The 459,042-nt window shown below is 62.3% G+C and carries 412 protein-coding genes, 11 tRNA genes and 2 pseudogenes; 162 read left to right on the top strand and 263 right to left on the bottom strand.

All coding sequences use genetic code 11. The annotated features are described in order from the left end of the window. Positions 1-162 precede the first annotated feature (162 nt). Complete coding sequence (locus tag AC1DTQ_RS03350; RefSeq protein WP_477847945.1) at positions 163-1,167, top strand: aldose epimerase family protein; 1,005 nt, start codon at positions 163-165, stop codon at positions 1,165-1,167. Positions 1,168-1,230: 63 nt separating this feature from the next. On the opposite strand, the gene AC1DTQ_RS03345 is transcribed toward AC1DTQ_RS03350, so the two are convergent. After that, positions 1,231-2,853, bottom strand: coding sequence for a family 43 glycosylhydrolase (locus AC1DTQ_RS03345; RefSeq protein ID WP_477847943.1), 1,623 nt, complete (start codon positions 2,851-2,853; stop codon positions 1,231-1,233). Positions 2,854-2,855: 2 nt separating this feature from the next. Next, complete coding sequence (locus AC1DTQ_RS03340; RefSeq protein ID WP_477847941.1) at positions 2,856-4,580, bottom strand: IlvD/Edd family dehydratase; 1,725 nt, start codon at positions 4,578-4,580, stop codon at positions 2,856-2,858. Between the two features lie 186 nt (positions 4,581-4,766). Here AC1DTQ_RS03340 and AC1DTQ_RS03335 point away from each other — a divergent pair, with 186 nt between their 5' ends. Next, a complete protein-coding gene (locus tag AC1DTQ_RS03335) occupies positions 4,767-5,579 on the top strand; it encodes an SDR family NAD(P)-dependent oxidoreductase (protein WP_477847940.1) in 813 nt (270 codons plus the stop codon). Between the two features lie 42 nt (positions 5,580-5,621). Here the strand turns inward: AC1DTQ_RS03335 and AC1DTQ_RS03330 are convergent, their stop codons facing one another. Continuing rightward, a complete protein-coding gene (locus AC1DTQ_RS03330; protein WP_477847939.1) occupies positions 5,622-6,593 on the bottom strand; it encodes a LysR substrate-binding domain-containing protein in 972 nt (323 codons plus the stop codon). A gap of 153 nt (positions 6,594-6,746) precedes the next feature. Between AC1DTQ_RS03330 and araD1 the strand changes: the two genes are divergently transcribed. The 9 genes from araD1 to AC1DTQ_RS03285 all read left to right on the top strand — a co-directional run bounded on the left by araD1 (position 6,747) and on the right by AC1DTQ_RS03285 (position 15,341). Then, a complete protein-coding gene (gene araD1 / locus AC1DTQ_RS03325) occupies positions 6,747-7,754 on the top strand; it encodes an AraD1 family protein (RefSeq protein WP_477847938.1) in 1,008 nt (335 codons plus the stop codon). A 16-nt stretch (positions 7,755-7,770) separates the two neighbouring features. After that, positions 7,771-9,207, top strand: a complete 1,437-nt coding sequence (locus AC1DTQ_RS03320) for an aldehyde dehydrogenase family protein (RefSeq protein ID WP_477847936.1) — start codon at positions 7,771-7,773, stop codon at positions 9,205-9,207. Positions 9,208-9,317: 110 nt separating this feature from the next. After that, positions 9,318-10,289: an ABC transporter substrate-binding protein gene (locus AC1DTQ_RS03315; RefSeq protein WP_477847934.1), complete on the top strand. Its 972-nt coding sequence runs from the start codon at positions 9,318-9,320 to the stop codon at positions 10,287-10,289. 5 nt (positions 10,290-10,294) lie between these two features. Further along, a complete protein-coding gene (locus AC1DTQ_RS03310; protein WP_477847933.1) occupies positions 10,295-11,815 on the top strand; it encodes a sugar ABC transporter ATP-binding protein in 1,521 nt (506 codons plus the stop codon). A gap of 10 nt (positions 11,816-11,825) precedes the next feature. After that, positions 11,826-12,884: an ABC transporter permease gene (locus AC1DTQ_RS03305; protein WP_477847931.1), complete on the top strand. Its 1,059-nt coding sequence runs from the start codon at positions 11,826-11,828 to the stop codon at positions 12,882-12,884. After that, positions 12,881-13,900 (top strand): galactofuranose ABC transporter, permease protein YjfF, encoded by a 1,020-nt coding sequence (yjfF, locus tag AC1DTQ_RS03300; RefSeq protein ID WP_477847930.1) that lies wholly within the window; start codon positions 12,881-12,883, stop codon positions 13,898-13,900. Before AC1DTQ_RS03305 ends, yjfF begins: the two co-directional genes overlap by 4 nt. A gap of 179 nt (positions 13,901-14,079) precedes the next feature. Further along, positions 14,080-14,409 carry an ArsR/SmtB family transcription factor gene (locus tag AC1DTQ_RS03295; protein WP_477847928.1) on the top strand — a complete coding sequence of 110 codons (330 nt, stop codon included), beginning with the start codon at positions 14,080-14,082 and terminating at the stop codon, positions 14,407-14,409. After that, a complete protein-coding gene (locus AC1DTQ_RS03290) occupies positions 14,406-14,903 on the top strand; it encodes an SRPBCC family protein (RefSeq protein WP_477847926.1) in 498 nt (165 codons plus the stop codon). Before AC1DTQ_RS03295 ends, AC1DTQ_RS03290 begins: the two co-directional genes overlap by 4 nt. Positions 14,904-14,924: 21 nt before the next feature. After that, positions 14,925-15,341: a GFA family protein gene (locus tag AC1DTQ_RS03285; RefSeq protein ID WP_477847925.1), complete on the top strand. Its 417-nt coding sequence runs from the start codon at positions 14,925-14,927 to the stop codon at positions 15,339-15,341. A 97-nt stretch (positions 15,342-15,438) separates the two neighbouring features. Here the strand turns inward: AC1DTQ_RS03285 and AC1DTQ_RS03280 are convergent, their stop codons facing one another. After that, entirely contained in the window at positions 15,439-20,697 is a 5,259-nt protein-coding gene (locus AC1DTQ_RS03280) for a putative Ig domain-containing protein (RefSeq protein ID WP_477847924.1), read from the bottom strand. Positions 20,698-21,010: 313 nt separating this feature from the next. Here AC1DTQ_RS03280 and AC1DTQ_RS03275 point away from each other — a divergent pair, with 313 nt between their 5' ends. The 4 genes from AC1DTQ_RS03275 (at position 21,011) to AC1DTQ_RS03260 (ending at position 23,263) form a co-directional block, all read left to right on the top strand. After that, positions 21,011-21,541 carry a phage tail protein gene (locus tag AC1DTQ_RS03275; RefSeq protein ID WP_477847922.1) on the top strand — a complete coding sequence of 177 codons (531 nt, stop codon included), beginning with the start codon at positions 21,011-21,013 and terminating at the stop codon, positions 21,539-21,541. Between the two features lie 32 nt (positions 21,542-21,573). Further along, positions 21,574-22,104 carry a phage tail protein gene (locus AC1DTQ_RS03270; RefSeq protein WP_477847920.1) on the top strand — a complete coding sequence of 177 codons (531 nt, stop codon included), beginning with the start codon at positions 21,574-21,576 and terminating at the stop codon, positions 22,102-22,104. Between the two features lie 62 nt (positions 22,105-22,166). Next, positions 22,167-22,700 (top strand): phage tail protein, encoded by a 534-nt coding sequence (locus tag AC1DTQ_RS03265; RefSeq protein ID WP_477847919.1) that lies wholly within the window; start codon positions 22,167-22,169, stop codon positions 22,698-22,700. 8 nt (positions 22,701-22,708) lie between these two features. Further along, entirely contained in the window at positions 22,709-23,263 is a 555-nt protein-coding gene (locus AC1DTQ_RS03260; RefSeq protein WP_477847918.1) for an N-acetyltransferase family protein, read from the top strand. A 69-nt stretch (positions 23,264-23,332) separates the two neighbouring features. On the opposite strand, the gene AC1DTQ_RS03255 is transcribed toward AC1DTQ_RS03260, so the two are convergent. Together AC1DTQ_RS03255 and AC1DTQ_RS03250 are read right to left on the bottom strand one after the other, a co-directional pair. Beyond that, positions 23,333-23,626, bottom strand: coding sequence for a DUF6916 family protein (locus tag AC1DTQ_RS03255; protein ID WP_477847917.1), 294 nt, complete (start codon positions 23,624-23,626; stop codon positions 23,333-23,335). Positions 23,627-23,788: 162 nt separating this feature from the next. Next, positions 23,789-24,037 (bottom strand): response regulator, encoded by a 249-nt coding sequence (locus AC1DTQ_RS03250; RefSeq protein WP_477847915.1) that lies wholly within the window; start codon positions 24,035-24,037, stop codon positions 23,789-23,791. 35 nt (positions 24,038-24,072) lie between these two features. On the opposite strand from AC1DTQ_RS03250, the gene AC1DTQ_RS03245 reads away from it, so the two are divergent. Both AC1DTQ_RS03245 and AC1DTQ_RS03240 read left to right on the top strand, forming a co-directional pair. Further along, complete coding sequence (locus AC1DTQ_RS03245; RefSeq protein WP_477847913.1) at positions 24,073-26,028, top strand: CocE/NonD family hydrolase; 1,956 nt, start codon at positions 24,073-24,075, stop codon at positions 26,026-26,028. Positions 26,029-26,428: 400 nt separating this feature from the next. Further along, on the top strand, positions 26,429-26,596 hold the full coding sequence (locus AC1DTQ_RS03240) for a hypothetical protein (protein ID WP_477847912.1): 168 nt from the start codon (positions 26,429-26,431) through the stop codon (positions 26,594-26,596). Between the two features lie 802 nt (positions 26,597-27,398). Here the strand turns inward: AC1DTQ_RS03240 and AC1DTQ_RS03235 are convergent. The 19 genes from AC1DTQ_RS03235 to AC1DTQ_RS03145 form a co-directional block, all read right to left on the bottom strand. Beyond that, positions 27,399-29,216 carry a 2Fe-2S iron-sulfur cluster-binding protein gene (locus AC1DTQ_RS03235; protein ID WP_477848353.1) on the bottom strand — a complete coding sequence of 606 codons (1,818 nt, stop codon included), beginning with the start codon at positions 29,214-29,216 and terminating at the stop codon, positions 27,399-27,401. Positions 29,217-29,224: 8 nt separating this feature from the next. After that, positions 29,225-29,917, bottom strand: a complete 693-nt coding sequence (locus AC1DTQ_RS03230; protein WP_477847911.1) for a PepSY domain-containing protein — start codon at positions 29,915-29,917, stop codon at positions 29,225-29,227. Between the two features lie 74 nt (positions 29,918-29,991). Next, complete coding sequence (locus AC1DTQ_RS03225) at positions 29,992-32,706, bottom strand: TonB-dependent receptor (RefSeq protein ID WP_477847910.1); 2,715 nt, start codon at positions 32,704-32,706, stop codon at positions 29,992-29,994. A gap of 119 nt (positions 32,707-32,825) precedes the next feature. Beyond that, positions 32,826-33,248, bottom strand: a complete 423-nt coding sequence (locus tag AC1DTQ_RS03220) for a CopL family metal-binding regulatory protein (protein WP_477847909.1) — start codon at positions 33,246-33,248, stop codon at positions 32,826-32,828. A gap of 285 nt (positions 33,249-33,533) precedes the next feature. Then, positions 33,534-34,010 carry a DUF305 domain-containing protein gene (locus AC1DTQ_RS03215; RefSeq protein WP_477847907.1) on the bottom strand — a complete coding sequence of 159 codons (477 nt, stop codon included), beginning with the start codon at positions 34,008-34,010 and terminating at the stop codon, positions 33,534-33,536. A gap of 92 nt (positions 34,011-34,102) precedes the next feature. Next, a complete protein-coding gene (locus tag AC1DTQ_RS03210) occupies positions 34,103-34,432 on the bottom strand; it encodes a hypothetical protein (RefSeq protein WP_477847905.1) in 330 nt (109 codons plus the stop codon). A gap of 18 nt (positions 34,433-34,450) precedes the next feature. After that, entirely contained in the window at positions 34,451-36,877 is a 2,427-nt protein-coding gene (locus AC1DTQ_RS03205; RefSeq protein WP_477847903.1) for a heavy metal translocating P-type ATPase, read from the bottom strand. After that, positions 36,874-37,272 carry a heavy metal-responsive transcriptional regulator gene (locus AC1DTQ_RS03200; protein ID WP_477847901.1) on the bottom strand — a complete coding sequence of 133 codons (399 nt, stop codon included), beginning with the start codon at positions 37,270-37,272 and terminating at the stop codon, positions 36,874-36,876. Before AC1DTQ_RS03200 ends, AC1DTQ_RS03205 begins: the two co-directional genes overlap by 4 nt. A gap of 72 nt (positions 37,273-37,344) precedes the next feature. Continuing rightward, positions 37,345-37,854 carry a DUF411 domain-containing protein gene (locus AC1DTQ_RS03195; RefSeq protein WP_477847900.1) on the bottom strand — a complete coding sequence of 170 codons (510 nt, stop codon included), beginning with the start codon at positions 37,852-37,854 and terminating at the stop codon, positions 37,345-37,347. A 14-nt stretch (positions 37,855-37,868) separates the two neighbouring features. After that, positions 37,869-38,417, bottom strand: a complete 549-nt coding sequence (locus AC1DTQ_RS03190; protein WP_477847898.1) for a YybH family protein — start codon at positions 38,415-38,417, stop codon at positions 37,869-37,871. Next, the gene (locus AC1DTQ_RS03185) at positions 38,398-39,270 is read right to left on the bottom strand and encodes a c-type cytochrome (RefSeq protein WP_477847896.1); all 873 of its coding nucleotides are present in this window, start codon (positions 39,268-39,270) and stop codon (positions 38,398-38,400) included. Before AC1DTQ_RS03185 ends, AC1DTQ_RS03190 begins: the two co-directional genes overlap by 20 nt. Before the next feature lie 14 nt (positions 39,271-39,284). Next, a complete protein-coding gene (locus AC1DTQ_RS03180) occupies positions 39,285-40,418 on the bottom strand; it encodes a copper resistance protein B (protein WP_477847894.1) in 1,134 nt (377 codons plus the stop codon). 5 nt (positions 40,419-40,423) lie between these two features. Continuing rightward, entirely contained in the window at positions 40,424-42,301 is a 1,878-nt protein-coding gene (locus AC1DTQ_RS03175; protein ID WP_477847892.1) for a copper resistance system multicopper oxidase, read from the bottom strand. A 110-nt stretch (positions 42,302-42,411) separates the two neighbouring features. Next, positions 42,412-42,840: a CopL family metal-binding regulatory protein gene (locus AC1DTQ_RS03170; protein WP_477847890.1), complete on the bottom strand. Its 429-nt coding sequence runs from the start codon at positions 42,838-42,840 to the stop codon at positions 42,412-42,414. A gap of 185 nt (positions 42,841-43,025) precedes the next feature. After that, positions 43,026-46,292 carry an EAL domain-containing protein gene (locus tag AC1DTQ_RS03165; protein WP_477847888.1) on the bottom strand — a complete coding sequence of 1,089 codons (3,267 nt, stop codon included), beginning with the start codon at positions 46,290-46,292 and terminating at the stop codon, positions 43,026-43,028. Positions 46,293-46,294: 2 nt separating this feature from the next. Continuing rightward, positions 46,295-47,104: a response regulator gene (locus AC1DTQ_RS03160; RefSeq protein ID WP_477847886.1), complete on the bottom strand. Its 810-nt coding sequence runs from the start codon at positions 47,102-47,104 to the stop codon at positions 46,295-46,297. A gap of 5 nt (positions 47,105-47,109) precedes the next feature. Beyond that, positions 47,110-48,987, bottom strand: coding sequence for a PAS domain S-box protein (locus AC1DTQ_RS03155; protein ID WP_477847884.1), 1,878 nt, complete (start codon positions 48,985-48,987; stop codon positions 47,110-47,112). Between the two features lie 325 nt (positions 48,988-49,312). Further along, positions 49,313-49,849, bottom strand: a complete 537-nt coding sequence (locus AC1DTQ_RS03150; protein ID WP_477847883.1) for a DsbA family protein — start codon at positions 49,847-49,849, stop codon at positions 49,313-49,315. Next, positions 49,846-50,340, bottom strand: a complete 495-nt coding sequence (locus AC1DTQ_RS03145) for a redoxin domain-containing protein (RefSeq protein WP_477847881.1) — start codon at positions 50,338-50,340, stop codon at positions 49,846-49,848. Before AC1DTQ_RS03145 ends, AC1DTQ_RS03150 begins: the two co-directional genes overlap by 4 nt. Positions 50,341-50,599: 259 nt before the next feature. Here AC1DTQ_RS03145 and AC1DTQ_RS03140 point away from each other — a divergent pair, with 259 nt between their 5' ends. From AC1DTQ_RS03140 to AC1DTQ_RS03130, 3 genes are read left to right on the top strand one after another with little or no spacing between them, the layout of a single operon-like run. After that, positions 50,600-51,025, top strand: a complete 426-nt coding sequence (locus AC1DTQ_RS03140) for a YciI family protein (protein WP_477847879.1) — start codon at positions 50,600-50,602, stop codon at positions 51,023-51,025. A 57-nt stretch (positions 51,026-51,082) separates the two neighbouring features. Then, complete coding sequence (locus tag AC1DTQ_RS03135) at positions 51,083-51,622, top strand: SRPBCC family protein (RefSeq protein ID WP_477847877.1); 540 nt, start codon at positions 51,083-51,085, stop codon at positions 51,620-51,622. Positions 51,623-51,671: 49 nt separating this feature from the next. Next, positions 51,672-52,964 carry an RNA polymerase sigma factor gene (locus AC1DTQ_RS03130; protein ID WP_477847875.1) on the top strand — a complete coding sequence of 431 codons (1,293 nt, stop codon included), beginning with the start codon at positions 51,672-51,674 and terminating at the stop codon, positions 52,962-52,964. Positions 52,965-53,005: 41 nt separating this feature from the next. Here the strand turns inward: AC1DTQ_RS03130 and AC1DTQ_RS03125 are convergent, their stop codons facing one another. The 8 genes from AC1DTQ_RS03125 to AC1DTQ_RS03090 form a co-directional block, all read right to left on the bottom strand. Further along, positions 53,006-53,578, bottom strand: coding sequence for a dihydrofolate reductase family protein (locus AC1DTQ_RS03125; RefSeq protein WP_477847873.1), 573 nt, complete (start codon positions 53,576-53,578; stop codon positions 53,006-53,008). A 13-nt stretch (positions 53,579-53,591) separates the two neighbouring features. Next, entirely contained in the window at positions 53,592-54,182 is a 591-nt protein-coding gene (locus tag AC1DTQ_RS03120) for a YceI family protein (RefSeq protein WP_477847871.1), read from the bottom strand. Positions 54,183-54,214: 32 nt separating this feature from the next. Continuing rightward, positions 54,215-54,862: a glutathione S-transferase family protein gene (locus AC1DTQ_RS03115; RefSeq protein WP_477847870.1), complete on the bottom strand. Its 648-nt coding sequence runs from the start codon at positions 54,860-54,862 to the stop codon at positions 54,215-54,217. A gap of 33 nt (positions 54,863-54,895) precedes the next feature. Continuing rightward, positions 54,896-55,255 carry a DUF1428 domain-containing protein gene (locus tag AC1DTQ_RS03110; RefSeq protein ID WP_477847869.1) on the bottom strand — a complete coding sequence of 120 codons (360 nt, stop codon included), beginning with the start codon at positions 55,253-55,255 and terminating at the stop codon, positions 54,896-54,898. Positions 55,256-55,408: 153 nt separating this feature from the next. Then, positions 55,409-56,311: an SDR family oxidoreductase gene (locus AC1DTQ_RS03105; RefSeq protein ID WP_477847868.1), complete on the bottom strand. Its 903-nt coding sequence runs from the start codon at positions 56,309-56,311 to the stop codon at positions 55,409-55,411. A gap of 25 nt (positions 56,312-56,336) precedes the next feature. After that, positions 56,337-57,116, bottom strand: a complete 780-nt coding sequence (locus AC1DTQ_RS03100) for an SDR family oxidoreductase (protein WP_477847866.1) — start codon at positions 57,114-57,116, stop codon at positions 56,337-56,339. 30 nt (positions 57,117-57,146) lie between these two features. Beyond that, the gene (locus tag AC1DTQ_RS03095) at positions 57,147-58,973 is read right to left on the bottom strand and encodes an acyl-CoA dehydrogenase (protein ID WP_477847864.1); all 1,827 of its coding nucleotides are present in this window, start codon (positions 58,971-58,973) and stop codon (positions 57,147-57,149) included. Positions 58,974-59,008: 35 nt separating this feature from the next. Further along, entirely contained in the window at positions 59,009-60,076 is a 1,068-nt protein-coding gene (locus AC1DTQ_RS03090) for a phosphotransferase (protein WP_477847863.1), read from the bottom strand. Positions 60,077-60,363: 287 nt separating this feature from the next. Here AC1DTQ_RS03090 and AC1DTQ_RS03085 point away from each other — a divergent pair, with 287 nt between their 5' ends. Continuing rightward, a complete protein-coding gene (locus AC1DTQ_RS03085; protein WP_477847862.1) occupies positions 60,364-61,182 on the top strand; it encodes an IclR family transcriptional regulator in 819 nt (272 codons plus the stop codon). A 471-nt stretch (positions 61,183-61,653) separates the two neighbouring features. Here AC1DTQ_RS03085 and AC1DTQ_RS03080 read toward each other — a convergent pair whose 3' ends face one another. The 6 genes from AC1DTQ_RS03080 to ppsR all read right to left on the bottom strand — a co-directional run bounded on the left by AC1DTQ_RS03080 (position 61,654) and on the right by ppsR (position 64,599). After that, the gene (locus tag AC1DTQ_RS03080; RefSeq protein WP_477847861.1) at positions 61,654-62,067 is read right to left on the bottom strand and encodes a DUF6869 domain-containing protein; all 414 of its coding nucleotides are present in this window, start codon (positions 62,065-62,067) and stop codon (positions 61,654-61,656) included. A 90-nt stretch (positions 62,068-62,157) separates the two neighbouring features. After that, positions 62,158-62,745 carry a hypothetical protein gene (locus tag AC1DTQ_RS03075; RefSeq protein ID WP_477847859.1) on the bottom strand — a complete coding sequence of 196 codons (588 nt, stop codon included), beginning with the start codon at positions 62,743-62,745 and terminating at the stop codon, positions 62,158-62,160. Positions 62,746-62,823: 78 nt separating this feature from the next. Continuing rightward, positions 62,824-62,899, bottom strand: a tRNA-Glu gene (locus AC1DTQ_RS03070). A 48-nt stretch (positions 62,900-62,947) separates the two neighbouring features. Beyond that, positions 62,948-63,023, bottom strand: a tRNA-Ala gene (locus AC1DTQ_RS03065). A 118-nt stretch (positions 63,024-63,141) separates the two neighbouring features. Next, a complete protein-coding gene (locus tag AC1DTQ_RS03060; protein WP_477847857.1) occupies positions 63,142-63,636 on the bottom strand; it encodes a DUF1249 domain-containing protein in 495 nt (164 codons plus the stop codon). Between the two features lie 141 nt (positions 63,637-63,777). After that, positions 63,778-64,599 (bottom strand): posphoenolpyruvate synthetase regulatory kinase/phosphorylase PpsR, encoded by an 822-nt coding sequence (gene ppsR / locus AC1DTQ_RS03055; RefSeq protein ID WP_477847855.1) that lies wholly within the window; start codon positions 64,597-64,599, stop codon positions 63,778-63,780. Positions 64,600-64,746: 147 nt separating this feature from the next. Between ppsR and ppsA the strand changes: the two genes are divergently transcribed. Continuing rightward, positions 64,747-67,119: a phosphoenolpyruvate synthase gene (gene ppsA / locus AC1DTQ_RS03050; protein WP_477847853.1), complete on the top strand. Its 2,373-nt coding sequence runs from the start codon at positions 64,747-64,749 to the stop codon at positions 67,117-67,119. Then, positions 67,116-68,051, top strand: a complete 936-nt coding sequence (locus AC1DTQ_RS03045) for a mechanosensitive ion channel family protein (RefSeq protein ID WP_477847851.1) — start codon at positions 67,116-67,118, stop codon at positions 68,049-68,051. Before ppsA ends, AC1DTQ_RS03045 begins: the two co-directional genes overlap by 4 nt. A gap of 101 nt (positions 68,052-68,152) precedes the next feature. On the opposite strand, the gene orn is transcribed toward AC1DTQ_RS03045, so the two are convergent. Next, the gene (gene orn, locus AC1DTQ_RS03040) at positions 68,153-68,713 is read right to left on the bottom strand and encodes an oligoribonuclease (RefSeq protein ID WP_477847849.1); all 561 of its coding nucleotides are present in this window, start codon (positions 68,711-68,713) and stop codon (positions 68,153-68,155) included. Positions 68,714-68,818: 105 nt separating this feature from the next. Between orn and AC1DTQ_RS03035 the strand changes: the two genes are divergently transcribed. Beyond that, complete coding sequence (locus AC1DTQ_RS03035; RefSeq protein ID WP_477847847.1) at positions 68,819-69,307, top strand: DUF2721 domain-containing protein; 489 nt, start codon at positions 68,819-68,821, stop codon at positions 69,305-69,307. On the opposite strand, the gene tadA is transcribed toward AC1DTQ_RS03035, so the two are convergent. The 6 genes from tadA to folD form a co-directional block, all read right to left on the bottom strand. Continuing rightward, positions 69,296-69,772 (bottom strand): tRNA adenosine(34) deaminase TadA, encoded by a 477-nt coding sequence (gene tadA, locus AC1DTQ_RS03030; protein WP_477847845.1) that lies wholly within the window; start codon positions 69,770-69,772, stop codon positions 69,296-69,298. The two genes, AC1DTQ_RS03035 and tadA, sit on opposite strands and share 12 nt — an antisense overlap. An 81-nt stretch (positions 69,773-69,853) precedes the next feature. Then, positions 69,854-70,840 (bottom strand): aldo/keto reductase, encoded by a 987-nt coding sequence (locus AC1DTQ_RS03025; protein ID WP_477847843.1) that lies wholly within the window; start codon positions 70,838-70,840, stop codon positions 69,854-69,856. A 57-nt stretch (positions 70,841-70,897) separates the two neighbouring features. Further along, complete coding sequence (gene guaA / locus AC1DTQ_RS03020) at positions 70,898-72,466, bottom strand: glutamine-hydrolyzing GMP synthase (RefSeq protein ID WP_477847841.1); 1,569 nt, start codon at positions 72,464-72,466, stop codon at positions 70,898-70,900. Then, entirely contained in the window at positions 72,463-72,786 is a 324-nt protein-coding gene (locus AC1DTQ_RS03015; RefSeq protein WP_477847839.1) for a hypothetical protein, read from the bottom strand. The genes guaA and AC1DTQ_RS03015 overlap by 4 nt, the downstream gene beginning before the upstream one ends. 2 nt (positions 72,787-72,788) lie before the next feature. Further along, entirely contained in the window at positions 72,789-74,246 is a 1,458-nt protein-coding gene (gene guaB / locus AC1DTQ_RS03010) for an IMP dehydrogenase (protein WP_477847837.1), read from the bottom strand. Positions 74,247-74,540: 294 nt separating this feature from the next. Then, positions 74,541-75,422 (bottom strand): bifunctional methylenetetrahydrofolate dehydrogenase/methenyltetrahydrofolate cyclohydrolase FolD, encoded by an 882-nt coding sequence (gene folD / locus AC1DTQ_RS03005; RefSeq protein ID WP_477847835.1) that lies wholly within the window; start codon positions 75,420-75,422, stop codon positions 74,541-74,543. Positions 75,423-75,476: 54 nt separating this feature from the next. On the opposite strand from folD, the gene AC1DTQ_RS03000 reads away from it, so the two are divergent. Together AC1DTQ_RS03000 and AC1DTQ_RS02995 are read left to right on the top strand one after the other, a co-directional pair. Then, positions 75,477-75,773, top strand: coding sequence for a DUF1244 domain-containing protein (locus AC1DTQ_RS03000; protein ID WP_310090599.1), 297 nt, complete (start codon positions 75,477-75,479; stop codon positions 75,771-75,773). Positions 75,774-75,778: 5 nt separating this feature from the next. Next, positions 75,779-76,549 (top strand): alpha/beta hydrolase, encoded by a 771-nt coding sequence (locus AC1DTQ_RS02995; protein ID WP_477847833.1) that lies wholly within the window; start codon positions 75,779-75,781, stop codon positions 76,547-76,549. On the opposite strand, the gene AC1DTQ_RS02990 is transcribed toward AC1DTQ_RS02995, so the two are convergent. The 12 genes and pseudogenes from AC1DTQ_RS02990 to ndk form a co-directional block, all read right to left on the bottom strand. Next, positions 76,546-78,393, bottom strand: a complete 1,848-nt coding sequence (locus tag AC1DTQ_RS02990; protein ID WP_477847831.1) for a monovalent cation:proton antiporter-2 (CPA2) family protein — start codon at positions 78,391-78,393, stop codon at positions 76,546-76,548. The two genes, AC1DTQ_RS02995 and AC1DTQ_RS02990, sit on opposite strands and share 4 nt — an antisense overlap. Before the next feature lie 73 nt (positions 78,394-78,466). Further along, complete coding sequence (locus AC1DTQ_RS02985; protein ID WP_477847829.1) at positions 78,467-79,657, bottom strand: low temperature requirement protein A; 1,191 nt, start codon at positions 79,655-79,657, stop codon at positions 78,467-78,469. A gap of 34 nt (positions 79,658-79,691) precedes the next feature. Continuing rightward, complete coding sequence (locus AC1DTQ_RS02980) at positions 79,692-79,943, bottom strand: hypothetical protein (RefSeq protein ID WP_477847827.1); 252 nt, start codon at positions 79,941-79,943, stop codon at positions 79,692-79,694. A 136-nt stretch (positions 79,944-80,079) separates the two neighbouring features. Then, positions 80,080-81,228 (bottom strand): annotated as a pseudogene (moeB, locus tag AC1DTQ_RS02975) (molybdopterin-synthase adenylyltransferase MoeB); the annotation flags it as partial. Between the two features lie 150 nt (positions 81,229-81,378). Further along, positions 81,379-82,596: a molybdopterin molybdotransferase MoeA gene (locus AC1DTQ_RS02970; protein ID WP_477847825.1), complete on the bottom strand. Its 1,218-nt coding sequence runs from the start codon at positions 82,594-82,596 to the stop codon at positions 81,379-81,381. Between the two features lie 23 nt (positions 82,597-82,619). After that, positions 82,620-84,020, bottom strand: a complete 1,401-nt coding sequence (gene der / locus AC1DTQ_RS02965) for a ribosome biogenesis GTPase Der (RefSeq protein WP_477847823.1) — start codon at positions 84,018-84,020, stop codon at positions 82,620-82,622. Between the two features lie 157 nt (positions 84,021-84,177). Beyond that, positions 84,178-85,362: an outer membrane protein assembly factor BamB gene (bamB, locus tag AC1DTQ_RS02960; RefSeq protein WP_477848352.1), complete on the bottom strand. Its 1,185-nt coding sequence runs from the start codon at positions 85,360-85,362 to the stop codon at positions 84,178-84,180. A gap of 26 nt (positions 85,363-85,388) precedes the next feature. Then, positions 85,389-86,024, bottom strand: coding sequence for a YfgM family protein (locus AC1DTQ_RS02955; RefSeq protein WP_477847821.1), 636 nt, complete (start codon positions 86,022-86,024; stop codon positions 85,389-85,391). 80 nt (positions 86,025-86,104) lie between these two features. After that, a complete protein-coding gene (locus tag AC1DTQ_RS02950; protein ID WP_477847819.1) occupies positions 86,105-86,941 on the bottom strand; it encodes a helix-turn-helix domain-containing protein in 837 nt (278 codons plus the stop codon). Then, the gene (gene pilW / locus AC1DTQ_RS02945) at positions 86,938-87,753 is read right to left on the bottom strand and encodes a type IV pilus biogenesis/stability protein PilW (protein ID WP_477848351.1); all 816 of its coding nucleotides are present in this window, start codon (positions 87,751-87,753) and stop codon (positions 86,938-86,940) included. The genes AC1DTQ_RS02950 and pilW overlap by 4 nt, the downstream gene beginning before the upstream one ends. Beyond that, positions 87,740-88,894, bottom strand: coding sequence for a dual-specificity RNA methyltransferase RlmN (gene rlmN / locus AC1DTQ_RS02940; protein ID WP_477847817.1), 1,155 nt, complete (start codon positions 88,892-88,894; stop codon positions 87,740-87,742). Before rlmN ends, pilW begins: the two co-directional genes overlap by 14 nt. A 10-nt stretch (positions 88,895-88,904) precedes the next feature. Further along, positions 88,905-89,330, bottom strand: a complete 426-nt coding sequence (ndk, locus tag AC1DTQ_RS02935) for a nucleoside-diphosphate kinase (RefSeq protein ID WP_310090570.1) — start codon at positions 89,328-89,330, stop codon at positions 88,905-88,907. Positions 89,331-89,539: 209 nt separating this feature from the next. On the opposite strand from ndk, the gene AC1DTQ_RS02930 reads away from it, so the two are divergent. The 3 genes from AC1DTQ_RS02930 to AC1DTQ_RS02920 are packed head-to-tail and all read left to right on the top strand — an operon-like array spanning position 89,540 to position 93,803. Next, a complete protein-coding gene (locus tag AC1DTQ_RS02930; RefSeq protein ID WP_477847815.1) occupies positions 89,540-90,166 on the top strand; it encodes a TetR/AcrR family transcriptional regulator in 627 nt (208 codons plus the stop codon). 34 nt (positions 90,167-90,200) lie between these two features. Continuing rightward, entirely contained in the window at positions 90,201-92,573 is a 2,373-nt protein-coding gene (locus tag AC1DTQ_RS02925; RefSeq protein ID WP_477847813.1) for a 3-hydroxyacyl-CoA dehydrogenase/enoyl-CoA hydratase family protein, read from the top strand. Between the two features lie 24 nt (positions 92,574-92,597). Further along, a complete protein-coding gene (locus AC1DTQ_RS02920) occupies positions 92,598-93,803 on the top strand; it encodes an acetyl-CoA C-acyltransferase (RefSeq protein ID WP_477847811.1) in 1,206 nt (401 codons plus the stop codon). Positions 93,804-93,881: 78 nt separating this feature from the next. Here the strand turns inward: AC1DTQ_RS02920 and galU are convergent, their stop codons facing one another. From galU to cmk, 8 genes are all read right to left on the bottom strand, one after another. Continuing rightward, positions 93,882-94,781 (bottom strand): UTP--glucose-1-phosphate uridylyltransferase GalU, encoded by a 900-nt coding sequence (gene galU, locus AC1DTQ_RS02915; RefSeq protein ID WP_477847809.1) that lies wholly within the window; start codon positions 94,779-94,781, stop codon positions 93,882-93,884. Continuing rightward, a complete protein-coding gene (locus tag AC1DTQ_RS02910; RefSeq protein ID WP_477847807.1) occupies positions 94,778-96,688 on the bottom strand; it encodes a polysaccharide biosynthesis protein in 1,911 nt (636 codons plus the stop codon). The genes galU and AC1DTQ_RS02910 overlap by 4 nt, the downstream gene beginning before the upstream one ends. Before the next feature lie 12 nt (positions 96,689-96,700). Further along, positions 96,701-97,678 (bottom strand): MraY family glycosyltransferase, encoded by a 978-nt coding sequence (locus AC1DTQ_RS02905; protein ID WP_477847805.1) that lies wholly within the window; start codon positions 97,676-97,678, stop codon positions 96,701-96,703. Next, on the bottom strand, positions 97,678-98,856 hold the full coding sequence (gene lapB, locus AC1DTQ_RS02900) for a lipopolysaccharide assembly protein LapB (RefSeq protein ID WP_310090557.1): 1,179 nt from the start codon (positions 98,854-98,856) through the stop codon (positions 97,678-97,680). Before lapB ends, AC1DTQ_RS02905 begins: the two co-directional genes overlap by 1 nt. Before the next feature lie 23 nt (positions 98,857-98,879). After that, entirely contained in the window at positions 98,880-99,152 is a 273-nt protein-coding gene (locus AC1DTQ_RS02895) for a lipopolysaccharide assembly protein LapA domain-containing protein (RefSeq protein WP_310090554.1), read from the bottom strand. A gap of 90 nt (positions 99,153-99,242) precedes the next feature. Beyond that, positions 99,243-99,548 (bottom strand): integration host factor subunit beta, encoded by a 306-nt coding sequence (locus AC1DTQ_RS02890; RefSeq protein ID WP_310091581.1) that lies wholly within the window; start codon positions 99,546-99,548, stop codon positions 99,243-99,245. A 73-nt stretch (positions 99,549-99,621) separates the two neighbouring features. Further along, positions 99,622-101,310, bottom strand: a complete 1,689-nt coding sequence (rpsA, locus tag AC1DTQ_RS02885; protein ID WP_310090552.1) for a 30S ribosomal protein S1 — start codon at positions 101,308-101,310, stop codon at positions 99,622-99,624. 175 nt (positions 101,311-101,485) lie between these two features. Continuing rightward, positions 101,486-102,157 (bottom strand): (d)CMP kinase, encoded by a 672-nt coding sequence (gene cmk / locus AC1DTQ_RS02880; protein WP_477847802.1) that lies wholly within the window; start codon positions 102,155-102,157, stop codon positions 101,486-101,488. A 201-nt stretch (positions 102,158-102,358) separates the two neighbouring features. On the opposite strand from cmk, the gene ykgO reads away from it, so the two are divergent. From ykgO to AC1DTQ_RS02840, 8 genes are all read left to right on the top strand, one after another. Continuing rightward, positions 102,359-102,484 carry a type B 50S ribosomal protein L36 gene (ykgO, locus tag AC1DTQ_RS02875; protein WP_005913193.1) on the top strand — a complete coding sequence of 42 codons (126 nt, stop codon included), beginning with the start codon at positions 102,359-102,361 and terminating at the stop codon, positions 102,482-102,484. 248 nt (positions 102,485-102,732) lie between these two features. Further along, positions 102,733-103,059 (top strand): hypothetical protein, encoded by a 327-nt coding sequence (locus AC1DTQ_RS02870; protein ID WP_477847769.1) that lies wholly within the window; start codon positions 102,733-102,735, stop codon positions 103,057-103,059. A 19-nt stretch (positions 103,060-103,078) separates the two neighbouring features. Then, positions 103,079-104,119: an agmatine deiminase family protein gene (locus AC1DTQ_RS02865; RefSeq protein ID WP_477847768.1), complete on the top strand. Its 1,041-nt coding sequence runs from the start codon at positions 103,079-103,081 to the stop codon at positions 104,117-104,119. A gap of 121 nt (positions 104,120-104,240) precedes the next feature. Further along, on the top strand, positions 104,241-105,191 hold the full coding sequence (locus AC1DTQ_RS02860) for an aldo/keto reductase (protein WP_477847767.1): 951 nt from the start codon (positions 104,241-104,243) through the stop codon (positions 105,189-105,191). A 7-nt stretch (positions 105,192-105,198) separates the two neighbouring features. Continuing rightward, on the top strand, positions 105,199-106,506 hold the full coding sequence (locus AC1DTQ_RS02855) for an NTP/NDP exchange transporter (protein ID WP_477847765.1): 1,308 nt from the start codon (positions 105,199-105,201) through the stop codon (positions 106,504-106,506). 45 nt (positions 106,507-106,551) lie between these two features. Further along, positions 106,552-107,469, top strand: coding sequence for a carbon-nitrogen hydrolase (locus tag AC1DTQ_RS02850; RefSeq protein WP_477847763.1), 918 nt, complete (start codon positions 106,552-106,554; stop codon positions 107,467-107,469). Then, complete coding sequence (locus AC1DTQ_RS02845; RefSeq protein WP_477847762.1) at positions 107,466-107,996, top strand: N-acetyltransferase family protein; 531 nt, start codon at positions 107,466-107,468, stop codon at positions 107,994-107,996. The genes AC1DTQ_RS02850 and AC1DTQ_RS02845 overlap by 4 nt, the downstream gene beginning before the upstream one ends. A 4-nt stretch (positions 107,997-108,000) precedes the next feature. Continuing rightward, complete coding sequence (locus AC1DTQ_RS02840) at positions 108,001-109,230, top strand: TraB/GumN family protein (protein ID WP_477847761.1); 1,230 nt, start codon at positions 108,001-108,003, stop codon at positions 109,228-109,230. Between the two features lie 129 nt (positions 109,231-109,359). Here AC1DTQ_RS02840 and AC1DTQ_RS02835 read toward each other — a convergent pair whose 3' ends face one another. The 3 genes from AC1DTQ_RS02835 to AC1DTQ_RS02825 are packed head-to-tail and all read right to left on the bottom strand — an operon-like array spanning position 109,360 to position 117,142. Beyond that, entirely contained in the window at positions 109,360-112,473 is a 3,114-nt protein-coding gene (locus AC1DTQ_RS02835) for an efflux RND transporter permease subunit (protein WP_477847760.1), read from the bottom strand. Beyond that, complete coding sequence (locus AC1DTQ_RS02830; RefSeq protein WP_477847758.1) at positions 112,470-116,003, bottom strand: efflux RND transporter permease subunit; 3,534 nt, start codon at positions 116,001-116,003, stop codon at positions 112,470-112,472. Before AC1DTQ_RS02830 ends, AC1DTQ_RS02835 begins: the two co-directional genes overlap by 4 nt. Then, positions 116,000-117,142: an efflux RND transporter periplasmic adaptor subunit gene (locus AC1DTQ_RS02825; RefSeq protein WP_477847757.1), complete on the bottom strand. Its 1,143-nt coding sequence runs from the start codon at positions 117,140-117,142 to the stop codon at positions 116,000-116,002. The genes AC1DTQ_RS02830 and AC1DTQ_RS02825 overlap by 4 nt, the downstream gene beginning before the upstream one ends. Positions 117,143-117,409: 267 nt before the next feature. On the opposite strand from AC1DTQ_RS02825, the gene AC1DTQ_RS02820 reads away from it, so the two are divergent. Together AC1DTQ_RS02820 and AC1DTQ_RS02815 are read left to right on the top strand one after the other, a co-directional pair. Beyond that, the gene (locus AC1DTQ_RS02820; protein ID WP_477848350.1) at positions 117,410-117,832 is read left to right on the top strand and encodes a c-type cytochrome; all 423 of its coding nucleotides are present in this window, start codon (positions 117,410-117,412) and stop codon (positions 117,830-117,832) included. A 7-nt stretch (positions 117,833-117,839) separates the two neighbouring features. Further along, on the top strand, positions 117,840-118,289 hold the full coding sequence (locus AC1DTQ_RS02815; protein WP_477847755.1) for a c-type cytochrome: 450 nt from the start codon (positions 117,840-117,842) through the stop codon (positions 118,287-118,289). 139 nt (positions 118,290-118,428) lie between these two features. Here the strand turns inward: AC1DTQ_RS02815 and AC1DTQ_RS02810 are convergent, their stop codons facing one another. Further along, entirely contained in the window at positions 118,429-120,009 is a 1,581-nt protein-coding gene (locus AC1DTQ_RS02810) for a hypothetical protein (protein ID WP_477847753.1), read from the bottom strand. Positions 120,010-120,021: 12 nt separating this feature from the next. Further along, positions 120,022-120,618, bottom strand: a complete 597-nt coding sequence (locus AC1DTQ_RS02805; RefSeq protein ID WP_310090522.1) for an NfuA family Fe-S biogenesis protein — start codon at positions 120,616-120,618, stop codon at positions 120,022-120,024. 95 nt (positions 120,619-120,713) lie between these two features. Here AC1DTQ_RS02805 and AC1DTQ_RS02800 point away from each other — a divergent pair, with 95 nt between their 5' ends. Together AC1DTQ_RS02800 and AC1DTQ_RS02795 are read left to right on the top strand one after the other, a co-directional pair. Further along, positions 120,714-121,055 carry a 4a-hydroxytetrahydrobiopterin dehydratase gene (locus AC1DTQ_RS02800; protein WP_477847752.1) on the top strand — a complete coding sequence of 114 codons (342 nt, stop codon included), beginning with the start codon at positions 120,714-120,716 and terminating at the stop codon, positions 121,053-121,055. 57 nt (positions 121,056-121,112) lie between these two features. Beyond that, the gene (locus AC1DTQ_RS02795) at positions 121,113-121,538 is read left to right on the top strand and encodes an energy transducer TonB (RefSeq protein WP_477847750.1); all 426 of its coding nucleotides are present in this window, start codon (positions 121,113-121,115) and stop codon (positions 121,536-121,538) included. Positions 121,539-121,661: 123 nt separating this feature from the next. On the opposite strand, the gene AC1DTQ_RS02790 is transcribed toward AC1DTQ_RS02795, so the two are convergent. Beyond that, the gene (locus AC1DTQ_RS02790; protein ID WP_477847749.1) at positions 121,662-122,642 is read right to left on the bottom strand and encodes an RluA family pseudouridine synthase; all 981 of its coding nucleotides are present in this window, start codon (positions 122,640-122,642) and stop codon (positions 121,662-121,664) included. Between the two features lie 419 nt (positions 122,643-123,061). Between AC1DTQ_RS02790 and AC1DTQ_RS02785 the strand changes: the two genes are divergently transcribed. Then, the gene (locus AC1DTQ_RS02785) at positions 123,062-126,313 is read left to right on the top strand and encodes an Rne/Rng family ribonuclease (RefSeq protein ID WP_477847747.1); all 3,252 of its coding nucleotides are present in this window, start codon (positions 123,062-123,064) and stop codon (positions 126,311-126,313) included. 36 nt (positions 126,314-126,349) lie between these two features. Here the strand turns inward: AC1DTQ_RS02785 and AC1DTQ_RS02780 are convergent, their stop codons facing one another. From AC1DTQ_RS02780 to AC1DTQ_RS02765, 4 genes are all read right to left on the bottom strand, one after another. Next, on the bottom strand, positions 126,350-126,997 hold the full coding sequence (locus tag AC1DTQ_RS02780; protein WP_477847746.1) for a response regulator: 648 nt from the start codon (positions 126,995-126,997) through the stop codon (positions 126,350-126,352). A 209-nt stretch (positions 126,998-127,206) separates the two neighbouring features. Continuing rightward, positions 127,207-127,785, bottom strand: a complete 579-nt coding sequence (locus AC1DTQ_RS02775) for an HD domain-containing protein (protein ID WP_477847744.1) — start codon at positions 127,783-127,785, stop codon at positions 127,207-127,209. Between the two features lie 31 nt (positions 127,786-127,816). Next, positions 127,817-127,906, bottom strand: a tRNA-Ser gene (locus AC1DTQ_RS02770). An 80-nt stretch (positions 127,907-127,986) separates the two neighbouring features. Beyond that, the gene (locus AC1DTQ_RS02765; RefSeq protein WP_477847743.1) at positions 127,987-128,973 is read right to left on the bottom strand and encodes a LysR family transcriptional regulator; all 987 of its coding nucleotides are present in this window, start codon (positions 128,971-128,973) and stop codon (positions 127,987-127,989) included. A gap of 116 nt (positions 128,974-129,089) precedes the next feature. Here AC1DTQ_RS02765 and AC1DTQ_RS02760 point away from each other — a divergent pair, with 116 nt between their 5' ends. Beyond that, positions 129,090-129,668 (top strand): FMN-dependent NADH-azoreductase, encoded by a 579-nt coding sequence (locus AC1DTQ_RS02760; protein ID WP_477847742.1) that lies wholly within the window; start codon positions 129,090-129,092, stop codon positions 129,666-129,668. Between the two features lie 236 nt (positions 129,669-129,904). On the opposite strand, the gene serS is transcribed toward AC1DTQ_RS02760, so the two are convergent. Beyond that, entirely contained in the window at positions 129,905-131,185 is a 1,281-nt protein-coding gene (gene serS / locus AC1DTQ_RS02755) for a serine--tRNA ligase (RefSeq protein ID WP_477847740.1), read from the bottom strand. 111 nt (positions 131,186-131,296) lie between these two features. Between serS and AC1DTQ_RS02750 the strand changes: the two genes are divergently transcribed. Next, entirely contained in the window at positions 131,297-131,959 is a 663-nt protein-coding gene (locus AC1DTQ_RS02750) for an energy transducer TonB (RefSeq protein ID WP_477847739.1), read from the top strand. Positions 131,960-132,077: 118 nt separating this feature from the next. After that, entirely contained in the window at positions 132,078-132,650 is a 573-nt protein-coding gene (locus AC1DTQ_RS02745) for an energy transducer TonB (RefSeq protein WP_477847738.1), read from the top strand. On the opposite strand, the gene aroA is transcribed toward AC1DTQ_RS02745, so the two are convergent. The 3 genes from aroA to serC form a co-directional block, all read right to left on the bottom strand. Beyond that, entirely contained in the window at positions 132,637-133,950 is a 1,314-nt protein-coding gene (aroA, locus tag AC1DTQ_RS02740; protein WP_477847736.1) for a 3-phosphoshikimate 1-carboxyvinyltransferase, read from the bottom strand. The two genes, AC1DTQ_RS02745 and aroA, sit on opposite strands and share 14 nt — an antisense overlap. 429 nt (positions 133,951-134,379) lie before the next feature. Further along, positions 134,380-135,540, bottom strand: coding sequence for a prephenate dehydratase (pheA, locus tag AC1DTQ_RS02735; RefSeq protein ID WP_477847735.1), 1,161 nt, complete (start codon positions 135,538-135,540; stop codon positions 134,380-134,382). 53 nt (positions 135,541-135,593) lie between these two features. Then, a complete protein-coding gene (gene serC, locus AC1DTQ_RS02730; RefSeq protein ID WP_477847734.1) occupies positions 135,594-136,679 on the bottom strand; it encodes a phosphoserine transaminase in 1,086 nt (361 codons plus the stop codon). A gap of 154 nt (positions 136,680-136,833) precedes the next feature. Here serC and msrP point away from each other — a divergent pair, with 154 nt between their 5' ends. Both msrP and msrQ read left to right on the top strand, forming a co-directional pair. Then, the gene (gene msrP, locus AC1DTQ_RS02725) at positions 136,834-137,802 is read left to right on the top strand and encodes a protein-methionine-sulfoxide reductase catalytic subunit MsrP (protein WP_477847733.1); all 969 of its coding nucleotides are present in this window, start codon (positions 136,834-136,836) and stop codon (positions 137,800-137,802) included. 34 nt (positions 137,803-137,836) lie between these two features. Then, positions 137,837-138,466, top strand: coding sequence for a protein-methionine-sulfoxide reductase heme-binding subunit MsrQ (gene msrQ / locus AC1DTQ_RS02720; RefSeq protein WP_477847731.1), 630 nt, complete (start codon positions 137,837-137,839; stop codon positions 138,464-138,466). Here the strand turns inward: msrQ and AC1DTQ_RS02715 are convergent. Then, positions 138,435-139,238 carry an FHA domain-containing protein gene (locus AC1DTQ_RS02715; RefSeq protein ID WP_477848349.1) on the bottom strand — a complete coding sequence of 268 codons (804 nt, stop codon included), beginning with the start codon at positions 139,236-139,238 and terminating at the stop codon, positions 138,435-138,437. The genes msrQ and AC1DTQ_RS02715 overlap by 32 nt on opposite strands. A gap of 101 nt (positions 139,239-139,339) precedes the next feature. Between AC1DTQ_RS02715 and AC1DTQ_RS02710 the strand changes: the two genes are divergently transcribed. Beyond that, entirely contained in the window at positions 139,340-139,615 is a 276-nt protein-coding gene (locus tag AC1DTQ_RS02710) for a polyhydroxyalkanoic acid system family protein (protein WP_310090499.1), read from the top strand. A 62-nt stretch (positions 139,616-139,677) separates the two neighbouring features. Here AC1DTQ_RS02710 and AC1DTQ_RS02705 read toward each other — a convergent pair whose 3' ends face one another. Continuing rightward, on the bottom strand, positions 139,678-140,391 hold the full coding sequence (locus AC1DTQ_RS02705) for a DUF8198 family protein (RefSeq protein WP_477847729.1): 714 nt from the start codon (positions 140,389-140,391) through the stop codon (positions 139,678-139,680). Between the two features lie 129 nt (positions 140,392-140,520). Here AC1DTQ_RS02705 and AC1DTQ_RS02700 point away from each other — a divergent pair, with 129 nt between their 5' ends. The 3 genes from AC1DTQ_RS02700 to AC1DTQ_RS02690 all read left to right on the top strand — a co-directional run bounded on the left by AC1DTQ_RS02700 (position 140,521) and on the right by AC1DTQ_RS02690 (position 143,654). Next, entirely contained in the window at positions 140,521-141,816 is a 1,296-nt protein-coding gene (locus AC1DTQ_RS02700) for a patatin-like phospholipase family protein (protein ID WP_477847728.1), read from the top strand. A gap of 86 nt (positions 141,817-141,902) precedes the next feature. Next, complete coding sequence (locus AC1DTQ_RS02695; RefSeq protein WP_477847727.1) at positions 141,903-142,442, top strand: phasin family protein; 540 nt, start codon at positions 141,903-141,905, stop codon at positions 142,440-142,442. Between the two features lie 216 nt (positions 142,443-142,658). After that, the gene (locus AC1DTQ_RS02690) at positions 142,659-143,654 is read left to right on the top strand and encodes a restriction endonuclease (protein WP_477847725.1); all 996 of its coding nucleotides are present in this window, start codon (positions 142,659-142,661) and stop codon (positions 143,652-143,654) included. Between the two features lie 28 nt (positions 143,655-143,682). Here AC1DTQ_RS02690 and AC1DTQ_RS02685 read toward each other — a convergent pair whose 3' ends face one another. After that, the gene (locus tag AC1DTQ_RS02685; RefSeq protein ID WP_477847723.1) at positions 143,683-145,671 is read right to left on the bottom strand and encodes an SDR family oxidoreductase; all 1,989 of its coding nucleotides are present in this window, start codon (positions 145,669-145,671) and stop codon (positions 143,683-143,685) included. Positions 145,672-145,835: 164 nt separating this feature from the next. Here AC1DTQ_RS02685 and AC1DTQ_RS02680 point away from each other — a divergent pair, with 164 nt between their 5' ends. From AC1DTQ_RS02680 to AC1DTQ_RS02645, 8 genes are all read left to right on the top strand, one after another. Beyond that, the gene (locus tag AC1DTQ_RS02680) at positions 145,836-146,093 is read left to right on the top strand and encodes an acyl-CoA-binding protein (RefSeq protein WP_310090493.1); all 258 of its coding nucleotides are present in this window, start codon (positions 145,836-145,838) and stop codon (positions 146,091-146,093) included. A gap of 25 nt (positions 146,094-146,118) precedes the next feature. After that, positions 146,119-146,745, top strand: a complete 627-nt coding sequence (locus tag AC1DTQ_RS02675; protein ID WP_310090492.1) for a TetR/AcrR family transcriptional regulator — start codon at positions 146,119-146,121, stop codon at positions 146,743-146,745. A 6-nt stretch (positions 146,746-146,751) separates the two neighbouring features. Beyond that, positions 146,752-147,675, top strand: a complete 924-nt coding sequence (locus AC1DTQ_RS02670) for a DUF6929 family protein (RefSeq protein ID WP_477847721.1) — start codon at positions 146,752-146,754, stop codon at positions 147,673-147,675. 109 nt (positions 147,676-147,784) lie between these two features. Then, positions 147,785-148,318 (top strand): hypothetical protein, encoded by a 534-nt coding sequence (locus AC1DTQ_RS02665; RefSeq protein ID WP_477847719.1) that lies wholly within the window; start codon positions 147,785-147,787, stop codon positions 148,316-148,318. A gap of 170 nt (positions 148,319-148,488) precedes the next feature. Next, complete coding sequence (locus AC1DTQ_RS02660) at positions 148,489-148,932, top strand: LuxR family transcriptional regulator (RefSeq protein ID WP_477847717.1); 444 nt, start codon at positions 148,489-148,491, stop codon at positions 148,930-148,932. A 78-nt stretch (positions 148,933-149,010) separates the two neighbouring features. After that, positions 149,011-149,415: a VOC family protein gene (locus AC1DTQ_RS02655; protein WP_477847715.1), complete on the top strand. Its 405-nt coding sequence runs from the start codon at positions 149,011-149,013 to the stop codon at positions 149,413-149,415. A 682-nt stretch (positions 149,416-150,097) separates the two neighbouring features. Continuing rightward, positions 150,098-150,523: an NAD(+)--rifampin ADP-ribosyltransferase gene (gene arr, locus AC1DTQ_RS02650; RefSeq protein WP_477847713.1), complete on the top strand. Its 426-nt coding sequence runs from the start codon at positions 150,098-150,100 to the stop codon at positions 150,521-150,523. A gap of 86 nt (positions 150,524-150,609) precedes the next feature. Beyond that, positions 150,610-150,915, top strand: coding sequence for an NIPSNAP family protein (locus tag AC1DTQ_RS02645; RefSeq protein ID WP_477847712.1), 306 nt, complete (start codon positions 150,610-150,612; stop codon positions 150,913-150,915). Between the two features lie 113 nt (positions 150,916-151,028). On the opposite strand, the gene AC1DTQ_RS02640 is transcribed toward AC1DTQ_RS02645, so the two are convergent. Further along, a complete protein-coding gene (locus AC1DTQ_RS02640) occupies positions 151,029-151,448 on the bottom strand; it encodes a hypothetical protein (RefSeq protein ID WP_477847710.1) in 420 nt (139 codons plus the stop codon). Between the two features lie 167 nt (positions 151,449-151,615). Between AC1DTQ_RS02640 and AC1DTQ_RS02635 the strand changes: the two genes are divergently transcribed. Genes AC1DTQ_RS02635 through AC1DTQ_RS02625 form a run of 3 tightly spaced genes read left to right on the top strand, consistent with a single transcriptional unit; the run spans position 151,616 to position 153,610 of the window. Beyond that, entirely contained in the window at positions 151,616-152,470 is an 855-nt protein-coding gene (locus AC1DTQ_RS02635) for a hypothetical protein (protein ID WP_477847708.1), read from the top strand. Then, on the top strand, positions 152,448-153,074 hold the full coding sequence (locus tag AC1DTQ_RS02630) for a hypothetical protein (protein ID WP_477847706.1): 627 nt from the start codon (positions 152,448-152,450) through the stop codon (positions 153,072-153,074). The genes AC1DTQ_RS02635 and AC1DTQ_RS02630 overlap by 23 nt, the downstream gene beginning before the upstream one ends. Then, positions 153,029-153,610: a hypothetical protein gene (locus AC1DTQ_RS02625; protein WP_477847705.1), complete on the top strand. Its 582-nt coding sequence runs from the start codon at positions 153,029-153,031 to the stop codon at positions 153,608-153,610. Before AC1DTQ_RS02630 ends, AC1DTQ_RS02625 begins: the two co-directional genes overlap by 46 nt. A 3-nt stretch (positions 153,611-153,613) precedes the next feature. Here the strand turns inward: AC1DTQ_RS02625 and AC1DTQ_RS02620 are convergent, their stop codons facing one another. From AC1DTQ_RS02620 to AC1DTQ_RS02590, 7 genes are all read right to left on the bottom strand, one after another. Then, on the bottom strand, positions 153,614-154,318 hold the full coding sequence (locus tag AC1DTQ_RS02620) for a pirin family protein (protein ID WP_477847703.1): 705 nt from the start codon (positions 154,316-154,318) through the stop codon (positions 153,614-153,616). A 136-nt stretch (positions 154,319-154,454) separates the two neighbouring features. After that, entirely contained in the window at positions 154,455-155,912 is a 1,458-nt protein-coding gene (locus tag AC1DTQ_RS02615; RefSeq protein ID WP_477847701.1) for an efflux transporter outer membrane subunit, read from the bottom strand. Next, a complete protein-coding gene (locus AC1DTQ_RS02610) occupies positions 155,906-156,637 on the bottom strand; it encodes an SDR family oxidoreductase (RefSeq protein ID WP_477847699.1) in 732 nt (243 codons plus the stop codon). The genes AC1DTQ_RS02615 and AC1DTQ_RS02610 overlap by 7 nt, the downstream gene beginning before the upstream one ends. Before the next feature lie 71 nt (positions 156,638-156,708). Further along, complete coding sequence (locus AC1DTQ_RS02605; RefSeq protein WP_477847697.1) at positions 156,709-157,443, bottom strand: SDR family oxidoreductase; 735 nt, start codon at positions 157,441-157,443, stop codon at positions 156,709-156,711. A 136-nt stretch (positions 157,444-157,579) separates the two neighbouring features. Continuing rightward, positions 157,580-160,756, bottom strand: a complete 3,177-nt coding sequence (locus tag AC1DTQ_RS02600) for an efflux RND transporter permease subunit (RefSeq protein WP_477847695.1) — start codon at positions 160,754-160,756, stop codon at positions 157,580-157,582. A 195-nt stretch (positions 160,757-160,951) separates the two neighbouring features. Then, a complete protein-coding gene (locus AC1DTQ_RS02595) occupies positions 160,952-162,157 on the bottom strand; it encodes an efflux RND transporter periplasmic adaptor subunit (protein ID WP_477847693.1) in 1,206 nt (401 codons plus the stop codon). Further along, entirely contained in the window at positions 162,154-162,927 is a 774-nt protein-coding gene (locus tag AC1DTQ_RS02590; protein WP_477847691.1) for an SDR family NAD(P)-dependent oxidoreductase, read from the bottom strand. The genes AC1DTQ_RS02595 and AC1DTQ_RS02590 overlap by 4 nt, the downstream gene beginning before the upstream one ends. A 353-nt stretch (positions 162,928-163,280) precedes the next feature. On the opposite strand from AC1DTQ_RS02590, the gene AC1DTQ_RS02585 reads away from it, so the two are divergent. From AC1DTQ_RS02585 to AC1DTQ_RS02575, 3 genes are all read left to right on the top strand, one after another. Then, positions 163,281-164,312, top strand: a complete 1,032-nt coding sequence (locus tag AC1DTQ_RS02585; RefSeq protein ID WP_477847689.1) for a LysR family transcriptional regulator — start codon at positions 163,281-163,283, stop codon at positions 164,310-164,312. Between the two features lie 218 nt (positions 164,313-164,530). Next, a complete protein-coding gene (locus AC1DTQ_RS02580) occupies positions 164,531-165,007 on the top strand; it encodes a hypothetical protein (protein WP_477847687.1) in 477 nt (158 codons plus the stop codon). A 201-nt stretch (positions 165,008-165,208) separates the two neighbouring features. Next, positions 165,209-165,541, top strand: coding sequence for a hypothetical protein (locus AC1DTQ_RS02575; RefSeq protein ID WP_477847685.1), 333 nt, complete (start codon positions 165,209-165,211; stop codon positions 165,539-165,541). A 100-nt stretch (positions 165,542-165,641) separates the two neighbouring features. Here the strand turns inward: AC1DTQ_RS02575 and AC1DTQ_RS02570 are convergent, their stop codons facing one another. From AC1DTQ_RS02570 to AC1DTQ_RS02560, 3 genes are read right to left on the bottom strand one after another with little or no spacing between them, the layout of a single operon-like run. Further along, positions 165,642-166,310: an aquaporin gene (locus AC1DTQ_RS02570; protein ID WP_477847683.1), complete on the bottom strand. Its 669-nt coding sequence runs from the start codon at positions 166,308-166,310 to the stop codon at positions 165,642-165,644. Beyond that, a complete protein-coding gene (locus AC1DTQ_RS02565; protein WP_477847681.1) occupies positions 166,307-166,810 on the bottom strand; it encodes an arsenate reductase ArsC in 504 nt (167 codons plus the stop codon). Before AC1DTQ_RS02565 ends, AC1DTQ_RS02570 begins: the two co-directional genes overlap by 4 nt. A 15-nt stretch (positions 166,811-166,825) precedes the next feature. Then, the gene (locus tag AC1DTQ_RS02560) at positions 166,826-167,161 is read right to left on the bottom strand and encodes an ArsR/SmtB family transcription factor (protein ID WP_477847679.1); all 336 of its coding nucleotides are present in this window, start codon (positions 167,159-167,161) and stop codon (positions 166,826-166,828) included. A gap of 187 nt (positions 167,162-167,348) precedes the next feature. Between AC1DTQ_RS02560 and AC1DTQ_RS02555 the strand changes: the two genes are divergently transcribed. Then, positions 167,349-168,011: an SRPBCC family protein gene (locus tag AC1DTQ_RS02555; RefSeq protein ID WP_477847677.1), complete on the top strand. Its 663-nt coding sequence runs from the start codon at positions 167,349-167,351 to the stop codon at positions 168,009-168,011. A 9-nt stretch (positions 168,012-168,020) separates the two neighbouring features. Here the strand turns inward: AC1DTQ_RS02555 and AC1DTQ_RS02550 are convergent, their stop codons facing one another. The 6 genes from AC1DTQ_RS02550 to AC1DTQ_RS02525 all read right to left on the bottom strand — a co-directional run bounded on the left by AC1DTQ_RS02550 (position 168,021) and on the right by AC1DTQ_RS02525 (position 172,953). Then, a complete protein-coding gene (locus AC1DTQ_RS02550) occupies positions 168,021-168,806 on the bottom strand; it encodes a CHAD domain-containing protein (protein ID WP_477847675.1) in 786 nt (261 codons plus the stop codon). Positions 168,807-168,909: 103 nt separating this feature from the next. Then, a complete protein-coding gene (locus AC1DTQ_RS02545; RefSeq protein ID WP_477847673.1) occupies positions 168,910-169,944 on the bottom strand; it encodes an alpha/beta hydrolase family protein in 1,035 nt (344 codons plus the stop codon). 85 nt (positions 169,945-170,029) lie between these two features. Further along, on the bottom strand, positions 170,030-170,401 hold the full coding sequence (locus AC1DTQ_RS02540) for a hypothetical protein (RefSeq protein ID WP_477847671.1): 372 nt from the start codon (positions 170,399-170,401) through the stop codon (positions 170,030-170,032). Positions 170,402-170,727: 326 nt separating this feature from the next. Further along, the gene (locus tag AC1DTQ_RS02535; RefSeq protein ID WP_477847669.1) at positions 170,728-171,267 is read right to left on the bottom strand and encodes a GNAT family N-acetyltransferase; all 540 of its coding nucleotides are present in this window, start codon (positions 171,265-171,267) and stop codon (positions 170,728-170,730) included. A 453-nt stretch (positions 171,268-171,720) separates the two neighbouring features. Next, entirely contained in the window at positions 171,721-172,254 is a 534-nt protein-coding gene (gene msrA, locus AC1DTQ_RS02530) for a peptide-methionine (S)-S-oxide reductase MsrA (protein ID WP_477847667.1), read from the bottom strand. A 99-nt stretch (positions 172,255-172,353) separates the two neighbouring features. Then, the gene (locus AC1DTQ_RS02525) at positions 172,354-172,953 is read right to left on the bottom strand and encodes a hypothetical protein (RefSeq protein WP_477847665.1); all 600 of its coding nucleotides are present in this window, start codon (positions 172,951-172,953) and stop codon (positions 172,354-172,356) included. Between the two features lie 204 nt (positions 172,954-173,157). Between AC1DTQ_RS02525 and AC1DTQ_RS02520 the strand changes: the two genes are divergently transcribed. Further along, positions 173,158-173,550, top strand: a complete 393-nt coding sequence (locus tag AC1DTQ_RS02520) for a GFA family protein (RefSeq protein WP_477847664.1) — start codon at positions 173,158-173,160, stop codon at positions 173,548-173,550. A 264-nt stretch (positions 173,551-173,814) separates the two neighbouring features. Here the strand turns inward: AC1DTQ_RS02520 and AC1DTQ_RS02515 are convergent, their stop codons facing one another. Next, entirely contained in the window at positions 173,815-174,432 is a 618-nt protein-coding gene (locus AC1DTQ_RS02515; RefSeq protein WP_477847662.1) for a dihydrofolate reductase family protein, read from the bottom strand. 337 nt (positions 174,433-174,769) lie between these two features. Here AC1DTQ_RS02515 and AC1DTQ_RS02510 point away from each other — a divergent pair, with 337 nt between their 5' ends. Beyond that, a complete protein-coding gene (locus AC1DTQ_RS02510) occupies positions 174,770-175,711 on the top strand; it encodes a hypothetical protein (RefSeq protein WP_477847660.1) in 942 nt (313 codons plus the stop codon). Positions 175,712-177,015: 1,304 nt separating this feature from the next. Here AC1DTQ_RS02510 and AC1DTQ_RS02505 read toward each other — a convergent pair. The 3 genes from AC1DTQ_RS02505 to AC1DTQ_RS02495 form a co-directional block, all read right to left on the bottom strand. Further along, a complete protein-coding gene (locus AC1DTQ_RS02505) occupies positions 177,016-177,231 on the bottom strand; it encodes a hypothetical protein (RefSeq protein WP_477847658.1) in 216 nt (71 codons plus the stop codon). Between the two features lie 372 nt (positions 177,232-177,603). Then, complete coding sequence (locus AC1DTQ_RS02500; protein ID WP_477847656.1) at positions 177,604-177,906, bottom strand: hypothetical protein; 303 nt, start codon at positions 177,904-177,906, stop codon at positions 177,604-177,606. Positions 177,907-178,741: 835 nt separating this feature from the next. Then, complete coding sequence (locus AC1DTQ_RS02495; RefSeq protein WP_477847654.1) at positions 178,742-179,611, bottom strand: SDR family oxidoreductase; 870 nt, start codon at positions 179,609-179,611, stop codon at positions 178,742-178,744. A 97-nt stretch (positions 179,612-179,708) separates the two neighbouring features. Here AC1DTQ_RS02495 and AC1DTQ_RS02490 point away from each other — a divergent pair, with 97 nt between their 5' ends. Then, positions 179,709-180,599 (top strand): LysR family transcriptional regulator, encoded by an 891-nt coding sequence (locus tag AC1DTQ_RS02490; RefSeq protein WP_477847652.1) that lies wholly within the window; start codon positions 179,709-179,711, stop codon positions 180,597-180,599. 51 nt (positions 180,600-180,650) lie between these two features. Here AC1DTQ_RS02490 and AC1DTQ_RS02485 read toward each other — a convergent pair whose 3' ends face one another. Both AC1DTQ_RS02485 and AC1DTQ_RS02480 read right to left on the bottom strand, forming a co-directional pair. Next, positions 180,651-181,328, bottom strand: coding sequence for a hypothetical protein (locus AC1DTQ_RS02485; protein ID WP_477848348.1), 678 nt, complete (start codon positions 181,326-181,328; stop codon positions 180,651-180,653). A gap of 159 nt (positions 181,329-181,487) precedes the next feature. Next, positions 181,488-181,754 carry a hypothetical protein gene (locus AC1DTQ_RS02480; protein WP_477847650.1) on the bottom strand — a complete coding sequence of 89 codons (267 nt, stop codon included), beginning with the start codon at positions 181,752-181,754 and terminating at the stop codon, positions 181,488-181,490. Between the two features lie 246 nt (positions 181,755-182,000). Here AC1DTQ_RS02480 and AC1DTQ_RS02475 point away from each other — a divergent pair, with 246 nt between their 5' ends. Continuing rightward, positions 182,001-184,262, top strand: coding sequence for a beta propeller repeat protein (locus AC1DTQ_RS02475; protein WP_477847648.1), 2,262 nt, complete (start codon positions 182,001-182,003; stop codon positions 184,260-184,262). 39 nt (positions 184,263-184,301) lie between these two features. On the opposite strand, the gene AC1DTQ_RS02470 is transcribed toward AC1DTQ_RS02475, so the two are convergent. The 3 genes from AC1DTQ_RS02470 to AC1DTQ_RS02460 form a co-directional block, all read right to left on the bottom strand. Further along, positions 184,302-184,934, bottom strand: coding sequence for a class I SAM-dependent methyltransferase (locus AC1DTQ_RS02470; RefSeq protein ID WP_477847646.1), 633 nt, complete (start codon positions 184,932-184,934; stop codon positions 184,302-184,304). 120 nt (positions 184,935-185,054) lie between these two features. Beyond that, the gene (locus AC1DTQ_RS02465; RefSeq protein ID WP_477847644.1) at positions 185,055-185,654 is read right to left on the bottom strand and encodes an NADPH-dependent F420 reductase; all 600 of its coding nucleotides are present in this window, start codon (positions 185,652-185,654) and stop codon (positions 185,055-185,057) included. A 73-nt stretch (positions 185,655-185,727) separates the two neighbouring features. Beyond that, on the bottom strand, positions 185,728-186,462 hold the full coding sequence (locus AC1DTQ_RS02460) for an SDR family NAD(P)-dependent oxidoreductase (RefSeq protein WP_477847642.1): 735 nt from the start codon (positions 186,460-186,462) through the stop codon (positions 185,728-185,730). 108 nt (positions 186,463-186,570) lie between these two features. On the opposite strand from AC1DTQ_RS02460, the gene AC1DTQ_RS02455 reads away from it, so the two are divergent. Both AC1DTQ_RS02455 and AC1DTQ_RS02450 read left to right on the top strand, forming a co-directional pair. Further along, the gene (locus AC1DTQ_RS02455; protein ID WP_477847640.1) at positions 186,571-186,933 is read left to right on the top strand and encodes a winged helix-turn-helix transcriptional regulator; all 363 of its coding nucleotides are present in this window, start codon (positions 186,571-186,573) and stop codon (positions 186,931-186,933) included. Positions 186,934-187,493: 560 nt separating this feature from the next. After that, on the top strand, positions 187,494-188,174 hold the full coding sequence (locus AC1DTQ_RS02450; RefSeq protein WP_477847638.1) for a WD40 repeat domain-containing protein: 681 nt from the start codon (positions 187,494-187,496) through the stop codon (positions 188,172-188,174). Positions 188,175-188,359: 185 nt separating this feature from the next. On the opposite strand, the gene AC1DTQ_RS02445 is transcribed toward AC1DTQ_RS02450, so the two are convergent. The 7 genes from AC1DTQ_RS02445 to AC1DTQ_RS02415 all read right to left on the bottom strand — a co-directional run bounded on the left by AC1DTQ_RS02445 (position 188,360) and on the right by AC1DTQ_RS02415 (position 193,569). Continuing rightward, entirely contained in the window at positions 188,360-189,247 is an 888-nt protein-coding gene (locus AC1DTQ_RS02445; protein WP_477847636.1) for a hypothetical protein, read from the bottom strand. A gap of 124 nt (positions 189,248-189,371) precedes the next feature. Then, positions 189,372-189,839, bottom strand: a complete 468-nt coding sequence (locus AC1DTQ_RS02440) for a hypothetical protein (RefSeq protein WP_477847634.1) — start codon at positions 189,837-189,839, stop codon at positions 189,372-189,374. 64 nt (positions 189,840-189,903) lie between these two features. Beyond that, complete coding sequence (locus tag AC1DTQ_RS02435) at positions 189,904-190,299, bottom strand: RidA family protein (protein ID WP_477847632.1); 396 nt, start codon at positions 190,297-190,299, stop codon at positions 189,904-189,906. A 76-nt stretch (positions 190,300-190,375) separates the two neighbouring features. Beyond that, on the bottom strand, positions 190,376-190,783 hold the full coding sequence (locus AC1DTQ_RS02430; protein ID WP_477847630.1) for a DUF4259 domain-containing protein: 408 nt from the start codon (positions 190,781-190,783) through the stop codon (positions 190,376-190,378). A 1,258-nt stretch (positions 190,784-192,041) separates the two neighbouring features. Then, on the bottom strand, positions 192,042-192,755 hold the full coding sequence (locus tag AC1DTQ_RS02425) for a hypothetical protein (RefSeq protein WP_477847628.1): 714 nt from the start codon (positions 192,753-192,755) through the stop codon (positions 192,042-192,044). Positions 192,756-192,997: 242 nt separating this feature from the next. Then, complete coding sequence (locus AC1DTQ_RS02420) at positions 192,998-193,309, bottom strand: DUF4019 domain-containing protein (protein ID WP_477847627.1); 312 nt, start codon at positions 193,307-193,309, stop codon at positions 192,998-193,000. Beyond that, on the bottom strand, positions 193,216-193,569 hold the full coding sequence (locus AC1DTQ_RS02415) for a helix-turn-helix transcriptional regulator (protein WP_477848347.1): 354 nt from the start codon (positions 193,567-193,569) through the stop codon (positions 193,216-193,218). The genes AC1DTQ_RS02420 and AC1DTQ_RS02415 overlap by 94 nt, the downstream gene beginning before the upstream one ends. A gap of 158 nt (positions 193,570-193,727) precedes the next feature. Here AC1DTQ_RS02415 and AC1DTQ_RS02410 point away from each other — a divergent pair, with 158 nt between their 5' ends. Then, entirely contained in the window at positions 193,728-194,246 is a 519-nt protein-coding gene (locus AC1DTQ_RS02410) for a helix-turn-helix transcriptional regulator (protein WP_477847626.1), read from the top strand. A gap of 666 nt (positions 194,247-194,912) precedes the next feature. Here AC1DTQ_RS02410 and AC1DTQ_RS02405 read toward each other — a convergent pair. From AC1DTQ_RS02405 to AC1DTQ_RS02385, 5 genes are all read right to left on the bottom strand, one after another. Next, positions 194,913-197,102 carry a xanthine dehydrogenase family protein molybdopterin-binding subunit gene (locus AC1DTQ_RS02405; RefSeq protein ID WP_477847624.1) on the bottom strand — a complete coding sequence of 730 codons (2,190 nt, stop codon included), beginning with the start codon at positions 197,100-197,102 and terminating at the stop codon, positions 194,913-194,915. Next, entirely contained in the window at positions 197,099-197,599 is a 501-nt protein-coding gene (locus AC1DTQ_RS02400) for a (2Fe-2S)-binding protein (RefSeq protein WP_477847623.1), read from the bottom strand. Before AC1DTQ_RS02400 ends, AC1DTQ_RS02405 begins: the two co-directional genes overlap by 4 nt. A 102-nt stretch (positions 197,600-197,701) precedes the next feature. Further along, positions 197,702-198,544 (bottom strand): oxidoreductase, encoded by an 843-nt coding sequence (locus AC1DTQ_RS02395; RefSeq protein ID WP_477847621.1) that lies wholly within the window; start codon positions 198,542-198,544, stop codon positions 197,702-197,704. A 23-nt stretch (positions 198,545-198,567) separates the two neighbouring features. After that, a complete protein-coding gene (locus AC1DTQ_RS02390) occupies positions 198,568-199,233 on the bottom strand; it encodes an SDR family oxidoreductase (protein ID WP_477847620.1) in 666 nt (221 codons plus the stop codon). Positions 199,234-199,261: 28 nt separating this feature from the next. Next, complete coding sequence (locus AC1DTQ_RS02385; RefSeq protein WP_477847619.1) at positions 199,262-199,723, bottom strand: VOC family protein; 462 nt, start codon at positions 199,721-199,723, stop codon at positions 199,262-199,264. Between the two features lie 108 nt (positions 199,724-199,831). On the opposite strand from AC1DTQ_RS02385, the gene AC1DTQ_RS02380 reads away from it, so the two are divergent. Then, complete coding sequence (locus tag AC1DTQ_RS02380) at positions 199,832-200,788, top strand: LysR family transcriptional regulator (RefSeq protein ID WP_477847618.1); 957 nt, start codon at positions 199,832-199,834, stop codon at positions 200,786-200,788. Positions 200,789-200,817: 29 nt separating this feature from the next. Here the strand turns inward: AC1DTQ_RS02380 and AC1DTQ_RS02375 are convergent, their stop codons facing one another. The 10 genes from AC1DTQ_RS02375 to AC1DTQ_RS02330 all read right to left on the bottom strand — a co-directional run bounded on the left by AC1DTQ_RS02375 (position 200,818) and on the right by AC1DTQ_RS02330 (position 209,975). Next, the gene (locus AC1DTQ_RS02375) at positions 200,818-201,105 is read right to left on the bottom strand and encodes a heme-binding protein (protein ID WP_477847617.1); all 288 of its coding nucleotides are present in this window, start codon (positions 201,103-201,105) and stop codon (positions 200,818-200,820) included. After that, complete coding sequence (locus tag AC1DTQ_RS02370; protein WP_477847616.1) at positions 201,005-201,232, bottom strand: XAC0095 family protein; 228 nt, start codon at positions 201,230-201,232, stop codon at positions 201,005-201,007. Before AC1DTQ_RS02370 ends, AC1DTQ_RS02375 begins: the two co-directional genes overlap by 101 nt. Positions 201,233-201,286: 54 nt before the next feature. Continuing rightward, on the bottom strand, positions 201,287-201,730 hold the full coding sequence (locus AC1DTQ_RS02365) for a hypothetical protein (protein ID WP_477847615.1): 444 nt from the start codon (positions 201,728-201,730) through the stop codon (positions 201,287-201,289). A 71-nt stretch (positions 201,731-201,801) separates the two neighbouring features. Then, the gene (locus AC1DTQ_RS02360; RefSeq protein WP_477847613.1) at positions 201,802-202,137 is read right to left on the bottom strand and encodes an immunity protein Imm33 domain-containing protein; all 336 of its coding nucleotides are present in this window, start codon (positions 202,135-202,137) and stop codon (positions 201,802-201,804) included. Positions 202,138-202,465: 328 nt separating this feature from the next. After that, entirely contained in the window at positions 202,466-202,693 is a 228-nt protein-coding gene (locus AC1DTQ_RS02355; RefSeq protein ID WP_477847612.1) for an XAC0095 family protein, read from the bottom strand. Positions 202,694-203,915: 1,222 nt separating this feature from the next. Then, complete coding sequence (locus AC1DTQ_RS02350) at positions 203,916-204,143, bottom strand: excalibur calcium-binding domain-containing protein (RefSeq protein WP_477848346.1); 228 nt, start codon at positions 204,141-204,143, stop codon at positions 203,916-203,918. A 264-nt stretch (positions 204,144-204,407) separates the two neighbouring features. Continuing rightward, positions 204,408-206,741, bottom strand: coding sequence for a hypothetical protein (locus AC1DTQ_RS02345; protein WP_477847610.1), 2,334 nt, complete (start codon positions 206,739-206,741; stop codon positions 204,408-204,410). 454 nt (positions 206,742-207,195) lie between these two features. Beyond that, a complete protein-coding gene (locus tag AC1DTQ_RS02340; RefSeq protein ID WP_477847609.1) occupies positions 207,196-208,041 on the bottom strand; it encodes a hypothetical protein in 846 nt (281 codons plus the stop codon). A 149-nt stretch (positions 208,042-208,190) separates the two neighbouring features. Continuing rightward, positions 208,191-208,265, bottom strand: a tRNA-Val gene (locus AC1DTQ_RS02335). Between the two features lie 87 nt (positions 208,266-208,352). Next, on the bottom strand, positions 208,353-209,975 hold the full coding sequence (locus AC1DTQ_RS02330) for an FMN-binding glutamate synthase family protein (protein ID WP_477847608.1): 1,623 nt from the start codon (positions 209,973-209,975) through the stop codon (positions 208,353-208,355). Positions 209,976-210,372: 397 nt separating this feature from the next. Here AC1DTQ_RS02330 and AC1DTQ_RS02325 point away from each other — a divergent pair, with 397 nt between their 5' ends. Next, complete coding sequence (locus tag AC1DTQ_RS02325; protein WP_477847606.1) at positions 210,373-213,363, top strand: bifunctional diguanylate cyclase/phosphodiesterase; 2,991 nt, start codon at positions 210,373-210,375, stop codon at positions 213,361-213,363. 9 nt (positions 213,364-213,372) lie between these two features. Here the strand turns inward: AC1DTQ_RS02325 and AC1DTQ_RS02320 are convergent, their stop codons facing one another. From AC1DTQ_RS02320 to AC1DTQ_RS02295, 6 genes are all read right to left on the bottom strand, one after another. Continuing rightward, entirely contained in the window at positions 213,373-214,491 is a 1,119-nt protein-coding gene (locus AC1DTQ_RS02320; RefSeq protein WP_477847605.1) for an acyl-CoA dehydrogenase family protein, read from the bottom strand. Between the two features lie 24 nt (positions 214,492-214,515). Next, the gene (locus AC1DTQ_RS02315) at positions 214,516-215,676 is read right to left on the bottom strand and encodes an acyl-CoA dehydrogenase family protein (RefSeq protein ID WP_477847603.1); all 1,161 of its coding nucleotides are present in this window, start codon (positions 215,674-215,676) and stop codon (positions 214,516-214,518) included. Between the two features lie 18 nt (positions 215,677-215,694). After that, complete coding sequence (locus tag AC1DTQ_RS02310; RefSeq protein WP_477847602.1) at positions 215,695-216,162, bottom strand: MaoC family dehydratase; 468 nt, start codon at positions 216,160-216,162, stop codon at positions 215,695-215,697. A 14-nt stretch (positions 216,163-216,176) separates the two neighbouring features. Then, entirely contained in the window at positions 216,177-217,355 is a 1,179-nt protein-coding gene (locus AC1DTQ_RS02305; RefSeq protein WP_477847601.1) for an acetyl-CoA C-acyltransferase, read from the bottom strand. Positions 217,356-217,521: 166 nt separating this feature from the next. Next, a complete protein-coding gene (locus tag AC1DTQ_RS02300; protein WP_477847600.1) occupies positions 217,522-219,603 on the bottom strand; it encodes a 3-hydroxyacyl-CoA dehydrogenase NAD-binding domain-containing protein in 2,082 nt (693 codons plus the stop codon). Between the two features lie 93 nt (positions 219,604-219,696). Then, a complete protein-coding gene (locus AC1DTQ_RS02295) occupies positions 219,697-220,413 on the bottom strand; it encodes a 2-phosphosulfolactate phosphatase (protein ID WP_477847599.1) in 717 nt (238 codons plus the stop codon). A 186-nt stretch (positions 220,414-220,599) separates the two neighbouring features. Between AC1DTQ_RS02295 and AC1DTQ_RS02290 the strand changes: the two genes are divergently transcribed. Beyond that, positions 220,600-221,844: an acyl-CoA dehydrogenase family protein gene (locus AC1DTQ_RS02290; protein ID WP_477847598.1), complete on the top strand. Its 1,245-nt coding sequence runs from the start codon at positions 220,600-220,602 to the stop codon at positions 221,842-221,844. A 13-nt stretch (positions 221,845-221,857) separates the two neighbouring features. After that, entirely contained in the window at positions 221,858-222,853 is a 996-nt protein-coding gene (locus AC1DTQ_RS02285; protein ID WP_477847596.1) for an NADPH:quinone oxidoreductase family protein, read from the top strand. 16 nt (positions 222,854-222,869) lie between these two features. Here AC1DTQ_RS02285 and AC1DTQ_RS02280 read toward each other — a convergent pair whose 3' ends face one another. The 7 genes from AC1DTQ_RS02280 to AC1DTQ_RS02250 form a co-directional block, all read right to left on the bottom strand. Continuing rightward, a complete protein-coding gene (locus AC1DTQ_RS02280; protein WP_477847595.1) occupies positions 222,870-223,655 on the bottom strand; it encodes an N-acetylmuramoyl-L-alanine amidase in 786 nt (261 codons plus the stop codon). 2 nt (positions 223,656-223,657) lie between these two features. After that, positions 223,658-224,680 carry a serine hydrolase domain-containing protein gene (locus AC1DTQ_RS02275; RefSeq protein WP_477848345.1) on the bottom strand — a complete coding sequence of 341 codons (1,023 nt, stop codon included), beginning with the start codon at positions 224,678-224,680 and terminating at the stop codon, positions 223,658-223,660. A gap of 58 nt (positions 224,681-224,738) precedes the next feature. Next, positions 224,739-225,488, bottom strand: coding sequence for a M15 family metallopeptidase (locus AC1DTQ_RS02270; RefSeq protein WP_477847593.1), 750 nt, complete (start codon positions 225,486-225,488; stop codon positions 224,739-224,741). Next, positions 225,481-227,073 (bottom strand): serine hydrolase, encoded by a 1,593-nt coding sequence (locus AC1DTQ_RS02265; RefSeq protein WP_477847592.1) that lies wholly within the window; start codon positions 227,071-227,073, stop codon positions 225,481-225,483. Before AC1DTQ_RS02265 ends, AC1DTQ_RS02270 begins: the two co-directional genes overlap by 8 nt. Then, positions 227,073-228,389 (bottom strand): diaminopimelate decarboxylase, encoded by a 1,317-nt coding sequence (lysA, locus tag AC1DTQ_RS02260; protein ID WP_477847590.1) that lies wholly within the window; start codon positions 228,387-228,389, stop codon positions 227,073-227,075. Before lysA ends, AC1DTQ_RS02265 begins: the two co-directional genes overlap by 1 nt. A 135-nt stretch (positions 228,390-228,524) precedes the next feature. Continuing rightward, positions 228,525-231,491, bottom strand: a complete 2,967-nt coding sequence (locus AC1DTQ_RS02255) for a TonB-dependent receptor (protein WP_477847589.1) — start codon at positions 231,489-231,491, stop codon at positions 228,525-228,527. Between the two features lie 45 nt (positions 231,492-231,536). Beyond that, on the bottom strand, positions 231,537-233,030 hold the full coding sequence (locus AC1DTQ_RS02250; RefSeq protein ID WP_477847587.1) for a transglutaminase-like domain-containing protein: 1,494 nt from the start codon (positions 233,028-233,030) through the stop codon (positions 231,537-231,539). 317 nt (positions 233,031-233,347) lie between these two features. Here AC1DTQ_RS02250 and AC1DTQ_RS02245 point away from each other — a divergent pair, with 317 nt between their 5' ends. Genes AC1DTQ_RS02245 through AC1DTQ_RS02225 form a run of 5 tightly spaced genes read left to right on the top strand, consistent with a single transcriptional unit; the run spans position 233,348 to position 238,827 of the window. Continuing rightward, the gene (locus AC1DTQ_RS02245; protein WP_477847586.1) at positions 233,348-234,766 is read left to right on the top strand and encodes a C40 family peptidase; all 1,419 of its coding nucleotides are present in this window, start codon (positions 233,348-233,350) and stop codon (positions 234,764-234,766) included. 39 nt (positions 234,767-234,805) lie between these two features. Further along, entirely contained in the window at positions 234,806-235,900 is a 1,095-nt protein-coding gene (locus AC1DTQ_RS02240; RefSeq protein ID WP_477847585.1) for a dipeptide epimerase, read from the top strand. 7 nt (positions 235,901-235,907) lie between these two features. Then, a complete protein-coding gene (locus AC1DTQ_RS02235) occupies positions 235,908-236,756 on the top strand; it encodes a MurR/RpiR family transcriptional regulator (protein WP_477847584.1) in 849 nt (282 codons plus the stop codon). Next, complete coding sequence (locus AC1DTQ_RS02230) at positions 236,753-237,571, top strand: L,D-transpeptidase family protein (RefSeq protein WP_477847582.1); 819 nt, start codon at positions 236,753-236,755, stop codon at positions 237,569-237,571. The genes AC1DTQ_RS02235 and AC1DTQ_RS02230 overlap by 4 nt, the downstream gene beginning before the upstream one ends. Beyond that, the gene (locus tag AC1DTQ_RS02225) at positions 237,568-238,827 is read left to right on the top strand and encodes a dicarboxylate/amino acid:cation symporter (protein ID WP_477847581.1); all 1,260 of its coding nucleotides are present in this window, start codon (positions 237,568-237,570) and stop codon (positions 238,825-238,827) included. The genes AC1DTQ_RS02230 and AC1DTQ_RS02225 overlap by 4 nt, the downstream gene beginning before the upstream one ends. A gap of 47 nt (positions 238,828-238,874) precedes the next feature. Here the strand turns inward: AC1DTQ_RS02225 and AC1DTQ_RS02220 are convergent, their stop codons facing one another. The 4 genes from AC1DTQ_RS02220 to AC1DTQ_RS02205 form a co-directional block, all read right to left on the bottom strand. Further along, the gene (locus AC1DTQ_RS02220) at positions 238,875-239,459 is read right to left on the bottom strand and encodes a DNA-3-methyladenine glycosylase (RefSeq protein ID WP_477847579.1); all 585 of its coding nucleotides are present in this window, start codon (positions 239,457-239,459) and stop codon (positions 238,875-238,877) included. Between the two features lie 179 nt (positions 239,460-239,638). Beyond that, a complete protein-coding gene (locus tag AC1DTQ_RS02215; RefSeq protein WP_477847577.1) occupies positions 239,639-239,887 on the bottom strand; it encodes a hypothetical protein in 249 nt (82 codons plus the stop codon). A gap of 9 nt (positions 239,888-239,896) precedes the next feature. Continuing rightward, on the bottom strand, positions 239,897-244,576 hold the full coding sequence (locus tag AC1DTQ_RS02210; RefSeq protein ID WP_477847576.1) for an RHS repeat domain-containing protein: 4,680 nt from the start codon (positions 244,574-244,576) through the stop codon (positions 239,897-239,899). An 824-nt stretch (positions 244,577-245,400) separates the two neighbouring features. Next, a tRNA-Leu gene (locus AC1DTQ_RS02205) sits at positions 245,401-245,487 on the bottom strand. 132 nt (positions 245,488-245,619) lie between these two features. Here AC1DTQ_RS02205 and AC1DTQ_RS02200 point away from each other — a divergent pair. Further along, positions 245,620-246,381: a 4'-phosphopantetheinyl transferase family protein gene (locus AC1DTQ_RS02200; protein ID WP_477847574.1), complete on the top strand. Its 762-nt coding sequence runs from the start codon at positions 245,620-245,622 to the stop codon at positions 246,379-246,381. Positions 246,382-246,419: 38 nt separating this feature from the next. Here the strand turns inward: AC1DTQ_RS02200 and AC1DTQ_RS02195 are convergent, their stop codons facing one another. Continuing rightward, positions 246,420-247,292 carry an alpha/beta fold hydrolase gene (locus tag AC1DTQ_RS02195; protein ID WP_477847573.1) on the bottom strand — a complete coding sequence of 291 codons (873 nt, stop codon included), beginning with the start codon at positions 247,290-247,292 and terminating at the stop codon, positions 246,420-246,422. 59 nt (positions 247,293-247,351) lie between these two features. On the opposite strand from AC1DTQ_RS02195, the gene AC1DTQ_RS02190 reads away from it, so the two are divergent. Continuing rightward, entirely contained in the window at positions 247,352-248,176 is an 825-nt protein-coding gene (locus tag AC1DTQ_RS02190; protein WP_477847571.1) for an alpha/beta fold hydrolase, read from the top strand. A 71-nt stretch (positions 248,177-248,247) separates the two neighbouring features. After that, a complete protein-coding gene (locus tag AC1DTQ_RS02185) occupies positions 248,248-260,895 on the top strand; it encodes an amino acid adenylation domain-containing protein (protein WP_477847569.1) in 12,648 nt (4,215 codons plus the stop codon). A 21-nt stretch (positions 260,896-260,916) separates the two neighbouring features. Here AC1DTQ_RS02185 and AC1DTQ_RS02180 read toward each other — a convergent pair whose 3' ends face one another. Beyond that, on the bottom strand, positions 260,917-261,750 hold the full coding sequence (locus tag AC1DTQ_RS02180; protein ID WP_477847568.1) for a methyltransferase, TIGR04325 family: 834 nt from the start codon (positions 261,748-261,750) through the stop codon (positions 260,917-260,919). Positions 261,751-261,786: 36 nt separating this feature from the next. On the opposite strand from AC1DTQ_RS02180, the gene AC1DTQ_RS02175 reads away from it, so the two are divergent. Next, on the top strand, positions 261,787-262,692 hold the full coding sequence (locus AC1DTQ_RS02175; protein WP_477847567.1) for a cupin-like domain-containing protein: 906 nt from the start codon (positions 261,787-261,789) through the stop codon (positions 262,690-262,692). 453 nt (positions 262,693-263,145) lie between these two features. Here the strand turns inward: AC1DTQ_RS02175 and AC1DTQ_RS02170 are convergent, their stop codons facing one another. The 23 genes and pseudogenes from AC1DTQ_RS02170 to AC1DTQ_RS02060 all read right to left on the bottom strand — a co-directional run bounded on the left by AC1DTQ_RS02170 (position 263,146) and on the right by AC1DTQ_RS02060 (position 283,380). Beyond that, complete coding sequence (locus AC1DTQ_RS02170) at positions 263,146-264,660, bottom strand: oligosaccharide flippase family protein (protein WP_477847566.1); 1,515 nt, start codon at positions 264,658-264,660, stop codon at positions 263,146-263,148. A gap of 188 nt (positions 264,661-264,848) precedes the next feature. Next, positions 264,849-264,922, bottom strand: a tRNA-Cys gene (locus AC1DTQ_RS02165). 91 nt (positions 264,923-265,013) lie between these two features. Continuing rightward, a tRNA-Gly gene (locus AC1DTQ_RS02160) sits at positions 265,014-265,089 on the bottom strand. Next, the gene (gene pgsA, locus AC1DTQ_RS02155; protein WP_477847565.1) at positions 265,080-265,727 is read right to left on the bottom strand and encodes a CDP-diacylglycerol--glycerol-3-phosphate 3-phosphatidyltransferase; all 648 of its coding nucleotides are present in this window, start codon (positions 265,725-265,727) and stop codon (positions 265,080-265,082) included. Before pgsA ends, AC1DTQ_RS02160 begins: the two co-directional genes overlap by 10 nt. Continuing rightward, positions 265,727-267,583, bottom strand: a complete 1,857-nt coding sequence (uvrC, locus tag AC1DTQ_RS02150; RefSeq protein ID WP_477847564.1) for an excinuclease ABC subunit UvrC — start codon at positions 267,581-267,583, stop codon at positions 265,727-265,729. Before uvrC ends, pgsA begins: the two co-directional genes overlap by 1 nt. Positions 267,584-267,594: 11 nt before the next feature. Beyond that, positions 267,595-269,016: a hypothetical protein gene (locus AC1DTQ_RS02145; protein WP_477847562.1), complete on the bottom strand. Its 1,422-nt coding sequence runs from the start codon at positions 269,014-269,016 to the stop codon at positions 267,595-267,597. After that, entirely contained in the window at positions 269,016-269,504 is a 489-nt protein-coding gene (locus tag AC1DTQ_RS02140; RefSeq protein WP_477847561.1) for a low molecular weight protein-tyrosine-phosphatase, read from the bottom strand. The genes AC1DTQ_RS02145 and AC1DTQ_RS02140 overlap by 1 nt, the downstream gene beginning before the upstream one ends. Beyond that, a complete protein-coding gene (gene kdsB / locus AC1DTQ_RS02135) occupies positions 269,501-270,280 on the bottom strand; it encodes a 3-deoxy-manno-octulosonate cytidylyltransferase (RefSeq protein WP_477847560.1) in 780 nt (259 codons plus the stop codon). Before kdsB ends, AC1DTQ_RS02140 begins: the two co-directional genes overlap by 4 nt. After that, positions 270,277-271,275 (bottom strand): tetraacyldisaccharide 4'-kinase, encoded by a 999-nt coding sequence (gene lpxK, locus AC1DTQ_RS02130; protein ID WP_477847559.1) that lies wholly within the window; start codon positions 271,273-271,275, stop codon positions 270,277-270,279. The genes kdsB and lpxK overlap by 4 nt, the downstream gene beginning before the upstream one ends. After that, positions 271,272-273,017 (bottom strand): lipid A export permease/ATP-binding protein MsbA, encoded by a 1,746-nt coding sequence (msbA, locus tag AC1DTQ_RS02125; protein ID WP_477847557.1) that lies wholly within the window; start codon positions 273,015-273,017, stop codon positions 271,272-271,274. Before msbA ends, lpxK begins: the two co-directional genes overlap by 4 nt. After that, positions 273,014-273,436, bottom strand: a complete 423-nt coding sequence (locus AC1DTQ_RS02120) for an ExbD/TolR family protein (RefSeq protein ID WP_477848344.1) — start codon at positions 273,434-273,436, stop codon at positions 273,014-273,016. The genes msbA and AC1DTQ_RS02120 overlap by 4 nt, the downstream gene beginning before the upstream one ends. A gap of 8 nt (positions 273,437-273,444) precedes the next feature. Next, complete coding sequence (locus tag AC1DTQ_RS02115) at positions 273,445-274,113, bottom strand: MotA/TolQ/ExbB proton channel family protein (protein WP_477848343.1); 669 nt, start codon at positions 274,111-274,113, stop codon at positions 273,445-273,447. After that, positions 274,007-276,500 (bottom strand): annotated as a pseudogene (locus AC1DTQ_RS02110) (DNA internalization-related competence protein ComEC/Rec2); the annotation flags it as partial. The gene AC1DTQ_RS02115 and the pseudogene AC1DTQ_RS02110, both read right to left, overlap by 107 nt. Before the next feature lie 193 nt (positions 276,501-276,693). After that, a complete protein-coding gene (gene lolD, locus AC1DTQ_RS02105) occupies positions 276,694-277,428 on the bottom strand; it encodes a lipoprotein-releasing ABC transporter ATP-binding protein LolD (protein WP_477847555.1) in 735 nt (244 codons plus the stop codon). Then, positions 277,421-278,665: a lipoprotein-releasing ABC transporter permease subunit gene (locus AC1DTQ_RS02100; protein ID WP_477847554.1), complete on the bottom strand. Its 1,245-nt coding sequence runs from the start codon at positions 278,663-278,665 to the stop codon at positions 277,421-277,423. Before AC1DTQ_RS02100 ends, lolD begins: the two co-directional genes overlap by 8 nt. 6 nt (positions 278,666-278,671) lie before the next feature. Beyond that, positions 278,672-279,028: a hypothetical protein gene (locus AC1DTQ_RS02095; RefSeq protein ID WP_477847552.1), complete on the bottom strand. Its 357-nt coding sequence runs from the start codon at positions 279,026-279,028 to the stop codon at positions 278,672-278,674. Between the two features lie 46 nt (positions 279,029-279,074). After that, entirely contained in the window at positions 279,075-279,326 is a 252-nt protein-coding gene (locus AC1DTQ_RS02090) for an FAD assembly factor SdhE (RefSeq protein WP_477847551.1), read from the bottom strand. Further along, positions 279,323-279,751 carry an MAPEG family protein gene (locus tag AC1DTQ_RS02085; protein ID WP_477847549.1) on the bottom strand — a complete coding sequence of 143 codons (429 nt, stop codon included), beginning with the start codon at positions 279,749-279,751 and terminating at the stop codon, positions 279,323-279,325. Before AC1DTQ_RS02085 ends, AC1DTQ_RS02090 begins: the two co-directional genes overlap by 4 nt. 1 nt (position 279,752) lies before the next feature. Beyond that, on the bottom strand, positions 279,753-280,535 hold the full coding sequence (locus AC1DTQ_RS02080) for a succinate dehydrogenase iron-sulfur subunit (protein WP_477847547.1): 783 nt from the start codon (positions 280,533-280,535) through the stop codon (positions 279,753-279,755). 18 nt (positions 280,536-280,553) lie between these two features. After that, a complete protein-coding gene (sdhA, locus tag AC1DTQ_RS02075; RefSeq protein ID WP_477847545.1) occupies positions 280,554-282,347 on the bottom strand; it encodes a succinate dehydrogenase flavoprotein subunit in 1,794 nt (597 codons plus the stop codon). 4 nt (positions 282,348-282,351) lie between these two features. Beyond that, positions 282,352-282,738, bottom strand: a complete 387-nt coding sequence (gene sdhD / locus AC1DTQ_RS02070; protein ID WP_477847544.1) for a succinate dehydrogenase, hydrophobic membrane anchor protein — start codon at positions 282,736-282,738, stop codon at positions 282,352-282,354. Then, complete coding sequence (sdhC, locus tag AC1DTQ_RS02065) at positions 282,735-283,130, bottom strand: succinate dehydrogenase, cytochrome b556 subunit (protein ID WP_477847542.1); 396 nt, start codon at positions 283,128-283,130, stop codon at positions 282,735-282,737. The genes sdhD and sdhC overlap by 4 nt, the downstream gene beginning before the upstream one ends. A 79-nt stretch (positions 283,131-283,209) precedes the next feature. Then, a complete protein-coding gene (locus AC1DTQ_RS02060) occupies positions 283,210-283,380 on the bottom strand; it encodes a DUF1674 domain-containing protein (RefSeq protein ID WP_477847541.1) in 171 nt (56 codons plus the stop codon). Positions 283,381-283,419: 39 nt separating this feature from the next. Here AC1DTQ_RS02060 and ygfZ point away from each other — a divergent pair, with 39 nt between their 5' ends. Continuing rightward, on the top strand, positions 283,420-284,286 hold the full coding sequence (gene ygfZ, locus AC1DTQ_RS02055; protein WP_477847539.1) for a CAF17-like 4Fe-4S cluster assembly/insertion protein YgfZ: 867 nt from the start codon (positions 283,420-283,422) through the stop codon (positions 284,284-284,286). Between the two features lie 26 nt (positions 284,287-284,312). On the opposite strand, the gene AC1DTQ_RS02050 is transcribed toward ygfZ, so the two are convergent. From AC1DTQ_RS02050 to AC1DTQ_RS02025, 6 genes are all read right to left on the bottom strand, one after another. Then, on the bottom strand, positions 284,313-284,855 hold the full coding sequence (locus AC1DTQ_RS02050; protein WP_477847538.1) for an NADPH-dependent FMN reductase: 543 nt from the start codon (positions 284,853-284,855) through the stop codon (positions 284,313-284,315). Between the two features lie 12 nt (positions 284,856-284,867). Then, complete coding sequence (locus AC1DTQ_RS02045; protein ID WP_477847536.1) at positions 284,868-287,129, bottom strand: thiamine pyrophosphate-dependent enzyme; 2,262 nt, start codon at positions 287,127-287,129, stop codon at positions 284,868-284,870. Positions 287,130-287,219: 90 nt separating this feature from the next. Next, the gene (locus tag AC1DTQ_RS02040; protein WP_477847535.1) at positions 287,220-287,861 is read right to left on the bottom strand and encodes a glutathione S-transferase family protein; all 642 of its coding nucleotides are present in this window, start codon (positions 287,859-287,861) and stop codon (positions 287,220-287,222) included. After that, positions 287,858-288,415 carry a GNAT family N-acetyltransferase gene (locus AC1DTQ_RS02035; protein WP_477847533.1) on the bottom strand — a complete coding sequence of 186 codons (558 nt, stop codon included), beginning with the start codon at positions 288,413-288,415 and terminating at the stop codon, positions 287,858-287,860. The genes AC1DTQ_RS02040 and AC1DTQ_RS02035 overlap by 4 nt, the downstream gene beginning before the upstream one ends. A 181-nt stretch (positions 288,416-288,596) precedes the next feature. Further along, positions 288,597-289,760, bottom strand: coding sequence for an acyl-CoA dehydrogenase family protein (locus tag AC1DTQ_RS02030; RefSeq protein ID WP_477847531.1), 1,164 nt, complete (start codon positions 289,758-289,760; stop codon positions 288,597-288,599). A 134-nt stretch (positions 289,761-289,894) separates the two neighbouring features. Further along, positions 289,895-290,716, bottom strand: coding sequence for a glycine zipper 2TM domain-containing protein (locus AC1DTQ_RS02025; protein WP_477847530.1), 822 nt, complete (start codon positions 290,714-290,716; stop codon positions 289,895-289,897). A gap of 169 nt (positions 290,717-290,885) precedes the next feature. Between AC1DTQ_RS02025 and AC1DTQ_RS02020 the strand changes: the two genes are divergently transcribed. Beyond that, positions 290,886-291,107 carry a DUF6116 family protein gene (locus AC1DTQ_RS02020; RefSeq protein ID WP_477847529.1) on the top strand — a complete coding sequence of 74 codons (222 nt, stop codon included), beginning with the start codon at positions 290,886-290,888 and terminating at the stop codon, positions 291,105-291,107. 9 nt (positions 291,108-291,116) lie between these two features. Further along, positions 291,117-291,887: a TatD family hydrolase gene (locus AC1DTQ_RS02015; protein WP_477847527.1), complete on the top strand. Its 771-nt coding sequence runs from the start codon at positions 291,117-291,119 to the stop codon at positions 291,885-291,887. A 52-nt stretch (positions 291,888-291,939) separates the two neighbouring features. Here AC1DTQ_RS02015 and AC1DTQ_RS02010 read toward each other — a convergent pair whose 3' ends face one another. Next, positions 291,940-292,743 (bottom strand): tRNA threonylcarbamoyladenosine dehydratase, encoded by an 804-nt coding sequence (locus AC1DTQ_RS02010; protein WP_477847526.1) that lies wholly within the window; start codon positions 292,741-292,743, stop codon positions 291,940-291,942. Between the two features lie 75 nt (positions 292,744-292,818). Between AC1DTQ_RS02010 and AC1DTQ_RS02005 the strand changes: the two genes are divergently transcribed. Beyond that, positions 292,819-293,262 (top strand): hypothetical protein, encoded by a 444-nt coding sequence (locus AC1DTQ_RS02005; protein WP_477847525.1) that lies wholly within the window; start codon positions 292,819-292,821, stop codon positions 293,260-293,262. Positions 293,263-293,422: 160 nt separating this feature from the next. Continuing rightward, positions 293,423-293,887, top strand: a complete 465-nt coding sequence (locus AC1DTQ_RS02000) for a glycine zipper 2TM domain-containing protein (RefSeq protein WP_477847523.1) — start codon at positions 293,423-293,425, stop codon at positions 293,885-293,887. 51 nt (positions 293,888-293,938) lie between these two features. On the opposite strand, the gene AC1DTQ_RS01995 is transcribed toward AC1DTQ_RS02000, so the two are convergent. Then, a complete protein-coding gene (locus AC1DTQ_RS01995; RefSeq protein ID WP_477847521.1) occupies positions 293,939-294,586 on the bottom strand; it encodes a hypothetical protein in 648 nt (215 codons plus the stop codon). A 184-nt stretch (positions 294,587-294,770) separates the two neighbouring features. On the opposite strand from AC1DTQ_RS01995, the gene AC1DTQ_RS01990 reads away from it, so the two are divergent. Then, complete coding sequence (locus AC1DTQ_RS01990; protein WP_477847520.1) at positions 294,771-295,874, top strand: M35 family metalloendopeptidase; 1,104 nt, start codon at positions 294,771-294,773, stop codon at positions 295,872-295,874. A 77-nt stretch (positions 295,875-295,951) separates the two neighbouring features. Here AC1DTQ_RS01990 and AC1DTQ_RS01985 read toward each other — a convergent pair whose 3' ends face one another. Then, complete coding sequence (locus AC1DTQ_RS01985) at positions 295,952-296,161, bottom strand: cold-shock protein (RefSeq protein ID WP_093280354.1); 210 nt, start codon at positions 296,159-296,161, stop codon at positions 295,952-295,954. A 230-nt stretch (positions 296,162-296,391) separates the two neighbouring features. On the opposite strand from AC1DTQ_RS01985, the gene AC1DTQ_RS01980 reads away from it, so the two are divergent. The 3 genes from AC1DTQ_RS01980 (at position 296,392) to AC1DTQ_RS01970 (ending at position 299,400) form a co-directional block, all read left to right on the top strand. Beyond that, positions 296,392-296,877 (top strand): DUF456 domain-containing protein, encoded by a 486-nt coding sequence (locus AC1DTQ_RS01980; protein WP_477847517.1) that lies wholly within the window; start codon positions 296,392-296,394, stop codon positions 296,875-296,877. Between the two features lie 95 nt (positions 296,878-296,972). Continuing rightward, positions 296,973-298,238: a phospholipase D-like domain-containing protein gene (locus AC1DTQ_RS01975; RefSeq protein ID WP_477847516.1), complete on the top strand. Its 1,266-nt coding sequence runs from the start codon at positions 296,973-296,975 to the stop codon at positions 298,236-298,238. A gap of 7 nt (positions 298,239-298,245) precedes the next feature. Next, positions 298,246-299,400: a phospholipase A gene (locus tag AC1DTQ_RS01970; protein WP_477847514.1), complete on the top strand. Its 1,155-nt coding sequence runs from the start codon at positions 298,246-298,248 to the stop codon at positions 299,398-299,400. 43 nt (positions 299,401-299,443) lie between these two features. Here AC1DTQ_RS01970 and AC1DTQ_RS01965 read toward each other — a convergent pair whose 3' ends face one another. Further along, positions 299,444-299,884, bottom strand: coding sequence for a CoA-binding protein (locus AC1DTQ_RS01965; RefSeq protein WP_477847513.1), 441 nt, complete (start codon positions 299,882-299,884; stop codon positions 299,444-299,446). Positions 299,885-300,014: 130 nt separating this feature from the next. Between AC1DTQ_RS01965 and AC1DTQ_RS01960 the strand changes: the two genes are divergently transcribed. Then, on the top strand, positions 300,015-301,133 hold the full coding sequence (locus AC1DTQ_RS01960; protein WP_477847512.1) for a sterol desaturase family protein: 1,119 nt from the start codon (positions 300,015-300,017) through the stop codon (positions 301,131-301,133). Positions 301,134-301,230: 97 nt separating this feature from the next. On the opposite strand, the gene AC1DTQ_RS01955 is transcribed toward AC1DTQ_RS01960, so the two are convergent. Then, a complete protein-coding gene (locus AC1DTQ_RS01955; protein WP_477847510.1) occupies positions 301,231-301,866 on the bottom strand; it encodes a glutathione S-transferase family protein in 636 nt (211 codons plus the stop codon). 148 nt (positions 301,867-302,014) lie between these two features. Beyond that, positions 302,015-303,547, bottom strand: coding sequence for a fumarate hydratase (locus AC1DTQ_RS01950; RefSeq protein WP_477847508.1), 1,533 nt, complete (start codon positions 303,545-303,547; stop codon positions 302,015-302,017). Positions 303,548-303,745: 198 nt separating this feature from the next. On the opposite strand from AC1DTQ_RS01950, the gene AC1DTQ_RS01945 reads away from it, so the two are divergent. Genes AC1DTQ_RS01945 through AC1DTQ_RS01935 form a run of 3 tightly spaced genes read left to right on the top strand, consistent with a single transcriptional unit; the run spans position 303,746 to position 306,835 of the window. Further along, entirely contained in the window at positions 303,746-304,480 is a 735-nt protein-coding gene (locus AC1DTQ_RS01945; protein ID WP_477847507.1) for a dimethylarginine dimethylaminohydrolase family protein, read from the top strand. A gap of 49 nt (positions 304,481-304,529) precedes the next feature. After that, positions 304,530-306,425, top strand: a complete 1,896-nt coding sequence (locus AC1DTQ_RS01940) for an ABC transporter ATP-binding protein (protein ID WP_477847505.1) — start codon at positions 304,530-304,532, stop codon at positions 306,423-306,425. A 26-nt stretch (positions 306,426-306,451) separates the two neighbouring features. After that, positions 306,452-306,835, top strand: a complete 384-nt coding sequence (locus AC1DTQ_RS01935) for a hypothetical protein (RefSeq protein ID WP_477847503.1) — start codon at positions 306,452-306,454, stop codon at positions 306,833-306,835. A gap of 12 nt (positions 306,836-306,847) precedes the next feature. On the opposite strand, the gene AC1DTQ_RS01930 is transcribed toward AC1DTQ_RS01935, so the two are convergent. From AC1DTQ_RS01930 to AC1DTQ_RS01920, 3 genes are all read right to left on the bottom strand, one after another. Further along, a complete protein-coding gene (locus AC1DTQ_RS01930) occupies positions 306,848-307,405 on the bottom strand; it encodes a DUF488 domain-containing protein (RefSeq protein WP_477847502.1) in 558 nt (185 codons plus the stop codon). A 24-nt stretch (positions 307,406-307,429) separates the two neighbouring features. Then, the gene (locus AC1DTQ_RS01925; RefSeq protein WP_477847501.1) at positions 307,430-308,227 is read right to left on the bottom strand and encodes an amidohydrolase; all 798 of its coding nucleotides are present in this window, start codon (positions 308,225-308,227) and stop codon (positions 307,430-307,432) included. 145 nt (positions 308,228-308,372) lie between these two features. Continuing rightward, positions 308,373-309,521: a pyridoxal phosphate-dependent aminotransferase gene (locus AC1DTQ_RS01920; protein WP_477847500.1), complete on the bottom strand. Its 1,149-nt coding sequence runs from the start codon at positions 309,519-309,521 to the stop codon at positions 308,373-308,375. A gap of 51 nt (positions 309,522-309,572) precedes the next feature. On the opposite strand from AC1DTQ_RS01920, the gene AC1DTQ_RS01915 reads away from it, so the two are divergent. The 14 genes from AC1DTQ_RS01915 (at position 309,573) to AC1DTQ_RS01850 (ending at position 320,073) form a co-directional block, all read left to right on the top strand. Next, complete coding sequence (locus tag AC1DTQ_RS01915; protein ID WP_477847499.1) at positions 309,573-310,076, top strand: DUF3293 domain-containing protein; 504 nt, start codon at positions 309,573-309,575, stop codon at positions 310,074-310,076. 42 nt (positions 310,077-310,118) lie between these two features. After that, the gene (ccmA, locus tag AC1DTQ_RS01910) at positions 310,119-310,763 is read left to right on the top strand and encodes a heme ABC exporter ATP-binding protein CcmA (protein WP_477847497.1); all 645 of its coding nucleotides are present in this window, start codon (positions 310,119-310,121) and stop codon (positions 310,761-310,763) included. Then, a complete protein-coding gene (ccmB, locus tag AC1DTQ_RS01905; RefSeq protein ID WP_477847496.1) occupies positions 310,760-311,443 on the top strand; it encodes a heme exporter protein CcmB in 684 nt (227 codons plus the stop codon). The genes ccmA and ccmB overlap by 4 nt, the downstream gene beginning before the upstream one ends. Positions 311,444-311,455: 12 nt before the next feature. After that, positions 311,456-312,199 (top strand): heme ABC transporter permease CcmC, encoded by a 744-nt coding sequence (gene ccmC, locus AC1DTQ_RS01900; protein ID WP_477847494.1) that lies wholly within the window; start codon positions 311,456-311,458, stop codon positions 312,197-312,199. After that, complete coding sequence (ccmD, locus tag AC1DTQ_RS01895; protein WP_477847492.1) at positions 312,196-312,360, top strand: heme exporter protein CcmD; 165 nt, start codon at positions 312,196-312,198, stop codon at positions 312,358-312,360. The genes ccmC and ccmD overlap by 4 nt, the downstream gene beginning before the upstream one ends. Next, entirely contained in the window at positions 312,357-312,827 is a 471-nt protein-coding gene (gene ccmE, locus AC1DTQ_RS01890) for a cytochrome c maturation protein CcmE (RefSeq protein ID WP_477847491.1), read from the top strand. Before ccmD ends, ccmE begins: the two co-directional genes overlap by 4 nt. Further along, on the top strand, positions 312,828-314,747 hold the full coding sequence (locus AC1DTQ_RS01885) for a heme lyase CcmF/NrfE family subunit (RefSeq protein ID WP_477847490.1): 1,920 nt from the start codon (positions 312,828-312,830) through the stop codon (positions 314,745-314,747). It abuts the gene before it with no gap. Then, complete coding sequence (locus AC1DTQ_RS01880) at positions 314,744-315,352, top strand: DsbE family thiol:disulfide interchange protein (RefSeq protein WP_477847488.1); 609 nt, start codon at positions 314,744-314,746, stop codon at positions 315,350-315,352. Before AC1DTQ_RS01885 ends, AC1DTQ_RS01880 begins: the two co-directional genes overlap by 4 nt. Continuing rightward, positions 315,349-315,780 (top strand): cytochrome c-type biogenesis protein, encoded by a 432-nt coding sequence (locus AC1DTQ_RS01875; RefSeq protein ID WP_477847487.1) that lies wholly within the window; start codon positions 315,349-315,351, stop codon positions 315,778-315,780. Before AC1DTQ_RS01880 ends, AC1DTQ_RS01875 begins: the two co-directional genes overlap by 4 nt. A 10-nt stretch (positions 315,781-315,790) precedes the next feature. Next, a complete protein-coding gene (locus AC1DTQ_RS01870) occupies positions 315,791-316,819 on the top strand; it encodes a tetratricopeptide repeat protein (protein ID WP_477847485.1) in 1,029 nt (342 codons plus the stop codon). 275 nt (positions 316,820-317,094) lie between these two features. Beyond that, complete coding sequence (locus AC1DTQ_RS01865; RefSeq protein ID WP_477847484.1) at positions 317,095-317,577, top strand: MarR family winged helix-turn-helix transcriptional regulator; 483 nt, start codon at positions 317,095-317,097, stop codon at positions 317,575-317,577. Positions 317,578-317,698: 121 nt separating this feature from the next. Continuing rightward, on the top strand, positions 317,699-318,124 hold the full coding sequence (locus tag AC1DTQ_RS01860; protein WP_310090341.1) for an organic hydroperoxide resistance protein: 426 nt from the start codon (positions 317,699-317,701) through the stop codon (positions 318,122-318,124). An 88-nt stretch (positions 318,125-318,212) separates the two neighbouring features. Further along, the gene (metX, locus tag AC1DTQ_RS01855; protein WP_477847483.1) at positions 318,213-319,340 is read left to right on the top strand and encodes a homoserine O-acetyltransferase MetX; all 1,128 of its coding nucleotides are present in this window, start codon (positions 318,213-318,215) and stop codon (positions 319,338-319,340) included. A gap of 145 nt (positions 319,341-319,485) precedes the next feature. Next, a complete protein-coding gene (locus AC1DTQ_RS01850) occupies positions 319,486-320,073 on the top strand; it encodes a cysteine dioxygenase family protein (protein ID WP_477847482.1) in 588 nt (195 codons plus the stop codon). 270 nt (positions 320,074-320,343) lie between these two features. Here AC1DTQ_RS01850 and AC1DTQ_RS01845 read toward each other — a convergent pair whose 3' ends face one another. Continuing rightward, positions 320,344-321,792 carry an MFS transporter gene (locus AC1DTQ_RS01845; RefSeq protein WP_477847480.1) on the bottom strand — a complete coding sequence of 483 codons (1,449 nt, stop codon included), beginning with the start codon at positions 321,790-321,792 and terminating at the stop codon, positions 320,344-320,346. 293 nt (positions 321,793-322,085) lie between these two features. On the opposite strand from AC1DTQ_RS01845, the gene AC1DTQ_RS01840 reads away from it, so the two are divergent. The 3 genes from AC1DTQ_RS01840 (at position 322,086) to AC1DTQ_RS01830 (ending at position 324,610) form a co-directional block, all read left to right on the top strand. Beyond that, positions 322,086-322,171, top strand: a tRNA-Leu gene (locus AC1DTQ_RS01840). A gap of 454 nt (positions 322,172-322,625) precedes the next feature. After that, positions 322,626-323,309 carry a TetR/AcrR family transcriptional regulator C-terminal domain-containing protein gene (locus AC1DTQ_RS01835; RefSeq protein WP_477847478.1) on the top strand — a complete coding sequence of 228 codons (684 nt, stop codon included), beginning with the start codon at positions 322,626-322,628 and terminating at the stop codon, positions 323,307-323,309. A gap of 86 nt (positions 323,310-323,395) precedes the next feature. Beyond that, a complete protein-coding gene (locus tag AC1DTQ_RS01830; RefSeq protein WP_477847476.1) occupies positions 323,396-324,610 on the top strand; it encodes an NAD(P)/FAD-dependent oxidoreductase in 1,215 nt (404 codons plus the stop codon). 211 nt (positions 324,611-324,821) lie between these two features. Here AC1DTQ_RS01830 and AC1DTQ_RS01825 read toward each other — a convergent pair whose 3' ends face one another. The 7 genes from AC1DTQ_RS01825 to AC1DTQ_RS01795 form a co-directional block, all read right to left on the bottom strand. Beyond that, positions 324,822-325,256, bottom strand: coding sequence for a hypothetical protein (locus AC1DTQ_RS01825; RefSeq protein WP_477847475.1), 435 nt, complete (start codon positions 325,254-325,256; stop codon positions 324,822-324,824). A 6-nt stretch (positions 325,257-325,262) separates the two neighbouring features. Further along, complete coding sequence (locus tag AC1DTQ_RS01820; protein ID WP_310090333.1) at positions 325,263-325,466, bottom strand: PspC domain-containing protein; 204 nt, start codon at positions 325,464-325,466, stop codon at positions 325,263-325,265. A gap of 38 nt (positions 325,467-325,504) precedes the next feature. Next, positions 325,505-325,879 carry a YfeK family protein gene (locus tag AC1DTQ_RS01815; protein ID WP_477847474.1) on the bottom strand — a complete coding sequence of 125 codons (375 nt, stop codon included), beginning with the start codon at positions 325,877-325,879 and terminating at the stop codon, positions 325,505-325,507. A 58-nt stretch (positions 325,880-325,937) separates the two neighbouring features. Next, on the bottom strand, positions 325,938-327,008 hold the full coding sequence (locus AC1DTQ_RS01810; protein WP_477847472.1) for a class III poly(R)-hydroxyalkanoic acid synthase subunit PhaC: 1,071 nt from the start codon (positions 327,006-327,008) through the stop codon (positions 325,938-325,940). After that, positions 327,005-328,378 carry a class III poly(R)-hydroxyalkanoic acid synthase subunit PhaE gene (gene phaE / locus AC1DTQ_RS01805; protein WP_477847471.1) on the bottom strand — a complete coding sequence of 458 codons (1,374 nt, stop codon included), beginning with the start codon at positions 328,376-328,378 and terminating at the stop codon, positions 327,005-327,007. Before phaE ends, AC1DTQ_RS01810 begins: the two co-directional genes overlap by 4 nt. 71 nt (positions 328,379-328,449) lie before the next feature. Beyond that, on the bottom strand, positions 328,450-329,064 hold the full coding sequence (gene pssA, locus AC1DTQ_RS01800) for a CDP-diacylglycerol--serine O-phosphatidyltransferase (protein ID WP_477847469.1): 615 nt from the start codon (positions 329,062-329,064) through the stop codon (positions 328,450-328,452). 77 nt (positions 329,065-329,141) lie between these two features. After that, the gene (locus AC1DTQ_RS01795) at positions 329,142-330,986 is read right to left on the bottom strand and encodes a 3-hydroxybutyrate oligomer hydrolase family protein (protein ID WP_477847467.1); all 1,845 of its coding nucleotides are present in this window, start codon (positions 330,984-330,986) and stop codon (positions 329,142-329,144) included. 154 nt (positions 330,987-331,140) lie between these two features. Here AC1DTQ_RS01795 and AC1DTQ_RS01790 point away from each other — a divergent pair, with 154 nt between their 5' ends. Further along, on the top strand, positions 331,141-331,806 hold the full coding sequence (locus tag AC1DTQ_RS01790; RefSeq protein WP_477847465.1) for a response regulator: 666 nt from the start codon (positions 331,141-331,143) through the stop codon (positions 331,804-331,806). Further along, complete coding sequence (locus AC1DTQ_RS01785; RefSeq protein WP_477847464.1) at positions 331,807-332,256, top strand: GNAT family N-acetyltransferase; 450 nt, start codon at positions 331,807-331,809, stop codon at positions 332,254-332,256. A 52-nt stretch (positions 332,257-332,308) separates the two neighbouring features. Here the strand turns inward: AC1DTQ_RS01785 and AC1DTQ_RS01780 are convergent, their stop codons facing one another. From AC1DTQ_RS01780 to AC1DTQ_RS01770, 3 genes are all read right to left on the bottom strand, one after another. Then, positions 332,309-332,797 (bottom strand): NUDIX hydrolase, encoded by a 489-nt coding sequence (locus AC1DTQ_RS01780; RefSeq protein ID WP_477847463.1) that lies wholly within the window; start codon positions 332,795-332,797, stop codon positions 332,309-332,311. Positions 332,798-332,935: 138 nt separating this feature from the next. Then, complete coding sequence (locus tag AC1DTQ_RS01775; protein ID WP_477847462.1) at positions 332,936-336,274, bottom strand: hybrid sensor histidine kinase/response regulator; 3,339 nt, start codon at positions 336,272-336,274, stop codon at positions 332,936-332,938. A 203-nt stretch (positions 336,275-336,477) separates the two neighbouring features. Further along, on the bottom strand, positions 336,478-338,685 hold the full coding sequence (locus tag AC1DTQ_RS01770) for a TonB-dependent receptor (RefSeq protein ID WP_477847461.1): 2,208 nt from the start codon (positions 338,683-338,685) through the stop codon (positions 336,478-336,480). Between the two features lie 203 nt (positions 338,686-338,888). Between AC1DTQ_RS01770 and AC1DTQ_RS01765 the strand changes: the two genes are divergently transcribed. The 4 genes from AC1DTQ_RS01765 (at position 338,889) to AC1DTQ_RS01750 (ending at position 345,055) form a co-directional block, all read left to right on the top strand. Continuing rightward, positions 338,889-340,286: a GntP family permease gene (locus AC1DTQ_RS01765; protein WP_477847459.1), complete on the top strand. Its 1,398-nt coding sequence runs from the start codon at positions 338,889-338,891 to the stop codon at positions 340,284-340,286. Positions 340,287-340,544: 258 nt separating this feature from the next. Beyond that, positions 340,545-342,293, top strand: a complete 1,749-nt coding sequence (locus AC1DTQ_RS01760; protein ID WP_477847458.1) for a DUF1800 domain-containing protein — start codon at positions 340,545-340,547, stop codon at positions 342,291-342,293. 11 nt (positions 342,294-342,304) lie between these two features. Then, on the top strand, positions 342,305-343,792 hold the full coding sequence (locus tag AC1DTQ_RS01755) for a DUF1501 domain-containing protein (RefSeq protein WP_477847457.1): 1,488 nt from the start codon (positions 342,305-342,307) through the stop codon (positions 343,790-343,792). 45 nt (positions 343,793-343,837) lie between these two features. After that, positions 343,838-345,055: an esterase/lipase family protein gene (locus AC1DTQ_RS01750; protein ID WP_477847455.1), complete on the top strand. Its 1,218-nt coding sequence runs from the start codon at positions 343,838-343,840 to the stop codon at positions 345,053-345,055. A 24-nt stretch (positions 345,056-345,079) separates the two neighbouring features. Here AC1DTQ_RS01750 and AC1DTQ_RS01745 read toward each other — a convergent pair whose 3' ends face one another. Beyond that, positions 345,080-345,553: a cupin domain-containing protein gene (locus AC1DTQ_RS01745; RefSeq protein WP_477847453.1), complete on the bottom strand. Its 474-nt coding sequence runs from the start codon at positions 345,551-345,553 to the stop codon at positions 345,080-345,082. A gap of 21 nt (positions 345,554-345,574) precedes the next feature. Continuing rightward, complete coding sequence (locus AC1DTQ_RS01740) at positions 345,575-346,381, bottom strand: MBL fold metallo-hydrolase (RefSeq protein ID WP_477847452.1); 807 nt, start codon at positions 346,379-346,381, stop codon at positions 345,575-345,577. Between the two features lie 121 nt (positions 346,382-346,502). Between AC1DTQ_RS01740 and pdxR the strand changes: the two genes are divergently transcribed. Continuing rightward, complete coding sequence (gene pdxR, locus AC1DTQ_RS01735; protein ID WP_477847451.1) at positions 346,503-347,954, top strand: MocR-like pyridoxine biosynthesis transcription factor PdxR; 1,452 nt, start codon at positions 346,503-346,505, stop codon at positions 347,952-347,954. A 108-nt stretch (positions 347,955-348,062) separates the two neighbouring features. Continuing rightward, positions 348,063-348,548 (top strand): anthrone oxygenase family protein, encoded by a 486-nt coding sequence (locus tag AC1DTQ_RS01730; protein WP_477847450.1) that lies wholly within the window; start codon positions 348,063-348,065, stop codon positions 348,546-348,548. Between the two features lie 62 nt (positions 348,549-348,610). On the opposite strand, the gene AC1DTQ_RS01725 is transcribed toward AC1DTQ_RS01730, so the two are convergent. Continuing rightward, positions 348,611-351,931: an autotransporter family protein gene (locus tag AC1DTQ_RS01725; protein WP_477847448.1), complete on the bottom strand. Its 3,321-nt coding sequence runs from the start codon at positions 351,929-351,931 to the stop codon at positions 348,611-348,613. Positions 351,932-352,556: 625 nt separating this feature from the next. On the opposite strand from AC1DTQ_RS01725, the gene AC1DTQ_RS01720 reads away from it, so the two are divergent. Further along, positions 352,557-355,622: a trypsin-like peptidase domain-containing protein gene (locus tag AC1DTQ_RS01720; RefSeq protein WP_477847447.1), complete on the top strand. Its 3,066-nt coding sequence runs from the start codon at positions 352,557-352,559 to the stop codon at positions 355,620-355,622. Between the two features lie 145 nt (positions 355,623-355,767). On the opposite strand, the gene AC1DTQ_RS01715 is transcribed toward AC1DTQ_RS01720, so the two are convergent. The 29 genes from AC1DTQ_RS01715 to tpiA all read right to left on the bottom strand — a co-directional run bounded on the left by AC1DTQ_RS01715 (position 355,768) and on the right by tpiA (position 390,676). Continuing rightward, entirely contained in the window at positions 355,768-356,247 is a 480-nt protein-coding gene (locus tag AC1DTQ_RS01715) for a hypothetical protein (RefSeq protein ID WP_477847445.1), read from the bottom strand. Continuing rightward, entirely contained in the window at positions 356,244-357,242 is a 999-nt protein-coding gene (locus AC1DTQ_RS01710; protein WP_477847444.1) for an RHS repeat domain-containing protein, read from the bottom strand. Before AC1DTQ_RS01710 ends, AC1DTQ_RS01715 begins: the two co-directional genes overlap by 4 nt. A gap of 12 nt (positions 357,243-357,254) precedes the next feature. Then, the gene (locus AC1DTQ_RS01705) at positions 357,255-362,828 is read right to left on the bottom strand and encodes an RHS repeat protein (RefSeq protein WP_477847443.1); all 5,574 of its coding nucleotides are present in this window, start codon (positions 362,826-362,828) and stop codon (positions 357,255-357,257) included. A gap of 360 nt (positions 362,829-363,188) precedes the next feature. Beyond that, on the bottom strand, positions 363,189-364,328 hold the full coding sequence (locus tag AC1DTQ_RS01700) for an NAD-dependent epimerase/dehydratase family protein (protein ID WP_477847442.1): 1,140 nt from the start codon (positions 364,326-364,328) through the stop codon (positions 363,189-363,191). A 362-nt stretch (positions 364,329-364,690) separates the two neighbouring features. Next, on the bottom strand, positions 364,691-366,799 hold the full coding sequence (gene pnp / locus AC1DTQ_RS01695) for a polyribonucleotide nucleotidyltransferase (protein ID WP_477847441.1): 2,109 nt from the start codon (positions 366,797-366,799) through the stop codon (positions 364,691-364,693). 184 nt (positions 366,800-366,983) lie between these two features. After that, positions 366,984-367,244 carry a 30S ribosomal protein S15 gene (gene rpsO / locus AC1DTQ_RS01690; protein WP_093280407.1) on the bottom strand — a complete coding sequence of 87 codons (261 nt, stop codon included), beginning with the start codon at positions 367,242-367,244 and terminating at the stop codon, positions 366,984-366,986. Between the two features lie 179 nt (positions 367,245-367,423). Next, positions 367,424-368,383: a tRNA pseudouridine(55) synthase TruB gene (truB, locus tag AC1DTQ_RS01685; protein WP_477848342.1), complete on the bottom strand. Its 960-nt coding sequence runs from the start codon at positions 368,381-368,383 to the stop codon at positions 367,424-367,426. A gap of 162 nt (positions 368,384-368,545) precedes the next feature. Continuing rightward, positions 368,546-368,914, bottom strand: coding sequence for a 30S ribosome-binding factor RbfA (gene rbfA / locus AC1DTQ_RS01680; RefSeq protein WP_477847440.1), 369 nt, complete (start codon positions 368,912-368,914; stop codon positions 368,546-368,548). Between the two features lie 83 nt (positions 368,915-368,997). Beyond that, positions 368,998-371,622, bottom strand: a complete 2,625-nt coding sequence (gene infB, locus AC1DTQ_RS01675) for a translation initiation factor IF-2 (protein WP_477847438.1) — start codon at positions 371,620-371,622, stop codon at positions 368,998-369,000. Positions 371,623-371,751: 129 nt separating this feature from the next. After that, positions 371,752-373,263, bottom strand: coding sequence for a transcription termination factor NusA (gene nusA / locus AC1DTQ_RS01670; RefSeq protein ID WP_310090302.1), 1,512 nt, complete (start codon positions 373,261-373,263; stop codon positions 371,752-371,754). Positions 373,264-373,266: 3 nt separating this feature from the next. Then, positions 373,267-373,956, bottom strand: a complete 690-nt coding sequence (rimP, locus tag AC1DTQ_RS01665; protein ID WP_477847437.1) for a ribosome maturation factor RimP — start codon at positions 373,954-373,956, stop codon at positions 373,267-373,269. Between the two features lie 197 nt (positions 373,957-374,153). Further along, positions 374,154-374,230: transfer RNA gene (locus tag AC1DTQ_RS01660), tRNA-Met, on the bottom strand. Positions 374,231-374,289: 59 nt separating this feature from the next. Further along, complete coding sequence (gene nuoN, locus AC1DTQ_RS01655) at positions 374,290-375,741, bottom strand: NADH-quinone oxidoreductase subunit NuoN (protein WP_477847436.1); 1,452 nt, start codon at positions 375,739-375,741, stop codon at positions 374,290-374,292. Between the two features lie 9 nt (positions 375,742-375,750). Next, entirely contained in the window at positions 375,751-377,262 is a 1,512-nt protein-coding gene (locus AC1DTQ_RS01650; RefSeq protein WP_477847435.1) for an NADH-quinone oxidoreductase subunit M, read from the bottom strand. A gap of 34 nt (positions 377,263-377,296) precedes the next feature. After that, positions 377,297-379,408, bottom strand: coding sequence for an NADH-quinone oxidoreductase subunit L (nuoL, locus tag AC1DTQ_RS01645; RefSeq protein WP_477848341.1), 2,112 nt, complete (start codon positions 379,406-379,408; stop codon positions 377,297-377,299). Positions 379,409-379,424: 16 nt separating this feature from the next. Further along, positions 379,425-379,730: an NADH-quinone oxidoreductase subunit NuoK gene (nuoK, locus tag AC1DTQ_RS01640; RefSeq protein ID WP_310090299.1), complete on the bottom strand. Its 306-nt coding sequence runs from the start codon at positions 379,728-379,730 to the stop codon at positions 379,425-379,427. Beyond that, entirely contained in the window at positions 379,727-380,383 is a 657-nt protein-coding gene (locus AC1DTQ_RS01635) for an NADH-quinone oxidoreductase subunit J (protein WP_477847433.1), read from the bottom strand. Before AC1DTQ_RS01635 ends, nuoK begins: the two co-directional genes overlap by 4 nt. Before the next feature lie 7 nt (positions 380,384-380,390). Further along, positions 380,391-380,879, bottom strand: coding sequence for an NADH-quinone oxidoreductase subunit NuoI (gene nuoI / locus AC1DTQ_RS01630; protein ID WP_477847431.1), 489 nt, complete (start codon positions 380,877-380,879; stop codon positions 380,391-380,393). Positions 380,880-380,882: 3 nt separating this feature from the next. Next, complete coding sequence (nuoH, locus tag AC1DTQ_RS01625) at positions 380,883-381,974, bottom strand: NADH-quinone oxidoreductase subunit NuoH (RefSeq protein ID WP_477847430.1); 1,092 nt, start codon at positions 381,972-381,974, stop codon at positions 380,883-380,885. Further along, complete coding sequence (gene nuoG, locus AC1DTQ_RS01620; protein WP_477847428.1) at positions 381,971-384,223, bottom strand: NADH-quinone oxidoreductase subunit NuoG; 2,253 nt, start codon at positions 384,221-384,223, stop codon at positions 381,971-381,973. The genes nuoH and nuoG overlap by 4 nt, the downstream gene beginning before the upstream one ends. Continuing rightward, positions 384,220-385,578, bottom strand: a complete 1,359-nt coding sequence (gene nuoF / locus AC1DTQ_RS01615) for an NADH-quinone oxidoreductase subunit NuoF (protein WP_477847427.1) — start codon at positions 385,576-385,578, stop codon at positions 384,220-384,222. The genes nuoG and nuoF overlap by 4 nt, the downstream gene beginning before the upstream one ends. 4 nt (positions 385,579-385,582) lie before the next feature. Next, positions 385,583-386,110: an NADH-quinone oxidoreductase subunit NuoE gene (gene nuoE, locus AC1DTQ_RS01610; RefSeq protein WP_477847426.1), complete on the bottom strand. Its 528-nt coding sequence runs from the start codon at positions 386,108-386,110 to the stop codon at positions 385,583-385,585. Next, the gene (locus AC1DTQ_RS01605; protein ID WP_477847425.1) at positions 386,107-387,411 is read right to left on the bottom strand and encodes an NADH-quinone oxidoreductase subunit D; all 1,305 of its coding nucleotides are present in this window, start codon (positions 387,409-387,411) and stop codon (positions 386,107-386,109) included. Before AC1DTQ_RS01605 ends, nuoE begins: the two co-directional genes overlap by 4 nt. Further along, positions 387,408-388,136, bottom strand: a complete 729-nt coding sequence (locus AC1DTQ_RS01600; protein WP_477847423.1) for an NADH-quinone oxidoreductase subunit C — start codon at positions 388,134-388,136, stop codon at positions 387,408-387,410. Before AC1DTQ_RS01600 ends, AC1DTQ_RS01605 begins: the two co-directional genes overlap by 4 nt. 47 nt (positions 388,137-388,183) lie before the next feature. After that, positions 388,184-388,738: a NuoB/complex I 20 kDa subunit family protein gene (locus tag AC1DTQ_RS01595; protein ID WP_310090289.1), complete on the bottom strand. Its 555-nt coding sequence runs from the start codon at positions 388,736-388,738 to the stop codon at positions 388,184-388,186. A gap of 4 nt (positions 388,739-388,742) precedes the next feature. Continuing rightward, on the bottom strand, positions 388,743-389,099 hold the full coding sequence (locus AC1DTQ_RS01590; RefSeq protein ID WP_093280427.1) for an NADH-quinone oxidoreductase subunit A: 357 nt from the start codon (positions 389,097-389,099) through the stop codon (positions 388,743-388,745). Positions 389,100-389,224: 125 nt separating this feature from the next. After that, a tRNA-Leu gene (locus tag AC1DTQ_RS01585) sits at positions 389,225-389,309 on the bottom strand. Between the two features lie 50 nt (positions 389,310-389,359). Continuing rightward, positions 389,360-389,863, bottom strand: a complete 504-nt coding sequence (gene secG, locus AC1DTQ_RS01580) for a preprotein translocase subunit SecG (RefSeq protein ID WP_477847422.1) — start codon at positions 389,861-389,863, stop codon at positions 389,360-389,362. A gap of 60 nt (positions 389,864-389,923) precedes the next feature. After that, positions 389,924-390,676 carry a triose-phosphate isomerase gene (gene tpiA / locus AC1DTQ_RS01575; RefSeq protein WP_477847421.1) on the bottom strand — a complete coding sequence of 251 codons (753 nt, stop codon included), beginning with the start codon at positions 390,674-390,676 and terminating at the stop codon, positions 389,924-389,926. Positions 390,677-390,757: 81 nt separating this feature from the next. Here tpiA and AC1DTQ_RS01570 point away from each other — a divergent pair, with 81 nt between their 5' ends. Next, the gene (locus AC1DTQ_RS01570) at positions 390,758-391,564 is read left to right on the top strand and encodes an SDR family NAD(P)-dependent oxidoreductase (protein WP_477847419.1); all 807 of its coding nucleotides are present in this window, start codon (positions 390,758-390,760) and stop codon (positions 391,562-391,564) included. Between the two features lie 193 nt (positions 391,565-391,757). Here the strand turns inward: AC1DTQ_RS01570 and AC1DTQ_RS01565 are convergent, their stop codons facing one another. From AC1DTQ_RS01565 to trpB, 5 genes are all read right to left on the bottom strand, one after another. After that, complete coding sequence (locus tag AC1DTQ_RS01565; RefSeq protein WP_477847417.1) at positions 391,758-392,696, bottom strand: isopenicillin N synthase family dioxygenase; 939 nt, start codon at positions 392,694-392,696, stop codon at positions 391,758-391,760. 162 nt (positions 392,697-392,858) lie between these two features. Then, positions 392,859-394,214, bottom strand: coding sequence for a phosphoglucosamine mutase (gene glmM / locus AC1DTQ_RS01560; protein ID WP_477847415.1), 1,356 nt, complete (start codon positions 394,212-394,214; stop codon positions 392,859-392,861). Beyond that, a complete protein-coding gene (accD, locus tag AC1DTQ_RS01555) occupies positions 394,211-395,110 on the bottom strand; it encodes an acetyl-CoA carboxylase, carboxyltransferase subunit beta (protein ID WP_477847414.1) in 900 nt (299 codons plus the stop codon). The genes glmM and accD overlap by 4 nt, the downstream gene beginning before the upstream one ends. 85 nt (positions 395,111-395,195) lie before the next feature. After that, positions 395,196-395,996 (bottom strand): tryptophan synthase subunit alpha, encoded by an 801-nt coding sequence (gene trpA, locus AC1DTQ_RS01550; protein ID WP_477847412.1) that lies wholly within the window; start codon positions 395,994-395,996, stop codon positions 395,196-395,198. Positions 395,997-396,163: 167 nt separating this feature from the next. Then, positions 396,164-397,381 (bottom strand): tryptophan synthase subunit beta, encoded by a 1,218-nt coding sequence (trpB, locus tag AC1DTQ_RS01545; RefSeq protein ID WP_477847411.1) that lies wholly within the window; start codon positions 397,379-397,381, stop codon positions 396,164-396,166. A 103-nt stretch (positions 397,382-397,484) separates the two neighbouring features. Here trpB and AC1DTQ_RS01540 point away from each other — a divergent pair, with 103 nt between their 5' ends. After that, positions 397,485-398,381 (top strand): LysR family transcriptional regulator, encoded by an 897-nt coding sequence (locus AC1DTQ_RS01540; protein WP_477847410.1) that lies wholly within the window; start codon positions 397,485-397,487, stop codon positions 398,379-398,381. 9 nt (positions 398,382-398,390) lie between these two features. Here AC1DTQ_RS01540 and AC1DTQ_RS01535 read toward each other — a convergent pair whose 3' ends face one another. The 7 genes from AC1DTQ_RS01535 to prmB form a co-directional block, all read right to left on the bottom strand. Then, on the bottom strand, positions 398,391-399,026 hold the full coding sequence (locus AC1DTQ_RS01535; protein WP_477847409.1) for a phosphoribosylanthranilate isomerase: 636 nt from the start codon (positions 399,024-399,026) through the stop codon (positions 398,391-398,393). A gap of 122 nt (positions 399,027-399,148) precedes the next feature. Beyond that, positions 399,149-399,937 carry a tRNA pseudouridine(38-40) synthase TruA gene (truA, locus tag AC1DTQ_RS01530; RefSeq protein ID WP_477847407.1) on the bottom strand — a complete coding sequence of 263 codons (789 nt, stop codon included), beginning with the start codon at positions 399,935-399,937 and terminating at the stop codon, positions 399,149-399,151. A 21-nt stretch (positions 399,938-399,958) separates the two neighbouring features. Further along, a complete protein-coding gene (locus tag AC1DTQ_RS01525; protein WP_477847406.1) occupies positions 399,959-401,716 on the bottom strand; it encodes a type IV pilus assembly protein FimV in 1,758 nt (585 codons plus the stop codon). A 147-nt stretch (positions 401,717-401,863) separates the two neighbouring features. Beyond that, a complete protein-coding gene (locus AC1DTQ_RS01520) occupies positions 401,864-402,883 on the bottom strand; it encodes an aspartate-semialdehyde dehydrogenase (RefSeq protein WP_477847404.1) in 1,020 nt (339 codons plus the stop codon). A 168-nt stretch (positions 402,884-403,051) separates the two neighbouring features. Further along, complete coding sequence (locus tag AC1DTQ_RS01515) at positions 403,052-404,041, bottom strand: 2-hydroxyacid dehydrogenase (RefSeq protein WP_477847402.1); 990 nt, start codon at positions 404,039-404,041, stop codon at positions 403,052-403,054. Beyond that, positions 404,034-405,152 (bottom strand): chorismate synthase, encoded by a 1,119-nt coding sequence (gene aroC, locus AC1DTQ_RS01510; RefSeq protein ID WP_477848340.1) that lies wholly within the window; start codon positions 405,150-405,152, stop codon positions 404,034-404,036. Before aroC ends, AC1DTQ_RS01515 begins: the two co-directional genes overlap by 8 nt. Before the next feature lie 207 nt (positions 405,153-405,359). Then, a complete protein-coding gene (prmB, locus tag AC1DTQ_RS01505; RefSeq protein ID WP_477847401.1) occupies positions 405,360-406,289 on the bottom strand; it encodes a 50S ribosomal protein L3 N(5)-glutamine methyltransferase in 930 nt (309 codons plus the stop codon). Between the two features lie 276 nt (positions 406,290-406,565). Here prmB and AC1DTQ_RS01500 point away from each other — a divergent pair, with 276 nt between their 5' ends. Then, positions 406,566-407,219: an SCO family protein gene (locus AC1DTQ_RS01500; RefSeq protein WP_477847400.1), complete on the top strand. Its 654-nt coding sequence runs from the start codon at positions 406,566-406,568 to the stop codon at positions 407,217-407,219. Further along, the gene (gene asd / locus AC1DTQ_RS01495) at positions 407,216-408,070 is read left to right on the top strand and encodes an archaetidylserine decarboxylase (RefSeq protein ID WP_477847398.1); all 855 of its coding nucleotides are present in this window, start codon (positions 407,216-407,218) and stop codon (positions 408,068-408,070) included. The genes AC1DTQ_RS01500 and asd overlap by 4 nt, the downstream gene beginning before the upstream one ends. A gap of 169 nt (positions 408,071-408,239) precedes the next feature. Here the strand turns inward: asd and AC1DTQ_RS01490 are convergent, their stop codons facing one another. Further along, the gene (locus AC1DTQ_RS01490; RefSeq protein ID WP_477847397.1) at positions 408,240-408,938 is read right to left on the bottom strand and encodes a DUF3053 family protein; all 699 of its coding nucleotides are present in this window, start codon (positions 408,936-408,938) and stop codon (positions 408,240-408,242) included. 56 nt (positions 408,939-408,994) lie between these two features. Then, on the bottom strand, positions 408,995-410,563 hold the full coding sequence (locus AC1DTQ_RS01485; protein ID WP_477847396.1) for a transglycosylase SLT domain-containing protein: 1,569 nt from the start codon (positions 410,561-410,563) through the stop codon (positions 408,995-408,997). 136 nt (positions 410,564-410,699) lie between these two features. Here AC1DTQ_RS01485 and AC1DTQ_RS01480 point away from each other — a divergent pair, with 136 nt between their 5' ends. From AC1DTQ_RS01480 to greB, 4 genes are all read left to right on the top strand, one after another. Next, on the top strand, positions 410,700-412,193 hold the full coding sequence (locus AC1DTQ_RS01480; protein WP_477847394.1) for a helicase HerA-like domain-containing protein: 1,494 nt from the start codon (positions 410,700-410,702) through the stop codon (positions 412,191-412,193). Between the two features lie 22 nt (positions 412,194-412,215). Further along, positions 412,216-412,668 (top strand): hypothetical protein, encoded by a 453-nt coding sequence (locus AC1DTQ_RS01475; protein ID WP_477847392.1) that lies wholly within the window; start codon positions 412,216-412,218, stop codon positions 412,666-412,668. 103 nt (positions 412,669-412,771) lie between these two features. Next, a complete protein-coding gene (locus tag AC1DTQ_RS01470; protein ID WP_477847391.1) occupies positions 412,772-413,221 on the top strand; it encodes a hypothetical protein in 450 nt (149 codons plus the stop codon). Between the two features lie 15 nt (positions 413,222-413,236). After that, on the top strand, positions 413,237-413,740 hold the full coding sequence (greB, locus tag AC1DTQ_RS01465) for a transcription elongation factor GreB (RefSeq protein WP_477847390.1): 504 nt from the start codon (positions 413,237-413,239) through the stop codon (positions 413,738-413,740). 19 nt (positions 413,741-413,759) lie between these two features. On the opposite strand, the gene AC1DTQ_RS01460 is transcribed toward greB, so the two are convergent. Continuing rightward, complete coding sequence (locus AC1DTQ_RS01460) at positions 413,760-414,335, bottom strand: hypothetical protein (protein ID WP_477847389.1); 576 nt, start codon at positions 414,333-414,335, stop codon at positions 413,760-413,762. Positions 414,336-414,621: 286 nt separating this feature from the next. Here AC1DTQ_RS01460 and AC1DTQ_RS01455 point away from each other — a divergent pair, with 286 nt between their 5' ends. From AC1DTQ_RS01455 to pcp, 8 genes are all read left to right on the top strand, one after another. After that, entirely contained in the window at positions 414,622-415,278 is a 657-nt protein-coding gene (locus AC1DTQ_RS01455; protein WP_477847388.1) for a dienelactone hydrolase family protein, read from the top strand. Next, positions 415,275-415,691 (top strand): HIT family protein, encoded by a 417-nt coding sequence (locus AC1DTQ_RS01450; RefSeq protein ID WP_477847387.1) that lies wholly within the window; start codon positions 415,275-415,277, stop codon positions 415,689-415,691. The genes AC1DTQ_RS01455 and AC1DTQ_RS01450 overlap by 4 nt, the downstream gene beginning before the upstream one ends. Further along, entirely contained in the window at positions 415,688-416,383 is a 696-nt protein-coding gene (gene pxpB, locus AC1DTQ_RS01445) for a 5-oxoprolinase subunit PxpB (RefSeq protein WP_477847385.1), read from the top strand. The genes AC1DTQ_RS01450 and pxpB overlap by 4 nt, the downstream gene beginning before the upstream one ends. Then, the gene (locus tag AC1DTQ_RS01440) at positions 416,380-417,333 is read left to right on the top strand and encodes a 5-oxoprolinase subunit C family protein (protein ID WP_477847383.1); all 954 of its coding nucleotides are present in this window, start codon (positions 416,380-416,382) and stop codon (positions 417,331-417,333) included. The genes pxpB and AC1DTQ_RS01440 overlap by 4 nt, the downstream gene beginning before the upstream one ends. 146 nt (positions 417,334-417,479) lie before the next feature. Beyond that, positions 417,480-418,235, top strand: a complete 756-nt coding sequence (locus AC1DTQ_RS01435; protein ID WP_477847382.1) for a 5-oxoprolinase subunit PxpA — start codon at positions 417,480-417,482, stop codon at positions 418,233-418,235. Continuing rightward, positions 418,232-418,936: a DUF969 domain-containing protein gene (locus tag AC1DTQ_RS01430; RefSeq protein ID WP_477847380.1), complete on the top strand. Its 705-nt coding sequence runs from the start codon at positions 418,232-418,234 to the stop codon at positions 418,934-418,936. Before AC1DTQ_RS01435 ends, AC1DTQ_RS01430 begins: the two co-directional genes overlap by 4 nt. Beyond that, positions 418,923-419,891, top strand: coding sequence for a DUF979 domain-containing protein (locus AC1DTQ_RS01425; RefSeq protein WP_477847379.1), 969 nt, complete (start codon positions 418,923-418,925; stop codon positions 419,889-419,891). The genes AC1DTQ_RS01430 and AC1DTQ_RS01425 overlap by 14 nt, the downstream gene beginning before the upstream one ends. Next, positions 419,888-420,538, top strand: coding sequence for a pyroglutamyl-peptidase I (gene pcp / locus AC1DTQ_RS01420; protein WP_477847378.1), 651 nt, complete (start codon positions 419,888-419,890; stop codon positions 420,536-420,538). Before AC1DTQ_RS01425 ends, pcp begins: the two co-directional genes overlap by 4 nt. Positions 420,539-420,610: 72 nt before the next feature. On the opposite strand, the gene dcd is transcribed toward pcp, so the two are convergent. Together dcd and apbC are read right to left on the bottom strand one after the other, a co-directional pair. Further along, positions 420,611-421,177 (bottom strand): dCTP deaminase, encoded by a 567-nt coding sequence (gene dcd / locus AC1DTQ_RS01415; protein WP_477847377.1) that lies wholly within the window; start codon positions 421,175-421,177, stop codon positions 420,611-420,613. Between the two features lie 79 nt (positions 421,178-421,256). Then, positions 421,257-422,102 carry an iron-sulfur cluster carrier protein ApbC gene (gene apbC / locus AC1DTQ_RS01410; protein WP_477847376.1) on the bottom strand — a complete coding sequence of 282 codons (846 nt, stop codon included), beginning with the start codon at positions 422,100-422,102 and terminating at the stop codon, positions 421,257-421,259. A 183-nt stretch (positions 422,103-422,285) separates the two neighbouring features. Between apbC and AC1DTQ_RS01405 the strand changes: the two genes are divergently transcribed. The 4 genes from AC1DTQ_RS01405 to rnfB all read left to right on the top strand — a co-directional run bounded on the left by AC1DTQ_RS01405 (position 422,286) and on the right by rnfB (position 425,870). Beyond that, entirely contained in the window at positions 422,286-422,717 is a 432-nt protein-coding gene (locus tag AC1DTQ_RS01405; RefSeq protein WP_477847375.1) for a DUF2147 domain-containing protein, read from the top strand. Positions 422,718-422,808: 91 nt separating this feature from the next. Continuing rightward, the gene (locus AC1DTQ_RS01400; protein WP_477848339.1) at positions 422,809-423,246 is read left to right on the top strand and encodes a DUF2147 domain-containing protein; all 438 of its coding nucleotides are present in this window, start codon (positions 422,809-422,811) and stop codon (positions 423,244-423,246) included. Between the two features lie 118 nt (positions 423,247-423,364). After that, positions 423,365-425,446: a methionine--tRNA ligase gene (metG, locus tag AC1DTQ_RS01395; protein WP_477847373.1), complete on the top strand. Its 2,082-nt coding sequence runs from the start codon at positions 423,365-423,367 to the stop codon at positions 425,444-425,446. Between the two features lie 22 nt (positions 425,447-425,468). Then, positions 425,469-425,870, top strand: coding sequence for an Rnf electron transport complex subunit RnfB (rnfB, locus tag AC1DTQ_RS01390; protein ID WP_477847372.1), 402 nt, complete (start codon positions 425,469-425,471; stop codon positions 425,868-425,870). Between the two features lie 104 nt (positions 425,871-425,974). On the opposite strand, the gene AC1DTQ_RS01385 is transcribed toward rnfB, so the two are convergent. The 6 genes from AC1DTQ_RS01385 to AC1DTQ_RS01360 form a co-directional block, all read right to left on the bottom strand. Next, positions 425,975-426,943, bottom strand: a complete 969-nt coding sequence (locus AC1DTQ_RS01385; RefSeq protein ID WP_477847371.1) for a TraB/GumN family protein — start codon at positions 426,941-426,943, stop codon at positions 425,975-425,977. Positions 426,944-426,954: 11 nt separating this feature from the next. After that, positions 426,955-427,893 carry a DUF1684 domain-containing protein gene (locus AC1DTQ_RS01380; RefSeq protein ID WP_477847369.1) on the bottom strand — a complete coding sequence of 313 codons (939 nt, stop codon included), beginning with the start codon at positions 427,891-427,893 and terminating at the stop codon, positions 426,955-426,957. A 19-nt stretch (positions 427,894-427,912) separates the two neighbouring features. Beyond that, on the bottom strand, positions 427,913-429,739 hold the full coding sequence (gene mutL, locus AC1DTQ_RS01375; protein WP_477847368.1) for a DNA mismatch repair endonuclease MutL: 1,827 nt from the start codon (positions 429,737-429,739) through the stop codon (positions 427,913-427,915). A 64-nt stretch (positions 429,740-429,803) separates the two neighbouring features. Then, the gene (locus AC1DTQ_RS01370; protein WP_477847367.1) at positions 429,804-431,375 is read right to left on the bottom strand and encodes an N-acetylmuramoyl-L-alanine amidase; all 1,572 of its coding nucleotides are present in this window, start codon (positions 431,373-431,375) and stop codon (positions 429,804-429,806) included. 36 nt (positions 431,376-431,411) lie between these two features. Next, positions 431,412-431,933: a tRNA (adenosine(37)-N6)-threonylcarbamoyltransferase complex ATPase subunit type 1 TsaE gene (gene tsaE, locus AC1DTQ_RS01365; protein WP_477847366.1), complete on the bottom strand. Its 522-nt coding sequence runs from the start codon at positions 431,931-431,933 to the stop codon at positions 431,412-431,414. After that, positions 431,933-433,417 (bottom strand): NAD(P)H-hydrate dehydratase, encoded by a 1,485-nt coding sequence (locus AC1DTQ_RS01360; protein WP_477847365.1) that lies wholly within the window; start codon positions 433,415-433,417, stop codon positions 431,933-431,935. The genes tsaE and AC1DTQ_RS01360 overlap by 1 nt, the downstream gene beginning before the upstream one ends. Before the next feature lie 23 nt (positions 433,418-433,440). Between AC1DTQ_RS01360 and queG the strand changes: the two genes are divergently transcribed. Beyond that, a complete protein-coding gene (gene queG, locus AC1DTQ_RS01355) occupies positions 433,441-434,541 on the top strand; it encodes a tRNA epoxyqueuosine(34) reductase QueG (protein WP_477847363.1) in 1,101 nt (366 codons plus the stop codon). Positions 434,542-434,687: 146 nt separating this feature from the next. Here queG and pgi read toward each other — a convergent pair whose 3' ends face one another. Genes pgi through pcnB form a run of 6 tightly spaced genes read right to left on the bottom strand, consistent with a single transcriptional unit; the run spans position 434,688 to position 440,277 of the window. Further along, positions 434,688-436,205, bottom strand: a complete 1,518-nt coding sequence (gene pgi, locus AC1DTQ_RS01350) for a glucose-6-phosphate isomerase (protein WP_477847362.1) — start codon at positions 436,203-436,205, stop codon at positions 434,688-434,690. Further along, positions 436,202-436,582, bottom strand: coding sequence for an aspartate 1-decarboxylase (panD, locus tag AC1DTQ_RS01345; protein ID WP_310090229.1), 381 nt, complete (start codon positions 436,580-436,582; stop codon positions 436,202-436,204). Before panD ends, pgi begins: the two co-directional genes overlap by 4 nt. 59 nt (positions 436,583-436,641) lie before the next feature. Then, complete coding sequence (gene panC / locus AC1DTQ_RS01340) at positions 436,642-437,484, bottom strand: pantoate--beta-alanine ligase (RefSeq protein WP_477847361.1); 843 nt, start codon at positions 437,482-437,484, stop codon at positions 436,642-436,644. A 54-nt stretch (positions 437,485-437,538) separates the two neighbouring features. Beyond that, positions 437,539-438,351: a 3-methyl-2-oxobutanoate hydroxymethyltransferase gene (panB, locus tag AC1DTQ_RS01335; RefSeq protein WP_477847360.1), complete on the bottom strand. Its 813-nt coding sequence runs from the start codon at positions 438,349-438,351 to the stop codon at positions 437,539-437,541. 10 nt (positions 438,352-438,361) lie between these two features. Beyond that, complete coding sequence (gene folK, locus AC1DTQ_RS01330) at positions 438,362-438,856, bottom strand: 2-amino-4-hydroxy-6-hydroxymethyldihydropteridine diphosphokinase (protein WP_477847359.1); 495 nt, start codon at positions 438,854-438,856, stop codon at positions 438,362-438,364. Then, the gene (gene pcnB / locus AC1DTQ_RS01325; RefSeq protein WP_477847358.1) at positions 438,853-440,277 is read right to left on the bottom strand and encodes a polynucleotide adenylyltransferase PcnB; all 1,425 of its coding nucleotides are present in this window, start codon (positions 440,275-440,277) and stop codon (positions 438,853-438,855) included. The genes folK and pcnB overlap by 4 nt, the downstream gene beginning before the upstream one ends. A 57-nt stretch (positions 440,278-440,334) precedes the next feature. Between pcnB and AC1DTQ_RS01320 the strand changes: the two genes are divergently transcribed. Continuing rightward, a tRNA-Glu gene (locus AC1DTQ_RS01320) sits at positions 440,335-440,409 on the top strand. A gap of 203 nt (positions 440,410-440,612) precedes the next feature. Continuing rightward, positions 440,613-440,936: a ferredoxin FdxA gene (fdxA, locus tag AC1DTQ_RS01315; protein ID WP_093280480.1), complete on the top strand. Its 324-nt coding sequence runs from the start codon at positions 440,613-440,615 to the stop codon at positions 440,934-440,936. A 104-nt stretch (positions 440,937-441,040) separates the two neighbouring features. Here fdxA and AC1DTQ_RS01310 read toward each other — a convergent pair whose 3' ends face one another. Together AC1DTQ_RS01310 and dapA are read right to left on the bottom strand one after the other, a co-directional pair. Continuing rightward, positions 441,041-441,538, bottom strand: coding sequence for a hypothetical protein (locus AC1DTQ_RS01310; RefSeq protein ID WP_477847357.1), 498 nt, complete (start codon positions 441,536-441,538; stop codon positions 441,041-441,043). 72 nt (positions 441,539-441,610) lie between these two features. Then, a complete protein-coding gene (gene dapA / locus AC1DTQ_RS01305; RefSeq protein ID WP_477847355.1) occupies positions 441,611-442,519 on the bottom strand; it encodes a 4-hydroxy-tetrahydrodipicolinate synthase in 909 nt (302 codons plus the stop codon). A gap of 131 nt (positions 442,520-442,650) precedes the next feature. Here dapA and AC1DTQ_RS01300 point away from each other — a divergent pair, with 131 nt between their 5' ends. The 7 genes from AC1DTQ_RS01300 to AC1DTQ_RS01270 all read left to right on the top strand — a co-directional run bounded on the left by AC1DTQ_RS01300 (position 442,651) and on the right by AC1DTQ_RS01270 (position 449,043). Further along, positions 442,651-443,226, top strand: coding sequence for a glycine cleavage system transcriptional repressor (locus tag AC1DTQ_RS01300; protein WP_477847354.1), 576 nt, complete (start codon positions 442,651-442,653; stop codon positions 443,224-443,226). Positions 443,227-443,230: 4 nt separating this feature from the next. After that, entirely contained in the window at positions 443,231-443,713 is a 483-nt protein-coding gene (locus tag AC1DTQ_RS01295) for a peroxiredoxin (RefSeq protein WP_477847353.1), read from the top strand. Between the two features lie 118 nt (positions 443,714-443,831). Next, positions 443,832-445,235, top strand: a complete 1,404-nt coding sequence (locus tag AC1DTQ_RS01290) for a PhoH family protein (RefSeq protein ID WP_477847352.1) — start codon at positions 443,832-443,834, stop codon at positions 445,233-445,235. A 175-nt stretch (positions 445,236-445,410) separates the two neighbouring features. Next, entirely contained in the window at positions 445,411-445,662 is a 252-nt protein-coding gene (locus tag AC1DTQ_RS01285) for a helix-turn-helix domain-containing protein (RefSeq protein WP_477847350.1), read from the top strand. 29 nt (positions 445,663-445,691) lie between these two features. Beyond that, on the top strand, positions 445,692-447,380 hold the full coding sequence (locus tag AC1DTQ_RS01280; protein WP_477847349.1) for a SulP family inorganic anion transporter: 1,689 nt from the start codon (positions 445,692-445,694) through the stop codon (positions 447,378-447,380). After that, the gene (thiD, locus tag AC1DTQ_RS01275) at positions 447,377-448,189 is read left to right on the top strand and encodes a bifunctional hydroxymethylpyrimidine kinase/phosphomethylpyrimidine kinase (protein ID WP_477847348.1); all 813 of its coding nucleotides are present in this window, start codon (positions 447,377-447,379) and stop codon (positions 448,187-448,189) included. The genes AC1DTQ_RS01280 and thiD overlap by 4 nt, the downstream gene beginning before the upstream one ends. Next, the gene (locus tag AC1DTQ_RS01270; protein ID WP_477847346.1) at positions 448,186-449,043 is read left to right on the top strand and encodes an alpha/beta hydrolase family protein; all 858 of its coding nucleotides are present in this window, start codon (positions 448,186-448,188) and stop codon (positions 449,041-449,043) included. The genes thiD and AC1DTQ_RS01270 overlap by 4 nt, the downstream gene beginning before the upstream one ends. Here the strand turns inward: AC1DTQ_RS01270 and galE are convergent. Continuing rightward, the gene (gene galE, locus AC1DTQ_RS01265; RefSeq protein ID WP_477847345.1) at positions 448,992-450,044 is read right to left on the bottom strand and encodes a UDP-glucose 4-epimerase GalE; all 1,053 of its coding nucleotides are present in this window, start codon (positions 450,042-450,044) and stop codon (positions 448,992-448,994) included. The two genes, AC1DTQ_RS01270 and galE, sit on opposite strands and share 52 nt — an antisense overlap. 252 nt (positions 450,045-450,296) lie before the next feature. Here galE and tviB point away from each other — a divergent pair, with 252 nt between their 5' ends. The 7 genes from tviB (at position 450,297) to AC1DTQ_RS01230 (ending at position 459,005) form a co-directional block, all read left to right on the top strand. Next, positions 450,297-451,586, top strand: coding sequence for a Vi polysaccharide biosynthesis UDP-N-acetylglucosamine C-6 dehydrogenase TviB (gene tviB, locus AC1DTQ_RS01260; protein WP_477847343.1), 1,290 nt, complete (start codon positions 450,297-450,299; stop codon positions 451,584-451,586). A gap of 76 nt (positions 451,587-451,662) precedes the next feature. Beyond that, a complete protein-coding gene (locus tag AC1DTQ_RS01255; RefSeq protein ID WP_477847342.1) occupies positions 451,663-452,670 on the top strand; it encodes an NAD-dependent epimerase in 1,008 nt (335 codons plus the stop codon). Positions 452,671-452,779: 109 nt separating this feature from the next. Continuing rightward, the gene (locus AC1DTQ_RS01250; RefSeq protein ID WP_477847341.1) at positions 452,780-453,406 is read left to right on the top strand and encodes an XrtA/PEP-CTERM system exopolysaccharide export protein; all 627 of its coding nucleotides are present in this window, start codon (positions 452,780-452,782) and stop codon (positions 453,404-453,406) included. Next, positions 453,406-454,992, top strand: coding sequence for an XrtA system polysaccharide chain length determinant (locus tag AC1DTQ_RS01245; protein ID WP_477847339.1), 1,587 nt, complete (start codon positions 453,406-453,408; stop codon positions 454,990-454,992). The genes AC1DTQ_RS01250 and AC1DTQ_RS01245 overlap by 1 nt, the downstream gene beginning before the upstream one ends. Before the next feature lie 5 nt (positions 454,993-454,997). Next, a complete protein-coding gene (locus AC1DTQ_RS01240; RefSeq protein ID WP_477847338.1) occupies positions 454,998-455,777 on the top strand; it encodes a P-loop NTPase family protein in 780 nt (259 codons plus the stop codon). Positions 455,778-455,799: 22 nt separating this feature from the next. Continuing rightward, a complete protein-coding gene (locus tag AC1DTQ_RS01235; protein WP_477847337.1) occupies positions 455,800-457,113 on the top strand; it encodes an outer membrane beta-barrel protein in 1,314 nt (437 codons plus the stop codon). Between the two features lie 11 nt (positions 457,114-457,124). Then, positions 457,125-459,005, top strand: a complete 1,881-nt coding sequence (locus tag AC1DTQ_RS01230; protein ID WP_477847336.1) for a heparinase II/III family protein — start codon at positions 457,125-457,127, stop codon at positions 459,003-459,005. The last annotated feature ends 37 nt before the right edge of the window (positions 459,006-459,042 follow it).

Genomic DNA, 459,042 nt, shown 5'->3' with positions numbered 1-459,042 from the left:
GCCGAACGTTCAAGGGCGACGGCGTATCAGGGATGGCAGCCGAGGACCATTCCAACAACGCGATTGCCGATGTCAGTATTGGCATGGTCGGGAGTCGCGCCTGCCGCTACGCTCGCTGCCCATAAGGCTGATCCAGCCAGCGGACGGACACCAGGAGCAGCGATGGCACGACAAGTAGTGGGAGCAACAGCCGATGGCACGCCGATCCATGCCTTCGACATTGGAACCGGCCGCCTGCGCGCGCAGATTCTGGATTACGGCGCGATCCTGCGCCGCCTCAGCTATGTCGATGCGACTGGCGAGCGCACCGAACTGATTCTGAGTTTCGACGACGTGGACGCCTATCTGCGCGATAGCGCCTACCTCGGCGTCATTGCAGGGCGTTACGCCAACCGCATCGCCGGTTCGGCGTTCACCCTGGACGGCACACGCCATGAGCTCAGTGCCAACGAGACTCCCAACCACCTGCACGGTGGCACGCTCGGCTTCGGGCGTCGGCACTGGCGCGTCCTTTCAGAGAGCGAAGATCGACTCTGCCTGGGATATGACTCGCCGAATGGAGAAGAAGGCTATCCAGGCAACGTCGAGGTGCGCGCGGAGTTCTGCATCGACGACGAGCGCCTGACCCTGGTGCTGCAAGCCAACACCGATGCAGCCACGCCAATGAATCTCACCAATCACGCCTATTTCAATTTGGCAGGCGACGCCACCATACCCGCATCTGCACAGTGGCTGCAGGTGTTGGCCGACGGCTACCTCCCGGTCGCAGACAGTGCGCTGCTGCCGACTGGCGAAATCGCCTCTGTGCAGGGAACGCCTTTCGACTTTCGCCAGGGCCGTGTCCTGGATGATGCCGGCTACCACTCACAACTCGACCTAGCTGGCGGTTACGACCATTACCTGGCGTCGTCCGATCACCGCGCCGGCGCCGTGCTGTTCTCGCCGCACAGTCGCATCCGTCTGACCCTGAGCAGCAACCAGCCGGGGCTGCAGGTCTACGATGGCCACCAGCTTGATGCGGTGCATCCGCAATTGGGCCGGGGCATTTGCCTGGAGCCGACGGCGTATCCAGATGCGCCCAACCGTCCCGGGTTTCCCGACGCCATCCTGCGGCCGGAAACTACCTACCTCAATCGCATCGAATACAAAGTGGAGCGCGATAGCTAAAGGGTCGACAGGTCTGTTCGAACCGTACCCAGGCGCCGGCACTAAGCGCGTTCCCGGCGGGATTCAGACCAACGCGCGATACGAAAAATCGCGCAACAAGATGCTTCCCTGGTTCGCGCTGTAAATGCCCACCTTGAGGCTGAGGAAACCTCCGAAGACATTGTGGTGGATTCCGGAAACCTCCATGCGGTGGCCATGCAGGATCCAAGTCTTGCCTCCATCGTGCGAGTAGTGGAAGGTCACGATGTGTTGATCGTTCGTCAGTCGGATGCGCACGTTCCGCGTGGGCATCGGCTGCCGCATCCACGACTGTTCTTCTGCGAATTGGTAGGTCCGCATCTCGGTAGGTGTGAAGCCCACTCCGACGAATGCCTTGTGGCTGTAGAAGAGCAGCAGCCCGCCCTCGGCGCCTTGGTCGAGTTCGATCGTAGCCTCAACGACATACGCGCGGTCGCCGACGATGCAGGTAAGCGGTGGACTGTCCACCGGCGAGCGGCCCTTGGCGGCGATGCGCAAACCTTTTGATTCGTAACGGACCCGTTGCCTCTCATCAGGAGCGGGATCATGGAAGCCCCACTGCACTCCGAATCTGTCGGCGCTGAAGTCGTCCGACAGGGCGGAACCCGACACGCCGCGCTTGCCTCCCTTTGGTGCCGACAAAGGCCGGGAAAGATCGCCGCCCAGAGCCCGGAACCAGCCGTCGTCGGTCCATTCGATGGGCTCGAGTAGCGTCTGTCGTCCGAGCGTGCGGAAGCCGTTCTCGTAGCCGTGATAGATCATCCACCAATCGCCCGCCGGTCCTTCCACCAGCGATGCATGTCCACGCGACCACCACGGCTCATCGGCAGATTGCGTACGGACCAATGGATTGTGCGGGCAGTGTTCCCAGGGACCGTGGATCGATTTGGAGCGCGCCGCGATCACCATGTGTCCGGTCGGAGGGCCGGCGGTACCGCCCACTGCGGTGACCAGATAGAACCATTCCCCGTGCCGCAAGAGCTTGGGACCTTCCGGGGCGAAGTTCTCCACGATCCAATCGTCGGGATACCGCCAAGGGTTGTAGGCCGGTTCCAACGCGCCGTCGGTTGCCAGACCGTCATCGGTCAAGCGGACCTTGCGGATGCCGTTGACGAACAGATAGCGCTTGCCGTCCTCTCCCACGACATGGCCGGGATCGATGCAGCCGTGGATCTTCAGATCGATGGGATCGCTCCACGGGCCACCGATGTCATCGGCCCAGATCGCGTAGATCGACCAGCCCTTTTCCTCGGGGTCGGCTGGAATGTAGATGAAGTAGCGATCGCCGTGCTTGCACAGATCGACCGCCCAAACCACGCCGAGCGATTTGGAGAGAGCCGCCGTGAGCGGTGTCCAGTTCACCAGATCCGTGGAATGCCAAATCACCAAACCCGGATACGAATAAAAGGACGAGAACGTCATGTAGTAGTCGTCACCGTCCTTCATGACGGTAGGATCCGGATGGTCGCCAGCGACGATCGGATTCAGGTAGGTGCCATCACCCCGATCGGCCTTGCGTTGGTTCTCGACGCCGATTCCCCAATGCGGGAGCGACTTACTTTCCGCTCCGCCGCCGGCGCGGTCAGCTGCTCGGGCGAAGGGCGCGGAGACGGCGCCCGCCAACAGCATTTTGAAGGCATTGCGACGGGTGGTGTCCGTCGTCTTCATCGTCAGTGCGAATCGCGCGGCACGTCGGCGCCGCTGCCGCCGACCAGGATGTCCAAGTCCGCGCCTAGGTGCGCTTGTTGCACGTGGTCGACATAGAGTTTGGCCCAGCCGCGGGTCGGCGCGGGAGGCGGCGTCCACTGCGCACGGCGCGCGGCGAGCTCTTCGTCCGACACTTCCAAGTGAAGTCGACGCCCCGGCACATCGAGTTCGATGATGTCGCCGTCGCGGACCAAGGCCAGCGTGCCGCCGGCAGCCGCTTCGGGCGAGGTGTGCAGCACCACGGTGCCGTAGGCGGTGCCGCTCATGCGCGCATCGGAAATGCGCACCATGTCGGTGATGCCTTTGCGCAGCAGCTTGGGCGGCAGCGGCATGTTGCCGACTTCGGCCATGCCCGGATAACCGCGCGGACCGCAATTCTTCAGCACCATGACACTATTTTCGTCGACCTCCAGCGCCTCGTCGTCGATACGCGCCTTGAAGTCCTCGATGTTCTCGAACACCACCGCTGGGCCGCGGTGGCGCAGCAGTGCTGGTGACGCAGCCGACGGTTTGATCACCGCTCCGTCAGGAGACAGGTTTCCGCGCAGTACGGCGATGCCGGCCTCCAACCGAATCGGATCGGCCAAGGGCCGGATCACGTCGTTGTTCCAGCACGGCGCATCGGCGATGTTCGCGCCCAGGGTCTGACCGTTGGCGGTCAGGCAATCCAAGTGCAGATGGTCGGCGATCTCGCGCAGTAGCGCGGGCAGGCCACCGGCATAGAAGAAATCCTCCATCAGGAACTGGCCCGACGGTTTGAGGTTGAGCAGGCAGGGCAGCTTGGAACCTAGCTCGTCCCAGTCGTCCAGCGTGAGCGGCACGCCGATGCGGCCGGCGAGGGCCAGCAAGTGGATCACCGCATTGGTCGATCCGCCAATCGCAGCGTTGGTCTTGATCGCGTTCTCGAAAGCGCTGCGGGTCAATACTTTGGACATGCGCAGGTCTTCGCGCACCATCTCCACGATGCGGCGGCCAGTGAGCTGGGCCAGGCGCGAGCGGCGCGAATCCACGGCCGGAATAGCGGCGTTGTCGGGCAGCGACATGCCCAGCACCTCCACCATGCTGGCCATGGTCGAAGCCGTGCCCATGGTCATGCAACTGCCTTTGGAGCGCTGCATGCAGGCCTCTGCCTCGATGAACTCCTCCTGCGTCAGCGTGCCGGCGCGGACCATCTCCGACATGTGGATCACTCCGGTGCCGGAGCCGATCTGTTTGCCGCGCCAGTTGCCCGACAGCGAGGGACCACCGGACAAGCCGATGGTGGGCAGATCGACGCTGGCCGCACCCATCAGCAAGGAAGGCGTGGTCTTGTCGCAGCCCATCAGCAGCACTACGCCATCGATCGGGTTGCCGCGGATCGATTCCTCCACGTCCATGCTGACCAGGTTACGGAACAGCATGGCGGTGGGCAGAATCTGGGTTTCGCCCAGCGACATCACCGGAAATTCCAGCGGAAAGCCGCCGGCTTCATACACGCCGCGTTTTACGAACTCGGCCAGTTCGCGGAAATGGCCATTGCATGGAGTCAGTTCCGACCAGGTGTTGCAGATGCCGATGACCGGACGGCCATCGAACATGTCATGCGGATGGCCGGCGCTCTTCAGCCAGCTTCGGTAGTAAAAACCTTGCTTGCCTTCGCGCCCGAACCAGGACTGGCTGCGCAGCTGCGGTTTTTTGGGAGACCCCATGCAGGTGGCATTCCTTAGGCTGGACCGATGATTGGACCTGGGCCAAACCCCTTGGCCATCAGGCGACGCTTTACGGTTGCGATGCTACCGGGCATATTCATGCTAGAAAAATAACAAATCACAGTTAATCAATATCTATTTACATATAGATCATCCCACTCCAAGCATTTCACTACGAGGCAAAACATGAGTGCAGAAACAAACCCTGTCCTAGCAGTGCGGAGAAGTGGCGTAGGGGAGGGTGCGAGCTATCCGGAGTTGGCCGGCCGACCGGTTTTTATCACCGGCGGCGGATCGGGAATCGGGGCATCGCTAGTCGAGGGCTTCGTCCGCCAGGGCGCGCCGGTAGCGTTCGTCGATATCGACGAAGCCGCCAGCCGCGCCTTGGTCGAACGCTTGCAGGCACAAGGACTGGCGGCGCCCTGGTGGCGTCGCGTCGACGTGACCGATGTCGACGCGTTGCGTCAGGCTGTGCAGGACGGCGCGAGCGCACTGGGCGATTTCCATACCTTGGTCAACAACGTGGGCAGCGATGATCGCCACCGCCTCGAAGAGGTGACGCCCGATTACTGGAACCAAAGAGTAGCGATCAACCAGCGCGCGGCGTTCTTCGCCATCCAGGCCGCTGTGCCAGGCATGCGCCGACGCGGCAGCGGTGCGATCATCAATCTCGGTTCTACCGGCTGGCAGAGCAAGACCGGCGGCTATGCGGTGTATGCCACGGCCAAGTCATCGGTAAATGGATTGACCCGCGGCTTGGCCCGCGAGCTGGGTGCCGACCGCATCCGCATCAATGTGCTGACCCCGGGCTGGGTCATGACCGAGCGCCAAATCACTCTTTGGCTTGATGCGGAAGGCGAACGCGACCTGCTGCGCAATCAATGCCTGCCGGACAAGGTGCTGCCCGAAGACATCACCGCCATGGCGCTGTTTCTGTCCTCGGATCAGGCCCGCGCCATCACTGCGCAGGAATTCGTGGTCGATGCCGGCTGGACTTGAGCACGCAATCGTTGCGATGGCGTGGCTACGATTACGGTCACCTCAACCCTCGGGCTTGCCCGAGGATAGATCGACGCCGTACACCGGCACGGCCGCGGCTTTAAGCGCCTGCAACATGATCTTGGCGCCGGGCGAGAGCAGCCAATCGCTACGAGTGATGAGGCCGAAATGGTCCATCCGGCAAGAGAGTTCCGCCGGCACGATGGAGACGATATTGTGCTTGGCGTAATAGCGTGCGACATCGGTAGGCACCACCGCCATGTAGTCGCTTTCCTCCAGCATGCGCGGCAGGAACGCGAGCGCCGAACTCTCGATGATCCGCTTCGGCGCCTCCAGTCCAGCGCTCTGGAACATCAGCTCGAAGCGATGGCGCAACACGCTGCCGGCCGGCGGCACGATCCAGCCGGCGAGCGCCAATTCGGCTAACGAGGGTTGTTCGATTTCCAGGATCGGATGGTGGGGACGGACGATGGCCGAAACCTGTTCCTCGGCCAGCGCTTGGTAGTGCAAGTTGCGTTTGTCGTGGCGCGCGAACAAGCGCGCGACGATGATGTCGAGCTTGTTCTGCGACAGCATCTCCAGCAGCACATCACTGCTCTCCACCATCAGCGAGACGCGCAACAGCGGGTGGTCGCGGGCGATTTGAACCATAGCCGCCGGCAGCAGGTTCATGGCCGGGCCGGTGATCGCGCCGACGCTGACGCTGCCGTAGTAGCCGGCCTTCAGCGCCTCGATCTCGGCGCCGGCTTCGCTCAGGCTGGAGAGGGCGATGCGCGCGTGGCGGATCATGGTTTCGCCATACCAGGTCGGCTGCATGCCACGCGGCAATCGCTCGAACAGCGACACGCCCATCGTATCTTCCAGGTCCTTGAGCAACTTCGATGCCGCCGGCTGGGACATGTTCAGCACGTCCGCGGCGCGTTGGGTGCTGCCTTCGTCATCGATGGCGATCAGCAGCATCAACTGCCGGGCCTTGAGGCGGGCGCGCACAAACCAGGGGGTGCTTGAGGCCACGAAGTTTTTCTCAGCTATACCGATGTATATATATATTAATCACAAAAATAGAGTTGTTGTATATGAGTGGTGCCGGCAGAATGTGGGCTGGCACGGTACTTCCCTAACGGGAGGTGTGTGTCGCACCCGTGGCCCACGAATGCAGGCGGAGCAATGCGACTGATTCAGCTAGTTGACGATGCCGGCGAAGCTCGGGTCGGCATGATCGACCAGGACGGGGCCCGTGTGCGCCTCCTGCGCAGCTCCAGAACTACCTATGCACTGGCCACCGCAGCCATCGCGGCCAATCGCGACCTTGAACAGCAGGCTGCACAGGAGCAGGGCGACGAGTCGGTGGACTATGCGACGCTGCTGCGCGAGGACCGGGTACTGACCCCGCTAGCGCATCCCGATCCCGCCCATCTGCGCGTCACCGGCACCGGCCTGACTCACCTGGGTAGCGCCGCCACCCGCGATGCCATGCACCAGAACCTGCAGGACCATGCCAACGCCGGCAGCCTCACCGATTCGATGAAGGTGTTCCAGTGGGGTGTGGAGGGTGGCATTCCACGCCAGGGCCGGCCCGGCGCGCAGCCGGAATGGTTCTACAAGGGCGATGGCAGCGTGGTGATAGCTCCGGGCCAGGCCCTGCCGTCGCCCGATTTCGCTTTGGATGGCGGCGAGGAGCCGGAGTTGGTGGGGCTTTACTTGATCGGCTCGGACGGCACCCCGCATCGTCTAGGGTTCGCCCTCGGTAACGAATTCTCCGACCACATCACCGAGCGCCAGAACTATCTGTACCTGGCCCATTCCAAACTGCGTGCCTGCGCAGTCGGTCCTGAGTTGCGTACCGGACCGCTGCCGCGCGACCTGAGCGGCACCAGTCGCATCCGCCGCGGCGACACGGTGCTGTGGGAGAAACCTTTCCTCACCGGCGAGGACAACATGTGCCACTCGCTGGAGAATCTGGAGTACCACCATTTCAAATACGCCGCGCATCGCCGCCCAGGCGATGTGCATCTGCATTTCTTCGGAACCTCGACGCTAAGTTTTGCCGACGGCATCGCCGTGCAGCCGGGCGATTGCTTCGAGATCGACTTGCCGGCGCTGGGTGCGCCGTTGGTCAATCCGCTGCAGACCGTGGCCGCCGGTTTCGCGCTCGGCGGCGTACAGCCCCTCTGATCCCAGGACACCTCGCATGACCCAGCGTTTCCAGAGTTATATCGATGGCCAGTGGGTGGCCGGCGGCACCGCCGCACAGGATGAAAATCCCTCCGACCTGGCGGCGCCGGTGGGCGATTACGCCAGCCTGGACGCGGCGCAGGTGCGCGATGCGGTCGCCGCCGCAGCCGCTTCCCAGCGCAGTTGGTCGCTGAGCACGCCGCAGCAACGCGCCGACGCCCTGGATTTCGTCGGCAGCGAAATCCTGGTGCGCAAAGAGGAACTAGGCAGGCTGTTGGCGATGGAAGAGGGCAAGACCTTGCCGGAGTCCATCGGCGAGGCGGCCCGTGCCGGACAGATCTTCAAGTTCTTCGCTGGCGAAGCCCTGCGCATTCCTGGCGAAAAGCTGGCCTCGACCCGTCCCGGCGTGGAAGTGGAAATCACCCGCGAGCCAGTGGGCGTGGTTGGCATCATCGCGCCGTGGAACTTCCCGCTGGCCATTCCAGCGTGGAAGATCGCCCCGGCCCTGGCCTATGGCAACAGCGTGGTGTTCAAACCGGCCGAGATCGTCCCCGGTTGTGCCTGGGCCCTGGCCGAGATCCTCAGCCGGGCCGGCCTGCCGGCGGGCGTATTCAACCTGGTCATCGGCAGCGGCCGCGTGGTCGGTCAGGCCTTGGTCGAGGATCCGCGGATCAACGCACTGACTTTCACCGGCTCGGTACGCACCGGCAACGCGCTTCTGCAGCAGGCCGCTGCGCGCGGACTGAAGATCCAGTTGGAGATGGGCGGCAAGAATCCGCTGGTGGTACTGGCCGACGCCGACCTGGAAAAGGCGGTGGAGATCGCGGTCAACGGCGCTTATTTCTCCACCGGCCAGCGCTGCACGGCTTCGAGCCGATTGATCGTGGAGACTCCTGTGTATGAGGAGTTCATCGCGCGCACGCGCAAGCGCTTGGCCTCGCTCAAGGTCGGCCACGCCCTGACCAGCGGCATCGATATCGGTCCGGTGGCCAGCGCCGAACAACTGGCCACCGATCTTTCCTATCTGGACATCGCCCGTCAGGAAGGCGCGGAGCTGCTGTGCGGCGGCGAACAACTGGAGCTGGATACCCGCGGCCACTACTTGAGCCCGGCCCTGGTCGCCGCTTTGCCCGAACACCGGATCGCGCGCGAGGAAGTGTTCGGCCCGGTGGCGGCGGTACTGCGTGCGGACGACTACGAACATGCGCTGGCCCTGGCCAACGACACCGAATTCGGTCTGTGCGCGGGTATCGCCACGACGTCGCTGAAGTACGCCACGCATTTCAAACGCCACGCAGAGGTGGGCATGGTCATGGTCAACCTGCCGACTGCAGGCGTGGATCCGCATGTGCCGTTCGGCGGCCGCAAGGCCTCGAGTTACGGCCCGCGCGAGCAGGGCCGCTATGCTGTGGAGTTCTATACCACGGTCAAAACAGCCTATACCTCGGCCTAGGCCGGACAGCGACACAATGCCAGGAAGGGTCGGAAGAAAAACCTTTCTAGTCGATGCGACGGACACCTCCCGGAGGGGATGGGTCAAACAACCATAACGGGAGGAAAGGGATGAAACGAGGATTCATGCTAGCCGCCGCGCTGACATGCGCGGCAGCATTCGTGGGTGGCTGTTCGCGCGATGCGGGCAGCGGGCGTGCAGCGCAGCCGGTGCTGGGTTTCAGCCAGATCGGTGCCGAGAGCGAATGGCGCACCGCCAATACCGCCTCGATCAAGTCGTCGCTGGCCAAGGCCGGCATCCAGTTGCGTTTCTCCGATGCGCAGCAGAAGCAGGAAAACCAGATCAAGGCGTTGCGCTCGTTCATCGCTCAGCGCGTGGACCTGATCGCGTTCTCGCCGGTGGTCGAATCCGGCTGGGAAACGGTACTGCGCGAGGCCAAGGCCGCCAACATCCCGGTGATCCTCACCGACCGTGCAGTCGAGGTGTCCGACGACTCGCTATACGTGACCCTGATCGGCTCTGATTTCGTCGAAGAGGGCCGCAAGGCCGGCCGCTGGTTGCTGCAAGACACGCCCGCCGGTGGTGGAGAAGTGCGCATCGTCGAGCTGCAGGGCACGGTGGGTTCGGCGCCGGCGATCGACCGCATGAAAGGATTCCATGAAGTCATCGACAAGGATCCGCGCTTCAAGGTGGTGCGATCGCAAAGCGGCGACTTCACCCGGGCCAAGGGCAAGGAAGTGATGGAGGCGTTCCTCAAAGCCGAAAGCTCGAAGATCGACGTGTTGTTCGCCCACAACGACGATATGGCGATTGGTGCGATCCAGGCCATCGAAGAGGCTGGGCTGAAGCCTGGCAAAGACATCAAGATCGTTTCCATCGACGGCGTACGCGGCGCATTCAAGGCGATGGAAGCGGGCAAGCTCAACGCGACTATCGAATGCAATCCGCTGATCGGCGATCAACTGGTCGATGCGGTCAAAGCCGTGCTCGAGAAACGTCCGCTGCCCAAGCGCATCCTGGTGGAGGAAGGGGTATTCACCCAGGACCAGGCCGCCGCGGCGCTGCCAGGCCGTAAGTACTGAACTCAATGGCCACGGACGACGCTGCCATCGTCCTGCAGGCTCGCGGCCTGGGCAAACGCTTTGCCGGCGTAGCGGCGCTGGAAGAGGTCGACCTGACCCTGCGCGCTGGCGAAGTGCATGCGTTGATGGGTCAGAACGGCGCCGGCAAATCGACCCTGATCAAATTGCTGACGGGAGTGATGCGCCCGGACAGCGGAAAGATGTGGGTTAACGGACAGGCAGTGTCGCCGTCCACTCCGGCCGAGGCGCAACACCTGGGCATCAGCACGGTCTACCAGGAAGTGAACCTGTGCCCGAACCTGTCGGTCGCCGAGAACATTGTCGGCGGCCGCTATCCCCGTCGGCGCTGGACCGGGGCTATCGATTGGAACGCGGTCAACGCCCGAGCCCGCGATGTGCTGGCCGGCCTGAACCTGGACATCGACCCAAAACGATCGCTGTCGGACTTCCCGGTAGCAGTGCAGCAGATGGTCGCCATCGCACGTGCATTGAGCGTATCGGCCAAGTTATTGATCCTGGACGAACCAACCTCGAGCCTGGACGAGCGTGAGGTGCAAGAGTTGTTCGCGGTGATGCGCCGTCTGCGCGAGCAAGGCATGGCGATCCTGTTCGTCACTCATTTTTTGGATCAGATGTATGCGGTCTCCGATCGCGTCACCGTCTTGCGCAACGGCCGCCGAGTAGGCGAATACGCGGCGGCGGCGCTGCCTCATGGGCCGCTGGTGGCGGCCATGGTCGGTCGCGAGATCGCTGTCGCCGAACGCGGCGATGCTATGCAGTCCGTCGCGGTGGAAGAGGGTGCGACGGTGTTGGAAGCGCAGGCGCTGGAGCGCCGTGGTCAGATCGCTCCGACCGACCTGAGTCTGCGCGCCGGTGAAGTACTGGGCCTGGGTGGGTTGCTCGGGTCGGGCCGCACCGAACTGGTCCGACTGATGTTCGGCCTGGATCGCGCCGACGCCGGCAAGCTGCGCATCGGACAGCGCGAAGTCGTCCTGAAAGGTCCGGCCGACGCGGTGGCCCAGGGGCTGGCCCTGTGCCCGGAGGAGCGCAAGACAGAAGGCGTCGTGGCCGAGCTGTCGGTGCGCGAAAACATCGCCTTGGCCTTGCAGGCCAAGCTGGGCCTGCGCCGTTTTCTGGGTCGCAGCGAACAGGAAGCACTGGCCAAGCGCTATGTGGACCTGCTGGGGATCAAGACCGCCGGCATCGAAACTCCGGTTGGCCTGCTTTCGGGCGGCAACCAGCAAAAAGTGGTGCTGGCGCGTTGGCTGGCCACCGAACCGGCAGTGCTGATCCTGGATGAGCCAACCCGCGGCATCGACGTCGCCGCCAAGCAGGAAATCATGGGACAAATCTTGCGCCTGGCGCGCAAAGGCATGGCGGTGCTCTTCATCTCCGCCGAAATGGACGAGCTTGTACGCATCTCGGACCGGATCGCGGTGATGCGCGATCGCCGCAAGGTGGGCGAACTTCCCGGAGGCTGCGGCGAAGCGGCGGTGTATGACCTGATTGCAGGCACTGACGCATGAGAGAGGTGTCATGAGAGAGATCTCTTCGCCGGCCACTTCGGTATCGCGGTTACGACGTGTCGTCGCGCATCCGCTGTTCTGGCCGCTGCTGACCCTGACCCTGCTGGTGCTGGGCAACGGCTTGATTAATCCCACCTTCCTTTCCCTGCATTGGCGCGACGGCCATGTGTACGGAAACCTGATGGATATCGCCAATCGCGCCGCGCCGCTGATCCTGGTTTCGCTGGGCGTGACGCTGGTGATCGCTGTTCGCGGCTTGGATATTTCCGTGGGCGCAGTGCTGGCGATCGCGGCCACGGTGGCGGCCTGGATGATCGGCGGCGAGAGCGATGTCACGCGCTTTCCCATGGCCGTGGCGATCATCGCCGCACTGGTCGCGGCGGCCCTATGCGGGCTGTGGAACGGACTGTTGGTGGTCAAGCTGGGCATGCAACCCATCGTCGCCACCCTGATTCTGATGGTGGCCGGGCGCGGCGTCGCCCAATTGCTGGCCGATGGGCAGATCCTGACGGTGTACTACAAACCGTACGCGTATTTCGGCAACGGCTTCCTGTTCGGCCTCCCGTTTTCACTGTACGTGATTGCCTTCGTCTGCCTGTTGCTATGGCTGGCCCTTGGCCGCACTGCGCTGGGCTTGTTCATACGCGCCATCGGCGGCAATCCCGTGGCTGCGCGCGTGGCCGGCGTACCGGCACGGTGGATCACGGTGGGGTTGTACGTGTTCTCCGCGTTTTGTGCGGGCGTGGCCGGAATTCTGGTCAGTTCCAACGTCAGCAGTGCCGATGCCAACAACGCCGGACAGTTGCTGGAACTGGACGCGATCCTGGCGGTCACCCTAGGCGGCACCGCGCTCAGCGGCGGTCGTTTCAGTCTGGCGGGCAGCGTGATCGGTGCGCTGATCATCCAGACGCTGACTTCGACCATTTATTCGATAGGTGTACCGCCGCAGGTGAATCTGGTGGTCAAGGCCGCGTTGGTATTCATCGTGATGCTGCTGCAATCGGCCGAGTTCCGCAGCCATGTGCGCCAATTGCTGGGGCGGCGCGAAGCGGGGGAGGGCAGCGCATGAGCAGCACCGTTCACACCCGGAATTCCGCAAGTTCGGCGGCGTCGCGGCGGTTGGATCCACGTCATCTGCCGCTGCTGGTGACCTTGGCGTTGTTCCTGGTCATGGCCGTGATCGGCGGCATTCTCTACCCCGGTTTTCTGTCGCCGCAGGTGTTCCTCAATCTTCTGATCGACAATGCCTTCCTGTGCGTGGCTGCGGTCGGCGCCACTTTCGTCATCTTGACCGGCGGCATCGACCTGTCGGTTGGGGCGGTGATCGCTTTCACTACGGTGCTGTTGGCGATGCTGGTGCAGCAGTTCGGCTGGCATCCCTTGGCGGCCATTCCCGTGGTGTTGGCACTGGGCAGCGTTTTCGGCGCGGCGATGGGCGTGTTGATCCAGCGTTACCGGCTACAACCGTTCGTGGTCACCCTGGCTGGCATGTTCCTAGCGCGCGGCGCGGCGACGCTGTTGAGTGTGGATTCGATCAGCATCGACCATCCGTTCTACACGACGTTGTCGTATGTACGCATTCCATTGGGCTTCGGCAGTCTATCGATCGGCGCAGTGATCGCTTTGTTGGTAGTGGTTGCCGGCATCTGGACCGCTCACGCCACCCGCTTTGGCCGCACCGTCTACGCGATCGGCGGCAGTGAAACTTCCGCGCGGTTGATGGGACTGCCGGTCGATTCGACCCTGGTGGGCGTGTACACACTGAGCGGCTTCTGTTCGGCGCTGGCCGGAGTGGTCTATACCTTCTACATGCTGTCCGGCTACAGCCAGCACGCGCTGGGGCTTGAGTTGGACGCCATCGCCGCCGTGGTGATCGGCGGCACGCTACTCGCTGGTGGCACGGGTTACGTGATCGGCACACTGATCGGTGTGCTGATCCTGGGACTGATCCAGACCATGATCGTGTTCGACGGCACCCTCAGCTCATGGTGGACGCGTATCGCCATCGGTCTGCTGCTGTTCGTGTTCTGCGTGCTGCAGCGTTTGTTCGACCTGCGCCAGCGTCGGCAGGGCACGACGACGTAAACAGGCTTTCTGAGTGAATTGCGGGTCAACAGTTCATTATATAAATCAGTAGTTTAGACGTAACTTTAAATAATATATTTAAGTAATTTTCCCTGCGCCGCTTCGCAATGAGCGAAGCATTTGAATCCGGGAAATAATTAGGCTTGACTAATTAATTAGTGCACACTAATTTATTGGCCATGATCGAAGCCGCCACCATCAATGCTGTCATGCGCGCTCTTGCTGACCCCACTCGGCGGGCCGTGTTCGAACAGATCGTCAAGTCCGACGAGATCACCGTGGCCGAGCTGACGCAGGGCAGTGGGGTGACGCAGGGCGCCATCTCCCAGCACCTCAAGTCATTGAAGCAGGCCGGCTTAGTCGCCGAGCGCCCCGAGGGCCGAAAGGTCTATTACCGCGCTCAGCCTGAGGGCCTCGAGCCGCTAGTCGATTGGATGAGCCACTACGGCGTCTTCTGGCGCGAACGGTTCGCCAATCTCCGAATCCTCCTGAAGGAAATCGATCCATGAACGACGCTATGTTGAAAGACGCTGGATTGAAGCCGGACACGCAAGAAATCGTGGTCGACGAGATTTTCCCGCATGCGCCGGAGACGATCTGGAAAACGCTGACCAGCGGCGAATTGATCGGCCGCTGGATGATGGCGCCGGCCGGGTTCGAAGCCGTGGCGGGCAATCGCTTCACGTTCCAGACCACACCGGCCGGCGCGTGGGACGGCGTCATCCATTGCCAAGTGTTGGAGGCGGTACCGAACGAACGCCTGGTCTATGCGTGGGAAGGCGGACACGAGGAAAACGTCGGATACGGCTCGCCGCTGAATACCGTAGTTGCGTTGACCCTTTCCAGGGTTGCAAACGGAACGCGCCTGCGCTTGGTTCATTCCGGTTTCGTCGTGCCGAAGAACGACACCGCTTTCAAGAACATGAGCGAAGGATGGCCGAAGGTGTTCAAAAATCTCGAGACCGTCGTTGCGGAACACGACCCGTCGAAACCGCTGCACTGAGGAAGAAGCCAGGAGAAAAGCATGAGCGAGACATACACCGGCGGATGCGCCTGCGGCGCGATCCGTTATGAAATTTTCGACGAGCCGATCGCGATGGTCGACTGCCAGTGCCTTGACTGCCAGGGCACAAGCGGCACCGGGCATGGATCCTATCTGACCTTTCCAAGCCTGGAGCAGGTAAAGCTCAGCGGTCAGGCCACGCAGTGGGGCATGATCGGCGATAGCGGCAACGCGAAGACGCGCGGCTTCTGTCCCACCTGCGGATCGCCGGTATACGTGACGTTCTCGGCCATGCCGGATTTCTTCACGGTGCACGCCGCGAGCCTCGACGATCCAAGCCGATACAAACCGCAAATGGTGACTTACCGAGTGCGTGGTCACGCATGGGATCACCTCGATCCGGCGCTGCCTAAATTCGACAAGATGCCGCCGATGTAAACGGCGGCTTCGCGCTCGGATGCCTAGCGCTCGCGCTATTCATCCAACCCGATGTTGATGCGAAGCGAACGGACGCGGCAGCGCCGCGCCCGTTCGATCAGTAGCTCTTCTCGATGTTTAGCAGAACACCGTGATCGGTATCGTCGCTGCTGCCGAACAGTCCACGGTACTCGAAGCGCAGAGTCAGGTCGCGTTCGGTATGCAATATCGCGCCCAGGCCCAGCACGAAACGGTTGCGTTCCAATCCCTGTACCTCGCCGCGGTAGAACGGACCGCCGGGCAGGTCGGCGTAACTCATCGTGGCCGAACCGTCATCCTGGAAGTCGTGCTGGTACTCCAGACGCAACTGCGGCGAGAAGGTGCCCAGGCTGACCGGATAGCGGTAATCCAAGCGCAGGCCCAGGCTGGCGGTGGAAGTATCCACGTCCTGGTCTTCGTATCGCAGCGCATAGATCGCATCGCCCTGTTCGGTGTAGCCATCCAGGGTGGCGCGGGCCAGGTCGAAGCGCGCGTAGGGCGAAAAGTGCAGCCGGTCGCGTCGATAGTCGCCGCCGGCCGACAGCGAAACCAGCCACTGCTTGCCGTCGCGCTCACCACTCACTTGACCGCCGTTGGCGGTGACGTAGCGGCGGCTGTCGAAAGACAGGCGTTGATAGCCGAACAAGCCGTCGACGAAGAAGATCTCGCCGGGGTGATAGCTGCCGTACACCGCAAGGGTGAGGCTGTCCGCATCGCTGTGGCTGCCGTTCTCGCCGATGTCGCTGTCGTCGCGGCCATAACCGATGCCGCCGCCCAGTACGAAAGCGCGATTGACGCGGTAGTCGGCGCCCAGACTGACGCCCGTGGTTTCGAAGTCCAAACCGCTGCTGTCCGCGCTGCCGTCGCGGTCGCCGCTATTGATCGAGCCGCCGGTCCAGATTGAATACGAACCACCAGTGGCCGCCGGTGCCGGCGCTGCAACAGGTGCGGCCTCGTCGAGGACAGGGCAGTGGCTGTCGAGCATGCGCCGCGTATCGTCGTTGCAGGCGGGGTCGGTGGCGAAGGTCACCCGGTTCTGGAAGCGCGCGCTTTCGTTGCCGCCATGCAGGCCCTCCATGCGTTGCTGGAAGTTGCCGATCTGTGCGTTCGCGAAACGGCGTGCCGCCGAAGCCTGCGCACCGAGCACGCCCATTACCTCCGCATCGAGGGTCGGATCCGGACGCAGGGTTACCTCGATATCGACCGTCGCTGGCGTCGAAGTGGCGAACGCATTGGCCAGAGTGAAAGTAACGGTAGCCAGGCCGGCGAACGAGGTCGCCGGTGTGAACGTAAGCTCGTACGTTCCGCCGTTGCGGGCGATCGTAGCGGTGCCCGACGACGCCGGCAGGACGGAGACAAGCGTCGCCGCAGTAAACGGCCCGCCGCTGGCGCCAGCGGTAAGGTCGACCACGACCGGAGTGCCGGCGATCGCGCTGACCTGCCGCGAGACCGCCACCGGCAACGGATTGACCGTGACCGTCGCAATGATCGGAGCCGATGCGCCGAACGCATTGCTCAAGGTGTAGCCGATGGTGATCGAGCCGGATGCGCCGATCGGCGGCGTGTAAACGATATTGGTGCCGTTGACGACTGCGGTGCCTGTGCTGGGCGCGGTGACAATAGCGATGCCGGTGAACGGACCGCCGGTGGCGTTGAGGGTCGCGTCGATGGTGACCGCCTGGCCCGCCAGCGTGGTCACCGTCTGCGGCTGGCCTTGCGGCACGGACAACGGGGTCACCGTGATCGACACCGCCGCCGGGGCAGAACTGCCGCCGGGACCGATGGCGATATAGCTCAGCGAATCGGCACCGTGGTAGCCGTTCGCCGGCGTGTACACGATGCTAGTGCCGCTGACCGCCGCAGTGCCGTGTGCAGGCCCGCTTGCGATAGCGACCGAACTGATCACGCCGCTGTCGTTGTCGGTCACTGCGATAGTGATCGCTTGCTGCGCCGGTGTGGTCGCGTTGTCGGCCACCGCGACCGGCGCCGTATCGGCGATGCTGATCGTGTAGGCCTGGCTGGCACTGAAGCCCAAGCTGTCCGTCGCCTGCACAGTGAGGTTGTAATTACCGACGGTAGTCGGCGTGCCGCTGAACGTTCCCGCCGAGTTGAAGCTCACGCCCGTTGGCAGGCTGCCGCCGCCCAAGCTATAGGAATACGGCGCTGTGCCGCCGCTTGCGCTGAGGCTAGCCGCGTAGGGCGTTCCTACGCCGCCAGCGGGCAGGCTGGTCGGTGCGATAACGATCGTCGGCGCTGCGATCGTCAGCGAGTAACTCGCCGTGATGGTGGCCGCAGTGCCGCCGGTACTGTCGGTGCTGCGGATCACGAAATTGAACGTGCCCGCTACAGTCGGCGTACCGCTGAGCACTCCGGCCGAGGAGAACGAAATGCCCACCGGCAGCGCGCCGCTGTCGAGCGCGTAACTGTAGGGTGCGATGCCGCCGCTGGTGCTGAAACTCTGGCTGTAGGCGACGCCCGGACTACCTGCAGGCAGCGTGGTCGGTGTCAGGACCAGAGTCGGAGCGGCGATGGTGACGCCGTAGGCGCGCGCGCTCGATTCGCCGTTCACGTCCTGCGCGGTGACTGTGAAATTGAACGTACCCGACGCCACGGGAGTGCCAGACAGCGTGCCGGCCGAGGTGAACGAAAGACCTACCGGCAGCGCGCCAGCGGTCAGTGCGAACGTGTAGGGCGCTACGCCGCCGCTGGCGCTGAGCGTCTGCGAGTAGGCGACGCCGGCGACCGGGTTGGGAAGCGTGGCCGGGTTGATCACGATCGTGGGTGCGCCGACTTGCAGTACGTAATTGACCGCCACCGAGTACGGCGCGCCAGTACCGGTGCTGCTGTCGGTGGCCTGCATAGTGATCGAATAGCTGCCTGGCGTCGTCGCCGTGCCGCTGAGCAATCCCGCGCTACTGAAAGAGATGCCCACCGGCAGCGCACCGGCGGTAAGCGCATAGCTGTAGGGCGCGGTGCCGCCGCTGGCGCTGATCGCCTGCGAATAAGGCGATCCATAGGGCACTGTCAGCGTACCTGCGGCCGGCGTCAGCGAAAGAGTCGGCGCGCCAACGGTGAGCGTGAATGCCTGCGCTTGCGTGAACGGACCGTTGCCGGTGCTGCTGTCGACGGCCGAAGCGTTGAGCGGGAACGAACCCGTCGCGGTCGGCGTACCCGACACTGTCACGCTGTCGGTGGTGGTGCCGGTGATCGAGAGTCCCGCCGGCAGTCCGCTGACCGAGTAGCCGCTGTACGGCGACGCACCGCCGCTCCAGGTGAAAGTTTGCGTGTAGGGCGTGCCGGCCTGTGCGGTGAGCGGGGCGGATGCGCTCACGGTGATGGTCGGGTTGCTTACCGTGATCGTCACTGTCGCGGGGGCCGAAGTGCCTGCGGCATTGGTCGCGGTGTAGGTGAAGCTGTCCGGTCCGGCGTAGCCGGCGCTTGGCTGGTAGGTGATGGAGAGTCCACTAGCGATGGCAGTGCCGTGAGTCGGTGCGGTACCAACGGCGACCGAGGTCGGTGTCCCGCCGGTGATGTTCAGCGTGATCGCATTGGCGGCGCTGCTGTAACCGACGGTGGCGGAAACCGCGTTCGCTACCGGCGCGATTTCGGCGATGGTCAGCGAATAGGCCTGCGTGGCGGAGTAGGGTCCGGTGCCGGTGCTGCTGTCGGTCGCGGTGACGCTGAAGTTGAAGGTGCCATTGGCAGTCGGCGTGCCGCTCAGCGTGCCGGCGCTGCTAAGGCTGATGCCTGTCGGCAACGCACCGGCGGTAAGCGCATAGGTGTAAGGCGCGCTGCCGCCGCTGGCCGGGTTCAAAGAAGCGCTATAAGGCGTCGCCACGGTGCCATTGGCCAGCGCGGTTGCCGGCAGCACGACGGTAGCCGCGCTGATCGTCAGCGAATACGCGCGCGAACCCGTGTAAGGGCCGGTGCCGGTGCTGCTGTCGGTGGCGGTGACGGTGAAGTTGAAGGTGCCGCCGGCGGTCGGCGTTCCGCTCAACGTGCCGGTGCTGCTGAGGCTCATGCCCGCCGGCAATGCACCGGCAGTGATCGCATGCGTGTACGGTGCGGTACCGCCGCTGGCGCTGATTGTCTGGCTGTAGGCCGTCGCGACAGCGCCGGCCGGCAGCGTAGTCGGGGCCAGCGCGATGGTCGGTGCGTTCACTGTCAGCGAGTAGGCGCGGCTTCCGGTGAAACTGTTGGCATCGGTGGCCCTCACGGTGAAATTGAAAGTGCCGCCGGCGGTCGGCGTACCGCTCAATGCACCAGCGCTGCTGAGACTCAGTCCCGCTGGCAACGCGCCAGCCGTGATAGCGAAGGTATACGAAGCAGTGCCGCCGCTGGCGGTGATGGTCTGGTTGTACGCGGAACCGACGGCCGCGGCCGGAACCGTGGTCGGGCTGACTGCGATGGTCGGCGGCGGATTGACTACCAGGGTGACGCTTTCGACTTCGAAGTAAGTACCCGGGCCAGTGCTGCTGTCGGTGATCCGGATGCCGAAGGTATAGGTGCCCAGTGCCGTCGGCGTGCCGCTGAGGGTCGCGCCGCTTAGGCTCAGTCCCGGTGGCAGCGGACCGTTAACGACTTCATGCGCCAGCGTATAGGACGCAACGCCGCCGACCGGCGTGAACGTGAAGGTATAGGGCACGCCATTCACCGCGGCAGTCGGATTGGCGGGCGAAAAGCTCAGGGTCGGATTGGCGACGGTAAGGGTGTAGGCCTTGCTCGCAGTCAGCGATGCGCTATCGGTGGCTTGGACTGTGAAGGTGTGGTTGCCACGCGCAGTGGGTGTGCCCGAAAGCAAACCGCTAGCGCTGAATGTGATTCCAGCCGGCAACGTGCTGCCGCTAGCGAGCGCCCAGGTGTAAGGCGCGGTACCACCTGCGGCGGTCAACTGTTGATTGAAGGGCGTGCCGGCGGTCATGCTCAGCGTGCCCGGCGAGATCGTGATCGGCGACGCTGCTCCGATAGTGACGTTGACGGTGACTTCGTTGTTGTTTCCGTCGTCGAAGACGAAGCTGTCGCTGGTCGCAATATCGGCGCCGCCTGCATGCGCGTAAGTGACTGTCTGGGCCAGGGTGTTGACGGTGGCCGTGCCGTGTGTTGGCGGTACTTCCAGCAGGCCGATGCCGAAGTTGGCCGGTCCATCGCATGCGCTGGCATCGATGGTGATCGAACCACCATGCGCTACCGAAACATTGAACGGTCCGCAGAACGGCGAAGGCGCGGCCATCGCAACGCCAGGCCAAAACCATGCCGCGCACGACAGCGCCAGCAGTCCGAACCAAAAAACGAAACCGGCGCGCGATAGCCGTGCGCCATGCGCTGTCTGCTGATGCATATCCTTGCCCCAATTAAGCGCCACGCGTGCTTGAGCGGATGCTCTTTGTCTTCGCGATGGCGTAGATCCAATCCCCTTTGTCCGCTGTCAGTCGGGCGATGCTCGGCCACGATGCTTGCGAACTCTTGCCCATTCGAACAGGAACCTGGATCAAGAATAGTGCGGCGTCTCACATTTATCCATGCTGCGGGCGCACCGTAAAAATTTACTGTCTCGGTGTAAATATTTCACTTGTACCGCACGCATGCGGTGAGCGAGAGTAGCCATCGCATCTCACATCAACGTGCGGTGCCACCATTCTTGGGGAACAAAAATGACCGAAGTATTCTTGGGGCAGATCATGCTCACGGGCTTCGCCTTTGCGCCGAAAGGGTTCGCGCTCTGCAACGGACAGCTACTGGCGATCAGTCAGAACCAGGCTCTGTTTTCGCTGTTGGGAACGGCTTACGGCGGCGATGGCCAAACCACATTCGCACTACCCAATCTGCAGAGCCGCACGCCGGTCGCTTTCGGCTCGTCCGCCGATTCCGCCTGGCAGCCTTCGCCTTATCAGCTGGGCGAAACCGGTGGCGCCGAGAACGTGACTCTGCTGACCACGCAGCTTCCCACGCACAACCACCAATGCAACGGAACCACCAGCAACGGCAGCCAGCGCAACCCGACCGATGCGCTATACGGAACCAACACCGCAGCTCTCTATGCACCCGCCAGCGGCCCACAGGTGCCGTTGTCGCCGCAGAGCATCGCGCCGGTCGGCGGTACCCAGCCGCATCCGAATATGCAGCCCTTCGACGTGATCAACTACTGCATCGCGCTGAGCGGCATCTTCCCGTCGCGCAACTGACACGGCCATCCACTCACTACACGGAGTTCCCTATGAGCACCTCGTATGTCGGAGAGATCCGTCTGTTTGGTTTTTCCCGCGTTCCCACTGGTTGGTTTCCCTGCGACGGCTCGCTGCAGTCGATCTCGCAATACGACGTCCTGTACACCCTGATCGGCACGACTTACGGCGGCGACGGCCAAACAACCTTCGCCATGCCCGATCTGAGAGGACGCGTACCGATGCATTGGGGCACCGGCACCGGTCTGAGCACGCGCAGCATCGGCGAGCTCAGCGGCACCGAGACGGTCACCTTGACCACCAACCAGATGCCTGCGCACAGCCATGTGATGAGTGCGACCACAGCGGTGGCCAACGCTACGGCGATCGGCAACACGGTCGAACTGGGCGCGTTGTCGGGCGACACCATGTACGCCACCGACATCACCGGCGCCAACGGCTTCGCCACCTCGGCCACATCGACCAGCATGGCCGGCGGCAATCAACCGCACGACAACTGCATGCCGACGCTAACGGTGCAGTACTGCATCGCCTACGACGGTATCTTCCCGCAGCAGAGCTGACCCTTCGATTCGCGCCGCCGACCGCGCGAGCCTGCACGCCCACCTGTTTCGAGGACCTCTCCATGACCGAACCCTTCTTAGGCGAAATCCAGCTTTTCGGTTTCAATTTCCCGCCCCGCGATTGGGCCGCCTGCAATGGCGCGACGCTGCCGATCCAACAGAACTCCGCGCTGTTCGCGCTGTTGGGCACTCAATACGGCGGCAATGGATCGACCAATTTCCAGTTGCCCAACTTCACCGGTCGCGCAAGCTGCAACCAGGGCACGGGACCTGGCCTGAGCCAACGCGTCACCGGCCAGACCTTCGGCGAGAACAGCGTGACCCTGACCCAGGGCCAAATGCCGATGCATTCGCATCCATTCACCGTCTACAACCAGAACGATACGAGCAAGCGCGCAAGTTCGCCCAGTCCCGGCAATTCGTTGGCCGTGCCCAGCCTCAGCGCGCCGTTCGTCGCTGGCGGGCAGGCGAATGCGCAGTTCGCGCCGGGCATGTGCGGCCCCAGCGGCGGGGGCCAGCCGCACGAAAACCGGCAGCCTTATCTGGCGGTGAACTTCTGCATCGCGCTCAACGGCATATTCCCCAGCTTCAGCTGAGAGTCCGCATGTCCGCTCTTCGCGCGCCGTCGCGTCCGCCGTTTCCACCCGGCCGCGACGGCCGCCTGACGACCCCCGGGTTACTGCGTTCGCGCGGGATCTCGCTGCGACCTGCGCGCGATGACGATTTGCCCTGCTTGCGCGCGCTCTATGCGTCCACGCGCGCAGACGAACTCGCGCAGGTACCTTGGCCGGAGGCGGCCAAGCGCGACTTTCTGGATAGCCAGTTCGCACTGCAGCACCTGCATTACCTGAGCCACTATGGCGAAGCGGACTTCTTGATCATCGAAGGGGAGGGCAGGTCGCTCGGGCGCTATTACCTGCATCGCGGCGAACCGGACTATCTGATCATCGACGTCAGCATCGATCCGGCCGCGCGCAATCAGGGCATCGCCGGCGCCTTGATCGTGCAGACGCAGCGCGATGCCGTCGAGTGCGGACGCGGCGTGCAACTGCATGTCCAGATCGATAATTCCGGTGCGCAGCGCCTCTACGAGCGTCTCGGTTTCGCCACCGTCGAAGAGCTCGGCAGCCATCTGCGCATGCGCTGGTCGGCGGAGTAGACGGGCTGAAGAAGTTGGAGCGGAGCGGGGCAGCGGCCCGGTCCGTTCGCTTCAATAGGTCGGCTCGGCTTAATTGAATATGGCCTGGTAGAGGAAGCCTTCGCGCTCGCGGGCGATCGGCACCAGGAAAATCCCGACCTCGCCCATTCCGTCGTGACGCATGAGGTACAGCTGCTGCGGAAACAGGAACGACGAGGCGTTGCGGAACAACAGCGAGAATGGTGGACGCATCGTGCCAGGCGCTGTGCTTCCCTGTAGCGGGCGCGCCTCGACCAGCACGAACGGCACCTCGCTATCGTTCATGGTTGCGGCGAATGTCTCGTTTACGTAAGGAGCGAAATGCTGCAGCGTCAACAATTCCATGTGGAGTCCCCTTGTCCGGAACGCATGTTCGCCGGGGCGCTCGCGCGATGCAAGTGCGCGAGGCGAAAACAGTAATCACACGGCCTGCGGCCGGGTAATTCGCCTGTCGGCACTGATGTACCCTTCATACAGGGGTGCGCCATGATCCGTAAATTTTTTGCACTAGCTCCATTGCTGCAGCAGGCGATATAGAGCAGCTGGATCGATCGGCTTGCTGATCTGATCGTTCATGCCTGCGCGCAGACACTGCGCGCGCGCTTCGTTCAAGGCATGGGCGATCATCGCGATGATCGGTAGAGCGTCGAACCGCGGGTCGGCCCGGATATGGGCCGTTGCTTCGTACCTATCCATTTCCGGTAGTTGAAGGTCCATCAGTACCAGCGATATCACTCCGCCGCTGTCTTCATTCATACTGACTGAACCCGTCTCCTCCCAGGTGCATCGGAATGAACAACGCCACTCGCCTCGCCATGTCTGTCTGCTTCGCTTCATCCGCCGTGGTGGGCGCAGCGACAGCGCAGTCCCCCTCCCGCGTGACGCCGATGACGCCGGACGTCGTGCCGCATTACGAACAAATCCGCGTAACCGCCGACTACGTTCGCCGTGAGGCCATGGTGCCCATGCGCGATGGCGTGAAGCTGTTCACGGTCGTCATTATGAAGAAAGGGGTCGCGAATGCGCCCATTCTGTTGTCGCGGACGCCGTACAACGCGAGCCAACAGACTGGGCGCGTCAAGAGCCAGCGCATCGTCGACGTGCTCGAGGTAATGGATGCCGAGTTCGTGCAAGACAGCTACATCCGCGTCTATCAGGACATCCGCGGCATGCACAAATCCGAGGGCGAATGGGTCCTCAATCGCCCGCTCTCCGGTCCCTTGAACGACACCGGCATCGACGAGTCGACCGATGCCTACGACACTATGGAATGGCTGGTGAAGAATGTTCCTGAGGCTAATGGAAACATCGGAGTCATCGGCTCCAGCTATCTCGGCTTCACGGCACTGATGACGCTGATCGACCCGCATCCCGCGCTGAAGGCGGTGATCGCGCAGAGCCCGATGGTGGATGGGTGGATGGGCGACGACTGGTTCCATAATGGCGCTTTTCGCGTGACGTCGCTGGGATTTCCGTTGAGTCAGGGATTCAACAAGGGCGATGGGGGCGGTGAGTTCGCCCTAGGGGGCGGCGACGACTATTCGCGTTACCTGGAAGCAGGGTCGGTTGCACAGTTCGTGAAGTTAGTAGGCGCAGGACATGTACCGGGGATCCGCAAGTTCCTGGAGAATCCCGCTTATACGGAGTTCTGGTCGCAGCAGGCCGTGGACAAATGGCTCGCGGCACGGCCGCATACCGTGCCGACGATGCTGGTGGTTGGGCAGTGGGACCAGGAGGACAGCTATGGGGCGCCCGCGGTCTATCGCGCGCTTGAGTCCAAGGACAAGAACAACGACAAGGTCTCGCTTGTGATCGGCCCATGGCGTCACTCGGGTTTCAACCACTACGGCTACGATCTGGGCGCGGTGACGTTCACTGGCGACACGGCGCTCGAATGGCGCGCCAAGTACGCCAAGCCTTTCTTCGATCATTGGCTCAAGGGTGGTCCCGACCCCAGAACACCGCCCGTGTTGACGTATGCGACGGGAGCGAACCAGTGGAACGTCTCTCAACGTTGGCCGATGGGTGCTGCGAAGCCGATCTATCTCGCGGGTGACGGCGAAGCGGCGTTCGACAAACCGAAAACACGCGGACATGAAGACTATGTCAGCGATCCCGCCAAACCGGTCCCCTTTATCCCGCGTCCCATCGATATGGACGATCCGATGCAATGGAAGCCTTGGCTGGTGCACGACCAGCGCTTCGTGACGGGGCGGCCGGACGTTGCAGTTTGGACAAGCGCACCTGTGGAGAAAGCGGTCCACATCATGGGGGCGCCCGAAGTGGAATTGTTTGCTTCCACTACCGGCACCGACAGCGACTGGGTCGTAAAGCTCATCGATGTCTACCCCAACGATGTACCCGAAGATGCCGCACAAGGTGCGAAGCCAACGATGGCGGGCTATGAGCTCCCGATCGGGATCGAGATCTTCCGCGGTCGCTATCTGAAGAGCTTTTCCGTGCCATCGCCACTCATCGCGGGGAAGGTCGAGCGCTATACGTGGAAGCTGCCGGACGTCGATCACGTCTTCCTGCCAGGCCACCGCATCATGGTCCAGGTGCAGTCGACATTGTTCCCGCTGTATGACCGCAATCCTCAAACATACGTCGACAACATCATGTACGCCGGCGACAAGGATTATCGGAAAGCCACACAGAGCGTCTGGTTTGGGGGCGATCGGGCGAGCGCCGTGATCCTGCCGGTGGTGGAGCCACAGACGAAACAGGAGCAGCGCAGTAGTGATTGAACTCCCCCATCCAATAAGTACGTCGATGACGCCGCGCCAGGCGCGGCAGTTCGATGCGTAACTGGGCACGCAGCGTCGTCGAACGATGACGCTGGGTGCAGGCCGCACTCAGTACAGCCGCTGCAGAGTCCTCGCGTCCGTCGCAGGTAGCCAGACAGAGCGAAGGTGAGCTGTATCGGCTTACTCTGCAAACGAACGATAGGGAAGGGCGATTAGGAGTCGTTATCGAGGGTAGGGAAGGGCAGCTTCCGACCCCAGGCAGAGACGGCTGGGGCGAAAGTGCCGGCAGGAGCCGTGGCTGGTGCACACGGTCATATCGAGACCAGGCCCAAGAGGGTCAAAGGTATGGATCGATGATCCGCCAAGCAACGGTGGCTACGGAGATACGCAATCGCTCAAGGTGGCCAAGATCCCCATGGCCACGGTATTTAAGGGCAAGGTCGGCCGGCATGAAATCGACAACGGCAGGCTTCAGTTCACCTATAAGGCAGGTGCGCTCACCAAGGATCAGGTCCAGAAGATCCAGATCAATCTCGACAGTGAACAGAAGTTTTTCGATCTTCCATGACTAGGGTGGCAAGATGAAACGGATAGCCGCCATCAGCCTCTAAATTGGAAAAAACCGTCGGATCGGCTATCGGCCAAGAGCGGCATTTCAACGCTAGCGAAGCTGCATGGCTGAAGCTGCATGGCTAGAGTGGGTATATGTTCCCAGAAGCAGGCGAATCTGCCAGCAACAAATGACGTGGCAGGTCGATGGTAAATGCACAGCCGATGCCCGAGATATTGCGCACTCTGAGGATGCCTTCATTGGCCTCCACGCTGCGCCGGGCGATAGACAGGCCCAGCCCTAGACCGCTCTTGTCTTCGCTGCTTTGTTGTCTTCGCTGCTTTGAGTGAAGGGGAGGAACATCTTCTCGGCGTTGCCGGGCGGAAGCCCGCCGCAACGGTCCTCGACATCGATCAGGATCCCGGGGTGTCAAGGTAAAGCCCTGCGGTGACACTTTACCCAGCCAAGCGGCCTAGATGGCGGTGTTGCCAGTCGGCAAGGCCAGCCAGGCGCAATTCCAGCTCATCGCGCCATGCAAGACCGCGGAGCCGTTCGGGGCCAATTCGCGCGCCGGTCTGGCGCTACTAAGTCGTAGTGGGCGTCGGGGTGTTCGGCGTGGCAGTGGTAGCATGTCAGCATGACAGAGCCTCAATCCTTGGCTTTCTAGGCTTACCAAAGTGCGTGCGGACCCACAAGCCCAGCAGACGGCCCCAGCATCTAATTTCGCATAATCGATATTATGTAAAAACAACCAGATGGCGAAGCCCACGGATAGTCAGGCTCTGGGGCTCGGCGCGGCCATCCCACTCCCTCGTCTCGATCAAACCTTAAAGTCATCAAAAGCGATCCTGTCCTCGTCGACTCCCATCCGCTGCAACAGTTGTCGCGTCGCGACAAGCATTGGTGGCGGCCCGCATAGGTAGAAGTCACAGGCGTGGAGGTTCGGGTGATCACGCAACAAGGTTTCATGTGCGGCCTCATGAACAAGGCCCTTCAACAGCCCGGCACCGCATTCCGCTTCTTCCGAGAGAACCAAATGCCAACTGAAGTTGGCGTACTTCTTAGCCAATGCCGACATTTCTTCGAGATACGGCGCTTCACGGACATTGCGGGCGCCATACCAGTAATGGACACGTTCTTTGACCCCGTTCTCCAGGCACGCATGGATCATCGACCGTAACGGCGCCATACCGGCGCCACCTCCGATGAAGACCTTTTCATTTCCACCCGGCTTGATGGCGAAGTCGCCAAACGGACCGCTGAAGCGCACACGATCCCCAGGCTTGAGGCTGTATAGGTACGTGGATCCTTTCCCAGGCGGATGACGCTTGCGGTTCTGTCCGCCAGGGCTGAATCGAGCCAGCAGGGTCAATCGCCCACCTGTTTTTTCGACAGGCAGAGAAAGCGAGTACGAGCGACGCACGGCTTCCCTGTTGGATAGCGTATCCGGCAGATCGAGCTCGGCCCAGTCGCCCTTGTGATGTTCGGGGTGAACGATCCCATGCCGCGGCAAGGAATAATCCGGCACATGGATCTGAAGGTAGGCGCCTGGTTGATAGTCGGATCCCGGAGCGCCGTCCGGCTTGAGCACGATCTCGCGCAAGAAGGGAGTTACCGCCTCAGCGCGCTCGACGGTTGCTTCATGCTCCGTCCATAGGCCGGCACCTCCGATCACCTCCACTTGTAGATCCTGATCTACGGCCAGATTGCAGGCCAGCCGATAACCCATTTTCACTTTGCTTTCCGACAGGTGCTCTCGATCTGCGCTGGTCGGGGCCGGTGCTTTGCCTCTGAAACGAACTTCGCAAAGTCCACAGCTCTGCCCTCCTCCGCAATTGGATGGCAATTGCAGCCCGTTACGGGCAAGCGCGATGAATACGGTGTCGCCCGCCGGAACCTCCATCGTGCGTAGTGCAGATCCATCCGGCGAGAACACTGCTAACTCCCGGGTGCCCCTCCACCGTTTAGGAATGAACTCGTTGACGCGAAAGCTGGTAACGAGAAGCCAAATGCCTGTCAACGCTAGCCACAACCCTCCGATACCTGCGGTTATCACCAGCGGGTTATTGAAGTTTTTCCGGCCGATGTAATCCATGATGTGGAGCATCCAGAACACGTCGAACAACCGCCACGTGCGATTGCGATGTTCGAGCACCTCTCCCGTCTCCGCAGACAAGTAGACGGTCGTGTCTTCCGCATCCTTGAAGTCCACTCGCCATAAACGGCTTTCGTGGTCACGAACTTCCATCGTTCGTTCGAGCAACCGAGGCGTTTGCCCTTTCCCGGGACCGGTGTAGGAAGCTTTGGCCAAATTCCAGGCTAACCCAGCATCAATATCGATTGTCGCTCCGGTCATTGCGTCGGAGAGCCGGGTTTTTTGACCGTCGTACGCCTGGTACACGGGACGTTCGAGCAGCCATGCGGAAGAGACGCGCTGCACCGAGCTCTCACCGTCTACGAGGACGCCACTCGCTGGCAATGCATCGCTCGGCCAAGGTCGCGGCTCACCCGCATGGGCGCGGTACTGGTGGCCTTGCACTTGGTCGTGGTCAAGCAGACTCATTACCAATCCGCTGGATAGCCAAAGGACGAACTGCAGGCCAATCAAGAGCCCGACCCACTTATGAATCTTCCGCATCCAGGGCGTCATGGCTGAGCCCTCCGGTGGAAGCTGTAGAACAACAACCAGATCCCACACAATGCGAAGACCAAACCGGTTGCCGCTGCCACACGCAACAACGTGTTATTGACATCGCTGCGGGCCTCGTAGTCCATGATGTGGAACATCCAAAGGAAGTCGAACCAGCGCCAGAGGCTGTGCCGACGAGCTAGCAGTTCTCCGGTATCAGGAGAGAAATAAAGCGTAGTGTGGCCGCGATCGGCGAAATGTATGGCCCACATGGGCACCGGCCGGGTCGCTACCTCTTGCGGGGCCTGAGCAACCCACTCTGCCCTGTCCACCTTGGCATCGCCCTGATAAGTCGCTTTCGCCAGTGCTAGGGCGGTCGCTTCCTTTAACGGGGAAACTTGGTTCCCGCTCGCCGCATCTATGAGCAAAGTCTTGTCGCCCTGACGCACTTCATAGACTTCCATCCCCAGCAAGCGCTTGATTCGTAGGGACGTGATGCCCGGATATCTCGTCGTCAGTTCGGCCTGCCCCAGGCGTGAGGCACCGGGATCCAGCGGCTCGCTATGCGCGTGCGCCAGGTGATCGCCATGAATGATGTCCAGCGATATCACCGTCATGTAGACGCCGCTAATCATCCATAGCAGCGCCTGCACGCCGATGATCAGGCCGATCCATTTGTGGGCGCGACGCGCCCAGAATGCGGGTTTCATTGAATTGTTCCTAGCCAGATTCGCTCACCACCCCTTCCCCTCCCGCCGGACTTTGCCGGCGGGATGGACCGTACTTACCAGTGATAGCCGACACGGGCATACCAACGACGACCCAGCAGGTCGTACGTCATCGTGTCCGTATTGGCATCGGTGTAGCTTTGGATGAACGGGGCTTTCTTGTCGTAGAGATTGTCGATGCCCAAAGCAACATCAAACGACTTGCTGGGCGAATACTTGAGCTGCACGTTGTGGTACGTCACGCTTGGCGCATGGTCGCCGATGTCGCCTGGCGCAGCATTGATGTCATCGGCGGAGCCGATGTACTGCATGCTGTAGGATCCTGACCAGGCATCCTGCTTCATAGTCAACGACGTGTAAGCACGCCACTTCGCATAGCTCCCTCGCCCGCCCGTGATCTTGCCTGCGTACTCGATGACGTCCGCTCCGGGGAACGGCCGTACGTCATAGCGATCCAGATACGAGACATCCAGCGATACGGTCGAATCGAAGTCCGCGACGTCGAATTCGTACAGACCTCCCAGATCGATGCCGGTAACGCGTTCATCCGCGGCGTTGACTGGCTGAGACGAAAGGAAATCGACTTCGCCGGTGACGGAATTTCGGGTGAAGTTGGAGGCGTCGCAGAAAGGATGGGCCAAGCCAGGCGTGTTGTAGCAGATGGCCAACTTGGTCGAGCCGTCGATACGCTGAATGGCGTTTTCGATCTTGATATCGAAATAGTCCACCGTCAGCGTTAGGCCTGGCAAGAATCCAGGTGTCCACACCGCACCTACCGTGAAGGAATTGGCGTCCTCCGGCTCAAGCTCCGGATTGCCGCCCGCGGTGGTGAGAATGGTGTTGCCGGGCTGTACGTAACCTGCCGGCACGCCATAAGCCTGGCAATTCTGCCGCACTACCGAGTCGGCAGGCAGAGTGCTCCAGCCACTGCAAGGATCAGTCGTGGTCAGGTTGCCTTCTGCGATACCGCCGAACAATTCCGGGATGTTGGGGATTCGGAAAGCGGTGGCGTAGTTGGCGCGTACTTTCAACGATGGAACGACCTGCCAGTCGAGGCCGACTTTGTAATTGATATCCTCACCAAACAGGTCGTAGTCGGAATAGCGCACGGCCGCGTTCAGGATCAGCGACTCGGCAATGACGCTGTCCTGGAGCAACGGCACCGCGAACTCGGCAAATACTTCTTTGGCCGTGTATTCACCCGCAATGGGGTCCTGCTGGTTGGTGTTGGCGCTTCCCAGGACGGTCAACGGATCTGGATCGCGCCAGCCACGTTCTTTGCGAACCTCCACACCAGAAGCGAAACCGACCCATCCGGCGGGCAGCTCGAACAGCTGGCCACTGACGTTGGCGGTGAAGCTCTTCTGGTCGTTTCCGCCATTGTCCCGCGTGGTGTAGAGAATGTAATCCAGCACATCCTGGGTAATGTCTCCGTAGCCCAAGTAGTCGCCACAGGGAATTGCCGCTCCTGGTGTATTGCTGCAGAGAGCGGTATCAAGGGTCTGATCCACTCTGTCGAGATTGGCGACTTTGGTGGAACCGTCCACGCCGGTGTTGCGTCCCCAGTTGATGGCAGCGGACCAATCCCAGCCCACACCGAATTGGCCTTCCAACCCGATCACTGCTCGGAAGGTATCGGTCTCCTGGTAGAACTCACGAGGACCTGCCTCTTCCAGGCGGCGTCGCTGCAAGAGCAAATCCTGCCCGGTCGGGTTGGTCGGATGGTCCGCGGCGATATTGATCGGGCGGTACACGCCCAAACTGCCCGGGGTCGCCAACTGGTCAGATTGTCGATTAGTGAACATTAACTCGGTGAACAACTTGACGTCTTCGCTGAGCGCGGTGTCGCCGAACAGACTGAAGCTCAGACGTTTGATCGGATTGACCGCATTGAGGGAGGGATTGCCGTTGTAGTTATGTCTGGCGGCGGAGTACGGTTCGTAGAAATCGCCATCCCCATTAGGATCTTGATTGAAGTTCACACGACTGCCATCCGCCAGCAAGGCCCGTCCGCCAATCGTCGCTGAGCTGCCAACGCACTGCAGGCTGCCATCGACCTCGCCTAGACCGCAGGGCGCACGCGAGGCCATGTTGACGGTGCCGCCTTCTGAGTAACTGAGACCAGCCATCAATGAGCCGCGGTCACTGATCGTTCCCCAGGCCAGGTCAAAAGAACTTTCTTCGCCATCACCTTCGAAAGTCTGACCGTAACGAACAGATGCCTCGGCTCCGTCAAATCCTTTCTTGGTGATGATATTCACTACGCCGGCGACTGCGTCAGCGCCGTAGATGGCTGAAGCTCCGTCCTTCAAGACCTCTATGCGCTCGATCAGCGCCACCGGGATGACATTCAGATCGACCGAGCTGTTGGCGCCAGTGCCGCCATTGACCATACGACGGCCATTGAGCAGAACCAGCGTCCGATTGATGCCAAGGCCGCGCAAGTTCACCTGCGTGGTGCCGTAGCCGTTCTCTGCCCAATAGGCATTGGTCTGGCTGCCAGCAAAACCGGCCGAAGCAGGAAGGCGTTGCAATAACGTTTCTACCGAAGTGGCGCCAGAGCGCTCGATAGCTTCAGCGTCGACCACTGTTACCGGTCCAACACCGGAAATTTGCAGCCGTTTGATATGGCTACCTGTGACTTGGACGGTGTCCAACGTCTTGGCTTGATCGTCCGTGGGAGTGGTTTCCTGGGCCTGCGCTGAGCTGGCAAAACCGGCGCACAACAACATACCAACGGCCGCTGCTAGCGGATTGCGTTTGAAAGACATGGGTTCTCTCCCCGATTGGGTTTGACTTGTTCAGGTTGAGTCCTGACGCCGAAGGCTCGCAGAGCTGGGGACGAATACAGGACAACAAAGCGCGTCGCCCTTCGGGCGACGGAACAAGCTCAGCAGATCGGAGGTCGAAAAAGCCGGGAGATTTCGGTATGGACAGCTGGCAACAGCGGTTGCGCCAAGTAGACCGACACTAACGCATGCTGAGCGGCGAAGAGCGGTGTTGTACGCCCAGGATGAAAGGTGAGCATGCAACCGCACGCGCAAGACGTGCTACCACCGCAATCGCAATCCTCGTGTTCATCTTGATCTTGTGCAGCTTGATCTTGTGCAGGTGCAGTTGCCGGCTTGGATACGGATGCCTTGCGATGGCTTGCACTCGTATCGCAATCGGATTTGGCTTTTGCCCCGTCTATCTGATGCGCTTGTGACGCCTGATTCACCGCCATCCGCGTCGCCGCCCACGCGCCGGTAACTCCGTCAGCGCAAAGCGCGACGATGAGGAAAATTCGCAGTAGGAGGCGAATCGAGGGCATTGGCAGAAGGCGAAGCAGATGTTGTCTCCATCACAGCAATAACACGCCCCTAAAAGGCCTGTCAATATATTTTGTGCAATACAGCATCGAAGGTGATGGCGAAGGTTCTATAGGTAGACCGACGTGGAGATGCGCACGCACGCGACTGTTCGCACGGGTGTCATTTCCCTGCCCCGCATGCTCCACGCACCAGCCACATACGATTGGTCATTGGCACCACGATCAGCTATTCATTCCTCGCAAGATTATGCGTGTTTATGCCCCCACGGATCCCGTGCTGGTCTTCTAACCGTCCTGATCCAACTTCGATTTCATAAGGGAGATTTCCGCCTTCTGCGAAGAGAGAATGTTCTGGCATAGGCGTATCAGTTCGGGATCTTTCAGCTTGTTCTGCTCACACATCAAAACCGCTCCCGCATGGTGCGGGATCATGGATCTGAGGAACTGACGGTCCGAGATTGCGCTTTGTTGGCGAATGGCCAACCAACACAGCGCCATAGCCAGGACGGTGACGAACACAATCACGACATTGAGCTTGGCGTTGGGGTACATGCCGCGCATGAGGGCCATTTCGATAATGACCATGGGCGCGGCCATCAGGCCAGCCATGTAAATCTGGTTGAAGTTGGCATAGACGTTGGAGACGCGGTCCACCATGGCATACATCAAGAGGTACATCGCCACAAATGAAAGCGCCGTCATCAGGAGCAGACGTCCGTAGTGCCCTTCTTTCCCGTGTTCACCCTTATGCATCTTTTCCATAGATCACCTCGATTCATGATGCTAATGTGAGGTTGACTGACAGAATATTGAGAAGGCGTGAAAGACGTCTCACGCCTTCCCGAAAAAAAAGGTTACATATCGCCGGCTTTTGCGAACTCGGCGGTGCTGAGGGCACCATCCTTGTTTGTATCCAGCATAGCGAAGTGAGCCGCCTTGGGATCCTTAGCCATTTCGGCCTTTGAAATTTTCCCGTCCTTGTTTACGTCAAGCTTGATAAAGGCGGCGCTGCCTTTTGCAGGTGGCATCTGGCCGTGATCCATCTGTCCATGCGACATCCCCATTTTGCTGTGGTCCATAGCCTGGGCACTAGCGGGTTTGTCGGTTTTCACAGGATCAGCTGCGATTGTGGTGCCGATTGAGAACAACAACGAGATCAGAAGAATGGAACGCGCGTATTTCATGTGGTGACTCCTTTAGGGTTAATGGCAGGAAGCGCTTTTGGCCGGCTCCGGTGACGGAACGCTGGTTGAGTTTGTGGAGGACAATTTTCCTAGACGCAATGCATTGGTAACGACGGATACCGAACTCAGGCTCATCGCCAAAGCTGCGATCATGGGGCTGAGTAGCAGACCGAATACGGGATAGAGCACGCCCGCGGCGATCGGGACGCCCAAGGCGTTGTAAAGAAACGCGAACGCTAGATTTTGCTTCATGTTGGCGACAGTTTCATTGGAGATGGCACGGGCTTGCACGATGCGCGTTAGATCCCCTTTGACCAGGGTCACCTGGGCGCTCGACATGGCCACGTCGGTGCCGGTTCCCATGGCGATCCCGACATCGGCCGCGGCCAGTGCAGGCGCATCGTTTATGCCATCGCCTGCCATGGCGACGCGGCTGCCTTCGGCCTTCAATTTCCGCACGAGTTCGACTTTGTCCTGTGGTCGAACCTGGCCATAAACCTCGTCGATGCCAAGCGTCTCGCCTACCGCCTCCGCTGTAGCTTGCGCATCGCCGGAGGCCATCACAATCCGTAGACCGTCCGCGCGCAGCGCATTGAGAGCCTGCAAGGTGGTGCTCTTGATCCGATCGGCCACCGCCACCGCGCCCGCCAGGTGTCCATCGACAGCCAGGAACATGACACTCGCGCCCTGCTTGCGAAGGCGCTCCGCAGCACCCGTCACGGGAGCGATGTCCGCACCGACATCGGCCATCAGGGCCTGATTGCCCAGAGCGAGCGCATGGCCGTCGACCCTACCCTTCACGCCCTGCCCTGTAACCGAATCGAACTCGTCGGTCGCAATAAGTGGGAGTTGGCGCTGTTTGGCTTCGGCCAGTATCGCTTCGGCCAGCGGATGCTCACTTCCCTGCTCCAGACTGGCAGCCCATTGCAGGACCTGGTCGGCGGTGAAGTCATTAGCCAAAATTATTTCGCGGAAGGTCGGGCGACCCTCGGTGAGGGTACCGGTCTTGTCGACGATCAACGTATCGATCTTGCGCAACTGCTCTAGGGCCTCGGCATCGCGGAACAGCACGCCCGCATGCGCGGCACGGCCGGTGGCCACCATGATCGACATCGGCGTCGCCAGGCCCAGTGCACAAGGACAGGCGATGATCAGTACTGAGACGGCATTGAGTACCGCGTAGGTCCAGGAAGGCTCCGGGCCGAATAATCCCCAGCCGAGGAAGGTCAACACGGCCGCTGCCAGCACCGCAAGCACAAACCAGAAGGCCACCTTGTCTGCCATGCGTTGCATGGGTGCACGTGAACGCTGGGCCTGGGCGACGAGCTGCACGATCTGCGAGAGCACGGTTGCCGAACCCACTTGGTCAGCGCGTATGACCAGGCTGCCTGTTCCATTGAGGGTTGCACCAATGACCTTGGTCCCTTCCCCCTTCTCCACAGGAATGGGCTCGCCCGTCAGCATCGATTCGTCAATGCTGCTGCGGCCTTCCAGCACTGTGCCGTCCACGGGCACCTTCTCGCCTGGCCGCACGCGGAGGCGATCGCCGACATGAACATGATCCAGCGGAATATCCTCTTCCGCGCCCGCTTCGTTGATGCGCCTCGCGGTCTTTGGAGCCAGACCCAGCAACGCCTTGATCGCGGCCGAGGTCTTGGAGCGTGCCCGGAGTTCCAGCAACTGACCCAGCAACGTCAGCGATACGATGACCGCGGCCGCCTCGAAGTAGACACCGACCCGGCCATGCTCGCGGAAGGACGCAGGGAATAGGTCAGGCGCGAGCGTGGCCACCACGCTGTAGCCAAATGCTGCCGCCACACCGATCCCGATCAAGGTCCACATATTCGGACTACGGTTGCGTATCGATTGCGCGCAACGCTCGAAGAAAGGCCACCCGGCCCACAGGATCACGGGCGCGCTAAGCACCAACTCAATCCAGGTGCGCGCTTCGGTTGAGAGAAAGGTAACGCGATGCCCCAGCATAGCCAGCGCCAACACGATCAGCGTCAATGGCAGCGTCCACCAGAAGCGTCGGGTGAAATCACGCAGCTCCGGGTTGTCCTCGTCCTCTAGGCTGGGCATTTCCGGCTCCAGTGCCATGCCGCAGATCGGACAGGCGCCTGGGCCTTCCTGACGGATCTGAGGATGCATCGGGCAGGTATAGATCGTGCCTGCAGGCGCCGCTATTTCCGGAGTCTTCAACTCGGGCGAGAGATATTTTTGCGGCTCCGCAATGAAGCGCTCCTGGCAACGCGCCGAGCAGAAGTGATACTCGGTGCCTTGATGCGTTGCATGGTGTGCCGTAGTCGCCGGGTCAACAGTCATGCCACAGACCGGATCGGTGACGGCGCCATCCGCTGAAACGGGCGCCTTGGACGAGCAACAGGAACCTCCCGTGCTGCTTGGCGTAGAGGAGTGATGTGCATGATCGGAATGAGTACTCATGCCGCATCCTCCGACAGTGCATTGAGGATCGGGCACTTCTCCAGCACGCCATGTCCGGGACACGATGCCACCAGCGTCTTGAGCCCATCGCGGATGCGTGTCAGTTCGGCCAGCTTTTCCTCGACATCATCCAGTTTCAGCATGGCGGCGGCTTTCATGCTGGCCATATCTTTTCCCCGATGGCTGGATAATTCCAGCAGATCGCGAATTTCAATCAGGGTGAAGCCCAAGGCCTTGGCTCGGCGTACGAAGCGCAGGCGCGAGACGTCCTGAGGCTCGTATTGGCGATAGCCGGAACGCAAGCGCTGGGGTGCAGGCAGCAGGCCCTGACGCTCGTAGTAGCGCACCGTGTCTATGTTGACTTCGGCCTTATTGGCCAGTTCACCGATCTTCATGATTTGCACCTTCAATACCGACTGGCCACAGTCTGCACCCTGGACCATAGTCCAGAGTCAAGGGCCGCCGTGTCAGTGCTGGCTGAATGGGTTCGTCGTTCCATCTCGCTGTACCAATTCGACCGTATAGGGCTGAGAAGTACCGTCCGGGCTTTCCATGCCGGGCGAGCCCATGGGCATTCCCGGCAATACCAGGCCCTTTGCATCAGGCTTTTCGGCCAGCAACCGCTTAATGTCTTCGGCTGGAACGTGCCCTTCTATGAAATAACCCCCTACCTCGGCGGTATGGCAAGAGCCCTTGCCATACGGCACCCCCAGTCGTTGCTTCACAGGGTTCACGTCGTCGCTGTTTCGAACTTCAACTTGAAATCCTGAATCTTCCAGGTCCTCCACCCAAAGACCGCAACAACCGCAACTTGGACTCTTGTGAACCAGGGCGAGTGGTAGTCCGGTTCTCGAAACCGGCGACTCCGCCGCAGTCACTTTTGAAACGATTTGCTCCTGCGGCGCTTGCGCGCAAGCACTCAATACCGCCCCGCTCATCAGAATCAACAACGACGCAACACAATTACGAATGTTCATGTGACCTACCCTGCTCATCGTTTTGGTCGCGAAGACCAGTGAATGTGGACAATCCGCCAGCCGGAAGCGGTCTGCTTCAACACCATCGTTTCGGTGCTTAGCAAGGTCATCGGCTTGCCCTCTTTGGTCGTGTGCAGCTCGCTTTCAGTGCCTACCCAGGCCAGTGGCCCCTCGACGCGAGCGATACGACGCGTGACTACGACGTGCGCTGCTTTGAGAAAGGCTGCGTCGTGTATCGCATGACCGCCTAAATACTCCTCGCGCGAAATTTCCGCTCCACCGCTTTCGAGGATAAGGACATCGTCGGCAAGCAGCTTGCCGGCCCGTTCAAGGTCGCCGGCCTGCAAAGCAGCGGAAAACTGCTCGATGACTTCAACGACAGGCTTAGCTCGGTCATCGACGGGAGACCATGCGGCCGTCTTGGCGTGAGCCTCGGGCCCATGGGCCAGCGCCATGCCAGGAATGAACGTAAAAGCGGCCAACGACAAGAAGCCAAGCAAAGGAAATTTCATTCGAAACAATCCTTGAGTAGTGGGGATGAGGTCAGTGCTGGTGGCCATCATCGGCATGCTCCTCAGGCTCAGACTTCGGCATCACCATGCCTGCGTGTTCGTCGGCCGGTTTCGCCGCAGCAGGGGCTTTGTCGTCGTGCGGAGGCGTGCCCGGCGCATGTGAGTGAGGTTTGGACTCATTCTTCGGCATGTCTACCTTCTTCATGCTGGCGCTTCCGCCATCATCATGCGGTGGCGTACCCGGTGCGTGCGAATGCGGTTTGGATTCGTCATTCATCGGCATGCCCTCCATCTGACTGTGGTCGTCTACTGCACCTTCGTCATGGTCGGCAGGTGTACCCTCTGCATGCCCGTGCGGCTCGGTTTCGCCACCGCCGTGCGAGTGCCCGCCACTGCTGGCGACCATGGCTTGGTATTGCTCGGCATCGAGTTTTGGCAGTTCCTGCAGGAACGCGACCATGTTCCAGATGTACTCGTCGTTCATGCTCTTGCCCCAGGCCGGCATGCCCGAAGCTTTGATGCCGTGCTTAATGACCCAGAAATGGTGCGCGGGATTGCCGACATCGGCCTTGGAGAAATTCGGTGGGGAGGGATAGAGGCCGTTGCTGAGCTCGGTGGCTGCCATGCTCGGACTAAGATGGCAGCCAGTACACATCGCGTTGTAATTGCCTGCTCCCTGGCGAATGCGTGCGGGATCCTTGAGGTTGGGAGGCTGCAGTTTGCCGGCACGTGCGGTGATGGATCGCTCACGCAGCATCTGCAGCATTGAGTACACGGGCTTCGTGTGGGTATCGTCCGCACCGATGTTGTAGATCCCGGACCAGACAAAGATGCCAATGATCAACAGGGACGCGAGCGCTAGAACGGCAACGGTAATCAGCGAATGACGGGTCACGATAGGCATGTGTTATCTCCCAGTTAAAACCAGATACGGAAGCCCGCGACCACACGGGTGTCGTTGGTGTCTTCGCCCTTAGCCCGCCGGAGATCCGCGGTGCGGCCGAAAGCCTGCTCGCGGACGATGCCGACGTAAGGTGCGAACTGCCGGGTTATCTCGTAGCGCAGGCGCAGGCCGGCTTCTGCGGTACTCAATCCCGAACCGATTCCGCGACGCTCGTCGTTGCGTCCGTAGAAATCCACTTCGACCATCGGTTGCAGAATCAACCGGTTGGTCAGCAGCATTTCGTATTCGACCTCAAGCCGCGCCGCAGTCTGTCCCGACTGCCCGATGTAGCCCGTGGCTTGAACCTCGAACATGTAGGGAGCGAGCCCCATTACACCAATCGCTGCGAAATCCTGCGATCCGCCGGGATTGAAGTCATGTCGAACGCCTGCCACTACATCCCACCAACGGGCGATGCTGCGGCCATATAGGACCTCCAAGTCAGCGCCCTCGGTCCTTCCGTCGACCCGCTCGCCCTCGCTGCGTAGCCAGAGGCGGTTGAGATCGGTTCCCAGCCATCCCTGCATGGCCCAGGCGGTCCCTGCTCCTGGATCGGCGTCCCAACCTTCCAGGCGATCCAACAACACATAGTGCTGAATGCTGTTGTCGTGTGCGGGATGGCCGCCCGATGGCGGTGCCGCGGCGGTGCGATCGGCATCCGTTACAGCAGGTATGGGCGTGCGTGGTTGGGTGGGTGCAGGAGACTCCGCGCCGTGATCCATCGCCGAGTGATTCATCGGCATGGTCTCGTCCGACATGGCCTCCCTGTCATGTCGCATCTTCGAATGATCCATGGGCTCGGGAGGCGCCGCTGGCATCGGCATGTCATGGCCCATGGCAGCGTGGTCGACCTGCTGCGCAGGAGCGGCCTCTACCTTTGGCGCGGACGTTGTCATGCCGCCATGACCTGCGTGGGGATCGGTTGAGACAGCTGGAGAGGCAGGTTTCTCTTCAGGCGCCTTAACCTTTGGCGGAGGCGGTGTCGACGGTGCAGGCATTTGCATCTGGGAATGGTCCATCTCCTGTGCAAGAAGGGGACCTGGTGCCAGCGGCAACCCGATAGCCAGACATAGAAAATTAGCTCGCATCAAACGATTCGTTGTGTTCATGGCGATCACTCCTCCACCCGCACGGTCCGCATCATTCCGGCTTCCATGTGGTAGAGCAGATGGCAGTGATAAGCCCAACTCCCCAATGCGTCCGCGCGCACCCGGTAACTGCGCTTGCTGCCTGGCGGCATGTCGATCGTATGTTTGCGCACGAGGAAGTTGCCCTGCTCGTCCTCCAGGTCGCTCCACATTCCATGCAGATGGATGGGATGGGTCATCATCGTGTCGTTGACCAGCACGATGCGCAGACGCTCGCCATAGTTCAGACGCAACGGTTCAACTTCGGAAAACTTCTGGCCGTTGAATCCCCAGGCGAATTTTTCCATGTGTCCGGTCAGATGCAATTCGATATCGCGTCCGGGGTCTCGTCCATCGGGATCCTCGAATGTGCTTTTGAGCATCGAGTAGCTGAGCACTTTGCGGCCGTTGTCGCGTAGCCCGATGCCGGGATCGTCAAGCTTGGGAACAGGCGCCATGGTCTGCATATCGACCAAGGGATTGCCGGTTTCGCTTTGCGGATGGGTCTGCGCGCCGCCGGCACCATGATCCATGCCGGCCATCGCTCCGCCCTGCGTCGCCGTCCTATCGTGACCGCTGTGTTCCGTGCTGGCCGGCGGAGCCGTCATCGCGGACATGTCATGGCCCATGTTGGCGCCACAACCACCCTCCATGCCTTTCATTGAACCCATTGTCCCCATCTCGTGACCGCCGCCCATGCCGCCATGACCCATATCGGCCATAGTCAAAAGTGGTCGGGGATCGATCACTGGGATCGAGGCTCGCAAACCCTCTCGCACGGCCAGCGTGCCGCTGACGTAGCCGGTGCGCCCCATGTCCTGGGCAAAGATCGTGAACGCATCTTGTCCGGAAGGTTCGACGATCACGTCGAAGGTTTCGGCTACAGCGATGCGGAATTCATCCACGGTAACGGGATGCACGTATTGGCCATCGGCGGCGACCACGGTCATTTTTAGGCCGGGGATGCGCACATCGAAGTACGTCATGGCCGAGCCGTTGATGAAGCGCAGGCGCACTTTCTCTCCGGAACGGAAGAGCCCGGTCCAGTTCCCCAATGCAGTCGTGCCGTTCATCAGGTAGGTGTAGGTATGGGCATCGACGTCCGACAGGTCGGTCGGCGTCATGCGCATTTCTCCCCACATCTTTCGGTCGCTCACCGTGGCTGTCAGACCCTGGCGCCGCACATCGCCGATGAAGTCGCCTGCCGTGCGTTTGTTGTAATTATCGTAGCTGGACATCTTTTTCAGACGCGAAAACAACGCCGTTGGATCCAGATCGGTCCAATCGGTCAACATCACGACGTAATCGCGGTCGAAGGCAAAGGGTTCCGGCTCGATGGGATCGATTACCAAAGGACCGTAGAGACCGGCTTGTTCCTGGAAAGAAGAATGGCTGTGATACCAGTAGGTCCCGCCCTGCTGCACTGTGAAGCGGTAAGGATAGGTTTCGCCGCGGTGGATGCCGGAGAAGCTCAGCCCCGGCACGCCGTCCATGTTGGTCGGCAGAAGAATGCCGTGCCAATGAATCGAGGTCTCATGACCGTGGAGGGAACCAGCCGGCAATGCGTTGGACACGCGCAAGTTGACGGTCGTGCCTTCGCGCCAGCGCAGCAAGGGAGCCGGGATCGATCCGTTCACGGTGATCGCCGGTCGAGTGCGGCCGGTGAAGTTCATCGGTGTTTCGCCGATCACCAGGTCGAACTCGGTACCGGAAAGAACATTGTTGTTGCCAGCGCCCTTGAGCGCCCAGCTGTTCCTGGGCCACAAACCCAACGCAGCGGCCGCGCCTCCGGCAGCCAGGCCTTGAACAAACCGGCGACGGGACGGCGTGCGGGGCCCGCCAAGGCCAATAAGATCGGACGACATAAAAACTCCATCAAACAGGATCCGCGCGTGCGGAATCAGACAAGAGCTACCCGCGGGTTATCCACGCGAGGCGCAGGTCAGCACAGGCGCCAAGAGCGCCTAAGGGATACCTAACCGATGGGAGGTCGGTTCAGATGTGGAAGCGCAGGCGACGGGTGGCCCAGCAATAGTGGGCGAACGCTCTGGCTATGATCGGCAAGCAGAGTAGTTATAAATGCGGACGCCGGCGGCGCTTGGGCAGCCTGGACGCAGGCACAATTGCAACTGGAGGATTTGCAGCAGTCCGGCGTGGAGTGCTGCGGTTTTTCCGGAGTAGGATCGACCGCCGCCACCGGCGCCTCATGAACAATGTCACTTGCCGAATGATGGCAAGGCATCTCGGCCGCTGAAATGTCGGGTGACTCCTTGGCTAATGTCGCTTCTCTATGCCCCGTCTCATGGGGCATCTGCATGCGCACTGCCGCAGCAGCCCCCGAGGCGCCATTCAGCACCAAGGTGACGCTCAGAAGTACCCGCAGGAGTGTTGGCCAGACCGACATAGCCGTACTTTAACCCCAAATTCCGACATTAGGAGTAAGGGTTTGTGAACTCTGAACGGGGTCCAACGTTTGCAGAGCCGCGCCTTGTCAGACCTTGTGGTCAACCTCAGCCCGCTTGAACAGTTTCTTCAGCTCGGCCGGGCTCATCTCGACGTCCTTCTCCCTCTGCCAAGCCGTTTTGACCCCTAACCATGCCGTACTTCTCCTCTGGCATCCGATGCCTGCGTCCGACGGTACAGCGCTTCAAGCTCCGCAGTCGGCAACGGCCTAGAAATGAAATACCCCTGGATCTCATCGCAGCCGCTAGCGCGCAGGATTTCATACTGCGCCTGGGTCTCCACGCCCTCGGCCACCACCTTCAACTTCAGACTCTGGGCCATGTCGATGACAGCAACGACGATAGCGGCCGCGTCCGGCTTCACCGCGATGTCGCGGATGAAACCCATGTCGATCTTCAACGTGTCGATGGGAAAGCGCTTGAGATAAGCCAGGTTGGAATAGCCCGTGCCGAAATCGTCCATCGAAATGCCGATGCCCAGCGCTTTCAATTTGCCGAGCACTGCATCGGTTTCGTCCGTCGGCATCATCAAAGAACTTTCGGTGATCTCGATCTCTAGCAGAGACGGATCGACATCGTGCTCGCGCAGCGAGGAAGCGATCAGGTCCGGCAGGCCTTCCAGCACGAACGATTTGCCGGAGACGTTCACCGCCACGTGAAGCGGACCGATCCCGGCCCGACGCCATCGGCTTATCTGACGGCAGGCCGTGTCGATCACCCAGGCGCTGACCGGCACCGCCAACCGTGTGCCGTCGACAATGGGAATAAAGATCGACGGCAGTACCAGCCCGTGTTCGGGCCGGTTCCATCTCAGCAGCGCTTCCACACCGCTCCATCGCCCACTGTCGGTCCGTACCTTCGGTTGGTAATACAGCTCAAATTCGCCTTGGGAGAGTGCCTTGCGCAATGCACTGTCCAGTTCCAATTGCTCCAGGGCCAACGCATTCATCTCGGCGCGATAGAACCGGAACGTGTCCTGTCCCGCCTCCTTGGCCTTATACATCGCGGTGTCGGCGTACTTGAGCAGGGTGTCGGGGTCTTTGGAGTCGGTGGGAAATACCGCTATGCCTATGCTGGCGGTGATGGTGATTTCGTGCTCGCCGAGCAGGAACGGCTTGCGCAGAGCGCCACGGATGCCGTCGGCGACAGCGACGCCGGACGCCTGTTCGCCTTCGGCATCGACCAGCACTAGTGCGAATTCGTCGCCCCCCAGCCGCCAAACGGTTTCCCGGATATCCAGCCAGCCCGTCAGGCGTCGACTGATCTGAAGTAGTAATTCGTCGCCTAGCGCGTGTCCCAGGGTGTCGTTGATGGTCTTGAAGCGGTCCAGATCCACGAGCAGCACCGATACCCTCCAGCGATGTTCTGCGGCTTGACCGATCGTCCGCTTCAGCGATTCGTTGAACAGCATCCGGTTGGGCAATCCGGTCAACGCATCGTAATGGGAGAGGTAATCCAGCTCTTCCTCCTTGGCGATGTTTTCCATGCCGAACGCGATGTCGCCCATCAATTCCTGCAGCAGCTCGATCTCCTCGCGATCGAAGAAGCCGGCGTCTGCGGCGAACAGGGTCAGCACATGGACGCGCTCCCGCACGGTCAGCGGAAAAGCAGCCATGGCAAGATGGCCGTGCGCGATCAGCTCGGCCTTGGCCGAAGCGATTGCCGGATCGAGCCGCAGATCATTGCAGATGACCGGCTGCAGCGAGCGGGCCGCGCGGCTCGCGGGTCGATCCTGATAAGGAGAGTCCGGCTCTGCGCTCAGGCGGACATCATCGATATAGGCTTCCATGCCTCCGCTCCAGGCCACCACCCTGCCCTCCAAGGTTTCCGGGTCGATGGATCCGATCCAAGCCAGTTTGAACAACCCTACATCGACCGCAACGCGGCAGACCTCTTCCAGCAATTCATTGCGGTCGCGTATGCGCACAATGGCCGAATTGATTCCGCTCCTAACTTCCTTGATCCGGGTCAGGCGCTTGATCTTTTCCTGCTGGTTGCGGACTTCGGTGACATCGGCGGCGACACCAGCGATTCGATAGATGCGCTGGCCGGCGCCGGGAATCGGGAAGCTGCGCACACGGATCCAACGCACCGCTCCATCGGGACGAACGATGCGGTACTCGTGATCGAACGGACTTCTGGCATTGGCGGGGCTGAAGATGGCCATGGCTTGCCAGCGATCGTCCGGATGGACCAGATCCAGCCACGACCGTGGAGCGGCGTGGATGCTCGCGCAACTTCTCCCGTAGATCGCCTGGAAAGCGGGACTGATGTACAGGAACTGCCCGCTCCGCGGATCGACCAGGAAAAAGGCCTCATCGATGTTCTCCGCGAGTTGCCGGAACCGTAGTTCGCTCTCGCTCAATTCCTCCACCGCGCGCTCGCGTTCGCCGACTTCGACCTGAAGCTGATCGGCGTGCTGCTTTATTTCCAGGTACAGGCTTCCGTTTTCGTAAATCCGGCCGGCTTGCGCGGATAGGATCTCAAGTAGGCGTTCGTCCTCTGCGCTGAACTCGTCCGCGCCGAGTTTGCCGCTGAGACAGATCCAACCATACACATGGATCAACGAAACGATGGGAGCGACCAGCAGGTTATGCGCGGGCGGATGAGTGGCCGGCAACCCGATCGCGGTCGGATCGCCTCCAGGGTTGCGCAGGCGAACCGACTTGCGCTGGAGGCTGGCGCTTCCGACCACGCCTTGCCCGAGCAGCGGCAGGCCGAGCCTATCGGTTGTCTCCCGTTGCATGCCGCTTGCAGCGACGAACTCCGCCTGGCCATTGTCGTCGCGCTTGCCAATGGCGAGCACCGAATAAGTAGCGCCGATCAGTTCGCGGGCGGCGTGGCACACGGTCTCGAGCAGACGCTTGGGGTCGCGCTCGGAAGCCAGTTGAAGATCGATATCGATCAAAGCGGCCAGGCGGGCATTGGTCTGCCGCAACACGTCGACGGTTTCGGAGAGTTTGTCGGTGATCAAGCGCAAATGACGTTCGCCGAATTCATCCACCGAGCCCGGCAACGGTTTGGCGACGTCGGCCAGCACCTTCTCGACCGCTTGCAGGATTAATTCGGGCTCGCAGGGCTTGGGAAGAATGCTCTGCACGCCACAGGCCTGGGCCAACTCCTGCGCTTCTGCGCCGTGGAAGTGGGCGGTGTAGAACATCACCGCTGTCTGCGCGATCGCCGGCTCGGCGCGCAGACGGCGCACGAGTTCGTAGCCATCCATGACGGGCATCAGGATGTCGGCGATCACTAGATCCGGCCGTTCCGCGTGAATCAGGGCCAACGCCTCCGCTCCGTCCTGCGCGGTCAATAGCCGATGGCCCTTGTAACCCAAGAGCACGCTCAGAAAATCGCGATTTTCCTCGCGATCGTCGACGACCAGGATCGTGGCCACGCTCAACGGCCCTCGCTAAAGCACGCTTCCACTTCTTCAAGCAATCGTTGCGGCTCTATCGGCCGGAATAGGTATTTGTCGGCGCCGTGCGCAATTCCCTTGGTACGGGCTTCCTCATTGGTGAAAGTCGAGGAAATGAATACGAACGGTATCTGGCGGAGTTGCGGATCGGCCTTGACCGCATCGATCAAATCGTAGCCGTTGCCATGCGGCATGCAAACATCGGAAAGGATCAGATCCGGTTGCGAACTCCGCGCCAGTTCCATGGCCTGACCCGCGTTGCTGGCCGTTACGATCCGATAGCCTAGCCCTCCGAACAGGCCTTCGATCAGTTCGAGATTGGCCGGCAGATTGTCGACCGCGAGGATGGTGAGGCCGTTGGTATCGGTGCCGGCTGGCGCCGCTTGCGTCGCGGTCTGCAGCCTCTCCGCCGCGCTGCGCAGCTGCGGCTGGAGATAAGCCTCGATCTGAAGGACGAATGTGGTCGGGTCGATGGGCTTGGACAAGTACCCGTTGAAACCCGCAGCCAGGACCTTGGCCCGGTCGCCGACCATCGCTAGCGCGGTGACCGCGACAATGACGAGTCCGGAAAGCTCTGGATGGCCACGGATGCGCCGCACGACTTCGTAACCATCTATGTCGGGCAACTGCACATCGCACAGAATCAGGTCAGGACGCTCGCGTTCGGCCAGCGCAACACCGCTGCCGCCGTCGCATGCGGTCAGCGGCGTATAGCCGAACGCTTCCAACAGGTAACGCATCAATTCCAAATTATCCGGATTGTCGTCGATGGACAGGATTCGTGCTGCCATGATCGTTACTCCTTCAATATCAGCGTGAAGGTGCTGCCCTGCCCGCTCGCGCTGCTGAACACGATCTCGCCATCCAGCATCTCCGCGAGTTTCCGGCTCAGGTGCAGCCCGAGCCCCGTGCCTTCGTGCCGGCGCCCGGCCGAAGAGTCGATCTGCGCGAACGCCGCGAAGAGCTTCGCCTGGTCCTCTTCGCAGATTCCGATGCCGGTGTCTTCGACACTGATCTCGATCAGGTTCTGTTCGCCCGTGCGGCGCTCCTGCACGCGCAGATGTACGCTGCCTTCATCGGTGAACTTGATCGCGTTGTTGGCCAGGTTGAGGATGATCTGGGTCAACGCGCGCCGGTCGGTACGCAATACCAGATCCGGCTCAGGCAGGGTCATCAGCAGCGCCAGCGATTTCGCTTCGGCCTGCGGACGGAGCGAGGCGGCCACGTCCGCTATCACCCGCTGGCAGACAACGGGTTCGATCCGCAGCTCTACCTTGCCCGCTTCAATTTTGGCGAGATCGAGCAGGTCGTTGATCAGCGCGAGCAGGTGGCGCGCGCTGCCCTGCACGGTTTTGAGCTGTTTTTCCTGATCGGTATTCAACGGGCCCGGCAGCTTCATCAGCAGGGTTCCGGTGAAGCCGATGATCGCGTTGAGCGGCGTCCGCAACTCGTGGCTCATGCTGGCCAGGAAACGATCCTTGGCCAGGTTGGCGTTCGACAATTCCATATTTTTTTCCTGAAGCGCCTGCTCGAAGCGCTTGCGCTCGGTGATGTCGCGGACGATGGCGGTGAAGAACGCGCCGCGCGCGGTGCTCCAGGTGGCGATGGATATCTCGATCGGGAATTCGAATCCATCCTTCTTCCGTGCTCGGATTTCAACGGTCTTTCCGATGATGTGCGACTCGCCGGTGGTGAGATACCGGCCGAATCCCGCCTTGTGCGCGTCTTTGTATTGCTCGGGCATGAGCAGTTCGAGCAGCTCGCCCTCGGCCTCTTCCATCGAATAACCGAACATGCGCTCGGCCGCGGCGTTGAGATAAGTGATGCGGCCCAGTTGATTGGCCGACACGATCGCATCGCTGGCCGTCTGCGCGACCGCGCGGAACTGTTCGCGGCTTTCGCGTATTTCCGCCTCGAAATTCTTACGCTCGGTGATGTCGCGGATAGCGCTGGACACCAGGATTCCGTCTTCGGTGTGCAGCGGGCTGAGGCTGATCTCGATTGGAAATTCTCTGCCGTTCTTGCCGCGGCCATGGAGCTCCAGCCCAACGCCCATTGGCCGGGCCTTTGGATCGGTGAAGAAGCCGTTGCGGTGTCCGGGATGCTGATCGCGGTAGCGCTCGGGCAACAGGAATTCGACCTGCTGGTCGAGCAGCTCGCTGCGCGAGTACCCGAAGACCATTTCGGTTTGCGCATTGACCAGCACGATCCGGCCCTGCCGATTGACGATGACAATGGCGTCCGGTGCCGATTCCAGCAAATCGCGGAATTTTTGCTCTGCCTTCTTGCGTCCGCTGATGTCGCGGATGGCGCTCACCACCAGCGTGCCGTCTTCGGTCCGCATCGGACTCAAGCTGATCTCTACCGGAAACTCCGTGCCGTCTTTGCGCAGGCCGTAGAGTTCAAGCCCCATACCCATCGTGCGCGGACGCGGCTGCCCGAAATAGTTCGAACGGTGGCCGGCATGCATTCCCCGAAAACGGCCGGGAAGCAGCTGCTCGATCGATTGCCCGCGCAGTTCCCCTTTCTGGTATCCGAAGAGCGCTTCGGCCTGAGAATTTGAATGAACGATGCGACCCTCTTGGTCGACCATCAGAATGCCGTCCGGCATGGATTCGAGCAGATCGCCGAAGCGCGTTTCGGCCACGACGGTTCCTGCTTTTCCGTCGTTCATCACGCCTGATCCTTTAGGTCAGGGCGCTGCGGTTGATCGGAGCAATCGCGCCGATCACGGGACCATACGACCTTCCAACAAAAAGTACGGCAGTGTTCGCCCGCAAGGCACCGCTTCGGCACCGGTTGGCTCATCAAATGGCCGCAGAGCGACATCGACGATTACCCCCTCCTTGCACAAACCATCCGTTCCCGCAGGATTTCGAATATACCCCCATTTAGCCCACGGGTTTATGGGAGCACCCGGAGCGGAGGTTGCAACGTAAATAGTTCACACCACAACGTAAATAATTCACACTCCATGGCGCTATCACTTCCGGCGTCGTTCAACCTTGCCGCTGCAGTTCGCGCATCGCCTGCAGCAGTTCGATCAGGCTGTCCGCATCTCGTGGCCCGTCGTAGCGTTCGCCATTGATGAACAAGCTGGGCGTACCGTTGACGCCGCTGCGGATCCCGGTGAGGAAATCGTGGCGGACGCGGCCTTCGTATTCCTCGTCCAGCACCGCCTGGAACAAGGCATCATCGAGACCCAGCGCCTGCGCGTGACCGGCCAGGCTGCCGTCGTCCAGCGCCGACTGATGCTCGTATAACCGGTCGTGCATTTCCCAGAACTTGCCCACCGTGTCGGCAGCCTCGGTCAGCTCGGCCGCATGCTCGGCATGGGGATGCGCTTCTGCCAGCGGAAAATGCCGGAACACGAAACACAGATCGTCGCCCATGGCTTCCTGGACCGTTTTGATCTCCGGATACTGCTCGCCGCAATACGGACATTGGAAGTCGCCGTATTCCACCAGCACCAACGGCGCCTGCAGCGAACCCTGGGCATGATCGGCCGAACCTACATCGGGTTTCAGCTGGCTCATGCTTTCGCTCCCGTCGACGAAGGTAGTTTCTCCAGCGCTTCCAGGATGCCATCGGCGCCCGGATTGATGCCGCTGGGCGACACATAGCTCCAGCGCACGATGCCCTCTGCGTCGATCACGAACAACGCGCGCGCGCTGATGCCTTCCGGCAACTGGTACACCCCGTACAGCCGCGAAACCGCGCCCTTGGGCTCGAAGTCGGCCAACAAAGGAAAATGCAGCTTGCGGTCCTGCGCGAAAGCCGCGTGGCACCAGGCGCCATCGACCGAGATGCCGATCACAGTCGCGTGGAAATGCCGGAACTCGGAAAGCAGTCCGTTGTACAGCGACATTTGGTCGCCGCAGACCGGGCTCCAGTCCGCCGGATAGAACGCCAGCACCACCGGGTGCCCGCGCAGCTGGGAAAGCGAGATGGTTTGGTCGGGCGTGGAATGCAAGGTGAAATCGGGCGCTTGCGCGCCGATAGCTGGCATCGAGGCGGCTTCGGACATGGGGGCGGCTCCTGGAAGCGAAGAGGAAGCGGCAGGATTCGTTCGCCCACCGCCGCGGGATAGTAAACAGGGGCGCGTTAGCGCGGCATCAGCCTCCCCGCCCGGGACCTTCTTACCTGAATTATTTCCGGCAGTTTGTCGATTCCCCGGCTTCCGGTTCGTCATAGGTTATAGAGCGCGCCGAAACGATCGGGGTGAAACGCTCAGCCGAAACCGGTCAGGAGCCGGGCGCGCCGCCAATCGATACGGGAGAACAGACATGCGATTCATGGTGATGGTCAAAGCCGACAAGAATTCCGAAGCCGGGGTGATGCCCAGCGAGCAACTTCTCGCCGATATGGGCAAATACAACGAGGAACTGGTCAGGGCCGGCGTCCTGCTGGCCGGCGAGGGTCTGCAGCCGAGCTCGAAGGGTGCGCGCGTCCGCTTTTCGGGCAACCAGCGCACGGTCATCGAGGGTCCGTTTCCGGAGACTAAGGATCTGGTCGCCGGATTCTGGCTGCTGCAGGTGAAGTCCAAGGAAGAAGCGATCGAATGGGTGAAGCGTTGCCCCAATCCGATGCCCGGCGAATCGGAAATCGAGATCCGTCAGGTGTTCGAAGCCGAGGATTTCGGCGCCGAGTTCACCCCGGAACTGCGGAGACAAGAACAACGCCTGCGCGACGAAATCGCGACGAAACAATAAATTCCGTACGTCGAGAAATTACCTCGAGAAATGTCGACAACCACTTAGGATCCTGCTGTGAACGCAATCACCCTCGTATTGGCCGTTGTTGCGATACTGATCGTCGGCCTGCTGGTCGCTGCAGCGACGAAGCCCGACACATTCCGCCTGCAGCGCAGCATCGCCATCGACGCTCCACCAGAAAGCATCTTCCCGCTGATCAACGATTTGCACGCACACGAGGCCTGGAATCCATTCGACCAACCCGATCCCACGACCACGAAAATCCATAGCGGCTCCCCGCAAGGCGCCGGCGCCGTGTACGAGTGGAAAGGCAAGGGCCCGTCGGGTTCCGGCAAGATTTCCATCCTGCAGGCCGATCCGTCCTCCCGAATCGCGATGCAGCTGGACATGCTGGCCCCGTTAAAGGCGAGCAACGAGGTGATCTTCACCCTGGCGCCGATGGACGGAAATACCCATCTGACCTGGTTCATGCAAGGACCCATGCCCTATCCGGCCAAGCTCATGCATACGCTATTCAACATGGATCGCATGGTCGGCAAGCAGTTCGAAGCCGGACTCGCCACCCTGAAAATGATCGTGGAGAACAACCGATGAGCCGCACCGCACTTGCAAGGCCGCGGCGGCAATGGTCTGATCGCCAACGATGACGACTGCAGATGCACACCGAGCAATTGAAGCTGTCTGGCGGATCGAGTCGGCACGACTCATTGCCGGCCTGGCGCGCATGCTGCGCGATGTCGGCCTGGCCGAAGAACTCGCGCAGGACGCGCTGGTCATCGCCCTGGAGAAATGGCCCAAATCCGGGGTTCCCGACAATCCGGGCGCATGGCTGATGGCCACGGCCAAGCACCGCGCCATAGACCGTTTGCGCCGGATAAAGCTGCAACAGCGCAAGCATGAGGAACTCGGCCATGAGCTCGAACGCGACTGGGAAGACGCCACTGCGGAACTCGAAGCCAATATGGACGACGACATAGGCGACGACCTGCTGCGACTGGTGTTCACCGCCTGCCATCCCGTGCTGTCGATGGAAGCCCGGGTAGCACTGACCTTGCGCATGCTCGGCGGGCTGACCACCGATGAGATCGCACGCGCCTACCTGGTCTCCGAGTCCACGGTCGCGCAACGCATCGTGCGCGCCAAACGCACCCTGGCCGAAGCGCAGGTTCCCTTCGAAGTTCCCCGCGGCGACGAGCTCGGCGAACGATTGTCATCCGTGCTCAGCGTCGTTTATCTGATCTACAACGAAGGATATTCGGCGACCGCCGGCGACGACCTGATGCGGCCGGCGCTGTGCGAAGAGGCGTTGCGACTGGGTCGCATCGTCGCCGAGCTCGCACCCGAGGAACCGGAAGTGCATGGGCTGGTCGCTTTGATGGAGATCCAGACATCCCGATCGCGGGCGCGTACCGGTCCGGACGGCGCACCGGTGTTGTTGCTGGAGCAGGATCGCTCGCGTTGGGACCGCCTGTTGATACAACGCGGCTTCGCTGCTCTGACGCGTGCCCGCAGTCTTCGCGGCCCGTTGGGACCCTACGCCCTGCAGGCTGCGATTGCGGCCTGCCATGCGCAAGCACCGATCGCGGACCAGACCGACTGGAAAACCATCGTGGCTCTCTACGATGCCCTGTCTCAGCTCACGCCCTCCCCTGTCGTGGAACTCAATCGCGCCGTGGCGGTGTCGATGGCTTTCGGCCCTGCCGCCGGGCTGGAACTGGTCGATGCGCTGGTTCCGGAACCCGCCCTCGCCCAATACCATCTGTTGCCGAGCGTACGTGGCGACCTGTTGGTCAAGCTGGGGCGTCACCAAGAGGCGCATACCGAATTCATGCGTGCGGCCGGATTGACCCGCAATACCCGCGAGCACGCGTTCCTGCTTGAACGCGCGCGCGTCTCCGCGCTGGACATGGCGCCTGCGTCAGAAACGAAACAATAGTCGGGTACTACGGCTTCTTGTAACGCTTGGATTGGATCGGCTTAGCGCACAACCCGATAGCGCAGATGCGTGACCAGCGGCGATTCGACTACCCGTATGCATTCCAGGTCCCGACAACCTGCGTCCGGCTCGAACAACCGGCTTCCGCACCCCAGCAGTATGGGGACCAATTGCAGATTGATCGTCTCCACAAGCCCGGCCCCGAACGCCTGCTGCGCCGTGCATGCCCCCATGATCACAACGTCTTTGTCACCCGCGACGCCCTGGGCCTGCCGCACCGCGCTTTCGATGCCGTCGGTAACGAAAACGAAGGTGCCGTTCTCCTGCACGAGATCGTTCCTGGCCGTATGCGTCACCACGAAACAAGGCGCCGCATAGGGCGTGTCTTTCCATAGTCCGATGCCGACATCGAAAGTCCGTTTTCCCAGCACGACGGCACCTGCATTAGCACGCATATCCCGCGCCGACTCGATATCGGCGTCGCTCCTGGCCTCGCTGAATAGCCACTCGTGCAGGCGCTCGCCACCCTGCCCCATCGGGCATTCCATACCCACCGCCGGGCCGGCGACATAGCCATCCAGGGACATGCTGAAATGCAGGACCACCTTGCCCATGGACGCTGTTCCGTCAAGGCTTCGTAGCCTTCTCCGGCACTACCGCTTCCATCTGAATGCGCAAGTTCACGTCCATGCTGAAGCCGTATTCCTTGCCGGCGCTGAGTCCGAACTCATCGCGCTTGAACACTGCCGAAGCATCGGCGCCGCAGAGGTCGCGCTTGAACATGGGATGCGGGATGCATTTGAAGCCGTTGATCTTCAGTTCGACCGGGCGGGTGACGCCGTGCAAAGTCAGATCGCCCACCACGCGGGTAGGTGCTCCGTCGACGAAGTCCACCAGCTTGCCCTTGTACGTTGCTTGCGGGTACTTCGCGCTATCGAAGAATTCCGGCGACACCGCCTGCTCGGTCATGGCATCCAGACCGAAATCCACGCTGGCGATATCAATTTTTACGTCCACGCTGCCGGTCGCGCCTTCCTTATCCAGGATCAGCGTGCCGGAAGTCTTGTTGAACTTGCCGCGCCAGTACGAAATGCCCATGTGGTCGGCTTCGAAACTGGGATAGGTATGCATCGGATCGATCTCGTAACTGACCGGTGCCGCCATTGCTTGGCCGGAAGCGGCGACCAGCATTGCTAAGAGTAGGGTTTTCTTATTCATGATCGTGTCATTCCTATAGGTCGGTGGGTTGGTCAGCTTGGGAACATAGCGAAGTAAGGCTGGGCTTCAATCAGTACGCGCGCATAGGACGGTCGCTGCATCAAACGGTCCAAGTAGCGGGCCAAGTGCGGATGATGGTCGGCGATCGGCATCACCTTGTTGGCGTAGAACAGGGCCGGAGCGGCGGCGCAGTCGGCCAGGCCGAAGCTTTCGCCCGCTGCCCAGGTGCGATGGGCCATGTCTTTTTCCAGCATATCGAAGGCCGTGCGCATGACTTTGCGCGCGTGCTCCACTCCATGCGGATCATCGCTTCCCGCCGGCCGCAGACGGTCGGTGACGATCTTCTGCATGGGCTCGTGCACATACAGGTCGAAGAAGCGATCCAGCAGCCGGGTTTCGCGTGCGTCGTCGGCGGTTTCGGGAATCAGCTTCACCTTTCCGGGATAGTGCTGTTGCAAGTACTCGATGATGATGCTCGATTCGGGGATAGTCTTTTCGCGGGCGTCATCGCGCAACACCGGGAACTTACCGATCGGCCACACACGGAGGAACTCGGCGCGTTGCGTCGGATCCCCCAGATCCACCAGTTTGGGGACGAACGACACCTCGTTCTCATACAGCGCAATCAGCGCTTTGTGACAGAACGACGCGAGCGGGTGGTAGTGGAGCACTAACGACATACTTATCTCTCCTTGGCCAAGCCGCAGCGGCGATCAGAGCTCGACGATGCTCTTGAAGCCGCCGAAGATCATGCGCTTGCCGTCGAAGGGCAGTTTCTTGGGATCCATCATGCTGCCCAGCCGCGGGTCGGCCATTACCTTCTTGTTGATCCTGTCCCGCTGGGAACGCGACTTGTACACGATCCAGGAGAACACCACGGTCTCGTCCTTCTTCAGTTTCACCGCCAGCGGAAACGAGGTGAGCTTGCCCGGCGGCACATCGTCGCCAGCGCACTCGATATAGGAAAGCGCCCCGTACTCCATCCATATCTTCCCCGCTTTGCGGGACAGGGTGCGGTAGGCAGCCAGCTTCTTGGTCGGTACTGCCAGTACGAATCCGTCGACGTAGCTCATGAAACCCTCTTCCTCGGTTGGTGCCCTTTCCGGGCTGGATACCTATGCATCGAACGAGCGATCCCGGAATCGACAAGGATCCAGACGGAAATCGCTTTCGTTCAGCCAGTTGAGGAAGGGCAACCGCCACCGGAGCGGCGGAATAGCGGCCGGTCAGACCCTCAACGCAGCCTCGAGCTGCGCACGCAGTTCCGGCTTGTGCGCAAAGGGATCGGTCGGGTTGCGCAACGCAACTATGTCCTCGGCCTGCTGGCGGACGCCGTCCAACGCGTCCGGATGCGAAACGATGTAGAAGGAATCGTTTCTTATCGCTTCGAAGGTACGCTCGGCGATATCCGCAGCGGTGAGTTTCCCCGAGGTGACCGCCTTGCTGATCATGGCCTGGGCGATCAGTTGCGAACGGGTGGCTGGGGTCGCGTTGGCCAGATCTGCCGGTCGGTTGCGATGCGACTGATGGATGCCGGTGGGCACGAAATAAGGACAAAGCACCGAGCAATGCACTTGATCGGTCACCAGGGACAGATCGTGGAAAAGCGTCTCGCTCAGGGACACCACCGCATGCTTGGACACGTTGTAGGCACCGAGGTTGGGCTGATTCAACAATCCGGCCATCGATGCGGTGTTGACGATGTGGCCGCGATAGTTGGGATCGGCCTTGGCGGCAGCCAGCATCAACGGCGTGAAGGCACGCACACCGTGGATGACGCCCCAAAGATTCACGCCCAGCGCCCACTCCCAGTCGCGCACCGTGTTTTCCCAGACCAACCCAGCGGCGCCGATGCCGGCGTTGTTGAACAGCAGGTGCACGCCGCCGAAAGTCTCCAGGGTCGCTGCCGCAAGCGCTTCGATTTGGGCGCCATCGGATACGTCCACAACGCGTGCAAGGACCTCTGCCCCGTGCGCTTCCACTTCGGTGCGCGTTTCCTCGAGTGCGTCGGGCTGGATATCGGCCAGCACCAGTTTCATTCCTAACGATGCGCCGATGCGCGCGAACTCACGGCCGAAACCCGAACCCGCGCCCGTGATCACCGCCACCTTGCCCTTGAAATCGTTCATCGTGCCCTCCCAGGCGATAGTCGGATCAGACCGCGCTGTAGCCGCCATCGACCGCCAGTATCTGTCCGGTGATGTGCTTGCCCGCATCGGAAGCGAATAACAGCGTCGCACCCTTCAGGTCCTCGTCGTCGCCCAGTCTTTGTAGCGGAGAATTGCCGATCAGCATTTCCTCGCCCAGGGTCTTGATCAGCACTTGCGACATCTTCGACGGGAAGAACCCGGGGGCCAACGCGTTGACGGTGATTCCATACTTGCCCCACTCCCCTGCTAGCGCGCGAGTGAAGTTCACCAGCGCGCCTTTGCTGGTGTTATAGGCGATGGTCTGCATGGCGCCGGGCGGGTTGCCGCGCAGGCCCGCAATGGAAGCGATGTTGAGGATGCGGCCGTACTTGCGTGGGATCATCGATCGCTTGCCGATCTGCTGCGTGAGCAGGAACAGGCCGCGGATGTTGAGATTGAATACCTTGTCCCAGGCTTCGGCCGGATAGTCCTCGGCGGGCGCTCCCCAACTGGCGCCCGCATTGTTGACGAGGATGTCGACGTGGCCGAGCTTCTCCAGTGCAGCGTCGGCCAATGCGGCGATATCGGCGTCTTTGGAGCCATCAGCGGCGACCCAGTCGGCTTCTATTCCCAGTTTCTGCAGATGCGCTTGCGCCTGCTCCAGTTCATCGGGCTTGCGCGCGGATAGCACGATCCTGGCGCCATAGCTTCCCAGCGCTTCCGCCATCTGTAGACCCAAGCCGCGCGAACCGCCGGTTACCAGCGCGGTCTTTCCGGTGAGGTCGAAAATATTCTTGTCAGCCATGTCCTATGCCTTCTCTTGCGAATGGATAGATCAGAAAAAAGCGTCTTGCATATCCAGCGCGGTGCGATCCAGGCTGGCCAGCAGGTTGAGTTGGGCGTCGACCTTGGGCAGTTCCCAGCGGAAGAAATAGCGCATGGCGCTACGCTTCCCCTCGTAGAAATCGCCCTCCTTCGTTCCCGCCGCCAGGCCTTGTTCCAGCCATATCCAGGCGATGGCGATATGGCCGAAGGCTTCCAGATAGACACTCGCATTGGCCAGGGTCAGCTGCGCATCGCCTGCCGACCACAAGGTGCGCGTCACTTCGGTAAGTCGTCGAAACCGGAGCTCGAGAGCATCGGCGAATCCGGAGAGGCTTTCATGCGCGTGCGCCTTGCCGGCGGTTTCCGCCACGCGACCTGCGAACAACTTGAAAGCAGCGCCGTTTTCCATCACCACCTTGCGACCGAGCAGGTCCAGTCCCTGGATGCCGTGGGTCCCTTCGTGGATGGGATTGAGGCGATTGTCGCGGTAGAACTGCTCCACCTTGTACTCGCGCGTATAGCCGTAGCCGCCGTGCACTTGAATGGCTAGGTCGTTGGCGACCAAACACCACTGCGAAGGCCAGCTCTTGGCGATGGGCGTCAGGATATCGAGCAACAGCGTCAACTGCGCGCGCTCATCCGCATCGACGGTCACCCGCGCTTCGTCGACCAGCCGCGCGCAGTACAGATTGAAGGCCAGTGCGCCTTCCACGTACGACTTCTGCGCCAGCAGCATGCGTTTGACGTCGGCGTGATTGATGATGCGGATCTGCGGACTGGAAGGATCCTTACCTTCATTGCCGATGGCACGGCCCTGCGGCCGGTTGCGCGCATAGTCGAGCGCATGCAGGTAACCGGTGTAACCCAGCGCCACCGCACCCAGGCCGACACCGATGCGTGCTTCGTTCATCATGTGGAACATGTAAGCGAGCCCGTGATGAGCTTTGCCGACCAGATAGCCGACCGCCCCGCCCTTCCCGCCCGGACGATGAGCGGTGCCTTCCCCGAAATTCAACAGGCAGTTGACCGTACCGCGGTAGCCCATCTTGTGATTGATGCCAGCGAGCTGCACGTCATTACGTTCGCCCACTGTGCCGTCTTGGTTGACCAGGAATTTAGGCACCAGTAGTAGGGAAATCCCCTTCACCCCAGGAATCGGCTTGCCGTCCGGCCCCGGAATCTTCGCCAGCACCAGATGCACGATGTTCTCGGAAAGTTCGTGATCGCCGCCGGAAATCCACATCTTGTTGCCGGTCACACGATACTGAGGGCCAAAAGCGGATTCGCCTTCGTAATCGGCGCGCGTTGCGATGTCTGACAACGAGGAACCGGCTTGCGGCTCGGACAGGCACATGGTGCCGAAATAACGGCCTTCCAGTTCCGGCTTCACGAACGCTTCTATCTGCGCATCGCTGCCATGGGCCAACAATAGATTGGCGTTGCCCATGGTCAGCAGCGGATAGGCGCTGGTGCCGACATTCGCGGCATACATATAAGTCAATCCGGCCTTCTCCACCACCGCAGGCAACTGCATGCCGCCGAGTGCGTAGTCGTGTCCGGCCGCAATCAGGCCTGCGTCGGCGAATGCCTGCAGCGCAGGCCCGACCTCGTCGATCAGCGCGACCGACCGGCCATCGAAGTGCGGTTCGTGCTGGTCGGCCTTTTGATTGTGTGGGGCGAACAGTTCGGTGGCGATGCGTTCGCAGGTATCCAATGCCGCGTCGAAGGTCTCGCGGCTATGGTCGGCATAGCGCTCGGCCTGGGTCAGGGATTCGACGTCCAGCCACTCGTACAGCAGGAATTGCAGGTCGCGGCGCGAAAGCAACAGTGAGTCCATGCGCGCGCCTCAACCGTCGCTCAGCGTGGCGCGCATCAGGACCGCTTCGCCTGTTGCGCGAAACGCCAGCCCAGTTCGGCCAGCGGCGTTGCCTGACGGCCGTACTCGGCGGCCTGCGGGCTGCTGGCGGTGCCTTCCTGCACGCGCTTGGCGATGCCCTGCAGGATCGCGGCGATGCGGAACAGGTTGTAGGCCAGATAGTAGTTCCAGTCGCCAGCGGCGCTGCGGCCGATGCGGCGTTCGTAGGCGGCGATGTACTCGGACTCGCCGGGAATGCCCAGGGTTTCCAGATCGAGCCCGGCCAGCCCGCGCATCGCCCCCCCCGGCACGATATGCCAGCTCATCAGGTGGTAGGCGAAGTCGGCCAGCGGATGCCCCAGCGTGGAGAGTTCCCAGTCGATCACCGCCAGGATGCGCGGTTCGGTGGGATGGAAGATGACGTTGTCCAGCCGGTAATCGCCGTGCACCAGCGACACCTGCGGGCTTTCCTCTTGTGGAATATGCAGCGGCAGCCATTCGATCAGCCGGTCCATGGCCGCGATGCTGCCGGTTTCGCTGGCGCGGTACTGACGCGTCCAGCGATCGACCTGGCGCGAAAAATAATTGCCGGCCTTGCCGTAGTCGGCCAATCCCAGCGCGGCGAAGTCGACCCCGTGCAGCGCAGCGATAACGCGGTTGAGCTCGTCGTACAAGGCGGCCCGTTCCGCAGGTTCCATGCCCGGCAGCGACTGCTCCCAGAAGATGCGTCCTTCCACGAAATCCATGACGTAGAAAGCGCGCCCTATCACCGACTCGTCCTCGCACAGGCAATGCATGCCCGCTACGGGCACGGCGCTACCGGCCAGTGCGGCTTGCAAGCGGAACTCGCGTTCCACCGCATGCGCCGACGGCAACAGCTGCGCGACCGGCGCCGGTTTGGAACGCATCACGTACTGGCGTTGCGGAGTGCTCAGCAAGTAAGTCGGGTTGGACTGTCCGCCTTTGAAGCGAGTCACCTGGATCGGGCCAACGAACCCGGCGATTTGCTCCCGCAAATAAGCATCCAACGAGGCGATGTCGAAGGGATCCTGCGACGCGGCCCCGGACTTCGCTTCAGCGATCATGCGTTCGCCCGTTGCGATAGAACCGGGACGTTGCTGGACGCACAGGTGCTCAGTGGTTTCAAAAGGCAGGAAAGCGCGTCCGGCATGGCCATAGGAAAGCGGTCTTTAGTTTTGTATGATGGAACTAAGTTTCTGCACTACGATGCATCGTACTGAGTGCCCCAAGTTGAAACAAGCTGCCGCTTTTTTTGGCGGATGGCTCTCTAACTCCAATCCGCTCCTAGCAAGGGCGACGTCGTTCGACAAACCATAGTTCTGTTATACGGAACTAATCCCAGGTACTGGCAATGGGCAATCCCAAACGCAAACTCGATGCCTTCAGCCCCTCCATTGACGAACGCCACCCGCAATTCGTCACTTCGATCGCCCGCGCGTTCTCGATCCTGCGCTGCTTCGAATTCGGCGCCCAGCATTTGGGCAACCAGGAACTGGCCCGCCAGACAGGCCTGCCCAAGGCCACCGTTTCGCGACTGACCTTCACCTTGTCTTCGCTCGGATACCTGACCTATTCGGCTGCGCTAGAGAAGTACTCGCTGGGCACGGCAGTGCTGTCGCTTGGGCATGCTTTCAGTAAAGGCAACGATGTGGTGGCCATCGCGCGACCGCTGATGCGCGAGCTGGCGGAGTACACCCAATCCGCAGTCATGTTGGCCGCTGCCGACGGCATGCGCATGGTCTTGCTCGAGGTTTGCCAGGGCGATCCCACCTTCCAAATGAAGCTCGAACCCGGCGCGCGCGTGCCGCATGGATCGACCGCATTGGGCCGAGCCGATCTGGCCGCACGCCCGCAGGAAGTATTCGACCGCAACCTGGCCGAGTTCGAGGCCGAATGCGAACCCGGTCTGTGGCCGAAGATCCGCAGCGGCATCGTACGGGCGCGGCAGGACTACGAGAACTACGGCTTCTGTTTCTCGCTGGGCGATTGGAACCCGGACGTGTTCGCCATCGGCGTTCCCATGGTCTCGGCCGATCGCAGCCGGGTGCTGGCGTTCAATTGCAGCGGCCGTGTGTCGCTGATGACGCGGGAGAAGCTGGTGCAGGATTTCGGGCCGAAGCTGGTTGCCTTGCGCAATAAGGTCTATGAAATGACTGAGGGAAGGTTTTGACGGAAAGCATCTCTTTTCCCGGCTGTGCCGCGCACGGATCGCAGTACTAAGCCGACCCATGAGGGTTCGGAGTGCGTGGATTTTTAGGGAACATGCCCATAGCCGCCCAGAATGAACTGCCAAAGATCTTGGACGCTGCCTCGCCACCAAGGATTTTCATCGTGCGGGTTCCATAAGACCGCAACGGCCTTAGCGGTATCCCAGCCAAGCCAGTTGCCGACGCCATCTGCTCCAAACCAGATGACGGGCGCAAGCTCTGATGGGTACGGTGGCTCAGCAGGCAGCCAGACGTTCACAGCAGAGATAGAGTCGTCACTCCCGTTATCCAACGGTAGTACGAGCCAACGTCCATCGTCGCTCTCGTATCCGTGCGGGATATGTGCGCGAACTTCCTGTGGGAGCTCGGAGATATCCATAGTGACCTGACAACTGAATTAAGCCGACCCGCGAGGGTTCGGATTGTATGAATTGTTAGCCATTTGAAGAGACATTGTCCCACTCCGATATGTTGGCGACGCGAGTTACTCGGTCCCAGATGGCATCCGTCATCTTGAACTTCCAGACGCCCCCTAGGAGAAACGCAAATCTTGGGTCGGTAGCAGCTAAGGTCTCAACTCTCTCAATGAAAAGCTCACCGTGGCAGGAAAGCAGATCCTCCAACGGCCCCGCAGCCAGTTGGCCAAGCACTCGTGATGAGTCCGTCTGAGGGAAGATTTGTAAGATCGTTGCCCACGCCTGCTCTGGATCTTCCTCGACTAACCAATCGAAATCGAGGAACGCTACGAAGCTTGGGTCTTGTCCAGGATCAGAATCTGCTTGCTGATTAGAGGCGAATGTCAGCCAACGCTGCGCTAGATCTTCAAAGACTGGCGGCTTGTTTCCCAAGATAGCTGCCCCCTGCGTTAAGCCGACCCACGATGGTTCGGGGTGGATGGATTATCGCGAATTCGCGTCCGCCACTGAGCCATTCATATCTCACCTTCCCGGATAGCGGTAAACACCGCTCGCAGAGTACTCAGACATCAAGTTGCCAATGATCAGCAATTCCGATTGGTCCGGAGTAGTAGTCCCAAAAAGCCAAAGCCCCATTAGGCTCAGACCTTCAAGATCCAGCTCTGAAGGAACGATGGTGCCCACTCTATTGACATTTATCGCCACAGTTAAATCTCTGGAGTCCACGTACTTCTTCTTCAAACCGTCGATGAGAAGCTGCAAAGTGGCATCCGGATTCAGAAAATCAGGCACCAGCTCCTTCATTTGAACCGGCACATAGTGGTGATAACCGTCCCGCTCGAAATGTCCCACGAAATCATAGTCGGCGTTTTCGGTGTGAGCGAAGATCACTTGTGTGTTTTCGACCTGTCCCATGAGGAAAAAGAACAGCGCGCCCAAGCGCCGCTCTTGGAAAGGTCGCAGCTCTCGCGTTCGGAGAGACGACACTCCGTATGGCATTTCCTGCAACTGCGGATTAGCCTCGATGACCGCTAGGCCACGCAGGACAGGATCCGGATCGTAAAAAGGTAGCTGACGCCATTCTGCAAGTCTGGTCTTGTCTGCGCACATACGGTCTCCGCAAGCTACCTAACTGCTACCTAAAACACTTAGGGCCGCCTTGCGGCAGCCCTAAGTGCTTGGATCAATTGGCGTCCCCACGGGGATTCGAACCCCGGTGTCCACCGTGAAAGGGTGGTGTCCTAGGCCTCTAGACGATGGGGACGCAGTGAAACTTGTTCCCTACCCCGAACAGGCCTAATTGCCGGGATATTGGTGGAGCCAGGCGGGATCGAACCGCCGACCTCCTGCATGCCATGCAGGCGCTCTCCCAGCTGAGCTATGGCCCCACGGGCTGGAAGGAGCGGAATTCTAGCTATCGCCCACCCATCGCGCAAGCTCTGTGACGAAGAAAGATGACTATTGTTTTCAGATTCGGTGCCGCGCACAGCCGCTTCGCAGCGTCTTTCAGTCGGCCGTGGCGACTTCCACCATGGATTCATCGCAACGATGCAGCGTGGCCACGCCGTGGCCGCGCTCGGCCAGATAGTCCAGCCACTTGCCCAGGAAGATATTCATACGCATGCGGTGACTGATCAGCTCGGCCGGCGGCGGGTACATGCCGATCGCATCCTGCCAGCGACGGCCCAGGTAGCAGTGCGTGGCCTCGGCCTGGCGCGCATCGCGGTACACGCGCACGAAGGCGGAGGGGTCGGGCTCGCCGGTCTGCGGATCGCGCAGGCCGTAGGTGAGGCGAAGTTCGACCGTGTAGCGGTGGGTCTGGATCACATCGAGGTACAGGTCCAGCCCATCGCCGATGCTGGACAGGTAGCGCCCTTCCACCAGATCCCCCGGCGCGAACAACCGGCTCAGCTTGGCGTGGTTCTCGGCGTACAGCGCCATCAGCCAACCGAAACGGTTGAGTTTGGGGATGCTTGCGGTGCGGGCGACGGCCTGGGGCATGGCTCGATCCTACACGTTGATTCGCGATTGCGGCAGCATTGACGTATCGCTCAGAACGGCCTAATTTGGGGTTCCTCCGCACGCCTTCCGGCCTGCGCGATCCGCACCGGCCCCGTCCGCGGCCTCTCGTGTTTCCCCAAGCTAGAACATCTCCCGCTGCAGTCCCAGCGTGGACATCACCTTGCTCGCGATTTCCTCGATGGAAGTGTGCGTGGTGCTGAGCGTGGGAATGCGCTCCATCTGGAACATGCGCTCGGCCGCCAGAACCTCGCTTTTGCAGGTTTCCAGCTTGGCGTAGCCGGAATTCGGGCGGCGTTCCTGGCGGATCTGCTGCAAACGTTCCGGATCGATGGTCAACCCGAAAAGCTTGCGCCGGTAGGCGCGCAGGCGTGCCGGCAGGCGATCGGTCTCCAGATCCTGGTCGGTCAGCGGGTAGTTGGCCGCGCGGATGCCGTAATGCAACGCCAAATAGACGCAGGTGGGCGTTTTTCCCGCGCGCGAGACCGCCACCAGAATCAGATCCGCCTCGTCGTAATTGATGGCGATGCCGTCGTCATGGGTTAACGCATAGTTCATCGCGTTGATGCGGCGATGGTAGGTTTCGAAATTCACCAATCCATGCGCCTGCCCTATCCGCGATTGGCGCAACGCGCCCAGTTCCTTCTCCATCGGATCGATGAAGGGCGCGAAAACATCCAGCATCAGCGCCCCGCTTTCGGCCAGTACCTCGCTGATCGCGGGGTCGACATTGGAGTGGATCACGATGGGGCGGGCCTCGTGGCGCTGTCCGGCGGCGCGGATGCGTTCAGCGGCGTCGTGCGCTTTGAGCGGATCGTCGACGAAGGAAATGCGGTCGGTGACGAAACTGAACCCGGTGAACTGGGTCAGCAAACTGTGGCCAATGGTTTCGACGGTGATCCCCGTACCGTCTGAGACATAGAACACAGGGCGCACGTTCGACATCGATACCACTCCCTCATCAACATGAAAACACTGGAAAATCAAGCTTGTCTGCGCTTGTCTTGCACTGCATCATAGCGATTCTTCCCATGGACGCGGCCCTCGCCGTAGGTCATAGGCGAGGCGCACGGCCGCTTTGGAGCACTGCGCTTGAATCAGAATATCTTGTGGTTGCACGACCTGCGTCTGGCCGATCTGGCCCGGGTGGGCGGCAAGAACTCCTCTTTGGGCGAAATGATCGGCCAGCTCGCCAATCTGGGGGTCTCGGTCCCCGGTGGCTATGCGACCACCTCGGAAGCCTTCAAGGACTTCATCGCCCATAACGACCTGTCCAAGCGCATCTTCGACAAGCTGGCCACGTTGGATGTCGAGGACGTGGACGCGCTGACTGCTGCCGGCAAGGAAATCCGCGACTGGGTGATCGAAGCGCCGCTGCAGCCGCAGCTGGATGCCGATATCCGCACCGCCTACGCCCAACTCGCCGCCGACAACGGCGGCGGCGACATCGCCGTTGCCGTGCGTTCCTCCGCCACTGCCGAAGACCTGCCCGATGCCAGCTTCGCCGGCCAGCAGGAAACCTTCCTCAACGTGACCGGCGCCGATGACGTGGTGCGCAAGGTCAAGGAAGTCTTCGCCAGCCTCTACAACGACCGCGCCATCGCCTACCGTGTGCACCACGGCTTCAAGCACGAGGATGTGTTCCTGTCCGCCGGCGTGCAGCTGATGGTGCGCTCCGATGTGGGCGCTTCTGGCGTGCTGTTCACTCTGGACACCGAATCCGGCTTCCGCGATGTGGTCTTCGTTACTTCCAGCCTGGGCCTGGGCGAGATGGTCGTCCAGGGCGCGGTCAACCCGGACGAGTTCTACGTCTACAAGCCCACCCTGCAAGCCGGCAAGCCGGCCATCCTGCGCCGCTCGCTGGGCAGCAAGCTGTTGCGCATGGTGTATTCGGAACAACCCGGCGAACGCGTCAGGATCGAGGACACGCCGGCCGAGCTGCGCAACAAGTTCTCTATTTCCGACGAAGACGTGCAGGCGCTGTCGAGGCAGGCGCTGACCATCGAAAAGCACTACGGCCGCCCGATGGACATCGAGTGGGCCAAGGATGGCGTCAGCGGCAAGTTGTACATCGTGCAGGCGCGCCCGGAAACGGTGAAGTCGCGGGTCAAGGCGACGCAGATCGAGCGCTATCACTTGCAGGAACGCGGCGAAGTGATTGCCGAAGGCCGCGCCATCGGCCAGAAGATCGGCAGCGGCGTGGCTCGCGTGGTGCGCAGCCTGGCTGACATGAATCGGGTGCAGCCCGGCGACGTGCTGGTGGCCGACATGACCGATCCCGACTGGGAGCCGGTGATGAAGCGGGCCTCGGCCATCGTCACCAACCGCGGCGGCCGCACCTGCCACGCCGCGATCATCGCGCGCGAGCTGGGCGTGCCGGCCGTGGTCGGCACCGGCAATGCGCTGGATCATATCGAGGACGGCAGGGAAATCACCATCAGCTGCGCCGAGGGCGATACCGGTTTCATCTACGGCAGCGCCCTGCCCTTCGAGCGCATCACCACCGACCTCACCGACATGCCCCCCGCCCCGCTCAAGATCATGATGAACGTGGCCAACCCGGAGCGCGCGTTCGATTTCGGACAGTTGCCCAATGCCGGTATCGGTCTGGCGCGATTGGAAATGATCATCGCCAGCCACATTGGCATTCATCCCAATGCGCTGTTGGAATACGACCGCCAGGATGCCGAGACCAAGCGCAAGATCGATGCGAAGACCGCCGGCTATGCCGATCCGGTGAGCTTTTACGTGGATCGGTTGGCCGAAGGCATCGCCACCATCACCGCTTCGGTCGCTCCTAATCCAGTGATCGTGCGCCTGTCGGATTTCAAGTCCAACGAATACGCCAATCTGATCGGCGGCAGCAACTATGAGCCGCACGAAGAGAATCCGATGATCGGCTTCCGCGGCGCAAGCCGTTATGTCGATCCGTCGTTCGAACCTGCGTTCGCGCTGGAGTGCAAGGCGGTGCGCAAGGTCCGCAACGAGATGGGCTTGGACAATCTGTGGGTGATGATCCCGTTCGTGCGTACGCTGGACGAGGGCCGCAAGGTCATCGACGTGCTAGCCAAGCACGGCCTCAAGCGCGGTGAAGACGGCTTGAAGATCATCATGATGTGCGAGGTGCCGTCGAATGCGCTGCTGGCCGACGAGTTCCTGGATATTTTCGATGGCTTCTCCATCGGCTCCAACGATCTGACCCAGCTCACCCTGGGGTTGGATCGCGATTCCAGCATCGTCGCCCACCTGTTCGACGAGCGCGACCCGGCGGTAAAGAAGCTGCTGTCGATGGCCATCAAGAGCGCCAAGGCCAAAGGCAAGTACGTCGGCATCTGCGGACAGGGTCCGTCGGACCATCCCGATCTGGCCGAATGGCTGATGCAGGAAGGCATCGAGTCGGTATCGCTGAATCCCGATACCGTGGTCGATACCTGGCTGCGGCTAGCCAAACTCAAGGCGCAATGATCCAGACGAAAGCACCGGCTGCAGCGCCGCAAGATCTCGTGAAAGACATTCGCGGGATCGACTGGCTGCAACTGTTGGAGACCTGGGGACTCGCGCTGCTAGGCGCTTTGCTGATATTCCTGATCGGCATGTGGCTGGCCAAGCGGCTCAGCGCAGGGCTGGAGCGTGTGCTTGGCCGTGCCCATGTCGACACTACGCTGTCCGGTTTCCTGCGCAACGTTAGTTATGCGGTGATGATGGTGCTGGTGCTGGTGACCGCACTCAGCTCCATCGGCGTGCCGCCTACCTCCATGCTCGCCGTGCTTGGCGCCGCCGGCCTAGGGGTAGGCCTTGCGGTCAAGGATTCGCTGTCCAACATCGCCGCCGGGGTGATGCTGATCATGCTGCGCCCGTTCCGTGACGGCGACAGCGTGCAGATCGCGGGCCTGGAAGGCACCGTGGAAGAGGTCCGCATCTTTCAGACCCGCATGCGTACGGCCGACAACCGTTTGATCATCCTGCCCAACAGCATGATCACCACCGCCCCGATCATCAACTTCACCGCCAAACCCCAGCGCCGTCTCGACGTGCCGTTGACGGTGCGATACCAGGATGATCCGGCACGGGCGAGGGAGATATTGCTGGCCATCGCCACCTCCGATCCTCTGGTCCTGAAGAATCCCGCGCCAGCGGTGGATATCGCGCGATTGGGCGATGGCGGCGTGGACATGACCCTGTTCGCCTGGGCCAAGACCAAGGATGTGGGCGAAGCGAAGAACAGGATCACCGAAGCGGTGCGCAGCCAACTGCTGAGCCAAGGCATGTCTTTGCCTTTACCCCAGCGCGATCTGCATGTGTATCACCACAATGCCGACGGTACGCCGCTGAGCGATATCGTCACCCGCTCGGTTGCCGATGACGGAGGCGCGGTTTCCGCAAAGCCTTCGGCGTAGTAGCGCCGTAGAGCGCGTAGGAACGACGTGAGTCGCAAAAGAAGTTGATCAACGGTTTGCCCTTGGAGCTTTCGCGACTCACGTCGCTCCTACAAGGGTTTCTACCCGGCTAGTTCTGCCAGATGCTTGCGGTAGTGGCGCAACTCGTCGATCGAATCGCGCACGTCGCTGAGCGCGGTATGCGCGGATTGCTTGCGCACCCCTTCCAGTACGTTCGGCGCCCAGCGGCGCGCCAGTTCCTTGAGCGTGCTGACGTCCAGGTTGCGATAGTGGAAATACTTCTCCAGGCGCGGCATCAGCCGATGCAGGAAGCGGCGGTCCTGGCAGATCGAGTTGCCGCACATCGGCGAGGCATTGGCCGGCAGCCATTCGGCCAGGAACGCCACCGTCTGCGCCTCGGCTTGGCCCAGCGTGACCGTGCTTTCGATCACTCGCTTCCACAAACCCGAACGGGTGTGCTGGGCACGGTTCCAGTCGTCCATGGCTTCCAGCACCGCCACGGGATGGGCGATGGCGAATTCGGGGCCTTCGGCCAGCACGTTCAAGTTCGAATCGGTGACCACCGTGGCGATCTCGATGATGGAGTCCTGGCCGGTATCCAGCCCGGTCATTTCCAGGTCGATCCAGATCAGACGGTCGCTATTGGCGTTATTGGCTGGCATGCGGGAGTCTTGGTCCTTGAGGCTGCGCATCGCCGTCGGCGAGCGTGTTTTGCGGAAAGATCGCATTGTGTCGCATCATAACGCAGCTCCCCACGGGCACAGGCCATGCTTCAGAACAGCGACCAGTACGCGCACTACGCCACGCTCACCGCGATGCTGGCGCCGGCCTTCTTCCTGACGGCGACCGCATCGTTGCTGCTGTCGGCCAACAACCGGCTGGCCAGAATCATCGACCGCGCGCGCACCTTGCTGAAGGAGCTGCACACCCTGGACGATCCGCTGCAGCGTGCGCTGTACGAGCAGCGCATCGCATTGCAGCGCCGGCGCAGCCTGATCATCCTGCGCGCAGGCCAACTGCTGTACGGCGCCATCAGCCTGTTCGTCGGTACCAGCCTGGCGGTGGCCGCGGATAACCTGCTGGCGCACCGGCTGGGCATGCTCCCCACGGTGCTCGCGGCATTGGGCGTGCTGGCGATGTTCGCGGCGAGCCTGTTGCTGGCGCGCGAATCTACGCTGGCGGTCAAGGCGGTCAACGAGGAAATGGATCACCGTCATATCGCCAAGCGGGAAGAGGGAACGTCTTCAGTCCAGTAGCGGCTTTCCGCGCTTGGCCCGGAAATAATTGGTCAGGCGCTTGCCGGCTTCTTCGGCAAGCAGGCCCGACCTGACGTCGATGCGGTGGTTATGACGCGAGTCGGCTACCAGATCGAACACGCTGCCGCACGCACCTGTCTTGGGGTCGCTGGCCGCATACACCAATCGCGCTACCCGTGCATGCACCATCGCCATGGCGCACATGGCGCAGGGCTCCAGGGTCACGTAGAGCGTGCATCCGACGAGGCGATGATTACCCAGCTTCTGCCCGGCGCGGCGCATGGCGACGATCTCCGCATGCGCGGTGGGATCGTGTTCGGCGAGATTGCGGTTCCAGCCTTCGCCGAGGATTTTTCCATCGGCGTCCACGAGCACAGCGCCGACGGGAATCTCGTCGTCTTCGCGCTCAGCCCTGTCGGCAAGGGCGAGCGCGTGACGCATCAGGATTTCGTCGTCGAGGAGCATGCGGAGTCCGGTGAAATCATGCAGGTGGCGAGCACCATAGCGTAATCAGCGCCATGACCCGTATCGATGACGGCGGACGGCTCACCAGCGCTGATGTACGTGGGGTTTGATGTCCTCGGCGTAGATTCGCGCGACCTCATGCATCACTTCATCCGGCAAAGACGGCAATCCGGCCGCGGCGACATTTTCCACCGCCTGACGCGGGTTGCGCGCACCCGGAATCACGACGGTCACGGCTTCGAACATCAGGATCCAGCGCAGCGCCAGTTGCGCCATCGTGGCATCACCGGATACCAGTGGACGAATTCGATCCACCGCGGCCAGGCCAACGTCGTAGGGCACGCCGGAAAAAGTTTCCCCGACATCGAAAGCTTCGCCGTTGCGATTGAAGAGGCGGTGGTCGCTGCTTTCGAAGCGGGTGTCGCGGTTGAACTTGCCGCTGAGCAAACCGCTGGCCAACGGTACGCGAGCGATGATCGCGACATTCTTTTCCTGCGCCTGGCGAAAAAGAAGCTCGGCAGGACGCATCCGGAACGGGTTGAAGACGATCTGTACGCTGACCACGCCCGGGTATTCGATCGCCTTCAACGCTTCCTCGACCCGCTCGACACTGACGCCGTAGTGACGGATCTTGCCCTGCCCGACCATCCGCTCCATCCGTTCGAACACTTCCGGGCGGTAATAGAGATCGGTCGGCGGACAATGCAGTTGGACCAGATCGAGAGCTTCGGTTTGCAGGTTTTTCAGGCTACGGTCGATGAAGGCCGTCAGGTTTTCCTCGCTGTACCCTGCCACCGTCTGCTGCGGCAGACGCCGTCCGGCCTTGGTGGCCACGAACGGACGCTCGCCGCCCCTGGCCTTCAGCGCCCGCGCGATCAGTTGCTCGGAATGACCGTCTCCATACACGTCGGCGGTATCGATGAAATCGACGCCGGCATCCAGTGCCGCATGTAGCGCAGCGATAGCCTCGTCGTCGTTGACCTGACCCCACGCGTCGCCGATAGCCCAGGCGCCAAACCCGATTTCCCTGATGGAGCGACCGGTGCGGCCGAAGACTCTATCGCGCATCTGTTTGCCCTGGATATTTGCGGGTGCGGACCACTTAGAAGGCTCCGATCGTGGCGCTCATTCCCACTCGATGGTGGCGGGCGGCTTTCCACTTATGTCATAAACCACACGCGAAATACCGCGTAACTCATTGATAATTCTATTAGAAACAGCACCCAAAAACTCGTAGGGCAAGTGCGCCCAATGCGCGGTCATGAAGTCGATGGTTTCCACCGCGCGAAGCGCGATCACCCACTCGTAAGCGCGCGCGTCGCCGACTACGCCCACCGACTTCACCGGTAGGAATACGGCGAAGGCCTGGCTGGTCTTGTCGTACAGATCGGCCTTGCGCAATTCTTCGATGAAGATGGCGTCGGCCTGCGCCAGCAGTTCGGCGTACTCGCGCTTCACTTCGCCCAGGATGCGCACGCCCAGACCCGGGCCCGGGAACGGATGGCGGTAGACCATGGAGCGCGGCAGGCCGAGTTCGACGCCCAAGCGGCGCACCTCGTCCTTGAACAATTCGCGCAGGGGCTCCACCAAGCCCATCTTCATGTGTTCCGGCAGGCCGCCCACGTTGTGGTGGCTCTTGATCACATGCGCCTTGCCGGTCTTGCTGCCGGCCGATTCGATGACGTCCGGGTAGATCGTGCCTTGCGCCAGCCATTTCGCGTTGGCCAGCTTGCCGGACTCCTCGTCGAAGATCTCGACGAACAGATTGCCGATGATTTTGCGCTTGGCTTCCGGATCGGCGACTCCTTCGAGCGCCTTGAAATAGCGGTCGGCGGCATTGACGCGGATGACCTTGACGCCCATATGCTCGGCGAACATCGCCATCACTTGGTCGCCTTCGTTCCGGCGCAACAATCCGGTGTCGACGAATACGCAAGTCAGCTTGTCGCCGATGGCCTGATGCAGCAGCGCGGCGACCACGGAGGAATCCACTCCACCAGACAAACCGAGGATGACTTCATCGCTACCGACCTGCTCGCGTACGCGCGCGATCTGGTCGTCGATGATGTTGGCGGCTGTCCACAAGGTCTTGCAACCGCAGATATCGACCACGAACCGGCGTAGCAGCGCCTCGCCCTGGCGGGTGTGAGTGACTTCCGGGTGGAACTGCACGCCGTACCAGCGCTTGTCCTCATTGGACATGGCCGCGACGGGGATGCGGTCGGTCACTGCAGTGATGGTGAAGCCGGGAGGCGCCTTCGACACATGGTCGCCATGGCTCATCCACACATCCAGGCGCGGCGTCTTGCTTGGATGGTCGTTGAGGCCGGCGAACAAAGTATCCGGCGCGATGACCTCCACTTCCGCGTGCCCGAACTCGCGCGCATCCGCCGCTTCGGTCGCGCCGCCCAACTGCGCAGCCAGGGTTTGCATGCCGTAGCAGATGCCGAGGATCGGCAGTCCGGAATCGAATACCTGCTGCGGCGCGACAGGTGCGCCGTGCTCGGTCGTCGATTCGGGGCCGCCCGACAGGATGATGCCCTTGGCGCCGTAGGCCGCGATCTCGGTCGGATCGTGGTCCCACGCCCAGATTTCGCAATACACGCCGATCTCGCGGATGCGTCGCGCGATCAACTGCGTGTATTGCGCGCCGAAGTCGAGAATGAGGATTTTGTCGCTATGTAGATCGGTCATCGCGTATTCCACATAAAACGGTCGATCAAGAAAACGCCCAAGAATGCGACGGCCGTGAATATCAAGCTTTCAATCCAGCCAAACGAAAGCCGATCCTCCAAGCCAGCATGCTGACCCGCTGGAAAGGACGACCATGCGTCGAAACCAACCGTAGCAAACAGGAGGTAGACGAAGAAGCTGGGTATCGCGCTGGCCAGAACCAATCTCAACCAGCGCCGCCTGACGAAAGACCTAAACAGCAAAAGGCTGGGGATGAAAAATATTGGCGCAACAACAAGGATCAGGCACACATAAAGCAACAAGGAGCCCCATTCCTGCATGGTTATCCCATCCGATAGTTGGGCGGCTCTTTGGTGATCTGCACATCGTGCACATGGCTTTCCCGCTGGCCGGCACCGGTGATGGTCACGAAACTGGGCTTCTTCTGCATGTCGTCGATGGTGGCGCAGCCCACATAACCCATGGTGGCGCGCAGTCCACCGACCAGCTGGTGGATGATGTTGCCGACCGACCCGCGATACGGCACGCGGCCTTCGATGCCTTCGGGCACCAGCTTGTCGGCGTCGCTCGCATCCTGGAAGTAACGGTCCTTGCTGCCCTTTTCCATCGCGCCCAAGCTGCCCATGCCACGATAGCTCTTGTAGCTGCGGCCTTGGAACAATTCGACTTCGCCCGGCGCTTCCTCGGTGCCGGCGAACAAGCCGCCGATCATGACCGTGGCAGCGCCCGCCACGATCGCCTTGCCGATGTCGCCCGAATAACGGATACCGCCGTCGGCGATCAGCGGAATGCGGTCTTGCAAGGCTTCGGCCACCATCGACACGGCCGTGATCTGTGGCACGCCGACGCCTGCGACCATACGTGTGGTGCAGATGGAACCCGGACCCACGCCGACCTTGACCGCGTCTGCGCCGGCATCCATCAACGCCAGTGCCGCATCGCCGGTAACGATGTTGCCGCCGATCACCTGCAACTGCGGGAAACGCTTCTTGATCCAAGCCACGCGATCCAGCACGCCTTGCGAATGACCGTGCGCCGTATCTACGATGACCACGTCCACACCGGCGGCCACCAGCGCTTCCACGCGCTGATCGGTATCGCCACCCACACCCAATGCAGCGCCGACCAGCAAGCGCGTGGCGCTGTCCTTGGCGGCGTTGGGGTTGTCGGTCTTCTTCTGGATGTCCTTGACCGTGATCAGGCCGCGCAACTCGAAGTTGTCGTTGACCACCAGGACCTTCTCGATGCGGTGTTTGTGCAGCAGCTGCACTACTTCGCCATCGCTGGCGCCTTCGCGCACGGTGACCAGGCGATCCTTCTTGGTCATGATGTGGCGGACCGGATCGTCCAGCTTGGCTTCGAAGCGCATGTCGCGGCTGGTGACGATGCCCAGCAGCTGACCGCCCTCCACCACCGGCACGCCGGAGATGTTGCGCGCCCGGGTCAGGGCCAGCACGTCGCCGATGGTGGTCTCCGGACCCACGGTGAAGGGGTCCTTGATGACGCCGGCCTCGAATTTCTTGACCTTGGCCACTTCGGCCGCCTGCTGCTCGACGGTGAGATTCTTGTGGATGATGCCGATGCCGCCCAGCTGGGCCATGGCGATGGCCAGGCGGGCTTCGGTAACGGTATCCATGGCGGCGGAGACGATCGGCAGTTTCAACCGCAGGTCGCGCGTCAGGCGCGTGCCGAGGTCGACATCCTTGGGCAAAACAAGGGAGTGCGCGGGGACGAGGGAAACGTCGTCGTAGGTGAGAGCTTCAGCCTGGATGCGTAGCATCGGCGGACCCGTTTGGTGGGGAAGCGCGTAATTGTACTATTTCAGCGGCTGAAATGTCCCGATGTGGGTGCCGCAACGAAGCGTTGCGTGGGAATTCTCAGTGCACGGCAGGGCAGCAGCGCTTCCCTTCTCCCCTCGGGAGAAGGTGCCCGTAGAGCCTGCCCCGTACTTGATACGGGGGCGGATGAGCGTGCGGCGAAGTCATGGACGTCTGAACCATCCCCGCTCCGCCGTACCCTCACCCCAACCCCTCTCAGCCTTGCACACCCGTCGGGCGCCGCCGGGAGAGGGGCTTTAAGTAGCTGCCTCGGCCGCTTCCAACGTGTTCTGCATCAGCGTGGCTACCGTCATCGGCCCTACTCCTCCTGGAACCGGGGTGATCCAGCTGGCTCGCCTGGCGGCGGCTTCGAAACCCACGTCGCCGACCAGACTGCCGTCCTCCAGCCGATTGATGCCCACGTCGATGACCACCGATCCTGGTTTGACCCATTCCCCCGGAATCAGCCCAGGACGGCCGGCGGCCACCACCAGAATGTCCGCGTCGCGTACCCGCGCCTCCAGCACCGCGGCGGGGGTGAACTTGTGGCAGCTGGTCACCGTGCAACCCGCGATCAGCAGTTCCAGCGCCATCGGCCGGCCCACATGGTTGCTGACGCCGACGATCGTCGCGTTCTGCCCGCGCACCGGCTTGTCGGTATAGCCCAGCAGCGTGGTGATGCCGCGCGGCGTGCATGGGCGTAGACCGAATTCGCGCAGAGCCAGGTGACCGACGTTCTCGGGATGGAAGCCATCCACGTCTTTGCGCGGGTCGATGCGGTGGATCAAGCGGCTGGCGTCGGCAATGCCGGGTAGCGGCAGCTGCACCAGAATGCCGTGGACCGTGGGGTCGGCGTTGAGCCGATCGATCAGGGCCAGCAGTTCGCGCTCGGACGTCCCCGCCGGCAGGTCGTGGTCGAAGGCCTCGATGCCCACCTTCTCCGCCGCACGGCGCTTGTTGCGCACATAGACAGTGGAAGCGGGGTCGCCCCCCACCAACACCACCGCCAGGCCAGGACGCGGCAGGCCTGCGGCGACGCGGAGGTCGACCTTGGCCTTGAGTTCGTCGAGCAGGTTCTCGGCGATGCGGCGGCCGTCGAGGATGCGGGCGGTAGGGGCGCTGGAGGAAACTGGGGTCATTAGGGCCTAGGCGCGGGTGTAAAGTCGTTGGACCCTATTGTCCCCGATTCAGCCATGTCCGACACCACCGAACTCGAAGCCGCCGCCTTCCGCCGACTGCTGCAGCATCTCAACGTCGAACGCAGCGATGTGCAGAACATCGACCTGATGATCCTGGCCGGCTTCTGCCGCAACTGCCTGTCCGACTGGTACCGCGAAGCGGCCGAAGCCGCCGGCCAGCCGATGAGCAAGGACGAAGCGCGCGAACGCGTGTACGGCATGCCGTTCGCGGAATGGAAGGCGAAGTTCCAGCAGGACGCCACCCCGGAGCAACTGGCCGCATTCGCCCAGGCGCAGCGGCGTCACGGCTGATGGGAATGCTGAAGAAGTCGCTATTCGGAATCGCCGCGCTGCCCGTACTCGCCTACAGCGGCATCTGCGCCCTGCTCTTCTTCAAACAGCGCGAGCTGATCTATTACCCAGGCGAGACGCAGATAGCCGCGCAGGAGACGGACTTCAGTCTCGTACACGACGGAGTCACCTTGCGCGGCTGGCGATTGAATCCCGGAAAAACCAGGGCGGTCATCTACTTCGGCGGCAATGCCGAACGGCTGGAGATGTCGCGCGCGGAATTCTCCGAGCTGTTTCCCGACCGCACGGTCTACCTGGTCTCCTATCGCGGCTACGGCGCAAGCGAAGGCAAGCCGGACCAGGCCGCCCTGTTCGGCGATGCGCTGGCGCTTTACGACGAAGTGAGCGACCAGCACTCGGCTGCCGTCGCCGTCGTTGGCCGTAGCCTGGGCAGTGGCGTAGCCAGCTATGTCGCCTCGCGCAGGCCAGTGGAAAGAGTGGCGCTGGTGACCCCGTTCGACAACCTCGCGGCGGTGGCGCAGTCTCACTATCCGCTGTTTCCCGTGCGCTGGTTCGTGCGCGACAGCTACGATTCCGTCCGTTACCTGGCCCAATACCGCGGCCCCTTGCTGGTGCTGCGCGCCGGCCGCGATGAAGTGATTCCACCGGCCAATACGGACAAGTTGCTGGCTTCGCTGGCAGGTGGGCGGCGGGTGATCGACTTTCCGCAGGCCGGCCACAACGATATTTCGGATGATCCGCGCTACGCAGAAGCCTTGCGCGATTTCCTGCGTTAGCCGGTACGCGAGTCCAGATCCGGGCTCTTGATCACTTCCGCCGTCTCTTCGTTCAAGGCCTGTCCTTCACGTTTGGGCGTGGTGAACGGCGTGGGTTTGGGCTTGGAAGCGTTGCCCAGCATCAAGGGTGCGCCGGCCCGAACATCCCCGGCCGCCATTTCCAGCTCAAAACGCTCGGCATCCCGGCGGCGGATCTCGGTGGCGATGCGCTCGGCTTCTTCTTGCGCGACCCCCAGCTCGAGCAGCGCGGCGGCGCCGAACTCAACGGCCGATTCGAACGTCTCGCGGATCTGGAAATCCACACCGGCATTGATCAACTCCAGCGAATGCTCGCGGTCGTACGAACGCACCAGCAGGCGCGCCTGCGAAAATTCCGCCTTGGCCAGTTCGACGATACGGTTGGCGGCGACGCGGTCGTCGATGCAGACCGCGATCGCACGCGCCTTGTCGGCGCCCGACGAATGCAGCACGTCCAACCGCGTGCCGTCGCCGTAATAGATCTTGAAGCCGAACTCTTCGGCGCTGCGGATCATCTCGATATCGGTGTCGATGATGGTCACGTCCACATCGCGGGCCAGCAACGACTGGCTCATGACCTGGCCGAAACGGCCGAAACCGATGATCAGCACACTGCCGCTGAGCCCGCGTGCCTCGTCGATGCCTTCCAGCGATTCCTGGACCTTCGGCGTCAGGCGTTTGAGCGCGATCACGAACAACGGCGTCAGCACCATCGATAGAACCACGATGGCGGTGAGGTTGGCATTGACCGTGGCATCGATGACACGGACCGCGGCTGCCGCGGAGAACAGCACGAAGGCGAATTCGCCACCCTGCGCCATCAGCACGGCACGATCTAGCGCTTCCCAATGCGGGCTGCGGGTCGCACGCGCCGCCACATAGATGCACAGCGCTTTCACGGCCATCATCGCCAGCACGCCGGATACGATCAGCGGCCAGTTGCTCGCCACCACAGCCAAGTCCAGCGACATGCCCACGCTGAGGAAGAACAGGCCAAGCAGAATGCCGCGGAAGGGTTCGATATCCGCTTCGATCTGATGCCGGAACGTGGATTCGGACAGCAGCACGCCGGCCAGGAATGCGCCCATCGCCATCGACAAGCCACCGACTTGCATCAACAGCGCCGAACCCAGCACCACCAGCAGCGCTGCTGCCGTCATCACTTCGCGCGCTTTGGCGGAGGCGAGGATCCGAAACAAAGGATTGAGCAACCAGATGCCCGCCGCGATAAGCCCCGCAAGGCTGGCCACACCGATGCCGACGCTGATCCATCGGGAGCCATCCGCGTGGTCCGGCACCACCGGCGACATGAAGGCGACGACCGCGAGCAGCGGCACGATCAGCAGGTCTTCGAACAGCAGCACCGACACGATCTTCTGTCCGCGCGGCAGCGCGATGTCGCCGCGTTCGCCTAGCAATTGCATAACGATAGCCGTCGACGTGAGCACGAAACCCGCCGCGCCGACGAACGACACCGGCGCGCTGAACCCGTAAGCCAGGCCGACTCCCGTCAACGCGACCGTGCACACCGCGATCTGTAGGCTACCCAACCCGAAGATCTGCCGACGCAGACTCCACAGATGCGAAGGCTGCATCTCCAGCCCGATGACGAACAGGAACATCACCACGCCCAACTCGGCCACATGCAGAATGGATTGCGGGTCGGAGAACCAGCCGAAACCGAAAGGACCGATCAGCAAGCCCGCCGCCAGATAGCCCAGCACCGAGCCCAGGCCCAAGCGCCGGAAGATGGGTACGGCCACCACGGCTGCACCCAACAGGGCGACGACCTTGATCAGATCACTGGAGACGGCTTCGGTGGCCAAACTGGATTTCCTGCGGCGGGCATTACAGGTTAACCGCTGCCAGCCGTGATTCCGAGCGCGGGGCGCTGAAGCTTTATCGCTGCGTGCGCGGCAGCCGACGCAGGGCGATGCTTTCCCAGCCGGCGACCAGCACCATCACGCCGGTAGTGGCGGCTCCCAGAGCCAATGCGGACAACTGATGGGCAAATGCGAAGGGCATCACCATCGCCAGGAGCGAAAGCCCGGCCAGATGCGACAGCGGGGGCAGCTTACGGTCGTTCAATGTCCATTTGAACAAGGCATTTCCCAGCAGATACAGCGCCGGACCGGCAAGGATGACGGCGACGCCCATTGTCTCGGCGTGCGCCGGATGCACCAGTACGATTTCATCGGCCACGGCGCAAACGATAACGCCGGCAACGATCAACAGATGGACGTAGGTGTAGGCGAGCCGAGCGATGCGCCCGGGATCGTCGGATTGCGCGATGCGGTGGCTGGCGCGTTCGGCAGCAGTATCGAAGTACATCCACCACATCGCGACGCTTCCCAGGAAAGAAACCAGGAAAGCGGCCGCCGTGACGCCATTGCCAGGCAGTCCGGTAAAAGTCGCCCCGGTCACCAGAATCGATTCGCCCAGCGCGATGATCACGAATAGTCCGCAGCGTTCGGCCAGGTGGCCGCCGTCCACATCCCATTCGGCCGTGAGCGAATGCCTCAGTCCCGGTACCCAAAAGGCGACCGATGGCGACACGTATTCGATGGCGATTGCCAGCAGCCACAAACCGGTGCGCAACCCACCTTGCTCGAAGCCACCCCAGACCCAAAACACTCCGGAAGCCAGGAACCAGACCAGGATGCGCAGAAAATTGCGCTGTTGCGCGGCCCCCTCCCCACGCAATGCCCAGAGCATGAACAAATTGCGGCCTACCTGCATCGCTGCAAAAGTGCAGGCGAACAGCAGGCCTTTTTCGCCGAACGCTTCCGGTATGGAAGACGACATCAATAGCCCGCCCGACATCAGCGCGAACAGCATGACCCGCACCGGCACCTTTTCCGGATCCAACCAGTTGGTGACCCACGAGGTGAATATCCACAACCACCACACCGCCATTAGCAGCATCAGCGTATGCAGCGCGCCGGTCGGAGTCAGATGCGCCAACAGGCCGTGCGACAACTGGGTGACGGCGAAAACGAACACTAGGTCGAAGAACAACTCGACCATGGAAACCTTGCCGCTGTCGTGCTGGCCACGCCTGCGCAACAACGAACGGGAATGGGTGTTCATCCTGGCGATCTTCCTGCCGAACCGCCGCCGGGCCTCAACGGCCGCGGCCCTTCCACGCCAGTATCCATGCGCCAAGCACGGGAATGGCGAAGATGCCTATCTGGATGGGCAATTCTTCCTGCAGCGAATAGCCATGCGACATGCCGGTGTACAGGTTCCACAACGTCGCCAACAACCAGACGGCAGTGAATAGCCAAGCGGTGGTGGTGCGCTTGGCGGGCTTGGTCAGCCACATAGCCAGTGACATGAACACCAGACCGATCACGATGAAGATAAGGGTACGCATGGTCTACTTCCTGGATTAGGCGTAAGCGCTACAGTTCCCGCCATACCGCCGACGGTATGGCGGGAACGCGATCAACAGTATCGGATTTCTTCCCGCACCGAGTACCCCGCGCATTTCGGCCCGGTCCCTCGCCCAATCAGGCTCCGCAGAATTTCTGGTAATCGATATAACCGGGGAACGGTTTGCCCGGTGCACAAACCCCGCACTCCGGATCCGGCCGCAGCCGCATTTCACGGAAGCGCATCGCCAGCGCATCGAAATGCAGCAGGCGTCCGCTCAGCGGTTCGCCGATGCCAAGCAATAGTTTGATGGCCTCGGTGGCCTGCAGCAGCCCGATCACGCCAGGCAATACGCCCAGCACGCCGGCCTCGGCGCAATTGGGCGCGAACTCCGCTGCCGGCGGCTCAGGGAACAGGCAGCGGTAGCACGGCGCCTGCCCCCGATGGCGTCCGGCATCGAACACGCTGACCTGCCCTTCGAAACGCTGCACCGCGCCGTACACCAGCGGTTTTCCCAGTTTCACGCAGGCGTCGTTGAGCAGATAACGCGCTGGAAAATTGTCGGCACCGTCGATCACCACGTCCACGTCCGCCAGCAGGCGCTCGACATTGCTGGCGGTGACGCGCTCGGCGATCGCTTCCAGTCGCGTGCGTGGATTCAATGCGGACAGCGCCGTCTGCGCCGAAGCGACTTTCGCTTCGCCGATCCGCGCTTCGGTGTGCAGGATCTGGCGCTGAAGGTTGCTGCGGTCCACCACATCGTCATCGGCGATGCGCAAATGGCCGACTCCCGCCGCGGCCAGATAGAACGCAGCCGGAGACCCCAGCCCGCCGGCGCCGATCATAAGTACCCGCGAAGCCTCCAGCTTGCGCTGTCCGTCCACGCCGACTTCCGGCAGGCGCAGATGGCGCGAATAACGATCCATGAAATCGGCATCGTCCGCATCCAGCTGCGGCTTGACCATCGGCAACCCTTCGGAGATCCAGCGCGTGGTCCCCCCGGCGACCGAAGACAGATTCCGATATCCGGCCTCGCTGAGGAAAGCGGCCGATTGCATCGAGCGCGCGCCGCTCTGGCAGATCAGCAGGATCTCCGTAGCCCGTTCCGGCAGATGCAGACCAGGATCGGCTTCGAGTTCGCCTTTGGCGATGCCCAACGAACCTTCGGCCTGCCCGCCGGCGCGTTCATGGGCTTCGCGGACATCGATCAGTACCGCGCCATGCGCCTGACGCTGACGGGCTTGTGCGGGGGTGATTTCGGAAATAGACATGGAAGGATTATCGCGCTGTTTTTGCTTCCCTTCTCCTTCGGGAGAAGGTGCCCGGAGGGCGGATGAGGGAGCGGACCATCAGCTTGACGGGACCTTCCTCTTGTAAGTCATTCTCCCGCCCTCATCCGTCGCTTCGCGCCACCTTCTCCCGAAGGAGAAGGGAAGCTAGTAACCCAGCACTTCCACCACACTGCCAGCCGGGAATTCCTGCGCACCCTCCCCCAACACAATCAACACATCGCTCTCGGCAGCCGCACGTAAACGATGGGAGGCATCGGCGCTATTGGGCAATACGCTGAGCATGCCGTCCTGCCCGTATTGCAGACGACCGCGCAGGAATTCGAGGCGATCGTGGGGTTTCTTCCAAGCCGCGGAGAGCCGAGCAAAACGCCGCGCGCGCGGCTCCGCCCTGCCCTGCAGACCGTCCAAAAGCTTGCGACCCAGAGTGAGAAAAGTCGCGAGTACCGAAACCGGATTTCCCGGCAAACCCAGAAACAGCGCTCGATCCAGATGCCCGAAAAGCACCGGCATACCCGGTTTCATTTTCACTTTCCAGAAGTGGATCCCGCCCTGCGCGGCCAGCAAGGCAGGCAGGTGGTCCTTTTCGCCGGCGGAAACGCCGCCGCAGGTGATGACCACGTCGAAAGCCGAAGCCGCATCGCGCAGCGCGGTTTCGATACGGGTGGGATCGTCCGGCAAGGTCGGCCAAGCGACCGGTTCCAGCCCCTCGGCGCGGAGCAGACCCATCAGCAGTTCGCGGTTGCTGTTGTAGATCTGACCGGGAACCAGCGGCAGCCCCGGCTCCACCAGTTCATCGCCGGTCGTGAACACCGCGACCGTGGGACGTTGCGAGACTTCCAGGTCGGCCATGCCCAGCGCCGCCGCAAGACTGATACGCGCCGGAGAAAGAACCGAGCCCCCGCGGAGCACCACGTCGCCGACTTGTACGTCTTCGCCGGAGCGGCGAATGTCGGCGCCTGCCACCACGCCGGCCGGCACGGTCAGCACGCCCTCGTTTTCGTGCACGTCTTCCTTGATGACTACCGTATCGGCGCCGCCCGGTAGTGGCGCGCCGGTCGTGATGCGGATGCATTCGCCGGGCTGCAGCGCCTGCTCAAGCAAGGGTCCGGCGAACTGCGCACCGACGATACGCAGGCGGCTGTCGCTTTCCAGATTCAGATCGGTATGGCGCAGCGCGAAGCCGTCCATCCGACTGTTGTCGAAGGCCGGCAGATTGATGGGTGCAGTGAGATCGCGGGCCAGAATGCGTCCGTCCACGCGTTTGATCGCCAGCCGCTCGTGGGCCAGCCGGCGTTCGCTGGCGATATGATCGACGATGCGCGAGGCGTCGTCGTAGCTGATGCGTGTGGGAAAGCCGCCCATCGTCTCGCTATCGGATGCCGCGCTTATTTGCCGCGCTTGACGTGCCGGATCAGGCGGCGCTTCTTGGCCACCTGCTTGTCGGTCAGCACGTTCTTCTTGCCTTCGTAGGGATTCACCGAATCCTTGAAGATGAAGCGCACCGGCGTGCCCACCATCTTGAAGCGCTTGCGGAAGAAATTCTCCAGATAGCGCTTATACGACTCCGGCAAATTCTTCAGTCGGGTGCCATGCACCACGAAGGTCGGCGGATTGAGACCGGCCGGGTGCGCGAAACGCAATTTCGGCGCGTTGCCGCGAACGGCAGGCGGTGGATTGGTTTCATAGGCCACTTCTATGGCCTTGGTCACTTCGCTGGTGCCGTGCTCCTTGGTGGCTGAGGCATGCGCACGGTGGATGGCGCGGAACAGCTCGCGCAAGCCGGAACCGTGCTTGGCGGAAATGCGCACGTTCTCGGCCCACTCCACGAAATTGAGTTTGCGCGACAGCAGCGATTCGGTCTGCTCGCGCTGGTAGGTCTCCAGGCCGTCCCACTTGTTCACCGCGATCACTAGCGCACGACCAGCGTCCAGGATGGCGCCCAGCACGGTCGCATCCTGATCGGTAACACCCTCTGTCGCGTCCAGCATCAGCACCGCGACCTGGCATTGCTCGATCGACTGCAGCGTCTTGATGATGCTGAAGATTTCGACCGCTTCCTCGACCTTGGACTTGCGGCGCAGGCCGGCGGTATCGACCAGCCGGTACTGGCGTCCGTCCCGCTCCATGTCCACGGAAATGGAATCGCGGGTAGTGCCTGGCACTTCGGAAGCGATCATGCGCTCCTCGCCGAGCAGGCGATTGAACAGGGTCGACTTGCCGACGTTGGGACGGCCGACGAAGGCGATGCGTACCCGCGCAGGATCGTTGTCCAGGACCGCGGTGGTGCCTACCTCGGGGACGCGCTTCTGTACTTCCTCCAGCAGTTCGTCGATGCCCTGGCGATGTGCGGCCGAAACGGTGATGACGTCGTTGAAGCCGTAGCGCGAGAACTCCGAAATCGCCGTGGATTCCTCCAGACCGTCGATCTTGTTGATCACCAGCAGGGTCGGGCGTGCGGTCTTGCGCAGCCAGGTCAGGATGTCGTCATCGAGCGTCGACGCGCCTTCGCGGCCGTCGACGATGAACAGAACTAGGTCCGCTTCTTCGGCCGCAGCTCGCGCCTGACGTGCGGTCGCTCCTGCGAGGCCTTCCTCTTCGCCGGCGATGCCGCCGGTGTCCACCACCATGAACGGCTTGTCCTCGTCCAGGCGGCAGATGCCGTAGTTGCGGTCGCGGGTCACTCCCGGCTGGTCGTGGACCAACGCGTCGCGGCTGCGGGTCAGCGCATTGAATAACGTCGATTTGCCCACGTTGGGGCGGCCGACCAGTGCAACGAGGGGAAGCATATTAAGAAGCCGGAGAAGAAAAATGGAGATTGCTGGCCTGCGCGGCAGGCTTTGCGGACAGGATTATCTCCTATTCGGCAGGTCGGCATGGCCGATACGAGAAAAGCGCACCGGAGTGCGCTTTTTTCCGGCTGCCGGCCAAGGCTGGCGGGCCGAGTTATTGCAGGCGGAACGCGGTCAATTCGCCTTCGACGTTTTGCACCAGCAGGACCCCATCGGCCACCACCGGCTTGGCGCGCACCGCCTTGCCGCCGACGCGTTCGCGGGCGGCTTCTTGCCCGTTGTCCAACCGCAGCCAGTGCACGTAGCCGTCGAAATCGCCGACCACCGCAAAATCGCCATGCACCGTGGGCGCCGTCAGCGAGCGACGAGCCAGCGAGGTATTGGACCAGAGCGAAGCACCCGAAGTCTTATCCAGTGCCCAGACCAAACCGGCCGGGTCGGAAACGATCACGTTGCCCGAGGACAAGCCCAGACCACCCGGCCCGCCATTGTCTCGGCTCCAAAGAGGACGGCCGCTGGGACCGTCGATGGCGACGGTTTCCTTCTTGAAACTGGTCGCGTAGACCGTGGTGCCGTCGAGTACCGGCGCGCCGTCGACATCGGCCATCCGTTCCAGCTCGGTGCGCCCCTCGGGTACGCCGATCACCTGGTTCCAAAGCGGACGCCCATCGTTCAAAGCCATGGCGGAAAGGGTGCCATCGTCGTTGCCGACGAAGACGAAGCCGGGGCCCAAGGTTACCGGCGCATTGCCGCGGACACTCAGACTGGGAAGATCATGGTTGGAGAACCAGCGGCGCTCGCCAGTGGCCGCGTCGAAAGCCGACACGCGGCCATCGTTGGATCGCACCAGCACGAGGCCCTGCCCGATCGCAGGCGCTGCGATTACTTCATTGGGAACCTTGGCTTGCCACTTCTCTGCACCGGTGGCCGCATCCAGCGCGATCACCTTGCCATCCAGCGAACCGACGACCACCAGGCCGTCGCCAGCACCGGGACCGCCCGCCAAGCGTTCTTCGGACTTGTATTGCCATACGGTCTTGCCGGTCTGCAAGTCGAACGCCCGCACACCGCCTTCGACGGCTGCGGCATAGACGCGACCGTCCGCTACTGCGGGACCCTGGTGAACACCTAGGCGATCTTCGCCCTTGCCCGCATTGGCGCTCCACAATTTGGAAACCGTGGCGGTGGCGGTGAAGTCGACCAGTTCCGCCGGTTCGGTGGGTTTACCGTCGTCCTTACCCTTGCCGCCGAACCAACCCTTGACCGTGCTGCAGCCGGACAGCACCACTGCCAAGACCGCGATCGCCATAATGCGTTTCAACAGGGTGCGTTCGAGCATGATGCGTTTGAGCATGGAAACCGGCCTCATGAAGTTGGCTGCGCGGGCTTGGGCGGCGTGCCGCCCAAATCGCTGAGTTTCAGCTCGACCAGACGACGTTGCGGCGCAGCCACATCCATCCCGGTCAGAGCCTTCAAATAAGTGTCGCGTGCCTGATCGCGCTTGCCTGTGGCGAGCAACGCGTCGCCGCGCGCCTCCAGGCTGGCGCTGTCGGTAGCGTCACTCAGGATTTTCAGGGCTTCTTCGCCCTTGCCGGCGTCGGTCAGCAGCCTGGAGAGGCGTAGATCGACCAGCGATTGCAGCGTCTGATCCGCCTTGATGCCACGAAGCGTGACGATAGCCGCTTCCGCTTGTCCGGCGTCGACCTGGGCCTTGGCCAGCCGCAACGCGGCCAAGTTCGCATAGGCGTTGCCGTCTTTCAGCTTCCCGACTTCGGCCTGGGCTTTCTTGAGATCGGCGGTGCCTATGCTGTCCAGTGCGGACTGGTAGCTGACGTTAGCCTGTTCGGCCTGCTGGACCTGATGCTTCTGCCACCACTGCCAGCCAAAAATTACCGCGAGTCCCAAGGCTATGCCGCCGATCAATCCGGCGCCGTTGTTTTTCAGCCAATTGCGGACGCGCTCGCTTTGTTCGTGCTCGTCGAGCAGATCGTCGATCGCCATGCGTACTCTCGCCCCGTCTAAGCGGGGTCTTCGGTTCGGGGTTGGACAGGGTATCTGTTAGAAACCCGCGCGCAGGTCAGTCAGTCAGCGACCGGCGCGAGGGAACCGTCAGAGGATACCGCAAAGCGCGCAATGTTCGCTCGCTTGTACGGCGTCAGATCCACCGTACTACCTCCTTGCTGAACCTCGACCGCCGCCGCGTTGCCCAGCACGACGCGTCCGACTTCCCCGCTGCGGAAACTGCGTTCCTCGCCGGCTTTGAGCAGCCCGTACTCGAGGTTGGCGCCGCCTGGTGCGTCGATCTGCACCCAGCTATCGCCGGTCATGCGCAGGCTCAACCCATTGCTGCCGTTACGCGGCAGAGGCGTCAGCGACGCGACATACGGTGCAGCTTGCACACCGGCAACGGATGGCGACGACTTGTCCGCGCCAGCACTCTGCCCAGCCGATACGGCAGATGCGGGCACGACATCCAGCGACGCAGTGGTCTGGGAGGATTCTTTCAGATGCGATTGGGTGGCCACCCAGACCGGCACCGCGATCGCGGCGGTGATGACTACATAGACCGCGCGGCGCGCGACGCTTTCCAGTACCCGCTGGTAGCGCGGGGTGTGGCTGCGGCTGACCAGTTCCGCCGGGCGCACGCCCTGCAGATCGACACGCTCCAGGTACGGTTCGATGTCGACCTTGAGCAACTTGGCGTAACTGCGCAGCTGGCCGCGCAGGAAGACCGGCGCACCCAGCACCTGCCAGTTCTCTTCTTCCAGTGCCTGCACTACGCGGACAGGCATCTTCAGTTGACTGCCTACCTCTTGCAGAGTCAGTCCGGCACGCTCGCGCGCCTGGCGCAGGAGGGACCCGCAGCCTTCGGCGTAACGACCCGCAGACGGCAGGTCCAGTGGTGTCTGGTCAGTCATGGTCTCGATTTTTCCCCAGGGTTCGCGGTAACCACTTCGGGGAACTCCGCCCGTAACCGCTGAACATATCGGCTGGCGGCGGCCTTGTCGCCCAGCTTCTCTTCTATCCCAGCCGCCAGTTGTAGCACGGCTACAGTGGCAGGCGCAGCAGCCAATCTTCGTTCTGTGAACGCTCTCGCTTCAAAATAGCGACCTCGACGGTATTCGCTCTCGGCCAGGGAGGCCAGCGCATAGGCGTTTTGCGGGGCCATCGAGAGCGCTTTGCGCAAATCGCGGTCGGCGCGGTCGTACTGCCCGGTCTTCAGCGCGCATCCCCCGGCATTGGCCAGCGCCGACTCCGGGGTGTCGTAACCGGGCGCCGCCAGGGCGCGATCGAACCAAACCAGGGACTCGGCAGGAAAGCCATTACCGCACAGCCAAGCCCCGTAGTTGTTGAGCACCCCACCCTGCTTGGGCGCCGCCTCGGCGGCCCGTTTGTAGTACTCGCCCGCCTGGGTTTCGGCTCCCCTGCGGTCGGCGATGACGGCCAGCAAGGTCAAAGCGTCAGCGGACGAAGGGTTCGTCTTCAGCGCCGCCGTAGCCTCGACCTCGGCCGACTTCAGATCGCCTGCCCGCAACCGCTGCTCGGCCAAACTCAGTCTGCGCCCCAACGCCATTCGCTGGGTAGTCTTGGCGTCATCGGCAACGTGGTAGTCCGGAGCCACCCATTCGGCGCGTTGCTCCTTCATGGCCGGCTCCATAAAGGCCCGGCATCCGGTGAACAACGGCAGCAGTACGACCAGCGCGGCGAGTGCAGTACTACGCAGCCGCATCATCGATCCCTTGCGACTGCAAATGCAGGCGGAATTCGGCCTGCCGCCGGGTGCGATCGACCACTTGCCCTTTCAGCTGCCCGCAAGCGGCGTCGATGTCGTCGCCCCGGGTGCGTCGCACCATCGTCAGTACCTGCGCATCCAACAGGATTTTCTGGAACGCGCGGATGTCCGCCTCGGTGCTGCGCTCATAGCGCGTGCCCGGGAATGGATTGAACGGGATCAGATTGACTTTGCCCGCGTCCTTCGACTGCACCGTGTTATCGAACTGGCGCATCAGCCGCGCCAGCTCGCGGGCATGCTGTGGCTGATCGTTGACGCCGCGCATCATGGTGTATTCGAAAGTCACCGAATCGCGCTTCTTGTTGTGCTGCACATAACGCGCGCACGCAGCCATCAGTTCGGCGATCGGGTATTTCTTGTTCAACGGAACCAGTTCCGTGCGCAGCTCGTCGTTGGCCGCATGCAAGGACACTGCGAGCGATACGTCGGACTCGACCGAAAGACGGTCGATCATCGGCACCATGCCCGCGGTGGAAAGCGTCACGCGCTTATTAGCTAGGCCGTAGCCCAGGTCGTCGCGCATCACGCTCATCGCACGCACGACGTTCTCGAAATTCATCAACGGCTCGCCCATGCCCATCATCACCACGTTGGTGAGTTTGCGCTGCAGGTGCGGCACGTTGCCCAGGTGGCGAGCCGCCACCCAGACCTGGCCGATGATTTCGGCGGTGGAAAGATTACGGTTGAAGCCCTGGGTGGCGGTCGAACAGAACTGGCAGTTCAGCGCGCAACCCACCTGCGAGGAAACGCAAAGCGTGCCGCGGCCCTTGTCCGGAATGAACACGGCCTCGATTGAATTCTTGCCATCCATCCCTAGCAGCCACTTGTGGGTGCCGTCGGTGGAAGGCTTTTCGAACTGTATCTGCGGAACCACGACCTCGGCATGTTGCTGCAGCTTCGCGCGCAGCGCCTTGCCGAGGTCGGTCATGGCATCGAAGTCGGTGACATAACGGTGATGGATCCACTTCATCACCTGATGGGCGCGGTAGCGCTGTTCGCCGAGGGTATCGGCGAAGAAGCGCTCCAGCCCCTCGCGATCGAGGTTGAGCAAGTTTTGTTTCTTGGCGACCTCGTTCACGGCATCGATCTCAGCGCGCGACCACTTCGGTCGCAGCGAAGAAATAGGCCACTTCCACCGCGGCGTTCTCCACCGAATCGGAACCGTGCGCGGCGTTGGCGTCGATCGAATCGGCGAAGTCGGCGCGGATCGTACCCGGCGCGGCATCCTTCGGATTGGTGGCGCCGAGCAGTTCGCGATGCAAAGCCACTGCGTTCTCGCCTTCCAGCGCCTGGATCATCACCGGGCCGGAGATCATGAAATCAACGAGTGCATTGAAGAACGGACGTTCGCGGTGCACGGCGTAGAAACCTTCCGCTTCACGACGCGACAATTGCTTGTACTTGGCGGCCACGATCTTCAGACCGGCCTTTTCGAAACGCGAATAAATCTCGCCGATTACGTTCTTGGCGACGGCATCGGGCTTGACGATTGACAGGGTGCGCTCCAGCGCCATGGATTTTCTCCGTTGGGTGGGCCACTGCGGACCCGAGGTTAACATGAAAAACCCGCGTCGAAACGCGGGCTTAGACTAACAAGCGTAGCGGAATTCTAACGTATCGGCGGCACATTTGCAGCGTTTCGCGCGCCCTCTGTTGCGCCGCAGCATGACTTCCAAAGCCACTAAGCACAAAATCAAACAAGCGTTTGATTACCGAGAGCCTTATGGCCAACACCGCCCACTTTTCCACCAAGGACCGGATCCTAGGCGCCGCCGAGGAACTGTTCGCCCAGCACGGCTTCGCCGGCACCTCGCTGCGCCAGGTCACCAGCCGTGCCGACGTCAACATCGCCGCGGTCAACTATCACTTCGGCTCGAAGGAGAACCTGGTCAACGAGGTCTTCCGTCGGCGTATGGACGACATGACCACGCTGCGCCTGAGTCAGCTTAAAACCGCTCTGGAACAGCATCCCGGCGAGCTTCGGCCGGTGTTGGCCGCGTTCGTGGAACCCGCCCTGGCGATGTCACAGGACCGTCATGGAGGCGGCGCGTTCGTGCGCGTGGTCGCACGCGCTTACGCGGAAAAAAACGATGGCCTGCGCAAGTTCCTGTCCGATCACTACGGCCACGTGCTGCGCGAATTCGGCAAGGCGATCGCCACTTGCGTCCCCGGCCTGAGCAAAGAAGAACTGTACTGGCGGCTCGACTTTCTGGCCGGCGCGCTTACCTACGCCATGGCCGACTTCGGGCTGATTAAGCGACCCGCCGATGTCACCGAAGCAGCGCACCGTGAGCGCGCCGCACGCGAATTGATCCGTTTCGCTGAGGCCGGCATTCGTGCCGGCAACTGAATAATTCTAATTTATAAACAAGGATTTATAGGATATGTCTAACAAATTACTTGTACGTCGGGTCGCAGTGCTCGGGGCCGGGGTCATGGGTGCGCAGATCGCCGCGCATCTGACCAACGCTGGTGTGGACACCGTGCTATTCGACTTACCTGCGAAGGAAGGAAATCCGGACGGCGTGGTGCTGAAGTCCATCGCCAACCTGGGCCAGCTCAGCCCCGCCCCGCTGGCCAGCAAAACATTGGCCGAGGCGATAACGCCCGCCAACTATGAGAGCGGACTGGAACAACTGCGCGGTTGCGACTTGATCATCGAAGCCATTGCCGAGCGCATGGACTGGAAGCAGGACCTTTACAAGAAGATCGCCCCGTTCGTGGCCGACCATGCGGTGCTGGCCAGCAACACTTCGGGCTTGGGCATCAATGCCCTTTCCGATGTGCTGCCGGAACAGCTGCGCCACCGCTTCTGCGGCGTGCATTTCTTCAACCCGCCGCGCTACATGCACCTGGCCGAACTGATCCCGACCAAAGTCACCGATACCGCCGTGTTGGAGGGCCTGGAAGGTTTCCTGGTCACCACCTTGGGCAAAGGCGTGGTCTACGCCAAGGACACGCCCAATTTCATCGGCAATCGCATCGGCGTTTTCTCGATCCTGGCCAGCATCCACCACACCGCCGAATTTGGCTTGGGTTTCGATGAAGTGGATGCCGTCAGCGGCCCGCTGATCGGGCGCCCGAAGTCGGCGACCTACCGGACTTCCGATGTGGTCGGCCTGGACACCATGGCCCACGTCATCAAGACCATGGGCGACACCCTGCCCAACGATCCGTGGCACAAGTATTTCGCCGCGCCCAAATGGCTGGGGGCGCTGATCGCCAAGGGCGCTTTGGGACAGAAGACCGGCGCCGGCATCTTCCGCAAGGTCGGCAAGGACATCGTGGTGCTCGATCTGAAGGCGCAGGACTACCGCCCCTCGACCGGCGTCGCTGCGCCGGAAGTCGTCGAGATCCTGAAGTTGAAGAACCCGGCGGAGAAGTTCGCCAAACTGCGCGAAAGCCAACATCCGCAAGCGCAGTTCCTGTGGGCTACGTTCCGCGATTTGTTCCATTACAGCGCCTACCATCTGGCCGATATCGCCGAGACCGCGCGCGACGTCGACCTCGCGATTCGCTGGGGCTACGGCTGGGCGCTGGGTCCGTTCGAGACCTGGCAGGCTGCCGGCTGGAAGCAGGTGGCCCAGTGGATCGCCGATGACATCGTGGCCGGCAAGACCATGAGCTCGGCGCCGTTGCCGAACTGGGTATTCGACGGCCGCGAAGGCGTGCATGCCGCCGAGGGCAGCTATAGCCCGGTCAAGAACGCCAAACTGCCGCGCTCTTCCCTGCCCGTCTACCAACGCCAGCGTTTCCCGGATCCGCTGCTGGGCGAGAAATTCCCGGCCGGCGAAACCGTGTTCGAGAACGATGGCCTGCGCATGTGGACCGACGGCGACGGCATTGCAGTGGTCGGTTTCAAGACCAAGATGAACACCGTCAACGACCATGTGCTCAACGGCCTGCAGGAAGCGGTGGGCCGCGCCGAGCGGGACTTCAAGGGACTGGTGCTGTGGCAGAACAGCGAACCGTTCTCCGCCGGCGCCGATCTTTCCGGCGCCATGGGCCTGTTGCAGGCTGGCAACGTGGCCGGATTCGAGGCCATGGTCGCCAACTTCCAGGCCACCAGCCAACGCATCAAATATTCGCTGGTGCCAGTGGTAGTGGCGGTGCGCGGGCTGGCGCTCGGCGGCGGTTGCGAATTCCAGATGCATAGCGCCAAGACCGTGGCGGGATTGGAAAGCTATATCGGCCTGGTCGAAGCCGGTGTGGGTCTGCTGCCGGCCGGCGGCGGGCTTAAGGAAATCGCAGTACGCGCTTCGCAGGCCGCGGGTCCAGGCGGCGATGTGTTCGCTGAACTCAAGAAGACCTTCGAGACCGTGGCGATGGCCAAGGTTTCGGCTTCGGCGATGGAAGCGCAGGAACTCGGTCTGATGCGCAGAACCGACAAGATCGTGTTCAACGCCTTCGAGCTGCTGTACGTGGCCAAGCAGGAAGCACTGGCGCTGGCCGAAAGCGGCTACCGCCCGCCCCTGCCCGCGCGCCGCATCCAGGTCGCCGGCGATGTCGGCATCGCCACTTTCAAGATGATGCTGGTGAACATGCTGGAAGGCCGTTTCATCAGCGAATACGACTACGAAATAGCAGTGCGCATCGCCACCGTGCTGTGCGGCGGCGCAGTGGATCGCGGATCGCTGGTCGACGAGGAATGGTTGCTGAAGCTCGAGCGTCAGCACTTCGTGGAACTGGCACAACAGGAAAAGACCCAGGCGCGCATCGGCCACATGCTGAAGACCGGCAAGCCCCTGCGCAACTAAGCGACGAATCGAGGAATTACGAGAATGAGCAAGCAGATCCAAGACGCCTACATCGTCGCCGCCACCCGCACCCCGGTAGGCAAAGCTCCTAAGGGAGTTTTTCGCAATACCCGTCCCGATGACATGCTGGCGCATGTGCTGAAGGCCGTGGTCGCCCAGACGCCGGGCATCGACCTGAGCCGCATCGACGACGCCATCATCGGCTGCGCCATGCCCGAAGGCGAGCAAGGCATGAACGTGGCGCGCATCGGCCTGTTGTTGGCCGGCCTGCCCAACACCATCGCCGCGCAGACCATCAACCGCTTCTGTTCTTCGGGCCTGCAAGCCGTGGCGCTGGCGGCCGACCAGATCCGCCTGGGCAACGCCGACCTGATGCTGGCCGGCGGCACCGAATCGATGTCGATGGTGCCCATGATGGGCAACAAGATCGCTCTGGCGCCCAGCGTCTTCGATAACGATCACGTGGCCATCGCCTACGGCATGGGCATCACCGCCGAGAAGGTGGCCGAGGAGTGGAAGATCTCGCGCGAGGATCAGGACGCCTTCGCGTTGGCCTCGCATCAAAAAGCCATCGCGGCGACGCAGGCAGGCGAGTTCCGTAGCGAAATCACCCCTTATGAAGTGATGTCGCACACCCCCGACCTAGCCGGCAACACCATCCAGCTGCGCAAGCTGCTGGTGGAAAACGACGAAGGTCCGCGTCCGGATACCACACTGGAAGGCCTGGGCAAGCTGCGCACCGTGTTCCGTAATCCCCAGTTCGGCGGCACCGTCACTGCGGGCACCTCGTCGCAGATGAGCGATGGCGCCGCGGGTGTCCTGCTGGCTTCGGAACAGGCGATCAAGGATTACGGCCTGACCCCACTGGCGCGATTCGTCTCTTTCTCGGTCGCCGGCGTGCGTCCGGAAGTGATGGGCATCGGCCCCATTGCCGCGATTCCGAAAGCGCTGAAGCAGGCCGGCATTACTCAGGACCAACTCGACTGGATCGAGTTGAACGAAGCTTTCGCAGCGCAAGCCCTGGCGGTAATTCGCGATGTGGGCCTGGACCCGTCCAAGATCAACCCGCTTGGCGGCGCCATTGCGCTTGGCCATCCCTTGGGCGCGACCGGCGCGATCCGCACGGCCACTCTGGTCCACGGCATGCGTCGTCGCCAGCAGAAGTACGGCATGGTGACGATGTGCATCGGCACAGGCATGGGTGCAGCGGGCGTGTTCGAAAGTCTCTGAACCACATAGTCGTTGAATAGAAAAGGGCAGCCACTAGCTGCCCTTTTTTCTAGTCAGCAGCGCATGCACGCCGCCGAATTATTCCAGTTCGGTGACGCCAAGTTCCTTGAGCGCGTTCTGCATCAACTGCTGCGCGGCATCGCTCAGTTTCTCGTGGTCCAGCGCATAACGAATGGTGGCTTCGATCAGGCCGATGTGCGTACCGCAGTCGAATCGCGTACCACGGAAACGATAGGCGTGTACGGGGTGTTCGGCCAGCAATGCCGCGATCGCGTCGGTCAGCTGGATCTCGCCGCCAGCCCCGGGCGTAGTGTTCTCCAGCAGGTCGAAAATACGCGAACTCAGCACATAACGTCCCACCACTGCCAGCGTGCTCGGTGCCACTTCGGGGCTGGGCTTTTCCACGATGGCGGAGATACGCCCCTCGCGGCCGGAAAATGTTTCGGTCGCCACGATGCCGTAACTGCCGGTCTGCTCGCGCGGCACGTCCTGCACAGCGATCACACTTGCCCCGGAAGATTCGGCGGCGTCCGCCATCTGCTTGAGCGCACCCGGGCCACGGTTCCAGATCAGATCGTCGGGCAGCAATACCGCGAAAGGTTCGTCGCCCACGATGGGCTTCGCGCAAAGCACCGCATGTCCCAGCCCCAGCGCTTCGGCCTGAGTGACGAACACCGCGCGCACGTGCTTGGGCAGCACGTTGCGCACCAGTTCGAGCTGCTCCAGCTTGCCTGCCTGCTCGAGCTTCTGCTCAAGCTCGTAGGCTTTGTCGAAGTAGTCGGCCACCGCGTGCTTGTAGCGGTTGGTAACGAAGATCAGCGTATCGCAACCGGCTTCCACCGCTTCATCCACCGCGTATTGGATCAGCGGCTTGTCGATGATTGGCAGCATCTCCTTGGGGACGGTCTTGGTGGCGGGCAGGAATCGGGTTCCGAGGCCTGCGACGGGGAAAACGGCTTTCCGGATACGTGGGTTCATCGGGTATGTCTGGCCTCGCGGGCGGGGAATTGCACGATCGTGGCGCCGGCGTCACCGCTCTGCCCGGAGGGAGAGAATTCGGGTATCGCCGCACGCAGAATGCGTGAAAGTTCATCGTTGTCGTAGTTGGCTACCGCGGTCTGCAGCAGGGAAACGGCACGCGTGATGATCTCCGTCGAGGCATCGCGCGCGCGCGCTTCGAGGATCTTGGAATGGGAGGTGGGCCGATAGAGTTCGTCCGCGTGAAACAGCGTTTCATGCAGCTTCTCACCGGGGCGTAGCCCGGTATAGACGATGGCGATGTCCTTGCCGGGCTGCTTTCCGGCCAGTCGGATCATCTGCTCGGCGAGAACGCGAATCGGTACCGGGTCGCCCATGTCCAGCGTGTAGATGGAGGCATGCGCAGCACTGGCAGCGGCCTGTACGATCAACTGGCAGGCTTCCGGGATAGTCATGAAATAGCGCGTCACATCCGGATCGGTGACGGTCACTGGCCCGCCCAGGCGGATCTGCTCGCGAAAGAGAGGTACCACGCTTCCTGCCGAATCCAGCACATTGCCGAAACGTACAGTCACGAAACGCGTCGAAACGCGGTCATCCAGGGTCTGGCAAACCATTTCGGCCAGACGCTTGGTCGCGCCAAGCACATTGACCGGATCGACCGCCTTGTCGGTGGAAATGAAGACGAAGGTCCCCACATTCGCTTCGCGGCAGGCCCGGGCCACGGCTTCGGTCGCCAGCACGTTGTTGCGCACCGCTTCGCGTAACTGTTTCTCTAGAAGCGGAACCTGCTTATAGGCCGCCGCGTGGAAAACCGCATCCGGCTCGGCGGTCTTCAACGCATGTTGGATAACCGCCGGGTCGCCGCAATTACCCAAGACCGAAATGATCTCGAGATCGGGAAATGCGCGATGCAGCTCTGTCTGAGCCGTCACCAGCGCGAGCTCATCGACTTCCAACAAGGCGATCCTGCTCGCGCCATGCCTGGCGCACTGACGGCAGAGTTCTGAACCGATGGAGCCGCCGGCGCCGGTTACCAGGACGGTACGTCCACCCAGCCAACCGCGAATGAGTTTCCAATCGGGAGTGATCGGCTTGCGCCCTAGCAGGTCGTCGATGGCGACTTCTTTGAGCTCGCCAGGCAAAGAACGGCCTTCCAGCACGTCCACCAGTCTGGGCACCGTGCGGAATGGCAGGCCGGTGCTTTCGCAGATCGCCACCACCCGCTGCATGCTCGCCGCATCCAGCGACGGCATCGCGATGACGATCAGCTTGGCGGCGGTTTCCTTGGCAATAGTCGCGGCATCGGACAATCCGCCGAGCACGGGAACGCCATGCAGCTTGGTGCCCTGCAGACGGGCCGAGTCGTCCAGCAGACCGACCGGCTGATAGGCGCCGCTGCGCCGCAGGTCGCGCACCAGGGCCTCGCTGGACCTGCCCGCACCAAGTATCAGGACCCGCAGGGCGATGCCGTTCTTGTTGTCCGTGTTCTGATTGTCCTTCCAGGCCCGAAACATGAGGCGTGGCATACCCAGCAGACCCACCAGCAGGAACGGATACATCACCAGCACAGCGCGCGGCACCGAGCCCAGACGGTTATAGAGGGCCAGCCCCAAGGCAAGCGCCAGCAAGCCGATCAGACTGGCTTTAAGGATATTGCCCAGGTCGGGAACGCTGGCAAAGCGCCAAAGACCCCGATAAAGACCAACCCACCAGAACACCAGCCCCTGCGCGACCAGGACGATCGCGATTTCAGGCGACCAGAGGGGGTACGAAGGAGGGTTGGGCAACATCGCATAACGCAGATGGTGCAGCGCTTCCCAACACAACCAGACCATCAACAGATCGTGCCCGACCACCATCAAACGGGGTACCACGGCAGCCATCTTTCCGCGCCAAGAATTCACTTTTGCGCATCCTTACTCATTAGAGATATCCCTGCGCATGCGCGCCCATAAAAAGCCTGCGCCCAGAAACCATACCAGGCAAATACTTGCTGACCCATAGTCCGTCCAGCCTATCCCAATAAGAACCAGCATCGCGGCCACGAGGCTGAATCCTGCGTAAGCCAAGGTGACTCCCACGTGACTCACATTACGACCCGCCCACTTTTGGTAGGTGTGCTGGACATGCGGCGTCCACCAACGTTCCCTTCGCAGGATGCGCATACCCAATGTGAAGCCCGCGTCTACCAGGAATGCGGAAATCGGCAGCAGAAGCAACGGCCAGGGAACCCGGTCCGAGCGGAAAGCCGCTATCAGCAGTCCCGCGAGCAGGAACCCGAGCGCCCCACTGCCCACATCGCCCAGAAAAATCCGGGCCTTGGGGAAATTGAAAGGCAGGAATCCAACCAGAGCCGCGAGCAGTCCCGCCGCTATCCATCCCCAAACCCCACCGGCCAGGAGCAGCGCCATGGCGAAAGCAACGATCGCCGCCTGGCTGGCCGCCAGCCCATCGATGCCGTCCATGAAGTTCCAGACATTCACCAGCACCAGGGCAAGAACGAAGGCCACGACAGGGGCGAGTAAACCCGGACCGGAGCTGTGCACTCCCCAAGCCAGAAGAAATGCCGCCACCGCATGCACCAACAACCTTGGCCAGGCCGGAATGGGTCGATGATCGTCTACCCAGCCGATACCCGCGACCAGGACCAACCCAGTGGCGAAACAGCCCAGCAGAAAAGCATCCGGTGGATTTTTCAGCGTCAGCCAGACTATTCCCAGCAATACGGTTACCACTATCGCGATACCGCCTCCTCTTGGGGTGGCCACGACATGACTACGCCGTTCGCCGGGCTGGTCGAGCAACTGCTTCTTCAATGCATAACGTCGAGCCAACCATGTGCCTGTTGCTGCGAGCACCAGGTGCAGCAGCATCCATGCCGGTAGTGCTGTCATCAGACCACCGCGTAATTCAACAGCGGTTTCACCGTTCCCCACTCCTTGCAACTGGGACACTGCCAATGGTGGGTACGCGCGCCGAAGCCGCAGCGCGTGCAGCGATAGCTCGGATTGCGCACCAGCAATTGATCGGTGATGTGCTTGAGGTCGGTCAGGGTGGCGGTGGGATCGGCGCCTTCGGCCAGGGTCAGATCGATCAGCGCCGCTTCCCCACGCACCGAAGGACGGTCCTTCAACTGACGCGCCAGATAGGCACGGGCCGCTGCAACGCCATCCTGGCTTTCTACCAGTCGGGTAAGCGCCAGCACTGGCGCTATGCCCCGGTAGTGCTCGCACATCTCGGAAAGGAACGCCCGTGCGCCGGACAGGTCCGCACCCAGTTCGTAGTTCGCCATCAAGCTGGGCAACACCTCGGGCAAGTAGTCCGGATCGTGCCGTGCCGCACGCTCGAATGCGCGTATCGCCGCTTCATGATTGCCGACATCGGATTCGATACGTCCTTCCAGGATGCCCGCTCGCACGCAGCTGGCGTCCGCCTGGTAGGCGCGTGCGATGGCGGCGCGGGCGGATTCGACATCGTTCGCAGTGCGGTGCCGCTCGGCCAGTTCGCACTCGAACTGGGCGATCAGCTTACCCATCGGCTCGCCAGCGACCTCTTCGTAGCGGGTGGCGTTGTCGATGGCTTTTTCCCAATCCCGCTCGGTCTGGTAAATGCCGATCAGATGCTTGAGCGCCTGCGGGGCGCGTTGATCGATGCGGGTCAGGTCGCTGAAAACGGTCTCGGCACGATCCAGTAAACCCGAGCGCATGTAGTCTTCGCCCAAGGCCAGCAACGCCTGCACTTTCTGCTGATCGCTCAGGTCGTGGCGCTGCACCAGCCCCTGATGGAGGCGAATGGCGCGGTCCACCTCGCCACGACGGCGAAACAGATGGCCTAGGGCGACCTGGGTCTCGAAGGTTTCCTTGTCCAGTTCGGCGATATGCAGGAATAGCTCGATGGCTTTGTCGGGCTGTTCGTTGAGCAGATAGTTCAGGCCGCGGAAGTAAGTGCTTGAGAGCCGGCTGACCTGGGTGTCGCCATGGCGCTGCCCGCCCCTGCGCCCAATCACCCAGCCGCTAAGCGCGGCCAGCGGCAGGAATAGAAAGAACCAGAACCATTCGTTGAGGAATTGCATTTGCTGGAGGCCTATCTGATGGCTCAGGCGGCACTGCTACCGACCGGGGGCACAGGCGCCGCAGCCTGCTTGTTGGCTTTGCGCAGTTTCGTATACAGAGGCCAGACCAAGGTCGCCAGGACGATCAGACCGCCGATGATCACCCCCGCCAGCAGCGAAAGGATGATGGCGACTCCCGAAGAAGTCTGGATATCGGCAAACAGCAATTTGAGCGTGATGGGCTGCGTGTTCAAAACGCCGACCAACAACCCGATGCCGAGGAAGATCAACGCAATGATCAAGCGGAAAATGTTCATCGGGCAGCTCCATTCTCGGGAGCGGCTAGCTTAGCCGAGACTGCTGGCGACGACACGCCGAATGCAGCGCGGTAAAGCGGGAAGCAGCGCTTATTCGCCGCTTTCCTCGATGGGTGTCACGCTGCTGACACGTTCGCGCAACTCCTTGCCAGGCTTGAAATGCGGCACGTGCTTAGCCGGCAGGGCCACCGAATCGCCCGTCTTGGGATTGCGTCCCAAGCGGGGCGGACGGTAATGCAGGGAAAAACTGCCGAATCCGCGGATCTCGATGCGCTCGCCATGGGCCAGGGCACCGCCCATCATCTCCAGCAGCGACTTCACTGCAAGATCGACGTCATCGGCCTTCAGGTGCGGCTGGCGACGGCTCAAGATTTCGATGAGTTCGGATTTGGTCATCGTCACAGAGATAGGCGAAAAGCACCACTACCGGCCCGGATTGAACCGGGCCGGAGTGGATCGAGTGGCTTGCTTACTCGGACTTGTTGCCGTCCAGCTGCGCGCGCAACAGCGCGCCCAACTGGGTGGTGGCGCCCGTGGAGGAAGACTGCGACTGGTAGTCCTCCAGCACTTCGCGCATTTCCGCGTCGTCTTTCGCCTTGATCGACAGCTGCAGGGTGCGGCCCTTGCGGTCCATACCCATGAAACGCGCTTCGATCTTGTCGCCCACCTTTAGGTGCTGGCTGGCGTCGTCGACGCGTTCGGTGCTGATGTCGCGTGCGGCGACGTAGCCTTCCACGCCTTCGGCGATGTCGATGATGGCGCCCTTGGCGTCTACTTCACGCACCGTGCCTTCCAGCTTGGTGCCCTTCGGGTTGGCCGCCATGAACTGGCCGAACGGATCCTGCTCAAGCTGCTTGACGCCCAGGCTGATGCGTTCGCGTTCCGGGTCCACGGCCAGCACGACGGCTTCCAGCGTGTCGCCCTTCTTGTAGTTGCGGGCCACGTCTTCGCCGGTGGAGTTCCAGCTGATGTCGGACAGATGGATAAGACCGTCGATACCGCCGTCCAGGCCGATGAAGATGCCGAAGTCGGTGATCGACTTGATCTGGCCCGACACTTTGTCGTTCTTCTTGTGGATGGCAGCGAAGGTTTCCCACGGGTTAGCGGCGACCTGCTTCATGCCCAGCGAGATGCGGCGACGCTCCTCGTCCACATCCAGCACCATCACTTCCACGTCGTCGCCGACCTGCACCACCTTGGACGGGTTGACGTTCTTGTTGGTCCAGTCCATTTCCGAGACGTGCACCAGGCCTTCGACGCCCGGCTCGATCTCGACGAACGCGCCGTAATCGGTGACGTTGGAAACCTTGCCGAACACACGGCTGTTGGCCGGGTAGCGGCGGGCGATGTTATCCCACGGATCCTCGCCCAGCTGCTTCAGGCCAAGGCTGACGCGGTTGCGCTCGCGGTCGTACTTCAGCACGCGGACGTCCAACTCCTGGCCGACTTCCACCACTTCGGACGGATGGCGCACGCGCTTCCAGGCCATGTCGGTGATGTGCAGCAGACCATCGATGCCGCCCAGGTCGACGAACGCGCCGTAATCGGTGAGGTTCTTGACCACGCCCTTCAGCACCACGCCTTCCTGCAGCTTGTCCATCAGCTGCTCGCGCTCTTCCGAATGCTCGCTCTCGACCACCGCACGGCGGGAGACCACCACATTGTTGCGCTTGCGATCCAGCTTGATCAGTTTGAACTCAAGCTCCTTGCCTTCCAGGTAACCCGGGTCGCGCACGGGGCGCACATCGACCAGCGAGCCCGGCAGGAACGCGCGGACATCCTTGATGTCGACGGTGAAGCCGCCCTTGACCTTGCCGCTGATGCGGCCGGTGATGGTGGCGTTGGCTTCCAGTGCTTCTTCCAGCTCGTCCCACACCATGGCGCGTTTGGCTTTCTCGCGCGACAGCACGGTTTCGCCAAAACCATTTTCGAGCGAGTCGAGCGCGACCTTTACTTCATCGCCGACGGCAACGGTGAGCGTGCCGTCGTCGTTACGGAACTGTTCGATCGGCACGATGCCTTCGGACTTCAGGCCGGCGTTGATCACCACCACGTCGTTGCGGACTTCCACCACGGTGCCCATGACGATGGAGCCGGGCTTCAGTTTGGTGAGGTGGATCTGGCTCTGTTCAAACAGTTCTGCAAATGATTCGATCATTGAATAAATCTCGGTTGATGACGCAGACCGGGCACTTGTTGCATGCGCGCCGGTCCACCCGTTGTCGGCCTGGCGGGATGCCTATGGCCGTGAGTGTTGTGGTGGAAAAACCGTCGGAAAGATCCCGACGGGACTGTTTTTGTTGCGTTGTCTGCTGCGTTGGATCCGAACCGGACTAGGCTTTCACCAAGGCCAACACGCGTTCCACGACCTGATCGATGTTCAGACCAGTGGTATCGATGAGGACGGCGTCTTCGGCCGGCCTCAACGGCGCCACCGTGCGCTGGGCATCACGGGCGTCGCGGGCGAGAATCTCCCGTAGCAGACCGTCTATTGTGACCGAAACCCCTTTGTCTTTCAACTGGTTATAGCGCCTTTCCGCTCTTTCCTCGGCACTGGCGGTCAGGAAAACCTTGTAGGAAGCGTCCGCGAAGATGACTGTCCCCATGTCCCGTCCATCGGCCACCAGTCCCGGAGCCTGCCGGAAAGCCCGTTGGCGCTCTTTGAGGGCGGAACGGACCTCGGGGAAGGCGGCGATGGCCGAGGCGACCGCCCCGGTAGTTTCGAGCCTAAGCTCATCGGTGGCATCGGAGCCATTGACCCAGACCCGCAGATCGCCCTTGGCGTCTTCCTTGAAGATCACTGCGGTATCGAAGGTGCAACGCACCAGGGCCGCGGGGTCGGAAATGTCCAGATTGGCCCAGCTCGCCGCCACGCCCACCGCCCGATACAAGGCGCCCGAGTCGAGGTAATGCCAACCCAGTCGGGCCGCCGCGATTCGGCTCACGGTGCCTTTGCCAGCACCCGAAGGGCCATCGATGGTCAGAACTGGAATGCTGTCGGACATGGGAACCCCGTGGTTTTGACGGCATTATGCCCGGCCGCCCCGCTGGCAACCGGCGCATCACCAGCCGTTGGCGGGCAAAGGCTTGAACCTCAAGGAAAAAACCCGCTAGAATGCGCGGCTTGATTTTTGTCCCGGCCGAACCACTGGTCCGTTCCGGCCATATTCCCAGACAGTTACAGTCCAAATTTCCCGAGGTGCGTCATGAAAGTCCTTTCCTCCCTGAAGTCGGCAAAGACCCGTCATCGCGACTGCAAGGTGGTCCGCCGCCGTGGCAAGGTCTTCGTGATCTGCAAGTCGAATCCGCGTTTCAAGGCGCGTCAGCGCTGAACCCAGGTATGCCCAAGGCGCGTCAGCACTGAAATATCGGGTTAGCGTCGGCGCCAAGTGGCGCACCGCCGCAAGCTACCGAAAGACCGCCTCCGGGCGGTTTTTCTTTATTCGGGCCACCTAGCGGTCCGCGATCCGGAGGCATAGCGACGCGCTCACCGTCACGATTGCTGCACTACACCGTGGCACGGCGGTTTTTTGTTGGGGCCGTTTTGCTATAAAGACCCGTCCTTTGGGGAGCCACCACTATGAACCACCGCCTTCTCGCTATTCCGATGTTCGTTCTGCTCTGCTGCGCGGGCACCGCCAGTGCCGACACCCTGCTGATCGAGCGGGTTCAGGAAACCCCTGCTGCAGTGCCCGTGCGCGGCCAAACTGCCGCTGACGTGGAAGCCAGGTTCGGCGCACCCCAACAGAAGCTCGAACCACGCGGTGGCCAGAAGCGCCAGTGGCCCGTGATCAATCGCTGGGTGTATCCGGCTTTCACCGTGTATTTCGAAAAAAGCCGCGTCATCGACGTAGTCGCCAACCAGGCCAGCCCGGAAGAAATCGGGCCCAAGCCCCCAATCCGATAGCTCACCCGATAGAACTGCAATGACCGATGCTTTTCGCTTCCCTGCGGAATGGGAACCCCAATCCGCGGTCCTGATCGCGTGGCCGCACGCCGAAACCGACTGGGCCGAACGGCTTGGTGAAGTGGAGGAAACCTACGTAGCGCTGGTCGCAGCGATCACCCGTTTCGAACCGGTGGTCATTTGCGTCGCCGACGAAGACCTGCAGACCTATGCAGAAGCACGTTTGCGCTCGGCACGCGTGGACATGAACCGGGTGCGCTTCGTACCAGCGGTCGAATACGACGACACCTGGCTACGGGATACCGGCCCGATCACCTTGCGCAATGGCGATCGTTTCAAGCAATTGGATTTCCGTTTCACGGGCTGGGGGGGCAAGTACGGTGCCAGCCGCGACGACCTGCTGATCGGCGAGCTATCCGGGATGAACCTTTTTCATAACTACTTCGTGCAAAGCATTGATTTTGCGCTCGAAGGTGGCGCAATCGAGACCGACGGTGAGGGCACTCTGCTCAGCACCTGGAAATGCTTGCACGAGCGCCATCCGGAGCTCCCGCGCGAAGAAATCACCACCCGCCTGGCGGGTTGGCTGCACCAGGACCGCGTGCTGTGGCTGGATCGCGGCTATCTGGAAGGCGACGATACCGATGCGCACATAGATACGCTGGCGCGCTTCGCCGGGCCGGAAGCTATCGTGTTCCAGGCCTGCGATGACCCGGCCGATTCGCATTACGCCGAACTAGGCGCGATGGCCGAGGAAATCGCGGCGCTACGCACCCGCGATGGCAAGCCTTATCGCTTGTTCCCGCTGCCGTGGGCACAACCGATCCTGGATGGAGGTCGGCGCCTGGCGGCTTCATACGCCAACTTCCTGATCGTCAACGGTGCGGTGCTGATGCCGGCTTACGGCGATATGGCCGACGCCAAGGCCGCCGCGGTACTGGCCGAAGCATTTCCGGATCGCGAAATCGTGCAGGTACCCTGCCGTTCGCTGATCTGGCAGAACGGCAGCCTGCACTGCATCACCATGCAATTGCCGGAAGGAATGCTGGCCGCAGGATGATCTCTGCGTCACGGAAATACGGATACATGTCTTTAGTTGGGTCGCGATAAAACGATTCGTTTACACAACGGACCACCGCATCGCCGATAACCCAAGGTTCCCGCCTCGACGGAGACCGCCCATGTATTCACGACGCAGGTTTCTGACCGCCGCCGCTACCGCGGCCGCCGGCCTCACCCTTGCCGCCTGCCGGGACGACGCGCAGGCGGTGACGGCTGCCACGCTCTCTGCGACTCCAGGCGATCAGCCCTTGAACATGCGCAGCATTCCGTCGAGTGGCGAGAAACTGCCGGTGATCGGCATGGGCACCTCGGGCAGCTTCGAAGTCGGCGATTCGGCGTCCGAGCGCGATCCCTTGCGCGAAGTCTTGAAACGATTCTTCGCCGGCGGCGCCACCCTGATCGACACGGCTCCGACCTACAGTGTGGCTGAGGATGTACTGGGCGCGTTGTTGGCCGAACAACGGCTGCGCGGCAAAGCATGGATCGCCACCAAACTATCCGGCGTCAACGGACGCGAAGCCGGCCTGGCGCAGTTCAACGACACGTTGCGGCGCCTGAAGACCGACAAGGTCGAACTGCTGCAGGTCCACAACCTGGGCGATCTGAAAACCCAGCTCGCCCTTGCGCGCGAACTGAAGGCGCAAGGCAAGGTGCGCTACGTGGGTGTGACCCATTACCTGGAGCGCGCGCAGGACGAACTGGCCGACGTAGTGCAGGCGGAGAAACCGGACTTCCTGCAAATCAATTATTCGGTGGTATCGCGCGGTGCCGAAAAACGCGTTTTCCCGCTGGCGCGCGAGTTGGGCGTGGCGGTGCTGGTGAATCGGGCTTTCGAGGACGGTCGCCTTTTCTCCCAGGTGGCCGACAAGCTGCTTCCCGCCTGGGCCGCCGCCGCGGGTATCACCTCATGGGCGCAGGCCTTCCTCAAATTCGCCTTGAGCCATCCGGCGGTGATGATCGTGATCCCGGCTACCGGCAAGCCGGATCGGCAGAGCGATAACCTTAAGGCAGGCGTGGGGCCGGACCTCGATGAGGAACAGCGGCAATCGTTAATCGCAGCGGTCGGTTGATTGCGGAATGAACGAAGGCGACGGCAATCCGGTACTGCGCGCGATAGCGAAACTGTTCAACATCGAGGCGCGCGAGGCGTCGGCGGTATTGGCCGGCTTGCTGATGTTCTTTTTCCTGTTCACCGGGTACTTCATGCTGCGGCCAGTGCGCGAGACCATGGGCATTACAGGTGGCGTGGACAACCTGCAGTGGTTGTTCACCGCCACCTTCGTGGCGACGCTCGTGGCGTTGCCGCTGTACGGCTGGATCGCTTCGAAGGCGGCGCGGCGTCGGATCCTGCCTTGGACCTACGGCTTCTTCGTACTCAACCTGCTGGCGTTCGCAGCGGGATTGTTGGCGCAACCTGAAAACCTCTGGCTGGCGCGGTCCTTCTACGTCTGGCTGTCGGTCTTCAACATGCTCACTATTTCGCTGGCGTGGAGCGTGCTGGCGGATCTGATGGCCACCCGCCAGGCCAAGCGTCTTTTCGCGCTGATCGCGGCTGGCGCCAGCTTGGGCGGCCTGACCGGGCCGCTATTGGGCACGCTGCTGGTCGCGCCGCTGGGGCATGCGGGCCTGCTCGTGCTTTCCGCCGCGTTCCTCGCAGCCAGCGCGATATCGGCCATGTGGCTGCAGCGCTGGCGCGACAGGCATCCGCTGCCCACCGAGGAAACCGGCGCGCGCCAGAAGCCGTTGGGTGGCAATCCCTTTGCCGGCGCCACCGCGGTATTCAGATCGAAGTACCTGATGGGCATCGCGATCTTCGTGATCCTGCTTACCAGCGTCAGCACCTTCCTCTATTTCGAACAGGCGCGGCTGGTCGCCGAAACTTTCACCGATCGCACGCGCCAGACCCAGGTCTTCGGCACCATCGACACGGTAGTGCAATCGCTGGCCATTCTGACCCAGGTGCTGGTCACCGGCCGGGTCGCGCAACGCTTGGGCGCAGGCGTGCTGCTGGCGGCGGTGCCGTTGATAGTCGCCGCTGGGTTCGTCTGGCTCGCGCTATCGCCTGTTTTCGCAGTGTTCGTGGTGGTGATGGTGGTACGCCGCGCCGGCGAATACGCCTTTGTCCGGCCAGGCCGAGAAATGCTGTACACGGTCGTTCCTGCCGAGGACAAATACAAGGCCAAGAACTTCATCGATACCGTCGTCTACCGTGGCGGCGACGCCATCAGCGCCTGGGTCAAGCGCGGTCTAGACCTGCTGGCCGAACACCCGGCGACGGCGATGATCATCGGCGCCGTTATCGCGCTGGTCTGGGCCGGCAGCGGCGGCCTGCTGGGCCGGTGGCACCGTCAACGCGAAGAAGCGTCGCCTGCGGGCCGCGGTTAACGCCATCCGCGATACCATGCGCGCTTTCCGCAGAACCGCCCCACGATGACCCGCAAAACATTGCCCGTCGCCCTGATTCAGGAAAAGGCCATCATTGATCAAGGCCGTGGCAACGCCGAGGCCAACCTTTCCATCATCGAGGCCCGCGTCGCCGAAGCCGCCGCTCGCGGCGCCAGGCTGGTGCTGCTGCAGGAACTGCACAACGGCGCGTATTTCTGCCAGCACGAGTCGGTCGCCGAGTTCGACCTGGCCGAACCCATCCCCGGCCCCAGCACCGAGCGCCTGGGCAAGCTGGCAAAGCAGCATGGCGTGGTGCTGGTCAGCTCGCTGTTCGAACGCCGCGCTGCCGGGCTGTACCACAACACGGCCGTCGTCTTCGAGAAGGACGGCAGCACTCTGGGTAAGTACCGCAAGATGCATATCCCGGACGATCCGGGCTTCTACGAAAAGTTCTATTTCACCCCCGGCGACCTCGGCTTCAAACCGATCGACACCTCGGTGGGCAGGCTTGGTGTGCTGGTCTGCTGGGACCAGTGGTATCCGGAAGCCGCGCGGCTGATGGCGCTGGCCGGTGCGGAACTGCTGCTTTACCCCACCGCCATCGGCTGGGATCCGGACGATGCGCAAGACGAAAAGAATCGCCAGCGCGATGCCTGGATCCTGAGCCATCGGGGCCACGCGGTGGCCAACGGCTTGCCCGTGCTCTCGTGCAACCGGGTGGGCCACGAGCCCTCGCCCATCGCTTCCGACAAGCACGTGGGCGCATCGGGCATCCAGTTCTGGGGCAACAGCCACGTGTTGGGTCCGCAAGGCGAATTCATCGCCGAAGCCGGTGGAGATGCCGAGATCCTCAGCACGGAAATCGACCTCGACCGCAGCGAACATGTGCGTCGCATCTGGCCGTTCCTGCGCGACCGGCGCATCGACGCCTACGGCGATTTGCTGAAGCGGTATATCGATTGAACCTGCAGCTGCGCACGGCCACCCGCACCGACATTCCGCATATCCATGAGCTGTACGCCCAGGAAGTGCGCGACGGCGTGGCGACTTACGAGTACGAAGTCCCGGACGAGGCGGAGATGGCGCGGCGCATGGACGAGCTCCTGAGTCGCGGATATCCGTACCTGGTCGCCGAGCGGGAAGGGGTATTCGCCGGTTATGCGTACGCCAGCTCCTATCGCGGCCGTGCGGGCTATCGCTGGACCGTGGAAGACACGGTCTACGTGAAAGCCGAAGCGCAAGGAAAAGGAGTAGGCCGCGCCCTGCTCTCCCGACTGATCGCCGACTGCGAAGAACTCGGTTTCCGCCAAATGGTCGCGGTGATCGGCGAACCCGGCAACGGCGCCTCGGTGGTGCTGCACGAGAAGCTCGGCTTCAACATCATCGGCATATTTCCGGGGCTGGGCCGCAAACAGGGGCGCTGGCTGGACACGGTGCAGATGCAGCGGGCATTGGGCAGCGGCAAAAACGAAAAACCTTCAGAAGAATGAATCCATGAACGATATCTCTTTTCCTGCGACGCAGGATCCGCTTGCTGGACAGCCGCACCAGATCGTCGAGCGCGACGGCGTGCGCTACACCTTGCTGGGCACCGCGCACGTCTCCAGGACCAGCGTCGATGCGGTGGTCGCGGCGATCGCCAAGGACAACTACGACGCCATCGCGGTCGAGCTGGATACGCAGCGGTTACAGGCGCTGAAGGATCCGGACGCGCTGGCCAAGCTCGATCTGGTCAAGGTGATACGCGAAGGCAAGGTCGCCCTGTTCGCGGCCAACCTGGGGCTGGCCGCCTATCAGCGCCGCTTGGCCGAGCAGCTCGGCATCGAGCCTGGCGCCGAACTCCTGGCCGCCGCCAATGCGGCGAAAGAACGCAATCTGGCCTTGCACCTGATCGACCGAGATGTGGGCGTGACCTTCAAGCGCATTTCCGCCGGTCTGGGCTTTTTTGGTCGCATCAAGCTGGGTGCTGGGCTGGCAGTCAGCCTGTTCGCCAACGACGAGGTCGACGAGGAGGAAATCGAGAGCCTCAAGCAGGGCGACATGCTGGAATCCAGCTTCGGAGAGTTCGCCAAGCAAAGCCCCGCCCTGTACGCCACCCTGATCGACGAGCGCGACCAGTACATGGCCGCGCGGTTGCGTCAGGTCCAAGCCGTCGATCCGGTAGGCAAGCCATATGAAGTGCTCGCGGTCGTCGGCGCCGGCCATCTACAGGGACTCGCACGCTACCTGCGTGAGGACGCGCGCGACCCCGCCCCGTTGATTCAGGACTTGGATTTCATCCGGCGTAAGCGCAGGATCCCCTGGTTCTCGCTGGTCATCACCGCGCTTGTGCTAGTCGGCATCATCTGGGGCTACCTGCACGGCGGTCTGGCGGGCGGCACGGAAGTGCTGAAGCAATGGATCCTGTACACCGCGGGCCTGACCGCAGTCGGCTGCCTGCTAGCGGGCGGTCATCCCCTGAGCATCCTTACTGGCGCCGCCGCCGCGCCCTTCAAACCGTTCCGGCCGGGCATGCCCTCGGGCATGTTCAGCGCCCTGGTCGAGTTGCGCATGCGCAAGCCGGCCTATGGCGACTTCATGGCGCTGCGCGACAACGTGCAGACGCTGCGCGGTTGGTACCGCAACCGTGTGTTGCGAGTAGTCATGACCTTCATGCTGACCTGCTTCGGCACCATCGCCGGCGAAATACTGTTCGGTTTCCGCGTCGCCCGGAATCTGTTCTGATCGCTTTCAGCTGATACGAAGCTCGTCATCCCAGCGCAAGCTGGGATGACGAAGGCATTTTGTCTCTGTTCGAACCGAAACCGCTTCAGGCAAGATCATTGTTTTTTGTAGGCGACGACCTGCCCTGCTTCACTCCGCCTTCAACGCCGTTATCGCCGCCGCCGGCACGCCGTCGCCTCGGCGCATGCGCGCACGCTGGGTCAAGCGCGCGGTACCGCTACGCATGTCGTCCAGGATCGCGTAAATGGTCGGCAGGAACAGCAGGCTGACCACCGTGGAGAACGCAAGTCCTCCCGCGATGGCGCGCGCCATCGGGTAATACGGCGGACCATCGCCGCCCATCTGCGTGTTGCCCCAGGCGATGGGGATCATCGCCAGGATCGCCGTGCCCATGGTCATCAGAATTGGACGCAGACGTTCGCGGCTGCCTTCCACCAGCGCATCGGTGCGCGATTTGCCGCGCCGCCGCAGGTTGTTGATGTGCTCGATCATCACGATGCCGTTGTTCACCACCACGCCCATTAGCACCAGGATGCCGATGAAGGCCATGATGTTGAATTCGGTGCCGGTCAGCCAGAACAACCAGAACACACCGAACACCGAGAACAGCACGCCGCTCATGATCGCCGCTGGGAACAACAGAGATTCGAATACCGCCGCCATCACGATGTAGATCAGCAACAGCGCGATGATCAGGTTGGTCATCATCTGCTTGCCGGCCTCATCCTCTTCCTGGAATGCGCCGCCGTCAAAGGAATAGCTGTAGCCGGTCGGGAACGAAGCCGCCTTCAGCGTGTCCTCCATCGCCTTACGCGCCTCGGGCACGGTGACCTTGTCAGCCAGGTTGGCCTGCACAGTTAGCGTGGTCTGGCGGTTGGTGCGCGAGATCTGCGTGGCCGCGGGCGTGACGCCCACATCCACCATGCTCAGCAGCGGCACTGTGCGTCCATCCGGTGCGCGGACCATGAAGGAATCCAGGTCCTCGATGCCGTACTGCTCGGCGCCGGCGAAACGCACCCACACCGGCACTTCGCTCTCGCCGCGGCGGAACTCGCGTAGCGGTGCGCCGCGCAAGGCCACGCCGACGAAGCTGGCTACATCGTTGGCGCTGAAACCGAAGGCTGCCGCACGCTCGCGGTCCACGCGTACCGACAGCTCGCTGTTCTGATCGCCGGCATCGACGCGCACATCGCGCAGCTGCGGGCTCTTGGACAGCATCGGCACGATGTCCTTCGCTATCTCCGCCAGGGTTTCGGTGGAATCGCCGACTAATTGCACCTGCACTTTCTCGCCAGGACCGCCACCGCCGCCCGGGCCACCGCCGTCGTTGCCAATGCCGATGGTGGCACGGGCCGACTTGGGCAATGCCTTGCGGATTTCTTCGATCAAGGCCTTGGTATCGTCATTATCGAGGTCCTTCATGTCGAACTTGATGCGAGTGCCTGCGTCGCCCTGTTCGCTGTACCAGGAATAGATCTGTTCGACATGGAAACGCTTGCGATTGGCGTCCATGAAGTTCTCGACCTTCAACACCTCGTCCGACATCTGTTTCAGGCTGTAGGAACCCTTCCACTGGTAGAAGATATTGGTTTCGCCGCCATCGTCGCCGCCGAACATGTTTTTCTTGGTCAGCATCATCGGCACAATGCTGACCGCGATGATCAATAGGATGCCCATCACGCTCCAGCCGCGATGCTCCAGGGTCCAGCGCAACACGCCAGCGTAACGCTTCTGCATGCGCGGAATGATGCCGGTGTGGTTTCCCACCGCCGGAGGTGTCTTCAGGCGCGCTGACAACATCGGGATCAGGCTCACCGCCACCAGCCATGAGGCCAGCAACGACACCGAGATGGTGATGGCGATCTGCGACAAGTAGATGCTCAGGAAATTGCGCTCGCCGAACAGGTTGGGCACGAACACGATGCAATGGCAGAGGGTGCCGGCCGACAGGGCGATGGCGACATGCCGGGTGCCGACGATGGAAGCCAGCCGTGGCTGGTCGGGCATGCGTTCGCGTTCCTGATAGATGCTCTCTACCACCACCACGGCGTTGTCCACCAGCATGCCGATGGCCAGCAGCAGGCCCATCATCGACAGGATATTGAGCGTAACTCCGGCAAAGTACATGAAGCCGAGCGTCATGATGAAGCAGATGGGGATGGCCAGGGTGACCATCATGGTCGAGGGCCAGTGGCGCAGGAAGAAGAACAACACCGCGATCGACAGCACCAGGCCGATGCCACCGGCTTCCGCAAGCTCGATCAGCGAAGTGGTGACGTTGTCGCCCTGATTCTCGATGATCTTGATCTGCAGATCGCTCAGCGAAGGTTCTTTGCGGATCTCCTCCACTTCCTTCAGCGCATTGCGCGAGACCTCCACCAAGTTCGCGTTGCGTTCCTTGAAGATGTCCAGGCCCACCGCTTTCTTGCCGTCCAGGCGCCGGCCCAAGGTCGTGCGCTCCTGCTTCAAATGCACCTCGGCGATGTCGGACAGGCGCACGCCGTTGGCGATCACCAGATCCCGCAGTTGCTGCAGGTCGGTGAGTTCGCCGACGGGCTGCACGCGCAAGCGCATACCGCCATCGGTGATGGTGCCGGCCGAAACAGAGAAATTGACGGACTGCAGCCGCGTGGTGAGATCGTTGAGACCCAGGTTGTGCGCGGTCAGGCGATCCTGGTTGATCGCGATCTCCACCTCATTGGCCTGAGCGCCGGAGATATCCACGCGCGCGACACCGGGAATGCGCTCGATGCGCCGCTTGAACTCGCGGTCGATCATGTCGTAAGAACCGGCGAGATCCATGTCGCTGGCCAGACGCACGCGCAACACCGGCTGGTCCGTGGTGGAGAACCTCAACACCAGATAGCGTTGCAGGTCGTCGGGCAGATCAGCGCGGATGGCATCGATGCGCTCGCGCGCATCGGAGGCGGCGATGGCGACGTCCCGCTCCCAGTCGGAGAACTGGATGAACAGTTGCGCGCCATCCGCGTTCGCGCTGGTATCCATGCGCTTGATGCCCGGCATCGTCGACAACGTCTCTTCCACCGGCCGCAGCACCGTGCGCTCCACTTCCTCGGGCGTCGAGCCTACATAAGGCAACTGCACGAAGATGAAGGGCGGCGACACTTCCGGGAATGCCTCCAATGGCAGGCGGAACGCGGCGATCAGCCCGATCACGGTCAGGGATACGAACAGCATGATCGCGCTGACCGGCCGCTTGATGCTTAGTTCGGCGATGCTCATGCGGGTTCGAGTCCTTCGTTGCCCGCTTCCAGCGAAGCGCGATGCAGACGGCCGCGTTCGGCGTAGTACTCGTCCGAACGACGGTCCAGCAGGTCGTACACCACCGGAATCACCACCAGCGTCAGCAGCGTGGAGACTAGCAGGCCACCGATCACGGTGATCGCCATCGGCGAACGCACTTCCGCGCCCTCGCCGAAGGCCAACGCCAGTGGCAGGAACCCGAACAAGGTGCACAGCGTGGTCATGATGATGGGCCGCAAGCGCGAACGCGCGCCTTCCACCAGCGCCACATGCTTGGCCACACCTGCTTCGCGCAATTGATTGACCTTGTCGATCAGGATGATGGCGTTCTTCACCACCAGACCGACCAGTAGAATCAATCCTATGAACACCACCACCGATACCGGCGAACGCGTCAACAGCAACGCCAGCACCGCGCCCACCAGCGCCAGCGGGATGGTGAACAGAATCACGAACGGATGCAGCAGCGATTCGAACTGGGAAGCCATCACCAGGTAGACGAGAAAGATCGCCAATCCGAACGCGAACAGCAAGGCCTTCACCGATTCGGCCAGCTCTTCGCCCTGCCCGCCGATGTGCATGCCGATGCCGGCGCCGAGGTTGTTTTCGGCCACCATCTCTTGCACTTCGTCCACCGCACCGCCCAGGTCGATATCGCGGAGATTGGCCGAAACGATGGCCACCCGCACCTGATCGGCGCGGTGGATTTCGCTGGGACCCGTGGTGGAAACCACGTCCGCCACCGACTCCAGCGTCACCGGGCGCGAACTGCCTGGATTGACGATCAGCTTGCGGATGCTTTCCACCGAGGCGCGATCGGATTGCTGAGCCCGCACCAGCACGTCGATCTTGCGGTCGCGGAAGCTGTAGCGCGTGGCCACATCGCCCCGCACTTTCTTCACCACTATGTCGGCGATCTGCCGAGTGGTCAGCCCCAGCGCACCTGCGCGGTCCTGGTCGAAGCGGATCTGGATCTCGGGGAAGCCCTCTTCCACCGTCGATTTCACGTCGGCGTAGTGCGGGTTGGCGCGCAGCATGGCCGCCATCTTCTGCCCAGCAAGCTGGATGGTGTCGAGGTCTTGACCGCGCAGTTCGATTTCAAGCGGTGTGGAGAAACTGAAAAGCTCGGGGCGACGGAAATCGACCTGCGCGCCCGGATGATCCTTCATCGACGAACGCAGTTTTTCGGTTTCATCGGCTTCCAGCTGTTTGCTTCCGCCATCGGCCATCACCACGGTGATCTTGCCGATGTTCTCGCCGCTTTCGGTGGGGCTGGCATCCAGCCGCGTACCGGTGCCGCTGACGCCGTACAGCGCCTTTATGCCTTCATCCTTGGCGTGCGCTTGCTGTATATCGCGCACTAGACCGTCTGTTTCGCGCAACGGCGTGCCAGGCGGCAATTTCACCGTCATCTCGAAGCGGTCTTGCGCCAACTGCGGAATCAGATCCGCGCCCAGCATGGGGACGGTCAGCATGGTCAACGCGAAGGCGGCGACGGCAAAGCCCAGCACCAGCCACGGCCGACGCAGCGAGCCAGGCAGCAGTTTCATGTAGCCGCGTTCGGCGCGATCGTACGGCATCATTGCGATGTCGCTGGCCTTGCGCATGATGGGACCCACCACGGCGACCAGCCCACGCCAGAGTCGTATGAAAAACCAGGCGATACCGAAGAAAACTCCACGCGTGCCGATGCCTACGCCGCGTTGGGTCGCAGCCAGCGGTTTCTGCCAGCGCGAGGCGGGCTTCCAGTCCGGATGCGGTTGCTCTTCCGGAAACGCCATCGGCGGCCTGCCCTTCAATGCGCTGAGCATGGGGATCAGCGTCATCGACACGACCAATGACACTGCGATGGCGATCGCGACCGTCAGCGCCTGATCGCGGAACAATTGCCCCGCAATACCCTGCACGAACACCAGCGGCAGGAACACCGCGATGGTAGTCAGGGTGGAGGCGACCACCGCCATGCTGACTTCGCGGGTGCCGGTGATCGCGGCCTGCAGCACGCTGAGGCCGCGTTCGCGCGCCTTGGCGATGCTCTCCAGCACCACGATGGAATCGTCGACCACCAGACCCGTGGCCAGGGCAAGGCCGCCCAGCGACATCACGTTCAAGCTCAGACCCAACTGATCCATGAAGAAGAACGTGGTGACGATGGAGGCCGGCAAGGACAGGGCGACCACGAAGGTGCTCCAGCCGTCGCGCAAGAATAGGAAGATGATCAGGATCGCCAGGAAACCGCCGATCACCGCATCGATCTTGACGTCGCTGATGGCATGGCGAATGAACTGCGATTGGTCATCGATGGCGGTCAGTTCGACGTCCGGTGGAATCTGGCTCTTGAGTTGCTCCAGCTTGGCCTGGACCGCGTCAGCGGTGGAGACGGTATTGGCGTCGCCCTCCTTGTAGATAGCCAGCTCGACCGCCTCGCTGCCTGCCAGCCGGATGATGCCTTCGCGCTCTTTGTAACCCTGACGCACATCGGCGATGTCCTTCAGTCGCACCGGCATGCCGCCAGCGATGGTGCTGGAAGACGAGGAGTTGGCGCTCTGCACCGACGCTGCCGCGGCCATGGCCGCCGCGTCGCCAGTGGAAGCGGCGATCGCCGCCATTTGCGCGGCCGCGCTCGCTGCCGCATTGCTGCCGCCACTCTGCGTGGTGACCAGCATGTTGCGGATTTCTTCGACGGTGGCGAATTGGTTGACGGTTCGCACCAGGTACCGTTGCGATCCTTGCTCCAGACGACCGCCGGAAATATTGATGTTCTCCTGCTGCAGGCGCTGGATCACGGTGTCGATGGGCAGGTTCAGCTGGGCCAGCTTCTGCTGGTCGATGTCGACCTGGATCTCATCCTCGAGACCGCCGCCGACCTTGACCGCAGCCACGCCTTCCACCGGCTCCAGCTTCTTCTTCAGGTCTTCGTCGGCGTAACGACGCAGCTCGGTAAGCTGACGGATGGAATCGGCTTGGGTCTTGCCGGCCACCTTCGACGACAGCGCCAGACGCATGATCGGTTCGGTGGAGGGATTGAAACGCAGCAGCACCGGCGCCTTGGCTTCCAGCGGAAGCTGCAGCACTTCCATCTTGTCGCGCACCTCCAGGCTGGCCTGGTCCATATCGGTGCCCCAGGCGAACTCCAGCACCACGTCGCTCTGGCCAGTGCGGGAAATGGATTTCAGTTTGCGCAGGTTCTTCACCACACCGACGGCTTCTTCCACCGGCTCGGAGATCAGCGTCTCGATCTCGGACGGCGCGGCGCCGGTGTACTCGGTGCGCACGGTCAGCGTGGGATAGCTCAGGTCAGGTAGCAGGTTGACCTTCAACGCCGCCAGCGCGATGCAGCCGAACAGGAACATCGTGACCCAGAACATCGCCACGGTGACGCGACGACGGGTGGAGAATTCCACCAATCCGCCGCCAGTCAAACCGGCAGGCGGGGCCAGAGGATCGTTTGCTTCGGGACCCGGAGCTCCCCCTTCAGGAGCTCCCCCTTCAGAGCTGTGGCCGCTCATTTCTTGTTACCGGCTGCTTCAACCTCCACCTTGGCGGTGGTCTTCTTCTTGGCATCGCCGATGACTTCCACCGGGGTGCCGTCGCGCAATGCGATCTTGCCGGCGGTCACCACGCCATCGCCAGGCTTGAGGCCTTCGCGGATTTCCACCCACTCACCGTCCATGTAGCCCAGCTTGACGGAGACGCGCGCGGCCTTGCCGTTGCGCACCGCGAACACCGCCGGATCGGCATCGTCGTCCAGCAGCGCGATGCGCGGCACCACCAGCGCGTCGGCGCGCTTGTCGTAATCGATCTTGATGCGTCCGAACATGCCAGGCTGCAGCAGGCCGTCGCCGGTGAAGGCGCAAACCACGCGGAAGGTGCCGCTGCCCGAATCCACCACCGGCGCGATGCGGTCCACCATGCCGGTGAAGGTCTGGCCCGGCAGCGCGTCGGCGGTCAGCTCGACCGGCTGGCCGGCCTTGAGCGTGGCGATTTCACGTTCGGGGACGTTGAGCGTGGCTTCCAGCCGCGAGTTGTCGACGATGCGGAAGATCGGCGTATTGATCTGCACGAAGTTGCCGGTCTTGATCGAACGCGACGCGATCACGCCGGAGATCGGCGCCAACACGGTGGTGTAGGAAAGCTCCAGCGTGGCCATCGTGTACTGGGCGCGCGCATTTTCCAGATCGAACTTGATCTGGTCCACATCGTTGGCGCTGATCATCTGCTGGGTAACCAGTTGCTTAGCGCGGTTGTAGTTGTTTTCGAGCTTGTGCATCTGCGCCGAGGCCTGAGCCACCGCCAAGCGCGAGCGATCCGGATCCAACCGCACCAGCGGCTGTCCGGCGCGGACCACCTGGCCTTCCTCCACCATCACCGCCAAGGCGACACCGGAGGTCTTCGCCACCACCTGCGATTCTCCGCGCGGCTCTAGCGCCGCTGTGCCGGTATAGCTGGCCGCGACCGGCCGATGGGCAGCCTTGACCACCTCCACTGGCACGGCGTCCGGTCCTTTGGGCTTGTCGCCGGTCTTGGCCTGAGCCTCTCCGTCCCCCTTTTTGCAGGCAGCCAGAGCGAACACAAAAACACAGATAAGCGCGGACGCACGGAGCGCACGCGTCGGGAGACGGCCTGCGGTGAAGTCGGGTCGAGACATGGTGGTACCGGGTGGTTGTTAGGTGTTGTACATAGGTATATCACCCAAGTACAGCTCCGGCATGCGCCGAAGGTCATGGTGACTTGCGTCGCGTTGTGTGGTGACTATTAGAAAAACAACGCCACAAGGGGTGTGACCAGGCCGGTCGCAGCTACGCTGGTCCTGTTACGGATGGCAGGTTTCGAGAGTCGCACGCTATACTTGCCACAGCCAAGCGCTGCGGTTGGACGTAGCGCGCGCAATGAGAGAGTCCCGGATTACGACATGATGCGACCGCTACCGCTCGCCGCTTGCCTTGCCTTGGCCGCCGCCCTTTCGGTGGCTGTCGTCACAGCTCAAACCCCCGCTTCACCGGCCGCCGCGCCTGCTGAAGCCAAACCTGCCGAAGCCGCGCCCGCCCCGGCCACCGCAGCACCGGCGGCGCCCGCCGCCACACCGGTCGGCAACGCCCAGGCCGGCCGCACGCTGGCCTATACCTGCCAGGGCTGCCATGGTGTCGAAGGCTACAAGAACGCCTATCCCAGCTTCCACGTACCGCGCATCGGCGGCCAGTCGGCCGAGTACCTGGCCCAAGCGCTGACCGAATACAAGAAAGGCAACCGCAAGCATCCGACGATGCAAGCCCAGGCGCAGAGTTTCTCTGACCAGGATATTGCCGACCTTTCCGCCTATCTCTCTTCCGTGAAGTAAGCCGCCCATGTCGAACGCCGTGCACGCCCAGCGTCTAGCCATCGCCCTGCTCGCCGCCCTCGCCCTGGCCGCCTGCTCCCAGAACAACGAAGTCGCCGCGGAGGATCCCGGCCACGCCAGCGGCGAGCATGGTTCCAGCTCGTCCGCGGGTCTGCCCGAAGGACACATCGCTGCCGGCGAGAAGCGTTCGCAGGTAAAGAGCGAAGCGACCAAACAGAGCTGCATCGATTGCCACGGCGCGGAAGGCAATAAGCCGATCGATCCGACCTATCCCAAGCTCGGCGGCCAGTACGGCGACTACATCGCCCATGCGCTGCAAGCCTATCGCGCAGGCGACCGCCAGAACCCGCAGATGACGCCGCAAGCGGCGGCACTGACCGACCAGGAGATTTCCGACCTGGCCGCTTACTTCGGCTCGCGCCCCACGCAGTTGCGCGACCTGCACGGCCTCGATTGATCACTGTCGCGGGATCGCAATAGAACGGAGCCGCAAGGCTCCGTTTTTGTTTCCGACGACGACTCTTGATTGCTTCCGAAATCTGTGAAGAGCAAAAGCTCGCGGCGGGACGCCGCTCCCACTACCAGGCTTGCTCTGATCAGCTGTCGGTCGGTATCGGAGTGCGCTTCACTGGGATCTCCGGCGGTGGCCGTGCAACGGCCGGCTGCTCGTTGAGGTTGGGGTCGAACAGACTGCAGGCTCCTCCGACCTGCAGCACCGACACCACGCATTTCACCCGCTTGTTGGTGCCGGGAATCTTCATTTCCACTTCGCGGATATTGCGGCGTACCCATTCGGCCAGCAGCGATTCGTTGGTCGGGCGCCAGTACTTGTCGAACATGCTCGGTTCGTAAGGAAACTCAGGGCGCTCCAACCACTTGCTGGCGCGATCGGCATCGGCGCGCTGCTGCTGCTTGGAGCCGGGCGCGCCCGGACGCGATGCGTCTCCGGTGGCGTTGGGCGGCACGCGTACGCTGCCGTCGGCGTTGAACAGGCCGGGACCGTCGCCCGCCCGCCCGCCAGTAGGCTGGCCCGGGGTATTGCGAGTGGAGTCGCCCCAATCATCCCCGCGTTTGGGTGTAACAACACCTCCAGGACGACTTGCGGCTGCCGAAGAACCGGCGGCGGTCGAACCAGGTTGTGTGCCCTGTTGCGCGCTGGGAGCGCGCGCGGAATCGCCCGTTGTAGAAGAGCTGGCCGTATTGGCGGCGCTGCTGGAGGAGGCTGTGCCGCGATTCGGTGCCGCGATCTCGGCCTGGCGCACGCTTTGCGCCGGCGCGCGCAGTTCGGGCGCGGCAATCGCGCGTGAGGGAATCTGCACATTGCGTATCTGCGGCAGCGGCGCCGCGATCTCCCGCTGCCGCACTTCCTGGGTGGGCTGGGCGACTTGGGGAATCGCGATTTCCCGCCGTGGCAGTTCGCGCTGCGCCGGAGGCGCCTCGACCACCGTAACCTCACGTGTCGGCACGCCCAACTCGCGCGGTTTGACTTGCGGCGGCGCGATTTCCAGCGAACGCGGAGTCGCGGGCGGCAACACGAAGGTCGTGGTGGGCTCGGCCGTTTCCGTCACCTGCACGTTCTGCTGCGCCACGGGCGGTGCCGGCACGGGAATTTCCTGTTGCGGCACCGATGAAGCCTGCGCAGTTTCAGCGGGCGTGCTGGAGGACGGCGTTGTCGCGGGCTGGGCAGCAGCGGCGGCGGCCGCGGATTCGGATTGCGCCGCGGGCGGTCCGCCACCCTCTTCCTCGGGCGTGCCCTGCCCCATGAACTCGACCTGCACCCGGCTCTCGTCGTTGGCCGCCGGCGGAGGAGGCAGTTTGATCATCGCCAGCAGTATCAGCAGCAGCGCGAACAACAGATGCATGAAGAAACTGACGCCGCCGGCGAACCAGCGCAGTCTGCGGTCCTCGCGCAGCGGCGGGCCCCAGTCCTGATAGAACATCGAGCGGAAAGCCTGCCAGCGATTCAGCGCCAAAGGACGTCGTGGGGTTTCCGCCACTGGCCGTTCTGAGAACAGCTGGACGATCGCTTCGGCACTGTCGTGCCGGATCACTCCCAGTTTTTCCCTCAAGGCGCGCAGCCACAGCCCCCAGCCATAGGGCATACCGGTGTGGCGTTCCAGGATGGGCGCTGGCTTGCCCGCCTGCAGCGCTGCGATGATTTCGGCGGCTCGCGTCACCGGAGAGGGAAATCAGGCCGCGTTGTCGCGCGGAATGTACGGTGCGTCGCCGGTATCGTGATCGGTGACGTCACGCACCGCGGTAACGCCGGGCACGCGTGCCATCAGCGTCTTCTCGATACCCTGCTTCAGAGTCACGTCCGCCATGCCGCAGCCATTGCAGCCGCCACCGAAACGGAGCAACACCACGCCGTCCGCGCTCACCTGTTCCACCGCCACCCTGCCCTTGTGCTGGGCAAGCTGCGGGTTGACCTCGTTCTCCACCACCCACCGCACACGTTCCACCAGAGAGGCGGATTCGGCCGGCGCCTGGCCCTTGATCTTCGGCGCCTTGATGGTGAGCTGACTGCCGGCGCCCTGGGTGACGTAGTCGATCTCGGCGCCGTCCAGCCAGGCCACGCTGTTGGCATCGACATAGACGGTGAAACCATCGCAGTCGACCGCCCATTCGTCGCCCACCAGATCGCGCGGCTCGGCGAACTCCAGGCGTGCGTCGGCGCGCGCCGTCCCTGGATCGACCGCGCTCAGTCGCACGCCCAGGCCGGGCAGCGCCTCGCGTTCGATCAGCTTGCGGAAATGGGTCTGGGCGGTGTCGGAGATATGGATCATGCGGCTATTCTAGCCACCCTAATGTTAGACGCTCATTCGAGCACATAACGGCGTGGATGGTACGTTCAGCCAGTCCGAGTCCGAGGAAGTCCCCCATGTCCGACCTGATCCCCCTGGCCCAAGCGCATTGCCTGCCGCTCAAGGGCAGCGAGCACAAACTGACCAAGGCCCGTGTTGCCGAACTGATCCTGGAAGTGCCGGGCTGGGACCTGGTCGAAGAAGGCCGCGCGCTGTGCCGAACCTACCATTTCGACAACTACTACCAGACCATGGCTTTCGTGAACGCGTTGGCCTATATCGCGCACACCGAAGACCACCATCCCGATCTGGGAGTGCACTACAACCGCGCGGTCGTGCGCTACTCGACGCACGATGTCGGCGGCCTTAGCGAGAACGATTTTATCTGCGCGGCCAAGGCCGATGCGCTTGCCAACTGACACCCGATCCATAGCCCAGGTTTCCCCTCGGAACTGTCCAATGAAGGTAGGCGTGCCATGAAAAGCAGATTCGACTCCCGATTCCGGCTTGCGCTTGGCGCAAGCCTGGCGATGGCTGTGCTGTTGTCGGCCTGTGGCGCCGATTCGCCGCCATCCGCGCCGGTCATTCCTTCCACGCAAGTGGCCGCGGTGAACACTCCGATGCCGCACTACCCCGCCGAGCTGGGCTGTGCGGGAATAGGCGGCATGGTCATGCTGAGCATGGCCGTCGATGTCGATGGCAAGCCGGCCAACGTGCAGTTGGTGGCAAGCAGCGGGCAGGACGCGTTGGACAAATCCGCGCTGGAAGGCGTGAAGTCCTGGCAGTTCGAACCGGCCACGCGTGGCGGAAAGCCGGTCGTGCAGAGCATCCAGGTGCCGGTGAATTTCAAACCGCCGCAGGTACGTCCCAGCGACTGCTTCAGCCTGGACGAGCAGCGCTAAGTCCAGACCAAATCCTTGTAGAGCCGAGCTTGCTCGGCTGCTTTTAGCGATTTTATTGCCGGAAAAGAGCAGCCGAGCAAGCTCGGCTCTACAAAAGCGCGGCCTTGACGATGCCCGCCGGAGTCAGGCCAGGCGATCTAGTGCCGCCGCAAGGTCGTCGGCCAGCGGCGCATTCAGCACATAAGGCGCCTTGCCGCCATCGAGTGCGAACTCCAGCGACGCCGCATGCAGGAACAGACGCTTCAAACCGGCTTGTTCGCGTAGCCGCTTGTTGACCGCCTCGTCGCCGTATTTGTCGTCGCCGGCTACCGGATGACCAATATGCTGGGCGTGCACTCGGATCTGGTGGGTGCGGCCGGTTTCGATCCGGACTTCGCAATAGGAATGCCCGCCCCGGCGTTCCAGCACCTTGAAATGACTCACCGACTCCTTGCCAATAGCATTCACCTGCACGTGCCGCTCGCCACCCTGACGCAGACCGACATGCAGGGGCGCGTCCACGCTCATGGTCCCGTCCGGCATGCGTCCGACCAGCAGGGTCAGATAGCGCTTGCGGATGCCAGTGCCGCCTTCCTCGCGCATTAACGCCTGTAATTCGGTCAGGGCCGAACGCTTCTTGGCCACGATCAGCAGACCGGAAGTATCGCGGTCCAGCCTGTGCACCAGTTCCAGGTTCATATTGGGCCGCAACGCCCGCAGGGTCTCGATGGCGCCATGGCTGATCCCGCTGCCGCCATGGCTGGCCACGCCGGTAGGCTTGTTCAGCACCAGCAGGCGCGCGTCTTCGAACACGATCGCCGCTTCCAGCCGCTGCAGGAAACCGCTGGGCGGCGGCATTCTGTCTTCGGGATCACTGAGACTGACGGGCGGAATCCTGACCTCATCGCCCGCCTCCAGCTTCCGGTCCGCCTTGGCTCGCCCGCCATTGATCCGCACCTGTCCGCTGCGCACCAGCTTGTAAACCAGGCTGCGCGGAGCGCCCTTCAACTGGCCCAGCAGGAAGTTGTCCAGACGTTGACCATCCCGGTCTTCAGGCACCTTGATGGTGCGAACGGCGGTCTTGGTGGCCCCTTCGGGCTTGCTTGCTGGGGGCTGATCGGTCATCCGTCTTTTATTCTGATACACTCGGGGGGCGAGATAAGGGTTTGATTTCGCTGGAAGTTAACCAGCATCTTCACGATGCTGCGGGCCAGAAGCCCAGCTTTCCGCGATTCCGACAAAGTGCGCGGCCACCGCCCCAGGGGCGACCATGTTAGCGGCTAGTCGGCGAATCCGGACATCGCCCGATGCGTCAGACGTCGGTAGCTGAACATGCCCCGTGAGGCGCAAGAGCACAAGCTCGAGCAGCCTCCGGTCCGAAACATATTTGTTAAATGAACCAAAGCGCTCCCGCGGCCTGCCGTGGTGTTGTAGCGCTGGAAACCAACTCCGCCCCGTTCGCGCCTGCGCGAGGGGTGGCGAGCAGTATCCAGATTGCGAAACCCACGGTGTTCCGCGCGGTAGCAGCGCGCGAGGAACGCACAATGAAACGTATGCTGATCAATGCGACGCAGGAAGAAGAACTGCGCGTCGCCATCGTTGACGGACAGACCCTGTACGACATCGATATCGAACAACCGTCCAAAGAACAGAAAAAGTCCAATATCTACAAGGGCCGCATCACCCGGCTCGAGCCTTCGCTGGAAGCGGCCTTCGTCGAATACGGCGGCGAACGCCATGGCTTTCTGCCACTGAAGGAAATCTCCCGCGACTATTTCCAGGCAGGTGTCGACCACAACAAGGCCGGCCTGAAGGAACTCCTGCGCGAAGGCCAGGAAGTCGTGGTGCAAGTCGACAAGGACGAACGCGGCAACAAGGGTGCCGCCCTAACCACGTTCATCTCGCTGGCCGGCCGCTACATGGTGCTGATGCCCAACTCGCCCACCGCCGGCGGCGTCTCGCGCCGGATCGAGGGCGACGACCGTGCCGAGCTGAAGAAGGCGATGGACGCGCTGGCCATTCCCGAAGACATGGGCGTGATCATCCGCACCGCCGGCGTCGGCCGCGATGCCGAAGAGCTGCAATGGGACCTGGACTATCTGCTGCAGGTCTGGCGCTCGGTTGCCGAGGCCGCGCTCAGTAAGCCGGCTCCGTTCCTGATCTACCAGGAATCGCGCCTGATCGTGCGCGCCCTGCGCGACTACCTGCGTTCGGATGTCGGCGAGATCCTGGTCGACACCCCTGAGCTCTACGCCACGGCGAAGGAGTTCATGGAACAGGTGATGCCGCACAACCTGCGCAAGCTCAAGCACTACACCGACGACATCCCGCTGTTCAACCGCTTCCAGATCGAATCGCAGATCGAGGGCGCCTACGAACGCAACGTGCGTCTGCCCTCGGGCGGCTCCATCGTCGTCGATCAGACCGAAGCCCTGACCGCGATCGACGTCAACTCCTCGCGCGCCACCAAGGGCAGCGACATCGAAGACACCGCGTTCCAGACCAATATGGAAGCGGCCGACGAAGTGGCCCGCCAGCTGCGCTTGCGCGACTTGGGCGGCCTGGTGGTCATCGACTTCATCGACATGTCCAGCAGCAAGCACCAGCGCGACGTCGAGAACCGCCTGCAGAACGCGCTCAAGTACGACCGCGCGCGTGTGCAGATCGGCCGTATCTCGCGCTTCGGCCTGATGGAAATGAGCCGCCAGCGCTTGCGTCCCTCGCTCGGCGAATCCAGCCAGATCGTTTGCCCGCAATGCGAAGGCCATGGCCGCATGCGCAGCATCGAATCGTTGTCGCTTTCCATCATCCGCGTCGCCGAAGAGCACGCGATGAAGGAGAACACCGGACAGGTGCTGGTGCAGGCTCCGGTGGAAATCGCCAACTTCCTGCTCAACGAAAAGCGCAATGCATTGCGCGAAATCGAGAAGCGCCACGACGCGCCGATCGTCATCGTCGCCGACGAAGCGCTGCATACCCCGCACTACGAAGTCACCCGCATCCGCGAAAACGAATTGGGCGAGGAATCCTCCAAGCCGAGCTACCAGCGCAATACGCCGCGCAAGCTGCCGGTGCATGCCTTGACCAAGGCGCAGTTGAACATCCCCGCGCCCGCGGTCACCCATGTGAAGCACAGCCAGCCTGCGCCGATCCGCGAAGAGCGCGAAGAAGCCATGGCGCCCGCACCGGCATTCGCAGCTGCCGCCTCTGCGCCGCCTGCCGCTTCCGGTGGCGTGGTGGGATGGCTGAAGCGCGTATTCGGTGGCGGTTCTAGCGAAACCTCCAACGCCACCCTTGCCGAGCAAACCCGCCAGCGCGAAAACCGCCAGCGCAACGACCGTGGCAACGATCGCAACAACGGTCAGCGCCGCGACGGTCGCGGTGGCCAACAGGGTCAGGGGCGCGGTGGTAACGCGGGCGGCCAACGCCGCGACGAACAGCGTGGTCCCAAGCCACAGGGCGCGCAACCCGCCCAGAGCGGCCAGCAGCAGCAGAAGCCGCGCAACGAACAACCGCAGAAGCAGCAGCCGCCGAAACAGCAGCAGAACCAGCCGAAGCAGCAGAAGCCGCAGAACGAAGCTGGCCAGAACAGCGGCCGCCAGCAACGCCAGCCGCGCAATAACGATGCGCCCAAGCAGCCACGGCAGGAGAACGCAACGGAAACGGCCGATCTGACCGTAGTACCCGTCATCGCAACGACGGCGGCAGCGGTGACTACGGCTGCGACAACCCCAGCGGGGTCTGCCGCATTCGTCAACGACGCGCCCTCGGCCCTCGCCTCCGGGATGGAGGATGAAAAGGAAGATTCTTCCTTGCAGCCTGCAGCCGCCAACGATTCCAGCGAAGGCGAAACTGCCGATACCGGCGATGGCGCAGGTCGTCGTCGTCGTGGCCGCCGTGGCGGACGCCGCAGGCGTCGTGGCGCGGGCGAAGCAGGTGCCGGCAATGAAGCGGGCGGATCAGAGGATTTCGGCGACGACGAACAGCCGCAGGTCATCATCGCCAACGGTTCGCAGCCCGAGTTCGATTTCGACGATGAAGCGCCGGCCGCCAAGCCAGTCGCGCGTCCCGCTGCCGCTCAAGCGCCTGCAGTGCCCATGGTGGCCGTTGCCGGGCCCGTACCCACTGCTGTCGAACAACAACCTTCTGCTTCTGTGGAACAGCGTGCTGTGGAGGAGCGTGCTGTCGAACAGACCCACGCCACTCCGGTAGCGGCCACGGCCACAGCCGAGCCCATCGTCGCTGCCCCCGTAGTGGCCACGTTCGAGTCCGAGTCCATCGTTGCCGCTGCGGTGGAAACGGTGGAAGCGCCTCAGCCTTCAGCTGCGCTGACGTCGTCTGTCGTCGAGCCACGAACGGAATCGGTCGCGCAAGCCGCCGAACCCGCCGTGATCGCCACACCGGCCGAAGCCAACGCGGCGGCTCAGGAAATCCTGAAGAACGACACCGTCGAAAGCTTCACCCTGGTCGAGAATCCGACGCCTGCGGAAGCCGCTTCGATCGCCGCAGTAACTGCTACGCCTGAAGTCGAGGAACCGACGCCGGCACCGGTAGCTGCGGTCGAGCCGCCGAAGCCCGCACCCGTGCGGCCCGCGGTCGGCAACACCGGTTCGCTGTTCTTCACCGCCGACGCCGACACGCCGTCTTCGGTCACGCGTCATCTGTTCGAGCCCATGCCGGCACCGCAACCTGCGGCAGTGGTGGAAAAGCACGAAGAGCACGATCTGGCCCTGCACGCCGACAACGATGAAACGGCCGATGGAGAAAAAGATCAGGGCAGCGAACGCAGCGCCTGATCGGGCAGCGCCTGATTGGAGCGTCCCACGCGTTCGCTACAACGAGCGCGTGGGATCCAGTAGTCCGTACTGCGCGGCCAGCCGCGCCAGTGCGATGTTGTCCTGGATGCCGACTTTCTGGAACAACCGCGTCTTGTGCGTGTTCACCGTCTTGGCGCTTAGGCTGAGGCGTTTGGCGATATCTTCCTGGCGCAGTCCCTGGATGAGCAGCATCGCCACTTCCAGTTCCCGGGGCGACAATCCGTCGAATGGCGATTCGCTTCCGCCCATGTGGGAAAGCGCCATGTTCTGGGCGACGTTCGTGCCCAGGTAACGTTTTCCGCGTGCCACTTCGCGCACAGCGCGCAACAGTTCGGCCGCATCGCCGGCCTTGCCGATGTATCCGCAGGCGCCCGCTTCGAGCAGGCGTTTAGGCAAGGGACCGTCTTCCAGTACCGATACGATGATCACCTTGGTTTCGAGATCGCCGCGGGTGATGCGCTCGGTGATCTCAAGCCCGCTCAATCCCGGAAGGTGCAGATCGCACAGCACCACGTCCGGTTTCAGGCTGCGTATCTGGCGCAAGGCGTCTTCGCCGTTGTCGGCGTCGCCGACGACTTCGATATCCACTTCGCCGGCCAATATCATTTTCATGCCGGTACGCACCAGCGCATGATCGTCGATCAGGTATACCCGTATCGTCATCCTTGTTTCCCCTTTGGTGACACTCCCGTCGCGAGACTAGCCCCGACGATCGACGCGAGGCAACTCACATTTCCCTGTGGGAGCGGTGAAAACAAGGTCAGGCCACGTAATGAATGTTTCGCAGTGGCGCTTACTTACGTCATTCTACTTATTCGTGCCGAGCGCGCAGCGTCTGGCGGTCACGCTTCCAAGCAGCCCGCATTTCGACTTCAGGCTCCGAACCATCCTTTATCGCGCGCCTCTTCCAGCCGGCCCTGCAGGTAGTCCCATAGCGCAGGACAGCCTGCCTTGATCGGCGGCGCTACCCGGGCCACCACGCGCTCGTAACTGATTCCGTTCTCGCGCCAACTCTGGCCCGCGTTGGCCAGGTTGAGCAATACCGGCATGGCGCGATCGACCGCATTGGCGAAACGCGCGTCGGCGCTTTCGCCGCGTTCGAATTCCTCCCACAGCGACAGCGAGTGTGCGCTCTGCGCTTCCGGCAGCAAGCCGAAAATACGCTTCACCGCCGCCAGTTCGGCGGCCTTGCGTTCTTCCCAACCGCCTTCCACGAAGATCAGGGTGTCGCCGGTATCGATCTCGCCGATGTCGTGCACCAACAGCATGCGGATCACCCGGTCGATGTCGACCGAGGATTCCGCGTAAGGCGCGAGCGATACCGCCAACAGCGCGATTTGCCAGCTGTGTTCGGCGGAATTTTCGTAGCGATCCTGGCCCAGCGGCCGCACTTTGCGGGCAACGCCCTTGAGCTTGTCTATTTCCAGGATGAAATCGACGGCCTGTTGCATTCGACGGGGGAACACCAAAAGGCGAAACGGATGGCGGAGAGAGTGGGATTCGAACCCACGGATGGTTTGACCCATCGCCGGTTTTCAAGACCGGTGCCTTAAACCGCTCGGCCATCTCTCCGAAGCTGTTGCTGCAGCGGCCCGTTGCGGGCCGTACGGCATTTTCCCATGAAGCGGGCTGGCTTGCCCAGGCTGGCTTGCCTAGGAGGCCTTCTTGACCTTGATTTCGGCCACTTCCCCGTTCTTTCCCGTTTCATCGCACTTTCCGCCGCAATCCAAACGCGACGATTCGATTTCCTTGGGCAGATGCTCAGCCAGGAAATCGATGAACACGCGTACCGCTGGCAACATGCCGCGGCGCGAGGCGAATACGGCGTGGCAGATGCCCTGCGGCAAAGTCCAGTCGCGCAGCACGACTTCCAGCTCGCCCTTGCGCACCAGATCGGCGCACACCGTCTCCGGCAGCAGAGTGATGCCGAAACCATCGCGCGCCATCGATTGCAGCAAAGGGAAATCGAAACCGGATACGCGGGGCTGAATATCCACGCGGCGGATGTCGCCATCGGGACCATGCAGCTCCCAACGTTGGCGCGCCTCGTCTTCGCTGGTGCTCAAGGTCACATGATCGGCCAATTCCTCGGGATTCTTGGGCCGTCCCGCGCGCGCCAGGTATTTGGGACTGGCGACCATCAGCTGACGGATCTGGCCGAAACTGCGCATGACCAGACTGCCGTCGTCGTCCAACTTGGCGCGCACACGTAGAGCCACGTCGTAGCCTTCGTTGATCAGATCCACGCGGCGATTGCTGACGTGCAGTTGCAGACGCACCTTCGGGTATTTGTCGAGGAAGGCCGGCAGGATCTTCGGCAATTGCGTCTGCGCCACTTCCACCGGCACGCTGACCCGAACCACCCCACGCGGCTCGGCACTGAGGCGATCCACGACTTCGCGGGCGGCCTGGGCTTCGGCCAGCATGGTTTGCGCGTGGCGATGCACGCTCATCCCCACATCGGTGACCGCGAAACGGCGGGTGGAACGCTGCAGAAGGCGCACGCCCATGTCGGTTTCCAACTGGCTGATGCGCCGGCTCAGGCGAGACTTGGGAATACCCAACGCGCGTTCGGCCGCAGCGAAGCCACCGTGGTCCACGACCATGGCGAAGTAATAAAGGTCATTCAGATCCTGCATGGCAATAATTCCATATTCAGAACAATTAGTGATATTAAACCATCTTTATTCTATTTATACAACGATCTACCTTGGCATCCAACGCGGCACTGCCGCTTCTGAAGTGGATAGCCAACATGAAACTCCTGCACCTCGACTCCAGCGCACTGGGCACCGGTTCGGTCACCCGTGAGCTCACCGCCGCCATCGTAGCCCGTTGGCAGGACAAACTCCCGCAGCTACAGCTCGAATACCGCGACCTGGACAGCAATCCCCTGCCCCATTTGACCGGCCAGTCGCTGGCCCAGACCAATCCGGAGGAAGCGGCCGACGCGGCGCGCACCATGGAACAGTTCCTGTCCGCCGATGTCCTGGTGATCGGTGCGCCGATGTACAACTTCTCCGTTCCCTCGACATTGAAAGCCTGGATCGATCGCGTGGCGGTTGCCGGCAAGACCTTCCGCTACGGCGCGCAAGGTCCGGAAGGTTTGGTCGGCGGCAAGAAGATCATTATCGCCAGCGGCCGCGGCGGTATCCATTCCGGCGCGCCGACCGATTTCCAGGAAGCGTACTTGCGCCAGGTGTTCGGTTTCCTGGGCGTGACCGATATCGAATTCGTTCGCGCCGAAGGCGTGGCCTATTCGCCGCAGCATCGTAGCGATGCGATCGCAGGGGCGTTGGCCGCCATTCCGGAGCCGCAGCGTCTGGCTGCTTAAAGAGCAAGTTGTTCGTGCCAATCGAAGCGGGCTTGCGCGAGTAGGCCCGTTTTCTGCGCAAGGTGAAAAAAACGAATCGTCATCCCAGCGAAAGCTGGGATCCATTTTGATCTTGATCTTGATCTGGTTAGTACAAAACAGAAACAGCAAAGGCAAAATGGATTCCAGCCTTCGCTGGGATGACGTCCGTTTTTTCTATTTTCACCGATCGTACCTGGTTACCCGGCAGTGACGGGTTAGGCGATGGTTTCCAAACCGCCCATGTAAGGACGCAGCACTTCCGGCACGGTGATGGAGCCATCTGCATTCTGGTAGTTCTCCATCACCGCGATCATCGCGCGGCCCACAGCAACACCGGAACCATTGAGCGTATGCACGGGCTCCGGCTTGCCGGTGGCGGGATTGCGCCAGCGCGCCTGCATGCGGCGGGCCTGGAAGTCCTCGCAGTTGGAGCACGATGAAATTTCGCGGTAGGTGTCTTGCGAAGGCAGCCAGACTTCCAAATCGTAAGTCTTGGTGGCGGAAAAGCCCATGTCGCCGGCGCACAGCAGCATCCGCTTGTACGGCAGACCCAATTTTTCCAGCACCACTTCGGCGCAGCGGGTCATGTGCTCGTGCTCGTCGTAGCTCTCGGCCGGGCGCGCGATGGAGACCATTTCCACCTTCTCGAATTGATGCTGGCGGATCATGCCGCGGGTATCGCGGCCGTGGCTGCCGGCTTCGGCGCGGAAGCACATGGAAAGCGCGGTCATGCGCAGAGGTAATGCTGCGTCTTCCAGGATTTCGTCGCGCACGATATTGGTCAGCGGCACTTCCGAGGTTGGAATCAAGTAACGCTTGCTTTCGCCAACCGTCGTGGCGAACAGGTCTTCCTCGAACTTCGGCAACTGGCCGGTGCCGCGCATCGAATCCTCGTTGACTATCAACGGCACATTGGTTTCTTCGTAGGCGTGCTCGTTACTGTGTAGGTCGAGCATGAACTGCGCCAGCGCGCGGTGCAGACGGGCGAGCTGCCCACGCAACACAGTGAAACGAGCGCCGGACAGTTTCGCCCCCGCATCACCATCCAACCAGCCGTGACGCGCGCCGAGTTCCACATGGTCTTTCACCGCGAAATCGAACGTGCGCGGCGTGCCCCAGCGCATCACTTCCACATTGCCGCTCTCGTCCTTGCCCGGCGGCACGCTGTCGTGCGGCAGGTTGGGAATGCCCAGCGCGATGGCTTCGATCTCGCCGCGGAGGCGCTCCAGCTCGACTTCCGAAACCTTCAGTTCTTCGCCAAATCCGGCCACTTCCGCCATCAACGCAGTCGTGTCCTCGCCTTTGGACTTGGCTTGGCCGATGGCCTTGGAGCGCGTATTGCGCAGGTTCTGCAGCTCTTGGGTGCGGGTCTGCAGTTGCTTGCGCGAGGACTCCAGCGCTTCCAACGCGGACACGTCGAGGCTATAGCCGCGGGTCGCTTGCAAGCGTCGGGCGAGTTCGGCGGGATGGGAGCGAAGCAGGACAGGATCGAGCATGGAATGAATTCGTGGATATCGAAGCTTAATTATCGCCTGATCTGCCCGCGGTTGCCTCGTCGTATCGCCTCTGGCCATGTCAGAATCGCCCCGAACCGACCGGAACCCGCCATGCCCGCTTCCAATCCACCAGAACACGACTACGTTTTCCGCTTGCCGCGTAGTGCTTTGCGTATTGCGGGCATTGCCTTCGGAATCGGGCTGGTGCTGTTCTTGATCGTCTGGTGGATGGGGCGCGACCAGGCGTTCTACAAAGTGGAGCCCACCGCGCCCGGCAAGCCCTTGAGCGAACTGGAAGCCCTGCCGGAACCTTTGGCCGGCGGCGACAGCGCCAGCGACATGCCTTCAGCGGGCACCGGCGCCGAACAGGCGGACCGCCCGCAACTGGTGGAAACACCGCCGCCGCCCTTGCCCGCACCCATCGACGAAAGCGCATTGCCTGCGGCTCCGGAGGCAGGTGCTTCGACCGCGCCCGGCACCGTCGCACTCGCGCCAGGCGACCAACCGGTTCCGCTCAACGGACAGACGCCGCCTCCACGTTACCCTAGCGAAGCACTGCGCAGAGGCGAAAGCGGCACGGTGCTGGTACGGGTGGAAGTGGACGCCAACGGCGCCCCGGCAGGCGTGGCGCTGGTACAGCACAGCGGTTCGCGCGACCTCGATCGCGCGGCCATGGAAGCGGTGCGCAAGTGGCGTTTCATGCCCGCGCAACGCGATGGCCAGGCCGTCGCCGCGAGCCTAGTCATCCCCATCGATTTCAAGGCCGACCAATAGCTTCCGAACCTGAACGGCCTGGGCGCCAAGTAGGCGCTTTCACGGTGCCGTGACGCTTTCGCAACAAACCCGCGTGCAAGACTCCACCTGTTCATTCACTTGTTCAGGGAGGTCAAGTATGTCCACACCCAATCCGAACGACCCTGGTTACAACCGTGTCGACCCCGATGCCCCCGTTGTCGCGCCGCCTCGCAACAGCAGCGCATTGCTCTGGTTGCTGGTGCTGGTGGCGCTGATCGCACTGGGCCTGTGGTGGTATGGAAAACGTCAGGCCACCGAAGCCGTCGATACGTCAGCTACCACTCAGCAGCCTGCAGTGGTCGGGGAAACGACACCGGCCCCCTCGGTAGTGGCGGAAAAGAAACCGGTGGCGAAAAAGCCCGACGCAAAGCCAAAACCAGTCGCCAAGCTCACCCGCGATCCGTCGCCGCTGGCTGGCAATCAGGCGCCGAAGTACCCGCCGCAAGCGCTGCGCTCAGGAGTGGAAGGCAGCGTAAGCGTACGCGTCGAAGTCGACGCCAATGGCAATCCCACCGATGTCACGGTGGTGGAACGCAGCGGCGAACGCAGCCGCGATCTGGACCGGGCGGTGACCGACGCCGTGCGCAAATGGCGGTTCGAGCCTGCGATGAAGGACGGCAAGGCCGTAGCCGGCGCCGTGGTGGTACCGGTGGAGTTCAAGAGCCAGTAAACGATCCGAAACCGACGCTTCGCGCCAGCGCATCGTAATTCGGGAACGATGTGGCCACATTGGCCACATCGGAGATCTCGATTTTCCCGGACGCCGCCTGGGCGGCCACGCTGAAAGCCATGGCGATACGATGGTCGCCATGGCTGTCCACCGCACCGCTTCCGATTTGGCCGCCAAGGAGGGTAGCGCCATCGGGAGTTTCGTCCACCCGTATGCCTAGCACGCGCAAGCCCGCCGCCATGGAAGCGAGACGGTCGGATTCCTTGACGCGCAGTTCGGCCGCGCCGCGCACCACCGTGTTGCCGGTGGCGCAGGCCGCAGCGACGAACAGGGCGGGGAATTCGTCGATCATGTCCGGCACGATTTCCACCGGCACTTCGATGCCATGCAACGGCGCATGACGCACGACCAGATCGGCGACGGGTTCGCCGCCATGCTCGCTGCGGTTTTCTTCTGTGATGTCCGCCCCCATGGCGCGCAATGCGATCAGCAATCCGGTGCGGCGCGGATTCAGGCCGACAGCGCGCAGGCGCAGTTCCGAACCGGGAACGATGCTGGCGGCCACGATGAAAAACGCCGCCGAGGAAAAATCGGCGGGCACGGCGATATCGGTGGCACGCAGGCGCTGGCCGCCATGCAGACGCGCATGGCCCGGCGAGAATTCGATATCCACACCGAATGCGGAGAGCATGCGCTCGGTGTAGTCGCGGGTGGGGTGCGGTTCGCGCACAACGGTTTCGCCTTCGGCGTACAGACCGGCCAGCAGCACTGCGGACTTCACCTGCGCGCTGGCCACCTCTAGCGTGTAGTCCATGCCGCGGATCGGCTGCCCGCCATGGATGCGCAATGGCGGCACGCCGCCAGGCTCGGAATCGATGCGCGCGCCCATCTTCGCGAGCGGATCCACGATCCTGCGCATGGGGCGCTTAGAAAGCGATTCGTCGCCCACCAGAACGCTGTCGAATTTTTGCGCGGACAGCAAGCCTGCCAACAGGCGCATGCCGGTGCCGGCATTGCCACAGTCCAGGGACCCTGCAGGCGCGCGCAAACCGTCGACGCCCACGCCGTGCACGATGCGTTGCGAGGGCGAAGGGGTTTCGATGCGCACCCCTAGCTGCGAGAAGATCGCGGCGGTCGCACGCGTGTCCTCGCCTTCCAGGAAACCATCTATGCGGGAGACGCCATCGGCCAGGGCCGCGAACATCACCGCGCGGTGAGAGACGGACTTGTCTCCGGGAATCTCGATTTCTCCGCGCAGCGCTTGGCCGGGGGAAACGGTCCAGTTTTGCTTTCCAGTCATTTTTTGAATCCTACTCGCCTGTACCGTCATCCCAGCGAAAGCTGGAAGTGTTTATCAATGCCTAAGCTAATCATCTAGGCTTTAGCTTTAGCTCCAACTTGCCCCGTGAGACGCGGCAAGCAGGCCGGGATCAACCCCGAAGGGGCGGCGCACATGGATGTGCGCCGTTTCCGGAGGCGCAGGATGCGCCTTACGGAAATTCCCGGCCTGCTTGCGGACCCGGCAGCTTCATCGCCGGGCGCGACGTTAGGGCGGCTTTCTTTTGGTTACTTTTCTTTGCCGTTCAAAGAAAAGTGACTCGCGCAACGCGCGAAACGCTTTGAAGCAAGAACAAACGCAAGATCAAGAGCACCCCTCCTCAATCCTCCCCTGCGCTGCGCGCGAGGGAGGAGGCAGAAGCAGAGCCAAATGCAGGAGCAGGATCAAGACTTACGGCACCGCCACTGGATACGAACCCAGCACCTTGATCTGGGCCGAATGCGCTTCCAATTCGGCCAGCGCCTTCTTCATCGATTCGTCCTCGACGTGGCCGGCCAGGTCGATGAAGAATCCGTACTCCCACTTGGCGTGGTGCGAGGGCCGCGATTCGATGCGATTCATGCTGATGCCATGGCGCGCGAACGGACTCAGCACATTGAACAGCGCACCGGGCTGATCGCGGATGAACACCAGCACCGAGGTGCGGTCATGGCCCGACGACGGAAAGATCTGCCGGCCGATCACCAGGAAGCGCGTGGTGTTGTCGGCGTCGTCCTCAATCGAGGCCATGATGACTTTCTTCAAACCATAGACATGGCCTGCGCTCTCGCCGGCGATGGCGGCCGCGTCGTCCGAATTGCGAGCGCGCCGCGCGCCTTCGGCGTTGCTGGAAACCGGGATCTTCTCGACCTTGGGCAGGTTGGAGCGCAACCAGGAAGAAGTCTGCGCGAACGACTGCGGATGCGAGTAGATGCGCTCGATATCCTCGATGCGGCCCGTACGCGACAGCAGGTACTGATGCACCCGCAGCTCGACTTCGCCACAGATCTTGAGGTTGGAGGTGAGGAACATGTCCAGGGTGACCTGGATGGTGCCCTGCCCCGAATTCTCCACCGGCACCACGCCGAAATCGGCGTTGCCGTTCTCCACTTCCTGGAATACTTCCTCGATGCTGGCCAGCGGCAGGCCGTGCGCGGACCGGCCGAAGTGCTTCATCACTGCCTGCTGGCTGAAGGTGCCTTCCGGGCCGAGGAAGCCGACTTTCAACGGCTCCTGCTGCGCCAGACAGGCGGACATGATTTCGCGGAACACGTGCACCAGCACTTCATCGCTGAGCGGGCCTTCGTTGCGGTCCACCACCATGCGCAGCACCTGGGCCTCGCGCTCGGGGCGGTAATAGTCCACGGCGGCGGCGAGCTTGCCCTTGGCCTTGCCGACCTGCAGCGCGTACGCGGCGCGGTCGGCGATGAGGCCCTGGATCTGGCGGTCGATGCCATCGATATGGGCGCGCACGTCGGCGAGCACCGGCGCGGTTGCGGTAGCCTTGGCGGCTACCTTCTTCGCTGCGGGTTTTGCGGCTTTCTTCGCCGGCTTCTTGGGTTTTGCTGCCATGAGGTTCGTTCTCTCGGTCTTTCCGGATGTTGCGTGGGTGGTGATGAGCGCTATCAACCGTTGCGTTGCTGGAAATCGCGCATGAAATCGACCAACGCCTGCGCCGCTTCCACCGGCAATGCGTTGTACAGCGAAGCGCGCAGGCCGCCGACCGCCTTGTGGCCCTTCAACGCCAGCAAGCCAGCTGCTTTCGACTCGGCGACAAAGCGAGCAGTCAGCGTCTCGTCCGGCAAGAAGTACGGGATGTTCATACGCGAACGCGCCTGCGGCACCACCTCGTTGCGGTAGAACCCGCCCGAAGCGTCGATGGCGTCGTACACCAGCTTCGATTTCAATGCGTTGCGGCGAGCGAACTCGGCCACCCCGCCCTGCGCCAGCATCCACTTGAACACCAGTCCGGCCAGATACCAGTTCCAGGTCGGCGGTGTGTTGAGCATGGAGTCGCGCGCGGCATGCGAGCGGTAGTCGAAGATGTCCGCGCGCGGCTGGCCGCTGCGTTCCAGCAGATCGCGGCGGATGATCACCACCGCCACGCCTACCGGGCCCAGATTCTTCTGCGCGCCGGCGTAGATCACGCCGTATTTCGATACGTCGATGGGTTCCGAAGCGATGCTGGAGCTGAAATCGGCGAACAGCGGAACATTGCCGACTTCGGGAGTGTCGCGGAATTCGACGCCGTGGATGGTTTCGTTGGCGGTGATATGCACATAAGCCGCGTCGGGCGTCAGCTTCCAACTGTCGCGCGCGGGAATGCTGCGAAAACCTTCCGGTTCGCCATCGGCGGCGATATTCACCTTGGCGTAGGGCGCGACCTGCTTGATCGCCGTCTTGCCCCAGTGGCCGGTGACCACGTAATCGACGGTCTGGCCGGGCGCAGCGAAATTCAGGGCCAGCAAGGCCTGCTGGGTGGTGGCGCCCCCGGAGAGGAACAGCACCGCGTAGTTTTCTGGAATTCCGATCAAGGTCCGCAGATCGGCTTCGGCCTCGGCGGCCACCGCGATGAAATCGGCGCTGCGATGACTGATTTCCACGATCGAGGCGCCCACGCCATTCCAGTCGAGCATTTCCGCCTGGGCCTGCAGCAGCACTGATTCCGGCAAGGTGGCGGGGCCGGCACTGAAATTGAAAACGCGGGTCATGGTGGGCCTGCAAAGTGGACGCCTAGTATGCCGCAGCGCAGCACCCAGAGCAGTCCTGGTTTCAAACGTAACTTCTGCTGTCTGGATCGCGCGGCCGCGAAACCTTTTGCCGCCCGCCCGCCTCTATAGTTATGAAATCCTAAGGAACACCCTCATGTCACTCCGCGATGCACTGAAAATCCCGTCCAGCCAGGTCACCGACGAATCGGTCTACCGCGAGCGCCGCACGCTGCTGCAGGCCTTTGCCATGGCCCCGGCGCTGACCCTGGCCGGTTGCGCCGAAGCCGAGCCGCCCGCCGCCCCCAAGACGGTGGTCACCCCGGCGCAAGCGCGTTCGGGTTTCCGCACCACCGAAGAACTGACCAAGTTCGCCGACATCACCAGCTACAACAATTTCTACGAATTCGGCACCGGCAAGACCGATCCGTCCACTGCCGCCAAGACTCTGAAGACCAAGCCATGGTCGGTGGCGGTCAACGGCGAATGCGCCAAGCCCGGACGCATCGCCATGGAAGACCTGATCAAGGGATTGACGCCGGAAGAGCGTATCTACCGGCTGCGTTGCGTGGAAGGTTGGTCGATGGTGATCCCGTGGCTGGGCGTGCCCTTGGGCGAGGTACTGAAGAAGTTTGTGCCGACGTCCAAGGCCAAGTATGTGGCCTTCACCACCTTGGCCGATCCCCGGCAGATGCCCGGCGTACGCTACAACTCGATCAACTGGCCGTATCGCGAAGGCCTGCGCATTGATGAGGCGATGCATCCGCTGACCTTGCTGGCTACCGGCCTGTACGGCAAGCCGCTGCCGCAGCAGAACGGCGCGCCGCTGCGGCTGGTGGTGCCGTGGAAGTACGGTTTCAAAAGCATCAAGTCGATCGTGGAGATCAAGTTCGTGGAGAAGATGCCGGAAACCGCCTGGCATGACCTGCAACCCTCCGAGTACGGCTTCTTCTCCAACGTGAATCCGGCCGTCGACCACCCGCGCTGGAGCCAGAAGACCGAGCGCCGCATCGCCGGCAACGCCAGCAAATTGTTCGCCGAGCGCATCCCTACCCGGCTCTTCAACGGCTACGCTGCACAGGTGGCTTCGATGTATTCGGGTCTGGATCTCAAGAAGTGGTATTGAACGGAAGACAGGCACGGATTGACAACGGATCGTAATGGCCAAGACTTCCAACGGCATCATCGTCGCCAAAACCCTGGTACACCTCGCCGCGCTGACGCCGGCCACGATCCTGGCCTGGCAGTTCTACGATGTCTGGCAGACCAACAGCGACGCGCTGGGCGCCGATCCGGTGGCCGAGATCGAGCACCGTCTCGGCCTGTGGGCATTACGGCTGCTGATGGTCGCCTTGGCGATCACGCCGCTGCGGCAACTGAGCGGGCAGCCGGTGCTGATCCGCTTTCGCCGCATGCTCGGCCTGTACGCGTTCTTCTACGCCTGCCTGCACTTCGCCGCTTATCTTGGCCTCGACCTGCGCGGCTACTGGACGCAGATATTCGCGGAGATCGTGAAGCGTCCGTACATCACCGTGGGTTTCAGCGCCTGGCTGCTGCTTTTGCCATTGGCCATCACTTCGACGAAGGGTTGGATCAAGCGTCTGGGACGCAATTGGGGACGCCTGCACAAGCTGGTCTATGCCGCCGGCGTATTGGCCGTGCTGCATTTCTGGTGGCTGGTGAAATCCGACATCCGCGAACCGCTGTTGTACGCCTCGATCCTGGCGGTGTTGCTGGGCTGGCGCGCGTGGAAAGCCTTCAGCCGGCGCCGAACAGCAATAGCGCGCTGAGCATCGCAGCCAGGAACAGGGCCGCTAGCAACAACCATGGCCAGCGCCGCAGGGAATGCATCTTGGCCGGGGCGTAATCCGCGCCGGTTCCCTCCTGGACACTGTCGTCGGTGAATTCAGGGGCGTCGCCGGAGGCCTCCTGCCAGGGCACTTCCACCAAGAACCGATGCTGGCTGCCGAAAGCCACCTGGTCGCCGGACGCGAGCAAGGCGTCGCGCACCGCGACTCCGTTGACCATGCTTCCGCTGGACGAGCCCAGATCGCGCAACAGCACGCGGTCCCCACGACGTTCCAGTTGCGCATGGCGGTCGGCAAAACCCGGATCGTCGATGCGGATCGCCGCGTTGAGCGAAGCTCCGACCAGGCAGGGTTGCGAGAGTGCGTAGGCGCGTCCGTGGTGTTTGCCGCCCACGCCCCTGAGAACGATGCGCGGATCGCTGCTGTCGGCCGGATCGGCCGGCGGCACCGCGTCCAGACCCTGGTGCGAGGCTTGTACCAGGATTTCGGCGCCATCGAGGTAGACCGTGTCGCCGGCGCGCAAGAGCGCCATGCGTTGTACCGGTCTGCCGTTGACATGGATGCCCCGGATACCCGAGGCCACCTGCAGCCACAAGCCGCGACGGTCCATGCAGAACTGGGCCAGCAAGGCGCCCTGAGCGTTATCGCCCACACCGAGCAGGCCGCTGGCTTCGCGCACGATACGATGCACGCCGGTGACCAGCGCGCGATCGGGTTGTTGGCGGTTGCCGAAATGGAGTCTGAGGTTTTCCACGACGCGCGAGACTAACATGCCGCGTTGCGGCTTGGACTCGGCGGCAAGCTTGCGCACAATAAGCACAGCACAACAAGCCCAGCACAGCAGGAACCGCGCCCATGCCCAGCATCGACATCCACCACGAACACTCCAAAACGCCGAAACAGGCGCGCAAGGCGCTGGAAGACGTCGCCGAGAAACTGTCCGAACGCTTCGGCATGCAACACGAATGGGACGGCGACACGCTCACCTTCAACCGGTCCGGCGTCGACGGAAAAATAAAATTATCGCCGAAGAAACTGCACGTCACCGCGCAGCTCGGGTTCATGCTGTCGATGCTGAAGGACCCGATCGAATCCGAAATCAGGCGCGTGCTGAGCGAAAAATTCGATTGATGTAGGTCGGGGTTACACCCTCGACGCATGAAATGCCGAAGCGTCGGGGACGTAGCCCCGACCTACCGGAAGGGATCAGGGTCGCCATTGAACAGCCGCTCGGCCACCACGCGTTCGGATTCTTCGATATCGGCGACAAAAGCCTTGCCGTCGCCCAGAGCGGAGAAAGCGGCGAAGCCGCGCTCCAGAAAACCTTGAAGCTCGCCCAGTCCACTGGCCTTGGCCGGGCCGCGCGACAGGCGCAGAAGCATGGAAACACCGGGAGTGCGCACCGCCTTCGCCAGGCCCACGCCCACCCCCGAAATCAGATCGATCTGGTGCACGCGCAAACGCGGGTGCCCCACCTGGCGATAAGCTTTTCCATACAACTCCGCGTCCAGCCGCTTGCGTGTAGGCGCGATGCGCTGCAGTGCTTCGGCCATGCGCAAATCCAGTGCATGGGTCACCGCCCCCAGCTCGATGCCGCCGGCGACCGTGCCCAACACCGCCGCAGGCAACAAGCGCTGCATCATGGGGACTACCTTGGCTATGTTCGCGTCGCGCCGGCTGAAATCGCGATCGCCGTAGACGTCGGTCAGAAAAAAAAGCGCAGCGGCGCGCCGCTGCGGGTCGTAGAGGAAATGCTCGAAGCTTGCTTCCAGCCGCTTCGTCTGCCAGCTGCGCAGGATCGGCAGCCACCGCAGCCGGTTGCGGGGTTCGCGTGCCTGGTCGTGCAGGGCCTGGTGACAAGCCAGGCGGCGTCCGAGCCGTTCGATGAGGGGGTTGCCGCGAGCCATGCACCGAATGATCGGGGGCAAGGTACCCCGATCGCAAGCTTCCACCCTACTTATTGCTATAGGGATAACGTTTACAAGCTCTAGAACTTGTCGGCTACACTCGGGCAGTTTTTCGCAGCCGGATTGTGCATGCTCTCACTACATAGCGCCCAGAAACGTGGCACCGATGGCCGCATAGGCCTTGCCATCGCCGGCGGCGGCCCCATCGGCGGCATGTACGAACTGGGTGCATTGCGGGCCATGGACGAGGCGATGGATGGCCTGGACCTGACCCGTATGGATTGCTATGTGGGCGTCAGTTCCGGCGCTTTCCTCGCTGCCGGTCTGGCCAACCGGATGAGCACCGCCGAGATGTGCCGCATCTTCATTACCGGCACCAGCGACGATGCCGTGTTCCGCCCGGAGATATTCCTCAAGCCCAACGTAGGCGAGTACCTGCGCCGCGCCGCCACTCTGCCCGGCCTGTATGCCGACTGGGCGCGCCGGCTGATGCTCAATCCACGCAAGGCCACCCGGTTGTCGGACTTGATCCTGCGTTTCGGCGGGCTGGTGCCGACCGGCCTCTTCGACAGCGAGGGCGTGGAAAGCTTCCTGCGCGATGTGTTCACCCGCCGGGGCCGCAGCAACGATTTCCGCACCCTCGGCGCCGACTTGTTCGTGGTGGCGGTGGACCTGGACAGCGGCGAAGCCGTGCGCTTCGGCGAAAAAGGCTGGGACGGCGTGCCCATCTCGCAAGCCGTGCAGGCCAGCTCCGCATTGCCGGGCCTGTATTCCCCGGTGCAGATCAACGGCCGTCATTTCCTCGACGGTGCTCTGCGTCGGACCATGCATGCCTCCACCGTACTGGAACGCGGCATCGACCTGATGATCGGCATCAATCCGCTGGTGCCCTTCGACGCCGGCAATGCCGCGCCGCAGGCCGGCGAAGAAGAGCGGCGCGGACTGGCGAGTGGCGGTCTACCTGCCGTGCTGTCGCAGACCCTGCGCACCCTGCTGCAGTCGCGCATGCAGATCGGCATGGAGAAATACCCGCATCAGTTCCCCAACATCGACCAACTGGTGTTCGAACCGAACGCGGAGGACAGCGAACTGTTCTTCACCAATCTCTTCAGCTTCTCAGCACGCCACCGGGTCTGCCAGCTCGCCTACCGCAATACGCTGGCCGACTTGCGCAAACGCGCCGGCGTGTTGCGGCCGATGCTGGCCGCGCACGGCATCGGCCTGCGCGACGAAATCATCAACGACCGCCACCGCTCGCTGCTGGATGGCCTGGATGTCGCCCCGCGCATGACCGAAACGACTGCGCGCCTGCGACGCGCGCTCGACGATGTCGACCAGGTCGTGGCCAAGCGTCGCACGCGGCGTACTACCCCCGCGTTGAAATCAGCTGGTCGAGTTAGCGGCAACGCGAATAGACGCTCGTAGGTGATGCGCTCGCGGGTGGTGTGAAAGCTCTAGACAAGCGGGCGATTCTTCGGCTTCCTCAATCATTCGATTTGTCGACGGAACCCATGGCCAAGCTGAAGAAAACCGCGCGCAAGACCACCTCCGCGAGCAACCCCGACCTGCAGGCGCAGGCAGAACGTCTTTCCAAGAACCTCGGCGAATCGGCGCAGCAGGTGTGGCTTGCCGGCGTCGGCGCCTTCGGCCGGGCCCAGGCCGAAGGAAACAAACTTTTCGAAACGCTGGTGAAGGAAGGTCTTTCGGTCGAACAACTCACCCGCAAGGTTGCGGGCGGCAAGGTCGGCGCGGTACGCGATGCGGTCGAAAGCAAGGTCGGCCAGGCACGCGAGCGGGCCTCCGACACCTGGGACCGCCTGGAAAAGGTGTTCGAGGAACGCGTGCAGCGCGCGTTGCGTCGCCTGGAAGTGCCCAGCCGCGAAGACCTCAGTGCCCTGATCGACCGCGTGGATTCGCTGAATGGCGAATTGCGCAAGCTGGGCGGTGGCGCCGCGCCGCGCAAGAGCGCCGCGAAGAAGGCCGCCGCCAAGAAATCCGTTGCGAAAAAGGCGGCGCCGGTCAGGAAGAACGCACGCAAATCCGCCAAATAAGCAGCTGCTAAACCACGGCACACACCGTTCTCAAAAAAATGTTGCAAGGCACCATATAAAACGTAACAATCGTTACTAGCCCGCCAGTCCACTCGAAGTACGTATGCTCCCCTCCCCTTACGACTTCGGACTGGCGGGCTTTTTCGTGCCCGCAAATCGGTGTCGCCGGACCCTGGCGTAGAATGTGAGATTCCTCAGGTCCTTTGAAAGGTAATCATGCCCGCTTGGTTGTTCGGATCGGTCATTACGCTGCTCGTGGGTGCCGTTACCACTGCTTACCTCTGGCTGATCCGCCGCCGCGACGATGAAACCGCCGCGGGCCTGCTGGCACTTGCCGGGATGCGCTGGCGCGATTTCTCCCGCCTGATTCTGGAAGCCATGGAATTGCGCGGGCTGGAGCGGATTCCGACCGCCCATGAAGACAACCAGGAACACAGCGCCAGTTTCCTGCTCTCTGGCCAGGGTAAGCAGCTGTTGCTGGCCTGTAAGCATGGCTCCGCCTATCGCATCGGTTCTGCCGCGGTCGACGAATTCGCCTCGGAGATACGTCTGAGGGGCGTCCAGGGCGGGATTCTGGTGACCGAGGGCGTACTGGACAAGGGCGGTGTCGAAAAAGCCGGCCGATACAGCATCGAAGTGATCGATGGTCCTCTGCTCTGGCCCACCGTCAAGCCAATGGTGGAAGGCAACCTGCAGCGCCGCATCGCCGGCAATGCCTCGTCCCGCGCTCGCCGCCACATCGGCATTGCCTGGCTGGGAGCGTTCACCCTGGGTCTGGCATCGGCGTCGGCCTTTCCGGGCAGACTGGCTCCCGAATCGAAGCCGGCGCCCGCTCCGGTAGCGGCGGCTCCTGCTCCCTCAGTGCCCGACAAGCCCACCGCTGTAGCACCCAGCATTGTGGCGACACCAAAACCCGCGCCAGCGACCGCCGCGCGGGCTGCCGGCGTCACCGAAGCTGCCGTCGAAGCCGATACCGAAAAGCATCGCGCGGAAATCTCCAGGAAACTGTCCAAGACGCCGGGCATCATCCGCGGCGTATGGATATCGCGGTCCACGTTGTCCGTGGACCGTGCTGTCGCCGAAGACGCCGCCTGGCCCCTAGTCTGCGACCAGCTGAAGGCCTATCCAGACCTGCAGCTGATCCGGGTGCAGATGAACCCTCCGCAGGGCAGCGCCGAGCAGGTGCGCTGGCGGCAGTGCGAAGCGCTCTGAAACGAAGCTGACTGACGGGTCATCCCGCCTACCAGTGCACTCCGCGCATCAACGAAGCGAAGGCGATCTGTTCCTGGCTGGGCGCCGATTCCTTCAGCGCCTTGCGGTCGCCCTTGGCCGCCGCCGAATCGGGGAATAGTTCGAACGCCGTGCTCATGATCACCTCGTAAGCCTTCGGCGCGACCGCATTGACCAGGGCCGAGAAGATGCCCAGGCGAGTGGCGATGCGGCTCGGCTTCTCGATGATCGCCTTGACCAGCAGGTCTGCGGCTTCTTCCGGCGACAGCGTGGGTACGCTGTCGTACATCTTGGTCGGCGCGATCATCGGCGTCTTCACCAACGGCATGTTGATGGTGGTGAAGCTGATGCCCTTGCCCGACAGCTCGCCCTGCGCGCAGCGGCTGAAGGCGTCCAACGCCGCCTTCGACGCCACGTACGCCGAGAACCGCGGCGAACTGGCCAGCACACCGATGGAGCTGATGTTGATGATGTGGCCCTTGCGGCGATGGGTCATGGTGGGCATGAAGCCCATGATCAGGCGGATACTGCCGAAATAGTTCAGCTGCATGGTGCGCTCGAAATCGTGGAAGCGATCGTAACTGGCTTCGATCGAACGGCGGATCGAGCGGCCCGCGTTGTTGATCAGGATATCGACGTGACCGTGCTCCTCCAGCACCAGCTTCACCAGCCGGTCGCAGTCGGCCATGTCCGCCAGATCCGCGGTGTAGGCGAAGACCTTGCCTCCCGCCTTCTTCATCTCATCGCGTGCTTTGAAAAGTTCCTCTTCGCCACGCGCGACGATCACGGTGATCGCGCCAGCCTCGGCCACGCGCTGGGCGGTCGACAGGCCGATGCCCGACGAACCACCGGTGATCACCACGACCTTGTTGCGGACCTTGCCCTTCAGAGTGCGGTCGATGAACAGATCCGGGTCCAGGTGCCGTTCCCAGTAGTCCCACAACCGCCACGCATAGCCTTCCAGCTTGGGCACCGCAATGCCCGAACCCTTCAGCGCCCGCTCCGCTTCGCGACTGTCGAAGCGCGTGGGATAGGTGATGAACTTCAGCACTTCCTTCGGAATCTTGAAGTCGCGCAGCAGCATGCCGATGAAACGCTTCACTGGCGGCAGGTTGCCGACCGCGCCGCGGATACCGCTGGGCACGAAGGCGAACATGCGCGCATCGATGCGCATGGTCATCTCCGGCGCATGGCCGGCACGGCAGAAAGTGTTCAACACTTCGCCCACGCGCAACGGCTCGGGATCGGTCAGGTGGAAGGTGTGGCCATCCAGCTTGGGCTTGTGCGCGATGTGGTCCATGGCGTCGGCCACGTAATCCACCGGCACGATATTGATGCGCCCGCCCTCGATGCCCAGCACCGGCATCCACGCCGGCAGGATCTCGCGCAGCTTCTTGATCAGGGTGAAGAAGTAATAAGGCCCGTCGATCTTGTCGATCTCGCCGGTCTGCGAGTGCCCCACGACCATCCCGGGGCGGTAGATGCGCCACTTCAAGCGCTTCTCGTTGCGCACCAGCCCTTCGGAATCGTGCTTGGTGCGCAGATAAGGGTCGTCCAGGCCTTCGGCCTCGTCGAACATGTCTTCGCGGAAGATGCCCGGATACAGGCCGGCGGCCGCGATCGAACTGGTGTGGTGGAACACTCCGGCCTTGATCGTTGCGGCCAGGTCCAGCGCATGCTGGGTCCCGTCGATATTGGCGGCGCGTTGCGCCTCAGCGCTCGCTGCCAGGTCGTAGATGGCGGCCAGATGAAAGAAATGCTTCACCTTTCCCGACAGCGTGCGCACCTGGCTGGGCGTGAGTCCGCATTTGGGCTTGGTCATATCGCCATAGACCACGCTGACGCGCTTGAGGTCCCACCCCGCCTTCTTGGCGATGGCGTCGAATTTCTTCTGCGAATCCTTACGGACCAGCACGTACACCACTCCGCTGCGCTTGAGCAGGTTGGTGACCAGGTAGCGGCCGATGAAACCTGTGGCGCCAGTGACGAAATAACTCATGTGCGGACTATCCCTGGTATGTGGGCGCGGCCCCTCCGCTGCGTCCCTGCGGCCTAAGTTGCCAGAGATGGCGCTGTTCGACAATGCCATCACAGATCGGACGGCATTGACCCATCCTGCCCCGCGTGGTGTGATGCGCGCGATCACTGGGAGGGATCTTTACAATGGCAGATCTGAAAAGCAGCTTCGAACAGGCATCCAAGGCGATCCAGGGCCTGTCCGAGCGACCGGACAACGACACTCTCCTCCGCCTGTATGCGCTCTATAAGCAGGGTTCGGAAGGCGACGTCAGCGGCGACAAGCCGGGATTCTTCGATTTCGTCGGCACCGCCAAATACGAGGCCTGGGCCAAGCTCAAGGGCACCGCGCAGGAAGAGGCGCAGAAGAAATACGTGGACTTGGTGAAGAAGCTGACCGCCTGACCGTCCAGCACCGAACCCGACCCTGGTGGCACGCGACACGCGCCAACGCATCCTCGATGCCTCGCTTGCGATGTTCAACACGCAGGGCGAACCGCATGTCACCACCAACCACATTGCGGATGAGCTGGAAATAAGCCCCGGCAATCTGTACTACCACTTCCGCAACAAGGACGACATCATCGAGCAGCTGTTCGCGCGCTATGAAGAGCGCATGGACGCCGCGTTGGCGACTCCGTCCGGGCGCCTGCCGGGACTGGAAGATATCTGGTTACAACTGCACTTGGTGTTCGAGTGCATCTGGGACTATCGGTTCCTGTATCGCGATCTGGTGGAAATCCTTAGCCGCAATCGGCGCATCCGCATGCGTTTCGCGCGCATCCTCAAGCGCGCCGACGACAGCGCGCACACGGTGATGCGTGGCATGTCGCAGGCGGGAATCATGCGCGCCTCGGCTGCGGAACTGGCCGGCACCGCCACCAACGTGCTGGTCATCGCCACTTTCTGGCTCAACTACGCCGCCGCCCGTGGCGACAAGGACGAACAGGTCGCCATTCGCCACGGCATCGTGCAGGTGATGATGCTGCTGGCCCCGTTCCTGCGCGATGCGGAACGGGTGCATTTGAATACGTTGACGCAGGCCTACCTGGACTAGGCCACGATGGTGGCCACAAGATTCATTCGCGAGCTGACACTCGCGTCGCCACCGAATACGGACGATGCCCGACACATCAGCGCGGCGAGCGGCATGGTTGTCGTCGGCGAGTTCCTGTATGTAATTGCAGACGACGAGCTGCATCTGGGTGTGTTCGACAGGAGCGGAGCCGGGGTCGGCGCTTTGGTCCGGCTTTTCCCGGGTGAACTGCCCAACGCCTCTGCCGAGCGCAAGGCGCTCAAGCCAGACCTCGAAGCGCTCGTCCGTTTGCCAAGCTCTACCGGATATCCGCATGGCGCTCTACTGGCGCTTGCTTCCGGATCCAAGCCCAACCGGCGTACCGGCGTCGTATTGAAGCTCGACGAATCCGGCCGCATTGTCGGAGAGCCATGCCCGTATGACCTGGCTCCCTTCTACTCATCGCTGGAGAGCAGCTTCCCCGCCTTGAACATCGAAGGCGCCTTGGTGCTCGGAGATGAACTGGTACTTCTCCAGCGCGGAAGCAAAGCGCAGCCGGAAAGCGCGCTGATCTCGTTTCCTTTGCACGAAATCTTCCGCGTTACGAATCCCGAAACCGCGAACGCTTCCCCGATCTCCGCAAGTCGCGTACAGAGCTTCGACCTTGGCGCGATCGAAGGCGCCCCGCTCTCCTTCACCGATGGCGCAGCCTTGTCTGACGGCCGTATCGTATTCAGCGCGGTGGCGGAAAACACGGAAGACAGCTACCTGGACGGCCCTTGCCTGGGCGCCATCATCGGAATTATCGGAACCGATGGCCGCGTGGAAACCATGCTTCACCTCGAACCTACGGAAAAGGTTGAAGGTATCCATGCGACAGCCGAAGGTGACCGCATAAGTCTGCTTCTGGTAACCGATGCGGACGATGCAAGCGTGCCGGCTAAACTGCTAGGCGCCGAGATTCCTGCCTGACTCCATGGGAAATCCTCGCCACTTTGATTGACAGGCCTCCCGGGCACTACCCAGAATCGGCGATACACCCAACTTTGGGGTCTAATCGCAGTTCAGCACTGGAACAACCATGGTCGCAATCCTCGTTCCCTTTATGGTGCTGGCAGGCCTCGGCTTCCTTGCAAGCCTCGTGGCGCATCTATTGGCCTTGGCTGGCGTTCTGCCTCCAGGCGGCATTTCTGTCTTCGGCCTGCACATTGGCGTTTTTGTGGTGTGGCTACCGGCCGTACTTGTGTCCATTCGACTTAACCAGGGCCAGCGTACCCGCGCCTCATGGAAACTTATCCTGGCTGGATGTCCCACTTGGATGCGCTACACGGCCATGGGCCTTTTCGGTTACGCCTTCCTCAACTTCTTCATTGCATTCGGCCAAACGACGGCTGGCCAAGCATCTGGCAGCGACCTTTCTCCCGCGACGATTCGTGGGTTCTCGGGCCACTGGATGCTCTTCTACGGCTTGGCGTTTTCCATTCTTTTCTCGGCGTACCGTAAGCCGTGGCTGCTAAGCACACCGACGTGCCCGGGCGGCCATAAGGTCGCTCACACGGACAGCTTCTGTCCCACATGCGGCACTGCCCTCCCCGCATTGCGGGCCAGTGCCTAACAATTTACTCAAGCCGACCGCCAGCGGCGGGCTGGTTTCTAGTTACCGCTGCCGGCCGGCTTAGTTCAGACATTAGGCTTCCACTAACAGCATCGCGCGCCGAATCTCAAAAAAGGAGGTCACATGAAAGCAATCTTCGTCGCATTGGTGGCTGTCGTTATGCTCAAGCCATGCCCACATTCGCTGCGCCGACAGCAGAGTCGCCATTGCTAGGTCATTGGGCTCTGGATGTAAGCACCTTGTCGATGCCGCCAGAAGCGCGACCGAAGAGCGTCACTTTGGATTTTCGTGATGTGGCCGGCGGCAAGTTGGCGACTCACGCCGAGATAGTCGACCAGAACGACAATAAGATGTACGCAGAATCCACGTTGTCTCTCGATGGTACGCCTGGGCGAGCATCTGGCACTTATTGGGTCGACGTCCTCGCCGCAAAGATGCCCGCTCCAAACGTATTGGTAATGCAGTTTGTTTATGAGGGAATCCCAAGATCCACGCGGGTTTACTCGGTGAGTGCGGATGGCAAAGCCTTGACCGAGACCGAAGCCTATTTCAAAGAAGATGGGACACCGGTGATGCGCACCGCTTTCTTCACTCGCGTATCTGGCCAGTCCTAATAATTCATTCGAGCCGAAGTCGCTCCGCGACTCGGCTGTGTCAGGTGTTAGGCGGGTCAACGAACTGGAGGCTAAACGATGGCAAAAATTACCGGAATTGGCGGGGTCTTCTTGAAGTGCAAGGGCGATAGCGCCGCGCTGGCAGCGTGGTATCAGAAGCACTTGGGCATGCAACTGGAAAGCTGGGGCGGTGCCGTACTTAAATGGCCGGACGACACGGCTGAAGACCTGGGGCTCACTGTGTGGAATCTCGCGGATAAGGACAGTCAGTGGTTCAGTCCGAGCGACTCTTCCTTCATGATCAACTATCGGGTCGACAACCTCGATGAAATGCTTGCGCAACTAAACGCAGCCGGCGTGGCAGTAGTTAGTGGCCCGGAGTCGCACGAGAACGGCAAGTTCGCATGGATCATGGACCCGGATGGAAACAAGGTCGAGCTTTGGGAACCGATGCTCTGGGACGACAAGAACAAAAGCGCCTGAAGTCCTTGCCCACATCGCCTAACAATTCATTCAAACCCAAGCCGCTTAGCGGCTTGGCTCAATTCAGGCGTTAGACCACCATGAGATCAGCCTGCCTCTTGAGCATCGGATTGCTCGGCGCTACGGTGAATTTGTGTTTAGCGATGGAGCGTCTTCCGACCTGTCCTCCGGCGATTGCTCCTACGGTCACAGTTGCGCCACTGCTGCCACCCCGTCTGCATAACGAGTTCTCTGGCGTAGCTCAGGTCAAATTCGTCGTTACTGCCTCCGGGCAAGTGCAGTCCCCTACTATCGTCTCAGCCCAGTGGCGGCCTGTGGGTCGTAGCAGAGGACAGCCTGTCGGATACAACGAGGCCATCCTGGCTGCTGTTGCACAGTGGCGCTATCCACGCATGGATCACTCATGCCGACACCAGATTCCGACAGAGTTCCAAGTGGACGGACCTTCCGGTTCCACGGTTGGCAGGCCTAACAATTAATTCAAGCTGTCCCGCTTCGCGGGGCGGCTGTGTCAGGCATTAGCTGCACATCGATCAGCGCCACCTCCTGCGCGCAGGAAGGCCTGAGCGGCCAAAAACAAAAAAAGGGAAGGCGCCTCGCGCCTCCCCACAACCAATTTATACAACGCAAGGGGGCTTGCGGCAAGCCCCTGCCCGTACTGCAGCATCGCCGGCCTGTCGACATGGCAGGAAACCGGAGTGACCCGATGACCGATTCGCAGACGTACTATCACGGCACCAAGGTCGATCTGAAAGTGGGCGACCTGATTGAAGCGGGCTATGCGTCTAATTACGGCAAAAGGAAACAGGCGGCTTTCGTTTACCTGACCGCCACACTGGATGCGGCTATCTGGGGAGCCGAGCTGGCCGTTGGCGCAGGGCGTGGCAGGATCTATATCGTGGAACCAACGGGATACATTGAAGACGATCCAAACCTGACGAATAAGAGATATCCCGGAAATCCTACAATGTCGTATCGCTCTCGGAGCCCGTTTCGTGTCATCGGCGAGGTTACGAATTGGAAAGGTCACTCCTCCGAGCAGCTCAAAGAAATGCGCGATCATCTTGAGGACCTCAAACAGCGTGGTGTTGAGGCAATTGAAGAATGAACATGATTCGGTCATCTAACAATTCATTCGCGTCGGAGCCTCGCGTGCTCCGGTAGTATCCATCGCTTCAGCCAGGAGCGTTGTCAATGATCACCTGCCATCTTCGGTACGTCCTCGACCCGAGCAAGATCAAAGAGTTTGAGCACTACGGCAAGATCTGGATCCCACTCGTCAAGAAATTCGGCGGAATACACCACGGGTACTTACTCCCTTCGGAGGGTGCCAACAACATCGCGCTTGCGTCCTTCTCATTCCCGTCACTCGCGGCCTACGAGGAGTACAGAACCAAGTCCTTCAAAGACCCAGAGTGCCAGGCCGCGTTCAAGTACGCTGAAGAGACCCGCTGCATCCTCAGTTATGAGCGCACGTTCTTTCGCCCGGTATTCGAGTGACGCAACGACCTATCAGTTCACTCGAGCCAAAGCCGCTTCGCAGATTGGCCTGACCCACATAAAAACGCCCCGCATCACGGGGCGTTTTCTTTATCGCGGCAACCCGATCGTGCTTAGCTGCGCGCTTTGCGCACCACACGTTTCGCGGCCGGCTTGCGAGCCGGCGTAGCGCGTGCGCGCTTGGCGACCACTTTCTTCGCAGGCTTGCGCCCACGCGTGGCTTTCTTGGCCTGTGGCTTCAGGCCTAGCTTGACCAGTACCGGCGCCAGACGGGCTTCGACCTCCGCACTGAACTGGCTGGCCTTGGCCTCGCCCTGTTCGCGCACGCTGGCGATGCCGTCCAGCACATTGGCCTGGGCCTCGTTGGCGAACTTGTTGGCCTGCTTCTTCAACGCCTCCACCTTGGCGACGGCGTCGTTGGCGGCATTCAGGGTTTCGCGGCGAGCGACGACGACTGCGCCCAGACCGGCGAGCCACAGGTGACGCAGGGTGGTTTCCTGCAGCTTGGGTTTGGTTTTCTTCTTGGCGGCCATGGGGGCTCCGGAGTACCGGCCCCGATGGCCGGCTTACGGCAATGGATACTGCCCAGCGATGCTGGAGCAAACACACTATTGGCCGCCTGAGGGCTGGATTCCGTAGGGCTTGCCAGCCGCCGTGGCGGCCGCCATGCTCGCCATAATTCCTTGGAGGGGATTTCAATATGGCTGGAAAATCATCGAAGTGGGCCGCGTTTCCGCATGACGCCAAAGGTTTTGCCTATGCCGGCGACGCCTTGAAAAAAGCATGGCCAGCATTGCATGCGGGCGACAACGAACCCTACCCCGATGCAAAGCGCGCGCAGGCAATGCTGGATGCTGCCGGCAAATCCGCGAAAGGCCTGGACGCTGCTGCGCTCTCGGCGAAATTGCAAGACGCCTGGCGCGCCTTCCACCATGGCGACTTCCAAGCCGCGTTCGAGGCCGGCGAAGCGCTCGGCCCGCTCGGCGCCTCGGTCGCGGTGAAGGCGCTCGGTATCCACGCCACCTACCTCGTCGACGACGACGCCGAAAAACTCAAACGTTTCGAACAGGCCGCCAAGCTGGCCGAAGCGGCGGTGAAAGCGCTGCCCGATGAAGCCAACAGCCACTACCGTCACGCTTTCGCGCTGGGTCGCTACAGCCAGGGCCTGAGCATCGCCAAAGCGCTGAAGCAGGGCATCGCCGGCAAGGTGCGCGAATCGCTCAACGCCACTTTGGAACTGACGCCCAAACATGCCGAAGCACACACCGCCCTGGCGCTCTATCACGCCGAGATCATCGGCAAGATCGGCGCGATGATCGGCGGCCTGACTTACGGCGCCAAGACCGCCGAAGCCGAGTCGCACATCAAGACCGCCTTGAAGCTGACCCCGGATTCGCCGATCGCCCATGTCGAACACGGCAACGTCCTGTTGCTGCTGTACGGCGAAAAGAAAGAAGACGCCGCCGCCAGCGCCTTCGAAAAAGCCGGCAAGCTCAAGCCCAAGGATGCGATGGAAGCGCTGGACGCGGCATATGCGAAATCACAGCTCGAATAAGGCGCTGCTTGGGGCGTCGCTGTACGCCTGCGTCTGCCTGGCGACTGCGCAGACGCCTGTGGGGAAACCCGCGACCGCTGCCGCTGCACCGATCGCTGCTCCACCGATCGCCGCGCCACCCGCCATCAGCGCAGGGGCCGATGCGTTGGCCGACGCCCTCACCTGCCGAATCAGTTACGAACGCTATCCGGGCCTGATGCAGGAGATCCGCGACGAGCGCGAAGACGATTTCAGCCAGGCCTACCGCCAGCTCAGCCAGCCGATGCTGGATGTGTACCGGCTGGAAGAGCCGATATCGGCATGGGGCAACGAAAGCGACGTCATCGTGATTGCGCCGAATCGCGTGATGATGGCGGTCAAGGGTTCGCTGGATGCGGTCACCGCCCAGTTGGAACATGCGCTCGAACAATCCAGCGAATCGCCGCTGTCCGGCGCACTGGACGACCAGCACGCACTAGTGATCTTCAACGCCGACGCGCCTGGTCTTGAAGGGCTGGTGCTGCTGGGATGCGAGTACCGCATCCCGGATATTTCGTTGCTGGAAAATCCCGACGATGCATGGCGGAAACCGCATGCCGTTCCCGCAGCACCGGCCACACCCTGATCGTCTTCGCCGGATCGTTCTTGGCCGCCCTCCTGCCCTGCCCGCTTCCCGATGTTTCGCTGCTGAACCGTTATCGCCTGCAGCAAGGCGCGTACACCGATTGCTACTCGACAGAAATCGCCCGTAGCGTGAGCCAGGCCGAGTTCGTGGAGGCTTTCTACACCACTTGGGTCTTCAAGTTGGAGAGGGCGATCCTGAAATGGGCGGTAACCAAGCCCTCCACCGATGCGCAAGCGACCCTGCTTGCACAAGGCAGTTTGGATGCGTTCTCCGCATGGACTGTCGAAGACCGGAGCCAAGACCAACTGCTGCTATGCGACCTACATGGCCGCACCCGGTCATGGCTGATGGCCGCACCCGCCAAATCCGGCGGAGGCACGCGGTTGTATTTCGGTTCGGCAGTGGTTGCCGCCAAAGGATCGGAATCCGGAACCGATATCGGCTCCGGATTCCGGCTGCTGCTCGGGTTCCACAAGATCTATTCGAGAGTTCTGCTGCGTGCCGCCGTTAACCGCTTGCAGGTCACCAACGGCTGATCCTCACATCCTCGGCAGATCGAATACCAGCACTTCCGCGCCCTGTCCTTCGGCGAGGTTTACCGAAGTTTCGTCCTCGAATAGCAGTGCGTCGCCCGCCGCCAGCTTGCGGCCGTTCGCCACGATCCCACCACGCGCCACATGCACATAGCCGAGCCGGCCTGGAGCCAACGCCAGTTCGGCGTGCTCATCGCCGTCGAACAAGCCCGCATACATCCGCGCATCCTGGTGGATGTCGACCGAACCGTCCGCGCCATCGGGACTGACCACCAACCGCAACCTACCGCGCTTGTCTTCGGCAGAGAAATTCTTCTGCGCATAAGACGGCGTCACGCCCTGCTCGGCGGGGATGATCCAGATCTGCAGGAAATGGGTCGTGCCGGCTTCGCTGTAGTTGAATTCCGAGTGCTGCACTCCGGTACCGGCGCTCATGCGCTGCACGTCGCCCGGCACAATACTGGAGCTGGTGCCCATGGAATCCTTATGCCCCAGCGCGCCATCCAGCACGTAGCTGATGATTTCCATATCGCGGTGGCCGTGTTCGCCGAAGCCGCGGCCGGCAGCCACGCGATCTTCGTTGATGACGCGCAGCGGGCCCCAGTGGACGTGGCTGTCGTCCTGGTAACCGGCGAAGGAAAAGCTGTGCCAGGAATCCAGCCAGCCGTGGTTGGCGTGGCCGCGTTCGCAGGCGGGTCGCAAGGTGATCATGTTTCGCGCTCCAGAAGATGGGGTGCGCGAAGAATGAGGGCCCTACCGATGCAAAGTAAGGCCCCCGGAACCGACTAATTGTTCTACATTTAGAATAATAAGGTAGAACTTCGCCGGATTAGACTCTTCCTTGTTATCAACGGGAAGCGGTACTTTCCTTAGGAACGTATTGCGGCCAGCCGCCCGCCAACGCCTTGTACAGCGACACCACCGCGACTGTATTGCGCACCCTGCCCTGGGCGAATTCGTCCTCGGCTTGCAGGCTGGCGCGTTCGGCTTCCAGCACATCCAGCACGTCGATGGCGCCGTTGTCGTAGCGCAGCCGCGCCGTGGCCGTGGCGCGTGCGCCGGCGGCGGCGGCACGTTCCAGATGCGCGTTCTCCTCGGTGCTGCGGGACACCCGAACCAGTGCGTTTTCGGTTTCCTCCAGCGCCAGCAGCACTGTCTGTTCGTAAGCCGCCAGGTCCGCGGCCGTGGCCGCATTCGCGGCTGCGATACGCGAACGCACCCGCCCGACATTGAGGAAGGAACCATCGATGCCCAAGGAAATCAGGCGTGTTTCGCTATCGCGCTCGAACAGCGCACCGGCATCCAGCGCCTGCGTTCCGATCAATCCGCCCAAGGTGAAACGCGGGAACAGATCAGCGGTCGCCACGCCGATGCGCGCGGTGGCCGCACCTAATCTGCGCTCGGCCGCGGTTACATCGGGTCGACGGCGCAGGAGGTCGGCGGGCGTGCCCGCGGCCACGGATTCAGGCAACGAAGGCAACGGCGTGGCGGTATCCAGCCCGGCCAGCACGGTTTCCGGTGTCTTTCCCACCAGCACCGCAATGCGATGGGTCGCCACTGCGATCGCGGACTGCAAAGCGGGAACCCGCGACCGCGTGTTCTCTAGTTGGGTGCTGGCGCGATCCACTTCGAAACTGCTGCTCAGGCCCGCACTGCTGCGCAGGTTGATCAGCCGTAGGGTCTGGGCCTGGTTGTCGGCGTTCTGTTGCGCGATGCGCAACTGTTCCTGCAAGCCACGCAAGCGGAAATAGGTTTCCGCCACGTCGCCCACCAGCACTACCTGCGCTGCGGCCAGATCGGCCGCGCTGGCTTCGGTCTCGGCACGTTGCGCCTCGATGCTGCGACGGATGCGGCCGAAGAAATCCAGTTCCCACACCGCGCTGATGCCGGCGCTGTACTGGTCGTTGTCGCGTCCCGGCCTGTCCACGCCCGGCGCCTGGTCGCTGCTGCTGCGTGCGTCGCTGGCTTCGGCGTTCACGCCCAGGGTAGGCAGACGATCGAACTTCGAATTACGTAGCAATGCGTTGGCTTGCTCGTAATGCGCCAATGCGATGCGCAGGTCGTGGTTGGAGAGCAACGCTTCATCGACCAGCTGCTCCAGCACCGGATCGCCGAAGCTGCGCCAGAATTCCACGTCGACCGATGGCGTCGCCGCTTGTGCGGTCTGTGACGGCACATCGTTGGAGGGCATGCTATTGGAGAACTGGTCGACCGCCGGCAAGTTCGGCCGCACGTAGTCCGGGCCAACGGTGCATGCAGCCAGCAACGCGCTTGCGACCGCGACGGTGAGAGTACGGATCACCATGGCAGCACCTCGCCGCGGTGCTGGAACGTACCGGTCGGGCCGGCTTCGTCGAGCAGCGCCAAAGCCACGCTGGTGCTGGCGCCATCGGCCAGTTCCAGCTGCCCGTTGCTATTCATGTCGGTTTTCACCGAACCCGGATCGGCGGCGTTGACCTTGATCGCGGTATCGCGCAACTCATAAGCCAGCTGGACGGTCCATGCATTGACCGCCGTCTTGGACACGTTGTAGGCCGGCACTTTGAAATCGTAGAGCTCCGAACCCGGGTCGCTATGGAACGCCAGCGAAGCGAGGCTGCTGGAAAGATTGACAATGCGCGCAGCTGGCGCGCGCCGCAGCAGCGGCAACAGGGCCTGAGTGACGGCGACCATGCCGAACAGATTGGTGTCGAAGGTCTCGCGCCAGGTCTCCAGGTTTTGCTCGGAAGGCGACTTGGCGAAGTCGTCCTTGAAGATGCCGGCGTTGTTGACCAGGATATCCAGTCGGCCGTGGCTGTCTTCGACCTGCTTGGCAGCGGCTGCGATGCTGGCCGCGTCGCTGACATCCAGCGCAATGGCTTCCACCGGCAGTCCTTCCGACTTCAGCGCCTGGGCGGCCTCACGGGCCTTGCCGAGGTCGCGTCCGGCCAGCAGCGTATGCACGCCGCCACTGGCGAGCTGGCGAACCGTCTCCAGTCCGATACCGCGGGTTGCGCCGGTCACCAGCGCGATTTTCTGATGGTTGCTCATGATCTACTCCGTTGACGCGCGCAGGGCGCGCGGGATGTTTCGTGTTTCGTTTTTGCGCGATCCGCCGATGTTCACCAGGGAAGGACGTTGTCGAGATAGCGGTACGAACCGTTGGGACCGGCATCGTCGATCAGCGCCAGAGCGACGCTGGTCTTGGCGCCGTCCGGAACCTCGATCTCGCCTTCACCCGCGTTCATGTCCGTCTTCACGTAGCCCGGATGGATGCTGTTGACCTTGATCTTGCTGTCGCGCAGCTCGTAGGCCAGCTGTACGGTCCAGGCATTCACCGCACTCTTGGAGACGTTGTAGGCGGGAATCTTGAAGTCATAGATCGGCGACGTTGGATCGCTGTGCAGCGTCATCGAACCCAGCAGGCTGGACACGTTGACGATGCGTCCGGCCGGCGACTTGTGCAGCAGCGGCAGGAACGACTGGGTGACGGCGATCAGGCCGAACAGATTGGTGTCGAAAGTCTCGCGCCAGGCCTGCAAGGTCTGTTCGGAGATCTTCTTGCCCTGCTCATCGCGCAGGATGCCGGCGTTGTTGACCAGGATGTCGAGGTGGCCGTATTTCTTCGCCACTTCATCGGCGGCTGCGGCGATGCTGGCCGTGTCGGTCACGTCGAGGACGATCGCTTCCACCGGCAAGCCTTCGGCCTGCAGTTTCAGCGCCGCTTCGACGGCTTTGGCGCGATCTCGTCCGGCGAGCAGGGTGTGGACGCCGGTCTGGGCCAATTGACGGACGGTCTCGAAACCGATGCCGCGGGTGGCGCCGGTAACGAGCGCGGTCTTGGAGGTGTTACTCATGGGGAATGCTCCGAATTTGTGGGGGAGTTGCTGACACGGGGCGGCGGATTGGCGCCGCCCATGCGATCGATAGGACATGTGGTCGATAAGATCGGTCGCGCCGCCAACCGGCGCTATCCGATTTCTGCTTTCGCGATCAAGCCTGCACTGCGTGCGGCGGCGGCGGTAAGTGTTCACCATGCGTGACCAGCGGACGTCCCGACAGCTTGCGCAAGGCGACATAGAACACCGGGGTCAAGAACAGACCAAACAGGGTCACGCCCAACATGCCGGCGAACACGGTGATGCCGGTGACCGAGCGGACCTCCGCGCCAGCGCCATGCGACAACACCAACGGCACCGTGCCGGCGATGAAGGCCACCGAGGTCATCACGATCGGGCGAAGACGCAGACGGCACGCCTCCAGTGCGGATTCGACGATGCCCTTGCCCTGCATTTCCAGTTCGCGGGCGAACTCGACGATCAGGATCGCGTTCTTACACGCCAGACCCATCAACACCACCAGGCCCACCTGCACGAACACGTTGTTGTCGCCGCCGGTCAGCCACACGCCGGCCAATGCGGACAGCAGCGTCATCGGCACGATCAGGATCACCGCCAGCGGCAGGGTCCAGCTCTCGTACAGCGCGGCCAGCACCAGGAAGGCGAGCAGCACCGCCAGCGGGAACACCACCAGCGCGGCCTTGCCCTGGGTCGCCTGCTGGTAGCTCAGGTCGCTCCAGTCGATGCCCATGCCCGGCGGCAGCACCTGTCCGGCCAGCTCGGTCACCTTGGCCATCGCCTCGCCCGAGGACATCACCCGCGGGTCGGCGTCGCCTAGCAGGTCGGCCGCCGGATAGCCGTTGAAGCGGATTACCGGGTCCGGGCCGTAGGTCCGCTTGATGTTCACCATCGAACCGATCGGCACCATCTCGCCGTTGGCGTTGCGCGTGCGCAGGTTGGCGATGTCTTCCACGTTGTCGCGGAACTGGCCATCGGCCTGCGCGATCACCTGCCAGGTGCGGCCGAACATGTTGAAGTCGTTGACGTAGGCCGAACCCAGATAAGTCTGCAGCGTGTCGAACAACTCGGTCAACGGCACACCCTGGGCCTTGGCCTTCACCCGGTCCACTTCCGCATCCAGCTGCGGCACGTTGGCCTGGTAACTGCTGATCGGGAAGCCCAGACCCGGCGTCTGCGAGGCTGCGCCCTGGAACGATTGCACCGCGGTCTGCAGCGCGCCGTAACCCAGATTGGTGCGGTCCTCGACGAACAGCGACCAGCCCGAACCGTTGCCCAGACCCTGGATGGGCGGCGGCATCAGCGCGAACGCGAAGCCTTCCTGGATGCCGCCGATCTTCTGGTTCAACTCGGCGGTGATCGCCGCCGCGCTGTTCTTGCGCTGGTCGAACGGCTTCAAGGTGAAGAACACCACGCCGTTGTTGGGCGTGTTGGTGAACTGCAGCGGGTTCAGGCCGGGAAACGCGACCTCGCTTTCCACGCCCTCGATTCCCTTTGCGATCGACGAGATCTTTTTCAACACCGCATCGGTGCGCTCGATGGAAGCGCCTTCTGGCATCTTCACGCCCGCGATCAGGTACAGCTTGTCCTGCAGCGGGATGAAGCCCGCCGGCACCGCCTTGAACATCACGCCCGCACCGATCAGCAACACCACGTACACGGCGAACACCGCGCCGCGCTTGCTGAGCGCGCGCGACACCGCACCCTCGTAGCGCTGCGAGTTCTTCTTGAAGAAACGATTGAACGGGCGGAACAGCCAGCCGAACAAGCGGTCGATCAAACGCGAAGGCGCATCCTTGGCCGCGTCGTGAGGCTTCAGCAACTTGGCGGCCAGCGCCGGCGACAGGGTCAGCGAGTTGATCGCCGAAATCACCGTGGAAATGGCGATGGTCACCGCGAACTGCTTGTAGAACTGCCCGGTCACGCCGGTCAGGAACGCCATCGGCACGAACACCGCGCATAGCACGAGTGCAATTGCGATGATCGGCCCGGACACTTCCTTCATGGCCAGATGCGCGGCCTCCAGCGGGCTCGCACCCAGCTCGATGTGCCGTTCCACGTTCTCCACCACCACGATGGCGTCGTCGACCACGATGCCGATGGCCAGCACCAGGCCGAACAAGGTCAGCGTGTTGATCGAGAAGCCAAGCAAATACAGCGCGGCGAAGGTGCCGACGATGGATACCGGCACGGCGATCAACGGAATGATCGACGCGCGCCAGGTCTGCAGGAACAGGATCACCACCAGCACCACCAGCAACGTGGCTTCCAGCAGCGTGGTCACCACCGCCTTGATCGAATCGCGTACGAAGATGGTGGTGTCGTAGATCGACTTGTATTCCACGCCCGGCGGCAGCGTCTTGGCGATCTCGTCCATCTTGGTGATCACCGAGTCGCGGATCTCCAGCGCATTCGCGCCGGGAGCCTGGAAGATACCGATGGCCGCGGCGTTCATGCCGTCCAGGCGCGCACGCAGGGTGTAGTCGCCTGCGGCCAGTTCGATCCTGGCGACGTCGGACAAGCGCACGATTTCACCATCGGCGCCGCTCTTGAGCACGATGTCGCCGAACTCCTTGGTGGTGCTCAGGCGGCCCTTGGCGTTGATCGGCAGCAGGAAATCGCTGCCGTTGGCCATCGGTTCCGCGCCGAGCTGGCCGGCCGAAACCTGCACGTTCTGCTCGCGTACGGCACGCAGCACATCGCTGGCGGTCAGGCCGCGTGAGGCGACCTTCTCCGGATCCAGCCACAGGCGCATGGCGTAGTCGCCGCCGCCGAAGGCCTGCGCGTCGCCGACGCCCTGGATCTTGGCCAGTTCGTCCTTCACGTGCAGGCGCATGTAGTTGCGCAGGTACAGCGAGTCGTACTTGCCGTCGGTGGACACCAGGTGCACCACCATCAGGAACACCGGCGACTGCTTCTGCGTGGTCACGCCCTGCCGGCGTACATCCTCGGGCAGTCGCGCCAGCGCCTGGCTGACCCGGTTCTGCACGCGCACCGCCGCGTCATCGGCGTCGACGCCCGGCTTGAAGGTGACGGTCAGCTGCAGCACGCCGTCGGAACCGGCGATGGACTTGATGTACATCATGTCCTCGACGCCGTTGATGGCTTCTTCCAGTGGCGTGGCCACGGTTTCGGCGATCACCTTGGGGTTGGCGCCGGGATAGACGGTGCGTACCACCACGGAGGGCGGCACCACTTCCGGGTATTCGCCGATAGGCAGCATCGGGATCGAGATCAGGCCGGCGGCGAAGATCACGATCGACAACACCGCGGCGAAGATCGGCCGGTCGATGAAGAATCTTGAGAAGTCCATGGGTGGATTTCCTGTAACTGGAGAATCTAGAAAAGAGAACCCGTCTCCCTGCAAAGCAAGAAGTCGAACCCTTCCCCCGTTTCACGGGGGAAGGTGCCCGAAGGGCGGATGGGGGCAGCTTTTACTCGACGGAGAGAGGGCGCCAAGAGCACCCCTCCCTACCCTCCCCTGCTTCGCAAGGGAGGGGACCGTCGTTTACTTCATCGCTACTTTCGGCGCGGGCTGTTCTGGTGCGCCCATCGTTACGGTCTTGGCCTTCACCGGCATGCCGGGCATGAACACTTTCTGCACACCGCTGACGATCACCTTGTCTCCGGCGGCCAAACCGGATTCAACGATGCGCAGTCCATCGGCGGTGCGTCCCAGTTGCACGTCCTTGCGCTGCGCCTGGCCCTTGGCGTCGACCACATATACGTACTTGCGGTCCTGGTCGGTCAGCACCGCCTTGTCGTCGATCAGCATCGCCTTGAACTCGCCGCTGCCGAGCACGCGGACCCGTGCGAACAGGCCCGGCGTGAAGGTGCGATCGGCGTTGTCCAGCAAAGCGCGCGCGCGAATGGTACCGGTGGCCGGGTCGACCTGGTTGTCCAGGAAATTGACCACGCCGGTGTGCGGGAAACCTTCCTCGCCCACTAGCCCGACCTGCACCGGCACACCCGCACCGTTCTCGCTCGGACGCTCACCCTTGCGCGCCAGTTCGGCGTAATGCAGGAAGGTGCGTTCGTCGGTATCGAAGTGCACGTGCATCTTGTCCAGCGACACCAGCGTGGTCAGCACACTGGCGGAGTCGCCGGCGCTGACCAGGTTGCCGGCGGTGACCAACGCGCGACCAGCGCGGCCGCTGATGGGCGCGCGAACCTGGGTGAATTCCAGATTCAACCGCGCCGCATCGACTGCGGCCTGGGCGGCGGCGACATTGGCCTGCGCTTCGGCGGCGGCGGAGCGCCGCTGTTCGTAGGACTCGGTGGAAATGGCCTGCAGGTCGGAGAGTTTCTTCGCGCGTGCCGCTTCGCTACGGCCCAGTTCGGCCTGGCTGCGGGCGCGGGCCAAATCGGCTTGGGCGCGCGCGAGTTCGGCGCGATAGCTGCGCGAGTCGATGGTGAAGAGCACGTCGCCCTTGCGGACTTCCTGGCCTTCTTCGTAGTTCACGCGGTCGATATAGCCGGATACGCGCGGACGCAGGTCGACGTTTTCCACCGCTTCCACGCGGCCGCTGAAATCGTCCCACTGGCTGACCTGCTTGACCAGTACCGGCGCGGCGCTGACTTCCGGCGGCGGCGGCATGCCGGTTTCGGCGGCCTGGCCGCTGCAACCCGAAATCACCGCGACGGACAGCGCGAGCATCACGCCCAGCGCAGTAGTGCGTAGCGCACGGTTTTCAAGAAAAGAAATAGCGTTCATTGGTTGGTCTCGTGGGTGGACAAGGGGAAAGGGAAACGGTTGAAAAGCGGCTGCGGCGGCGTCAGCGCGCGGCCCGCGTCGAAACGCACCACCGGCTGCGCGCGCTCGGTGCGGGTCAAAAGCGACACTGCATGGCGGCCCACGGCAATGGCGCTGGGCCATTCGGCGCAGGCATTGCGCGCATTCTCGGGCGTGCACACCGGCTGATCTACAGACAACATCTGCACGCGCACGCCCAACGGGTGCGACTCTTCGTGCAGCACGTTGGTCAGCATGCGCAGCGCGGCGGCGGTGATGGAAGCATGGCCGTAGCCAGCCCAGCCGCGTTCGGCGTACGGCCCGCCGATCAGGATGTAATGCGAAGTGCCTTCGCTCTCGGCCAGGAGCGGCACCAAGTGGCGCGCGGCGGCAAGGTGCGGCAGCATATCCATGTCCAGTTTGCGGCGCAGGAAGTCGGTGGGCTTGTCCATCAGCCGACCGCCTTCCAGCGGACTGGCCAAGCTGGCGAACACCGCGCGCAACGGACGCTTGCGTTTGCGCAGGTTTGCCACCAGGTTCGCCGCATCCTCATCGCTGGTGATGCAGCCGGTGGTCATCAGTTCCAGCGCGGGTTCGCCGGCGAAGTGTTCGGCCAACGCTTGCATGCGCGGTCCCTCGCGACCCACCGCAAGCACAGGGCTGCCGGCTTCCAGCAACGCGCCGACGACACCGAAGCCCACCGTGCCGCCAGCACCCAGCACCAGGATCTCGGGGTTCAATATCCCACTCATGGGACTTTTACTCCCGTCGACGGGATAATCCCAATAGTAGCGATAGTCCCACGACCCTTCCGTCCAAGCCGCACCCCGCCGCCAGTCTGGCTGCGATGGGGGGAGGTGAATTCGCGAAAAGCCGTACCGGACAAGCGATTAGTCAGCGCTTTCAGCTCGGAAAGCGTCGTCTCTTCGTTGATTTCGGGGTCCGGCTCGGAGCGGAAGAAGCGGGAAAACAGCATGGCGGCAGCGGGCTCTTTGGGGCGTGCCGACAAGATAAACCTGCAATCAGGACTTGATTAGTCCGAATTAAAGGGAATAATAATCCCGTCAGCGGTCCAATACCCGTACCACCCCACCGGGAGTTCCTCATGAGCCACGATCTCAACGACACCCTGATCTTCGTCAAGGTGGTCGAACACGGCAGCTTCATCGCCGCGGCCAATTCGCTGCGCCTGCCCAAGACCACGGTCAGCCGCAAAGTGCAGGAACTGGAAACGCGCCTCGGCGCGCAACTCCTGCATCGTACTACCCGCAAGCTGGGCCTCACCGAAGCCGGCAACATCTATTACGAACACTGCCAGCGCATCGCTCGCGAATTGACCGAAGCCGAGAGCGCGGTCAGTCAGTTGCACGCCGGCCCGCGCGGCTGGCTGAAGTTCACCGCGCCCTACTCCATCGGCATCGACAAGATCGCGCCGTTGCTGGGCGAGTTCCACGCGCGCCACCCGGAAGTGCGGGTGGAGATGATCCTCAGCAACGAACCGCTGGACCTGATCGGCGGCGAGATCGACGTCGCCCTGCGCATCGGCAACCTGCCCGACTCCAACCTGGTCGCGCGCCGCCTGGGCAGCCTGCGCACGCAGGTGTACGCCAGCACCAGCTACATCGCCAAGCATGGCGAGCCACTGCATCCGGACGACCTGCAGCACCACCGCACCATGGCCATGCCCAAGCATCGCCACGGCAACAGTTATCAGTGGACCTTGAATGATGGCGTCGGCGATCGCGACTTCACCGTCAATCCGATCCTGGTCGCCAACGATCCCGCCGCGCTCAAAGGCGCGCTGCTGTGCGGCGAAGGCGTGATGATCGCCGCCGACGTGATGGTCAAGCCGTTCGTGGAGATGGGCCATGTGCAACGCGTACTGGCCGGTTGGATCGGCGGCGAGTACGAGTTGAACGCAGTGTTCCCGCGCGGCCACGTGCAGTCGCCCAAGGTGCGCGCCTTCGTCGACTTCCTGCTGGAGCGGCTCAACCTGGAAATCGACTACATGAGCGTGCACTGCCCGCTGTTGATGGCGCAGACCGAGCTCGCCAAGGTCCGGGAAGACGCTGTCGGAGCCGAAGCCGAGGAGACCGCCGCGGTCGGCCAGCGTATTTTGGAAACGGTTGCTCCTTGATGACCGCAGAGCTTCGATCTTAACTATCGTCATCCCGGCGAATGCCGGGACCCAACTTTCACCTCACGCACGGTTGGGTCCCGGCATTCGCCGGGATGACGGACATAAGCACCAGCTGTGCGCCTTAGCCCGACACCAAACTGAAACAAAACCGACGCAAACTTGTTGCCTGGGCGTAATGCCGGGCGCTGCCCGGCCGCTCCGTTGGAGAAACCGGCATGTCCGCAAAGTTCGCTCTTGGTTTGGCGCTTGTTCTGGCGTCTTTCGCCGTACTGGCCAAACAGCCTTATGTGGACATCGAACAACGCCTGACCGCCGAGCAATTGCACGCCACCGGGCTGGACCAACTGTCGCCCGAGCAACTGAAGCTGTTGAACGGCCTGCTGCGCGAGGACGTAGTCAAGGCCGTCGAAGCCAGCAAGACGGAAGCGGAAACCGAACGCACCTCATCGTCTCTGATCGGCCTCAACGATGAGCCCATCCGCAGCCGCGTGAAAGGCTCGGTCGGCGGTTGGGAGCCCGGCACCGTGTTCGAGTTGGAGAACGGCCAGAACTGGAAGGTGCTCAAGGGCAGCATGAAACTGCGCAAACCCTTCGAATCCCCCGAAATCGTCGTCATTCCCGGCATCGCCGGACGCTGGTTCCTACAAGTGGACGAGGACTTGCCGAAGGCGCGGGTTTATCGGATCGATTGATTCCGCGCCGCCGGAACCGGGATCTGGGTTCGCTCCTACCTGAACCATTCTCCGAGGAATTGCGTGGATATCCGTCGCAATGCCCGCTTCTACCGTACGCCAAGGCGATTCGACCGCTGCATTCAGTCTGGTGCTGTATAGCTGGCATGTCGCTGAAAAGGCGATGTTGATGGCTGACGCCATAGGGGCTTGCTTATGCCTATGAACAACTCCGCCGCACAAGCGGCGATGGATTGGATGCCGGATCTGGGGCGGGAGCTGCTGCACTGGCAACGCGTTTATCCCGATCGGCCATACTTCAAGTCTGGCCTGGAGTTCGAACGCTATATCGCCACTTTCAAGTTCGGCTACGACACTTTCCTGCTCAACCACCGAAAGAGTCCCGCCGAGCTGCAGTCCAAGCTGTGCCATCAATACAAAGACGGCGTGGCGGCCTGCGACCGTATCGACTGGGCCGAGGCCGAGATGATCGTCTCGGCCACTTGGGCGCGGTTGGCGGATGCGGATTCCGCGCGGGCAGCGGTCAGGCTTTAGCGGGGAAAAGCGCGAACCCCGAGTGCGATGGCTTCAAGGATGCCGGGTCTAAGTCCGCACGCTTGAGGCTTAGGGAACGAGCTTCGGCGAAGCGCCGGAATCAGACCTTCTGTCCTGGGCCAAGAAGTTTGTGGATACCGACGCCAATGGCGGCGCCGATGCTTTCAGCAACGATAAAACCCGGCACGTCGGAGGGCGCGATTCCAGCGAAACTGTCGCTGAACATGCGTCCGAACGCAGCGGCGGGATTCGCGAACGACGTAGATGCGGTGAACCAGTACGCCGCTCCGATGTAGGCCGCGACCATCGCCGCAACGCGTGACGACGGCGCCCGCAGCACCACCAGCAAAAGCCCGGCGGTGGCGACCGCCTCGGCCAGCCATTGCCCGTAGCCATGCCGCGGCTTGTCGGAGAATTGGAGGATGGACATATCAAACATCGCATGCGCGAGCCATGCTCCGCACACGGCGCCCGCCAACTGGACCACGATGTAGCCCGGCAGCAGCGTCCAAGACAGCTCGCCACGGGTGGCCATGACCGCGCTGACCGCCGGATTCATGTGCGCGCCGCTGATCGGACCGAACACCTCGATCAGAATGTAGAGCCCGCCGATGGTCGCCAGCGTATTGGCGAGCAAAGCGACCGCATCGTTACCGCCCGCCAACCGTTCGGCCATGATTCCGGAGCCGATGACCGTAGTGAGCAGCAGTCCGGTTGCGATGAACTCGGACAGGAGACGGCGTGACGGAATCGGGCGTGGCGGACTCATCCGGCTCCAACCTTCCCGATTTCACCCAGTTTCGTCTGCGCCGCCAAGCGATCCAGGCTTTCCAACGGCAACGACAGCAGAAGTTCGATGCGGCGGCGGAGCGTGGCGAACGCCGCGGTGTAAGCGTGCCTGCGCGTGGCCTCATCGCCGGTTGTCGCCACTGGGTCGGGAACGCCCCAATGGGCGAGCGCCGGATGGCCCAGCCATACCGGACAGGCTTCGCCGGCCGCGTTGTCGCAGACGGTAATGACGATATCCATCTCGGGCGCTCCTTCGGCAGCGAATTCGTCCCAGTTTTTGCTGCGTATCTCGCTGGTGTCGTAGCCGATCGCCTCGGCGAGTTCCTTCGCCATCGGCTGCACATGGCCGCTCGGACTGCTGCCGGCGCTGAACGCTTTGAAGCGGCCCTTGCCCAGCACGTTCAAGATCGCTTCCGCCATGACGCTCCGCGCCGAGTTACCGGTGCAGAGGAATAGCACGTTGTAGATTTTGTCTTCCATCGTTTGCTCTCGAAGTCACAAGGAGGGATTCAGCGCCGCGGTTTCTTTCGGGGCAGAAAAGCACGATCGACCACCACAACAGTTTTCGGTCAAGAAGCCGAGCAACGCGTTCATATGGTCGTAGTCGGCGCGGACGCGGATTACCCGCCCCTCGCGTTCGTCCGTGACCAGTCCCGCGGCGCGCAGCTGATTCAAATGGGAAGTCAACGTAGCGGCAGGCAAATCGAGCGCATCGCGTAACTGGCCCACCGCTAGTCCCTCCTGCCCTGCCTGCACCAGCGCCCGATAAGCGGCAAGGCGGTGGCTGTGTGCGAGCGCGCGGAGTGCGTTGATGGTTTGAACGGTATCCATATTTCCACAATTCCCGAATAGTCGAATTTTTACAAGGAAAGATTGCATCTTCATTACAAGAGGGCCGCTCTCGCCAAACGACGACGCATTTCCGGACCGTGCCCGATAGGACCACTGTGTCTTGACCCTGTCATGACATGCGCATCGAATCCTCCGCAACTGCCCAGCACCAGGGAGAGGGGACGACATGGCTTCATTTCGTACGCAGGCCGCGATAGCGCAACACGCCGCCATCAGGTCGCTGGCCTTGCTGCTGTTGCTGCCGGCCGCATTGGCCATTTCCGGCCGCGTGCAGGCACAGCAGTGGCGAATCGCCAGCGAAAAAGACGGCATACGAATGGAGACTCGGCAACTTCCCGGCGAGCGCTTCGACGAACTGCGCGTCAGCACCTCACTGAAGGCTTCGCCGCAAACCGTTGCGGACTATCTGTTCGGAAAGTACCTGGACGAGAAGAACAGAAACATCCACCGCACTTTCATCAAACGCGAGCGGGAACTCACCATCTGGTCGGACGTACTCAACACGCCGATGATCAGCGAGCGCTGTTACTCCATGCGCTTCGAAAGGCAGGCCCATGCCAACGGCGAAATTCGGGTGCGGTTCGTTTCGCTCGACTACGTGGGCAAGAAACCCAAGCCGGATTGCATCGCGCTGCGTTCGCGCGGCGAATGGGTTATGACTCCGACCGGCACGGGTACCCGACTGACCTATGCCTCCCTGACCGACGTCGGCGGCAAGGTTCCCGTGGCTTTGGCGCGCCACTCGCTGTCGGCCGCCGCGATCTCAAGCGTGCGCAAGGTGGTCGCGGGCGCGTCCGGTTTAGCCCTGCCTCGCGGAATCGGCGACTGAGGTCCGCATCTAGGCATCGATCGATTGTTTGGCCAGTTCCTTTCGGAGCGATTCCAGCTTTTTTTCGACGAACCGGTGGAGCTGATTACGGTCCGCCCAACGGATCGGCGAATGGCCGGACTCGCAAAATTCCAGCAGCAGAGAACAATCCTGCTGTTTTCCCAACAGCGTGGCGATGTCCTTGTCGTCGTACTTGACCGTGGATTCGATTCCCGCCTCAGCCAGAATCCGTTGCTGCTGGGATTGCCGCCGAGCCTTGCGCCGCCATCGGTGCCAGTCTTCGTCCTCGCCCGTTTTGTGGGCTTTCTTCGCGGCTTTCCTGGTCTTTTCCCTGCTTATCGAAAACGCGGCCTCGAGGTCGTGTTTCGTCACCCCGCCCCACGCCAAATCGCCCAGAGCGGCTTCCAGCTGCTTCAGAAGGCCTCTGGCTTGAAGCAATTCCGGATCCGCGGCCAGCGTCTCCTGCAGCACGTCGCGCCTGGCCTCGACCGCGTTTCGACGTGCCCTGCCCAACAGCTTCAGCCATTTCTCATCTCGGGTCTGGGCCGTAAGGTGATCTATCGCCTCCACCAGCGCCTGCGCGTCGCGCGTACGCGAGAGCCCCTGGTTGATTTCGGAAAGCAGATAACTGAGCGCCTCTGCACCAGGCCCTAGGGCCGCGCCCGCCAACGCCAGAATCGAACGCACCCGCCGAATGGACTTGCGCGCCTGATGCACGCCCTTGTGCCGATGCCCGCCCTGCCGGCCCAGATAATCGGCCGCAAGCGACAATTGCGCGCCCGCAATGCCGCGCAAAGCGGCGCCCAGATCCTTCGGCGCATCTTTCGAGGGAGCGTTCATGACAGGCGTAGCAGGCCGCGATCCAGGCAGCATACGTCAAACGCAAAGGCTTCCGCCGTCAGCGGTGCTCTACGTATTCGGAAAACAGCGCTTGGTGTTTTCGTTCCCAAAGGTCCAGCGTGTCGGCCTGTCCGAAGACCTGGTCGAGGAAGGCCAGCGACAATCCTTCCGTCGCGGTCTTGACCTCGGTCGCCACTTTCAGCGAATCGAAATAGCGCCGCTCGGTGAAGACGTTGTGGCTGCCCTGCTTGTAGACGGCCAACGCCTTGAATGGGCCACCGGTGGCGTCGAATATCTTTAGCCGATCCTCCAGTCCCGATCCGAAACCCGGAATGCGAATGACATCGTCGGCGGTGGTGACATGCAAGGTGGGGATACCGATACCGGAAAGGATCGGCGCGAAATCCTTTTCGCCGTAAAAAGGCGGTGCCGAAATCACAATGGCGGCACTGATGCGCGGGTCGCGGAACTGCAGCAGGCGTCCGTCGCGCATGACTTTGGCGCCAGCGGCCAGCAGGGTGGTGTTGGCGCCATAGGAATGGCCGGCGGCGACGATACGGTCGCGCGCGATGTGCGCGCCGCGTCTGCTTTGCAGCAGGCGATCCAGGGCAAAGCTGAAGTCGTGCACGCGGGCGATCGCTTCCTGATCGCCGGCGGCCTGCTGGAAACGCGCGACCAGCGAGAACACGTTGCCCTGCCATAAGGTGCGGTCGCTTCCCACATGCTGCAGGTGCAGGCTGGCGATGCCATGGCTGGCCCAGTACCGCCCCAGGTAGGAATACCCGTCACGCGAGCTGCCGATGCCGTGCGAGAAAACGATCAGCGGGACTTTCCCAGTATTCGCCGATTCCGGCCAGAACAGGCGCGCCGGCACGCGTCGCGCACGGCCTGCATCGGTCCATTCCAGGTCGGTGACCGTGAAATGCTCCTGGCCAGCGGTGGTCTGCTCGGCGAAAGCGGCGGCGGAACTCGCGTTCGCGTGCAACCAGGCCGACATCGTCGCCAGCGCGATCGCGAGCAGCATCAGTCCGCCGATGCGCAGACGGGCCGAACGGCGGAACAGAGAAGAGAGCGGCAGGTTCTTGAGCTTCATGATATCGGGGGTCTTACGATGGGGATGGCGCAAAGACGGCAGCCCCGCCGGGTCGGTGGGACGATGGCCTTGCGCGGGGTCGCGGTCAGGGTTTGTTTTTGGGACGTCCGGCTTTGAGCGGGCGTAGCGCGTCCAGAGTCGCGCGCAACTTCGCCTGGTCCAGGCTGGCCAGCACTTGCAGGCCGGCGCGCAGGAGTTCGCTTTTCTTGGTCGGTCGCTTGAAGTCCAGCGCCCGGTCCTTGAGTGCGGCGATCAACTCGAAATCCTCGCGCGGCAGGGTGAAGCTATCGCGGATCAGCTTGTCTTTCTTCACCAGCTGCGCTGCTGGGGCTGCCGCCATTGGGGAAGATTTCCGCTTCGCCGACGTCGCCGGCTTTTTCGCCTTGATCGGCTTTTCCGCCTTCGCCATTTCGGTGGGCGTCTTGCGGCTGCCGCCCTTCGGTTGATTTCGCTTCATTGCGGAAACCTTATTAATTATTTATACCATTTATATCATATAACCGATTCCGCGCAAATGCTCGGCGACGACCGGAGTTGGCGTCCAGTCGGCTGCTAGATCTTGAAGGGCTCGCCTTGCCTGATTGCCGGCTGTCCGGCCACGGCGACCAGCATTAACCTTTAGGGTGAATTTATCGCCTGCGAATATCATCCACAGGCGTATATATGCCTTTCCGCTGGTCATGGCGCCCACACCTTGATGTACGCACCGCGTTCATTGACGTACATGACGATAGCGGCCCGAGCTGTGTAGGCATCGCCTGCCAGCCCCCAGTCGGAGCGGCGTTAGCCTTCACCACGGTCAAGAACGAAGACGTGCTCGACGCAGGGCTGCCCCTTGAACACAGCCTCTACCGTGCTACTCACGCGCATCCCTGCCCGCTCAAGCAGTCTGATGGCTGGAGTGTTGCGAGCGTCGGTAATGGCGATCACTCGGGCAATAGGGGTATGCATGAAAAGCAGGTCGAAAACCGCCCGGACCGCCTCACTCCCGAAGCCTTTGCCTTGCGATGAAGTACCAAGGGAAAAACCGATCTCCGCTTGTTCCAGATCAAGAGAGACGCAAACGCCCACGTCCCCGATCAGTTGGCCATCGCTGCGAGTAGCGATGCCGAGTTGGCACCAGCGGCCGGGTTCCAACAGCGAGGCTGAGCTTTGCTCATGCAGAAAGGCAACAGCTTCCGATTCCGACAGGGCCGACCAGCCCTGGTACCTGGCTACCTCGGGGTCGCTGCGATAGGCATGAAAGGCGCGCAGGTCGGAAGGCCGCAGTCTGCGGATCGATACGCGCTCGCAGTGGCGGGGCAGTTGCAAGAGTGTGAGCATGGTTACTTTGAAGGCCAACGTCCGAAGCGAGTCAACCCGAGAAGCCTGTTCGACCGAGTGAATGGCTGAGCCGCATCTACGTTTCTGCCATCCCATCTATCCTGATGGATGCCAACACAGGAAGCGGTGCCGGATTGTCGGAGTGACTATAGAACTCAAGCCCCGATAGCTCAGAGTCGATCGCCCAGACTAGGATGCCCACGTATTCACCGTTCGGCGCGTTCGCGTCCGCGTTGGCGACAATGCGTGCGCTCTGACCACGTTCTGGCGTCAGAAAATCTACTGATGCACACCCACAATCGCAACGACCGATAACTTGCACGGTTCGAGCCTGTTTGCTCAGTGCAATGGACGCATCATCAGTCGCAGCAATAGTGAGCACCCGCTCAAGCACGGCAGACTCAGCGTCTGAAATTTTCCTCACCGCTACGAGGGGTCTTGGCATGCCGCATCCTAGTCCCGCATGAAATGACAGCTGTATCCACCAGGATGCTTGCGCAGATAGTCCTGATGGTACGACTCGGCGCTGTACCAGGTGGCGGCCGGCTCGATGGAGGTGGTAATGGGCTGTTTCCATTTGCCCGAGGCGTTCACACGCGCTATCACCTGCTCGGCCGTCGCTCTTTGCTCGGGGGTGTGCGGAAACAGCGCGGACCGGTACTGGGTGCCGACATCGTTGCCTTGGCGGTTGAGCGTGGTCGGGTCGTGCAGTTTGAAGAACCAATTTTCCAACAGGTCTTCGTAGCTCAAGAGGGACGGATCGAAGGTGATTCGTATGGCTTCGGCATGGCCCGACTTGCTGTCGTGGGTGTCGTCGTAGGTCGGGTTCTCCAGCCAGCCGCCGGTGTAGCCCACGTCAGTATCGATCACCCCGGGCACCTCGCGCAGGATTTCCTCCACGCCCCAGAAGCAGCCACCGGCGAGGGTCGCGATCTCGATGCCCTCCCCGCCAGGAGCTGGATTGTTCGCGGTGTCGTTCTCGTTCATTGCGTTTACCTCATCGCCTCTTGCGGATCTTGGGGGGTATCGTATTCCACTTGCCTGGCTCGGCGAAGTTATCCGCGAAGAAGCTACCTGGAAGCGTCGTCACTGCTTACCCCGCTCGCCCAACGCAATGGCCGATCCTGTGAACGGCAATACCAAGTCATATCCCGGCGGCGGCGGAACGACTGGGGTGACCGCGGCGGTGCCAAACTGGGTGACGCCCTGTCCGAGGCTGTAGGCGACGTCATGGCGGAGGCCACCGAATTCGAACGGCGTACTGGCGATCAGGCGTGCGGAGAACACGTTGTTGCCCATCAGCGGCTCCGTCGTCGCACCGGTGGTAGCGGAGACCGTCGTGCCCACGACCAAACTGGCGCGGCGGAAGGTGGCGATGCATTCGCCCCGCGCGAACGAGGCCGGGTCGTCGAAGTTGCCCGCCGGCTGCCGCTGCAGGTACAGGGAGAATTCGCCGACCGGGTCGATCCCGAGCGATAACGCACCGTTGGTGACGGCCTGCGACTTGAAAGGCGTGGCGGCGAAGGTGAAGTGTGCGGTCGTCTCCCCGGGTTCGCCGTCGAATAGCGGCACGTCGAATAGAGGTAGATGCAGGAAGTAACCGTAATCGGCCAACGCGCCATCGTTGGTGCGATAGAAGCGGCCGGTGGCGTACCAGGCGAGTTCGGCGGGCAGCAGAGCAGTCATGAGGTTCGATCCTTCGATTGGGAATGGTTCGGCGGTATGCGCGCGTGGCACACGTTACTGTAGCCATGACCGGGCCTGGGAGAATCCGGTTCCAATTATTGCTTCCAGCAGCGGCGGCGATTCCGAAAAGAGGGAGCCGCCGTAGGCACTGATCCGCTACGCTCTACCTGCGCTACGACACTTGTTTTTAAGAGGAGACGCAGCATGGAACGATTCACCGGTGGTTGCCTATGCGGCGACGTCCGCATTGTGGCGTCGGGACGTCCCTACCGGGTCGGCCTTTGTCACTGTCTCGACTGCCGCAAGCATCATGGGGCTCTGTTTCACGCTTCCGCGGTGTTCCCTCAGGAGGCGGTGACGATCGAGGGCGAAACACGCGACTACGCCGGGCGATTTTTCTGTCCCCGCTGCGGCTCGTCCGTTTTCGGACGCAGCGCGGACGAAGTCGAAGTGAACCTGGGATCCTTCGATGCGCCTGACCAGCTGAAGCCGACCTACGAACTCTGGACCCTCCGTCGCGAGTCTTGGTTGCCGCCGTTTCCGTTAGCCAGACGATACGAGCGCGATCGTGAGGCCACGAGTCGGTTTGAGGACTAGGTCGCACGAATGGCGCGAACGGGTTGAGCTGACCCAACCCACGCCCTGCCCTTCCGTAGCTAAAAAGACCCCTCTCATTCCGTCATCCCGGCGAAAGCCGGGACCCAAGCCGGCATGCGCGTGAAGTTGGGTCCCGGCTTTCGCCGGGATGACGATCCTTGAGTTGATGTGAGTCCGCAGAAGAATTTTCTGCGGTTCTCTTCGTTCCCATAGCAATCTGACGCACGGCAATAGCGGGCAATGCACACCCTGATGGCCTGATCGTTACCCAACCTCATTGAAGGTTCCCGTGCGCACCTCGCCACTGCGTGCGTAGCGGGCGATCAGCACGCCGCTGGCCGTGCGGGTCGAGTGCGTCACGGTGAAGGCCGACGGTTGTGCGTTGTCGTCGAACAAGCGCTTGCCGCGTCCCAGTACGACGGGATAAATCATGAGCCGAAACTCATCCACCAATCCGGCGGCAAGTAGTTGGCGCACCATGTCACTGCTGCCCCAGGTCAATAGGTTGGCGCCACCCTGCTGTTTAAGCGCGCGTACCGCGTCGGTAAGGTCGCCCTGCAGCGCATGACTGTTCTGCCAGTCGAGCGTATCGGCTCGATGGGTGGCCACGTGCTTAGGCACGCTGTTGAACTGATCAGCGATGGCGTTGCCGGCCCGTACGCGCGGCCAGTACGCCGCCCATATGTCATAGGTGCGCCGCCCCAACAGCAATTCGAACGGCTGCGAGAACAGTTTCTGCAAGTCCTGGCCGATGGCTTCGTCGGAAAACGGCACTGACCACCCACCGAAGCGGAATCCACCGCTGGGATCTTCTTCAGGCCCGCCGGGGGCCTGGATAACGCCATCCAGACTGAGGTGTTCGGCAACGATGAGCTTGCGCATAGTGTTCTCCGAGTCGATGGACCCGAGCGGTCCCATGGATACGACGAACGACTTGCATGCGGATCGACAACTAAGTTCGGAGAAGTCCGTAGGGTGGGCCTCGGCCCGCCATTGCCATGTGTCCAGTTGCGATGACTTCGCAAACAGCGACGGCGAAAGCACATCGTACGGGTCGCGGAGAAAGTCGATCCAGACTCAATGACAGAACTCACATTTAATCCTATGGGTTTGACACCTCTCTCATTTCGAGATATTGCTGAGCTCAACTGAAGGTCAGTGCTGAATAGCGGGCCTCACTCATAGCGGTAGCCGGGGTGAACATGGACGTGAGGCGCGCATGACTCCCAAGGGCTGGTTGATCCTCTTTCTCGCCGCAGGACTTATTGGGACGCTCGCACTTTCCCTGGTCCTGGTGAAGCAGTTCTCTACTTCTCCTGCAGGAACCGCGGAGAACGTTCGTCAGGCTATTGGTTCCAAGCCGTCGTCATCCGCGGCGATCCCCAAGTTCGATTCGGAGATCGACCGCCCCCTCCTGTTGCCTCCGAGCAACACGCCGCTGGTGCAGGTCATTAGCGAACTTGAGAAGAAGGCACTGACCGGCTCATCGAAAGCGGCTTGCAGGATCTCTCAGGACATTCGCCGTTGCGCCAATGCCAGTGCGCAGCTGGATCTTGCCGAGGCGCTTTCAAGCGTGCCGGTACTGCCTGGGCGCAAGGAAAGCATTAGCGAAGAACTGCTGCAGCAAAGCCAGAAGGACGTTGACTTCTGCGCCCAGGTGCCCGCTACGATGCTGAGCAAAGGCTATGAGTTCCAGCGCATCGCCGCCAGTTCCGGCAACAAGACCTACGAGCGATGGCTGGTCGCGGCTCCGGCCTTGGATCGACAGAACTTTTTGTCCAACTTGGGTGAATGGCAGGACTACCGCAAGCGCGCGAGCAATTACGTCAACGCAGCGTTGGCCAACCGCAGCGGCGAAGATTTCATCCTGCTGCTTGGGGTATACGCACCCAAGAATGTCACCGGCATCAGACCTCCCTATCAGATCGTAGATGATCGGACTTTCTTGGCGTTGATGAAGGTAGCCCAGAAGCAGGGCCTGCGAGTTCCGGCAGAGATCAATGCGGCCGCAGACCGGATGTTTGACACCCTCAGCCGCAAGGAAATGGATTTAGTAGACGCAAGAGCCGCAGAACTGGGGGATGGATGGCGTTTCGAGTCGCCACCTGCTCTTCCCTATGAGGAAGTAGTCGAAGCCGCGTCAGATTCGTTCTGCCGCTAACCGAAGCCTCAGCGCAGCGGCATTAGGCGGAGGTCGCTTGATACTCAAGCAAGCCTTGTAGCAGCAGCTCGTCCTCAATATTGAAGATCTCAGGCGTCGGATCTCTAGGCTTGGTCGCAATCACCATGATCTGACCCAAGCGCAAGTCTGGATTTGCCTCCCACACCGCTCGAAGCGTGTTGAGTAAGGCGTCAATTCTTGCCGGATCTCTCATAGGGGGTCCAATGCTTGAACTAAGCCGACCCGCGAAGCGGGTTAGGCTTGAATGAATTGTTAGGTGCCAGACGACAGAACCCGCTGAGCACGGAAAATCGAAAGTACGGACATGAGCGCCCAGTTAAGATAGGCCAAACCTCCTATCAATATGCCTCCGATGTCGGAAATGCGCCAATAGCCGAAGAAATACTGGAGGCCCTCGGATGTTGTGGCAATGGCCACGACCAAACACACAATAAGCCCCAAGGCCAGAGTGGCGACAGCTCCGCGGAGTGATGGCCTACGGCTAAGGACATTGATCCAAGCGAAGCAGGATATTGGTGTAAGGGCAAAGCATCCGAACCCTCCCGACACCCACCCGTGGCCAGCACCAGCGAGAGCAATGCCAGCAAACAGCATGAACACGGCTACCAATATCGCGACACCGTATCTCATGGCACTTAACTACCCCAATTGCCGGACTCGTCCGTATAGCCGCGATCATACCGGTGACCCCCTCTCCCTTGATGGGAGAGGGTGGCCGAAGGCCGGGAGAGGGTGCGCCGGAGCCTTCGGCAAGAAATGTCCATGAAGATTGCGAGCGGGAGAGCCAAAGCATGCATCGCTGCGCTCGCGCGCCCTCTCCTGCCCTTACGGGCATCCTCTCAGCCTTGCAAACCCTTCGGGCGCCACAAGGGGAGAGGCAGAGACATGCGCCGGATCTTCAAGGGCGGAGCTGACCATCCGCTACCCGGATTCCGTCCTACGCGAGCTCACCAGAAAATCACCAGCACTACGAAACCAATAACCAAGACAGCGCATGCAAAAAGAAGCGCGATGAAGTTTCTGCCGCCTGCGCAATCTGCGCAGTATCGCCCCGAAGTTCCGGCGCTGCCCACCACAAACAGTAGAGCTACGGCATACCAAGGAAGACTGCCAGTGACGGCAGGGTTCTCTTCGCATTGCTCACATAACTTGGTCATGCTGCCTAACGCCTGAAGTAACCCGACCCGCAGCAGGGCGGCGACTGGATGAGAGTATAGCCAAAGGGGTGCAACCAAGCGTCACCCGAATGTGGGTCAGCTTGAATGAATTGTTAGGCGGCTGCATCAGCCAAGCCTGTCATGCTGAATCTGCCACACCAAGCCAGTGAGGACGCCGGCAAGTCCAAGGACGATTGCTGCCACCGTGCCGAGGCTGGACTCGCCAAGCGATGTGTAGAGCCAAATGGCAGCACCAACACCGACGGAAGTTGTAATGAAGAAGCGCCAAGACCCAACTAAATCAACAAAGTCTGCAAGCTCAAATAAGTCTGAAAGCGCCACAAATTTGTCCTTCTGCCTAACGCCTGAGTTAAACCGACCCGCGAAGCGGGTTCGGCTTGAATGAACTATTAGGTGTTACAAGGAACTGTCCAAGTCCTTGGTGACCGCACGCCAACCAATAGTGACTACGAACAATACTGGAAGACCAACAAATATTAGAAGCTCTATTAGAGGCGACACCTTGCCTCCGAGGAAATAGGCGAGACCGTGACCATTCTGGTACTTCGAGTATTGCCAGAGACTCGCCAAACCAACCCCAAGCGCGATCAGCACAACATATGGCAATTTCTCGGTCCATCGCGCTGATCTGGCCATAACACCTAACGCCTAAATTAAACCGACCCGCGAAGCGGGTTCCGCTTGAATGAATTGTTAGGCCCCATTGCCGGCCACCTGCAAGAGCTCGGCCTTAACGCCCGCGTCGATGTTGGACCATTTTGTACTAGACGCAAGCCGCAGCTCGCAGCCTTGCTCACGTGCAGCATCGAGGATTTGCTGGAACCAGCGGGCGTATGACCATTCACGAGGGGCTGGCGCGTATAAGGCGCGGCGATCTGGGTCCCAATGAACTTCCATGGCCTCGCGATAAATAAAGGGAAAGCCACGGTCAGTTGGCACGACATAGAGTTTGCCGGTTGCGTCTATCTCCAACTCGGCAATTGTGTCTCGCTTCATGGGTCTAACTATCCAATTGACGGACCCGTCCGCATAGCCGCGATCATACCGGTCGGTGGGACCAGCCAGGAATGTGCAGCTAGATAGGTTGAACCCCCTCTCCCTTGAGGGGAGAGGGTGGCCGAAGGCCGGGAGAGGGTGCGCCGGAGCCTTCGGCAATGAATGGCTATGTGGATGGCGAGCGAGAGAAAGCCAGAGCACGCGTCGCTGCGCTCGCGCCCCCTCTCCTGCCCTTCGGGCATCCTCTCCCACAAGGGGAGAGGAGAGGCGAAATCACCACTGGTGGGCCAGCTTCGCCACTCGACTCCAAAGAGGTAGGCGCGGCCTGTGGTAGACCGACGTCCGAGCATTCTGCCTTGCGCGCAAGGCCCGGAACTCTGCACACGGCCTGCGGAACTCCGCCTTCGGATCTTTTTTGCTTGCGCGCAAGCTTGCGAGGCTCGGCTCGCGAAGCTCGGAGCTTTGCGCTTGGCCCTTTCGAGGCCGGCGCTGGGACTATTTTCCTTGCGGGCGACTCCTGGAGCCTTGCGGATGACGCTAGGACTCTGAATCCGCAAGGCATTTTGCTTTGCAGTCGGGGTTCGAATGGTTGCGTGCAAGGCTCGGAGCTTTGCGCGCGAGGTGCGGAGGCTGGACGTTGGCTCTTTGAAGCTTGCGGCCGGGTATGCGGAGGATTCGCGAGGGAGATTCCGGCTCGCCGTTGCTGTTGATGGAGCAAGAACGGGGTCAGAGAACAAATGCATTTGAAACGAATAGGTTCTCTGACCCCTTTATTCCGACCCCTTTGTTCCGCCGCATCCTACGAGGACTCCTTGCGAGCGAGGTCGAGTTCTAGTCAGACGGCCGCTGCAGTTTCAGCGGCGAAGTCGCGATAAGAACGCAAAGGACGGCCCAGCAGCTGGCTCAGTCGCTCGACGTCGCCCGCCTCGGGCACCATGCCATCGGTGAGGAAGCGTTCGGCCATCTGACGCATGTCGTAGGCCATCCACGCTGGCATGAACTGGCGCAGGTTTTGCTCGAAGCCGGCCGTGTCGTCGCCGCCGTAAACAATCGTGCGGCCGAGTGCCTCCGACCAGATGCCTGCCACTTCAGTACCAGTCAGCGTGTCCGGACCGACCAAGTTGATGCGGGTCAGCGCACTGCCCTCAGGTGCCTGGTCGCGCGCGAGCAGCTCGATGGCGGCGATCTCGCCGATGTCGCGCGCATCGATCATGGCAAGGCCCTTGCTGCCGATGGGCATGGGATACACGCCGTAGCCCAGCACCACGTCCTTGATGGTCAGGTCGTTGTTCATGAAATAGGCCGGACGCAGGATGGTGGCGTTGAAGCCCATCTGCTCGATCATGCGCTCCACCCCGAACTTGCCCGCGAAGTGCGGCACGTTCACATAGCGATCGCTGTGGATGACCGAGAGGTAGACGACCCGCTTGACGCCGGCCTCGCGGGCCACGTTGAGCGTGATGAGCGCCTGGGTGAACTCATCGGCCACCACTGCGTTGAGCAGAAAGAGCGTGGAGACCCCTTCGAAGCCTTGGCGCAAGGCATCGACATCGAGCAGGTCGCCCTGCACGACTTCCACCCCATCGGGCAGGTTGGCAGTAGCCGGATTGCGGACGAGGGCCCGCACCTTGGCGCCACGCTGAGTGAGTTGCTGGATGACTTGGCGGCCGACATTGCCGGTGGCGCCGGTTACGAGAATGGTCATGGGACTGCTCCGGTTTGGTTGGGAGGCCCATGATTGATGATCCACTTACGGTCCGATAGCCCGTATAATTAGACCACCTGTCTCATTGGTGGAACATATGGACCTGCTGGCTCTGGCTGATTTCAATCTGGTGGCGCGCCACGGGGGATTCGGCCGGGCGGCGAGAGCGGCCGATAGACCCAAGGCCACACTGTCGCGGCGGGTAGCGGACTTGGAGGCGGGCCTGGGAGTGCGTTTGTTCGAGCGTGGCTCTCACGCCCTGAAGCTGACCCAGGAGGGGCGAGCCCTATTCGAGCGCACCGAGACGTTGCTCATTGAACTGGGCGAAGCAGTCACCACGATCACCGCGGGAGGCGAAACGCCCCGCGGCAGGCTGCGCATCAGCGCGCCGTCGCTGTTCTCCCACACGGCCATGGGAACACTGTCCGCCGAGTTCGCGATGCGATATCCACAAGTGCGCCTGGAAATTACGCCCGAAGATCGGGCGGTCGACATGGTGGAAGAAGGATACGACCTGGTGATCCGGGTCAACCCTGACCCCAACGAACACCTGATCGGGCGCATCCTGCTTCGTGATCGCTTGGTGGCGGTGGCTAGTCCTGAGTTGCAAAGGCCGGCGGCGGATGCGCCGGCGCCAGCGGTAGCGCGTTTGTCCAGCACTCAAACGGACTGGGATCTGGCCACCCATGAGGGCGATGTGCGCATCTCCATCGACCCGATCTTGCGACTGGGTTCGTTGATCATGATTCGCGATGCCGTGCGCACCGGGGTAGGCGCGGCGCTGCTTCCTCTCTCCCTGGTCGCTGGCGACCTGCGTACAGGGTCGCTTGTGCACTGGGGCGATGGGAAGGGTCCGCCGATAGAGATCTGGGCGCTTTACCCGTCGCGCCGCCTGCTCAGCGCGCGCGTGTCCGCCTTCCTGGAATTCTTGAAGGAAGCTTTTCCGTTGGGACAACCGGAAGAGTTGGCCGCCTACATCAAGAGCTGAGGATCGGGAGGTTGCAGAACTCGTAGGGCTGCCACACCAACGCGCCTTTCACTAGCGGGCGGGCCGTGCGCGTCTTCCACCCTTGCGTGGCGTAGTCGCGCGACTTTGCGCGAACTCCGGGAAGGTCTCTGCTACCGGCGTTTCATCCGGCAAGATGTAGAACACCCCGCCCCGCTCGAACGTCGGACGGATGATCTGCTCGTAAAACTCGGGCGAGACGTTGATGCAGCCATGAGTGACCCGGTTGTCGTCCGGCGAAGGCGATGCAAGGCGTTCGGCGCGTTTCTCGGCCGGGACGCCAGTAGCGGTAGGGTGAAGGGAGACCGAGGAATCGTAGTCCACCCACAGCACACGCCCAGCGTCGATTGACGGACCGAAACCGCCCACAAAGCGACCCGCAGGCGTCGTGCGATCCCGGCCCGGAATCTCGCGAAGCGCGAGACCGGCCACGCCGGGGGCCACATGATCGCCGATCGCCGAGCCAAAGAGCCCAGGCGCCGCGCCACGAAGCCGGCCGTCGCCGCCGAACACCAAGATCTGTGCGGCGGCCTTGTCTATGACCGCGAACGGATAGCCTTGGCTGTCCTTGGCGGCGACCACCCAGCCCGCGAGCTCAATCACGGTGTCGGAGACCTCTTGGCCTCGCGGAAGCTGGTCGACGGCGGCGACCGGTTGCGCGTCGGCCTCCTTGGCGCTGGCCACGCCGAAGCCCGCGAACATCAGCGCCAGCGCGAGCGCACCATAAACGGCCCGGACCGCAGGGTGTGTGTAGGTACGGATGGGAGAGGTTCCTTAGAACGAAGACTGGGTGAAGATAAGGAGACCGGTGGCCAGCAAAGGCCACCGGGTCACGGTTCAGGCCATTAGTCGCGAATGGCGCGAGAGCGACTAACCGCGCGGCGTGCGGCGCGGCGCCGTTTCGAGCTTCTGGACGCGGCTTTCTATTTGATCCAGCCGTTGGTTGGCCTGCTGCGCGGACTGATTGGCCGATTCGGCGCTCTGGGCCGCGCCCTGCACCTTCGTATCGAGTTGATCGAGGCGTGAGTTGATCCCTGCGAACTCGTCTTTATAGGTTGCGCAGGAAGCAAGGCCTACGCTGATGATCGCCACGCCGAGCGTACGCGCCATCACCGCTTGTTGTTTGGTCAGAAACATTCCACTTCTCCTTCTTCTGGGGAGTCGGGAATATAGCGGTCTTTTCGCCGAAGTCATGACCTGCCCTTAGCTGACGTTCGGATACGTAGACGGAATGTGAAGACGTGGCAACTAGCAAGTGTTGCGGCTTGAGTCCATCAGTCTCCACCTATAGCAGGTACGCTGGGTTGTTAAAGCCAACTCAGCCTACGGCCCTGAATTTCGCTTTTTCCCTATTGGCACCGCAAAAACATCTGGAGAGACGACATGAAACCCGGAATGAAGGCCGTCCTGCTTCCCTTATTACTCATGTCGCTCTATCAGAGCGCTCGATCGGAGACGCCCGTTCCGAGCGGACGCCAAGTACCTGCAAGCCGGCCAGCCTCCAGCGATTCGCGGGAACTCCCTTACCACTGGAGTAACGTCGCCATCGTGGGCGGCGGTTATGTTCCCGCGATCTTGTTCCATCCGGCTCGCAAAGACCTTCTGTTCGCGCGTACGGATATCGGAGGCGCCTATCGACGTGATCGGGCGACAAAGACGTGGGTCCCGATAATGGACGGCCTCAGCCCGTCGCCCAACTGGTGGTATTCCAGTCCCGAGGCTATCGGCCTGGATCCGAAAGATCCGAAGCGTATCTACCTTGCGGTGGGGTATTACGCTTCCCCGATCACCGGCAGCATCGAATGGAACGGCAACGGAGCCATGCTGGTCTCGTCCGACAGCGGCAAGACCTATCTGACGGTTCCCTTACCTTTCAAGAACGGTGCAAACGACAACGGGCGCGGGGGCGGCGAGCGCATCGCCGTGGATCCTGGCCGTACGTCGAACGTCTACTTCGGCACACGAAATGCCGGCGTGTATCTGTCGATCGATTACGGCGCGAGTTGGAATCCGATGACGGGATTCCCGGCGTCTGCGAAGATGCAGAATTCCAAGCGCTCCAGCGACGCCGGCGTCGTCACCATGACTCCGTATGTGGTGGGAAAATCGACCGCCGCGCTCTACGCCGGCGTTTCCGCCACCGGCTCGGGCGCCGACGCCATGGGCCTGTATGTGATGACCGAGCCCGGCAACGTTTCCGCGCCCTGGGTTGCGGTGGAGGGGCAGCCGACTGGGATGTTCGTCCAGCATGTGGTCGCCGGGCCGAACAACAGGCTGTACCTCAATTACACCGATCAGGAAGGACCGGCGGGAATCACCGACAGCCAGCTTTGGGAATTCACGCCGGATTCCAGCTACCGATCAGGTAAGTGGCGGCAGATCGCTTTGCCGGGCGGGCCGGTGGGCGGCTTGGCGTTGTCGCAGAGCCATGCAGGATTGATGCTGGTGTCGACCGTGGGCCGCTATAAGCCGACCGATACGCGCTGGTTGTCGCCCGATTACGGCAACACTTGGCATGAGGTCGGTGGCGATGGCGCCTCGTACGACAGCAGCGCATCGCCTTACATCAAGAACGGCTCGCAGAACTGGGAATCGGGTATCGCCATCGATCCGTTCAACGCGGCGCACGCGATCTACGGAACAGGCGGAACCGTATACGAGACCTACAATCTGACCGACGGTTTGAACGGTGGCCTTGTGAAATGGTCGACCAAAGGAGCGCTCGGAATCGAAGAGTCGTCCATCGTGAGCCTGGTGGCGCCACCGTCAGGCAAGACCTTGCTTTTCGCGGGTCTGGGCGACTGGGGCGGATTTGCTTTTACGGATTTGGCGAAATCCCCCGCGCACGGGAATCTGGAGTCGTTGGCCCCGGCCTACCCTTCAAGCCTTGATTTCGTGCAGAGCAGCTCGAGCACGATCGTCGCTGCGGTTATTCCGGGTTGGAAACCTTATCCGGGCCCGAAGGCCCAACTCTCGACCGATGGCGGCATAACGTGGAGCAGCTTTGCCGGCAACGTGGCCACGACAAAAGGCGGTGGAACCATTGCAGCCTCGACGGACGGCAAGTCGTTCGTTTGGGCTCCGGGCGACACCAGTGTTCAGTACCGCACTGGCGCCGACTGGTCTGCGTCCGCGGGTATTCCCGGGCAGGCGCAGGTCGCCAGCGACCGTGTGGCGGCAGGCGTCTTCTATGGATTCAAAGACGGCGAGCTGTTTATGAGTCGTGACGGCGGACGGAGTTTTTCGATCGCGCAATCGAAGCTTCCTGCGGACGGGCGGCTGTACGTAGCGCCTGGTGTTCGTGGTGAAGTTTGGCTGGCCTCACCCAGCGAAGGAATCTACCGCGCGGAGGGCGGCAATGACATTCACCTGACCAAATTGGACAGCGCAAGCGGCGCGGATCTGCTTGGCTTTGGCGCCCCGCCAAGCGGCTCGAAGACGCCGACGGTTTTTCTTTGGGGCAAGGTCAATAACAGCTCTGTCGCTTTGTTCCGATCAACCGACAGCGGGGCGAAGTTCGTCCGCATTAACGACGATCATCATCAGTGGCCTGTAGGCGCACGCGTGGTTGTTGGCGATATGCGTAGATTCGGTGTCGTCTATATCGGCACGAACGGCCGGGGCATCATTGTGGGGAAGCCTTAAGCGCCGTCCTGCAAAAACGCCTCGGGCAGGCTCAACGGGTCAGGGCTTCACGAATCGATAGGCGAAGCGATCGGTGTCGCCCTTGATCGAAGGATCGAACACCTTGATCGAGTGCGTATCGTTTTTGTCCGCGAGCATGGTGCTTTGCCCGCCCAGTACGAAGCCGGCGGCCTCCACCTCCTCTCGAACGGAGGCAGGCTCAATCCGATGCAGCGACTGGGCGTCGCTCGTGCCTGCGTCGACGGCAGCGGCATGGTCTACGATGACGTAGGACCCACCTCGTTTCAGTCGCTCGAAGACCGCTTGATTAAAGAGGGCCGGTGTCGCACCCCTGGTCTGGATCAGGGGGGTGTGGAGGTCGTGATAGAACAGGTGCATCCACACGACGTCCGCGGGTTGCGTAGCCTCTGCTATCGCCACGAGGTCCGCCGAGACAACTTCGACGTTCTCCCGGCCCGGCTCCTTCGCAAGCGCCCGCATGCGGCCGACCGGATCGTTCTTGAAGTGAGCGACCTCGGCCGGCACAAAACTGTAGACCTGCCCTTCGGGTCCCACGATGTCGGAGAAGAGAGCGGTCCAGTCGCCGTCGCCCGGGTACACGTCGATGACGGTGGAACCCGCGTGGACTCCCGCGAACCGGATCAACTCGGACAGCTTGGATTGGTCGTACATGGTGATCTCCTTTACGGTTCGCATTCGACGAGCGCGCAGCGAGCGAAGGGACGTTCTTCTCGGTACTCATGGATTGCTCCTTCCGATCATGGGTCTTCGTCGGTGAGGACCTTGTATTCATCAGTCGAACTTGACCAGGTCCTTGAAGATCAGTTGACCCCAGCTATTTCCGCGCGCCTGTACAAGCAGTCCACCTTCCGAAAGCCCGCCAAGTTTGATCGGCGAGAAACCGAGATTTTCCGCAAGCGCACCAATCTCCGCTGCGGCAGCATCGTCGTCGCTCGCCAGGAACACGACTCTCTTGCCGCCATGTACGGCCGGATCTTGCTCAAGGACGGCAGCGATCAAATGGTTGAAGCCCTTGACCAGCCTGCCGCCAGCGAAGGCTTGCGCAACGGCTTTCGAAGAAGGTTGCCCTCCGAGTTTCTCGGGTGGCACTCCGTAGGCATTGGTCACATCGACGATGGTCTTCCCCTGCCAGGTGGAGAGCGCTTTGGCGACCTCCGGGTGCGATTCGAAACGGACCGCCAAAAAAAGGATGTCCGCCTTGACGGCGTCCGCCAGCGTTTTGGAAATGATCGTCGGGCCGATCGCGGCCACCTCGGCTGCGAAACTTGCAGGGTCGCGTGTGGTTGCCACGGATACTTCGATGCCCTTGCGGGCAAACGCCTTGGCCAAGGCTTGGCCGATATTGCCGAAGCCGATAATTGCGTAGCTCATATAGTTTCCTTTTGGTTTACCACGCCCTTAGGTGCTCCGACAGCGAATGGAGCGGCCGGTCGGACGTAGCGCGTCAGAGTTGGGCCAGGCCGCCGTCCACGGCAACCTCGCTGGCGGTCATGAAGCTGCTGTCCGACGAGGCGAGGAAGGCAGCGACTGCGCCGATCTCGGCCGGATCGGCCATGCGCTGGAGCGGAGTCATCGCGGCGTAGACCTTCTGGCCCTCTACACCAAGCGCCTCCTTCGCCAGTTCGGTCGCAGTCGCCCCAGGCGACAGCACGTTCACTCGAATGCCGGTGCCCTTGAGGTCCTCCGCCCAGGTTCGTGCCAGGTTGCGCACGGCCGCCTTGCTCGCGCTATACGCGCTCATCGTGGGAGCGCCCGTGGTGCCGGCGCTCGATCCGGTCAAAATGATCGAACCGCCCTGGCCCATCAGCGGCAGCGCTTTTTGGACCGTGAAGATCGTGCCTTTCACATTGGTATCGAAAGTTTCGTCGATGTGCTCTGCGGTGATTTCGCCGAGCCGAGCCTGGCTTCCCGCCCCCGCATTGGCGAAGACGATGTCGAGGGTTCCGCGCTCGGCCTTCACCGCCGCGTAGAGGCGGTCGAGATCGGCCTCATCGGAGACCGAGCCCGCTACTACGCGGGCATTGGGTCCGAGGTCGGCCACAGCGGCGTCGAGCGCTTCCTGTCGGCGGCCGAAGAGGAAGACGATGGCACCTTCCTCAATAAAGCGCTTTGCTGCGGCGCGGCCGATGCCGGTTGCGCCACCAGTGATCACGGCGGTCTTTCCTTTCAGTCTGTTCATGTCATGCATCCTTAAAGTGGGGTTGAAGCAAGGATTGCTTGCTTGAACACAAGAATGCGGGCCTGATAACCTAACGACAAGTATGCACATTTTGGTAAGTATCAAAAAATGACGACGTCTCTTGAAGTCTGCGATACCGGCTGCGGGCTCAACGCCACGCTGCGCATCATCTCGGGCAAGTGGAAACCGCTGGTCCTGTTTTTCCTGCGCAACGATCCGAAGCGCTACGGCGAGCTCAAGCGCTTGATTCCGGGCGTCAGCGACAAGGTGCTGATCCAGTCATTAAAGGATCTGGAGGCCGATCGTGTGCTGGCGCGGACAGACTACAAGGAGGTGCCGCCGCGCGTGGACTACGCGCTGACCCCGCTCGGCCGCAGCTTGGCTGAGGCGATCGTTCCGCTTTGCACCTGGGGAACCGAGAACGCGGCGGAAATGGCAAGCATCTTCGCCAAGCGCGACGCGTTGCCCTAGCGTACTGCTGAATTACCACGGAGCCGGGCGAGTCTCCGCATCCGTGGTAAGACAGAACTCGTAGGGCTCGGGAGGCCCGTCGTGCCTCGTCGACGCTAAGCTGCGACTTCACTCTTCCTTGATGACCAGGCGCGTAGTTTGAACCTCACGCGGCCGCTGCGGTGTTCACAAGTACGCAGATCCCCGCGGGATGGAGGTGAGCCATGACTCGGCAACGCTCCGCTTTGGCGCTGGTCCTTGGCCTTTGCCTTACGACAAGTAGCCTCCACGCACAAACCGCCCCGCAAATCGTTTGGTCCATCCCCACGCCCAGCGGGCTCGCCAATTCCATCGTCGGGGTCGGTTGGTCGCCCGCCGGCGGGCGCCTCGCCGTGGGGTCGACAGATCGGTGGGTCCGTGCGCGCGCGGCTTCGAACGGGGCACTCCAATGGTCGACGCTGCAGACCCCCATCGGCTCCGGCACCGCAGATCAGACGATCTTCTCCACCGACAGCGCGATGGTCGCCGCGCACAACTCGGGGCAGGGATGGACCTAGCGAGTGCATCGTGCGGCGGATGGCGTGTTCGTCGGCAAGCTCGTCGGAACGTTGCAGCCGAACGGCGTCGTCACCTTTGCGCCGGATGCGCAGTTGGTCGCGTTCACAGGCGATGTCGGCTTCAGTAACTGGAGCCTGGCGAATTTTTCGACACTGCGCCTGGTCGGTTCCGGTTACAACAAGATTTCGACCAATTGGGTGTTCTCGCCGAACAACGCGCTGCAGGCTTCCGCGTCGCAGAGCACGATCACGATCCAGCGCCGCAGCGACGGCGCCGTCCTGCAGCTGATCACCGGCGGCAACGTGCGCGGCGCTACGCCCATGCAGTTCTCGCCCGACAGCATGACGCTCGCAGCGTACACGCGCACGCCAAACGAAACGACTTTGTTCCGTGTCTCCGATGGCGCGAGGCTGCGGCGATTCACCAACCCGACGTCCAATGAAGGCGTGTCCTTCGTGCGCTTCTCGCCAGGCGGTACGCGGCTGGTCACGACGGGCTATCAGCCATTCGAAACACCGGAAGGCTTCGACCAACGTGGCATGATCCGGTTCTGGCGCGTGTCGGATGGTTCCTTACGTCATTCGTTCTCGAGCGGCACGGGGCTAGGCGTTACCTCGCCGGTGGCGTGGAACCCGACGTTCACGCGCTTCGCTTTCGGCACCTATGACGGAAGGGCCGTGGTCGCGACCGTTCCGTCGCCATGACGGCGAAAGGGACACAACACCGGATTCGCACCGACGTATGAGCGTACTAGATACGTTGCCCGAACGGCAAAATCCGAATGTCCGCTATGGGTCGGAAGCGGACTTCATTGAATGCTGTCGTGTTAGGCCTTCACCCTCTCATGACCACCATTGCACACTCCATTGTGTTGGTTGAAAGTTGAAAGCTAACGAGCGGTCATTCGCAAAATGCTGTTTGCGACTGAGTTCATACGAGCACGTTCTGCAGGTGTAACAACTTCCGAAGTCAGGAACTCTTCGTAAGTTCTATAGCCGCACCTACCAGTGCTCACGCAAATAGAATCCATGAGCATGGAATCATTTGCACAATTCGCACCAGCCCTACATGCGGCAATTCCCCAAGCGGCGCCAACAGTCGGGTCGCCAGCCATCTGTTGATATCGATCTGGCAATTCGCCAGCAACCGATCTAGACATGAGATTCGACATCTCCATGAGCGCTTCGGGATCACCCGTGCTGAGCGCCCCTTCAAGAAGCTCATTGGCTTCTTCTGCTGAGAGCGGCTGCGCGGACCTAGTCCTAACCTTGATCTTCGCTGCAACGTCACCGTTCTTCGCCGCCTGCTCCAGCCACAGATTTATGGCCTCTGAGGGAATAGGCTGACCGAAATCGACCTTATCGCAACGTGTCTTCAATCGTTGCTTGACTCTGTCGATGCCATTTTTTGAAGCGGGTACCAACCCGGCCAGGCCATCCAAGGTTGCAAGCTGCTTCTTCGAGTCCAAGCTATACCCTGCGCATAAAGCGTAAATCTCAGAAAGTTTCCGTTGAGCTTTTGCTGATCCCTGTTCCGCCTCGACCTTAATTTGCTCGAATGTCTTTTCTCCATCTGCATTGCTTTCTGATAAAGACATCTTTGGGTAGCTTTCGTTACTGCTTGCGCTAGTTAAACCAGAGGCATTTCCAGAACCAACACCATTCCCCAACGGCGTCGGTTTAGTCTGAGTACCCGAAGGCCAGAATAGGAATGCAGACGCGCCTCCGATCACAATCGCCACGACAAGCGCGACCAACAGCTTTCCTGCTTTAGTCATAAGTCATCTTCCAGGGAAGAAAACGGGGTCAGGTTCACTTCCCAGCCGGCCCGCCATTGCCACGAATCCGGTTGCAATGATTTCGGACAGAGCGGTGGGCTGGAGCCCACCTTATGGACCTACGTCACTCTGAACTCTTGGCTTGTCCAGCACCACGATACTTCTGATAGGTGTCTTCCACCACTTTGCGGAGACCCTCTACAGTCGCATTCTGAATATTTGCCAGACCCGTGCGACAAGTGATACCCGGGTCTTGTTGCTTAAATATGCTCAGCGCGTATGAATTAGCCTTGGCTATTTCTTGGCGCATACTCTCTTGAACTGGCGCGTTAAATTCAGGGTCGTTCTTAAGTTCTTCCCTTAGTGGCTTTCCAGCCTCAGTGAGCTTATCAATGAACCCTGCCCTCTCTTTCAGCAGATCATTCTTGATCTCAGGAACCTTCTCTGAACAGTAGTCAATTACTGGGTCCAAGCTGCGTGCCGGCATCGAGACGAGAAACTGGCCGACTGTTTCAATTTCCGCGGTGTCAGCTGACGCATAACCAATCAGAGCAAACAGCAATGCAGCAGCAGTAGCGGAAATGCGGCGCATGTGAACTCGTCTCCTAACGACTGACACAGCCGAGCCGCGAAGCGGCTTCGGCTTGAATGAATTGTTAGGCCGCGCTGCCGGGATAAATGACAGCATCAGCCTCAATCTCAACTAGCCACTCTGGATTGATGAAGCGTGACACTTGCATGGTTGTAGTGGCCGGGCGAATGTCCCGAAAGAACTCGCCATGAACTGCAGCGACAGCCTCCCAATCATCAATGTTGGTTAGCAGAATGCGGGTGCGGATCACTTGATGCAATGAACTTCCGGCATCCTCTAGGGCGGTGGCAATAATCTCCAGGCATCGCCTCGCTTGAGCAGCGGGGTCTCCAATACCAACTGTTTGACCGTCCAAAATAGGAGCAGTGCCGGCAATGGCGACGATCGTTCCGGCGCGTACTGCCCGAGACATGCCAATTTTTGGCTCAAATGGACTGCCACTTGAAATAAGTTTACGCATGAGATCCCCGAATGCTTCAAAGCGGCTAATGCCTGACACAGCCGGCCCGCGAAGCGGGTTCGGCTTGAATGAATTGTTAGACCTGCAGCCGGGACCGCAGACCAGTCACTTCAGCTTGCCAGTCGCTGAAATCCTCAGTGTCTTCCCACAATTCTCGAAGCTCGGATTCTGGGCCCAGGATCCGGTCAATTGCTTGCTGAGCGTCAAAGACAAGCTTAGCGTCAGGCGACGGCTTTACCCGAGCAATCCACTCTAGGAGTTCAGTCTCGTTTTGAGCATCCACCGTGGGACGACCGAGTGCAGCAGCTACAACCTCAATCGCAGCCAATGCGTCAGTTGCGTCCGGTGAGTCCAAATAGCCATCTGCAACTAAGACCCGGCCGATCGTCTCTCGGACAAGCGAAAGGTCGCTTCTCTCCGAGAGATCGGCCAGCCAATCCGCGGCACTGTCATTGCCAAAAGAACCAATTGCCCAACAACCCATGAATTTTCTCCTGCGGGTCTAACGCCTGAATTAAGCCGAGCCGCGAAGCGGCTTCGGCTTGAATGAATTGTTAGGCCTCATTCTGGGGAGGCGCCAGCTACGATTGCAAGAAGCTGTGGACGCGTATAGCGGTCTGCGGGATTTATATCCGCGCTATCTCCAGGATGCTGGTACTCACCGGCGTCAAAGGCGTGGTAGACGCTCCACATGTAGGGCCCCGGCTCGAGCTCAGGCGGTTGGAATGCAAAAAAGTGCAGATTGTTTATAGCGGCATCCGCTGCGTCGAAATCCAGTGAGCCCTCTAGGTAACGAAGAGCTATCCGCCTTGCGAATACATCACAAAATTGCTCATGGCTTAGGCCTGAGGCCTCGGCGCCGCGCTCAAGCTCCGCCATTGGGACTCTCAGCGTGACGCACTCTCTAATCAAGTCATCGAGAAGACTGTCCATGAGGCCTAACACCTGAATTAAGCCGAGCCGCGAAGCGGCTTCGGCTTGAATGAATTGTTAGGCCCTGCCTACAAACCAAGAAGCCAGGGCCACGACAGTAAGGACTTGCGACCCAAGGACGAGTCCTAGATCACTGCGCTTAAAGATTAGCGCGGAAAGCGCGCCGCAGGGGATAGCGAAGAATAAGACAGCAAGGGAAACCACCCCTATGTGGGCAGGATCCCTCAGTGCATAGGGCTGCATAGAAATAGAGCACGCGGTCACTAAGAAGAAGGCTGCGCTCATTCCTGTGAGAAACCTAAGCCAATACGGCCTTTTGGCAATCATATCCATGAGCTAGCGACTACTCTCCAAATGGCCTAACTAGGATTAGATCCCAAAGTGGGGTGTAGCGCGGATTGTGGGGGTGGTCTGGAAGGCTCGTCAATCAGGCTTTGTCTACGCGGCACAAGGGGTTGCGACAGTACTGTGAGCCGGCAGGACATCAAACATTGAGGGTGTTTACCGGCAGGGAGACCGTCTAATGCCTACTGCGGAAGATGTCGCGGTCATAAGCAAAAAGAACAGGCCTATCTGTATGGGATTCGCCGGCATATCCGGATCGACGGACGGCGGCACCTGTGCGAAATAGGCGGTCGAGCATTTCCTGAGCGATCGCGAACAGGCCTAGCCTGACGCGCGTTACCCGGGTCGGAAGGTGGTGGTGGCCACGATCTGGTCGGCGGCTTCGGCCAATTGGGTGAAGCAGTGGGCCAGGCCGGCGCGGGGCAGGATGAGGACGTCGGGGTTGAGAACTCGTAGGGCTCAGCTCAGCCATTGGGAATCACCCCGTACTCGATAGCCATGGTTGTGACGCACCGACGTCCGTCGGCACTCCTGTAGTAACTGGCATGCACCGCAAACGGCGGCTTGGAGAAGTCAATCAGGTTCGCCGGCAGCGGATGAGGCGGAATTTCGTACGCGCGGTAGCCCTGTCGTTTGAGTTGCCGCGCGAAGGCATCAAGGTCGATGGTGCAGGGTCTCGAACCACGCGACGTTGGGGCCGGGGCAATGTAGGTGCCGAACCGGACGCCATGCACCCCGCCCCCCTGCGGCTCTACCTGGAACCAGTACTGCCAGCCCGCGTCGGCGTAAGCGATGTGCCTGACGGCACCCGGCAGATCCGGGTCAGGGACCAACCGCATGTCCATGACCCGCTGGAAATTCCCAGCATTGATGTCCGACCGCTTGCGAAGTCCGGAGATGAATTCGAGCAAGCGCGCGCTCAGTTCTTCGCCACTCAGCTTCTTCGGGCGCTTAGCGGGTTGCGCAGCAGAAGACGCCGCAGATTTCGTCGCGTCCGGCGCAGACGCCAACACTTGCTTTGTTGCCATGCATAGCGAACAAACCATCAACATTAGCCAGGTGTAGCCATGGCATTTGCCTGCCATGACCCTGATCGAAGGGAGGTATGACCGACGGCGAGTCGGCATCGAGGGTTCGGGCTTATGGCGCGCCGGGCCCAATACGGAAATGTGTTTCATCGCTCCCTCCCCCGCTTCGCTCACCGCATGGTGGGCTATCCCCTGATCCAGCTCGATGTTAGGGCTGCTGGGTCCGGCTAACAAGCCGACGTATAACCGGATCCAGCCGCTCAGTCGGAATGCCTTTCAAATGGGGCTTTGGACACAGGAAGACCGATGTCCGCTTTGGGTCGGAAGCGGACATCAGTGTTGGCATCCACACAGCAGAAAGTGGCTGCTAACGGCCAGAAGCGGACAGTCGCCTACGGGTCAACGCAAGCTACAACCGGAGACCCGCCAGTCTGGTCGCTGTCCAGATGCAACGAAACCAACCCGCGCACCGACTGCGGCGCATTGGAGAACTTGGTGGCATAGACCACATTGACGTAGTTGCCGGCTGGCACCTCCGTGCCCTCCGGATAAACAGCGCGAGTGACCGCTACCTGTTTACGTTCGGCAACGGCACCGACCTTTTGCCGGTCTAGCGCGACCTGCTTGACGAACTCGTCCTGGGTCGTCGCGCCCTTGGCCACTGGCGAAGCGCCTGCCCAGACGTCGGCGGCCGCGTTTGGCAAAGTACGATTCGAGCCGCGAACTGGCGGAGGGTTGCTACGTCCCGCCGTGGTGAAGCACCGAACATCCGGGTGTACTCCCGGCTGAATTGCAATGGACTCTCGTATCCAACTCGAAAGGCGGCTGTCTCCAGGTTGGTTTCGCCAGAAGCGAGGAGCCGACGTGCTTCGAACAGACTTAGTTGCTTCTGATACTGCAGGAGCGTCATCGCTGTCAGCGCTTTGAACTGCCGATGGAAGGCGGATGGGCTGAGCAGGGCGATCGATGCAAGCTCCTCGACACGTACGTGTTCGGCGTAGAGCCGTGACTATGAGCTGCTGGTTCAAACCTCTTTAACCTCCGCGTAGATTATCGGCCCTCCATCACTTCACTAGATTGTGTGTAAGCACACTTAGCGGGAGCGGGAATCCCGATCCTGGAATGAATCTGTCGCCACAAGAAACGAACACGGCGAGACTCGTCGCGCAGCTTCGCGTCGTCTCGGCGAAGCTTCTTGAGATGCTTGCAAGGCCTGGCTCAGATGGCAGCTCGAAATATCGGCCCGAGCTCGTCCGTGCGCTTGAGGCTCTCCATGCGGAGACTCTGCTAACTCAGAGTGCCGGTGACACTCCCCGCGGCCTTGCGCCTTGGCAGATGCAGCGAGTGACGGCTTACATGGTCCAAAGGTTGGATCAGCGATTGTGCCTTACAGAGGTGTCTAGCCTCCTCAAGCTCAGTCGCTGGCACTTCTGCACGGCCTTCCGCTGGAGCTCCGGAGATACGCCAGGCAACTGGCTGCAAGCTCGGCGTATGGAGAAGGCATGCGACTTGCTTGCCAGCACGTCGATGAGCATCACTGACATCGCGCTCTGCGTTGGCTATCGTTCGCCGTCAGCTTTCTGCTCGAGATTCCGTCGCCATACGGGCACCACGCCTACTCGGTTCCGGCGACAACCCTGACAAGCGCCTATCCCCGAGGGCACGCAGCCCCTGTCTCTATCCAGGCTTCCACTAGCTCGGCAAAAGTTTGCTGAGTGCCAGGTGCTGGCTTGCGACCCGCACCAGGATTCCATGCCCAACCAACGAGTGAGTCCTCTTTCACGTGTTTGTGGATTTGGGCCAAAGTCCGACTCCCGTTGCGCCTGGGATCTTTCAGTTGCTCGCAAATCTGGCCGATCGAGAGCCCTTGCCACGCCATCGACTCGGGCGCCAGCGCCCAATGGCTGTTTCCTGGTATCGATGCGATAGGAAAAGAGAGGGTGTTTACGTTGTCCTTCTGATGACACGCGGAACACTCCAAGCCGGCAACACCGTGTCCCGAGGCGCCGGCGTGAATCAGTGGCACATGCGGATGCATGTCATCACCTTGTGTCGGAAACCTGGACACAGGGTGACAGTTCATGCAGCGTGGGCTTTGCAGCACACGGGCAGCCTCGGTGAACAGGCTCTCCGATCTCAGTGTTTTGTCTTGTATTCCTCTGAACTCTGCCGGCTCACGCAGTGTCTCTGCTGCTACAACCTTCGACTCCGCGGATTCGCCCGCTGACGGGGCGACGCCAGAGAAGCAAGCCACCAGCAACCCGAGAAGCAAGCTTGCCCCCAAAAAGCGATATGTCGGATACCAGCTCATGCGACCCCCTGCTTAAGCTCCTGAGCTTCGAAAGGCAGTGTTCGAACACGCACGCCCGTCGCATCGAACACGGCATTGGCCACCGCAGCAAATATGCCCGAGGTCCCCGGCTCTCCGACGCCGCCAGGCTCTTCATCGCTGGGCATGATGTGAACTTCAATCAAGGGCGCTTCATGCATCCTCAGAATTGGATAGGTGTCGAAGTTCGCCTGTTGGATGCGACCACCCTCGACCGTTATGCGCCCGTACAAGACCGCCGATATCCCGAAGTTGATTCCCCCCTCGAGCTGGGCCCGCACAATGTCTGGGTTCACGGCCAAGCCGGTGTCCACCACGCAATCCACACGCTCAACACGCACGGAGCCGGAGGGCGAAACGAGAACCTGGGCTGCCATCGCCAGATGGCTGCCAAACGCATGGAAGACGGCTAACCCCTTTCCGCGACGTCCCTGACCAGCAGGCGGCTGCTGGATATGGCTTGACCAAAGTGGTCGCTTGGATAGGGTCTGCAGCACCGCACGTGTTCGGGGTGCACCCTTCATGAGCGAGACGCGGTATGACACAGGGTCGCGTCCAGCGCGGCGTGCTAGGTCCTCAATAACGCTCTCAACAATGTATACATTTCGAGACGGACCGACGCCACGCCAGTTCCCGGTATTCAGACCTGAAGGTGCCTCGTTGCGCACGAACTCAACATGCACGCTGTCGATGTCGTAAGGTCCGCTCGCACAGTCGACTACATCCAGATCGACACCATCCTTCTGGTAGACCGGTAGAAAGCGAGCCATGATGTTGGGGCCCACCAGGCGGTGACGCCAACTTACCGGACGACCGTCTGCATCGACCCCCACTTTCACGTGGCTATGGTTGTGGTAGCGGTAATAGTCATGCTGCATGTCCTCTTCGCGACTCCAGAGAACCTGCACCGGACCATCAATCTGCTTCGCGAATCGAACAGCTTGCGCAACATAATCCACCTCCAGTCGCCGGCCAAATCCTCCGCCTAGGAACTGGTTGTGCATGGCCACCCGCTCTAGCGGCAGGCCACAGGCTTCGGCTGCCGTTTGATGAGCTCGAGCCAGGATCTGGCTGCCGAGCCATACATCACAACGATCGGCGGTGAGATGAACCGTGCAGTTCAGAGGCTCCATAGTCGCGTGAGCCAGCATCGGCAGTCGATAAACAGCTTCAATACGCTCTGCTGCGCCGGCCTCTGCTTGCTGGATGTCCCCCGTGCTCGTTGAGACGATCCCCTGCTTCGCAAGCGCCCGATCCGCAGCTTCCACAAGTTCCTTCGTGCTGACGGTCGAACCGGGCCCGTCGTTCCACGTGATCTTGAGTGCAGCCAGGCCCTTTCGAGCTGCCCAGGTGTGATCCGCGACGACCGCTACCGCATCCTCGATCTGGACGACTTGCCTGACGCCGGGAATCTGCATGGCCAGCGTCGAATCAACAGCGGAGAGTCGTCCGCCTATCACTGGCGATGCGGCAACGGCCGCATACCTGAGCCCTCTCGGACGCACGTCGATGCCGAAGATGGCCTGACCATTGATCTTTGTCGGCGTATCCAGCCGCCTTTGCGGGGTACCGACTGTCCGGTACGCATCCCGCCGCTTGAGCGTTGGCGAATGCGGAACTGGCAGAGCGGCCGCCTCCGCCGCAAGCTCGCCATAACCGAGCTTACGTCCGGAAGGCTTGTGAAGAACGCGTCCGTCAGCGGCTAGACAACTCGACGCTCTGACTTGCCAACGCTTGGCCGCGGCACTTACCAACATCATTCGGGCAGCGGCACCTGCCGACCGCATCGTCATCCAGGAGCCACGCAAGGATCCAGACCCGCCCGTGATCTGACCTCCAAAGAGAGGGCTTGCGTACATCGGCTCTTGTGGGGGCGCCGCTTCAATCACCACTCCTGAAGGGTCAACCTCCAGTTCTTCAGCGATTATCTGCGCCTGCGAGGTGTATGCACCTTGACCCATTTCCACATACGGAAGGATCAAAGTGATCTTCCCATTTGGATCAATGCGAATGTATGCGAGGGGCGTCGGCGCGGGGGGCTGTTGCGCTGGAGTACGGAGCGGAAATCCCAGCAGCATTGCACCACCGGCAGCAGCGGCGGTGGCCAGGAATGCGCGCCTGGTTAGTGGCGCAATCGGATCGGTAAAGGTTGACTCTGGCGAGCTCATGAGGCCTCCGCCGCAGTCTTCCTTCTCGCTCCTGATGCTTTAAGTTTCTTCGCCGCGAGATGTATTCCCGCGCGAATTCGCCCGTATGTTCCACATCTGCACAAGTTTCCCGACATGACCGCATCAATGTCTGAGTCACTAGGCTCAGGATTGGCTGTCAGTAGAGCGGCCGCAGACATGAGCTGGCCGGACTGGCAGTAGCCACACTGGACGACATCCAGTTCAATCCAGGCTTGCTGCAAGGCCTGCCCTGCTGGAGTTTCGTGTAGCCCCTCGATGGTTCGCACTTCACTCGTACCAATGGCTGACACTGGCGTGACGCAGGAGCGACGAGCATGTCCATCGACATGGACGGTGCAGGCACCGCACATCGCGATGCCGCACCCAAACTTTGTGCCAGTGAGTCCATTCACATCGCGCAGCACCCAAAGGAGCGGCGTATCAGACTCTACGTCTGCGTCGTAGCGGGAACCGTTTACTTCCAGTGTGTAGCGCATGGCTTGAACTCCCTTGCTAAGCGCAAAAGTAGCGCCCTATCCGGCTTGTTGCTCGCTTGAAGTTGCGAGCTATATTTCGGGATTGCGGCGCATTCTTGTTAATCAGTGGGCAATCGCGGGTACGAATCCCGTCGACAAGGCCACCTCAAGCCACTGGGCCAGCTCGGCCTCGACCTCGCGATGCTTCTGTTCGATCCGTTGCACAGTATCCGCCCCCAGAGGCAGACGGCGCGGAGGCTGACTTGCGTCGACCAGGCGCATCACTGCTTGTGCAAGCAGCTCGGGGTTGCCCGGCTGCTGACCATCCGCGGCTTGCGCAAAGAGCCTCACTGCACCGACGGTCTCAGCGTAGTCATCAATGCGCGAGGCGGTGCTGACCACGGATTTCTCACTCAGGAAGCTGGTTCGGAAGTATCCCGGCTCAACAACCGTCGCATGGATGCCAAGGGGGGCAAGCTCGACGCTGAGTGCTTCACTGATCCCCTCCACGGCAAACTTCGTCGCGCAGTAGACTCCGAACCCGGCCGCTGACGCATAACCCCCGATGGACGAGAAGTTGAGTACATGACCGGATCGCTGCGCGCGCATGTAGGGAAGCGTCGCACGCGTGGTGTTCAGGAGTCCGAAGACATTTGTTGCGAACAGTGCCTCGACCTCTGACGCGCTTGTCTCTTCGATGCCACCGATGACACCGAAGCCTGCGTTGTTGACCAGGATATCGATCCGTCCGAATCGAGAGATCGCGGCGCGGACTGCATCCCGCGCTTGGCTCTCGCTGGTGACATCGAGGGCCACGGCGAGCCCGTTCGGGTGCTCACGCACTGCTTCCGGGATCGTCGAAGGGTCCCGAGCGGTCGCAACCACAGCATCCCCGGCTGCCAAGGCTTGCGCGGCAATCAACGCGCCAAATCCGCGTGAAGCGCCTGTAATGAACCAAGTACGCATTTCTGTTTCTCCAGGTTGTGTGCTTAGCCGTAGACGATCTCGGGAACCCAGGCTTCCGGCGACTGCGTGTGCAGTTCCCAGAATGCATTGGCCACGTCCATCGCTTCGGTTGAGTCCGGACTTACCAGTCGGCTGACCGTGACAGTGCCGACATGAATGCTCTTCTGGCGAAGCGGTTCGAACAGCGCCAAGGTGGTGGCACGAATGCCCGCCTTGCCGACACTGAGGGTCAGGAAGTCGCCAGTCGGCTGAATGCCAAAGCCGCCACCCGTGAAAAGGATCGACACGCCGGTACGGCCGGCGAACAGAGGTACTGCAGCCCTGGCTGCCGCCATGGCGCTCACCAGGTTGATCTGCGTGTCGGAGATGATCGAATCGACCGACTCCGACTCCAGGGGACGAGCCTGTAGCTCGCCGAGGCTGTTGTAGTGCAGGATGCCGGCGTTGTAGTGGACGACCGACAAGTCGCTTCCAATACGCTGTACGAGGGCAGCAACGTCGGTGGGGTTCGATGCATCCACGCGTTCGGCTGCGGCCATATGGCCTTCACTTTGAAGCTGTGCAACAAACTGCTGCAGGCGTTCGATGTTTCGCGCCGCCAGCACTACGCGGTAACCTTGCTCGGCAAACAGCCGAGCCGTGGCGAGCCCTATGCCTGGGCCTGCGCCGATGAGGAGATAAGTAGACATTCTGTTTGCTCCAAAGAATTTCTAGTGCTCAGCGGATGACCTGGGCAAGCTCGATGAGGTTGCCCCACGGGTCTGCCAGAAAGGCCAAGCGACGGTTGATGACGGGCAGCTCGAACGGCTCGGTCACAATCGTCACACCGCGACGACGAAGCTCGGAAACCGCGTCGTCGATGCTGTCGACGTTCAGGCAGAAGTGGTGGTAACCGGCCAGCCGCAGGCTGTCGCCCAAGTCCGTGTAGACGGGTTTCGGCACCGGATGGGGATTGCCATCGCCAAGCAGCTCGACAAAAAAGCTGTCATCAGTTGCCGGCGCCACATAAGCGAGCTTCTGATCGGCATACGGCCACTCACGGATGACGCGGAAGTCGAGCTTTTCCACATACCAGCGCTTGGCTGCTTCAAAGTCGGGTACACGTACGGCAATGTGGTGGCCCTTCATGGATGCGAAGGGGCTGGTAGTATTCCTAGCGGGGATCTGGTCAGGGGACATGGCGTAATTCCTCGATCTCGTTGATTGGCGGCACGGTGCCGCGGTGAAGAGACTAGGACTTGGTGGCCGTGTAGGGAATCCACTGAATTGTTGACGTACTATCAACTCATGGTTCAGAAACGAAGCGCTACCGCTCCCTCCGCTCCACAGGTCGCCCCGGTACCGGTGCACCTGCCCTCGCTTATTACCTTTGAGGCGGTGGCACGCCATCTAAATTTTTCGCGTGCGGCCGCCGAACTAGAAGTAACGCCTACCGCCATCTCGAAGACGGTCAAGCTACTCGAAGCGCAGATGGGTGTTCGTCTTTTCCATCGAACAACGAGGAGCGTGGCTTTGAGCGAGCCAGGCGCGCTGCTCCTGAGTACGCTGGGCCCGGCGCTTGAGCAGATGAGGCAGTCCCTGACACACGTCGGCGGCACCTTTACGCAGCCACTTGGTTCTTTGCGAATCAACACGTCCTATGTTGCTTATGCGTCCCTCATCGAGCCGCACCTGGAGAGCTTTCTCGAGCGCTACCCTCAGATCAATCTCGAGGTTTCATTGGATAACGCTCTCAGTGACATTGTTGCCAACGGATTCGATGCTGGAATACGACTTGGCCATGCGTTGCAGAGAGACATGGTCGCTGTGCCTCTAGGACCGGTGCAGCGCCGACTAGTAGTTGCGTCTCCGGAGTACCTGGCAGCGCACTCCGTACCCCAGTCCCCCCAAGAACTGCTCAACTACGGTTGCATTCGCCAGCGACTCGCCGGCAAGGGCCGATTTTTTGAGTGGGTATTTCAGCACAAAAAGCAATCGCTGACGGTTGATGTTCGCGGCCGCCTCGTTTTTGATGAACAGCGCTCCGCGGTTCGCGCAGCAAAGCTTGGCTGTGGCTTCGCATACGTTTTCGAGCAGTTCGCCGCTGAGGAATTGAGTTCTGGTGCACTGGTGCCCGTGCTTGAGCGGTTTTCACCCGCAACAGAGACGTTTTACCTGTATTACCCATCACGAACCCTGATGCCAGGCAAGCTCCGCGCCTTCCTTGAGTTCATGCGTGCTGCGAACTGGAACTCACCAGGCTGACGCCTGACGGCTTGTTGAAAGATCTCGCGTTAGGGCCGGAGGTCTTTTGCCCCAGCATTCGCAACAGCGCCGTCGTCCGACGGTAGGCCACCACTGGCGCCAATGGCCCCGATGACTTGGTTGTCGACAAGTAACGGCACCCCGCCTTCGACCGGTGCTGGATTCCGACCGAAGCGATAGTCAACTGATGTCCGCTTTGGGTCGGAAGCGGACGTCTTACCCTGGCTTGAAGGTGGTCGCGACGACGATCTGGTCGGCGGCTTCGGCCAGTTGGGTGAAGCAGTGGGCCAGGCCGGCGCGGGGCAGGATGAGGGCATCGGGGTTGAGGTGTTCGGGTTGGCTGAGTTCGGCCAGCAGGTGCAGGTAGTGGCAGAGGGATTGCAGTTGCTGGTGGGCTTCTTCCGGCAGGAAATAGCCGGGCTCGCATGGCGTTCCTTGGCGCATGACGGTCTCCTTTCTTCTTCGCGATGGAATGCCTTCTAGATGCCTGCACTCACTCTAGCTCCGCCCCTTATCTCCGGATTGAGGGCGCAGATAAGCAAAAGCCCACGAGAGCAGGATTGTGGCAAGCGCCACGTAGATTGCAAATGTGAGCCAAAATCCGATAGGGCTCGCCGCTACCGAATAATCGGAAAAACGTCCAGCTCTACCGAAAATTCGAACCCAGCCGGTTACTGCGCCATAAGCGGCAACTGCAAAAGGTAAAGCCGCCAGAATGCCGCATGAAACAAATCCGCCCCAAGAATGGGTCTTAACAGTGAAGCGCTTAGACAGACAGTAGGCAGCGACCAGCGACAAGACGAGAACTGTGGTGGCAACCGCAACCGACAAGGCGGAACTGCCATCGCTTTGAGCAGGACTCGGCGAAACGGTAGCCTTTACGACTATCAAAGCAATAGCGAAGGCAAGACATGTCGCCATTGAACGATGGGTGATCTGCATTGCAGTCCTAACGCCTGAATTAAGCCGAACCGCGAAGCGGTTTCGGCTTGAATGAATTGTTAGGCCGCAGATTACACGGCAATGAGAGCGGGGTCATACCAGACATCTGTTTGCTCGGGCGCAAGCAAGACGCGCCAGCCTGGAGCAAGCGCAAGGTAGGGAACCAATTGCGGTGCGTGCTCCACGATGTGATGCACATGGAGCGACTGGAAAAACTCTGGAGCCTCCGAGAAGTCTCCGCCCCAGATGTACCAACCGCATGTCCCATGCTCCGGTAAGTGCCGAAGAGCATTGAGAGGTAGTTGCGAGAGCGTGGAAAGCGCAACTCCCAAACGCTCGTCCGCGGCGGGCGGCTGAAATGGCGAGCCGAACTGCTTGCACGTATCCGATTGCGACAACTGCTTCATGCGGCCTAACTAGGATTAGACCCCAAAGTGGGGTGTAGCGCGGATTGTGGGGGTGGTCTGGAAGGCTCGTCAATCAGGCTTTGTCTACGCGGCACAAGGGGTTGCGACAGTACTGTGAGCCGGTAGAACATCAAACATTGAGGGTGTTTACCGGCAGGGAGACCGTCTAATGCCTACTGCGGAAGAAAAGCGCCACAATTTGCGAAAAGAACAGGCCTATCTGTATGGGATTCGCCGGCATATCCGGATCGACGGACGGCGGCACCTGTGCGAATTAGGCGGTCGAGCATTTCCTGAGCGATCGCGAACAGACGTAGCCTGACGCGCGTTACCCGGGTCGGAAGGTGGTGGTGGCCACGATCTGGTCGGCGGCTTCGGCCAGTTGGGTGAAGCAGTGGGCCAGGCCGGCGCGGGGCAGGATGAGGGCGTCGGGGTTGATGTGTTCGGGTTGGCTGAGTTCGGCCAGCAGATGCAGGTAGTGGCAGAGGGATTGCAGTTGCTGGTGGGCTTCTTCCGGCAGGTGGTAGCCGGGCTCGCATGGCGTTCCTTGGCGCATGACGGTCTCCTTTCTTTTTCGCGATGGAATGCCTTGCGCGTGCGCGCAAGGTGTCGGGAGGTCTGAAACCGCTCATAGACGGCGGGCGTATTCCCCTTTCGGGTGTTGTATTAGCCGCTCTCCCGACGCGGAACATTGCGCCGGTTTGCGCCCAAGATGCGGGCACAAAAAACCCACCAGGTTGACGGAGGTGGGTACCGCTATGAGAGGAGTTTCAGAGCTCCTTGGAAGTGAGTTTGCGAAGGCGGTGGCGTGGTGTCAACTCACAGTTGCATCGAAATACATTAGACCTCGCGAGCTTTGGAACTCTTCCAGGCGTGGCGCGCCCAAGCCACGCCCAAGATCAAACTTACCCCGGCAACCATGGATGATAGATAGTTTCTCGGACCCGGCGATACTAAGCCCGCAATTGACGCTCCCAAGTAGGCGATTCCATACGCAGCTGCAAGTAGGCCGACTATGATCTGCGCGACTGGACTAGGCTTCCTCGGAACACCTCGAACAATTCTTACAAACATGAAAGCGGCCCAAAGCGCCAAGATGGAAAGTACGGACAAGACCGCAATCACTACAGCAGGAACATCCTCGGCGCGTTGAAGCACTAGGTAAGTGCTTATCGCAACACTTGTTCCAAGAACCAAAAAGATAAGCAGACTAGCTGCCGCGCCTATCCAGCGCTCCAATCTAGTTGGCAGACGATCAAGGCTTTCTGTTTCTGTCATGGGCCTAGTGCCTGAATTAAGCCGTGTCGCGAAGCGGCATCGGATTCAATGAATTGTTAGAACATCTTTCCGAAGAAAGACGAGATGTCAAAGTAGATACGACGGGTTTCTCCTGTTGTAAGCGTGATCTCGATAACGTCCATCGGGCCTGCTCCCATGAGCAGCGATTGGGACTCGATCTTTGCTCCAGGATAGTGCTGTTCGATCCAAACCCTCTCCGCAGGGACACTCTATATTTTTACCGCCGTCTTGGCGGTCAGACCATCTCCATTGCTACTTTGGGCGCCTGCACGACCCATTGACGTTGACTGACATCCGGCAAGCAGAATCGCAAAGATGGTCGCTAAGATTCGGAAATGCATGGTCGTTCCCCTTGTGATCTAACGCCTGAATAAAGCCGACCCGTCAGGGTCGGTTCCAAAGTGCGCAGTATTCGCCACGAACCAAAACCGCCCACCGACGGCATAGGCGATCCGTGAGGGTCTGGGGTGCGTGGACAGCTAGTTGCACCACTGCCGCTCACATGGCACGCCGTCGTTGTTCCCATCCATTTTGGTGTTTTGGCAGTGCTTGATGAAGTAAGTGGCCTCAGCGCAAGAATGCATTTGAGAGCAATGAGTTCGTCCATCGCACGCGAATTGCTCGGGGCTGGGAGGCGGGGTGGCTGTGTTGGACAGCTGATCGGCCGCAACAGCCGACACCCCATCGTAGCTAGCGGCCTCGGACATGGATTTGAATTTGCCGTAGGCAAGCCAAGCCAGCACAGCGATAACTATGAAAGACAGTAAATTTTTCACAGTGAGTCCCCATCCCCAGTGTCCGATCATACCGCCCTGTGAGACCGGCCTGGAATAGGCTGCCCCGTAGAACTCGTAGGGCGGAACCACCGCAGGTGATCCCGTCGAATGTCGGTGGCACCAAAGACCGCCTCAGCGCAGAGACATGCGGCGGAATCCGCTACGCGGGTTCCGCCCTACGCCGGCTTTCATCGCTCATTCGCGATTGTTGAAGCTACTGACACGGCTCCCTCGCCACCCAAGGTCCGGGGAAAAATCATCAAACTCGTCCGTTTGCTCAGCCACGATAATCCTTAGCTTAATCCACGGACCCAGCCGCTCTTTCAAAGTTGTCGACAGCTCATCAACTCGAGCCTTCACATCGGCCTTTTCTTTGGAATCAACGCAGTAGCGCTCAAACGAAAGAACGGCCACATCCGGGCGCAGACACTCCATGACACGGAGAAACTTATCAGCGGAACCGACCTGATTCAAAAACATCGAAGCAGTTCGCTTGACCTCGACTGCATGAAACCTTCCGTTCATCATGCACAAGATGTCAATCTCGTTTTGCGGACTTTTATCGCCGCCCTTCGCGTACAAATCTACTTCCGGCAAGTACCAGAATGACCCGTTGTACAGCGACGACTGAAGGTGACCAAGTGTCCACAGCACCGGCAATCCAGAATGTTTGTGCAGGGATCTATGAACGAACCCGCTAACTTCGTACTGCCATTCGATGTCTATTGGAGCAAAATACTCGGTGGCGCAAATTTCACATTGATTCTTAATTTTCATGTTATCGAAACTGCGCGCGTTCACATGCCCACAGTACCTACACCTCCAATGTGCAACCTGATAAAACACGTTCTGGCGCACAAGGTACTCAAGCGTGTCGTATAGGCACGCATTCAAATACTCTCTGATAATTCCAGGCTCCTTAAAACGCAGCTCCTTAGACAGCTTCTCCAAGGTTTTTCTATCCCCAGGCATAAAGCTCTTTAGCTTATTCATGTCGAAATGTAGCGGCCGGGCCTTGTCGTCTTTAGCATCGCTGAAAACCGTTCGCCAATACTTCTTGGTCAGGATCCCGTGGGCATCATCAAGATTGTCAAAGAGCGAAATCACACCCCTTAGATTCTGGCCTTTGTCTGATGTTGCCATGTCCTCATATCCGCTGACGGGCAAAGTCGCCCGCAGGTCGTCCGGCATATGTTGGTGGAAATTCAAAGCAAGATGACGAAAGAAGTTTTCGTCTGTTGGAAGTCTCAATTCATAAGATCTTGAATCTTTGACAGCGGTGCGCCTGATCTGCGGCCCTTCGCCTTTTGGGATCAGGGCCAGAGTTCCAAGCCGCGTAGGCTTAGCATTCCGGTCGGTAAACGCGCGCGTAATTTGCCAACGCCTCGGGAGTGTCCAAGCGTCAACAACATTCACGAATCTTGACAGATTGTTGTGTCTATCAATATCAAGCTCAACTATCCAGTCGCCTTCGGCGATTTGGCGTCTCTGGGGAGGCAGGTACGTAAAATGCGCTGGCTCATCGGCGACCACATCTGCGTAGTCCTCGGTCAACTTCAGGACTGATGTATCTCCAATGCCTTTATGGCTTCGATTGAGAAGATCTTGCTTATTTGGTACAGCGTCGGCACTCGGCATCGCACTTACATGGATCGAATTGAATGAGCTCGCCTGTACCTTCTCTTGAATTCCGGCGAGGACTTCGGACGTCTCACTGGAGCTGTGAATCTGCACTTGATACGGCCCGTTTCCGCCACCCAGGAAATTATGCTTATTTAAGTAGATGCCCAACTGCCTAACTGCAGAATTGTCTTCGAAAAACGAAGCACCAAAAATGAGTGCGTTTGTAGTATCGCTCCAACTACTTCCCAGCAGTCTCGCGTTCCAGAAATTTATTCTGTCCCTTGGCGTGCTACCAATGAAGATCCTAAATGCAAATGCCCAGTTCGCGGATTCAACACGCGGCATACCTCCGCTATTTATATGTGCAAGTCGAGAAATTGGAGTTATGCGTCTTTCGCTTATTCCCTGAAACGCCTCTAGCGGAACGGTGCATCTTTCTGTTCCCGCGATCATGTGGTCAGGCAGATTGGCGGGAACCAACGAGAGTGTCCGAAAAAGACCGGCAACTGGATTTGAAGAGTTATGCGTCGTGAATCCTGCACCAAAATTGTCTGCCAACAGCCGCTCTAGCGGGCCTGATCCAAATTGGATGTAAATCGTGGGCTCTGGCGGTCTTTTTTCGTAATGGAGCTGCGGGTGACTTTCGGGGCTTTGAATCGTACTTATTGAAGGCACTGGTTTTATGTAGTGCCCCCACTGCGGCAGAAAATCTCGCCACCGCAGGGTTTTTCCCTCCGACTCTCTTTCGTTGTGACGAAGAAATGAAATCGGACAACATAGCCGATCAATGTAGTCTACGAACTCAAGATCAAGATCTACATACGAATAGATGAAATCGGGATCGAAGTGACTCAACCAATCGACATATTCGTCGGACGAAAAACTCGCTTTCTCAGTCGGAATCACGAGCGTGTAGATTCCGGACCATCTCGTATACGACTCAAAAAATACAGCGTCTAGTATCAGTTGAGTGCGCTCGACATCAGCAAACGGCACGAGGTACACGATCTTTACCGCCCGGTTTGAAGCTCTCGCTTCAACCGTCTTTCCTAGACTAGCCGGACGCCTCCACATCATATTCCTCACCCCGATTATTCTCTACAAACTGAACTGCATTTATTGTTATGCGAACCCCATCTTTCCCCCGCTCCCGCGCTTGACATGAAGCGTCGCGTGCTGATGAAGGTCTATATCCGCTCCAAACTTGCGCACGTACTTCCGAAAACCTTCGTATATCTGAGAACACGTTGAGTGGAATCACGGCAGGCGATTTTGCGGAATGTCGGTGACGTCAAAGACCGCCTCAGAAACATGCAGCGGAACCCGCTACGCGGGCTTGCGTCAATCCTTTTTCGACAGCTCAATCTAACGCAAGCTTACGGGGAGGGCGATTTCTCCAGCTTTGAATCATAGCTATGGTGCCGCCGCCAAAGATTGCGAAGAAAACCATATTCACGACTAGGCGTAGCCAATTAATTCGGTCTGGATACAGCTCGAAGATTGACCCTTTATCTAATAAAAATGGATCGATGAAAGGAACAAATCGGCCAGGCATTATCCCCACAACCAAATTGGCCAAGGGGTATAGCGCAGCGAGAACGATGAAGCAATAAAAGGAATACTCTCGTATCGTGTCAAACTTAGAACGTTTTTTACGCCCAAGTGAGCGTCTCAATGATTTAGCGATGGGGTCTGTACTGCTAGACCACACTTGCTTGAGCGTTGTGCCCTTGATAGTTCCCGTCACTGCGGAATCGTTCGGCTTGCCGGTGTGAAGCACCGCAATTAATGCGCCGTCGTTTGCATCTAGGAAATCGAATTCCACAATGGCCGTTTTAGTCAAAGCTATTGCTCCAACTTGAATGGGGTCGCGCGTAGTCAGCAGCGTTTGGATCGCTAGAATGTGCGCGTCATCGCTCAATGTGAGGCTGAGTGGATCAGTACTAGCAATGTCACTCCGATTAATTGTTTCGGTGCCGGAGTTCCATACTCTAAGCACGGTTCTAGTAACCTGAGGCACCACTTTTCCGGCATATCGGACTTCTAGCCGATTGTCCTTGGTGCTGCCTGCATCTATGACAATAGTGTCAAATGTTTGGTAACTGATTCGTCGTCTGGTCTTCTGAAGCCGATACACAAGCACGGTCACAATGCAGCCCAGAACAAAGAGCACAAGTGGGTGCTGGATAAAGCTCATGAAAGTCATAGCGGGACCCCTCCCCAGAGGGCATCCAGCTTAGTTCAGACCAGAGCTGTTGAGGCGTCTTCTGAAGTAACCCAGCTGTCGTTGCACTTACAGCGCACTTAAGAAAAAACCGGCACTAGGCCGGTTTGGTCTTAACGCTTTGATTTTACTGGTGGGCGGTGCAGGGTTCGAACCTGCGACCCTTGCCGTGTGAAGGCAATGCTCTACCGCTGAGCTAACCGCCCGAAGGGGTGCGAATCGGGCCGCAGATGTTAAAGGTCGCCGCCCTTTTGGTCAAACCAACCCCACTCCCTGCCCCCACAACCCCCGCCCTACCGCGACTTCGAAGCCCGCAGCCCACTGACCCCAGCCGGCGGCGCGAACGAATCGCTGCGCGCGTCCGCCCAGAAATCCCGGAAAACCGCGTGCTCCGGCACCTTGCTCAACAACTCCCCCGGCTCCAGAAAATTGAACAACGCCGCCAGCGACCGGATCTCCACCGGCGAAATCCGCCGCAGAATGTGCTCCGGACCCAGTTCCTCCGGATGCTCCAACCCCGCCGCCCCCAACAGATCCCGCAGCGCCTTCAGCGTATTGCCGTGGTACTGCTGCACCCGCACCGCCTTGTCCGCCACATCCAGATGCCGCCAACGGTTCGGATTCTGCGTCGCCACCCCCGTCGGACACTTATCGTTATGGCAACTCTGCGACTGGATGCAGCCCAGCGCGAACATGAACCCCCGCGCCGAATTGCACCAATCCGCCCCCATCGCCAGGGTCCGCGCCAGATCGAACGCACTGGTGATGCGCCCGGCCGCCCCGATGCGGACCCGCTCGCGCAAACCCAGCCCCACCAGCGTGTTGTGCACCAGCATCAGCGCCTCGTGCATGGGCACGCCCACGTGATCGATGAACTCGGCCGGCGCCGCGCCCGTGCCGCCCTCGCCCCCGTCCACCACGATGAAATCCGGCAGGACCCCGGTTTCCTCCATCGCCTTGGCGATCCCGAACCACTCCCACGGATGGCCGATGGCCAACTTGAACCCGGTCGGCTTGCCGCCCGACAACTCGCGCAGCCGCGCCACGAATTCCAACAGACCCTTGGGCGTGGAGAACGCCGAATGCTTGGCCGGCGACACGCAGTCCACCCCCATCGGCACCCCGCGCGTGGCCGCGATCTCCGCACTGACCTTGGCCGCCGGCAACACCCCGCCGTGGCCCGGCTTGGCCCCCTGCGACAGCTTCACCTCGATCATCTTCACCTGCGGCGTGCAGGCGTTGGCGACGAAGCGCTCCTCGCTGAAAGTCCCATCCTCGGCGCGGCAGCCGAAATAACCCGAGCCGATTTCCCAAACCAGATCGCCGCCGGGTTCCCGGTGATAGGGCGAAATCGAACCCTCGCCGGTATCGTGATAGAAATGCCCGCGCCTGGCGCCCTCGTTGAGCGCGCGGATCGCATTGGCCGACAGCGCGCCGAAACTCATCGCCGAAATATTGAACACACTGGCGCTGTACGGCTGCGCCGATTCGCCGCCGATCACGATGCGGAAATCGTGCGATTCCACTTCCACCGGCGCCAGCGAATGATTGAGCCACTCGTAATCGACGCTGTAGACGCTTTGCTGGCTGCCGAACGGCACCACGTCCATCACGCCCTTGGAGCGCTGATAGACCAGCGCCCGCTGCTGGCGCGAGAACGGCACCTCGGCGGTATCGCCTTCGATGAAGTACTGGCGCATCTCCGGGCCCACCGATTCCAGCCCGTAGCGGAAGTGCGCCAGGATCGGATAATTGCGGCGCAGCGTGCTGCGCTTCTGCAGCAGGTCCCAAGTACCCAGCAGCGCCACCGCACCGAATCCGGCCACGCCCCACCACCAGGCGGACGACTGCAAGGCCATCGAAAAAGACAGAAAAGCCAGCGCGATGCTCAACCCATAGGCCAGATAACGACTCATCGCGCTCCCCGCGTATTGTTTCCAACGTTTGTTTGCGCTGCGCCGCCAGCGAAAGCGGCCCAGACAACTCTATTCCCGACAACTCTATTCCCATAGCCCCGTAGAGGCGAGCGGCGAAGGCACCCCCGTCTGCGGACGGAATTCCTGGCGCTGGTCCTGCTTTCGACCCGGCGACGCCAGAAAGCCCTCCTTCTTTCACCTCGCTGATTTCCGTCGCGATCCGCTGGGCACCGGATCGCCTGCGCCACCGCGCGTCACTCCAAACCGTGATGGGAGTCCGCGTTCAGCACTCCGAAAAGGAATGAACGAACCAGGGCGTTAACCTCGTCCCGACATCAATGCGGGGCGATTGGTGCATGCTGTTTCATGATCGGAGTCGAAGCGATCACTTTCCACCATGCATTGCAATCTTTGCTCGGCCGGGGGCGACCAATTGGAAGAAGGCAAGACGTCTGACAACGCACGACCACGACCCACCAGTTCGGCCCGCGCTTTTGCGATCTCGGGAACGATATTGGCGTTGGTGCTGGCGTTCGGACTCGTCTACGTAGTCGTCAACGACCGCGCCGTGAGGCTGGAAGGCGCGCAGAGGCAAAGTTCCGCGCTCGCCGCCGGCGCGGCGCGCCTGCTGCAGTACGAATTCCGCAACGTGGAGCGGGCGCTGCTGGGCGTGGCCGGCGATGCCGAGCTGCTGTCCACTAACCCGGACCCGAGCGTGCTGTTGGAGAACATCGCCGGCGTAGCCAGCAGGCAGCGCGAGCTCGAGAACATCGTTCTGGTCGATCGGCAAGGCCGCGCGCTGCTCGGCGGGCAAGGCGATCCCACGCTGCCGCGCTGGATCGCAGCAAGCAAGCCAGGGCCGGGCAGCGCGTTGCGGATCGGCCATTTGTACAAGTCGCCCCGCGGCCGCTGGCTGCTGCCGGTCGCGGTTCCGTTGAAACGGGACGGATATGTACTCGCGCGCTTCAGAGTCTACGAACTGCGGAGCGTCATCGCCGGCCTCGACACCGGCCGCAACGGCACCGTTGCTATTACCGATCGGGACGGCACCTTGCTGGCACACAACCCGGAAGCGGTGAGACTGGTCGGAAAAACTTTTCCCATACCGCATGCGGCGGCGGCGCCGAACGTTCCGCAAACCAGCGAAATCGATGGCGTGCCCCGCCTGGTTGCGACGGCCGACCTGCCGGAATATTCGACCCGTCTTACCGCAGGCGTCTCAGCCGGCGATGTCCTAAAGCCGTGGTACCTGTTGTTGGCGACCGCCATTGCGGTCTATCTGGCCTACCTGTTGGTTTACGTCTACCTGTTGATCGTCCTGAAGAAAACCGGCGCGGCGCAGGAAAAACTGTTGGCCGAAATACAGGAAGGCGCTTCCAACCTCAGCCTGGCTCAGGAGGTCGGTGGCGTAGGCACTTGGATCATGTGGAAAGACTCCGGACACCTGCAGTGGTCGGACAACGTGAACCCGATGCTCGGCATCTCCACTGCGCAGTCTTCGGCTTCGCTCGAGGAGTTCTATGCCTTGGCCCATCCCGACGATCGCGCGGCGCTCGCGGCCGTGATCGAAAACGCGTGGACTACGCAGGAGAAGTTCGAGACCGAATACCGGACAGCCGCCGAGAATGGTCTAGTCAAGTGGATTTCGTTGTGGGGCGCATCGGTTCGCGATCACGATTCGCGATGGAAGATCACCGGAACGATCGCCGATGTGACGCCACGGGTGGAGGCCCAGAAACGAATCGCCGATGCGGAACGGCAGTTCAGACTGATATTCAACGAGAATCCGTTGCCGTTCTGGGTGTTCGACGTCGCGACGTTGAAGTTTCTCGAAGTCAATTCCGCTGCGATGGCGCAGTACGGCTATTCCAGGGACGAGTTCCTGAGCATGTCGATACTCGACCTGCGGGCGGACGAAGACAAAGACAAACTGCTGGCCGACCTATCGGCGGGCCGCGAGGGGTTTCATCTGCCCCAGGTATGGACCCACCGCCGCAAGGACGGTTCGCTGTTCGAGGTCAATATCCATACCGCGGATCTGGAGTTCGGCGGCAAGCCGGCGCGACTGATCCTTGCCGAGGACATCAGCGCCAGCATCGAATACGAACAGCAACTCTCCTTCCGCGCGTCCCGCGATTTGACCACCGGCTTGCTCAATATCGACGAGCTGACCAAGCGCTTGGAACGGGACGTGGAAGACGGGCTTCCGTTCAGTGTGGCGAACCTCCAGATAAAAGGGTTGGATCTGATCGCCGATACGCAGGGCCGGGCGTCGAGCGAAGCACTGCTGAGGGCGATAAGCCACAGGCTTACGGAGCTCGTCGGCGAAGAGGATCTGGTGGCCCACCTGCCCTCCGATACGTTCGTCGTGGCGGTAAGGCATGGGGACTCGGCACAGGCGGCGAACGAAGCGCTGACCGATGCCATCTTGCAACCGATCGAATCCCAGGGCCGGCCCTACCATCTGGAGGCATGGATCGGTTCCGCCGAATTTCCCACGGACGGAGGCGACGCCGCAGAGATCGTCAGGAACGCTGCGCTGGCCGCCCATGTGGCCAGCGCCAAACAAGTCCGCTCAACGCCCTATGTCCCGGCGATGAGCGTCGCCGCGATCGAGCAACAGGAACTGGTTCTGCGCATCAGGCAGGCCATCAACGCCGGAGAGTTGGTGCTGCATTTCCAAGCCATCGCCGACACCGACAGTCTCCGGACCAGCGCCCTGGAAGCGCTGGTGCGCTGGCCGCAACCGGATGGCACCTTCATTTCTCCTACCGAATTCATTCCGCTGGCCGAAAGCTACGGGTTGATCACCCAATTGGGCCAGTACGTGCTGGATCAGGCGGCCGCGAGCCACAGGACCCTGGAGCTAGCCGGATTCGGCCACATTCCCATCGCGGTGAACGTTTCGGCCCAACAGTTCCTCGACACGGATTTCTATCGTTCGGTTGCTGCTGCGGTTTCCAAACACGGGCTGCGCCACGGCGCGTTGCACGTCGAGCTGACCGAAAGCATCATCATGAACGAGCCTCAACGGGCGATAGAAGCGATGCGCCATCTGCAAGCGGCGGGCGTCCTCACTTCGATCGATGATTTCGGCACGGGTTTCTCCAGCCTCTCCTACCTCAAGCACCTCCCTCTCGACTTTCTCAAGATCGATCAGTCCTTCGTGGCCGACGTCCATTCCAATCCCGGCAGCGCAGCGATATGCCGCGCGCTGCTGACCCTCGCCCACTCTCTGGGTCTATCGGTGGTGGCCGAAGGCGTCGAAACCCCAGACCAGTACCGCTGGCTCAAGGCGAACGGCTGCGAACACCTGCAGGGTTACTTCATCGCGCGGCCGCAGCCGTTGGACGCGGTGATCCGTTCTCTTGAGCAAGCAAGGGGGTAGGCAGACTCTTCAAGCGGCCCGCAACTGCCGCCTGTAGTTCTCCAGATGCTGGTCGGTAGTACCGCAGCGCAGTTCGAACGCGAGCAGACGTTTGAAGTAATGGCTGACGTCTAATTCGTCGGTCATGCCCATGCCGCCGTGCAACTGCACCGCCTGCTGGCCGATAGTGCGCGCCGCCTGACCCATCAGCGTCTTTGCCGCCGACAGCGCGGCGCGGCGCGCGGCTGGATCGGGATCGGTGCAGCGCGAAGTCGCCAGGTACGACATCGAACGCGCCTGCTCCAAGTGCATCAGCATTTCCGCCATCCGGTGTTGCAGCGCCTGGAAACTGCCGATCGGCGCGCCGAACTGCACGCGCGAGCGGCTGTAGGAAATCGTCGCAGCCAGGATGCGGTCCATGGCGCCGAAGGCTTCGGCGCACAAGGCGGCCAGTGCGTAGTCCAGAACCGCCTGCAGCGATTCGCGGGCCTCTCCGCCCAGGCGCGAATCGGCGGACAAGGCTACCTTGTCGAAAACGATATCCGCGGCCCGCTGCTCGTCCACCGTGGTGCACGACACCAGACTGACGCCGGCGGCATCGGCAGCAACCGCGAATACGCCCAGCCCGTCGCCGACCCGCGCCGACACCAACAGCAGATTCGCCGCCGGCGCGTGATAGACCGCGGATTTGCGGCCGCTGAGTTCCCAGCCCTCGCCGTTAGGCGTGGCCCGGGTTTCGACATTCATCGCATCGAAGCGGGTGGAGGCTTCGTCGTGCGCCAGCACCGCGATCGATTCGCCGCCGGCCAGCGCCGGCAGCCAGGTCGCGCGTTGATCGGGCGAAGCCATGCGCACGATGGCATGGGTCGCCACCACGGCGCTGGACCAGAACGGCTCCAGCAGCATGCCCTCGCCTATCGCATTGCCGACCAGCATCGTGCCGACCGCTCCCGCGCCGATGCCGCCTTCGTCTTCGGGAATATTGATCGCCAGCAGGCCGAGTTCGGCCAGTTGCGCCCACACCTCACGCGACCAGCCCTCGGCCGAGGCACGCACCTGATTGCGGTGTTCGAAACCGTAGCGCTCGGCGATGAAGCGGCGGGTGGTGTCCAGCAGCATCTGTTGTTCGTCGTTGAAGGAAAAGTCCATGGTGGTGCTCCTACAGTGCGTGCCTTAGAGTCCGAGGATCATGTGGGCGATGATGTTGCGCTGGATCTCGTTGGATCCGCCGAAAATGCTCAGCTTGCGCAGGTTGAGATAGGCGGCGATGGCGCGCGAGCCGTCGTCGTCGGGCCGATAGGCCAATGCGCCCGGACCCAATAGCTCCACCTGCAGCTCGGAGATGCGCTGCATGATCTCGGTGCCGCGGATCTTCAGCATCGACGCTTCCGGCCCCGGCGCATGGTTGGCGGCCTCGGCGAAAATCACCCGCATGTTGGTGACTTCCAGCGCGGTCAGTTCGATTTCGACCTGCGCGACCTTGCTGCCGAACAGCGGATCCTCGAGCAGGCTGCGACCTTCCTTCATCACCTTGGCCGCATCCTGCTTCAAGCGCTGCAGCTCGCGCTTGGAGGCGCCGATGCCGGCGATGTTGGTGCGCTCGTGCCCGAGCAGGAACTTGGCGTAGGTCCAACCCTGGTTTTCCTCGCCCACGCGATTGGACGCGGGCACGCGCACCTCATCGAACCAGATCTCGTTGACTTCGAAGGTTCCATCCAACAAACGCGTCGGCCGCACGCTGATACCGGGCGTCTTCATGTCGATCAGCAGGAAGGAAATGCCTTTCTGCGGCTTGGCGGTCGGATCGGTGCGCACCAGACAGAAGATCCAGTCGGCGAACTGGCCCAGCGTGTTCCAGACCTTGCGGCCGTTGAGCACGTAGTCGTCGCCGTCGCGTTCGGCCTTCATCTTCAACGAGGCCAGGTCCGAACCGGAACCGGTTTCCGAATAACCCTGGCACCACCAGTCTTCCGCCGCCAAGATGCGTGGCAGGAAACGCTGCTGCTGTTCGGCGCTGCCGTAACGCATGATCACCGGCGCCACCATCTTGAGGCCGAACGCGAGCTGCGCCGGTGCGTCGGCTAGGGCGCATTCGGTTTCGAACAGGTATTGCTGGGTCTTGCTCCAACCGGTGCCGCCGAACTCCACCGGCCACGCCGGTGCGCCCCATCCTTTCGCATGCAGGATCTTCTGCCAGCGCACGATGTCGTCGCGGATCTGGCTGGCATCGTCGCGGCTCATGCGGTCGCGGATATCGGCCGGCAGCTCGGCGGCGAGGAACTGCCGCACCTCGTCGCGGAACGCTTGCTCTTCCAGGTTGAAATCGAGATCCATGCGGACTCCGTTGTCGAATCAGGTGATGGTTGAAGGGTAGTAACGGACCAGCATCTGCGCGACGCAGGCGGGCTTGTCGCTGTGTTCCAGTTCGACGGTCGCGACCCAGTGCGCCTGCACGCCGCCGGCGACCGATTGCAGGCGCTCCAGTGCCAATCGCGCACGAACGCGTTGGCCTGCAGGCAGCGGCGCCGGAAACCGCACGCGATCCAGCCCGTAGTTGACCGCCATGCCGACGCCGTCGATGCGCAGGCAGTTGTCCAGCAGGTGCGGCAATAGGGAGAGCGTCAAGTAGCCGTGGGCGATAGTGGTTTTATAAGGCGACTCGAGTTGGGCGCGCTCGGGATCGGTGTGGATCCACTGCTGATCGCCGGTGGCGTCGGCGAAGCGCTGGATGCGCGCCTGGTCGACACTCAACCAGTCGCTGCAGGCGACTTCCTGCCCCATCCACGCAGGCAGGGCATCGAGATTTTCGATTATGCGCATGAGCAGGCCTTGGCTCAGGCGATCTCGAACAGGCCAGCCGCACCCTGGCCGCCGCCCACGCACATGGTGACCACGGCGTACTTCACGCCGCGACGCTTGCCTTCGATCAGCGCATGGCCGACCAGGCGCGCGCCGCTCACGCCATAGGGGTGGCCCACCGCGATCGCGCCGCCGTTGACGTTGATGCGCTCATGCGGAATTTTCAGAATATCCATGCAATACAGCACCTGCACGGCGAAGGCCTCGTTCAATTCCCACAGGCCGATGTCTCCCGCTTTCAGGCCTGCACGCTTGAGCAATTTCGGCACCGCGAACACCGGACCAATGCCCATCTCGTCCGGCTCGCAACCGGCGACCGCGAAGCCGCGGAAGATGCCGAGCGGCTGCAGGCCGCGTTGTTCGGCCAGCTTTGCGTCCATCACCACTGCGGCGGAGGCGCCATCGGAAAACTGGCTGGCGTTGCCCGCGGAGATCGCGCCGCCGGGGACTGCGCTGCGGATTTTCGCGACGCCTTCGTAAGTCGTGTCGGCACGAATGCCTTCGTCGGCGGCCAAGGTCACTACCCGCGTCATCAACTGCCGGGTGTCCGGATCGGCGAAACCCGCCAGGACGGTGATCGGCACGATCTCGTCGTCGAACTTGCCGGCCGCCGCCGCGGCCGCCGCGCGCTGCTGGCTTTCGGCGCCGTAACGGTCCTGGCGCTCGCGCGAAATGCCATAGCGCTTGGCCACGGTTTCGGCGGTTTGCAGCATCGGCCAGTACAGCTCCGGCTTGTGCCGCAGCAGCCAGCCTTCGCTGAGCATGTGCTGGTTCATATACGGCTGCACGCAGGAAATGCTTTCCACCCCGCCGGCGACATGGATATCGCCTTCGCCCGCGAGCACGCGTTGCGCGGCCATGGCGATGGTCTGCAAACCGGACGAACAGAAGCGATTCACGGTGGCGCCGGGAACGGTCACCGGCAACCCGGCGCGCAGCGCGCTCTGGCGGGCGATGTTGACGCCGGTCGCGCCTTCGGGATTGGCGCAGCCCATCAGCACGTCTTCGACTTCGGCCGGATCGACGCCGGCGCGAGCGACCGCGTGCTGCACCACATGGCCGCCCATAGTCGCGCCATGGGTCATGTTAAGGGCGCCCTTCCAGCTCTTGGCCAGGCCGGTGCGTGCGGTGGAAACGATGACGGCTTCTTTCACATTATTTTCCCGGTCGAATGCGTTATGACGTCTGATTGGGTTTACTCGTCATCCCAGCGGCTTTAAACAGCCGAGTGGCTAGTCAACCTGGGATCCATCCGGCTTCGCAACATGAAACGCGAAAATCAAAATGGGTCCCAGCTTTCGCTGGGATGACGATGTAAGTCTATGGATTGAAAGAATTCCCGGACTCGGCCAGTTTCACCAGCAGCGGTGCGGGTTCCCAGGCCTTGCCTTCATGCCCCTTGGCGTAGCGGCGCATCGCGGCCAGCACGTTGTAGAGGCCGACGCTGTCGGCATAGAACATCGGACCGCCGCGCCAGATCGGGAAGCCGTAGCCGGCCAGGTACACGATGTCGATGTCCGAGGCCTTGGCGGCGATGCCTTCTTCGAGAATGTACGCGCCCTCGTTGACCAGCGCGTACACCAGGCGTTCGACGATTTCTTCGTCGCTGATGGCGCGGCGCGCGATGCCGAGCTCCTTCGAATTCTTTTCGATCAGCTCGTCGACTATCGGCGAGGGATAGGCGGTGCGGTCGCCGGTCTTGTAGTCGTACCAGCCGGCGCCGGTCTTCTGCCCGTAACGGCCGAGTTCGGCAACCCGGTCGGCCGTCTTCGAATAGGTCATGTGCGGCTTTTCCACGTAGCGGCGCTTGCGGATCGCCCAGCCGATGTCGTTGCCGGCCAGGTCGCCCATGCGGAACGGTCCCATGGCGAAACCGAACTTCTCCATGGCGCGATCCACCTGCTGCGGCAGCGCGCCCTCATCGAGCAGGAAACCCGCCTGGCGGCTGTACTGTTCGATCATGCGGTTGCCGATGAAGCCGTCGCAGACGCCCGACACCACCGCGGTCTTGCCGATCTTCTTGGCCAGCGCCATCACCGTGGCCAGCACGTCCTTGGTCGTGGCCTTGCCGCGCACGACTTCCAGCAGCTTCATCACATTGGCCGGACTGAAGAAATGCATGCCCAGCACGTCCTGCGGACGCTGGGTGAAGGCGGCGATGCGGTCCACGTCCAGCGTGGAAGTATTGCTGGCGAGGATGGCGCCGGGCTTGGCGACCGCATCCAGCTGGGTGAACACCGCCTGCTTGACGTCGTATTCCTCGAATACCGCTTCCACGATCAGGTCGGCATCCTTCAGCGCGTCATAGGACAGCGTGGGCGTGATCAGGCCCATGCGCTGCTCGACTTGCTCGCTGGTCAGCTTGCCTTTCTTGGCGCTGTTCTCGTAGTTCTTGCGGATGGTGGCCAGCCCACGATCCAGCGCGTCCTGGTTGCTTTCCAGCAGCGTCACCGGAAGGTCGGCGTTGAGGAAATTCATGGCGATGCCACCGCCCATGGTGCCAGCACCGATCACGCCGACCTGCTTCACCTCGCGCAGCGCGACTTCCGGTCCGATATCGGCGATCTTGCCGGCGGCGCGTTCGCCGAAGAAGCCATGGCGCAGCGCCTTCGATTCCGGTGTCTGGATTAGCAGGGCGAACGCTTCGCGCTCGGCGTCGATGCCCTTGTCGAAAGGCTGCTTCACCGCCGCTTCTATCGCCTCCAGGCATTTCAGCGCCGCCGGATAGTGGGCCGATGCCGCGGCGACGGCGGTGCGAGCGAAGCCGAGAAAGCCCTCCGCGTTGGGGTGGTCGATCTTCCAGTCGCGCACTTTGGGCAACGCGCCCGAAGTCGCGGCTTCATTGGCCACGGCGATAGCCGCGTCCAGCGTGTTGCGTTCGACCACGCGGTCGAACAATTTCGTGGAAGCCAGCTTCCCTGCCGGAACGGGCGTGCCCGAAACGATCATGTTCACCGCCGTTTCCAGCCCCACCGCACGCGGGAAGCGCTGGGTGCCGCCTGCGCCCGGCAGAAGCCCCAGCTTCACTTCCGGCAGGCCGATCTGCGCGCGCTTGTCGGCGACGCGATGGTGCATGCCCAGCGCCAGTTCCAGTCCGCCGCCCAAGGCCAGGCCTTCGATGGCCGCGACCACCGGTTTGCCGCTGCGTTCGAAGGCGGCGATCACCGTGGGCAGGGTGGGCTCCATGCCGGCTTCAGGCTTATTGAACTCGCGGATGTCCGCACCGCCGGAGAAGGCGCGCGGACCTCCCGTGACCACGATGGCCTTCACCGCTGCATCGTCCAGCGCCCGCGTCAGCGCCTCAAGCAGGCCGCGCCGCGTCTCCAGGCCGAGGCCGTTGACCGGCGGATTCTGCAAGGTGAGGATCGCGACGCCCTCGCGGGTTTCATACTTGACTGACATGACTGCTTCCTGTTTTTGGCGTAGCGACGCCTCGTGAATGACCGCGACCAGACGATCGGCGATCGTCACGATAAGCACGGCGCGATGTCGGAGTCATGCCGCCGCCAGCCGTAGGCAGCCGTCGCTCAGTTCCGGGATCACGTCATGCGTATCGAACTGCGCGGCGCAATCGACCTCATGCTGCAGGCCATGCGCTTGCATGATCCGCCCCACCCGCGAGGCGTGCAGCGTGGTCGACGCATCGCAGCCGCGATAAAGCAGTACCGCCGCCAGCGCGGCGTCGGTCAGCGCATAGGCGCCGGTGCGTTCAAAGTGCGCGGCGATATGCCCGGCACCGTAGAAGTCTTCCAGATTGAAACTGTCGACCGAACCCGCGCACAGCAGCAACACCTGGGTCTGCGGATGCCTGCGCGCGACATAAGCGGCCAACGCCGCGCCGTTCAACAGCGCGCCTACATAGACATGCGCGGCGGCGGCCGCGTTGTGCAAGGCCACGGTGCCATTGGTGGTGGCGTAAACCAGGGTGGAACCGCGGATCCCAGTATTAACAAGCGCCAGGGGTGTAGGCGGGCCGAAGCCAGGCAGCCCCTGCGCCAGGTACTCGCCAGCGAGCATCGGTGCATGCAGAAGCGCGGCGATGCGTTGTGCGTCTGCGGCGTCGCGTGCGGGCCAGATGCGATCGATGCCCTGGGCGAAGGCATGCACGATGGTGGAGGTCGCGAACAGCACGTCGAGCACGATCACTACTTTGTCCTGGAGGCGCGCCGGGTCCAGTTCCTCCTTCTTGAAAAGCACGTGCAGCTTGGGCATCGATGTTTTCCCAAAGTTCCACATAATGGAACTAATAGTTCGCGTATGAACCATCGTACTTAGCCGCGGTTGCTTCGACAAGCCGAAAAACACTTGCTTGCCAGAACTCCATTCGCCCTCTTAGGATGCGCTACGATTCTTAGAACCTAGTTCCGTTGTATGGAACTATGCCCACGTGGAGTTCGCATGGATTTCTCTTACAGCCCCAAGGTCGAAAATCTGCGCGCCGAGCTGATGCGCTTTTTCGATGCCTCCATCTATCCCAATGAGGTCGTGTATCAGCAGCAGCTTCGGCGGAACCGCGCCGCCGGCAACGCCTGGGTGCCGGTGCAGGTCATTGAGGACCTGAAGCCGTTGGCGCGTGAGCGCGGCCTCTGGAATCTGTTCCTGCCGAAGTCCTCGCGCGCGCCGCAGGGCTTGTCCAACCTCGAATATGCGCCGCTGTGCGAAATCATGGGGCGGGTGATGTGGGCGCCGGAGGTGTTCAACTGCTCCGCGCCCGACACCGGCAACATGGAAACCCTGGAACGCTACGGCAGCGATGCGCAGAAGGATCGGTGGTTGGAGCCGTTGCTGGCCGGCGATATCCGCTCCGCGTTCCTGATGACCGAACCGGCGGTAGCTTCTTCCGACGCCACCAACATCCAGTGCTCCATTCGCCGCGATGGCGACGACTACGTGATCAACGGACGCAAGTGGTTCGCCTCGGGCGCCGGCGACCCGCGCTGCGCGCTCTATATCGTCATGGGCAAGACCGATCCGACCGCGCCGACCCATCAACAACAATCGATGGTGCTGGTGCCGGCGAACACGCCCGGCATCGAGGTGATTCGTCCGCTGCCGGTATTCGGCTACGACGACGCGCCGCATGGCCACATGGAAATCGAACTGCGCGAGGTACGCGTGCCTGTCGACAACCTATTGCTGGGCGAAGGGCGCGGCTTCGAAATCGCGCAGGGACGTCTGGGGCCCGGCCGCATCCACCATTGCATGCGCACCATAGGCGTCGCCGAGCGCGCGCTGGAGCTGTTGTGCGAGCGCGTGCAGTCGCGCGAAGCCTTCGGCAAACGCATCGCCGACCACTCCGTCTGGCACGAGCGCATCGCCGAAGCGCGCTGCATGATCGAACAAGCGCGTCTGCTCACGCTGAAGGCCGCCTACCTGATGGATACGGTGGGCAACAAGGTTGCCCGCGCGGAGATCGCGATGATCAAGGTAGTCGCGCCGAACATGGCCTGCCAGATCATCGACTGGGCCATCCAGGCCCACGGCGGCGCCGGCGTCACCGAAGATTTTCCGCTGGCCGGCCTGTATGCGGGCATCCGCACCCTGCGCATCGCCGATGGGCCCGATGAAGTCCATCGCGGCACCATCGCCCGGCTGGAGTTGGCAAAGCATGCGATCCGCGTTGATCCCATTAATTCGGTTTGACGACAGGAATCCTATGAAAGCCATCGTCTGCGAAGCCTGGGGACCGCCTTCGTCGCTGCGACTGCGCGACCTGCCCTCGCCTGTCCCCGGCCCTGCGCAAGTGTTGGTGCGCACGCGCGTGGCGGCAGTGAACTTTCCCGACGCCCTGATCGTGGCCGGCAAGTATCAGTTCAAACCCGAGCTGCCGTTCTCGCCGGGCGGCGAACTGTCTGGGGAAATCCTCGCCGTCGGCAGCGAGGTCAAGCGGCTTGCGGTCGGAAACAAGGTAGTCGGCATCACCCTGTTCGGGGCCTACTCCCAAGAGGTGTTGGTCGACGCGAGCAATATTCTTCCGTTACCGGATGACATCAGCGACGAAGATCTGGAACTGGCGGGCAGTTTCGTGCTGACCTATGGCACCTCGCTGCATGCTTTGAAGGACCGGGCGCAGGTACAGGCCGGCGAAACCTTGCTGGTGCTGGGCGCCGGCGGCGGCGTGGGTCTGGCCGCGGTGGAAATCGGAAAACTGCTGGGCATGCGCGTCATCGCCGCCGCATCCTCGGCCGACAAGCTGGCGGCGGCGCGGGAACACGGCGCCGACGAGACCATCGATTACCTCAGCGAAGACCTGCGGGAACGGATCAAGGCACTGACCGGCGGACGCGGCGTGGATGTCGTCTACGATCCGGTCGGCGGCGACCTGGCCGAACCGGCGCTGCGCAGTGTCGGTTGGCGCGGACGCTATCTGGTGGTCGGCTTCGCCGCTGGAGACATTCCGAAAATCCCCGCGAACCTGTTGCTGCTGAAAGGCAGTTCGCTGGTGGGCGTGTTCTGGGGCGAATTCGTGCGGCGCGAGCCCGCCTTGAATGCCGAGAACATGGGCTTGCTGTTCTCCTGGCTGCGGGAACGCAAGATCCGTCCCCTGATCTCCGAACGCTACCCGCTTTCGCGGGCATCGGAAGCGTTGGACACGCTGCTTGCGCGCAAGGCCATCGGCAAGCTGGTGGTGCTGCCGCAACAGGTCGATTGATCGTCCTTCCCGGTCGCTAGCTACCCACCGGATTGTTTTCCACCAGCGCATACAGGACGCGCAGATCGTCCACGGTCAACTCGGTGCTGGCGTCGTCGATTGCCCGGAAATGGATGCGAAACGCACGGATGGCAGCCGGGTAATCGTCCATCGAGTAGCCGAGAATCCGCAGCGCGGAGCGCGGATCGAAATTGGCAGGTGGGTCGGTCAATGGCGTTACTGGCCAACGCCCGAATCCCGCCTGGGCGAGTCGTGCCCAGGGAAACAGCGGACCCGGATCGGTCTTTCGGGTAGGCGCCATGTCGGCATGGGCGATGACCTGGTAGCGCGGGATACCCAAGCGCTTGCACAGGTCTTCCAACAGCACCAAGAGTTTGTCGATCTGTTCGGAAGAAAACGGCTCGATGCCGTTATTGTCCAGCTCGATGCCAATGGAAGCGGAATTGACGTCGCTGATCGTGCCCCAATTGCCGGGACCGGCATGCCATGCGCGGCGATCTTCGGCGACCAGCTGGTAGAGCGCGCCGTCGCGGCCGATCAGGTAATGGGAACTGACCGGACCGCCACTGTTGCGCGTCCGCAGGGTGTGCAGGCTTTGTTCGACCGAATCCTGCGTGGTGGCGTGGATCACGATCAGAATGGGTTCGCGCGCGTTGTGGTTGGGCGATGGCACCCAGCGCGCCAGCGCATTGTGCGGCGGCGTGTGCGCGCAGCCGGCCAGTAGCGCGATCAGCAGGGTCGCCCCGATTCGTAGCGACCACCGCCCTTGTTTTATTGCGCGCTCTTGATCGAACCCCACCATGCTCACTGTCCTTGCCCGATCGCCAGTTCGGCGATTGCCTTGGCGGTCGCATACGGTTCCGGATCGTCCCGGTTGCTGAGCACGATCACGGTCAGATGCCGCTGCGGGTAGCGCGCGATCACATTGCGGAAACCGATGCTTTCGCCCGAATGCCATAAAGTCTCGCCGGTAATGCGCCAGCCGAAACCATAGCGGATGTCGGGCTCGTCCGTGGTTACGTGGGGCGTGAACATGAGTTTTCGCGACCGGTCGCTCAGCAAGCGGTCGTCGTATAGCGCAGCGTCCCACTTGGCCAGATCATCGATGGAGGAATAGACGCCGCCGTCGCCCAGTACTGCACTGGTCGTACTTTGATCGGTGCGGATCCAGCCGGCTGCCGACTCGCTATAGCCGTAAGCCCGGTCGGCGACGGCGGGACCGCCTTCCACGAAGGCCAGCGTGTGCGTCATGCCCAGCGGCTGGAAGACGCGCAATCGCAGGAAGTCGGCGAACGATTGCCCGGACGCGCGTTCCACCATCAGCGCCAGCAGCGCATAGCCGCTGTTGCTGTAACGATAACCCGAGCCAGGCGCGAAATAGGTTTTTTCCTGGGTTTCCAGCAGGCGCAGTACGTCGGCATCGTGCAGCTGTCCGGTGAAATCGGACGGCATCACGTCCTCGTAGTCGATCAAGCCCGCACTATGAGTCAGCAAATGGCGAACGGTGATGGAATCGGCTAGAGCCGGCAGCGATGGCAACCAGCGCCGCACGCTGTCGTCCAGGCTTATACGTCCGTCTTCCACCAGTAACAGGATCGCCGCGGCGGTGAACTGCTTGGTGACCGACGCCAGCCGGTAGTTGGTGGCCGGCGTGGCGGCGATCCGCTGCTCCCTATCCGCTAAACCATAAGCCTTGCGCAACAAGGGGACGCCATCGCGCAGTACCAGGACCGAAGCACTGGGCGCGTCGCCGGCATAATTTTCCATCATTGCGTCCACCTTTTCGGTGGGGAAACCATTCTCAGCGATAGCGGAAACAGGCGTCATAAGCAGGAGTAAGAGAAGCGTACGCATGGAGGGAGTTCCGCGCAGACGTGCAAGACAGCTATTCGATGGGAATGTCGTAGATCGCCTTCGAATCGTGAGAGGCAAGCGTGTAGTGCCACCACTCCTGCGGATAGTTCTTGAAACCCTGCTGCGCCATGGCGCGCAGCAGGCGCTGGCGATTGTCGCGCTGTAGTTGCGTGACTCGCGGTGAATCTGTATTTGCGAGCGTGTCGAAGAAGTCGAATTCCGTTCCCATGTCCAGCGGCACGCATTGATCATCCGCTACGCGACAGTCCAGCAAAGTAAGGTCCAGGGTGGCGCCGCGGCTATGGCCGGAGACCGGCGCGATGTAGTCGCCGAGCAACTGGGTCTTGTCCAGATTGGGGTAGTAACGGGACTTGGTGCGCTGGTCCTGCAGGTCCGCGGCCCAACGCACGAAATGGCGAACCGCCCGCGCGGGACGATAGCAATCGAACACCCGCAGACGGAATCCTTCCTGGCGCAACGACTGCTCGACGCGCTGCAGGGCCTGCGCCGCTGGGTCGCGTAGGTAGCAGCGGGCTGCTGCATAGCCTTGCACCGGAACCCCAACGAAATTTTCCGAGCTGGCATAACGGATTTGCTCGGAGATGTCGGGGATCAGGGTGCGGATATCGACCAGTCCGGCTTCGGCAAACGTACGCGCGGCGGACAACTCAGGCAGGGACGCAGAAGGCGATGTCGGAACGGAGGCGCAGCTTGCGCACGCCAGGGCGATCCACGCGAACAGAGCGGCGCCGCGGATCGCACGCTGCGCCTGCTTAGTCACAGTCGCGTATCCGTTCGAAGGCCAGATCTTCGTAGTCGTAGCTAAAGTCCGCTTCCGGGTCGACCTTGGCCAGGGTCAGCCGTGCCGGCTGGGAAGGACCGCCCGTGTGGAAATCCAGCCATGCTTCCGCATCCACGCTATCGCGGTCCCAGTCCACCAGATACCGCGAACCGCTGCGCAGGATGCGGCCGGAGAGCAGCGGCGATTTTTCCGAAACGAAGCGTGCTTGCCCGCCTTCGGGGCAGATGCGCACCTCGCCGAACCAGGGATCGCGATAGACGCCCCACCATTGAGCGAATTGCTTCGAGGTAGGCGCCTCTCGCCCGAGGGCAGGCTGCGACGTCGCAGAGTGTTTCGATTCTGATTCTTTCGCGAGTTCATCGGCGTAGTAAGCCACCCCGCGACTATCTGCCGGCTTGGTGAATCGCTTCAGCAGCACTTCGTTCAACACCGCGCGCGCCGCCTCCGCTTCACCGTTGATCAACACTACGAAGCCCGATCTGCGGTCCGGCAACAGGGACATGACCGAATACATGCCCGACAAGGTGCCGGTATGCGACACGGTATACGCGCCATCGATATCGGCGATGCGCCAGCCGTATCCGTAAGCGTACAGGCGAGTGCCATCCCACGCGCGGCGGCGGGCGGAAATGGGCATGGGCGTGCGTGGAACCCACGCGGCCTGCCGCTGTTCAGGCGACAGCCAAGCCACCTGCGCGGCGTCGGGTGCCAGCCAGTTCTTCGCCCATACCAGCATATCGTCCAGACTGCAGCGGATACCGCCGGCCGCAGCCATAACCAGCGGGGTCACGGCTGCGTCGTCCGCCTTGACCACCACGTTGCGGCCATCGATGCGGTTGTGGGGCTGGGCGACATCGCCCACCTCATCGGGCCGCCATGCACCCACCCGGCAGCGCGACAATCCCAGCGGCTGGAACAGTTCCCGTTGGACCAGTTCCTCGTAGGACGCGCCGCCCGCGGCTGCGGCGACTTCGCCCGCCACTACGTACAGCAGGTTGTCGTAGGCATAACCGGAGCGAAAGCTGTAGGCGGGCTTGATATGCGCCAGACCGGCGATGATGTCGGCGCGGGTGAAACGATTCGGTTCCGGCCACAGCATTAGATCGCCGCCACCCTCGGGCAAGCCGCTGTTGTGCACCAGCAGGTCCTTGACCTGCATGTTTTGGGTGACCCACGGGTCGTACATGCGGAACGATGGCAAATACTTGATCACCGGGTCTTCCCAGCGCAGCTTGCCGGCGTCGACCAGCCGGGCGAGCACGCTGGCAGTCATGGCTTTGCTGTTGGAAGCGATCTTGAACAGGGTTTTGGAGGTGACCTGCTGACCGGAACCAGCGGCCAGCTCGCCTCGCGTTCCGACGTAGACGGTCTTGCCGTCTTCGATCACGCCCACGGCGATTCCCGGAAGCTGGTAGCGGGCAACCATTTCATCAACGATCGCGTCGAATTCGGTATTGCCAGGGCGCCCGCTCGCGATGCTCGAAGATTCTTCGCCCGCCAGTGCGGACAACGGAAGAAGCAGAATCAGCGCAAGCGCGGAAGCGATCCTAACGGGGCCGGACACTACAAAGCCCTCCACGACGTGGCCGCCTGCTCTCCCGCCACCATATCCTCGAAGGACTGCCTGCGCCGGATCACCGCGTAGCACCCGTCGTCGACCAATACTTCAGCTATCAGCGGTCTGGAGTTGTAGGTCGAAGACATCGACGCACCATAAGCTCCCGCGCCGTGGATCGCCAGCAGATCGCCTGGCGCGCACGGCGGTAGCAGGCGCGCTACGGCGAAAGTATCGCCCGTTTCGCAAACCGGGCCGACTACGTCGTACGCCACGCTCGGCTCGGCCTGGCCTTCGCCCGCCGATATTTTTTCGATGTCGTGCCAGGCTTCATACAGACTGGGGCGCAGCAGGTCGTTCATCGCCGCATCCAACACCAGGAATCGCCGTTGTCCATTGTCCTTGGTGCGCAGGACTTTGGTCAGCAGCACGCCCGCTTCCGCTACGAGATAGCGGCCTGGCTCGAGGATTATCCTGCCCTCGAAGCCGGCCAAGGCTTCTCTTATCGCCTGCACGTAGGCATGCAGATCGACTCCTCGGTCGTGGCCCTTGCGGTACACCACTCCCAGACCGCCGCCGACATCGATGCTGTCGATGTGATGTCCGTGGCCGGACAGTTCACGCCAGAATGCGGCCAAGCGCTGCAATGCCTGCCGCAACGCTTCCAGCTGCAATATCTGCGATCCGATGTGCATGTGCAGTCCGTCCAGGCGCACGTTACCGTGCCGGCCGGCATCGGCGAACCAAGTCCTGGCTTCATCGATACTTACACCGAATTTGTTCTCGGCCTTGCCGGTGGAGATCTTGCCGTGGGTAAGCGCGTCGACGTCGGGATTGATACGCACCGCGGCGCGGGCAATGACATTGCGCTGATGGGCGATACGTTGCAGCGCCGCCAGTTCGTCGGCCGATTCGACGTTGAAGCGGCCTACGCCGGCATCCAGCGCTTCCGCTATCTCCGCATCGGACTTGCCGACACCGGAAAACACGATCCGCGAGGCCGGAATACCGGCCCGCAGGCTGCGACGCAATTCTCCCGAAGAAACGATGTCCGCGCCCACGCCGGCCTTGGCCATCAGTTGCAGGATGGCCAGGGTGGGGTTTGCTTTCACCGCGAAACAAATGACCGCATCCATGCCTAGCAACTCATGCTGCAGACCAGCGATGCGCTGTCGGATGGCGTTGGCCGAGTAAGCATAGAAGGGAGTAGCCAGCGCGTTTCCCAACGCATGCAGGTCGATGCCGTCGAACTGTTTGCTCTCCAGGACGGCAGACGGGCTTGCCGGTGTCGTCGCTGCTCCCGCCGAATCGGTAGAACACTCCAAGACTGTAAACCTCCTGTGCATCGGATCGATGCGCGCTTTTTACTGCACGCCTATCCGTAGAGCCTATGCCTTCATCCGAGAAGGCGCAGCCGTCATTGCGACGACCGCGCCCTCAGCTTTGCAGAGGGTCGGAAATCAGAAATTCCAGGTCACCACCAGTTGCATATAGCGCGGCGATTGCCAGACGGTGCCCTCGCCGAAATACGGCATCCTGGTTCCGGGCGTGCTTTCGTAGCGCGAATGAACGTTGACCACGGTCTGGCTGTTCAGCAGGTTGTACACGGAGAAGCGCGCCTTCAGGTCAACGTCCTCCACCGGAAGCGTCCAGGTCACGCTGGCGCTGAGATCCTTCAGCCATGGCATGCGACCGAACGCGCCGCGCTCGCTGTACACCAGTTCGCGGTTGATGCTGGAGCAGTTCGCAACGCACAGCCAGCCCGAGCCGCCGCCGCTGAACTCGCCGGGACCAAAGCCACGATTGTCGTTGGGCCAGCGCACGCCAAAGGCGGTAATCGGGCCGCCGGATCGCGCGGAGAACGAGGCGCCGAAGCTCCACATTTCGTTGAGCTTGAAGCTGCCGCGCAGTTTGATCTGGTGGCGGGAGTCGTTGAACAGCACGCCATAGCGCTCATTGACCGCCGGGTGATCGTAGAACTGCACCAGGTTGGTGTCGGCGTAGCCCGTGTCCGAATTCACCGGGCCTTCGATATTGCCTTCGCTCTTGGACCAGAGATAGCTGGCATTGAACGCCCATTTGTCATCCCAGGCGCGGTCGAGCTGGAATTCAACCGCCTTGTAGGTGCGTTTGGGCTTCTTGTAGCCCATGATCGCCCCGCTGCCAGAGGCGATGTAGCCATCCTCGGAGGAATCGAACGTTACCCAGTCGTTGGTATCCGGGCACCACAGGGTGTTGGTTTCGCCCGGGTTGATGATGGGGAAATCGCCTGAATACCAGGAGCAGCCCGCAACGTGATTGATGCGCGTGTCTTCCACGGCACGGTTCACCTTGCGGTAGGTCGCATTGACACCATAGGACCATTCCTGGTTGATTGCCTGCTGGAACCCCAGGATGTATTCGTCCTGGAACACCTGCTCCAGGTCCCGGGCGACCACGGTCCGGAAGTCGGTGGGCGCCGGGATGTTGCCATCGTCGTTCACGGGGCCAATCTGCTGGCCCAGGATCGGCGACAGGTAGGTGCCCGCGACCGGATGGTCCATCTGTGTCCAGCCATCGAGCACGTAGTAGGTATGCTCGTCCGTAGTGCCGGCGAAATAATCAGCAAGCTTGTTGGTCAGCGGAATGTAGTAGCGTCCAGCATTGCCGAACAGCTTGGTCGTGCCGTCGCCCTTCATGTCCCAGCTGAAGCCCACGCGCGGCGAGATCATGTCGCCGAAATCGGCCTCGGTGAAGGTCACTCCCGACGCGTACTTGTTGTGGAACTTGTCGGCGCGCAGGCCCAGGTTCAGCACAAGGTTGGGAGTTACGCTCCAGATGTCTTCCACGTAGATCGCTTGCGCCACGGTGGTGACGGGAGTGCCGGTGACATAGCGCCGAGCATCGACAATCGCGGTGGTGCCGGCGGGAATGATCCCGCCGCCGGGAAGACTTCCACCAGGCGTGGCGGCCTGGACCTGGTAGCTCCTGCCGTCGCCCGGGTAGATCGTGGAGGCGTCCGAGTCCATCACCTCCCTGTCCGCTCCGAAACGCAGAAGGTGGTCGCCCAGCGTCCACTCGAAATCCAGGCGCGCGGCCTCGCGCTTGTCGTGGCGGGTGTTGATGCTGACATCGGTCGGGTGGCAACCTTCGGGAGTGGTTTCCCGGCCGAACCTGCCGGTGTAACTCCCGGAACGGGTGACGATGCTGCAATCGGGATCCTGCGTACTGCTGTTGGCCGCACTGCGCTTGTTCACGCCATACATCGCCTTGGCGACGAAGTCATCGGTGAGATGACCGGTGTAGGTGAGCGACCAGTTGTCGCCACCGGAGTTCGAAATGCTGTCGCCCTTCAACCTGTCGAGGGTGCCCGCAGCCCACGTGTAGGCGTAGACGTCTGCCGGGGATTCGGCTTTGTCGGAAAACGCCAGCAGTTCCAGCGAGTGGTCGTCGTTGATGCGCCAGTCGAACTTGGCTCCCCAGAAGTCGTCGTTGCTCTTGGTGAGGAACGCGACGTTGCCATCGAAGTCCTTCGGACTGCTGTCGCGGTTCTCGTACATCGCGAAGAAGAACAGCTTGTCCTTGACGATCGGACCGGACGCCCACAGGTTGGTCTTGTAGAAAGAGTTCGAGTCGCGACTGGTGTAACCGCGCTCGTCGACCGTGCCGTCGGAATGGTAATGATCCTCTTTCTCCGAGGCCCAGGCCGCGGGCTCCAACGTCACCTGCGCTCCGGACTGGAATTCGTTGCTGCCCGAACGCGTCACCGCATTGATGACGCCGCCGGTGGTGCGCCCGAATTCCGCCGAATAGCCACCGGTCTTGACCTGGAATTCCTGGTAGAAGGCGAATGGCACCGACGAGAAACCCTGGCGTCGGTAGGAATCCGTCACGTTCAGGCCATTGATGTAGACGGCGTTCTCGGCCACCGACGAGCCACCGAAGGTAAGGCCGCCAAAGGTGGCGCCCGACGCGACCACACCCGGCGCCAGCAGCGCGACGGAAGCCAGAGTCTGGTCCACCGGCAATCGGGCCAGTTCCTGGCGGGTGATGTTGGTCGCCGTTTCGGTGGAACGCACGTCGACGCGGTTGACAATGCGCGAACCGATCACCTGCACTACATCCAGGTCTACTGCGCCGCCGCCGGTTAGGTTCACGGTGGTGGTGCCACCCAACGACACGCTGATGGAAATCGGCGCACCGCCGCCTGCCACCAGGGTGTAGTCGCCAGGCGGCAATTGCGCCACGCGGTAAGTGCCTTCCTTGCCGACCGTCACCGTACGGCTCAGGCCGGTGTCGGGATTGGTGACCGTGATCTGGTCCCCGGCGTTGGCACGTCCGGCCACGGCGCCGGTCACGCTTTGCGCCATCGCCAACGGCGCCATAGAGGCGAGACATGATCCCAATGCGATACACAGAGCGGCCCTACGCAAAACTTTGCTGTTCATCCCCGATCTCTCCTGCTGAGTTGTTTGGTTGGTTTTCCCGCCCGACTATTCGGCGCTGCTCTTCAGCGGCAGCATTTTCCATTCGAATCCGTAGTCCCATTGATTGAAGTAGAGGTTCCCACCCCTCCACTCCGCTTCCCCGCGCTGCAGGTCCACCGTCTCGGACCGAAAATGCTTCTTGGCCGGAACCAGTTCCCGCGAATAATCGTCGTTGAACGCGATGCGATACGCATCCTGTCCACCCAGATAGAAGCCCGCGATTTGCGGGTCCGCATCATCCAGACGACCGGTGGTGACATCCATCGGCACCCACCCGTACGGCGCCAGGTAAAGCGCGCCCCAATCGTGCAGGTTGTCGTAGTCACCGTCGGAATAAACCATGCCGGACTGCCAACGCGCGGGAATGCCGTTGAGGCGCAGCAAGGTGATCAGCAACAACGTCTGCTGTCCGCAATCGGCGTGACCGGCATGCAGCGCGTAGTCGCTGATGTTAGTGATGGTCGAATACTCGCGTGCGCCCGCCCACGGGATTTTGTCCACGGCCGCATAGAGCTTCTGCGCGATGCGATAAGGATTCTTCTCGCCGCCGACCACCTTGCGTGAAAACTCGCGGATCGCGGGAGTTAACACTACGTGCGGAGACCGCTCGGCCACGAAAGGCGCCAGTTCGGCGGTGAGCGGCGCCGCAACTACCCGGTCGGGATCGATGGCGTGGTACTGGCCGCGGATGGTTAGTTCATAAGTGATGGAGAACGCAGTGGGAGAGCCCGCGTGCGCAGGCTTCTCCAGGTACACCGTGCGCTGCAATGCCGATTCCGGAGCGATGCTGTGCGTCGCGGGCGCGCTTTCGATGAAACGGATGTTTTCCTGCTGCCCCGGTATCGCACGCGGATAAGGAATCCAGGCGCGCACCGTTTCGCCCGCAGGCACTGCATCGGCCTCGACGGTCAGCGACTGGGTGACGCGGATCCGGCGCGTACCTGCATCCGCGTCGGCCTTTCCCAACGCCGCATCCCGTACTTGGCGATGATGCGCATTGGCCGATTCCATCGGCCCATCGACGAAAGGCGTCTGCTCCTTTCGCCGCGCCCTGGCCTCGGCGCTGATCCGGAACAAGTTGGACGGCGCACGGTTGAAATACAGCCTGCGTCCATCGATCACCTGATGCTCGATCAGTCCGGCGGCGTCCCAGCGGGCGAATTCCTCGTCGCGCAGATCCGGTATTTTCTCGCGCACACGGGCTTTGGCCGCATGCTCCTCGAGGGTGAAGTCCAGCAAGATCCGCCGCATGCGTTCGCGCTGGAACTCGAGCGCCGCCCTGCCCTCCGCAGAAAGACGATCAGCAGCGAGGCCTTTGCTGATGGACGCCTCGGCATCGGCGAATCGTCCCGCATCCACCAGCGTGATCGCTTCCGCCAGGCTGCCATCGGCGTCTTGCGACATCGCCGGTCCCGCCAACAGCAATGCCAACACGAACGCCGTAGCGACGCCTCTCCAGCCGGGTCGTTCGACCAATGCACTGAGGGACAACAGGGCCATTCGGGTCGCGACGCCTCTGCGGTATTTGACAGGAAGATGACTGTCTAACATGTGGAATCCCGCGCGTCAATAATTTATTCTTCAAAGATGTGCTATAAGAATCAGGTATTCCAGAGCGCCGGGCATCGACCGGTACCGGCCAAAGGGGAAGGAATGATCCGCACGGTCTGGCCCAATCCAACGACGGCCCTATTGGCTCAGAGCTGTGGTCTTCCGCTGGCGTTCTGCCGGCGCTACCGCGCTATATCCTCGGCACCGGTTCCGGTCTGCTGATGGCACCGTTCTTTTCCTATCCGGCTTCAGCGTGAAGGTGAACCATGCGAACCCATCGTCCGATCTTCGTTGCTGCTGCGCTGCTGGTGTGCGGCGCCGCCTACCTATTGCCGGCGCATGCACGTGAACTCCCTCCGCCGTCTCCGGGAACCGTCCCGCCGCATGGCGTAATCGGCATGTCGGAAGCGCAGCTTTCTCCTGATTTCTGGGTGGACAGGCTCAAGCAGCCGAATCGTGTCGTCATGAGTTCGAAGGCGATCGCTGCGCAGAATGAAAAGTTGTTCCGCCTCGACGATTCCATGAACGACTTGCAAGCCTTGCCGGAAGCGATGAAGAAGGAAGAGATCGTCGCCTCTATCAGCGAGCTGTCCGCCCTGCCCGATGAGCCTTTGTACGATGTGGAAGGCAAGCCCGTGCCCGCCGGCATGCTGCGGCAGCTGATGCAGTCGCTGGATCTGGAGGCGACTCCGGAACAAGCGCCCACGCGCTACGGACTGGCGCTGAAGCGAACGGCGTTGCGTAAATTCCCGACCGATCTGCGCGTCTTCAGCAGACAGGGAGATACCGACATCGACCGTTTCCAGGAAAGCGCGCTGTTTCCCGGAACTCCGGTGGCCATCTCGCACCACAGCCGGGACGGGAAATGGCTGTGGGTGGCGAGTCCCAACTACAAGGCGTGGGTGCGTGCGGACGACATCGTGATCGGCGCGAAAGGGGCGGTGTTCGGACACACGGAAAAAACTCCTTACCGCATCGTCCTGGGCGCCAAGGTCTCCACCGTATTCACCCGCGAACAGCCGCAGCTGTCCGAGCTGCAACTGGATATGGGCGTACGCGTGCCTTTGGCCACCGTCGCCTCCGACGCGCTGGTCAACGGCCAGCATTCCTATACTTCCTGGGTGGTCGAACTACCGGTGCGCGACGCCAACGGAACGCTCGCCTTCGCGCCCGCACTGTTGCAGAAGAACCAGGACACCGCCGCTGCGTCTCTGCCGCTTACCCGCGCCAATCTCGTCCGTCAGGCATTCAAGTTCCTTGGGGAACGTTACGGATGGGGTCATTCCTACAATGGCCGCGACTGCAGCGGATTCGTTTCCGAGGTCTACCGCAGCATGGGCGTGGAATTGCCGCGCAACACCAGCGACCAGAGCATCAGCCCTGCGCTCAACCATACGATTTTCGGCAAAGACGACGGGGCCGGCCCGCGCAGGGCGGCGGTCGATACGCTGCAGGTGGGCGACCTGATCTACATCCCCGGTCACGTGATGATGATGATAGGCCGCATCGATGGCGCGCCTTACGTGATCCACGACACCAATGGCGGCTCGTTCCTGGACGCGAACGGAAACATGCGTTCGATGCACCTCAACGCCGTCTCGGTCACGCCTTTGCTGCCGTTGCGGTTCAATGAGAAGAATACCTACGTCGACCGCATCACCAGCATCGTCCGCATCCGTCCCTGAGACAAACCCTAGAATCGGCCAAGAGCACAAGAACCGACCATGAAAATAACTGACATCAAATTCGGCATGCTGCGGGTTCCCCTGAAGACGCCGTTCAAGACCGCCTTGCGCACGGTGGACCGCGTGGAGGACATCGTGATCATGGTGCATACCGACAGCGGCCATATCGGTTACGGCGAAGCCCCGGCCACCGCGGTGATCACCGGCGACACCCACGGTTCCATCGTCGACGCCATTCGCCACTATATTTCGCCGCGTCTGATCGGCGAGGAGATCGCCAACCTCAACCGTATAACCCAACTGATCCAGAACGCGATGGAGAAGAACTCCAGCGCCAAGGCGGCGGTCGAGATCGCGATCTACGACCTGTTCGGTCAACTCTACGGCGCCCCGCTCTACAAGCTGCTGGGCGGCGGCGACCCGGTCATCACCACCGACATCACCATCAGCGTCGACTACATCGACAAGATGGTGGCCGATTCCATCGCCGCAGTGGATCGGGGCTTTGAGTCGCTGAAGATCAAGGTCGGCAAGGACATCGGGGTGGACATCGAGCGGGTCAAGGCGATCTACGCGGCGGTGGAAGACCGCGCCCTGCTGCGGTTGGACGCGAACCAGGGCTGGACCGCGAAACAGGCGGTGTACGCGCTACAGACGCTGGAGGACGCGGGGGTGAGGCTGGAGCTGGTCGAACAGCCGGTCAAGGCGCACGACCTGGAAGGCATGCGCTACGTGACCGAGCGCGTGCACACGCCGATCATGGCCGACGAAAGCGTGTTCGGTCCCATGGAAGTGGTGGAATTGATCCGCATGCGCGCGGCGGACATCATCAACATCAAGCTGATGAAGACCGGCGGCATCTCCAACGCCATCCGCATCGCCGACATCGCCGCCATGCACGGTATCGAATGCATGATCGGTTGCATGCTGGAGACCAGCATCAGCGTCGCCGCCGCTGTGCACGTGGCCGTGGCCAAGGCCGACATCATCACCAAGGTCGATCTGGACGGCCCCTCGCTTTGCCTGTTCAATCCGGTGGAGGGTGGCGTGATCTTCAACGAGTCCGAAATCACCATCACCGACGCCCCCGGCCTGGGCATCCGCGAGATCCGCGGCCTTGAACTCATCGAGTAAATCCGACATGTCGCCACTGGTGAAAATCCGCTCCGAGCGCGATCAGATGTCGGCGATCGAGCGCCGCATCGCCGACTTCATCCTGGAGAACGCGCAGTTGCTCCGCGACTATTCCTCCCAACAGCTGGCCACTGCGCTGCGCATCAGCCAGTCCAGCGTGGTCAAGTTCAGCCAGAAGCTTGGTTTCAAGGGCTATCCCGATCTCAAGTACTCGATCGGCGAAGCGATCGCGCGTGCGGAAAGCGGCGACGATGCGGTGGTCGCGGCGGCGGCGATCCAGGACGCCAACGGCGCCAGCGGCAGCCAATTGTGGCGTAGCAAATCCGAAGCAGAAGAAGAAACCCGCCTGATCAATCCGCCTGAGGCGGTGCGTGCGGTCGCCGACGCGCTTGGCAATGCGGGTAAGGTTTTCATCATCGGTTTGGGCGAGGACGATATCCACGCGCGGGCGTTCGCATGGAGGCTTTCGCTGCTGGGAATCCTCACCGTGCACAACTTCGACACCGCCCACATGATCGCGAGCGTATCGGCGGCCAACGCCGGCGACACGCTGCTGGTGTTCTGCGAAGACGGCAAGCAGACCGCGCTTTCGCAGATCTGCCAGCAGTTCCGCAAGGCCAAAGGCAAGGTCATCACGGTGACGCGCCATACCTCCAACGCCCTGCGCGCCCACGCCGACCTTGCATTATTGGTGTCGGCGCACGACGAACGTCCGCACATCGAGCCTCTGCTGTACCACTCCGCGCTGCAGCACCTGCTGGACGGCATCTACGTCATGCTCTGCGAAGGCAGCAAAAAGCGCTATGGAATACTGCAGGCCAACCTCGAGCGCATCCAACCGATGCTCAAACCATGAAGACAGCCGAAGTTTCCTCGAACGCGACGTACGGCCGCACCGGTAAGCGCTCCTGCGCATGGCTCATCGCGATCGGCGCGCTGGCGATAGCCGCGTGCGCGCATCGCACACTGCCACCGCCCGACCTGGGGTGGAAAGACGCCGAACAGGCAGTGGTCGTGGTCACTCCGGACTGGAATGCCGACCACGGCACGCTGCATACCTACGAACGTTCGAATGGCGTCTGGCGCGAAGTAGGCGTGCAGCAACCGGTCACGATCGGCCGCAAGGGCTCGGCCTGGGGCATAGGACTGCATCCCGATGGGCTTCCAGGCCCGGTCAAGCAGGAGGGCGACGGCCGCAGCCCCGCGGGTGTATTCGGCATCGGCGAGGCTTTTGGCTACGCGGAAAAAGGCCAGACCGCCCTGCCCTATGCCGCTATGCAGGCGTCGCACTACTGCATGGACGTAAGCGCTTCGCCGCTCTACAACCGGATCGTCGACGCGCGAGCGGTCGGCACCGAGGCGGTCGCCGGTTCGACCGAACCGATGCGCCTGGATCTGCGTACGCCAGGCGACCAACGTTACCGGCTGGGATTCGTGATCGAACATAACCCGCAAGCCAAACCCAATGCGGGCAGCTGCATTTTCGCCCATCTGTGGAAGCGTCCGGGCGACGCCACCGCCGGATGCACGGCGATGGCGGACTCGACCATGGATCGCTTGCAGGGGTGGCTGCGGCCTGACAGCCATCCTGTCTTCGTACTGATGCCCGCGCAGCAATACCGCGACCTGCACGCCGGATGGAATCTGCCCTCACTGGACGACCGACCATGAAGCCCACTACCCGCGTCATGCTCGGGCTCGCTTTGGGCGCCGTCATCGGATTGGCGCTGGCCTGGTCGGACACTTCGCTGGCGACGCAGGTGGCGGCAGTGGTGCAGCCGATCGGCAAGCTGTGGTTGAACGCGTTGCAGATGACGGTGGTGCCGCTGGTGCTGTCATTGGTCATCATAGGAGTGACCACGGCGAGCGATACCGCATCGTCCGGCCGCACCGCGCGGCGGGCCTTGCTGGTGTTCGTGATACTGCTGAGTTTCGGTTCCTTCTTCACTGCCCTTGCCGCGCCCGCACTGCTGTCGCTAGTGCCGCGCGACCCTGCCCTGGCGCAAGCCTTGAGTGGTCCGACCGAGGCGGCGGCCGCCGTTGCGGCGTCCACGAGCTGGAGCGATGCGCTGACGGTGATCATCCCCAGCAACGCGATCGCCGCCGCCGCGCAAAGCGCGATGTTGCCGTTGGTCGTGTTCGCGCTGTTCTTCGGCTTCGCGCTGACCCGGATCGAAAAACCGCGCCGCGATCTGGTGGTGGATTTCTTCCAGGCCATCGCCGACGCGATGATCGTGATCGTGAGGTGGGTGTTGTGGGCGGCGCCGGTAGGCGTGTTCGCGCTGGTGCTGGCGGTATGCGCGCAGTCCGGCCTGAGCATGGTCAGCGCGCTGGGGGTCTACATCCTGCTGCAATGCGTGCTCTATCTGGCGGTCACGGTGATGATGCTGCCGGTCGCGGTGTACTGGGGCGGCGAAGGGATCCGCAAGTTCGCTGCGGCGATTTTGCCGGCGCAGGTCGTAGCCGCCAGCACTCAATCTTCGCTGGCGTCACTGCCCGCCATGCTTGAAATCGCGCAGCGGCGCCTGGGTTATTCCCCGCAGGTCACTGCGCTGGTCTTGCCGATGGCGGTTTCGCTGTTCCGGATCAACAGCCCGGTGCAGTACGTAAGCGCCGCCGCCTTTATCGCGTGGGCCTATGGCATCGACTTGTCGGCGGCGCAGCTGGCGACTGGCGCAGCGCTGGCGGTGATCATCAGTTGCGGTGCGGTGGGTTTACCGGGCCAGGTCAGCTACATGGCGACCAATTTGCCGGTCACGCAAGCGATGGGGTTGCCGATCGCACCCTTAGGTCTGTTGCTCGCCGTCGACACCATTCCCGATGTATTCGCCACGGTCGGCAATGTCACCGCTGATCTGGCTGCTACCAGCGTGGTGGCCAGGAAATCCGGTAAGGATCCGCAGTCGAGCGCCGCTCCGGAAAGCTGACTGCGCCTGCATTTGATTTCACAATATCGGTCTGAATGAGACGAGTCTTAGCGCTTCGATACATTCTGATTTCCTGCGATGTACCAGCGCCACGCCTCATGAGCCGCCTTCGTAATTCCTATTCGTTTCGACTGCACGGGATCGACGAGAGGAAACTTCCCGTCATCCAGAATCCGGAAGCCTTGGTCACCCATGACCAAGTCCGCCCCGTCGTTGGCTCCACTGATACCCAGTGCCTGAGTCAATTTACCCGGACCACTGCACAACTCCGTATCTCGTTTGGCTTTAGGTCTGGATAGCCTCATTCGCTCAAGACCGCTCAATGGCTCCAAGGCGCGGATAAGAACTCCAGCACCGTTCCCGCAGGAGGCGTTCGCACACCAGTGAACGCCGTAGCTGAAGTAGACGTAGAGATGCCCGGGCGGGCCAAACATGGTCGCATTTCGCTTGGTCTGGCCGCGATAGGAATGGGCCGCAGGATCCTCGGCGCCGGCATAGGCCTCCACCTCGACTATCCGACCGCTGCGCCCATCGGCATTCATGACGATCTTCCCGAGAAGCTCGGGAGCGACCTTCCTAGGGTCGCGCGCGTAGAAAGTACGGGGTAATGCGGAGCGATGCGTCTTGGTCAATTCTAGGCCGCAAACTGATCGTTTCTGGACTTGGCTTGGAGGATAGTTTGGTGCCCGGAGCCGGAATCGAAGAAGTACGAGCACCTCTACGGTTAGGGCCCGTCTTTCAGGCAACGACAGATGCCTCCCCGCCCAGAGCGCTGGCGCTGCACCTGCTCGACTGAGCGTGAAACTCGAATTTACCAAACCTGATCTTTGAGTTCTCTTGGCTGTATATCCTTGTACGCGCCGTGCACTTGTCTATACATATTGAACACCCAAGACGCTACCGCTGCCAGCCAGCACAGGAATACAAGGCCCATAGCCACAATCATCAAGGATTCGACCTTGAAGGCCCAATCCAACACTAGGCCCACCAAACCAATCACAAGCGATGCTGAAACTGCAGCATTCATCAGCCACATGGATTTCGGTAACTTAGTAATCATCGACTACGCCTATTCACCATGGTTTTCTGCCTCTGGATTGTTCCAATATGTGTCGCTTGCCACTGTTGCGGTTTTTGTCCAGCCGCTACCAGCACCAAAGTATGAGCCCGACCTACTACCTCGAACGCCGAAAGACAATTGGCTTCCGTCCTCGGACCAATTCGCGGACAACCCGGAATTAATCGGCACTCCATTGATAACCACGCCTTCAGCTTGCGCAAATGCTGAGTACGAGTCCGATATCCCTGTCTCAAGGGGTTTTTTATTCAGTCCTACTCCAGCCTCTGGGCTTACGATTGCACCGCCTCCCAAGCCTGGCATAAAAGATCCGCTAGCTTGCGCTGCCAGCTGGCCCCGTGAAGCATTAAATGACACGCTAATGTTTCCCGCCAGATGGGCGCTTGGTTGCGCAGGATTTCTCATCCCCGGTGTTCCCCCTCCCACCATACCGGTGTATCCAACAGTAAACACCAGATCACGCTCACCAACGAAGGTTTTCACATCCGTGTATAGCTTTTGCCCAGCCTCAACTCCAGCATCTCCCATCCTCACTGTTGCGGCTGCAAACTCTCGGGCCACGAAACTCCGCGCTTGGTTCAGCAACTCTTGCACTGATGGGACCTCGATTCTCCCATCCGGATCGGTGAAACTATAAGGGTTATTTGCGGCGTACTTATAGCGATTGAAGTTCGCACCTGTATTTCCATCTGCCGTGACTGGGTCTACTGATAAGAAACGCCCAATCCCAGGATCGTAATAGCGCTGCTGCATATAAGTCAGCCCCGTGGTGCCATCCATCACGTGGCCGGTGTAGCCGATGCCATCGTACGCCGGCTCGTTGATCGCCGCGCCATAGGGCTCGTAGTTGGTGCGATCGATCACCGTCCCTGCCGCATCGGTCACCGCCACCGGGCTGCCCAACGCATCGGTGTGCTGGTACTTGGTCGCGATCACCGTGTTGCTGGGCCAGTCGTGATCGACGGTAGCCAACAGGCTACCACCCAGGTAGATGTTCTCGTGGGTCTTCTCGCTGCTGGGTCCGTTCCAGGAGAACAGCATCTGCCCGGATTGGCTGTATTGCCACAACGTCTTGCTGCCGTCGATCTTGGTGGTCTGTACCCTGCGCCCGTAGCTATCGTATAGATACGCCTCTTTGTTCGGCACCGTGCGCAGACGATTGCCGTAGTCGAAGCTGTACAGCTGACCGTTCTTGTTGGCCAGATTGCCCTGCACGTCGTAGCTCAATCCCACGATGCTGGCCCCGGCGGTGTTTTTGATATTGGTCAGCTGGTTGCTGGCGGGGTCGTAGACGTAATTGGCATAGTCCTTCAGGCCAGCCTGCTTCCACGACTTCAGGTTGTCCAGCGTGTCGTAGGTGAGGAAATGCCAGTGGTCGTTACCGCCGAACATCGCTGAGCCCGCCCCGGTCAGACGATCCAGGCCATCGTAGGTCATATACCGGTGCTGAGCGGTGGGTGCACCGATGATGTAGTCATTGATACCCGTGACATTGGCATTGGCATCGTAGGTATATTCATGATCCAGCGCGTTGCCGCCATCAGTGACCCGGAGAGGCAACTGCCGGCCATTCTGGCTCATGTTATGGGTCAAACCATTGCCGTACGTGAACTGCTTGAGGGCGCCGTTGGGGTAATAACTGATGGAGGCAGCGTAGCTTTGTACGGGCGTGGTCGGATCGTAGACCCGTGTTGCTTGGCCCAAGGCGTTCGGGGCGTAGTTGATGGTCAGGCCTGTAGGATAGGTTAGGCTGGCGAGGCTGCCATTGGCGTCATAGCCATAACCGATGCCCCAGGTGTACCAGCCAGGCTGATTAACGCTCTCGCCCGTTAGCATGCGACGCTTGTTGTAGGTGTAGGCATTGTTCACGCGCCCAAGCGCTGATCCTTCATTGTCTGTGGCCGCGGTCACCACGAGGCCATCGGGCGTATACGTCCAAGACTGATCCCCCCGATGATCTGGAAAGAACAAGTATGTTGGACGATTTCGGCTGTCGTACTGCCATACAGCTGCCCTACCTGAAGTCGCGCCTTCATTTCGGCTGCATAGTGTCGGGTCGGCGTAGCTGGAGCCAGTAAGACCCCTCGCAGACCAAACCAGATTGCCAGCCCCGTCGTAATCCATGATCGTTGCGCCCGACTCGGGATCAATCACTTTGCACAGCTGCTGATAGGCGTCGTACTTGTATCGGCGGATCGCCAGCAGTCCATTGCCGCCCCTATTCAACGCGAGCGGCTTTCCAAAAATGTCGCGGCCAATAGATGTGTCTTTCCCTTCTGGCTCCCGAATCGTCATAGGCATAGCGTATGACGGCATGTCATAAGCCATGTAGGTAGTCGTTGTCTGCCAAGCAGCATTGCCCGGCTGTCCCTTTGGAGGGGTGGTGCGAGTCGCGAAGCCGGTCAAATACTCGGTAGTGGTAGTCAATACACCGAGCTCAGAATCCTGCTCCGTCCGCGTCACGCGATCCAGTGCATCGTAAAAAGTACGGGCGCCTTGGGTGATGGAATTGAAATCACCCACATTGGTGGTCGGATACGATTGGAAGGCCAAGCGGCCGCTCGCATCGTAGCGCTTTACCGTCTGGCTCAAAGTTCCAGGGATATTGGCGTAATCCAGTTGCTCTTCGAGTACAGGACGCCACATAGCATCGTAATAGGTGTTGACATGCTTATTGCCTTGGTAGCGGCTCTGCCGCCAATGACCCGCAGGCAAGCCGTGCTCCTCAGACGCTATCTGCTGAAAGGCAATTGTTGTAGGGATCCATGGGTAGTCGCTGCATACTTCCGGAGATATCTTTAAGTTGGAGGGGTAAGTTACTTTCGATACTCTTCCCATCAAATCATATTCATAGCAAGTCTTGTAACCATTTTCATCGACGACTGAGGTCACCCAGCCGTTATCATTCACGGTCGCCGACCGTGTTGCCCCTGAGGGTGATTCGGGTGTAATCGGGTACTTTATGGTTTGAGGAATACCTCGCTTCCAATTACTCAGCGTGGTGACATTGTTGTTGCCATCCTTAACGGTCGCTACGGTGCCATCGACGTTATAGGCAATGGACTGCTGCAACTTGCCGAACGAGCTGATGCTTGTGGGCTGCGCCGAAGCACCGTAGGTGGTTTCCAAAATGACACTTCCAGAAAGACCACACCCGGCGGGCAAGGCAGTAGTCGGCGCTACGCATGTAATTTTGGCTACCTGGCCCAGCACCCATTTATCAACGTTGTCGTCGTACGCTGTCGTATCCGTACGTGTGGAGTTGACAACCATGCCGGTTGACCATTTATCAGTGGAAAGCGATCGCGCGAAGACGTCAAAGGCATTCACTCTATAGTTGAAGGTCGCTCCATCGACAGTAGTAGTTCGACTTTTTAGTGGCCATGCGAATTCCTCGCCCAGCTTATTGGAGTTGGTCCGTGGAACGATGCCTATCTTGTTAGGCATGGGAACGTATTCGAACGTATCTACTCGCAAAGCTGGACCCGTTCCAACGTAGCCGGTGACTGGACCCTTGTACTTCTCTTTCCTTACGACTTGTCCCTCAGTGGGGCTTCCCCATGCGCTGTCTACAAATATGAGGTCCAAGGTGTCATCGGGGTTCTTGACAGCAAACCTTCCAAATGCGAGTTGTCCTGCTTGTAAAACAGCACTGCTGTAGCCATAGCTCCAGGTCTTCTGTACTCCTGGACCCGAGAGAGTTTTCTCAATAAGAAATGGCGATTGGAACGTTATTGGATCCAATTCAAGTAGTTGAAGTGAGGCGTTAGCCCAAGCTGTGGAAGGCGGGGCAGCGGCGAACTGGCCCTTCCTAAATGGCACGCTGCTCGACAACTTGAACGTTCCAGTAAGTCCCGAGGGAGTCCTGATAGAGCCACTAATGCTGCTTGGATAGTGCCAATAACATCCAGATTGATTATCCACACAGCTATTTGGAAGCGCCCCTATGTCAAAAAACCAAGAACTTTGATCGGGAAGCGTTAAAGTTCTTAGGTCCCATCTTGGGTGCGTGTTGGTGCCCTGAGCAGTGCCACGGTCGCGATAAGAATACTGCCAGGTTCTCTCCAGAGGAGAGCCTGGGAGTGAAACAATCTTGTCTATGTGGTAGATCTCGGTAGAACTTCCTGGCCGACCTCGATTAGCCGTCCAGACGATCTGCAATGCGCGTCCATCACTAGCAGAAATTCCTGTTAGTTTGTTGCCGGTATAGCTGTAGGTAAGGAAATTTCCATGTCTATCTTCAATCCGAGTAACCAATAGCGACGCTTTCCATCGGGATCCTGGATACAAATATGTTACTTCCCCGTTGAAGTCATAAGCCTCGAAGTAGTAAACCATCTTGTCAAACCAGTATTTGGTTCCTTGTGGCGACACCGCAAGAAAACCTTCCCCAGCGACACCATCTTTTAGAGTGGGTAGACAGGTAACTGCCCAATGATTTTTGGTTACGATATTGAACGTTTGAGGAATTCCGCCAATTGTCACAGCAGGTACAACGGTGTTCTCCGGCGCACGCTGCATTAACTCTTGGCGGCCGATGCCTGGAATCTCCAGATGGGCGCCCCTCCACCAATAGTGAGCTGTGTAGCTACCCACGCTTGCTGCCGGCCCAAACTGTGTGCAACGTGCAGTTGGGTTAGAGCCAACCACTTTCCAGTCGTTGCTACCCATAGTCGTGTTGGTGCTTACGTTAGGAATCTCCATATCCTATTCGGCAAACTCCAAATCGTGCCGCCAGTTCCAGGCTGTTCTCGTACCAACATCGTACGTTCTTGAAATCGTGATACTCGGTCCCTGCCCTGGAATGTCGATATCGACCTGCCGAAATGAGAGGGCGCCGGTCTGATAGTTCACCTGGTCGCCGATTGCGTCAGCGCCCAATATGTTCTGCGGCTTATCGGACAACCTTTCAAGTACGTCCTTCTCAGGAGATACGTTGAGTTCTTGAGCGCTAGTTGCGATGGGTGCAAAACCCACAAGCACTAGAAATGCGCCGAGAAGGCGTAAGGTGCTAAACACCATAAAAACAATCCCCTTCGTCCTGTGGGTGACCGCGGTCGTCCACGTAAGCTTTTTGACTAACGGCCCGCGAGCCCGAGTGCTACTTTCCCCAGCAACGCACCCTCACTCCCTATGCTGTAGCAGCTAAGCTGACTGCACCAACCGACCTGAGCCCTGTTCGCACTTCTAGCGATTTACATGGTTACCAACTCTTATGCAATAGGCGAAAACCCGGCCTCAAGAGTTAGAGGCAGTCATCACAGAAAGATGAGAGATCTGCAAGGACCGTAGAGTGCGCTTCAGCCCACCGCTCTTCGTTCCGAAGCCGTCGCGACCTGATGCATTGCAATGGTGGGCCAAAACCCCACCCTACGAAGCTATTTCATCGAACACGAGAGGCCTGGCGAAATGGCGCCGAATCGCTGACGCTGAGCACCGGCAATACCTACTCGACGGGCCGAGGCAGCCTAGAGGTTTTCCGCTTAGCTGGATTGTGGTGCCCGGAGCCGGAATCGAACCGGCATGGGGTTGCCCCCGGCAGATTTTAAGTCTGATGCGTCTACCAATTTCGCCACCCGGGCGGGACAGCTGCCCCGCCGTGGGCGGGTAGAGAGAATGATACGGGCCGCCGACGAAAAACGCCCGTGATGGCGAGCGTATTCGTCGAACTTATCGGACATTGTCGGGATTTCTTGGTCCTATACACTGCGGCCATGCATGAACCCGTTCCCAGCATCCAGGTGTTCCTAGCCACGCCTGAAGCCCTTCTGGGTCCGCAGCCCGTGCACGATGCCTTGCCATTCCTGGACGAACAGGACCGTTCGCACATCGCCCGCTTTCGCTTCCCGCGCGACCAGGACATCGCGGCCGCTTCCCGTTTACTGCAGCGCCTGGCCGTGGCCCACTGCGCGCGAATAGCGCCGGAGGCCATAGCCGACATCCGCTTTTCCGGCGAACCGGGCACCCGGCCCGTCGTGCTGGCGCCGGCGCCGGCACAAGCATTCCGTTTCAGCGCGGCCAACACGCGCGGGATGGTGGCGTGCGCCGTCTCCGCGACTAACAACGTCGGTCTAGACGTAGAAGAGCTCAAGGAAAAGCTGGCGCCCGAGCTGGTCGATCATTGCTGCACAGCCGACGAGCGAGCCGAACTCTGGTCCCTGCCGGAGCAAGAGCGCCGCAAAGCCTTCTTCCAACTCTGGGCCTTGAAGGAGTCCTACCTGAAGGCGCGCGGCATCGGCCTGCAGGTTTCGCCGCACCTGATCGGTTTCACCGGATCAGAGCGAAGCGCCACTCCCACCCTTCATGCCGATCCCGCCCTGGAGCCGCATCCCGGGAATTGGCATTTCCATGTGCTGGACCCAGGCACCGGTCATGCCGCCGCGCTCTGCATCCACGACGCTCTCGAACCGCCAATCGTCGAGGTGTGGCGAGCCCAATGGACTCAGGGCGAGTTGAGGCTTGTCGCGCAGGCTTGATTCGATCAGACCTGATTGCGCCAGCAGCGAAGCAGCGACTACGGCCTAACCGCTTCCCACCTACTGAACCAGCTGAGCACGCACGCCTGCAGCGCGGCCTGCGCCGAGAGTTCGGTGAAGGTGTGGTTGGCCTCCGGGAAATAGGCGCAATCCACCTTGCCCTTCAATTCGGGGAACGCTTCGAACAACTGATCTTCTTGGTTATACCGTGCTCCCAGCACGCCGGAGTAGAGCGCAAGAATGCGGATATCGCGCTGAACCAGGTCGTTCAACTGCCGACGGTATTCCTCTATCGGCGGCAATTCCCGCCCACCTTCGGCGGCCAGCACCGACGAGCGTGTTTTGAAAAGCTTCCTGTTGAGAATCTTCACGCCGCGTCGCAAAACCGCCAGCGCGACACGCATAGGCAAATGCAACCATGCCCGCCCTCCTTCCAGACGGCCTCGGGCATGCCGAAGTTTGGAACCCGGGGTGGCGTAAGCCGGAGGATCGACCAGCACCAAGCCGCGAATACGGGAATCGACCTGGGCCGCCGCCAGCGCGTTGTCCGCACCCGAACAGATGCCGAACAGGATGAAGTCTGTGCAGTCTCCTTCGGCCGCGAGACTATCCAGCGTTGTCTTGATGTCGGCTACCGAGCTTTCGCGGAAGGTCATGCGACTCGGCAGCGTGCGGCTGTCGCCGATTCCCGAAAGGTCCAGCCGTGCGACACGATGCCCACGGGCGGCCAGGCTGCGCGCGAGGTGCACGTGCAAGCGATGCGGTCCCACCCGGTGCAGCACGCCAGCGTTCAAGATCAGCACGCCCGGCACCGGCCGGGTCGGCGACGGCTCGGAAACGATGGCGACCAGGTTCTCCTCGTCGCCGAACCACACTACCCGTTCCGTCACCACCGCTTGCTCGAGCGACATCGGCCATCAACCTACGCAGGATCTGCGTGTATCGTACTCGCAGTCACGGGGGGCTTTCGATGAAAGTGGATTACTTCGGTGCGAACGGCCGGAGCTTGCTTGGCACCTTGCATTTCTCGCCGCGGCTGCACGCCGGCAGCGCCTCGGTGGTGCTGTGCAATCCCTTCGGCGAAGAAGCCGCCCGCGTGCATCGCGCCTATCGGGTACTGGCAGGAAAACTGCGGGATGCCGGGTACGCCACCTTGCGCTTCGATTATTCCGGCACCGGCGATTCCTCCGGCGAAGCGGCCGACTGCACAGTCGAGGCGTGGTTGGACGACCTGGAGGCCGCCATAGGCGAAGTGCGGCGCCAGTCGGGTAGTCCTCGGGTGGTCCTGGTCGGTTTGCGCTTCGGCGCTACCTTGGCCGCCTTGTGCGCGCAGCGCGAGCACCTGCGGATCGCGCACTTGGTGCTATGGGACCCGGCAGTGCGGGGGGACCATTACCTGCAGGAACTGGCTGGAATGCATCGCGCCTACATGAACGAGGAACTGGGCCAGCGCTGGCAGGCTCCTCCGCCAGGCGATGGCGGCCGCTTTCCCGCCGAAGCCCTGGGAATGCCGATCAGCCATGCGCTCGCCTCGCAGATAGCGGACATCGATATCGCGGCCACCCTGCCGCGCGCGAACCATGTGACCGTGCTCAGCTGCCGCGACTCGGCGGACATCCAGCGATTACGCTCCCAGTGGGAAGCTTGTCCGGCCTTGCGCTGGATCGACGTTATAGGAGGGACTTCCTGGAATTCGGATGCGGCGCTGAACAGCGCGCTGGTACCGGCCAAGGAAATCGCAACTATCGTGTCAGGGGTCATGGAATGCAGTCCACAAAGCCGGGGGGCGGACTGATTGGAGCCGAAGGGCGACATCAGTCTGGCGAGGGGAACCACAATGAAACCAACTTTCGGCCTGAAGCGACGGTGCATGGGCTATTCCGCGAACGCGCCGCAGCGCATCCGGCGCGCCCTGCCCTGGTCTGGCAAGGCGGCCAGCTCGACTATGCGGGGCTGGACAACCGTTCCGATGCGGTCGCGCGCCATCTGATCTCACTGGGCTGCAAGCCCGACCAGCCCGTCGCCCTGTGCCTGCCGCGTTCTGCCGGGGCCGTCATTGCGGCACTGGGCGTCCTCAAAGCGGGCGGCGCCTATCTGCCGCTCGATCCTTCCTATCCCCGCGCACGCCTGCAGTCGATCCTTGCCGATGCAGGCGTCGAAATCGTGATCGCCAGCGATGCCGACCGGGGTCCGCTGGAAGGGCTCTCCGTGCATTTGGTTTCGCTGGAATCACTGGAAACCGCTGACCACGGCGAAAGTCGCTCCCTGCCCGAAACCACCTCGGCCGATGGTCTGGCTTATGTGATGTATACCTCCGGTTCGACCGGCATGCCCAAGGGCGTGCAGATCGAGCATCGCTCCATCGTGCGCCTGGTCGGCGACGTGGACTACGTAACGCTGGATGCGGACACCTGCTTCCTGCACGCCGCCCCTCTGGGATTCGATGCCTCCACGCTGGAGCTGTGGGGCCCGCTGCTCAACGGCGGCCGCTGCGCCGTGTTCGCGGCGCCAGTGCCGGACGCACGTTCGCTGGCGGCCTGCATCGAGACTTTCGGGGTCACCAGCGCGTGGCTGACCGCCGCGCTATTCAACTCCATCGTCGACGAAGATCCCTCGGCGCTGGCGGGTCTGCGCGAATTGCTGACCGGTGGCGAAGCGCTTTCGCCGCAGCATGTGCGCGCTGCGCTGCATGCCCTGCCCGGCCTGTCGTTGAGCAACGGTTACGGTCCGACCGAATGCACCACTTTCGCCACCACCTATGCGATACCGCGCGACCTGCCGGCCGATGCGACGGCCATCCCGATCGGCCGCGCCATCGCCGATACTTCGCTGCACGTATTGGACGCGCAAGGCGTTCCCGTCGCGCACGGTGAAACCGGCGAACTGCACATCGGCGGCCGCGGCCTGGCGCGCGGATACCTGGGACGTCCGGACCTGGATGCCGAACGCTTCGTCACCGATGCGTCCGGCCAGCGCCTATACCGCACCGGCGACCTGGTGAGTTGGGGCGAGGACGGCACGCTGCGATTCGTCGGCCGCGCCGATCAGCAAGTGAAGATTCGTGGTTTCCGCATCGAACCTGGTGAGATCGAAGCCGCGCTGTCCGCGCATACCAACGTGAAATCCTGCGCGGTCGTCGCCCTGCCGGGACCCGGCGCGGACAAACGCCTGGTCGCCTACGTAGTACCGCGCACGGGAAATTGCGATATCGCCGGGTTGCGCCATCACTTGCAGCAATCGCTACCCGATTACATGGTGCCTGCGCTGTTCATGCAGCTTTCCGCCTTGCCGGTCACTACCAACGGCAAGCTGGATCGTGCCGCCCTGCCTGCGCCGGGCAATGCTCGGCCGGAACTGGCGCACCCGTATCGCGCGCCACGCGGCGAATTGGAGACGGCGCTGTGCGACGCCTTCGCCGGCGTGCTGGGTCTCGAGCGCGTGGGTGCGGATGACGGCTTCTTCGAACTCGGTGGCGATTCGCTGCTGGCGATACGCGTGCTGCACCAGCTTCGCGCTTCGGGCATCGCGGACTTCGCACCGATGCGCCTGTTCGAATCGCCCACGCCTGCGGGACTGGCGAAAATGCAGCCTGTGCTCACTCCCGAAAAACAGGCAGGCGCTTCGCAGCCCGACGAACCCATCGCCATCGTCGGCATGGCCGGACGATTCCCGGGCGCCGACGATATCGAGGCGTTCTGGAAGAATCTCTGCGCCGGCACCGAATCGATTCGGATGTTCTCGCCAGAAGAGATCGACCCTTCCATTCCGCCTGCGCTGCGCGATCATCCGGATTACGTGCGCGCGCGCGGCGTGCTCAACGACACCGCCGGTTTCGACGCCGCTTTCTTCGGCATTTCGCCGCTGGAAGCGCAGCTCATGGATCCGCAGCATCGCCATTTCCTGGAAACGGCCTGGCATGCTTTGGAGCATGCGGGATACGTGCCGGAAACCGCGCCCGGACGCGTCGGCGTCTTCGGCGGCATGTACAACGCCACTTATTACCAGAAGCATGTGTTGCCGCGTCCGGAAACCATCGCACGGCTCGGCGAACTGCCCACCATGCTGGCCAACGAGAAGGATTACCTGACCAGCCGTGTGGCGTACAAGCTGGGCCTCAATGGCCCCGCGGTCGGTGTGCACACGGCCTGCTCGACTTCGTTGGTGGCGGCGGTGATGGCGATGGAGAGCCTACGCCGCGGCGATTGCGAACTCGCCCTCGCCGGCGGCGTAGCGATCACCTGCCCGCCGGACAGCGGCTATTTGTATCAGGAAGGCGCGATGGCCTCTCCCGACGGGCATACGCGCACTTTCGACGCCGAGGCGGCGGGCACCGTTTTTTCCGATGGCGTAGCTATGCTCGCGCTGCGGCGACTGTCGGATGCGATCGCTGCCGGCGACACGGTCTACGCCGTGCTGCTGGGTGGTGCCGTCAACAACGATGGCGCCGAACGCGCCAGCTTCACCGCACCCAGCCCCAGCGGCCAGGCCAGCGTCATCGCACTGGCGCATGACCGCGCTGGAATAGATGCGCGCAGCATTTCCTATCTGGAAGCGCACGGTACGGCGACCCCGTTGGGCGATCCCATCGAGATCGAGGGCCTGACCCGCGCTTTCCGCCGGCACACGCAGGACAAAGGCTTCTGCGCCATCGGCTCGCTCAAGAGCAACGTCGGCCATCTGGTGATCGCCGCCGGCGCCGCCAGCCTGATCAAGACCTCGTTGGCGCTGCATCGGCGCACGCTGCCACCGACGATCGGCTTCGACAAACCGAATCCGCACATCGATTTCGCCGCATCGCCCTTCGTTCCGCAATCCCGATTGAGCGACTGGTCGCAGGCTTCCGGCCCACGCCGCGCCGGCGTCAGCGCCTTCGGCTTCGGCGGCACCAACGCGCATGTGGTGCTGGAAGAAGCCCCCGCTACGGCACCGCATGCCGACTCCGCGCGCACGGCGCAATTGCTCGTGGTTTCGGCGCGCACGCCGGAAGCGCTGGAAGCGAGCTGCCAGCGATTGGGATCGTATTTAGCCGGTGCTGATGCCACGGGAGACCAAACTCCCACCCTTGCGGACATCGCGCATACGTTGCGGGTCGGGCGGCGTGTCTTCGCCCATCGCCACGCCATCGTTGCCGGTTCGGCATCGGAAGCGTCGCGGCTGCTTTCCGAACCCCTCGCGCAACGTGCAGTCGACGAGACCACGCCCGACCTGGCCTTCCTGTGCCCCGGCCAGGGCTCGCAGTACGCGGCGATGGGTCATGGCCTGTACCAGACGGAGCCGGCGTTCCGTGCCGCCTACGATCAATGCTGCGAAATATTGCGGACATTGACGGGAAGCGATCCGCGCCTCGGATTCTTCTCCCGCGACCCCGATGCGCTGCTGCCCACCCGTATCACCCAGCCGGCGATCTTCGTGCTGGAGTACGCGCTGGCCAGGCTGTGGATGCATTGGGGCATCGTTCCCACCGCGCTGATCGGCCACAGCGTAGGCGAATTCGTCTGCGCGGTGCTGGCCGGAGTGATGCCGCTGCAGGATGCGCTGGCACTGGTCGAACTGCGTGGCCGGCTGATGCAGGCGCTGCCCGCAGGCAGCATGCTGTCCGTTCGACTTGCCGCCAGCGAGCTGTCCGCATACCTGGAAGATGGCGTTGAGCTGGCCGCGGAAAACGGTCCGCACCTATGCGTGGTCGCTGGCCCCACGCCCGCGATCGAACGCGTGGGGGCACGCCTGGATGCAGCGGGCATCGCCGCACGCAAGCTGGTGACCTCGCACGCCTTCCATTCGGCGATGATGGAACCGGTGATCGCGCCGATGCGCGAGCGTCTGCAATCCATCGCGCTGCAGGCGCCCAAGATCCCCATCCTGTCCACCGTCACCGCCGAATGGCTTAGCGACGAGCAGGCGTGCGACCCCGACTACTGGGCGCAGCACCTGCGTAAACCGGTTCGCTTCGCGCCGGCGGTTTCGAAACTGGTGTCCGATCCTTCGCGTCTGCTGATCGAGATCGGCCCCCGCGCCACGCTGACCACGCTCGCGCATCAGGCGGCGGTCGGCAAACGCAGGCAGACGGTGGCGGTCGCCAGCCTGTCGGATTCGGCGGAAAGCGAATCGGCTGCGATTGCGACTGCGCTCGGCAAGTTGTGGACGCTGGGCGCCTGCCCCGACTGGCAGGCCTACACGGCGCACGAATCGCGCCGTCGTGTCGCGGTGCCGGGCTATCCCTTCCAGCACCAGCGCTATTGGCTGGATGCGGTGCCTGCGCTCGAATCGGGGGTGTCGGCGACGGCGCTCGATGCGGACGCCGCACGGGAAGCGGAAATCGCGCCCGCGGCGGAGAGCATGCTAGCGGACGGCATGTCGGTAGAAAGCTCGGCAGCAGATGCGGGACGCAGCGCCTTGTTCGCACGCCTGCAGTCCGTGATCGAGGAAGTCTCCGGACTGGAAGTGGAGGAAAACGAAAGCGCCACGCCATGGCTGGAACTGGGGCTGGATTCCCTGGCGCTTACCCAGCTTTCCTTGCAGGTGCAGCGCAGCTTCAAGGTGAAGGTGTCGTTCCGGCAGATGATGGAACAGTACGGCTCGATGGCCAGCCTGCTCGAATTCCTGTCGGTCGCAAGCGACGAGTCCAGACCGGTCGCGACTGGCGACAAGACAACCGCGCTGTCCGCGAAGACCGCCACGGCGGTTATCGCCGGCGATGAAGAAGACGCCGACGGCAAGCCGCTTACCTACGACGTGAAGAAGGCGTTCGGCGCCATCGCTCGCATCCACAGCCAGGCCGATCCGCTGACGCCGCTGCAGCGCGAACGGCTGGACGCGCTGGTGGCGCGCTACACCGCGCGCACCGGCAAGTCGAAAACCTACACCGCCAAGCATCGCGGCCACATGGCCGATCCGCGCGTGGTCAACGGCTTCCGTCCGATCACCAAGGAGCTGGCCTACCAGTTGGTGATCGAACGCTCACGCGGCTCGCATATGTGGGACTTGGACGGAAACGAATACGTGGACGTGCTGTCGGGATTCGGCATGAATCTGTTCGGCTGGCAGCCGGATTTCCTGCGCGAAGTCCTGCACCAGCAGATCGAAGACGGCTACGAGATCGGCCCGCAGCACGTACTGGCCGGCGAAACCGCCGAACTCTTCGCCGAACTCACCCACGCCGAGCGCGTGGCGTTTTGCAATACCGGTTCCGAAGCGGTGATGGGCGCCATGCGCATCGCCCGCACCGTGACCGGGCGCAACACCATCGCCATTTTCACCGGCGCCTACCACGGCATCTTCGATGAAGTGATCGTGCGCGGCACGCGCAAGTTGCGCAGCATTCCCGCCGCACCCGGGATCATGGCGTCGGCATCGCAGAACGTGCTGGTGCTGGACTACGGAACCGAGGAATCGATGCGGATCCTGCGCGAACGCGCGCACGAGCTGGCCGCGATCCTGGTCGAACCCGTGCAGAGCCGGCGCCCGGATTTCCAACCGGTGGAATTCCTGCGCGAGCTGCGCAGCCTGACCCAGGAAAGCGGTTCGGTGCTGATCTTCGACGAAGTGGTCACCGGTTTCCGCGCCCATCCGCGCGGCATCCAGGGTCTGTTCGGCATCGAGGCAGACCTGGCGTGCTACGGCAAGGTGGTCGGCGGCGGCTTCCCCATCGGCGTGATCGCGGGCAAGCGTCCTTTCATGGACGCCCTGGACGGCGGCCATTGGGAATACGGCGACGACTCCACGCCCACCGTGGGCGTGACCTACTTCGCCGGCACTTTCGTGCGCCATCCGCTAGCGCTGGCGGCTGCCAAGGCCAGTCTGCGACGACTGCGCGATGCGGGCCCGGAACTGCAGGAAGGATTGAACCGGCGCACCGCTGACATGGTGGCGGCGGTCAACGCCGCGATGCGCGAACTTGGCGCGCCGTTCAAGCTGGCCACGTTCGCCTCGTTATGGCGCAATGTATTCACCGAAGACCTGCCCTACGGCGATCTGCTGTACGTGATGCTGCGCGATCGCGGCATTCACATCCTGGACAACTTCCCCTGCTTCCTGACCACCGCCCACACCGATGAAGACATCGCGCGCATCGTGGCGGCGTACCGGGAGGCAGCGGCGGAAATGATCGAAAGCGGTTTCTTCCCAGTGGTGGAAACCGGTACCGGAATAGAAGCCGACACTGCGGCGGCGGCCAGTGAGATGCGCGTCGTCCCCACCACCGAGCAGCAACGCGAAGTCTGGCTCGCCGACCGGATGGGAGCCGAAGCATCGCTGGCGTACAACGAATCGATCTCGCTGCATTTGCGTGGACCGCTGGACGTGGACGCCCTGCGTGCCGCTATCCAGTCGCTGATCGGGCGTCACGACGCGTTGCGCTCCACTTTCTCCGTCGACGGCCTGTCCTTACACGTGCACGCGGCGACGCCGACGCTGGATCTCGACCTGCATGATCTATCGGCGCTCACGCCGGTAGAGTCCGAAGCAGGACTCGCCGGCCTTATCGACCAGCATGTCTCGCAGCCTTTCGATCTGGTCGAAGGGCCCTTGGTACGAACGGCGCTGGTAAGGATGGACGAAGCGCACCACGTCTTCGTACTCACCGGGCACCACATCGTGCTGGACGGCTGGTCGTTCTGGGTGCTGGTGAAGGAACTGGCCGCCGAATACGCGCGCTTCAAGCATGGAACCGGCGCCTCGCTTCCTGAAGCGCCTTCCTTCGCCGACTACGCGCTGCTGGCCTCGGACGAAGCCGGCACTGATGGCGAAGATCTTGAATGGTGGTCGCGGCAGTACGCCGATGGCGGCCCGGTGCTTGAGCTTCCCACCGATCGGCCGCGTCCGCGCCTGCGCACGCAGACGGCCGGACGCCACGACCACCTGCTCCCTGCACAACTGGTCGCATCGCTGCGCAAAGTGGGCGCCAAACGCGGCACCAGCCTGTTCGCCAGCCTGTTGGCCGGCTTCTCCACGCTGCTGCATCGCCTGACTCATCAGGACGACGTTGTGATCGGCATTCCTGTGGCCGGACAGGCGGCAGGGCATGAAGGGCTGGTCGGCCACTGCGTCAGCATGCTGCCGCTGCGATTGCGCATGCAGCGCGCGATACCGTTCGCGCAATTGTTGGAATCCAGTCGTGCGGCGATGCTCGATGCCTACGACCATCAGCGCGTCACCTTCGGACGCCTGTTGCAGGCCTTGCCGCTGGCGCGCGACACCGCACGTCTGCCGCTGATCAGCGTGATGTTCAACATCGACCAGGCGATGACCCTGGAACGCGACGCGGTGCCCGGACTGCAGTTCGAAGTCGCCGGCAACGCGCGGCGGTTCGAGACCTTCGAGTTGTTCGTCAACGCCGTAGACCTGGGCGCCGACGGCATGCGCCTGGAATGCCAGTACAACCGCGACCTGTTCGACGCCGAAACCGTGGCGCGCTGGATGTCGGCCTTCGAAAGCCTGTTGTCCGATGCGGCTGCCGACCCCGAATGCGCGCTCGGCGCATTGGCCTTGCTTGGCGACGAGGACCGGCGCCGGCTCGATGGCTGGAATGCGACGGAAGCCGAATATCCGCGCGACCAACGCGTCGAAGATCTGATCCTCGAACAGACCTGTCGCTCGCCCGATGCCATCGCCCTGCGGGCGGGTGCGCGATCGCTGAGCTATGCACAGTTGGACGCGCGTTCCCATGCCATCGCCTGCGCGCTGCAGTCGGCCGGCGTCTCGGCGGGCGACCGCGTGGGGCTGTTGCTGGAGCGGGATATCGACCTGGTGCCTGCCCTGCTGGGCGCGTGGCGCGCTGGCGCGTGCTATGTCCCCATGGATCCGGCGTTTCCGGTCGAACGCCTCGCCTACATGGCCAGCGATGCGGGATTGCGTTTCGTACTCAGCACCCAGACCTTGGCGGAAAGGCTGGAAGCCGCCGTCGGCAATGCGACTGTCATCTCTGTCGACGCCATTCCGGCCTTCAGCGAACGAACGATGCCGCCACAAGGAACCGCGAGCGACGACGCCTACGTCATCTACACCTCCGGTTCGACCGGACAGCCGAAGGGCGTGTGCGTGCCGCATCGCACGGTGGCAAACTTCCTGCAATCGATGCGCGCTGCGCCAGGACTGGATGCGCAGGCCCGCTTCGCGGCCGTGACCACGCTGTCGTTCGACATCGCCGTGCTGGAGCTACTGCTGCCGCTGCTAGTCGGTGCACAGGTGCTGCTGGTGGAACGCGAACAGGCCATCGACGGACAAGCCTTGCGTGTCCTGCTGGAAAGCAACGACATCGACGCCATGCAGGCCACGCCGATGACCTGGCGCCTGCTGCTGGAATCCGGCTGGCGCGGCGGTCCGCAGTGGAAAGCCCTCTGCGGCGGCGAACCAATGCCGCCCGAAATTGCGGCAGCGCTGCTCGAGCGCACGGGCGAGCTCTGGAATCTTTATGGGCCCACCGAAACCACGGTCTGGTCCAGCGCGCATCGCGTCGCCGATGCCACCCCGCCGCTTCCCATCGGCAAGCCGATCGCCAATACCCAGTTGCACGTCATGGATGCCGACCTGAAACGCGTCCCGATCGGCGTGGTCGGCGAACTCTGCATCGGCGGCGACGGCGTCGCCCGCGGCTACCTGGACCGCCCGCAGCTGACCGCCGAACGCTTCGTCGATACCGAACACGGCCGCCTTTACCGCACTGGCGACTTGGCCCGCTGGCGCAACGACGGCACGTTGGAATGCCTGGGCCGCGACGACTTCCAAGTGAAGCTGCGCGGCTACCGCATCGAACTGGGCGAGATCGAACAGCAACTGGCGAGCCATCCTGCGGTGGCACAGGTAGTTGCGGTCACCCACGCATTCGGCGATGGCGACGTCAGGCTGGTGGCGTATGTGGTGCCGGCGACGCCGTCCTCATTGGACGAAGAGACAATGCGGGCCCACCTCGCCTCGCGCCTGCCGGGTTACATGGTGCCCAGCCGCTTCATCCCGCTCGCCTCGTTGCCGTTGACCGGCAGCGGCAAGATAGATCGCAAGGCATTGCCGGCGCCTGGCATCGGGGAAGCGAGCCCCGTCGACCGATCCCAACAAGACATCGCCGACCCGCTGCAAGCGCAGGTGGCAGCGCACTACCGCCAGGTGCTCGGCCTGGCGCAGGTCGGCGCCCACGACAATTTCTTCTCCATCGGCGGGCATTCGCTATTGGCCGCGCAACTCACTGCGCGCCTGGGCAGCGAGCTGCACATCAACATGCCGCTGCGCGTCGCCTTCGAGCACCCCACCATCGCCGGACTCGCCGCCTGGATCGGCATGCAGGAGAAGGACGACCGAGATACGCAATCCATCGCACGCCTGCCTTCGGGCAGCAACGCGCCGCTGTCGCTGATGCAGCAGCGCCTGTGGTACCTGGAGCAGCTGCAGCCCGGGCGCACGGTTTACAACGTGCCCTCGGCGCATCACCTGCGCGGTGCACTGGATTTCGATGCGCTGGAGCGCGCCCTGGCCCGTATCGTCGAACGCCAGGACGTGCTGCGTACCGTAGTCGGCACCCATGAAGGCGAGCCTTACCAGCACGTACAAGCGCGAGTGGACGTTTCCCTGCCCCGTGAAGACCTTTCCCAGTTGCCCCATGGCCAGCGCGAAGCCGAACTCATGCACAGGCTGGAGGACCAGATCGCGCGGCCCTTCGATCTGGCCCGTGGCCCGTTGTTCCGCGCACGTCTCTATGCGCTGGAGGAAGACCACCATGTGCTGTTCTTCATGGCCCATCACCTGATCTGGGACGGTTGGTCGTTCGATCTTTTCTACGACGAGATGTCGGCGCTGTACCAGGCCTATGCCGGTGGCGGCGACGATCCGCTCGCGGCTGCCTCGGTGAGCTATGGCGATTTCTCCGCCTGGCACCGGGAGTGGCTGGCGGGCCCAGAACTTTCTCGTCAGCTGCAACACTGGCAGACGAAGCTCGCCGATGCGCCGGAAGCCTTGGACCTGCCGGTCGATCATGCGCGTCCCTCAACGCCCAGCAATGAAGGCGATACGGTCTGGCTGCGCATTCCGCAGGACACGGTGGAAGCGTTACGCGCGCAGGCGCAGGCGCAGGGCGCCACCCTATTCATGACCTTGCTGTCGGCCTGGTCGCTGCTGTTGCACCAGCTCAGCGGCCAGCGCGACCTGGTGATCGGCACTCCGGTGCGCGGACGCAGCCAGCCGGGCCTCGAATCGCTGATGGGCTTCTTCGTCAATGCGCTGCCCTTGCGGCTGCGCGTGGATCCCGATCAGACCTTCGTTTCGCTGTTGCAGGACGTACGCGACGAGGTCGTCGACGCCTTCGGCTCGCAGGACGTGCCGTTCGAGCACCTCGTGCGGGTGCTGGACAAGCGCCGCGACGCCAGTCGCTTCCCCATCTACCAGGCCTTCTTCTCCTACCAGGACGCACGCCAGCGGCCATCGCGCTGGGGCGTGCTGGCGCACCAGAACCTGCCGGTGTTCCAGCCGGCCGCTGCGCAGGATCTGGCCTTGTGGTTCCTAGAGGGAAGCGACGGACTGGTGGGCGGCCTCAACTTCAATACCGACATCCTGCTGCGCGAGACCGCCGAGCTCCTGAAGCAGCGCTATCTGTCCTTACTGGAAGGCATCGCTTCCGGACCAAGCACCCGCGTACACGAGCTGCTCGCCATCGACCCGCGCGAAACCGCGCTCCTGGCCGAATGGAACGCGACTTCGGCGCCAGTACCGGACACGCAGGAAATTTCGGCCTACCTACAACCTGCCTTCGCCGCGAACGCAGCGCGCATCGCCGTTCTGCAGGACGATGAAGCGATCAGCTACGCGCAACTGGATGCGCAAGCCACGCGCATCGCACGGGCTTTGCAGTCGCGTGGCGTGGGCGAGAATTCGCTGGTCGGCCTGCACCTGCAACGCACGCCGCAAATGCTGGCGGCACTGCTGGGCGTGTTGCGCTCGGGCGCGGCCTACTTGCCGCTGGATCCGGATTTTCCGGCGGAACGACTCGCCTTCATGCTGGAAGATTCCGGCACGGCGCTGGTGCTGCACGATGGCGCGCAAGCACCGTTCGCCGATTTCGCCGGCGAGCAGATTCCGCTGGAAACGTTGCTCGAAGATTCTGCCGAAGACGCGGCGCCGTTAGTCGCTCCTGCACTTTCGCCCGATGCGCTGGCCTATGTGATCTACACCTCCGGTTCCACCGGGCAGCCCAAGGGGGTGCGCGTACCACAACGAGCCGTGGTGAATTTCCTGGAATCGATGAAGTCGAAGCCGGGATTCGACGCCTCCACCCGCCTCGCGGCGGTGACCACGTTGTCGTTCGATATCGCGGTACTGGAACTGTTCCTGCCCTTGGCGGTAGGCGGCACCCTGGTGCTGATCGGCCGCGAAGACGCTGCCGATGGTCGGGCCCTGCGCGCGGTGTGCGAGCGCCACAAGGTCAACGCAATGCAGGCCACCCCGCTGACCTGGCGCCTGCTGTTGGAATCGGGTTGGCGCGGCGGCAAGCAGTGGAAGGCGCTGTGCGGCGGCGAAGCGATGCCGGTGCAAGTGGCCGAGGCGCTGCTGCCGCGCGTCGGCGAACTGTGGAACATGTATGGCCCCACCGAAACCACCGTATGGTCGACCTGCGCGCGCATCGCCGCCGGACAAGGCGACATAGTCGTCGGCCGGCCCATCGCCAACACCCAGGTCCGGGTCGTCGATGCCGACGGCGCAGCATGCCCCATCGGGATACCCGGCGAAATCGTGATCGACGGCGCCGGCGTGACCCTGGGCTACCACGTGCGGCCGCAGCTCACGGCCGAAAAATTCATCGCCGATTCCACCGGTGCGCGCAAGGCGTCGTACCGCAGCGGCGATCTGGGGCGCTGGCGCAGCGATGGCCAGCTGCAACATCTCGGTCGCCTGGACCAGCAGGTGAAGCTGCGTGGCTATCGCATCGAAACCGGCGAAATAGAGGTGGCGCTGTCGCGCCATGCTGCCGTCTTCCAGACCGTGGTGCATCTGGTACCGGGCCCGGGCGGCGAGAAAATGCTGGCCGCCTACGTGGTGATGCGCGACGCGCAGACGCTGCAGCCCGACGAACTGCGCGCGCACCTGCGTCGCACGCTTCCCGACTACATGGTGCCAGGTATCTTCGTCGCGCTGGAGGCATTGCCCACTACCCGCAACGGCAAGGTGGATCGCAATGCGCTGTCGATGCCTGCGCAGGCCGCACCCACCGTACATTCGCTCTCGCGTCAGCAACCCCGCACAACCACCGAGCGCACGGTCGCCGCCTTATGGTGCGAATTGCTGGAGATCGAGGAAGTCGGACTGCTGGACAACTTCCTGGATCTGGGCGGCCATTCGCTGCTGGTCATGCGGGCGGTTGCGCTTCTGCAGGCGCGCACCGGCGCGAGTCTCAGCCCGCGCGCCTTCGTGTTCCAGACCCTGGAACAGATCGCCGCCGAATGCGACGCCACCGCGCAGATATCGGAACCGGTCCAAGAATCGCGCGGACTGCTGAAGCGGGTGATCGCACGCTTCGGAAGGGCCGCGCAGAAATGAAACGCGGACGCGGACGTGGAATCAGCGAACGGAATCGTCGCGGACGAAGTAATACCCGCTGTAGGCGTCGATATCGCGGTCGCGGGTGAACGGGATGCGGCAGTACTGTTCGCGGTTGCTCCAGTGATCGACGACGCGATAGCCGAGGCCGGTCATGGACGCCACGAATTCGTCGCGGTTGCTGATGCGGTAGGGATGGAACGCGCGGCCGGTGGATTGCACGGTGACGAAGGTTTCGCCTTCGTAGAGCGGCATCTTGTTGACCAGCACGTGTTGCGGGCGGTTGCCCATTTTTTCCAGGAGTTGCGGCATGTCCAGGTCCACGTACTGCAATGAACCGGCAACGAGCAGGACGTTGCAATCGCGGCCGTCGGCGATGTCCGAAGTGAAGTCCAGACCTGTCGCGTTGCGTTCTTCGGCCAGCTTCGCGCCCTCGTCGATGATCGCCGGCACGTCGCATACCCGCCAGCGCATGCCCGGCGGGTATCCCACCGACGGATATCCCAGATATCGCTCCCACCCATAGAAGCTGACGCCCACATGCCCACCAAAATCGAACAGCACGGTGTTCGCATCCACGATGCGCTGCAGCCAGAACAGGACGGCGTAGTCGCTCTGACAGGCGCGCTCCATCCGGTTCCGGTACATGCCGGAGAGGGCGTCGTGGTCGTAACCGATCCGGCGCCCTTGGGGGATGGAACGCTCGGCCTCGGCGAAGCCGGGGAAGACGCCGCGAAACTTGTTGGGCGGCATGCGCGCGAAGCTGCGCGCGTAGTCCATGGCCAGGATCCGACCGATAACGGGAATCCGCCATGCATGGCGCGCGATGCGTTCGCCGGTGTCGATAAGCCCCATGCTGTAAGGATACCAGCAGATGTATATTCCGGAGCCATGGCCCGGTCGCTGATTTCCCTCGAATCCGATACTTTCGATCCCTGGAAACTCCAGGCCGTCAGTCACCAGCTGTGCGCCCATCCGCTGCTGCAGATCGAATCGCTGGTCGAGCTGGGCCGCCGGCTGGAGGCGCGCAAGCTAGTGCGCACCCACAGCGACACCGCCACCGCAGGCACCGCGTTCGGCGATGCGCCCGCGCTGCATCCCAATCAACGCAGCGCAGAGGAGACGCTCGCCGGAATCGCCGAGGCGCGCGCCTGGATGTCGTTGCTCAACGTGCAGGCCGACCCGCTTTATCGCACGCTGGTCGATGAGGTCCTGGATGCGGTCAGGCCATTCGTCGAACGCGTCGATCCCGGCATGAGCTATCGCGGCGGCTGGATCTTCGTCAGTTCGCCCGGCGCGGTCACGCCATTCCACATGGACCACGAGCACAACTTCATCCTGCAGATCCGCGGCAGCAAGAAGCTCTACACCTGGGATCCGATGGACCGCAGCATCATCAGCGAGCGAGCGCAGGAACTCTTCCACGACCAGCATTCGCGCGAGGAAGTCCGCTGGGACGAATCGTTCCGCGCCAAAGCCCGTGTCTTCGACCTGCAACCCGGCATGGGCGGTTACATGCCGTCCACCGCCGCACACATGGTCGAGAACGGAAACGAGCCGTCGATCACCGTCAGCTTCACCTATTACACCGCCGCCACGCGCCGTCGCGAGCTGCTGTATCGCGGCAACGCGCGCATGCGCAGGCATGGCTTCGATCCATCGCCTGTAGGCGCATCGCTCGCGCGCGACAACATGAAAGCCGCGCTGCTTTCCGCCTATACCGAAGGACGTGCGGGACTACTGCGGACGCTGGGCCGTGGCGTACGCGACAACAAGGTCGCCTATGCGCCTGCCTGAGCGATCTTGAGGGTTTTTATTCAGCCCTTTATTGAATTGTACGAGTTCCGCGCTTTTGCTTTTTTGCCTTTCGCCCCGTGAGTCGCGGCAAGCCCGTCGGGCAAACCCCGCAGGGGCGGCGCACAGGGATGTGCGCCGTTTCCGGAGGCGCAGAGCCTGCCCCGTACTTGATACGGGGAAGCGCCTTACGGAAATTGCCGACGGGCTTGCGGACCTGGCGGCTTCATCGCCGGGCGCGACGTAGGGTGTGCTTTCTTTGGTTACTTTCTTTGCACAAGCAAAGAAAGTGACTCGCGCAACGCGCGGCTTTCAACAGCCGAACGGCTGGTCAACGCTTTGAGCTTATGGAATTAGAAGCAAGATCAAAATGGATCCCAGCGTTCGCTGGGATGACGACCATGGGAACTTGCTTTGGGTTTATACGGGGTTCGTCTCCACTTGAGCCGAAACGCTCTAGTTCGTGCGTCTGCCCCCCAGGCGCCCTCCCGAAATCCTGGACAGCAGGATGCGCGCGTATTCGGCATCGGCTTCATGCAGGCAACGCAGCAGCCAAAGCGCCAGCAGGTAGGCCAGCACGAAGACGATACCGCCGACCGCCAGCGCAAGCAGCGGTGGATGCAGCCAGGCCGCCGGCCAGCTGCACAATGCGGCAAGGACCGCGGCAATCGCTATCCGCGACAGGCGTGCCCAAGGCAGCGACGACCGGGTCTCGCGTAGAGCCAGTTCGAGCGTGGAACACGTGCCCAACAGCGCGAGCACGGCCGATGAAACCACCGCACCCTTCAAGCCGAAATAGAACGTGCTCACGCCCGCGCCCGCCAAGCGCAGGAAGGTGAAAAGCAGGGTGAGCTTCATCAATGCGGTCTGCCGGTCGGCGCTCACCAGATAAGCGGAGGCTCCCTGCCCCAACGTGCTTGCCACGCGTGCGACCAGCAGGATGCTCAAGGCCTGTGCAGCTGGTGCGTAGGCCGGCCCGTAGAGCAGCGTGATCAACTGATGCGAGAACACCGCGCCTATCGCGATCAGCGGCGCGCCCAGGATGAACAACCACGCGGTCGAGCCGCTGATCAAGGATGCCGCCTCTTCTCTGCCCCGTCCGTAGGCGCTGGCCATCATCGGCAACAGTTGGGCGCTGAGCACGCCCGGCGCCAACAAGGCTGCGCCCAGGGCCAGGGCGTTGGCGACCTTGAACATGCCGGCTTGATCGGGACCCGCCAGCAGATTGAGGAACGGCAGCTCGATCTCGCTAGTGCCCACCGAGCCCAGGATGATGGTGAAGGCGACCACGCGTAAATGGTGGGTGATGCGCGCCTCCAGTTCGGCAGGCAACGGCGACTGTGATTGCTGCGCCGCACGCTGCATCGGGACGGTGCGCCAGTGCGATATTAGATAGAAGACCACGCCCGATACCGCATAGATCGCAACGAACGTAGGAAGCGAAGCGCGCCATGCCAGCGCAGCGGCGACCATCGCAAGATTTGCGGCCGCACTGATGCCAGCGATGACCGCGATGGACCGGAAATCCTGTCCGCCCTTGGCCAGCGCGATGTTGAACATGTACGGCGCACGTAAAAGCACCGAGGCGACGATGAGACCCAGGACCCACAGATCCAGAGCCGGGGCGATGCGATGACGGGTTGCGTACAACAACACCGATACGCCGACGGCGACCAACAGCAACATGAGTCTCTGCAACCGTTGCAGTTTCCGAATCAACGCGCCGACCAGATCCACTCGACCCGATCCATTCAACTCGGCCACGAACTTGATGGCGGCCGTGGTGATGCCGGCATTGGCCACGATCACGGCCGTGGACACGATCCAGATCAGCAGGCTGTAGATGCCCAGGTCCGCAGGGCCCAGCGCACGCGCGATCAGGATCGAGGCGATCAGGCCGAACAGGTATTCGATATAGAGGCCGGCCGACGAATAGGCGGCGTTGGAAAGGGTCTTGCCGCGCGCGCTCATGGCCTCAGCGACCCGGACCGATGGCAGGCAAGCGAATCTTGCGACGCCCTTGCATCTTCCTACTGCAGCCCATGGAACCCCCGGTCAGGATGCGAGCAGTCTAGCGCGGCCGCCTCCTGCAAGCGGCCGACCTCAAGCACCGATTCCGGACATGGCTTCGCGGCCCTAGGGACCGCGAACCATTGAGATGGAGGCCTGGGTCGGAATTGAACCGGCGTACGCGGCTTTGCAGGCCGCTGCATAACCACTCTGCCACCAGGCCGGTGACTGTCACGCCGAGACTGGCGCAATCGCAGGACCTTTTCAAGCGTCCTACAAAACAAAACCCCGCGAACGGGGTTTCGTCGTGAAACTGGAGCGGGAAAAGGGACTCGAACCCTCGACCCCGACCTTGGCAAGGTCGTGCTCTACCAACTGAGCTATTCCCGCGTAGTGAGGGGCGGAATTTTACCGTCCTTACGAGAACTGTCAACAGCCGCTTGTTCATCCTCTCGCAAGGTCGGCCATGCGGCACGCAGATATTGCATCCCGGACCACAGCGTGAGGATGGCGGCAATGGCCAATAACCAGTCCCCGATATGGAAAACAGGTACACCCATCCAGATGTTGACTTGCGGCTGACTGGCCGGTGTCACCGAATAAAGCAGACAGCCCAGCGCCACCATCTGCACGATGGTCTTGAACTTGCCCAGGGCGGCTACCTTGACCTTCGCGCGCTGACCGAGCTCGGCCATCCATTCGCGCAGCGCGGACACCGCGATTTCGCGTCCGACGATGACCGCCGCCCAGAACGCCATCCACGGCGTGGGGTGGCCCTGCACGATCAGAAACAGCGCCACCGCCACCATCAACTTGTCGGCGACCGGGTCCAGGAAGGCGCCGAAGGCGGAATACTGGTTATAGCGGCGCGCGATCCAGCCATCCAGCCAGTCGGTCAGCGCCGCCAGCACAAATACGAATACCGCGGCGAAGTTGGTCCAGACATAAGGCAGGTAGAACACCGCGACCAGTACCGGGATCAGCACGATCCTCAGCAGGGTCAACCAGGTGGGAACAGTCAACTTCATTACGAGCCTTGTTCGCTTCCTGCAGCCGGAGGCGCCACCGAGGGCGCCAGCCCATGCAGGTTAGCGTAGATTCGTTCGGCCAGTGCGGCGTTGATGCCGTCCACACGGGCGATCTCGTCGATGCCTGCTGCCTTCAGGCCGACGATACCGCCGAAATGCTTGAGCAGGCTGGCGCGGCGGCGCGGGCCGATGCCGGCGATATCCTCCAGCTTGCTGGTCATGCGCGCCTTCTGGCGCTTGCCGCGGTGGCCGGTGATGGCGAAGCGGTGCGCCTCATCGCGCACTTGCTGAACCAACTGCAACGCGGGCGAGGCAGCCCCAGGCCGCACTTCGCGGCCATCGGCCAGGATCAGGGTCTCGTGGCCCGCGCGGCGCTCTTCGCCCTTGGCCACGCCGACCAGCGTCACGCTGTCCACGCCCAGTTCGGCCAGCGCGGATCGCGCTTGGGTCAATTGCCCCGCACCGCCGTCGATGAGCAGCACCTCGGGCAGTACTCCCCCCTCTTCCACCGCACGGCGGAATCGGCGTTCTATCGCCTGGCGCATGGCCGCGTAGTCGTCGCCAGGCTCGATGCCCGTGATGTTGTAGCGGCGGTACTGCGAACGCACCGGCCCGTTGGCGTCGAATACCACACAGGAAGCGACCGTGGCCTCGCCCATGGTGTGGCTGATGTCGAAGCATTCGACACGCTTTGCCGGCTCCGACAGGCCCAGCAGGTCGCGCAGCGCCTCGTTGCGCACCTGCTGCGCGTTGCGGCTGGACAGTTCGCTGGCCAGGGTGATCTCGGCGTTGCGGGTCGCTAGCTGCAAGTAACCGGCGCGTTCGCCGCGCACGTTCCATTTCAGCTGCACCTTGCGTTCGGCGGCGGCCGACAATGCGGTCTCGATCAGCGCAGCGTCGGGAATTTCGCGATCCAGCACGATTTCCTGCGGTGGGGTCTGTTCGGCGTAGTACTGCGACACGAATGCCGACAGCACCTCCGCCGCGCTGTCCTCGCCGTTGGTCTTCGGGAAAAAGGATCGGGTGCCCAGGTTGCGGCCGTCGCGGAACGCCAGCAACAACACGCATGCGCCCGTACCCTGCATGGCGCAGGCCAGCACGTCCAGATCGGCCGCGCGTCCGTCGACGTATTGGCGGGATTGCATGCTGCGCAACGAGCCGATCAGATCGCGCAGGCGTGCGGCCTGTTCGAAATCCAGGCGCGCGCTGGCGGCCTCCATCGCGCTGCCCAACTCGGCGGTCAGTTCGTCACTGCGTCCGTCCAGGAACAGCGCGGCGCGGCGTACCGAATCCGCATAATCCGGCACCTGCACCAGACCCACGCACGGCGCGCTGCAACGACCGATCTGGTGCTGCAGGCAGGGTCGGGTGCGGTTGCGGAACACGCTGTCCTCGCAATTGCGGATCTTGAACAGCTTCTGCATCAGGTTGAGCGTGTCGCGCACCGCGCCGACGCCTGGGTACGGACCGAAATAACGCCCCGGTACCGCCCGCGGGCCGCGATGCATGGCGATGCGCGGCCACTGCTCAGTGGTGAGCAGAACGTAGGGATAGCTCTTGTCGTCCCGCAACGAGACATTGAAACGCGGCATCAGCGACTTGATCAGCTGGTTTTCCAGCAGCAGCGCTTCGCCCTCGGTGCGGGTGACGGTGACATCCATGCGCGCCACCTGGGCGAGCATGGCGTAGGTGCGGGGACTCTTGGGCGTGTTGCTGAAATAGCTGGCCACGCGCTTGCGCAACGCACCGGCCTTGCCGACATAGAGCAGGCTGTCGTCGGCCGCGTACATACGATAAACGCCAGGCGCGGTACTCAGTCCCGCCGCGTATTCCTTGCCGTCGAATCCGGTTGCCACGCCTGCGCCACTCACTCGTCGATCGCAACCCGGCCCAGTTCACCGGTGGAGAGGTCGTAGCGCAGGATGGCGTGCGCATCCGTTTCGGCGATCCACAGCGCGCCCGCCGCGATCGAGAGGCCAGCGACGCCGTGCAGGCGGCGCGACAACGGCACCGTGGCCACTTCGCCGCCGCCCAGCCGTAAGGTGCGCAGGCTGCCGTTGCCGCTATCGGCGATCCACAGCAACGGCGAATCGGGGCTCAAGGCGATGGCTTGCGGGTTCTGCAGGCGCGCGCGTTCGCGTGGGCCGTCGGCATCGCCGAATTCCCAGCTGCCCTGTCCCACCAAGGTTTGCACGGTGTCGTTGCGTAGTTGCAGGGAACGTACCGCCGAACCCAGCGCGTCGCAGACGTACAGCATCTGTTGCACCGCAGCCAACGCCACCGGCTGGGCGAAGGCGGCCATCGGCCCGCTACCGTCGCGCACCTCCAGCTGGCCTGAGCCGGCACGGAAAGTCAGCTCGCCGCGCCCCAGCCCATAGGTCCAGATGCGGTTGTCGCCGGCCAGGGCCAGATGTACCTCGCTATCGGTCGCGGCCACCGCCTGCGGTTGGTTCAAAGCCACGTCCCGCGCCGAGGCGACGATGCCTTCCACCGGTTCCCCCGCGCGCCCATTGCCGCAGATCGTGTCCACGCGTCCGCTGCGCAGCATGATGCGGCGCAGGGCGTGGTTGCCGGTATCGGCCACGTACAGGACGTCTCGCACCAGCGACAAGCCTTGCGGGCGCCGGAATGCGGCCTGTTCCAGATCGCCGTCGACGAAATCCGCTGTACTCATGCCGAACTGGCGCAGCACGCGACCGGTATGGTTGCATTCCAAGATGCGGTGATGGCCGCTGTCGGCCACATAGAGGCGATCGGCGGTGGCTGCGATGCCGCTGGGGAAACGCAAGGGCAAGCGCGGCTCCGCTGCGGTCTCCGTCGTCGCACGGGCGTCGTCGTCGGTCGGCATCGGCAGCCCATCGCACAACGCCGCCAGCGGCCGCTCCAGCTCGGCCGTCGAATCCAGTCCGACCACCCGCTTGCGTATCTGGCCGTTGGCGTCGATCAACAGCACCGTGGGCCAGGCTTCCACCCCGAAGCGCTGCCATGCGTGCCAGTCGCCGTCGTGCAGGATCGGGAACGATATGCCCTGCCGGCGCAGCTGCTTCAACACATACTGGGGGTCGCGTTCGCAATCGAAACGCGGTACGTGCACCGCCAGCGGCTGCAGGCGGCCGGGATAACGGGTGTGCAGTTGGGCGAGATCGCGCAGACGCTGCCAGGACCATGCGGAAGCCGCATTGACGAACGCCAGCGCCACCACACGCCCGCGCTGCTCATGCAGCGAGCTCGACGGAGCATTGAGCCATTGCAGGCTCTTGGGAAGTTCAGGGGCCGGAGCGCTAGTCATCAGTCCCTGATTATGCCGGAGTCCCACTCCGCGCACAGGCGAGTCACGACCGCCCGTGCGGCCGAATCGACCAGTCGCCAAGCGTGCTCGAACTCGGCAGACCCGCCGCTATAGGGATCCGGAACAGCACATCCCTCGTGGACTCCCGCCCACTCCGTCAGCAGGACCACCCTGTCGTGCTTGGAGGGCGGGGCCTCGCGCAGCACATCGCGCAGGTTCTGGTCATCGGCGCACAGCAACCAGTCGAAGTCGGCGTAGTCGCGTTGGCGCAACTGCCGGGCCCGCAGCATGGAGATATCCACCCCATGCCCACGCGCGCAGGCAATGGCGCGTGGATCCGGCGGCTGACCGGCATGCCAGTCGCCGGTCCCCGCGGAATCGACCTGCACCCGTCCTGCGAGCGGCGAGGCGTCGATGCGCGCGCGCAAGGCGCCTTCAGCTAGCGGCGACCGGCAGATATTGCCCAGGCAGATGACTAGCAGTTTCAATGCCCACCTTCGGCCAGATAGGCCTCCGCGCGCGCCAGATCTTCTGGGGTGTCGACGCCCGGCGGGAATGCTTCGGGCGTCAACGCGACAGCGATGCGGAAGCCTGCTTCCAGCACGCGCAGCTGTTCCAATGACTCGATCGTCTCCAACCGCCCTGGCGGCATCTTCGCGAACTTCCGCAGGAAGCCTGCGCGGTAGGCGTAGATGCCGATATGCCGCAGCCATTCTCCCCACGGCAACGTGTCGCGATCCTGGGCGAAGGCATCGCGATGCCAGGGAATCGGCGCGCGGCTGAAGTACAGCGCATCGCCCCACCCCGCCTCGGACGCGGTGCGCACCAGCTTCACCGTATTGGGATCGAACAGGGCCGCGACCTCCGTTACCGGCGTAGCCAGTGTGGCCATCTGCGCGCCGCTGGCGGCCAGGGTTTCGGCGACGGCGCAGATCCCACTTGCGGGAGCGAAAGGTTCGTCGCCCTGCAGGTTCACGATCAGGGTCTCGTCCGTCCAGCCTGCGATGTCGGCGCATTCGGCCAGCCGATCGCTGCCCGATACGTGCGCGGCGGACGTCATGGCCACGCGCACTCCGCTATCGCGCAGGGCATCGGCGATGCGCTGGTCGTCCGCCGCAACCCATACCTCACGCGCACCGGCAGCCAGCGCGCGGCGTGCGACATGCACAACCAAGGGTTCGCCGCCTAGCAGGCGCAATGGCTTCCCGGGCAAACGCGAAGCCGCGTAGCGGGCAGGAATGGCCACGACGAAATCGGTTGTCATGCGCTATTCGCTCCTCGTTTCGGCAATTTCTCCAAAAGTGCGACCCAGAACGCTTCCGGAAGCTCCGCGGTCACCGGTACGCTGTAGTGCCATTCGTTGGCGAAGCTGGCGCATTTGACCGCATCCTTCTCCGTCATCAACACCGGCAGTTCGCTACCGAAATCGAAATCGCTGGCGACGTAATGATGATGGTCGGCGAACGCATGCGGCACCACGCCGATGCCGAGGCCGCGCAGCATCTCGAAGAAGCGCTTCGGATTGCCGATTCCCGCCACCGCGTGCACGCGATGGCCGCCGAATGAGGTCAACGGCAGGCTGCGGCCGCCCCGCAGCGGCGCCGCATGATCGGCGCGCAGCAGCATGGACCATTCGCCGAAGCTGGCTTCGCCTCCGTTGACCACGCGGAAATCGCATACCGCACCGCGTTGCGCCGGTTCGCGCAAGGGACCGGCAGGAAGGAGACGGTTGTTTCCGTAGCGGCGCCCGCCGTCGATCACTTCTATCTCCACGTCACGGCGCAGGCGGTAATGCTGGAGGCCATCGTCGCAGACGATCACATCGCATCCGGCGGCGACCAGCGCAAGTGCGGCGGAGCTGCGGTTGCGGTCTACGCGCACCTTCGCCCCGGTGTGTCGCGCGATCAGCACCGGTTCGTCGCCGCCGTCGGATGGGGCGGTGCCGCCTTCCACCCATGCCGCGGTGGCTTCGTTGCGCCTTCCATAGCCGCGGCTGGCTACGCCCGGAGTCCAGCCTTCACTCTGCAACCGCTGCACCAGGGCGATGGTCAGCGGCGTTTTTCCGGTGCCGCCGACAGAAATGTTGCCGACCACTACCACCGGCACCGGGACCTGGCGACTACGCAGGACGCCCGCGCGAAATAATTTGGCGCGCAAAGCGACCACCCAACCGTACAGGCCGGCCAGCATCCGTGCGGACAACGGAGGCGCCGCGTCGCCATACCAATACGCGGGGGTCTTGTCCTGCGACTTGCTCACTCGGCCTCGCGGAATTGCATGCCGTGCAGGTGCGAATACAATCCGCCCTTGGCCAATAGCTCGGCGTGCGTGCCCTGCTCTACCAGCTTGCCGTGATCCAGTACCAGCACCTGATCGGCGTGTTCGATTGTGGACAGGCGATGGGCGATGACCAAGGTGGTGCGATCGGGCATCAGCTTCTGCAAAGCGTTCTGCACCAGGCGTTCGGATTCGTTGTCCAGGGCGGCCGTGGCTTCATCCAGGATCAGGATTGGCGCGTCGCGCAGGATCGCGCGCGCGATGGCCAGGCGCTGGCGCTGGCCGCCGGAGAGCAAGGCACCGTTCTCGCCGATGGCGGTGTCCATCTGCTGCGGCAGACGCTCGATGAATTCCCAGGCATTGGCCGCTTCCGCGGCCGCGCGTAGTTTTGCGGCGTCTGCCGGTGCGCCATAGGCGATGTTGGTACCGATGCTGTCGTCGAACAGCATCACCTTCTGCCCCACCAGCGCGATCTGCCGGCGCAGGTCCGCAAGCTTGTATTCGTCCAGAGGCACACCGTCCAGGGTGATGAGACCCGCCGACGGCTGGTAGAAGCGCGGCACCAGCCGCACCAGACTGGTTTTGCCGCTGCCGGAGCGGCCGACGATGGCGGTAACCGTGCCGGGCCGCGCGGTGAAACTGATATCGCTGAGTACCAGCCCATCGTGTCTCGAATAACTCAGGCTCACGTGATCGAACACCAGCTCGCCGCGCGCTCGTACGAGGGACACCTGTCCGCGGTCTTGTTCTTCGGGTGCATCCAACACACTGAAAAGGCGTTCGGCCGCAGCTACACCGCGTGAAATCTGGGTCTGGATGCTGGTGATCCGCCGCAGGGACGGAATGATCGCCATCATCGAGGTCATCAGGGTCACGAACTGGCCCGCGTTCAACCTGCCGCCCAGCGCTTCACGCGTCGCCACCCAAACGATTGCCGCAAGCGCGAAGGCGGCCAGGAACTGGACCGTGCCCGAAGCCAGCGCACGGGTCGTTTCGACCTTCATGTTCAGGCTGAGGATCCGATTGGCGAGTTTCGCGTAGCGTGCAGTCTCAAGCGCTTGGGCGCCGTGCACTTTCACATCCTGCTGCGCCGACAACGACTGCTCGGCGCTGTGCGCCATCTTGCCCATCCCATCCTGGATGCCGCCGCTGATCTTCCGGTAACGCTTGCCCACAAAGGACACGATCACCCCTATCAACGGAGCGATGATAACCAGGGCCAAGGTGACCTTGATGCTCATTTGCAGCATCAGGACGATCATGGCGACGATGGTCAGACTGTCGGCCACTATGGTTTTCAACGCGTCCGCACTGGCCTGGGTGACCTGTTCGGTATCGAAATTGAGCCGGCTCACCATGATCGGAGTGGCTTCGGTATCGAAATGGGAGGAAGGCAGCCGCAGGTACTTCGACAATACCTGCTCGCGCAGGTCTCGAACCACACTGCGTCCGGTACGGGCCATGCCGTAGTCCGATACGAATGTGGCGAGGCTGCGCATCACGAACAAGCCGATGATCGCAAGCGGCAGAAACGTCGCCATGTAGGGCTCGGGCTTTACGAAGCCGCGATTGACCAGCGGATCCATCAAACGCACGAAACCATATCCGGCGGATGCTTCCACGATCATGCCCAGCAGAGCCGCCCCAAGGAACCACTTGTAGCGCCCCGTATATCCAAGCAAACGTTTGTAGATCGGCCAGACCGGCGGTGGCACCTTGTTCATTTTTTCTGCTCGGGCGCGGTGGCGATCAGGATGCGTCGGAATCCGAGTTGCCCCAGCGCGTCGTACGCGGTGACTACCGCCTGATGCTGGGTGCGCGCATCGGCCCGCAGCAACACCGTGCGATTGCGATCGCTACCCCCGGCTGCGGCTAGCGCCTGCTTGAGCGCGTCGATGTCGGTGCGCAGTACCTCCTGATCGCCCACGAAGTAACGACCCTCGGCATTGATCAGCACGCTCAGCGACTTGGTCTGGTCGGCGATCGGTTCGCCTTTCGCGTTGGGCAGTTGCAGTTGCAGGGTGGAACGCGCGTCGAAGGTGGTCGTGATCACGAAAAAGATGATCAGCACCAGGATGACGTCGATCAACGGAATCAGGTTGATTTCGGGTTCGTCGTGGGCGCGGTCGTCGCGGATGCGCATCGGCGAGCTCAGCCCAATGTCGTCGCAGTGGCAGGATCGGCCGAAGCCGCCCGGGTAGTACGTGCGGCTACTACGGCCCTGGCGTCCAATGCATCCAGCAACGCGGTGGCCTGTTGCTCCATATCGATCACATAGCCAACCACGCGGCCACGGAAATAGCGATGGAACATCAGTGCCGGAATCGCCACGATCATGCCGGTGGCCGTACACACCAACGCCTTGCCGATGCCGCCGGCCAGTTGATTCACATCGCCCACGCCGTGGTCCAGGATGCCCAGGAACATCTGGATCATGCCCACCACCGTGCCCAGCAGCCCCAGCAACGGACCTGCGGCGGCGATGGTGCCTAGCGTGTTCAGGAATTTCTCCATCCGGTGCACCAGGTGCCGGCCGGTATCCTCGATGCGTTCGCGGATCTGCTCGCGCGGACGGTTGCGCATGTCCAGCGCCGCGGCCAGCAACGCGCCCAGCGGAGAGTTGCGGCGCAGGGATTCGATATGGGCCGGATCCAGCTGGCCGCGCGCGGCCCAACTGCGTACTTCCTCGCCCAGGTTGGGGGGCAGCACTTCCTTGCGCCGCAAGGTCCAGAACCGCTCGATCACTATCGCCAGCGCCAATACCGCCAGCAACAACAAGGGAATCATGGGCCATCCACCGGCCTTGACCAATTCCAGCACTTTCAGTCCTCCGGCACTCGGGGCCGTTCGTTCGCAGGCCGATAGGATAGCGTAGCCGCCTCCCGCAGCCTCACTGCGTCCCAAAGCCGGGCCTGGTCGCGACGCCGTTCACGCACCTGCAAGCCCCGCCTGCCCAGCCAGAGGCGGATTGCGCCGCTGTCCGCGGTATTCAGCACTTCCGCGCCATGGCTCTGCCAGCGGCTCACGACTTCCCGTTTGGGATGGCCGAAGCGATTGGCGAAGCCTGCCGATACCAGCGCCAGGCGCGCACCCGTCGCGGCCACGAAATCGGAGTCGGACGAGCCGCCGCTGCCGTGATGTGCCGCCAGCACCACGTCGGCGCGAATGCCGGCGGGATCGCGTCGCAGCAGTTCGCGCTCGATCACTTCGCCTATGTCCCCGGTCAGCAATACTGCGCCGTGCCCGCTTTCTATCCGCAGCACGCAGCTGGCTTCGTTGCCGAGATAAGGAAAATGCCGCGTCGGATGGAGGAAGCGGAATCCCACCCCGTCCCATCGCCAAGACTGCCCCGCCACGCACGGCGAGTCGGCTGGCACCGGCGAGCCTTCCGGAGTCAAGGATTCGCCTATCGGAAGCAGCGCGCTTACGGAAGCGAAACCGCCCGCGTGATCGTTATCCCCATGGCTGAGAACGACCCGATCCAGCCGCGCCACCCCCAGCGCGCGCAGTGCGGGCACGACCGCGCGCTCTCCGGCGTCGAAACCATCGCGCACCGCCGGCCCAGTGTCGTATAGCAACACATGGTCCGCCGTGCGGACCAGCACCGAGAGCCCCTGCCCTACGTCGATCACCAGCAATTCCACTTCGCCTTGCATCGGCGATTCCAGATCCGGCGATAGCAGCGGCAGCCACAGCAGTACGGCCAGCCGCTTGCCTGGCACACCACGCGGCAATAGCAGCCAGAACGCACCCAGCAAGGCCAACGGCAAGGCGTACCAAGCCGCTTCCGGCAGCCACCATAAGGAAAAACGGCTTTCCGCCAGCTCGGTGAACAGCGGCCAGGTGAGATCGAAACACCATGCGGCGACACGCCATGCCCAGCCACCGGCACCCGTATGCATGGCCTCCAGCGCAGTGCCTACCAGCGACAGCGGCACCACGACCAGACTCCACCAGGGAATCGCGATCAGATTGACCAACGGACCCACTGCCGAAGCCTGGCCGAACAGCACTACCGTCAGCGGCAACAATCCCAACGTGGCCACCCCTTGTGCGGATAGAAACCCTTTCGCCCAATGCTGCGACTGCGGCAAGCACCATGCCAGCCAGGCGACACCGGCGAAACTGAGCCAGAAGCCCGCAGCAAGCACCGACAGCGGATCGAAAAGCAACACCGCGATCACCGCCAGAGCCAGCGAATCGACGATCCTCGCTTGGCGCCGCGAAAGCCGGGCCAGCACCACCACCGCGATCATCAGCACGGTGCGCGCAGTGGGTAATGCGAAACCGGCGAGTGCCGCATAGCCGAATGCTCCAAGCAACCCTGCCAAGCCAGCGATCTGCGGTCGTGGGACGCGTCGCGCCCAGAGAGGAACGCATCGCCACAGTCCTGCGGCGCACAGTGCGAAGAATCCCGCCACCAAACCGACGTGGAAACCGGAAATCGCGATCAGATGGGTCACACCGGTGGCGCGCAGGATCTCCCAGTCCCGGTCCTCGAGTCCGCGCGTATCGCCCAACGCCAACGCGCGTACGTAACGCGAGGAAGCCGAAGGCACCACACCCTGGATGCGCGCGGACATGCCTTCTCGCCAAGCGTCGATACCTTGCGGTTTCGACCGCTGCCGTGCTCGGCCGGCCTCGCGCACATATCCAGTGGCGGCGATACGCTGGGAAAGCGCATGGCGCTCGCTGTCGAATCCGCCTGGATTGCTCAACCCTCGTGGCGCCCGCACTTGCACCACCATTTTCCAGCGCGCGCCCGCACGCAATTGCGTACGCGGCCCCGGCTCTTTCGCATCGAAATCGTCGTACCAAGAAAGTTGCAGCGATTTTCCGCGCAAGGGTTCCGGTTGAGCGGCATCGTTATCGATTCGGAATCGGAAGCGCGTGCGCCGCGATTCGGCTTGGGGAAGATCGTCGATGCGTCCTTCGACGATCAGGTCGCGCTTTTCCCACGAGGGCGGAAGCTGCGCGGAGAGCACCATCGTCGCCTGCGCTCCGGCCCAGCCGAACCCGATCAGGCACGCCCCCAACCAGCGCCAGCGCAATCCGCACCGCCACCACACCAGCCCGGATGCGATGCACATGGCCTGGACCGGCCATGAAAGCAGGATCGGCAACAACAGGCATGCACCTGCGCCAACCAGCAATGCCAGGGCGCTGGCGACGCCGAATACGGAAGTAGTTCCATTGCCCGTGGGCATGAAGGGACCTGTGCGGATCGGTCTGGATGACCTCGAAGATGACCGCTTCAGCCCGTCGTCGTCATCAGCGCATACCCTCGGCCCAGGTAGGAAAGAGCCGACCGCTTATCCTCGTAGAGCCGAGCTTGCTCGGCTGCTTTGGGCCCCCCGCGTAGAGCAGCCGAGCAAGCTCGGCTCCACAAGGCGGTTGGTTTCAGACGTCGGAGAGAGGCAATTCCCGCAGACGGCCTTCATGCAGTTCCAGCACGCGGTCCAGTTTGCGCGCCAGGCGCCGGTCGTGGGTCACCAGCACCAAGCTGGTCTTCTGGGCGCGGTTGAGTTCCAGCATCAGCTCGAATACGGTCGCTGCGGTCTTCTCGTCCAGGTTGCCGGTGGGTTCGTCGCCGAGCACACAGGCGGGCTGATTGACCAGCGCACGGGCGACGGCGGCACGTTGGCGCTCGCCACCGGAAAGCTCGCCCGGCTTGTGTTCTATACGGTGGCCCAATCCCACTTTTTCCAACAGCGCCTTGGCACGCTGCGCGGCAGCCTTCACCTCGGCGCCGCCCAGCATCACCGGCATCATCACATTCTCGAGCGCGGTGAATTCGGGCAGCAGATGGTGGAACTGGTAGACGAAACCGAGCGCACGGTTGCGCAGTTGCCCGCGAGCGGCGTTGGAGAGCGAGGACATCTTCTGTCCGGCCACATACACCTCGCCCGCAGTCGGCGTATCCAGCCCCCCCAGCAAGTGCAGCAACGTACTCTTGCCCGCGCCGGAAGCGCCCACGATGGCTACGGTTTCGCCCGCCTGCACCGACAGATCCAAGCCGTCGAATACCGGTGTCTTCATTTTCCCTTCGGAATAGGTCTTGGCGAGCTTCTCGGCGCGCATCACCTCGCTGTCGATACTCCCGGCCGTCTTTCCGGATTCCCAAACCTTACTCATAACGCAGCGCCTCCGCCGGATCGGTGCGCGCCGCGCGCCACGCCGGATACAGCGTAGCGAGGAAACTCATGATCAGGGCGATCATCGCGATCACGGCCACGTCGCTGCCTTGCAGGTCGTAGGGCAAACCGGTGATGTAGTAGACATCAGGCGGCAACAGAGTGATGTTGAAGGTGGATTCGATCAGGCTGAGGATCGATTCCAGGTTGATTGTCAGCAGTACGCCGCCCAGCACGCCAAGCACGGTACCGATGATGCCGATCAGCGATCCCTGCACCATGAATACCTGCATCACCCCGCGCGGGGTCAGCCCCAACGTGCGCAAAATGGCGATATCGGCCTGCTTGTCGGTGACCAGCATCACCTGCGAGGAAACCAGATTGAACGCGCCCATCGCGATGATCAGCGACAGCAGGATGCCCATCACCGTCTTTTCCATCTTCAGCGAGCTGTAGAGATTGGCGTTTTCGCTGGTCCAGTCGCTGATCCGGTACGGACCCCGCAGATTCTCAGCCAGGTCGCGCGCCACGTTCCAGGACTGGTCCATGTCGTAAAGCTTCAGGCGCACGCCGGTGACCCCGTCGCCCATTTTCAGCACACGCTGCAGGTCGGACATGTTGACTACCGCCAACCCCTTGTCGATCTCGTTATAGCCGGCCTCGAAGATACCGCTGACCTTGAAACGCTTCATCTTCGCCACCGCGCCCATCGGTGTGGACTGGGCGTCGGCCAGCATCACCACCACACTGTCGCCCTGGCTGACGCCTAGCCATAGCGCGAGCTCCTGACCCAGCACGATATTGAACGAGCCGGGAGTGAGCGAATCCACGCTGCCGCGCTTCATCTTTTCGGCCAGTACCGACACCTTCTTTTCTTCGGCGGGAATCACGCCGCGGATCATCGCCGGCTGGTTGCGGACGCCTTCGATCAGCGCCTGGATATCGACATAGGGCGCGGCACCTTCCACGCGTGGGTCGCGCTTGGCCACGGCTACGGCGTGCGGCCAATCCTGCATCGCATCACCAGCGGCGCTGACCGTGGCGTGTGCGGTCATCTGCAGCATGCGGTCGCGGATCTCGCGCTGGAATCCGCTCATCACCGATAGGGTGGTGATCAGCACGGTCACACCCAGAGCGATGCCGAGGATCGAGGCCAACGAGATGAAGGAGATAAAGCCATTACGGCGTTTGGCGCGCAGGTAGCGCAGGCCGATGGAGACAGGGATGGGTTTGAACATAGACCGCTATGGTGCCATTACGCGCCGGTGCCGCGAAGCATCCAGGCTGCCGGCGGCCAGACGCAGTTCACGTCGGCGGGCTGCCGGAAGCGTATCCGGCCACCAGGACAGGCGCATCGGCCTGCCCCGGCGATCCCGCCAGAGCAGGAAAGCCATCGGGCCGCGCCACTGCAGCTTGGCGTCGTCGATGGGCTGGCCATTCAGCATTACCGGAAGATCGTTGCCCGGGAAAAACAACTCATGACCAGGCGAACGCCACTCCTGACGCGCCTTCCACACACCATAAGCCAGCACTAAAACGCTCAACGGCCAAGCGGCCCATCGAGGCATCGCGGAGACCAGCACGGAGAAGGTGGCGAGCATACCCAGCGCGAGCAGCGCGCCGATGACCCAGCACGAGGCACGCCACTCAAGGCGGCAGCTGACGGATACGCTGGATAAGTGATGCGAGCGCGTCATCGGGACATTGCTCATAGCCCATGAACCAGCGCCAGAGTTTATCGTCCTCGCAATCGAGCAGCCGTAGGAAAACCCCGCGATCGGCGTCGGAGGCGCGCGCCCATTCGCTGTCGAGGTAACGGCCGAACAGCTGATCGAGCTCGCGCATGCCGCGGCGGCAGCGCCAGCGCAGGCGTTTCAACTCGAGCGCGTCGTCGTTCAAGCGCGTAGTAATCCGCAGGCCAGAACGGCCCACAATGCCCATAACGCGAGTGCCCCTAACAGGTAAGCGGTGAAGCGGTGCATGACTCGGTTGTAGCTGCATTGGATCAGGCTATGCAGCGCGCGGAACGCCACGAAGAGCCAGGCCAGCGACAAAACCGCGCCGTGCGCCTGCCCTGTCGATGCGGCAACCCCCAGCGCGGCGTAGAACAGCACCGGCAGCTCGAACAAATTGCGGAAATTATCCGACGCACGGGTGTCGCTGAGCCGTGCCGCCGATTGCGCCGAACTGGCGACGGCCTGGGCGGGAATGCGCTCACGGCGCATCACCCCGATACGAACGTAATACAGGCGGCACCAGACCAGGAAGGTCAACGCCGCCATCGCCACCGCGGGCCACAGGATCGCGGTGGGAACCGCGGGCATGTCAGCTGCGCCGCGCCAGCATCAGTTTCTTGATCTCGGCGATTGCCAGCGCCGGGTTCAGGCCCTTCGGGCAGGTGCGCGCGCAGTTCATGATGGTGTGGCAGCGGTAAAGGCGGAACGGATCCTCCAGGTCGTCAAGACGCGCTCCGGTGTCCTCATCGCGGGAATCGACGATCCAGCGGTAGGCCTGCAGCAGGATCGCCGGGCCCAGATAGCGTTCGCCGTTCCACCAGTAGCTAGGGCACGAGGTCGAGCAACATGCACACAGGATGCATTCGTACAGGCCATCGAGCTGCTTGCGGTCTTCCGGCGACTGCAGACGCTCGCGATCCGGCGGCGCTGCGGTCTGAGTGCGGATCCACGGCTTGATCGAGGCGTACTGCGCGTAGAAATGGGTCAGATCCGGGACCAGGTCCTTGACCACGTCCATATGCGGCAACGGATAGATCGGCACCTCGTTCTTCTTGCAGTCGCTGATTGCGCGGGTGCAAGCCAGAGTATTGGTGCCGTCGATATTCATCGCGCACGAACCGCAGATGCCTTCGCGGCAAGAGCGGCGGAAAGTCAGAGTGGGGTCGATCTCGTTCTTGATCTTGATCAACGCGTCCAGGACCATCGGCCCGCACGCGGCCAGGTCGACCTCGTAGGTATCGGTGCGCGGGTTCGCGTCGTCGTCCGGGCTCCAGCGATACACCTTGAAGACGCGCGGCTGTTTCGCGCCCTTGGCCGGGAAATGCTTGCCCTTCTGGACCTTGGAATTCTTCGGGAGCGAAAATTCTGCCATGTCTGTCTTCTATCCCGATCAGTAAACGCGCGGCTTCGGCGGCACCACATCCACGTCCTTGCTCAACGTGTACATGTGCACCGGGCGGAAATCGAAACTGCACTGTCCCTTCTCGTCCACGTTGACCAGCGTGTGCTTCTGCCAGTTGACGTCGTCGCGATCGGGGAAATCCTCGTGCGCATGCGCGCCGCGGCTTTCGTGGCGTTGTTCGGCCGAGTTGATGGTGGCCACGGCATTCAGCAACAGGTTGTGCAGCTCGTAGGTTTCCAGCAAGTCAGAGTTCCAGATCAGCGAACGGTCGGTGACCTTGACGTCTTCGAACGAGTTGAAGATATCGGCCATCTTGTCGCAGCCTTCCTTCAGCGTCTTCGAGGTGCGGAACACCGCCGCGTCGTTCTGCATGGTGGCCTGCATGTTGTCGCGGATCACCGCGGTCGGCGTGCCGCCGTTGGCGTTGCGCAGCTTGTCCAGGTGCGACAGCGCCTTGTCGCAGGCGTCGTCGGCCAGCTTGCTGTGCGGTCCGCCGGTCTTGATGGTTTCGGCGCAGCGGTTGGCGACCGCGCGACCGAACACCACCAGATCGAGCAGCGAGTTGGAACCCAGGCGGTTGGCGCCGTGCACCGACACACAGGCCGCTTCGCCGATGGCGTACAGCCCCGGCACCACCGAATCGGGGTTGTCGCCGACCTTGCGCACCACCTCGCCGTGGTAGTTGGTCGGGATGCCGCCCATGTTGTAGTGCACGGTCGGCAGCACGGGAATCGGCTGGGTAGCGACGTCGACGCCTGCGAAGATGCGCGCGCTTTCGGCGATGCCGGGCAGCTTCTCGTTGATCACTTCCGGCCCGAGATGGGTCAGGTCGAGCAGGATGTGGTCCTTCTTTTCGCCGACGCCACGGCCTTCGCGGATCTCGATGGTCATCGAACGCGACACCACGTCGCGCGAAGCCAGATCCTTATAGTGCGGCGCGTAGCGCTCCATGAAGCGCTCGCCGTTGCTATTACGCAGAATGCCGCCTTCACCGCGCACGCCTTCGGTGATGAGGCAGCCCGCGCCGTAGATGCCGGTGGGATGGAACTGCACGAATTCCATGTCCTGCATCGGCAGACCCGCGCGTAGGGCCAGTCCGCCGCCGTCGCCGGTGCAGGTGTGCGCCGAAGTCGCGCTGAAATACGCGCGCCCATAACCGCCTGTCGCCAGCACCACGCCCTGGGCGCGGAACAGGTGCAACGTGCCTTCGGCCATATCCAGCGCCAGCACGCCCTTGCAGGCGCCTTCCTCGTCGAAGATGAGGTCCAGCGCGAAGTACTCGATCATGAAGCGCGCATCATGCTTCAGCGATTGCTGGTACAGCGTGTGCAGCATGGCGTGCCCAGTGCGGTCGGCCGCGGCGCAGGTGCGCTGGGCCGGCGGGCCTTCGCCGTACTTAGTGGTCATTCCGCCGAAGGGGCGCTGGTAGATCTTGCCTTCCTCGGTGCGGCTGAACGGCACGCCGTAGTGTTCGAGTTCGACGATGGCCGGAATGGCCTCGCGGCACATGTATTCGATCGCGTCCTGGTCGCCCAGCCAGTCCGAACCCTTGATGGTGTCGTAGAAGTGGTAACGCCAGTCGTCCTCGCCCATGTTGCCGAGCGCCGCCGAGATGCCGCCCTGCGCGGCGACGGTGTGCGAACGGGTCGGGAACACCTTGGTCAGGCACACCGTCTGCAAGCCCTTGGCCGCCAGCCCGAAGGTAGCACGCAGGCCCGCGCCGCCGGCGCCGACCACGACCATGTCGTATTTGTGTTCGGTGATCTTGTAGGCCGAAGTCATGTAGTTAGCTTCCCAACGCAATGCGGACCACGGCGAAAACGCTGGCCAGCGCGCCAAGGATGCAAACGAAATACACCGCGATCTGCGCGGTCAGTGCCAGGCCATGGCTATGCACGTAGTCTTCGATGACTACCTGCATGCCGAGTTGGGCATGCCAGAACATCGCTACCAGGAAGGCGATCAGCAGCATCGCATTCCACGGCTTGGCCACCGCATCGCTGGCGGTCAAGTAGTCGGCATGCATCAACCCGACCACGAAATACAGGAACCAGCAGGCCAGCAGGATTAGGGCGATGGCAGTCAGGCGCTGGACGATGAAGTGGTGCGTGCCCTGCTTCGCCGATCCCAGTCCGCGCACGTCTTTCAGCGGGGTGCGGTAGCGCGGACTCATAGCCAGCCTCCGCGGGTGGCTACGACGCCCCAGATGGCGCCGGTCAGCAGCAAGCTGCCGATCACCGACAGCCAGCCGTTGCGGATGAAGGCCGAAATGCTGAAGCCGAAGCCCGCGTCCTGCACCAGATGGCGGATGCCGTTGAGCAAGTGAAAGGCGAACGACCAGGTCCAGCCGAACAAGACCGCTAGCCCCAGCCATGACCCGGCCAGTCCACGTACGCGTTCCCAGGCTTCGGGGCCGGCGGCCATGGCCAGCAATGCGGCGGCGATGAGCAGCGCGCCGACGGTGAGGATGATTCCGGTAGCCCGATGGACGATGGAAGTCGCCATCTGGATCTGCCAGCGGTACACCTGCAGGTGCGGTGAAAGCGGACGTTGTCGGGTCGCCATTCGCTGGGCTCGTTGTCTCGGCTGGGCGGTCTCCGTAGGACCGCGTTGGCTGGGCAGACGTTATTCGATGACTGATGAATCAGAAATCGATGCAACGTCCGTTTTTCTCCCAATCCCCGTAACGCGTTGGCTCGGGACCGTCGCGACCACCGATTTCCTTCGGTGTTACCGCTGCCTGTTCCACAGCGCCCTGTTCGGGCTGCTGTGTTCCGGGTACGGGATCGGGATTGGAAGGGGTTTCGCCTATCATGTTGTTCTCGCAACGCACAAAATTTTAATCCTCCCCCCCTTGCCTGACAACCTGCCCGTCTCCGCCTCGCCTTTATTCGCCCTGCCCGACCATGCGGTCGTCGCGCTGGACGGGCCGGATGCCACTGCCTTCGCGCAGGCCCAGTTCGCCAACGATGTGGCTGCGCTGTCGCCCGGACATTGGCAATGGAACGCCTGGCTGACGCCCAAGGGCCGCGTCATTGCAGTGTTTGCGCTGCTCAAGCTGGCCGAAGACCGGATCTTGCTGCTGGTGCCCGACACCGATGCCGGCGAGCTCGCCGCGCAGTTGCAACGCTTCGTGTTCAGACGAAAGTTGAAGATCGCCGCGGCGGACGGTTTGCAGGTCAGCGGCGCCTTCCGTAAGCCCGATTCGGCCGAAAGTGCGCGGATTGGTGTCGTCGGCGAGACGATCGAGCTCGATTACGGCAGCGACCAACAGCCTCGCACTCTGCGCCTGTCGCCGACTGTCGCTCCGATCTTGGAACCCACCCTGCCAGGGCGCTGGTTCGCGCAAGACCTACGTGCCGGGTTGCCGCGCTTGCCTGCGGCGCAACGCGAACAATGGACGCCGCAGCAACTGTCGCTGGAACGCCTGCACGCTTTCAGCGTAAAAAAGGGCTGCTATCCGGGCCAGGAAATCGTGGCCCGCACGCACTTCCTGGGCAAGGCCAAACGCGGTCTGGCATTGTTCGAGACCGACGCAACGCCGGCAACCGGCGACACCGTCGGCGACGGCAGCAAGCCTCTAGGCCAGATCGTATCCGTGCTGCTCGCCTCGCCGACGTTAGCGTTGGCGGTATTGCCGCTGGAGCGCGAGTCGGGGCCACTGAGCGTGAACGGCGCGACGTTGCGGGAAGTTGCCTTGCTGGACGGACTGGCGCGGTAGAAACCGCTCACTCGCGCGCGGCGGTCTTATCGCAACCACGCCTCGAACCGATCCAGGAACAAGAGCAGGCGTTTGCGCACGCGCTCGTCGACGATGTCTCCAGATGCATCCAGCAGGCCCTCCTTGAACTGAATGGCGATCTCGGGCTGCGGCAACACGGCCACGTCGACCGCCGCCAGCACATTGCGCAGATGCTGCTGCGAAGACACCGTGCCGTGCGCGCCCGGCGAAGTGCCGATGATCGCCGCGCGTTTGCCGGTGAAGGTCTTGCTGCCAGCAGGTCGGCTGGCCACATCGATCGCGTTCTTCAACACGCCGGGCATCGATCTGTTGTACTCGGGCGTGACGAACAACAGCGCATCGGCCTGTTCTATCTCGGCCTTGAAGCGCAGGCCCGTGGCAGGAAAATCGGCGTCGTGGTCCTGATTGTAAAGCGGCAGATCGCCGATCTGCAGGATACGGAACGCGAACCTATCCTCAGCCAGCCGTTCGACGGCACCAGCAAGTTGGCGATTGAACGACGCCGAACGCAAGCTGCCGATAATGATCGCGACGTTGGGAGCTGTCATGGATATCCCTGCTCAGGCGAGCCGATCTGCGGCTGACACGATATCCCCATCGCCCGGCAGCACTAGCAGGGCCGCACCGGCGAGCGGCGTATACGTGTCCACACCGACCACCCGCTGGAACGGACGCGCGCCGAAACCGGCTTCGGCGATGGCGGTGATCACGCCCTCGCCCACACCGGCCGAGTGACGGCCTTCGTCGACGATCAGGATGCGCTTGGCCGACTTCGCCTGTTCGGCGATGAAGCTCTCGTTGAGCGGCACCAGCCAACGCAGGTCTACCACGCGCACTTTCCAGCCATGCTTGGCTTCGATCTGCCGCGCCGCACGCAAACTCATCGGTACGCCGTTGCCGTAGGTGAGGATCACCAGGTCGTTGGCATGCTCGTCGTAGATGCGGCCTTCGCCCAACACCATCGCCTGGTCGGGCGCAGGATAAGTCGTCAGCCAAGCGCCGTCGCCGGCTTCGTACAAGTCCTTGGTCATGTACAGCGCAATGGGTTCCAGGAAGATGCTCACCCGCCCATCCACTTTCGCCAAAGCCGCCAGCGTGCGCAGCATGGTCGCGGCATCGTCGCCGCGCGAAGGACAGCCGACTACCAGGCCGGGGATATCCCGCAATGCAGTGATTGAGTTGTCGTTATGGAAATGGCCGCCGAATCCGCGTTGATAACCCAACCCGGCCATGCGCACCACCATCGGGTTGCGGTACTGGTTGTTGGAGAAGAACTGCAGCGACGCCGCCTCGCCGCGGATCTGATCGCAGGCGTTGTGGAAATACGCCAGGTACTGGATTTCCGGCACCGGCAGCATGCCCAGGTTGGCGTAACCCTGGGCCAGGCCAAGGATCATGGTTTCGTCCAGCAGCGTATTGAACACGCGGCTATTCTTGAACGCTTTGTGCAGACCCTTGGTGACTGTGTACACGCCGCCCTTTTGCGCCACGTCCTCGCCGAACAGCAGCGCTTCCGGGTATTTGCAGAACAAATCGTGCAGCGCGTTGTTGATCAGGATGGCCAGGTGCCGTGGCGGCTGCGCTTCCGGCAGCTTCTCCTCGCTTCCGAAGACCTGCAGGCGCTTTTCCGCATAGTCGGCGCGCGTGGCCTCAAGCATGACTTTCGCGGGCGTATACGGCGCCAACGGTGCGATTACGTCTTCCAGACGGGTCAGCTTGGGCGTTTTATCGGCGGCGTCGGCGGCAGCGAAACATTTACGACGGATGCCTTCGTATAGGGCCAGCAGTTCCTGCTTCGTATATAGGCCCGATTCCAGCGCGATCGCGGCCGACCGCAGCAAGGGATCGCCCGCCTCCACCGCAACCAGTTCCTCTATAGGGCGCCACTCGATCTCGAAGTCGGTGCCCGCGTGTCCCATGATCCGGGTAGTGCGCAGATGCAGGAAGGTAGGGCGACGGGTGCGGCGACAGTATTCGACTGCCGCTTGCACCTGACCATAGCCCTCTGCCAGGTCGAGGCCATCGGCGTAAAAGTAATCCAGGTCGCTGCGGTTCGAGAAATTGCGCTCGATCCACCCGCCCGGTGTCTTCACGGAGATGCCAATGCCGTTGTCCTCGCAGACGAACAGCACCGGCGCCGGCAGCTTCTGATAAGACGTCCACGCCGCGGCATTGAAAGCCGTTTGCGCGGTGGCATGATTGCTGGAGGCATCGCCGAAAGAGCAAATGGCGATGCTGTCGTCGGGAATCGGCGAGGCATGGCCGATACGCTTCGCCTGTTCGATCGCCACAGCCGTACCGAGGGCTTTAGGCAGATGCGAGGCGATGGTGGAAGTCTGCGGCAGCACCCACAGCGGCTTGGAACCCCAGACCTTGTGGCGGCCGCCGGAAGCCGGGTCTTCCGAACTCGCCGCGAAGGACAGCGCGGAATCCATGATCGGGTCCATGCCAGGCAGCTTGCGGAAGCGCTCGGCCATAAAGGCGCCGGAACGGTAGTGCAGAAAGGCCGGATCGGTGTGCCGGGTGAGTCGTGCGACCATCGCGTTGCCTTCGTGGCCGGAACTGCCGATGGTGTAGAAAACCTTGTTCTGAACGCGCAACACGCGGGCCATCAGATCCAGGTGGCGCGAAACCAGCTGCGATTCCAGCAGCTCGACGAAAGATTGCGCGTCCAGCGCGCTGCCTTCCAAGACCGCTTCTCCCGGTGCGGGTTTCGCGTCGACCACGCCATTCCACTCCTGCACGAACTCGGTGAAGTTCTGGTCGCAGATCTCGGCACGGTTCAGGCCTTTCATGCGGGCGGAAATGGGCTTGGCGGTCATTAGTCTTCCGTAGGTCGGGCCTACGCACCCGACTGCAATTGGTGGCGTTCCCGGAGAACCGGGCGTCGGGGGCGTAGCCCCGACCTACGCTCAATCGATATGGGTCAGTAATACAGCGTTTTCCGGAGCGGGCTCCGGCATCGGCACGAAGCCTGGCGTCGCCCGCACGCGGGCTAACCAGGCACTGACTTGCGGAAAGGCCGCAAGATCGAAGCCGCCCTGATGAGCGACATCGGTATAGGCGAATAGCGCGATGTCGGCGATGCCGTAGTCGGCGCCGGTGAACCACTCGGCCGATTGCAGGTGCGTTTCCATCACCGCCAGCGCCTGATTTCCACGCTCGCGCAAGCGCGGGAGATCGGCCCGGCGGGGCGAATCCAGCGGCGTCCATCCGCAAATGAAACGGGCGACGGCGATGTAGGGCTCATGGCTGTACTGTTCGAAGAACATCCAGCTCAGCGCCTGCGCGCGCAACCACGCATCGGCAGGCAGGTATCGGGTGCCTTCGGCCAGATAGCAGAGGATGGCGTTCGATTCGACCAAGATCCGGCCGTCTTCCAGCTCCAGCATCGGCACTTTGCCATTGGCGTTCTTGGCTAGGTATTCCGGTGTGCGTGTCGCGCCCTGTGAGCTGTCGACCTCCACCCAGCGGTACTCGTGCCCGAGTTGTTCCAGCAGCAAGCGTAATTTGTGGCAATTGCCGGAAACCGAATAGCCATAAACGGTGATCATGCCCTGCTCTCCTTGTTGCGATTGGCGATCCACTCTTCGCGCGACTGTCCCCAGATCTCGACCGGTTTTTCATCGTGCGGCGCGGGCAACCAGCCCATGCGCAGAAAACGCGATCCGAGTTTGGCCGCAACCGTCTTCGAATTGATGTTGTCCTCGGCGATGGTATGGATTACCTCGCTCCAGCCCAGGTTGCCGAACGCCCAATCGGTAGCGGCGCGCGCGCCTTCCGGGGCGAAGCCCTTGCCCCAATGCTCACGTGCGATGCTCCAACCGACTTCCGTGCCCGGCCAACCCTCAGGCTGCCATGGGCCCAGTCGCCCAACCCAAAGTCCGGTGGCTTTCTCGATCACGGAGAAGAACGCGAACCCCTGCAGATGCCATGCCCCGAAAACCGCCGCGAAACTGCGCCACGCGATCGACCGCGGCTGTACGCCGCCGATATACCGCGCGGCTTCCTCATCGGCGATGAAGGCCGCCCACGGTTCGAAGTCCTGCGCCTGCGGTGGGCGCAGGATGAGACGTTCGGTTTCCAGTTGCAGATCGAAGATGCTCATGGGCTCTCGCTATTCCTTCTCCCACTAGGAGAAGGTGCCCGTAGGGCGGATGAGGGAATAGATCGTCAGCTTGTGCAAATCCATCGCTGGTGAGTCATTCTCACGCCCTCATCCGTCGCTTCGCGCCACCTTCTCAGCCTTGCACACCCTGCGGGCGCCGGTGGGAGAAGGAAAATCAGATTCAGAACGCGTTGATACCAGTCAACTCTCGTCCAATCACCAACTGATGCACCGTCTCCGTGCCTTCGTAAGTGATGACCGATTCCAGGTTCAACGCATGACGGATCGCGGCGTGCTCGGTGGTTATACCGGCGCCGCCTAGCAGGTCGCGGCATTCGCGGGCGATGTCGATGGCCATGCGGCAGTTGTTCCACTTCGCCAGCGATACCTGCGCGGGCTGCATGTTGCCGGCGTCCTTCAGGCGACCCAGCTGCAGCGAAAGCAGCTGCGCCAGAGTGATGCGGCGGGCCATTTCGGCCATCTTGATCTGCGCGCTCTGGGTGGCAGCCACCGGACGCTCGAACAGGATGCGTTCCTTGGTGTAGCCCAGCACTTCGTCCAGACAGGCGATGGCCGCGCCGATCGGACCCCAGGTGATGCCGTAGCGGGCTTGGGTCAGGCAGCCCAATGGACCCTTGAGGCCTTTCACATTGGGCAAGCGGTTGGCTTCTGGTACGCGCACGTTGTCGAAGAACAGCGCCGAGGTGACCGAGGCGCGCAGACTCATCTTCTTGTGGATTTCCTGGGCCTTGAAGCCGGCGAAATCCTTTTCCACCACGAAACCCTGGATACCGTCCTCTGTCTGCGCCCAGACGATGGCGATATCGGCCAGATTGCCGTTGGTGATCCACATCTTGGACCCGTTGAGGATCCAATCAGCGCCATCGCGCTTGGCGTTGGTTTTCATGCTGGCCGGATCGGAGCCACCCTGCGGCTCGGTCAGGCCGAAACAACCGATCACCTTGCCCGCGGCCATGTCCGGCAGCCAGCGCATGCGCTGCTCTTCGCTGCCGTATGCGTAGATGGGGTACATGCACAACGAGGACTGCACGCTGACGAAGCTGCGGATGCCCGAATCGCCGCGCTCCAGCTCCTGGCAGATCAGCCCGTAGCTGACCGCATTCAGACCGCCGCCGCCGTACTGTTCCGGCAGAGACGAGCCCAGCAGGCCCAGATCGGCGATTTCGGACACCAGTTCCTTGGGAAACCGGGCCTGGTCGAAGGCGTCGCCGATGATCGGACGCACACGCTCGTCGGTGAAACGCGCCACGGTGTCCTGCACCGCGCGTTCCTCTTCGCTGAGCAGGGAGCGGATGTCAAACAGGTCGTAGGGGTTCAGGGCCATGCGTGGGAAGCCGGTTTCGGACAGTCCACCATTGTATTCGGCGCCTACGTAGCGCCGTAACCCCCTAGTCTGCCGACCACAAACGGAAAAGCCGGCGAAATCGCCGGCCTTCCTGGTTGATACGCCGAAGCGGCTCAGCCCTTGCTGTCGCCTTCCACCGAAGCGGTCTGGGTGACGACCTGTCCGTCGACGACCGGTAAACGGTCGCCCGGCTTCTCGTCCATACGAATGGTCTTTTCTTCGCCGTCGAAGCGGTAGGTCACGTCGTAGCCCACCACCTTGTCGGTATTGCCCATGGCGATGCGGGTACCGGGCTTGCTGCCCATGCGCATGGTGCCGGTGGTGCCGTCGGCATTGCGATAGGTCACGTTGTAACCGGTCACGCGCGAGGACTCGGAGCTGGTGTTCTCGGTGTGGCATTGGCGCTCGGTGCGGCTGACTACCCGGCCGCCAACGTGGTTCTTGTCGACCTTGTTGCCGATTACGCCGCCGACGACGGCGCCGGCCGCAGTCGCTGCCTTCTTGCCGTTGCCGCCGCCTACCTGGTTACCCAGCAAGCCGCCGATCACCGCGCCGGCGACCGTACCACCGGCGTTGCCGTCGCGTTCTGGCAAACGTTCCTGCACAACTACGTCGTTGCAAACTTCGCGCGGGGTATTGGTGGTGGTGGTTTCCCGCACCGGCTCGCTGCCGATCACGGTGGCGTAGATCTTGTTCTTGTTGGTGATGGGGTCGACCTTGACCACTTCCGCGTACTGCAAAGTGCTGGGCTCGATCTGATTGTCGAGAGAAGCCTGATCCAGTGCGGTATCGGTGCCGTCAGCTACCGGCTCGCCGGTGTTGGCATTGACGAACTCGGCAGGCTTATCGCGATTATTCATATAAGCCGCAGTGGCGATGCCTCCGAAAAGCAGGGCGCCAGTTGCGATGAGGATCGTGGTGGTATTGCTTTTCATGCCAATCTCCAGGCGGGCGGCCCCCGCGTTATCGATGAGTCAATTGCAGCACGACATAGCTGAACGACAACCGGTTTCGACCGGCCGAAACCGCCCGTAGCGTGAACCAGCTTGGAGACCATTGCTCGTGGTAGCGTGTCCTCCGTCACACCACTTCCGAATCAGACAAATGGCTACTCCTCTCCTGTTGCCCCTATTGAACTGGGCCAGAAAACTGCGCTATCCGACCCTGTTCAAGATTACCGCTGCGCTGTTCGCGATCACGCTGTTTATCCCCGATCCGATACCGTTGGTCGACGAGATTCTGCTGGGTCTGGGCACGCTGCTGCTGGCCAACTGGAAGAACCGGAAAAACCCCACCGTCATTGATTCGAACGATCCTCAGCGATAGGCATGAAGCATGCTGGTAGACAGCCATTGCCATCTGGACGCATCCGAATTCGATGCCGACCGCGACGCGGTAATCCGCCGTGCTCGCGCCGCCGGAGTCGTCCAGCAGGTGGTTCCGGCGGTCGATGCCGACCATTGGCCTCAGCTCCGCGATATCTGCCGAACGGATAGCGGCCTGTTTCCTGCCTATGGCCTCCATCCGATGTTCCTGGACGCGCATAAGCCGGAACATTTGCCGCAACTTGGCGAGTGGATCGCCCGCGAACGCCCCTTGGCGGTAGGCGAATGCGGGCTGGATTTGTTCGTCGAGGGCCTGGACGCAGACGCACAGCAACTCTATTTCGATGGACAGCTGGCGCTGGCGCACGATTTCGATCTACCGGTGATCGTGCATGCGCGGCGCGCGGTGGATGCGGTGATCGCGTCGTTCAAGCGCGTAGGCAAGTTGCGAGGCGTGGTGCACAGTTTTTCCGGCAGCCCGGAACAGGCGCGGCAACTGTGGCAACTGGGTTTTCTGATCGGTATCGGCGGCCCGGCGACCTACACTCGCGCCAATCGCCTGCGCGGACTGGTGGCACGCATGCCGCTGGAACACCTATTGCTGGAAACCGACGCGCCCGACCAGCCCGACGCGGAAATCCGCGGCCAGCGCAATGAGCCGGCGAGGCTCGCGTACGTATGTCAGACGATCGCAGATTTGCGCGGCGTGGAGGCTGAAGCGATAGCTACCGCGACGACCGCCAATGCCCGGCGCCTTTTCAATCTACCCAATACGACGTAGGAGCGACGTGAGTCGCGAAATGGCGTTCTCGTGAAGAAGCTCCCTTCGCGACTCACGTCGCTCCTACCAGAGGCTTCTTCAGCAACAGCTCCAGCGCTTTGGCCACCATGGCGAAGGCGAATGCACCGGTGATATGCGTGGCCGCACCGAGACCTGCGCCGCAATCCAATTTCAATGCCGCGTCCGCACCCAGCTGCGGACGCACGCCGCAGACGCTGCCATCGGCTTGCGGGTACTTGACGTTCTCCAGCGAATACACCGCCTGCACGCCGAAATAGCGATCCGGATTCTTGGGGAAATTGAACTCGCTGCGCAGCTTCTTCCGGATCAATGCCAGCAAGGCGTCATGCTCGGTACGCGAAAGATCGCGGAGCCGGATCTGGGTGGGATCGGTGCGTCCGCCGGCAGAACCGGAAACCACTATGGGCAGTTTGCGGCGACGGCACCAGGCGATCATCTCGACCTTGGTACGGAAGCTGTCGCAAGCATCCAGCACCAGATCGAACTCCCGGTCCAGCAACTCTTCCAAATTACCGGCGGTCAGGAACATCGGTACCGCATCCACCTGGATCAGCGGATTGATCGCACGGCAACGGTCCGCCATGGCTTCGGACTTGTTGCGGCCATACTGACCCTGCAGCGCGGGCAACTGGCGATTGGTGTTGGAGACGCAGATATCGTCGGCGTCGATCAAGGTGAGATGCCCCACTCCGGAGCGCGCCAGCGCCTCCACCACCCACGAGCCCACGCCCCCCATGCCGACCACAGCCACACGGCTGCCGGCGTATTTTTCCACCGCTCCCTTGCCGTACAAGCGATCGATGCCGGCGAAGCGTTCGCGCAATTCGTTCTTCATCTCACTATTGTAGACGTGGCGGAAGCGGCGACGCGCGGCGTACTATTTCAATACCTCGCCGAAGGAAGCACGCCTATGTCCAGCCAGCCCACGCCACCGTCCAATGCCACGCGTTATCTGTTCCTTTTCCTGATTGGGCTGGTCATCGGAATTATCGGTGTGGTGATGGTGTTGCGGGCGATCGAAGGGCGCAAAACCTGGCAAGACCGCTTTCCCGAGGCGGCGATGCACGTTATGCAAGCCCATGTCGAACAGTTGCGTTCGACCGCGACGGCCAATCGCTGCAGCGCGTCGGACGTGCTGCCGCATCTGCAGACACTGCGATCGATGGCCAATGACCTGGAGCCCGCCTTTCCCGGCATAGAAGAGGATGCGCGCTTCGCCCAGCATGCGGGCAAATTGCGCGCGACGCTGGACGGTGTGCTGGCATCGCCGCCGCTCGGCTGTCCCGGAGTCGAAGCCGCGGTCAAGCAGATAGACGAAGCCTGCAAGGCTTGCCATCAGGATTTCCGCGGCTGAATTTCCGCTGACGATTTTTCGCCGACAGTCCGATCTTGGTTCGGATTGACGCCCGGTTCATGCAACGACGGACAGCATGGCCCCAGGTAGCGGGGGCTGCGGTGCAGACCCGCGACCACTTTCAACCGCCGCAGCCTGTGAGGGCTCTAAGGAGAATCGCATGAAAATCCGTCTGCTCGCCGTGGGTGCCATCGCGGCCGTCGCACTGGCCGGTTGCGCCACCACTTCACCCAACTACGGTTACGGTAGCCCGTCTCCCGTCTCGTCGTCCGCGCGTTGCTACGACTGCGGCATCGTGACCCGCATCGATACCGTCAGCTCCGGCCGCACCGCGCCGTCCGCCACGGGTGCGGTGCTGGGCGGCATCGTGGGCGCGATCGCCGGCCACGAGATTTCCGACAAAACCGGCGGTAGCAAAGGCAACCAGAACATCGCGACCGTCGCTGGCGCGGTGGGCGGCGCCGCCGCGGGCAATGCTATCCAGAAGCGCACCACTGGCGACAGCTATGATGTGCATGTGCGCATGGACGACGGCCGCACGATCGTGATCAACCAGCGCGATCTGGCCGGCATCCGCGAAAACACCTATGTCCGCGTAGTCAACGGCAAGGTGGTATTGCGCTAACGGCGACTGTCGGATTGCTGATGGAAAAGGCCCGCAATGCGGGCCTTTTTCTTAGGGCAGCGGCAATTCTCCGCGATGCGCGCAACCGGCCAGTTGCAGTTCGCCCAGGCTGATCTTCGCCTGCCAGGCCGACGCCGCATCGGCCATTCCGTCGGCGCAATAGCCTGGCAATATTTCTACCGTCGCCTTGGGAGCCACTGAGGTCCAGGCGTAGCCTGCGCCGACCTTTGTCGGGGTCGTCGCCACCTGCAAGAGCGGATTATCCGGTCGCTGCAGCAGCCAACCCGTCGGCGAGAGCTGCAGGGACCAGAATGGCTCGGTTCCGCTGGCGACGAATTGCGCCGTTTCCGGCGCGGAATCGCAGCGCGGGCCTTCGGTATGCGCACGTTCGATCGCAACGACTTCCAGCTTGCCTTCTTTCTCCCTGACCCAGGCATCCAGAAAGAATTCCAGCTTGCCTCCCGACTGCAGAAATCGATCCAGGAAAATTTGGGACTGCGGAGAAAGCGTGAGGATGCGTTGTCGATCGCTCCCGCACGGCGTGAGTCCATAACCATCCTTGCCGACCAAGGCTTCTCCGCGCATACGCAGCACTTCCGCAGCGGCCGGTTCGCCGGACGGATCGGCATCCCCCGTCGCAGAACCCGCCTCGCGTGCCGCACAACCGGACAAAACCAGCGCCAGTACAATCGGGACCATCCGGGTTTTCTGAAGTTTGCGCGAAATCATCATAGGAACACCCTCCACTGCACCGAGCTTGCTCGTTAGATCATATCCGCGCGATCCATGTTGCACGGCATCACTGCAATGATCCTTTTTCGCAGTATCTTCCTTTGTCCGCAGCGCGGACGGTGTTATTCCCATTACATACAAGGACTGACAGATGAACAAGGCACTTGGTCGTACGCTCGCCACCAGCACGGTGCTCGCCACCGCAATTGCAGTCGCTGTAGCCGCAGCCGCTCCACGAAATGCTCCGTTCAATCCCTTGCAGGTCCGCATTGCGGCCGTGAACGCGCCAGCCGGCGATCTGCTTGGCGCCGTGGAAATAGTGATCACCAATACCAGCAACAAAGTGGTCCGTGTTCCCAAGTGGCAGTTGCCTTCCGATTTCCCGGAAACCAGCCTGTTCCGCATTACCCAGGACGGAAAGCCCGTCGCTTACGAAGGTATGCAGGTCAAGCGCGGCCTGCCGCAGGCCGAGGATTTCGCGATTCTGCGCCCGCAGCAAAGCCTGCGCGCCGTGGTGGACCTCTCGTCCTCCTACGATCTTTCCAAGAGCGGCAACTACGAGATCGCGCTGGCGTCGCCTTTGCAGTACGCCTCGCTTTCCGACGGCAGCATGCTGCGTAGCGAGCGCGGCACACCGATGGTGATGCGCAGCCAGCCGCTGAAGTTGTGGGTGGATGGCAACGACGTTCTCGGCGCGAAGGCCGCCAAGGGCAAACCCGGCAGCGGCGGCACCGTGGTGAACGGGGTCAGCTATGTGGGCTGTTCCACCACCCAGATCAGCACGGCAGGCAATGCGGTCATCGCCGCGCGCAACTACTCCGAGAACGCCAAGAACTATCTGAGTTCCGGCGCCACGGGCCCTCGATACGGCACCTGGTTCGGCGCGTACACCAGTAGCCGCTACAGCACGGTCCGCGGCAATTTCACCGCTATCGATACCGCGCTCGACCAGAACGCCGGACAGGTAAAGATCAACTGCGGATGCAACCAGAGCTACTACGCCTATGTGTATCCGACCCGTCCCTACGAGATCTTCGTCTGCCGCGCCTTCTGGACTGCGCCATTGACCGGCACCGATTCCAAGGCAGGCACCCTGATCCACGAAACCAGCCACTTCAATGCCGTGGCCGGTACGGACGATGTCGTCTACGGCCAGACCGGCGCCAAGAGCCTGGCCTTGAGCGATCCGGCCAGCGCTATCCAGAACGCCGACAGCCACGAGTATTTCGCGGAAAACACGCCACAGCAGAATTGATCCAACCAAGAAAAAAGCCCGGCGCAATGCCGGGCTTTTTTCGTTTCGCTTCTATGTAGAAGACGCAGGTCGTGCGATCAAAGCGCTTCCACTGCGTCGGCCTGCAGGCCTTTCTGCCCTTGGACGACGGTGAAGCTGACCTTCTGTCCTTCCTTGAGGCTCTTGAAGCCCTGGCTCTGGATGGCGCGGAAATGCACGAACACATCCTCGCCGTTCTCACGGCTGATGAAGCCGAAGCCCTTGGCGTCGTTGAACCATTTGACGGTACCGTTTTCGCGATCTGCCATTTCTGCTAACTCCCTGGAACGGTTGGTGGATACGCCGTTGCTCCGGCGGCTGGTTGCAAGGAGGAAGCGTGTAACGTTGTAGCGGAACATGGTTCGACCGCATCAGGCCACAATGCACGGTGACCTTGGCAAGCGCAGCGGCTGAACAGTAACCCGCTATTTCTGAAAATGCAATAATTCCGCCAACCTTCACGATCCATCTAAGTTATTGATTTAATGGGGAGAAATTCTTGGAATTGCAGTCGCTGTATTACGCGCTGGCGGTGATCTTGGTTCTGGTGGGCATCGCGGGGGTGATCCTGCCCGCCCTGCCTGGCCTGCCGCTGGTGTTCGCGGGCATGTTGCTCGCGGCCTGGGCCGGCGACTTCCAACAGATCGGCTGGGTCACTTTGGTGGTATTGGGTCTACTGACCCTGCTATCGGTAGGCGTGGACTTCTTCGCCACCTTGATCGGCGCCAAGCGTGTGGGCGCCAGCAAGAAAGCACTCATCGGCGCGGTACTGGGAACCTTCGCCGGATTGTTCTTCGGCCCTATCGGCCTGTTCGCCGGGCCCTTCGTCGGCGCGTTGTTGGGTGAGCTGTGGCACGGACGTGAAATCGGCCAAGCCGCCAAGGTCGGCCTGGGAACCTGGCTGGGCATCCTACTCGGCACCGTACTCAAGTTGGGGCTGGCGTTCGCGATGCTGGGGCTGTTCGCTTTCGCCTGGTTCGTCTGATCCGGGCGACGGCTTCACTCCAGGCCAATACCTGCCTCCGGATACTCCCCTAGTGGGGGTGAGCAATGATTCGGAAGAATTGGAGCCGCAGGCGTATGGCTTGGATGATCGTAGTGACGATAGCGATCACGACGCTGTGCGTGGTGCTGGCGATGAACTTCGCCACCCCGGAGAAAAAACTGGAGAAACCGGTCACGCACCGGTACGCGATCTCCGATCCGGAATTCAGGCGCGAAATGTCGGTGATGCTGGGGCCGACCATTTTGCCGGGCAACCGGGTGACGTCGCTGCAGAATGGCGATCAGATCTTTCCGGCGATGCTGGAAGCGATCGGTGCGGCCAAGACTTCAATCACCTTCGAGACCTACATTTACTGGTCGGGCGAAGTCGGGAAACAATTCACCACCGCCCTGTCCGAGCGCGCCAAGGCAGGCATCCCTGTCAATGTGGTCATCGACTGGGCCGGCAGCATCAAGATGGACGATGCGCTGCTGGACGAAATGCGCGGCGCCGGGGTACGCATCCACCGTTACCGCCCGCTGCACTGGTACACGCTGGGCCGCATCAACAACCGCACCCACCGCAAGCTGCTGGTAGTCGATGGCCGCGTGGGATTCACCGGCGGCGTCGGTATCGCCGATCTGTGGTCCGGCCATGCGCAGGACCCCGACCATTGGCGCGACTCCCATTTCCGCATCGAGGGCCCGGCCGTTGCGCAGATGCAGGCCGCCTTCAACGACAACTGGATCAAGACCACGGGCGAAGTGTTGAACGGCCCGGCCTATTTCCCGGAGCTGCAACCGGCCGGCGACGTCGACGCGCATCTGTTCATCGCCTCGCCTTCCGGCGGAAGCGAAAGCATGCACCTGATGTATCTCATGGCCATCGCCGCTTCCGAACAATCCATCGACCTGGCCGCTTCCTACTTCGTTCCCGACCCATTGATAGTCCAGGCGCTGTTGGCGGCGCGGAAGCGCGATGTGCGCATACGCATCCTGCTGCCCGGTCCGCATATCGATTCGGATGCCGTCCGCCTCGCCTCCCGGGCGGGATGGGAAGATCTGCTCTTGGCCGGAATAGAGATGAGCGAGTATCAGCCGACCATGCTGCATACCAAGATGCTGATCGTCGATCGCAAACTGGTGTCGGTGGGTTCCACCAATTTCGATATACGTTCGTTCCGGCTGAACGACGAAGCCAGCCTTAATCTTTACGATCCTGCATTCGCCGAGGAAATGGCCGCGGTGTTCGAGAATGATCTGCGGCATTCCACGCTTTACACATACCAGAGGTGGCAGCAGCGGCCTTTAAAGGAGAAACTGATGGAGAAGTTCGTTCTCCCCCTCAAATCGCAACTGTGAGTAATGCATGATTCCGAACCGCTATCAGTTCAGCGTCCTGGCTTCGGCCATGGTCGCCTCCTCCGCTGCGATAGCGCAGACCGCATCGGCCCCCGCCACGCCCGAAGCCTGCGTGGCGATAGAAACCGATGCGACCCGCTTGGCCTGTTATGACCGAGCACTGGGACGCACGGCCAGCGACACTCGAGCCGCCGATGCCGCCGCCGAACTGGCTGCCGAACTCGCCAAGCAGGAACGCAAGGCGGCCGCGCCGGACGAGTCGGCGCCCCTTCGCGAACGCGCGCGCCACCGCTTGGGTTCGGTCTTCGGCCACGACGATCAGTACGCCGAAGCGCGCGCCAATGCAGGCAAGGGCTCGCTGCTGGACAGCCGCTGGGAACTGGCCAAGGACTCCAAGCTCGGCGTGTTCCAAATGCGCGCCTATAAACCGGTCTACCTATTCCCGGCGTTCTGGACCAGCAACGTCAACGAAACCCCGTTTTCGCCCAACCCCGACAACACGGTCGAGACCCCGCAGAACCTCACCAGCGTGGAGGCGAAGTTCCAGCTTAGCTTCAAGACCAAGTTCGCCGAGAACCTCTTCGGCGACAACGGCGACCTGTGGGGCGCCTACACCCAGAGTTCGCGCTGGCAGGTCTACAACGGCGAGGAGTCGCGGCCTTTCCGCGAAACCAATTACGAACCGGAAGTGATGCTGGTCTTCCGCAACAACTACAGCCTGTTCGGCTGGAAAGGCCGCATGACCGGCATCGGCATCAACCACCAATCCAATGGCCGAAGCGATCCGCTATCGCGCAGCTGGAATCGGGTGATCCTCAACGTCGGCCTGGACCGCGAGAACTGGGCCTTCGTGGTGCGCCCCTGGTGGCGTATTTCCGACGGCAACGACGACGACAATCCGGACATCGAGAACTACATCGGCCGCGGCGATGCGATGCTGGTGTACAGCAAGAACGGCCACGAGTTTTCGCTGGTCGGCCGCCATTCGCTGCGCGGCGGCGAGGATTCGCACGGGTCGCTGCAGATGGACTGGGGCTTCCCGATCGACCGCACCCTACGCGGGCACTTGCAGTTGTTCCATGGATATGGCGAAAGCCTGATCGACTACAACCACAAGGCCACCTACGTGGGCTTGGGTATTTCGCTGCTGGAGTGGTTCTGAGCGATCCGTCCTGCGTGCCGCTGGAACAGGCGCTGGCGACGGATCAATGCGCGCTACGCCAACGCCGGTGCTCCACCATTAAACACTCGTTCTGCACCACGTTGATGCCGCCGCGCAGCAGCGACTCGGCGAACGCGTCGTCGCGGATGCCGGTCTGCAGCCATACCGTGCGCGGACGCGCTTTCAGGATGTCCGGCAGATGCGGGGGCAAGTCGCCGGATTTGCGGAACACGTTCAGCACGTCTACCCGCCCCTTGATCTCGCTGACCGCGCGCAACACCGGCTTGCCCAGGATCTCGGCGACATCCGGGTAATAGACCGGCACCGGAATCACCTCGTAACCCACGCGGTGCAGGTAGGCGGGGATCATATGCGCGGGCTGCGCCGCGTGGGTCTCGGGCTTGATGCCCAGCACCGCGATCCGACGCATGCCGGAAAGGAGCCGATCGATCTCGCCATGGTCCTGGATGAGTGCGCCGCGCATGCTGGCCCTTGAAGTGTGTGGGAGGCAGATAGATGCGGACATCCGCGGCCGAATCCAAGGGCGCTTGAATGATGCCTGTAGGCAGTGGACTATTCGTGGACTCCGCCGACAGGCTCCCCACCGCGACCCTATGTCCAGCTTACCGCACCCCAAACGCTCCTACGCCGCCTATAGCTCCGCCCTGCTGGGATTGCTGAGTCTATTCGGCGTGCTGTGCTTCCATTTCCCCGAACTGCTGACCAGCAAGGAATTCCGCGCGGTCTACAGCGAGACCTTCGCCCGGAACCTACTGCTGGTGGGTCTGGTGGCCGCATTTCTGCTGGGTACGCTTGCCATCCTGCGCGGCCGCAACAAGCGCATCGCGCTGATCGGCGTGGGCAGCGCAACGCTGGCGGTACTGGTGGGCGGGACCAACGTGCAGTTCGACTCGATCGGCAAGACCTCCTATTCGTTGGGGCTGGACTGGTTCGTGATCTCGCTGTTCTTCTCGGCGCTGGTATTCGTGCCGATGGAACGTTTCCTGGGCAAGCGCGATATCTCCCCGCTACGGCCCGGCTGGCGCACCGATCTGGCTTACTTCTTCATGAGTCATGTGCTGGTGCAGTTCATCCTGATCCTGGTCACTGCCTCGACCTCGACCATTGCCGGCCTGGCGATGTTCCCTTCGCTCAAGGCCGCGATCCAGTCGTTGCCGGTATGGGGGCAATTCCTTATCGCTGTGTTCGTGGCCGATCTGGCCCAGGCGCTTCTGCATCGCGCTTACCACAATATCCCCTGGCTCTGGCGCTTCCACGCCGTGCACCATTCCAGTCGCGAGATGGATTGGCTGGCGGGCTCGCGCATCCATTTCGTGGAAATCGTGATGACTCGTAGCGCGGTACTGTTGCCGCTATTGATCCTGGGCTTCTCGGCTTCGGCCGTGAATGCCTATGTGGTGCTGGTGGGTCTGCAGGCGGTGCTCGCACACGCCAATCTGGGCATCCGCTTCGGGCCGCTGGAATACCTGCTGGTGCTGCCGCGCTACCACCACTGGCACCACGCGCGGCAGAAGGAATACATCGACGTCAATTACGCTATCCACCTGCCGTTGGTCGACATGCTGATGGGCACCTTCAAGCTGCCGCGAAAGCAGCAGGAATGGCCGCAGGAGTATGGCGTGATGAAGCTGGAGACCGTACCGCGCGGCATCATGGAACAGCACCTGATGCCGTTCCGCAAGAAGAAGGACTACGACGATTTCGTGAATTGACCGTTCAAGCGCCTGTGGCGGTAGAGCCGAGCTTGCTCGGCTGCTCTCTGCCGAACATCAAAAGCAGCCGAGCAAGCTCGGCTCTACAAGGCGCGGGTCAGGTCCAGTCGGTCAGGCCTTCGCGCGCATAGACCTCCTTGAACGCAGGCCTGGCCTTCATGCCCTGCGCATAGGTCTTCAAGACCGGCCAGGCATCCGACGGCTTTGGCATGTTGCGCGACCATCGCATCAGCATGGTGAGCAGGAAATCGGCGGCCGATATCCTCTGGCCCAACACATACGGACCATTGGCCTCAAGATGATCGGAGACCCGCTGCCAGGCGCCTTCGATTTTCTGCCTTGCATGCTGTTTGACCGCCTCCACATTTTCCGCGCCGGCGATCTCTGGCGGATAGAACCACGCCCGGTAGGCAGGTTGCAGCGTATTGGCCATGAACAGCATCCAGCGGTAGTACTGGGCACGTTCAGGGGAACCGGCTGCAGGCGCGAGGTTGGCCGCCGGATGGCTGTCGGCCAGATGCATGACGATCGCGGGCGCTTCGGTGATCGTCTGCCCGTCCTGCACCAGCGTGGGCACTACGCCGGCAGGGTTGAGTTTCAGGTACTCGGCCGATTTCTGTTCCTGCTTATCGAAATCGAGTAAATGCAACGTGTGCGGAACTTCAAGTTCGATCAGCAGCCAATGCACCACTAGACTGGCGGTGCTGGCTGATCCGTAAAGCGTTGTCGACATGGAAGCTCCTATGCGCGTGAGCCCCTCTCCTGCGGGAGAGGGGTTGGGGTGAGGGTACGGCGGAGTCCAGGAGGTGGAGACACGCGGACTCCGCCGTACCCTCATCCGCCTTCGGCACCTTCTCCCGAGGGGAGAAGGAAAGAAAAAATCACTCCATAACTACCGGAATCTTGCCTATCCGAGCCTGCCACTCTCGCGGACCAGTCTTATGCACTGATTCTCCTGCGCTGTCGACGGCAACTGTCACCGGCATGTCTTTCACCTCGAATTCGTAGATCGCCTCCATGCCCAGATCGGCGAAACCGACCACACGTGCGGCCTTGATCGCTTTCGACACTAGGTAGGCGGCGCCGCCGACGGCCATCAGGTACACGGATTTGTGTTTCCTGATCGCCTCGATCGCCGCCGGTCCGCGCTCGGCTTTGCCGACCATGCCCATCAAACCCGTCTGCGCCAGCACCTGCTCGGTGAACTTGTCCATGCGCGTGGCCGTGGTCGGGCCTGCCGGGCCGACCACTTCATCGCGTACGGGATCGACCGGGCCAACGTAGTAGATGAAGCGGCCCTTGAAATTCACTGGCAGCGGTTCGCCTCGATTGAGCATTTCCACCATGCGTTTGTGCGCGGCGTCGCGCCCGGTCAGCAGTTTGCCGTTGAGCAGCAACACTTCGCCGGGCTTGAAACTGGCGACGTCCTCGGCGGTGATCTTATCCAGATCGACGCGGCGACCTTTCGAAGTGTCGTAGGTCAGCTTCGGCCAATCTTCCAGCGAAGGCGGCTCCAGCATCACCGGGCCGCTGCCGTCCAGAGTGAAGTGCGCATGCCGCGTGGCCGCGCAATTGGGAATCAGCGCGACCGGCAGATTGGCGGCGTGGGTGGGGAAATCCTTGACCTTGATGTCCAGCACCGTGGTCAGGCCGCCCAGGCCCTGCGCACCGATACCGAGGGCGTTGACCTTTTCGTACAGCTCCAGGCGCAATTCCTCGGCACGATTGGAAGCGCCCCGCGCCTGCAGGTCGGTGATGTCGATGGGTTCCATCAACGCTTCCTTGGCCAGCAGCATCGCCTTCTCAGCGGTGCCGCCGATACCGATGCCCAGCATGCCCGGCGGACACCAGCCCGCGCCCATGGTCGGCACGGTCTTCAACACCCAGTCGACGATGGAGTCGGAGGGATTGAGCATGGCGAACTTCGACTTGGCTTCCGAACCGCCGCCCTTGGCTGCCACGATCACGTCGACCGTATTGCCCGGCACGACCTTCATGTTGACCACGGCCGGTGTGTTGTCCTTGGTGTTGCTGCGTTTGCCGGCGGGGTCGGCCAGCACGCTGGCCCGCAGTTTGTTGTCCGGATGGTTGTAGGCACGGCGCACGCCCTCGTTGGCCATGTCTTCGACGCCCATGGTCGCGTCGGCCCAGCGCACGTCCATGCCGATCTGCAGAAACACGGTGACGATGCCGGTGTCCTGGCAGATCGGCCGGTGGCCCTCGGCGCACATGCGCGAATTGATCAGGATCTGGGCGATGGCGTCCTTGGCCGCTTCCGACTCCTCGCGCTCGTAGGCGGCGGCGAGATTGCGGATGTAATCGACCGGATGGTAATAACTGATGTACTGCAGGGCGTCGGCGACGCTCTGGATGAAGTCTTCCTGCTTGATCGCAGTGGAGGAATCTAGGCTCACGACTGGCTCTGTGGCTGGCTGGGCTGCAAAGCCGGATTTTACCCGAGTGGCGGACCCGTCATTGCGCCGGAGACGGTATTGCCGCAACTTTCCTTGCACCCATCGGAGTCGCCTATGCCCGCAAATTCCCGCCTCCTGATGTGTCCACCCACGCATTTTGCAGTGGATTACGTGATAAACCCCTGGATGGAGGGCAACTTGCACTCGACCGACCCCGCCCGTGCGCAATCGCAATGGTCGGCGCTGCACGAGGTGCTGTCCGGTCTGGCGCGAATCGACCTGATCGCGCCCGGCGAAGATTTGCCCGACATGCCCTTCACCGCCAACGCAGGATTGGTGCTGGGCGATGTGTTCGTACCCAGCCGCTTCCACCATGCGCAACGGCGGGGCGAAGAGGCCTTGTTCACCGAATGGTTCGCGCAACAAGGATTCGCCATTCGCCGGCTCCCCGCGGACATGGATTTCGAAGGCGCTGGCGACGCGCTGCTCGACCGTGACGCGCCCAGGCTGTGGCTGGGCCATGGCCATCGTAGCGATGCGGGCGTCGCACAGGAGATCGCGGCGATGTTCGACCTGGAAACCATCGCCCTGCGCCTGTCGGATCCTCGTTTCTATCACCTGGACACCTGCTTCTGTCCGCTGAGCGGCGGCTGGCTGCTGTACTACCCTCCCGCCTTCGATGCCGAAGCCGTAGGCGCCATCGCCTCCCGCATACCCGAGTCCCGCCGCATCGCCGTCTCCGAACAGGATGCCCTCGCTTTCGCTTGCAATGCCGTCAATATCGGCACGACCGTGGTGGTCAATCACGCCAGCAGCGCGTTGGAAGCGACCTTGGCTGAAGCGGGATTCAATGTCGTCGAGACGCCGCTGGACGAATTCCTGAAGGCGGGCGGCTCGGCGAAATGCCTTACCTTGCGATTGGACGAACCATAGTCGGCCCACTTGATTTCGTAATTCACGCCAGCCGCGGCACAATGCGGGCATGGCCGAACCGACCCATGCCCCGAACGCGCCGGCCACCGCCCATGCCAGGCCAGGCAAATCCGGTCCCAGCCTGCGCGAACGCTTCAAGGCGATGCGCAACCTGCCGCCTTTCCTCAAGCAGATCTGGCAGACCAGCCCCTGGCTGACGATTTCCAGCCTGGGCCTGCGCCTGATCCGCGCAGTGCTGCCCATCGTCACGCTGTATATCGGCAAGCTCATCATCGACGAGGCCGTGCGCCTGGTGGCGCTGGGCCTGCCTTTCGAATCGCTGGGCGGGGCCTGGCGCGGCGGGCAACTCGACCACCTGTTGTCGCTGCTGGTCTTGGAGTTCGCACTGGCGATCCTGTCGGACCTGCTCGGGCGCATGGTCAGCTATGCGGACTCGCTGCTGTCGGAGCTGTTCACCAACGCGACCAGCATCCGCCTGATGGAACACGCGGCCACGCTGGACCTGGAAGACTTCGAAGACCCCGACCTGCAAGACAAACTGGACCGTGCGCGCCGCCAGACCATGGGGCGCATGAACCTGATGAGCACGCTGTTCGGCCAGGTGCAGGATTCGATTACGGTCATCAGTTTCGCCGCCGGCCTGCTGGTCTACGCGCCCTGGCTGATCGCCCTGCTCGCGGTCGCGCTGATCCCGGCCTTCGTCGGCGAAGCGCATTTCAACGCAATGGGTTATTCGTTGAATTTCGCCTGGACCCCCGAGCGCCGCCAACTGGAGTACGTGAAGCAGACCGGCGCCAGCGTGGAAAGCGCCAAGGAGGTGAAGATATTCAATCTCCACCACTTCCTGATCGCGCGCTACCGCACGCTGGCGGACAAGTTCTTCAAGGCGAACCGCTCGCTGGCCAAGAGACGCGCGGTGTGGGGCGCGCTGTTCGCCGCGTTGGGAACCTTGGGCTACTACATCGCTTACGCCTATATCGCCTGGCGCACGGTGCGCGGCGATTTCACCATCGGCGACCTTACCTTCCTCGCAGGCAGCTTCAGGCGCTTGAGGCAACTGCTGGAAGGATTGCTGGTCGGTTTTTCGCAGGTGGCCAGCCAGGCGCTTTACCTGGACGACCTGTTCTCTTTCTTCGAGATCAAACCGGAAATCGCTTCGCCGGAAAACCCTGTCGCCGTACCGAAACCCATCGTGCGCGGCTTCGTGTTCGAGGACGTGGGTTTCCGCTATCCCGATGCGGAGCGTTGGGCGGTGCGCCACCTCAGCTTCGAACTGCGGGCCGGCGAGGTGCTGGCGCTGGTTGGCGAGAACGGCGCGGGCAAGACCACGCTGGTGAAACTGCTGGCGCGACTGTACGACCCCGACGAAGGCCGCATCCTGCTGGATGGCGTGGACCTGCGCCAGTACGACATCGAGGATCTGCGCGCCAACATCGGCGTGATCTTCCAGGATTTCGTGCGCTACAACCTGACCGCCGGCGAGAACATCGGGGTGGGTCAGGTCGATGCGATGGACGATGGCGCGCGCATTCGCGATGCCGCGCGCCGGGCGATGGCCGACGAGGTCATCGCCACCCTGCCCAACGGTTACGACCAACTGGTCGGACGCCGCTTCAAGACCGGCGTGGATCTCTCCGGCGGTCAATGGCAGAAGATCGCCATCGCCCGCGCCTACATGCGCGATGCGCAAGTGATGATCCTGGACGAACCCACTGCGGCGCTGGATGCGCGTTCGGAGTTCGAAGTGTTCCAGCGCTTCAAGGAACTATCGGACGACCGCACCGCCGTGCTGATCTCGCACCGCTTCTCCAGCGTGCGCATGGCCGACCGCATCCTGGTCCTGGAACAGGGTCAGTTGGAAGCCAGCGGTACCCACGAGCAACTGCTGGCACAGGGCGGGCGTTACGCTGAACTATTCGAACTGCAGGCCTCGGGCTATCGTTGATGCAAGCAACTACCAGAAGGAACGACATGAAATTCTTCGCATTGATCGCACTGATGGCGCTGAGCGGACCGGTTTTGGCTCAAACCGCCCTCGGACCCGATTACGACGTCGCTAAATCACTCGCCGACCAGGACGAAGCATCGCTCGCGCCAGCCCAATCGGCGACCTTGCGCGAATCGCAGGGAAAACTGCTGGGTGAAGCCGTCGCTGCCTGCGCTACGCCCACGCCCGATCTTTCGCCGTTCGTGGTGGTAATGGAACTCGGTCCCGACGGAAAGGTGGTCCGCACGTGGCTGGAGGGGTCCTCGCTGCTGGGAATGTGCTTCCGCAAATACGTCGCCGGCCGCACTTTACTGGCGCCCCCGCGCGTGCCTTTCTTCACGTCGATCGAGTTGTCTTTCAGCAAGTAGTCAAGCAACACTTCAGAACAGCGAAGATTGCGGATTAGCGGGAAGCGTGTAGTCCAGCCGACCTTCGACGATCCGCGCGGCAGAGGTGTAGGGATGCTCCTGCTCTCGTCCGGGCGATAACAGGTGGATCACTTGCCAACCCTCAGCCTTGAAATCGTCCGATATCAGGCTGCGATGGCACTGCCACCACATGGCTTCCGCGCACATCACCGCCGTGCGTTTCTCTTGCGCGAGCTGGGCCAGCCGCTCTCGCGCCGCCTGGTAAGGCAAGGTCGCCATATAGTCGGCGTAGCCCCGAAAGGCCGCATTGCGCCAGGCTAGGTTCGGAGAGTCCTCATGCGCGGGCCGACGGCCACCCAGGTCGGGCATGGGCAAATAGTCGATGCCCTCCTTCGCCAGCGCGGCACCCATCGTTTCACCGCTGAACTGAGGATTCCGCCGCGATCCCGCGAAGCGGCGCACGTCGACAAGCGCGTTAATGCGCGCGGCGGTCAGCATGCCGACGAATTCTTCCCACGGTCGCACGGAATGGCCGATCGTCCGCAGTGTGTCGGCATCGGTTCGACTCATGCCGGCAGCGTAGGCACCGAAGGATTAAGTCAGCGAGAACGTGTCGCCATCCAGCATCGCCGGAAAACGCTCACGGTGCGCCGCCAGCTCTGCACCGGAGATCACGCTGCTGACGACACCCTCCTCGCCGGTGGTCTCGATCAGCGGCTGGCCCAGGAAATCGATCACCGCGCTGTCGCCCGAGTATTCCAACCCGTTGCCGTCCAGGCCGACGCGATTCACCGCGGCGACATAGCAGAGGTTCTCGATCGCGCGCGCGCGCAGCAGCGTCTTCCACGCATACGCCCGCGCTGCCGGCCAATTGGCGACGAAAATCTGCAGATCGAAATCCAGCTGGCCCTCGCGCTCCACGTTATAGCGATTGCGCAAGTACACCGGGAAGCGCAGGTCATAGCAGACCAGCGGATTGATGCGCCAGCCCTTGTATTCGACCGTCAGCCGTTTTTTGCCGGCGGCGTAGCGCTTGTGCTCGCCGGCATAGCGGAACAGATGGCGCTTGTCGTAGTACTGCAGCTCGCCATCGGGCGTGGCCCACAGCAAGCGATTGAACACGCCTTCATCCGTGCGCAACTGCACGCTGCCTGTGACCGCGGCATCTAGTGCGATGGCCTGCTCGCGCATCCATTGCACCGTCGGTCCGTCCATGCCTTCGGCCTTGTCGATGGCTTCATTGCTGAACCCACTGGTGAAGGTTTCGGGCAGGATCACCAGATCGGTGGTATTCGCCAGAGGCTTGATCAGATCGCCGTAGTATTCGCGGTTGCCCGCTGGGTCGTGCCAGCGGGTGGCGCCTTGTACGAGTGAGATTCTGAGGTCTTGCAAGATTCATTCTCCTTCCGATGTCGTCCCCGCGAAAGCAGGGATCCAGTGACTTTGCTTTTCTCACTACCGACAGAGCAAAGTCGCTGGGTTGACCAGCTACGCTGTTGAAAAGCACTTCCGCCTTCGCGGGAATGACGAGCGAAAATTATAGTTTCAGCAACCGCTCCACTGCCGCATCCATCGTCGCATCGTTCTTGGCGAAGCACAGCCGCGCCAATCTCTGGCCCGGTGGCGGCGATTCGTAGAACGGCGATAGCGGAATCGCTGTGACCCCATGCTCCACCGTCAGCCATTTGACGAATTCGGCATCCGGCAGGTCACTGACCGCTGAATAGTCCACCAACTGGAAATATCCGCCCGGCACCGGCAACGGCCTCAGTTTCGTCGCCAACAACTGCTCGCGGAAACGGTCACGCTTGGCCTGATAGAACGCGCCCAGCTGCTCGTAGTGTTCCGGCTCGTCGCGAATCATCGCCGCGAACGCGTATTGCGCGGGCGAGAAGCTGGTGAAGGTGTTGTATTGATGCACCTTGCGGAATTCGGCGCTCAATGCGGGCGGCGCGATCGCATAACCGATCTTCCAGCCGGTACAGTGATAGGTCTTGCCGAAGCTGGAAACGACGAAGGCGCGCTCGGCCAGTTCCGGATAACGCAACACCGATTCATGGCGCCGACCGTCGAAGATGATGTGTTCGTAGACCTCGTCGGAGACCAGGAAGATCTCGGTGTCGCGCAGTATGTCGGCCAGCTGGCGCAGATCTTCTTCCCCCAGCATCGCGCCGGACGGATTGTGCGGGCTGTTGATCATCAACATGCGGGTACGCGGAGTGATGGCGTCCTGCACTTTCCGCCAGTCCACGGCGAAGGTCTGCGGATCCAGGGCGACATGCACGGCCTTGGCACCGGCCAGGTCGATAGCCGGTTCGTAGCAATCGTAGGCTGGGTCCAGCACGATCACTTCCTCGCCCGGCCGCACCACCGCATGGATGGCGTTGAAGATCGCCTCGGTCGCGCCACTAGTCACGGTGATCTCGGTATCGGCGTTCACTTCGGCGCCGTAGCAGCGCAGTACCTTGGCGGCGATGGCCTGGCGCAGCGCGGGTACTCCGGTCATCGGTGCGTACTGGTTATGGCCGGCGCGCATGGCGACGGCCAGCTCGTCCACCAGCCTTTGCGGCACGGCGAAATCGGGAAAACCTTGGCCCAGATTGACCGCGCCATGTTCGGCGGCCAGCTGGGACATGACGGTGAAGATGGTGGTGCCTACCTTGGGTAGTTTGGTTTCGAAGGGCATTGGCCGTTCCGTGGATCGCGAGTGGGGATCAGGGGAGAGGGAGTGTACGCAATGACGGAGACCGGTGATGATGACGCCATGGACGGCAAAGCGATTCAAGACGAAGAAAAGGCGAAGCTGGCGAAGGCCTACGCCGCAGCCCACTATTTCGTGACCATCGGCCACAGGGAATGGCTGTTCGGCGTAGGCCAACTCGCCGAAGACATCGAGCGCGAACTGGGCGCCGAAAGCTATCTTTTCATCACCGCCTGGAATCCGCCCGCCAATACGGCCACTGTGGCCGAGAACCTAGCGGCCGACGAGCATTTGCAGGCCCGCATCCGGGACGGCGGGTTCCACCATTGCTCAGCGCTGGGAAGCAACGCCCAGGGCGGCGCCGTGGAATACGGCTGGGTGGTCCTGGACGTACCGTTGGAAACGGGCGATGCCTGGGCGCGCGAATTCGGCCAAGCCGGCATCCTTTACTGGAAACACGAGGAAACGGTGCGGCTGCGCATGCTATGGCCGCGCCCGTCCGGCGTGGCCGACGAACCCCACACCGACTGGGCCGAATGAGCCAGTAAGGCAAATCGGGCGCGCCGTTTACAATAGGCGCAGATGAGCCCTTCCCCGCACTCCTCCCTGCCGCTGCTCGCCGCACGTGGACTGACGTTTACGCGTAACGACGAGCCGGTGTTCGGGCCGCTCGACTTCGTGGTCGCCGCAGGCGAGGCCTTGCTGGTGCAGGGCGATAACGGCGCCGGCAAGACCACCTTGTTGCGTGTCCTGGCCGGATTGCTACGTGCCGATTCGGGCGAGATCGACATCGATGGCCGCACCGCCCAAGCCAGTCTCCGCTCGCGCGCCATCGCCTACCTGGGTCACCTGCCAGCAATGAAGGCGGATCTGAATACGTTGGAGAACCTGAATTTCCTGTGCGGCCTGCACGGGCGCCGGGTGCGCCAGCTGCCGGGCGATGCGCTGGGCATGGTCGGGCTGGCCGGTCATGAAGACAGCCTGGCCCGTCAGCTTTCCGCCGGACAGAAAAAACGCTTGTCCCTGGCCCGTCTATGGCTGTCGCCTGCGCCGCTCTGGCTGCTGGACGAGCCCTACGCCAACCTGGACCTGGAGGGCATCAATCTGGTCAACCGGATGATTTCCGCGCATCTGCGCGATGGCGGGGCCGCTCTGGTGACCACCCATGGCGCCTATGCCGCGCCGCCGGTGCAGACGCGGATGCTGGCGTTGGAGCGGCCCGCGTGAACGGACCTTCTCTATTCCAGGCTGGCAGCGCGCTGTTGGTTCGCGATCTACGCTTGCTCTGGCGCCGGCGAGGCGATGCCTTCCAGCCTGCCCTGTTCGCCCTACTGGTGGTGGTGCTGTTCGCACTGGCGCTGGGCGGCGAAGCGCAGGCGCTGGGGAAAGTGGCCTCGGCGGTGATGTGGGTCGCAGTGTTGCTGGCCGGCCTGCTATCGCTGGATACGTTGTTCCGCGGCGATGCCGACGATGGTTCGCTGGAGCAATGGATCCTCGCTCCCGTGCCCTTGGCCTGGCTCGTGGCCGTGCGCGTGCTCAGCCACTGGCTGACGACCGCGCTGCCACTGATCCTCGCCGCACCTCTGCTGGGGGAACTGTTGCACCTTCCCCGCGATCAACTCCCGGTCTTGCTGGCCTCGCTGGCCTTGGGCACGCCTCTGCTCAGCCTGCTGGGCGCGGTGGTGGCCGCGCTGACGGTCGGCATGAGGCGCTCTGGTATTCTTGTCGCCTTGCTGGCGTTGCCGCTATATGTCCCCGTGCTGATTTTCGGTGCTGGCAGCGTCGCCCGCAGCGCGCAAGGCCTGGACGCCGTCGGCGCACTGCTGTTCCTTGGCGCAGGACTGGTGCTGGCACTGGTCCTGGCCCCTTTGGCCGCCGCGGCGGCGATCCGCATCGCATTGCACTGAAGTTCCGTACGCATGAATCCCGTCCTGCTCTGGTTCCACCAACTCGGCTCACCGCCGATCTTCGACCGCTTCGCGGCCCGCTGGGCGCCGTGGTGCTACGCCGTTGCTTTCCTCCTGATGGGCGTCGGCCTGTGGCAGGCGTTCCAGGTGCCTGCCGATTACCAGCAGGGCGACAGCTTCCGCATCTTCTACATCCACGTGCCCAGCGCGATGATGAGCATGCTGGTGTTCGGATTGATGGCGGTCTACGCGGCCATCGCGTTGATCTGGCGGATCAAACTTTGCGAAATCCTGGCCATGGCGTGCGCGCCGGTCGGCGCCGCCTTCACCGTCATCACCCTGGTCACCGGATCGATCTGGGGCAAGCCGATGTGGGGCGCGTGGTGGGACTGGGATCCGCGCCTGACCACGGAACTGATCCTGCTGTTCCTGTATCTCGGCGTGACCGGTCTGTACCACGCCATCGACGATCGCCGCGCCGCTGCGCGCGCTGCCGGCCTGCTGGCTATCGTGGGCGTAGCGCTGTTGCCGGTCATCAAATATTCGGTAGTGTGGTGGAACTCGCTGCACCAGGGCCAAACCATCAGTCTGTTCGGCGACTCCAAGATGGATCCGAGCATGCAATTGCCGTTCTGGCTGATGTTCGTGGCGGTGCAGTTCTGGTTCGCGGGTTCGCTGTTGTCGCGTGCGCGCGCCGATAATTTGCGGCGCGAATCGGGGAAAGATTGGGTGGCGAAACTGGCGGCGCAATCATGACTTATGTCAATTATGTGGTCGGCGCCTATGCGGCATTCGCCATCGTCATGCTGTGCGATTTCGTCGTTCCGCGTCTGCAGATCCGCCGCGAACTGCGGGCCGCTCGCTTGCGCAAGACACGTGCCGCCAAGCGCGCCGAACCGGTGGAGCTGAGTCGATGAACCCGGTCCGTCGACGTCGCCTATTGTGGGTGCTGCTCTTAGTGGCAGCCGCTGCTATCGCTACTACTCTCGTGGTCTTCGCCCTGCAACGCAATGTCGCCTACCTGTACACGCCTGCCGAAGTACTGCGCGGCGAAACCGGCGAGCGTGCGCGCTTCCGTCTGGGCGGCATGGTGGAGAAAGGTTCGTTCGAACGCACGCCCGGATCGTTGGAAGTGCACTTCAAAGTCACCGATGGCGACGCGCTGCTGCCGGTGGTCTACAACCGCATCCTTCCCGATCTGTTCCGAGAAGGCCAGGCGGTAGTGGCGACAGGCACAATGAAGGGCGGCGTATTCGTGGCCGAGGACGTGCTGGCCAAGCACGACGAGAACTACATGCCCAAGGAAGTCGCCGACAAGATGGGCATGGCGCACAAGAAGCACGACGTGCAGGCGCCCGCCACCGCTCCGACGGAAAACCGCTAAGTGCTGCCCGAACTCGGCCAGATAGCGCTGATCCTGGCGCTGCTGATCGCAGGCTTGCAGGCGGTATTGCCTTTGGCCGGCGCGCAGCGCGGCAAAGCTGGCTGGATGGCCATCGCCCGTCCCGCCGCCTATGCGCAATTGTTCCTGGTGCTGGGCGCGTTCGTTGTCCTGACCGTCGCTTTCGTCACCCAGGATTTTTCGGTCAAGTACGTGGCGGAGAATTCGAATTCGTTGCTGCCCATGGTGTATCGCTACACCGCGGTCTGGGGCGCGCACGAAGGCTCGCTGCTGCTGTGGACGCTGGTGCTGGCGGTGTGGAACGCGGCCGTGGCCGAATTCTCGCGCGGCCTGCCCGAACGCGTGATCGCGCGCGTACTGGGCGTAATCGGCATCATCAGCCTGGGCTTCCTGTCCTTCCTGATCTTCACTTCCAATCCCTTCATCCGCCTGCTGCCCTCGCCACTGGAAGGCCGCGATCTCAACCCCTTGCTGCAGGACGTGGGCATGATCATCCACCCGCCGATGCTGTACATCGGCTACGTGGGTTTCGTGGTGCCGTTCGCATTCTCCATCGCCGCGTTGATCGACGGCAGCGTGGACGCGCGCTGGCTGCGCTGGACACGGCCGTGGACCAACGTCGCCTGGGGCTTCCTGACCATCGGCATCGCCCTGGGCAGTTGGTGGGCGTATTACGAGCTGGGCTGGGGCGGCTGGTGGTTCTGGGATCCGGTGGAGAACGCTAGCTTCATGCCCTGGCTAGCCGGCGCCGCGCTGCTGCACTCGCAAGCGGTGACCGAGAAGCGCGGCAGTTTCCGTGGATGGACTTTGTTGCTGGCCATCGCGGCATTCTCACTGTCGTTGCTGGGCGCCTTCCTGGTGCGCTCCGGCGTGCTGACCAGTGTGCATGCCTTTGCTGCAGATCCCTCGCGCGGACTTTTCATCCTGATCTTCCTGGGTCTGGTGATCGGCGGATCGCTGGTGCTGTACGTATTGCGGGTGCCGCGACTCGAACAAGGCGCGCCCTTCACCGCCGGCTCCCGCGAAACCCTGCTGTTGGCCAACAACGTGCTGCTGACCTGCGCCTGCGCGATGGTGCTGCTGGGCACGTTGTATCCGCTGCTCGCCGATGCGCTGGGGCTGGGCAAGATTTCGGTGGGGCCTCCCTACTTCGGCCTGCTGTTCTTGCTGCTGATGGCGCCGCTGGTGTTACTGCTCCCGTTCGGGCCGCTGACCCGCTGGCAACGCGAGGAAATGTCCAGGCCTTTGCGCATGCTAGCGCCGTGGGCAGTACTGGCGCTGGTGCTTGGCGCCTTCGCTTATTTCATGGCGCCGCAAGGAAAGTGGAAAACCGCCGCGGGTATCGCCGCTGCCGCTTGGGTGGTGTTCGGGACTGTGCGCTTTCTGTGGACGCGCTTTCAGTCCAAGGGCAGCCGCTTTACCGCCGAGATGCTGGGCATGACCCTGGCGCACAGCGGTATCGCCGTGTTCCTGATCGGTGCGCTGCTGGTGGAAGGCCTTAACGTGCAACGCGAACTTGCGATGACGCCCGGCCAGACAGTGGAGATCGGACGCTACGCATTCCAGTACCAGGGTGTGGATGAACTCAGCGGCCCCAACTACCTGGCCACGCGCGGCCATGTGCAAGTCACGCGCGGCGACAAGCTCCTGATTCTGCTCAATCCTGAGAAGCGCGCCTATGCCAGCGGCGGACAGGTCATGACCGAAGCCGGTATCCATCCGGGGCTGTTCGGCGATGTCTATGTCGCCCTTGGCGAATCGCTGGGCGGGCAAGCGCGGGCCGTTCGCATCCATATCAAACCGTTTGTGCGGTGGATCTGGCTGGGCGCCGGTCTGATGGCGCTGGGCGGCTTCGTCACCGCCACCGACCGGCGTTTCCGCAAACCCGAGAAAAACCCATGAACCAGCCCGCGATGAACCAGCCCGCACCCGCACCGAAGAAGCCGCACGCCGGCGCGTTCGTCTTTGCCGGCGTGATCATCGCGCTGTTTTTCATCGGCCTGATGGGACTGTTGTATTACGGCGTGCAGCAATCCGACCGCGCCGGCCGCGACGCCCTGCCCTCGCCCTTGATCGGCAAGCCCGCGCCCACCTTCGACCTGCCCTTGCTGCACGAGCCCGGCAAGCGCTTCACGCTCGCGGAACTGCGTGGCCAGCCGTTCGTAATGAACGTATGGGGCAGCTGGTGTCCGGAATGCCGCGTTGAGCATCCGGTGATCAGCAAGTTCGCCCTGACCAAGCGGGTGCGCTTCATCGGCTACAACCTGAAGGATCCGCGCGAGGACGCTTTGCGTTGGCTGGAGCAGTACGGCAATCCGTACCTGATGGTGATCGCCGACGAGAGCGGCCGCACGGCGATCGACTGGGGCATCTACGGCGCTCCGGAAACCTTCCTGGTGGACGCCAAAGGCATCGTCCGCTGGAAGCACGTGGGTGCGATCACCGACGAGATCATCGCCGAGGAATTGATTCCCGCGCTCGAAAAGGCGGAAACGGAAAAACGATGAGGACCCTGTTCCTGCTAGCGATGCTGTTGTTGTCTCCGCTGGCGCACGCGCAAGCCAGCGATCCGACGCCTCTGCTATTCCGCGATACGGCCCAGGAAACGCGTTTCCATCAACTCACCGCCGAGCTGCGTTGCGTGATGTGCCAGAACCAGTCGCTGGCCGATTCCAACGCGCAGATCGCGCACGACCTGCGCCGCGAAGTGCTGGATCTGATGAATCAGGGCAAGTCGGACGAGGAAATCAAGCGCTTCCTGGTCGATCGTTACGGCGAATTCGTCTTGTACAAGCCAGATATCGCCGGCAACACCTGGCTGCTGTGGTTCGGCCCGGCGCTGCTGTTGCTCGCGGGCGCCGCCATCGTCTTCCGCATAGTGCGCAAGCGCGGTGCCGCCGGCACCGTGGCCAACGACGACAACCAGGAATGGTGATAGGCCAGGAATGACAATGGGTATGTTCATCGCACTTGCCGTGTTGCTGATCCTAGCCGTCTTGGCCGGCGTGCTATGGCCGCTGTGGCGCGAATCACGGGCGCTAGTGATTGGCGGAGTCATTGCCCTAGGCCTAGCCACGTTCGCTCTCTATCGGGTTACGGGCACGCCTGCGTCGATCGAGCAAGCCGCCAGCGCGATGCCGGTCTCTCTCGAAGCCGCCATCGCCGAATTGCGGGCCGAACTCAAGCGCAATCCCAACCAGCCCGAAGGTTGGCAACTGCTCGGAAAAACCCTCGCCTCCGAAGGCAAGCCCACCGAAGCCAGCGCCGCCTTCGCGCAAGCGGTGAAATTGTTGCCCGATGATCCGAACTTGCTGGTGGAAGCGGCGCAGGCGCGTCTTTACGCCTCGCCCGACCGCAGGCTGGATGCCCAGGCCATTGCCTGGGTGCGACATGCCTTGTCGCAGCAGCCCGGCCACCAGCGCGCGACCTGGCTGCTGGGAATTTCGCAACGCCAGAACGGGCAACCGGCCGAGGCGGCCAAAACCTGGGGACCTCTCCTTTCCCAAGTGGATCCCGCCACCGCCGCTACCTTGCGCCAGCAGATCGACGCCGCCCGCGGCGAAGCGGGCCTGCCACCCCTTCCGGCTGCGGCCGTCGAGCCCGTCGCCCAGACCGCCAGCGCCAACGCGCTGACGGTGAAAGTCGCGCTTGATCCGGACTTTGCATCGCGCGTACGCCTGCGCGGGGAAACTACGGTATTCGTGATCGCACGCATTCCCGGCGGTCCGCCGATGCCGGTCGCTGTGGAAAAACACACGCTGCAGGAACTACCGCTCACGTTGACTCTGGACGACGGCGACAGCCCCATGCCCACGCAGAAGCTTTCTGCGTTGAAGGAAGTGGAGTTGATCGCGCGCCTGTCGGCCAGCGGCGACCCGATGCGACAGGAAGGAGATCTGGAATCCAAGGCGATGCGCGTGACCCTGCCTGCGGACGCTCCCGTCGAACTGGTTTTGGGCGGCGCGAGCCCTTAACTCCAACCAGAGCGGCGCGAAACCGCTTTTCCTTCTCCATCGGGAGAAGGTGCCCGAAGGGCGGATGAGGGCATGGACTTTCAAGTTGATGGACAGTTTCCGTGAGCCGGATTTCTGCTTCCCTCACCGATGCATCGCGCCACCTTCTCAGCCTCGCACACCCTGCGGGCACCGGCGGGAGAGGGAACAACGTGCCTCCTCCATTGCGAGTGCCGTTCGTCGGCGCGGGATATAAGTAGCTTGCAATTACATAGCGCGCTATTTATATTGTGCAGATGGCAACCAAGACCCCCGCCCGCTCCCCCAAAGCCAGCGCCGAAGCGCTGCTGAAGCTGGACAACCAGTTGTGCTTCACCCTCTATTCGGCCTCGCTGGCGATGAACAAGGTGTACCGCAAACTGCTGGTGCCGCTGGGCCTGACCTATCCGCAGTACCTGGTGATGCTGGTGCTCTGGGAACGCGACGAGCTAACGGTGTCCGAGATCGGCGAGCGTCTGTTTCTGGACTCGGCCACGCTGACGCCGTTGCTCAAGCGGCTGGAGGCCTCCGATCTGCTGACCCGCACTCGTTCCGCCGACGACGAACGCCAGGTCGTGATCGCGCTTAGCCGTAGCGGCAAGGCGTTGAAGGCCAAAGCGGCGCAGGTGCCCGAGGGCGTGTTCTGCGCTGCAGCGCTGGGCATAAGCCAGCTCGGTCAGATCAAGTCGCAACTGGAAACGTTGCGCAGCAACCTGATTGCCAATACTTCCGCCCACTGATTTGCATGCAAAGCTCAGTACGCCCAATACTTATATATAGCGCGCTATAAAATAGCTAGCTATTCAATCCGGTGGCGGCCACCGGTCCCTTCCCAGCCGTCCTTCAATCAGGAGATACCTCATGTCCATCGAAAAAGTCCTTTACCGCGCCACCGCCACCGCCACCGGCGGCCGTGACGGCCGTGCCGTCTCCTCCGACAACGTGCTGGACGTCAAACTGACCACCCCACGCGAACTGGGCGGCGCCGGCGGCGACGGCACCAACCCCGAACAGTTGTTTGCCGCCGGTTATTCGGCCTGCTTCATCGGCGCGCTGAAATTCGTCGCTGGCCGCGAGAAAATCGCCCTGCCCGCCGATACCGCCATCGAAGGCAACGTCGGCATCGGCCAGATCCCCAATGGCTTCGGCATCGAAGTCGAACTGAAGATCTCGCTGCCCGGCCTACCGCGCGAACAGGCGGAATCCCTGGTCCAGATGGCCCACGTTGTGTGCCCGTATTCGAACGCCACCCGCGGCAATATCGACGTAACGCTGACCCTGGTGTGATCTCGCTGCACGGCGTCGTCTTCCAGACTGTCGCTGATATCGCACGCCACGCGGCTCAAGCCGCGCGGCGCGCTGCTAAACTCGCCCGATGACTGAATTCATTCCACCGGGCACCCGCTTCCACCCGCTGCCCTCGCCGTTCCCGATGAAACGCGGCGGCGAACTGCATGGCGCACGGGTCGCCTACGAAACCTGGGGCGAATTGAACGCGACGCGCGACAACGCCGTGCTGATCGTTACCGGCCTGTCGCCGGATGCCCATGCCGCCAGCAATGCAGGCAACCCTGAGGCCGGCTGGTGGGAACCGATGCTAGGTCCTGGCAAGCCCATCGATACCGATCGATGGTTTGTGGTGTGCGTGAATTCGCTGGGCAGCTGCAAGGGTTCCACCGGCCCCGCCGCTATCGATCCCGCGACCGGTGGCCTGTACCGGCTCGGTTTCCCCGAACTGTCGATCGAAGACGGTGCGGACGCCGCCCGCGAAGTGGTGGGTGGTCTCGGCATCGACCGGCTGGCCTGCCTTATCGGCAATTCCATGGGCGGCATGACCGCGCTGGCCTTCCTCCTCCGCCACCCCGGCCTGGCGCGCACCCACATCAATATTTCCGGCAGCGCGCAGGCCCTGCCGTTTTCCATCGCCATCCGTTCGCTGCAACGCGAGGCGATCCGGTTGGATCCGAAATGGAACGGCGGCGACTACGACGACGCCTCCTATCCGGAATCCGGCATGCGCATGGCCCGCAAGCTGGGCGTCATCACCTATCGTTCGGCGCTGGAATGGGACGGTCGCTTCGGCCGGGTACGACTCGATCAACACTCACAAAATCCGGACCACCCGGACGAAGAACCCTTCGGCCTGGAGTTCCAGGTGGAGAGCTACCTGGAAGGCCACGCGCGCCGTTTCGTACGCCGCTTCGACCCCAACTGCTACCTCTACCTGAGCCGCTCGATGGACTGGTTCGACCTGGCCGAAGTCGCCGGCGGCGATGTGCTGCAGGGGCTGGCGCGGATCAAGGTGGAAAAGGCGCTGGCCATCGGCGCCGCCACCGACATCCTGTTTCCTCTGCAGCAACAGCAGCAGATCGCGGACGGCCTGCGGGCGGGCGGGGCCGAGGCGGAGTTCCAGCCGCTGGAATCTCCACAAGGACATGACGCGTTCCTGGTGGATATCGAGCGCTTCGGACCGGCCGTACAGGGCTTCCTAAGCGCGTTATAGCTCCTGAAGGGTGGGAGCGGCCTCTGGCCGCGAGCTCTTTCCGGGGTTCAGGCGAAAAGCTCGCGGCCAGAGGCCGCTCCCACGATTCTGCTGCTGGCGGATGCGAGCGGCTAAAATGCCCCCACACTTCCGCCGGATCCACGCCATGACTCTCGACTTTCCCGGCCACGACAAACTGATCGCCTCGCTGGATGCCGCTGTCGCCCTGGGCGACGACCGCGCTATTACCGATGCGCTGCGCAAGACCTTGTGCGAAATGATCTGCGATCAGGACGTCGCCCTTCCCGAATGCGTACTTGAGCCCATCGCCGACCACTACGCCCGCCGCGAGCTCTACACCAGTCCCGAACACGGCTACAGCGTAGTGGCGATGACCTGGGGACCGGGCCAGGGCACCAAGATCCACGACCATTCCGGCATGTGGTGCGTGGAGGGCGTCTGGAAGGGTCGGCTGGAAATCACCCAGTACGAATTGGCCGAGCGCGACGAGGAGCGCTACCGCTTCGTCGCCGCCGGCACCATCGAAGCCGGCACCGGCTCGGCCGGCAGTCTGATTCCGCCGCACGAATATCACACCATCCGCAATCCCAGCGACAAGGCCATCGCCGTATCGCTGCACGTCTACCAGCGCACCATGGTCCGCTGCGGCGTATTCTCGCCGGAAGGTGACGATGCGGAATGGCAGAGTCGCGGCGAGCGTTTGCTGGGTACCGATCAGATCGTGCCGAACTGATCGCGGGGCCGCATTGCATGGGGCCCTGTTTAAACGGTTTGGCGAAATGGCACGTCAAAATGTAAATCGTCGTCATCCCAGCGGCTTTAAACAGCCGAATGGCTGGTCAAGCTGGGATCCATCTTGACGTTGCGTAGGATGGCCGACGGTTACTTAGGGCAAGATCAAAATCAAAATGGATCCCAGCTTGACCAGCCATTCGGCTGTTTAAAGCCGCTGGGATGACGATTCAACTATATAGGCTCACCGAATCCGGCAAGCCCGTCAGTCTCAGTGCCCTCCATCCGCACTGATCTTGTCCAGGTCGATGCCCTGCGAGCGCAGGATGCCCACCGTGCGCAGCGCATAGAAAGCCAGGTAGGCGAAGCAAACCACGCCGACGATATAGCTCATCTGCATGCCGATACGGTCCGCGGCCAGACCCTGGATCACGCTCACGATGCCGCCGCCCATGATCATCATAATCAGCAGGCTGCTGCCTTGATTGGTGTGCCTGCCCAGCCCGGTGATCGACAACGCGAAGATGCAAGGCCACATGGTGCTGCAGAACAGGCCGACGCTGATGAAGGCGACTGCGCTGGTCTTGCCGCTGGTGAACATGCCGATCAGCAACGCGGCGATACCGCAGATCGCGAAATACAGCAGCATGCGCGCCGGGCTTCCGCGGCTTGCGAGAGTGGCCAGAATCATCAAGGCGATGATGAATACATAACCCAGGAACTGCGACACCTCGTGCCTGGCTATCGCATTGACCGCCAGGAACACGCCGAAGGCCAGGAACGGCAGGATCAGAGTCAGCAGACGCTTGGCACCGGCGCCGACATTGAAGGCGCCGGCAGCGCCTGTCCAGCGGCCGATCATCAGGCTGGCCCAGTACAGCGACACGTAAGGCGCTACCGAAGAGGTAGAGATGCCCAGGCTTTCCTGCAGATAAGCCGGCAGATTGGCCACCGTGGAAACTTCCACACCCACATATACGAAGATCGCCAGCATACCCAGCACCAGCTGCGGGTAGCCGAACGCGGAAGACTTATGCAGCAGCTTGCTGTTGTCCTTCGCTTCGGATTCGGTGACTTCGTCCAGGTCGATACGGTTCGGCACCGAGGAGAACTTCAGGAACACGGCCACCACGATAAATGCCAAGCCCAGCACCAGGTAAGGCGTCTTCACGCTTTCGATGCTGGCTTCGGTGCCGCCGGCCGCAACGCTGCCGAAGATCGCCAGGCTGACCAGCAGCGGCCCGATGGTGGTGCCGAAGTTGTTGACGCCGCCGGCCATGGTCAAGCGTTGCGACCCGGTGTGCGGGTCGCCCATCACGATCGCCAGCGGATTGGCCGCGATCTGCTGAAGCGAGAAGCCCAGGCCTACGATGAACAACCCCGAGAGCATCAGGTTGAACGAGCCCAGGTTAGCGGCCGGGTAGAACAGCAGCGTGCCGATGGCCGAAATCACCAGGCCCAGGGCGATACCGTTCTTGTAGCCGATCCGGTTCAGTACGTCGCCGCCCATGAGCTTGGACACGAAGAAATAGATCAGCGAGCCGACGGTATAGGCCACATAGAAAGCGAAGGAGACCAACTGGCTTTGCGCATGACTGAGATCGAATGCTGTCTTGAACACCGGGATCAGGATGTCGTTGCTGGCCGCGACGAACCCCCAGAAGAAAAATACGGTGATGAGTACACCGAACTGCGACCAGCGGGTCTGTTGTGTCGTCATGGCGGTTGTCGTTATCCCAGAGGTTTGAATGTCGGTAAGGATGAGGCGGCGGGAACCCTTGCAACCCCGCATCCGTCAGGCACTCGGCCCGGACGTGCGGTGCAGGGCGATACTAATGGTTCGTTGCCGATCGCAGTGGCCCACCTGGCTGACAGCGCTGTCAAGATACCCAAACCTCCCCGGAATGCATCCCGCGCTGCAGCATGGCCAGGCGGTCCAGCTGCCTCGCCCGGTGCCGGCTCACCCCTAGGAAGTGGGCAATCGCCCCGCGCTCCGCTATACTTCGCGGCCGCGCCGAAGTGGCGGAACGGTAGACGCAGCGGACTCAAAATCCGCCGCCCTTAAAAGCGTGTGGGTTCGAGTCCCACCTTCGGCACCAGAAAGCCCCGCATCGCGTCGGGGCTTTTTTCTTGCCTGTCGCTTTCGCTGGAAACGCGCGAAAGATTCGCATTTGCAACGACGACTGTCTCTCGACCTCGAACCCAGTTCGCGAAGAGACCGATTCAAAGTGCCTCGACTCACATTCGTTTGATGAACATCGCCAGTCGCGGCGCGACGAACGCCATCGAAAATGAATCGCTGAGCAGCAGTGGTTGCGCGTGTTTGGCAGGAAAAGTTGCGTAGCCGCGCGATTAGGCGTATCCAGTTCTGGTCTGGCTTTTCCACTTCGACCAAACGATGGAACGTCCTTTCCAACCGCAAGGGGATGACAGCGCTGGACAAGGAGGGAAGCGGTTGTTCCGACGGCAAGTAGCGGTCCGTAAGTGCCGCTACTCCTGATCTTTTTGCTAGATTGAGCTCGAGGCGACCTGCCTCGACGGAACGCACAACCATTGAACGCATCCTCCGATAACTCCAATCAAGGCAAGGCCGATAGCGGCGGATCGTTTCGTGCGCGCTTGCCGGTGGATCTGTGCAAACGCGGCGAACTGCGCGTAGAACGCTTCCTGGATGCGGCCACCGAGGTGTTCACCGAAAAGGGTTACCAGCACGCACGTCTCAGCGAAATAGTGGCTCGCGCAGGCGGTTCGCTGGCGACGCTATATCGCGTGTTCGGCGACAAGGAAGGCTTGGCCCACGCCATCATCCAACGCAGGCTCGAAGATCTCAGCGCGCGCCTTACCGATCTCAATCTGTCGGGCCTGCCTCCGCAACAAGCCTTGCATCAGGCGGCCGAACGCATCGCCGAAGGCATGGCCACTGCGGAATCGGTGGTGATCCACCGCATCGTCATCGGCGAAGGTCAATCCTTTCCGGAAATGCGCGATTGGTTCTTCGATCACGCCGTGGCGGCGGTACGAGGCAGCTTAAGGGAATACTTCGAACAGGAAGTCGCCGCCGGCCGCCTGAAAATAGCGTCGCCCACCACGGCATCGAGCCAGTTCTTCATGATGCTGTTCGGCGACCTGGTGATTCGCGTTTCCAGCGGCAACCTTAAGGAACCGGACGCCGATGAACTGCGTGCTTATGCCCAGGCAGCGGTCGATCTGTTCCTGCACGGTGCCCTACCCCGTTAACTCGTCCGCTGCGCAATACGGCCGCTCACACGGGCCGAATATTCCGCGATGCATGCTTCTGCCCAATTCGTGGACGCGGACAATGCATGGACCTCAAGAGCGGTTATCCGTATTGGGCGATTAAGAACGGGCTGATGCAGGCGTTCCCGCCGTTGCGAGCGGATCTGCGATGCGAAGTGGCGATCATAGGTGGCGGTATCACCGGCGCGCTGATCGCCGATGAGTTGGCCGGACACAGCCATGACGTGGCCCTGATCGAACAGCGCGACGTCGGCTGGGGAAGTTCTTCGGCCAGCACCGCCCTGCTGCAGTACGAGATAGACACCCACATGATCGAGCTGGCCAAGCGCTACGGCGAAGCCGACGCGGTGTTGGCCTACAGCAAATGTGCCGAAGCCATCAGCCTGTTGCAGGACAAGGCGTGCGACATCCGCGATGTGGATTTCGGCCGGATGGACAGCCTGTACTACGCCAGCAAGCGCCGCCACGCGAACGTGTTGCGGAACGAGTTCGAGCTGCGCCTGCGCCACGGCTTCCAGGTGGAGCTGCTGGAGCATGACGGCGTGCGGGAACGCTACGGTGTCGACGCGCCCGTGGCGATACTGAGCCACCAGGCGGCGCGTATCGATCCTTATCGCATGGCGTACCGCTTGCTGGGGCGCCTGCAGAAACGCGGCGGCCCTGTTTTCGATCGCACTCAGATCGAAAGCATCCATGCTACTTCGCGTGGCGTCGCCCTGCGGACGGCCGAGGGCCAAGCGATCCGTGCCGATCATCTGGTGCTGGCGGCAGGCTACGCCAACCAGCGCTGGCTAAAGAAAAAGGTGGCGCAGAACCGCAGCAGCTACGCCTTCATCACCGATCCCATCGACGACGAAGCGCTGGGTCCGCTCAAAGGCACCATGGTGTGGGAATCGGCGCGCCCTTATCTGTACATGCGCAGCACAGGCGACGGGCGCCTGCTGGTGGGCGGAGAAGACGACAGCATCGATATCCCCTCCAAGCGCGATGCGCGGGTGGAGAAGAAGGCGCGGACTCTCGGCAACAAGGTCGCCGGCTTGTTTCCGTATTTGCCGCTCACACCCGCGTTCGCGTGGGCAGGAACCTTCGCCGAAACCGAGGACGGGCTGCCTTTCTTCGGAACGCATGCGCAACACGGCCCACGCGTCCATTTCGCCATGTCCTACGGCGGCAACGGGATCACCTACAGCATGCTGGGCGCCGGATTGTTGCGGGCGTCGATAGAGAAGCGCAAACATCCGCTGAGCGCGTTATTCGGATTCGGCAGGCTCGAGCGTTGAAGGCATGTCGAAAACGGACGGCGTTTACCCGCAGCGCCTATGGAGCGAAACATCGAAGGCCCAGTCTTTCCGGGTTTTATCCCGGATCGGCTGAGCCTTCTAGTTAGAGTCGGGCTTCGTCTTGTCGATTTCTGCCTTTCTCCAACGCCTGCGACTTTATCTCCGCCGACGTTACTTCCACGTCAAAAACAACCGCCGTTTGTCGGTAGTTTCAGGGCCACCAGCCGCGTCCGGTCATCGCGTAGCGATCGGCGGCGCGTTCGAACGGATTGCGGACGCTAACGCCGCCGCACACCAGATAAAGCGGTAGGAAAAGAGGACCCAGCACCATGTATTGGTAGACATGCGCACGTTCGTGGTCACCGATTTTTATGCGCGGATGGTCGCAACGGCCGGCGCGATGTTCGTAGGTCAGGCATTCCGAATCCAGCGTGTCGCCGGTATGCAAAATCGTGTTTCCAAAGGTGATCGCGCCGCCCGGTCCCCATGGCCAGCGATGGAAAACCAGCGCGAAATCGCGAGGGCTGAACTCAACGCTGGCGCCGAACAGCAGGCCTGCGCCCCCGCCGATCAGCCCGATCAGGGTGTTGGGCAGCGTCCACAGGATCCCGAGTACGCGCAACGCGGCCGAAGCGACCTTCCCCATCGAGTTTCAGTCTGCTTCTTGCGGCATCAGCAGCCACAAGATCAAGTACACCAGGATGCCGGGGAAGGCGGCAGAGGCGATCGATACGATCACGAACAGCGCACGCAGCAAGGTCGAGTTCCAGCCGAAGCGGTGCGCGATGCCGCCCATCACCCCGGCCAGCATGCGGTCGTTGAGCGAACGGGCGAAGGGTTTGGTCTGGTCAGCCATTGCGATCTCCCGGAGTCGGCATTGCAAAGTCTAGCGCGTCAGCGCGCGGGTGCGGTCGTGTGGCGCAGTTTCTGCAACTGTCCGCCGAACCAGGCCGAAGCATCCTGCTCCCTGCCCTGGCATTTCACCCGATACGGGCGCCCGCTCATGCTGCTTTCGCTGGCGGCGCGCTGAATGAACTGTTCGGCCGTATCGACCTTGCCTTTCTTCAGCAGGTAATCGTATTTGCGCTGCAGGTGAACGCGCGCCTCGGCCGCGTCATACCAACTGCCGTTGCGCTGGAACTGGCAACCCGAATGCGATAGCGCTTCCATCAGTTGTCCGATTTCTTTTTTTGCGGTCGATGATGGCGCGGCGAAGGCCAGCGTTGAGGCCAGCGAGAGTGCGCAGAACAACAATACTTTCGGATACATTCTCTTTATCCGTATGAACGCCAAGTCGCGACTTACGCCGCTCCTACTTCCCTAGTTTTCAGCGCGCGCGTTTGGCCAGCCATTCATGGATCGCCGTGGGCACTTCTCGCTGAGCCCGGCTGGACACATAGATGCCGATGTGGCCGCCCTTGAAGCTCAATTCCGTGTAATCGCGCGTGCCCGCCAGCTTCTGCAAGGCGCGCGACGCGTCCGGGGGGACCAGATGATCCTGTTCGGCGAAGATATTGAGGATGGGCATGTCCACATAGCCCAAGTCCACCGGCTCGCCGTCTATCTCGATACCGCCGTTGACGAAGCCATTGCCCTGATAAAACTGTTTGATGAACTGACGGAAGGCTTCGCCCGCTAGATCGGGCGAATCGAAGATCCATTTTTCCATACGCAGGAAATCTTCGATCGCATGCTTGTCGTCCAGGATGTCGATGAGTCCCACGTATTTCTGCAGATGCAGGCGGAACGGCTTCAGCATCAAGTAGCTGGAATTCATCAGATCCGCCGGCACATTGCCGAGCGTGTCGACGAACAGGTCCACGTCCATGCCTTGCGTCCAGTTGGACAGCATGTTGTCCGGGGTATGGAAATTCACCGGGGTGACCATGGTAATCAGGTTCTTGACCTTCTCCGGGTGCAGCGAGGCATAGCACAGCGAAAACGCGCCGCCCTGGCAGATGCCGAGCAGGTTGATGGCCTCCAATCCGAAACTACGGCGCAGATGGTCGACGGCGCCGCCGATGAAGCGATTGATGTAGTCGTCCAGCATCAGAAACCGGTCGGAGCGGTCCGGGTAACCCCAGTCGATGATGTAAACGTCCTCGCCGCGCGCCAACAGTCCTTTCACCAGCGAGCGGTCGGACTGCAGGTCGACCATGTACGGACGATTGACCAATGCATAGGCGATCAACAGCGGCACTCTGGCGGTCGGCGCATGCTCGCCGACGAAGCGATACAACACCACCTTGCCGTCGCGCCACACTTCCTGCTTCTGGGTAGCGCCGTATTGGACGTCGTCGACTTCGGGCAGGGTCTGCAATCCTGCAGCGAGCTTCTGCTGCAGGGTCATGGCTTCCTGGGCCAGTGCGTCAGGGGTGATATTCAACGGTCCGTTCATTTACGTGCCTTCTTGCCGGAACGCTTCTGTTTGCCTGCGGCGTCGGATCCGATAGCGTCGGGTGTATTGACGGCCGCATAGCGAGCGACCCAGTCCTTCATCGACACCACCCGACCATTTGCCGAAGGGATCGGCGCGGCCTTGGCGACTGTCTTTGCTTCGGGCCGCTTCTTGACGGATGCCGGTTTGGCGGCAGGTTTTTGGCTGACGACCGATGCCTTCTTCGAAACGGCTTTCCTGCTCGCGCGTTTGGCGGTCTCCTTCTGCTCTACGACGGCGGGCTTGGCCGCGAGCTTGCGCGCAGCGGTCTTGCGCGGCGGCGCCCGTTTGCTGGCGGGCTTCCGCACCGGCTGTGGCTTGCGAGCGACAGATTTGGCGGACGCGCGACGCGGCTTGGGTTTCGCGGGCGCAGCGGCAGGTTCAGGCGTCGAAGGCGCCGCTGCCGCCCTACGCTCGGCGACAGGACGGGAGCCTGCGGAAGCGGCGCGTCGCAAGGTGCGTTCCAGATCGGCGATCTTGCGGTGCGCCGAATCGATCTCGGTCCGGGTCGGCATGCCGAACAGGCCGGTCAGGTGCTCCACTTCAAGCTGGATGGCGGCGCGCAGGCGCATCTGTGCATTGGTGAGCGCACCATAGACCTCGCGGAATTCGGCCGACAAGGCGATGCCAGCGTAAGCCTGCTCGGCCGAATCGATCCACAGATCGAACAGCGCGCGTGCGCTGGTGATCTGGCGTCCCGGCTCCTCGTGGGCGGTGAGCTTGTCTTCGAACACCTCGAAGGCGCGCTGTGCGCACTTCATCATCAGGGCATTGAATGCCTCGGTCTGATGCTGGTAGTCCTGCTGCGCGAGCTGCAAGGCCTGCCAGCGTTCCTGGTGCTCGCGGTACTGGCCGAAAGCGGGCAATTGCTGCCAGCGCTGGCTCTGCTGCTGGAAACCCTCCAGATAGGGTTTGACCTGGTCCAGCCACTCCTCCAGCCCATTGGCTCCCTGCCCACGCATGGCTTTGAACATGTCGGGGAAAGGATTGTCTGCGTTCGCGCCCATGGCCCGACGCCAAGCCTGACTCACATCGGCGGCGCTGCTGTCCTGGCCCGCGAATTGCGCCGCCACCTGCTGCATCTGCCCGAACCACTGGCTGGCCTGCTGATTGAAGCGTGCGACTGCGTCGTTGGCCTGGCTGGGTCCGCCGGGCATCAGCTGCGACCACCAATCCACCGCCTGCTGCCATTGGCTGGCGGGCTGCGCCGGCGCCGCGGCGCCTAGGCCGCCCTGCCGCATCGCCTGACCCCAGGCGCTCCAGTACTGCCGGGCCATCGACTCGAAATCGCCCTTGTTGTCGAAGCCGCTACCGAAACCGTTGCCGAACATTCCCAACCCTCCCAGGCCACCTCCCGATCATAGCAATCGTCGGTTTCCCAACGGTTATTTCCATGCTTGGTTCAGGGCTTGGGGATACGCAAGGTCTTGCTGATCATCAGAGATCCGGACAGCGCGAACACCAGCACCAGCGGATGCAGCAGCCACGGCCCCAGGCGGGCCGAACCGAACCATACCGACTCTCCGAGGTTGCCGCTGGCCGCGGCCATGGCGAGCAATACCACCAGCAGCAGACTGGTGGGAATCGGCGTGCCCTCGAAGTATTTCACCTTGTCGTCTTCCCCCGACAACTGCTCGGCGGTGACGTTGTAGCGCGCCAGGCGACTGACGCCGCAGCACACGAAATAGCTCAGCACCACCCAATCCCAACCGCCCTGGAGCCCGCAGGCATAGGCCAGCGCCGCCGGAGCGACGCCGAAAGAAATCACGTCGGCCAGCGAATCCAGTTCGCGGCCTAGCGTGGACGAGGACTTGCGCCAGCGCGCGATGCGCCCGTCCAGCGCATCGAAGATGAAGGCCAGCGGGATCAGCGCCATGCCGATCATCAGATCGCGTACGTTTCCTTCGTGGAGGTAGCGCATCGAGGCGAACACCGCGCCGGTGCCGCAGAAGGCATTGGCCAGGGTGAACCAGTCGGCCAAATGGAAGTCGCGCAGCATGGAAAAATGGCGGGGCATGGGTGTTCCTGATCGGACAATGCCCACAGACTGCCAAAAGCGGTGTTAAGGCCGCAAGGTGCTACGGCCGAAGCAGGTCAGGGTTGCGCTGGAATCGCGAACTGCTCTCTTTCGACCGTGCCGGCGCCGCGCGGCGTGGGTTCGATCACAGCGTCAGCCGGCTTTTTACCTTTGCCGTCCAATTGCGCCGACACCTGATCGAGTGCCGCATAGACGTACGGCAACAAGGCTACATAGCGTGCGCCATATGCCGGCAGGGCGAGGAAGCCGTCGAAATGCTGGGCGTGTTTGACTTGCCAGTAACTGACATCGCGCCCCGCCGCCTTGGAGGCCGCGACGTAGGGAGCGCTGGTGAAAGCCTGAGGCACCAGGCCGTCGTCCGTTCCATGAATCACCACCACGGGCAGCCCCTTGCGCGGCAATGAGGCCGCGGTGGCCGCCAAACCTTTCTTGAACGCGGAGTCGTCAGGCTGATCCAGCAACGCACGCAGGCACTGCAGCCCCGGCAGGGTGAGATCGGGCGCTGCCAGCTTGGAATCGATAATGCCTACCCCCGCACCAGGCGGGATGCCGCTGCCATCGGACCACCAGGCTTGGCGCTCGGCCGTGACGGCGGCACGTGCCGAAAAGTCGGCATTCTGCGCCGAGAACGAATAGCCGCAGGGATGACCGCCGACGCCCGCACGGCTATACGCCGAGGCATAGGTCACGGCCACCGCGCGCCACAGATCGAAGCCGACGCTCAACGCGCCCGCAGTGAGCGCCTGATCGGTCCAACCGCGACCGCGCAATTGGTCGTAAGCGGATTTGGCTTGGGCCTTCGTCTCCGTGCCCTCCACCAATCCCGCAGTCTTCAGCGCAGCGCAGCGCGCCGCCCACAATGGTTCTGCCTGCGCGCGTAGAGGCGGTTGCGGCAAGGACTCGGCGGGCAAATGAAGCAGCGCGCAGGGCATCAGCAGCGCCGCTTCGGTGGTGACGTCGTAAAGGGTTACTCCGCCGTTGCTTGGCATATAGACATTGGGTTCGCCAGCGACCACGGCATCCAGCCAGTCCTTGTCGCCACCGCTGCCTTCCAGTTCGGCGGCGCGCAATACGGCGCCGCCGCCATTGGAAATACCCACCGCGATGACGCGGGTATTGGTGAAGGTGAAGGGACGCGCCTGCGGATAAGCGCGGCCGAGCGCCGACAGCGCGAATTCAGCCGCCTGCTTCACATGGCGGCCCCAGTCTGCCTCGGGGTTGTCGGTGGAATGCGCATGCTTGAACGCCACCCCGGATGAAATTCCGGACACCTCGGGCACGAAGGCCAATTGTTCCTCGTCCGACTGGCCGCGCGTGCCATCCAAGCGGACGCCGGTGCGCGTATCGATATCGTAATAATCGGTCCCCGCGCCTTTGTCGGTATAGGCCACGGCGCAGCCTTTCGGCAGCCCCCAGGCGCCGGCGACGGCGATCGAACCGTAGATGCCGCGCGAGCCCGACGAGGCGGTCACCACCACGCATCGCTTTTCCAGATCGAAGCTGTCCGGCACCTGCAACAGCACGCGGTGCGGCTGTGAGACTCCTTCCAACTTCGCGAACGCCGTGAATTCCCGACCCGGCACGTCGGCGACGCTGCCATAGGCCTGTCCATAGCCGCCGCTAGGCGAAAGGTCGGCGATACCGCGCCAGTTGTTCCAGATCGCGCGCCTGCGCAGCTCGGCCGGTGTCGGATGGTCGGGATCGGAGAATGCGGGAGCCACCATGCCGCGCAGGCCGTCCAACCCCAGACCAGCGGTCAGCAGATCGTCGCCGTTGCGGTGTTCGGTGATGCGTTGCGGTTCGATCAAGACGGATTCCTTTGCCGCGTTGCGTTGCGCGGCGTTGCCGGAAGCGGCCGCGGCCACGAGTGCGAAAAGCAGGTACGGCAGTCGCGACGTCATATTTCGTCCAAGGTTCCGGTCCATGCCACGAAACTAAACCATGCGGCCGGTCACGTCATCGTACTTTGGTACCACGCTGCACGTGTCACTATGCTGCTACGGTTTCTCATCCCACGCGCGCCAGTCGTGCGTCAACCCGGAATACCAAGCCCGCATGCCCAAGTTGCTGATCGCCGACGACCATCCGCTGTTCCGTGCAGCGCTGCGCGGGGCCGCAGCCGATGCCGTGGCCCAGCTCTCGGTGCTCGAGGCCGAATCGCTGGAGGGCGTACTGTCAGCGCTGGAAGCGAACCCCGATATCGACCTGGTGCTGTTGGATCTGCACATGCCGGGCAATCACGGGTTGGCGGGGCTGGCCGCGATCCGCGCGCAGTATCCGGAAGTGGCGGTTGTGGTGGTTTCGGCCAACGATGACCCGCGCGTGGTGCGGCGCGCGCTGGATCACGGCGCCGCCGGCTACCTTCCCAAGAGTGCCGGCCTGGACGAACTGCGCGAAGCGATCCGCAGCGTACTGGCCTGCGAGCAATGGCTGCCGTTTTCGCTCCGCGCTTCGGTGGCGCGTGCGCAGTCCTCCCAACACGACGCCGAACTCGCCGCCCGCCTGGCTAGCCTGTCGCCGCAGCAATTCCGCGTGCTCACCCTGGTGGCCGAAGGCCTGTTGAACAAGCAGATCGCCGATCGCCTGGACGTGCAGGAGCGCACGGTGAAGGCGCACCTGACCGCCATCTTCGAGCGCATGGGCGTGCGCAACCGTACCCAGGCCGGTGTAGTGTTGCGCGAGCTGGAGCTGAGCGATCCTGCCCGGCAGATGGAGAGTTGAATGCCCGAGCACAGCCACCGCCCGACCCCGCGCGCCGCACGCATGGACGACTCGGCGGAGGTGGCGCGTCTGTGCACGCAACTGGGTTACCCCGCGACCGCCGATGAAATGGCCGCGCGGCTGAGCGTGGTCATTTCCGCAGGCGATCGCCAGGTGTTCGTCGTCGAGGACGGCGACCGGTTGCTTGGCTGGATCGGGATCGAATTGCGTATCACGCTGGAAACCGGACGCAAAGCGGAGATCGTCGGCCTGGTGGTGGATGCGCAGGTACGGCGCTCGGGCACAGGCAAGGCGCTAGTGGAAGCCGCCGAGAACTGGGTACGGCAACATGGACTGGACACGGTTACGGTGCGCTCCAATACCGTCCGGCTGGAATCGCATCCGTTCTACGAAGGAATCGGCTTCGTGCGCCGCAAGAGCCAGCATGTCTACTTCAAGACATTGGAATAGGTTGCTGCGCGCGGAGCGAGTCGCTGCGTCGGGGACGTAGCCCCGACCTACCTCACACCCGCGAGAACGCCCACGACACCATCTTGCCATCGCGGTACGGCATCACTCCGTGGAAGCTGCGAGGATCGTCGTCGAACACCAGCGGCAGGAAATGCCGGTCGCCGTCCCAGAGCGGCAACTTCATGATGTCGGTTACCGGCACCCATTCCAGCGCGCCTTCCGGGTTGCTGGTATGCGGAGTTCCAGAATATTCGGTGATGACGAACAAGAAGCCCAGCCAGTCCTCGCCGTTTTTGCCGAAGCCCGGCCAACTGATGGTGCCGCGCAGGCTCAGCGCATCGCATTCGATGCCCGCCTCTTCGCGGATCTCGCGGCGCATGCCGGCCACTATGTCTTCGTCGCGCTCGATCTTGCCGCCCAAACCGTTGTACTTGCCCAGGTGCTGATCGTCGTGCCGCGCGTTGCGATGGATCAACAGCGCCTTGGAGCGATCGGGTGACAGCACATAGCCCAGAGTAGCGACGATGGGGGTGTAAGGCATGTGGGTCGACGTATTGCGAAGGAGCCCCATTGTAAAGCTATGCCGCCATGACGGACCGCGCGTGGGCGCGACGTAAGTCGCGAAGCTATATTCCTTCGATGTTTCCGATTCGCGACTCACGTCGCTCCTACGTCGTCCCTACGCGGCTCCTACCTTGCTGCTCGCCACCATGCGATCCAGGACGGATTTCAAAGCCAGCGGGCGCACCGGCTTGCCCAGCAGCAGCAGGCCGGCTTCGTGTACCGCTTCGCGCACTGCATGGGTCTGGTCGGCGCTGAGGATCAAGCAGGGACTTGCGCCATGGCCTTCGCTCAATCTCTGCGCCACCGCCAGCCCGGTATCGCCGTGATCCAGGTGGAAGTCGAACAGCCACAGATCGACTCGACGCTCCCGCATGATCGCTGCGGCCTGTGCGCTGTTGGCGGCTACGTGCACCGTGCAGCCCCACGCCGATAGCACTTGGCGCAGACCTTCAACTGCCGCGGCGTCGTTATCCAGTGCGAGCACGTGGCGGCCGGCCAGTCCCGACCGGCTTACCGAATCTTGCGCAGCGGCCAGCGACTCCACTTTCTGCAAGGTCACTGCGAAACTCGCCCCGCATCCCAGCCGGCTGCGCAATGTCAGCGGAGCGTCGAGCAGGTGTGCGATGCGGTCGGCGATCGAGAGGCCCAGACCGAGTCCCTGCCCGCTCACCCCCTCGCCGCGCCGGAACTCCTCGAAGATCATCTGCTGATCGGCAAGCTCGATACCCGGCCCCGTGTCGTGTACCTCGATACGAATGCCGTCCTTAACTCGGCGCACGCCGAACAGCACTCCGCCCGTCTGCGTATAACGAACCGCATTGGCGAGGAAGTTCTGCAGGATTCGCCGCAGCAGTTGCGGGTCGGTATGCACCCATGCGCGCGTAGGGACATGCGAAAACGAGAGGCCGCGTTCTCCCGCCAACGCGCGGAATTCGGACACCAGCGGCTCCAGTACTTCGGCCAAGGGGAAATCGCGCGGCTCCGGCACCAGTCCGCCCGCCTCCAGTCGCGACATGTCCAGCAGCCCGGTCAGCAGGTCGGTAGTGGAATCGAGAGCGCCGCGGATCTGCTGCACCGATTCGCGCTGGCTGCTCTCTGGCAGCTGTTGCGAGAGTGCGTCGGTGAACAGGTGCGCAGCGTGCAAAGGCTGCAACAGGTCGTGGCCGATAGCGGTAAGGAAGCGGCTTTTCGCATCGTTGGCGTGCTCGGCCTCGCGCTTGGCGGTTTCCAGCAAGGCGGTGCGGTCGATGACGCGCTGCTCCAGAGTTTCGTTGGCCTGTTTCAGGCTGCGTTCCGCTTGGCGCGAGGCGGTGACATCGGTATAGGTGGCGACGAAACCGCCACCCGGCATTGGATTTCCGCGGATCTCCACGATGCTTCCATCCGGGAATACGCGCTCGGTCAAATGTGCGGTGCCGGCACGCATGAAAGCGACGCGCCGCTGCAGCGCGGCCTCATCCGAACCGCGATGCGGCATGCGCTGCAGGGCCCAGCGTGTGAGGTCGGCGATGGGGCGACCCACCTGCAGCAGTTCTTCTGGAAAGCCGAACAGCTCTATGTAGCGACGATTCCATGCCACCAACCGTTGCTCGCGGTCGACCACGCTGATGCCCTGGCTCATGTTCTGCAACGCGGCCTCCAGCACCTGCTGGTTGAAGCGCAGGTCCTGGGAAACCTCGCCGACGATGGCGGCCACCGCATCCAACTCCCCGCTTTCACGGCGCGCGGCATTCAATAGCAACCGTGCCGACGCCGAGCCGAGCACGGCGGAGAGTTCGCGTTCCATCCTCGATTCGGTCAATGCGGGCACCGGCCCCTGCGCAGGCGCACCTTGCAAAAGCTGCTCGACGCGCTCGCGCGCTAGGAACCGCAGACCCGCGTCGCGCAGCGCCTGCCGATCCAGGCTGCGACCATACTGGTGCGGTGTTTCCCGCCGCCAGGCCGTCGCAAGCAAAGTGGCGGCGATGCCGGCGAACAAGCTCACGCCGACCGCGCGGCCTAGCGGACTCCATCCCGTTAGCCCGAACAGTCCTTGCGGCGACAGCCAGGCCTGTCCGAAAGGTCCGGATTGCATCCAGGCCGGTTCGTTGCCCGAGAACGCCGCCACCATCGGCATCAGCATCACCCATGCCCACGCCGCGAAACCGGCGACGATGCCGATAATGGCCGCGCGTGGTGGCGTTTGCGGCCGCCAGACAGCGAAGCCCAGGGCCGGCGCCAGCGTGCCCAGGGCCGAGAACGAAACCGCGCCGATATCGGCCAGCGCGTCGTTGCCGCTGTTGAAACGGCTGTAAGCCCAGGCCAGCAGCATGATGACCAGGATGCCGCCGCGACGCAGCAACAGCAGGTCGCCACGACGGTCCCCGCCCTTGCCGCGCGACCACGCACCACGCAATAAACCCGGCGCGAACCAGTGGTTGCCGATCATCAGGCTGAGCGTCAGTGTGCTGACCACGACCATGCCGGTGGCTGCGCTCAAGCCACCCAGGAATGCGAACAGCGCCACGCCTTCATGGCCCTGCGAGAACGGCAGCGCCAGCGCATACATGTCCGATGGCACGCTGTTGCCCAGCAGTACGGTGCCCGCGCGCGCCAGCGGCAAGGCCGGCAAGGCGATCAGGATCAGATACAGAGGGAACTGCCAGCGCGCGGTGCGCACATCGCGATCGTCGCGGCACTCCACCACGCCCACGTGGAACTGGTGCGGCAGGATGAACATCGCCAGCGCGCCCAGCAGCACCAGTGGAGCGAACCCACCCACCGGCTCCGATGGCGTGATCTGCAACGCGGCGGCAGGCATGGCCTTCAAGCCGAACCATACGAAGGCGCCCAGCGCCAGCATCGCCACCAACTTGAACAACGACTCGAAGGCCATCGCCAGCACCAGGCCGCGATTATGTTCTGCGGCGCTGGCGCGGCGCGTGCCGAACAGCATGGCGAACAAGGCCATCGCCAGAGCTACATAAAGCGCGCTGTCGCGCCAGATCGGCGCCACCACCGCAGCATCGCCGGCATCCACGGTCAAGGTGGCGAAGCTCATGGCGATGGCCTTGAGCTGCAGCGCTATGTAGGGAATGAGACCCAAGGCCGCGACCAGGGTCACGGTGGCCGCCAACCACGCATCCTTGCCCAGGCGCGTGGCGATCAGATCCGCGAGCGAAGTGGCGTTGGTCTCGCGCGCCAGCTTCACCAACCGGATCATGAAAGCCACCGCAAGCGCGTAGAACAGGATCGCGCCCAGGAAGGTCGGCGGCAGCGGCCAGCCGTAACGTGCGGCCTGGGTGACCGTGCCGTAGAACGTCCAGGAAGTGCAGTGCACGGCAAGCGACAGCGAATACACGTGCCGCCAGTGGCGTGCGAATAACGCGGGGTGCCGCTCGCCATACAGCGCGGTGCCGAACATCAGGCCCAGCCAAGCCAGGCTGGCCAGGGCCACCACCCAGAAACTCAGCACGCGCGGTCTCGCTCGAAACGCAACTCAAATCCCCGATTCTGGCCAGCTCTCATTCTGGCCAGCTCTCATTCTGGCCAGCTGTCATTCTGACCAGTTCTCTTCCGACATGCTTTCGCGAGCCAGCATAACGCAGCAACGGCGGGCTTTCGCCCGCCGTTGTGCTTCCCTTCCCCCAGGATGGAGTCGCGACCGGAATCCGCCGATCAGAAGTCGTAGCGAGCGGTCAGCGAATACTGGCGTGGCGGACCATAGAAACCGGTCAGCACGCCGTAGGCGGCGATGTTATAGCCGGTGGTGCGGTATTCCTCGTCGGCCAGATTGCTGCCCTGCAAAGAAAGCTGCCAGCTGTCGTTGACCTTCCAGATGACGCCCGCACCGACCAGGCCGTACCCTTCCTGCTTAATGAAGGGACTCAGGTCCGTCGTCGGCCACACTTCACTCTGATACGAGTAGCCGACCCGCGCGGACAGATTGCCGCCATTGGCCAGCGGGGTACGCCATTCCACATTCAGAGCGCCCGAAAACTCCGGTGCGTTGGTGAAACGCTGACTATCGGCGACATTCACGCCAGAAGTGATGAACTCGTCGTACTTCGCATCCAGCCAGGCCAGGTTGCCGCTGATCAGCCAGTGCTCGTTGGGCAGCCACTGATATTCGACTTCCGCACCATTGACCGTGCCCTTGCCGGCATTGGTGAAATCGCCGAAGAAGCTCTGGCTACCGTTGGGCAGCGTGTAGGAAGTGAACACCGAAAGCTGGATGTCCTTGTAGACGTTGTGGAACGCGGCCAAGTTCAGGAACAGCTTCTGGTCGAAGAAAGCCATCTTGCTGCCGATCTCGTAGCTGTCGACCTGCTCGTCGTCGAAGGGTTCGCCCGAGCGCGGCACGGCCGTGGTATTGGCGCGGATGTTGTAGCCACCCGATTTAAAGCCGCGCGACGCCAACCCGTAGATCATGATGTCGTCGGTGATCTCGTAATCCAGCGACACTTTTGGCGAGGTGTTCTTGAAGTTGACCGTCTTGTCGAAATTAGCCGCCGTGCCCCACGAGGTTTCGTAGGTGGGCGTCAAGTAGAAACGGTTCAGGGCGATTGCGTGCTTGTCTTCGTCCGTGTAACGCACGCCCACGTCGAGCTTAAGGCGATCGGTAAGATCGAAGGTCCAGTCGGCATAGGCGGCGAAGCTCTTCGTGTTCACCACACCCTGAGTGTCGCCGTACAGCGGATTGGTCAGCGCGACCGGCGCCAGCGGATTGAAGAAGTGGTTCAGCACGTGGCCGCCCGCATCGCCATTGAACGAGTAGAGACCCATCACGCCGCGCGCGCGTCCGCCGGCGTCATAGTTGGCCTGCAGCTCATTGGTGACCTGGCTGTCGCTGTAGAACGCGCGCACATCGACCAGCTTGAGCGGTGTGGTATCGAAATCGATATTGGTTTCGGTGTCGGATTCGCGCTTGGCGATCACGTACTTGAACACCCAGTTGTCGTTGGGACGCCAGTTGACGGTGGCCGAGGCGCCCTTCATGACGGTGTCGTTGACGTTGGGCATGCCGCTGCGGATATCGTAGCGGTCGTCCAGCGGCGGATAGGCGGGCGCCAACGGATTGGGCGCCAGCATCTTGGCGCTGCGCACGCCGGACTGATCGTCCAGCCAGTCGAGGGCAAACTGGAAATCCAGGTCGTCGCCTGCATAAGCGCCCAACTGGAAGCGCGCCGCATTGATCTCCTTGTCGCTGACCTCCTGGTCGTTGAGCAGATTGGTGCCGAAACCGTCGCGATTCATGCTGGCTACCGAGACGCGCGCGCGCAGGCCGCTGTCGGGACCGCCGATGGAACCGCCCAATGCCGCCTTGGCGTCGAGCTGGTTGTAGTTGCCGACGGTCAGCTGCGCGAAGCCCTCTGTTTCGGTCGGTAGCGCGCGCGAGATGTACTTGATCGCGCCGCCGATGGTGTTCTTGCCGTACAGCGTGCCCTGCGGGCCACGCAGCACTTCGATGCGGCCCACATCGAACACGTCGAGCAGCGCGCCCTGCGGACGCGCGATGTACACGTCGTCCAGGTAGATGCCCACGCCCGGATCCACGCCCCACAACGGATCCGCCTGGCCGATGCCGCGGATGTAAGCCGTCGCGGTGCTGCTGGAGCCGCGTGCGGCGTAGATAGTCAGGTTGGGCACCTGCGCGTCGAGGTCGGCCAGACTCTGAATGTTGAGCTTGTCCAGCGTTTCGGGAGTGAACGCAGTGACGGCGATGGGCACTTCTTGGATCGTCTCCTCGCGTTTGCGCGCGGTGACGGTGATTTTGTCCAACGTGGTGGCGTCGCTGGCGGCTTCGGTCGGTACGGATTCCTGTGCCCATGCCGCTGGCGCCAGCAAGATGCAGCCGATGGCCAGACTCAGATGTTTGCGCTTCATGTGATTCCCCTCTCCCGGGTACGACGTGGCGGACCGATACGGCCGATTCGCAGGCAAGGCTAGAGACTCGGGCGTCCCCGCAACACTTGTACCTTCGTACAGTGGGGGCGCGCGGCGTAGCTGCGGATACTCGCGTCCACTTGCCGACCCCGTCTGCGTCGGAATGATGCGCCGGGACGCCGGCATGCTTTCGAGGAGTGGGGATGTCGTTCCTGATCGTGCTGGCCGCGTTGTGCTTCCTGATGTTCGTGGCCTACCGCGGCTACAGCGTGATCTTGTTCGCGCCGATCGCGGCGCTGGGCGCGGTGCTGCTCACCGACCCTACCCTGGTCGCGCCGATGTTCACCGGTCTGTTCATGGACAAGATGGTCGGCTTCCTGAAGCTGTACTTCCCTGTCTTCCTGCTCGGAGCTGTTTTCGGCAAGCTCATCGAGATCTCCGGTTTCTCGAAATCGATCGTAGCCGCCACCATCAAGGTCGTCGGCGCGCAACGCGCCATGTTATCCATCGTATTGGTGTGCGCGCTTCTGACCTACGGCGGAGTTTCGCTGTTCGTGGTGGTGTTTGCGGTGTATCCGTTCGCTGCCGAACTTTTTCGCCAAAGCGATATCCCCAAGCGGCTGGTGCCGGGCACGATTGCTCTCGGCGCGTTCACCTTCACCATGGATGCGCTGCCCGGCACGCCGCAGATCCAGAACATCATTCCCACCTCCTTCTTCGGCACCACCAGTTGGGCGGCGCCGATGCTGGGCGCGCTGGGCGGCGTGTTCATCCTGATCCTGGGCATGACTTATCTGGAATGGCGGCGGCGGGTGGCGTTCCGCGCAGGCGAAGGCTACGGCAGCGATCTCCGCAACGAACCGGAAATTTTCCGCGGCGACAAACTCGCCCATCCGCTGATCGCCATCCTGCCGCTGGTACTGGTGGGAATATCCAATTTCGCATTCACCAAACTGATTCCCGGCTTCTACGGCGAAAGCCAGTCCTTCGTGCCCGCGGTGATCGGCAATCCGGCGCCGGTGGTGCAGGAAGTCGCCAAGGTCGCGGCGATCTGGGCGGTACAGGGCGCCTTGCTGGTGGGGATCTTCGCAGTCATTGCCTTCGCCTGGAAACCGGTGCTGGCGAGTTTCGCCGAAGGCACCAAATCGGCCATCGGCGGCGCTTTGCTGGCTTCGATGAACACGGCATCCGAGTATGGTTTTGGCGCCGTCATCGCCGCGCTGCCGGGCTTCCTGGTCGTGGCCAACACGCTGAAAGCCATCCCCAATCCGCTGGTGAACGAGGCGGTTTCGGTCACTGCGCTGGCCGGTATCACCGGCTCGGCCTCGGGCGGCATGAGCATCGCGCTGGCGGCCATGGCCGAGAGCTTCATCGCCAACGCCAACGCCGCGGGCATTCCGATGGACGTGCTGCATCGTGTGGCGTCCATGGCTTCCGGCGGCATGGACACCCTGCCCCACAATGGTGCGGTGATCACTCTGCTCGCCGTCACCGGATTGACACATCGGCAATCCTACAAGGACATCTTCGCCATCACCCTGATCAAGACCTTGGCGGTGTTCTTCGTGATCGGCATGTACTACGCCACCGGCCTGGTCTGAGCCTGTTTTTGAGCCGTTTTTGAGCCCGCTTTTTTGAGCATGCGCCCCTGTTGTTTGGGGCTGTGCGCTGCGTCCCAGTCGCATGCGTCGCCTGCCCTGATACTTCCGACTTGCCTATAGGCTTGGGGAATGGGGATGGCGAAACGCATTTCTGGTGTGCGCGCAAGTGCGCGGGTTCGCAATGGGTCGTTCAGGACTCTGTTCGAAGAACCCGTCGAGACCGCATCGCGATCTCATGCACCGACGCAAACCGCGGCCATGCGCCAGCTTGCGCAGGTGAAGACGCGGCATAGCCAGCTCTATGGCTACAAGGGCCAGAAAGTCCCGTTGGCCGACAAGTCGTTTTCGCCGGACGGACCGCCGGCTACTGAAGCGACCTCGACGCGGACCATGTCCAACTGGTCGGCGCCTACGCTGATGACCTTGGCCAAGGCCCCTTTCGCGGTGCGCGCGCTCAACAACATGAGCTACGGCGCCACTCCGACGACGATCGCCGAATTCAATGCGCTGGGCAGCACCGACGCGCAACGGCTGGCCAACTGGGTGGATTGGCAACTGGACTGGGGCAATATCAGCGACGCCGCGGTCGACCAGCGCCTGTCCAGCAACGGCTATACCACCCTGGGCAAGAGCCTGGAGCAGTTGTGGAACGACCATGTCAAGGCCGACCCGGTCCACGAGATACGCATGCGTCCGGCCTGGGAAGTACAGCGCGCTTCGTACGTGCGCGCGACCTACTCCCGTCGCCAGCTGCGCGAAGTGCTGATGAATTTCTGGCATGCCCACTTCAACGTAATGGGCACGGATTTCAGCGTCGGGCCGGTGTTCGTGCACTACGACCGCGACGTGATTCGCGCCAACGCCACCGGCAATTTCCGCACCATGCTGGAAGCGGTGGCCAAGAGCACCTCGATGCTCTACTTCCTGGACAACCTCAACAACTCGCGTTCGGGGCCTAACGAGAACTACGCGCGCGAGCTGTTGGAGCTGCATACGCTGGGTGCCGAGAACTACCTGGGCTTCATGGATCCGTTCCAGGTGCCACCCTGCCCGGAAGATCCCACCTACCCGATCGGCTATACCGATATCGATGTGTACGAGACCTCGGCCGCGTTCACCGGCTGGTCGGCCAAGAACGGGAACTGGCAATTCCCCACCGAGAACGACGGCACCTTCGTCTACCGCCAGTCCTGGCACGATGCGGGACCGAAATTCCTGCTCGGCATGATGGTGTATCCGGAGCAACCCGCGCTCAAGGACGGGCAGGACGTGCTGAACCGTCTGGCCAGCCATCCGCGCGTGGCCAAGTTCATCTGCAAGAAACTGATCCGCCGCTTCATCAACGACACCCCTTCGCAAAAACTGATCGACAGTGCCGCGACGATCTTCCGCGCCAACTGGCAGAACCCGAAGCAGATCGAGATCACCCTGCGCCACATCCTGACTTCGGACGACATGATCAACAGCTGGGGACAGAAGAACCGGCGTCCGTTCGAAGCCACGGTGGCCGCGATGCGCGCGCTTGGACAGGACTGGACTTTGCGGCTGGATCACGACAAGAGCGACGAGTTCATGTGGCGGGTCGGTTTCACCGGCAACGCGCCCTACAACTGGCCCGCGCCCAACGGTTATCCGGATACCGCGATCGCCTGGTCGGGTTCCAATTCCTATGCGATGACTTGGAAGCTGATCAACTGGCTCACCGAAGCCAGCGACGCCAGCGTGCCGCTGAGCCCGATCCTAGCGACGACGCGCGCCAATGTTGCCAGTTGGACCGCCAACAATCTGGTCGATTTCTGGTCCGTCCGCCTGCTGGGCTACGCACTGCCGACAGCACGGCGGCAGGTGCTGGTGAATTTCATGGCCCAGAACGGCAATCCGGCCAGCGAGGTAATCGCCGACACCGATGCCTGGGCGTCCACGGATCTGAAGAAGCACTACAACCAGCAACGCCTGCGCAGCATGGTGTCGTTGATCCTGCTCTCCCCCGAATTCCTGAGCCGCTGAGGACACTCCACATGAGCGACTACACCCTCACCCGCCGGGAATTCGTCAAAGGATGCTGCAGCGTGGCCGTGGTCGGCGGCGTGGGCAGCTCGCTGATGTACGCCGACGATGCCTTCGCCGCGGCGAACGAGTACGACACGGTAGTGCACCTGTTCCTGCGCGGCGGCATGGACGGCTTGAACCTGGTGATCCCGGTCGATGGCGTGGACCGTACGTTCTACGAGGAAGCACGGCCCAGCCTGAAGATAGACGCCACCGGCACCTATGGCGCGCTGCCGTTGACCTTGAGCACCGGCGCCGCGACCGGCTTCGGTTTGCATCCTTCCGCCACCGGTCTGCGCGATCTGTGGAACGACGGCCGAATGGCCATCGTGCACGCCTGCGGCATGGCCACCACGGTCACCCGCAGCCACTTCGACGCGCAGCTGTACATCGACCTCGGTACGCCAGGAAAATACGGTTCACCCAGCGGCTGGATGACGCGCGCGTGGCAGAGCCGCCCCACCAATACGCCAGCGGCCACCATGCCCGCGCTGGGCGTTTCCGGCACGCAACCGGCGGGGTTGATGGGGGCTACGGATTCGCTGACCATGAGCAACCCGTCGGATTTCCAGCTCAATGCCGGCGCCTGGTCCTGGCAGAAGATACGCGCCGATTCGCCGGCCGGATTCCGCGGCATGAACGAAACTCTGGCCGATCTGTGGACCGGTCAGACCGGCATGGAAATCAATGGCCGCCGCGCGGATCTGGCATTGAAGACCATCGGTCAGCAATCCTTCGCTTCCCTGCCCGCCACCTGGCCCACCGGCAACTTCGCCGACCAGCTGTGGACCATCGCCCAGAGCATCCGCTTCAATCTTGGTTTGCGCTACGCCACTCTGGATCTCGGTGGTTGGGACACGCACGAAGCCCAGGGCACGGCGGGCAGCGGCTACAACTATTACCAGAATAAGATCAACGAACTTTCCGCTGCGCTCGCCGCGTTCTACAGCGAACTCAACGCCACCGGACAGATGTCGCGGGTGACGGTGATCGTGCAATCGGAGTTCGGCCGCCGCGTGCGCGCCAACGCCAACGGCGGCACCGACCACGGTTATGGCAACCCCATGCTGGTGCTGGGCGGCGCGGTGAACGGCCGTAAGTTCTACGGAACTTGGCCAGGTCTCAATCCGGAAACGCTCTCCCCCACTTTCGGCGATGTGCCGGTGACTACCGACTACCGTCGCGTGGTTTCCGAAATCATGATCCGCCGCATGGCCAATCCCAACCTCGGCACCATCTTCCCGGGCTACACGGGCTATGCACCTTTCGGCATCGTGCAGGGCACCGACCTTACTCCCAAGGTCGATGAGGCGGCGACGCTGGCTTCCGTTCCTCCCACGGCCTCCAGCGTCGCCAGACAAGCGTCGGAATTTAGTCCGTCGACGCCGCAATCCGAGACGCCAGAATGGCAACGGCGTGGACTCGTGGACCGCATGCTGACCCGTCGCGAGCGCTGACATTTGCTGCCATAGTCGGCCCTGGAATCCACCCAGGGCCGAGGCATGAAAACATTTCGGCGCAATGCCGACGACCTGCGCGGCCTTGGCCGGCTGACGATCGATGGCGTCGCCGGAGTCACCGATCTGGTCGAAGCGATGCATGCCGCAGTCACCCATCTGCCTGCCATCATCGGCAAGCCCGCACCGGTCACCACCACCGGCCTGACCGGTTTGGTCTATCGCAGCGTGCGCGGCGTGACCCGCCTGGTCGGCACAGGTGTGGAAAACTCGCTGTCTAGTCTGGCCCCCTTGCTGGGCGGCGGCGCTGTTTCACCGCAACGCGAAGCGGTCGTAGCCGCGATGAACGGCGTGGTCGGCGATCATCTGGAAACAAGCGGCAATCCGCTGGCGATACCGATGCAGCTTCGTCGCCAGGGACGACCGCTGCCGCTGCTCGGCAAGGAGCTCGGTACGCGTCTCCCGGATGCGACCGGCAAACTTCTGGTGCTGGTGCACGGGCTATGCATGAACGATCTGCAGTGGAACTATGCGGGCCACGATCATGGCGAAATGTTGCACGCCGATCTTGGCTACACACCGGTATATCTCCACTACAACACCGGCAGGCATATCTCCAGCAACGGGCGCGAATTCGCCGACGCGCTCGAACGGCTGGTGCAGGCATGGCCTGTGCCACCGGAAGAAATCGTATTGCTCTGCCACAGCATGGGCGGGTTGGTCGCGCGCAGCGCATTGGACGAAGCTTTCGCCAATGCACTGGCATGGTCGAAGCTACCGATACGCATTATTTTCCTCGGCACTCCGCATCACGGCGCACCGCTGGAACGCGCCGGCAGCTGGGTCGATATGCTGATCGGCATCAGCCCCTACAGCGCGCCGTTCGTGCGTCTGGGCAAGATCCGTAGCGGCGGCATCCAGGATCTTCGCCATGGCAACCTGCGCGACGCCGATTGGCAGGACCGCGATGGCGACGGTCTCGCCGATGGACGTACGCCGATGCCATTGCCGAAACAGGTACGAGCCTATGCGATAGCGGTGTCCAGGCAGGAGGAAAGCAAGGACGAGAACCTCGATTCGCTGCGCGGTGACGGCTTGGTGCCCGTCGCCAGCGCATTGGGGCGACACCCGGATCGCAATTTCGATCTGCGCATTCCCAAGACCAGGCAATGGGTGGGATACGGCATCAACCATTTGGAAATGCTGGGCAGCGAGACGGTGTACCGGTGTATCAAGCTCTGGCTGCGTAAACCGATCCCTTAACGGCGTCGGCCCACGCGCAACGCATCATCGCTCCACCAGGTCGTGCATCGGCAGGCCATGCTCGCGACAGTGGCGCTCGTATTCCGCCAGTTGCGTGCTCGCCGAGGCCCGCGCCCGCACGCTGCCTCCCGGGCCGACGAATTCGACCGTGCCCATGACAATCACCAACGCGACCATGGTTTCGTCGCCGACGATCTTCCACCAGTCGGTGTTGCCCGGCGGTTCGTAGACGTAGTCGCCGGGACCGATGACTTCGCCCGTGCACAGCTTGCGGCTGCCTGCGAGGTTGTAGGCGTGGATCTCGCCGGTATGTCGATGCAGCGGCATCACCACGCCAGGTTCCATGCGCAGCAATTCGACGAACCCGCGATCGTCGGCCAGGAAACGCAACGGCTTGGAGGACTTGCCCGGAGTCGCGGAAGGTATCCAGGGCAAGTCGGCGGTGGTGCTGAACCGCGCGGGCAGATAATCGATCAGGGCATCGAAGGCGGTAGGCATGGAGGGATTCCTTCGGTTGTCTCAGTTAGAAACGGCGGCTAGATAGCGGTCGAAGGAGGCGTCCACGGCCGCATGCGCATCGCCGATGATGTTGCGTCCCCAGGTGTAGCCGAACACATCCTCGAACCCGTATTCCTTTAGACGCGAACGCATACCGCTCACGTCGCTGGGCTTCATCGGTATGTAGTTGGGATAGCTGTACATGAAAGTGACGTGGCGTCGATCGAGCACGACCTGCAATGCATCACCAGGGAATAACGCGCCACCAGCGCGGGGACCGTCCCTCCAGTGGAGAGCCGTGCTGCCTGGGAAATGCCCGCCGCAGCGGATCAACGTGACCGCATCGGACAATTTGCGTTCATCGCCGCTCCAGTATTCGATCCTAGGCGAGGACCTTTGCACCCATTCCCTGTCCGCTTCATGCAACAGGATCGGCACGCCGCCCAGCGCTTCGCTCCACTCCACCATGGACGAATAGAAGTGCGGGTGAGAGATGACGATACGGTCTACGCCGCCGCGCGCGTTCAAGGCAGCGACCGCCTCGTCGGTCACCAGGCTGACGCACTCCCAGAGCAAGTTGCCGGCGTCGGTGGGCAACAGAATCGCCCGCTGCGGGATCGCGAAGTCCGGTGCAAGGCCGATGCCCAGCAGGCCGTCGTCGTCTTTCAGACGCAGCTGGTATCTGGCGACCAAAGCTTCATGGGTGGTCCAGGTCTGTCCTTTCCAGCCGACGTACTGGCGTTCGTCCTCGCATACCGGGCAATGCGAGGGTGGCTGGGCTGTCTCGGCGTATTGGGTGCCGCAGGTTTCACAGATGAACGAAGGCATGGCAGGGATCTCTTGGTTTCCGGAATTTCCTGGGGGGCTTTAAGGCTCGGACAGCGGCCTTCCTGGAGCCTTACCTTAGGAGTAATCTGGAGCCTAAATTGGTCCAGTTTATTGAAAGCTTATGGAGCCAGTATTTCCCTTCGCTTATCTACCCCCAGCCCGCGGACAAGGCACGACGCTAGTTCATGATCTGCACCAACAGCTGCGCTCGGCGATCCTCGACGGCCGCATGGCCGCAGGCTCGCCGCTGCCGTCCACGCGACAAGTGGCCGCCGCGCTCGGGGTGGCGCGCAATACGATGGTCACCGTCTACGACCTGTTGATCGCCGAGGGCTATGCGGTCCCACGTAAGGGGGCGAAGGCGTTGGTCGCCGATCTCGCTTCGCGACGCTCCTCGAAACCGTCGCCTTCTTTGCAGCCGCTGGAAGATCCTCGCCTTAGTCCCTTGTGGCGCGTACCGTTCCTGCGTCCGTCGCCAGCGCGCGATTTGCCCGAACGCAGTTTCCGCCTGGGCATACCCGACCATCGCCACTTTCCTCACGACATCTGGCGACGCCTGTCGGCGCAATCGCTGCGCGCGTGGTCGAAAACGGGTTTCAGTTACCCGCCCTCGGAGGGCATTCCCGCTCTGCGTGAGGCCATCGCCCGACATGTCGCGTTTGCGCGCGCGGTGGCCTGCTCCAGCGACGACGTGATCGTGACTTCCGGCGCGCAACAGGCCTTCGATCTGCTCGCGCGGATGCTGGTGGATCCTGGCCGGACCCGTGTGGCGGTGGAGGAGCCGGGCTATCCGCCGGTGCGCGCAGCGTTCGCCGCGGCCGGTGCGCAATTGGTGCCGATACCGGTCGACGATGAGGGTCTTTGTGTCGATCGGCTGCCGGACGATGTGCGCGTGGTCAGCGTGACGCCCTCGCACCAATCGCCGACCGGAGCGGCGCTGTCGCTGCGGCGACGCACCGCCCTGCTGGAATTCGCTCGCAGCCGCGGCGCGGTGATCATCGAGGACGACTACGACGGCGAATTCCGCTTCGGCGGGCGGCCGCTGGACGCATTGCAGACGCTGGACCGCGACGAACTGGTGTTCTACATCGGCACATTCTCCAAGAGCCTGTTTCCCTCTTTGCGCAAAGGCTTCGTGGTGGCGCCGCCGTGGGCGCGCGATGCGCTCATCGCGGTCAAGCACTGCGCCGATTCGCATTGCGACACGATCACCCAATCCGTGCTGGCGGCCTTCATTCGCGAGGGACATCTGGCGCGTCACGTGCGGCGGATGCGGCCGATCTACGCGGCACGGCGCGAAGCATTGCTCGACGGTCTGCGACAGCAACTGGGCGCGTGGCTGGAGCCGATCCCCTCCGAAGCCGGGCTCCATCTCGCCGCCCGCATCCGCGCGCCGGAACTGGCCGCGAAGATATTCTCGCAAGCGCGCCGGCATGTTCCTGGCGCGCAATCGATCGCCGAGTATTCGCTGACGCCTCCGGACCGGCCGGCGCTGGCTTTCGGTTATGGGGTGATCGATGTGGACGATATCGAAACGGCGTTATCGCGTTTTCGCCGTGCGCTTGAGGGATGATCGCCACTGCTTCCGCCCGCTTCAATTCTGCGGTCCATGCGGACGTCCGGTTAACGCGAAGCGTGCATTGATGGAAACCGCTTATCAACGATATACAGGGAGCCCGCGATGATTCAGCAAATCATTCTTGTCTTGACCTTTATAGCCGCCATCGGCTGCGGTGTGGTTGCGGGGATCTTCTTCGCTTTTTCTTCCTTCGTCATGGCCGCACTCGGCCGTCTTCCCGCCTCTCAAGGCATCGTCGCCATGCAGTCCATCAACGTCACCGTGATCAATCCGGGATTCATGCTGGCTTTGTTCGGCACGGCACTGCTGTGCCTGGCCCTGGCCGGCATGGCGTTTTTCTCATGGGGGCAACCAGGCAGCGCACTGATCGTTGCTGCCAGTCTGCTCTATCTTCTCAGCTGTATCGGCGTGACCATGGTTCGCAATGTCCCGCTCAACGATCTACTGGCCGCCGCGCAACCCGATGCGCCTGACGCGCATGCATTGTGGTCGAGATATCTACGCGAGTGGACGCTGTGGAACCATGTGCGGACGGTGGCGCCGGCGGCATCGGCAGTCCTATTCACCTTGGCATTGCTTTCGCGCTAAGGCGCCCGCCACATCGCGGCAGGCGGCCGAGCGAACTGTGGCGCGCCCAGACGGGCGCACGATCACCAGGTGATGCGCACGCCGACGTTGCCTTCAACGGTCTTGCGGTCCCTGCCCTCATCGTCCGCGTCGGCGGTGTAATCCAGCACCACATAAACGCTGGTATGCGCGTTGAACTGCGCGGCCACGCCGGCGCCCAGCTCCACCGCATCGAACGCCTGCTGCGTGCTGATCGCATCGGTGTTGAAGCGCACGCGGTCCTCACCGTCGAAGCCATGCCAGTAGTTGAGCTTCAGGTAGGGCTGCAGCAGACCTGCCGAGGTCTGGTAATCGGCCGACAAGCGCAGGCCGACGCGTCCAGTCAGCGCATTGTCGGAATCGAAAGCGACACTGGCGAATTCGTCCTGCTGGTCGTCGAAGGACGTGCGCTGCCATACCAATTGCGCCTGCGGTTCCAGCGACCAGCGCGAATCCTCGCCCCAGCGCATCGGATAACCGATCTCCACCGAAGCCGTCACAGCCTCGCCATCGAGATCGATGCCGAGGCCGCGCGACGAGTTCGCCTCACCGTCGTAGCGGCTGGCCACGATCACCGCATCCAGATACGCGCCACCGGCCCCGATGCGCGACCAATACAGGCCCAGATGCGTGTCGTCCAGACGCATCTCGCCCACCGTCAGGTTGTTCCAGCCCAAAGCGAAACCGCGCACGTCGCCATCGGCGCGCGTGCGTCCCACGAACAGGCCGAAGTGGTCGCGCCGTCCGTCCTCGGTTTCGCGAGCGAAGAGATCCAGTCCTGCCTGTACGCCCCAGAGCGTTCCATCGAAGGTCGGCGCCACCGTGCCCGTCCAGCTCTGTTCTGTGTTCTGGCCGATGATGCGGCCCCAGGCGGAACGCACTGCGCCTTTGCCCTGCAGCAGCGTCTGTTCGCCTTGGCGCTCATGGAAGGTGCCCAGCGTTGCCAACGCCAGTTGGTGGACGATGGGTGGCACCACCGCATAGGTGGGCGTTTCCACGCGGTAAAGCGGAATGACCGTGCCAGTCGCCGGCGTGGCGCCGGGTGTCGGCGGGGTCGGCAACGTCGGCGTCGGAACTGGCGCGGGATCCTCCGGTACCGGCGGAAGCGGCGGCGGTGGCGCAGGCGGTTCGGCGGGCGGCGGCGCTGTAGGTGGAGCCGGCGGCGGCGCAGGCGGTACCTCCGGATCAGGATTGTCCGGCACATCAGAAGGAGGCGGCAATGCCGGCGGCGGCGGCGCGGGCGGTTCCGGAGGCGTGGGCGGTATTGGGGGAGGTGTCGGCTCCAGCGGATCGGGGGACGGTGCGGGCGTTGGCGGTGGTGACGCCGGCGGGGTCACCAGCGTCGAGCGCAGGTACCAGTTTTCGGAGGTGCCGTCGGAGACGCCTCCCTTGAACAGGAAATATTCGAAAGCGCCCGCCGCCACCGGCGCCATCAATGCAAAAGCGCTGTTGCTGGAACTGGCGCCGTTGATGGCCTGGATCACCATGATGCCGTCGAGCACGGTCGAGCCGCCGCTGCCGTTGAGATTGACGATCTCCATCCCGGTGGTACCGCTGGCGGCGCCGCCGGAAATTATCAATCTGTCGGAAGGCGAACTGTCGTCGCCCAATTGTGTTTGCAGAAACAACGCCGCGTTGTCGCCGACGTAATTGCCCACGACGGTGAAGGTATCGGTAGCGCTGGCCGCGCCATTGGTCAAATCGATACGGCCCGCGTTGAACACGCTGGCCAATTGCCCGGTATTGAAGGCCAGGATCGACGCATTTGCGCCGTTGCCAGCGAACAACGTACTGCTGGCATCTACATTGAGCGTGCCGGTACCGCTGGCCGCATCGCCCAATATCAGATTATTGTCGAAGGTCAGTTCGGTATCGTCGCGCGCGTTGATGGTTTCCCAGTTGCCAAAGCGCGCCACGCCGCCGGTGGTGACGTTGTCGAAGGTCAGGCTGTCCACGCCGTTACCGCCGCTGAGCGACGGGGTCGCGCCAAGATGGGACTGGTTCAAGCTGCGCAGCGTGGCGGTATCCGTGCCTTCGCCCAGGTCGATCGCGCCGTAGATGACGCCACCGCCGTCCCAAGTGAAAGTATCGTTGCCCGCGCTGATACGCACTTCGCCGCGCACCGTGCCGCCAGTGACCGTCACGCTGTCGTTGCCGCCGCTGACGCTGATGTTGCCGCCGATGTAGCCGTTGGAAAGGCGGATGGTGTCGTTGCCGAAACCGGTGACCAGGTTGCCGTCGATGGTGCCGCCGGACATGTCGAAGACGTTGTCGTCCAGCTTCATGTCCACCCGGCCGATGCGGCCGCCGGTCATCGTTGCGCGATCGCCGTCTTCGAACGCGCCGACGATGCGCCCGCCGCTCATGGTGAAGGTGTCCAGATTATCGCCCTGCAGCAGCGCTCCGAGCTGGCCGCCAGCCATCAGGAAATCGTCGATGCCGCTGCCCTGTTGTACTGAGCCGGTGACCAGGCCATTCGCGCTGATCTCGAAGCGATCCAAGCCATCGCCCTGGTTTACCGCATCCAGGCGTCCACCAGTCGCTATGACGGTATCGTTGCCCGCGCCTTGTGTGACCGTACCGTTGATCTGGCCGTCCAGCATTTCCAGACGATCGTTGCCAGCGCCGAAGACGACTCCGGTCGTTTGGCCGGTGATGGTGCCGCGATTGATCAGGGTGCCGTTCGCGCTGCCGCTGAACAGTACGCCGTTACCGATCTGACTGGCGATGAGGCCGTTGTTGACGATGGTGTTGCTGGCACCGACAGCACCATCGATGCGGATGCCGGACGAGCCAGCGCCGCTGACGTTGATCGTTCCGCTATTGGTCAGCACGTTGCCATTGCCGTTGAGCGAGTACATGCCGTTGGCGTTGGCGCCGGTGGTGACGATGCTGCCGTCGACGCCATTGGTGAGCGTGTTGTTGCTGCCGTTGGTCTGGATGCCGTCCGACGCGCCGCCTGCGGTGACGATGGCGCCGGTATTGGTGACGGTATTGCCGCTGCCTTCGGCGAAGATGGCATCGAAGGTGTCGGCGGCACTCAAACCGATGCTGCCGTCGTTGTTCACCTGGCTCTGGTCGCGCACCTGCACGCCCGGGCCTGCGGCGATCTGCAGAATCGCGCCATCGACGATATTGACCGTCACGCCGGTGCTGCCTGCTACCGCTTGCACGCCGATGGTCTGCGGATTGGGAATGCCGGTGTCGCAGGTGACCGTCTGTCCCGAGACCGGCAGCGTTGCGTCGCAATCCGCGAACGCGGGAAACGCAGCGGCGCATCCCATGCCGCCGATGACGCCGACGCGTCCGTAATGCAGCAGCAAAGCGATGCAGGAAGACAAACGATGAGGCTTCGAAGTGGCCATAGCGACGTCCCCAAGTCCGATAAGGAATCCCACCAGACTAAGGCGGGCATCCAGCTTTACGTCTTGCAGTGCAACGACGACAACTGATGGATACCCCGGAACAACTTCCCGAGTCGCATCCCACCTATATGGTTTTAGTAAACCAGAATTTATTCGAGCACAAGTGAAATGGCAGGAATAAATCAATTCGCGCATAGCGTCCGCGCAAATTTCACTCGACGTTCACTCTCTTTAATAAGTGACGTGGTGTGTGTTTTGTTGTGCCTTTCGCAAGAGTTGGCGACGACTGCCGGTGCGATATCGGGAAGAAAATCCGGAGTTCTCAATGAAAAAACCCCGCGTACAGCGGGACTCTCTCGTCATATGGACGGATTGGTACCTTCCGCTTAGCAACAGCGATGTGATCGCTACGCTCGATCCATCCGCTAAGGCCTGCTTGCTTCCTCATTGCATTTTTTTGATCACACGTTGTCCGATGCGCAGACGGCGTCGCGTTGATTGAAAGTAAGCCTGTGATGGACGCTGGTTGGGAGGGGGAGATCCGCAGTGCAGGCATGCGGGGTGCGCGGCGTGCGGGATTCGCACGGCACGTGCCCTTCCCCTCAACATGCGCGGAGATTTTCGCATGACTCATGCTCTTGGACGCGTCGTCGCGGACGGACGCACTTTCACCCACAGCAGTGGACTCGACTTAACCCCTGGCGCCGGACCTTTGGGCGCACCACGATTCGTGTTCCTACACTTCGATTCGGTAGTGCTCAATGGCGGCGCGCGTTTGGAGGTGGCGCTGGGCTACGACACCGATGTGTTCACATCCGCTTCCGGCAGCGACTTCTGGTCGCGACCGGTCAATGCGATCAATACTCCGATCACGATGCGCATCGTAGGCGGTACCGGCAGCGCGCGATTGCTGGAATTCGGCAGCGGCGAACCCACACAAACCACCAACCCGCCAGGGACTTCGACCGGCAGCATCTCCAATCCCGATCCGTTCTTGAACAGCAATCCCTATCAGGAGCCGATCTACGAGACACGATTGAAATGCCACCCTACCTTCGAGTGGCGCAATGCTCGTTGCGCGTTGCCGACCGTGCCGGATGCGATTCGCGACAAAGTACGCGCCGCTACCGGAATTATCGTGGAGGCGCACGACTTCGACGCCGCCGGCCATGGCGGACACGTCAGCAGCTGCAGCGGCACCTTGATCGCAGGCGATCTGTTCTTGACCGCGCGCCATTGTCTGGTCGATTCGGCCGGTCGCGACGTGCGCAGCGCTTCGGTCACCTTCGACTACGAGACCAATTGCGATGGCAGCCGACCCGCGGCTCACAACCCGCGCTTCTTCAAAGTGGTGGAGGAAGTCGCTGCAGGTTCGGCCGCTAATGGTTCCAACCCGCCCAGCAGCAGCGACTGGGTGGTGGTGCGCCTGGATGCAGCGCCTGGCGAATTGCCGGCACCGCTGGAAATGCGCGATGCAGGGCTGATGTCCGGCGAAACCGTGTTCACCATGCACCATCCGACCGGGGCGGTGAAGAAAACCCAGGAAGGCGTGCATGGCGGCGGCACCAACGTGGTCGGATTCGATTATTGCGGCGGCAGTTCGGGTTCTTCACTGTTCGACAGCAGCGGACGTCTGGTCGGCGGCCCGCTCAGCGTCGGTCCGGTCGGCAACGCCTGCACGGTGACGTATGCGCCACTGGCCAACGTCAAGGCCGGTTTGAACAATCCACCGGTTCCGGCGGTGCCGTTGGACGTGATGATCGTATTCGACCGCTCCGGCAGCATGGCTAGCAGCGCGCCGCCGATCGGTCGCAGTAAGCTTGAAGAAGCGCAGGACGCGGCGTCGCTGTTCGTGCAACTGGTGCGCGAAGGCGCAGGCGACCGACTGGGCATGGTGACCTTCAGTTCCGCCGCAGGTCTGGACCGGCCGATGGGATTGGCGGCCACGGTGAAACCGCAGTTGGTGGGCCCTGCGCCCTTCACCAGCGGTCAGATCGGCGGTATCTCGCCGGGCGGCAACACCAGCATCGGTGCGGGGATCGGCATGGGCCAGCTGGGTTTCGGCTCGGGCTCCACCAACACCAAGGCCATGTTGCTGTTGACCGATGGCTTACAGAACACCGCGCCGATGATCGAAGAAGTGGAAGGCTTCCTCGGCAGCACCAAGCTCAACGTGATCGGCTTCGGTTCGGATGCGGATATCGACGGTCCGTTGCTCAACCGTGTCGCGCATCAGCACGGTGGTCATTTCACTCGCGCCTTGGATGGGCTGGGGCTGCGCAAATTCTTCGGCTTGAGCTTCGGCAACATCTTCGAGAACGGCGCGCTGGCCGATCCCGAACATGTGCTCGGCAAAAACCAGGTCGAATCGCAACCTCACGTATTCCAAGTCTGCGGCGAAGAACACATCACCGTGGTGCTGGGCTGGGACGACCTGCAGTCGCCGCTACGTGCGCGCGTCTACACGCCGGCCGGCAAGCTGGTGGCGGCCGGTAAGCGTGTGCGTGAAGTGCGCGGCCGCAGCTGGGTGTTTCTGAAGATTCCGTTGCCGTACGAGGGAGAACGCGACGGCGCCTGGAAGCTGATCGTCGATCGCGTGCCGCCTATCGTGATTGGCCTAAGCAAGCGCGCCGCGGCCGCGCGGGCAGCGGCTGCGCAATTCCCGAGCGATGTGCGCTATTTCTACCTAGTCACCGCCATCGGCGGCCCCAAGTTGAGCTATCTGGGCGCACCCCGGCATGTGTACACGGGCGATGTCCTGCATCCACGCGTCGGCCTGCACTACCCCAACGGCACCGTGCCGGCCGAGGCCGACGTGCAGTTGATCGTCGACGCGCCGACCATCGCGTTGGGACGTTTGACGATGGAAACGGGCTTGCGTCCGCCGATCACTTCCGGCGATGCGGTGGACGGTTTCCACGCCACTCTGAAGAGCATCGCCAGCAGCAACGGCGGTTCTTTGCCGGTGGGCACGACGAAGGTGCAACTGCCGATGTTCGACGACGGCGCGCACGACGACGGTGCTATGGAACCCGACGGTGTCTACAACCATCCCTTGAAGGACTTTACCCGCGCCGAAGGCACCTACACGTTCCGTGCGGTGGCCGCTTATGGGCAAGGATGCAGGGCGACGCGTGAGGTGCATTGGGCCGTGCATGTGGAACCGGGCATCGATCCGGACAACACCGATGTGACGCTGGTCGACGTGATCGATGTGGATGGGGGCCAACGCGGCACGCTGGTGCTGGTGCCTCACGACCGTTACGACAATCCGCTGGGGCCAGGACGCGGCGGTTGCTTTACTGTTGCGCCGCTACCCGGCGTGCAGGTGATGGGACCGGTCAAGGATGCTGGCGACGGCAGCTATACCGTAGTCGTGACGTGGGACCCCGATACCGCCACACCCGGTGTGATCGTGCAACAACCCGATCGGCCGCCGGTGCCGGTGGTGCCGGGCGGATATCCGTCGGGCGATTGCCGTCCTGATTGCAACGATGCGGCCGGCGACTTGCTCGATTGTCTGGGATTGCACGACCCCAACGTCAAGCGTGTACACGTCAAGAGTGTGTGCATCGAGGTGGATTTGGAGGATTCGGACTGCGAGCGTCCGTGCAAGAAGCCGGACGGCAAGCGTGGAAAACATGGAAAGCCACCGCGCGGATGCAAGGACGACAAAGGTTGCGGTTGCTAGGTGCCGCCGAAGCCAGCAAGCCCATCAAAGGCGCTGGGTTGGTGAAGCCAACTCAGCCTACGGCCCTCCTGGCCCCTTTTCTCACGCAGCGGGCCTAGAAACCAGGGTGTTAATTCCCTCCGTCCCTTTTAGTTCATTTCAGTCTTCAGAAAAGATACTCTGATCCTTGCCTACCAAAATACTCTCTACATAGTGCATGCAAAGAGATTTGCAGAATTTCTACATCACTCGTTCTAAAATTTCTATCTCCGCAAGAGTTTAACAACTTTTGCGCACAGCCTATAAATTCATCAATGAACTGCATGGCGTCAATTTCACCTGCTACGACTTCCACGTTTCGATTGGGTCCTTGAAGTCCTCTAACTACAAATCTATCAGGTGAAGATCTCCTTATTTCCACTACATAAGGACCATCCATGAAATCAATAAGCTCTTGATCACTGCTTTCTTTTAGCAACTTTTGCAATGCGTTCGCCCACCACCCAATAATAACGACCACAAAATCATTCCAATTGCTCATTGGAAATTCATATTCTCCAATCTTCAGCCAAATATTTGCCGTAATTGCATCACTTGAGCTTTTTCTCAACGTTTCGATATCTATCGCAAAAGATACCCTGTTCATCGCCCGACCACCGGATACGCAGTTTCAATCACATTGGTTGCCTTGTTTAACCACATTTCAACTTGCATACCTGTCTTAGTCATTCCCGATAGCAGCACTCGATCACCTTGCTGCCTAACAACAGCAGCAGAACCGTATGCCTGCTTAATTGCCGCCATGACGCCTTGCATATTATGGCCAACAAAAACGCTTTTTCCTCCTGTAAGCGCGCCTCCCGCCATGTGCCTTTCAGCGATATGCGCCATGTCAACGCTAACCCTACTCCAACCAGGCAAATTTATCGCTTTCGTGAGCCTGATCGCCATAATGCCGGCGTACGCCGAGTTTTCGCCAGGTAAAGCTAGCAAAATATCGTGTTCAATAGCCTCCCAGCAATTCCCACCGCACTGTGACCTTGAAAGATCATCCCAAGCGCTACTCTCTGAACTTCCCGATTGCACTTGAGGTGAAGGAAGAGCAGATGGAACAGTCGGATCGGTAGTTTTGCTTCGCCCATTCTGGGCTTGATGATTACGTGAGGCCGGAGCAGTTCCAAGATCGTCCATATCAAGTACCGCTATGCATCGCTTTGCTTGGCTTCCGCTGCAAAGAGCCTGTCGCCCATCCGGATCGGTAAATTTGTAGGGGTTGTTGTTGGCATACCAGTACCGGTTGAAGTTCGCACCCGTGACCGAGTCGGCTGTCACTGGATCGATGGACAGGAACCTTCCGATCATTGGATCGTAGTACCGCTGCTCCATATAAGTAAGCCCCGTGGCCGCGTCTTGCACATGCCCCGTGAACCCCGGCCCATCCGTCAGCGGCCGATTGATCAGCTGCCCATACGGCTCGTACACACTGCGCTCAATCACCGTGCCGGCGGCGTTGGTGACCGCAACCGGCGTACCCAGCGCATCGGTGTGGATGTATTCCACCACCGTCTGCGCATGCAGCCCAACCGCCATGCCCATCCACAGCGCGACCAGCGCAATCACCTTGACGATTCTAAGTTCCATGACGGCGCCTCCTTATAGCGTCACGGGACTGGACCAGGCCGAGCACCCAGCCGTGCTGCAGGCGCGCACCCAGAACTGCCGCGTGCCGATGCCCGTCCCTGAAACGAAGGTATTGGGGCCGCTGTAGAGCGCACTGCGTGCACCCGTGCCGACCTTCATCTCTACTTCGTAGTAGCTCGCCCCCGGCGTGGGATTCCACTGGACCTGCCAATACGTCACCGGCGGCTGCACTTCCGTGTCCTGATGCTTGTCTCCAGATAGGCCTGTAGGCACGGCCGGGATATACGAGACCACGGTGCTGGCGGTGGCCGAATACGGACCGCAGCCCACGCTGTTGCATGCCACCGCGCGGTAGCCATAAGTGGCCGATGTCCGACCGCTTACGGCCAACGACGTCGCCGCGCCGTTGTACAACCCGCTCCACCCGCCACTGTTGACGGACTCCTGCAACTGATAGCTGGTCGCCCCGCTTACCGCACCCCAGCTGACCGTGTAACTGCCCGTGCCATTGCTGGCAGGCGCCGAGAGCGTGGGCGCGCTGGTGGGCGCATAGATCACCTGAGTAGTGCCGGTACCGGAGGTCGGACCGCAGCCCGCCGCATTACAGGCCGTGACCCGGTAGGCGAAGGTGCCCGCTGCGTGACCGGAATAACTTTGGCTGGTGGCGGCGCCGTTGTAGATCGAAACCCATCCCCCGCCGTTGTCGCTGCGATCCAGCACATAGGCCGTGGCGCCGCCGACGGCCGTCCAGCTGACCGTGAAAGCACCGTTCGCCCCTGTGGCCGGCACAGTCAGCGCAGGCGCACTAGCCGGCGAGTACAGGGACTGCACCGTGGCCGCGGCCGAGACCGGCCCACAACCGGCCGCGTTACAAGCATTGACCCGGAAGCTATAGCTACCCGCGGCTTGCGCAGAATAAGTCTGACTATTGCCCGCACCGCTATAGACGGCCGTCCAACCAGCACCGTTGATGTTTCTCTCCAGCGAGTAGCTCGTAGCAGTCCCCACACCGGTCCAACTGACCGTGAAGTTGCCTTGGGCGCCGATCGAAGGAGCTGTCAACGTCGGCGCCGTACCGGGCGCATGCACGGACTGCACGGTAGCGGTCGCCGAATAAGGACCGCAGCCCGCTGGATTGCAGGCCTGTGCCCGATAGGCATAAGTACCGGCAGGCTGGTTGCTATAAGGCTGGCTTAGGGCAGCACCTGTATAAGCAGCGGTCCATGCGCCAGCATTGACACTGACTTGCAGCTTGTATTCGACCGTCCCCGCGATGGAAGTCCAGCTGACGGTGTAATTGCCGCCCGATGCCGTGGTCGGCACGCTTACATTCGGCGCGGTCGCTGGCGGGAACTGCACGGACACGGGCGAGGTGGCGCTCCAGGCACTGCAGCCGGCATTGAGACACGCCCGTATGCGATACCCGTAATTGCCCGCCGGCTTGCCACTGATGGCGGCGGAAAGACCGGCGCCGCTGTAGACCGCGGTCCAGGCGCCGCCGGATACGGCCTCTTCCAATTGATACCCAGTCGCCCCAGAAGACGAAGTCCAGCTGACCGAATAATTGCCGGTCGTGTTGTAAGCCGGCACGGTCAACAACGGCACCGCCGGTGCGGTCGAATTGACCACACGCGCAACCAGACTGCCGCCGAGATAAACGTGCTGGGTGATGCGCGCCTGGCGCAGATCGTTCTCGTACAACAACTGGCCGGACTGGCTATAGAGGCTTTGCTTGTCGGCATTGGTGCTGTCCAGCACCCGGCGTCCATGGCCGTCATAGGCGTAGGTGCCCTTGCCGGTTGCGGTGCGCAGGCGGTTGCCGTAGTCAAAGATGTAGGCCTGACCATTCTTGTTGGACAGGTTGCCCTGCAAGTCATAGTCCAAGCCAACGATGGTCTGGTTGGCGCTGTCCTTGATATTGACCAGGCGGTTGTTGACATAGACATACTGCGCGTAGTCCTTAGCGCCCGTACGCGTCCACGACACGAGGTTGTCCAGCACGTCGTAAGCGTATTGATGCACCTGCCCGCCGCCAGCTGTCGCGAAAGACGGCGAACTGGCGGTCAACAAGCGATCCAACCCGTCGTAGGTCATCGCGCGATTCCGGCTGGGATCGTTCGAGTCGAGGATGGACTGGACGTTGCCGTTGGCATCGTAGGCGTATTGGTTCGCGAGTACGCCGCCGCTGTCCGCCACTGCGGCGGGGAGCTGACGATCGTTCTGTGCCATTGAGTGGACGATGCCATTGCCGTAGGTGAACTGCTTGATGGCGCCATTGGGGTAGTACTGCACGCCCGTCGCGTATGAGCCCGCCTGTGTGGCCTGACCCAGCGCATTGGGCGCGTAGTCCACCGTCAGGCCTGGGGCACCCACGGCAGCAAGATTGCCGTTGCCGTCATAACCGTAGGCCACATTCAGATCCACGCCAGTCCATTGCAGGCGTTCGCTGGAAAGCAAGCCTCTTCGCTTGTAGCCATAGGTCGTGGTGACGGTGGTTCCGCCAGCGTTGACCGCGGACAAGGCATGCAACTTGCCGTCGGCCTCGTATCCGTAGGTGGTGTTGCCCAAACCATCGGGAAACGACAACGAAGCGACGCGGTTGCGGGCGTCGTACGTACGCGTGGCCTTCCTGGCTAGTACCGCACTGTCCCCACTGTTGCTGCACTGGACCGAGGATGGCAGACCAGCTGCCGACCACGCCAAGTTGCCGGCGCCGTCGTAGCCCATCAGCGTCGCGCCGGTTTCGGGTTCGATGCTTAGGCATAGTTGTTGGTAGCCATCGTAGGCATAGCTGCGCGTCATTAAAAGACTGCCGCCCGCATTGCCACGGGTCAGCGCTGTGGGTTTGCCGAACACATCGCGGCCGATGCTGGTCACGGCGCCTTCGGGATGGGTGATTGCGACCGGCCAATCCGTCGTCGGCGTGTCGTACGCCATGTAGCGCGTGGTGGTTTGCTGAAATTTGGGATTGGTCACCTGTGTCTCAAAGCCGTTTAGGTACTGAGTCAACGTGGTCAGTAGACCCTTGGGATTGCCAGGTGAAATCAGTTCGCTTTCTTGCGAAACCGATGTCACACGACCCAAGGCGTCGTACTCAGTCCAGATGCCCTTGAGAGAGGCGTCGGCGTAGTTGGCCTGTCCGGCAGTGTTCATCGGGTAGGACTGGAATTCCAGTCGACCTTTATTGTCGTAACGCTTGATGACCTCCGTCGTCGTGCCAGGAACGTTGCCCAAGTCCAGCGCCCGCTCGACAACCTGGCGCCACAGCCCGTCGAAATAGCTGATCTTGCGGGCGTTACCCGTACTGATCGTCTGCCGCCAATGGCCTGCCGGAATGCCGTATTCGGCGGTCCCCACTTGCTCTAACGCCAACGTCGTCGGATTCCACGTGATCTGGGGCTGAGTGACTGGATCGTCACAGGCGCCTACCGTAGTTTCCGACGGCTGGAACAACTGCGACAAGCGGCCCATGACATCGTAGCCGTAGCAGCTCTTGTTGCCGCCCTCATCCGTGACCGAGGTAATCCAGCCATTGGGGTTCACTACCGCGGATTGCGTCGCGCCATCGGCAAACTGGATGTTGCGTGGAGTGCCGCGATACCAGTTGGTCAAGGTAATTACATTGTTATTGCCATCCTTGACCGTGGCCACGGTGCCGTCTGCGTTGTAGGTCAGGGTGGTGAGCAGCTTTCCTTGCGCCGAAGTGGTTCCCGGACCGTACTGGCGCAAAGGCGCTGCAGTCGAGGGATCGTAACTCGTTTCCGATACCACTACGTTGGTATTGGCATTAGTGACTTTACTGACCTGGCCCAGCACCCACTTGCCTGGGTTGTCGTAATACTCGGTAACATCGGTGCGACCGAAATTGGTCGTCATTCCTCCAGACCACTTGTCGACCGACAGCGGACGGGCAAAGACATCGAACGTATTCGCTCGATAATTGAAGTTGGCGCCATCCTGAATGACGGTCTTGAGTTTTAAAGGCCGATTGGCGCCCTTGATGCTGGGCGAAGTGCCGGTCCAGTCGTCCACCAACGGAGCGCCCATGCGGTCGGGGAAACCCATGGATGGCAATTCGGCGGTTTGTACGTACGTCAGGTCCGCATGCGAGGCGACCGTCTGCCCGCTGCGCACTTCCTGGGATAGCAATTGGTCTTCGTTGGCGGTTGCGTCGGTGCCATACACGCTAACTTCAACCGTGTTATCTGGGTTGGTGACGGTGGCGGTTCTCTTGCCCTGGATGGGATAGCCATTGGGCGCTACGTTGTAAGTGTCGGCTTGCGCGTACTCCCACTGCATCGGCGCAACCCCTGGCCCGGACAGTATCTTTTTCTTGATGGCCAGCACATCGAAGCGGATGTTGACGTAGGGCTTGTGCCGCCACCAGTTGTTGACCGCCTGAGCACCGTCGGCCTCCTGTGGGCTTCCCTCGTCCGAAAATGCGCAGAAGCCGATGCCGTCGATATTGGTCCTGTAGTGACGCTTGAAGCCGAGCGTGAATTGCCCAATCGCACCAGACGGATGGGTCATGGACAACACCCCTTCCTCGCTGGTGAGCTTGCGCATCATCTGGCATTCGAAAGGAAAGTCGGTGAAGTTGGCATCGGTGAACGGTACGTATCTATTTATGCCCCGCATCGCAGCCGAAGAGAAAGTCCACGCACTATTGTCCGGCTGAGTCACACCGCTCAGATACCCATTCGAATATCCGTAACCCACCGACTGCGTGCCGTTGGTGGCTGATTCGACGGCGCCAGCGGCGTTATAAGCAAGGGTGATCTGGCGGCCATCATTGGCAACGACGGAGGTCAGCTTGCCGCCCGTCCAGTTGTAGTCCACATAGTTTCCGAAGCGATCTTGGATACGCGAAACGTACAGACGGATCTGGCTTCGGGTCATGGTCTCCAGATGATGGGTAGGGCGTTGAAACTGATAGGTTGTGACAACCATCTGACTCAACGGCCTTTCTCGATAGTTCACCATCCAGTCGAAATAGTATTTGTTGCCATCCGGACTCAGTCCCACGAACCCTTCGCCCGCCTGCCCGCTTTTCAGCGTCGATAGGCAGTTGAAACGCCAATGGGATTCCGTCGTAAGCAGCGTTTGCGGTGTGGCACTGGGCTGCGGCAGCGGCGTACCCGCGATGCGGGTCGACAAGGATTGCTCCCCCTGGCCAGGCACATATAGGGAAATACCACCCCAGAAACTGAAATTCTCGAAATATGCGCCATTTATATTTACGACTTTCGGCGCGTACTGAGCATTGCTGGCAGGCGAAGTGCAACGAGCATTGGGGGTGGCCGTATCGACCGTCCAACCTTCTGTGTTGGAATACGTACCGGAAAGATAGGGGACGTCCAGTTCCCACTCGCCAAACGCGAAATCCTTCCACAAATCCATGTCGTTCGCGTGCGTGGGCGACTTGTTGCCATCGACTACCAGGCGCCGGGTCAAAGCCACAGGCAGCGCGCTATTGCCGGGAAGGGACAGATCTGTCTGGCTGAAACTGATTCCGCCGGTGGAAAGGTTGATGCTCTCGCCAAACATCCCGTCGTTCAGTGGGCCGAACGTTTCCTGTTGATGCATGTACGGGTTCAGCGATTTTTCGCCGTATTCAACCGCAATTTGTGCCGACACTTCAGAAGAAAAGACGGCGCACGCCAAAGCGGCCACCGACAAGCCACGAACCAAGAATCCCACGTCAAATTCCTTTGCGGCCTTGCCGGCCGAGCCCCTTTCCTATTCCCCGCAATCCCCATTTCCCTGCGGAGCACCCGCACCCTGTATAGACCTGACAAGGGCGGAATTCAAGCCATTCTGATTGAAGAGAGAGAACTCACAATTTCTCACTCCCTAGCGCGCACAAGAAACACCAATAGCATTTCCGCACAAGCTCGATTTCTTGCAAAAAAACGGGCCGAAGCCCGTCTTCCCCCTATCACCACCTCACGCCTTCCGCGCGTGCCAAAGCTTCAGCAATTCCGCTTCCTTCTCGCGAGTGATGCCTGCGTGCAGCGTCGCCTGGCGATCGGCCGGCAGGCTGCGAAACCAGGCCATCAGATCGGTGACGGTGGTCGTTAGTGGGCGATAAGTGAGGCCCGCAGCCACCGCGCGCGCGTTGCTGACCTGTCCATAGCCCGCATACGGCCCGCTCTTGGCCGATACCCAGATCGGCAACTCCTCGACCTTCTGCTCTTCCAGAAATTCCGGAGTGACGTGCGTATACGTCGGCTTGCCGCCGGTGGCGGTCTGGCAACCTTGCAGCATCGCGTCCATGGTTAGCGTTTTTTCCGGACCGACGGCGTTGAACACACCGTAGGTGCTGGCTTCGGCCAGCCGGATCATCCATTCGCCAAGATCGCGGCCATCGATGATCTGTACCGGGTCGGAGCCATCGCCCGGCACCAGCATCTCGCCGCCCTGCGCAACGCGATGCGGCCAATAGGTGAAACGATCGGTCTCGTCGCGTGGCCCGACGATGTAACCGGGACGCACGATGGTCGTGCGCTCGCCGAACTGCTTACGCACCTCGGCTTCGCTGAGCGCCTTCAGCGGGCCATACAGATTCTCGATGTCGGCGCGCAGATTTTCCTGCGTTTCGGCCATCGCATCCTTGCCCTTGTACTGTGCCAGCGGCGCGTCTTCGCCGATGCCCGGCTTGCTGCCGTCGGCATAGACCGAAATCGTGGAGATGAAAAGATAGTGGGCGACATTGCCCTTCAGCACCGCACCGGCATCGCGCACCCAGAACGGCAGGCTGGTCGGGTTGTCGATGCACACATCCCACTTGCGCCCTTCCAGCGCTTTCAGATCGCCAGTATTGCGGTCGCCATGCAACTGTTCGACCTCGCCGGACCATTCCGGCGACGGCCGCTTGCCGCGATTGAACAGCGTCACCTTGTGCCCACGCGCCAGCGCGTAGTCGACCTGGAACGGACCGGTGAAGCCGGTTCCGCCCAGGATGAGGATATTCAACGGTTTGGCGGCCCGACCCACGGCTCCGGACTGCGCCCACGCCAAAGTAGGCAAAGTCGCGGCAGCAGCGGCAAGCGCGCTGAGTTTGAGTAGATCACGGCGGCTGGTCATGGAAGAACTCCCTGGCTGACGGTGATGAAGCGAGCAGCCTTCATAACACCGTGCCGCGACCCGCGCCTATGGCAAAAGTAGGGGGAGATCGTAGGGTGGACCTCGGCCCACCATTGCCGTGTATCAGATTGCTACGATGCAGGAACGAAGAGAACCGCAGCAAGGGCTTCTGGGGACTCGCATCAACCCAAGGATCGTCATCCCGGCGAACGCCGGGACCCAAGCCGGCGCGCGCGTGAAGTTGGGTCCCGGCATTCGCCGGGATGACGGCCCAATGGTGGGTCGGTCTGCTTCAGCATCAGGCAAAGAAAAAGCGGGCCGAAGCCCGCTTTTTCTTCAACATCTCGCAATAGCGCGACGGCTTATTCGGCCGCGACGCCCTCGCCTTCTTCCACGGCCTTCATCGACAGGCGGATACGGCCCTGCTTGTCGACTTCCAGCACCTTGACCTTGACGATGTCGCCTTCCTTCAACACGTCGCTGACCTTCTCGACGCGGTCGCTGGAGATCTGCGACACGTGGACCAGACCGTCCTTGCCCGGAGCGATGGTGACGAACGCACCGAAGTCCATCAGCTTGGCGACCTTGCCCTCGTAGATGCGGCCCGGCTCGACGTCGGAGGTGATCTGTTCGATGCGCGCCTTCGCGGCCTGACCGGCGGCGCCGTTGACCGAAGCGATGGTGATGGTGCCGTCGTCCTGGATGTCGATCTGCGTGCCGGTTTCCTTGGTGATGGCCTGGATCACCGAACCGCCCTTGCCGATCACTTCGCGGATCTTGTCGGGGTGGATCTTGATGGTGATCAGGCGCGGCGCGAATTCGCTCAGCTCCTGGCGCGGCGCGGTCATCGCGCTGGCCATCTCGCCGAGGATGTGCAGACGGCCGGCCTTAGCCTGCGACAACGCCTGCTTCATGATTTCCTCGGTGATGCCTTCGATCTTGATGTCCATCTGCAGCGCGGACACGCCGTTCTGGGTACCGGCCACCTTGAAGTCCATGTCGCCCAGGTGATCTTCGTCACCCAGGATGTCGGAGAGCACGACGAAGTCGTTGCCTTCCTTGACCAGACCCATGGCGATACCGGCGACGGGCGCGGTGATCGGCACGCCGGCATCCATCAGCGCCAGCGAGCTGCCGCAGACCGAAGCCATCGAGGAGGAACCATTGGACTCGGTGATTTCCGAGACCACGCGGATGGTGTACGGGAAGGCTTCCATGGTCGGCATCACCGCCAGCACACCGCGCTTGGCGAGGCGGCCGTGGCCGATTTCGCGACGCTTCGGGCCCATCATGCGGCCGGCTTCGCCCACCGAATACGGGGGGAAGTTGTAGTGAAACAGGAAGTGGTCCTTGTACTCGCCGGAAACGGCGTCGATGACCTGACCGTCACGGGCGGTGCCCAGGGTGACGGCGACTATCGCCTGCGTTTCACCGCGGGTGAACAGCGAGGAACCATGCACACGCGGCAGCACGCTGACCTTGGAGCTGATCGGGCGCACGGTGTCCAGCGCACGGCCATCGATGCGGACCTTGGAAGCCAGCACCGAACCACGCATGGTCTGGTATTCCAGCTCGCCGAATTCCTTCGACAGATCGCCGGCGCTCCAGCCATCGGCTTCGGCGCGGCCGGCCAGACCCTGGAACACGTCCTTCTTGATCGCGGCGATGGCGTCGCGGCGCTGCAGCTTGTCGCGCACCTGGAAGGCGGATTCGAGCTGGGTGCCGACGGCTTCCTTCAGGGCGGAGATCAGCGCGTCTTTCTTGGCCGGGGCCGACCATTCCCAGTTCTTGGTGCCGGCTTCGGTGACCAGCTCGTTGATGATGTTGATGACCTTCTGCATCTCGCGATGGCCGAACATCACCGCGCCCAGCATCACGTCTTCCGACAGCTCGGCGGCTTCGGATTCGACCATCAGCACGGCGTTGGAGGTACCGGCGACGACGAGTTCCAGCTTGGAATCCTTCAGCTCGCTGACGGTCGGGTTGAGCACGTACTCACCGTTGATGTAACCGACCTTGGCCGCGCCGATCGGACCGTTGAACGGCGCGCCGGTCAGGGCCACGGCGGCGGAGGCGCCGATCAGGGCCGGAATGTCGCCGTCGATTTCCGGGTTCAGCGACATCACCGTGGCGATGACCTGCACTTCATTGCGGAATTCTTCCGGGAACAGCGGACGCAGCGGACGGTCGATCAGGCGCGAGATCAGGGTTTCCTTCTCCGTGGCGCGGCCTTCGCGCTTGAAGAAGCCGCCCGGGATGCGGCCACCGGCGTAGAAACGCTCCTGGTAGTCGACGGTCAGCGGGAAGAAGTCCTGGCCTTCGCGCGCGTTCTTGGCGGCGACTGCGGAAACCAGCAGCACGGTGTCGTCGAACTTGACGATGACGGCGCCGCCGGCCTGGCGGGCGATCTCGCCGGTTTCCAGGGTGACCTGGTGTTTGCCGTACTGGAAGGTCTTGGTAATTTTTGCCACGTTTGATTCCTTGGTGATGCGCTATCGGTTGAACCGGATGCGACCCTTGCCGCACGCGGATGGCCGGGTTGGTCCGGCCGAGTGTTGCGATGTTTGGCGATGTTGGAAACTTTTTCCGCCGGGACATTTTCCGCCCCGGAAATGCAAACCGCGGCGCATCACTGCGCCGCGGTCGGTATTGGGTTTAGCGACGCAGGCCGAGTTTCTCGATCAGGGTCTTGTAGCGCTCGCCGTCCTTCTTTTTCAGATAGTCGAGCAGGCTGCGGCGGCGGTTCACGAGCTGAAGCAGGCCACGGCGGCTGTGGTGGTCTTTCTTGTGGGTCTTGAAGTGGCCGCTGAGCTGTTCGATGCGGGCGGTGATCAGGGCGACCTGGACTTCCGGGGAACCGGTGTCGGCGGGACCGCGCTTGTTATCTTCAATGACTTTCTGGGTATCGATGGGCATGTGCTTTTTTCTCTTGAGATGCGTGGCCTGCAGGAACGCGCTGGATCCCAGGATTAGGGATGCGGTGCGCACCGCGGACTCGCCGTTTACGATGGGATGTTGCGAGTGCGATCAGTGATGATCGAGGATGCCGAAAAGGCCGCGGCATTGTAGTCGCCGAAGCCTTGCAAAACAAGGTTTTACTGCGCCGGCGCTGGATTTCCGGCCGGCTCGGGCCAGTTGAACAGGCGCTGCGGGGCCAACACCCTGCCCTCGTCCAACTGGGCCAGGCCCAGCACCCGCCCGTCGGCGGCATAGACGGCGCACGGCCCCACGGAGCCGGGAATCCCCGGCAGACGCTGGCCCTGGCTGAAGCGGCGGGCCGCCTCGTCGGTCAAGTCGATGCGGCGGAAACCGATCAGGCCGGCGTCCAGCGGCAGCAGACAGGCATCCAGACTGCGTTCGTCGCGCTGGGCCAGGGCCTGCAGCGCCTCGAGCGTCCACATGCGCGGCTCGCGGAACGGCTCCACCCACAGGCGGCGCAGCTCCACCACATGCGCGCCACAGCCCAGCAGCTCGCCCAGGTCGCGCACCAGACTGCGCACATAGGTGCCGGAACCGCATTCCACCTGCAGCCGCAGCAGCGGCTCGTCGCCGTCCAGCAGGTCGGCAGCCGACTGCAATTCGAAACGGTGGACCTCGATCGCGCGCGGTTCCACTTCCACGATCTCGCCACGCCGGGCTTTGGCGTACAGCGGTTCGCCGCCGCGCTTGAGGGCCGAATAAATGGGGGGACGTTGCTGGATGCGACCGGTGAGCTGGCGCAGCGCCGCGTCGATCTGCGGCAGCGTGTACTTCTGCACCGGACGTTCGCGCAGCGGCTGGCCTTCGGCGTCGTCGGTATCGGTGGTGATGCCCAGGCGCGCGACCGTGTCGTAGGCCTTGCGCGCGCCCAGTAGATTGCCGGCGATTTTGGTGGCCTCGCCGAAGCACAGCGGCAACAGGCCGGTGGCCAGCGGATCCAGACTGCCGGTATGCCCGCCCTTCTGCGCGCGGAACAGGAAACGCGCCCGCTGCAAAGCCTGGTTGGAGCTCAGCCCTTGCGGCTTATCCAGCAACAGGATGCCGTCGAGGCGGCGGAATTTGACCTTGGGCTGCATGGCGGCGGGAAGCATAGCTTCCCTTCTCCCTCCGGGAGAAGGTGCCCGGAGGGCGGATGAGGGAATGGACTATCAGTTGCAGTGCAGCTTACGTGACTCGGAATTCTCCCTCCCTCATCCGGCGCTGCGCGCCACCTTCTCCCGGAGGGAGAAGGAACAGCATCACTCGTCTTCGTCCACCGGCGGCGGCGGCAGATCGCGCAACAGGTTCTCGATGCGCTCGCCGCGGTCCACGGAATCGTCGTAGTGGAAATGCAGTTCGGGCACGTGGCGCAATTTCATCGCCTTGCCCAGCTGGTAGCGAATCTGCGGCGAAAGCTCCTTCAGATCCTTCACCGCTTCGGCCGAACGCTCCTGCATCAACGCGGTGACGAACACCTTGGCGTGGGCCAGGTCACGGGTGACTTCCACATCGGACACACTAACCGACGGCAAGCCGTGTTCGCGCACGAACTCGTGCACCAGCTTGCCCAGTTCGCGGCGGAGCTGGGCGGAAACGCGGTCGCTGCGGTGGAATGATTTGATTGGCATTGGAAAAGCTTCCCGGTTGTGGGTCGAAGGTCGCCGGCTGCTGGAGAGGCTCCAGGAACCGACGCCCTACAACCACGAACCCGTTACAGCGTGCGCTGCACTTCGATGCGCTCGAAGCACTCGATCTGGTCGCCCGGCTGCACATCGTTGTACTGCTTCACGCCGATGCCGCACTCGGTGCCGTTGCGCACTTCGTCCACGTTTTCCTTGAAGCGGCGCAGCGATTCCAGTTCGCCTTCGAACACCACCGTGCTGTCGCGCAGCACGCGGATCGGCTTGTTGCGCTTGACCGTGCCCTCCACGACCATGCAACCGGCGACCGCGCCGAACTTGGAACTGCGGAACACGTCGCGGACTTCGGCGATACCGATGATCTCTTCGCGGATCTCCACGCCCAGCAGACCGGAAGCCACTTGCTTCACCTGGTCGATCACGTCGTAGATGATCGAGAAGTAGCGCAGATCGATGCCGTTGGATTCGACGATGCGGCGCGCGGCCGCATCGGCACGGACATTGAAGCCGATCATGGTGGCCTTGGAGGTCAGCGCCGAATTGGCGTCGGACTCGGTGATGCCGCCCACGCCGGAGTGGATGATGTTGATCCGGATCATGTCGTTGGACAACGCCACCAGCGACTGCTTCAGCGCTTCCACCGAACCCTGTACGTCGGCCTTGATGACCAGGTTCAGGACCAGTTGGCCCTCGCCCTTGCCCAGCTGCGACATGATGTCTTCCATGCGGCTGCCGGCGGACTGCACCAGGCGCGACTCGCGGCGCTTGATGTCGCGCTGCTGGGCCACGTCCTTGGCCAGACGTTCGTCGGCGACGACGACGAAATCGTCGCCCGCATCCGGCACGCCCGACAGGCCGAGCACCTGCACCGGAATCGACGGACCGGCTTCGGCCGGTTGGCCGCCGGTTTCGTCGAACAGTGCGCGCACGCGTCCGTACTGGGTACCGCAGACCAGATAATCGCCCTTCTTCAGCTGGCCCTGTTGCACGAGCACTGTGGCGACGGGGCCACGGCCCTTGTCCAGCGAAGACTCGATGACCACGCCACTGGCGCGGCCTGTGGGCGCAGCCTTCAGCTCCAGCACTTCGGCCTGCAACAGGATCGAATCCAGCAGGTTGTCGACGCCGGCGCCAGTCTTGGCCGAGACCTCGACAAACTGTGTGTCGCCGCCGAACTCTTCCGCCACCACGTCGTGGGTCAGGAACTCGTTCTTCACGCGACCCGGATCGGCATCGCTCTTGTCCATCTTGTTGACCGCCACGATCAGCGGCACGTTGGCCGCCTTGGCCAGCTTCACCGCTTCGATGGTCTGCGGCATGACGCCGTCGTCGGCGGCCACCACCAGCACCACGATGTCGGTGAGCTTGGCGCCGCGGGCGCGCATCTGGGTGAAGGCGGCATGGCCCGGCGTATCCAGGAAGCTGATGACGCCCTTGCCGGTTTCGACGTGGTACGCGCCGATGTGCTGGGTGATGCCGCCGGCTTCGCTATTGGCGACTTTGGTGCGGCGGATGTAATCCAGCAGCGAGGTCTTGCCGTGATCGACGTGACCCATGATGGTGACCACCGGTGGACGCGGCGATTGCTCGCCCTGGTCGGTTTCGCTGTGGGCGATCAGGTGGTCCTCGACGTCGCCGCTGTCGGCGCGCACCACGTTGTGGCCGAGTTCTTCGGTCACCAGCGCGGCGGTGTCGTGGTCGATGCTCTGGGTGATGGTTGCCATGACGCCCATCTTGAACAGCGCCTTGACCACGTCGCCGCCCTTGAGCGCGAGCTTCTGCGCCAGGTCGGCCACGGTGATGGTCTCGCCGATGGCCACGTCGCGCACGACCGGTGCGGTCGGACGCTCGAAGCCATGGGTGCCGGTGCCGCCACGCGATTGTTCCTGACGGCGCGGCTTGGGCTTGCCGCGGGTGGTCGTGCGGCGGGCGCGATCGGCGGCGGAAAGATGCAGCTGCCCCGCGAAACGCTGGGTGCTGTCGTCGTCTTCCACACCGGCGACCATCGCGTGCGAGCCGCGGGTCTTGTGCTTGCTGGCGGGAGTGGCGTTGCGGTCGTCGACCCGCGGCGGATCCTTGCGCACCGGCGGCTTGGGCACATGGTGTCCGCTGGGCTTGGCCGGTCGCGCGGTGGTGGTATCGTCGTCGGTGGACGCAACGCCGGTGGCGGCGGCGACTGCTTCGGCTTCGGCCTGCAGGCGTTCGGCTTCGGCCTTGAGGCGTACCGCCTCTTCTTCCAGGCGCAGACGCTCGCGCTCATCGGCGCGTTTCTTGTCGGTCTCGGCCAAGCGCTGCTGTTCTTCCAGATTGCGCTGGTTGGATTCCTGCAGCTTGCGCAGCGCATCAGCGCGCTCGTCGCTGGGCGGCGCTTCGACCTCATCGCTCTTGATGTAGGTGCGCTTCTGGCGCACTTCCACGTTGACCGTGGTCTTGGTGCGGCCGGCGGCGACCGTCACTTCCTGCACCTTGCGGCGATTGAGCGTGATCTTCTTCGGCGCAGCGTCGTCCTCGGCGGGCTTGTCGGCCTTGCCATGGGTGCGGCGCAGGAAGCCGAGCAGTTTCATCTTCTCGGTGCTGGTCACAGGCTGATCGGGACCGCTGAAGCTCATGCCGGCCTCGGCCAGTTGCTCAAGCAGTTTCTCGACCGGCGTATTGACCAGTTCGGCAAGCTTGCGGATGGTGGTTTGCTGCGTCATTCGGATCCTGTGACCTTCGTATGCGTCCCCCGCCTATTGCGAAGGGAACGCGGATTCTAGCCCTGTATTCTGCAGGGCGGCGTTCATTGCCGGCTCATTCGCCGCATTCCAGACGTGCCAGCGTGGCATTCATTCGCCACGCTCCAGACGAGCAATCTCCTCGGCGCGGGCCGCCAGGATCAGCGCCTTGGCGCGATCCTCGTCCAGCCCTTCGATGCCGAATTCGACGATCTCGTCCGTGCTCAGGTCGGAAAGATCCTCGCTGGTGCGCACGCCATGCCCGGCCAGCGCATAGGCGGTTTCATCGTCCATGCCTTCCAGGGCCAGCAGGTCTTCCGCCGGCTGGTTCTCGTCGACTTCCTCTTCCTCGGCCAGGGCCTCGTTGAGCAACGCGTCGCGGGCACGGGCGCGCAGTTCCTCGACGATATCCTCGTCGAAGCCCTCCACCGCCAACAGCTCGCCGACCGGCACGTAGGCGATTTCCTCGACCGTGTTGAAGCCTTCAGCCACCAGGATGGCCGCGATTTCCTCGTCCACCTCGAGCTTGTCCACGAACAGCTGACGGGCGACTGCCTGCTCGGCCTCGGACTTGGCCGAGACCTGATCCTGGGTCATCACATTCAGCTGCCAACCGGTCAGGCGGCTGGCCAGGCGTACGTTCTGGCCGCCCTTGCCGATGGCCTGGGCCAGGCGATCTTCAGCCACGGCCAGATCCATGGAGTGCTTTTCTTCATCGACGATGATCGACTGCACTTCCGCCGGCGCCATCGCGTTGATGACGAAATTGGCGGCGCTGTCGTTCCACAGCACGATGTCCACGCGCTCGCCATTGAGCTCGTTGGAAACCGCCTGCACGCGCGAACCGCGCATGCCGATACAGGCGCCGATAGGGTCGGTGCGGGTGTCGTGCGCCAGCACCGCGATCTTGGCGCGGTCGCCGGGGTCGCGTGCGCAGGCCTTGATCTCGACCAGACCTTGGCCCACTTCCGGCACTTCCAGCTTGAACAGTTCGATCATGAATTCCGGGGCGGCGCGGCTGATGAACAGCTGCGGGCCGCGCGGCTCGGTGCGCACGTCGAACAGGTAGCCGCGCACGCGGTCGCCGGCGCGCAGGGTGTCGCGCGGGATGCCCTTGTCTTTGGGGATGAAGGCTTCGGCGTTGCCGCCCAGGTCCACGTAGATATTGCCGCGTTCGGCGCGCTTGACGATGCCGGTGACCAGCTCGCCGATGCGGTCCTTCCATGCGTCCACGACCTGGGCGCGCTCGGCCTCGCGCACGCGCTGCACGATGACCTGCTTGGCGGCCTGCGCGGCGATGCGTCCGAAATCGGGGTTCTCGATCTGTTCTTCCACGTAGTCGCCCACTTCGGCGCCATCGCTTTCGTCCAGGGCGTCCATCAGACGGATCTGGAAGTCGGGGGACTCCATGACCACGTCGTCGGCCACCACTTCCCAGCGGCGGAAAGTCTCGTACTCGCCGGTCTTGTGGTCGATGGTCACGCGGGTCAGCACTTCCTGGTCTGGATAGCGCTTCTTCGCCGCCGACGCCAGCGCGGCCTCGATGGCATCGAAGATCACTTCGCGCGGCACGCCCTTTTCGTTGGCGACCGCATCCACTACCAGCAACAATTCCTTACTCATCGTTTACTCCGCGCGCGGCCGCTTGGCCGCCGGTTGGTTGGGTTTTGCCTGGCCCGGTTGCTTGGGGGCCGGTTTCTTGGAAGCCGATTTCCTGGCCGGTTTTTTCTTGGTCGCTTTCTTCGCCGCCTTCTTCACTGGCGCTGTCTTCTTCGTTGCCGCGTTGGCCGCAGCCGGCTTGGCCGGGCCGGCTTTCTTAGGCTGCGGCGCGAAACCCAGCGCCACCCAGTCGGGCATGATTCTGGCCTTGTCCACGTTCTCGAACGCCACGGTCATCTCGGCGTTGTCGACTTGAAACACGATATTGCCGCCCTCGATGCGGACGATCTGGCCCTGCAGTCGGCGGCGCCCGTCCTGCGGCAATCGCAGCACCACCTTGGCCGACTCGCCCTGGTGACGGGCGAACTGCGCCAGCGTAAACAAAGGGCGCTCGATACCGGGTGAGGATACTTCCAGCGTGTAGTTGCCGGTGATCGGATCCTCGACATCGAGCTGGGCGGAAACCTCGCGGCTCACCGCTTCGCAATCCTCGATATTGACCACACGCGTGGCCAGCTCGGCCTCGGTCACGTCGATATACAGGCGCAAGGTGGCGCTGCCCGGCGCGGGCAGGTACTCGGCGCCCAGCAACTCCAGGCCCAGGGCCTGCACTGTGGGGGACAGCAGGTTCGCGATTTGTTTTGCCTTGTCGCTCACGTGATGACGGTTTGCCAAAAGGGAGAAAAAGTAACGGCCCAAAAAGTGACGGCCCGGAAACAACAAAGGGCCCTGATGGGCCCCTTGTCCGATACTGCTGGATTCCGGTGTGGAGGCGGGAACATTCGCCTTCACTAGCCCAGGCCTTGGTCGGTAAAAAAGCCTCTGCAAGAGACTTTCCATCGAACCGAAAAGCTTGGTAGCGGGGGCAGGATTTGAACCTGCGACCTTCGGGTTATGAGCCCGACGAGCTGCCAGACTGCTCCACCCCGCATCAGAAGCGGAATTATGGTGACTCGAACCTTTTATTGCAAGCCCGCATCGCCGCGAGGTTCAGCCAGCGAAGGCCTGCTGGCACCACGCCATGATCGGATTCCAGAAGATTCCCAGCACCAGCAGCGCCAGCGCATTGACGCCGAACACCACCGGAACCACGCGGTCGCCTCGCACCGGCGGAAGCTCGCCGACGGGCTCATCGAAGTACATCACCTTGATCACGCGCAGATAGTAGTAACCGCCGATCACAGCGCAGACGACGCCCAGCACGGCCAGCCACACCAACCCTCCCTCCAGTGCCGCGCCCAGCACCACCAGCTTGGCCCAGAAACCCAGGAAAGGCGGTACGCCGGCCAGCGAAGCCATCACGCACAACACCAATCCGGCCTGCCATGGATTCCGCGCATTCAGGCCCTTGAAGTCGTCGATCTTGTCGGCTTCGAAACCTTGACGCGACAACACGATGATGGCGCCGAACGCCGCGGCCGACATCACCGCGTAGCTGATGCCGTAGAACAGCGAGGCCGCATAACCGCGCGCTTCGCCGCCGGCCAGACCCAACAGCAGGAAACCCACGTGCGAGACCGTCGAATAGGCCAGCATGCGCTTGAGGTTGGTCTGCGCGATGGCGATCACGTTGCCGATCACCAGCGAAGCGGCGGCGAGCCCGGCGAGCATCAGGTGCCACTGCTCGGACATCGGGCCCACGCCGTTTTCCAGCAGCCGATAGGCCATGCCGAAGGCGGCGAGCTTGGGACCAGCGCTGATGAATAAAGTTATCGGCGTCGGCGCGCCCTGATAAACGTCGGGCAGCCACATATGAAAAGGAGCAGCGCCCAGCTTGAACGCCAGTCCGGCGACCAGGAACACGACGCCGGTCAGCAACAGGGCCTTGTCGGCGACCTGATCGGAGGCAGCGTGGATACCGGCGAGGTCCAACGTGCCGGTCGCGCCATAGACCAACGACATGCCGTACAGCAGCAACCCCGAAGCGAGCGAGCCGAGCACGATGTACTTCATGCCCGCTTCGGTGGAAAGACCGTTGTCGCGGTCCAGCGCAACCAGCGCATAGGAACACAGCGCCAGCAATTCCAGCCCCAGGTAGACCAGGACCATGTTGCCCGCCGACACCAGCATCATCATGCCGGCCGTGGCGAACAAGATGAGCACCGGCACTTCGCCCGGATAGAGTTTGCGCTCGCGCAGGTACGGCCAGGCATAGAGCAGCGACAGCGCGCTGACTCCCAGGATCACCACCTTGCTGACATCGGCCATCACATCGCGCACGAACATGCCGCCGAACACGGTGCCCTGCCCGCCCGTGCCGCAGGCGATCATCGCCAGCACGCCGGCCAGCAAAGCCAACGCCAGGGCGTGAGTGATCACGCGGCGATTGGCGTCCAGAAACAAGTCCAGCATCAGCAGCGCGAAAGCGCCCCCGATCAGCACCAGCTCGGGCAGCAGCGGCATCAGGTCGGCGGTGGCGGCGGATAACGTCGGCGTGGTCATCATTCTTCCTTACAGCTTGCTGTTGGCGAGCTGCATCGCCAGTTGTGCGATCGACGGCTCCATGAGGTCGGTCAGCGGCTTCGGCCAGACGCCGATCGCCAGCACGCCCAAGGCGAACACACCCAGCACCAGTATTTCCCGACCGTTGAGGTCCTTCATTTCCGCCACGTGTGCGTTAGCCACTTCGCCATACATCACGCGCTTCACCAACCACAACGTGTAGGCCGCGCCGATGATCAAGGTAGAGGCCGCGGTCAGCGCAAGATAGGGATGCTTCTGGAAGCTGGCCACGATGACCATGAATTCGCCGACGAAACCGCTGGTGCCCGGCAGACCGGCGTTGGCCATGCCGAAGAATACGAACAGCAGCGCGAACCACGGCATCACGTTGGCCACGCCGCCGTAGTCGCGGATCATGCGCGTATGCATCCGGTCGTACAGCACGCCCACGCAGGAGAACATGGCGCCGGAAACGAAGCCGTGCGAGATCATCTGCACCATCGCGCCCTGCAGGCCCAGACGAGCGCCGTCCAGGTTGCCGTAATCGCGGATGAGACCGAATGCGACGAAGATGCCCAGCGTCACGAAGCCCATGTGCGAGACCGACGAATAAGCGATCAGCTTCTTCATATCGTCTTGCACCAGCGCCACCAGACCCACGTAGACAACGCCGATCAGCGATAGCGCGATCACCAGCCAGGCCCATTCGTGGCCGGCGTCGGGAAGGATCGGCAGGGTGAATCGCAGGAAACCGTAGCCGCCGATCTTCAGCATGATCGCCGCCAGGATCACCGAACCGGCGGTCGGCGCCTCCACGTGCGCGTCAGGCAACCAAGTGTGCACCGGGAACATCGGCACCTTGACCGCGAAGGCGACTAGGAAGGCGAAAAACAGCCAGGTCTGCTCCTTGGCGTTGAGCGACAACTGGTACAGGTCCGCGAACTGGAAGCTGCCGCCTTTCAGATACAGATAGATCAATCCCACCAGCATCAGCACCGAGCCGAGGAAGGTGTACAGGAAGAACTTGACCGAAGCGTAGATGCGGCGCGGCCCGCCCCAGACGCCGATGATCAGGAACATCGGGATCAGCATGGCCTCGAAAAATACGTAGAACAGCATCGCGTCAGTGGCGCAGAACACGCCGATCATCATGCCTTCCAGGAACAGGAAGGCCGCCACGTACTGACTGACGCGTTTCTCGATCACCGTCCATGCGCCGATCAGCGCCAGCGCGGTGGTCAGCGTGGTCAGCACGATCAGAGCGATGGAAATGCCGTCGGCGCCCAGGTTGTAGCCGATGTCGTAAGCCGGAATCCAGGCGTGCGCTTCGACGAACTGCATGCCCGGATCGGCCGAATTTATACCGGTCAGCAGGCCGATGCTGGCCACGAAGGTCAGCAGCGCCACGCCCAACGCGGTCCAGCGCGCGGCGCTCGGGCGGGCATTGCCCAGCGCGAGGATCAGCGCGCCGCCCAGCATGGGCAGCCAGATCAATACACTCAATAAAGGCCAGTTCGACACGTGTTCTTAATCCGTCAGTTCAACGCCGCGGCGTTCATTGCCAAAACCGGATGAGTACGGCCAGGAGTGCAATCAGGCCGAGGATCATCGCGAAGGCGTAGTGGTAGAGGAAACCCGATTGGGTGCGTCGCAACAGATTGGCTGCCATGTCGACCAGCTTGGCGCTGCCGTTGACCGCCACGCCATCGATCACCTTGCTGTCGATGGCGCGCGACAGATCGCCCAAGGCCACGCCGCCGCCGGCGAAACCGCCGATCCACAAGGTGTCCATCCAGTATTTCTTGTCGAGGATATTGGCCAGGAAGGCACCGACCTTGCTGTGGCGCATGCGCGCCGGCAGTTCCGGCGACGCGAAGACGTACAACCCTGTCGCCGCCAGGAAGCCCGCCAGCGCCAGCCAGAACGGCGGGGTCTTCAGGCCGTGCACGACGAATTCCACTGGGCCGTGGAACTCTTCCTTCAGCGCCATCACCGTGTCGCGCGCCGGGTCCATGAAATCGATCGCGCCACTGAAGAAGGTGAGCGCCTGTCCAGGGACCGAAGACGCCGCGTGATGGCCCATCCAGTCGGTGCCGAACAGCATGGGACCGATGGTGAAGAAGCCGATCGCTACGGAAGGAATCGCCAGGAGAATCAACGGAACGGTCACGACCCACGGAGATTCATGGGGCTCATGGGCGCCATGACCATGATCATCGTGCGCGTGGTCGTCATGCGCATGCGCCGCGTGGCCGTGGCCATGGTCGTCGTGAGCATCACGGAAGCGCTCCTTGCCGTGGAAGGTCAGGTACAGCAGGCGGAAGCTGTAGAAGCTGGTCACGAACACGCCACCCAGCACCGCCCAGTAGCCGTAGGTGGCGATCCAGTTGTTGGCTTCGTGCGCGTGGTGCGCCGCGGCTTCGATGATGGTGTCCTTCGAATAGAAGCCTGAGAAGAATGGCGTACCCACCAGCGCCAGCGTGCCGATCCACATGGTGATGAAGGTGATCGGCATGTACTTGCGCAGACCGCCCATCTTGCGCATGTCCTGCTCATGGTGCAGGGCGATGATCACCGAGCCCGCGCCCAGGAACAGCAGCGCCTTGAAGAAGGCGTGGGTCATCAGGTGGAAGATCGCGGCCGAATACGCCGACACGCCCAGCGCCACCGTCATGTAGCCCAGCTGCGACAGCGTGGAATAAGCGACCACGCGCTTGATGTCGTTCTGCACGATGCCGATCAGGCCGGTGAAGAAGGCCGTGGTGGCGCCGATGAACAAGACGAAGTTGAGCGCCGTCTCCGACATTTCGAACAGCGGCGACATGCGCGCCACCATGAAGATGCCGGCGGTGACCATGGTCGCGGCGTGGATCAGCGCCGAAATCGGCGTCGGGCCTTCCATCGAGTCCGGTAGCCAGACATGCAGCGGCACCTGCGCGGATTTGCCCATCGCGCCGATGAACAGGCAGATGCAGATGATCGTGGCCACGCTCCACGGATGCCCGGCGATCACCTGCGCGGTGACGCCTTTCAGCATCGGCGCATTGGCGAACACCGTGGCGTAATCCAGCGTGCCGAACCAGAACAGCACCGCCGCGATGCCCAGCAGAAAGCCGAAATCGCCGACGCGGTTGACCAGGAAGGCCTTGAGATTGGCGAAGATCGCGCTAGGACGCTTGAACCAGAAACCGATCAGCAAGTACGACACTAGGCCCACCGCTTCCCAGCCGAAGAACAACTGCAGGAAGTTGTTGCTCATCACCAGCATCAGCATGGAGAAGGTGAACAACGAGATGTAGCTGAAGAACCGCTGGTAACCCGGATCGTCGGCCATGTAGCCGATGGTGTAGACATGCACCAGCAGCGAGACGAAGGTCACCACCACCATCATCATCGCGGTCAGCTTGTCGATCATGAAACCGACATGCCCGGAATAGTTGCCGATCTGGAAGAAGGTATAGACGTTCTCGTTGAACGGCGCTGCGCCCCCGACCAACTGGTAAAGCACCCAGCCCGACAATGCGCAGCTGACCGCCACACCCAGGATGGTGACCCAATGTGCGCCTGCGCGGCCCACCTGGCGCCCGAACAGGCCGGCCACGATGCTTCCCAGCAATGGCGCTAGTACGATCGCCAGCAGCACGTTCTTGGAGATGATGATTTCCAGACCCGTCATCGGTGCATCAGCCTTTCAAGGTATCGACTTCGGTCACGTTGATCGTGCGCCGGGTACGGAACAGGGTGACCAGAATGGCCAGACCGATCGCGGCTTCCGCAGCGGCCACGGTCAGGATGAAGAACACGAAGATCTGCCCGTCGGGATCGCCGAACTGGCGCGAAAAGGCGATGAAATTGATGTTCACCGCCAGCAGCATGAGCTCGATCGACATCAGCAGCACGATGATGTTCTTGCGGTTGAGGAAGATGCCGGCGACGCTGATGCAGAACAGCACCGCGCCGAGCGCGAGCAAATGGCCCAGAGCGATCATGGCTTAACCTCCGGTTCGGCCGGCGGCGGCACGATCAGGGTCTCGCGCACCGGGTTTTCCACCGCCACATCGACCATGCGCAGGCGATCGGCGGCTTTGACCCGTGATTGTTCGGCCGGATTCTGGGTCTTGCTGCCTTCGCGTTTGCGCAAGGTCAGCATCACCGCCGCGATCACCGCCACGGTCAGGATCACCGCGGCGAATTCGAACGGCAGCAGGAACTTGGTGAACAGCGTGCGCGCCAGCCATGCCGTGTTGGAGACATCCGCCGCTTCCGATGCCGCGTTGGCCGCGTACGGCGTGACCAGCTTGGCCTTGAATCCGATCAAGGCCAGGATCTCCAACAGCATGACCACCGCCACCAACAAACCGACCGGCAGGTAACGCACCCAACCCTCGCGGAGCTTGACGATATCGATATCCAGCATCATCACCACGAACAGGAACAGCACCATCACCGCGCCTACGTAGACCAGGATCAGCGCCACGCCCAGGAACTCCGCGCCCACCAGCAGCCAGATGCAGGCGATGGAGAAGAACGTCAGGATCAGGCACAGCACCGCATGCACCGGGTTGCGTACGCTGATCACGCCGCCGGCGGCGACGACCGCGACGGCTGCGAATGCGTAGAAGGAAGCGAGCAACAGATCCATCGTGACCTCAGCGAAAGGCGGCGTCGGCAGCGCGGCGCTCGGCGATCTCGGTTTCGAACCGGTCCCCGATCGCCAGCAACTGCGGCTTGGTGACGATGTTCTCGCCACGGTTTTCGAAGTGGTACTCCAGGATGTGGGTTTCCACGATGGAATCCACTGGGCAGCTTTCCTCGCAAAAACCGCAGTAGATGCACTTGAACAGGTCGATGTCGTAGCGCGTGGTGCGGCGGGTGCCGTCCTCGCGCTTTTCCGAATCGATGGTGATGGCCAGCGCCGGACACACCGCTTCGCACAGCTTGCAGGCGATGCAGCGTTCCTCGCCGTTCGGGTAGCGGCGCAACGCGTGCAGTCCGCGGAAGCGCGGCGACTGCGGGAACTTCTCCATCGGGTACATCACCGTGTACTTCGGCTTGAAGGTGTACTTCAAGGTCAGCCAAAGTCCCTGCATAAGCTCCAGCAGCATCAGGCTCTTGAAGTAGTGGGCAACTTTATTCATTACTCAGACGCCCTTCTCGAACACACCAAAGAACACCATCAACGCAGTGACCGCGATCCAGGCGATGGTCAGCGGGATGAACACCTTCCAACCCAGACGCATGATCTGGTCGTAGCGGTAGCGCGGGAAACTGGCGCGGAACCAGATGAACGCGCTGGCGAAGAAACCCACCTTCAGCAGCAGCCACGGCCAGCCGCCTTGCCAGATCCAGTTCACCCAGGGCGACACGTCGCCCGGGTTCCAGCCCTGCAGCGGGCTCAGCCAGCCGCCCATGAAGAACAGCGACACCAGGAAGCTGACCAGGATCATGTTGGCGTATTCGGCCAGGAAGAACAGCGAGAACGCCGCGCCCGAATATTCCACCATGTGTCCGGCGACGATTTCCGATTCGCCCTCGGTCACGTCGAACGGCGCGCGATTGGTTTCGGCCACGCCGGATACCCAGTAGACGATGAACAACGGGAATAGCGGCAGCCAGAACCATTCGAACGGACCGTTGTTGCCGGCCTGCGCCATCACGATGTCGCTCAGGTTCATGCTGCCCGCGGCGATCAGTACGCCGACTAGGGCGAAGCCCATCGCGATTTCGTAGCTGACCACCTGCGCGGCCGAACGCATCGCGCCCAGGAAGGCGTATTTCGAGTTCGACGCCCAGCCCGCGATGATGATGCCGTACACGCCCAGCGAGGTCATCGCCAGCAGATACAACAGGCCCGCGTTGGCGTTGGAAAGCACCAGTTTCGCGTCGAAAGGCACCACGGCCCACGCGGCGAAAGCCGGAGCCAGCGTGATCAGCGGTCCAAGGATGTACATGGTCTTCTGAGCCTTGGCGGGCATCAGGACTTCCTTGAACAGCAGCTTGAACACGTCGGCGAAGGCCTGGAAGATGCCCATGCCCACGTACATCGGCCCGTGGCGCACGTGCATCCAGCCGATCAGCTTGCGTTCCCAGACCACGTAAAAGGCGACCGCGACGATCACCGGTACCGCGATCAACAGGATCTTCAGCACGATCCACAGCACCACGCCGAAACCGCCCAGCCCGAAGAACCATTCGCGCAGGGGATCGATGGCGTTCAACAGAAGCTCGTTCATGCGCGCACCACCGTCACGCGTCCGGCGCCCAGCGGCGCGGTAGCGCCATGTCCGCTTTCGATCCAGGCCGCGCCACGCGCCACGCGCGCGTCGACGAAGACCGGCAAGGTGGCCGTGCCATCGGGTGCGCCGACCTTGGCGACGCCCCCTTCCGTCAGACTCGCAGCTTCGGCATCTTCGGGATTCAGGGTGATACGCGGCGAAACGTTGAGCGGATGCGCCTGCAACGCCTCGGCACGGCGCACGACGCCGTCGGTGCGATAGATCGCAGCGCTTGCCGCCACTTCAAGCCCTTCAGAAGCGGGTGAAGGCGCAGGAGATTTCGCGATCGCAGTAGGTGTCGAAGCAGCACCGGCAACGCGCGCGCCGGCAAGATCGGTGAACTCGAACGCAGGCAACTGCAGTTCGCCGCCGAGTGCGCGCAATACCTTCCAGCCTTCGCGCGCTTCACCCGGCAGCTTGCCGCCGGCTTGGGTGCGCTGATCGACGCCGTCCAGATTGGTCAAGGTCGCTTCGATTTCCGGCAGCGCGCCGATCGGAAGAATCACGTCGGCCACATTGCGAGTCGACTTGCAGGCGAAATGGCTGAAAGCCACGACTTTGGCCGCCTTCAATGCCTTCTGTGCAGCGGCGCCGTCGGCGAAATCCAGGCCCGGTTCGATACCGTAGATCACATAGGCCGCACGCGGCTCGGCGAACATGCCGGCGACATCACGTCTGGCAGGCAACACGCCATTGCGTACCAGACCGACGGCGTTGGCGCCCTGCGGAATACGGCACAGCGAAGCGCCGGTGGCGGCGGCGAATGCCTTGGCGGCAGCGCGGATCGACGCGGCCTGCGGATGGTTCTCGGCCAGCGCGCCGACGATCAATACCGGGCGGCTGGCGCCTTTCACCGCGTCCAGCAACGCGGAATCGTTCAACGCATCGACGAACTTCGACGGCGGCACGATGCGCTTGCCGGCGAGCGAGAAAGCGAAATCGAAGTCGACCGGATTGACCGCATACACCTTGGTCTTGCGGTTCTGGTTGCCCTTGCGGATGCGCTGATGCAGCAACGGCAGTTCATGGCGGATATTGGTGCCGAGCAGGACGACGACGTCGGCCTGCTCGATTTCCGCCAGCGGGGTGGCGAACGGTTCGGCCACCGCGCCATCGGAGAAATCGCGATTGAAGATGCGGTGATCCAGGTTGCCGCTACCCAGGCCTTCGGCCAATCGGGCCAGCAAGCTGCCTTCGTCGTTCGGGGTCGCCGGATGCGCGAGCACGCCCAGATCGTCGCCCTGGTGGGCGCGCAGGATTTCGGCGGCGGCGGCCAGGCCTTCGGCCCAGGACACTTCCTTCCAATCGCTATCGGTACCGCTGTCGCCCACTTTCAGCATCGGCCTGACCGCACGGTCCTCGGCGTACAGGCCCTGGTGCGAATAGCGGTCGCGGTCGGACAGCCAGCATTCGTTGACCGCTTCGTTGTCGCGCGGCACGGTGCGCAGCACTTCGCCGCGGCGCACGTGCAGGAACAGGTTGGAACCCATCGCATCGTGATAGCCGATCGATTCGCGCGCGATCAGTTCCCACGGACGCGCGCGGAACTGGAATACCTTGTTGGTCAGCGCGCCAACCGGACACACGTCGACGACGTTGCCGGACAATTCGGTGGTCAGCGGCTTGCCATCGTAGGTGCCGATCTGCAGGTTCTCGCCGCGGTACATGCCGCCCAGCTCGTAAGTACCGGCGATATCGGCGGTGAAACGGACGCAGCGCGTGCACTGGATGCAGCGGGTCATCTCGGTGGCGACCAGCGGGCCGATGTCCTCGTCCGGCACCACACGTTTGCGTTCCTGGAAGCGGCTGACCGAGCGGCCGTAACCCAGCGACAGGTCCTGCAGCTCGCATTCACCGCCCTGATCGCAGATCGGGCAATCCAGCGGATGGTTGATCAGCAGGAATTCCATCACGTTGCGCTGCGACTTCAACGCTTTGTCGCTGCGGGTGGCGATCTTCATGCCGTCCATCACCGGCGTGGCGCAGGCCGGTGCCGGCTTGGGCATCTTCTCCACTTCCACCAGGCACATGCGGCAGTTGGCGGCGATGGCCAACTTGTCGTGGTAGCAGAAACGCGGAATCGGAATGCCGGCCTTGTCGGCGGCCTGGATGATCATCGAACCCTTGGGCGCAGCCAGTTCGACGCCGTCGATGAAGACGGTGACGTGATCGGGCGCCAGATTCGGATTGACGGGCTGTGCGCTCATGCGGCGCGCTCCTCGACAACACGCTCAAGCTTCTCGTCGACGATGGAACGGCCGTTGAGGATGAAATATTCGAACTCGTTCCAGTAATGCCGCAACATGCCCTGCACCGGCCACGCCGCCGCCTCGCCGAACGCGCAGATGGTGTGGCCCTCGATCTGGCCCGCCGAAGCCTTCAGCGTATTCAAGTCTTCCAGCGTGGCCTTGCCTTCCACCACGCGCGTGATCATGCGGTACATCCAGCCGGTGCCTTCGCGGCACGGCGTGCACTGGCCGCATGACTCAGCGTAATAGAAACGCGCGATGCGCTGGCAGGCACGCACCATGCAAGTGGTTTCGTCCATGACGATGACTGCGCCCGAGCCCAGGCCGGAGCCCGCTTTCTGGATGCTGTCGTAGTCCATGGTCAGGCCCATCATGGTTTCGCCTGGCAATACCGGCATCGACGAACCGCCCGGAATCACCGCCTTCAGCTTGTGCCCGTTGCGGATGCCGCCGGCCATTTCCAGCAATTCGGAGAACGGCGTGCCCAGACGGATTTCGTAATTGCCAGGACGCGCGACATGGCCGGAGACCGAGAAAATCTTCGGGCCGCCATTGTTCGGCTTGCCTAGATTGAGGAACCACTCGGCGCCGTTGCGGATGATCGCCGGCACCGACGCATAAGTTTCGGTGTTGTTGATGGTGGTCGGCTTGCCGTACAGACCGAAATTGGCCGGGAACGGCGGCTTGAAGCGCGGCTGGCCTTTCTTGCCCTCCAGCGATTCCATCAGCGCGGTTTCTTCGCCGCAGATGTAAGCGCCTGCGCCCAGAGCGTTGTAGATCTCGATGTCGATGCCCGATCCGAGCACGTTCTTGCCCAACCAGCCGTGTTTGTAGGCTTCGGCGGTGGCTTCTTCCAGGTGTTCGAAAGGCTCGTGGTGGAACTCGCCGCGCAGATAGTTGTAAGCGGCGCTGGAACCGGTCGCGTAGCAGGCGATGGCCATGCCTTCGATCACCGAATGCGGGTTGTAGCGCAGGATGTCGCGATCCTTGGCGGTGCCCGGCTCGGATTCGTCGGAATTGCAGAGGATGTACTTCTGCATGTCGCCCTTGGGCATGAAGCTCCACTTCAGGCCGGTCGGGAAGCCTGCGCCGCCGCGGCCGCGCAGGCCGGACTGCTTGACCATTTCGACCACGTCGGCCGGCGCGATCTTCTCTTCGATGATCTTGCGCAGCGCGCTATAGCCGCCGGTCTTCAGATAGTTTTCGTACGACCACGGCTTGTCGAAATGCAGCGTGGTGTAGACCACCTGATGCTCTTTCGGTGCGGGGCCGACCGGGCCGTAGCCCTCGGAGGCGTGGGGATGATGTGCCATGCGCTTATTCCAACCCGTCCAGCAGTTCGTCCACCTTCGCGGGCGTGAGCTTCTCGTGGTAGTGGCCATTGATGACGACCACCGGCGCGCCGCAGCAGGCGGCCACGCACTCTTCTTCGCGCTTCAGGTAGACGCGGCCGTCGGCGGTGGATTCGCCCAGCTTGCAGCCGAGCTTCTTCTCCGCATGCGCGACCAGGTCCTCGGCGCCGTTCAACCAGCAGCTGATGTTGGTGCAGAAGGCGACGTTGTTGCGGCCGACCTTCTTGGTTTCGAACATCGAGTAGAAGCTGGCGACCTCGTACGCCCAAACCGGCGGCAGGTCCAGATACTTGGCCACGGCGACGATCAACTCGTCGCTGAGCCAGCCCTGGTTCTGTTCCTGCGCTGCGTGCAAGCCCTGCAGCACGGCCGAACGCTTGCGGTCCGGCGGAAACTTGGCCAACCAGTGGTCGATATGCGCGCGCGTCTTGTCGTTCAACGCCAGCAGCGGATCGACATTGCGCGCCGCTTCGAAATTACCCGTGGCCCTCATCGGTCCACCTCACCAAAAACGAGATCGTAGGTGCCGATCATCGCCACGACGTCCGGCAGCATATGCCCGCTGACGACATGGTCCATCGACGATAGATGGGCGAAGCCCGGCGCACGCAAATGCACGCGGAACGGCTTGTTGGCGCCATCGGAAACGAGATAGCAGCCGAATTCGCCCTTTGGCGCTTCGACCGCGGCGTAGGTTTCGCCGGCAGGCACGCAATAGCCTTCGCTGAAAAGCTTGAAGTGATGGATCAGCGCTTCCATGTCGTCCTTCATTTCCTCGCGCGACGGCGGCGCCACTTTGAAGTTCTGCACCATCACCGGACCCGGATTGGCCTTCAGCCACTTAACGCACTGGGCGATGATGCGGTTGGACTGGCGCATTTCGGCCATACGGACTAGATAACGGTCGTAGCAATCGCCGTTGGTGCCGACCGGAATCTCGAAATCGACCGTGTCGTACTTCGCGTATGGCTGCTTCTTGCGCAGGTCCCAGGCGATGCCCGAACCGCGCAGCATCGCGCCGGTCATGCCCCAGGCACGCGCTTCGTCCGGCGTGATTACGCCGATGCCGACGGTGCGCTGCTTCCAGATGCGGTTGTCGGTGAGCAGGGTTTCGTATTCGTCTACGCGCTTGGGGAATTCGTTGGTGAAATCTTCGATGAAATCCAGCAACGTACCTTCGCGCGCGGCGTTGAAGCGCTTCAGCGCCTTGCCTTTGCGCCAGGGCGATTCCTTGTACTTGGGCATGTGGTCCGGCAGGTCGCGATAGACGCCACCAGGACGGTAGTAAGTGGCATGCATGCGCGCGCCACTGACCGCTTCGTAGCAGTCCATCAGCTCTTCGCGCTCGCGGAAGGCGTACAGCATCACCGCCATCGCGCCCAGATCGAGGCCGTTGGATCCCACCCACATCAGGTGGTTCAAGATGCGCGTGATCTCGTCGAACATGGTGCGGATGTACTGGGCGCGTTCCGGCGCCTGGATGCCCATCAGCCGTTCGATCGCAAGCACGTAGGCGTGCTCGTTGCACATCATGGACACGTAATCAAGACGATCCATGTAGCCGATCGACTGGTTGAACGGCTTGCTCTCGGCCAGCTTCTCGGTGCCACGGTGCAGCAGCCCGATATGCGGATCGGCGCGCACCACGGTTTCGCCGTCCATTTCCAAGATCAGGCGCAGCACGCCGTGCGCGGCCGGATGCTGCGGACCGAAGTTCAGCGTGTAGTTGCGAATTTCCTGCCGGCTTTCGGCAGCATTGCTGGCGAAAGAGATGCCGGATTGCTGGACGGTCACTTGGCGGACTCCCTCGAGGCAGCTTCCCCTGCGGCGGTCGCATAGCGCGCATCGTCGCGAATCACGCGCGGCACACCGACGCGGGGTTCCACCGAAGTCACCGGTTCGTAGATCACGCGTTTCTTCTCTTCGTCGTAGCGCACTTCCACGTTGCCGATCAGCGGGAAGTCCTTGCGGAACGGATGCCCGACGAAACCGTAATCGGTGAGGATGCGGCGCAGGTCCGGGTGGCCCTGATAGAGGATGCCGAACAGATCGAACGCTTCGCGCTCGAACCAGTTGGCGCCGGGCCAGATGTCGGTGACCGAGGCCACCATCGGCAGTTCGTCGTTGGCGGCATAGCAACGCACGCGCAGCAGGCGGTTGTGCCGGTAGGAACGCAGGTGGGCCACGGTGGCGAAACGGTGCACGGGGCCTTCTCCGTGCGGACGGTTTTCCCAGGTGAAGCGTCCCGGACCGAAACCCAGTTCGACGCCGCGGCTGAAACCCTCGGAAGAGACGTTGGCGGTTTCCCACTCGTCGCTGCCGTAACCCAGGTAATCGACGCCGCACAAGTCGACGAGTTGCTCGAAGCCGAAATCGTCTCGCAGGGACAGGCAAGCGGCATGCCACGTCTCCGACGGCACTTCCAGCGTCACTTCACCGCGGGCTTCGGCAATGCTGAGGATCGCGTCCGGAAAACGCGCCTGCAGTTGTTCGATGTAGGTTGCAGCTTGCTCGGCCATGGGGGCGTGGCGTGCTCTTGAGTTAAGGGATCAGCGGGTGGGGCTCTTCAACGGGCAATCGTCTGCGTGCGCCAGATTTTCTTCTGCAGCTGCAAGATGCCGTAGACCAGCGCTTCGGCGGTCGGCGGGCAACCCGGCACGTACACGTCCACCGGCACGATACGGTCGCAGCCGCGCACCACCGAATACGAATAGTGGTAGTAGCCGCCGCCGTTGGCGCAGCTGCCCATCGAGATGACCCATTTGGGTTCCGGCATCTGGTCGTAGACCTTGCGCAGCGCCGGCGCCATCTTGTTGACCAGCGTGCCGGCCACGATCATCACGTCGGATTGGCGCGGCGACGGGCGGAACACAACGCCGTAGCGGTCCAGATCCAGGCGCGAGGCGCCGGCGTGCATCATTTCCACCGCGCAGCAGGCCAGGCCGAAGGTCATCGGCCACATCGAACCGGTGCGCGCCCAGTTCATCAGCGCATCGACGCTGGTGGTCACGTAGCCTTTTTCCAGCAGCGGGTTTTCGCCGTCGGGCCGCAGGATGTCGTCGACCCGCCCTTCCGGGATCGGGTTGGTCATCAGGCGATCGATGGTTCCCAGGACGCTCATGCGATCACTCCCATTCCAGGGCTCCTTTCTTCCAGACGTAAATGAAACCGAGGAACAGCATGCCCACGAACAGGCCCATGGTGACCAGTGCGCGCGCGCCCAGCTCCTGCCAAACCAGGGTCCAGGGCACGATGAAGATGATTTCCAGATCGAAGACGATGAACTGGATGGCGATCAGGTAGTAGCGCACGTCGAACTTCATGCGCGCGTCCTCGAAGGCCTCGAAGCCGCACTCGTAGGGCGAGAGTTTCTGCGCATCGGGACGACGGGGACCGAGGAACCGTCCTATCACCATCAGCGAAACGCCGATGCCGGTAGCGACGATCAGGAACAACAGGGTCGGCAGGTATTCGGCCAGCACGCGTGGTCCTCGGTTGGTTGGCCTGCGGAATGCGCGCCGGTGTGCGCGCGGGTTCCGCCGGATTCGCGTTTTCCCTCACGAGTCCGCGCGTCTGGTGCGCGGGGCTTTGAGAAGAATTCGCATCTTGGTGCCCAAGAGGGGACTCGAACCCCTACGACTTTCGCCGCTACCACCTCAAGGTAGTGCGTCTACCAATTCCGCCACCTGGGCAAACGTATGCGCTTGGGCAAGCCCGAGCGCGGAAACTATTGTAACCGTCTTCAGCCGCCTTGCGGCGGTGTTACGGGCGGCTGCGCTGGCGTCGACGGTGCGGTTTCCTTCACTGCCGGAACTTCCACCGGAACCGATTCGATCGGTGCGGAAGAAGCCGGTGCCGACGGCACGGAGGAAGGCGTCGTGCTGGGCGCTACGATCGGCGCGCTCGGCACCGTCGACGGAGACTGCGACGGTTTCGACAGTTCGCCCGCGGCGGCGGCAGGCGCAGGTTGCTCGGCCATGATGCCGAGATTCTGCTGCACCACCGGACGTGCGCTATGCGACGCCTGCCAAGCCATGAACAGGCTGATGCCGAAGAACACGACGGCCAGCCACTTGGTGCTCTTGGACAGGAAGTTGGACGCGCCACGCGCGCCGAACACGGTGCCGGAAGCGCCGGCACCGAAGCCGGAACCCGCGGCCGCGCCGCTGCCACGTTGCATCAGCACCATTGCGATGATCGCAATGGCCACCAGCACGTAGATCACATTGAGGGTCAACATCAACATTTCTGGATCTCGATCGAATTTGAAAAAAAGAGCCGGGGACGTCAGGCCCGAACCAGCGGATCAGTCGGCTGCAGCCCTTGCGATGGCCAGAAAATCGGCGGCCACCAGGGAGGCGCCACCGACCAGTCCACCATCGACATCGGGTTGCGCGAACAGTTCCGCGGCATTGTCGGGCTTGACGCTTCCGCCATACAGCAGCGGCAGCGAATCGCCAATTCTAGCATCGCGGGCCTTGACCACGCCACGAATGAAGGCGTGCATGTCCTGCGCCTGCTGCGGGGACGCGGTGCGGCCGGTGCCGATGGCCCAGACCGGTTCATAGGCCACCACGGCCTCGCCAAAGGCCCCGATACCGGCCAAATCCAGCACCGGAGCCAGCTGCGCGGCGATCACGGCTTCGGTTCGACCGGCCTCGCGCTGCTCCAGGGTTTCGCCCACGCAGAGGATGGGAACCAGCCCGGCATTCTTCGCCGCGACGAACTTGGCGGCCACTAGCTCGCTGCTTTCGGCGTGGTATTGGCGGCGCTCGGAGTGGCCGACCAGTCCATAGCGGGCGCCCACATCCACCAGCATCGCCGCCGAGACTTCGCCGGTATAGGCGCCCTTCTCGTTGCTGCTGACGTCCTGGGCGCCGAAGAAAATATCGTGGCGTTCGAAGTCCTCGATCAGGTCGCCCAGGTAGGGCATGGGCGGCAGCACCACCACCTCGACGCCCGACAGCGGCAGGCCGGCGGCCAATTCAGCGACCAGGCCCGTGGCGAAAGCACGGGTGCCGTGGAGTTTCCAGTTTCCGGCTACGATCTTGCGGCGCATCGTGCGATTCCTATCCAGTCTGACTCCCGGGGCGCAAAGAATAGCCGATGCCCTGCCCCACCTTCATTCAGGATGCGACCGATGGTTTCCAATGTTCCTGCCGGCTATGCCCTGGTCACCGGCGCCTCCAGCGGCATCGGCGCTGCCATCGCCCGGGAATACGCGCAGCGGGGCGTGCCGTTGATCCTGACCGCGCGCCGCGTGGACAAGCTGGAACAACTGGCAGCCGAGCTACGCGGCAAAGTGAAGGTGGAAGTGATCCCGGCCGACCTCAGCGACCCGAAGGCGCCCGAAGCCCTGTCTACCGAAATCCAACGCCGCGGTCTGCCGGTACGGATTCTGGTCAACAACGCCGGCTATGGCGTGCCCGGCCGCTATCTGACCAAGGACTGGCCAACGCATGCGCAGTTCCTGCAGGTGATGGTGGGCGCGGTCAGCGAACTGACCTGGCGGCTGCTGCCGGCGATCCGGGCCTCCGGCCACGGGCGAATTCTCAATGTGGCCTCGTTCGCCGCATTGGTGCCGGGCGCGGACGGACAGACGCTGTACGCGGCGGTCAAGGCCTATCTAGTGAGGTTCAGCGAATCGCTTGCGCTGGAAAACCTGGATCGGGGCGTGCATGTGACGGCGCTATGCCCAGGCTTTACCTGGTCCGAATTCCATGACGTAACCGGCACCCGCGAAATGATGTCCAGGCTTCCAAAATGGGCGTGGCTCGAAACCGATACGGTAGCCAGGGCGGGTATCGACGGCGTCGAACGCAGAAAGGTCGTCGTGGTACCGGGGCGCGTCTACAAACTGCTCCGTTTCGTCGCCAAGCATCTGCCCGATGGGCTGGTGCTGGGATTGATGGGCAGGAATTCCAAGAAGATCCGCAAGGTGGATTGATTGCTGGATCGAAGCACGTAAGCGGAATAAACCAGGAAATTCCGAGACCGTCATCCCAGCGAAAGCTGGGATCCATCTTGATTTTGCTTCTACCCGCCTACCCGCGAAGATCAAAATGGATCCCAGCTTTCGCTGGGATGACGTCTCGATATTTTTTGTCGCGAGATCGGTTCCAATCGGAACCTTTCCGTTACTACTTCAGCTTGATCTCACGCAACCGCTCTTCCAGGTAACCCTGGGCGGTGATCGGTTCCGGATAGCGCTTGGGATTCTCCGCAGTGATCGTCGACGGCAATACATCGATCAGGAAATCCGGATTGGGATGCAGGAAGAACGGTACCGAATAGCGCGGCTTGCGCGCTTGTTCGCCCGGCGGGTTGGTGACGCGGTGCGTGGTCGACGGATATACGTGATTGGTCAGCCGCTGCAGCATATCGCCGATGTTGACCACGATGGTGTCCGCATCCGAAGTGAATGGCACCCATTCGCCCTGCTGGGATTTGACTTCCAGACCGGCGGCGCTGGCGCCGACCAGTAGCGTGATCAGGTTGATGTCCTCGTGCGCGCCGGCGCGCACGTTGGGGATGTCGTCGGCAGTGATGGGTGGGTAATGGATGGGCCGCAGGATGGAGTTGCCGGAGTCGGTCTTGTCGGCGAAATAGTTCTCCGCCAACCCCAGATGCAGCGCCAGGGCGGACAAAACCCGCGAACCGAGCTGGTCGAGCGCTTCATAAAGCCCGTAACCGTGCTCGCGGAAACCCGGCACCTCATCGGGCCATAGGTTAGGCGGCATGACATCGGCGTATTTCGAGTCGCGCGGAATCTCACGACCGATATGCCAGAACTCCTTCAGATCGAAGTACTTGGAATCCTTCGCAGTCTCTACGCCGAACGGCGTGTAGCCGCGCGCGCCGCCGCTGCCGGGCACGTGATATTTCAGCTTGGTCTCTTCGGGAAGAGCGAAGAAATTGCGGAACACATCGTAAGCGGCATCGATCCCCGGCTGCGGGATGCCGTGGTTGCGGATGCCGGCGAACCCCCACTGCCGATAGGCAGCACCGAGCTCGGCGACGAAAGCTTCGCGGTCGGTATCGAAACGGGTGATGTCGAGGGTGGGAATTCTTGCTGTCATTTTGTGCTCTGGCTTTTTGTTCCCTTCTCCCACCGGGAGAAGGTGGCGCGCAGCGCCGGATGAGGGAGAGGGAATTCCAACCCACGGAAACGGCATCGCAAGCGGAGAGTCCGCTCCCTCATCCGCCCTTCGGGCACCTTCTCCCGAAGGGAGAAGGAAAACTCAAGCCGCCGCGCGTACCGCATCAGCCAGCTTATCCAACGTGTTCTGCATCAAAACGTCATCATCGGCTTCCACCGTCACCCGAACCACCGGTTCGGTGCCGGAAGGACGCAGAAAGGCGCGTCCACGGCCGGAAACCGCGGCCTGCGCCTCGGCCAAGGCGGCCTTGACGCTATCGGCTTCGGTCGGCTTGGCGCCATTAGCTAGACGCACGTTGATGGTCTTCTGCGGCACCATCACCAGCCCTTCCAATGCTTGCCGCAACGACCTGCCCGTGCGGCCCAGCACTTCCAGTACCTGCAGCGCGCTGACGATGCCGTCGCCAGTACTGGTGCGGTCCAGGCATAGCAGATGTCCGGAAGCTTCGCCGCCGAGGATGCCATGCCTCTCGACCAGCGCCTGATGCACGTAACGGTCGCCGACTTTGACGCGCACGAAGTCGATACCCGCCTCGCCGAAGGCGCGCTCTAAACCGTAATTGGTCATCAGCGTACCGACCACGGGGCCGCGCAGACGGCCACTCTTCTTCCAGTCGTTGGCCAGCACATAGATCAGGCCGTCGCCGTCGACGATTTCGCCCTGTCCATCGACGAACAACACACGGTCGCCATCGCCATCGAAAGCGATGCCCAGATCCGCGCCGGTTTCGCGCACGCGCGCCGCCAGCAGTTCCGGATGGGTGGACCCGACGCCATCGTTGATGTTGAGTCCGTTAGGTTCCACGCCGATCGCTTCGACGCGTGCGCCGAGTTCGCGCAGCACGATCGGCCCGACCTGATAGGTCGCGCCATTGGCGCAGTCCACCACGATGCGCATGCCCTGCAGGTCGAACTGCCGCGATACGGAATTCTTGCAAGCCTCCACGTAACGGCCGATGGCATCGCGGGTGCGTACCGCTTTGCCCAACTGTTCGGAAGCCACGGTACGGAACGGATGCTCCAGCGCCGCCTCGATCGCCAGTTCGGTCGCGTCGTCCAGCTTCTCGCCTTCGGCGGAGAAGAATTTGATGCCGTTGTCGTGGTGCGGATTGTGCGAAGCGGAAATCACGATGCCGCCGTCGGCGCGCAGCGAGCGGGTCATGTGCGACACCGCAGGCGTGGGCATCGGCCCCATTAATTCCACATCCACGCCCGCCGCTACCAGCCCGGCCTCGAGCGCGGCCTCGAACATGTAGTTGGAGATGCGCGTGTCCTTGCCGATGATCACCACCGGCTTGCGCCAGTCGCCAGCGCTCTTGACCGAAGCGCGCAGCGCATGGCCGTAGGCATTGCCCAGCCGCAGCATGAAATCGGCCGAGATAGGGCCCTCGCCTACCCGGCCACGAATACCGTCGGTGCCGAAATACTTGCGACTCATGCGGCGTCCACCAGCGGACCCTCCTGCGGCTTGGGTTGTTTCATCATCAACGCCAGCAGGTCGGCCAGGCGGTCACGCAGCTCGCGACGGTCGCAGATCTGGTCGATGGCGCCGTGTTCGACCAGGAACTCGGAACGCTGGAAACCTTCTGGCAAGGTCTCGCGCACGGTCTGCTCGATCACGCGCGGACCGGCGAAACCGATCAGCGCTTCGGGTTCGGCCATGTTGATGTCGCCCAGCATCGCGAACGATGCCGACACGCCGCCGGTGGTGGGATGGGTCATTACCGAGATGTACGGCAAACCGGCCTCGCGCAAGCGACCGAGCGCCGCGGAAGTCTTGGCCATCTGCATCAGCGAAAACAGGCCTTCTTGCATGCGCGCGCCGCCGCTGGCTGAAAAGCATACGAACGGCGAACCTATCTCCAGCGCGCGCTCGGCGCCCAGAGCGAAACGTTCGCCGACCACCGAACCCATCGAGCCGCCCATGAAGGCGAAATCGAATGCGGCGGCGACCAGCGAACGCCCCTTCAGCGGACCCTGCAACACGACCAGCGCATCGCGCTCGCCGGTGGCTTTCTGCGACGCCTTGATGCGGTCGACGTATTTCTTCTGATCCTTGAACTTCAGCGCATCGACCGGACCCAACGCCGAACCGATTTCCTGGGTACTGGCGCCTGCGTCGAACAGCGCGTTCAGGCGCGCGCGCGCGCGGATGGCCATGTGGAAGCCGCACTTCGGACAGACTTCCAGGTTTTCTTCCAATTCGGGACGGTAAAGCACGGAGCCACAGCGCTCGCATTTTTCCCAGAGACCCTCCGGTACGCTGCGCTTGTTCTTGTTGGCGCCCGCCTGGGTGCGGATGCCCGACGGCATCAGTTTGCTCAGCCAGCTCATGCGTTTGCCATGTGTTTGCGACGCCCCGTTCAGTTTCAGCGCTTGGATCAGCGCGGAAGTTTATCCCAGCCGCCGCTTTTTGAGTTCAGCCGTCCAGCGCCCGGCGCAGCGGCTCAAGAAATGCTGCAGCGCGGGATGCGGCTTCCTCAGGCGTTGCGGCGTCCGCCAGGCAAGCCACCAGCGCGCTGCCGACCACCACGCCGTCGGCCTCGACCGCCATGGCGCTGGCGCTGGCCGCATCCTTGATGCCGAAACCGGCGACCACCGGTACCTGCGATTGCGCGCGAAGCGTATGCAGTCGTCCGCCAGCAGCCTGCGTGTCCAGACGGCTGGCGCCGGTGACGCCGGCGAAGCTCACGTAATACAGGTAGCCCTGCGCGGATTCGCACAGCATGGCCATGCGTTCGGGCATGGTGGTCGGCGAAGCGAGCGCGATCAGGTCCAGACCGCGGCGGGTGAAGATCTCGCGCGTCTCGGCGGCTTCTTCCGGCGGCAGGTCGACCAGCAGCACGCCGTCCACGCCGGCCTGTACCGCTTCGTCTGCGAAACGTTCGTTGCCATGAATCTCGACGGGATTCAGATACCCCATCAGCACTACTGGCGTGTCGGCATCGCGCTGGCGGAACTCGGCGACGGCCTGCAGCACGTAGCGCAGACCCGCGCCGCGCCGCAACGCCTGTTCGGAACTACGTTGGATGACCGGACCGTCCGCCATGGGATCGGAGAACGGGACGCCCAGTTCGATCACGTCGGCGCCGGCGGCGACTAGCGCATGCATGACCGGCACGGTGGCCTCCAGCGAAGGATCGCCGGCGGTGACGAAGGGGATCAGCGCTTTGCGTTGGGCGGACTTGAGTTGTGAAAAACGCTGGGCGATTCGACTCACGATGAAGCCTCGTTTGAGCCCCTCTCCCACTGGGAGAGGGGTTGGGGTGAGGGTGCGGCGAAGTCGTGATGATGGATACGCACGTGCTCCGCCGTACCCTCATCCGCCCTTCGGGCACCTTCTCAGCCCTGCACACCCTTCGGGCGCCGCAGGGAGAAGGGAAATGCTTAAAGTTCAAAACCTTCGCGCGCGGCGATGGTATGCACGTCTTTGTCGCCGCGACCCGAAAGATTGCACAGCACCAGCGCCTCCTTGGGCAGCTCGCGCGCTAACTTCATGGCCTGGGCGACGGCGTGACTGGATTCCAGCGCGGCCAGAATCCCTTCGGTGCGCGCCAGCGTATGGAATGCGGCCAGCGCTTCGTCGTCGGTGACGCCCACGTACTGCGCGCGCCCGGCGTCGCTGAGGAAAGAATGCTCCGGACCCACGCCCGGGTAATCCAGGCCGGCGGAGACCGAATGGGTCTCGGTGATCTGTCCGTCGTCGTCGCAGATCACATAGGTGCGGTTGCCATGCAGCACGCCCGGGCGGCCCGCCGCTATCGAGGCCGCATGGCGGCCGGTCTCGATGCCGTCGCCCGCCGCTTCCGCGCCGACGATCTTCACTTCGGCATCGTTGAGGAACGCATGGAACAGGCCGATGGCGTTGCTGCCGCCGCCGACGCAGGCGGTGATCACATCCGGCAGGCGGCCGTAATCGGCCAGCATCTGCGCGCGCGCCTCGCGTCCGACCACGGCATTGAAATCGCGCACCATGCGCGGATACGGGTCCGGGCCGGCGACGGTGCCGATGATGTAGAAGGTGTCCTGCACGTTGGTCACCCAGTCGCGCATGGCTTCGTTCAACGCATCTTTCAGCGTCTGCGAACCGGAGGTGACCGGCACTACGGTCGCCCCGAGCAGTTTCATGCGGTAGACATTGATCTTCTGGCGCTCGATGTCGGTCGCGCCCATGTACACCACGCATTCCAAACCCAGCCGCGCGGCGACGGTGGCGCTGGCCACGCCGTGCTGGCCGGCGCCGGTCTCGGCAATGATGCGGGTCTTGCCCATGCGGCTGGCCAGCAGGGCCTGGCCGATGGTGTTGTTGATCTTGTGCGCGCCGGTGTGGTTCAGGTCTTCGCGCTTGAGCAGGATGCGCGCGCCGCCCACTTCCCGCGACAGGCGCTCGGCTTCGTAGATGGGGCTGGGTCGGCCGACGTAATGCTTGAGGTCTTTTTCGAACTCGACGATGAAGGCCGGGTCCACGCGCGCCGCGTCATAGGCGGCCGCCAATTCCTGCAGGGGGCCGATCAGGGTTTCGGCGACGAAGCGCCCACCATAGCGTCCGAAGTGCCCATTGGCGTCCGGATAGGCGTGGTAATCGATGGTCCGGGATTGGTTCATGGGTGAGCGAACAACGTCAGTACGGGATCTGCACTTTAGCGCACACAAAATCCGCTATAAAGCTATAAAATCTCAATGAAACGTCAGTAAAACTCACCTATCTATGCCTAGAAAATTGCCCTCGCTCAATGCCCTGCACGCTTTCGAGGCCGCCGCACGGCTAGAAAGCGTGACTCGCGCGGCGAGCGAGCTGCATGTCACCCACGGTGCCGTCAGCCGACAGATCAAGGCGCTGGAAGCCGATCTGGGCAAAGCTCTGTTTGCGCGAGAGGGACGCGGCTTGGCTCTGACGGCAGCCGGCGTACGTTTACGCGATGCCACTGGCGCTGCCTTCCAGCAACTGGAGGAATCCTGGTCGGACCTCCGTCGCGTCAGCGCCCCCTCGGCGCTGGTGCTGGGCTGCCCGGGCAGCGTGCTGGCCCGTTGGGTCATTCCGCGTCTGCCGCGCCTCAGTCGGGAACTGCCGGACCTGAAGCTGCATTTGGTGGTCCACGAAGGCGATTTCGATGCCCGTTTGAACGGCCTGGATGCCGCGCTGTTGCTTGCGGAGCCGCCGTTTCCCGAAGGATGGCAGGTGCATGAACTGGCCGTCGAAAGGATCGGCCCGGTGGTGAGTCCGCGCTATGCCGGCTTCGACTCGCTACGCGACCAGTCGCCCCCGGTGTTGATGGGCGAAGCTTTGCTGCATACCAGCTCACGGCCGCAGGCCTGGCCGACGTGGGCCGCAAGCAAGGGACTGGACCCGGACGATCTGACTTTTGGCGCGGGTTTCGAGCATCTCTACTACCTGCTGGAAGCGGCGGTGGCCGGACTGGGCGTGGCGATCGCGCCGCAACCGCTGGTCAGCGAAGACCTCAACTCCGGACGCCTGATGGCGCCCTGGAGTTTCGTGGAAGCGCCGGGGCGCTGGGTGTTGTGTTGCCGCCGCAATGAGGCGGACGCGCGTATCGCCCCGCTGGCCGAATGGCTACGCCACGACCTGGCCGAAGATCCGGCCTGATTCGCACCTTCAATCGGGCAGAGCGTCGGCGCGTCGGGCCTCGTCTAGGAAGAAGCGCATGCGATCCGGGTTCTTCATTCCCGGCGCCGATTCGATGCCGCTGGACACGTCCACGCCCCACGGTCGTGCGGTGCGGATAGCGGTCGCCACGTTTTCGCTGGTCAGACCGCCCGCAAGAAAGACCGGTTTTTCGAGCCGCGGCACCCGCTTCCAGTCGAAGCGCTGGCCGCTGCCGCCCTGCTCGCCCTTGCCGTGACCATCGAGCAGATAACCGTACGCGGAAGGAAATTCGGCGGCACGTGCGGACGCGTCTTCGTCTTCGCTAGCCATGGCGATGGCCTTCAGGAAAGGCATGCCGAACCCAGCGCAGAAAGCATCGGTTTCGCCGCCATGGAACTGCAGCAAGTCCGGGCGCACGTTTTCGATCAACGTCTCGATCTCTGCGCTCGTGTTGTCCATCACCAGGGCGACCACCGCGATTTCTTCCGGCACCAGTTCACGCAACATCCGCGCTTGGCCCAACAGCAGCCTGCGTGGGCTGCGCGGCGCGAACACCAGGCCGATGTAGTCCACGCCCAGCTCCACGGCCAGGCGCACGTCTTCGGCGCGGGTCATTCCGCAGAATTTGATGCGGGTGTGGGTCATTAAAAGGAGACGGCAGACAGGGTGACGGAGATAGCCTACCTCTTTACGTTCGTCATCCCAGCTTGACCAGCCATTCGGCTGTTAAATACCGCTGGGATGACGGCACGGGCAACAATTGCTAATCAGATCGCCAGTGTCACTTCTTCGGGCAAGCCCCATTGCGCGGGATACAACGGGCCCAGGAACACCAGCCCATCAGCAGGTGCGGTGGGGCCTGCAAGCGTTCGATCGCGTCCTGCCAGCAATTCCGCGATCCAGTCTTCGGGCTTCTCGCCCCTTCCCACCATCAACAGCGATCCGACGATATTGCGGACCATGTGGTGCAGGAATGCGTTGGCTTGTATCTCGACCGTCACCTGTTCGCCCGCGCGCACGATCGAAAGCTTCTGCAGATCGCGCACCGCGTGCGGCGCCTGGCAGTGCACGGTGCGGAATGCATTGAAGTCGTTCTCGCCCAGCAGCGCTTGCGCGGCGCGGTGCATGGCGTCGGCATCCAGGGGCAAACGCTCCCAGCTCAGTTGTTGCCTGCCCAGAGCAGGCCGCACTGCGCGGTTGAGGATGCGGTAGCGGTAACGCCGCGCCCGCGCCGAAAAGCGCGCATTGAAATCGTCGGCCACCGGTAGGCACCAACGCACGCAGATCGAAGGCGGCAGGCGGGTCGTGGTGCCCAGGCTCCAACTGCGCGGCGTACGCGGCGCATCGCTGTCGAAATGCACGACCTGGCATTCGGCATGCACACCCGAATCGGTGCGGCCGGCGCAGACGACTTCGACCGACGCCGCAGCGACAGACGAAAGCGCCTCTTCCAGCGAAGCCTGCACAGTCGGTACGCCCGGCTGCCCATGCGGACTCAGCCGCTGCCAGCCGCGGAAATCGCTGCCGTCGTATTCGACTCCCAACGCGTAACGCATCAGCGACCCATCGCTGGGCGGTCAGCCGATCTCGCGCAGCAACTGCGTCGCTTCTTTGCGCGCGGCGGCATCGCCGCCGGCGGCCACTTCATTGAGCAGGTCGCGCGCAGTTTCAAGATCGCCCAGGTCCAGATAGGCGATCGCCAACTCGAGACGCTCGCGTCCGGCCGGAGCGGCATTCAGCGGCGCGACGTTCAGCCCCTCGCCGACGTGCCAGGTGGGTTTGACCGCAGCCGTCGTCCACGGTTGTGGCGCGGCGACCGGTGCGGCAGGCGCACGCGCTGGCGCGTCTTCCGCTTCAGGCAGCGTTGCCGGCACTTCGTCCTCGAGGCGGGCCGCAGCGAAGTGGTCGTCCTTCGCCTTTGCGACCGCTTGCGGCGCGGTTTCCGCGGCCGGCATGGCTGCCGCCATTGCCGCGCTGTCGTAACCCGAGCGGGTGGCGACGACGGCAGGCTTCTTCTTGCTGCGGCCGATCAGCCAAGCCACCACCAGACCGGCGACGAGCAGGCCCAAACCAGCCCATAGCCACAGCGGCTGCGAGGCCTCTCCCTGCGATTGCGCCAGGCGTTGCTGCGCGGCCGCCAGTTCGCTGTCCTTCATCGCGATCAGCTTGGCCTGCTGCTGCTTGAGGCCTTCCAGTTCGGCGACCTGGGCACGCAGTTCCTGCACTTCGGATTCACGCGCCGCCAGTTCTTCCTTGGTCAGCGTGAGTTGTTCGTTCGCCAGCATGTTGCCCTCGCCTTCGGCATCGATGCCGGATTGTGTTCCCGCCCTTGTCGCCGCGCTCGCATCGGGCGGCGCGATTTCAAGACGTGCCTCGGCCGCACGCGGAGCTGCAGGTGCGGCACGTGGCGGCGCCGATGCTAATGGGGATGCGGTAGTTTCGACCGGCTGCGGGATCGGCCGGCGCGCCTGCCGCCATTCGGCCATCTGGTCGCGTACCAGCGCGGCCGCTTCGGCTTCGCCCAGCTGCGCCAGTTCCGCCGATTGCGGGACTCGCAACACCGCGCCCTGTTTCAGGCGATTGATGTTGCCGTTGATGAAGGCCTCGGGATTGGCGCGCAGCAAGGCCAGCATGGTCTGGTCGAGGTTGTAGCCCTGGCCCGCGCCGTTATTTAAGAAGCCGCGCGCGATCTGCGACAGGGTTTGGCCGCGCTGGACCTCCAGGTCACCGCTTGCCAGGGTTGGCGAAGGAGTGGGAGCCGCGGCTGCGGGGGCAGCAGCCACCGGAGTCGCGCTGGGAGCGGGTTCGGTTGCCGGTACCGGCGCCGGCTCCGTTGCAGCAACGGGCTCCGCTTCGCGGACGATGGTGTTGGCCGGCGGCGGCAGCGGCGCCTCGATGATCGGCTGGTTTGCGGCCGCAAGCGCACCAGGCGTATCCACCAGGGCGGAGTACTCGCGCACCAGCCGCCCCTGGCCCCAATCGACCTCGATCAGGAAATTGACCGCGGCGACCTGCACCGGCTCGCTGCTGGTGACCCGAATTATCGGCTTGCCTTCGTCGCTGAGCGCCACCGCGAAGTTCAGGCCGCTGACCAGGCCCTCGGGACGCGCCAGACCTACGCGCTCGAACGTGATCGGGGAAGCGAGCCGGGCCTGCAGCTGTTCGAGTTCTCCCGGCTCGTTGGAAATGACCGGAATTTCGGCAAGCAGCGGTTGCCCGGGCTGGGACTTCACTCGAATCTCGCCCAGTCCCAAAGCCAGCGCGGCGCCACTGACCAGAGTCAGGGCAATGCCGAGCAGCCAGCGTGGACCGAGTTTCAGAAAGCCATGTATCAAGCAGGTTCCCCGTTCATTCCCACTGGCGAATATAGCTTCTTCGGCCCGTGCAATGTGCCTTCAGCCGCAAACCGTAGGTCGGGGCCACGCCCCGACGCAGAGAATCAGGCTATCCAGGCGTCGGGGGCGTAGCCCCGACCTACAGGTCTATTCTGCCGCGACCAGTTCAGCTACCTGCACGGCGTTCAGCGCCGCGCCCTTGCGGATGTTGTCCGAGACCACCCACAGATTGATGGCGCGCGGGTGGGAAAAATCCTCGCGGATACGGCCCACATAAACGGCATCAGTGCCGGAAGCATGGGTGACCGGAGTCGGATAGCCGCCGGCGACGGGTTCATCCACCACTTCCACTCCAGGCGCCGATTCCAGCAGCTTGCGTACGTCGGCGACGCTGATCTTGGTCTTGGTCTCGACATTGACTGCTTCGGAGTGGCCATAGAACACGGGTACGCGCACCGCGGTGGGATTCACCTGAATGCTGTCGTCGGCCAGGATCTTGCGGGTTTCCCAGACCAGCTTCATCTCTTCCTTGGTATAGCCGTTGTCCTGGAAGTCGTCGATGTGCGGAATCAGGTTGAAGGCGATCTGCACCGGGAAACGCTGCGGGTCGATTTCCTGGAAATTGAGCAACTGGCCGGTCTGCTTGCCCAGTTCCTCCAGCGCCGAGCGGCCGCCGCCCGAAACCGACTGGTAGGTGGCCACGTTGATGCGTTCGATGCCTACCGCGCGATGGATCGGCGCCAGCGCCACCAGCATCTGCATGGTGGAGCAGTTGGGGTTGGCGATGATGCCGCGCGGACGGTTCTTGGCCGCCTCCGGGTTCACTTCGCTGATCACCAACGGCACGTCGTCGTCGTAGCGGAAGGCCGAGGAGTTGTCGATCACCACCGCGCCGGCGGCGGCGAATTTCGGAGCGTATTCCTTGGAAATGCCGCCACCGGCCGAAAACAGCGCGATATCCACGCCGGTCGGATCGAAAGTGGCCAGATCCTGCACATTGACTTTGCGTCCGCCGAAATCGACGTCCGCGCCCGCCGAGCGTTCGCTGGCCAGGGCGACCAGTTCGCTGATCGGGAATTTGCGCTCTGCCAGGATCGACAGCATGACTTCGCCGACGGCACCGGTGGCGCCAACGACCGCGACTTTGAAGCTCTTCTTCTCGCTCATTTCAACTCAGGTGGTGGGGGGTGGGGACCGGTCGTAGGCGCTGCACCTGCGGTAAGCGGATCCGGCCGCGGCGCGCGCGCCAACCTGCCGGAGCCTTTTCGGTCGCAGCTTGCGCAGCTCCTACGTGCAGCTCCTACGTGTATTGGGCAGGATAACGGAAACCGGGCTTTATGCGCTGATCGGATTAGGCGGTTTGCCGGCATTCGGGCCGACGCCCAGCGCCGCGATCAGGTTGTCCACCGCCAGCGACACCATCGCCCGGCGCGTGGCCAGGCTGCCGCTGGCGATATGCGGGGTCAGCACCACATTACGCAGCGCCAGCAGGCGCGGATTGATCGCAGGCTCGCCTTCGAACACGTCCAGCCCCGCCGCCGCCAGCTTGCCGCCGGCCAGCGCATCGGCCAGGGCGTCCTCATCGACGATTCCACCACGCGCGATATTCACCAGCGTGGCTGTGGGTTTCATTCCCGTCAGGGCCTTGGCGTCGATGAGATGATGGCTTTGTTTGGAATACGGCAGCGCCAGCAGCAGGTGGTCGGCCCGCGCCAGCAATTCGTCGAAACCGACATAAGCGGCGCGGGCCTCGCGCTCGGTGGCCTCCGGCAATCGGCTGCGGTTGTGATACAGCACCCGCATATCGAAGCCAGAGGCGCGTTTGGCGATGCCCTGCCCGATCCGGCCCATGCCCAGAATGCCCAGCGTGCTGTCATGCAGATCCGCGCCGAGCAGGGTCTGGAACGACCATTGCCGCCAATGGCCTTCGCGCAGCCAGCGCTCGGCCTCGGTGATGCGGCGCGCCGTGGCCATCAGCAGCGCGAAGCCGAAATCCGCCGTGGTTTCGGTCAGCACCTCCGGCGTGTTGGTGGCGGTAATTCCGGCCGCGGAGAGCGCCGGGATATCGAGATTGTTGTAGCCGACGCCGACATTGGCGATCGCTCGAAGCTGCGGCGCGGCGGCGATCTGTTCGGCGCCGATACACTCGTTCAGGGTCACCAGTGCGCCGCTCGCACCGCTCAACGCGGCCGAGATCTGCTCCGGCATGTATTCGGCTATATCCGATGCGGAAACGACCTCGAAGTACTCTTCCAGGCGCGCGATCACATCATCGAACAACGGCTGCGACACCCACACCCGTGGACGTGGACGCAGCTCAGCCATGCCTGCCGTCTGAAGGTGCGTTGCCGGGGATCAACGGCACGACCGGGCCGACATCGCCGCACTGGGCGCGATGGCGCAGTGCCTGGTCCATCAGCACCAGCGCCATCATCGCCTCGGCGATCGGCGTGGCGCGGATGCCCACGCAGGGGTCGTGCCGGCCGGTGGTGACGACTTCGGTCGCATTGCCTTCGATATCCACGGTGTTGCCCGGCAGGCGCAGGCTGGAGGTCGGCTTCAGCACGATGGACGCAACGACCTGTTGACCAGTGGAAATGCCGCCAAGGATGCCGCCGGCATGATTGGAGAGGAAACCTTCCGGCGAAATTTCGTCTCGATGCTCCGTGCCCTTCTGCACGACCGCGCCGAAACCGTCTCCGATCTCCACGCCCTTGACCGCATTGATGCTCATCAGCGCCGCGGCAAGTTCGCCGTCGAGCTTGCCGTAGATGGGCTCGCCCCAGCCCGGCGGCACGCCATCGGCGACCACGTTGACGCGCGCACCGACCGAATCGCCGGACTTGCGCAGCGCGTCCATGTAGCTCTCCAGCACCGGCACCTGCTCGGCCGATGGCCAGAAGAACGGATTGTCTTCCACCGCATTCCAATCGAAGGCCTGCGGGGTGATCTCGCCCAGCTGCGACAGGTAGCCGCGCACGCGCACGCCGAAGTGCAGCGCCAGCCATTTCTTGGCGATCACCGCCGCCGCCACCCGCATGGTGGTTTCGCGCGCAGAGGAGCGTCCGCCGCCGCGCGGATCGCGGATGCCGTATTTCTGCCAGTAGGTGTAGTCGGCGTGGCCGGGGCGGAACTGCTCGGAAATCTTGCTGTAGTCCTTGCTGCGCGCGTCGGTGTTGCGGATCAGCAGAGCGATGGGCGTGCCGGTGGTCTTGCCTTCGTAGACGCCGCTGAGGATTTCCACTTCATCGGCTTCGTGCCGCGCCGAAGTGTGGCGCGACTTACCGGTGGCACGGCGGTCCAGATCGGTGCGGAATTCCTCGACCGCGATTTCCAGGCCCGGCGGGCAGCCGTCGATCACGCAGCCGATGGCCGGCCCGTGGGACTCGCCGAAAGTAGTGACGCGGAAGTTGTGACCGAAAGTGTTCAATGTAATTGCCTTTATTTTTCGCTCGTCATTCCCGCGAAGGCGGGAATCGCTCTTCGCGCTGAACAGACGCACACGCACATCTGCACCCTATCCAACAACGTCATTCCACAAATCTCGCCAATTGCTTCATTGCTAGCCGGCTAAACGCCTAAGAGCAAGAGCGATTCCCGCCTTCGCGGGAATGACGAGCGAAAATAGTGCAGAAGCTGTTCTTCAAGCCCGCGCATTCGCCAGCTCGCGAATACGCGGGTGATGCACGATCAGCTCCGCGCATTCCACCGCGAAGATGCCCATCTGCCCTACCTTGAACTCGATCCAGGCGAATTCCACATCTGGCAGGAGCTCCACCAGCGCCCGTTCGGATTCGCCGACCTCGCAGATCAGCAGGCCGTCCTGGCTCAGATGCAAGGGCGCGTCGCGCAGGATCTTCAGCACCAGGTCCAGGCCGTCGTCGCCGGCGCGCAGGCCGAGTTCGGGCTCGTAGGAATACTCCTTCGGCAGCGCATCGGTTTCCGCATTGGTGACATAGGGCGGATTGGTGACGATGAGCTGGTAGTGCTGGCCCGAAAGTCCGGAGAACAGGTCGGACTTGAACAGCTTCGCGTTATCGGCATGCAGGCGCGCCTTGTTCTCTGCGGCCAGGGCCAGCGCGTCGTCGCTGATGTCCACGCCGTCCACGTGCCATTCGGGGTTGTAGTGGGCCATGGCGATGGCGATGCAGCCCGAACCGGTACACAGATCCAACGCGCGCAACACTTCGCGCCCGCCTAGCCACGGCTCGAAGCCGTTTTCTATGAGTTCGGCGATCGGCGAACGCGGCACCAGCGCGCGGTTGTCGCTCTTGAAGTTGAGCCCGGCGAACCAAGCCTCGCCGGTCAGGTAGGCGATCGGCACGCGCTCTTCGATGCGGCGCTGGAACAGGGCCAGGATCTCGGCTTTTTCCGGCGCGGTCACGCGAGCAACGCCGTAGGCCGGACCCAGGTCGTTCGGCAGGTGCAGGGTATGCAGAACCAGCTGTGTAGCTTCGTCCAGCGCATTGTCGTAGCTGTGCCCGAAGGTCAGGTCGGAGGCATTGAAACGGCTGGCGCCGTAACGGATCAGGTCGATGATCGTATGTAGTTCGGCGGCCGGGTCGGCAGTCATGGCAAGGCTTTTCTCGGGTCGGATGGCGATTATAGGGGTATGCAAACCGAAGCGCCGGTATCATGGCTCTCGTGGCAGGCAGGCATTCCGGGACAATCAAACCACTAGAGTTCCATTCGTGATGAGCCTGTCAAACCACGCTTTTTGAGTAAAAAGAAAACCATCGATGCGACCTGAAGTGCCACGCCAAGCGTGGTTCGATGCTTCGACAAGCTCAGCACTCGCCACGAACGGTTTTTTGGATTTATTCAAGCCATCACTTGTGAGCCCCAGTCCATGTTCAATCGCAAAATCGGCATCATCCTGATCATCGCCCTCGCCGCCGGCCTGGGATTGCTGGCTGCGCAGAAGTATTTCGGCGCCAAGTCCATCGGACCGCAGTGGCCAGAGACCAGGAGCATCACGATGTTCCCGCAGGCGCGCCCCCTGCCCGCGTTTTCGCTGCGGCAGTCGGACGGCACCCAATTGGTCTCGGGCGAACTGAACGGACATTGGACACTGGTGTTCCTGGGCTTCACCTACTGCCCGGACGTATGCCCCACCACTTTGGCCGAGCTGGCCCAGGCGCAGAACCAGTGGAAATCGTTGCCCGATAGCACTCGCCCGCGCGTGCTGTTCGTGTCGGTGGACCCCGAACGCGACACTCCGACGCGGATCGGCGAGTACGCGCACGCCTTCCATCCGGACACCCTGGCGGCAACCGCCGACGTGCCGGCGCTGGAGTCGTTCGCCAAATCGCTGATGTTCGTGTTTCAGAAAATGCCGGGCAAGCACTTCGAAACGGACCCCAAGGACTACAGCATGGACCACTCGGCCAACATCGCCGTGCTGGATCCGCAGGGCCGCATGGTCGGCTTCATTAAGCCTCCATTCCAGCCCAAGGCCATCGCCGAGGACATGGCCGCCTTGACCCTGGCAACGAAGAAATGAGCGTGATCACCCATCTGACTTATCTGTTGCCGCATCGGCTGATGTCCTCTCTGGCGCGACGGCTGGCATATTCGTCTTCGCCGCGCACCAAGCAATGGCTGATCGACACCGTCACCCGCAAGTTCGGCGTAGATCTGCAAGAAGCCGCCCAATCCGATGCGAAGGCCTACTCGACCTTCAATGCCTTCTTCACCCGCGCGCTCAAACCCGGCGCGCGCGTGGCCGATCCGGATCCGCGTGCGCTGCTAATGCCCGCCGATGGCCGTATCAGCCAGTGTGGTCCGATCCAGGATGGCCGCATTTTCCAGGCCAAGGGCCAGTCGTTCACCGCCGCCGAACTGCTGGGCGACGCGGAAGCCGCAAAGCCTTTCGAGAACGGCCTGTTCGCCACCGTTTATCTGTCGCCAAAGGACTACCACCGCGTGCACATGCCGTGGACCGGCACCCTGCGCGAGACTGTGCACGTGCCTGGCCGTCTTTTCAGCGTGGGCACGGCGGCGGTGGCCACGGTGCCGCGCTTGTTTGCGCGCAACGAGCGCCTGGTCTGCCATTTCGACACCGATTTCGGGCCGATGGTCTCGGTGATGGTGGGCGCGCTGCTGGTGTCCGGCGTGGAAACGGTGTGGAGCGGCGTGGAAATTCCGCGTTACGGCGATGCCATCACCCGCAAGGATTGGCGCGGGAAGAACATTACCCTGGAGAGGTTCGCCGAGATGGCCCGGTTCAACTACGGGTCGACCGTGATCGTGCTGTTGCCGGCCGGAGTGGCGGAGCTGGAACCAGGACTTGACGCCGAATCTCCGGTCAGACTTGGGCAAGCCCTCGCCCGACTAGTTCCGAACGCATCCTGACGAGTGACGAAAGGAATTCGGGTACGTTGCGACGTGCTCGTTGCCACTGGCGTCCCGTTCTTCGCGCGGCGCGGGCAACTCCCTCGCCCGACTTGTTTCTAACGCACTCTGACCGCTGACGAAAGGACCTGGGCGCGTTGCGATGCGCCCATTGCCGCTGGCGTCCCTCTCAACGCACCATGGCGTTGAGTTCGTTCTGCAACGCCATCAGCTTCTGGCGTTTCTCGTTCAATGCGCCCAGATGCGCGTTCAGCTCCTCCAGCAGCGCAGGGGTGTTCACTTCCACCTGCGAACCGACGAACTTCACCGAGGCTTCGTTCGTTTTCAGGAAAGTGGCGAAATTCTGCGCCTCGGCGAGGATGCCATCGGTCTCCTCCAGCACCCTGAGCATCAGTTCGCTGGGTTTGACCACCGTTTTTTCGTAAGCGGCTTGGAATACCGGCTTTACGTCGTCGGGCTGCTCCAGCTTGGCGCGATCGGCCTGCGTCTTGCCCAGCTGTTCACCAAGCTGGCCCTTGACCTTGGCCAGCGCCGCACGCGCTTCGCCAATCCGCGCCTGTTCCTGCACCAGCGCCTGCGGCGTCGACAGGGAGGCCATGGTCTGCATGGCGGGGCTGGCTTCGGTGAAGGCCTTGCCCATGCTGTCGTTGAAGTCGCCGATCACCGCATAGTGGGCGGCATACCGGCCCAGCGATTTCTGCTCCTCGGCGCTGAGCTTGGGTACGCGCAGGCCCGGCTGGTCCACGAGGCGCGTCTGCAGGAATTCGATGAACGCCTTGCGTTCACCCGTTTCGTTACTGCAGGCAGCCAGACCCAACAAGACGAGGCCCAGCAAGGCTGAGTATGCGGAACGCTTCAAAGGCTTCATGCGTAAATATCCGGCGGCGGAAAGGGAAAGAGCACAGTCACCTTACCCTTTGCCCTCTACTTTTTGCAGCCCTGCAATTTGATTTCCTGCCCCGGCCTCACGCTGTAGCCTGGCGCACGCAATCCGTTCGCACGCGCCAGCTCCTTCACTTCGCACTTGAATTTCTGCGCGATCCTACCGAGCGTATCGCCGCGCGCCACCCGATAGTCGCGGACCTGTTCGGCCTTGGGCTTGGCCGGCTTGGGCTCACCCGTGGCCACGGTGGTGGGAACGCCCGGAATGGGAGTGACGTCGCCTACCGCCACGCTGCCAGCGAGCGGGTTGCGGATGATCGCTGCATTGACGTCGGCCGCGATCAAGGTTCGCGCGAGATCAGCGCGCGGACCGCTGACACAGTTGCGGTTATACAGACTGGCGATCTTGGCCGTGGCCTTGATCTGGGTGCCGGCGGAGATCCACTGGTCCGGCTCATAGCGCGGGTTGAGGTTGCGCAGCGCCCGCAGGTAGCCATCGCGCGTTCCCCCGTTGCCCAGGCAAATGGTCAGTTCGTAGAGCGACGCGGACTTGGCCAGCGGGAAAGCCGCGGGTTCGGCGTCGACCTTGGGAAACTCCAGCCCGTATTGCTTGGGATGCAGGAACAACCACGCTGCCGCGATCACCATGGGCACGTAATCCTTGGTCTCGCCCGGAAACTGGTTGTAGACCACCTCATCCCAGAAATTACGGCCGGCGAACTGGTTGTAGACCCGCTGGGCACGGCCTTCTCCGCCGTTGTAGGCCGCCAGCGAAAGCTCGATGCTCCGGTTGAGGGCGCCCATGCGCTCGTCCAGGTATTCGGCGCTGGCCATACCCACCGCGGTCGGATCGAAGCGCGTGTCGAAGCCGGTGCCATCCGGGCCAAGGCCGAAACGCCGGCCCGTGGCCGGCATGAACTGCATCAGACCCGCCGCGCCAGCGCGCGAGTTGGCGTGCACGCGGCCATTGGATTCCTTGGCCATGATGCCAAACAGCAAGGCCTCAGGCAGAGCATGCTTTTCCCACGAGGGCCACATCAGCGGCCGCACGTACTGATAATTCTCGTAGCTGGTGATCAGCGACACGCGCATGTCGGTCAGCCAGCGGCGGATGCCTGCCTGCACGGCGGGGTTGTACTGCACCATTTTGTCGAAGGCGTGGCGCTGGTCGTTGAGCAGGCGCGCAGCCCGTGCCGCTTCAGGGAGCGCGATGGTCGCCGCGTGGTCGGTGCCATCGTCCAACAGATCCACCTCGCCCTCTTCTTCGGAGGCGGAGGACTCGGCATCCACGTTCTGCTTCAGCAGGCGCTTGTAGGCGGTGAGCATGGTATGCACCTGGCAGCCGCGCTGCTTGATGCAGGCGTCCATCACATCCTCCATGTCCTCCAGCGCCGCATCGCCTTCTGTGGTGCCCTTGGGGTCGCTGTTGGCGCTTAGCACCAACGCGTCCCGATAGCGCTTCTCGGCAGCGGCCATGCGCTGGTCGAGGACCTCCAAGGCTTCCTTATCGCGTGCCGAGACGCGCTGGGCGAAGGCCGACGGAGCAATAGAAAAGAGCGGCAGCATGACCAGCAGAGGCCAGGCGCGGAACAAGGATTGTGGGAAGGGCATCAGTAAGGACGACTACAGGAAAAAGGCAGGTTAGCCCCGCGGCGAGGCACGGGGCAAGATTGACAAGCGCCTCTGTTGCCCTGCGCGACAGGTTGAGCCGCTAGAATTCGTGCTTCGACTCATCGCTAGGAATGACATGGACCCCATCCTGCTAGGCAAAGGCACTACCGACGATATCGCCGTCACGCTTTTGCCCAAATTCGGCAACCGCCATGGACTGGTCGCCGGCGCCACCGGCACCGGCAAGACCGTGACCCTGATGACCCTGGCCGAAGGTTTTTCGCGCATGGGCGTGCCGGTGTTCATGGCCGACGTGAAGGGCGACGTAGCGGGATTGGCGGTAGCGGGGGACGGCAACGAAAAGATCCTGCAGCGCGCGAAGGACCTCGGCGTCGGCGACTACGCGCCCGGCGCCAGCCCGGTGATCTTCTGGGATCTGTACGGCAAGAAGGGCCATCCCGTGCGCACCACGGTCAGCGAGATCGGATCGATCCTGCTGGCACGCATCCTGGAGTTGAACGACACCCAGAGCGGCGTACTGGACATTGTGTTCAAGCTGGCCGACGACCGCGGCCTGCTGTTGCTCGATCTGGACGATCTGCGCGCGCTGCTGGGGCTGGTGGCCGACGAGCGTAAGGACATCGCCACCGAATATGGTCTGGTCAGCACTCAGTCGGTCGGTGCGATCCAGCGCGCGCTGTTGCGCCTGGCGCAGAACGGCGGAGAAGGCTTCTTCGGCGAACCGGCGCTGGAACTGGCCGACCTGATGCGCACCGGCACCGATGGCCGCGGCGTGATCGGCATCCTCGCCGCCGACCAGCTGATCCTCAACCCGCGCCTGTACTCCAGCTTCCTGCTGTGGCTGCTATCGGAACTGTTCGAGCAATTGCCGGAAGTCGGCGATCTGGACAAGCCCAAGCTGGTGTTCGTGTTCGACGAAGCCCACCTGCTATTCGACGACTCTCCACCGGCGCTGGTGCAGCGAGTGGAACAGGTGGTGCGCCTGATCCGCTCCAAGGGCGTAGGCGTGTACTTCTGTTCGCAGTTCCCGGACGACGTGCCCGACAACATCCTGGGCCAGCTGGGCAATCGCGTGCAACACGCGCTGCGCGCGTTCACCCCGCGCGACCAGAAGGCTGTGCGCGTCGCCGCGGAGACGTTCGTGCCCAATCCGAAGCTCGACGTGGCCGAAGCCATTTCCAAACTGGGTACCGGTGAAGCGCTGGTATCGACGCTGCAGGACAAGGGCATCCCCATGCCTGTGCAGCAGACTCTGATCGCGCCGCCGCGTTGCCGCATGGGTTCGATAAGCGATGCCGAACGCAGCCAGGTGCGGGCCGGCAGTCCGGTAGGAATGAAGTACGACAACCCGGTCAACCGCGAATCCGCATCGGAGATGCTGGCCAAGCGCGCCGAAACCGCCAGCAAGGCCGCCGATGCCCCACCGGCCAAGGACGACCCGGAAGCCGGCGGCTTCGGGCAATCGATCAAGGACGCGGTGTTCGGCACCAAGCGTCGCCAAGGCATGGTGGAAACCATGGCCAAACAGACTGCGCGTACCGTAGGTAGTCAGGTCGGCCGGCAGATACTGCGCGGCTTGTTGGGCGGCATTTTCGGCGGCAAGCGCTGATTCGCGCGGGGAGAGAGCAACGATGAAGGCAGGGAAGCAACTCCTGATCTTGGCGTTATGGGGCATAGCGCAATGCGCGCAGGCCCAGGTCGCGACCGAGAACGGCGGTTATGGACCGATCGTGTGGCCTAAAGAGCGCCAACACGAATTGGCTGGACATTACGCTGGAACCTTGCGCGGCCACGGATGCGAAAACATGACCGCGCGGCTGGTGCTCGACAAGGCGCATCACTACGTACTGACCGTCGACTGCACGGAAAAAGACTCGCCCGCTCGCACGCTGCGCGGCGGCTGGTGGATAGACGAGATCGGAGGCAGTTGCCTGATCCTCAACAATGGGGATGGCGAAGAGAAGATGTTCGGCTTCCGTATCAGCGACGATGCGGACCTCTTGTCGCTGGATGGCGGCGACTGTACCGCCGCCGACGAGCGCGACTCACCACACAGACTCAAGCTTACGGGAAGCAAGCGGTGAGCGCTGGGTCGCATTGCGCAGCGACTGACCGTTCGATGCCGTTCCATCACATGCGCTAGCCACTTTCGAGAAGTTTCGGAAACAAACCTCAAGGAATCAGACCATGACCAATCGGACCCTAATCCTGCTTGCGCTCTTCGTCACGCTGGCCACCGCGTGCAAACGCGAGGAACCTGCGGCACCGGCCGAGCCTGCCGCCGCCTCGACTACCGCACCCGCGAATACCGCCAACCCGGTCGACGCCACTTCCGTGGTCGACAACACGCCGGCCGCCGCGGATGCCGCCGCAGTGGACAGCAAGGCGATTGCCGGCAGTTTCAGCGACGGCGAATCGGTCCTGGAACTGCGCGCCGACGGCAGTTACGTGCAGACACTGAACGCGGGTGGCGGTTCCATTTCCAGCGACGGCACTTGGAGCGGTACCGGCAGCAAGAGCCTGTTGCTGGACCCCAACAGCAAATCGGCGAAAGACGTCGCTTTCGAAATCGTCTCCAACGACGAGTTGCGCACCGACAACGGCGCGCGCGTTTTCCGGCGCGTCGCCGGCCGCTAAATGAGCTGCTGATAAGTGAGCCGCTGGCGTCCGCCCGGAGAAAAAAGCACCGCCCTGATCACGCGCGAAGGCCATGAACGCCTGAAAGCGGAGCTGGACGATCTGTGGCGCGTAAGGCGGCCGGAAGTGGTGAAAGCGCTCACCGCCGCCGCCGCCGAAGGCGACCGCTCGGAAAACGCCGAATATCACTACCGGAAGAAACAACTCGGCGAGATCGACCGTCGCGTGCGCTACCTCAGCAAGCGCCTGGAAGAATTGCGCGTGGTCGATGCCCCGCCTGCGGATCCGGAGGCGGTTTTCTTCGGCGCCAGCGTGGAACTGGAGAACATCGGCACTGGCGCGCTGTCGCGTTACCGCATCGTGGGCCCAGACGAAACCGATGCTTCGCGCGGCTACATCAGCATCGACTCGCCGTTGGCCCGGGCCATGCTGAAAAAGCGCATCGACGATGAATTCGAAGCGTCCCTGCCCACAGGTATCGCCAGTTTCGCGATCATCGGCGTCGAATACGAAATTTGACGCCGTGCGGCAGGAGTCGCTACTGGTCCCAACCGAGCGTCGCTTCCGGCGTTGGCGCGCCCTCCATGTACAGTGGCCTGGTCGGCACCTTGCCGCGCGTTTCGGGCTTCTCCACGTATTCCCCCGCATCGTCCAAATCGGCCGAACGGCGGATCTGCAGACCGGTCAGGCGATTGGTACTGATTTCCTGCCAGCCGTGCGCGTTGGTGCGGCTGTATAGCTTCACGTCGTCGCCGATCAGGCGCATGCGCTTGCTTTTCGCTTCGTAGCGATAGCGGTAGGTCGATGAAATCGCGGTGGTGCCGCCAGTCAGGTCCTCCACCACCAGCACTCCTTTGGGCGCGCTGAGCGAAGCCGGAGCCAGCGCATCGATCGCCAGCTCGGTCTTGTCCGCAGGCGAGTGGCCCATATCCATGGCCTCCACAAAGCCGAACAGCACGCCGAGCACGCGCGACTCTTCATTGCGGGCGACGAAGGCGATATCGGCGAGTCCGTCGGCATTCAAGTCCGCGTCCAGCCGCGTTTCTAGCTCCATGCCGGGCGGCAGTTCCATGACATTGAAGTAGTAGTCCGCCAGCAGCTTGTCGTCGGGCATCACCAGTTTCTCAGCGGCTGTCGCGCAAATCGCAGCAGCCATAGCCCAACAAGCGCAAGCGGGCAATAAAATGGCACGAAAAAGCTGGCGGAAACATTTGCTGGTCATGATTCCCCCTATCCAAGCGGCACCCCTGCCGCGTTGGTAAAAGGTAACGCAGACGGGCGACGGTAAGGGACATGTTGCCGTCGCATCGGTCGCAGCGAGGCGAACTAATCGCGACGCACACACGAAACCGGATGACCGCCCTAAACTGTGGCCCTCTGCTTTTTGCCTTGGAGGCCACATGGGCACCTGGATAGAAATCGACACACCGCATGGGACCATCGCCGCCTGGAAAGCGTTTCCAGCCGCTGCGCCGCGCGGCGCGCTGGTAGTCATCCAGGAAATCTTCGGCCTCAACGCGCACATCCGCAGCGTAGCCGACGGATTCGCCGACGAAGGCTACGCGGTGCTGGCGCCGGCGTTGTTCGACGTGCTCGAGCGCGGCGTGGAACTGGGCTACGACGCTGAGGGGATGGCCAAGGGCGGCGACCTGATCACGCGACTGGGACTGGAGAAAGCGCTGGACATGACCGCATCGGCCGCCGACGCGCTGGCCGCGCAAGGCAAGGTGGGCACGGTGGGTTATTGCTGGGGCGGCACCGTTGCCCTGCTGGCCGCGCTGCGCCTGGGGCTGCCGTCGGCCAGTTACTACGGTAAGCGCAATGTGCCCTTCCTGGGCGAAACGCCGAAGGCACCGGTGATCTTCCACTTTGGCGAACGCGATGCCTCGATCCCTCGGGAGATGGTGGAAAAGCACCGTCAGCTGTTGCCGCAGATGCCGCTCTATGTTTATCCCGCCGGCCACGGCTTCAACTGCGACGCACGCGCCGATTTCGATCCGCAAAGCGCCGCGCTCGCGCGTTCGCGGACACTGGCCTTCTTCGACGAGCATTTATGATCGCCACCACCGATTTCCTCCTCGATCCGCGCCTGGCCGCCGACAGCGCCTTCATCGCCGATGGCCCGCTATCGCAAGTGCGGCTGATGAATGACGCGCGCTTCACCTGGCTGGTGCTGGTTCCGCGGGTGCCGGAAGCATCGGAATGGCTGGAATTGGACGGTGCGCAGCAACGCCTGCTGCTGGCCGAGATCAACCAGGCCGGCAACCTGATACGTACGGAGCCGGGAATTGAAAAACTGAACATCGGAGCCCTCGGCAACATCGTGCGCCAGTTGCATGTGCATCTGGTCGGCCGTCATGCGGGCGATGCCGCCTGGCCCGGGCCGGTGTGGGGAAATGGGGCACCCGAACGGTATCCGCAAACGGCGCTGGATACCCGAATCGCCTACTGGCGACAGCGGCTGGCATGAATCTGCCGACGTTCGAACCGCTGGCCGACGACGCACTGCTGTTGCGTTTCGGCGAAGTCATCGACGTTCTGCACAACGCCCGAGCGCTGGAAGCTTCAACACGGCTGCGCGAACAAAGCCCGTGCTGGCTGCGCGACGCCGTACCGGCCTACGCAAGTCTGGCGGTGTTCTTCGATTGCGACAGGATCGACGATGCCGATCCCCATGCGTTCGTCGCCACCGCGCTACGCGCGATCCTGCAAGAGCCGGAAACCGCAGGCATGGCGACCCCGAGAGTCGTCGACATTCCGGTCTGCTACGACTTGGAAATGGCGCCCGACCTGGTCGAGGCGGCGAACGAACTCGGCATAGGTACCGACGAACTCATCCATCGCCACAGTTCCGCCCGCTATACCGTTGCCATGATCGGTTTCGCGCCGGGGTTTCCTTATCTGCTCGGTCTGCCGGACTCCCTGGCATTGCCGCGCCTGGCCACACCGCGCACTCGCGTGCCCGCGGGTTCTGTGGCGATCGGCGGCAACCAGACAGGCATTTATCCGCGTGAAAGCCCGGGTGGCTGGCGGCTGCTGGGACGCACGCCGCTGGTGTTGTTCGATGCCGCTCGTGCATCGCCCGCACTGTTGACGCCTGGCGACCGCGTGCGATTCCAACGCATCGACCTTTCTACTTTCGACCGGTTGCGGAAACCATGAAGCCTTGGGAAGTGATCGCGCCCGGCGCGCTGACCACCGTCCAGGATCGCGGTCGCGAGGGTTGGCGTCATCTGGGCGTGTCGCGTGCCGGCGCGCTGGATCCCGACGCCGCGGAACTGGCCAACCGACTGCTCGGCAACGACCTCGATGCGGCGGTGCTCGAACTGACTCTCCAGGGCCCAACGCTGAAACTGGCGCAAGCGGCGAGGATCGCCATCGTCGGGGCCGAGGTCACCGCGACATCGAATGGCCATGCCTTACCCGGCCAACGCCCGCTTATCGTGCCCGCAGGCGAACTGAAGCTGGGCGGCATCCGCGGGGGCATCCGCGCATGGCTATCGGTCGCGGGCGGCTTCGATTTGCCGATCGCGTTGGGCAGTCGTAGCACCGATATGCGTGGCGGCTTCGGCGGAATCGAGGGGCGCGCATTGCGTGTGGGCGATCTCCTTCCACTGGGCAAATCCTTGCGCGTGGATACTGCGGTCCCCCAAAGTGCCGGATGGTGGATCGGTGCAGACGACCACGATTCCGGGATCGACCTTCCGCTTCGCTTTGTGCCCGCCGGGCATCCGGCCGCAACCGCTCTGGCGGACCGGACATGGTTGGTCAGCCCCAACAGCAACCGCCAAGGCATCCGGCTGCAAGGAGAGCCGTTGCCGAAGCTGCCGCACCACAACGTTTCCGAGCCGGTCGCGGTGGGCAGCATCCAGTTGCCGCCCGATGGCCAGCCCATCATTCTGTTGGCGGACGCGCAAACCGTGGGCGGATACGCGCAATTGGGCTACGTGATCGCTGCGGACCTGCCGCGATTGGCGCAAGCCGGGCCGGGCGCCGCGCTCGCCTTCACCGCGATTGGCGTCAGCGAGGCCCGGCAAATCAACCTGCAGCATCGGCATCGGCAAGCCCGCACCGCCCTGGCCATCGATCAGCGACTGGCCCGCAATCCGTAAGCTGCAACAGACCGCATAATCGTCGTCACTTCCCTGCAGGCTATTCCACGCCAATGAAAGCGGATCTCATACCCGCCCTGATCCCCATCGCGATGGGGATCAGCACGCTGCTCAAGAATCGCAACGGCAAATAGCCGCAAGCCACGATGGCACGGGTAATCGACTTCAACTGCGACCTGGGCGAAGGCGTCGGCGACGACGCCGCCCTTATGCCCTTCATCAGTTCGGCCAGCATCGCCTGTGGCTTCCACGCCGGAAGCCCGGAGCTGATGCGCGACACAGTGAAGTTATGCGGCGAACATGGCGTCGCCATCGGTGCGCATCCCTCCTTCGCCGATCGCGAGAACTTCGGCCGCATCGCGCAATCCGTTTCGCCCGACGAGGTCTATGCGCTTACGCTGTATCAGATCGGCGCGCTAGACGCTTTCGTGCGTGCGGCCGGCCTTCGCCTCAACCACGTCAAGCCGCACGGCGCGTTGTACAACCTGGCTGCCCGCGACCGCGCAACGGCCGATGCTGTCGCCGCCGCGGTGCGGGATCATGATCCGCATCTGATCCTATACGGTCTGGCGGCGAGCGCCTTGACCGATGCGGGAATCGCAATCGGATTGCAGATCGCCCACGAGGCCTTCGCGGAACGGCGCTACGAAGCCGACGCCACTTTGACGCCACGCAGCCACGCCAATGCAAGCATCGACGGTCCCGTCGCCGCCGTGGCCCAGGCCACCCTGCTGCTGCGCGATGGCGCGGTGATTGCGCGCACCGGCGAGCGCCTGGCCTTGCACGCGGACAGCCTATGCCTGCATGGAGACCGTCCCGACGCGGTTGGCTTCGCACACCAGCTGCGTGCGGCGATCGAGAAATCGGGTTTCCATGTTCGCGCACCGGAGCGTCGCCGATGAATTACTGGCCCTTGCTGGGAATCGCCGTAGTGGTGGTGGGTTTCGTACTGCGCTTCAACCCGGTGCTCGTGGTGGTGATTGCCGGATTGACCAGCGGCCTGCTGGCGGGCATCACTCTGCCCGACCTGTTGGCCTTGCTGGGGACGAGCTTCGTGGAGAACCGCGCGCTGCTAATGTTCCTGTTGACGCTGCCCGTCATCGGTCTACTGGAACATTACGGTTTGCGCGAACACGCACGCGAGTGGATCGTCAGCTTTCGCGGATTGAACCTTTCGCGTTTCCAGATCGCCTATCTGGCGATGCGCCAATTGACCAGCATGATGGGGCTGACGCACGTAGCCGGCCCTGCGCAGACGGTGCGCCCCCTGGTTGCGCCAATGAGCGAAGCGGCAGCGGAGCGCACTCTCGGAGTACTAACCGATTCGGAACGCGAACAGGTGCGCGCCAGTGCGGCAGCCACCGACAACATCGGTCTGTTCTTCGGCGAAGACGTTTTCGTCGCCCTTGGCGCGGTGCTGCTGATCCAGGGTTTCTATGCCCGCAACGGCATCGAACTGGAGCCCATGGCCATCGCATTGTGGGCGCTGCCGACCGCCATCGCCGCCTTCCTCATCCATGCGATGCGCCTGAAACTGCTGCAGCGACGACTGGAGCGCGAGCGTGCCCAGTCCACGCCGGAATCGGCCGATGCTACGGATTGACTATTTCTACTGGCTGATCGGCGTTTTCCTGCTGATTACGGCCTTGTACAACTTGCGTGAAGGGCGTTACTCCACTGCCGCCTTCTGGGCAATAGTGATCGGACCCTTCGCTTTCGGCACGCAGATTCTGCAAGCCGCTAAATCGGGCGTGCAATGGCCCGCGCAGGTCATGGGGGCAGGCGTGATCGCGCTCGGCATACTGGCCGCGAGAGGACGTCTTGGCAGCGCGCCCGACAGCGCCGAGGCGCGCGCGCGACGCCAGTCGCTTGCGGCCGCCCTGCGCAATCGCCTGTTTATGCCCGCATTGCTGATTCCGGCGCTCACGCTGGTGCTGTTCGTGGCCAGCAAATGGGTGCCGGGCATGGATCGGTTGATGGACCCAAAGGCATTGACCCTGAGCTCGCTGGCGATCGCCAGCCTGTTCGCACTGGCTGCCGGCTTATGGGTGACGCGCGCTCGCATCACCGAACCCTTGGCTCAGGGACGCCGCCTGCTCGACTCCCTTGGATGGGCAGTCTTGTTGCCGATAGTGCTGGCTACATTAGGCGGCGTGTTCGCAGCCACGGGCGTGGGCGAAGTGATCGCCTCCCTAGTCGGCCACGTAATTCCGATCGAAAGCAGAGTCGCCTGCCTGCTGGCGTTCGCCTTGGGCATGGTGTTGTTCACCATCATCATGGGCAACGCATTCGCTGCGTTCCCGGTAATGATGGCCGGCATTGGCCTGCCGCTGCTGATCCAGAAGCATGGCGCCGACCCGGTCAGCCTGGGCGCCATCGGCATGCTCACCGGCTATTGCGGCACCTTACTGACCCCGATGGCGGCCAACTACAATATCGTGCCCGCCGTGCTGCTGGAATTGAAGGATCCCTATGCGGTGATACGTTCGCAAGCCATGACGGCATTCGCGCTCATGGCGGTCAATGTCGCGTTGATGTTGCTGCTCTGCTTCCGATGAAATCGCTGCCCACCATTCTGTTGACCGGCTTCGAACCCTTCGACGGCCAGCCAACCAATCCTAGCTGGGACGTGGTGCTGGCCCTGCACGGAAAGCGTATCGCTGGCCATCGCGTAATCGCACGGAGACTACCCGTTACGTTCTGCGCATCGTTGAAGGTGCTGAGAGCCGCCATCCGCGAAGTTTCGCCGGTCCTGGTGATCTGCGTGGGCCTGGCGGCGGGCCGTGCGTGCATCTCGCTGGAACGCGTCGCCATCAATGTCGACGACGCGCGCATTCCCGATAGCGATGGAAGCCAGCCGGTGGACGAACCTATCGTCGCCGATGGTCCTGCCGCCTACTTCGCTACCCTGCCTATCAAATCGATGCTGGCCGGATTGCGCGAAGCGGGATTTCCGGCCGAAATTTCGCAAACCGCCGGCACTTATGTCTGCAATCACGTGTTCTATGGATTGATGCACGCGTTGCGCAAGCGCCGCAAAGTCCGCGCCGGTTTCATACACATCCCGTATTCGCCGGAGCAGGCCTCCACTACGGGCGCGCCCGGCCTTCCCGTGGAAACCGTCGCCGATGCGCTGCGTCTGGCCCTGCGCATCGCTATCGCTACCGCGGACGACCAGCGTCTGGCGGCCGGCACCGAACATTGAAGGGTTTCTTCGTCACTCAGCAAAAGCCATGAACCGAGCCCTCCCCTGCAAGGGGAGGGTTGGAGCAAATCATCAGGTGCGCGGCAGCGTGACGCCCCTCTGCCCCTGGTATTTGCCGCCCCGATCCTTGTAGCTGGTCTCGCACACTTCGTCCGATTCGAAGAACAACATCTGCGCCACGCCTTCGTTGGCGTAGATGCGCGCGGGCAGCGGCGTGGTGTTGCTGAACTCCAGGGTCACGTGGCCTTCCCACTCCGGCTCCAGCGGGGTCACGTTGACGATGATGCCGCAGCGCGCGTAGGTGCTCTTGCCCAGACAAACGACCAGGGTGCTACGCGGAATGCGGAAATATTCCACCGTGCGCGCCAACGCGAAACTGTTCGGCGGTATCACGCAGGAGTCGGCTTCTACGTCGACGAAGCTTCCACTGTCGAAATGCTTCGGGTCGACGATGGTCGAGTTGATATTGGTGAAGATCTTGAACTCGCGCGAACAGCGCACGTCGTAGCCGTAGCTGGAGGTTCCGTAGCTGACGATGCGCTCGCCGTTGACCTGCTTGACCTGCCCGGCTTCGTACGGTTCGATCATGCCGTGCTGTTCGGACATGCGGCGGATCCAGCGGTCGCTCTTGATGCTCATGCGTTGATTCCTGTGGCCGATCGGCCGGGGCTTTATGGATTTGAAGCCTTCAATTCTAGCCGAGGCGTCGCGGCGGGTCTCAGACCAGGGACGACGCGATGGGAATGGAAGCGCGCGGACGCAGGGCCAGTTGCGCGGCCATGGCACGGGCGGTCTGCCGATACGCCTCAGCCACGACCGAGTCGGGCGAAGCGACCATCACCGGTTGGCCGGCATCGCCTTGTTCGCGGATGGCGATGTCCAACGGCAGCGAACCCAGCAAGGGCACGCCGTACTGCGCGGCCATGCGCTGCCCGCCGCCTTCGCCGAACAGGTGCTCTTCGTGTCCGCAATTCGAGCAGACGTGCAAGGCCATGTTCTCGATGATGCCCAACACGGGCACCTCCACTTTCTGGAACATCTTCAATGCCTTCTTCGCATCCAGCGTGGCGATGTCCTGCGGGGTGGTGACGATGAGGGCTCCGGCCACCGGTATTTTCTGCGCCAGGGTCAGCTGGATGTCGCCGGTGCCGGGTGGCAGATCGATCAGCAGGTAGTCCAGATCCCCCCATAAGGTGTCCGTGAACAACTGGGTCAGGGCGGAGGTCGCCATCGGGCCGCGCCAGATCATCGGCGTTTCGGCATCCACCAAAAAACCGATCGACATCGCCTCGATCCCGAAAGCCCGCATCGGCTCGATGGACTTGTTGTCCGGGCTGTCTGGTTTGCCGCTCAGCCCGAGCATGGTGGGAATGCTGGGGCCGTAGACGTCGGCATCCAGAATTCCGACTTTTGCACCATCGGCGTGCAAGGCCAGCGCCAGATTTACGGCGGTGGTGGACTTCCCTACTCCACCCTTGCCGGAGCCCACTGCGATGACGTTCTTCACCCGCGGCGACGGCGACAGCCCAGGCTGTACTGCGTGCGCACTGATTCGATGTTCCACTTCGGGAGAAATCCTAGGTTATTCAGCAAGGTCTTCATTTTACCTGCTTCCCCTGCTATCCCGCCTGCTGAACAGAAGCGGGCATCCGCTTCCATACGCCAGCGGATGCGGTATAAAGGCGACGCAACGGGAGGACCGAAACGATTCCCGAAACCGATCGTCCACTATCCCTGGGAGGGGAACATGCGCAACAAACTGATCGCCACTCTGGTGGCACTGCCCTTGCTGGTCTTGTCGATGTCCGCCATGGCCGCCGACCCGGCCGTTGGACGCTGGAAAACCTACGATGAAGACACCGGCAAGCCGCGTCTGATCGTAGACGTGTACGAAGCCAAGGGCGGCACCATCGCGGCCAAGGTGGTGGAAACCCTGTTCGCGCCGAACGCCACGTGCGCCGCATGCACCGGTGCAGCCAAGAACAAGCCAATGAAGGACATGGTGATCCTGTGGGGATTGAAGCGCGACGGAGCCGGCTACAGCGGCGGAACCGTGCTCAAGCTCGCCAACGGCAAGACCTACAAGGCGAAGGGCGAGTTGCTGTCGCCGAACAAGCTGCAGGTTTCCGGCTGCCTCGGATTCATCTGCAAACACCAGGAATGGACCCGCGAGCACTGAGGCACGCCTCGACTTGAAGGACGAACGGCCCGGTCGATCCGGGTCGTTTTCGATCACGCCATTGGCCCGCGCCTCGACCGGATCATCCGCCATGTCCCTCCGCTGCCTGTCTGTTTTCCTGTTGTTGTTGGCGCTTCCCTTTTCATGCTTCGCCCAAAGTGGCCTCATCGGCCGCTGGAAAACCATCGACGATGAGACCGGAAAGCCGAAGTCGATCGTCGATATCTACAAGGCTGCCAATGGCTCTCTGGCCGGCAAGGTCGTGGAGGTGCTGCAATCGGATACGGGCCCGAACCCGATCTGCGACAAGTGTTCGGGCGCCAACAGGAACAAGCCGATCAAGGGAATGGTGATCCTGTGGAATCTCAAGGCCGAGGACGCGACCCACTGGGCCGGCGGCACGGTACTGGATCCGAGCAAGGGTAAGACTTACAAATCGAAGATCGAACTGCACCCGAGCGGTAAGAAACTGGACATGTCCGGCTGTATCGTCTTCATCTGCCGGGCCCAGACTTGGATTCGCGAATAAGCGATCGCCGATGCAGGCAAGCGACCTGTTCGGCCCGGCATCTGCCGGGCCGCGCCTTTTCAGGCAGGCCGGTTTGCGGCGCATGCGATAATCGCCTGCCCTCCGCTCGCCGCATCCCATGACTCGCACCGCGCTCGTAACCACCGCCCTGCCCTATGCCAATGGCCCCCTGCACCTGGGCCATCTGGTCGGCTATATCCAGGCCGACATCTGGGTGCGCGCCCGGCGTCTGCGCGGCGACACGGTCTGGTTCGTATGCGCGGACGACACCCATGGCACACCGATCATGCTGGCCGCGGAAAAAGCGGGGGTGACGCCGGAAACCTTCATCGCCAATGTCCAGGCTTCGCACGAGCGCGACTTCGCGGCGTTCGGCGTCGCCTTCGACCACTACGACTCGACCCATTCGGCTGCCAATCGCGAGCTCACCGAGCTGTTCTATGCGCGGCTGGAAGCCGGTGGCCACGTTGCGCGCCGCAGCGTGGCCCAGTTCTACGATCCGGAAAAAGGCATGTTCCTGCCGGATCGTTATATCAAGGGCATCTGTCCCAACTGCGGTACCCCTGACCAGTACGGCGACAATTGCGAGAACTGCGGCGCCACCTACGCGCCGACCGAGCTGAAGGAGCCGAAGTCGGTCCTGTCCGGGGCGACGCCCGAACTGCGCGATTCCGATCACTACTTCTTCGAGGTCGGCGGCTTCCAATTGTTCCTGCGCGAGTGGCTGGCTGGCGATGTCGCTCTGCCCGGGGTCAAGGCCAAGCTGATGGAATGGCTGGACGCCGAGGGCGGCCTGCGGGCGTGGGATATCTCCCGCGACGCGCCGTATTTCGGCTTCGAAATCCCCGGCGCGCCCGGCAAGTATTTCTACGTCTGGCTGGATGCGCCGATCGGCTATCTCAGCAGCTTCCGCAATCTGTGCGCACGCAACGGCATCGACTTCGAATCGCATCTGATCGCCGGTACCGAAACCGAACTGCACCATTTCATCGGCAAGGACATCGTCAACTTCCATGGCCTGTTCTGGCCGGCGGTGCTCAAGGCTGTGGGCTTCCGCGCGCCGACGCGCCTACACGTCAACGGCTATTTGACCGTGGACGGCGCCAAGATGTCCAAATCGCGCGGCACCTTCGTCATGGCGCGGACCTTCCTGGACGTCGGCCTGGAGCCGGAAGCATTGCGCTACTACTACGCCGCCAAGTCCTCCGGCGGCGTCGACGACCTGGATCTCAACCTGGGCGATTTCATCGCGCGGGTCAACGCGGATCTGGTCGGCAAGTTCGTCAACCTGGCCAGCCGTTGCGCCGGTTTCATCGAAAAGCGCTTCGACGGGCGACTGGCGGCGACGCTGCCCGACGCCGCGATGTATACGCGCTTCGCGGCTGCTCTGGCGCCGATCCGCGAGGCCTACGAACGCAACGATCCCGCAGGCGCGATCCGCCAGACTATGGCGCTGGCCGATGAGGCCAACCGCTATATCGACGACAAGAAGCCTTGGGTCATCGCCAAGCAGGATGGCGCCGATGCGGAGCTGCAGGCGGTGTGCACGCAGGGCCTGAACCTGTTTCGCGTGCTGGTTGCCGCCTTAAAGCCGATCCTGCCGCATACCTCGACACAGGCGGAGGCCTTCCTCGCCGCGCCTGTTTACGCCTGGCAAGACCTGGGCACGCCGCTATTGGCGCACGCGGTCAAACCCTACCTGCCGCTGTTCACCCGTATCGATCCGAAGCAGATCGCCGCCATGACCGAAGCCTCAAAAGACACCATGGGTGCCCCGCCCGCCGCGGCGCCGGAAACGAAACCGGCAGCCGTGCACAAGGAAGTCGCCAAAGCTACTGCCCGCACTGCCGACGGCACCAAGACGGACGCTTTCGCTTCGATGGAGGATTTCGCCAAACTCGACCTGCGCATCGGCAAGGTCGTTGCCTGCGAATTCGTCGAGGGCTCCGACAAGCTGCTGCGGTTCGAGCTGGATGCCGGCGATTTGGGCAAGCGCCAGATCTTCTCGGGCATTCGTGCGAGTTATGCAGAGCCCGAAAAACTGCTGGGCCGCAGCGTGGTGTTCATCGCCAACCTGGCGCCCCGCAAGATGCGATTCGGCGTCAGCGAAGGCATGATCCTGTCCGCGGGTTTCGATGGCGGCGCGCTGGCGCTGCTGGACGCGGACGACACCGCCGAACCCGGCATGCCGGTTCGCTGATTGCCGATGCGCTGCAGACAACGTGGACATCGCACTTACCGAGCGTCTTGACCGCCTGCTGCCGCAGACTCAATGCGGGCAGTGTGGTTTCGACGGCTGCCGCCCTTACGCCGAAGCGATGGCCCGGCATGAAGCCGGAGTGGACAGATGCCCACCCGGCGGCGACGCAGGCGCAAGGGCACTTGCACACCTTCTATCGACGGCTGCGCAACCCTATGATCGAGCGCGCGGATTGCACAAACCTCCTGCGGTCGCACTGATCGTCGAAGCCGATTGCATCGGCTGCACCAAATGCATCCAGGCCTGTCCGGTGGATGCCATCATCGGCGGGGCCAAGCATATGCACGTGGTGATCGAACCGCTATGCACCGGCTGCGAACTCTGCCTGCCCGCCTGTCCGGTAGATTGCATCCAAATGCTGTAGGGCTGAATCAAGAGTTGTGGTGGGAGCGCCGTCCCGGCGCGAGTTTTTGGTGCTTCAAGTCAAAAGGTCGCGCCGGGACGGCGCTCCCACGATTTTTTAGCGCATTACTTGCACGCGGTACACACCCGTTCCACGGTATACCCCTTGGCGCGCAATTTTTCGACGACGCCGTCCGGCCCCAGCAAGTGCAGCGCGCCCACCACCACTAGGGTATCGTCCTTGCCGGATGCGCTGAGGCGCTTCTCGATCCTGGGCACCCACGCATCGTTGCGCGCGACATTGATGCGCTTGTATAGGCCCGGATATTCCTTCTTCATCTGCATACCCATGTCTTGCCACAACACATCGGCTTTACCGGCGCGCCATGCGGCATGCAGCTTGGCGGTTTCCTCTTTCGCATCCCTGGATTCGGACAAGGCCTCGGCCAAGAACTGGAGTTGTTCTTCCTTGCTCATTCCGTCGAGGAATGCGATCTGCTGCGCACCGGTCTCCAACCCCGCGGTCGGCTTGCCCGCCTCGGCGGCCATCGCGGCCAAATGCGTATCCAGGCCGAGTTTCGGATCCAGGCCCTGCTTGGTCATTTCGGTAATGGTGATGGTCAGGCCGACGAACCAGGGCTCGAACATCTGCACCACCTGCGGCGTCAGCCCCATCTTCTGCAGGTCAGGTCCATTGGCCGTCAGCCACGCGTCCAGCAAACTCACTGTGGCAACCGGAAGCTCGCTATTAAGCTGCGTGCCATCGGCGCGCAGCGCGGCTTGCCCCATCTGCATGCCCAGCGCGGGTGAAGACATTTCCTCCGGCGCCATTTCGAACACCAGCGACTCGGCATCGGCGAACGCCGCATCCACCTCCTTGGATAGCGGATAGTCGTTGGGCTTTAGCAAATGGAACGAGCCCAGCAGGTAAACCGAATTGTCGGCGTCGGAGACCTTCCACAACAGCGGGACCGGCGGCGAACTGGCCGCCGCAGCAACTGGGGATTTGGCGGTATCGGCATTGACGGCGAAAGCGAAGGTGGCCAGCGCAGCCAACAGCATCGGCTTGACGCCGCAGAATCGAAGTAGACGCATGGTTGTCCTGGTCACAAAGTTGCGGGATGGGAGTAGGTTTTTTCGCCGGCGGTGATGGCCAGGTCGAGGCGGTTTTCGGGTGGCGGCAACGGACAGGTCGCGAAGGAGGTGAAGGCGCAAGGCGGGCTGTAGGCGCGATTGAAATCCAGCACCACCCTGCCCTGCGCATCCGGACCCGCCGTATCGATGAAGCGGCCCGCCGGATAGCTGCCATGACCGCTGCTGCGATCGGCGAAGACCAGGAAAAGCTCGTTGCCCGGCTCGCCCATCGCTTCGATGCGGTAGGTCTTGCCCTCGCGCACGAACTCCACCGCACCCGGATTCGGCGCATCCGTGGCGGTGCCGATGATGTCGACGATGGGCAATGTCTTGCCGGGCGGATGCGGAATGAATTTGCCGACGATTCTCCAAGACGGATCGGCCGGCCAGTATTCGAGCCCGGCGAACTGCAGGCGCGTAGGCGCATCGGCGTGCTTGATGCGCAAGCCGAAACGCTGGCCACGCTTGATCACGCTCAGCTGCCCTTTGCCATCGTCGAAACCGATCAGGCTGGGCATTTCGTCATGGTCGTTCTTTAGCTCCACTCTGTCGGTGAGCGGTTTGCCGTCCAGGGTCAAAGCGACGCCGCTTTCCGGCGTGAAGTAGATGCCTCCGTCTCGCTGTTCCACCATGCCCAGCTTGGGCGGACCTACCGCCAGATGGATTCCGCTGCCGGTGCTGCTGCCGACGTAGTGGGCCTTGAGTTCCAGCCAGTGCAGGCCCACCAGGCTGGTCCAACCATCGGGCCTGAGTAGATCCTGCTTGCGTTCATTGCGCCAGATGGCGTTGTCGGCGCTGAAATTGGGGTCGGGTGCGGGTGCTGCGGCTTTTTGGCCCGTGCCGGGGTCGCCACCGCATGCCGCGAGCAACAGCAGCGACGCAACCAACGCATAGCGGGTCGATCTTCCCATCTCCACACTCTTCCCCATCTCAACGTCCTCTCAAGAACCAGCGATCGATTTCAGTCAGGGAAAAACGCGCCCAGGTGGGCCGGCCATGATTGCATTGGCCCGAGCGCTCGGTTATTTCCATCTCGCGCAGCAGTGCGTTCATTTCCGGAACCGACAGACGCCGATTGGCGCGCACCGCCCCATGGCAAGCCATGGTGGAAAGGAGTTCGTCGCGCGCTGCGGCAATGCGCCTGCCGCCACTCAACGAATCGCCGCCATGCTCGCGTAGGTCGGTCAGCACGTCGCGCAACAGACCCTCCGGTTCGGCCTGCGCCAGCAAGGCAGGTACGCTGCGCACACTGAGCGACTGCGGGCCGCTACGGGTCACGTCGAAACCGAGCGTCGCCAGGGTTTCGGCTTCGCGCTCGGCGACTTCCGCTTCGCGCTCGGCCACGGCCAGATTCAACGGCACCAACAGCGGCTGGGAATGCAGACCGATGCCGTCGTGCGCGCTCTTCAATTTCTCGTAACCGATACGCTCGTGCGCCGCATGCATGTCCACCACGATTAGGCCGTCCGCGTTCTCGGCCAGGATATAGATGCCATGCAGTTGCGCGATGGCATAGCCCAACGGTGGAACGGCCGCATCGCTGCTGGCCGGCAAACGCTGCTCCTGCGATTGCGCCGAATACGGTTGTGAAAAAACCGACGGTTGCGCGTAGAGCGCGGCATACGCCGCAGGCGCTTCGCCGAGGCTCAAGCCCAGCGGCGATTGCTGCGTCGGCGACCATGACTGCGGCGAACCGAACGGAGCGGCGGAGGCCGGATACTGCGCGTTGTCCGCGGCTCCCTGGGTCGCGGTGGCAATCGCGCCGGCGCGCGTTTCCGCCAGGGCGTCCTGCAAAGTGCGATAGACGAAGTCGTGCACCAGACGCGTGTCGCGGAAACGGACTTCATGCTTGGCCGGATGCACGTTGACATCGACGCGCAGCGGGTCTATTTCGAGAAACAGTACATAGGCCGGCTGACGGCCGTGGAACAGCACGTCCTGATAGGCCATCTTCACCGCGTGGGCGATGTTGCGATCGCGCACCGCGCGGCCGTTGACGTAGAGGTATTGCTGGTCCGCGCTGGCGCGCGAATAACTGGGCAACGCGATCCAGCCGTGCAGGCGCAGGCCCGCCGCGCCATGCTCCACTCGCAAGGCCTGGCGTGCGAAATCCTCGCCCAGGGTTTCGTTCAAGCGCAGCGATGCATCCAGCAGATCGGGCTTGTAGCGGCGCGAAGGACGGCCGTTATGGCTGACGCGCAGCTCCACATCCGGGCGCGCCAACGCGAGCGAACGCAACCATTCTTCGATATGCCCCAGCTCGGTGCGCTCGGCGCGCAGGAACTTACGTCGTGCAGGCACGTTGTAGAACAGTTCGCGCACTTCCACCGTGGTGCCGGGTGCCTGCGCCTTGGGCGCTACTTCACCCAGCTTGCCGCCTTCGACCTGCAGAGACGCGCCATGTTCGTCGCCGGCGCGGCGCGAGGACAACGAGAAACGGCTAACCGAAGCGATCGACGGCAAGGCTTCGCCGCGGAAGCCGAGCGTGGCCACTGCCTCCAGGTCGTCCAGCGAGGCGATCTTGCTAGTCGCGTGGCGTGCGACCGCCAGCGGCAGTTCTTCCGGGGCGATGCCGCCACCGTCGTCGCGGATGCGGATCAGGCGGATGCCGCCTTCCTCCAGATCAATGTCGATGCGCAAAGCACCGGCATCCAATGCGTTTTCCACCAGCTCCTTGACCACGGACGCGGGGCGTTCGACGACCTCGCCTGCGGCAATCTGGTTGATGAGGGTGTCGGGGAGTTGGCGGATCTGCACGGTCTGGTGGCGACGCGCAAGCGTCGTCGGGAAAACAGACGTGATGATAGCCGAGGGGTGGAGCTTACGGTGCGCCCGCGCTGCCGGCGCTGGCGGTGCTTCTGGCCGCTGCGTCCGCGGCGGCGGCGCGCGCCGCGAACAGCGTGCCTGGCGGCGGTTGGCGAGTGAAATAGGTTTGCACGCCATCGAGCACCGCACCGGCGACCTTGCGCTGGTAGCCCGGGTCGGTCAGGCGCCGCTCTTCGTCGGCATTGGAGATGAACGCGGTTTCCACCAGCATGGCGGGCATGTCGGAAGTGCGCAGCACCGCGAAGTTGGCGCGCTCGATGTTCGGCTTGTGGTTGTTGCCCACGCGCTTGAGTCCGTCCAGCACGTGGTTGGCGGCGTCCTCGGATGCTTTCATGTGGCCGCTCTGGGCCAGGTCCAGCAGGACCGACGACAAGGTGTTGTCCACCTGTTGCAGGCGCACGCCACCGACCAGATCGGAGGAGTTTTCCTTATCCGCCAGCCAACGCGCCCGCTGCGAGGAAGCGCCCCTGAGCGAAAGCACGTACACCGACGAACCGCGTGCGCTGCGGTTTTCGGCGGCATCGGCATGGATAGAGACGAACATGTCGGCCCTGTTGGCGCGCGCCTTCTGCGCGCGCTGGGGCAGCGGAATGAAATAGTCGCCGTCGCGCACCAGGTAGGCCTTCATGCCCGGCGTGGCGTTGATCTGGCGCGCCAGCTCGCGCGCCACCGCCAGGGTGACGTCCTTCTCGCGCTTGCCGGTGGGGCCTTGCGCGCCGGGATCTTGGCCGCCATGGCCTGCATCGATGGCGATGACGAGCGGACGCATGCCGGTTCGCATCGGCACCTGCGGCACTGGCTTGTAAGGGGCGGGCTCGCCGGTTGCCGGGGCTTCCGCCGGCGTGGAAGCGGCGGGCGTGGCAGGTGTCGGCACTCCCGTCGCGATGGTGTACTGACCAGGGACCGGTTGTGTCGGCTCAGCACGGGCTTCGCCGGTGCTAACGGGAACCGCAGCCTGGGTGCTCTGGCCATTGAGAATAGCCTGCGGCGAGAGCTGCGGCGAAACCGCAGGCGGTTTTGCCACTGCCTGTTGCACGGCGGCGGAAGTCAACGCAGCAGTCGCTTGCGCCGCGGTTTGCGTACTGGCTTGTTGGGTACTGGCTTGGCTCGTCGCAGGCGGAGATTCGACCGCCGTCGGTTTGGCCGCGACCGTCGAGGGGGCGGGACCGTCGCCGGGCCATTCCAACACCAGCCGCGCACCGCTGCCGGTGGACTCCAGGCGCGGCTTCATCGCCACGACCGAAGACGAAAGATCGAACACGATGCGCAACGTATCCGGCGTCGGCTGGCCGGTGCGTACCGACTTGACGATCCCGGCGCCCGCCGGGAGTTTCAGGCCGCGCATGGCGGTGGAAGCAGGCAGGTCTACGACCAGCCGATCCGGGCCGGCCAGGGAAATGGTTTTGTACTCGCCCTTGCCCTCCAACTGGATCTCGGCGCGGGTGCCGGTGGCGCTGGTATCGACGCTGATCCCACGAATTTCACCGGCTAAAACGGGGCATGCAACGCCCAAAGCGAGCGCAATGCCCACCGTGGTTCTGCCGAAACGGGTAATCCCCTTATGCATGCGGCGGATTCAAGCACCATCCGCCGAGGAATGCAACTATTTTTCCCTTAATAATCCGTGACCTGCCGGAACTTCCTGTCGTGACTGGGAAGATAGCGCCGCAACTTCACCCGAAGCGGCCAGGAGCGCCAGCCAGCGCTCGCCTATTCCCGTGCCGGCACTCAGCTTGGCCTCCCGACCGACACCCTGCGTCGCCAGTTCCACGCGCAGGTCGGCTTTGGGCAGAGTAAGGCCTGCGCGCTCGGGCCATTCCACCAGCCATAGGGTGGCCACTGCGTCGTCTAGGCCCAGAAAGTCCAGCTCGCCCGCATCGCCGATGCGGTAAAGATCCAAATGCCAGGCCTCGCCCTCGGGAATCGCATATCGCTCCACCAAGGTGTAGGTCGGGCTGCGGATCGCGCCCTCTACGCCCAGCGTACGCAGCAACGCGCGCGCAAGCGTGGACTTGCCCGCGCCCAGGTCGCCTTGCAGATGCACGACCGCATACGCCGGACGCGTGATCGCCAGCGCGCGACCCAACGCCTCGGTCGCGTCGCTTGTCGGAAGCAGCAGGTGCATCAATCGCCCCCCACCGGATTGGCCAGGCGACGCAGAGGCAAGAAAAGATCCGTAGGTATGAGTCCGCGTTCGCCCTCTTCCGCGGCGGCATCGCCTGCAAGCGAATGCAACAACGCGCCAGCGCTGGCCGCATCGAAAGCGGACATGCCGCTCGCCCGCAACGCCACGATCACGCCGGTCAGCACATCGCCCATGCCGCCCACCGCCATGCCCGGATTGCCGGCATCCAGCACGCGCGGCGCCTGCCCAGGCGCTGCGATGATCGTCCCCGCGCCCTTGAGCACGGCGACCGCCTGGTAACGTTCCGCGATGGCTTGCGCGGCGGCGAAGCGATCGCGCTGCACTTCGGTCGTCTCTATGCCGAGCAGACGCGCCGCTTCGCCCGGATGCGGGGTCAGGATCGCATCGGCAAGCGCACAGGGTTCGGCAGCGATCAGATTCAGCGCATCGGCATCCAGCACCAGCGGTTTGTCCGCCGCCAGCGCGAGTTTCAGCATCGCCCGGCCCCAGTCGCCCTGACCCAAACCGGGGCCGATGGCTATCGCGTCGACCTGCGAAAACAGCGGCTTCAATTCGGCTCCGGACTCGACCGCGCGCGCCATCGCTTCGGGACGCCTCGCCAATATCGCCGGCACGTGTGTTTCGCGGGTCGCCACGCTCAGCAGGCCCGTACCGCTGCGCAAGGCCGCTTCCGCGCACAACAGAATGGCGCCGCCATGCCCATGGTCGCCGCCAATGCATAGCGCGCGGCCCGATTCTCCCTTGTGCGTATTGCGGCGACGCGGCAGCAGCCAGTATGACAACGCTTCCTGCGTCAGCAGCGATGCCCCGGGCTCGACCGTGGAAAAAACCTCGGCAGGAACCTCCAGTCCTTCCAGCTCCAGCTCGCCTGTGTGCTCAAGCGCTTCGCCAGTGTGCAAGCCCGCGTGCCGCGCGATGAACTGCAAGGTGCGCGAGGCAGTCACTACTTTGCCGGAAGCAGAACCCTTGTCGGCGTCCAAACCGCTGGGCACATCCAGCGCCAGCACCGGTGCGGGCTGCCCGTTGATGGCATCGATCAGCGCAGTGGCGAACGCGTCGGGCGGGCGCGACAGACCGATGCCGAACAGAGCGTCCACCACCAGATCACCGTGCGGCACGACTTCAGGAAAAATCCCGATCTCTCCTCCCACCGCCACATAGTCGGTGCACGCGCGCTGGGAAAGTTCCGTACCGGGCACGTGCTCGGCCAGGTGCACCACCTTCACACTGCGGCCGGAGCGGTGCGCCAGGCGCGCCAGCACATAGCCATCGCCGCCATTGTTGCCGGGCCCGCACACCACGGTGATGCGTTGCGCAGCGGGCCAATGCTGCAGCACATGCTGCCAGGCAGCCTGTCCCGCGCGCTGCATCAGCGCGTAGCCATCGCCTCCTAGCAGCGCCGTCGCACGGGTGTCCAGCAAACGCGCGGCGCGGGTGTCGAATAAGGGCAGTAATCCGTACATGGCAGGGATTCTATACTTGGCCCATGGTTTCTTCGTTCATCGCCAGGCCTAACCAAGTCCGACCCGATCAAGCTCGACCTGATCCGGCCGCGCTCGCCCAGCGCGTGCGCGCGTTGTCGCGCGAACTCGGCTTCCAGCGCTGCGGGATCACCGGCATCGAGCTTGGCGAGGACGAAACCCATCTACGCGACTGGCTGGCCAAGGGCCTGTACGGCTCGATGGATTGGATGGCACGGCACGGCGACAAGCGCGCCCGGCCCGACGAACTGATTCCTGGAACTTTGCGGGTGATCTCGGTCGGCCTGGACTACGGCCGCAATGATGGCGAGGAAGCCTGGACCACGCTGGAGAACGGCGAGCGCGCCTATGTCGCCCGCTACGCATTGGGCCGCGACTATCACAAGCTGATGCGGCAACGTCTGCAGAAACTAGCGGAACGGATACAGGAAGAAGTCGGAGCGTTCGGCCATCGCGTGTTCGTGGATTCGGCACCGGTGCTGGAGCGTGCCTTGGCAAGAAATGCGGGGCTGGGCTGGATCGGCAAACACACTTGCCTGATCGACAAGGACGGCGGCTCGTGGTTCTTCCTAGGCGAGATCTACGTCGATCTGCCCTTGCCCGTCGACGCACCTGCCAGCGCGCATTGCGGCACCTGCACGCGCTGCATCGACATCTGTCCGACCCAGGCCATCGTGGCGCCTTACCGGCTGGACGCGCGCCGATGCATCTCCTACTTGACCATCGAGCATGAAGGTTCGATTCCCGAGGAACTGCGGCCGGCCATCGGCAACCGCATCTTCGGCTGCGACGACTGCCAGTTGGTGTGTCCCTGGAACAAATTCGCAAAACGCACGGACGAGCCGGATTTTCGCGCGCGTAATGACCTGGACGTGGCTACGCTGCCGCAACTGTTTGCATGGTCGGAAGCCGAGTTCCTCAGCCGCACCGAAGGCTCGGCAATCCGTCGCAGCGGCTACGAGCGTTGGCTGCGGAATATCGCGGTGGGGTTGGGGAATGCGCCGAGCACGCCGGAAGTGAAGGCCGCGCTGACTTCGCGGAGGGACAGCGAATCAATGGTAGTGCGTGAGCATGTGGCGTGGGCGCTGGCGCGTCACCAAAGCTAGAGTCGTCATCCCAGCCAGATGTCGTCATCCCAGCGAAAGCTGGGATCCATTTTGATCTTGATCTTGATCCCGGCACGTCACTGCGAAAATCAAGATGGATCCCAGCTTTCGCTGGGATGACGATCGAGTTTTTGACGACTGGTTTCTTAGGATCGCGCCTTCAGCTCTGCCAGCAACACCTTAGTGACCGGATCATTGGCTTCGGCCTCACCGCGCAGCGCCGGGAGCAAACCGTTCGCCAGCTGCTTGCCCAGCTCGACTCCGAACTGATCGAAGGCATTGATTCCCCACAGCACGGATTGCGCGTAAACACTGTGTTCGTACATCGCGATCAGCGCGCCCAGCGACTGCGGCGTCAACGCATCCAGCAGTATCAAGGTGCTCGGCCGGCCGCCGGCATAGGCGCGATGCGGATCTTCGCTGGACTGGCCGTTGGCCAGCGCTTCGGCCTGGGCGAAAAGATTGGACATCAAGGCCAAATGATTTTCCGCATACGGATCGTCGTTGCGGATGGTGCCGACGAAATCCAGTGGCACGATACCCGTGCCCTGGTGCAATGCCTGGAAGAAACTGTGCTGCACGTCGGTACCCGCCCCGCCCCACCACACCGGCACCGTATCGCCGTCCACCGCACTGCCATCCAGCTTCACCGACTTGCCCAGACTTTCCATTACCAGCTGCTGCAGATAGGCAGGCAGCAAGGCAAGACGCTGGTCGTAGGTCATCACGCCGTGCGCGGCATGGCGGAGAACATTCCGATTCCACACCGCCGTCAGCGCGTGGCGGACCGAGATATTGCTTTCCAGCGGCGAATTCAACACATGCGCATCGAACTCCGACGCACCAGCGAGCAGACCTTCGAAACGATCGAAACCGATCGCCAGCGCGATCGGCAGACCTACCGCGGACCACAGCGAGTAGCGGCCGCCCACCCAGTCCCACATCGGCAGCACGCGCTCGGCCGCGATATTGAATGCGGCGGCGGCGCGCTCGGGATTGGCGCTGACCGCGTACAGGCGTTCGCTGCCGCCCAGCCAGTCGCGCAGGATGCCGCCATTGAGCAGCGTTTCCTGGGTGCCGAAAGTCTTGGAGATCAAGATCGCGGCGGTGCGTGCCGGATCGAGCGGCGCCAGCGTGCGTTGCGCGGCGGCGCCATCCACGTTGGAAAGGAAATGCACGCGGAAACGGCCGCCGGCCGGCTCGCGCAGCGCATCGGCCACCAGCCTCGGCCCCAGATCGGAACCGCCAATGCCGACGCTGACGATATCGGTGATGCCGCTGGCCTCGAGTTCCGCGACCAATGCGCCCATGCGCAGGCGGACCGCACCTGCGGTCGCATAGGCTTCGCGCGCGATCGCGGCGCCCGAATGGTCGCCGCGCAGCGCCGTATGCAACGCAGCGCGGCCTTCGGTGACGTTGACTTTCTCGCCATCGAACAAGCGCCGGTACGCACCTACCATGTCGTGCGACCGCGCCAGAGCCAGCAACGCATCGAGCGCATCGCGGTCGTAGGATTGCCGCGCGAAATTGAAATACAACGATTCCTGGCGCAGCGCGAAATCGCGCGCGCGCGCCGGATCCTTCGCCAGCAGCGACGACGAGTGCGCGCCCTGCAAGCGCGCAGCGTGGGACTGCAGCGTGTCGAAACCCGGCTTCATGCTCATGCGGCCTGCTTGGGGATGGAGTGGTTGGTGTGGGTCAGGCGGTTGTCGGCATCCACATAGACCAGAGTCGGCTTGAAGGCGGCGGCCTCTTGTTCGCTCACGCCGACGAAGGCGGCGATGATGACCAGGTCTCCGACCTGAACATGACGGGCGGCGCCGCCATTCAGGGAAAGGATGCCGCTGCCTTCGTCCGCGCGAATCGCATAGGTGCTGAAGCGGCTGCCATTGGTGACGTCCCAGACGTGGACCTGTTCGAACTCGCGTATGCCGCTGGCGTCCAGCAGCAGGCCGTCGATGGCGACGGAGCCTTCGTAGTTCAACTCGGAATGGGTGACGGTGGCGCGGTGGATCTTGGCTTTGAGCAGGCTGAGTTGCATGGCTGAGGCGGCTATCGAAGGGGAGTCGAAGTCTAGCAAGCGCAGCCGTAAGAGGGGCTTCAGAACTCCAGATTGTCGATCAGCCTGGTCTTGCCCAGCTTGGCCGCGATCAGCGTCACTTTCGCGGCCTTTTCGCCGTCTTCCGGCTCGCTCAGGTCCGGACGCCTGACTGCGGCGTAATCCACGACGAAACCGGCCGCCGTCAGCCTGCGGGCAGCCTCCGCTTCCACCGTCAGGCGCGGTTGTCCGGACGTCACGGCATCGCGCATCGCCAGCAGCGTGCGCCGTATCTCGGCCGCGGCCGGGCGCTCTTCGGCAGACAAATACTGGTTGCGCGAACTCATCGCCAGCCCATCGCTTTCGCGCACGATGCTGCCGCCCAGTATCTCGATGGGAAAGGCGAGGTCGCGCACCATCTGCCGGATCACGGCGAGCTGCTGGAAATCCTTCTTGCCGAATGCGGCGACATCGGGCTGCACCTGGTTGAACAGGCGAGTGACCACCGTACACACACCGTCGAAGTGTCCGGGGCGATGGGCGCCTTCCAGCACGCTGCTGACGCCGGGCACGTTGATGCTGGCGGCCAGTTCGATGCCGAACGGATACATAGATTCCACGGTCGGCAACCAGAGGACATCGCAACCGGCGCCTTCGAGCCCGGTGGTGTCCGCTTCAGGCGTACGCGGGTAACGGGTGAAGTCTTCGTTGGGGCCGAACTGGGTCGGATTGACGAACACGCTGGACACTACGCGGTCGGCGTACTGGCGCGCCAACATCACCAGCGAGTAATGACCGGCATGCAGATTGCCCATGGTCGGCACGAAGCCGACCCGCAAGCCCTCGCGCTTCCAGCCATTGACCCGCGCGCGCAGCGCGTCGAGTTCGGTGATGGTTTCGATCATTGCGCTTCCTTATGCGGGCGCGGGCTTTTATCAGGGATGTTCAGCGGGGAACGCTCAGTAGGAGTGTTCGGCGTCGGGGAACGAGCCATCGCGTACCGCTGCGGCATAAGCGGCGATCGCGCCTGCGATCGAACCGCCCTCGCCCAGGAAGTCCTTGACGAATTTGGGCTTGCGATGGCCTGTGTCGATCCCCAGGAAGTCGTGCAGCACCAGCACCTGGCCGTCGCAATCGGGACCGGCGCCGATGCCGATGGTGGGAACCGCGCTAGCTGCGGTGATGGCCGCGGCGAGCGGCGAAGGCACGCATTCCAGCACCATCATCGAAGCACCGGCTTCGGCCACCGCCTGCGCATCGGCACGCAATTTGGCTGCGGCGTTCTCGTCGCGTCCCTGCACCTTATAACCGCCGAACTTCAGCACCGACTGTGGGGTCAGACCAAGGTGCGCGCAGACCGGAATATCGCGCTCGGCCAGGAAGCGGATGACTTCGAGTTTGTGGCCCGCGCCCTCTAGCTTCACCATCTCCGCACCGGCCTGCAGCAGCGCGATGGACGCCTGCATCGCACGCTCGGGGGTGGCGTCGGACTGAAAAGGAAGATCGGAGATCAGCATTGCCCGGCTTAGCCCACGCGCAACCGCCGCGGTGTGGTAGGCAACATGCTCTACGGTTACCGGCAAGGTCGAATCGCGGCCCTGCACCACCATGCCCAGCGAGTCGCCGACCAGGACGAGGTCTACGCCATTGGCGTCGACCACTCGCGCGAAGCTGTAGTCGTAAGCGGTCAGCATCACCAGCTTGCGCTGTTCGCGCTTGGCGGCGGCCAGCGTAGGCAGGGTCCACTTCTTGATCTCGGCGTGTGTGCTCATTGGCTGATTATCACCCTAACGACTCGATGGCCGAGATATCCAGGCTGGACAGAGCATCTTGCGCCCGGCCTTGTCCCGGGATGAGGATATCCGGTGCGATCTCGAGCAAAGGCACCAGAGCGAAGGCACGCTCATGCAGGTGCGGATGCGGCACCTGCAATCCGGGCTCGGCGATCACCGCGTCGCCATACAACAGCAAGTCCAGGTCCAGCGTGCGCGGGCCCCAACGGGACGAGGCTTCGCGTTCGCGGCCGAAATCGCGCTCGACCGCAAGCAAGGCCTCCAGCAAGGGACGCGCTTCGAGCCGCGTTTCCAGCATGGTGACGCCATTGATGAAGTCCGCCTGCTGTTCCAGTCCCCATGCCGGCGTCCGATACAAGCTCGACGCCCGCAGCAGGCGGGTTTCGGGCAAGCCGCCCAAGGCTTGGGCCGCCGAGCGCAAGGTCGCGACGGCATCGCCCAGATTGCCACCCAGGCCGACAAAGGCAATCACGAGACCCGTCATTCCGCGGCGGGCGCGGCACTGCCGGAGCGACGGCGACGGCGGCGGCGCTTGGGCGGCGCAGCGTCGTCTTCCGCATAAGCATCTCGGGGAATCGCCACACCTAGGGCAGCCGACAGCTCTTCACCCGATTGGGTCTGGGCTTCACGCCAGAAAGCCACATCTTCAGCGTGCTCGCTGGAGGCCGTCAGCCGCAGCAGCAAGAAATCATAGGCGGCGCGGAAACGCGGATGCGCCAGCAGACGCATCACCCGCTTGCGCTGCCTCGAACTGAAGCGCGATTGCAGCAGCCAGATTTCCTGCATGGGCAGGGAAAAACGGCGCGGCAAAGCGACCGTGCCAAGCTGGTGCAGGGTCACCCGGTCGGCGGCACGGCGCTGGGCCTCTTCCGCATTCACGCCCTGTGCCTGCAGGCCGATCAATGCCCGGCAATACGCCGGCCACAGCAGCAGCGCGAACAGGAACGCCGGTGAGACCGGTTCGTCGTTGGCTACGCGCGCGTCGGTGCCGCGCAGGCCCTCCAGCAGCATGCTGCGCAAGGCGCCGCTGCGGTTGGAAGCGAGTGCGGCGGCGGTTTCGGGAAGGATCGCCGGCAATAGGCCGAAGCGCTCGAGGCCCTCGAAACTGGCTACGGCATTGCCCGAAAGGAACAGCTTCAGCAGTTCCTCGAACAATCTGGCTGGAGCGGCTTCGGAAAGCAGCGGCGCCAAACGCGCGATCGGTTCGGCGGAGGCCGGGTCGATCTCGAAACCCAGTTTGGCGGCCAGCCGTATCGCGCGCAGCATCCGCACCGGATCCTCGCGGTAGCGCTGCTCGGGGTCGCCGATCAGCTTCATGCTGCGCGCCTGCACGTCCTCGAAACCGCCGACGTAATCGCGCACCGAGAAATCCTCGATGGCGTAATACAGCGCATTGGCGGTGAAATCGCGGCGCACCGCATCGTCCTCGATGGTTCCATAGACGTTGTCGCGCAACAGGCGACCGCCTTCATGCTGCTCGCGATCGCCGCTGCCGTCGTCGACGTTGGCGCGGAAAGTGGCGACCTCGATGATCTCGCGACCGAATACCACATGCGCCAGCCGGAACCGCCGGCCGATCAGACGGCTGTTGCGGAACAACGCCTTGACCTGCTCAGGGGTCGCATCGGTGGCGATGTCGAAGTCCTTCGGGTGGCCTCCGACCAGCAGGTCGCGGACCGCGCCGCCGACTAGATAGCCGGCGAAGCCCGAATCGCGCAGTCGGTACAGCACGCGCAGCGCATTGGGACTGATGTCCTTTCGCGAGATGTTGTGCTGGTCGCGCGGGATGACGCGCAGGGAGACGGCGGGTGGGAAGGCTTGCGACGTAATGGTGGCGGGTCCGTCTGTAGGAATGTTGCGGGTCAGTTTCGGGTGGATTCCGGGCTGGTTCCGGCCTGTTGGCATTTGCCGCAGGCGCGGACTGGCGAATATACTAGTCCGTCACGACGCTGCTTACCAAAAGCTCCCTTCGTCTAACGGTTAGGACGTGGCCCTCTCAAGGCTAAAATAGGGATTCGAATTCCCTAGGGAGCACCAAATTCCCTTTCCGCGCCTGGAGCCACCCGCTCCCGGTCCGGGCAATCGCTGGCAAAGCCCGGTCTTCTGGCCGGGCTTTTTTGCGTCTTCCGCTGCGCGATATCGGCGATGCCGCGCAATAGTGCCCTTGCGGCGCTCTAGATTTGCGGTGCTCTAAACTCACGATGCTCTAAACTTGCCGCACCTCCCATCGGACCGGACCCATGCCCTTCGTCGTCACCGAGAACTGCATCAAGTGCAAGTACACCGACTGCGTGGAGGTGTGCCCGGTGGATTGTTTCCATGAAGGCCCCAACTTCCTGGTGATCGACCCGGACGAGTGCATCGATTGCACGCTGTGCGAGCCCGAATGCCCCATCAACGCCATCTATCCCGAGGACGACGTCCCCGCCGGTCAGGAAGGCTACGTGGCGTTGAACAAGGAATTGGCCATGGCTTGGCCGGTCATCACCGTGCGCAAGGAAGCACTGCCCGACGCGAAGGAATGGGAAGGAAAAACGGACAAGCTGCCGTTGCTGGAGCGATGAGCATAGCGCTGGCTCGGGATCTCCGGGCGCGGGGATTTCCAGCAAACCGACAACAACAAAAAGGGCGCCTGAGGCGCCCTTTTCGTAACCCGTAACTCCGGCGATCAGCCGCCCAGCTTCGCCTTCAGCGCCGCCATCAGTTTCGGCGCCGATCCTGCGGCGGGAAGGCCGCGCGGATCTACCGCCGACACATACGTACCAGCCTCCACCGCTACCACGCGCACCAGGAAGTTACTGCCTTCGTAGGCGACATCGTAGCTGCCCAGCAGCTGCGCGCGGCTGGCGATGGTGAGGCCTTCCACGCCTGCCAGCGCATCGCCGACCTTGGCGAACACCTCATCGCGCGGACCCGCTACGTTGAAACCGGTTGCGGAAGTCGCCACAGCCTGCGGGGTGGTCGGCGCGCCTGTCGGCGGCAGTTGCATGGCGCCGGCGGTGTTGGGCAGGTTGAGATCCGGCGGCACTTCCAGCGGCCTAGTCTCGGCGCTCATTGCATAGTCCGGATTGCCTTTGCGGAACCACTTGCAGCCGGTGACGCCAAGCACGGCGATGGCCAGTGCCGCGATGGCGAGCGGGCGCAGGAACGGGGAATGGGAACGCATTGGGTAATCTCCTGAGAGTTCTGGTATTAAGCCGCGACTACTTCGCGACTGGCTTGATTTGACTGGTTTGATTCAAGCTGCGACGGCTTCGCGGCCGGATTGTTCTTCTATGACCGTGGCGGCGCCATACAGACGGTCCGCCTCGGCGACATGAGCCTCGGAAAGCGGCAACAGCGGCAGGCGCAGGCCCGCACCGTAACCCAAACGCTGCAACAGCGCCTTCACCGGGATGGGATTGGATTCCACGCCGAAGAAGGCATAGAAATCCTGCATCTGCGCATCCTGGCGTTCCGCCGCGGCCCGTTCGCGACTGCGCGACAGGTCGCAAAGCTTGCGGAAGGAGCGCGGCAGCGCGTTCGAACCGACCGAGATCAAACCGTCCGCGCCCGCCAGCATGGCGCGGCAGGCGGTGGGATCGTCGCCGCTCAGCACCGCGAAGCTTTCGCTGCGCAGGGCCAGCAAGGCCGACATGCGCTCTGGTTCCGAGCGCGCTTCCTTGATGCCGACGATGTTCGGATGGGAAACCAGTTGGGCCACCGTTTCAGGCAGCAGATCGCAGCCGGTACGGCCGGGCACGTTGTACAACACCACCGGCAGACCGCCCTGATCGGCTACGGCAATGAAATGGGCGATCAGCCCGGCCTGAGTCGGGCGCACGTACGGCGGAGTCACCACCAGCGCCAGATCCGCGCCGAGGGCGGCGGCCCGGCGGGTCTGGGCGATGGTCTTGGCGGTGTTCATCTGGCCGGTGCCCGCCAAAACGGGGATCCGGCCGGCCACGGTTTCAACCGCGGTTTTAAGCAGAAGATCGTATTCGGCATCGCTCAATGCCGCGGCTTCGCCGGTCGAACCGGCCACGACAATGCCCTGGGTACCACCCTCGAGCTGCTGCTGCAGCAAACGGCGCCAGGCATCGAGGTCGAGATCGCCGGCAACCGTGAACGGTGTCGCAAGTGCGGTGATACTGCCGGAGAGGGACAAGCGGTTGCCTTTGGAATGGGGTCGCGCGGATCGCCGCGCACCCTGCGATGTTACTTGCGGCTGGAAAGCGCGGGCAAGTATGCTGGGCCATGCACCAGGCACCTGCCCGGTCGCCATTCAGACTAGAAGTGATGCCGGAAGCTCCATTGACCGATTCGACCGCCCGGCCTTCGCCGAACGAGAACCATCTCCTGATCAACGCCTATACGACGCATCCGGAGTCGCCGCTCCTGTCGGTGACGCGTCGGATCGCCGATAGCGGCTGCAACCTGGTCGATGCGCGCCTTTCCACCGTAGGCCGCGATGTGTCGGTGACCGCGCTGGCGACCGGCTCGTGGGATGCGGTGGCCAAGTTGGAAGCCATGCTGACCCGGCTGGAGCGCGAGGAAGGCCTGAAGCTGGTCTGGTACCGCACCGGCGCCAAGGTCGTTCAGTCCAACCTGCTGCCCTATATCGTGGAAGTGGTGGCGGCGGACAAGCCCGGCATCCTGTTCCAACTGGCCGATTTCTTCGACCGCCAGGGCATCACCATCGAAAACCTGCAAAGCACGCGCTATCGCGCCATGCAGACCGGCGCGGAGATGTTCTCCGCGCAGGTGACCATTGGCGTGCCCGCCAACATGCACATCGCCGCGCTGCGCGACGATTTCCTCGAATTTTGCGACCATTTGAACCTGGACGCGATCATGGACCCGATGAAGTTCTGACCTGATGACAGCAACCGGCACGGCCCTGAGCAAAACCACGCTGAAGCTTCCGCTGGCGCTGTCCGGCGGCGAAACCGCGAAACTCTCCGACTATGCCGGCCAGTGGCTGGTGCTGTACTTCTATCCGAAGGACAGCACGCCGGGCTGCACCACCGAAGGCATCGACTTCAACGCGCTGCTGCCGAAGTTCAAGAAACTCAACGCTACCGTGCTTGGCGTGTCGCGGGATTCGGTGAAATCGCACGATAACTTCTGCGCCAAGCAGGGATTCAAATTCCCTCTCGTCAGCGATGCCGACGAGGCGTTATGCAAGGCCTTCGATGTGATCCACGAGAAGAACATGTACGGCCGCAAAGTGCTGGGCGTGGTCCGCAGCACCTTCCTGATCTCGCCGGACGGGCGTATCGCGCAGGAATGGCGTGGAGTGAAGGTGGCCGGCCACGCCGAAGCGGTACTGGAAGCACTGAAGGTCGCAAGCAAACAGTGACCGACTCTTTTTTCTCACTACGCCACTGCCCCGCCCTGCGGGTTGCGGTGGCGCGATGCTGCGCCAGATCCACGTGTTGCACCCGATCCCACACCCCACCCTCCGCGAGGCTGTCTAGATGACCCGAAGCAAGCGCATCTACGTGTTGGACACCAACGTGCTGATGCACGATCCGACCGCGCTGTTCAAATTCGAGGAACACGATGTCTTCCTGCCTATGCAGGTCATCGAGGAATTGGACAACGCCAAGAAAGGCATGACCGAAGTCAGCCGCAATGCGCGCCAGGTCAGCCGTTTCCTAAATGAACTGATCGAGGGCGCCGGCGCCGAGCAGATCGACGCGGGCATCGTGCTCAGTCATCCGCAGGGATTACAGCTCAAATCGCAGAGCGCGATTGGCAAGCTCTATTTCCAGACCAAGCCGGTGGCGCTGGATCGCACCTTCGGCACCGTCGCCCCCGACAACAAGATCCTCGCCGCAGTATTGGAGCTGCGCGAGCGGCACCCCGAAGTGCCGGTCATCCTGGTGTCCAAGGACATCAACCTGCGGATCAAAGCCGCGATTAGCGGACTGGTGGCCGAGGACTACGAGAACGACCGCGCGCTCGACGATTTCAGCCTGCTGTTCACTGGCGCCACCGAGTTGTCCACCGACTTCTGGGACCGCCACGAGAAGGACCTGCGCTCGTGGAGCGACAAGGCTGGACGTACCAGCTACGAAGTGACCATGACCGAGGACGAGGACTGGTATCCCAACCAGTTCCTGTACCTGCCTGGCGAGGACGAGGTGGAATTCCGCGTCGCCAAGATCGGCACCGACAAGAAAGCGACGCTGGCGCTGGCCGATGATTTCCGCAGCACCCAGCATGCCGTGTGGGGCATTACCGCGCGCAACCGCGAGCAGAATTTCGCCCTCAACGCGCTGATGGATCCGGAAATCGATTTCGTCAGCCTGCTCGGCACCGCCGGCACCGGCAAGACCCTGCTCGCGCTCGCTGCGGGCCTGGCCCAGACCATGGACCAGCAGCGCTACCGCGAGATCATCATGACCCGCGCCACCGTCAGTGTGGGCGAGGACATCGGCTTCCTGCCGGGCACCGAAGAAGAAAAAATGACGCCCTGGATGGGTGCGCTGACCGACAACCTGGAAGTGCTGACCCACAACCAGGACGGCGGCGCCTGGGGCCGCGCGGCGACCAACGATCTGCTCGCCTCGCGCATCAAGATCCGCTCGATGAATTTCATGCGCGGGCGCACCTTCCTCAGCCGCTATTTGATCCTGGACGAGGCGCAGAACCTCACCCCCAAGCAGATGAAGACCCTGATCACCCGCGCCGGCCCTGGCACCAAGATCGTTTGTCTGGGCAATGTGGAGCAGATCGACACGCCGTACCTGACCGAAACCACCTCGGGCCTGACCTACGCCGTGGACCGCTTCAAGAACTGGGCGCATAGCGCGCACATCACGCTGCGGCGTGGCGAGCGTTCTAGGCTGGCCGATTACGCATCGGAAGTGCTTTGACTGCGGATGCCGGGTTGGCTTGCCAGCCCAGCGTTCCCCGCAGGCCGGTGCCGTTATTGATCAGCAGACCTGACTTGCAGTGATGTTTTATACATCAGTATGCATTTACAGTAATTGCATCAACATGCTTCATATGCTCGAATAAATGCCCTGATCCGTTGCCTTAGGGGCGCAAATGATTACCGCCGTGCAATTGCGGGCCGCGCGCGCGCTGCTTGGTATCGACCAGCGAACGCTGGCCGAGATGGCCGGCGTCTCCCTGCCCACCATTCAGCGCATGGAGGCAAGCAAGGGCAATGTACGCGGCGTGGTCGACACGTTGACCAAGATCATCGAGGCACTCGATGCCGCCGGAATCGAACTGATCGGCAACGAGCAGCCTAGCCAGGGGCGCGGGCGCGGCGTGCGTCTGAAAGAAATCGTGTGATATCGATGGACGCGGCGCAATACGGGCGCATGTTCGTACCGAAGTTGTACACGGTGCTGCGTGGCGGCTATCGCTGGGCCGACTTGCGCGCCGACGCGATCGCCGGGCTTACGGTCGCCATCGTCGCGCTGCCATTGGCCATGGCGCTGGCTATCGCCAGCGGCACCACGCCAGAGAAAGGTCTGTATACCGCGATCATCGCCGGCTTCCTGATCTCCGCGCTGGGCGGGTCGCGGGTGCAGATTGGTGGGCCGACGGCAGCGTTCATTCCGGTCGTGTTCGTGGTGATCCAGAAGTTTGGCTTCGGCGGCCTGATTCTGTGCACGTTGCTGGCCGGGCTTATGCTGATAGGCGCAGGCCTGCTGCGCCTTGGCACGTTGATGAAGTACATGCCACAGCCGGTGATCACCGGCTTCACCGCAGGTATCGCGGTCAGCATCTTTTCCAGCCAGGTCAAGGACGTGCTGGGATTGCGGATGGAAAGCGTGCCGGCGGAGTTCTTCGCACGCTGGTCCGCTTACGCCAGGCACATCGCGACCACGCAACCGGCAGCGGTCGCGCTTGCGGTATTGGGCCTTGCCATCATCATCGCGCTGCGGCGCTGGAAGCCGAACTGGCCCGGTTTCCTGATCGCCCTGCTGGTCTGCACCGGCGTCTGCATCGCGTTCGCGATGCCGGCGGAAACCATCGGTAGCCGCTTCGGTAGTTTGCCGTCATCGTTGCCGGTCTTCGATTTTCCGCGCATCCCGTTCGAACGCACTTTCGAACTGTTGCCCAGCGCCTTCACCATCGCCTTCCTCGCCGGCGTCGAATCCTTGTTGTCGGCGGTGGTCGCCGATGGCATGACCGGCGGACGCCATCGTTCCAATGGCGAACTGGTGGCGCAGGGGCTGGCCAACGTGGGTGCGGCGCTGTTCGGAGGCCTGCCTGCGACCGGCGCGATCGCTCGCACCGCCACCAACGTACGCGCTGGCGGGCGTTCGCCGGTGGCGGGCATGCTGCATGCCGCTTTCTTATTGGTGTTCATGTTGCTGCTGACGCCATGGATGCGTTATGTGCCGCTGGCCGCACTGGCGGCGGTGCTGCTGGTAGTGGCCTGGAACATGAGCGAGCACCAGCATTTCCGGCACACGATGTCGGCGCCCAAAGGCGACCGGCTGGTCCTGCTTCTGACCTTCTTGCTGACGGTTTTCTTCGATCTGACCATCGCCATCGAGGCGGGAATCGTGGCCGCGGCCTTCGTTTTCATGTTCCGCATGGCAGATGCGTTCGAAGTCAGTTCCGGGATCAAGCTGATCGATGAGAACGGCGACGAACGCGGGAGCGGCGCAGACCCAACGCAACGGGCACGCCTGCCCGAGGGCGTGGAAGCATTCCAGATCAGCGGGCCGTTGTTCTTCGGCGCGGCCAGCCGATTGGACGAACTTCTCGATCAGTTCTTCGAGCCTCCGAAAGTCTTCATCTTGCGCATGCGTCTGGTGCCGATCATCGACGCCAGCGGTGTGCATGCGCTGAAAACGCTGCTCGACCGCTGCCGCCGTCGCCACATCGTGCTGATCATCTCGGGCTTGCAGGCCCAGCCGCTTGAGGTTATCCGTAAAATGGGACTGGACCTACATGAAGGTGGGCTGCATTTCGTCGCGGATTTCGAATCGGCGCTGCAGTTGGCCGAAACCCTGGTCGATCCCGGCGAAAACACAAAGGCCACCGGCGCTTGAGCACTGTACAAACCCTCTCTGCATTGACCATCGCCGGCTCCGACTCCGGCGGCGGCGCCGGCATCCAGGCGGACTTGAAAACCTTCGCCGCCCATGGCGTGCATGGACTATCGGCTATCGCCGCGCTGACCGCGCAGCACACGCGCGGGGTCACTGCGGTGAGCGTTCCGTCGGTGGATTTCCTGCGCGCGCAGATCGACGCCTGCTTCGAGGATTTCGACATCGGTGCGGTCAAGTTGGGGATGCTGGCGAATGCAGATGTGATCGAGGCGGTCGCCGATGCATTGCGAACGCACACGCCTGCCTTCGTCGTCCTGGATCCGGTGATGGTGGCGACCAGCGGCGCGAAGCTGCTGGAAGACGCCGCTCTGAGCGCCTTGCGCATGCATCTGATTCCGCTTGCCTCGGTGATTACGCCCAATCTTCCGGAAGCCGAATTGTTGCTGGACCATGCCATTACGGACTTTGTAGGAATGCGCGCGGCCGCCAATGAACTGCTCTCGCTGGGAGCCGCTTCGGTATTCCTGAAAGGCGGTCATTTGCAGGACGACGGCGATGTGGTGGTCGATTTATTCGCCGACTCTACGGGCATGCGCGAAATCGCGCACCCGCGTCTGCGGATCGAAGCCCATGGCACCGGCTGCACGTTGGCCTCTGCGGTCGCGGCGAACCTGTGCTTGGGCCTTACCCTGACCGAAGCCTGCTCGGCGGCGTCGGACTACGTGCACGCCGCCCTGTTGAAAGGCTACCGCCCCGGACGCAGCGACATCGTCGTACTCGATCATTTCGGAGCAGCGCCCGCGCGATGAGCATCCAGGAACTCGGCATTCCGCTGTCCACGGACGACGGCCACCGCTACAACCTCATCGCACGCATTCCTTCGCAACCGCGGGCCTCGCTGCTGTGGCTGCCCGCGCTTGGCGTGGCGGCCCGGCACTACATTCCACTGGCGGACGCGCTCGCGGCGAAAGGTGTCGCCGTGTTCCTGCAGGAAATGCGCGGCAACGGCAGCAGCAGCCTGCGTCCGAGCCGCGAGATGGACTGGGGCTATCGCCAGATACTGACCTTGGACATTCCGCGCAGCCACGCCGCCGCCGTCGAACACTGCGGCGCGCCGGAGCGGATCATCGGCGGCCACAGCATCGGCGCGCAATTCGCAGCGTGCTATCTGGGACTGCATCCCGATGCATTCGACCACCTCTGGCTGGTGGCCAGCGGTTCGCCCTACTGGCGTACCTTTCCGGCACCGAGGCGCTATGTCCTCCCCTTTGCTTATCAGTTCGTACCGTGGATCGCCGACCGTCGCGACGTTTTTCACGGCCGGCGACTGGGCTTCGCGGGCGACGAGGCACGCAGCCTGATGCGCGACTGGGCTAAGGTGGGCCTCAGTAACCGCTACGCGGCCGCCGGCATGGAATCGAATCTCGAGGAGGCGTTGTCTCAGGTCAAGGCCCGGATTCATACGGTGCTAATGAAAGACGACTGGCTCGCGCCGCGCCGATCGATGCAGGCCCTGCTGGACAAGATGCCGCAAACGACAGCGGCTACTCAAGTCCTGGACCGCGCTGCATTGGGCACGAACGCAAACCACTTCGCCTGGATGAAACAACCTCAGGCGGTGGCCAGCGTTCTGTCGGGTTCTGTCGCAAGCAGCGACGCATAGCCCTGCGGATTGAGCGACTGCCAACGCCAGGCATCGCGGCACATGGCATCGACATCGAACTCGGCACGCCAGCCCAGCAATCGCTGGGCCAGCGAAGGATCAGCGTAGACCTCGGCGACATCGCCATTACGGCGATCGATGATTTCGTAGGGGATGTTGCGGCCGGACGCTTTCTCGAAGCCACGCACCAGCTCCAGCACGCTGACGCCCTTGCCGGTTCCCAGGTTGACGGTAAGGCTGCGGTCCTCGCGGGCCAGATAGTCCAGCGCGTCGGCGTGGGCACGGGCCAGGTCCATGACATGGATGTAGTCGCGCACGCCGGTACCGTCGATGGTCGGCCAGTCGCCGCCGAACACGCTCAGCTTGTCGCGCAGACCCACCGCCACTTGGCAGATGTACGGCATCAGGTTGTTGGGGATGCCGCCCGGATCCTCTCCCACCATGCCCGATTCGTGGGCGCCGACGGGATTGAAATAACGCAGATTCGCGGCTCGGAAAGTCGGATCTGCCCTGCACACGTCGCCGATCAATTCTTCCATCACCAGCTTGGTGCGGCCGTAGGGATTGGTGACCTGCAAGCGCGCGTCCTCGCGGATGGGCAGATGCTCGGGATCGCCATAAACGGTCGCCGAGGAACTGAACACCAGGTTGCGGACCTCGGCCTCACGCATGGCCTGCAGCAGATTGATGGTGCCGCTGATGTTGTTGTCGAAATAATCGAGGGGGCGTTCGCAGGATTCGCCGACCGCCTTCAGCGCGGCGAAGTGGACCACGGCATCGAACCGGCGGGTGGAGAATAGTTTTGTAAGTGCCTTCCGGTCGCGCATATCGGCGCGGTGGAAATTGACGGAGGACTCGGTCAGCGTTTCGAGTCGGTGCAGCACCTGCGGGGAACTGTTGCTGAAATTGTCCGCAAGAGTCACTTCATGCCCGCGCGCGGCCAGTACCAGATAGGTATGGCAACCGATATAACCGGTTCCGCCGCAAAGCAGGATGCGCATCGTCGATTCCCCTGGTGGACCCGGGCCGCACTCGCCCCGGTACACAGGTTTACGCAATACGGCGATGGCATCGGACAAACCTCCCTGTGTCCTGACCAAGGCGTTTTGCGCGTTCAGTCGGCCATAAGGGGGATTCCGCATCCATCGTGTGCAGCACGCCTGCAGACGGCATCGGCTAGACTCCGTCCGCCTAGACGTCATACGTCTAGATCTCATCAGCATGTTCACTTACAGACGAGAGCCACATTCCGTATGGATGCCGCACTGCCTTCGCGCGACCAGATCAGCATCGCCGTCATCGGCCTGGGTTATGTGGGCCTGCCATTGGCAGCCACCTTCGGACGCCGCTTCAAGACCCTCGGCTTCGACATCAACGCCAAGCGCGTCGCCGAATTGCGCCAGTACCACGACCATACGCTGGAGGTTTCGGAAGAGGAACTGCGCGAGGCGCGGGATCTCAGCTTCGCCAACAACCCTGAAGAACTGAAGGGTTGCAACATCTTCATCATCACCGTGCCCACGCCGATCGACGAATACAAACGGCCCGATCTGCGGCCGTTGGAATCGGCAAGCCGCACGGTGGGACGCGCGATCGCCAAGGGCGGCGTGGCGATCTACGAATCCACGGTCTACCCGGGGGCGACCGAGGAAATCTGCGTGCCGATCATCGAGCGCGAGTCGGGCCTGACTTTCAACCGGGACTTCTATGCCGGCTATAGCCCCGAGCGCATCAACCCGGGCGACAAACAGCACCGCCTGGAAACGATCATGAAGGTGACCTCCGGCTCGACCCCCGAGGCCGCGGACTTCATCGACGACCTGTATCGCCAGATCATCACCGCCGGCACGCACAAGGCTTCCTGCATCCGCGTCGCCGAGGCGGCGAAGGTGATCGAGAATACCCAGCGCGACGTCAATATCGCCCTGATCAACGAACTGGCTCTGATCTTCCACCGCCTGGGCATCGACACCCACGAAGTGCTGGAAGCCGCGGGCACCAAGTGGAACTTCCTGCCTTTCCGCCCCGGCCTGGTCGGCGGCCACTGCATCGGCGTGGATCCTTATTATCTGACCCACAAGGCTCAGCAGATCGGCTACCACCCCGACGTGATCCTCGCCGGACGCCGGATCAACGACGGCATGGGCAGCCATGTCGCGCGCCGCACCGCCAAACTGATGGCGCAGCGCAACCTGCAGACCACCCAATCCAACATCTTGATCCTGGGCCTGGCTTTCAAGGAAAACTGCCCGGACGTACGCAATACTCGAGTAGTGGATATCGTGGCGGAGCTGCGCAGCTACAACGCCAACGTGCATATCCACGACCCCTGGGTGAACGCGGACGAAGCGCGGCACGAATACGGCCTGGAGATGATCGGACAGCCCGAACAGGGCAAGTACGACGCGATCATCCTGGCAGTCTCGCATCGCGAGTTCATCGCTCTGGGGGCGGAGGGCATCCGCGCCTTCGGCAAGCCCGACGCGGTCCTGTTCGACGTCAAGCGTGCCCTTCCGCGGCAGAGCGTCGACGACTGCCTGTGAGGCCGGCTACTGCCCATCTGCGTATGGATGGCCGCCTGCCGTAAACTTGCACCCGCAATCCACGGAGATGTTCTGAATGCGCGTACTGGTCACCGGCGCCGCCGGCTTCATCGGCTCACACCTGAGCCAGCGTCTGCTGGCCCGTGGCGATGAGGTACTGGGCTACGACAACCTTAACGCCTACTACGACCCGCGGCTGAAACAGGCGCGGCTGGACAGGCTGCTGCCGCTGGAAGGCTTCAGCTTCGTACAAGCCTCGCTGGAAGACCGCGCCGCGCTGGAGGCGGCCTTCGACGAATTCAAACCGCAGCGCGTAGTCAATCTGGCCGCGCAGGCCGGCGTGCGTTATTCGCTGGAAAATCCGCAGGCCTATGTGGACAGCAATATCGTCGGTTTCCTCAACATCCTGGAAGCCTGCCGCCATCGCGGTATCGAGCATCTGGTGTACGCCTCTTCCAGCTCGGTCTATGGCGCGAACAAGAAACTGCCATTCGCGGTGGAAGACAGCGTTGACCATCCGGTCAGCATGTATGCCGCCACCAAGAAGGCCAATGAACTGATGGCCCACACTTACAGCCATCTGTTCAACCTGCCCACCACCGGTTTGCGGTTTTTCACGGTCTACGGGCCCTGGGGACGCCCGGACATGGCGCTGTTCCTGTTCACCCGCAAGATATTGGCGGGCGAACCCATCGACGTGTTCAACCACGGCCACCACACACGCGACTTCACCTACGTCGACGACATCGTCGAGGGCGTGATCCGCACGCTGGACCGCGTTCCCGGGCCGGACCCGACCTACGACCCGCTCAATCCCACTCCGGCCAGTTCCAGCGCGCCCTACCGCGTCTACAACATCGGCAACCACCAACCGGTGCAGCTGCTGCGCTATATCGAAGTGCTGGAGGAATGCCTGGGCCGCAAGGCCGAACGCAACCTGCTTCCGTTGCAAGCCGGCGACGTGCCCGACACCTACGCCGATGTCAGCGCCTTGCAGCGCGATACGGACTATTCGCCCTCCACCTCCATCGAAACCGGCGTGCGACGCTTCGTGGACTGGTATCGGGATTTCTACCGAACCTGAAACCGATTCAGGTTCCCCCTGTCCGGACACCGCATGCCTGAAGCAGCACGTGTCCGGAACAGCACGCCTTCAGCGTTTTAGTTGACGTGACCAACACAGGGGAAATGGAATGTTGCGCTCTATTGCTGGCTTGACGGCTGTCTGCCTGTCGCTCTTGTTGACCGCTTGCGCTAGCAGCGGCCGCGCCGGAGCTGCGCCTCCGCCTGTCCAGGCGACCGCCACCGCTGTCGATTCCTACAAGATCGGCGTCGACGACATCGTGCAGGTGTCGGTCTGGCGCAACCCGGAACTGGGCATCACCGTGCCGGTCCGTCCCGACGGCATGATCTCGGTACCGTTGGTGGGCGATGTGTCCGCCGGCGGGCATACACCGGCCGAAGTGGCCAAGGATATTCAGACCAAGCTGGCCAGCTTCGTACGCGATCCGCAGGTCGCCGTGATCCTGACCGACCTTCGCAGCCACGAATACCTGTCGCGCGTCCGCGTCACCGGCGCGGTACGGCAACCGATTTCCATCCCCTACCGCCCCGGCATGACTGTGCTCGACGCGGTGTTGGCCGCCGGCGGCGTGACCGAATTCGCCGCAGGCGATCGCTCCGAGCTGTATCGCAAGTCGGGCGAAGGCACCGAGAGCTACGCCGTGCGTCTGGACAAGATCCTCAACCGCGGCGATCTGTCGACCAACTTCCCGGTTTCGCCGGGCGACGTCATCACCATTCCCGAGCGCACGTTCTGATGAGCGCAGAAGCACTTCCCGGACGCCGTTCCACGGCCGTCAACCGGCCTTCTTCCGCCCTTGCCCCGAACGAGATCGTACCGATCCTTCTGAACGAAGGACGCCGCCACACGCTGGCGCTGGTCGCGATCTTCGCGGGCATAGCCTTGCTGACCCTGTTCGCCGGCCTTTTCCTGTTGCCGAAGAACTACACGGCCTCGACCACCATCCTGGCCCAAGAAAGCGACATCATCCAGCCGCTGCTGGAAGGCCGCGCCGTGGCGACCGGCGTCACCGACCGCGCGGGCATCGCGCGCCAGGTGATCTACAGCCGTAAGGTGCTGGAAGACGCGCTGAAGACCGGCGGTTGGCTGGAAGACAATCCCACGCCCCTGCAACGTGACCGCCTGCTGGAGGAGTTGAAGGAACGAATCACCATCCGTGCCTCTCGCCCCGACCTGGTCGAGATCACCTACCGCGATTCCGATGCGCAGCGCACCTACAAGGTGACCGAACGCCTGGGCGCGATGTTCATCAAGGAAAGCCTGGCCACCAAGGGCCGCGAAAGCCGCGAGGCCTACCAATTCATCGATGCGCGCGTGAACGATTACCACAAGAAACTCACCGACGCCGAAGACAACCTGCAGAAGTACCGCTCCGCCAATGCCGACGCGCAGCCCGGCAGCGCTACCGATGCCAGCACCCGCATCAGCACGTTGCGTACACAGGTCGAGCAGACCCGGATGTCGCTGTTGGAACAGCGATCGCGCGAAAGCGCGATCACCTCGCAGCTTTCCGGCGAATCGGCGGTCACCGCGGTGCAGACCCGCGAGAGCCTGTATCGCGGACAGTTGCTCGAACTGCAGAGCCAGTTGGACCGCCTATTGCTGACCTACACCGAGCAATACCCGGACGTGGTGCGCATCCGCCACCAAATGGCCGATATCCAGCAGGCGATGCGCGATGAAGAGCAGCGGCGCGCGACGGCACCGAAAACCGCCAGTCCGTTCGACGATGCGCAGATGAATCCGCTGTATCAAGAACTGCGCAGCCAACAGGGACAGGCCCGCCGCGAAATGGCCGCCACCCAGTCGCGCATGGGCATCGCCGAATCGCTATTGGACGAAGAACTCGGCCGTAGCCGTCGCATCGCCGCCTCGGAAAGCGCGCTGGCCGAGCTGACCCGGGACTACGAAGTCAACCGGGACATCTATCAGGACCTGCTGCGCCGGCGCGAAAACGCGCGCGTCTCGATGGAACTGGACCGCGAGGAACGCGGCCTGACCCTGCGTGTGCAGGATCCAGCGATCATGCCGCTGCGTCCCACCGGTCTGCGCTTCCTGCATTTCGCCATCGCCGGTTTGCTCATGGCGGTCGTCGTTCCGCTGGCCCTGCTGTTCCTGCGCGTGCGCTTCGATCCCCGCATCCGTTCGGCCAGCCAGTTGCAGAAGATTTCCGATCGCCAGCTGCTGACCGTCGTGCCGCTCTACCGCACCCCGCGCGACCAGCGCCGCCTTCGTCTCCGCCAGGCGATGAGCCTGGGAATCCTGTTCGTCGTCGTTCTGGCGTACGGACTGGCATTTGGCCTCAAGCAGATGGTCGCCTGAACGCCATGAACCGACAAGACAACCTGGAACCGATCGTGGAACCGACAGTGAATCAGGAAACCGAACATTCGCAAGGCGCCATCCGCCGCATAGATGCGGCCCGCTCGCTCGCATTGCTCGACGAACCGAAGGCGCTGACCACGCGCGAACTGGAAGACCGTCGCGTCATCCACCGCAACGATTCGGTACGCGAACAAGCCGACGCATTCCGCGAACTGCGCACGCGCCTGCTTGCGGCCGGCGGCGAACGCAACTTCGTCACCCTGGTCGCCCCTATCAGCCATGGTTGCGGCGGTAGTTTCGTCGCGCGCAACCTGGCCGCCGCGTTCGCCTTCGACGACACCAAGACTTCTCTTCTGATCGATTGCGATGTCCTGCATCCCTCGCAGCACACCGCGCTGCGCGTGGACATGGCCGGCGGTGGACTGATGGACTACCTGGACGACAGCTCGCTAGACGTGGCCAATATCCTCTACCGCACCGGCGTACCGCGGTTGCGGCTGATCCCCAGTGGCCGTCAGCGCGAAACCACCGGCGAATCCTTCAGCTCGTTCCGCATGCGCGCGATGATCGATTCGGTGCGCAGCCGTTATGCGGACCGCTACATCATCCTGGACAGTCCCTCGGTGCTCGGTTCGCCCGACGCACGCATTCTGTCCGAGCTGGCCGACATGGTCGTTCTGGTCGCCGGTTATGGCCTGGTGACGCCGGACAAGATCGAAGCGGCACTGGCGAGTTTCCCATCCGAGAAGCTGGCTGGCGTCGTTTTCAACCACCTGCCCTGAAGCATCCGCAAGGAGAAGGCGCATGCACCCGAAATACCAATGTGCGTACCTACGCGTGTCGGTCATCGCCGCCTCTATCCTGGCGTGTATGCCCGGCACGGCCTTGGCGGCACGGGTGGACTACACCGTGGACCTGGGCATGGAGTGGAACGACAACGTCACCCTAGCGCCCTCGGACCCCATCGATCAGCGCTACCTGCGCAGCGGCCTGGGCTTTCTGGTAACGGAAACCAATTCGGCGGTACAGGCGCACGCGGATGGGCGGGTCGAATACCGCGATTACGAAGACAATATCTTCACCGATACCGCCGATGGCACGCTGTCGGGCAGCCTGAACTGGATCGCGATCCCGCAACGATTGTTCTTCCTCGTCGAAGACAATCTATCGGTGCAGCCGGTCGACGCGTTGGTGCCCGATGCGCCGGGTAACCGTCAGCAGGTCAACGTGTTTTCCGCCGGCCCCACCCTGCTGTTCAACTGGTCGCCGACGCTGCAAGGCCAGGCCGAAGTGCGCTACGTGAACAGCGACGCCGAGATCACCGACGAGTTCAATTCGCAGCGCCTGGCCCTGGCTCTGCGCACCATCAAGGAATTCAGCCCAACCAGCCGGGCCTCGTTGAACACGCAAGCCCAACGTGTCGATTTCGAGGACGATGTCGTGGCCCGCGACTACAACCGCTACGATATTTTCGGGCGGTATTCGCGGACTCTGGCGCAGTTCGAACTGGGCACCGATCTGGGTTATTCCAGGATCGACTACCGGCAGGGCGAATCGCGCTCGGACCCGCTATTCCGCTTCGACGCTACCTGGAACCCGAACGAACGCCATCGTCTGACCGTGCTCGCTTCCAGCCAGTTCTCCGACACCGCCGTCGACGCGCTGAGCAGCATCCAAGCCGATGCCACGATGCCCGAGAACGTACTCACCGGCGACGCCATCGTGAACGCGTCGCCCTATGAGGTGCGCAGCCTGGAGATGGAATACAGCTTCACCAATATCCGTTTCGACTTCATGGTCGCTCCGTATGTGCAGAAGCGCAATTACGTGGATTCGGACGAGTTCGACCAGGACAACCATGGCGTGCGCACGGATTTCCATTGGAGGTTGCGACGGTCGTTGACTCTGGGGTTGTATGGGACTTACGAGAGCCTGGATTACACGCAGTTGGACCGCCAGGACGACACCCTGCGCGTTGGTGCCACTTTGCGTTACCACTGGGCGCCCCGCTGGAGCGCGGGTTTGGAATGGGAACGCTACAAGCGCGACAGCACCGCCGCAGGGCAAAGCGTGTCGCAGAACCTCATCTATCTGAGCATCTCGTATTCCAATCGCTGAGGAGGCGCGCCATGAGCCAGCAGTCGGTCCCGGCGAACGCATCGCCACGCGGGCACGGACGCGGCTGGTTCAGCGCCTTTCTGTTGTGCCTGGCCATGATGGCCGCGGCCATGGCCCAATGCAGCGAGGCCGGAAACAGCCAAGCCTCCGCACCTTCCACGGCGCCGCAGGCGCCGACGCCCGAATCTACACCGCCCCCGCCGGCAATCGATAGCGCGCCCGCCGCACCGGCAGGTACCAGCGATTTGAAAATCGACCTTTCATTCGTCGACAAGAAATCCGCCGCGTATTCGCGCTTCAAATCCTATGTCGACTCGGCGGTGGCCGGCAGTCCCGGCTATGCCTTCGCCGCGAGCGACGCGGCGCTGATGTTCCGGCTTTCCGGCGGCGCCAAATATTGCAAGCTGGCGATCGCCATGGTGGAGAAGCAGGTGGCTGACGCCGAGGCCGCGATCGCATCGGGCGGGCGTCCGGAGATTTCCGGCGACTCCTACCTCGAAGTAGGCCCGAATATCGCCGACCTGGCCCTCACCCTGGACAGTTGCGCCACCGATATTTCGGCCGACCAACGCAAGCGCTGGTCCGCCTATGCCGAGCAGGCGGTATGGAACGTGTGGCACCACGGTTCGGCCCAATGGGGCGGAAAACCGCACCCTTGGACGGGCTGGTCCACCGATAACCCCGGCAACAACTATTACTACAGCTTCCTGGAAGCCACCATGTATTGGGCGCTGGTAAGCAATAGTCAGACCTGGATGAAGGATCTGCGCGAGCGCAGATTGCCGCCGCTCAAGGCATATTTCGCGAAGTTGCCTGGCGGCGGCAGCAGCGAGGGTACCGGTTACGGCGCGGCACATATGCGCCTGTATTGGCTCTACCGGCTATGGCGCGACAGCACCGGTGAAGACCTCGCCAACGCCAGTCCGCATGCGCACGACAGCATCGCTTACTGGGTGCACGCCACTGTTCCAACCCTGGACCGGTTTGCGCCCATCGGCGACCAGTCCCGCAACTCGGTGCCGGAGCTGTACGACTACCATCGGCGCCTGGTGCTGGAAGCCCGGCAACTGACGAACGAACCCGAAGCCTTGAGCATGTCCTCATGGTGGTTGAACGCTATTTCCGTGCCCAACATGAGCGGCGGTTTCAATAGTCGCTACGACCTGCTTCCGGCCGGGAAAGGCGGCAACCCGCCGACGCGATTGACCTATCTTGCCGAAGGCACCGGACACCTCTTCGCCCGCACCCGCTGGGACAAGGAGGCGATGTGGGTGTCCTTCGTGGCCGGGCCCTACAACGAAAGCCATGCACATCAGGACCAGGGTTCCTTCACCTTGTTCGCGCACGACTGGCTGGCGGTTACCGAGAACATCTGGAGTCACAGCGGCATCCAGCAGGGCACCGAGGTCCACAACGTCGTTCGCTTCGAGCGCAGTAACGCCAGCGCGAGCCAGTGCGCCGCTCCTGGCGGGGACTTGATCGTGCACCAGTGCGAAAGCACCGAATCGCGTTCCAAGCTGACGGTTGTTCCTGGCAACGACGGCGCTTTTTCCGCGACCGCCGATCTCACCCCGGTCTATCGCGGCAATCCGGCGTTGGGAAGCTGGCAACGGAAGCTGGATTTCGCCGGACGCAAGCTGACCGTGCGCGACCAATTCAAACTCGGAGCCGGAACTCGCGCCATCTTCCAGGTCAACGTGCCGGCGGAGCCGAAGGTCAACGGCAATGAAGTAACGGCCGGCGGACTAAGGGTGCGCGTACTCGAACCCGCCAATGCCACCATCAGCGTCCACGACTGGCGCAAGGTGGACAGCCAGGAGTTCCGTAGCGGCTGGCGAATCGACATTGCCGGCGGCCAGACCGGTTACTTGGTCGAACTTGGGGAAAAATGACGAGTGTCACGATTTTCTGGTGACGCGGGTCGCGCCC

The organism is Pseudoxanthomonas sp. P4_B2, assembly GCF_056402315.1.
Note: the sequence above shows the minus strand (reverse complement) of the source record. Positions and strands in the feature narration are given on the sequence as shown.

Coding starts and splice junctions, on each gene's coding strand:
- AC1DTQ_RS03350 (WP_477847945.1), top strand. CDS start 163: ATGGCACGACAAGTAGTGGGAGCAACAGCCGATGGCACGCCGATCCAT.
- AC1DTQ_RS03345 (WP_477847943.1), bottom strand. CDS start 2,853: ATGAAGACGACGGACACCACCCGTCGCAATGCCTTCAAAATGCTGTTG.
- AC1DTQ_RS03340 (WP_477847941.1), bottom strand. CDS start 4,580: ATGGGGTCTCCCAAAAAACCGCAGCTGCGCAGCCAGTCCTGGTTCGGG.
- AC1DTQ_RS03335 (WP_477847940.1), top strand. CDS start 4,767: ATGAGTGCAGAAACAAACCCTGTCCTAGCAGTGCGGAGAAGTGGCGTA.
- araD1 (WP_477847938.1), top strand. CDS start 6,747: ATGCGACTGATTCAGCTAGTTGACGATGCCGGCGAAGCTCGGGTCGGC.
- AC1DTQ_RS03320 (WP_477847936.1), top strand. CDS start 7,771: ATGACCCAGCGTTTCCAGAGTTATATCGATGGCCAGTGGGTGGCCGGC.
- AC1DTQ_RS03315 (WP_477847934.1), top strand. CDS start 9,318: ATGAAACGAGGATTCATGCTAGCCGCCGCGCTGACATGCGCGGCAGCA.
- AC1DTQ_RS03310 (WP_477847933.1), top strand. CDS start 10,295: ATGGCCACGGACGACGCTGCCATCGTCCTGCAGGCTCGCGGCCTGGGC.
- AC1DTQ_RS03305 (WP_477847931.1), top strand. CDS start 11,826: ATGAGAGAGATCTCTTCGCCGGCCACTTCGGTATCGCGGTTACGACGT.
- yjfF (WP_477847930.1), top strand. CDS start 12,881: ATGAGCAGCACCGTTCACACCCGGAATTCCGCAAGTTCGGCGGCGTCG.
- AC1DTQ_RS03295 (WP_477847928.1), top strand. CDS start 14,080: ATGATCGAAGCCGCCACCATCAATGCTGTCATGCGCGCTCTTGCTGAC.
- AC1DTQ_RS03290 (WP_477847926.1), top strand. CDS start 14,406: ATGAACGACGCTATGTTGAAAGACGCTGGATTGAAGCCGGACACGCAA.
- AC1DTQ_RS03285 (WP_477847925.1), top strand. CDS start 14,925: ATGAGCGAGACATACACCGGCGGATGCGCCTGCGGCGCGATCCGTTAT.
- AC1DTQ_RS03280 (WP_477847924.1), bottom strand. CDS start 20,697: ATGCATCAGCAGACAGCGCATGGCGCACGGCTATCGCGCGCCGGTTTC.
- AC1DTQ_RS03275 (WP_477847922.1), top strand. CDS start 21,011: ATGACCGAAGTATTCTTGGGGCAGATCATGCTCACGGGCTTCGCCTTT.
- AC1DTQ_RS03270 (WP_477847920.1), top strand. CDS start 21,574: ATGAGCACCTCGTATGTCGGAGAGATCCGTCTGTTTGGTTTTTCCCGC.
- AC1DTQ_RS03265 (WP_477847919.1), top strand. CDS start 22,167: ATGACCGAACCCTTCTTAGGCGAAATCCAGCTTTTCGGTTTCAATTTC.
- AC1DTQ_RS03260 (WP_477847918.1), top strand. CDS start 22,709: ATGTCCGCTCTTCGCGCGCCGTCGCGTCCGCCGTTTCCACCCGGCCGC.
- AC1DTQ_RS03255 (WP_477847917.1), bottom strand. CDS start 23,626: ATGGAATTGTTGACGCTGCAGCATTTCGCTCCTTACGTAAACGAGACA.
- AC1DTQ_RS03250 (WP_477847915.1), bottom strand. CDS start 24,037: ATGAATGAAGACAGCGGCGGAGTGATATCGCTGGTACTGATGGACCTT.
- AC1DTQ_RS03245 (WP_477847913.1), top strand. CDS start 24,073: ATGAACAACGCCACTCGCCTCGCCATGTCTGTCTGCTTCGCTTCATCC.
- AC1DTQ_RS03235 (WP_477848353.1), bottom strand. CDS start 29,216: ATGCGGAAGATTCATAAGTGGGTCGGGCTCTTGATTGGCCTGCAGTTC.
- AC1DTQ_RS03230 (WP_477847911.1), bottom strand. CDS start 29,917: ATGAAACCCGCATTCTGGGCGCGTCGCGCCCACAAATGGATCGGCCTG.
- AC1DTQ_RS03225 (WP_477847910.1), bottom strand. CDS start 32,706: ATGTCTTTCAAACGCAATCCGCTAGCAGCGGCCGTTGGTATGTTGTTG.
- AC1DTQ_RS03220 (WP_477847909.1), bottom strand. CDS start 33,248: ATGCCCTCGATTCGCCTCCTACTGCGAATTTTCCTCATCGTCGCGCTT.
- AC1DTQ_RS03215 (WP_477847907.1), bottom strand. CDS start 34,010: ATGGAAAAGATGCATAAGGGTGAACACGGGAAAGAAGGGCACTACGGA.
- AC1DTQ_RS03210 (WP_477847905.1), bottom strand. CDS start 34,432: ATGAAATACGCGCGTTCCATTCTTCTGATCTCGTTGTTGTTCTCAATC.
- AC1DTQ_RS03205 (WP_477847903.1), bottom strand. CDS start 36,877: ATGAGTACTCATTCCGATCATGCACATCACTCCTCTACGCCAAGCAGC.
- AC1DTQ_RS03200 (WP_477847901.1), bottom strand. CDS start 37,272: ATGAAGATCGGTGAACTGGCCAATAAGGCCGAAGTCAACATAGACACG.
- AC1DTQ_RS03195 (WP_477847900.1), bottom strand. CDS start 37,854: ATGAACATTCGTAATTGTGTTGCGTCGTTGTTGATTCTGATGAGCGGG.
- AC1DTQ_RS03190 (WP_477847898.1), bottom strand. CDS start 38,417: ATGATGGCCACCAGCACTGACCTCATCCCCACTACTCAAGGATTGTTT.
- AC1DTQ_RS03185 (WP_477847896.1), bottom strand. CDS start 39,270: ATGCCTATCGTGACCCGTCATTCGCTGATTACCGTTGCCGTTCTAGCG.
- AC1DTQ_RS03180 (WP_477847894.1), bottom strand. CDS start 40,418: ATGAACACAACGAATCGTTTGATGCGAGCTAATTTTCTATGTCTGGCT.
- AC1DTQ_RS03175 (WP_477847892.1), bottom strand. CDS start 42,301: ATGTCGTCCGATCTTATTGGCCTTGGCGGGCCCCGCACGCCGTCCCGT.
- AC1DTQ_RS03170 (WP_477847890.1), bottom strand. CDS start 42,840: ATGTCGGTCTGGCCAACACTCCTGCGGGTACTTCTGAGCGTCACCTTG.
- AC1DTQ_RS03160 (WP_477847886.1), bottom strand. CDS start 47,104: ATGGCAGCACGAATCCTGTCCATCGACGACAATCCGGATAATTTGGAA.
- AC1DTQ_RS03155 (WP_477847884.1), bottom strand. CDS start 48,987: ATGAACGACGGAAAAGCAGGAACCGTCGTGGCCGAAACGCGCTTCGGC.
- AC1DTQ_RS03150 (WP_477847883.1), bottom strand. CDS start 49,849: ATGAGCCAGCTGAAACCCGATGTAGGTTCGGCCGATCATGCCCAGGGT.
- AC1DTQ_RS03145 (WP_477847881.1), bottom strand. CDS start 50,340: ATGTCCGAAGCCGCCTCGATGCCAGCTATCGGCGCGCAAGCGCCCGAT.
- AC1DTQ_RS03140 (WP_477847879.1), top strand. CDS start 50,600: ATGCGATTCATGGTGATGGTCAAAGCCGACAAGAATTCCGAAGCCGGG.
- AC1DTQ_RS03130 (WP_477847875.1), top strand. CDS start 51,672: ATGACGACTGCAGATGCACACCGAGCAATTGAAGCTGTCTGGCGGATC.
- AC1DTQ_RS03125 (WP_477847873.1), bottom strand. CDS start 53,578: ATGGGCAAGGTGGTCCTGCATTTCAGCATGTCCCTGGATGGCTATGTC.
- AC1DTQ_RS03120 (WP_477847871.1), bottom strand. CDS start 54,182: ATGAATAAGAAAACCCTACTCTTAGCAATGCTGGTCGCCGCTTCCGGC.
- AC1DTQ_RS03115 (WP_477847870.1), bottom strand. CDS start 54,862: ATGTCGTTAGTGCTCCACTACCACCCGCTCGCGTCGTTCTGTCACAAA.
- AC1DTQ_RS03110 (WP_477847869.1), bottom strand. CDS start 55,255: ATGAGCTACGTCGACGGATTCGTACTGGCAGTACCGACCAAGAAGCTG.
- AC1DTQ_RS03105 (WP_477847868.1), bottom strand. CDS start 56,311: ATGAACGATTTCAAGGGCAAGGTGGCGGTGATCACGGGCGCGGGTTCG.
- AC1DTQ_RS03100 (WP_477847866.1), bottom strand. CDS start 57,116: ATGGCTGACAAGAATATTTTCGACCTCACCGGAAAGACCGCGCTGGTA.
- AC1DTQ_RS03095 (WP_477847864.1), bottom strand. CDS start 58,973: ATGGACTCACTGTTGCTTTCGCGCCGCGACCTGCAATTCCTGCTGTAC.
- AC1DTQ_RS03090 (WP_477847863.1), bottom strand. CDS start 60,076: ATGATCGCTGAAGCGAAGTCCGGGGCCGCGTCGCAGGATCCCTTCGAC.
- AC1DTQ_RS03085 (WP_477847862.1), top strand. CDS start 60,364: ATGGGCAATCCCAAACGCAAACTCGATGCCTTCAGCCCCTCCATTGAC.
- AC1DTQ_RS03075 (WP_477847859.1), bottom strand. CDS start 62,745: ATGTGCGCAGACAAGACCAGACTTGCAGAATGGCGTCAGCTACCTTTT.
- AC1DTQ_RS03060 (WP_477847857.1), bottom strand. CDS start 63,636: ATGCCCCAGGCCGTCGCCCGCACCGCAAGCATCCCCAAACTCAACCGT.
- ppsR (WP_477847855.1), bottom strand. CDS start 64,599: ATGTCGAACGTGCGCCCTGTGTTCTATGTCTCAGACGGTACGGGGATC.
- AC1DTQ_RS03045 (WP_477847851.1), top strand. CDS start 67,116: ATGATCCAGACGAAAGCACCGGCTGCAGCGCCGCAAGATCTCGTGAAA.
- orn (WP_477847849.1), bottom strand. CDS start 68,713: ATGCCAGCCAATAACGCCAATAGCGACCGTCTGATCTGGATCGACCTG.
- AC1DTQ_RS03035 (WP_477847847.1), top strand. CDS start 68,819: ATGCTTCAGAACAGCGACCAGTACGCGCACTACGCCACGCTCACCGCG.
- tadA (WP_477847845.1), bottom strand. CDS start 69,772: ATGCTCCTCGACGACGAAATCCTGATGCGTCACGCGCTCGCCCTTGCC.
- AC1DTQ_RS03025 (WP_477847843.1), bottom strand. CDS start 70,840: ATGCGCGATAGAGTCTTCGGCCGCACCGGTCGCTCCATCAGGGAAATC.
- guaA (WP_477847841.1), bottom strand. CDS start 72,466: ATGACCGATCTACATAGCGACAAAATCCTCATTCTCGACTTCGGCGCG.
- AC1DTQ_RS03015 (WP_477847839.1), bottom strand. CDS start 72,786: ATGCAGGAATGGGGCTCCTTGTTGCTTTATGTGTGCCTGATCCTTGTT.
- guaB (WP_477847837.1), bottom strand. CDS start 74,246: ATGCTACGCATCCAGGCTGAAGCTCTCACCTACGACGACGTTTCCCTC.
- folD (WP_477847835.1), bottom strand. CDS start 75,422: ATGACCCCAGTTTCCTCCAGCGCCCCTACCGCCCGCATCCTCGACGGC.
- AC1DTQ_RS03000 (WP_310090599.1), top strand. CDS start 75,477: ATGTCCGACACCACCGAACTCGAAGCCGCCGCCTTCCGCCGACTGCTG.
- AC1DTQ_RS02995 (WP_477847833.1), top strand. CDS start 75,779: ATGCTGAAGAAGTCGCTATTCGGAATCGCCGCGCTGCCCGTACTCGCC.
- AC1DTQ_RS02985 (WP_477847829.1), bottom strand. CDS start 79,657: ATGAACACCCATTCCCGTTCGTTGTTGCGCAGGCGTGGCCAGCACGAC.
- AC1DTQ_RS02980 (WP_477847827.1), bottom strand. CDS start 79,943: ATGCGTACCCTTATCTTCATCGTGATCGGTCTGGTGTTCATGTCACTG.
- AC1DTQ_RS02970 (WP_477847825.1), bottom strand. CDS start 82,596: ATGGGCGGCTTTCCCACACGCATCAGCTACGACGACGCCTCGCGCATC.
- der (WP_477847823.1), bottom strand. CDS start 84,020: ATGCTTCCCCTCGTTGCACTGGTCGGCCGCCCCAACGTGGGCAAATCG.
- bamB (WP_477848352.1), bottom strand. CDS start 85,362: ATGCTCGAACGCACCCTGTTGAAACGCATTATGGCGATCGCGGTCTTG.
- AC1DTQ_RS02955 (WP_477847821.1), bottom strand. CDS start 86,024: ATGGCGATCGACGATCTGCTCGACGAGCACGAACAAAGCGAGCGCGTC.
- AC1DTQ_RS02950 (WP_477847819.1), bottom strand. CDS start 86,941: ATGACTGACCAGACACCACTGGACCTGCCGTCTGCGGGTCGTTACGCC.
- pilW (WP_477848351.1), bottom strand. CDS start 87,753: ATGCGGCTGCGTAGTACTGCACTCGCCGCGCTGGTCGTACTGCTGCCG.
- ndk (WP_310090570.1), bottom strand. CDS start 89,330: ATGGCGCTGGAGCGCACCCTGTCAATCGTCAAGCCCGATGCCGTCGCC.
- AC1DTQ_RS02930 (WP_477847815.1), top strand. CDS start 89,540: ATGGCCAACACCGCCCACTTTTCCACCAAGGACCGGATCCTAGGCGCC.
- AC1DTQ_RS02925 (WP_477847813.1), top strand. CDS start 90,201: ATGTCTAACAAATTACTTGTACGTCGGGTCGCAGTGCTCGGGGCCGGG.
- AC1DTQ_RS02920 (WP_477847811.1), top strand. CDS start 92,598: ATGAGCAAGCAGATCCAAGACGCCTACATCGTCGCCGCCACCCGCACC.
- galU (WP_477847809.1), bottom strand. CDS start 94,781: ATGAACCCACGTATCCGGAAAGCCGTTTTCCCCGTCGCAGGCCTCGGA.
- AC1DTQ_RS02905 (WP_477847805.1), bottom strand. CDS start 97,678: ATGACAGCACTACCGGCATGGATGCTGCTGCACCTGGTGCTCGCAGCA.
- lapB (WP_310090557.1), bottom strand. CDS start 98,856: ATGCAATTCCTCAACGAATGGTTCTGGTTCTTTCTATTCCTGCCGCTG.
- AC1DTQ_RS02895 (WP_310090554.1), bottom strand. CDS start 99,152: ATGAACATTTTCCGCTTGATCATTGCGTTGATCTTCCTCGGCATCGGG.
- AC1DTQ_RS02890 (WP_310091581.1), bottom strand. CDS start 99,548: ATGACCAAATCCGAACTCATCGAAATCTTGAGCCGTCGCCAGCCGCAC.
- rpsA (WP_310090552.1), bottom strand. CDS start 101,310: ATGATCGAATCATTTGCAGAACTGTTTGAACAGAGCCAGATCCACCTC.
- cmk (WP_477847802.1), bottom strand. CDS start 102,157: ATGTCCGACAGCATTCCAGTTCTGACCATCGATGGCCCTTCGGGTGCT.
- ykgO (WP_005913193.1), top strand. CDS start 102,359: ATGAAAGTCCTTTCCTCCCTGAAGTCGGCAAAGACCCGTCATCGCGAC.
- AC1DTQ_RS02870 (WP_477847769.1), top strand. CDS start 102,733: ATGAACCACCGCCTTCTCGCTATTCCGATGTTCGTTCTGCTCTGCTGC.
- AC1DTQ_RS02865 (WP_477847768.1), top strand. CDS start 103,079: ATGACCGATGCTTTTCGCTTCCCTGCGGAATGGGAACCCCAATCCGCG.
- AC1DTQ_RS02860 (WP_477847767.1), top strand. CDS start 104,241: ATGTATTCACGACGCAGGTTTCTGACCGCCGCCGCTACCGCGGCCGCC.
- AC1DTQ_RS02855 (WP_477847765.1), top strand. CDS start 105,199: ATGAACGAAGGCGACGGCAATCCGGTACTGCGCGCGATAGCGAAACTG.
- AC1DTQ_RS02850 (WP_477847763.1), top strand. CDS start 106,552: ATGACCCGCAAAACATTGCCCGTCGCCCTGATTCAGGAAAAGGCCATC.
- AC1DTQ_RS02840 (WP_477847761.1), top strand. CDS start 108,001: ATGAACGATATCTCTTTTCCTGCGACGCAGGATCCGCTTGCTGGACAG.
- AC1DTQ_RS02835 (WP_477847760.1), bottom strand. CDS start 112,473: ATGAGCATCGCCGAACTAAGCATCAAGCGGCCGGTCAGCGCGATCATG.
- AC1DTQ_RS02830 (WP_477847758.1), bottom strand. CDS start 116,003: ATGAGCGGCCACAGCTCTGAAGGGGGAGCTCCTGAAGGGGGAGCTCCG.
- AC1DTQ_RS02825 (WP_477847757.1), bottom strand. CDS start 117,142: ATGTCTCGACCCGACTTCACCGCAGGCCGTCTCCCGACGCGTGCGCTC.
- AC1DTQ_RS02820 (WP_477848350.1), top strand. CDS start 117,410: ATGCGACCGCTACCGCTCGCCGCTTGCCTTGCCTTGGCCGCCGCCCTT.
- AC1DTQ_RS02815 (WP_477847755.1), top strand. CDS start 117,840: ATGTCGAACGCCGTGCACGCCCAGCGTCTAGCCATCGCCCTGCTCGCC.
- AC1DTQ_RS02805 (WP_310090522.1), bottom strand. CDS start 120,618: ATGATCCATATCTCCGACACCGCCCAGACCCATTTCCGCAAGCTGATC.
- AC1DTQ_RS02800 (WP_477847752.1), top strand. CDS start 120,714: ATGTCCGACCTGATCCCCCTGGCCCAAGCGCATTGCCTGCCGCTCAAG.
- AC1DTQ_RS02795 (WP_477847750.1), top strand. CDS start 121,113: ATGAAAAGCAGATTCGACTCCCGATTCCGGCTTGCGCTTGGCGCAAGC.
- AC1DTQ_RS02790 (WP_477847749.1), bottom strand. CDS start 122,642: ATGACCGATCAGCCCCCAGCAAGCAAGCCCGAAGGGGCCACCAAGACC.
- AC1DTQ_RS02785 (WP_477847747.1), top strand. CDS start 123,062: ATGAAACGTATGCTGATCAATGCGACGCAGGAAGAAGAACTGCGCGTC.
- AC1DTQ_RS02780 (WP_477847746.1), bottom strand. CDS start 126,997: ATGACGATACGGGTATACCTGATCGACGATCATGCGCTGGTGCGTACC.
- AC1DTQ_RS02775 (WP_477847744.1), bottom strand. CDS start 127,785: ATGCAACAGGCCGTCGATTTCATCCTGGAAATAGACAAGCTCAAGGGC.
- AC1DTQ_RS02765 (WP_477847743.1), bottom strand. CDS start 128,973: ATGCAGGATCTGAATGACCTTTATTACTTCGCCATGGTCGTGGACCAC.
- AC1DTQ_RS02760 (WP_477847742.1), top strand. CDS start 129,090: ATGAAACTCCTGCACCTCGACTCCAGCGCACTGGGCACCGGTTCGGTC.
- serS (WP_477847740.1), bottom strand. CDS start 131,185: ATGCTCGATCCTGTCCTGCTTCGCTCCCATCCCGCCGAACTCGCCCGA.
- AC1DTQ_RS02750 (WP_477847739.1), top strand. CDS start 131,297: ATGCCCGCTTCCAATCCACCAGAACACGACTACGTTTTCCGCTTGCCG.
- AC1DTQ_RS02745 (WP_477847738.1), top strand. CDS start 132,078: ATGTCCACACCCAATCCGAACGACCCTGGTTACAACCGTGTCGACCCC.
- aroA (WP_477847736.1), bottom strand. CDS start 133,950: ATGACTGGAAAGCAAAACTGGACCGTTTCCCCCGGCCAAGCGCTGCGC.
- pheA (WP_477847735.1), bottom strand. CDS start 135,540: ATGGCAGCAAAACCCAAGAAGCCGGCGAAGAAAGCCGCAAAACCCGCA.
- serC (WP_477847734.1), bottom strand. CDS start 136,679: ATGACCCGCGTTTTCAATTTCAGTGCCGGCCCCGCCACCTTGCCGGAA.
- msrP (WP_477847733.1), top strand. CDS start 136,834: ATGTCACTCCGCGATGCACTGAAAATCCCGTCCAGCCAGGTCACCGAC.
- msrQ (WP_477847731.1), top strand. CDS start 137,837: ATGGCCAAGACTTCCAACGGCATCATCGTCGCCAAAACCCTGGTACAC.
- AC1DTQ_RS02710 (WP_310090499.1), top strand. CDS start 139,340: ATGCCCAGCATCGACATCCACCACGAACACTCCAAAACGCCGAAACAG.
- AC1DTQ_RS02705 (WP_477847729.1), bottom strand. CDS start 140,391: ATGGCTCGCGGCAACCCCCTCATCGAACGGCTCGGACGCCGCCTGGCT.
- AC1DTQ_RS02700 (WP_477847728.1), top strand. CDS start 140,521: ATGCTCTCACTACATAGCGCCCAGAAACGTGGCACCGATGGCCGCATA.
- AC1DTQ_RS02695 (WP_477847727.1), top strand. CDS start 141,903: ATGGCCAAGCTGAAGAAAACCGCGCGCAAGACCACCTCCGCGAGCAAC.
- AC1DTQ_RS02690 (WP_477847725.1), top strand. CDS start 142,659: ATGCCCGCTTGGTTGTTCGGATCGGTCATTACGCTGCTCGTGGGTGCC.
- AC1DTQ_RS02685 (WP_477847723.1), bottom strand. CDS start 145,671: ATGAGTTATTTCGTCACTGGCGCCACAGGTTTCATCGGCCGCTACCTG.
- AC1DTQ_RS02680 (WP_310090493.1), top strand. CDS start 145,836: ATGGCAGATCTGAAAAGCAGCTTCGAACAGGCATCCAAGGCGATCCAG.
- AC1DTQ_RS02670 (WP_477847721.1), top strand. CDS start 146,752: ATGGTGGCCACAAGATTCATTCGCGAGCTGACACTCGCGTCGCCACCG.
- AC1DTQ_RS02665 (WP_477847719.1), top strand. CDS start 147,785: ATGGTCGCAATCCTCGTTCCCTTTATGGTGCTGGCAGGCCTCGGCTTC.
- AC1DTQ_RS02660 (WP_477847717.1), top strand. CDS start 148,489: ATGCCCACATTCGCTGCGCCGACAGCAGAGTCGCCATTGCTAGGTCAT.
- AC1DTQ_RS02655 (WP_477847715.1), top strand. CDS start 149,011: ATGGCAAAAATTACCGGAATTGGCGGGGTCTTCTTGAAGTGCAAGGGC.
- arr (WP_477847713.1), top strand. CDS start 150,098: ATGGCAGGAAACCGGAGTGACCCGATGACCGATTCGCAGACGTACTAT.
- AC1DTQ_RS02645 (WP_477847712.1), top strand. CDS start 150,610: ATGATCACCTGCCATCTTCGGTACGTCCTCGACCCGAGCAAGATCAAA.
- AC1DTQ_RS02640 (WP_477847710.1), bottom strand. CDS start 151,448: ATGGCCGCCAAGAAGAAAACCAAACCCAAGCTGCAGGAAACCACCCTG.
- AC1DTQ_RS02635 (WP_477847708.1), top strand. CDS start 151,616: ATGGCTGGAAAATCATCGAAGTGGGCCGCGTTTCCGCATGACGCCAAA.
- AC1DTQ_RS02630 (WP_477847706.1), top strand. CDS start 152,448: ATGCGAAATCACAGCTCGAATAAGGCGCTGCTTGGGGCGTCGCTGTAC.
- AC1DTQ_RS02625 (WP_477847705.1), top strand. CDS start 153,029: ATGGCGGAAACCGCATGCCGTTCCCGCAGCACCGGCCACACCCTGATC.
- AC1DTQ_RS02620 (WP_477847703.1), bottom strand. CDS start 154,318: ATGATCACCTTGCGACCCGCCTGCGAACGCGGCCACGCCAACCACGGC.
- AC1DTQ_RS02615 (WP_477847701.1), bottom strand. CDS start 155,912: ATGGTGATCCGTACTCTCACCGTCGCGGTCGCAAGCGCGTTGCTGGCT.
- AC1DTQ_RS02610 (WP_477847699.1), bottom strand. CDS start 156,637: ATGAGCAACCATCAGAAAATCGCGCTGGTGACCGGCGCAACCCGCGGT.
- AC1DTQ_RS02605 (WP_477847697.1), bottom strand. CDS start 157,443: ATGAGTAACACCTCCAAGACCGCGCTCGTTACCGGCGCCACCCGCGGC.
- AC1DTQ_RS02600 (WP_477847695.1), bottom strand. CDS start 160,756: ATGGACTTCTCAAGATTCTTCATCGACCGGCCGATCTTCGCCGCGGTG.
- AC1DTQ_RS02595 (WP_477847693.1), bottom strand. CDS start 162,157: ATGAACGCTATTTCTTTTCTTGAAAACCGTGCGCTACGCACTACTGCG.
- AC1DTQ_RS02590 (WP_477847691.1), bottom strand. CDS start 162,927: ATGAGTGGGATATTGAACCCCGAGATCCTGGTGCTGGGTGCTGGCGGC.
- AC1DTQ_RS02585 (WP_477847689.1), top strand. CDS start 163,281: ATGAGCCACGATCTCAACGACACCCTGATCTTCGTCAAGGTGGTCGAA.
- AC1DTQ_RS02580 (WP_477847687.1), top strand. CDS start 164,531: ATGTCCGCAAAGTTCGCTCTTGGTTTGGCGCTTGTTCTGGCGTCTTTC.
- AC1DTQ_RS02575 (WP_477847685.1), top strand. CDS start 165,209: ATGAACAACTCCGCCGCACAAGCGGCGATGGATTGGATGCCGGATCTG.
- AC1DTQ_RS02570 (WP_477847683.1), bottom strand. CDS start 166,310: ATGAGTCCGCCACGCCCGATTCCGTCACGCCGTCTCCTGTCCGAGTTC.
- AC1DTQ_RS02565 (WP_477847681.1), bottom strand. CDS start 166,810: ATGGAAGACAAAATCTACAACGTGCTATTCCTCTGCACCGGTAACTCG.
- AC1DTQ_RS02560 (WP_477847679.1), bottom strand. CDS start 167,161: ATGGATACCGTTCAAACCATCAACGCACTCCGCGCGCTCGCACACAGC.
- AC1DTQ_RS02555 (WP_477847677.1), top strand. CDS start 167,349: ATGGCTTCATTTCGTACGCAGGCCGCGATAGCGCAACACGCCGCCATC.
- AC1DTQ_RS02545 (WP_477847673.1), bottom strand. CDS start 169,944: ATGAAGCTCAAGAACCTGCCGCTCTCTTCTCTGTTCCGCCGTTCGGCC.
- AC1DTQ_RS02540 (WP_477847671.1), bottom strand. CDS start 170,401: ATGAAGCGAAATCAACCGAAGGGCGGCAGCCGCAAGACGCCCACCGAA.
- AC1DTQ_RS02535 (WP_477847669.1), bottom strand. CDS start 171,267: ATGCTCACACTCTTGCAACTGCCCCGCCACTGCGAGCGCGTATCGATC.
- msrA (WP_477847667.1), bottom strand. CDS start 172,254: ATGAACGAGAACGACACCGCGAACAATCCAGCTCCTGGCGGGGAGGGC.
- AC1DTQ_RS02525 (WP_477847665.1), bottom strand. CDS start 172,953: ATGACTGCTCTGCTGCCCGCCGAACTCGCCTGGTACGCCACCGGCCGC.
- AC1DTQ_RS02520 (WP_477847664.1), top strand. CDS start 173,158: ATGGAACGATTCACCGGTGGTTGCCTATGCGGCGACGTCCGCATTGTG.
- AC1DTQ_RS02515 (WP_477847662.1), bottom strand. CDS start 174,432: ATGCGCAAGCTCATCGTTGCCGAACACCTCAGTCTGGATGGCGTTATC.
- AC1DTQ_RS02510 (WP_477847660.1), top strand. CDS start 174,770: ATGACTCCCAAGGGCTGGTTGATCCTCTTTCTCGCCGCAGGACTTATT.
- AC1DTQ_RS02500 (WP_477847656.1), bottom strand. CDS start 177,906: ATGAAGCGAGACACAATTGCCGAGTTGGAGATAGACGCAACCGGCAAA.
- AC1DTQ_RS02495 (WP_477847654.1), bottom strand. CDS start 179,611: ATGACCATTCTCGTAACCGGCGCCACCGGCAATGTCGGCCGCCAAGTC.
- AC1DTQ_RS02490 (WP_477847652.1), top strand. CDS start 179,709: ATGGACCTGCTGGCTCTGGCTGATTTCAATCTGGTGGCGCGCCACGGG.
- AC1DTQ_RS02480 (WP_477847650.1), bottom strand. CDS start 181,754: ATGTTTCTGACCAAACAACAAGCGGTGATGGCGCGTACGCTCGGCGTG.
- AC1DTQ_RS02475 (WP_477847648.1), top strand. CDS start 182,001: ATGAAACCCGGAATGAAGGCCGTCCTGCTTCCCTTATTACTCATGTCG.
- AC1DTQ_RS02470 (WP_477847646.1), bottom strand. CDS start 184,934: ATGTACGACCAATCCAAGCTGTCCGAGTTGATCCGGTTCGCGGGAGTC.
- AC1DTQ_RS02465 (WP_477847644.1), bottom strand. CDS start 185,654: ATGAGCTACGCAATTATCGGCTTCGGCAATATCGGCCAAGCCTTGGCC.
- AC1DTQ_RS02460 (WP_477847642.1), bottom strand. CDS start 186,462: ATGAACAGACTGAAAGGAAAGACCGCCGTGATCACTGGTGGCGCAACC.
- AC1DTQ_RS02455 (WP_477847640.1), top strand. CDS start 186,571: ATGACGACGTCTCTTGAAGTCTGCGATACCGGCTGCGGGCTCAACGCC.
- AC1DTQ_RS02445 (WP_477847636.1), bottom strand. CDS start 189,247: ATGACTAAAGCAGGAAAGCTGTTGGTCGCGCTTGTCGTGGCGATTGTG.
- AC1DTQ_RS02440 (WP_477847634.1), bottom strand. CDS start 189,839: ATGCGCCGCATTTCCGCTACTGCTGCTGCATTGCTGTTTGCTCTGATT.
- AC1DTQ_RS02435 (WP_477847632.1), bottom strand. CDS start 190,299: ATGCGTAAACTTATTTCAAGTGGCAGTCCATTTGAGCCAAAAATTGGC.
- AC1DTQ_RS02430 (WP_477847630.1), bottom strand. CDS start 190,783: ATGGGTTGTTGGGCAATTGGTTCTTTTGGCAATGACAGTGCCGCGGAT.
- AC1DTQ_RS02425 (WP_477847628.1), bottom strand. CDS start 192,755: ATGAAACACATTTCCGTATTGGGCCCGGCGCGCCATAAGCCCGAACCC.
- AC1DTQ_RS02410 (WP_477847626.1), top strand. CDS start 193,728: ATGAATCTGTCGCCACAAGAAACGAACACGGCGAGACTCGTCGCGCAG.
- AC1DTQ_RS02405 (WP_477847624.1), bottom strand. CDS start 197,102: ATGAGCTCGCCAGAGTCAACCTTTACCGATCCGATTGCGCCACTAACC.
- AC1DTQ_RS02400 (WP_477847623.1), bottom strand. CDS start 197,599: ATGCGCTACACACTGGAAGTAAACGGTTCCCGCTACGACGCAGACGTA.
- AC1DTQ_RS02395 (WP_477847621.1), bottom strand. CDS start 198,544: ATGCGTACTTGGTTCATTACAGGCGCTTCACGCGGATTTGGCGCGTTG.
- AC1DTQ_RS02390 (WP_477847620.1), bottom strand. CDS start 199,233: ATGTCTACTTATCTCCTCATCGGCGCAGGCCCAGGCATAGGGCTCGCC.
- AC1DTQ_RS02385 (WP_477847619.1), bottom strand. CDS start 199,723: ATGTCCCCTGACCAGATCCCCGCTAGGAATACTACCAGCCCCTTCGCA.
- AC1DTQ_RS02380 (WP_477847618.1), top strand. CDS start 199,832: ATGGTTCAGAAACGAAGCGCTACCGCTCCCTCCGCTCCACAGGTCGCC.
- AC1DTQ_RS02375 (WP_477847617.1), bottom strand. CDS start 201,105: ATGCCCTCATCCTGCCCCGCGCCGGCCTGGCCCACTGCTTCACCCAAC.
- AC1DTQ_RS02370 (WP_477847616.1), bottom strand. CDS start 201,232: ATGCGCCAAGGAACGCCATGCGAGCCCGGCTATTTCCTGCCGGAAGAA.
- AC1DTQ_RS02365 (WP_477847615.1), bottom strand. CDS start 201,730: ATGCAGATCACCCATCGTTCAATGGCGACATGTCTTGCCTTCGCTATT.
- AC1DTQ_RS02360 (WP_477847613.1), bottom strand. CDS start 202,137: ATGAAGCAGTTGTCGCAATCGGATACGTGCAAGCAGTTCGGCTCGCCA.
- AC1DTQ_RS02355 (WP_477847612.1), bottom strand. CDS start 202,693: ATGCGCCAAGGAACGCCATGCGAGCCCGGCTACCACCTGCCGGAAGAA.
- AC1DTQ_RS02350 (WP_477848346.1), bottom strand. CDS start 204,143: ATGTCCGAGGCCGCTAGCTACGATGGGGTGTCGGCTGTTGCGGCCGAT.
- AC1DTQ_RS02340 (WP_477847609.1), bottom strand. CDS start 208,041: ATGACTTTCATGAGCTTTATCCAGCACCCACTTGTGCTCTTTGTTCTG.
- AC1DTQ_RS02330 (WP_477847608.1), bottom strand. CDS start 209,975: ATGAGTCGTTATCTGGCCTATGGGTTGAGCATCGCGCTGGCTTTTCTG.
- AC1DTQ_RS02325 (WP_477847606.1), top strand. CDS start 210,373: ATGCATTGCAATCTTTGCTCGGCCGGGGGCGACCAATTGGAAGAAGGC.
- AC1DTQ_RS02320 (WP_477847605.1), bottom strand. CDS start 214,491: ATGGACTTTTCCTTCAACGACGAACAACAGATGCTGCTGGACACCACC.
- AC1DTQ_RS02315 (WP_477847603.1), bottom strand. CDS start 215,676: ATGGATCTCGATTTCAACCTGGAAGAGCAAGCGTTCCGCGACGAGGTG.
- AC1DTQ_RS02310 (WP_477847602.1), bottom strand. CDS start 216,162: ATGCGCATAATCGAAAATCTCGATGCCCTGCCTGCGTGGATGGGGCAG.
- AC1DTQ_RS02300 (WP_477847600.1), bottom strand. CDS start 219,603: ATGTCAGTCAAGTATGAAACCCGCGAGGGCGTCGCGATCCTCACCTTG.
- AC1DTQ_RS02295 (WP_477847599.1), bottom strand. CDS start 220,413: ATGCCCAAGCTGCACGTGCTTTTCAAGAAGGAGGAACTGGACCCGGCG.
- AC1DTQ_RS02290 (WP_477847598.1), top strand. CDS start 220,600: ATGGATTTCTCTTACAGCCCCAAGGTCGAAAATCTGCGCGCCGAGCTG.
- AC1DTQ_RS02285 (WP_477847596.1), top strand. CDS start 221,858: ATGAAAGCCATCGTCTGCGAAGCCTGGGGACCGCCTTCGTCGCTGCGA.
- AC1DTQ_RS02280 (WP_477847595.1), bottom strand. CDS start 223,655: ATGGTGGGGTTCGATCAAGAGCGCGCAATAAAACAAGGGCGGTGGTCG.
- AC1DTQ_RS02275 (WP_477848345.1), bottom strand. CDS start 224,680: ATGACGCCTGTTTCCGCTATCGCTGAGAATGGTTTCCCCACCGAAAAG.
- AC1DTQ_RS02255 (WP_477847589.1), bottom strand. CDS start 231,491: ATGAACAGCAAAGTTTTGCGTAGGGCCGCTCTGTGTATCGCATTGGGA.
- AC1DTQ_RS02250 (WP_477847587.1), bottom strand. CDS start 233,030: ATGGCCCTGTTGTCCCTCAGTGCATTGGTCGAACGACCCGGCTGGAGA.
- AC1DTQ_RS02245 (WP_477847586.1), top strand. CDS start 233,348: ATGCGAACCCATCGTCCGATCTTCGTTGCTGCTGCGCTGCTGGTGTGC.
- AC1DTQ_RS02240 (WP_477847585.1), top strand. CDS start 234,806: ATGAAAATAACTGACATCAAATTCGGCATGCTGCGGGTTCCCCTGAAG.
- AC1DTQ_RS02235 (WP_477847584.1), top strand. CDS start 235,908: ATGTCGCCACTGGTGAAAATCCGCTCCGAGCGCGATCAGATGTCGGCG.
- AC1DTQ_RS02230 (WP_477847582.1), top strand. CDS start 236,753: ATGAAGACAGCCGAAGTTTCCTCGAACGCGACGTACGGCCGCACCGGT.
- AC1DTQ_RS02225 (WP_477847581.1), top strand. CDS start 237,568: ATGAAGCCCACTACCCGCGTCATGCTCGGGCTCGCTTTGGGCGCCGTC.
- AC1DTQ_RS02215 (WP_477847577.1), bottom strand. CDS start 239,887: ATGATTACTAAGTTACCGAAATCCATGTGGCTGATGAATGCTGCAGTT.
- AC1DTQ_RS02210 (WP_477847576.1), bottom strand. CDS start 244,576: ATGGGTAGCAACGACTGGAAAGTGGTTGGCTCTAACCCAACTGCACGT.
- AC1DTQ_RS02200 (WP_477847574.1), top strand. CDS start 245,620: ATGCATGAACCCGTTCCCAGCATCCAGGTGTTCCTAGCCACGCCTGAA.
- AC1DTQ_RS02195 (WP_477847573.1), bottom strand. CDS start 247,292: ATGTCGCTCGAGCAAGCGGTGGTGACGGAACGGGTAGTGTGGTTCGGC.
- AC1DTQ_RS02190 (WP_477847571.1), top strand. CDS start 247,352: ATGAAAGTGGATTACTTCGGTGCGAACGGCCGGAGCTTGCTTGGCACC.
- AC1DTQ_RS02180 (WP_477847568.1), bottom strand. CDS start 261,750: ATGGGGCTTATCGACACCGGCGAACGCATCGCGCGCCATGCATGGCGG.
- AC1DTQ_RS02175 (WP_477847567.1), top strand. CDS start 261,787: ATGGCCCGGTCGCTGATTTCCCTCGAATCCGATACTTTCGATCCCTGG.
- AC1DTQ_RS02170 (WP_477847566.1), bottom strand. CDS start 264,660: ATGAGCGCGCGCGGCAAGACCCTTTCCAACGCCGCCTATTCGTCGGCC.
- pgsA (WP_477847565.1), bottom strand. CDS start 265,727: ATGAAGTTGACTGTTCCCACCTGGTTGACCCTGCTGAGGATCGTGCTG.
- AC1DTQ_RS02145 (WP_477847562.1), bottom strand. CDS start 269,016: ATGACTAGCGCTCCGGCCCCTGAACTTCCCAAGAGCCTGCAATGGCTC.
- kdsB (WP_477847560.1), bottom strand. CDS start 270,280: ATGACAACCGATTTCGTCGTGGCCATTCCTGCCCGCTACGCGGCTTCG.
- msbA (WP_477847557.1), bottom strand. CDS start 273,017: ATGAACAAGGTGCCACCGCCGGTCTGGCCGATCTACAAACGTTTGCTT.
- AC1DTQ_RS02120 (WP_477848344.1), bottom strand. CDS start 273,436: ATGCGCATCCGCGACGACCGCGCCCACGACGAACCCGAAATCAACCTG.
- lolD (WP_477847555.1), bottom strand. CDS start 277,428: ATGAGTAAGGTTTGGGAATCCGGAAAGACGGCCGGGAGTATCGACAGC.
- AC1DTQ_RS02100 (WP_477847554.1), bottom strand. CDS start 278,665: ATGTTCAAACCCATCCCTGTCTCCATCGGCCTGCGCTACCTGCGCGCC.
- AC1DTQ_RS02095 (WP_477847552.1), bottom strand. CDS start 279,028: ATGCTCGCCACCTTCTCCGTGCTGGTCTCCGCGATGCCTCGATGGGCC.
- AC1DTQ_RS02085 (WP_477847549.1), bottom strand. CDS start 279,751: ATGCCCGCGGTTCCCACCGCGATCCTGTGGCCCGCGGTGGCGATGGCG.
- AC1DTQ_RS02080 (WP_477847547.1), bottom strand. CDS start 280,535: ATGGCAGAATTTTCGCTCCCGAAGAATTCCAAGGTCCAGAAGGGCAAG.
- sdhA (WP_477847545.1), bottom strand. CDS start 282,347: ATGACTTCGGCCTACAAGATCACCGAACACAAATACGACATGGTCGTG.
- sdhD (WP_477847544.1), bottom strand. CDS start 282,738: ATGAGTCCGCGCTACCGCACCCCGCTGAAAGACGTGCGCGGACTGGGA.
- sdhC (WP_477847542.1), bottom strand. CDS start 283,130: ATGGCGACCCGACAACGTCCGCTTTCACCGCACCTGCAGGTGTACCGC.
- AC1DTQ_RS02060 (WP_477847541.1), bottom strand. CDS start 283,380: ATGATAGGCGAAACCCCTTCCAATCCCGATCCCGTACCCGGAACACAG.
- AC1DTQ_RS02050 (WP_477847538.1), bottom strand. CDS start 284,855: ATGACAGCTCCCAACGTCGCGATCATTATCGGCAGCTTGCGTTCGGCG.
- AC1DTQ_RS02045 (WP_477847536.1), bottom strand. CDS start 287,129: ATGACCGCCAAGCCCATTTCCGCCCGCATGAAAGGCCTGAACCGTGCC.
- AC1DTQ_RS02040 (WP_477847535.1), bottom strand. CDS start 287,861: ATGATCACCGTTTATGGCTATTCGGTTTCCGGCAATTGCCACAAATTA.
- AC1DTQ_RS02035 (WP_477847533.1), bottom strand. CDS start 288,415: ATGAGCATCTTCGATCTGCAACTGGAAACCGAACGTCTCATCCTGCGC.
- AC1DTQ_RS02030 (WP_477847531.1), bottom strand. CDS start 289,760: ATGGCCCTGAACCCCTACGACCTGTTTGACATCCGCTCCCTGCTCAGC.
- AC1DTQ_RS02025 (WP_477847530.1), bottom strand. CDS start 290,716: ATGAAAAGCAATACCACCACGATCCTCATCGCAACTGGCGCCCTGCTT.
- AC1DTQ_RS02020 (WP_477847529.1), top strand. CDS start 290,886: ATGGCTACTCCTCTCCTGTTGCCCCTATTGAACTGGGCCAGAAAACTG.
- AC1DTQ_RS02015 (WP_477847527.1), top strand. CDS start 291,117: ATGCTGGTAGACAGCCATTGCCATCTGGACGCATCCGAATTCGATGCC.
- AC1DTQ_RS02010 (WP_477847526.1), bottom strand. CDS start 292,743: ATGAAGAACGAATTGCGCGAACGCTTCGCCGGCATCGATCGCTTGTAC.
- AC1DTQ_RS02005 (WP_477847525.1), top strand. CDS start 292,819: ATGTCCAGCCAGCCCACGCCACCGTCCAATGCCACGCGTTATCTGTTC.
- AC1DTQ_RS02000 (WP_477847523.1), top strand. CDS start 293,423: ATGAAAATCCGTCTGCTCGCCGTGGGTGCCATCGCGGCCGTCGCACTG.
- AC1DTQ_RS01995 (WP_477847521.1), bottom strand. CDS start 294,586: ATGGTCCCGATTGTACTGGCGCTGGTTTTGTCCGGTTGTGCGGCACGC.
- AC1DTQ_RS01990 (WP_477847520.1), top strand. CDS start 294,771: ATGAACAAGGCACTTGGTCGTACGCTCGCCACCAGCACGGTGCTCGCC.
- AC1DTQ_RS01985 (WP_093280354.1), bottom strand. CDS start 296,161: ATGGCAGATCGCGAAAACGGTACCGTCAAATGGTTCAACGACGCCAAG.
- AC1DTQ_RS01975 (WP_477847516.1), top strand. CDS start 296,973: ATGGCTTGGATGATCGTAGTGACGATAGCGATCACGACGCTGTGCGTG.
- AC1DTQ_RS01970 (WP_477847514.1), top strand. CDS start 298,246: ATGATTCCGAACCGCTATCAGTTCAGCGTCCTGGCTTCGGCCATGGTC.
- AC1DTQ_RS01965 (WP_477847513.1), bottom strand. CDS start 299,884: ATGCGCGGCGCACTCATCCAGGACCATGGCGAGATCGATCGGCTCCTT.
- AC1DTQ_RS01960 (WP_477847512.1), top strand. CDS start 300,015: ATGTCCAGCTTACCGCACCCCAAACGCTCCTACGCCGCCTATAGCTCC.
- AC1DTQ_RS01955 (WP_477847510.1), bottom strand. CDS start 301,866: ATGTCGACAACGCTTTACGGATCAGCCAGCACCGCCAGTCTAGTGGTG.
- AC1DTQ_RS01940 (WP_477847505.1), top strand. CDS start 304,530: ATGGCCGAACCGACCCATGCCCCGAACGCGCCGGCCACCGCCCATGCC.
- AC1DTQ_RS01935 (WP_477847503.1), top strand. CDS start 306,452: ATGAAATTCTTCGCATTGATCGCACTGATGGCGCTGAGCGGACCGGTT.
- AC1DTQ_RS01930 (WP_477847502.1), bottom strand. CDS start 307,405: ATGAGTCGAACCGATGCCGACACACTGCGGACGATCGGCCATTCCGTG.
- AC1DTQ_RS01920 (WP_477847500.1), bottom strand. CDS start 309,521: ATGCCCTTCGAAACCAAACTACCCAAGGTAGGCACCACCATCTTCACC.
- AC1DTQ_RS01915 (WP_477847499.1), top strand. CDS start 309,573: ATGACGGAGACCGGTGATGATGACGCCATGGACGGCAAAGCGATTCAA.
- ccmA (WP_477847497.1), top strand. CDS start 310,119: ATGAGCCCTTCCCCGCACTCCTCCCTGCCGCTGCTCGCCGCACGTGGA.
- ccmC (WP_477847494.1), top strand. CDS start 311,456: ATGAATCCCGTCCTGCTCTGGTTCCACCAACTCGGCTCACCGCCGATC.
- ccmD (WP_477847492.1), top strand. CDS start 312,196: ATGACTTATGTCAATTATGTGGTCGGCGCCTATGCGGCATTCGCCATC.
- ccmE (WP_477847491.1), top strand. CDS start 312,357: ATGAACCCGGTCCGTCGACGTCGCCTATTGTGGGTGCTGCTCTTAGTG.
- AC1DTQ_RS01880 (WP_477847488.1), top strand. CDS start 314,744: ATGAACCAGCCCGCGATGAACCAGCCCGCACCCGCACCGAAGAAGCCG.
- AC1DTQ_RS01875 (WP_477847487.1), top strand. CDS start 315,349: ATGAGGACCCTGTTCCTGCTAGCGATGCTGTTGTTGTCTCCGCTGGCG.
- AC1DTQ_RS01870 (WP_477847485.1), top strand. CDS start 315,791: ATGACAATGGGTATGTTCATCGCACTTGCCGTGTTGCTGATCCTAGCC.
- AC1DTQ_RS01865 (WP_477847484.1), top strand. CDS start 317,095: ATGGCAACCAAGACCCCCGCCCGCTCCCCCAAAGCCAGCGCCGAAGCG.
- AC1DTQ_RS01860 (WP_310090341.1), top strand. CDS start 317,699: ATGTCCATCGAAAAAGTCCTTTACCGCGCCACCGCCACCGCCACCGGC.
- metX (WP_477847483.1), top strand. CDS start 318,213: ATGACTGAATTCATTCCACCGGGCACCCGCTTCCACCCGCTGCCCTCG.
- AC1DTQ_RS01850 (WP_477847482.1), top strand. CDS start 319,486: ATGACTCTCGACTTTCCCGGCCACGACAAACTGATCGCCTCGCTGGAT.
- AC1DTQ_RS01845 (WP_477847480.1), bottom strand. CDS start 321,792: ATGACGACACAACAGACCCGCTGGTCGCAGTTCGGTGTACTCATCACC.
- AC1DTQ_RS01830 (WP_477847476.1), top strand. CDS start 323,396: ATGGACCTCAAGAGCGGTTATCCGTATTGGGCGATTAAGAACGGGCTG.
- AC1DTQ_RS01825 (WP_477847475.1), bottom strand. CDS start 325,256: ATGGGGAAGGTCGCTTCGGCCGCGTTGCGCGTACTCGGGATCCTGTGG.
- AC1DTQ_RS01820 (WP_310090333.1), bottom strand. CDS start 325,466: ATGGCTGACCAGACCAAACCCTTCGCCCGTTCGCTCAACGACCGCATG.
- AC1DTQ_RS01815 (WP_477847474.1), bottom strand. CDS start 325,879: ATGTATCCGAAAGTATTGTTGTTCTGCGCACTCTCGCTGGCCTCAACG.
- AC1DTQ_RS01810 (WP_477847472.1), bottom strand. CDS start 327,008: ATGAACGGACCGTTGAATATCACCCCTGACGCACTGGCCCAGGAAGCC.
- phaE (WP_477847471.1), bottom strand. CDS start 328,378: ATGTTCGGCAACGGTTTCGGTAGCGGCTTCGACAACAAGGGCGATTTC.
- pssA (WP_477847469.1), bottom strand. CDS start 329,064: ATGCCCCGCCATTTTTCCATGCTGCGCGACTTCCATTTGGCCGACTGG.
- AC1DTQ_RS01795 (WP_477847467.1), bottom strand. CDS start 330,986: ATGACGTCGCGACTGCCGTACCTGCTTTTCGCACTCGTGGCCGCGGCC.
- AC1DTQ_RS01790 (WP_477847465.1), top strand. CDS start 331,141: ATGCCCAAGTTGCTGATCGCCGACGACCATCCGCTGTTCCGTGCAGCG.
- AC1DTQ_RS01785 (WP_477847464.1), top strand. CDS start 331,807: ATGCCCGAGCACAGCCACCGCCCGACCCCGCGCGCCGCACGCATGGAC.
- AC1DTQ_RS01780 (WP_477847463.1), bottom strand. CDS start 332,797: ATGCCTTACACCCCCATCGTCGCTACTCTGGGCTATGTGCTGTCACCC.
- AC1DTQ_RS01770 (WP_477847461.1), bottom strand. CDS start 338,685: ATGAAGCGCAAACATCTGAGTCTGGCCATCGGCTGCATCTTGCTGGCG.
- AC1DTQ_RS01765 (WP_477847459.1), top strand. CDS start 338,889: ATGTCGTTCCTGATCGTGCTGGCCGCGTTGTGCTTCCTGATGTTCGTG.
- AC1DTQ_RS01760 (WP_477847458.1), top strand. CDS start 340,545: ATGCGCCAGCTTGCGCAGGTGAAGACGCGGCATAGCCAGCTCTATGGC.
- AC1DTQ_RS01755 (WP_477847457.1), top strand. CDS start 342,305: ATGAGCGACTACACCCTCACCCGCCGGGAATTCGTCAAAGGATGCTGC.
- AC1DTQ_RS01750 (WP_477847455.1), top strand. CDS start 343,838: ATGAAAACATTTCGGCGCAATGCCGACGACCTGCGCGGCCTTGGCCGG.
- AC1DTQ_RS01745 (WP_477847453.1), bottom strand. CDS start 345,553: ATGCCTACCGCCTTCGATGCCCTGATCGATTATCTGCCCGCGCGGTTC.
- AC1DTQ_RS01740 (WP_477847452.1), bottom strand. CDS start 346,381: ATGCCTTCGTTCATCTGTGAAACCTGCGGCACCCAATACGCCGAGACA.
- pdxR (WP_477847451.1), top strand. CDS start 346,503: ATGGAGCCAGTATTTCCCTTCGCTTATCTACCCCCAGCCCGCGGACAA.
- AC1DTQ_RS01730 (WP_477847450.1), top strand. CDS start 348,063: ATGATTCAGCAAATCATTCTTGTCTTGACCTTTATAGCCGCCATCGGC.
- AC1DTQ_RS01725 (WP_477847448.1), bottom strand. CDS start 351,931: ATGGCCACTTCGAAGCCTCATCGTTTGTCTTCCTGCATCGCTTTGCTG.
- AC1DTQ_RS01720 (WP_477847447.1), top strand. CDS start 352,557: ATGACTCATGCTCTTGGACGCGTCGTCGCGGACGGACGCACTTTCACC.
- AC1DTQ_RS01715 (WP_477847445.1), bottom strand. CDS start 356,247: ATGAACAGGGTATCTTTTGCGATAGATATCGAAACGTTGAGAAAAAGC.
- AC1DTQ_RS01710 (WP_477847444.1), bottom strand. CDS start 357,242: ATGGAACTTAGAATCGTCAAGGTGATTGCGCTGGTCGCGCTGTGGATG.
- AC1DTQ_RS01705 (WP_477847443.1), bottom strand. CDS start 362,828: ATGCATCAACAGGAAACGTTCGGCCCACTGAACGACGGGATGTTTGGC.
- AC1DTQ_RS01700 (WP_477847442.1), bottom strand. CDS start 364,328: ATGACCAGCCGCCGTGATCTACTCAAACTCAGCGCGCTTGCCGCTGCT.
- rpsO (WP_093280407.1), bottom strand. CDS start 367,244: ATGCCCATCGATACCCAGAAAGTCATTGAAGATAACAAGCGCGGTCCC.
- truB (WP_477848342.1), bottom strand. CDS start 368,383: ATGCAGCCCAAGGTCAAATTCCGCCGCCTCGACGGCATCCTGTTGCTG.
- rbfA (WP_477847440.1), bottom strand. CDS start 368,914: ATGCCAATCAAATCATTCCACCGCAGCGACCGCGTTTCCGCCCAGCTC.
- infB (WP_477847438.1), bottom strand. CDS start 371,622: ATGACGCAGCAAACCACCATCCGCAAGCTTGCCGAACTGGTCAATACG.
- nusA (WP_310090302.1), bottom strand. CDS start 373,263: ATGAGTAAGGAATTGTTGCTGGTAGTGGATGCGGTCGCCAACGAAAAG.
- nuoN (WP_477847436.1), bottom strand. CDS start 375,741: ATGACCACGCCGACGTTATCCGCCGCCACCGCCGACCTGATGCCGCTG.
- nuoK (WP_310090299.1), bottom strand. CDS start 379,730: ATGATCGCTCTGGGCCATTTGCTCGCGCTCGGCGCGGTGCTGTTCTGC.
- AC1DTQ_RS01635 (WP_477847433.1), bottom strand. CDS start 380,383: ATGGATCTGTTGCTCGCTTCCTTCTACGCATTCGCAGCCGTCGCGGTC.
- nuoI (WP_477847431.1), bottom strand. CDS start 380,879: ATGAATAAAGTTGCCCACTACTTCAAGAGCCTGATGCTGCTGGAGCTT.
- nuoH (WP_477847430.1), bottom strand. CDS start 381,974: ATGAACGAGCTTCTGTTGAACGCCATCGATCCCCTGCGCGAATGGTTC.
- nuoG (WP_477847428.1), bottom strand. CDS start 384,223: ATGAGCGCACAGCCCGTCAATCCGAATCTGGCGCCCGATCACGTCACC.
- nuoF (WP_477847427.1), bottom strand. CDS start 385,578: ATGGCACATCATCCCCACGCCTCCGAGGGCTACGGCCCGGTCGGCCCC.
- nuoE (WP_477847426.1), bottom strand. CDS start 386,110: ATGAGGGCCACGGGTAATTTCGAAGCGGCGCGCAATGTCGATCCGCTG.
- AC1DTQ_RS01600 (WP_477847423.1), bottom strand. CDS start 388,136: ATGGCCGAGCAAGCTGCAACCTACATCGAACAACTGCAGGCGCGTTTT.
- AC1DTQ_RS01595 (WP_310090289.1), bottom strand. CDS start 388,738: ATGAGCGTCCTGGGAACCATCGATCGCCTGATGACCAACCCGATCCCG.
- secG (WP_477847422.1), bottom strand. CDS start 389,863: ATGTTGATGTTGACCCTCAATGTGATCTACGTGCTGGTGGCCATTGCG.
- tpiA (WP_477847421.1), bottom strand. CDS start 390,676: ATGCGCCGCAAGATCGTAGCCGGAAACTGGAAACTCCACGGCACCCGT.
- AC1DTQ_RS01570 (WP_477847419.1), top strand. CDS start 390,758: ATGGTTTCCAATGTTCCTGCCGGCTATGCCCTGGTCACCGGCGCCTCC.
- AC1DTQ_RS01565 (WP_477847417.1), bottom strand. CDS start 392,696: ATGACAGCAAGAATTCCCACCCTCGACATCACCCGTTTCGATACCGAC.
- glmM (WP_477847415.1), bottom strand. CDS start 394,214: ATGAGTCGCAAGTATTTCGGCACCGACGGTATTCGTGGCCGGGTAGGC.
- accD (WP_477847414.1), bottom strand. CDS start 395,110: ATGAGCTGGCTGAGCAAACTGATGCCGTCGGGCATCCGCACCCAGGCG.
- trpB (WP_477847411.1), bottom strand. CDS start 397,381: ATGAACCAATCCCGGACCATCGATTACCACGCCTATCCGGACGCCAAT.
- AC1DTQ_RS01540 (WP_477847410.1), top strand. CDS start 397,485: ATGCCTAGAAAATTGCCCTCGCTCAATGCCCTGCACGCTTTCGAGGCC.
- AC1DTQ_RS01535 (WP_477847409.1), bottom strand. CDS start 399,026: ATGACCCACACCCGCATCAAATTCTGCGGAATGACCCGCGCCGAAGAC.
- truA (WP_477847407.1), bottom strand. CDS start 399,937: ATGCGTTACGCGTTGGGAGTCGAATACGACGGCAGCGATTTCCGCGGC.
- AC1DTQ_RS01520 (WP_477847404.1), bottom strand. CDS start 402,883: ATGAGCGAGAAGAAGAGCTTCAAAGTCGCGGTCGTTGGCGCCACCGGT.
- AC1DTQ_RS01515 (WP_477847402.1), bottom strand. CDS start 404,041: ATGGCTGAGCTGCGTCCACGTCCACGGGTGTGGGTGTCGCAGCCGTTG.
- prmB (WP_477847401.1), bottom strand. CDS start 406,289: ATGACTGCCGACCCGGCCGCCGAACTACATACGATCATCGACCTGATC.
- AC1DTQ_RS01500 (WP_477847400.1), top strand. CDS start 406,566: ATGTTCAATCGCAAAATCGGCATCATCCTGATCATCGCCCTCGCCGCC.
- asd (WP_477847398.1), top strand. CDS start 407,216: ATGAGCGTGATCACCCATCTGACTTATCTGTTGCCGCATCGGCTGATG.
- AC1DTQ_RS01490 (WP_477847397.1), bottom strand. CDS start 408,938: ATGAAGCCTTTGAAGCGTTCCGCATACTCAGCCTTGCTGGGCCTCGTC.
- AC1DTQ_RS01485 (WP_477847396.1), bottom strand. CDS start 410,563: ATGCCCTTCCCACAATCCTTGTTCCGCGCCTGGCCTCTGCTGGTCATG.
- AC1DTQ_RS01480 (WP_477847394.1), top strand. CDS start 410,700: ATGGACCCCATCCTGCTAGGCAAAGGCACTACCGACGATATCGCCGTC.
- AC1DTQ_RS01475 (WP_477847392.1), top strand. CDS start 412,216: ATGAAGGCAGGGAAGCAACTCCTGATCTTGGCGTTATGGGGCATAGCG.
- AC1DTQ_RS01470 (WP_477847391.1), top strand. CDS start 412,772: ATGACCAATCGGACCCTAATCCTGCTTGCGCTCTTCGTCACGCTGGCC.
- AC1DTQ_RS01460 (WP_477847389.1), bottom strand. CDS start 414,335: ATGCCCGACGACAAGCTGCTGGCGGACTACTACTTCAATGTCATGGAA.
- AC1DTQ_RS01455 (WP_477847388.1), top strand. CDS start 414,622: ATGGGCACCTGGATAGAAATCGACACACCGCATGGGACCATCGCCGCC.
- AC1DTQ_RS01450 (WP_477847387.1), top strand. CDS start 415,275: ATGATCGCCACCACCGATTTCCTCCTCGATCCGCGCCTGGCCGCCGAC.
- pxpB (WP_477847385.1), top strand. CDS start 415,688: ATGAATCTGCCGACGTTCGAACCGCTGGCCGACGACGCACTGCTGTTG.
- AC1DTQ_RS01440 (WP_477847383.1), top strand. CDS start 416,380: ATGAAGCCTTGGGAAGTGATCGCGCCCGGCGCGCTGACCACCGTCCAG.
- AC1DTQ_RS01435 (WP_477847382.1), top strand. CDS start 417,480: ATGGCACGGGTAATCGACTTCAACTGCGACCTGGGCGAAGGCGTCGGC.
- AC1DTQ_RS01430 (WP_477847380.1), top strand. CDS start 418,232: ATGAATTACTGGCCCTTGCTGGGAATCGCCGTAGTGGTGGTGGGTTTC.
- AC1DTQ_RS01425 (WP_477847379.1), top strand. CDS start 418,923: ATGCTACGGATTGACTATTTCTACTGGCTGATCGGCGTTTTCCTGCTG.
- pcp (WP_477847378.1), top strand. CDS start 419,888: ATGAAATCGCTGCCCACCATTCTGTTGACCGGCTTCGAACCCTTCGAC.
- dcd (WP_477847377.1), bottom strand. CDS start 421,177: ATGAGCATCAAGAGCGACCGCTGGATCCGCCGCATGTCCGAACAGCAC.
- AC1DTQ_RS01405 (WP_477847375.1), top strand. CDS start 422,286: ATGCGCAACAAACTGATCGCCACTCTGGTGGCACTGCCCTTGCTGGTC.
- AC1DTQ_RS01400 (WP_477848339.1), top strand. CDS start 422,809: ATGTCCCTCCGCTGCCTGTCTGTTTTCCTGTTGTTGTTGGCGCTTCCC.
- metG (WP_477847373.1), top strand. CDS start 423,365: ATGACTCGCACCGCGCTCGTAACCACCGCCCTGCCCTATGCCAATGGC.
- AC1DTQ_RS01385 (WP_477847371.1), bottom strand. CDS start 426,943: ATGCGTCTACTTCGATTCTGCGGCGTCAAGCCGATGCTGTTGGCTGCG.
- AC1DTQ_RS01380 (WP_477847369.1), bottom strand. CDS start 427,893: ATGGGAAGATCGACCCGCTATGCGTTGGTTGCGTCGCTGCTGTTGCTC.
- AC1DTQ_RS01370 (WP_477847367.1), bottom strand. CDS start 431,375: ATGCATAAGGGGATTACCCGTTTCGGCAGAACCACGGTGGGCATTGCG.
- tsaE (WP_477847366.1), bottom strand. CDS start 431,933: ATGCACCTGCTGCTTCCGACAAGCGACGCGACCGAGGCGTTGGGTCGC.
- AC1DTQ_RS01360 (WP_477847365.1), bottom strand. CDS start 433,417: ATGTACGGATTACTGCCCTTATTCGACACCCGCGCCGCGCGTTTGCTG.
- queG (WP_477847363.1), top strand. CDS start 433,441: ATGGTTTCTTCGTTCATCGCCAGGCCTAACCAAGTCCGACCCGATCAA.
- pgi (WP_477847362.1), bottom strand. CDS start 436,205: ATGAGCATGAAGCCGGGTTTCGACACGCTGCAGTCCCACGCTGCGCGC.
- panD (WP_310090229.1), bottom strand. CDS start 436,582: ATGCAACTCAGCCTGCTCAAAGCCAAGATCCACCGCGCCACCGTCACC.
- panC (WP_477847361.1), bottom strand. CDS start 437,484: ATGATCGAAACCATCACCGAACTCGACGCGCTGCGCGCGCGGGTCAAT.
- panB (WP_477847360.1), bottom strand. CDS start 438,351: ATGAGCACACACGCCGAGATCAAGAAGTGGACCCTGCCTACGCTGGCC.
- folK (WP_477847359.1), bottom strand. CDS start 438,856: ATGACGGGTCTCGTGATTGCCTTTGTCGGCCTGGGTGGCAATCTGGGC.
- pcnB (WP_477847358.1), bottom strand. CDS start 440,277: ATGCCAACAGGCCGGAACCAGCCCGGAATCCACCCGAAACTGACCCGC.
- fdxA (WP_093280480.1), top strand. CDS start 440,613: ATGCCCTTCGTCGTCACCGAGAACTGCATCAAGTGCAAGTACACCGAC.
- AC1DTQ_RS01310 (WP_477847357.1), bottom strand. CDS start 441,538: ATGCGTTCCCATTCCCCGTTCCTGCGCCCGCTCGCCATCGCGGCACTG.
- AC1DTQ_RS01300 (WP_477847354.1), top strand. CDS start 442,651: ATGCCGGAAGCTCCATTGACCGATTCGACCGCCCGGCCTTCGCCGAAC.
- AC1DTQ_RS01295 (WP_477847353.1), top strand. CDS start 443,231: ATGACAGCAACCGGCACGGCCCTGAGCAAAACCACGCTGAAGCTTCCG.
- AC1DTQ_RS01290 (WP_477847352.1), top strand. CDS start 443,832: ATGACCCGAAGCAAGCGCATCTACGTGTTGGACACCAACGTGCTGATG.
- AC1DTQ_RS01285 (WP_477847350.1), top strand. CDS start 445,411: ATGATTACCGCCGTGCAATTGCGGGCCGCGCGCGCGCTGCTTGGTATC.
- AC1DTQ_RS01280 (WP_477847349.1), top strand. CDS start 445,692: ATGTTCGTACCGAAGTTGTACACGGTGCTGCGTGGCGGCTATCGCTGG.
- AC1DTQ_RS01270 (WP_477847346.1), top strand. CDS start 448,186: ATGAGCATCCAGGAACTCGGCATTCCGCTGTCCACGGACGACGGCCAC.
- galE (WP_477847345.1), bottom strand. CDS start 450,044: ATGCGCATCCTGCTTTGCGGCGGAACCGGTTATATCGGTTGCCATACC.
- tviB (WP_477847343.1), top strand. CDS start 450,297: ATGGATGCCGCACTGCCTTCGCGCGACCAGATCAGCATCGCCGTCATC.
- AC1DTQ_RS01255 (WP_477847342.1), top strand. CDS start 451,663: ATGCGCGTACTGGTCACCGGCGCCGCCGGCTTCATCGGCTCACACCTG.
- AC1DTQ_RS01250 (WP_477847341.1), top strand. CDS start 452,780: ATGTTGCGCTCTATTGCTGGCTTGACGGCTGTCTGCCTGTCGCTCTTG.
- AC1DTQ_RS01245 (WP_477847339.1), top strand. CDS start 453,406: ATGAGCGCAGAAGCACTTCCCGGACGCCGTTCCACGGCCGTCAACCGG.
- AC1DTQ_RS01240 (WP_477847338.1), top strand. CDS start 454,998: ATGAACCGACAAGACAACCTGGAACCGATCGTGGAACCGACAGTGAAT.
- AC1DTQ_RS01235 (WP_477847337.1), top strand. CDS start 455,800: ATGCACCCGAAATACCAATGTGCGTACCTACGCGTGTCGGTCATCGCC.
- AC1DTQ_RS01230 (WP_477847336.1), top strand. CDS start 457,125: ATGAGCCAGCAGTCGGTCCCGGCGAACGCATCGCCACGCGGGCACGGA.